The sequence below is a fragment of the Pseudonocardia hierapolitana genome (assembly GCF_007994075.1).
In the GTDB taxonomy this organism is placed as follows: domain Bacteria; phylum Actinomycetota; class Actinomycetes; order Mycobacteriales; family Pseudonocardiaceae; genus Pseudonocardia; species Pseudonocardia hierapolitana.
Genome location: NZ_VIWU01000001.1, coordinates 844,555 through 1,299,922, shown reverse-complemented (window position 1 = coordinate 1,299,922; position 455,368 = coordinate 844,555). Strand labels below are relative to the sequence as shown.

The 455,368-nt window shown below is 72.1% G+C and carries 426 protein-coding genes and 7 pseudogenes (1 of these 433 cut by a window edge); 240 read left to right on the top strand and 193 right to left on the bottom strand.

The features are described 5' to 3' along the window. The 12 genes from FHX44_RS06265 to glyA form a co-directional block, all read right to left on the bottom strand. Positions 1–618, bottom strand: the start of a protein-coding gene (locus FHX44_RS06265; RefSeq protein ID WP_212612355.1) for a family 20 glycosylhydrolase. Its footprint begins 1,179 nt before the window's first position; 618 of the gene's 1,797 nt are visible here — the first part of the coding sequence; the start codon lies at positions 616–618; its stop codon lies off the left edge, out of view. Positions 619–626: 8 nt separating this feature from the next. Beyond that, positions 627–2,048, bottom strand: a complete 1,422-nt coding sequence (locus tag FHX44_RS06260) for a DUF222 domain-containing protein (RefSeq protein WP_147254597.1) — start codon at positions 2,046–2,048, stop codon at positions 627–629. 718 nt (positions 2,049–2,766) lie between these two features. Then, the gene (gene purU, locus FHX44_RS06255; protein ID WP_147254596.1) at positions 2,767–3,615 is read right to left on the bottom strand and encodes a formyltetrahydrofolate deformylase; all 849 of its coding nucleotides are present in this window, start codon (positions 3,613–3,615) and stop codon (positions 2,767–2,769) included. A 16-nt stretch (positions 3,616–3,631) separates the two neighbouring features. Continuing rightward, entirely contained in the window at positions 3,632–5,005 is a 1,374-nt protein-coding gene (locus tag FHX44_RS06250; protein WP_147254595.1) for an L-serine ammonia-lyase, read from the bottom strand. 6 nt (positions 5,006–5,011) lie between these two features. Continuing rightward, entirely contained in the window at positions 5,012–5,842 is an 831-nt protein-coding gene (locus tag FHX44_RS06245; protein WP_147254594.1) for a bifunctional 5,10-methylenetetrahydrofolate dehydrogenase/5,10-methenyltetrahydrofolate cyclohydrolase, read from the bottom strand. Continuing rightward, positions 5,839–6,561 carry a cyclodeaminase/cyclohydrolase family protein gene (locus FHX44_RS06240; RefSeq protein WP_147254593.1) on the bottom strand — a complete coding sequence of 241 codons (723 nt, stop codon included), beginning with the start codon at positions 6,559–6,561 and terminating at the stop codon, positions 5,839–5,841. The genes FHX44_RS06245 and FHX44_RS06240 overlap by 4 nt, the downstream gene beginning before the upstream one ends. A 47-nt stretch (positions 6,562–6,608) precedes the next feature. After that, entirely contained in the window at positions 6,609–9,068 is a 2,460-nt protein-coding gene (locus FHX44_RS06235; protein ID WP_147254592.1) for a GcvT family protein, read from the bottom strand. Continuing rightward, a complete protein-coding gene (locus tag FHX44_RS06230) occupies positions 9,068–9,661 on the bottom strand; it encodes a sarcosine oxidase subunit gamma (protein WP_212612354.1) in 594 nt (197 codons plus the stop codon). Before FHX44_RS06230 ends, FHX44_RS06235 begins: the two co-directional genes overlap by 1 nt. Further along, positions 9,651–12,488 carry a 2Fe-2S iron-sulfur cluster-binding protein gene (locus tag FHX44_RS06225; RefSeq protein WP_147254591.1) on the bottom strand — a complete coding sequence of 946 codons (2,838 nt, stop codon included), beginning with the start codon at positions 12,486–12,488 and terminating at the stop codon, positions 9,651–9,653. The genes FHX44_RS06230 and FHX44_RS06225 overlap by 11 nt, the downstream gene beginning before the upstream one ends. Further along, entirely contained in the window at positions 12,485–12,763 is a 279-nt protein-coding gene (locus tag FHX44_RS06220) for a sarcosine oxidase subunit delta (RefSeq protein WP_147254590.1), read from the bottom strand. The genes FHX44_RS06225 and FHX44_RS06220 overlap by 4 nt, the downstream gene beginning before the upstream one ends. 14 nt (positions 12,764–12,777) lie before the next feature. After that, the gene (locus tag FHX44_RS06215) at positions 12,778–13,992 is read right to left on the bottom strand and encodes a sarcosine oxidase subunit beta family protein (protein ID WP_147254589.1); all 1,215 of its coding nucleotides are present in this window, start codon (positions 13,990–13,992) and stop codon (positions 12,778–12,780) included. Further along, entirely contained in the window at positions 13,989–15,299 is a 1,311-nt protein-coding gene (glyA, locus tag FHX44_RS06210; RefSeq protein WP_147254588.1) for a serine hydroxymethyltransferase, read from the bottom strand. The genes FHX44_RS06215 and glyA overlap by 4 nt, the downstream gene beginning before the upstream one ends. A 99-nt stretch (positions 15,300–15,398) precedes the next feature. Between glyA and FHX44_RS06205 the strand changes: the two genes are divergently transcribed. Next, positions 15,399–16,070: a GntR family transcriptional regulator gene (locus FHX44_RS06205; RefSeq protein WP_147254587.1), complete on the top strand. Its 672-nt coding sequence runs from the start codon at positions 15,399–15,401 to the stop codon at positions 16,068–16,070. A 771-nt stretch (positions 16,071–16,841) separates the two neighbouring features. Here FHX44_RS06205 and FHX44_RS06200 read toward each other — a convergent pair. Beyond that, on the bottom strand, positions 16,842–17,648 hold the full coding sequence (locus tag FHX44_RS06200; RefSeq protein ID WP_147254586.1) for an IclR family transcriptional regulator: 807 nt from the start codon (positions 17,646–17,648) through the stop codon (positions 16,842–16,844). Positions 17,649–17,786: 138 nt separating this feature from the next. Here FHX44_RS06200 and FHX44_RS06195 point away from each other — a divergent pair, with 138 nt between their 5' ends. The 4 genes from FHX44_RS06195 (at position 17,787) to FHX44_RS06180 (ending at position 22,304) form a co-directional block, all read left to right on the top strand. After that, positions 17,787–18,134 (top strand): bifunctional 3-phenylpropionate/cinnamic acid dioxygenase ferredoxin subunit, encoded by a 348-nt coding sequence (locus FHX44_RS06195; RefSeq protein ID WP_147254585.1) that lies wholly within the window; start codon positions 17,787–17,789, stop codon positions 18,132–18,134. Then, entirely contained in the window at positions 18,134–19,315 is a 1,182-nt protein-coding gene (locus FHX44_RS06190; protein ID WP_147254584.1) for an NAD(P)/FAD-dependent oxidoreductase, read from the top strand. Before FHX44_RS06195 ends, FHX44_RS06190 begins: the two co-directional genes overlap by 1 nt. Positions 19,316–19,342: 27 nt before the next feature. After that, a complete protein-coding gene (locus FHX44_RS06185) occupies positions 19,343–20,467 on the top strand; it encodes an aromatic ring-hydroxylating oxygenase subunit alpha (RefSeq protein ID WP_147254583.1) in 1,125 nt (374 codons plus the stop codon). A 97-nt stretch (positions 20,468–20,564) separates the two neighbouring features. Then, positions 20,565–22,304 carry a BCCT family transporter gene (locus FHX44_RS06180; protein WP_147254582.1) on the top strand — a complete coding sequence of 580 codons (1,740 nt, stop codon included), beginning with the start codon at positions 20,565–20,567 and terminating at the stop codon, positions 22,302–22,304. Here FHX44_RS06180 and FHX44_RS06175 read toward each other — a convergent pair. After that, the gene (locus tag FHX44_RS06175; RefSeq protein WP_147260955.1) at positions 22,262–23,266 is read right to left on the bottom strand and encodes an aldo/keto reductase; all 1,005 of its coding nucleotides are present in this window, start codon (positions 23,264–23,266) and stop codon (positions 22,262–22,264) included. The genes FHX44_RS06180 and FHX44_RS06175 overlap by 43 nt on opposite strands. Positions 23,267–23,370: 104 nt before the next feature. On the opposite strand from FHX44_RS06175, the gene FHX44_RS06170 reads away from it, so the two are divergent. The 6 genes from FHX44_RS06170 to FHX44_RS06145 all read left to right on the top strand — a co-directional run bounded on the left by FHX44_RS06170 (position 23,371) and on the right by FHX44_RS06145 (position 26,630). Next, positions 23,371–24,225 (top strand): helix-turn-helix transcriptional regulator, encoded by an 855-nt coding sequence (locus FHX44_RS06170; RefSeq protein WP_147254581.1) that lies wholly within the window; start codon positions 23,371–23,373, stop codon positions 24,223–24,225. A gap of 80 nt (positions 24,226–24,305) precedes the next feature. Beyond that, positions 24,306–24,500, top strand: coding sequence for a hypothetical protein (locus tag FHX44_RS06165; RefSeq protein ID WP_147254580.1), 195 nt, complete (start codon positions 24,306–24,308; stop codon positions 24,498–24,500). 125 nt (positions 24,501–24,625) lie between these two features. Further along, positions 24,626–25,357: an AfsR/SARP family transcriptional regulator gene (locus FHX44_RS06160; RefSeq protein WP_147254579.1), complete on the top strand. Its 732-nt coding sequence runs from the start codon at positions 24,626–24,628 to the stop codon at positions 25,355–25,357. 35 nt (positions 25,358–25,392) lie between these two features. Next, positions 25,393–25,554: a DUF1059 domain-containing protein gene (locus tag FHX44_RS06155; protein ID WP_147254578.1), complete on the top strand. Its 162-nt coding sequence runs from the start codon at positions 25,393–25,395 to the stop codon at positions 25,552–25,554. Between the two features lie 111 nt (positions 25,555–25,665). After that, positions 25,666–26,433 carry an AfsR/SARP family transcriptional regulator gene (locus tag FHX44_RS06150; protein ID WP_147254577.1) on the top strand — a complete coding sequence of 256 codons (768 nt, stop codon included), beginning with the start codon at positions 25,666–25,668 and terminating at the stop codon, positions 26,431–26,433. Beyond that, positions 26,430–26,630 carry a hypothetical protein gene (locus FHX44_RS06145; RefSeq protein ID WP_147254576.1) on the top strand — a complete coding sequence of 67 codons (201 nt, stop codon included), beginning with the start codon at positions 26,430–26,432 and terminating at the stop codon, positions 26,628–26,630. The genes FHX44_RS06150 and FHX44_RS06145 overlap by 4 nt, the downstream gene beginning before the upstream one ends. 24 nt (positions 26,631–26,654) lie before the next feature. Here the strand turns inward: FHX44_RS06145 and FHX44_RS06140 are convergent, their stop codons facing one another. Further along, positions 26,655–27,083 carry a hypothetical protein gene (locus FHX44_RS06140; RefSeq protein WP_147254575.1) on the bottom strand — a complete coding sequence of 143 codons (429 nt, stop codon included), beginning with the start codon at positions 27,081–27,083 and terminating at the stop codon, positions 26,655–26,657. 136 nt (positions 27,084–27,219) lie between these two features. Further along, complete coding sequence (locus FHX44_RS06135) at positions 27,220–27,861, bottom strand: TetR/AcrR family transcriptional regulator (RefSeq protein ID WP_147254574.1); 642 nt, start codon at positions 27,859–27,861, stop codon at positions 27,220–27,222. Between the two features lie 106 nt (positions 27,862–27,967). Here FHX44_RS06135 and FHX44_RS06130 point away from each other — a divergent pair, with 106 nt between their 5' ends. Both FHX44_RS06130 and FHX44_RS06125 read left to right on the top strand, forming a co-directional pair. Beyond that, positions 27,968–29,005 (top strand): medium chain dehydrogenase/reductase family protein, encoded by a 1,038-nt coding sequence (locus FHX44_RS06130; protein ID WP_147254573.1) that lies wholly within the window; start codon positions 27,968–27,970, stop codon positions 29,003–29,005. 5 nt (positions 29,006–29,010) lie between these two features. Next, on the top strand, positions 29,011–29,688 hold the full coding sequence (locus FHX44_RS06125) for an ABC transporter permease (RefSeq protein WP_246170238.1): 678 nt from the start codon (positions 29,011–29,013) through the stop codon (positions 29,686–29,688). A gap of 57 nt (positions 29,689–29,745) precedes the next feature. Here the strand turns inward: FHX44_RS06125 and FHX44_RS06120 are convergent, their stop codons facing one another. From FHX44_RS06120 to FHX44_RS06105, 5 genes are all read right to left on the bottom strand, one after another. Next, the gene (locus tag FHX44_RS06120; RefSeq protein ID WP_147254572.1) at positions 29,746–31,137 is read right to left on the bottom strand and encodes an FAD-binding oxidoreductase; all 1,392 of its coding nucleotides are present in this window, start codon (positions 31,135–31,137) and stop codon (positions 29,746–29,748) included. Continuing rightward, the gene (locus FHX44_RS06115) at positions 31,134–32,033 is read right to left on the bottom strand and encodes an LLM class flavin-dependent oxidoreductase (protein ID WP_147254571.1); all 900 of its coding nucleotides are present in this window, start codon (positions 32,031–32,033) and stop codon (positions 31,134–31,136) included. Before FHX44_RS06115 ends, FHX44_RS06120 begins: the two co-directional genes overlap by 4 nt. Positions 32,034–32,118: 85 nt before the next feature. Next, complete coding sequence (locus tag FHX44_RS06110; protein ID WP_425469117.1) at positions 32,119–33,102, bottom strand: RNA polymerase sigma factor; 984 nt, start codon at positions 33,100–33,102, stop codon at positions 32,119–32,121. After that, positions 33,099–33,365: a hypothetical protein gene (locus tag FHX44_RS43125; RefSeq protein WP_246170237.1), complete on the bottom strand. Its 267-nt coding sequence runs from the start codon at positions 33,363–33,365 to the stop codon at positions 33,099–33,101. The genes FHX44_RS06110 and FHX44_RS43125 overlap by 4 nt, the downstream gene beginning before the upstream one ends. 67 nt (positions 33,366–33,432) lie before the next feature. After that, on the bottom strand, positions 33,433–33,636 hold the full coding sequence (locus tag FHX44_RS06105; RefSeq protein ID WP_147254569.1) for a cold-shock protein: 204 nt from the start codon (positions 33,634–33,636) through the stop codon (positions 33,433–33,435). An 81-nt stretch (positions 33,637–33,717) separates the two neighbouring features. On the opposite strand from FHX44_RS06105, the gene FHX44_RS06100 reads away from it, so the two are divergent. Then, positions 33,718–34,458, top strand: coding sequence for a TetR/AcrR family transcriptional regulator (locus tag FHX44_RS06100; RefSeq protein WP_147254568.1), 741 nt, complete (start codon positions 33,718–33,720; stop codon positions 34,456–34,458). 7 nt (positions 34,459–34,465) lie between these two features. Here FHX44_RS06100 and FHX44_RS06095 read toward each other — a convergent pair whose 3' ends face one another. The 3 genes from FHX44_RS06095 to FHX44_RS06085 all read right to left on the bottom strand — a co-directional run bounded on the left by FHX44_RS06095 (position 34,466) and on the right by FHX44_RS06085 (position 37,238). Further along, entirely contained in the window at positions 34,466–35,119 is a 654-nt protein-coding gene (locus FHX44_RS06095) for an arsenate reductase ArsC (RefSeq protein WP_147254567.1), read from the bottom strand. A gap of 8 nt (positions 35,120–35,127) precedes the next feature. Next, a complete protein-coding gene (locus FHX44_RS06090) occupies positions 35,128–35,778 on the bottom strand; it encodes an arsenate reductase/protein-tyrosine-phosphatase family protein (RefSeq protein ID WP_246170236.1) in 651 nt (216 codons plus the stop codon). Positions 35,779–35,918: 140 nt separating this feature from the next. Then, positions 35,919–37,238: a lipopolysaccharide biosynthesis protein gene (locus FHX44_RS06085; protein ID WP_147254565.1), complete on the bottom strand. Its 1,320-nt coding sequence runs from the start codon at positions 37,236–37,238 to the stop codon at positions 35,919–35,921. 253 nt (positions 37,239–37,491) lie between these two features. Between FHX44_RS06085 and FHX44_RS06080 the strand changes: the two genes are divergently transcribed. After that, complete coding sequence (locus tag FHX44_RS06080; protein ID WP_147254564.1) at positions 37,492–38,493, top strand: sensor histidine kinase; 1,002 nt, start codon at positions 37,492–37,494, stop codon at positions 38,491–38,493. Between the two features lie 49 nt (positions 38,494–38,542). On the opposite strand, the gene FHX44_RS06075 is transcribed toward FHX44_RS06080, so the two are convergent. The 3 genes from FHX44_RS06075 to FHX44_RS06065 form a co-directional block, all read right to left on the bottom strand. Then, entirely contained in the window at positions 38,543–40,681 is a 2,139-nt protein-coding gene (locus FHX44_RS06075) for a DEAD/DEAH box helicase (protein WP_147254563.1), read from the bottom strand. Positions 40,682–41,193: 512 nt separating this feature from the next. After that, complete coding sequence (locus FHX44_RS06070) at positions 41,194–42,072, bottom strand: manganese catalase (RefSeq protein WP_147254562.1); 879 nt, start codon at positions 42,070–42,072, stop codon at positions 41,194–41,196. Between the two features lie 222 nt (positions 42,073–42,294). Further along, positions 42,295–42,861, bottom strand: a complete 567-nt coding sequence (locus tag FHX44_RS06065) for a TetR/AcrR family transcriptional regulator (protein ID WP_147254561.1) — start codon at positions 42,859–42,861, stop codon at positions 42,295–42,297. Positions 42,862–42,965: 104 nt separating this feature from the next. Between FHX44_RS06065 and FHX44_RS06060 the strand changes: the two genes are divergently transcribed. Continuing rightward, positions 42,966–43,889, top strand: a complete 924-nt coding sequence (locus FHX44_RS06060; RefSeq protein ID WP_147254560.1) for an NmrA family NAD(P)-binding protein — start codon at positions 42,966–42,968, stop codon at positions 43,887–43,889. A gap of 52 nt (positions 43,890–43,941) precedes the next feature. Here FHX44_RS06060 and FHX44_RS06055 read toward each other — a convergent pair whose 3' ends face one another. Beyond that, positions 43,942–44,310 carry a MerR family transcriptional regulator gene (locus tag FHX44_RS06055; protein WP_147254559.1) on the bottom strand — a complete coding sequence of 123 codons (369 nt, stop codon included), beginning with the start codon at positions 44,308–44,310 and terminating at the stop codon, positions 43,942–43,944. A 112-nt stretch (positions 44,311–44,422) separates the two neighbouring features. On the opposite strand from FHX44_RS06055, the gene FHX44_RS06050 reads away from it, so the two are divergent. Then, positions 44,423–45,496, top strand: a complete 1,074-nt coding sequence (locus tag FHX44_RS06050) for an alkene reductase (protein WP_147254558.1) — start codon at positions 44,423–44,425, stop codon at positions 45,494–45,496. A gap of 39 nt (positions 45,497–45,535) precedes the next feature. Here the strand turns inward: FHX44_RS06050 and FHX44_RS06045 are convergent, their stop codons facing one another. After that, entirely contained in the window at positions 45,536–46,309 is a 774-nt protein-coding gene (locus tag FHX44_RS06045; RefSeq protein WP_212612353.1) for an SAM-dependent methyltransferase, read from the bottom strand. A 168-nt stretch (positions 46,310–46,477) separates the two neighbouring features. On the opposite strand from FHX44_RS06045, the gene FHX44_RS06040 reads away from it, so the two are divergent. Then, the gene (locus FHX44_RS06040) at positions 46,478–46,693 is read left to right on the top strand and encodes a RidA family protein (RefSeq protein WP_147254557.1); all 216 of its coding nucleotides are present in this window, start codon (positions 46,478–46,480) and stop codon (positions 46,691–46,693) included. Positions 46,694–46,708: 15 nt separating this feature from the next. Here FHX44_RS06040 and FHX44_RS06035 read toward each other — a convergent pair whose 3' ends face one another. Then, the gene (locus FHX44_RS06035; RefSeq protein WP_147254556.1) at positions 46,709–47,290 is read right to left on the bottom strand and encodes a helix-turn-helix domain-containing protein; all 582 of its coding nucleotides are present in this window, start codon (positions 47,288–47,290) and stop codon (positions 46,709–46,711) included. Positions 47,291–47,390: 100 nt separating this feature from the next. Between FHX44_RS06035 and FHX44_RS06030 the strand changes: the two genes are divergently transcribed. The 3 genes from FHX44_RS06030 (at position 47,391) to FHX44_RS06020 (ending at position 49,688) form a co-directional block, all read left to right on the top strand. Further along, positions 47,391–48,044, top strand: a complete 654-nt coding sequence (locus FHX44_RS06030) for a class I SAM-dependent methyltransferase (RefSeq protein WP_147254555.1) — start codon at positions 47,391–47,393, stop codon at positions 48,042–48,044. A 41-nt stretch (positions 48,045–48,085) separates the two neighbouring features. Continuing rightward, positions 48,086–48,592, top strand: a complete 507-nt coding sequence (locus tag FHX44_RS06025; RefSeq protein ID WP_246170235.1) for a DinB family protein — start codon at positions 48,086–48,088, stop codon at positions 48,590–48,592. 115 nt (positions 48,593–48,707) lie between these two features. Then, positions 48,708–49,688 carry an alpha/beta fold hydrolase gene (locus FHX44_RS06020; protein ID WP_147260952.1) on the top strand — a complete coding sequence of 327 codons (981 nt, stop codon included), beginning with the start codon at positions 48,708–48,710 and terminating at the stop codon, positions 49,686–49,688. 36 nt (positions 49,689–49,724) lie between these two features. Here the strand turns inward: FHX44_RS06020 and FHX44_RS06015 are convergent, their stop codons facing one another. After that, positions 49,725–50,924: a cytochrome P450 gene (locus FHX44_RS06015; protein ID WP_147254553.1), complete on the bottom strand. Its 1,200-nt coding sequence runs from the start codon at positions 50,922–50,924 to the stop codon at positions 49,725–49,727. Positions 50,925–51,410: 486 nt separating this feature from the next. Continuing rightward, positions 51,411–51,731: a hypothetical protein gene (locus FHX44_RS41975; RefSeq protein WP_170308796.1), complete on the bottom strand. Its 321-nt coding sequence runs from the start codon at positions 51,729–51,731 to the stop codon at positions 51,411–51,413. Positions 51,732–51,960: 229 nt separating this feature from the next. Between FHX44_RS41975 and FHX44_RS06010 the strand changes: the two genes are divergently transcribed. Next, the gene (locus FHX44_RS06010) at positions 51,961–52,764 is read left to right on the top strand and encodes an SAM-dependent methyltransferase (protein ID WP_147254552.1); all 804 of its coding nucleotides are present in this window, start codon (positions 51,961–51,963) and stop codon (positions 52,762–52,764) included. Between the two features lie 230 nt (positions 52,765–52,994). Here the strand turns inward: FHX44_RS06010 and FHX44_RS06005 are convergent, their stop codons facing one another. Next, a complete protein-coding gene (locus FHX44_RS06005) occupies positions 52,995–53,891 on the bottom strand; it encodes a helix-turn-helix domain-containing protein (protein WP_147254551.1) in 897 nt (298 codons plus the stop codon). A gap of 281 nt (positions 53,892–54,172) precedes the next feature. After that, the gene (locus FHX44_RS06000) at positions 54,173–54,445 is read right to left on the bottom strand and encodes a DUF397 domain-containing protein (protein WP_147254550.1); all 273 of its coding nucleotides are present in this window, start codon (positions 54,443–54,445) and stop codon (positions 54,173–54,175) included. A 245-nt stretch (positions 54,446–54,690) separates the two neighbouring features. On the opposite strand from FHX44_RS06000, the gene FHX44_RS05995 reads away from it, so the two are divergent. Further along, positions 54,691–55,692 carry a LacI family DNA-binding transcriptional regulator gene (locus FHX44_RS05995; RefSeq protein ID WP_147254549.1) on the top strand — a complete coding sequence of 334 codons (1,002 nt, stop codon included), beginning with the start codon at positions 54,691–54,693 and terminating at the stop codon, positions 55,690–55,692. Positions 55,693–55,751: 59 nt separating this feature from the next. Here FHX44_RS05995 and FHX44_RS05990 read toward each other — a convergent pair whose 3' ends face one another. Next, complete coding sequence (locus tag FHX44_RS05990; RefSeq protein WP_147254548.1) at positions 55,752–57,290, bottom strand: alpha-N-arabinofuranosidase; 1,539 nt, start codon at positions 57,288–57,290, stop codon at positions 55,752–55,754. Positions 57,291–57,455: 165 nt separating this feature from the next. Here FHX44_RS05990 and FHX44_RS05985 point away from each other — a divergent pair, with 165 nt between their 5' ends. Genes FHX44_RS05985 through FHX44_RS05965 form a run of 5 tightly spaced genes read left to right on the top strand, consistent with a single transcriptional unit; the run spans position 57,456 to position 64,112 of the window. Beyond that, complete coding sequence (locus tag FHX44_RS05985; RefSeq protein WP_147254547.1) at positions 57,456–58,730, top strand: ABC transporter substrate-binding protein; 1,275 nt, start codon at positions 57,456–57,458, stop codon at positions 58,728–58,730. 40 nt (positions 58,731–58,770) lie between these two features. Then, on the top strand, positions 58,771–59,721 hold the full coding sequence (locus FHX44_RS05980; protein WP_147254546.1) for a carbohydrate ABC transporter permease: 951 nt from the start codon (positions 58,771–58,773) through the stop codon (positions 59,719–59,721). 2 nt (positions 59,722–59,723) lie between these two features. Then, positions 59,724–60,647 (top strand): carbohydrate ABC transporter permease, encoded by a 924-nt coding sequence (locus FHX44_RS05975; RefSeq protein WP_147254545.1) that lies wholly within the window; start codon positions 59,724–59,726, stop codon positions 60,645–60,647. Next, on the top strand, positions 60,644–62,944 hold the full coding sequence (locus FHX44_RS05970; RefSeq protein WP_147254544.1) for a glycosyl hydrolase family 95 catalytic domain-containing protein: 2,301 nt from the start codon (positions 60,644–60,646) through the stop codon (positions 62,942–62,944). The genes FHX44_RS05975 and FHX44_RS05970 overlap by 4 nt, the downstream gene beginning before the upstream one ends. Before the next feature lie 10 nt (positions 62,945–62,954). Continuing rightward, positions 62,955–64,112: a mandelate racemase/muconate lactonizing enzyme family protein gene (locus FHX44_RS05965; protein ID WP_147254543.1), complete on the top strand. Its 1,158-nt coding sequence runs from the start codon at positions 62,955–62,957 to the stop codon at positions 64,110–64,112. A gap of 116 nt (positions 64,113–64,228) precedes the next feature. On the opposite strand, the gene FHX44_RS05960 is transcribed toward FHX44_RS05965, so the two are convergent. Continuing rightward, positions 64,229–64,705, bottom strand: coding sequence for a hypothetical protein (locus FHX44_RS05960; protein ID WP_147254542.1), 477 nt, complete (start codon positions 64,703–64,705; stop codon positions 64,229–64,231). Between the two features lie 29 nt (positions 64,706–64,734). Between FHX44_RS05960 and FHX44_RS05955 the strand changes: the two genes are divergently transcribed. After that, positions 64,735–65,091: a PaaX family transcriptional regulator C-terminal domain-containing protein gene (locus FHX44_RS05955; protein WP_342792470.1), complete on the top strand. Its 357-nt coding sequence runs from the start codon at positions 64,735–64,737 to the stop codon at positions 65,089–65,091. Between the two features lie 85 nt (positions 65,092–65,176). Here FHX44_RS05955 and FHX44_RS05950 read toward each other — a convergent pair whose 3' ends face one another. Then, positions 65,177–67,495: a transketolase-like TK C-terminal-containing protein gene (locus FHX44_RS05950; RefSeq protein ID WP_147254541.1), complete on the bottom strand. Its 2,319-nt coding sequence runs from the start codon at positions 67,493–67,495 to the stop codon at positions 65,177–65,179. A 127-nt stretch (positions 67,496–67,622) separates the two neighbouring features. Between FHX44_RS05950 and FHX44_RS05945 the strand changes: the two genes are divergently transcribed. After that, positions 67,623–68,102 (top strand): Lrp/AsnC family transcriptional regulator, encoded by a 480-nt coding sequence (locus FHX44_RS05945; protein WP_246170234.1) that lies wholly within the window; start codon positions 67,623–67,625, stop codon positions 68,100–68,102. A gap of 26 nt (positions 68,103–68,128) precedes the next feature. Here the strand turns inward: FHX44_RS05945 and FHX44_RS05940 are convergent, their stop codons facing one another. Further along, the gene (locus FHX44_RS05940) at positions 68,129–69,640 is read right to left on the bottom strand and encodes an MFS transporter (protein WP_147254539.1); all 1,512 of its coding nucleotides are present in this window, start codon (positions 69,638–69,640) and stop codon (positions 68,129–68,131) included. A gap of 103 nt (positions 69,641–69,743) precedes the next feature. On the opposite strand from FHX44_RS05940, the gene FHX44_RS05935 reads away from it, so the two are divergent. Then, on the top strand, positions 69,744–70,616 hold the full coding sequence (locus FHX44_RS05935; RefSeq protein ID WP_147254538.1) for a helix-turn-helix domain-containing protein: 873 nt from the start codon (positions 69,744–69,746) through the stop codon (positions 70,614–70,616). Between the two features lie 49 nt (positions 70,617–70,665). Here FHX44_RS05935 and FHX44_RS05930 read toward each other — a convergent pair whose 3' ends face one another. Next, a complete protein-coding gene (locus tag FHX44_RS05930) occupies positions 70,666–71,286 on the bottom strand; it encodes a TetR/AcrR family transcriptional regulator (RefSeq protein WP_147254537.1) in 621 nt (206 codons plus the stop codon). Positions 71,287–71,482: 196 nt separating this feature from the next. Here FHX44_RS05930 and FHX44_RS05925 point away from each other — a divergent pair, with 196 nt between their 5' ends. The 4 genes from FHX44_RS05925 to FHX44_RS05905 all read left to right on the top strand — a co-directional run bounded on the left by FHX44_RS05925 (position 71,483) and on the right by FHX44_RS05905 (position 76,071). Further along, positions 71,483–72,835: an MFS transporter gene (locus tag FHX44_RS05925; protein WP_147254536.1), complete on the top strand. Its 1,353-nt coding sequence runs from the start codon at positions 71,483–71,485 to the stop codon at positions 72,833–72,835. 57 nt (positions 72,836–72,892) lie between these two features. Next, entirely contained in the window at positions 72,893–73,804 is a 912-nt protein-coding gene (locus FHX44_RS05920) for an SMP-30/gluconolactonase/LRE family protein (RefSeq protein ID WP_147254535.1), read from the top strand. 17 nt (positions 73,805–73,821) lie between these two features. Continuing rightward, on the top strand, positions 73,822–74,823 hold the full coding sequence (locus FHX44_RS05915) for an LLM class flavin-dependent oxidoreductase (protein ID WP_246170233.1): 1,002 nt from the start codon (positions 73,822–73,824) through the stop codon (positions 74,821–74,823). A 504-nt stretch (positions 74,824–75,327) separates the two neighbouring features. Next, the gene (locus tag FHX44_RS05905; RefSeq protein WP_246170232.1) at positions 75,328–76,071 is read left to right on the top strand and encodes an IclR family transcriptional regulator; all 744 of its coding nucleotides are present in this window, start codon (positions 75,328–75,330) and stop codon (positions 76,069–76,071) included. Positions 76,072–76,084: 13 nt separating this feature from the next. On the opposite strand, the gene FHX44_RS05900 is transcribed toward FHX44_RS05905, so the two are convergent. Genes FHX44_RS05900 through FHX44_RS05890 form a run of 3 tightly spaced genes read right to left on the bottom strand, consistent with a single transcriptional unit; the run spans position 76,085 to position 79,145 of the window. After that, a complete protein-coding gene (locus FHX44_RS05900; RefSeq protein WP_147254532.1) occupies positions 76,085–77,146 on the bottom strand; it encodes an oxidoreductase in 1,062 nt (353 codons plus the stop codon). Further along, the gene (locus FHX44_RS05895; RefSeq protein ID WP_147254531.1) at positions 77,147–77,941 is read right to left on the bottom strand and encodes an alpha/beta fold hydrolase; all 795 of its coding nucleotides are present in this window, start codon (positions 77,939–77,941) and stop codon (positions 77,147–77,149) included. Between the two features lie 58 nt (positions 77,942–77,999). Next, the gene (locus FHX44_RS05890; protein WP_170308795.1) at positions 78,000–79,145 is read right to left on the bottom strand and encodes a CapA family protein; all 1,146 of its coding nucleotides are present in this window, start codon (positions 79,143–79,145) and stop codon (positions 78,000–78,002) included. Positions 79,146–79,286: 141 nt separating this feature from the next. On the opposite strand from FHX44_RS05890, the gene FHX44_RS05885 reads away from it, so the two are divergent. Genes FHX44_RS05885 through FHX44_RS05875 form a run of 3 tightly spaced genes read left to right on the top strand, consistent with a single transcriptional unit; the run spans position 79,287 to position 82,994 of the window. Further along, complete coding sequence (locus FHX44_RS05885) at positions 79,287–80,483, top strand: dipeptidase (RefSeq protein ID WP_147254529.1); 1,197 nt, start codon at positions 79,287–79,289, stop codon at positions 80,481–80,483. Between the two features lie 8 nt (positions 80,484–80,491). Continuing rightward, complete coding sequence (locus FHX44_RS05880) at positions 80,492–81,799, top strand: MFS transporter (protein ID WP_147254528.1); 1,308 nt, start codon at positions 80,492–80,494, stop codon at positions 81,797–81,799. 7 nt (positions 81,800–81,806) lie between these two features. Further along, the gene (locus FHX44_RS05875; RefSeq protein ID WP_147254527.1) at positions 81,807–82,994 is read left to right on the top strand and encodes an amidohydrolase; all 1,188 of its coding nucleotides are present in this window, start codon (positions 81,807–81,809) and stop codon (positions 82,992–82,994) included. Between the two features lie 55 nt (positions 82,995–83,049). Here the strand turns inward: FHX44_RS05875 and FHX44_RS05870 are convergent, their stop codons facing one another. Both FHX44_RS05870 and FHX44_RS05865 read right to left on the bottom strand, forming a co-directional pair. Continuing rightward, on the bottom strand, positions 83,050–84,468 hold the full coding sequence (locus FHX44_RS05870) for an amidase (RefSeq protein WP_147254526.1): 1,419 nt from the start codon (positions 84,466–84,468) through the stop codon (positions 83,050–83,052). 256 nt (positions 84,469–84,724) lie between these two features. Next, the gene (locus FHX44_RS05865; protein ID WP_170308794.1) at positions 84,725–85,312 is read right to left on the bottom strand and encodes a TetR/AcrR family transcriptional regulator; all 588 of its coding nucleotides are present in this window, start codon (positions 85,310–85,312) and stop codon (positions 84,725–84,727) included. 85 nt (positions 85,313–85,397) lie between these two features. Here FHX44_RS05865 and FHX44_RS05860 point away from each other — a divergent pair, with 85 nt between their 5' ends. Further along, positions 85,398–86,438: an NAD(P)-dependent alcohol dehydrogenase gene (locus tag FHX44_RS05860; protein WP_147254525.1), complete on the top strand. Its 1,041-nt coding sequence runs from the start codon at positions 85,398–85,400 to the stop codon at positions 86,436–86,438. Between the two features lie 481 nt (positions 86,439–86,919). Here the strand turns inward: FHX44_RS05860 and FHX44_RS05855 are convergent, their stop codons facing one another. The 4 genes from FHX44_RS05855 to FHX44_RS05840 form a co-directional block, all read right to left on the bottom strand. After that, positions 86,920–88,077: an acyltransferase family protein gene (locus FHX44_RS05855; protein ID WP_147254524.1), complete on the bottom strand. Its 1,158-nt coding sequence runs from the start codon at positions 88,075–88,077 to the stop codon at positions 86,920–86,922. Beyond that, positions 88,074–88,721 (bottom strand): TetR/AcrR family transcriptional regulator, encoded by a 648-nt coding sequence (locus FHX44_RS05850; protein ID WP_147254523.1) that lies wholly within the window; start codon positions 88,719–88,721, stop codon positions 88,074–88,076. The genes FHX44_RS05855 and FHX44_RS05850 overlap by 4 nt, the downstream gene beginning before the upstream one ends. Positions 88,722–88,850: 129 nt before the next feature. Next, positions 88,851–89,573 (bottom strand): SDR family NAD(P)-dependent oxidoreductase, encoded by a 723-nt coding sequence (locus FHX44_RS05845; protein ID WP_246170231.1) that lies wholly within the window; start codon positions 89,571–89,573, stop codon positions 88,851–88,853. A 248-nt stretch (positions 89,574–89,821) separates the two neighbouring features. Further along, positions 89,822–90,103 (bottom strand): ArsR/SmtB family transcription factor, encoded by a 282-nt coding sequence (locus tag FHX44_RS05840; protein WP_246170230.1) that lies wholly within the window; start codon positions 90,101–90,103, stop codon positions 89,822–89,824. Positions 90,104–90,167: 64 nt separating this feature from the next. Between FHX44_RS05840 and FHX44_RS05835 the strand changes: the two genes are divergently transcribed. Continuing rightward, a complete protein-coding gene (locus FHX44_RS05835; RefSeq protein ID WP_147254521.1) occupies positions 90,168–91,184 on the top strand; it encodes a zinc-dependent alcohol dehydrogenase family protein in 1,017 nt (338 codons plus the stop codon). A gap of 17 nt (positions 91,185–91,201) precedes the next feature. Further along, entirely contained in the window at positions 91,202–91,993 is a 792-nt protein-coding gene (locus FHX44_RS05830; protein WP_212612352.1) for a GntR family transcriptional regulator, read from the top strand. Here the strand turns inward: FHX44_RS05830 and FHX44_RS05825 are convergent. The 3 genes from FHX44_RS05825 to FHX44_RS05815 are packed head-to-tail and all read right to left on the bottom strand — an operon-like array spanning position 91,980 to position 95,223. Then, the gene (locus FHX44_RS05825) at positions 91,980–92,954 is read right to left on the bottom strand and encodes a phosphotriesterase family protein (protein ID WP_212612351.1); all 975 of its coding nucleotides are present in this window, start codon (positions 92,952–92,954) and stop codon (positions 91,980–91,982) included. The genes FHX44_RS05830 and FHX44_RS05825 overlap by 14 nt on opposite strands. A gap of 11 nt (positions 92,955–92,965) precedes the next feature. Continuing rightward, positions 92,966–94,495, bottom strand: a complete 1,530-nt coding sequence (xylB, locus tag FHX44_RS05820; protein WP_212612350.1) for a xylulokinase — start codon at positions 94,493–94,495, stop codon at positions 92,966–92,968. Further along, positions 94,492–95,223 carry an SDR family NAD(P)-dependent oxidoreductase gene (locus FHX44_RS05815; protein ID WP_147254520.1) on the bottom strand — a complete coding sequence of 244 codons (732 nt, stop codon included), beginning with the start codon at positions 95,221–95,223 and terminating at the stop codon, positions 94,492–94,494. The genes xylB and FHX44_RS05815 overlap by 4 nt, the downstream gene beginning before the upstream one ends. 139 nt (positions 95,224–95,362) lie before the next feature. Between FHX44_RS05815 and FHX44_RS05810 the strand changes: the two genes are divergently transcribed. From FHX44_RS05810 to FHX44_RS05730, 17 genes are all read left to right on the top strand, one after another. Beyond that, a complete protein-coding gene (locus FHX44_RS05810) occupies positions 95,363–95,971 on the top strand; it encodes a glucose-6-phosphate isomerase family protein (RefSeq protein WP_170308793.1) in 609 nt (202 codons plus the stop codon). After that, positions 95,971–96,612: a bifunctional 4-hydroxy-2-oxoglutarate aldolase/2-dehydro-3-deoxy-phosphogluconate aldolase gene (gene eda / locus FHX44_RS05805; RefSeq protein WP_147254518.1), complete on the top strand. Its 642-nt coding sequence runs from the start codon at positions 95,971–95,973 to the stop codon at positions 96,610–96,612. Before FHX44_RS05810 ends, eda begins: the two co-directional genes overlap by 1 nt. Then, the gene (locus FHX44_RS05800) at positions 96,609–97,583 is read left to right on the top strand and encodes a shikimate dehydrogenase family protein (protein WP_212612349.1); all 975 of its coding nucleotides are present in this window, start codon (positions 96,609–96,611) and stop codon (positions 97,581–97,583) included. The genes eda and FHX44_RS05800 overlap by 4 nt, the downstream gene beginning before the upstream one ends. Then, positions 97,580–98,518: an NAD(P)-dependent oxidoreductase gene (locus FHX44_RS05795; RefSeq protein ID WP_147254517.1), complete on the top strand. Its 939-nt coding sequence runs from the start codon at positions 97,580–97,582 to the stop codon at positions 98,516–98,518. Before FHX44_RS05800 ends, FHX44_RS05795 begins: the two co-directional genes overlap by 4 nt. Beyond that, a complete protein-coding gene (locus FHX44_RS05790) occupies positions 98,515–99,387 on the top strand; it encodes an SIS domain-containing protein (RefSeq protein WP_147254516.1) in 873 nt (290 codons plus the stop codon). Before FHX44_RS05795 ends, FHX44_RS05790 begins: the two co-directional genes overlap by 4 nt. A gap of 52 nt (positions 99,388–99,439) precedes the next feature. Then, entirely contained in the window at positions 99,440–100,978 is a 1,539-nt protein-coding gene (locus tag FHX44_RS05785; RefSeq protein WP_212612348.1) for a sugar ABC transporter ATP-binding protein, read from the top strand. Further along, on the top strand, positions 100,975–101,982 hold the full coding sequence (locus tag FHX44_RS05780; protein ID WP_147254514.1) for an ABC transporter permease: 1,008 nt from the start codon (positions 100,975–100,977) through the stop codon (positions 101,980–101,982). Before FHX44_RS05785 ends, FHX44_RS05780 begins: the two co-directional genes overlap by 4 nt. A 37-nt stretch (positions 101,983–102,019) precedes the next feature. Continuing rightward, the gene (locus tag FHX44_RS05775; RefSeq protein ID WP_147254513.1) at positions 102,020–103,027 is read left to right on the top strand and encodes a substrate-binding domain-containing protein; all 1,008 of its coding nucleotides are present in this window, start codon (positions 102,020–102,022) and stop codon (positions 103,025–103,027) included. Next, entirely contained in the window at positions 103,027–103,794 is a 768-nt protein-coding gene (locus tag FHX44_RS05770) for an SDR family NAD(P)-dependent oxidoreductase (protein ID WP_147254512.1), read from the top strand. Before FHX44_RS05775 ends, FHX44_RS05770 begins: the two co-directional genes overlap by 1 nt. 17 nt (positions 103,795–103,811) lie before the next feature. Continuing rightward, positions 103,812–104,843 carry a zinc-dependent alcohol dehydrogenase gene (locus FHX44_RS05765; RefSeq protein ID WP_147254511.1) on the top strand — a complete coding sequence of 344 codons (1,032 nt, stop codon included), beginning with the start codon at positions 103,812–103,814 and terminating at the stop codon, positions 104,841–104,843. 69 nt (positions 104,844–104,912) lie between these two features. Then, positions 104,913–106,022 carry a sugar ABC transporter substrate-binding protein gene (locus FHX44_RS05760; RefSeq protein ID WP_147254510.1) on the top strand — a complete coding sequence of 370 codons (1,110 nt, stop codon included), beginning with the start codon at positions 104,913–104,915 and terminating at the stop codon, positions 106,020–106,022. A gap of 23 nt (positions 106,023–106,045) precedes the next feature. Continuing rightward, a complete protein-coding gene (locus FHX44_RS05755; protein ID WP_246170229.1) occupies positions 106,046–107,038 on the top strand; it encodes an ABC transporter permease in 993 nt (330 codons plus the stop codon). Then, positions 107,035–108,567 carry a sugar ABC transporter ATP-binding protein gene (locus FHX44_RS05750; protein ID WP_147254508.1) on the top strand — a complete coding sequence of 511 codons (1,533 nt, stop codon included), beginning with the start codon at positions 107,035–107,037 and terminating at the stop codon, positions 108,565–108,567. Before FHX44_RS05755 ends, FHX44_RS05750 begins: the two co-directional genes overlap by 4 nt. 5 nt (positions 108,568–108,572) lie before the next feature. Beyond that, positions 108,573–109,541, top strand: coding sequence for an ABC transporter permease (locus FHX44_RS05745; protein WP_147254507.1), 969 nt, complete (start codon positions 108,573–108,575; stop codon positions 109,539–109,541). 137 nt (positions 109,542–109,678) lie between these two features. Then, a complete protein-coding gene (locus tag FHX44_RS05740; protein WP_147254506.1) occupies positions 109,679–110,560 on the top strand; it encodes a diacylglycerol/lipid kinase family protein in 882 nt (293 codons plus the stop codon). 36 nt (positions 110,561–110,596) lie between these two features. Then, positions 110,597–111,013, top strand: a complete 417-nt coding sequence (locus tag FHX44_RS05735; RefSeq protein WP_147254505.1) for a YrhA family protein — start codon at positions 110,597–110,599, stop codon at positions 111,011–111,013. Between the two features lie 54 nt (positions 111,014–111,067). Beyond that, a complete protein-coding gene (locus tag FHX44_RS05730; RefSeq protein WP_212612347.1) occupies positions 111,068–111,466 on the top strand; it encodes an avidin-fold protein in 399 nt (132 codons plus the stop codon). A gap of 56 nt (positions 111,467–111,522) precedes the next feature. On the opposite strand, the gene hpf is transcribed toward FHX44_RS05730, so the two are convergent. Continuing rightward, a complete protein-coding gene (hpf, locus tag FHX44_RS41970) occupies positions 111,523–111,906 on the bottom strand; it encodes a ribosome hibernation-promoting factor, HPF/YfiA family (protein WP_170308792.1) in 384 nt (127 codons plus the stop codon). Positions 111,907–112,542: 636 nt separating this feature from the next. Between hpf and qcrB the strand changes: the two genes are divergently transcribed. The 3 genes from qcrB (at position 112,543) to FHX44_RS05710 (ending at position 115,901) form a co-directional block, all read left to right on the top strand. Next, the gene (qcrB, locus tag FHX44_RS05720; protein WP_212612346.1) at positions 112,543–114,234 is read left to right on the top strand and encodes a cytochrome bc1 complex cytochrome b subunit; all 1,692 of its coding nucleotides are present in this window, start codon (positions 112,543–112,545) and stop codon (positions 114,232–114,234) included. Positions 114,235–114,350: 116 nt separating this feature from the next. Continuing rightward, positions 114,351–115,106, top strand: a complete 756-nt coding sequence (locus FHX44_RS05715; protein ID WP_212612345.1) for a cupin domain-containing protein — start codon at positions 114,351–114,353, stop codon at positions 115,104–115,106. Between the two features lie 12 nt (positions 115,107–115,118). Beyond that, positions 115,119–115,901 (top strand): hypothetical protein, encoded by a 783-nt coding sequence (locus FHX44_RS05710; protein ID WP_147254503.1) that lies wholly within the window; start codon positions 115,119–115,121, stop codon positions 115,899–115,901. A gap of 111 nt (positions 115,902–116,012) precedes the next feature. Here FHX44_RS05710 and FHX44_RS05705 read toward each other — a convergent pair whose 3' ends face one another. Then, positions 116,013–116,759, bottom strand: coding sequence for an SDR family NAD(P)-dependent oxidoreductase (locus FHX44_RS05705; RefSeq protein ID WP_147254502.1), 747 nt, complete (start codon positions 116,757–116,759; stop codon positions 116,013–116,015). Positions 116,760–117,305: 546 nt separating this feature from the next. On the opposite strand from FHX44_RS05705, the gene FHX44_RS05700 reads away from it, so the two are divergent. Both FHX44_RS05700 and FHX44_RS05695 read left to right on the top strand, forming a co-directional pair. Further along, positions 117,306–118,469, top strand: a complete 1,164-nt coding sequence (locus FHX44_RS05700; RefSeq protein WP_147254501.1) for an epoxide hydrolase family protein — start codon at positions 117,306–117,308, stop codon at positions 118,467–118,469. Positions 118,470–118,651: 182 nt separating this feature from the next. Continuing rightward, positions 118,652–119,347 carry a hypothetical protein gene (locus FHX44_RS05695; RefSeq protein ID WP_170308791.1) on the top strand — a complete coding sequence of 232 codons (696 nt, stop codon included), beginning with the start codon at positions 118,652–118,654 and terminating at the stop codon, positions 119,345–119,347. 59 nt (positions 119,348–119,406) lie between these two features. Here the strand turns inward: FHX44_RS05695 and FHX44_RS05690 are convergent, their stop codons facing one another. Next, positions 119,407–120,249 (bottom strand): SDR family NAD(P)-dependent oxidoreductase, encoded by an 843-nt coding sequence (locus FHX44_RS05690; RefSeq protein WP_147254500.1) that lies wholly within the window; start codon positions 120,247–120,249, stop codon positions 119,407–119,409. After that, the gene (locus tag FHX44_RS05685) at positions 120,246–120,632 is read right to left on the bottom strand and encodes a nuclear transport factor 2 family protein (RefSeq protein WP_147254499.1); all 387 of its coding nucleotides are present in this window, start codon (positions 120,630–120,632) and stop codon (positions 120,246–120,248) included. The genes FHX44_RS05690 and FHX44_RS05685 overlap by 4 nt, the downstream gene beginning before the upstream one ends. 57 nt (positions 120,633–120,689) lie before the next feature. On the opposite strand from FHX44_RS05685, the gene FHX44_RS05680 reads away from it, so the two are divergent. After that, positions 120,690–121,580, top strand: coding sequence for a MerR family transcriptional regulator (locus tag FHX44_RS05680; protein ID WP_147254498.1), 891 nt, complete (start codon positions 120,690–120,692; stop codon positions 121,578–121,580). Positions 121,581–121,806: 226 nt separating this feature from the next. Here FHX44_RS05680 and FHX44_RS05675 read toward each other — a convergent pair whose 3' ends face one another. The 7 genes from FHX44_RS05675 to FHX44_RS05645 form a co-directional block, all read right to left on the bottom strand. Beyond that, positions 121,807–124,599 (bottom strand): helix-turn-helix transcriptional regulator, encoded by a 2,793-nt coding sequence (locus FHX44_RS05675; RefSeq protein ID WP_147254497.1) that lies wholly within the window; start codon positions 124,597–124,599, stop codon positions 121,807–121,809. 260 nt (positions 124,600–124,859) lie between these two features. Next, complete coding sequence (locus tag FHX44_RS05670; protein WP_147254496.1) at positions 124,860–125,795, bottom strand: enoyl-CoA hydratase/isomerase family protein; 936 nt, start codon at positions 125,793–125,795, stop codon at positions 124,860–124,862. Between the two features lie 40 nt (positions 125,796–125,835). Continuing rightward, positions 125,836–126,561 (bottom strand): SDR family oxidoreductase, encoded by a 726-nt coding sequence (locus FHX44_RS05665; RefSeq protein WP_246170228.1) that lies wholly within the window; start codon positions 126,559–126,561, stop codon positions 125,836–125,838. 193 nt (positions 126,562–126,754) lie between these two features. Continuing rightward, entirely contained in the window at positions 126,755–128,134 is a 1,380-nt protein-coding gene (locus FHX44_RS05660) for a dihydrolipoyl dehydrogenase family protein (protein ID WP_147254495.1), read from the bottom strand. Continuing rightward, positions 128,131–128,319: a bleomycin resistance protein gene (locus tag FHX44_RS05655; protein WP_147254494.1), complete on the bottom strand. Its 189-nt coding sequence runs from the start codon at positions 128,317–128,319 to the stop codon at positions 128,131–128,133. The genes FHX44_RS05660 and FHX44_RS05655 overlap by 4 nt, the downstream gene beginning before the upstream one ends. Before the next feature lie 10 nt (positions 128,320–128,329). Then, positions 128,330–128,776 (bottom strand): VOC family protein, encoded by a 447-nt coding sequence (locus FHX44_RS05650; protein WP_170308790.1) that lies wholly within the window; start codon positions 128,774–128,776, stop codon positions 128,330–128,332. Positions 128,777–128,964: 188 nt separating this feature from the next. Further along, on the bottom strand, positions 128,965–129,804 hold the full coding sequence (locus FHX44_RS05645; protein ID WP_147254492.1) for a helix-turn-helix transcriptional regulator: 840 nt from the start codon (positions 129,802–129,804) through the stop codon (positions 128,965–128,967). Between the two features lie 187 nt (positions 129,805–129,991). On the opposite strand from FHX44_RS05645, the gene FHX44_RS05640 reads away from it, so the two are divergent. Both FHX44_RS05640 and FHX44_RS05635 read left to right on the top strand, forming a co-directional pair. Further along, the gene (locus tag FHX44_RS05640) at positions 129,992–130,669 is read left to right on the top strand and encodes a DUF3159 domain-containing protein (RefSeq protein ID WP_170308789.1); all 678 of its coding nucleotides are present in this window, start codon (positions 129,992–129,994) and stop codon (positions 130,667–130,669) included. A 49-nt stretch (positions 130,670–130,718) separates the two neighbouring features. Further along, positions 130,719–131,678 carry an SDR family oxidoreductase gene (locus FHX44_RS05635; protein WP_147254490.1) on the top strand — a complete coding sequence of 320 codons (960 nt, stop codon included), beginning with the start codon at positions 130,719–130,721 and terminating at the stop codon, positions 131,676–131,678. A gap of 65 nt (positions 131,679–131,743) precedes the next feature. Here the strand turns inward: FHX44_RS05635 and FHX44_RS05630 are convergent, their stop codons facing one another. Beyond that, on the bottom strand, positions 131,744–132,634 hold the full coding sequence (locus FHX44_RS05630) for an alpha/beta hydrolase (protein WP_147254489.1): 891 nt from the start codon (positions 132,632–132,634) through the stop codon (positions 131,744–131,746). An 89-nt stretch (positions 132,635–132,723) separates the two neighbouring features. Here FHX44_RS05630 and FHX44_RS05625 point away from each other — a divergent pair, with 89 nt between their 5' ends. The 7 genes from FHX44_RS05625 to FHX44_RS05595 all read left to right on the top strand — a co-directional run bounded on the left by FHX44_RS05625 (position 132,724) and on the right by FHX44_RS05595 (position 139,109). Next, the gene (locus tag FHX44_RS05625) at positions 132,724–133,572 is read left to right on the top strand and encodes a helix-turn-helix domain-containing protein (protein ID WP_147254488.1); all 849 of its coding nucleotides are present in this window, start codon (positions 132,724–132,726) and stop codon (positions 133,570–133,572) included. A gap of 50 nt (positions 133,573–133,622) precedes the next feature. Beyond that, entirely contained in the window at positions 133,623–134,675 is a 1,053-nt protein-coding gene (locus FHX44_RS05620; RefSeq protein WP_147254487.1) for a questin oxidase family protein, read from the top strand. Positions 134,676–135,098: 423 nt separating this feature from the next. Beyond that, on the top strand, positions 135,099–135,299 hold the full coding sequence (locus tag FHX44_RS43120) for a helix-turn-helix domain-containing protein (protein ID WP_246170227.1): 201 nt from the start codon (positions 135,099–135,101) through the stop codon (positions 135,297–135,299). Between the two features lie 150 nt (positions 135,300–135,449). Continuing rightward, positions 135,450–135,731 carry an Atu4866 domain-containing protein gene (locus FHX44_RS05610; RefSeq protein ID WP_147254485.1) on the top strand — a complete coding sequence of 94 codons (282 nt, stop codon included), beginning with the start codon at positions 135,450–135,452 and terminating at the stop codon, positions 135,729–135,731. Between the two features lie 255 nt (positions 135,732–135,986). Beyond that, a complete protein-coding gene (locus FHX44_RS05605) occupies positions 135,987–136,811 on the top strand; it encodes a helix-turn-helix domain-containing protein (protein WP_246170226.1) in 825 nt (274 codons plus the stop codon). A 92-nt stretch (positions 136,812–136,903) separates the two neighbouring features. Next, on the top strand, positions 136,904–137,626 hold the full coding sequence (locus FHX44_RS05600; RefSeq protein ID WP_147254483.1) for an SDR family oxidoreductase: 723 nt from the start codon (positions 136,904–136,906) through the stop codon (positions 137,624–137,626). A gap of 919 nt (positions 137,627–138,545) precedes the next feature. Next, entirely contained in the window at positions 138,546–139,109 is a 564-nt protein-coding gene (locus FHX44_RS05595) for a DJ-1/PfpI family protein (RefSeq protein WP_147254482.1), read from the top strand. A gap of 48 nt (positions 139,110–139,157) precedes the next feature. Here FHX44_RS05595 and FHX44_RS41965 read toward each other — a convergent pair whose 3' ends face one another. The 4 genes and pseudogenes from FHX44_RS41965 to FHX44_RS05575 form a co-directional block, all read right to left on the bottom strand. Then, positions 139,158–139,379 (bottom strand): hypothetical protein, encoded by a 222-nt coding sequence (locus tag FHX44_RS41965; RefSeq protein ID WP_170308788.1) that lies wholly within the window; start codon positions 139,377–139,379, stop codon positions 139,158–139,160. 29 nt (positions 139,380–139,408) lie between these two features. Further along, positions 139,409–139,828: pseudogene (locus FHX44_RS44150) on the bottom strand (PaaX family transcriptional regulator C-terminal domain-containing protein); the annotation flags it as partial. Between the two features lie 230 nt (positions 139,829–140,058). Then, positions 140,059–140,556 (bottom strand): nuclear transport factor 2 family protein, encoded by a 498-nt coding sequence (locus tag FHX44_RS05580; protein WP_246170225.1) that lies wholly within the window; start codon positions 140,554–140,556, stop codon positions 140,059–140,061. Between the two features lie 196 nt (positions 140,557–140,752). After that, positions 140,753–141,358, bottom strand: a complete 606-nt coding sequence (locus FHX44_RS05575) for a TetR/AcrR family transcriptional regulator (RefSeq protein ID WP_147254481.1) — start codon at positions 141,356–141,358, stop codon at positions 140,753–140,755. Between the two features lie 130 nt (positions 141,359–141,488). On the opposite strand from FHX44_RS05575, the gene FHX44_RS05570 reads away from it, so the two are divergent. The 3 genes from FHX44_RS05570 (at position 141,489) to FHX44_RS05560 (ending at position 145,279) form a co-directional block, all read left to right on the top strand. Continuing rightward, on the top strand, positions 141,489–142,601 hold the full coding sequence (locus tag FHX44_RS05570) for an FAD-dependent monooxygenase (protein WP_147254480.1): 1,113 nt from the start codon (positions 141,489–141,491) through the stop codon (positions 142,599–142,601). A 185-nt stretch (positions 142,602–142,786) separates the two neighbouring features. Then, positions 142,787–144,748, top strand: coding sequence for an MFS transporter (locus FHX44_RS05565; protein ID WP_246170224.1), 1,962 nt, complete (start codon positions 142,787–142,789; stop codon positions 144,746–144,748). Between the two features lie 291 nt (positions 144,749–145,039). Beyond that, entirely contained in the window at positions 145,040–145,279 is a 240-nt protein-coding gene (locus FHX44_RS05560; protein ID WP_147254479.1) for a DUF3040 domain-containing protein, read from the top strand. A 63-nt stretch (positions 145,280–145,342) separates the two neighbouring features. On the opposite strand, the gene FHX44_RS05555 is transcribed toward FHX44_RS05560, so the two are convergent. Further along, positions 145,343–145,858 carry a GtrA family protein gene (locus FHX44_RS05555; protein WP_147254478.1) on the bottom strand — a complete coding sequence of 172 codons (516 nt, stop codon included), beginning with the start codon at positions 145,856–145,858 and terminating at the stop codon, positions 145,343–145,345. A gap of 459 nt (positions 145,859–146,317) precedes the next feature. Here FHX44_RS05555 and FHX44_RS05550 point away from each other — a divergent pair, with 459 nt between their 5' ends. Both FHX44_RS05550 and FHX44_RS05545 read left to right on the top strand, forming a co-directional pair. Further along, positions 146,318–146,962, top strand: coding sequence for a GOLPH3/VPS74 family protein (locus FHX44_RS05550; RefSeq protein ID WP_170308787.1), 645 nt, complete (start codon positions 146,318–146,320; stop codon positions 146,960–146,962). Positions 146,963–146,972: 10 nt separating this feature from the next. Beyond that, positions 146,973–147,797 (top strand): tetratricopeptide repeat protein, encoded by an 825-nt coding sequence (locus FHX44_RS05545; RefSeq protein WP_147254476.1) that lies wholly within the window; start codon positions 146,973–146,975, stop codon positions 147,795–147,797. A gap of 108 nt (positions 147,798–147,905) precedes the next feature. On the opposite strand, the gene pdxR is transcribed toward FHX44_RS05545, so the two are convergent. Beyond that, on the bottom strand, positions 147,906–149,414 hold the full coding sequence (gene pdxR / locus FHX44_RS05540) for a MocR-like pyridoxine biosynthesis transcription factor PdxR (RefSeq protein WP_147254475.1): 1,509 nt from the start codon (positions 149,412–149,414) through the stop codon (positions 147,906–147,908). Positions 149,415–149,460: 46 nt separating this feature from the next. Here pdxR and FHX44_RS05535 point away from each other — a divergent pair, with 46 nt between their 5' ends. The 3 genes from FHX44_RS05535 to FHX44_RS43765 are packed head-to-tail and all read left to right on the top strand — an operon-like array spanning position 149,461 to position 150,844. After that, complete coding sequence (locus FHX44_RS05535) at positions 149,461–149,952, top strand: carboxymuconolactone decarboxylase family protein (RefSeq protein WP_147254474.1); 492 nt, start codon at positions 149,461–149,463, stop codon at positions 149,950–149,952. Further along, on the top strand, positions 149,949–150,719 hold the full coding sequence (locus FHX44_RS05530; RefSeq protein WP_147254473.1) for an isocitrate lyase/PEP mutase family protein: 771 nt from the start codon (positions 149,949–149,951) through the stop codon (positions 150,717–150,719). The genes FHX44_RS05535 and FHX44_RS05530 overlap by 4 nt, the downstream gene beginning before the upstream one ends. Further along, positions 150,716–150,844 (top strand): hypothetical protein, encoded by a 129-nt coding sequence (locus FHX44_RS43765; RefSeq protein ID WP_281287872.1) that lies wholly within the window; start codon positions 150,716–150,718, stop codon positions 150,842–150,844. The genes FHX44_RS05530 and FHX44_RS43765 overlap by 4 nt, the downstream gene beginning before the upstream one ends. An 18-nt stretch (positions 150,845–150,862) precedes the next feature. Here the strand turns inward: FHX44_RS43765 and fabG are convergent, their stop codons facing one another. The 4 genes from fabG to FHX44_RS05510 are packed head-to-tail and all read right to left on the bottom strand — an operon-like array spanning position 150,863 to position 155,428. Next, positions 150,863–151,642, bottom strand: coding sequence for a 3-oxoacyl-ACP reductase FabG (fabG, locus tag FHX44_RS05525; RefSeq protein WP_147254472.1), 780 nt, complete (start codon positions 151,640–151,642; stop codon positions 150,863–150,865). A 5-nt stretch (positions 151,643–151,647) separates the two neighbouring features. Next, entirely contained in the window at positions 151,648–152,754 is a 1,107-nt protein-coding gene (locus tag FHX44_RS05520; RefSeq protein WP_246170223.1) for a phosphotransferase enzyme family protein, read from the bottom strand. Next, positions 152,751–154,145, bottom strand: a complete 1,395-nt coding sequence (locus FHX44_RS05515) for an aldehyde dehydrogenase family protein (RefSeq protein ID WP_147254471.1) — start codon at positions 154,143–154,145, stop codon at positions 152,751–152,753. The genes FHX44_RS05520 and FHX44_RS05515 overlap by 4 nt, the downstream gene beginning before the upstream one ends. Continuing rightward, positions 154,142–155,428, bottom strand: a complete 1,287-nt coding sequence (locus FHX44_RS05510) for a class-III pyridoxal-phosphate-dependent aminotransferase (protein ID WP_147254470.1) — start codon at positions 155,426–155,428, stop codon at positions 154,142–154,144. Before FHX44_RS05510 ends, FHX44_RS05515 begins: the two co-directional genes overlap by 4 nt. A 376-nt stretch (positions 155,429–155,804) precedes the next feature. Here FHX44_RS05510 and FHX44_RS05505 point away from each other — a divergent pair, with 376 nt between their 5' ends. Beyond that, on the top strand, positions 155,805–157,298 hold the full coding sequence (locus FHX44_RS05505) for an APC family permease (RefSeq protein WP_212612344.1): 1,494 nt from the start codon (positions 155,805–155,807) through the stop codon (positions 157,296–157,298). 45 nt (positions 157,299–157,343) lie between these two features. Here FHX44_RS05505 and FHX44_RS05500 read toward each other — a convergent pair whose 3' ends face one another. The 5 genes from FHX44_RS05500 to FHX44_RS05480 form a co-directional block, all read right to left on the bottom strand. Next, entirely contained in the window at positions 157,344–159,017 is a 1,674-nt protein-coding gene (locus FHX44_RS05500) for a bifunctional metallophosphatase/5'-nucleotidase (protein ID WP_147254468.1), read from the bottom strand. Between the two features lie 218 nt (positions 159,018–159,235). Next, positions 159,236–160,564: a M1 family metallopeptidase gene (locus FHX44_RS05495; RefSeq protein WP_147254467.1), complete on the bottom strand. Its 1,329-nt coding sequence runs from the start codon at positions 160,562–160,564 to the stop codon at positions 159,236–159,238. Continuing rightward, positions 160,555–164,400: a Pls/PosA family non-ribosomal peptide synthetase gene (locus FHX44_RS05490; RefSeq protein WP_246170907.1), complete on the bottom strand. Its 3,846-nt coding sequence runs from the start codon at positions 164,398–164,400 to the stop codon at positions 160,555–160,557. Before FHX44_RS05490 ends, FHX44_RS05495 begins: the two co-directional genes overlap by 10 nt. Before the next feature lie 290 nt (positions 164,401–164,690). After that, a complete protein-coding gene (locus FHX44_RS05485) occupies positions 164,691–165,848 on the bottom strand; it encodes a mandelate racemase/muconate lactonizing enzyme family protein (RefSeq protein WP_147254466.1) in 1,158 nt (385 codons plus the stop codon). Positions 165,849–165,878: 30 nt separating this feature from the next. Beyond that, the gene (locus tag FHX44_RS05480) at positions 165,879–166,970 is read right to left on the bottom strand and encodes a mandelate racemase/muconate lactonizing enzyme family protein (RefSeq protein WP_147254465.1); all 1,092 of its coding nucleotides are present in this window, start codon (positions 166,968–166,970) and stop codon (positions 165,879–165,881) included. A 59-nt stretch (positions 166,971–167,029) separates the two neighbouring features. Here FHX44_RS05480 and FHX44_RS05475 point away from each other — a divergent pair, with 59 nt between their 5' ends. Beyond that, positions 167,030–168,085 carry a LacI family DNA-binding transcriptional regulator gene (locus FHX44_RS05475; protein ID WP_246170222.1) on the top strand — a complete coding sequence of 352 codons (1,056 nt, stop codon included), beginning with the start codon at positions 167,030–167,032 and terminating at the stop codon, positions 168,083–168,085. On the opposite strand, the gene FHX44_RS05470 is transcribed toward FHX44_RS05475, so the two are convergent. The 6 genes from FHX44_RS05470 to FHX44_RS05445 are packed head-to-tail and all read right to left on the bottom strand — an operon-like array spanning position 168,070 to position 176,694. Further along, positions 168,070–170,658 carry a hypothetical protein gene (locus tag FHX44_RS05470; protein WP_147254464.1) on the bottom strand — a complete coding sequence of 863 codons (2,589 nt, stop codon included), beginning with the start codon at positions 170,656–170,658 and terminating at the stop codon, positions 168,070–168,072. The genes FHX44_RS05475 and FHX44_RS05470 overlap by 16 nt on opposite strands. A gap of 27 nt (positions 170,659–170,685) precedes the next feature. Then, positions 170,686–171,504 (bottom strand): carbohydrate ABC transporter permease, encoded by an 819-nt coding sequence (locus FHX44_RS05465; protein ID WP_212612343.1) that lies wholly within the window; start codon positions 171,502–171,504, stop codon positions 170,686–170,688. Positions 171,505–171,519: 15 nt separating this feature from the next. Continuing rightward, a complete protein-coding gene (locus FHX44_RS05460; RefSeq protein ID WP_147254462.1) occupies positions 171,520–172,455 on the bottom strand; it encodes a carbohydrate ABC transporter permease in 936 nt (311 codons plus the stop codon). A gap of 5 nt (positions 172,456–172,460) precedes the next feature. After that, positions 172,461–173,762 carry an ABC transporter substrate-binding protein gene (locus FHX44_RS05455; protein ID WP_147254461.1) on the bottom strand — a complete coding sequence of 434 codons (1,302 nt, stop codon included), beginning with the start codon at positions 173,760–173,762 and terminating at the stop codon, positions 172,461–172,463. Further along, positions 173,759–176,002, bottom strand: a complete 2,244-nt coding sequence (locus FHX44_RS05450) for a hypothetical protein (RefSeq protein ID WP_212612342.1) — start codon at positions 176,000–176,002, stop codon at positions 173,759–173,761. Before FHX44_RS05450 ends, FHX44_RS05455 begins: the two co-directional genes overlap by 4 nt. 38 nt (positions 176,003–176,040) lie before the next feature. Beyond that, on the bottom strand, positions 176,041–176,694 hold the full coding sequence (locus FHX44_RS05445; protein WP_147254459.1) for a hypothetical protein: 654 nt from the start codon (positions 176,692–176,694) through the stop codon (positions 176,041–176,043). Positions 176,695–176,837: 143 nt separating this feature from the next. Here FHX44_RS05445 and FHX44_RS05440 point away from each other — a divergent pair, with 143 nt between their 5' ends. The 11 genes from FHX44_RS05440 to FHX44_RS05390 are packed head-to-tail and all read left to right on the top strand — an operon-like array spanning position 176,838 to position 186,926. After that, the gene (locus FHX44_RS05440) at positions 176,838–177,347 is read left to right on the top strand and encodes a MarR family winged helix-turn-helix transcriptional regulator (protein WP_147254458.1); all 510 of its coding nucleotides are present in this window, start codon (positions 176,838–176,840) and stop codon (positions 177,345–177,347) included. 51 nt (positions 177,348–177,398) lie between these two features. Beyond that, complete coding sequence (locus FHX44_RS05435; protein WP_147254457.1) at positions 177,399–178,463, top strand: ABC transporter substrate-binding protein; 1,065 nt, start codon at positions 177,399–177,401, stop codon at positions 178,461–178,463. Then, positions 178,460–179,317 carry an ABC transporter permease gene (locus tag FHX44_RS05430; protein WP_147254456.1) on the top strand — a complete coding sequence of 286 codons (858 nt, stop codon included), beginning with the start codon at positions 178,460–178,462 and terminating at the stop codon, positions 179,315–179,317. The genes FHX44_RS05435 and FHX44_RS05430 overlap by 4 nt, the downstream gene beginning before the upstream one ends. Positions 179,318–179,341: 24 nt before the next feature. After that, entirely contained in the window at positions 179,342–180,154 is an 813-nt protein-coding gene (locus FHX44_RS05425; protein WP_147254455.1) for an ABC transporter ATP-binding protein, read from the top strand. Further along, positions 180,151–181,296: a M24 family metallopeptidase gene (locus tag FHX44_RS05420; RefSeq protein ID WP_147254454.1), complete on the top strand. Its 1,146-nt coding sequence runs from the start codon at positions 180,151–180,153 to the stop codon at positions 181,294–181,296. The genes FHX44_RS05425 and FHX44_RS05420 overlap by 4 nt, the downstream gene beginning before the upstream one ends. Continuing rightward, positions 181,293–182,300 (top strand): aminopeptidase P family N-terminal domain-containing protein, encoded by a 1,008-nt coding sequence (locus FHX44_RS05415; protein ID WP_147254453.1) that lies wholly within the window; start codon positions 181,293–181,295, stop codon positions 182,298–182,300. The genes FHX44_RS05420 and FHX44_RS05415 overlap by 4 nt, the downstream gene beginning before the upstream one ends. Beyond that, complete coding sequence (locus FHX44_RS05410) at positions 182,297–183,376, top strand: ornithine cyclodeaminase family protein (RefSeq protein ID WP_147254452.1); 1,080 nt, start codon at positions 182,297–182,299, stop codon at positions 183,374–183,376. Before FHX44_RS05415 ends, FHX44_RS05410 begins: the two co-directional genes overlap by 4 nt. Then, entirely contained in the window at positions 183,373–183,900 is a 528-nt protein-coding gene (locus tag FHX44_RS05405; protein WP_246170221.1) for a LeuD/DmdB family oxidoreductase small subunit, read from the top strand. Before FHX44_RS05410 ends, FHX44_RS05405 begins: the two co-directional genes overlap by 4 nt. Then, entirely contained in the window at positions 183,893–185,155 is a 1,263-nt protein-coding gene (locus tag FHX44_RS05400; protein ID WP_147254451.1) for an aconitase/3-isopropylmalate dehydratase large subunit family protein, read from the top strand. Before FHX44_RS05405 ends, FHX44_RS05400 begins: the two co-directional genes overlap by 8 nt. A gap of 2 nt (positions 185,156–185,157) precedes the next feature. Next, the gene (locus FHX44_RS05395) at positions 185,158–186,405 is read left to right on the top strand and encodes a 3-isopropylmalate dehydratase large subunit (protein ID WP_246170906.1); all 1,248 of its coding nucleotides are present in this window, start codon (positions 185,158–185,160) and stop codon (positions 186,403–186,405) included. Beyond that, a complete protein-coding gene (locus tag FHX44_RS05390) occupies positions 186,402–186,926 on the top strand; it encodes a LeuD/DmdB family oxidoreductase small subunit (RefSeq protein ID WP_147254449.1) in 525 nt (174 codons plus the stop codon). Before FHX44_RS05395 ends, FHX44_RS05390 begins: the two co-directional genes overlap by 4 nt. Before the next feature lie 51 nt (positions 186,927–186,977). Here the strand turns inward: FHX44_RS05390 and FHX44_RS05385 are convergent, their stop codons facing one another. After that, positions 186,978–188,429, bottom strand: coding sequence for a PucR family transcriptional regulator (locus tag FHX44_RS05385; RefSeq protein ID WP_147254448.1), 1,452 nt, complete (start codon positions 188,427–188,429; stop codon positions 186,978–186,980). Between the two features lie 105 nt (positions 188,430–188,534). On the opposite strand from FHX44_RS05385, the gene gabT reads away from it, so the two are divergent. Both gabT and FHX44_RS05375 read left to right on the top strand, forming a co-directional pair. Further along, positions 188,535–189,917, top strand: coding sequence for a 4-aminobutyrate--2-oxoglutarate transaminase (gabT, locus tag FHX44_RS05380; protein WP_147254447.1), 1,383 nt, complete (start codon positions 188,535–188,537; stop codon positions 189,915–189,917). Then, complete coding sequence (locus FHX44_RS05375; RefSeq protein ID WP_147254446.1) at positions 189,914–191,332, top strand: NAD-dependent succinate-semialdehyde dehydrogenase; 1,419 nt, start codon at positions 189,914–189,916, stop codon at positions 191,330–191,332. Before gabT ends, FHX44_RS05375 begins: the two co-directional genes overlap by 4 nt. 43 nt (positions 191,333–191,375) lie before the next feature. Here the strand turns inward: FHX44_RS05375 and FHX44_RS05370 are convergent, their stop codons facing one another. Both FHX44_RS05370 and FHX44_RS05365 read right to left on the bottom strand, forming a co-directional pair. After that, the gene (locus FHX44_RS05370; protein ID WP_147254445.1) at positions 191,376–192,092 is read right to left on the bottom strand and encodes a sulfite exporter TauE/SafE family protein; all 717 of its coding nucleotides are present in this window, start codon (positions 192,090–192,092) and stop codon (positions 191,376–191,378) included. 12 nt (positions 192,093–192,104) lie between these two features. Further along, positions 192,105–192,977, bottom strand: coding sequence for an aldolase (locus FHX44_RS05365; protein WP_147254444.1), 873 nt, complete (start codon positions 192,975–192,977; stop codon positions 192,105–192,107). A 100-nt stretch (positions 192,978–193,077) separates the two neighbouring features. On the opposite strand from FHX44_RS05365, the gene FHX44_RS05360 reads away from it, so the two are divergent. Genes FHX44_RS05360 through FHX44_RS05310 form a run of 11 tightly spaced genes read left to right on the top strand, consistent with a single transcriptional unit; the run spans position 193,078 to position 204,452 of the window. Next, entirely contained in the window at positions 193,078–193,863 is a 786-nt protein-coding gene (locus FHX44_RS05360) for a DeoR/GlpR family DNA-binding transcription regulator (RefSeq protein WP_246170905.1), read from the top strand. A gap of 55 nt (positions 193,864–193,918) precedes the next feature. Then, on the top strand, positions 193,919–195,100 hold the full coding sequence (locus tag FHX44_RS05355) for a mandelate racemase/muconate lactonizing enzyme family protein (protein WP_147254442.1): 1,182 nt from the start codon (positions 193,919–193,921) through the stop codon (positions 195,098–195,100). Continuing rightward, positions 195,097–196,578 (top strand): aldehyde dehydrogenase family protein, encoded by a 1,482-nt coding sequence (locus FHX44_RS05350; protein WP_170308785.1) that lies wholly within the window; start codon positions 195,097–195,099, stop codon positions 196,576–196,578. The genes FHX44_RS05355 and FHX44_RS05350 overlap by 4 nt, the downstream gene beginning before the upstream one ends. Then, a complete protein-coding gene (locus FHX44_RS05345; RefSeq protein ID WP_147254440.1) occupies positions 196,578–197,738 on the top strand; it encodes a 6-phosphofructokinase in 1,161 nt (386 codons plus the stop codon). Before FHX44_RS05350 ends, FHX44_RS05345 begins: the two co-directional genes overlap by 1 nt. After that, complete coding sequence (locus tag FHX44_RS05340) at positions 197,735–199,030, top strand: ABC transporter substrate-binding protein (protein WP_147254439.1); 1,296 nt, start codon at positions 197,735–197,737, stop codon at positions 199,028–199,030. Before FHX44_RS05345 ends, FHX44_RS05340 begins: the two co-directional genes overlap by 4 nt. Before the next feature lie 5 nt (positions 199,031–199,035). Continuing rightward, positions 199,036–199,989, top strand: coding sequence for a carbohydrate ABC transporter permease (locus FHX44_RS05335; RefSeq protein WP_170308784.1), 954 nt, complete (start codon positions 199,036–199,038; stop codon positions 199,987–199,989). Then, on the top strand, positions 199,979–200,818 hold the full coding sequence (locus FHX44_RS05330) for a carbohydrate ABC transporter permease (RefSeq protein WP_147254437.1): 840 nt from the start codon (positions 199,979–199,981) through the stop codon (positions 200,816–200,818). Before FHX44_RS05335 ends, FHX44_RS05330 begins: the two co-directional genes overlap by 11 nt. Then, entirely contained in the window at positions 200,815–201,822 is a 1,008-nt protein-coding gene (locus tag FHX44_RS05325) for an alcohol dehydrogenase catalytic domain-containing protein (RefSeq protein ID WP_170308783.1), read from the top strand. Before FHX44_RS05330 ends, FHX44_RS05325 begins: the two co-directional genes overlap by 4 nt. Then, the gene (locus tag FHX44_RS05320) at positions 201,819–202,727 is read left to right on the top strand and encodes a 2-deoxy-5-keto-D-gluconate 6-phosphate aldolase domain-containing protein (protein WP_147254435.1); all 909 of its coding nucleotides are present in this window, start codon (positions 201,819–201,821) and stop codon (positions 202,725–202,727) included. Before FHX44_RS05325 ends, FHX44_RS05320 begins: the two co-directional genes overlap by 4 nt. Continuing rightward, on the top strand, positions 202,724–203,389 hold the full coding sequence (locus tag FHX44_RS05315; RefSeq protein ID WP_147254434.1) for a GntR family transcriptional regulator: 666 nt from the start codon (positions 202,724–202,726) through the stop codon (positions 203,387–203,389). The genes FHX44_RS05320 and FHX44_RS05315 overlap by 4 nt, the downstream gene beginning before the upstream one ends. Continuing rightward, positions 203,376–204,452 (top strand): alcohol dehydrogenase catalytic domain-containing protein, encoded by a 1,077-nt coding sequence (locus FHX44_RS05310; RefSeq protein ID WP_147254433.1) that lies wholly within the window; start codon positions 203,376–203,378, stop codon positions 204,450–204,452. The genes FHX44_RS05315 and FHX44_RS05310 overlap by 14 nt, the downstream gene beginning before the upstream one ends. A gap of 223 nt (positions 204,453–204,675) precedes the next feature. On the opposite strand, the gene FHX44_RS05305 is transcribed toward FHX44_RS05310, so the two are convergent. Together FHX44_RS05305 and FHX44_RS41960 are read right to left on the bottom strand one after the other, a co-directional pair. Beyond that, on the bottom strand, positions 204,676–205,026 hold the full coding sequence (locus FHX44_RS05305; RefSeq protein WP_147254432.1) for a transglycosylase family protein: 351 nt from the start codon (positions 205,024–205,026) through the stop codon (positions 204,676–204,678). Between the two features lie 318 nt (positions 205,027–205,344). After that, positions 205,345–205,512 carry a hypothetical protein gene (locus FHX44_RS41960; RefSeq protein ID WP_170308782.1) on the bottom strand — a complete coding sequence of 56 codons (168 nt, stop codon included), beginning with the start codon at positions 205,510–205,512 and terminating at the stop codon, positions 205,345–205,347. A gap of 100 nt (positions 205,513–205,612) precedes the next feature. On the opposite strand from FHX44_RS41960, the gene FHX44_RS05300 reads away from it, so the two are divergent. Next, entirely contained in the window at positions 205,613–206,086 is a 474-nt protein-coding gene (locus tag FHX44_RS05300; RefSeq protein WP_212612341.1) for a GntR family transcriptional regulator, read from the top strand. Positions 206,087–206,109: 23 nt separating this feature from the next. On the opposite strand, the gene FHX44_RS05295 is transcribed toward FHX44_RS05300, so the two are convergent. The 10 genes from FHX44_RS05295 to FHX44_RS05250 all read right to left on the bottom strand — a co-directional run bounded on the left by FHX44_RS05295 (position 206,110) and on the right by FHX44_RS05250 (position 214,937). After that, positions 206,110–206,358, bottom strand: coding sequence for a 2Fe-2S iron-sulfur cluster-binding protein (locus FHX44_RS05295; RefSeq protein WP_147254430.1), 249 nt, complete (start codon positions 206,356–206,358; stop codon positions 206,110–206,112). 46 nt (positions 206,359–206,404) lie between these two features. Next, entirely contained in the window at positions 206,405–207,658 is a 1,254-nt protein-coding gene (locus FHX44_RS05290; protein ID WP_147254429.1) for an alpha/beta fold hydrolase, read from the bottom strand. Next, positions 207,655–207,900: a hypothetical protein gene (locus FHX44_RS05285; RefSeq protein ID WP_147254428.1), complete on the bottom strand. Its 246-nt coding sequence runs from the start codon at positions 207,898–207,900 to the stop codon at positions 207,655–207,657. Before FHX44_RS05285 ends, FHX44_RS05290 begins: the two co-directional genes overlap by 4 nt. Further along, positions 207,897–208,514 (bottom strand): VOC family protein, encoded by a 618-nt coding sequence (locus tag FHX44_RS05280; RefSeq protein WP_147254427.1) that lies wholly within the window; start codon positions 208,512–208,514, stop codon positions 207,897–207,899. The genes FHX44_RS05285 and FHX44_RS05280 overlap by 4 nt, the downstream gene beginning before the upstream one ends. 12 nt (positions 208,515–208,526) lie before the next feature. Further along, complete coding sequence (locus FHX44_RS05275) at positions 208,527–209,270, bottom strand: maleate cis-trans isomerase family protein (protein WP_147254426.1); 744 nt, start codon at positions 209,268–209,270, stop codon at positions 208,527–208,529. After that, on the bottom strand, positions 209,267–210,790 hold the full coding sequence (locus tag FHX44_RS05270; protein WP_147254425.1) for an FAD-dependent monooxygenase: 1,524 nt from the start codon (positions 210,788–210,790) through the stop codon (positions 209,267–209,269). Before FHX44_RS05270 ends, FHX44_RS05275 begins: the two co-directional genes overlap by 4 nt. After that, a complete protein-coding gene (locus tag FHX44_RS05265; protein WP_246170220.1) occupies positions 210,787–212,448 on the bottom strand; it encodes a (2,3-dihydroxybenzoyl)adenylate synthase in 1,662 nt (553 codons plus the stop codon). Before FHX44_RS05265 ends, FHX44_RS05270 begins: the two co-directional genes overlap by 4 nt. Positions 212,449–212,458: 10 nt before the next feature. Next, positions 212,459–213,703 (bottom strand): MFS transporter, encoded by a 1,245-nt coding sequence (locus FHX44_RS05260; protein ID WP_147254424.1) that lies wholly within the window; start codon positions 213,701–213,703, stop codon positions 212,459–212,461. A gap of 107 nt (positions 213,704–213,810) precedes the next feature. Next, entirely contained in the window at positions 213,811–214,518 is a 708-nt protein-coding gene (locus FHX44_RS05255) for a TetR/AcrR family transcriptional regulator (RefSeq protein ID WP_147254423.1), read from the bottom strand. 194 nt (positions 214,519–214,712) lie between these two features. Then, a complete protein-coding gene (locus FHX44_RS05250) occupies positions 214,713–214,937 on the bottom strand; it encodes an NAD(P)-dependent oxidoreductase (protein ID WP_246170219.1) in 225 nt (74 codons plus the stop codon). A 458-nt stretch (positions 214,938–215,395) separates the two neighbouring features. On the opposite strand from FHX44_RS05250, the gene FHX44_RS05245 reads away from it, so the two are divergent. Next, positions 215,396–215,809 carry an STAS domain-containing protein gene (locus FHX44_RS05245; RefSeq protein ID WP_147254422.1) on the top strand — a complete coding sequence of 138 codons (414 nt, stop codon included), beginning with the start codon at positions 215,396–215,398 and terminating at the stop codon, positions 215,807–215,809. Between the two features lie 3 nt (positions 215,810–215,812). On the opposite strand, the gene FHX44_RS05240 is transcribed toward FHX44_RS05245, so the two are convergent. The 5 genes from FHX44_RS05240 to FHX44_RS05220 form a co-directional block, all read right to left on the bottom strand. Then, entirely contained in the window at positions 215,813–216,553 is a 741-nt protein-coding gene (locus FHX44_RS05240) for an ATP-binding protein (RefSeq protein ID WP_147254421.1), read from the bottom strand. Then, entirely contained in the window at positions 216,553–218,421 is a 1,869-nt protein-coding gene (locus FHX44_RS05235) for a CheR family methyltransferase (protein ID WP_147254420.1), read from the bottom strand. The genes FHX44_RS05240 and FHX44_RS05235 overlap by 1 nt, the downstream gene beginning before the upstream one ends. Positions 218,422–218,482: 61 nt before the next feature. Then, positions 218,483–219,502, bottom strand: coding sequence for a chemotaxis protein CheB (locus tag FHX44_RS05230; protein ID WP_147254419.1), 1,020 nt, complete (start codon positions 219,500–219,502; stop codon positions 218,483–218,485). Positions 219,503–219,510: 8 nt separating this feature from the next. After that, complete coding sequence (locus tag FHX44_RS05225; RefSeq protein WP_147254418.1) at positions 219,511–221,004, bottom strand: carboxylesterase/lipase family protein; 1,494 nt, start codon at positions 221,002–221,004, stop codon at positions 219,511–219,513. 28 nt (positions 221,005–221,032) lie between these two features. Continuing rightward, positions 221,033–221,950: an MBL fold metallo-hydrolase gene (locus FHX44_RS05220; protein WP_147254417.1), complete on the bottom strand. Its 918-nt coding sequence runs from the start codon at positions 221,948–221,950 to the stop codon at positions 221,033–221,035. A 102-nt stretch (positions 221,951–222,052) separates the two neighbouring features. Here FHX44_RS05220 and FHX44_RS05215 point away from each other — a divergent pair, with 102 nt between their 5' ends. Continuing rightward, positions 222,053–222,937 carry a helix-turn-helix domain-containing protein gene (locus FHX44_RS05215; protein WP_147254416.1) on the top strand — a complete coding sequence of 295 codons (885 nt, stop codon included), beginning with the start codon at positions 222,053–222,055 and terminating at the stop codon, positions 222,935–222,937. 75 nt (positions 222,938–223,012) lie between these two features. On the opposite strand, the gene FHX44_RS05210 is transcribed toward FHX44_RS05215, so the two are convergent. After that, positions 223,013–223,678 (bottom strand): GntR family transcriptional regulator, encoded by a 666-nt coding sequence (locus FHX44_RS05210; RefSeq protein ID WP_246170218.1) that lies wholly within the window; start codon positions 223,676–223,678, stop codon positions 223,013–223,015. 81 nt (positions 223,679–223,759) lie between these two features. On the opposite strand from FHX44_RS05210, the gene FHX44_RS43760 reads away from it, so the two are divergent. The 3 genes from FHX44_RS43760 to FHX44_RS05195 are packed head-to-tail and all read left to right on the top strand — an operon-like array spanning position 223,760 to position 227,367. Beyond that, positions 223,760–224,191: an FAD-dependent oxidoreductase gene (locus FHX44_RS43760; RefSeq protein ID WP_212612340.1), complete on the top strand. Its 432-nt coding sequence runs from the start codon at positions 223,760–223,762 to the stop codon at positions 224,189–224,191. Positions 224,192–224,230: 39 nt separating this feature from the next. Further along, positions 224,231–225,940 carry a dihydroxy-acid dehydratase gene (locus FHX44_RS05200; protein WP_147254415.1) on the top strand — a complete coding sequence of 570 codons (1,710 nt, stop codon included), beginning with the start codon at positions 224,231–224,233 and terminating at the stop codon, positions 225,938–225,940. A 50-nt stretch (positions 225,941–225,990) separates the two neighbouring features. Then, positions 225,991–227,367, top strand: coding sequence for an MFS transporter (locus FHX44_RS05195; protein ID WP_147254414.1), 1,377 nt, complete (start codon positions 225,991–225,993; stop codon positions 227,365–227,367). A gap of 61 nt (positions 227,368–227,428) precedes the next feature. Here FHX44_RS05195 and FHX44_RS05190 read toward each other — a convergent pair whose 3' ends face one another. Next, positions 227,429–228,040, bottom strand: coding sequence for a TetR/AcrR family transcriptional regulator (locus FHX44_RS05190; protein ID WP_147254413.1), 612 nt, complete (start codon positions 228,038–228,040; stop codon positions 227,429–227,431). A 129-nt stretch (positions 228,041–228,169) separates the two neighbouring features. Between FHX44_RS05190 and FHX44_RS05185 the strand changes: the two genes are divergently transcribed. The 5 genes from FHX44_RS05185 to FHX44_RS05165 all read left to right on the top strand — a co-directional run bounded on the left by FHX44_RS05185 (position 228,170) and on the right by FHX44_RS05165 (position 233,454). After that, on the top strand, positions 228,170–229,678 hold the full coding sequence (locus FHX44_RS05185) for a class I adenylate-forming enzyme family protein (RefSeq protein ID WP_212612339.1): 1,509 nt from the start codon (positions 228,170–228,172) through the stop codon (positions 229,676–229,678). After that, a complete protein-coding gene (locus FHX44_RS05180; RefSeq protein ID WP_147254411.1) occupies positions 229,675–230,904 on the top strand; it encodes an MFS transporter in 1,230 nt (409 codons plus the stop codon). The genes FHX44_RS05185 and FHX44_RS05180 overlap by 4 nt, the downstream gene beginning before the upstream one ends. After that, positions 230,901–231,839, top strand: coding sequence for a fumarylacetoacetate hydrolase family protein (locus FHX44_RS05175; RefSeq protein ID WP_147254410.1), 939 nt, complete (start codon positions 230,901–230,903; stop codon positions 231,837–231,839). The genes FHX44_RS05180 and FHX44_RS05175 overlap by 4 nt, the downstream gene beginning before the upstream one ends. A 23-nt stretch (positions 231,840–231,862) precedes the next feature. Then, positions 231,863–232,663 carry a cyclase family protein gene (locus FHX44_RS05170; RefSeq protein WP_147254409.1) on the top strand — a complete coding sequence of 267 codons (801 nt, stop codon included), beginning with the start codon at positions 231,863–231,865 and terminating at the stop codon, positions 232,661–232,663. A gap of 398 nt (positions 232,664–233,061) precedes the next feature. Further along, on the top strand, positions 233,062–233,454 hold the full coding sequence (locus FHX44_RS05165) for a hypothetical protein (protein ID WP_147254408.1): 393 nt from the start codon (positions 233,062–233,064) through the stop codon (positions 233,452–233,454). A 395-nt stretch (positions 233,455–233,849) separates the two neighbouring features. Here the strand turns inward: FHX44_RS05165 and FHX44_RS05160 are convergent, their stop codons facing one another. The 6 genes from FHX44_RS05160 to FHX44_RS05130 all read right to left on the bottom strand — a co-directional run bounded on the left by FHX44_RS05160 (position 233,850) and on the right by FHX44_RS05130 (position 239,630). Then, positions 233,850–234,359 (bottom strand): potassium channel family protein, encoded by a 510-nt coding sequence (locus FHX44_RS05160; RefSeq protein WP_212612338.1) that lies wholly within the window; start codon positions 234,357–234,359, stop codon positions 233,850–233,852. 157 nt (positions 234,360–234,516) lie between these two features. Beyond that, positions 234,517–235,410 (bottom strand): universal stress protein, encoded by an 894-nt coding sequence (locus tag FHX44_RS05155; protein WP_147254406.1) that lies wholly within the window; start codon positions 235,408–235,410, stop codon positions 234,517–234,519. A 406-nt stretch (positions 235,411–235,816) separates the two neighbouring features. Continuing rightward, the gene (locus FHX44_RS05145; protein WP_281287947.1) at positions 235,817–236,419 is read right to left on the bottom strand and encodes a CBS domain-containing protein; all 603 of its coding nucleotides are present in this window, start codon (positions 236,417–236,419) and stop codon (positions 235,817–235,819) included. A gap of 14 nt (positions 236,420–236,433) precedes the next feature. Continuing rightward, the gene (locus FHX44_RS05140) at positions 236,434–236,883 is read right to left on the bottom strand and encodes a pyridoxamine 5'-phosphate oxidase family protein (RefSeq protein WP_212612337.1); all 450 of its coding nucleotides are present in this window, start codon (positions 236,881–236,883) and stop codon (positions 236,434–236,436) included. 93 nt (positions 236,884–236,976) lie between these two features. Further along, positions 236,977–238,368, bottom strand: coding sequence for a wax ester/triacylglycerol synthase domain-containing protein (locus tag FHX44_RS05135; RefSeq protein ID WP_170308781.1), 1,392 nt, complete (start codon positions 238,366–238,368; stop codon positions 236,977–236,979). A gap of 275 nt (positions 238,369–238,643) precedes the next feature. Next, positions 238,644–239,630 (bottom strand): Acg family FMN-binding oxidoreductase, encoded by a 987-nt coding sequence (locus tag FHX44_RS05130; protein WP_147254403.1) that lies wholly within the window; start codon positions 239,628–239,630, stop codon positions 238,644–238,646. Positions 239,631–239,953: 323 nt separating this feature from the next. Between FHX44_RS05130 and FHX44_RS05125 the strand changes: the two genes are divergently transcribed. Then, positions 239,954–241,393, top strand: coding sequence for a DUF4389 domain-containing protein (locus tag FHX44_RS05125; RefSeq protein ID WP_147254402.1), 1,440 nt, complete (start codon positions 239,954–239,956; stop codon positions 241,391–241,393). 148 nt (positions 241,394–241,541) lie between these two features. Here the strand turns inward: FHX44_RS05125 and FHX44_RS05120 are convergent, their stop codons facing one another. After that, entirely contained in the window at positions 241,542–242,000 is a 459-nt protein-coding gene (locus FHX44_RS05120) for a pyridoxamine 5'-phosphate oxidase family protein (protein ID WP_147254401.1), read from the bottom strand. Positions 242,001–242,203: 203 nt separating this feature from the next. Here FHX44_RS05120 and FHX44_RS05115 point away from each other — a divergent pair, with 203 nt between their 5' ends. Further along, the gene (locus FHX44_RS05115; RefSeq protein WP_147254400.1) at positions 242,204–243,094 is read left to right on the top strand and encodes a universal stress protein; all 891 of its coding nucleotides are present in this window, start codon (positions 242,204–242,206) and stop codon (positions 243,092–243,094) included. A gap of 160 nt (positions 243,095–243,254) precedes the next feature. On the opposite strand, the gene FHX44_RS05110 is transcribed toward FHX44_RS05115, so the two are convergent. Both FHX44_RS05110 and FHX44_RS05105 read right to left on the bottom strand, forming a co-directional pair. Further along, positions 243,255–244,238, bottom strand: a complete 984-nt coding sequence (locus tag FHX44_RS05110) for an Acg family FMN-binding oxidoreductase (protein ID WP_147254399.1) — start codon at positions 244,236–244,238, stop codon at positions 243,255–243,257. Next, entirely contained in the window at positions 244,235–244,426 is a 192-nt protein-coding gene (locus FHX44_RS05105; RefSeq protein WP_147254398.1) for a hypothetical protein, read from the bottom strand. Before FHX44_RS05105 ends, FHX44_RS05110 begins: the two co-directional genes overlap by 4 nt. Positions 244,427–244,728: 302 nt before the next feature. Between FHX44_RS05105 and FHX44_RS05100 the strand changes: the two genes are divergently transcribed. Beyond that, entirely contained in the window at positions 244,729–245,304 is a 576-nt protein-coding gene (locus FHX44_RS05100) for an Rv1733c family protein (RefSeq protein WP_147254397.1), read from the top strand. Positions 245,305–245,435: 131 nt separating this feature from the next. Here the strand turns inward: FHX44_RS05100 and FHX44_RS05095 are convergent, their stop codons facing one another. Next, a complete protein-coding gene (locus FHX44_RS05095; RefSeq protein WP_147254396.1) occupies positions 245,436–246,470 on the bottom strand; it encodes an Acg family FMN-binding oxidoreductase in 1,035 nt (344 codons plus the stop codon). A 194-nt stretch (positions 246,471–246,664) separates the two neighbouring features. Between FHX44_RS05095 and FHX44_RS05090 the strand changes: the two genes are divergently transcribed. Further along, on the top strand, positions 246,665–248,377 hold the full coding sequence (locus FHX44_RS05090) for a sensor histidine kinase (RefSeq protein ID WP_147254395.1): 1,713 nt from the start codon (positions 246,665–246,667) through the stop codon (positions 248,375–248,377). A 10-nt stretch (positions 248,378–248,387) separates the two neighbouring features. On the opposite strand, the gene FHX44_RS05085 is transcribed toward FHX44_RS05090, so the two are convergent. The 3 genes from FHX44_RS05085 to FHX44_RS43755 form a co-directional block, all read right to left on the bottom strand. Further along, positions 248,388–249,041 (bottom strand): response regulator, encoded by a 654-nt coding sequence (locus tag FHX44_RS05085; protein ID WP_147254394.1) that lies wholly within the window; start codon positions 249,039–249,041, stop codon positions 248,388–248,390. Between the two features lie 137 nt (positions 249,042–249,178). After that, positions 249,179–249,700: a P-loop nucleotide/nucleoside kinase family protein gene (locus FHX44_RS05080; RefSeq protein ID WP_170308780.1), complete on the bottom strand. Its 522-nt coding sequence runs from the start codon at positions 249,698–249,700 to the stop codon at positions 249,179–249,181. Positions 249,701–249,934: 234 nt separating this feature from the next. Then, a complete protein-coding gene (locus FHX44_RS43755) occupies positions 249,935–250,057 on the bottom strand; it encodes a hypothetical protein (protein WP_281287871.1) in 123 nt (40 codons plus the stop codon). A gap of 257 nt (positions 250,058–250,314) precedes the next feature. Between FHX44_RS43755 and FHX44_RS05075 the strand changes: the two genes are divergently transcribed. From FHX44_RS05075 to FHX44_RS05065, 3 genes are all read left to right on the top strand, one after another. Further along, the gene (locus FHX44_RS05075; protein WP_170308779.1) at positions 250,315–251,202 is read left to right on the top strand and encodes a universal stress protein; all 888 of its coding nucleotides are present in this window, start codon (positions 250,315–250,317) and stop codon (positions 251,200–251,202) included. Positions 251,203–251,358: 156 nt separating this feature from the next. Then, a complete protein-coding gene (locus FHX44_RS42675; RefSeq protein WP_212612336.1) occupies positions 251,359–251,529 on the top strand; it encodes a hypothetical protein in 171 nt (56 codons plus the stop codon). Between the two features lie 13 nt (positions 251,530–251,542). Then, positions 251,543–252,157: a CBS domain-containing protein gene (locus FHX44_RS05065; RefSeq protein ID WP_147254391.1), complete on the top strand. Its 615-nt coding sequence runs from the start codon at positions 251,543–251,545 to the stop codon at positions 252,155–252,157. Positions 252,158–252,308: 151 nt separating this feature from the next. Here FHX44_RS05065 and FHX44_RS05060 read toward each other — a convergent pair whose 3' ends face one another. From FHX44_RS05060 to FHX44_RS05040, 5 genes are read right to left on the bottom strand one after another with little or no spacing between them, the layout of a single operon-like run. Then, positions 252,309–252,650, bottom strand: coding sequence for a cupin domain-containing protein (locus tag FHX44_RS05060; protein WP_147254390.1), 342 nt, complete (start codon positions 252,648–252,650; stop codon positions 252,309–252,311). 5 nt (positions 252,651–252,655) lie between these two features. After that, positions 252,656–253,381, bottom strand: coding sequence for a respiratory nitrate reductase subunit gamma (gene narI, locus FHX44_RS05055; protein ID WP_147254389.1), 726 nt, complete (start codon positions 253,379–253,381; stop codon positions 252,656–252,658). Then, a complete protein-coding gene (gene narJ, locus FHX44_RS05050) occupies positions 253,378–254,004 on the bottom strand; it encodes a nitrate reductase molybdenum cofactor assembly chaperone (protein WP_147254388.1) in 627 nt (208 codons plus the stop codon). Before narJ ends, narI begins: the two co-directional genes overlap by 4 nt. Next, positions 254,001–255,731: a nitrate reductase subunit beta gene (gene narH, locus FHX44_RS05045; protein ID WP_147254387.1), complete on the bottom strand. Its 1,731-nt coding sequence runs from the start codon at positions 255,729–255,731 to the stop codon at positions 254,001–254,003. Before narH ends, narJ begins: the two co-directional genes overlap by 4 nt. Continuing rightward, the gene (locus FHX44_RS05040; protein WP_147254386.1) at positions 255,731–259,462 is read right to left on the bottom strand and encodes a nitrate reductase subunit alpha; all 3,732 of its coding nucleotides are present in this window, start codon (positions 259,460–259,462) and stop codon (positions 255,731–255,733) included. The genes narH and FHX44_RS05040 overlap by 1 nt, the downstream gene beginning before the upstream one ends. Positions 259,463–259,669: 207 nt before the next feature. Here FHX44_RS05040 and FHX44_RS05035 point away from each other — a divergent pair, with 207 nt between their 5' ends. The 9 genes from FHX44_RS05035 to FHX44_RS04995 all read left to right on the top strand — a co-directional run bounded on the left by FHX44_RS05035 (position 259,670) and on the right by FHX44_RS04995 (position 269,235). Then, positions 259,670–260,899, top strand: coding sequence for an MFS transporter (locus tag FHX44_RS05035; RefSeq protein WP_147254385.1), 1,230 nt, complete (start codon positions 259,670–259,672; stop codon positions 260,897–260,899). Between the two features lie 288 nt (positions 260,900–261,187). After that, entirely contained in the window at positions 261,188–261,517 is a 330-nt protein-coding gene (locus FHX44_RS05030; RefSeq protein WP_147254384.1) for an ArsR/SmtB family transcription factor, read from the top strand. Further along, positions 261,514–261,993 carry an NADH-quinone oxidoreductase subunit B family protein gene (locus tag FHX44_RS05025; protein ID WP_212612335.1) on the top strand — a complete coding sequence of 160 codons (480 nt, stop codon included), beginning with the start codon at positions 261,514–261,516 and terminating at the stop codon, positions 261,991–261,993. The genes FHX44_RS05030 and FHX44_RS05025 overlap by 4 nt, the downstream gene beginning before the upstream one ends. Continuing rightward, positions 261,990–263,990, top strand: coding sequence for a proton-conducting transporter transmembrane domain-containing protein (locus FHX44_RS05020; RefSeq protein ID WP_147254383.1), 2,001 nt, complete (start codon positions 261,990–261,992; stop codon positions 263,988–263,990). The genes FHX44_RS05025 and FHX44_RS05020 overlap by 4 nt, the downstream gene beginning before the upstream one ends. Then, positions 263,987–264,934 carry a respiratory chain complex I subunit 1 family protein gene (locus FHX44_RS05015; protein WP_147254382.1) on the top strand — a complete coding sequence of 316 codons (948 nt, stop codon included), beginning with the start codon at positions 263,987–263,989 and terminating at the stop codon, positions 264,932–264,934. The genes FHX44_RS05020 and FHX44_RS05015 overlap by 4 nt, the downstream gene beginning before the upstream one ends. Before the next feature lie 3 nt (positions 264,935–264,937). After that, positions 264,938–265,591 (top strand): hypothetical protein, encoded by a 654-nt coding sequence (locus FHX44_RS05010; RefSeq protein WP_246170216.1) that lies wholly within the window; start codon positions 264,938–264,940, stop codon positions 265,589–265,591. Next, positions 265,591–267,069, top strand: a complete 1,479-nt coding sequence (locus tag FHX44_RS05005) for a proton-conducting transporter transmembrane domain-containing protein (protein ID WP_147254381.1) — start codon at positions 265,591–265,593, stop codon at positions 267,067–267,069. The genes FHX44_RS05010 and FHX44_RS05005 overlap by 1 nt, the downstream gene beginning before the upstream one ends. A 259-nt stretch (positions 267,070–267,328) precedes the next feature. Further along, positions 267,329–268,558 (top strand): hydrogenase large subunit, encoded by a 1,230-nt coding sequence (locus tag FHX44_RS05000; RefSeq protein ID WP_246170215.1) that lies wholly within the window; start codon positions 267,329–267,331, stop codon positions 268,556–268,558. Positions 268,559–268,788: 230 nt separating this feature from the next. Next, positions 268,789–269,235, top strand: coding sequence for a CBS domain-containing protein (locus FHX44_RS04995; RefSeq protein ID WP_147254380.1), 447 nt, complete (start codon positions 268,789–268,791; stop codon positions 269,233–269,235). 63 nt (positions 269,236–269,298) lie between these two features. Here FHX44_RS04995 and FHX44_RS04990 read toward each other — a convergent pair whose 3' ends face one another. The 3 genes from FHX44_RS04990 to FHX44_RS04980 all read right to left on the bottom strand — a co-directional run bounded on the left by FHX44_RS04990 (position 269,299) and on the right by FHX44_RS04980 (position 272,387). Beyond that, a complete protein-coding gene (locus tag FHX44_RS04990) occupies positions 269,299–271,017 on the bottom strand; it encodes a SulP family inorganic anion transporter (RefSeq protein WP_147254379.1) in 1,719 nt (572 codons plus the stop codon). A gap of 126 nt (positions 271,018–271,143) precedes the next feature. After that, on the bottom strand, positions 271,144–272,001 hold the full coding sequence (locus FHX44_RS04985; RefSeq protein ID WP_170308778.1) for a universal stress protein: 858 nt from the start codon (positions 271,999–272,001) through the stop codon (positions 271,144–271,146). Next, entirely contained in the window at positions 271,998–272,387 is a 390-nt protein-coding gene (locus tag FHX44_RS04980) for a CBS domain-containing protein (protein ID WP_212612334.1), read from the bottom strand. The genes FHX44_RS04985 and FHX44_RS04980 overlap by 4 nt, the downstream gene beginning before the upstream one ends. Positions 272,388–272,740: 353 nt before the next feature. On the opposite strand from FHX44_RS04980, the gene FHX44_RS04975 reads away from it, so the two are divergent. Then, positions 272,741–273,631: a universal stress protein gene (locus tag FHX44_RS04975; protein ID WP_147254376.1), complete on the top strand. Its 891-nt coding sequence runs from the start codon at positions 272,741–272,743 to the stop codon at positions 273,629–273,631. Between the two features lie 123 nt (positions 273,632–273,754). On the opposite strand, the gene FHX44_RS04970 is transcribed toward FHX44_RS04975, so the two are convergent. After that, complete coding sequence (locus tag FHX44_RS04970) at positions 273,755–274,960, bottom strand: PQQ-dependent sugar dehydrogenase (protein WP_246170214.1); 1,206 nt, start codon at positions 274,958–274,960, stop codon at positions 273,755–273,757. A gap of 212 nt (positions 274,961–275,172) precedes the next feature. Here FHX44_RS04970 and FHX44_RS04965 point away from each other — a divergent pair, with 212 nt between their 5' ends. From FHX44_RS04965 to FHX44_RS04945, 5 genes are all read left to right on the top strand, one after another. After that, positions 275,173–276,207, top strand: a complete 1,035-nt coding sequence (locus FHX44_RS04965) for a Bug family tripartite tricarboxylate transporter substrate binding protein (protein WP_147254375.1) — start codon at positions 275,173–275,175, stop codon at positions 276,205–276,207. A gap of 114 nt (positions 276,208–276,321) precedes the next feature. Further along, positions 276,322–277,077, top strand: coding sequence for an IclR family transcriptional regulator domain-containing protein (locus FHX44_RS04960; protein ID WP_246170213.1), 756 nt, complete (start codon positions 276,322–276,324; stop codon positions 277,075–277,077). A 160-nt stretch (positions 277,078–277,237) separates the two neighbouring features. Further along, a complete protein-coding gene (locus FHX44_RS04955) occupies positions 277,238–277,978 on the top strand; it encodes a class II aldolase/adducin family protein (protein WP_147254374.1) in 741 nt (246 codons plus the stop codon). After that, positions 277,975–279,423 carry an aldehyde dehydrogenase family protein gene (locus tag FHX44_RS04950; protein ID WP_246170212.1) on the top strand — a complete coding sequence of 483 codons (1,449 nt, stop codon included), beginning with the start codon at positions 277,975–277,977 and terminating at the stop codon, positions 279,421–279,423. The genes FHX44_RS04955 and FHX44_RS04950 overlap by 4 nt, the downstream gene beginning before the upstream one ends. After that, positions 279,420–280,853, top strand: coding sequence for an aldehyde dehydrogenase family protein (locus tag FHX44_RS04945; protein WP_147254373.1), 1,434 nt, complete (start codon positions 279,420–279,422; stop codon positions 280,851–280,853). The genes FHX44_RS04950 and FHX44_RS04945 overlap by 4 nt, the downstream gene beginning before the upstream one ends. A 68-nt stretch (positions 280,854–280,921) precedes the next feature. On the opposite strand, the pseudogene FHX44_RS04940 reads toward FHX44_RS04945, so the two are convergent. The 4 genes and pseudogenes from FHX44_RS04940 to FHX44_RS04925 form a co-directional block, all read right to left on the bottom strand. Next, a pseudogene (locus FHX44_RS04940) lies at positions 280,922–283,116 on the bottom strand (xanthine dehydrogenase family protein molybdopterin-binding subunit). A gap of 5 nt (positions 283,117–283,121) precedes the next feature. Continuing rightward, positions 283,122–284,090: an FAD binding domain-containing protein gene (locus FHX44_RS04935; RefSeq protein WP_147254372.1), complete on the bottom strand. Its 969-nt coding sequence runs from the start codon at positions 284,088–284,090 to the stop codon at positions 283,122–283,124. Next, complete coding sequence (locus tag FHX44_RS04930) at positions 284,090–284,701, bottom strand: (2Fe-2S)-binding protein (RefSeq protein ID WP_147254371.1); 612 nt, start codon at positions 284,699–284,701, stop codon at positions 284,090–284,092. Before FHX44_RS04930 ends, FHX44_RS04935 begins: the two co-directional genes overlap by 1 nt. Further along, the gene (locus tag FHX44_RS04925) at positions 284,698–285,708 is read right to left on the bottom strand and encodes an aldo/keto reductase (RefSeq protein ID WP_147254370.1); all 1,011 of its coding nucleotides are present in this window, start codon (positions 285,706–285,708) and stop codon (positions 284,698–284,700) included. The genes FHX44_RS04930 and FHX44_RS04925 overlap by 4 nt, the downstream gene beginning before the upstream one ends. A 103-nt stretch (positions 285,709–285,811) precedes the next feature. Between FHX44_RS04925 and FHX44_RS04920 the strand changes: the two genes are divergently transcribed. The 4 genes from FHX44_RS04920 (at position 285,812) to FHX44_RS04905 (ending at position 289,730) form a co-directional block, all read left to right on the top strand. Further along, positions 285,812–286,510, top strand: a complete 699-nt coding sequence (locus tag FHX44_RS04920; RefSeq protein WP_147254369.1) for a TetR/AcrR family transcriptional regulator — start codon at positions 285,812–285,814, stop codon at positions 286,508–286,510. A gap of 22 nt (positions 286,511–286,532) precedes the next feature. Beyond that, complete coding sequence (locus FHX44_RS04915) at positions 286,533–288,146, top strand: tripartite tricarboxylate transporter permease (protein ID WP_212612333.1); 1,614 nt, start codon at positions 286,533–286,535, stop codon at positions 288,144–288,146. Continuing rightward, positions 288,143–288,664 carry a tripartite tricarboxylate transporter TctB family protein gene (locus FHX44_RS04910; RefSeq protein ID WP_147254368.1) on the top strand — a complete coding sequence of 174 codons (522 nt, stop codon included), beginning with the start codon at positions 288,143–288,145 and terminating at the stop codon, positions 288,662–288,664. The genes FHX44_RS04915 and FHX44_RS04910 overlap by 4 nt, the downstream gene beginning before the upstream one ends. Positions 288,665–288,746: 82 nt before the next feature. Next, a complete protein-coding gene (locus tag FHX44_RS04905; RefSeq protein ID WP_170308777.1) occupies positions 288,747–289,730 on the top strand; it encodes a Bug family tripartite tricarboxylate transporter substrate binding protein in 984 nt (327 codons plus the stop codon). A 343-nt stretch (positions 289,731–290,073) separates the two neighbouring features. Here FHX44_RS04905 and FHX44_RS04895 read toward each other — a convergent pair whose 3' ends face one another. Both FHX44_RS04895 and FHX44_RS04890 read right to left on the bottom strand, forming a co-directional pair. Next, a complete protein-coding gene (locus tag FHX44_RS04895) occupies positions 290,074–291,270 on the bottom strand; it encodes an FAD-dependent oxidoreductase (protein WP_147254366.1) in 1,197 nt (398 codons plus the stop codon). 233 nt (positions 291,271–291,503) lie between these two features. Further along, positions 291,504–291,932, bottom strand: coding sequence for a DoxX family protein (locus tag FHX44_RS04890; RefSeq protein ID WP_147254365.1), 429 nt, complete (start codon positions 291,930–291,932; stop codon positions 291,504–291,506). 133 nt (positions 291,933–292,065) lie between these two features. Between FHX44_RS04890 and FHX44_RS04885 the strand changes: the two genes are divergently transcribed. Then, a complete protein-coding gene (locus FHX44_RS04885) occupies positions 292,066–292,641 on the top strand; it encodes a TetR/AcrR family transcriptional regulator (RefSeq protein ID WP_147254364.1) in 576 nt (191 codons plus the stop codon). Positions 292,642–292,709: 68 nt separating this feature from the next. Here the strand turns inward: FHX44_RS04885 and FHX44_RS04880 are convergent, their stop codons facing one another. Continuing rightward, positions 292,710–293,189, bottom strand: a complete 480-nt coding sequence (locus FHX44_RS04880) for an ATP-binding protein (RefSeq protein ID WP_147254363.1) — start codon at positions 293,187–293,189, stop codon at positions 292,710–292,712. A 144-nt stretch (positions 293,190–293,333) separates the two neighbouring features. Here FHX44_RS04880 and FHX44_RS04875 point away from each other — a divergent pair, with 144 nt between their 5' ends. Then, positions 293,334–295,655 (top strand): CaiB/BaiF CoA-transferase family protein, encoded by a 2,322-nt coding sequence (locus FHX44_RS04875; RefSeq protein ID WP_147254362.1) that lies wholly within the window; start codon positions 293,334–293,336, stop codon positions 295,653–295,655. A gap of 7 nt (positions 295,656–295,662) precedes the next feature. Next, positions 295,663–296,430, top strand: a complete 768-nt coding sequence (locus tag FHX44_RS04870) for an enoyl-CoA hydratase/isomerase family protein (RefSeq protein ID WP_147254361.1) — start codon at positions 295,663–295,665, stop codon at positions 296,428–296,430. A gap of 141 nt (positions 296,431–296,571) precedes the next feature. On the opposite strand, the gene FHX44_RS04865 is transcribed toward FHX44_RS04870, so the two are convergent. From FHX44_RS04865 to FHX44_RS04845, 5 genes and pseudogenes are all read right to left on the bottom strand, one after another. Further along, positions 296,572–297,030: a VOC family protein gene (locus FHX44_RS04865; RefSeq protein ID WP_142097444.1), complete on the bottom strand. Its 459-nt coding sequence runs from the start codon at positions 297,028–297,030 to the stop codon at positions 296,572–296,574. Between the two features lie 36 nt (positions 297,031–297,066). Further along, a complete protein-coding gene (locus tag FHX44_RS04860; protein ID WP_170308776.1) occupies positions 297,067–297,798 on the bottom strand; it encodes an MBL fold metallo-hydrolase in 732 nt (243 codons plus the stop codon). Between the two features lie 230 nt (positions 297,799–298,028). Continuing rightward, entirely contained in the window at positions 298,029–300,926 is a 2,898-nt protein-coding gene (locus FHX44_RS04855; RefSeq protein ID WP_147254359.1) for a helix-turn-helix transcriptional regulator, read from the bottom strand. A gap of 41 nt (positions 300,927–300,967) precedes the next feature. Then, positions 300,968–301,303: a ferredoxin gene (gene fdxA / locus FHX44_RS04850; RefSeq protein ID WP_147254358.1), complete on the bottom strand. Its 336-nt coding sequence runs from the start codon at positions 301,301–301,303 to the stop codon at positions 300,968–300,970. Positions 301,304–301,307: 4 nt separating this feature from the next. Then, positions 301,308–302,266, bottom strand: a pseudogene (locus tag FHX44_RS04845) (NAD(P)/FAD-dependent oxidoreductase). Between the two features lie 210 nt (positions 302,267–302,476). Here FHX44_RS04845 and FHX44_RS04840 point away from each other — a divergent pair. From FHX44_RS04840 to FHX44_RS04810, 7 genes are all read left to right on the top strand, one after another. Continuing rightward, the gene (locus tag FHX44_RS04840) at positions 302,477–303,727 is read left to right on the top strand and encodes a Rieske 2Fe-2S domain-containing protein (protein WP_147254357.1); all 1,251 of its coding nucleotides are present in this window, start codon (positions 302,477–302,479) and stop codon (positions 303,725–303,727) included. Between the two features lie 6 nt (positions 303,728–303,733). Next, entirely contained in the window at positions 303,734–304,690 is a 957-nt protein-coding gene (locus FHX44_RS04835; protein WP_147254356.1) for a DODA-type extradiol aromatic ring-opening family dioxygenase, read from the top strand. After that, positions 304,687–306,021, top strand: a complete 1,335-nt coding sequence (locus tag FHX44_RS04830) for a M20 family metallopeptidase (protein ID WP_147254355.1) — start codon at positions 304,687–304,689, stop codon at positions 306,019–306,021. The genes FHX44_RS04835 and FHX44_RS04830 overlap by 4 nt, the downstream gene beginning before the upstream one ends. Further along, a complete protein-coding gene (locus FHX44_RS04825) occupies positions 306,021–306,914 on the top strand; it encodes an alpha/beta fold hydrolase (RefSeq protein ID WP_147254354.1) in 894 nt (297 codons plus the stop codon). Before FHX44_RS04830 ends, FHX44_RS04825 begins: the two co-directional genes overlap by 1 nt. Positions 306,915–307,029: 115 nt before the next feature. Further along, positions 307,030–307,926: an alpha/beta fold hydrolase gene (locus FHX44_RS04820; RefSeq protein ID WP_147254353.1), complete on the top strand. Its 897-nt coding sequence runs from the start codon at positions 307,030–307,032 to the stop codon at positions 307,924–307,926. After that, positions 307,878–308,873: a quinone oxidoreductase family protein gene (locus FHX44_RS04815; RefSeq protein WP_212612332.1), complete on the top strand. Its 996-nt coding sequence runs from the start codon at positions 307,878–307,880 to the stop codon at positions 308,871–308,873. Before FHX44_RS04820 ends, FHX44_RS04815 begins: the two co-directional genes overlap by 49 nt. A 64-nt stretch (positions 308,874–308,937) precedes the next feature. Further along, the gene (locus FHX44_RS04810; protein WP_170308775.1) at positions 308,938–309,717 is read left to right on the top strand and encodes an IclR family transcriptional regulator; all 780 of its coding nucleotides are present in this window, start codon (positions 308,938–308,940) and stop codon (positions 309,715–309,717) included. A gap of 33 nt (positions 309,718–309,750) precedes the next feature. Here the strand turns inward: FHX44_RS04810 and FHX44_RS04805 are convergent, their stop codons facing one another. From FHX44_RS04805 to FHX44_RS04780, 6 genes are all read right to left on the bottom strand, one after another. Beyond that, on the bottom strand, positions 309,751–310,566 hold the full coding sequence (locus FHX44_RS04805; protein WP_212612331.1) for an alpha/beta fold hydrolase: 816 nt from the start codon (positions 310,564–310,566) through the stop codon (positions 309,751–309,753). Positions 310,567–310,636: 70 nt separating this feature from the next. After that, on the bottom strand, positions 310,637–311,779 hold the full coding sequence (locus FHX44_RS04800; protein ID WP_212612330.1) for an acyl-CoA dehydrogenase family protein: 1,143 nt from the start codon (positions 311,777–311,779) through the stop codon (positions 310,637–310,639). Then, a complete protein-coding gene (locus FHX44_RS04795) occupies positions 311,776–315,243 on the bottom strand; it encodes a molybdopterin cofactor-binding domain-containing protein (protein ID WP_170308774.1) in 3,468 nt (1,155 codons plus the stop codon). The genes FHX44_RS04800 and FHX44_RS04795 overlap by 4 nt, the downstream gene beginning before the upstream one ends. A 29-nt stretch (positions 315,244–315,272) precedes the next feature. After that, entirely contained in the window at positions 315,273–315,755 is a 483-nt protein-coding gene (locus FHX44_RS04790; protein WP_147254349.1) for a (2Fe-2S)-binding protein, read from the bottom strand. Then, entirely contained in the window at positions 315,752–317,068 is a 1,317-nt protein-coding gene (locus FHX44_RS04785; RefSeq protein ID WP_147254348.1) for an MFS transporter, read from the bottom strand. The genes FHX44_RS04790 and FHX44_RS04785 overlap by 4 nt, the downstream gene beginning before the upstream one ends. Before the next feature lie 125 nt (positions 317,069–317,193). Then, on the bottom strand, positions 317,194–317,886 hold the full coding sequence (locus FHX44_RS04780; RefSeq protein WP_147254347.1) for a TetR/AcrR family transcriptional regulator: 693 nt from the start codon (positions 317,884–317,886) through the stop codon (positions 317,194–317,196). Positions 317,887–317,937: 51 nt separating this feature from the next. Between FHX44_RS04780 and FHX44_RS04775 the strand changes: the two genes are divergently transcribed. Then, positions 317,938–318,948, top strand: coding sequence for an LLM class flavin-dependent oxidoreductase (locus FHX44_RS04775; protein ID WP_147254346.1), 1,011 nt, complete (start codon positions 317,938–317,940; stop codon positions 318,946–318,948). Between the two features lie 110 nt (positions 318,949–319,058). After that, complete coding sequence (locus tag FHX44_RS04770) at positions 319,059–320,165, top strand: NAD(P)-dependent alcohol dehydrogenase (RefSeq protein ID WP_212612329.1); 1,107 nt, start codon at positions 319,059–319,061, stop codon at positions 320,163–320,165. Positions 320,166–320,220: 55 nt separating this feature from the next. On the opposite strand, the gene FHX44_RS04765 is transcribed toward FHX44_RS04770, so the two are convergent. Continuing rightward, positions 320,221–320,661 carry a hypothetical protein gene (locus tag FHX44_RS04765; RefSeq protein ID WP_212612328.1) on the bottom strand — a complete coding sequence of 147 codons (441 nt, stop codon included), beginning with the start codon at positions 320,659–320,661 and terminating at the stop codon, positions 320,221–320,223. A gap of 93 nt (positions 320,662–320,754) precedes the next feature. Here FHX44_RS04765 and FHX44_RS04760 point away from each other — a divergent pair, with 93 nt between their 5' ends. Further along, complete coding sequence (locus tag FHX44_RS04760; protein ID WP_147254345.1) at positions 320,755–321,390, top strand: MerR family transcriptional regulator; 636 nt, start codon at positions 320,755–320,757, stop codon at positions 321,388–321,390. Between the two features lie 318 nt (positions 321,391–321,708). On the opposite strand, the gene FHX44_RS04755 is transcribed toward FHX44_RS04760, so the two are convergent. Next, positions 321,709–322,425, bottom strand: a complete 717-nt coding sequence (locus FHX44_RS04755) for an SDR family oxidoreductase (protein ID WP_147254344.1) — start codon at positions 322,423–322,425, stop codon at positions 321,709–321,711. A gap of 130 nt (positions 322,426–322,555) precedes the next feature. Between FHX44_RS04755 and FHX44_RS04750 the strand changes: the two genes are divergently transcribed. Beyond that, a complete protein-coding gene (locus tag FHX44_RS04750) occupies positions 322,556–323,449 on the top strand; it encodes a LysR family transcriptional regulator (protein ID WP_147254343.1) in 894 nt (297 codons plus the stop codon). Between the two features lie 179 nt (positions 323,450–323,628). Here FHX44_RS04750 and FHX44_RS04745 read toward each other — a convergent pair whose 3' ends face one another. Then, complete coding sequence (locus FHX44_RS04745) at positions 323,629–323,934, bottom strand: hypothetical protein (protein WP_147254342.1); 306 nt, start codon at positions 323,932–323,934, stop codon at positions 323,629–323,631. Positions 323,935–324,056: 122 nt separating this feature from the next. Then, complete coding sequence (locus tag FHX44_RS04740; RefSeq protein ID WP_246170211.1) at positions 324,057–324,515, bottom strand: DUF7144 family membrane protein; 459 nt, start codon at positions 324,513–324,515, stop codon at positions 324,057–324,059. A gap of 308 nt (positions 324,516–324,823) precedes the next feature. Here FHX44_RS04740 and FHX44_RS04735 point away from each other — a divergent pair, with 308 nt between their 5' ends. After that, the gene (locus FHX44_RS04735; RefSeq protein WP_147254341.1) at positions 324,824–325,609 is read left to right on the top strand and encodes a hypothetical protein; all 786 of its coding nucleotides are present in this window, start codon (positions 324,824–324,826) and stop codon (positions 325,607–325,609) included. Continuing rightward, positions 325,606–326,040, top strand: a pseudogene (locus FHX44_RS44145) (RDD family protein); the annotation flags it as partial. The gene FHX44_RS04735 and the pseudogene FHX44_RS44145, both read left to right, overlap by 4 nt. 81 nt (positions 326,041–326,121) lie before the next feature. Here FHX44_RS44145 and FHX44_RS04725 read toward each other — a convergent pair. Next, positions 326,122–326,529: a YccF domain-containing protein gene (locus FHX44_RS04725; RefSeq protein ID WP_142100035.1), complete on the bottom strand. Its 408-nt coding sequence runs from the start codon at positions 326,527–326,529 to the stop codon at positions 326,122–326,124. A gap of 252 nt (positions 326,530–326,781) precedes the next feature. Here FHX44_RS04725 and FHX44_RS42670 point away from each other — a divergent pair, with 252 nt between their 5' ends. Further along, positions 326,782–329,487, top strand: coding sequence for an MGH1-like glycoside hydrolase domain-containing protein (locus FHX44_RS42670; RefSeq protein WP_147254340.1), 2,706 nt, complete (start codon positions 326,782–326,784; stop codon positions 329,485–329,487). Next, positions 329,484–331,622 (top strand): glycogen debranching protein GlgX, encoded by a 2,139-nt coding sequence (glgX, locus tag FHX44_RS42665; RefSeq protein WP_425469114.1) that lies wholly within the window; start codon positions 329,484–329,486, stop codon positions 331,620–331,622. Before FHX44_RS42670 ends, glgX begins: the two co-directional genes overlap by 4 nt. A 38-nt stretch (positions 331,623–331,660) precedes the next feature. On the opposite strand, the gene FHX44_RS04710 is transcribed toward glgX, so the two are convergent. From FHX44_RS04710 to FHX44_RS04690, 5 genes are all read right to left on the bottom strand, one after another. Beyond that, positions 331,661–332,740, bottom strand: a complete 1,080-nt coding sequence (locus tag FHX44_RS04710) for a sulfite oxidase (protein ID WP_147254339.1) — start codon at positions 332,738–332,740, stop codon at positions 331,661–331,663. 45 nt (positions 332,741–332,785) lie between these two features. After that, the gene (locus FHX44_RS04705; protein ID WP_170308773.1) at positions 332,786–333,565 is read right to left on the bottom strand and encodes an enoyl-CoA hydratase/isomerase family protein; all 780 of its coding nucleotides are present in this window, start codon (positions 333,563–333,565) and stop codon (positions 332,786–332,788) included. Between the two features lie 120 nt (positions 333,566–333,685). Next, positions 333,686–335,038 carry a Dyp-type peroxidase gene (locus tag FHX44_RS04700; protein WP_147254337.1) on the bottom strand — a complete coding sequence of 451 codons (1,353 nt, stop codon included), beginning with the start codon at positions 335,036–335,038 and terminating at the stop codon, positions 333,686–333,688. A gap of 13 nt (positions 335,039–335,051) precedes the next feature. Next, positions 335,052–336,185 (bottom strand): DUF4331 family protein, encoded by a 1,134-nt coding sequence (locus FHX44_RS04695; protein ID WP_147254336.1) that lies wholly within the window; start codon positions 336,183–336,185, stop codon positions 335,052–335,054. Between the two features lie 54 nt (positions 336,186–336,239). Continuing rightward, a complete protein-coding gene (locus tag FHX44_RS04690; RefSeq protein WP_147254335.1) occupies positions 336,240–336,794 on the bottom strand; it encodes a hypothetical protein in 555 nt (184 codons plus the stop codon). Positions 336,795–337,148: 354 nt separating this feature from the next. Between FHX44_RS04690 and FHX44_RS04685 the strand changes: the two genes are divergently transcribed. From FHX44_RS04685 to FHX44_RS04680, 3 genes are all read left to right on the top strand, one after another. Further along, on the top strand, positions 337,149–337,688 hold the full coding sequence (locus tag FHX44_RS04685; protein WP_147254334.1) for a hypothetical protein: 540 nt from the start codon (positions 337,149–337,151) through the stop codon (positions 337,686–337,688). 94 nt (positions 337,689–337,782) lie between these two features. After that, positions 337,783–337,911 carry a hypothetical protein gene (locus FHX44_RS43750; protein WP_281287870.1) on the top strand — a complete coding sequence of 43 codons (129 nt, stop codon included), beginning with the start codon at positions 337,783–337,785 and terminating at the stop codon, positions 337,909–337,911. 2 nt (positions 337,912–337,913) lie between these two features. Beyond that, a complete protein-coding gene (locus FHX44_RS04680; protein WP_147254333.1) occupies positions 337,914–338,831 on the top strand; it encodes a DUF389 domain-containing protein in 918 nt (305 codons plus the stop codon). 78 nt (positions 338,832–338,909) lie between these two features. Here the strand turns inward: FHX44_RS04680 and FHX44_RS04675 are convergent, their stop codons facing one another. Next, positions 338,910–339,110 carry a hypothetical protein gene (locus FHX44_RS04675; RefSeq protein ID WP_147254332.1) on the bottom strand — a complete coding sequence of 67 codons (201 nt, stop codon included), beginning with the start codon at positions 339,108–339,110 and terminating at the stop codon, positions 338,910–338,912. 237 nt (positions 339,111–339,347) lie between these two features. Here FHX44_RS04675 and FHX44_RS04670 point away from each other — a divergent pair, with 237 nt between their 5' ends. The 3 genes from FHX44_RS04670 to FHX44_RS04660 all read left to right on the top strand — a co-directional run bounded on the left by FHX44_RS04670 (position 339,348) and on the right by FHX44_RS04660 (position 342,328). Further along, the gene (locus FHX44_RS04670; protein WP_212612327.1) at positions 339,348–341,363 is read left to right on the top strand and encodes an alkaline phosphatase family protein; all 2,016 of its coding nucleotides are present in this window, start codon (positions 339,348–339,350) and stop codon (positions 341,361–341,363) included. A 120-nt stretch (positions 341,364–341,483) separates the two neighbouring features. After that, the gene (locus tag FHX44_RS04665; RefSeq protein ID WP_147254330.1) at positions 341,484–341,978 is read left to right on the top strand and encodes a DUF1269 domain-containing protein; all 495 of its coding nucleotides are present in this window, start codon (positions 341,484–341,486) and stop codon (positions 341,976–341,978) included. Between the two features lie 47 nt (positions 341,979–342,025). After that, the gene (locus FHX44_RS04660) at positions 342,026–342,328 is read left to right on the top strand and encodes an amphi-Trp domain-containing protein (RefSeq protein ID WP_147254329.1); all 303 of its coding nucleotides are present in this window, start codon (positions 342,026–342,028) and stop codon (positions 342,326–342,328) included. Positions 342,329–342,459: 131 nt separating this feature from the next. Here the strand turns inward: FHX44_RS04660 and FHX44_RS04655 are convergent, their stop codons facing one another. Further along, the gene (locus FHX44_RS04655; RefSeq protein ID WP_246170210.1) at positions 342,460–343,056 is read right to left on the bottom strand and encodes a potassium channel family protein; all 597 of its coding nucleotides are present in this window, start codon (positions 343,054–343,056) and stop codon (positions 342,460–342,462) included. 288 nt (positions 343,057–343,344) lie between these two features. Between FHX44_RS04655 and FHX44_RS04650 the strand changes: the two genes are divergently transcribed. From FHX44_RS04650 to FHX44_RS04630, 5 genes are all read left to right on the top strand, one after another. Then, positions 343,345–345,231: an alkyl/aryl-sulfatase gene (locus FHX44_RS04650; RefSeq protein ID WP_246170209.1), complete on the top strand. Its 1,887-nt coding sequence runs from the start codon at positions 343,345–343,347 to the stop codon at positions 345,229–345,231. A 6-nt stretch (positions 345,232–345,237) separates the two neighbouring features. Next, entirely contained in the window at positions 345,238–346,461 is a 1,224-nt protein-coding gene (locus FHX44_RS04645; RefSeq protein WP_246170903.1) for an AI-2E family transporter, read from the top strand. A 70-nt stretch (positions 346,462–346,531) separates the two neighbouring features. Next, the gene (locus tag FHX44_RS04640; RefSeq protein ID WP_147254327.1) at positions 346,532–347,116 is read left to right on the top strand and encodes a DUF4203 domain-containing protein; all 585 of its coding nucleotides are present in this window, start codon (positions 346,532–346,534) and stop codon (positions 347,114–347,116) included. A 27-nt stretch (positions 347,117–347,143) separates the two neighbouring features. Continuing rightward, complete coding sequence (locus FHX44_RS04635) at positions 347,144–347,581, top strand: hypothetical protein (protein ID WP_147254326.1); 438 nt, start codon at positions 347,144–347,146, stop codon at positions 347,579–347,581. A gap of 126 nt (positions 347,582–347,707) precedes the next feature. Beyond that, positions 347,708–347,995: a hypothetical protein gene (locus FHX44_RS04630; RefSeq protein ID WP_147254325.1), complete on the top strand. Its 288-nt coding sequence runs from the start codon at positions 347,708–347,710 to the stop codon at positions 347,993–347,995. A gap of 104 nt (positions 347,996–348,099) precedes the next feature. Here FHX44_RS04630 and FHX44_RS04625 read toward each other — a convergent pair whose 3' ends face one another. From FHX44_RS04625 to FHX44_RS04610, 5 genes are all read right to left on the bottom strand, one after another. Continuing rightward, positions 348,100–349,449, bottom strand: a complete 1,350-nt coding sequence (locus tag FHX44_RS04625) for a diacylglycerol/lipid kinase family protein (RefSeq protein WP_147254324.1) — start codon at positions 349,447–349,449, stop codon at positions 348,100–348,102. Positions 349,450–349,460: 11 nt separating this feature from the next. Then, positions 349,461–349,598, bottom strand: a complete 138-nt coding sequence (locus FHX44_RS41950) for a hypothetical protein (protein ID WP_212612326.1) — start codon at positions 349,596–349,598, stop codon at positions 349,461–349,463. A gap of 107 nt (positions 349,599–349,705) precedes the next feature. Continuing rightward, positions 349,706–349,951 (bottom strand): hypothetical protein, encoded by a 246-nt coding sequence (locus FHX44_RS04620; RefSeq protein WP_147254323.1) that lies wholly within the window; start codon positions 349,949–349,951, stop codon positions 349,706–349,708. Continuing rightward, a complete protein-coding gene (locus tag FHX44_RS04615; protein ID WP_147254322.1) occupies positions 349,948–351,096 on the bottom strand; it encodes an inorganic phosphate transporter in 1,149 nt (382 codons plus the stop codon). The genes FHX44_RS04620 and FHX44_RS04615 overlap by 4 nt, the downstream gene beginning before the upstream one ends. A 64-nt stretch (positions 351,097–351,160) precedes the next feature. Further along, on the bottom strand, positions 351,161–351,649 hold the full coding sequence (locus FHX44_RS04610) for a DUF7144 family membrane protein (protein ID WP_147254321.1): 489 nt from the start codon (positions 351,647–351,649) through the stop codon (positions 351,161–351,163). A gap of 139 nt (positions 351,650–351,788) precedes the next feature. On the opposite strand from FHX44_RS04610, the gene FHX44_RS04605 reads away from it, so the two are divergent. Continuing rightward, a complete protein-coding gene (locus FHX44_RS04605; RefSeq protein WP_147254320.1) occupies positions 351,789–353,123 on the top strand; it encodes a chloride channel protein in 1,335 nt (444 codons plus the stop codon). A gap of 110 nt (positions 353,124–353,233) precedes the next feature. Here the strand turns inward: FHX44_RS04605 and zwf are convergent, their stop codons facing one another. After that, positions 353,234–354,601: a glucose-6-phosphate dehydrogenase gene (gene zwf / locus FHX44_RS04600; protein ID WP_246170208.1), complete on the bottom strand. Its 1,368-nt coding sequence runs from the start codon at positions 354,599–354,601 to the stop codon at positions 353,234–353,236. Between the two features lie 455 nt (positions 354,602–355,056). Here zwf and FHX44_RS04595 point away from each other — a divergent pair, with 455 nt between their 5' ends. From FHX44_RS04595 to FHX44_RS04565, 7 genes are all read left to right on the top strand, one after another. Beyond that, positions 355,057–356,886, top strand: a complete 1,830-nt coding sequence (locus FHX44_RS04595) for a glycoside hydrolase family 15 protein (RefSeq protein WP_147254318.1) — start codon at positions 355,057–355,059, stop codon at positions 356,884–356,886. A gap of 116 nt (positions 356,887–357,002) precedes the next feature. Beyond that, positions 357,003–357,182: a hypothetical protein gene (locus FHX44_RS04590; RefSeq protein ID WP_147254317.1), complete on the top strand. Its 180-nt coding sequence runs from the start codon at positions 357,003–357,005 to the stop codon at positions 357,180–357,182. Between the two features lie 9 nt (positions 357,183–357,191). After that, on the top strand, positions 357,192–357,479 hold the full coding sequence (locus tag FHX44_RS04585; RefSeq protein ID WP_147254316.1) for a DUF3040 domain-containing protein: 288 nt from the start codon (positions 357,192–357,194) through the stop codon (positions 357,477–357,479). Positions 357,480–357,566: 87 nt separating this feature from the next. Beyond that, on the top strand, positions 357,567–358,769 hold the full coding sequence (locus FHX44_RS04580; RefSeq protein ID WP_246170207.1) for an AI-2E family transporter: 1,203 nt from the start codon (positions 357,567–357,569) through the stop codon (positions 358,767–358,769). A 91-nt stretch (positions 358,770–358,860) separates the two neighbouring features. Next, positions 358,861–359,316 carry a DUF6325 family protein gene (locus FHX44_RS04575; protein WP_246170206.1) on the top strand — a complete coding sequence of 152 codons (456 nt, stop codon included), beginning with the start codon at positions 358,861–358,863 and terminating at the stop codon, positions 359,314–359,316. A gap of 47 nt (positions 359,317–359,363) precedes the next feature. Continuing rightward, positions 359,364–359,639: an SHOCT domain-containing protein gene (locus FHX44_RS04570; protein ID WP_147254315.1), complete on the top strand. Its 276-nt coding sequence runs from the start codon at positions 359,364–359,366 to the stop codon at positions 359,637–359,639. Between the two features lie 16 nt (positions 359,640–359,655). After that, on the top strand, positions 359,656–360,327 hold the full coding sequence (locus FHX44_RS04565; RefSeq protein ID WP_147254314.1) for a GAP family protein: 672 nt from the start codon (positions 359,656–359,658) through the stop codon (positions 360,325–360,327). 4 nt (positions 360,328–360,331) lie between these two features. On the opposite strand, the gene gad is transcribed toward FHX44_RS04565, so the two are convergent. After that, a complete protein-coding gene (gad, locus tag FHX44_RS04560) occupies positions 360,332–361,753 on the bottom strand; it encodes a glutamate decarboxylase (RefSeq protein WP_147254313.1) in 1,422 nt (473 codons plus the stop codon). A gap of 169 nt (positions 361,754–361,922) precedes the next feature. On the opposite strand from gad, the gene FHX44_RS04555 reads away from it, so the two are divergent. Next, positions 361,923–363,260, top strand: a complete 1,338-nt coding sequence (locus FHX44_RS04555; protein ID WP_147254312.1) for a hypothetical protein — start codon at positions 361,923–361,925, stop codon at positions 363,258–363,260. A gap of 80 nt (positions 363,261–363,340) precedes the next feature. Here the strand turns inward: FHX44_RS04555 and FHX44_RS04550 are convergent, their stop codons facing one another. Beyond that, complete coding sequence (locus tag FHX44_RS04550; RefSeq protein WP_147254311.1) at positions 363,341–365,059, bottom strand: SulP family inorganic anion transporter; 1,719 nt, start codon at positions 365,057–365,059, stop codon at positions 363,341–363,343. Positions 365,060–365,368: 309 nt separating this feature from the next. Here FHX44_RS04550 and FHX44_RS04545 point away from each other — a divergent pair, with 309 nt between their 5' ends. Further along, the gene (locus FHX44_RS04545; protein ID WP_142100095.1) at positions 365,369–365,575 is read left to right on the top strand and encodes a BAR domain-containing protein; all 207 of its coding nucleotides are present in this window, start codon (positions 365,369–365,371) and stop codon (positions 365,573–365,575) included. Positions 365,576–365,619: 44 nt separating this feature from the next. On the opposite strand, the gene FHX44_RS04540 is transcribed toward FHX44_RS04545, so the two are convergent. Then, positions 365,620–366,117 (bottom strand): hypothetical protein, encoded by a 498-nt coding sequence (locus tag FHX44_RS04540; RefSeq protein WP_147254310.1) that lies wholly within the window; start codon positions 366,115–366,117, stop codon positions 365,620–365,622. Positions 366,118–366,199: 82 nt separating this feature from the next. Further along, positions 366,200–366,688, bottom strand: a complete 489-nt coding sequence (locus FHX44_RS04535) for an SHOCT domain-containing protein (RefSeq protein WP_212612325.1) — start codon at positions 366,686–366,688, stop codon at positions 366,200–366,202. A gap of 391 nt (positions 366,689–367,079) precedes the next feature. Between FHX44_RS04535 and FHX44_RS04530 the strand changes: the two genes are divergently transcribed. Both FHX44_RS04530 and FHX44_RS04525 read left to right on the top strand, forming a co-directional pair. Further along, positions 367,080–367,604, top strand: coding sequence for an NUDIX domain-containing protein (locus FHX44_RS04530; protein WP_147254308.1), 525 nt, complete (start codon positions 367,080–367,082; stop codon positions 367,602–367,604). Between the two features lie 10 nt (positions 367,605–367,614). Further along, positions 367,615–367,722: a DUF2252 family protein gene (locus FHX44_RS04525; RefSeq protein ID WP_147254307.1), complete on the top strand. Its 108-nt coding sequence runs from the start codon at positions 367,615–367,617 to the stop codon at positions 367,720–367,722. Here FHX44_RS04525 and FHX44_RS04520 read toward each other — a convergent pair. Next, entirely contained in the window at positions 367,713–370,367 is a 2,655-nt protein-coding gene (locus tag FHX44_RS04520) for a helix-turn-helix transcriptional regulator (protein ID WP_147254306.1), read from the bottom strand. The two genes, FHX44_RS04525 and FHX44_RS04520, sit on opposite strands and share 10 nt — an antisense overlap. 574 nt (positions 370,368–370,941) lie before the next feature. On the opposite strand from FHX44_RS04520, the gene FHX44_RS04515 reads away from it, so the two are divergent. Continuing rightward, positions 370,942–371,148 carry a hypothetical protein gene (locus FHX44_RS04515; RefSeq protein WP_147254305.1) on the top strand — a complete coding sequence of 69 codons (207 nt, stop codon included), beginning with the start codon at positions 370,942–370,944 and terminating at the stop codon, positions 371,146–371,148. Positions 371,149–371,203: 55 nt separating this feature from the next. Here the strand turns inward: FHX44_RS04515 and FHX44_RS04510 are convergent, their stop codons facing one another. Further along, positions 371,204–371,467: a hypothetical protein gene (locus tag FHX44_RS04510; protein ID WP_147254304.1), complete on the bottom strand. Its 264-nt coding sequence runs from the start codon at positions 371,465–371,467 to the stop codon at positions 371,204–371,206. Positions 371,468–371,673: 206 nt separating this feature from the next. Here FHX44_RS04510 and FHX44_RS04505 point away from each other — a divergent pair, with 206 nt between their 5' ends. After that, entirely contained in the window at positions 371,674–371,955 is a 282-nt protein-coding gene (locus tag FHX44_RS04505) for a hypothetical protein (protein WP_147254303.1), read from the top strand. Between the two features lie 5 nt (positions 371,956–371,960). Here the strand turns inward: FHX44_RS04505 and FHX44_RS04500 are convergent, their stop codons facing one another. The 5 genes from FHX44_RS04500 to FHX44_RS04480 all read right to left on the bottom strand — a co-directional run bounded on the left by FHX44_RS04500 (position 371,961) and on the right by FHX44_RS04480 (position 379,020). Beyond that, positions 371,961–374,573, bottom strand: coding sequence for a winged helix-turn-helix domain-containing protein (locus FHX44_RS04500; protein WP_147254302.1), 2,613 nt, complete (start codon positions 374,571–374,573; stop codon positions 371,961–371,963). A 634-nt stretch (positions 374,574–375,207) separates the two neighbouring features. Then, positions 375,208–375,747, bottom strand: a complete 540-nt coding sequence (locus tag FHX44_RS04495) for a hypothetical protein (RefSeq protein WP_147254301.1) — start codon at positions 375,745–375,747, stop codon at positions 375,208–375,210. 434 nt (positions 375,748–376,181) lie between these two features. After that, positions 376,182–376,568 carry an alpha/beta fold hydrolase gene (locus FHX44_RS42660; protein ID WP_212612324.1) on the bottom strand — a complete coding sequence of 129 codons (387 nt, stop codon included), beginning with the start codon at positions 376,566–376,568 and terminating at the stop codon, positions 376,182–376,184. Further along, positions 376,565–377,581 (bottom strand): alpha/beta hydrolase, encoded by a 1,017-nt coding sequence (locus FHX44_RS04485; protein WP_147254300.1) that lies wholly within the window; start codon positions 377,579–377,581, stop codon positions 376,565–376,567. The genes FHX44_RS42660 and FHX44_RS04485 overlap by 4 nt, the downstream gene beginning before the upstream one ends. Continuing rightward, the gene (locus tag FHX44_RS04480) at positions 377,578–379,020 is read right to left on the bottom strand and encodes an APC family permease (protein ID WP_147254299.1); all 1,443 of its coding nucleotides are present in this window, start codon (positions 379,018–379,020) and stop codon (positions 377,578–377,580) included. The genes FHX44_RS04485 and FHX44_RS04480 overlap by 4 nt, the downstream gene beginning before the upstream one ends. Before the next feature lie 172 nt (positions 379,021–379,192). Between FHX44_RS04480 and FHX44_RS04475 the strand changes: the two genes are divergently transcribed. The 9 genes from FHX44_RS04475 (at position 379,193) to FHX44_RS42650 (ending at position 389,467) form a co-directional block, all read left to right on the top strand. Continuing rightward, entirely contained in the window at positions 379,193–380,005 is an 813-nt protein-coding gene (locus FHX44_RS04475) for an IclR family transcriptional regulator (protein WP_147254298.1), read from the top strand. 79 nt (positions 380,006–380,084) lie between these two features. Continuing rightward, positions 380,085–381,293, top strand: coding sequence for a CaiB/BaiF CoA transferase family protein (locus tag FHX44_RS04470; RefSeq protein WP_147254297.1), 1,209 nt, complete (start codon positions 380,085–380,087; stop codon positions 381,291–381,293). Beyond that, a complete protein-coding gene (locus tag FHX44_RS41945; protein ID WP_170308771.1) occupies positions 381,286–381,765 on the top strand; it encodes a MaoC family dehydratase in 480 nt (159 codons plus the stop codon). The genes FHX44_RS04470 and FHX44_RS41945 overlap by 8 nt, the downstream gene beginning before the upstream one ends. A gap of 20 nt (positions 381,766–381,785) precedes the next feature. Then, positions 381,786–383,030 (top strand): D-arabinono-1,4-lactone oxidase, encoded by a 1,245-nt coding sequence (locus FHX44_RS04460; RefSeq protein ID WP_147254295.1) that lies wholly within the window; start codon positions 381,786–381,788, stop codon positions 383,028–383,030. Between the two features lie 258 nt (positions 383,031–383,288). Further along, positions 383,289–384,272 (top strand): sugar ABC transporter substrate-binding protein, encoded by a 984-nt coding sequence (locus FHX44_RS04455; RefSeq protein ID WP_170308770.1) that lies wholly within the window; start codon positions 383,289–383,291, stop codon positions 384,270–384,272. Next, positions 384,269–385,342 (top strand): ABC transporter permease, encoded by a 1,074-nt coding sequence (locus FHX44_RS42655; protein WP_147254293.1) that lies wholly within the window; start codon positions 384,269–384,271, stop codon positions 385,340–385,342. The genes FHX44_RS04455 and FHX44_RS42655 overlap by 4 nt, the downstream gene beginning before the upstream one ends. Beyond that, positions 385,339–386,115, top strand: coding sequence for an ATP-binding cassette domain-containing protein (locus FHX44_RS04445; RefSeq protein ID WP_147254292.1), 777 nt, complete (start codon positions 385,339–385,341; stop codon positions 386,113–386,115). The genes FHX44_RS42655 and FHX44_RS04445 overlap by 4 nt, the downstream gene beginning before the upstream one ends. Continuing rightward, on the top strand, positions 386,112–388,355 hold the full coding sequence (locus tag FHX44_RS04440) for a N,N-dimethylformamidase beta subunit family domain-containing protein (protein ID WP_147254291.1): 2,244 nt from the start codon (positions 386,112–386,114) through the stop codon (positions 388,353–388,355). Before FHX44_RS04445 ends, FHX44_RS04440 begins: the two co-directional genes overlap by 4 nt. Continuing rightward, the gene (locus FHX44_RS42650) at positions 388,352–389,467 is read left to right on the top strand and encodes a glycoside hydrolase family 88 protein (RefSeq protein ID WP_212612323.1); all 1,116 of its coding nucleotides are present in this window, start codon (positions 388,352–388,354) and stop codon (positions 389,465–389,467) included. The genes FHX44_RS04440 and FHX44_RS42650 overlap by 4 nt, the downstream gene beginning before the upstream one ends. Positions 389,468–389,909: 442 nt before the next feature. Here FHX44_RS42650 and FHX44_RS44140 read toward each other — a convergent pair. Then, positions 389,910–390,179: pseudogene (locus FHX44_RS44140) on the bottom strand (helix-turn-helix domain-containing protein); the annotation flags it as partial. A 2-nt stretch (positions 390,180–390,181) separates the two neighbouring features. On the opposite strand from FHX44_RS44140, the gene FHX44_RS04425 reads away from it, so the two are divergent. After that, positions 390,182–390,679 (top strand): hypothetical protein, encoded by a 498-nt coding sequence (locus FHX44_RS04425; protein ID WP_147254288.1) that lies wholly within the window; start codon positions 390,182–390,184, stop codon positions 390,677–390,679. Here FHX44_RS04425 and mtnK read toward each other — a convergent pair. From mtnK to mtnA, 5 genes are read right to left on the bottom strand one after another with little or no spacing between them, the layout of a single operon-like run. After that, entirely contained in the window at positions 390,663–391,925 is a 1,263-nt protein-coding gene (gene mtnK / locus FHX44_RS04420; protein WP_147254287.1) for an S-methyl-5-thioribose kinase, read from the bottom strand. The two genes, FHX44_RS04425 and mtnK, sit on opposite strands and share 17 nt — an antisense overlap. Positions 391,926–391,933: 8 nt before the next feature. Next, positions 391,934–393,001, bottom strand: coding sequence for an ABC transporter permease (locus FHX44_RS04415; protein ID WP_147254286.1), 1,068 nt, complete (start codon positions 392,999–393,001; stop codon positions 391,934–391,936). Further along, positions 393,002–394,522 (bottom strand): sugar ABC transporter ATP-binding protein, encoded by a 1,521-nt coding sequence (locus FHX44_RS04410; protein ID WP_147254285.1) that lies wholly within the window; start codon positions 394,520–394,522, stop codon positions 393,002–393,004. Between the two features lie 10 nt (positions 394,523–394,532). Further along, entirely contained in the window at positions 394,533–395,651 is a 1,119-nt protein-coding gene (locus FHX44_RS04405; RefSeq protein ID WP_147254284.1) for a substrate-binding domain-containing protein, read from the bottom strand. 35 nt (positions 395,652–395,686) lie between these two features. Further along, entirely contained in the window at positions 395,687–396,724 is a 1,038-nt protein-coding gene (gene mtnA, locus FHX44_RS04400) for an S-methyl-5-thioribose-1-phosphate isomerase (RefSeq protein ID WP_147254283.1), read from the bottom strand. Between the two features lie 92 nt (positions 396,725–396,816). Here mtnA and FHX44_RS04395 point away from each other — a divergent pair, with 92 nt between their 5' ends. Continuing rightward, positions 396,817–397,560 (top strand): GntR family transcriptional regulator, encoded by a 744-nt coding sequence (locus FHX44_RS04395; RefSeq protein WP_142097752.1) that lies wholly within the window; start codon positions 396,817–396,819, stop codon positions 397,558–397,560. Positions 397,561–397,777: 217 nt separating this feature from the next. Here the strand turns inward: FHX44_RS04395 and FHX44_RS04390 are convergent, their stop codons facing one another. From FHX44_RS04390 to FHX44_RS04370, 5 genes and pseudogenes are all read right to left on the bottom strand, one after another. Further along, a complete protein-coding gene (locus FHX44_RS04390; RefSeq protein WP_212612322.1) occupies positions 397,778–398,113 on the bottom strand; it encodes a tetratricopeptide repeat protein in 336 nt (111 codons plus the stop codon). Positions 398,114–398,199: 86 nt separating this feature from the next. Then, positions 398,200–398,595 (bottom strand): GNAT family N-acetyltransferase, encoded by a 396-nt coding sequence (locus tag FHX44_RS04385; protein WP_147254282.1) that lies wholly within the window; start codon positions 398,593–398,595, stop codon positions 398,200–398,202. Continuing rightward, positions 398,496–398,759, bottom strand: a pseudogene (locus tag FHX44_RS43110) (pirin family protein); the annotation flags it as partial. The pseudogene FHX44_RS43110 and the gene FHX44_RS04385, both read right to left, overlap by 100 nt. Then, complete coding sequence (locus tag FHX44_RS04375; protein WP_147254281.1) at positions 398,756–399,466, bottom strand: NADPH-dependent F420 reductase; 711 nt, start codon at positions 399,464–399,466, stop codon at positions 398,756–398,758. The pseudogene FHX44_RS43110 and the gene FHX44_RS04375, both read right to left, overlap by 4 nt. Continuing rightward, positions 399,463–400,500: an LLM class flavin-dependent oxidoreductase gene (locus tag FHX44_RS04370; protein WP_147254280.1), complete on the bottom strand. Its 1,038-nt coding sequence runs from the start codon at positions 400,498–400,500 to the stop codon at positions 399,463–399,465. The genes FHX44_RS04375 and FHX44_RS04370 overlap by 4 nt, the downstream gene beginning before the upstream one ends. A gap of 229 nt (positions 400,501–400,729) precedes the next feature. Here FHX44_RS04370 and FHX44_RS04365 point away from each other — a divergent pair, with 229 nt between their 5' ends. From FHX44_RS04365 to FHX44_RS04350, 5 genes are all read left to right on the top strand, one after another. Then, a complete protein-coding gene (locus FHX44_RS04365) occupies positions 400,730–401,194 on the top strand; it encodes a MarR family winged helix-turn-helix transcriptional regulator (RefSeq protein ID WP_147254279.1) in 465 nt (154 codons plus the stop codon). A gap of 162 nt (positions 401,195–401,356) precedes the next feature. Further along, positions 401,357–404,116, top strand: a complete 2,760-nt coding sequence (locus FHX44_RS04360) for a helix-turn-helix transcriptional regulator (protein ID WP_147254278.1) — start codon at positions 401,357–401,359, stop codon at positions 404,114–404,116. 265 nt (positions 404,117–404,381) lie between these two features. Then, positions 404,382–404,927: an NADPH-dependent F420 reductase gene (locus tag FHX44_RS04355; RefSeq protein ID WP_147254277.1), complete on the top strand. Its 546-nt coding sequence runs from the start codon at positions 404,382–404,384 to the stop codon at positions 404,925–404,927. A gap of 14 nt (positions 404,928–404,941) precedes the next feature. Beyond that, positions 404,942–405,094 carry a MoaF-related domain-containing protein gene (locus tag FHX44_RS41940; protein ID WP_170308768.1) on the top strand — a complete coding sequence of 51 codons (153 nt, stop codon included), beginning with the start codon at positions 404,942–404,944 and terminating at the stop codon, positions 405,092–405,094. 53 nt (positions 405,095–405,147) lie between these two features. Beyond that, complete coding sequence (locus tag FHX44_RS04350) at positions 405,148–406,398, top strand: glutaminase (RefSeq protein WP_147254276.1); 1,251 nt, start codon at positions 405,148–405,150, stop codon at positions 406,396–406,398. Here FHX44_RS04350 and FHX44_RS04345 read toward each other — a convergent pair whose 3' ends face one another. The 4 genes from FHX44_RS04345 to FHX44_RS04330 form a co-directional block, all read right to left on the bottom strand. After that, a complete protein-coding gene (locus FHX44_RS04345; protein ID WP_147254275.1) occupies positions 406,399–407,325 on the bottom strand; it encodes a DUF5996 family protein in 927 nt (308 codons plus the stop codon). Between the two features lie 186 nt (positions 407,326–407,511). Further along, entirely contained in the window at positions 407,512–407,643 is a 132-nt protein-coding gene (locus FHX44_RS43745) for a hypothetical protein (RefSeq protein WP_281287869.1), read from the bottom strand. A gap of 16 nt (positions 407,644–407,659) precedes the next feature. Next, positions 407,660–408,265, bottom strand: coding sequence for a GNAT family N-acetyltransferase (locus FHX44_RS43105; protein WP_246170205.1), 606 nt, complete (start codon positions 408,263–408,265; stop codon positions 407,660–407,662). A gap of 416 nt (positions 408,266–408,681) precedes the next feature. Beyond that, positions 408,682–409,575, bottom strand: a complete 894-nt coding sequence (locus FHX44_RS04330; protein ID WP_147254274.1) for a LysR family transcriptional regulator — start codon at positions 409,573–409,575, stop codon at positions 408,682–408,684. A 206-nt stretch (positions 409,576–409,781) separates the two neighbouring features. Between FHX44_RS04330 and FHX44_RS04325 the strand changes: the two genes are divergently transcribed. The 34 genes and pseudogenes from FHX44_RS04325 (at position 409,782) to FHX44_RS04160 (ending at position 447,430) form a co-directional block, all read left to right on the top strand. Beyond that, positions 409,782–410,291 (top strand): pyridoxamine 5'-phosphate oxidase family protein, encoded by a 510-nt coding sequence (locus FHX44_RS04325; RefSeq protein WP_147254273.1) that lies wholly within the window; start codon positions 409,782–409,784, stop codon positions 410,289–410,291. 15 nt (positions 410,292–410,306) lie between these two features. Beyond that, the gene (locus tag FHX44_RS04320; protein ID WP_147254272.1) at positions 410,307–410,708 is read left to right on the top strand and encodes a PPOX class F420-dependent oxidoreductase; all 402 of its coding nucleotides are present in this window, start codon (positions 410,307–410,309) and stop codon (positions 410,706–410,708) included. Positions 410,709–410,796: 88 nt separating this feature from the next. After that, positions 410,797–411,366 (top strand): annotated as a pseudogene (locus tag FHX44_RS04315) (potassium channel family protein); the annotation flags it as partial. A gap of 538 nt (positions 411,367–411,904) precedes the next feature. Then, on the top strand, positions 411,905–413,263 hold the full coding sequence (locus FHX44_RS04310; RefSeq protein WP_246170204.1) for an MFS transporter: 1,359 nt from the start codon (positions 411,905–411,907) through the stop codon (positions 413,261–413,263). Positions 413,264–414,060: 797 nt separating this feature from the next. After that, positions 414,061–414,576, top strand: a complete 516-nt coding sequence (locus tag FHX44_RS04305) for a hypothetical protein (RefSeq protein ID WP_147254271.1) — start codon at positions 414,061–414,063, stop codon at positions 414,574–414,576. 10 nt (positions 414,577–414,586) lie between these two features. Then, positions 414,587–414,748, top strand: a complete 162-nt coding sequence (locus FHX44_RS41935; RefSeq protein ID WP_170308767.1) for a hypothetical protein — start codon at positions 414,587–414,589, stop codon at positions 414,746–414,748. A gap of 117 nt (positions 414,749–414,865) precedes the next feature. Then, positions 414,866–415,252: a DUF6394 family protein gene (locus FHX44_RS04300; RefSeq protein WP_147254270.1), complete on the top strand. Its 387-nt coding sequence runs from the start codon at positions 414,866–414,868 to the stop codon at positions 415,250–415,252. A 12-nt stretch (positions 415,253–415,264) separates the two neighbouring features. Continuing rightward, positions 415,265–417,058 carry an NAD-binding protein gene (locus FHX44_RS04295; protein ID WP_147254269.1) on the top strand — a complete coding sequence of 598 codons (1,794 nt, stop codon included), beginning with the start codon at positions 415,265–415,267 and terminating at the stop codon, positions 417,056–417,058. Positions 417,059–417,726: 668 nt separating this feature from the next. Then, entirely contained in the window at positions 417,727–419,247 is a 1,521-nt protein-coding gene (locus FHX44_RS04285; RefSeq protein ID WP_147254268.1) for an aminotransferase-like domain-containing protein, read from the top strand. Positions 419,248–419,471: 224 nt separating this feature from the next. Next, positions 419,472–420,509 (top strand): ABC transporter substrate-binding protein, encoded by a 1,038-nt coding sequence (locus tag FHX44_RS04280; RefSeq protein WP_147254267.1) that lies wholly within the window; start codon positions 419,472–419,474, stop codon positions 420,507–420,509. A gap of 20 nt (positions 420,510–420,529) precedes the next feature. Continuing rightward, positions 420,530–421,321 carry an ABC transporter ATP-binding protein gene (locus FHX44_RS04275; RefSeq protein WP_147254266.1) on the top strand — a complete coding sequence of 264 codons (792 nt, stop codon included), beginning with the start codon at positions 420,530–420,532 and terminating at the stop codon, positions 421,319–421,321. A gap of 5 nt (positions 421,322–421,326) precedes the next feature. After that, positions 421,327–422,148, top strand: a complete 822-nt coding sequence (locus FHX44_RS04270; RefSeq protein WP_147254265.1) for an ABC transporter permease — start codon at positions 421,327–421,329, stop codon at positions 422,146–422,148. Between the two features lie 286 nt (positions 422,149–422,434). Further along, a complete protein-coding gene (locus tag FHX44_RS04265) occupies positions 422,435–423,481 on the top strand; it encodes a sugar ABC transporter substrate-binding protein (RefSeq protein ID WP_147254264.1) in 1,047 nt (348 codons plus the stop codon). Positions 423,482–423,485: 4 nt separating this feature from the next. Then, positions 423,486–425,006: a sugar ABC transporter ATP-binding protein gene (locus FHX44_RS04260; RefSeq protein WP_147254263.1), complete on the top strand. Its 1,521-nt coding sequence runs from the start codon at positions 423,486–423,488 to the stop codon at positions 425,004–425,006. Then, entirely contained in the window at positions 425,003–426,070 is a 1,068-nt protein-coding gene (locus FHX44_RS04255; protein ID WP_212612321.1) for an ABC transporter permease, read from the top strand. Before FHX44_RS04260 ends, FHX44_RS04255 begins: the two co-directional genes overlap by 4 nt. After that, positions 426,067–427,488, top strand: a complete 1,422-nt coding sequence (locus tag FHX44_RS04250) for a dihydroorotase (RefSeq protein ID WP_147254262.1) — start codon at positions 426,067–426,069, stop codon at positions 427,486–427,488. Before FHX44_RS04255 ends, FHX44_RS04250 begins: the two co-directional genes overlap by 4 nt. Then, positions 427,485–428,768, top strand: a complete 1,284-nt coding sequence (locus tag FHX44_RS04245; protein WP_147254261.1) for an MmgE/PrpD family protein — start codon at positions 427,485–427,487, stop codon at positions 428,766–428,768. The genes FHX44_RS04250 and FHX44_RS04245 overlap by 4 nt, the downstream gene beginning before the upstream one ends. Then, entirely contained in the window at positions 428,765–429,745 is a 981-nt protein-coding gene (locus FHX44_RS04240) for an asparaginase (RefSeq protein ID WP_170308766.1), read from the top strand. The genes FHX44_RS04245 and FHX44_RS04240 overlap by 4 nt, the downstream gene beginning before the upstream one ends. Positions 429,746–429,786: 41 nt before the next feature. Beyond that, positions 429,787–430,971, top strand: coding sequence for a CaiB/BaiF CoA transferase family protein (locus tag FHX44_RS04235; protein WP_212612320.1), 1,185 nt, complete (start codon positions 429,787–429,789; stop codon positions 430,969–430,971). Continuing rightward, the gene (locus FHX44_RS04230; protein ID WP_147254259.1) at positions 430,968–431,741 is read left to right on the top strand and encodes an enoyl-CoA hydratase-related protein; all 774 of its coding nucleotides are present in this window, start codon (positions 430,968–430,970) and stop codon (positions 431,739–431,741) included. The genes FHX44_RS04235 and FHX44_RS04230 overlap by 4 nt, the downstream gene beginning before the upstream one ends. 27 nt (positions 431,742–431,768) lie before the next feature. After that, on the top strand, positions 431,769–432,626 hold the full coding sequence (locus FHX44_RS04225; protein WP_147254258.1) for a fumarylacetoacetate hydrolase family protein: 858 nt from the start codon (positions 431,769–431,771) through the stop codon (positions 432,624–432,626). Further along, the gene (locus tag FHX44_RS04220; RefSeq protein ID WP_147254257.1) at positions 432,619–433,893 is read left to right on the top strand and encodes a hydroxyacid-oxoacid transhydrogenase; all 1,275 of its coding nucleotides are present in this window, start codon (positions 432,619–432,621) and stop codon (positions 433,891–433,893) included. Before FHX44_RS04225 ends, FHX44_RS04220 begins: the two co-directional genes overlap by 8 nt. A gap of 9 nt (positions 433,894–433,902) precedes the next feature. Beyond that, a complete protein-coding gene (locus tag FHX44_RS04215) occupies positions 433,903–435,495 on the top strand; it encodes a GMC family oxidoreductase (RefSeq protein WP_147254256.1) in 1,593 nt (530 codons plus the stop codon). Then, positions 435,492–435,929 carry a gluconate 2-dehydrogenase subunit 3 family protein gene (locus tag FHX44_RS04210; protein ID WP_147254255.1) on the top strand — a complete coding sequence of 146 codons (438 nt, stop codon included), beginning with the start codon at positions 435,492–435,494 and terminating at the stop codon, positions 435,927–435,929. The genes FHX44_RS04215 and FHX44_RS04210 overlap by 4 nt, the downstream gene beginning before the upstream one ends. Further along, the gene (locus tag FHX44_RS04205; RefSeq protein WP_147254254.1) at positions 435,929–437,413 is read left to right on the top strand and encodes an aldehyde dehydrogenase family protein; all 1,485 of its coding nucleotides are present in this window, start codon (positions 435,929–435,931) and stop codon (positions 437,411–437,413) included. The genes FHX44_RS04210 and FHX44_RS04205 overlap by 1 nt, the downstream gene beginning before the upstream one ends. Continuing rightward, on the top strand, positions 437,410–440,256 hold the full coding sequence (locus tag FHX44_RS04200; protein ID WP_425469113.1) for an FAD-binding and (Fe-S)-binding domain-containing protein: 2,847 nt from the start codon (positions 437,410–437,412) through the stop codon (positions 440,254–440,256). The genes FHX44_RS04205 and FHX44_RS04200 overlap by 4 nt, the downstream gene beginning before the upstream one ends. A 32-nt stretch (positions 440,257–440,288) precedes the next feature. Beyond that, positions 440,289–441,272, top strand: a complete 984-nt coding sequence (locus tag FHX44_RS04195; protein WP_147254253.1) for an isopenicillin N synthase family dioxygenase — start codon at positions 440,289–440,291, stop codon at positions 441,270–441,272. Then, a complete protein-coding gene (locus FHX44_RS04190) occupies positions 441,272–441,757 on the top strand; it encodes a nucleoside deaminase (RefSeq protein ID WP_147254252.1) in 486 nt (161 codons plus the stop codon). Before FHX44_RS04195 ends, FHX44_RS04190 begins: the two co-directional genes overlap by 1 nt. Then, positions 441,732–443,072, top strand: coding sequence for an MmgE/PrpD family protein (locus tag FHX44_RS04185; RefSeq protein ID WP_147254251.1), 1,341 nt, complete (start codon positions 441,732–441,734; stop codon positions 443,070–443,072). Before FHX44_RS04190 ends, FHX44_RS04185 begins: the two co-directional genes overlap by 26 nt. 371 nt (positions 443,073–443,443) lie before the next feature. Further along, complete coding sequence (locus FHX44_RS04180; RefSeq protein WP_170308765.1) at positions 443,444–443,752, top strand: DUF3040 domain-containing protein; 309 nt, start codon at positions 443,444–443,446, stop codon at positions 443,750–443,752. A 203-nt stretch (positions 443,753–443,955) separates the two neighbouring features. After that, positions 443,956–444,213, top strand: coding sequence for a DUF2180 family protein (locus tag FHX44_RS04175; protein WP_147254249.1), 258 nt, complete (start codon positions 443,956–443,958; stop codon positions 444,211–444,213). 316 nt (positions 444,214–444,529) lie between these two features. Beyond that, the gene (locus tag FHX44_RS04170) at positions 444,530–444,913 is read left to right on the top strand and encodes a DUF5313 family protein (protein ID WP_246170203.1); all 384 of its coding nucleotides are present in this window, start codon (positions 444,530–444,532) and stop codon (positions 444,911–444,913) included. An 843-nt stretch (positions 444,914–445,756) separates the two neighbouring features. Further along, on the top strand, positions 445,757–446,905 hold the full coding sequence (locus tag FHX44_RS04165; protein WP_147254248.1) for a baeRF3 domain-containing protein: 1,149 nt from the start codon (positions 445,757–445,759) through the stop codon (positions 446,903–446,905). A 90-nt stretch (positions 446,906–446,995) separates the two neighbouring features. Further along, the gene (locus FHX44_RS04160; protein WP_147254247.1) at positions 446,996–447,430 is read left to right on the top strand and encodes a universal stress protein; all 435 of its coding nucleotides are present in this window, start codon (positions 446,996–446,998) and stop codon (positions 447,428–447,430) included. Positions 447,431–447,452: 22 nt separating this feature from the next. On the opposite strand, the gene FHX44_RS04155 is transcribed toward FHX44_RS04160, so the two are convergent. Beyond that, the gene (locus FHX44_RS04155; RefSeq protein WP_246170202.1) at positions 447,453–448,493 is read right to left on the bottom strand and encodes a VIT1/CCC1 transporter family protein; all 1,041 of its coding nucleotides are present in this window, start codon (positions 448,491–448,493) and stop codon (positions 447,453–447,455) included. Positions 448,494–449,026: 533 nt separating this feature from the next. On the opposite strand from FHX44_RS04155, the gene FHX44_RS04150 reads away from it, so the two are divergent. After that, positions 449,027–449,326 (top strand): DUF3040 domain-containing protein, encoded by a 300-nt coding sequence (locus FHX44_RS04150; protein ID WP_147254246.1) that lies wholly within the window; start codon positions 449,027–449,029, stop codon positions 449,324–449,326. A gap of 1,133 nt (positions 449,327–450,459) precedes the next feature. Next, the gene (locus FHX44_RS04145) at positions 450,460–450,624 is read left to right on the top strand and encodes a PspC domain-containing protein (protein WP_246170201.1); all 165 of its coding nucleotides are present in this window, start codon (positions 450,460–450,462) and stop codon (positions 450,622–450,624) included. Between the two features lie 344 nt (positions 450,625–450,968). On the opposite strand, the gene FHX44_RS44410 is transcribed toward FHX44_RS04145, so the two are convergent. Then, positions 450,969–451,130 (bottom strand): copper chaperone PCu(A)C domain-containing protein, encoded by a 162-nt coding sequence (locus FHX44_RS44410; RefSeq protein ID WP_484291891.1) that lies wholly within the window; start codon positions 451,128–451,130, stop codon positions 450,969–450,971. Positions 451,131–451,890: 760 nt separating this feature from the next. Here FHX44_RS44410 and FHX44_RS04140 point away from each other — a divergent pair. Beyond that, positions 451,891–452,997: a winged helix DNA-binding domain-containing protein gene (locus tag FHX44_RS04140; protein ID WP_170308764.1), complete on the top strand. Its 1,107-nt coding sequence runs from the start codon at positions 451,891–451,893 to the stop codon at positions 452,995–452,997. 305 nt (positions 452,998–453,302) lie between these two features. Here the strand turns inward: FHX44_RS04140 and oxc are convergent, their stop codons facing one another. Further along, a complete protein-coding gene (oxc, locus tag FHX44_RS04135; protein ID WP_147254243.1) occupies positions 453,303–455,033 on the bottom strand; it encodes an oxalyl-CoA decarboxylase in 1,731 nt (576 codons plus the stop codon). Between the last annotated feature and the right edge of the window lie 335 nt (positions 455,034–455,368).

The window sequence follows — 455,368 nt, the reverse complement described above, 5'->3', positions numbered from 1 at the left end:
GCTGGGCCGGCGGTGCCGGCCGTGGATCGTGAAGCCCTCGGGCTTCTCGGCGCGGTCCCGGTAGGGCTCGTGGGCGAGCCAGCGCTCCATGTGCCCGAGCGTGTTCTGGTTCGCGACCAGCGTGATCCCGTGCGCGGCGCACAGCGCGTCCAGCCACCGCATGTCGTCGACCGTGAGCGGGCTGGCCGCCGCCCACACCGCGGTGTGGCCGGCGTAGGTGAAGGTGTGCTCGGTGTAGAGCTCGAGCTGGTTCATCCGGGCCGCGGCGAGGATCTCCACGTAGCGGCGCAAGGTGCGGCGGGTGGGCACCCGGTCGCGGCTGACGTCGAGCATGAAGCCGCGCACGGGGAAGTCCGGCCAGTCCCGCACCCGAACTGCACGGTGGGAGAGCTCGGGGTCGGCGCGCAGCTGGTCGAGCGTCTGGTGGGCGTAGCGCAGCCCGGCGTCGTCGCGGTAGCTGATCTGCGTGCCGCCGGCGTCGCGTACGAGGCTGTAGCCCTGCTCGGGCAGCTCGGGCTCGTGGCGCACCGCGACCGGGGCGCCGGGCGCCGGTCCGGGCGCGGCGAGCACCTCGAACGAGCGGGGGACGGGGAAGAGCGGCACGGTCGGGGACGGCACGCCGATCATCAAATCAGGAGACTCGCCCTTTCAGCAGTAGCGCGGTGGGCTCGTCGTCCTGCGGGGTGACGTCGCTCGGACCTCGGGTGTCCGGGAGGCGCCGGTGCGGTGCTGTGGTGGCCGTGGCCGGTCGGTGTGGTGATCCGCGGCGTGTGCCGGGGCCCGGGCTCGGGTCGGACTTTCCAGCCGGGTGCTTGGCGGGCGTAGTTGCATTGGGCGCAGGTGCCGTTGCCGTTGTCCGCCGAGGTGGCCCCGTTCTGGTGGTGGGGTAGGGCGTGGTCGATGTGGCGGATCGGGGCGTCGCACCATGGGGTGGTGCAGTACTGGCCGCGGATCTCGATGAACCGGGCCAGCCCGGCCGGGAACACCCGCCGGGTCGAGTCCATCCCGACCAGCCGCCCGCTGTCGGGCCTGCTGTAGAGCCGCCGCAGCCAGGCGGTCTCGGTTTCGGCGGCGGAGACGGCGAGTCGGCGGGCCAGGCCGGCCGGGATCGGCCCGTACCCGGCCAGCTGCGCCGGCTGCTCACTGCCGTCGCCGTCGCCTTGACCTTCGCCGAGCAGGGTCCGGTCGGTCATGATCAGGTGGATCTCCACCGGCACCCCGTCCGCGGTGGCCTGCCCGGTGACGCGTTGCACGAGGGTGTCGGCCATCAGCTGGCCGCGGGTGCGCCCGTCCCCGGCCGCGATCGCGGTGTCCGCGGCTTTGCGCAGGGCGGCGTGGACGGCGACCCCGTGGGCGACGGGGAGCAGCGCGGTGACCCGGGCCATGACGTCCGGGGCCGGCCGGGAGGTGACCCGGCGTTCCGATTCGGCCTTCGCGCGGCGCCGGGTGTAGCCGGCCGGGTCGAGCCGGTAGGCGATCTTGCGGATCTCGCCGGTCAACCGGCGGTCCCCCCACCCGTGCAGCCCGGTGGGGTCGGCGCACAGGTGGGCGTCGACGAGTTGGCGATGCTCCCGGGATAGGAAGATTGTTTCCTGGGCGAGCAGGCCGGCCCGCCATTCGGAGATCGCACCGTGTGCGAGCGCGGTCAGGGTGTGGGGCATCTCGGCGACCAGGACCTTGGCCAGGCCGAGGTGCCGGCCACCGCGGTAGGGGGATTCCTGGCGGGCCAGCGCCACCTGCGCGGCCACCCCGCGGCCCTGCCGCTGCGCCGGCAGCCCGGTGGCGGCCTGCCCGGCCCGCATCGAGGTGTCCAGGTCGACGGCGATCCGGGCCTGGGCGGCCGCGGCGGCGGACTTGAGGCGTTCCAGGGCGCGGAGTTGGTCGATCCGTTCGGTGTCGGGGACGTCCCGGTCGAACCGGGCCAGCCGATCGACCCAGGCGTTGATCACCGCGGAGTTCAGCAGGTCATCCGGTAGCGCGTCTGACAGCGCGTCCGGGACCGGAACTAGTGGGTCGGCTGGGGCCTCGAGTAGCGCCCCGGTCAGCATGGCGCGCATTCCTTGCCCTCGGGTATTCGCCGGTGTCGCGGACACTTTTCGGGTCTTCGCGTGGAGGCGGGGGTTGGTGGGGTTGGCGCGGTTTTCGACATGCCCCAAGTTTACGCGAACAGATGTTCGATCCGTAGGTCTTTTCGGGTGATCGAGGTGTTCACTATTGTGAACGCGGCTTGAGCGGGGAGAACGTGTCCGGCCGGGGAGGTGGCCGGGTTGGGAACTGCCGATTCCGTGGTTGCGTTGCGTGGTGCTCGTCTTGCCTGCCGGGTCTGCGTGCGAGCCCGTCCGGTTGGGGTGCGCGGCAACTAGCGTGTGGTTGCGCTGCGAGGGAGGTCGGGACCACAGGATAGTTGCGTGGGCACCCGGCGGTGACGGTCTCGTCGTGCACCGCCGTGCCCTCCAGTCGGGGACGGCTGTCAACGCAACCACGCCATTCGGTGGTGATGCCAACCGGACCAACAGGTCGAGGTGACGGCGCGGCGGACGGAATCGTCAGTGCACAGGGCCTGAAGCGGGGAGCGATTGCCTGCGTGCCCGAGTCGGGAACGGCGCGCCCACCGGCATGATCACCAGTTGGGCGCATTCCCATCCCAAATCCGTCCGAGAATGCGCCGAACCGCTGATCATCAGCACGAAGGGGCCTGGGTGAGCAGCGACCGCCCGCACGCCCGAGCCGGGAACGGCGCGCCCGAGGCGCCCCCACGTCCCGAGATCAGCGGAAGACCACCGTGCTCCGGTCGTTCAGCATGACCCGACGCTCGCAGTGCCATCGCACGGCACGGGACAGTGCCAGCGCCTCGGCGTCCCGGCCGGCGGTGCTGAGGTGGCGGGGGTCGAAGGTGTGGTCGATCCGGATCACCTCCTGCTCGATGATCGGGCCCTCGTCGAGGTCAGGGGTGACGTAGTGGGCGGTGGCGCCGACCAGCTTGACGCCGCGGTCGTAGGCCTGGTGGTAGGGCTTGGCCCCCTTGAATCCGGGCAGGAACGAGTGGTGGATGTTGATCGCCCGGCCGTGCAGCGTGCGGCACAGGCCGTCGGAGAGGACCTGCATGTAGCGGGCGAGCACCACCAGGTCGGCCCGGTGCTCCTCGACGAGCTCGAGCAGCCGCTGCTCCGCCTGCCGCTTGGTGGTCGGTGTGACCGGCACGTGGACGAACGGCAGCCCGGCGGCCTCGGCCATCGGCCGCAGGTCCTCGTGGTTGGAGACGACGGCGACGAGGTCCGCGCCGAGGCTCCCGGCCCGCCAGCGGAAGATCAGGTCGTTCAGGCAGTGGCCCGCCTTCGACACCATCACCAGCACCCGTTGCGGGCCGTCGCCGGTGAGGCCGAACGTCATCCCGAACTCGGCGGCGATCGGCTCGAACGCGGCGGACAGGGCCTCGGCGTCGATCTCCCGCGCGGTGACGAACGCGGTGCGCAGGAACAACGAGTCGCGCACCCGGTCGTCGAACTGCTGGTGCTCGACGATGTCGCAGCCCTGCTCGAAGAGGAAGGCGGTGACCGCGTGCACGATGCCCGGGCGCTGCGGGCAGCTCAGGGTCAGGATGAACGTGCTCGGCACGGTGGCTCCTCGGGGATCAGCACTCGACGACGTTGAGGGCGAGACCGCCGCGGGCGGTCTCCTTGTACTTGTCCTTCATGTCCGCCCCGGTCTCGCGCATCGTCTTGATCGCCTTGTCGATGCTGACCTGGTGCCGCCCGTCGCCGCGGACGGCGAGCCGGGCCGCGGTGATGGCCTTGATGGCGCCCACGGCGTTGCGTTCGATGCACGGGATCTGCACGAGCCCGCCGACCGGGTCGCAGGTCAGCCCGAGGTTGTGCTCGATGCCGATCTCCGCGGCGTTCTCGACCTGCTCCGGGGTGCCGCCGAGCACCTCGGTGAGGCCTGCGGCGGCCATCGAGCAGGCCGATCCGACCTCGCCCTGGCAGCCGACCTCGGCCCCGGAGATCGAGGCGTTCTCCTTGAACAGCAACCCGACGGCGGCGGCGGTGAGCAGGAACCGGACCACCCCGTCGTCGGAGAACGAGCCGATGAAGCGCCGGTAGTAGTGCAGGACGGCGGGGATGATGCCGGCCGCCCCGTTCGTCGGGGCGGTGACGACGCGCCCGCCCGCGGCGTTCTCCTCGTTCACGGCGAGCGCGTAGAGGGTGACCCAGTCGACGGCGCGCAGCGGGTCCTGCTCGTCACCACCTCGCTCGAGGCATTCACGCAGGTGGGCGGCTCGCCTGCGCACCTTCAGCCCGCCCGGGAGCACCCCGGTGGTGCGCGTGCCGCGCTCCACGCATTCCTGCATCACCGACCAGATGTGCAGCAGCCCGGCGCGCACGTCCTGCTCGCTGCGCCACGCCAGCTCGTTCGCGAGCATGACGTCGCTGATGCGCAGGCCGGTCTCCCGGGTGCGCCGCAGCAGCTCCTCGCCGGTGCGGAACGGGTAGCGCACCGGAGTCGGGTCCTCGACGAGGACCGGACGTCCGGCTTCGTCCTCGTCGAGGACGAACCCGCCGCCGACCGAGTAGTACTCCCGCGCCGTCAGCTCGACGTCGTCGGCGTCGAACGCGCGGAAGATCATGCCGTTAGTGTGGAAGGGCAGCCGCTTGCGCCGGTGCAGCACGACGTCGTCGTCGACGGAGAACGGGATCGGCACCTTCCCGGCGAGCAGCAACCGGCCACCGTCGCGAACGGCGCCGACCCGGGGTTCCGCGGCCGCCGGGTCGACCAGGTCGGGTTGCTCGCCCTCGAGCCCTAGCACGACCGCCTTCACGCTGCCGTGCCCGTGCCCGGTGGCCCCGAGCGAGCCGAACAGCTCGGCGCGGACCCGGGCGGTCCGGGGGAGCAGCCCGTCCCGCTCCAAGCGGCTAGCGAAGGAGCTCGCCGCGCGCATCGGACCCACCGTGTGCGAGCTCGACGGGCCGATGCCGACCTTGAACAGGTCGAAGGCGCTGATCGTCATGGCTGCTCAGCCCCGATCTTCTGCGGCCCGAACGGTGTGCTGGAGCAGGAGCGCGGTGGTGACGGGCCCGACGCCACCGGGCACGGGGGTCAGCCCGGCCGCCTTCTCCGCGACGGCCGGGTCGACGTCGCCGACGAGCGTGCCGTCGGCCGTCGGGTTGGTACCGACGTCGATCACGACCGTTCCGGGCGACACGTGCGCGGGCGTGATCAGCCCGGGCCTGCCCACCGCCGCGACGAGCACGTCGGCCTGCCGGGTGATCGCGGCGAGGTCGGTGGTGCGGGAGTGGCAGATCGTCACCGTGGCGTCGCGGTCGAGCAGCAGGTGCGCCGCAGGCTTGCCCACCACCGTGGAGCGGCCGACCACGACGGCATGACGGCCGGCCAGCGCGACACCGTGGTGGTCGAGCAGCGCCAGTACGGCCTCGGCGGTGGCCGGGGGGAAGGCCGGCAGGCCCGCGGCGAGGCGGCCCAGGCTCGCGGGGTTGGCGCCGTCGACGTCCTTCGCCGGGGGGATCGCCGGGGCCAGGTCGCCGACGTCGACCCCTGCCGGGAGCGGCGTCTGCAGGATGATCCCGTGCACGTCGTCGTCCGCGCCGAGCCGGCTCAGCACCGCGAGGATCTCCGTCGGGGTGGGGGACACGACGTCGCAGACGATCCCGGCCGCGGCCGCCGCCTTCGCGATCGAGCGCACGTACCACGCGCTGGACTCGTCGGCCGTCGCGACGACGATCGCGAGCCGCGGCGGCCTGCCCGCCGCGGTCAGCGCCGCGGCCGACTCGGCGGTGCGACGGCGCAGGTCGGCCGCGAGCTCGCGGCCACCGAGCGAGGCGGTCATGAGGCGAGCCCCGCGCGTACCGCGCCTGTCACCTTGTCGGCACGGTCGCAGAGCCCGCCGACCGAACCGGCCGCGGCGAGCAGCTCACTCCTGGCCTGCGCGTCCTCGATTCCGGTGAGGTTGATCTCGACGTTGACCCGCGCGGTGGTCGCCGCGGCCCGCGCCGCCTCGGCCGCCGCGGCCACGTCGCTGATCACGTTCGGGTTGCCGATGGGCAGCAGCTCCTCGGCGAGGTCGAGGACGCGGGCGGCGACCCCGATGACGAACGCGGGTGGGCGGGCCGCGGCGAGGAGCGCGGTGGCGATCGCGGCGGACCGCGTCGCGGCCTCCGCGGCACCGGTCTTCGGCAGCCGGTAGGCCTCCGTGACGGCCGTGAACGCGGCCGCGTCGTCCTCGGCGAGCGTGAGCGCGTTCTCGCACAGCTCGTCGGCGGCGTCGCGGACGCGCCGGATCGCCTCGGCGTGATCGGCGTACTTCGAATGTGTCCGAGAAGCGCGCATGTGGGCCGCAGCCGCCAGCGATCCAGCAGGTCCCGGCTGTCCTGGGCGGCCCGCTCCGCGCTTCTCGGGCACATTCGTCGGGCCGTCGCTGTAGCGCGCGACCATCGCCACGAGCGCGGCGGCCTGGGCGGCGTGCAGCGCGGCGGACGCGCCGCCGCCCGGGGCGGGGACCCGAGCGGCGAGCGCGGTGAGGAACTGCCCGATCGTCTGGTTGCGCACAGCGGCGCCCTTCCTTGTCGCGGTGGTGGGGACGGAAGGTACGGACGTCAGCGCCTGATCCGGGCCATCTCCGGATCCACCAGCGGCTCCGCGGCCACGGTGGCCGGGATCCGCCGGCCGAAGTACTCGATCTCGACCGCGGTGCCCGGGGTCGCGCTCGCCGGGAGCCAGGCGTAGGCGATGGGCGCGCCGACGGTGTGCCCGAACGCCGCGCTGGTGACGTAGCCCGCCGCCCGGCCGTCGACGTACACCGGCTCGTGGCCGAGCACGACGCTGCGCCCGTCGTCGACGGTGAGGCAGGAGAGCCTGCGGGTCACCGCGTCGGCGCTCAGGCAGGCGATCGCGTCGCGGCCGACGAAGTCGCCCTTCTGCGGCCGGACCGCGAAGCCGAGCCCCGCCTCGTACGGGTCGTGCTCCGTGGTCATGTCGTGCCCCCACGAGCGGTAGCCCTTCTCCAGCCGCAGGCTGTTGAACGCCGCGCGGCCTGCCGCGATGACGCCGAGGTCCTGACCGGCCTCCCACAGCACGTCCCACAGCCGCAGCCCGTACTCCGCGCTGGTGTAGATCTCCCAGCCGAGCTCGCCGACGTAGGACAGCCGCATCGCGGTGACCGGGACGCCGCCGATGCGGGCCGGCATGGCGCGGAAGTACTTCAGCGCCTCGTGGGAGAAGTCCTCGCGGGACAGCGGCTGGACCAGGTCGCGGGCCAGCGGCCCCCAGACACCGATGCAGCAGGTGGCCCCGGTGATGTCCCGAACCTGTACGTCGGACCCCGCTCGGCGCTGGAGGTAGTCGAGGTCGAGATTGCCGTTCGCACCTACCTGGAACCGGTCGGCGCCCAGCCGGGCCACGGTCAGGTCGCTGCGGACGCCGCCCGCCTCGTCGAGCGCGAGGGTGTAGGTGACCGAGCCGACCGACTTGTCCATCTTCCCGGTGGTGAGCCGGTCCAGCAGCGCCAGCGCGCCCGGGCCGGTGACCTCGAGCCGCTTGAGCGGGGTCATGTCGTACATCGCCACGCCCTCGCGGGTGCGCCAGGCCTCGGCAGCCGCGATGGGGGAGTGGAACCGCGCCGACCACTCGTCGCGCTCCGGCGGCACCCACGCCTCGGGCAGCTGCGCCACCAGCGGCGCGTTCGCCTCGTACCAGTGGGGTCGCTCCCAGCCCGCGGCCTCGAGGAACACCGCGCCCAGCTCCCGTTGCCGGGCGTGGAACGGGCTGACCCGCAGGTTCCGCGGGGACTTGCGGGGCTCGAGCGGGTGCAGCACGTCGTAGATCTCCACGAAGTTCTGCTGGGAGGTCTCGCTGACGTAGTCGTCGGTGAGCTGGACATCCTCGAAGCGGTGCACGTCGCAGCCGTGCAGGTCGACGCTCGACCGGCCGTCGCTGAGCAGCTCCGCGACGGCCTTCGCCACCCCGGCCGAGTGCGTCACCCAGACCGCCTCCGCGATCCAGAACCCGGCGACGTCGGGCGACTCGCCGATCAGCGGTCCGCCGTCCGGGGTGAAGGAGAAGATGCCGTTGAAGCCCTCCTCGACCTTCGCCGACGCCAGCGCGGGCAGGAGCAACCGGCTCTGCTCCCACGACGGCGCGAAGTCCTCCTCGGTGAACGGCAGCATCGACGGCATCGCCGCCGCGCTGACCTCTCCGTCCTCGTCCAGGTCGCTCAACCGCACGGGCATCGGGCGGTGGGCGTAGCTGCCGATCCCGAGCCTGTCGACGTGCTCGCGGAAGTACAGGTCCTGGTCCTGGTGGCGCAGGATCGGCAGGCCCGCCTCCCCGAGCTCGTCGTTGCGGCCGGCGAGCTCGGCGACCTGCCCGGTCTTCGCGTACTGGTGCGCGAGCGGGAGCAGCGGCACCGGCATGCCCACCATCGCGCCCACCCGCTGTCCCCAGAACCCCGCGCAACACACCACGACGTCGGCCGGCAGCACGCCCTCGGCGGTGCGCACACCGGTGACCCGCCCACCGGACTGCTCGATGCCGGTGACCCGGGTCGACCCCTGGAAGCGGGCGCCCCTGGCCTCCGCGCGGCGCGCGAGGGCGGCGACCACCCGCGGCGCCTTGGCGAGACCGTCGGTGGGCACGTGGAAGCCCCCGAGCACCCGGTCGCGGTCGAGCAGCGGGTGCAGGCGCACGCACTCGTCCGCGTCGACGACCCGGCTCTCGACGCCCCACGACGTGGCCCAGCCGTGCTTGCGGTGCAGGTCGGCCATCCGCTGTGGAGTGGTGGCGACCTCCAGCCCGCCGACCTGGTTGAAGCACCAGGCGCCGTCGAGGTCGAGGCCGGCGAACTTCTCGACGGTGTAGCGCGCGAACTCCGTCATCGTCTTCGACGCGTTCGTCTGGAACACCAGGCCGGGCGCGTGGGAGCTGGAGCCACCGGTGAGCGGCAGCGGGCCCTGGTCGACGACGGTGACCCGGTCGAACCCGCGAGCGGTGAGCTCGTCGGCGAGGTTCGTCCCGACGATCCCGGCTCCGATGATCACGACACGAGGCGATGTGGGCATCAGGCCCCCCTGAACTCGGTGGCCGCGTCGAGCAGCCAGGTGGCGAGGTAGCGCGCGAACGAGGACCGGACGAGGAGCTGGTAGTGGGTCGCCCCGCCATCGACGCCGTCGTCGAGCGCGAGCAGCACGACGCCGGCCAGCCCGAGGGTGGTCTGCGCGGCCGATCCCGCCGGGAACGTGCGGGGGTGCAGGTCGATCGCACAGCCGGTGGCGAGCACGTCGCGGACGTGCTCGCCGCGCAGCCGCAGCGTGGTGCGTTGCGCGGAGACGTCGACCACCACCCCCGCTGCGCCGACGGCCGTCCGCAGCCCCGCCTCCAGGTCCACCGGGCTGTGGAACGGGCTCGTCACGAGCCACTCGTCCGGACCGAGCCAGATCACGCGTGCCGTGTCCCCCTCCACCCACGACGGCCTGGTGGGCAGCGCAACGCCGAGGTGCGCGGCGACGGCGTCCGCCGCCGGCCCGGTCGGGGCGACGCGCAGGTCGGCCATCGCGACGAACGGCTCAGCCATGATCTGCACGCCGTCGGGGAGATCGGCGAAGTGCTCCGACCAGCCGTGCAGCGGGCCGGTGCGTGGCAGCTCAACCGTCACGGCGGGCTCCTTCCGGGTCGACGAGCACGGGTTCGGTGACCTCCACGGGGACCAGCGCGTCGCCGACCGGGACGTGGAGTGTCTGGCCGATGCGGTCGCGCCCCGCCCGTACCAGCGCGAGCGCGAACGTCCGTTCCAGCTCGGCGCTGCGGTAGCTCGACGTGACGTGCCCGAGCATCGGCACGGGCGGTTCGGGCAGCCGGTCGCCCTCGACGACCTGCGAGCCCTCGGGCAGCAGCACGGTGTGGTCGAGCGGGAGGAGGCCGACCAGCTGCTTGCGCAGCGGGTTGCGGTTCTCCGCCCGGGAGAACGAGCGCTTGCCGACGAAGTCGGGCTTCTTCTTCGACACGATCCACGACATCCCGAGGTCCTGCGGGGCGACGGTGCCGTCGGTGTCCTGCCCGACGATCGGGTAGGCCTTCTCCGCGCGCAGCACGTGCATGGTCTCCGTGCCGTACGGGGTGATGCCGTGGGGCTCGCCCGCCGCCATGAGCCGCTCCCACACCGCCGGGGCGTGCCACGCATCGACGTTGACCTCGTACGCGAGCTCGCCCGAGAAGCTGACGCGGGCGATCCGCACCGGGACGTCCCCGAGGCGCGTGTCCCGCCAGGCCATGAACGGGAAGGCCTCCTTCGAGGCGTCGACGTCCGGGAAGACCTCGGCGATCACCTCCCGGGAGCGCGGCCCGACCACGGGGAAGGTGGCCCACTGCTCGGTGACCGACGTGAGGTGCACCCGCAGGTCGGGCCACTCGGTCTGCAGCCACTCCTCCATCCAGTCGAGCACCTTCGCGGCGCCGCCGGTGGTGGTGTAGACGAGGAACCGGTCCTCGGCGACGCGCAGCACGGTGCCGTCGTCGAGCACCATCCCGTCGGCGCCGCACAGCACGCCGTAGCGCACGAAACCGACCTTGAGGCTGCTCATCATGTTCGTGTAGAGCCGGTCGAGCAGCACCGCGGCGTCCCGGCCCTGCACGTCGATCTTCCCAAGCGTCGAACCGTCGAGGATCCCGACCCCGCCGCGGACCGCGGCGCACTCGCGCAGCACGGCGGTCTCCATGTCTTCGCCGGGCAGCGGGTAGTAGCGGGGCCGCTTCCACTGCCCGACGTCCTCGAACACCGCCCCGCGGGCGACGTGCCAGTCGTGCAGGGCGGTGACGCGTTCGGGGTCGAAGAGGGCGCCGCGGTTGCGGCCGGCGAGGGCGGCGAACGCGACCGGGGTGTACGGCGGGCGGAATGTCGTGGTGCCCAGGTTCGCGACGGGCACGCCGAGCAGCTCGGCGGTGATCCCGGCCGCGACGATCCCGGACGTCTTGCCCTGGTCGTGCGCGGTGCCGATCGTCGTGTACCGCTTGACGTGCTCGACGCCCCGCATCCCGGCCCCGACGGCGCGGGCGATGTCGGCGACGGTGGCGTCGCGCTGCACGTCGACGAACTGGGCGTGCTCGTCGCCGGGCACCCGCCAGAGCACGAGTGATGGGGTGCGCTCCGGCCCCTGCTCCGTGGTGGGCGGTGCTGCCACCCCACCGGCGTCGATCTCCAGGTCGGCGAGCGCGGCGAGCGTGGCCCGGGCGCCGTCGCGCAGGCAGCCGTCGAGGTCGAGAACGCCGGCCGCGGAGCCTGCCACGGACGTGCCCGGCAGGGTCTCGCCCGGCACGAACGCGCCCAGCTCGTCGTCGTAGCGCAGCCGGCCGCGGGCCTGGCTGAACAGGTGCACCGCGGGGTTCCACCCGCCGCTGACCAGCAGCAGGTCGCACGCGATCCGTTCGCGCTCGCCGCCGTGCAACTCCGTGACGAGGGCGGCGGTCACCCGCTGGTCGCCCTCGGTGCCTGCGACGACCTGGCCCGTGCGCACCGGGATGCCGCGGCGTTCGCACTCCGCACGCCATCCCGCGGGCGCTTCCGGCCGCGCGTCGACCACGGCGTGCACCCGAGCCCCGGCGTCTGCCAGGTCGACCGCCGCGGCGTAGGCACCGTCGTCGGTGGTGAACACGACCGCGTCGCGCCCGGCCAGCACGCCGTAGCGGTGCAGGAACGTGCGGGCCGAGGCGGCCAGCATGATCCCGGGGCGGTCGTTGTCGGCGAAGACGACGGGCCGCTCGTGCGCGCCGGTGGCCACGATCACGTGGCGCGCCCGGATCCGCCAGACGCGCTGCCGCGAGCGGTTGCGCGGGGCCGTGGTGCCGAGGTGGTCGGTGCGCCGCTCCAGCGCGAGCACGAACCCGTCGTCGTAGTGCCCGAACGCGGTGGTGCGCTGCAGGTGCAGCACATCGGGGTACGTCGCCAGCTCCGCGGTCGCGGCGGCGACCCAGTCCAGGGCGGGGGCGTCGTCGATGCGGTCGGTGCTGCCGAGCAGCGCCCCGCCGGGCTCGGACTGCTCGTCGACGAGCACGACCCGCGCGCCCGTCCGGGCCGCCGTGAGCGCGGCGACCAGGCCGGCGGGGCCCGCCCCCACGACGAGCAGGTCGGCGTGGGCGTGCTTCGCGTCGTAGCGGGCCGAGTCGGGCACCTCGGCGAGCCGGCCCTTGCCCGGGATGCCGCGGGCGGCGAGCCCGTCGACGAGCTCGATCGTGGTGGCGAGCAGCATCGGCTCGGGGAAGGGCTCCTCGACCTGCACCAGGCCACCCGGGTCCTCGGCCCAGGCCGCGCCGATGCCCCGGGGGCGGCCGAGCGCGACGCTCGTGCCGGTGGCGTGCACGCCGTTCGCCAGCAGCGCGGACGCGAGCGTGTCGCCGGGGTGCCCGGTGTAGGGCACGCCGCCGAACGTGAAGCGGCAGGTGGTGTCACGGTCGATCCGCCCACCGGCGGGAACGCGGAACTCCGTCATGAGATCACCGGGCGGGGCTCGTCGGGGCGGTAGACGGCGTGGAACCGGTAGGTGGCGGTGTCGCGCACCGCGTTGAACCAGCGACGGCATCCCGCGGAGTGGCTCCACCGTTCCGCGAACAGGCCCTTGGGGTTGTCGCGGAAGAACAGGTAGTGCGCCCACTCCTCGTCGGTGAGCGCGGCCGGGTCGGCCGGGTAGGCGACGTGGGCCTGCCCGCCGTAGTGGAACTCGGTCTCCTCGCGCGGCCCGCACCAGGGGCATTCGATGAGTTGCATGCGGATCCTCGCGATCAGTGGGCGACGGCGGCGGCGCCGTGCTCGTCGACGAGCGCGCCGGTGACGAAGCGGTCGAGCGTGAACGGCGCGTTGTACGGGTGCGGTTCGTCGTGGGCGATGGTGTGGGCCATGCACCAGCCGACGCCGGGGGTGGCCTTGAACCCGCCGGTGCCCCAGCCGCAGTTGAGGTAGAGGTTCGCGTACGGGGTGCGGCCGATGATCGGGGAGGCGTCGGGGGTGACGTCGACGATCCCGCCCCACGTGCGCAGCAGGTGGGCGCGGGCGAACACCGGGAACAGCTCCACGGCCGCGGCCATCTGCCGTTCGATGATGTGGAACGCGCCGCGCTGGCCGTAGCCGTTGTAGGCGTCGATGCCCGCGCCCATCACCAGCTCGCCCTTGTGGGCCTGGGAGACGTAGACGTGCACGGCGTTGGACATGACGACGGTGGGGTGCACGGGTTCGAGCAACTCGGAGACCAGCGCCTGGAGAGGGTGGCTCTGGAGCGGCACCCGGAACCCGAGCATGTCGGTGAGCACGGAGGTGTGGCCCGCCGCGCACAGCGCGACCCGGCCCGCCGCGATGTCGCCGCGCGTCGTGCGCACGCCGGTGACGCGGCCGGAGTCGGTGGTGAAGCCGGTGACCTCGCAGTCCTGGATGAGATCGATCCCGGCCTCGTCGGCGCGTCGGGCGAAGCCCCACGCGACGTAGTCGTGCTTGGCGATGCCGGCGCGTGGCTGGTAGGTGGCGCCGAGCACCGGGTAGCGGATCTCCTGCGAGGTGTTGACGATCGGGCAGACCTTCTTGACCTCGTCGGGGGTGAGCCACTGCGCGTCGACCCCGTTGAGGACGTTGGCCTCGACCCGGCGGACGCTGTCGCGCACGTCCTGCAGGCTGTGGGCGAGGTTGAGCACGCCGCGCTGGCTGAACAGGATCGGGTAGCCGAGGTCGTCCTCGAGGCCCTCCCACAGCTTGAGCGCGTGCTCGTAGATTCCGGCGCTCTCGTCCCACAGGTAGTTGGAGCGGATGATCGTGGTGTTGCGGGCCATGTTGCCGCCGGCGAGCCAGCCGCGCTCCAGAACCGCGACGTCGGTGATGCCGTGGTTCTTCGCCAGGTAGTGGGCGGTGGCCAGGCCGTGGCCGCCCGCCCCGACGATCACGACGTCGTAGGAGCGCTTCGGCTCGGGGTTGCGCCACAGGAAGTCAGGGTGCTCGGGCAGCGGGTTCATCGGGCACCCTCCTCGAGCGCCGGGTAGAGGGGGAAGCGCGCGGCCAGCGCGGCCACCCGCTCGCGCAGCGCCGTGATGGCCGGGTCGCCGGTGTCGGGCCGCAGCGCGGTGGCGATGACGTCGGCGACCTCGGCGAACTCGTCCGCGCCGAACCCGCGGGTGGCCAGGGCGGGCGTGCCGATCCGGATCCCCGAGCTGACCATCGGCGGCCGCGGGTCGAACGGCACCGCGTTGCGGTTCACGGTGATCCCCGCGGCGTGCAGCCGGTCCTCGGCCTGCTTGCCGTCGAGCTCGGAGTGCCGCAGGTCGACGAGCACCAGGTGGACGTCGGTGCCGCCGCTCACCACACCGATGCCCGCGGCCCGCGAGTCCTGCGCGACCAGCCGGTCGGCGAGCAGCTGCGCGCCGAGGAGGGTGCGCTCCTGGCGGTCGCGGAACGCCTCGGTCGCAGCCAGCTTGAACGCCACTGCCTTCGCGGCGATCACGTGCTCGAGCGGGCCGCCCTGCTGGCCGGGGAACACCGCCGAGTTGAGCTTCTTCCGCAGCGCCGGGTCGTCCTCGGCCGAGAGGATCACGCCGCCACGCGGCCCGCCGAGGGTCTTGTGGGTGGTGGTCGTGACGACGTGCGCGTGCGGCACCGGCGAGGGGTGCAGCCCGGCCGCGACGAGCCCGGCGAAATGGGCCATGTCGACCATCAGGTACGCGCCGACCTCGTCGGCGATGCGGCGGAACTCCGCGAAGTCGAGGTGGCGCGGGTAGGCCGACCAGCCGGCGACGATCACCTTGGGGCGGCGCTCGTGCGCGAGCCGTTCGACCTCGGCCATGTCGACGCGGTGGTCGTCCTCGCGGACGTGGTAGGCCGCGACGTCGTAGAGCAGGCCCGAGAAGTTGAGCCGCATCCCGTGGGTGAGGTGGCCGCCGTGGGCCAGGTCGAGGCCGAGGATCGTGTCGCCGGGCTGCAGGAGCGCGGCCATCGCGGCGGCATTGGCCTGGGCGCCGGAGTGCGGCTGGACGTTGGCGAACGTGGCGCCGAACAGGTCCTTGACCCGGTCGATGGCGAGCCGCTCCACGACGTCGACGTGCTCGCACCCGCCGTAGTACCGGCGGCCGGGGTAGCCCTCGGCGTACTTGTTCGTGAGCACCGAGCCCTGGGCCTGCATGACGGCGAGGGGGGCGAAGTTCTCGCTGGCGATCATCTCCAGCGTCGTCTCCTGCCGCCGGAGCTCTGCGCCGACCGCCGCGTGGATCTCCGGATCCACCTCGGCGAGGCTGCGGTTGAGGGTGGTCCGGTCCTGGGTCTCGAGCATCTGGCATCCGATCTGATCTGTCGTACCAAGCTCTCAAGACTGGTATATCAGTCGGCGGTGTACGGTAGGTCGGCCGTCGGACGTCGTCAAGGGGTGGTCATGGGTGTCGCCGCACAGCTGTCCGCGTCCTCGGGGGAACCGGCGTCGCTCGCGGACCGGGCGTACGAGGGCATCCGGGATCGCCTGGTCATGCTGGACATCCGCCCAGGTGACCCGCTGAACGACGACGCCCTCGCCCAGGAGCTCGGCACCGGGCGCACCCCGGTGCGCGAGGCGCTGAAGCGGCTGGAGGGCGACCGTCTCGTGGTCGCCTATCCCCGGCGCGGCACGTTCGCCACCGCCGTCGACATCACCGACCTGGCCCACATCTCCGAGATCCGCATACAGCTGGAGCCGCTCGCGGCGTCCCGGGCGGCGCAGGCCGCGTCCGCTGCCGCGCGTGCCCACCTCTCCGGGCTCGCCGAGGAGGTGGCGGGGCTGGAGGCCCGCATCAGCGACCGGCGCGAGCTGCTCCGGCGCGACGTCCAGGTCCACCGCGAGATCTACCGCGCCGCGGGCAACCCGTACCTGGAGGACATCCTCGTCCGGCAGGACAACCTCGCCACCCGGATCTGGTGCCTGTTCCTGGACCGGCTGCCGGCGATCGCCGGGCACGTGGGGGAGCACGTCGCTCTCCTCGAGGCCATCGTCGACGGCGACGCCGACAAGGCGGGGCGGCTGGCGCTGGAGCACGTCGTCGGCTTCGAGCGGGCCGTCCGCGCGGTGCTCTAGCGGTCGGGCCTTTGGCAGGCCTTCACGCAGGGCCTTTCACAGGGCCTGCGGGCAGGGCCTTCGGTGGCGCCGCGCATTGTGCGGGGCCGCCCCTCAGAGCTCAAGGGCGCCTACGGCGTCCTCCGCGATCGCTACGCGACCCTTGACCTCTGAGCCTCTGCGACCCCTGAGGGCAAGCATGCGGGCAGGCCAGGGGCCTGCCCTTCGGGCGCGCGGCGACACCGAAGGCGGTCCCACGGCGATGATCGAGGCTTCGGCGCGGAAACGGGCGAAAGCGACACGGGAACGCGCCGAACTGCCGATGACGCCGCCCGTGGCGCCGCCACAGTCGACTTCACACACCCAGTACGGACTTCACACAAGGCCGGCCTTGTGTGAAGTGGCCACTGGGTGTGTGAAGTGGTTGGGAGAGGGCCCGTGATCGGCCCGAGGTGTACATCAGCGTCTCCGCCGAGCCCGCGATGTGCTGATCGGAGCGATCTCCGCAACCGGCGCACCCGTTCTCCGCCCACGCGCCCCGTCGACCGGGTGTGTGGCCCGACACGGGGCGCGCGAGCACACCAGGTGCGCGACGGGCGGGGAGATCCACCATCGCGTGTCCGTGAGAGCGGCCTGCTGGCGGCGCCGCGCGCCCCATCGGGCAGCCCCCCGGCCTGCCCGCCCCGCACGATGCGCGGCGCCGCCAGCAGGCCCTGCTACCCGGAGACCTGCTGCCCCCGAGGCCCGAGGCCCGAGGTCCGAGGCCGGGTACGCGTGCCGAGGGTCCCGGGCCTACCGGCGCGCGGGGCTGAAGTAGCCGAGGCGGCCGCTGATCTCCCGACCACCCTCCAGCAGGTGGGTGGCGACCTCGGGGAACGACTCGACCGTGAACCGGTACGACGGGCCGGAGGCGCCGACGGCGGCGACCACCTCGCCCGCGGCGTTCCGGACGGGCGCGGCGAGCGCGTTCAGGCCGAGCTCGAGCTCCTCGGCCGTCGACGCCCAGCCCTGGCCGCGGACCTTCTTCAGCTCCGCCTCGAGCGCGGGGACGTCGGTGATGGTGTGCGGGGTGTACGCGACAAGGTCGCCGGCGAGGGCCTGCTTCACGGTGTCGTCGTCGGCCCACGCCAGCAGGACCTTGCCGCTGGCGGTCGCGTGCAGCGGTGTGCGCTGACCGGTCCAGTTGCGACCGCTGATCGCCGAGCTGCCGTACTCCTGGAGGATGTTGGTGACCTCGCCCGTGTCGGAGATGGCGAGGTTGACCGTCTCGCCCAGCTCGGCGGCGAGCCGCCGGCAGACCGGGCGGCTCTCGGTGGTCAGCTCGAGCTGGGCGGTCGTCGCACCGGCCAGCCGGACGATGCCGCGGCCCAGGTGGTACTTGCCGCGTTCCTCCAGCTGCTCCACGAGGTCGCCGTTCTCGAGCGCCTCGATGAGCCGGAACGCGGTCGACTTGTGCACGCCGAGTTCAGCGGCCACCTCGGTCACCCCTGCGCCGTCGCGTCCCCGCTCGGCCAGCAGGTACAGGATCGCGATGGCTCGGTCCACGGACTGGACCTGGGACGGGGCGGCCTCCCTGCCGTGTCGAGCTGAATCGGTCATCACGCCCAGAACTGTACGGCCGCTCACCGCTGCGAGCAGTTCCTGAGGCTTGACGGCCCGCGGACCGCACCCTCATCATTCTGTTGCTGATAGCGCGAGCTGTTGCGGCATCTGAAACAAATCTGTAACGGAGGTGTCATGATCCTCGTCGGTCGACCGGAGGACATTCCGCTCGGCGAGGCCGTGCGGGTCGAGGCCGGTTTCGGGTCCAAGGTGCCGATCGCGGTGTTCAACGTGGACGGTGAGCTCTACGCCATCGACGACACGTGCACCCACCAGGACGCCTCGCTGGCGGACGGCTGGCTCGAGGGCTGCAGCGTCGAATGCCCCCTGCACGCGTCCTGCTTCGACCTGCGCACCGGGATGCCGTCGGGCCCGCCTGCCAGGACCCCCGTGCGCACCCACGAGGTGGTGGTCGCCGACGGGCTCGTCTACGTCCGGGTCACCGAGTCGGTGGAGGCGGCGTCGGTGGAGACGGCGGCCTGATGCGCACGATCGCGGTCATCGGAGGCTCGCTCGCCGGCATCAGCGCCGCGCGTGCCCTGCGCGAGCACGGGTTCGACGGCCGCGTCGTCGTCGTGGGCGCCGAGGACCGGCTCCCGTACGACCGCCCGCCCCTGTCGAAGGAGTTCCTGGCCGGCAAGGCCGGAGTCGACGACCTCGCGCTGACGACGGACGCCGACGCCGGCCTCGATCTGGACTGGGTTCTCGGCGAGGCGGCGGCCGGCCTGGCCCCGCGCGGCCGCTCGGTCGTGCTGGCGTCGGGGCGGGAGATCGTGGCCGACGGCGTCGTGCTGGCCACGGGCGCCCGGGCCCGGCCGTTCCCCGGAGACCGGATCTCCGGCGTGCACACCCTGCGCTCCCTGGACGACGCGGTCGCGCTGCGGGAGGACCTGCTGGCCGGCGGGAGGCTCGTGGTGATCGGTGCCGGCTTCATCGGGGCCGAGGTGGCGTCCACGGCCCGCGACCTCGGCGTCGAGGTCACCGTGATCGAGTCGGACCCGCTCCCGCTCGGCGGCGTCCTCGGTCCCGAGCTCGCCGCGGTGTGCACGGCGCTGCACGAGGACAACGGGGTCCGCCTGATCACCGGCACCGCCGTGACCGGGCTCGCCGGCGCCGGCCGGGTGCGCGAGGTCCGGCTGGCCGGAGGCCGCACGGTGGCGGCCGACGCGGTCGTGGCCGGGATCGGCGCGATTCCGAACATCGAGTGGCTCGCCGGGTCGGGCGTCGACCACGACCACCGCGGGGTGTGGACCGACGCCGGGGGAGCCACGAACATCCCGCAGGTCGTCGCCGCGGGCGACTGCACGTTCTCCTACTGCCCCTACTCGGGGATCGAGCTGCGCCAGGAGCACTGGACCAACGCGCTGCAGCAGCCCGCCGCCGCGGCGGCGACGCTGCTCGGGAAGAGCGCGATCCCGGCTCGACCGACGGCGCCCTACTTCTGGTCGGACCAGTACGGGGCGCGGCTGCAGTTCGCAGGCCACCGGCGGCCCGACGACGACGTCGAGATCGTCGAGGGCGGCCTCGACTCACGCCGCTTCGTGGCCGGCTACCGCCGCGGCGGCGAGCTCGTCGCGGTGTTCGCGATGAACCAACCCAAGCTCTTCGGAAAGTGGCGCCGGCAGCTGGTCGCCCCCGCCCCCGCCGCCGCCCGGCTCTCCTGAAACCCGCGTCCGCACGAGAGGTGTCGCGTGTCTGCTCCGACCGACGTGTCCCCGAGCCTGATCTCCACCCTTCCCGGCCTCTCCTACACCGATCCCGCGCTCTTCGGGCGGGAACAGGAGAAGATCTTCGAGGCCCGCTGGATCGCGGCCGCGCGGAGCGCGGACCTCGACGGCCCCGGCGCATTCCGCACCCTCGACGTCGGCCGGGAGAACGTGATCCTGGTCCGGGGCAGGGACGGGCAGCTGCGGGCGTTCCTCAACGTCTGCCGGCACCGGGGCGCGCGGGTCTGCATGGAGCCCTCCGGCGTGGCCAGGCGGAACCTCCAGTGCGGCTACCACGCCTGGACCTATGGCCTGGACGGCAAGCTCGTCGCGGCCCCGAACCTGACCAAGATGCCCGACGTCGACCGCACCGAGTACGGGCTCGTCCCGGTGCCGCTGCGTGAGTGGCTCGGCTACGCCTGGGTCTGCGTCGCCGACGAGCCGCCCTCGTTCGACGCCACCGTGATCGGCGCCGTCACCGAACGGCTCGGGGGTGCAGGCGTCATCGAGCGATGGGACATCGAGAACCTCGAGGTCGGGCGCCGGATCAGCTACGACGTGCGCGCGAACTGGAAGCTCATCGTCGAGAACTTCATGGAGTGCTACCACTGCGCGACCATCCACCCCGAGCTCACCGAGGTGCTGCCCGAGTTCGCCGACGGGTTCGCCGCCCAGTACTTCGTCGGGCACGGCGCGGCGTTCGCCGATGAGGCGGAGGGCTTCACCGTCGACGGGAGCGCGGGCGTGTCGGTGATCCCCGGGGTCGTGGACGGCCACGACCGCAAGTACTACGCGATCACGGTGAACCCGCAGGTGTTCATCAACCTCGTCCCGGACCACGTCATCTTCCACCGCATGTACCCCGCGGGCCCGGACCGCACGGTCGTCGAGTGCGACTGGCTGTACCTGCCCGAGGTCGTGCGCAGCGGCCGGGACCTGGACAGTTCGGTGGAGCTGTTCCACCGCGTCAACCAGCAGGACTTCGACGCCTGCGAGCGCTGCCAGCTCGCCGCCTCGTCGAAGGCGTACGCCCAGGGAGGCGTGCTGGTGCCCAGCGAGCACCACATCGGCGCCTTCCACAGCTGGGTCACCGAGCAGCTCGCCACCTGAGCCGCCCCGACCTGCCCACCGACTGAGCTCGCCACCCACCACGGCCCGTCCTCAGCGAGGAGGACGGCACCCACCGAACAGGAAGGGTCGACGCGACATGGTCCTACAGGTTTCCCCCGAATCCGACGAGATCCCGGACGACATCCCGACCGCGGGCGGGCGGTCCGATGTGGATCGATGGGTGTTCGGGTCCTCGGCACTTCTGGTCGTGGCGTTCATCGCGTGGGGTCTCCTGAGCACCGAGTCGCTCGACGCGGTGACGTCCGCCGTGCTCAGCGGGGTGATCCGGGGTGGGGGATGGGCGTTCGTGCTCGGCGCGAGCGGGTTCGTCGTGTTCGCACTGTGGCTGGCCATGAGCCGCTACGGCCGGATCCCGCTGGGGCGCGACGACGAGGCACCGGAGTTCCGCACGATCTCCTGGATCGCGATGATGTTCAGCGCCGGGATGGGCATCGGGCTGATGTTCTACGGCGTGGCCGAGCCGCTCGCGCACTTCTCGGAGCCGCCGCCGGGCACCGTGGCGGCCGGCACCGACGAGGCGTTCGAGGTGGCGATGGCCACCACGCTGTTCCACTGGACCCTGCACCCGTGGGCGATCTACGCCGTCGTCGGGCTCGCCATCGCCTACAGCACGTTCCGCAGGCGCCGCCGTTCGCTGATCAGCTCGGCCTTCGAGCCGCTGCTCGGCGCCCGGCGCTGCGGGGGCCCGTTCGGCCGGGCCATCGACGTGATGGCGATCTTCGCGACGCTCTTCGGTTCCGCGGCGTCGCTCGGCCTCGGCGCGCTGCAGATCGGTGGCGGGCTCCAGGCGGGCGGCTTCCTCACCGAAGCACCCACCGCGTTGCTCGTGACCGTCATCGTCGTGCTCACGATCGCGTTCGTCGCGTCGGCCGTGAGCGGGGTCGCCAAGGGCATCCAGTGGCTGTCGAACATCAACATGGTGCTCGCGGCGGTGCTCGCGGTGTTCGTGTTCGTCGCCGGGCCGACGATCCTCATCCTCAACCTGCTGCCCACCGCGATCGGCGACTACTTCGGCAACCTCGCGCAGATGGCCGCCCGCACCGGTGCCACCGGCGGCGACGCGACCGAGACCTGGTTGTCGGGGTGGACGGTCTTCTACTGGGCGTGGTGGATCTCCTGGACCCCGTTCGTCGGGATGTTCATCGCCCGGATCAGCCGCGGCCGCACGATCAAGGGGTTCGTCGCGGGCGTCATCCTCGTGCCGAGCCTCGTCAGCCTGGTCTGGTTCGCGATCTTCGGCGGGGCGGCCGTGACCCTCCAGCGCGGCGGCGCGGACCTGGCGTCGCAGTCGCCGGAGGGGCAGCTGTTCGGGGTGCTCGAGGCATACCCGCTCGGTGCCGCGCTCGGCGTCGTCGCGATGGTCCTGATCGCGATCTTCTTCGTCTCGGGCGCCGACGCGGCCGCGCTGGTGATGGGCACGCTCTCCGAGCGGGGCTCGATCCACCCCTCACGGGGTGTCGTCGTGTTCTGGGGCGTGGTGATGGGCGCGATCGCCGCCATCATGCTGCTGGTCGGCGGGGACGACGCGCTCACCGGCATCCAGAACCTCACCATCATCATGGCCGTGCCGTTCGGGCTGGTCATGGTCCTGCTGTGCGTGGCGCTCACGAAGGACCTGCGGCACGACCCGCTGATCCGCCGGGACGACCGGTCGCAGCAGGCCGTGGAGCAGGCCGTCAGCTACGGCGTCGAGACGTACGGCGACCGGTTCTTCATCAACGTCAAGCCCGCCCCGGGGCGGACGGGGGTGGACGGCGCTGCCTCACCCAGGGTTCAGTTCCCCACGCCGAGCGCGGACATGAGCGCGGACGGGTAGCGGTCGCCGCGCGCGGCGCCGGCCGGCACCGCCTCCTCGATCTCGGCGAGGTCGTCCGCGGTGAGGTCCAGCTGCGCCGCGGGCAGCGCCTCGGCCAGCCGCGCGCGGGTGCGGGCGCCGACCAGCGGCACGATGTCACCCGCGTCGGCGCCCTGTGCGGCCACCCAGGCGATGGCCAGCTGGGCGACCGTGCATCCCTTCGCCTCTGCGATCCGGCGCAACGCTTCGACCAGCGCGAGGTTGTGCTCCACGTTCCCGCTCGCGAACCGCGGGCTGAAGGCGCGGAAGTCGCCGGGGCCTGCGGTCTGGCCTGCCTTCCAGCGCCCGGAGAGGAGACCGCGGCCGAGGACGCCGTACGCGGTCAGTCCGATGCCGAGCTCCCGCAGCGTGGGCAGGACCTCGGCCTCCACCGCGCGGGACAGGAGCGAGTACTCGATCTGCAGGTCGGCGATCGGGTGCACGGCGTGCGCCCGGCGGATCGTCGCGGCGTCGACCTCCGAGAGGCCGACGTGGCGCACGTACCCGGCGTCGATCATCTCCTTGATCGCGCCCACCGTCTCCTCGACCGGCACCGCCGGGTCCAGCCGGGCCGGGCGGTAGACGTCGATGTGGTCGACGCCCAGCCGCGTCAGCGAGTAGGCCAGGAAGTTCTTCACCGCCTCGGGACGGTTGTCCTGAGGGCCGAACACCGGACCCGGCCCGCGCATCTGGCCGAACTTGACGCTCAGCTGGTAGCCGTCCCGATCCCGGCCGCGCAGCGCCTCGGCGAGCAGCAGCTCGTTGTGGCCCATGCCGTAGAAATCGCCGGTGTCGATCAGCGTGACGCCTGCGTCCAACGCGGCGTGCACGGTGGCGATGCTCTCGTCGCGGTCGGCCTCGCCGTACGCGCCCGACATGCCCATGGCGCCGAGGCCGAGAGCGGAGACGGTCGGGCCCGTGCGGCCCAGGGTTCGTGTCTGCATCATGTGCCCACCCTGCGTCGGTGGGACGCGTCGCGGGAGCGGAGCGTCGATCGTGGGAGAGCCGCTCCCTGGATCGGCGCCGCGGCCGCGAGGAGCATGGGGTCGTGCAGCGTGACCAGCTCGCCGACTTCCTGCGCCGCCGCCGCGAGGCGATCCGCCCGGCCGAGGTCGGCATCGCCGACGGCCCCCGCCGCCGCACGGCCGGCCTGCGCCGGGAGGAGGTGGCCATGCTCGCCGGCATGTCGGTCGACTACGTCGTACGCCTCGAGCAGGGCCGCAGCAGCCAGCCCTCGACTCAGCTGCTCGGCGCGCTGGCCCGGGCCCTGCGCCTGTCCGACGACGAGCGCGACCACCTCTTCCACCTGGCCGGCCACCGGCCCCCACCCGCCGACGGGGTGGCCCGCCTCGCCCGCGCCGGCCTGCTGCGCATGTTGGACCTGCTCGGCGACACGCCGGCCGTGGTCATGTCCGACCTGGGGGAGGTCCTCGCCCAGAACCGGGCTGCCGTCCTGCTCGGCGGCGACCACACCGGCTTCTCCGGAGACCGGCGCTACGCCGTGTACCGCTGGTTCACCGACCCCGCCACCCGCGCCGTCCGCCCGCCCGAGGAGCACGAGCACAACGCCCGTCAGCTCGTGGCCGACCTCCGCGCGGCCGCAGGGCGCCGGGCGGGCGACCCGACCGTCACCGGGCTCGTCGCCCGGCTGCAGGCGGCGAGCGTCGACTTCCGGCGGCTGTGGGCCGAACACGAGGTGGCGGTCCGGCGCGCCGACCGCAAGACCTTCGTGAACCCGCGGGTGGGCCGCCTGATCATGGACTGCGAAACCCTGGTCACCCCCGACCAGCGCCAGCAGCTGGCGGTGCTCACCCCGGCGGACGCCGAGACCCGTGAGCGGCTGGAGCTGCTGCGGGTGCTCGGGACCGAGGAGTTCCCCGCGGGAGCGCCGGGGCCGCGCTGACTACCCCGTGGTGGTAACGCCGGATACCTCCGGGAGGCGGCGATACCGTGATCCGCAAGGCCTAGCGTCTGTTCGCGCGAATGGTCCGCCAAGCCGTTCTCGTCGACGCCGCGCTGGCCGCGGTGCTGACCGCGCTCGCCGTGGACGCGGCGGTCCGCACCGGCGCGGACGGCTGGCTCGCGTACCTGATGGCCGTCCTCATCGTGGCGCCGGTCGCCGTGCGCCAGCGTGTGCCGGTTCTGGCGACGGGGATCATGGCGGGGGCGATGGCGTAACGACGCGTCGTCGCCCAGCGACGTTCCGTATCTCTGGCCCCGTTGCTTGGGGGTGCGCGGTGGGAGAGGGGACCCGGGCGAGGATCCAGCTGCACGGGCGGTTCGCGGTTCGCGTGGACGGCCGGATGGTGGAGCGTAGCCTCCCCGGCCGGCGGGGCAGGCTGCTGGTCGCGTACCTCGCCGCACATCGCCTGTCCGCGGTTGACCGGGCGGCGCTGCTCGAGGTGCTGTGGCACCCGGCCGACCCGGGTGGTGGCGCGGGTGCCGGGTTCGCTGCTCTGCTGTCGAAGGCGAGGGCCGTGCTGGTACCGATCGAGATCCGGGGCCGGGGGAGCCTGCAGATCGTGTTTCCGCCGCACTCCGTTGTGGACGCGGACGTGGCGGCCGCCGCTCTGCACGACGCCGAGGTGGCGGCCAGCCGGCAGGACTGGCCACGAGCCTGGACCCAGGCGCTGAGCACGCTGTTCGTGACCCAGCGGCAGTTCCTGTCCGGTCTCGATCACCCGTGGGTCGACGTGCGCCGCCGCACCGCGCAGCACGACCACGAACGAGCGCTGGCCTGCTACGCGGAGGCGTGCCTGCACCTCGGCCCCGCCGAGCTGCCCAGCGCCGAGCGCAGCGCCCGGCGGCTCGTCGAGCTCCAGCCCCTGTCCGAGGTCGGGTACGGCCTGCTGATGCGCGCGCTCGCCCAGCGGGGCGACCGTGCCACGGCTGTCGTGGTGTACGACCAGCTCAGACGGGCGCTGCGGGACGACCTCGGCGTTTCTCCGAGCCCGGCCACCCGGGACCTGTTCAGCCGGCTGATCCGACCGCAGCAGGACGGCAAGGTTTCGCCAACGTTCCGGGCAAGACGATGAGGAGGCTGTGGGAGTCAGCGGTGACAGGAGGAGTCATGAACCAGGTGAACTGTGAATGCGGGTTCTCGGTGCGGAACGAGGACGAGGACCGGGTCGTCGAGGTGGTGCTGCAGCACGTGGCGTCGACACACCCCGAACTCGCCGAGAACGTGACGCCTGCGGTGGTGCGGGGCTGGATCGAACTCATGCCCGACTGAGGACGACGTCAGCAGGTCGAGAGTCATTCGGGTGGGGCCGAGGGAGGAACGCCCGTGAAGAGTCGCATCGACGGCGAGGTGTCCAGGACGAACGAGGCGCGTCGAGGACCGGTGGTCGCCGCGGCGCTGTTGGGTGGATGCCGGATCAGCGTGGGTGAACGCATGGTCGACACCGCGTCCAGCCGCCGGACCCGCGGGCTGGTGGCCTACCTCGTCGTCCACCGCCGCGCCTGGATACCCCGTGATGTGTTGATGGACATCTTCTGGCCCCACGCCGCGCCCGCCGCGGCACGGAACAGCCTGCACGTCGCGCTCACGCGGGTCCGTGCAGCGCTGCGCGCCGCGGGCGGCGAGGCGCTCCTGGAGCGCAACTTCGACACCTACGGAATCAGTAGGGACGCCGACGTCCGGCTCGACGTCGATCAGGTCGAGGCGGCGGGCGCGCTGGCGCGGCGCGCGATCGCCGCCGGGGACGCGGTGCGGGCTGAACAGGCGTACGGCATGATCTGCCAGCTCTACGCCGGAGTCTTCCTCGCCGACGACCTGTACGTGGATTGGGCCTTGCCGGTGCGTGAGCGACTGGCCCGCGAGGCCATCGAGGCACAGCGTGGGCTGATGCACATCTACCTGCGGCGCGGAGACTGCGGGGCCGCGGCTGTTCTGGCCAGGGCCGTGCTCGTCGTGGATCCCGCGGACGAGGATGTGAACCGCGGCCTGATGGCATGCCTCGCCTCGTCCGGTCAACGCCACCTCGCGCTCGAGCAGTATCGGCGGATGGCCCGCACGCTCTGGCGGACGTACCGGATCGGGCCATCGGCCGAGAGCGCAGCACTCTACGAAGCGATCAGGAAACCAGGGCCGTACCGTTCGGCGTCATGACGGGCGCACACGAGCTCGAGGTCACCACCCAGCCGGGCGGACTGCTGTTCACCTGCGTGGTCGACGGCTGCGGGAGGCGGATGGCGATCGACCGGGAGGGCCGGTACTCGGTGATCGACCGCGGCGACGCCACGGCGAGCCATCGCGGTGGCGTCGGTGGGGTCGAGCTGGACCTGCCGCAGGTCCGGATGACCTGAGGCCACCCGGACCGGTGGCCGTCGTCAGCCGATCTTCAGCAGGTCGGGGTGCTCCATCACGGCGGCGACGTTGCTGACCACCGCGAAGTTGCGGTGCAGCAGCACGACGATCAGCTTGTACACCCCGGCGTCCGGCGGCTGCGGGTTGTCGGGCAGCGTCCCCGCCACGACCGTGATCGTCGCGGCGTACGTCTGTCCGCCGTTCAGCGGGACGGTCACGGTCGCACCGACCTGGCCTTCGAACGCCGTGCCGCCGATGCCTTCGACGTAAGCCGTCAGCTCCCACTGACCGCCGAGGAGCAACGCGGCGAGCGGGTCGATCGTCCACGACACGTCGATGGCGAAGTCGAGTCCTGCCTCGAGAACGGTCGCGGGCGCGCCGTTGTTGTCCTTGACCAGCATGGTCGCGGGCCCGCCGGTGAGCGGTACGTTCGGGAACTGGATGTCAGCCATCGGACTTCCTCTGATGCTCGGAGACCCGGATGGCGGAAACGCCGCCCGGCACCCGAGACGGTGCCTGCCACCGCTTTCCCCGCCCTGTCATCGCACCTACGGGCAGGGGTGGCTCAGGTAAGAGCCTCGGCCTGCCTCAACCGTCCGCCAGATGCGCCAGCGTGGCGATGAGGCGTGCGTCGATGTCCGGCGGCCACGGGAAGCTGACGGTCACCGACTGCTGGTGGGCCAGCCCGTGCAGGCCCACCCACAGCGCGATCGTATCGGCGGACAGGTCGGTGCTGGTGGCGATGCCCGCGGCGACGCAGTCGCCCAGGACGTCGTTGAGCAGCTGCAGGCTGCCCTGGCCCAGTGCCTGCATGTCGGCCTCGGTCACCGAGCTCGCCTCCAGATCGGGCATCCAGAGCCCGCCGAACATCGTGCGGTACCGCCCGGGATGCGTCCGCGCGAACTCCAGGTAGCCGGTGCAGACGGCGAAGAGCCGCGTTCGCGGATCGTCCCCCGCGGCTTCCCATGCGCCGCGCAGTGCCGCGTCCAGCTCGTCGAAGGCCCGCTGGACGACGGCAAGCATGATGCTGGGCTGGTCGGCGAAGTGGCGGTAGATCGAGGGAGCCGAGATGCCGACCCGGCGGGCGACCGCTCGCAGGGTCACGGACGTCTCGTCGCCCGTCTCGTCGAGCAGCGCGACGGCGCCGGCCACGATCTCTTCCCGCAACCGGCCCCCCTCGCCGCGGCGGTTGCGGGCGCGGGGTGCGGTTGCGGTCGACTCCTCTGCCATGGCGTCAGCTTACACCTGAAAACTTATGCCTGTTAACTCTTGCAGCCGCGAGAAGAACGTGCGTAAGCTTACGTCCGTTAGCTCACTGAGTCGAACGGAGCCTGCGATGGGCCGCACCACCGTCACCACCGAGATCGTCCTGCCGGGCCGGGTCGAGCCGAGTGGTCTGCAGATCCGCACCCGCGACCTCCCGGCGCCGGACGCGGGTCAGGTCGTCCTGCGGATGGACGCGACCGGCGTGTCGTTCGCCGAGCAGCAGATGCGCCTGGGCAAGTACTACGACCAGCCGCCGTTCCCGTTCGTGCCCGGCTACGACGTCGTCGGCACCGTCACCGCAACCGGTCCCGACGTTGACCCCGCCATGGTCGGGCGCCGGTTCGCCGCGGCCACCAAGATCGGGAGCTGGGCGTCCCACCAGCTGATCGACGCCGCCGACCTGGTGCCCGTGCCCGAGGGCGTGGACGTGGCCGACGCCGAGACCGTGGTCGTCAACGGGATCACGGCCTGGCAGATGCTGCACCGCACCGCCCGGGTCCGCTCCGGAGCGACGATCGTGGTGCTGGGCGCCAACGGTGGCGTCGGGACGACGCTCGTGCAGCTGGCCCGCCACGCCGGGATCAGGGTGATCGGTACGGCGTCGGAGCGTCACCACGCCGCGCTGCGCGAGCTCGACGTGATCCCGGTCGACTACCGCGATCCGCACATGTACCAGCGGATCCGCGAGATCGCGCCGGACGGCGTGGACGCGGTGTTCGACCACGTCGGCGGCCCCGGGATCACCGAGTCGTGGCGGCTGCTGCGCCGCGGCGGGACGCTGGTGTCCTACGGAACCGCGGCCACGAAGAACGAGGAGGGCAACTCCCGGCTCCCGGTGCTGAAGCTGTTCGCCCGGCTGCTGATGTGGAACCTGCTGCCCAACGGCAGGTCGGCGCGGTTCTACAACTTCTGGGCCGGCCGGCACCGCCTCGACTCCTTCCGGGCCCGGTTGCGCGAGGACCTCACCTCGGTGCTGGGGCTGCTGGCCGACGGTGTCCTCACCGCGCAGGTCGCCGCGCGGTTCCCGCTGTCGGAGGCCGGATCGGCACTCGCGCTGGCCGAGTCGCGCACGGTCGCCGGCAAGGTCGTCATCCTCCCGGACGCCTGATCGTCGTGTCACCCGCCGACGCACCCGACCAGATCGACCAGATCGACCAGATCGGAGACATCATGACCACCGCCGTCCTGCCCGCCCCTGCTGCCGTCCGCCCCGCCACCACCGGCGACATCGACAGCCGCGCCGCCTACGCCGGTTTCGGGCTCGCCTACGTCCTCGGACACGGCGCATCAGCCGTCTCGACGGGACCCGACCCGCTGATCGCCCTGCCCGCGTGGCTGCCGATGGGCCTCCTCGGCGCCGGGCTCGTCGCCGGCACCCTCCTCGCCGTGCTCGCGGCCGGCCGCGCACAGCGCGGTGCCGGTCGGCACGAGGCGCTCTCCGGGAGGCTGCTCGGGCTCTCGTGGATCAGCGGCTTCGCCGCGCTCTTCCTCGCCATCACCGGTCTCGCCGCCGAATTGGACAGGCCCGACCTGCAGACGATGCTCTGGCCGACCATGGCCGGCTTCCTCGTCGGCGTGCTCTACCTCGGGGAAGGCGCCACGCGCCGCAACGTCCTGCACTACGGCCTCGGCACGTGGCTCGCCCTGACCTCCACCGCCGCGCTCTTCCTCGGCATCCCGGGCCTGTTCTGGGTCCTCGCCATCGCGGGCGGCGGTGGGTTCGCGCTCGCGGCAGTCCTCGAGAGCCGCAGGCTCGCCCGCACCTCCGGGACGAGCAGCGCCTCCCGGTAGCCGCACATGTCTCGGCCTCTCGCCGCCGCCTTTCCGGCACCGCAGGTCACACCGCGGTCAGGACGCCACCAGCTCACCCTCGTCGGGGGCGGGGACCACGACGTTGTCGCGGAACACGCCGTCGGGGTCGTACCGGCACTTCGCCGCCTGCAGCCGCCGCAGTGTCGCGGGCGGGTAGGCGTCGAGCAGCCGGCCGGGCCTGCGGTCGGTCTCGAAGCTCCAGTACAGGCCGCTGAAGTGCCCGGTCATCTCGTCCCATGCCGCGTCGAGCCGGCGCCGGTCGGCACCGAACGCGACCGCGGAGAAGTTGGCCGAGCGGTGGGCGTAGGCCGTGGCGTCCGGCGGGACGTCGGCGACGGCACCGCCGACGGAGCGGAGCTGCAGGAAGTACGTCGCACCGCTGTGCAGGAAGTCCTCCGCCGCACGCGCGAACTCGGGCGTGATGTGCTCCACCAGGGCCGACCGCGTCACCGGCTCGCCCCGACCGTGGTGCGGGCCCGGCTCGGGCAGGCTCACGATCCCCGGGTACGGCGTCAGCACCACCTGCTGGGCGAGCAGCGGCCCGATGCCGGCGAGGGGCTGCAGCCGTTCGACGATCGTGTCCGGGTCCGCCGAGTCGACGGCGGCCATGATCGTCGCGAGGGCCGGGCGGCCGCGGCGCGGCGGGCCGAGGATCAGGAACGCGGTCAGGTCGCGGGGCGCGGCCTCGACCACCGAGCCGTACGCGCGCAGCAGCCCCGCCGTGTCCGACGCGTCCAGGGTGAGCTGGGCGAACCCGAGCTCGCCGACCTCGTCGGCCTCGAACTCGAACGACGTGACGATCCCCAGCGCCGACCCGGCGCCGCGCACGCCCCAGAACAGGTCCGGGTGGTGGTGCTCGTCGGCGCGCACGACCGAGCCGTCGGCCAGCACCACCTCGACGGCGCGGATGTGGTCGATGGTCAGCCCGTGTTCGCGGGCGAGGAACCCGATCCCGCCTGCGGTCGCGAGCCCGCCGACGCCGACGCCGCCGTAGTCGCCCGAGGTGATCGCCCAGCCGTACGAGTGCAGGGCCTGCGCGACCTCGCCCCACCGTGCCCCGGGGCCGATCCGGACGCGACGGGTGGCGGCGTCCAGCACCTCGATCCCGTTCAGCGCCGCCAGGTCGATGACGATCCCGCCGTCGTTGGTGGAGCGCCCGCTGATGCCGTGTCCGCCGCTGCGCACGCCGAGCGGGACGTCGTGACGCCGCGCGAACCCGAGCGCGTCCACCACCTCCGAGGTGGTGCGCGGCCGGAGGACGAGCCCTGGCGAGCCGCCGCGCAGGTAGTTCGAGCGGACGCTCGCGTACTGCACATCGCCCGGCTCGACGGCCGCCTCGGCGAGCGTCGCCGGGATCGCGTCGTAGTCGATCCCGGGTAGGCGGTGGGCGCGCACCGCGGCGCTGCGGCAGTCGGTCGTTCTCGTCATCGGGCACGCTCGGCCGTGACCAGGTCGCGGACAGCGGGCGCGACCTCCTTGCCGAAGACCGCGATCGCCTGAGGGTCGTCGCTCGTGAGGATGAAGTCGGCCACGCCGTACTCGAGCGCCAGCGCCGCGAGCTGCTCGGCCCACTGCCCGGGTGGGCCGGTGAGCAGCTGGTCGCTCGAGTCCGTGCGGAACCGGCCGCCGACGTTGAGCTGGCGCCGGATCACCCGCGGGTCCCGACCGGCCTCGGCCGCGGCCTCGTCGATCACGGCGTTGCCGTCGGCGAGGGCCTGCAGCGAGCCCAGGTACGCGAGCGTGGGCAGCCAGCCGTCGGCCTTGCGCCCGATCAGCCGCAGCATCCGCGGTTTGTACGCGCCGAGCCAGATGCCGATCGGGTGGGCGGGCGCAGGCCCCCGCTTGGCGCCGTCGACCCGGTAGTAGGTGCCGTCGATCCGCAGCGGCTCGCGGTTGCCCGCGTCCCAGACGCCCCGGATGACGTCGACGGCCTCGCCGAGCGCGTCCACGGCCTGCCCGGGCGACAGCCGCCGCCCGCCCATCGCCTCGATGGCGTCCCAGAACCCGCCGGCCCCGAGCCCGAGCTCGAACCGCCCACCGCTGAGCAGGTCGAGGCTCGCCGCGGCCCGCGCCAGCACGGCAGGCGGGCGCAGCGGGAGGTTGAGCACGTTGCCCGACAGGCTGATGCGCCGGGTCCGCGCTGCGACGTAGCTGAGCAACGTCCAGGTGTCCAGGAACCGGGGCTGGTAGGGATGGTCCTGGAACGTCGCGAGATCGAGCCCGGCTTCCTCCGCGGCCTGCGCCGCCTCGACGGCCTGCTGCGGTGCCGCGTTCGCCGGAGTGATGAACGACCCGAAACGCAGGTCGTGTCCGTAGTCCGTCATGGTCCCTCGTTCGAGATGTGCTGCTTCGCAGACTATTGTCTGCGGGACGATCTGTCCAACAGCTCATCGCGCCGGGTGATTCCGCTCAGGTGAGGTAGTCGCGGAGGCTTCCCGTCCGGGAGGGGTGGCGCAGCTTGGTCATGGTCCTGGCCTCGATCTGCCGGATCCGTTCGCGGGTGACCCCGTGGATCCGGCTGATCTCGTCGAGGGTGCGCGGCCGGCCGTCGGTGAACCCGAACCGCAGCCGGAGGATGTCGGCTTCGCGTTGGGACAGGGTGGCCAGCACCTCTCGGATCTCGTTCCGGAGGACGGCCGATGCCGCCGCCTCGTCGGCGGCCACCGCGCTGGTGTCCTGGATGAGGTCGCCGAGGCTGGTGTCGTTCTCGTGGCCGAGGGTGAGGTCGAGCGAGATCGGGTCGCGGGCGTAGTGCTCGATCTCGCGGACCTTCGCCGGGCTGATCGACATCTCCGCGGCCAGCTCGTCGACCGTGGGGTCGCGGCCGAGCTGGACGAGCAGGTCGCGGCGTCGGAGGTACAGCTTGCTGAGCAGCTCGCCCACGTGCACGGGGATGCGGATGACGCGGGACTGGTCGGCCAGGCTGCGGCTGACCGCCTGGCGGATCCACCAGGTGGCGTAGGTGGAGAACTTGTAGCCCTTGGCGTAGTCGAACTTCTCGACCGCACGGATGAGGCCGATGTTGCCTTCCTGGACGAGGTCGAGGAAGGGGATGCCGCGGCCGGAATAGCGCTTCGCCACCGACGCGACCAGCCGCAGGTTCGCTTCGATCAGGTGGGTCTTCGCGCGCATCCCGTCCCGCGCGAGCCAGTGCAGCTCCCGCCTGGTCGCGGTGGAGGCCGGGAACTCATCGGCGGGCCGGCTGAGTCGAGCTGCGGCGTAGACACCGACCTCGATCCGCTGGGCCAGCTCGATCTCCTCGCCGGCCGACAGCAGCGCGGTCCGGCCGATGAGTCGCAGATAGGCGCGGACGGGATCGATCGACGCCACGAGGTGTTCGTCGACGTCGCGCTCGCGGTCGTCCGCGAGCGGCGCGCGCCTGGTTCGGCTCACGGCGACCAGCGGTCGTAGACAGCGTCGAACGACACCGAGGTCAGCGATCGGATGAGCGCGAGCACGGTGGACAGCGCCTGGTACTTCTCGCCGATGTCGGGGCGTTCGCCGGACCGCTGCACGTCGTCCCAGAGCGTCTCGACGTACTCGAGGAGGGCCTGCCGGGCGATGAGCTGCCGCTCCCGGTCGGGCTCGCTCATCCTGGTGAGGCGTGCGCGATCGAGCGCGGCGAACGCTTCGACGAGTTCCTCGGGACGGAGCACGCCTGTCTCCTGTCAGCTGCGGGTTTCGGTCGCCGTGAGGCGGGCGGTGCGGGTGGCGGCGTCGCGGTCAGGGGACGTAGACGTCCACGGCTCGTGGACCGCCCGGTCCGTGGAGAAGTCGGAAGGCGACGCGGGTGTCCGCTGCGAGGCTCTGCTGTCCGCCGCCGTCGATCTGCGCCGAGCTGACCGGTACCTCGGACCCGGAGCCCTCCATCATGATCATGCCGATCCCGCGCCGGGCGTCGAACCACGCCACGGTTCCGTAGTGCATGCGCACTCCCTTCGTCGCCCTGGCGCTACGGTGTAGACGCTACGCTGTAGCGGGAAGGGCTTCAAGGTGAGCGGGGATCGGATGACGAACCAGACCGGTGCAGCTGTCCGCCGCCGGCCGGCGCTGCGTCGCGAGGAGGTGCTCGCCACGGCGTTGCGGCTCATCGACGCCGACGGGGTGGAGGCGCTGTCGATGCGCCGGATCGGCAGGGCGCTGGGGCGAGACCCGATGCGCCTCTACCGGTTCGCGGCGAGCAAGGAGGAGCTGCTCGACGGGGTCGTGGAGCTCGTGCTCGGCGAGCTGGAGGTCCCGAGGTCGGGAACATGGGAGGACGTGCTCCGGGGCGCCGCCCACGGCTACCGGCGGATCGCCCTCGCGCACCCGCACGTGGTGCCCCTGATGGTGACCCGCCCTCTGGCCACCCCGCTGGCGTTGCGACCGCTCGGAACCCTGCGTCCGCTGGAGGATCTGCTCGAGCTGCTCGTCCGCGCCGGATTCGACGAGCGCGGCGCGCTGCACGCGTACCGGTTCTACATCGGCTTCCTCCAGGGGCACGTGCTCAACGAGCTGCAGGAGCGCGTGTACGACCCGGAGGAGACCGACGACCTGCTGCGCCTCGGCCTGCACCGGCTGCCGGCCAAGGAGTTCCCACGCCTGCGTTCCCTCGCCGGTGAGCTGGCGGCCTACGACGGGCTACAGGAACTCGAGGAGGGCCTCGACGTGGTGATCGCCGGCCTGCGCCGCCAACTCGGCGGGCGACGCCACGAGGCGGTGCCCGCCGGTGCGGGGCGCAGGTCGGACGACGGTCCCGGTGGCCGGTGAGGTGGTCTCAGGCGCCGGCGGGCACCCCGAGCGAGGTCAGGAGGCGGCGAACCCGCCGCTCGATGTCGTTGCGGATGGGGCGGACGTCCTCGACGTCCTTGCCCGCCGGGTCCGGCAGGACCCAGTCCTCGTAGCGGCGGCCGGGGAAGACGGGGCAGGCGTCGCCGCAGCCCATCGTGACGACGACGTCGGCGGCGCGGACGATCTCGTCGGTCCACGGCTTGGGGTACTCGCCGGAGATGTCGATCCCCCGCTCGGCCATCGCCGCGACCGCTGACGGGTTGATCCGGCCGGCCGGCTCCGAACCACCCGACCAGGCGACGGCACGGTCGCCTGCCAGCTGGGTGAAGAACCCGAGCGCCATCTGGGAGCGCCCGGCGTTGTGGGTGCACAGGAACAGCACGACCGGCACCCCGCCGGCGTGCTTGCCCTCGACCTTGGCCAGCGCGCGCAGCCGTTGGCGGGCGAACCGCTCCGCCAGCAGCGGCAGGTAGTTCGGCACGGCGGCCCGCTGGGCGAACTCGTCGTAGGAGCCGTGCAGGAACCGTTCGATGGTATCGACGCCGAACGTGCCGTCGAACTCGCGGCCCAGGTTCGACGCGGCTGTCCGGAGCGCGAGCTGCTGATCGATGGACAGGTCCGGGCGGTGGGTCGTGGGCACGGCGCTCCTCAGGACGTGGACGGATCGATGGGGCGGATCACGGGGGCGAGCCGGCCGATCCGGTCGGTCAGCTCGGCGACGGCGCGGTCGAACGCGGCGTCGTCACCGTGGCGTGCCGGGTCGGGGATCGACCAGTGCAGCCGTTCCGGTCCCGCGCCGAGCTCCTCGTGGGCGGCGTCGCACACGGTGATGACCACGTCGTCCGTCCGCAGGACGTCGTTCACGTGGCGCGGCGTCGCGGGGGTGAGGGGCAGCCGGTGCCGGGCCGCGGCGGCCACTGCGCCGGGGTGCACCGCCTGCGCCGGATGAGTGCCCGCGGAGGTCGCGCGCACGGGCGCGGTCCCTGCCCAGATCGCGGCAGCGAGCTGTGAGCGAGCCGAGTTCTCGGTGCACACGAACACGATCCGCACCGCCTCCCGGACCGCCTTCGGTCGCAGCGCCTCCAGCGAGCCCGGGGTCAGCCGCAGGTAGCTGCGCCGGCGGTCGCCCTCGGAGCGGTGCCGGCCGACCACGCCGGCCCGCTCGAGAACCCCGACGTGGTGGGCCAGCAGGTTGGAGGGCATGTCCAGTAGCCGCTGCAGCTCGGACGGGGACGCCTCGCCGAGCACGAGCGCGTCGACGATCGCCAACCGCCCCGGATCGCCCAGTGCCGCGTGCACGGCGGCACGTCGCACTACGCAGTTTCGCTCAGTAGACATTGAGTCAATAATTGCTGAGGTATGTCTGTCGAGTCAACAGCGCGCCGCGGCCAGTGCCGGACCTGCAGCAACTGGGTGCTCCCGCTTCGCCGCGCCAGTTGTCACGACGGGGGGATGGGTGCGGCCTTTCGCTCCTCGTCAAGGCGCTGCGCCCTCCGGCGGTGGAGGAGGATCACGGCGGCGGCCACGCCCTGGGCGCCCAGCCACGCCCATCCGGCGCCCGTGACTCCGATCGCGGGGATCAGGACCAGCGTGCAGGTGATGACCGCTGCACTGGTCGCGGCGGGCAGCCCGAACTGCACCGCACGGTTGCGGCGCACACGTGCTTCCCACAGCGCGGAGTTCGTGACCACGTTCGGGATCGCGGAGAGCGCCAGCAGCGCGAGCAGGAGCGCGCCGGTCTCGGCATATCTGCTGCCGAACACCGACAGGATCAGGTAGGAGCCGCCTGCGACGACGAGGGCCCCGGGCAGGACGAGGGTGATCGCCTTGCGGTCCATCCCGCGGCGGGCGTGCACGATCGCGGCGGAGTCCCCTCCGGCCGAGTGCGCGACCATCGACTTGCCCATGCCGGAGGCGACCAGGTAGAGCGCGTAGGTGACCTGCCACGCCACGCCGTAGACGGCGGCGCCGCCCGCGTCGGTGAGGGCGATCACGATGAGCGGGAGCCCGAAGACGGCCGCCTGCCAGGCGACGTTCCCCGCGTAGTCGACGCCGACGAACCCGGCGAGGTCACGTGCCGTGACCTCCTGGACCGCCTGCGGCGCCGGGACCGGCTGCCTGCGCAGCGCCCGGGCCAGATAGGTGGTGACCGCCAGCACGAGGACGAACGTGGCGGCCAGCGTGCCGACCGCGATCCCGAACACGAGGCCCAGCCAGGCGGCCACCACGAGCAGAGCGATCTTCAGCAGGGCGAACACGATGTTCTCGACCAGGACCAGGGGGGCGCGCTTGATCGCGGTGAGGGCGGAGTCCTGCAGGACGAACACCGTCCAGATCGGCACGCTGAGCAGGTAGAAGGCGATCAGGGCGGGGTGCCCGAACGCCGCCACGAGATCCGGTGCCCAGAGGTTCGCGCCGATCCCGAACCCGAGCCCGACCACCGCCCCCCAGCCGATGCCGACGGCGAAGCAGCCCGCGACGAGGGCGCGGCGTCCATCGGACACGGGGACGAACCGCAGGATCGCGTTGCCGAGGTTGAGGTGGGAGGCCGAGGCGAGGAGCGTGACGGCCGACAGGGCTGCCGAGTTGACCCCGACGGTGTCCTGCTCGAACAGCCGCGCGGCGAGCACCCAGAACAGCATCCCGATGGCCGAGGACACGCCCGAGCTGAGCACGAGGGCCATCCCGTCGCGGTGCTGTGGTGCCCGCCAGCCGTCGGTGTTCTCGTGCTCGCCCGTCATCGGGCCGCCCTCCGACATGCCGACATGCTGGGTCGTGCCTCCTCGGGAACGCGGCTGGTGAGCCGATCCGTCGACGGTCGTCGTCCGCCGCGTGCGCCGCCGGCGCGGTGCGTGACGGGGGTGATCATGGGGGAGGGAGGCTGAGGCCCGGCTGAGAGCGCACGCGGTGCCCCGATTTCCCTCGTCAGTGCTGTGCAGCGCATAGAACCGGGCTGTGCGGGAACAACCCCGGCGTGTGGGTCGGGGGATCGTCGGTGCGCTGGCAGAACCGATGAGCGGGACAGATGGCAGTGGCTGCACGGCGCACGCGGCTGCCCTGTTCGAGTCCGGCGACGACCTCCGACGGCGGGTGGTGCCGTTCGTGCGTGACGGCCTCGCCGCCGGAGAGTCCGTGGTCGCCGTGGTGTCCGGACGCGCCGCCGCGCAGCTGCGCCGCGGCCTGGGTGCCGACGAGCGCGACATCCGGTGGCAGGTGCCCGACGTCAGCTACCGGAGCCTCGGTCCCATGTACAACGGCCTGCGCCGCTACCTGGCCGGGCAGTACGAGGCCGGGAACCGCATCCGGCTGATCGCGGAGAACGACACGACGAGCAGCGCCGCGCGCACGGCCGCCTACCTCCGGTTCGAGGCTGCCAGCAACCACGTGCTGGGCACCTACGGGTTCCCCTGGGTCTGCCTCTACGACCGGCGCCGCCACTCGCCTGACGTTCTCGATGCCGTGCGTCAGGTCCATCCGCTGCTCGTCGGCTCGGACGGGCGTTCAGCGCCCAGCAGCGACTACGTCCCGCCCGAGACCTACCTGCGCGCCCACCCCGGGCCGCTCTCGGTGGTTCCGCCGGAGCCTCCGGTCGACTTCTGGGTCACCACGGTCGGGCAGTTCGGGGCGGCCCGGCGCGCCGTGGCCGAGGCCGGGGGCATGCTCGGACTCACCGAGGAGACCGGTGACGACTTCGAGCTCGCCACCGCGGAGGCCCTGTCCAACGCCCTGCGCCACGGCGAGCGGCCGTGCCGGATCCGGGTCTGGGCCACCCCTCACCACGTCGTCATGAGGGTCGACGACCAGGGGCTCGGCGACGACATCACGACCAAGGGTTTCCACCCGCCCGACCCCGCGAACGTGCACGTCGGCGGGATGGGCGTGTGGATGATCCGGCAGCTGGCCGACGTCGTCCACATCCGGGTCGGCGCCGCCGGAACCGCCGTCGAGGTGCAGTTCCCGCGGCCGCCCGCACTCGAGCGCAGCGCCCGGGAACGCCAGACGTCCCAGAGCTGAGTCCGGGCTGCCACGAACGCCGGCCGCGCCTTCGGCGTCCTCCCCGCCGTCAGCCCTCGAGGTGCGCCGGGGCCGCCGACAGCGCGTCGGTCAGCAACGCGACGAGCGCCTCGAGCTGCACGTCGGCCGACGACCCGACCTCCTCCTCCGAACCGTCGAGCGCCTGGGCCGCGAGGCCGGCCTTGCTGTCGATCAGCTCGGCGATCCGGGCGTCGATCGTCTGCGCGGCGATGATGCGCCACGCGGTGACGGGCTGCGCCTGGCCGATGCGGTGGCTGCGGTCGATGGCCTGGGTCTGCTCCGCGGCGGTCCAGGACAGCTCCGCCAGCACGAGGTTCGACGCGACCTGCAGGTTGAGGCCCACCCCGGCCGCGGTCAGCGAGCAGACTGCGACGGCCACGCCTGCGTCGTTCACGAAGGCGTCGATGTTCCGCTGCCGCACCGCGGCCGTCTGGTCGCCGCGGATCGACGAGAAACGGACACCCTGCTGGGCGAACGTCTCCTCGGCGGCGTCCATCACGTCGACGTGCTTGGCGAAGAAGACCACCTTGCCCGCGCTGCGCGCGATCTGGGCCGCGTAGTCGGCGGCGAGGCCCGCCTTCGCCCGGCCGATCCGCCGCATCATGCTGAAGACGTTCTCGCCGGTCGTCGAGGCGGCCGCATCCTTCTGCTCCCACCTGGCCACCTGGCGCACGAGGTCGTGGTCGATGCCCTCGACGACGGCACCGGACCGGCGGCTCGCGAGCGCCTCCTCGTACCGCGCCACCATCCGGCGCGCGAGTTCGCGCTCGGCCGCCCGGATCGACCGGCCTGCCGGCCCGTCCAGCTCGACGGGGAGGTCGGCGATGCGGCGCGCGGGGATGTCGGCGGCCACGTCGACCTTGCGGCGCCGGACGATGCCGAGATCGACGACGCATTGCCGGGCCGCGGCGTAGAACCCCGGGTCGGCGGGGGTCAGGCCGGTCTCGTCGAGCGCGTTCATCAGCCCGGCGAGCGGCTTCGTCTCGTCGATCCAGCCGAGGAACTGCCAGATCGCCCGGAAGTCGTCGATGTCGTTGATCAGCGGGGTACCGGTGAGGGCCATCAGCAGCGGGCCCGCGGTGAAGGACCGGATCCGCTCGGACAGCGACAGGACGTGCCGTGAGCGCTGAGAGGACTTGTTCTTGATGAAGTGCGCCTCGTCGACGACCATCCCGCGCAGGCCGAAGTTGCCCAGCCAGCCCACGTGGCGGTCGAGCACCTCGTAGTTGACGACGAGGATGTCGGCGAACCCGTCGACCGAGTCGCCGTTGCCGTGGATCACGGTGGCGGTGCGGTGGGGCGTCCAGATCGCGGCCTCGCGCGCCCAGTTCGTCTTGACGACGTTCGGCACGACGACGAGCAGCGGGTAGGCGTTCGCCGCCTCGGCGGCGAGCAACGCCTGGGCCGTCTTGCCCAGGCCCGGCTCGTCGGCGAGCAGGAAGGTCCGGTGGCCTGCCGCTGCCGCGGCGACCAGCCGGGCCTGGTGCGGCATCAGCTCCAGGCCGGGCGGCGTGTACCGGGAGGTCGGCGCGGGGAGTGCCATGCACGCCGGGGCTCCGCTGCCGGCGCGCTCGAACGAGCTGAGCAGCGGGCCGATCAGCTCCCACGTGGCCAGCCGGGTGGGACGGGGTGCGCTCGGCCGGACGGCGGAGACATCGGGGGCGAGGAAGGGGTTGGCCAGCTGCCGGGAGACGACCGACCGTGGCACCACCCGGTTCTCCGCGGCGGCGTCCTGGGGCGCAGCCGGCGGAAGCTCGTCGGCGGCCGGCTCGATGCCCGCGGCCCTCAGCATGTCCCGCTTGAGTGCCCGGGCCTCGTCGGAGACGACAGCGTCCTCGGCGAGGAGCGCCATGAGCCCGGCATCGCGCACGGCGCTCTTCGCGAGGATCGTCGCGATGCCGTCGAGGCGCTTGAGCTGCTCGGCCCGGTGCGTGTCGCTGCCGTTCTCCTCCGCGCGGATCCGGGCGCGCTCGTCGCGCAGGAGCAGCGCGACGGCCTGGAACTTCGTGCGCGTCGCGGGGGTGACCCGACCGCTTCGAAGGGCCGTCTCGACCTCCCGGACGGCGCGGGCGAGCACCGAGTTGACGTCGTCGCGGCGAGGGCCGTGACGACGGCTGTGCGGGGCGCTGCGGCGAGCCCTGGTCTGGGGCTGGCCTCGTCGAGCCACTAACTCCTCCTTCGGGTGCCGCGCACCGTGCTTCGGTCGGGTGATGGGCGTCGCGGGGAGGGCCGAAGTCGCTCCTCTTCACGCGAGCGGACCCACGGATCGGCGGGGATCGACGCGCGGGCCGGACAGCCCGCCTGCATGCCGATTTGCCGCGGCACCCACCGCACAGGGCGGCCTCCGCCGGGTTCGTTCTGCCGGTGATCCTACCGCCTCACCGGCGATGTGGCTTGCGACGTTGGCCGCACTCGTTCGGCGCGACCGGCCGGGCGGACCCGGAGCGGCGCCGCCGACCCGCTGACGTGGAAGAAGTCCGCGGCCGGGCCGGTGTCGTCGACGTGGTCACAGTACCCGGCCCGGCCCGTTCTCGATGTCGTCCTACCGCGAGTGGCGCACGGATGACGCCCTTGCGGGTCTGCCGTCGCTGTCCGCAGCCGCCGATCGATGCCGGCATTCCCGCGCCGAGCTGATGCCCGAGTGGCGACTCCAGCACCAGCTCGGCGGCGGCGAAGGTCTCACTCGCGGTTGAGCTTGTCCTGGACGGCCCCGGCCGCCTTCTCGACCGGGTTGGGCAGGTCGGTGGTGCCGTACATGCGCGAATCGGGCCGGGTGGGGGCCGGCATCGGCTCGTGCGTCGTGGGCCCGTCGTGGTAGCTGAACTCGTGCCCGTCCGGGGTGGGCCCGCTCGCCCAGCGCCCGTTTGCCGCCTCCTTGCCGTCGCTGAAGTTGAGGTACTGGTAGGACACCTCGGTGTACTCCTTGCTCTGCGGGAAGTTGCTGGGCACGGGCATTCCCTCGTAGCCCTCTTCCTGCAGTTCCACGGCCGCGGCGAGCCACTGGTTCTGGTGCATGGTGTCGCGGGCGAGCAGGAAGGACAGCAGCTCGCGGACACCGTGGTCGTCGGTCATGTGGTACAGCCGCGCGACCTGTGTGCGGCCTTGCATCTCGGCGTTGGCGTTGGCGGTGAAGTCGGCGAGCAGGTTGCCGCTGCCGGTGATGTAGCTGCCCTGCCACGGGTTGCCGTTGCTGTCCACGGGGCGGGCGCCCGCACCGGCCACGATCGCGTGCTGCACGTCCGTCCCGCCGACGACAGCGGCGACGGTCGGGTCGTCCTGCACCGCATCGCTGGTGATGCCCAGGGGCGCCTTCTCGAGCAGCTGGGCGATCATGGTGGCGAGCATCTCGACGTGGCCGAACTCCTCGGCGCCGATCCCGAAGACGAGATCGCGGTACTTGCCGGGGAGGTGGGAGTTCCAGCCCTGGAACATGTACTGCATCGCCACGGTGATCTCGCCGTACTGGCCGCCGAGCACCTCTTGCAGCTTGCGCGCGTACACGGCGTCGGGTTGATCGGGCGTGGACCTGAACTGGAGTTCCTGGCGGTGGAAGAACATCGTTCTCCTGGGAGCGATCGGGACGGTTCCGACACCGGCGAGTGCCGGAGCCCCGTGGGTGCCCTGGACTTCCGCGCGGAAACTGCCGATCAGCGAGTCGCCCTCCCCGGCGCAACGGCGCCGCCGGCGAGGGCGCCAGGGCGCCGGCAGGAGGGCATCCACATCGCAGTGCGTAGCGCTGATCCTGTGACCGCGCTCGACGCTGCCTGCCGGGCGCCTCGTTCAGCTCTGCGGGCTCAGCCCTGCCACCGTCAGCCGGAACAGCCGGTGTGCCCGGGTGGCGGGGTCGGGGTGGTGCTCCGTGGCCAGGACGATGCCGACGATCAGCGTGATCAGGTCTTCGACGGTGACGTCGCTCGCCACAGCGCCGTCCTGCGCGGCGCGGCGCAGTAGCGGGCCTGCCGCCTCTTCCACCGCCGCCGAGCAGGCGTTCTCGTGCACCGGGTCGGACCCGGCGCCGTCGTAGGCCAGCGCGGCGGCCAGGCCCCGGGCGGAGACGCAGTAGTCGACGACGTCGCTCAGCCACTCCAGGAGCGCGGTGTGGCTGTCGCCCGTGCCGGTGAGGTCGTGGGCGCGGACGCACAGGGCCTCGATCCGCGTCCGGGATACCGCCTCCAGCAGTGCGCGGCGGGTCGGGAAGTGCCTGCGCACGGTCGCCGAGCCGACCCCCGCGGTGCGGGCGATCTGCTCGAGGGACGCAGCGGCGCCGTGTGCGGCGACCTCCGCCTCGGCCACGGCGAGGATCCGTGCGTAGTTGCGCCGGGCGTCCGCACGCTGGCGCTCGGGCATGGCGTCACCCCCAGGGTTGCTAAGTGGCGGGGCTCGCCATATCGTACCGGAGTCGAAACGGCGGGCCCCACCGTTTTCATTCGAAGCCCACCCGGAGGAGAACCATGTCCACGGTTTCCGCGCCCGTACTGGTCGCAGGCGCCACCGGCAGGCAGGGCGGTGCCACCGCGCGTGCCCTGCTCGCGGCGGGTGTTCCCGTCCGCGCCCTCGTGCGGGACCCGGCCACCGACCCGGCCAAGGCCGTCGAGGCGCTCGGCGCGGAACTGGTCGTCGGCGATCTCCACGACCGCGACTCCGTGATCCGGGCCGCCGAGGGCGCCCGCGCCGTCTTCTCCGTGCAGGCGCCCGCCCTGACCGCCGAGGGCTTCGATTTCGCCGGGGAGGTGGCTCAGGCCGTCAACCTCGTCGACGGTGCGAAGGCCGCCGGAGTGCCGCAGTTCGTGCAGACGTCCACCTCCGGAGCCGGCCGGCACGCCGAGACCCCCGGATGGGCCGAGGGTCGCTGGGCCGGCGTGGTGCCCAGCCTGGATGCCAAGAGCGCGATCCAGGAGCGGGTCCGCGCGGCAGGCTTCTCGCACTGGACGATCCTCAAGCCGGCCTTCTTCATGGAGAACTTCCTGCCGTCCATGGCGTTCCTGTTCCCGCGCGGCATCGAGGGCGGCATCGTGAGCGTCCTCCACCCCGGGACCCGGCTGTCCCTGGTCGCGGTGGACGACATCGGCAGGGCGGCCGCCGCGGCCATCGCCGCCCCGGAGCGGTTCGACGGGGTCGAACTGGAGCTGGCGAGCGACTACCTGTCGATGACGGAGATCGCCGAAGTCCTCTCGCGCGCCCTCGGCACGCGGCTGTCCGCGCCGGACATGACCGAGGAGCAGGCCGTTGCCGCCGGGATGCCGGCGATGGGCGCCTCGCACGAATGGCTGAACGTGGCGGGCCAGCCGGCGCGTCCGCAGTACGCCAGGGACCTCGGCATCCCGCTCACCAGCTTCGAGGAATGGGCGCAGGAGCACATGCGGCCCACGGCCTGACGCGGCCCCGCGTCCCGTTCGGTTCGCCGGGAGGCGGGCATCCCGTGGTGCGTCAGGCCAGTGCCCGTGCGGTGTAGTAGCTGCGGTTGGCCTCGATCAGCTCGTCGAGGGCGTCGCGGGCGCGGGTCAGCTCGTCGATGTGGGTCGTCAGGTGGTCGCGCTCCTCGAGCATCCGACGGAAGGCGGTCTCGGTGTTGTCGTCGCTGGGCGAGTCGACGCAGGGCAGCAGCTCGGCGATCGTGCGGCTGGACAGCCCGGCGGTGTAGAGGCGTTGCAGGAACCGCACCCGCTCGACCGCGTCCTCGGCGTAGTGGCGTTGTCCGCTCGGGCTGCGCGTGCTGGTCAGCAGGCCTTGCTCCTCGTAGTAGCGCAGCGACCGGACGCTCACTCCGGCCCGCTCCGCGAGTACCCCGATCCGCACGGGCTCCTCCTCGTGTGATCCGCGACGCAAATCCTCGCCTCTGACGTCAATGTCAGGTTTTAGCGTAGCGCGCAGTTGCTTCCGCACGCGGAGATGCCCCGAGGAGATGTCCGTGACCAGCCTGTTCGATCGCTACCAGTTGGGTGACCTCGCCCTGCCGAACAGGGTCGTGATGGCGCCCATGAGCCGGGTCCGTGCCACCGCCGACGGGCGGGCGACGGCGTCGATGGCGACCTACTACGCGCAGCGCGCCACCGCGGGCCTGATCGTCACCGAGGGCGTGCACCCCAACCGCGTCGGTCGGTCCAACCCCGGAACCCCGGGCCTGGTCACCGAGGAACACGTCGCCGCATGGCGTCCGGTCACCGACGCGGTCCACGTCAACGGCGGCCGGATCTTCGCCCAGCTCATGCACGGTGGCCGCGTGTCGCACCCCGGCACCACCGGGCTGCAGCCGGTCGGACCGTCGGCCGTAGCGGCGGTCGGGGAGGTGTTCACCCCGAACGGCCCGCAGCAGGCGCCGGTCCCACGCGCTCTCGACAGCGCGGAGATCCCCGAGCAGGCACGGTCGTACGCCGACGCGGCCCGGCGCGGCGTCGATGCGGGCTTCGACGGGGTCGAGCTCCACGGCGCCAACGGTTACCTGATCGCCCAGTTCCTCTCCTCGACCGCCAACCTGCGCACCGACGCCTACGGCGGCCCGGTCGCGCACCGCATCCGGTTCGCGGTGGAGGCGGTCGAGGCGACCGTCGACGCGGTCGGCGGGCCGCGCACGGGCATCCGGCTCTCTCCGGGCGCAGGGCTGTGGGGCGCCGAGGACACCGTCGTCCCCGAGCTGTACAGCGCCCTGCTGGCCGAGCTGAACCGCTTCGACCTGGCCTACATCCACCTCGAGGCGACCACCGACGAGGACACCCTGCTCCAGCTGCGCAAGATCTGGGACGGCACGCTGATCGTCAGTCCGACCAGGCCGATGGGGGCGCAGCGCACCGACCGTCGATCCGCCGACCACTGGCTCGACCTCGGCGCCGACCTGATCAGCTTCGGGCGGGCCTTCATCAGCAACCCCGACCTGGTCGAGCGGCTCCGCGCAGGACTTCCGATGGCCCGGGACGACCAGGACACCTGGTACCAGGGCGGCGACGCCGGCTACGTCGACTACCCGGCCTACCGGCACGCCGCCTGACGACCTCGGTGCTGGGAGGCGGGGAGGCGCTGGCGGTACTCACCTGCGGCGCGCGGTGAGCAGGAGGCGACCGGTCCCGACCGTGAACGGCTCACCGCCGGGCCCGCCGTACTGCTGGATCTCGGTGAAGCCGCAGTCGGCGAGCAGTCGCCGCAGCGCCGCGACGGTGTAGACGTGGTGCAGAGCGGTGACCTCGACCACCTGGGTGCCCCGCTGGAACCGGTAGTGGCTCAGCAACCTGCTGCCCACCACGTCGTAGGTGTTCGACCCGGAGACCGTGATGTCGCCGACGGTCATGTCGCGCGGCCGGTCGTCGACGAACCCGGGCAGGACGGACTCGGCGGCCGCCGAGAAGTCGACGACCAGGCCACCACCCGGTCGGATCGCCGCGGCGAGTGCCGTCACGAACTCGTGCAGGCCGTCGGGATCGAGGTAGCCGAAGCTGTTGCCCATGCAGATGGCGGCGTCGAACGAGCCGTCGGCGGGGATGTCGCGCATCTCGGCGACGACCAGATCGACGTCGACGCCGGCGTCGGCCGCTGCGCGTCGCGCGTGGCCGATCGCCTCGGTCGAGATGTCCACGCCGACCACGGTGTGACCGCGAGCGGCGAGGGCGATGGTGTGCCGCCCGCTGCCGCACGGCACGTCGAGCACCCGGGACCGCGGGGCGAGGTCGATGCGGGTGCAGACGAAGTCCACCTCGGACGCGGTGGCCTCCGGTGGCACGGCCCGGCGCCAGAACTCGTTGGGCAGCTCGGTGAAGAAGTCGGTGTACCAGTCGGACGGGACGTTCGCGGTCATGGGGTTCGACACGTGTCGATGGTGGCGGCGTGGTCGGTTTCGCGGATGGGTGCGCGGTGCCCATGTGTTGCGGGCCGGGTGCCTACGGGGCGGTCGCCGAGCGCGTGCTCGCCCGAGCACGGCGAGATGGGCGACCAGCACCGATGCCGGAGACCGTTGCCTGCCGGTAGGAACGCCTTCATGACGACATCGTCGACCACGTCCCGACGCATCCACGAACTCGGCATCGAACTCCCGGTGCCGCTGCAGCCTGCGGGGCTCTACGTCCCCGCAGTGCGCGCGGGCGATCTGCTCTTCCTCTCCGGCACGGGCCCGGTGCGTGCCGACGGCAGCCTGGTCACCGGGAAGGTCGGCCGCGACCTCGACCTCGATGCGGCCCGCGAGGGGAGTCGCTGACGTGCGACGGCGCGGTCAGGATCGTGTGCGCGGCTGGACGTGCACGCGTTCGCCGTGCAGCCCGAACAGGATGAGCAGCTCGACCGCGCGCCCGTCGGCCGATCCCAGCCAGTGCGGGAGCGTGGTGTCGAACTCCGCGGCCTCTCCCGGGGGCAGGACCATGTCCCGCTCGCCCAGAACCAGCCGCAGCTGTCCGTTGAGGACGTAGAGCCATTCGTAGCCGCTGTGGGTCTGCGGGGTGGGTTCGGCGGGTCGCGTCGAACTCGGGATGAGCATCTTGTACGCCTGCACCCCGCCGGGCCTGCGGGTGAGCGGGATGAAGGTCATTCCGTAGCGGTGGATCGGCTGCAGGTGGATCCGCGGGTCCCCGGTGCGCGGCGCGCCGACGAGGTCGTCGAGCGGGACGTCGTAGGCGCTCGACAGCGGTAGCAGCAGCTCGAGGTTCGCCCGTCGCCGCCCGCTCTCCAGCCGGGACAGCGTGCTCTCCGAGATCCCGGTCTTCGCCGCGACCTCGGCCAGGGTGATGCCGCGCTGCCGGCGCAGTGCCCGCAGCCGCGGCCCGACCGCGTCGAGCACGTGCTCGATCTCCTCGCTCACCCTTTCAATCTTGCCGCAGTGGCAAGTTCCCGTGCGCAACGCGCAGGTGGCGGGCGAAGGTGGTGCCACCCGCCCCCGACCCCGAAGGAGGGGACCCGCGATGGGTACGCAGTCCGCCGGCACCGCACCGGACTCCGAGGCTGCCCGCTTCTGGGAGGACCACTACCGCACCCGCCGGTCGTCCCGGCCCGCGCGGGTGAACCCCCTGCTGGCCGAGATCACGGCCCCGCTCCCGCCGGGCACCGCCCTCGACCTGGGGTGCGGAGCCGGCGGCGACGCGCTCTGGCTCGCGGGCCGCGGATGGCGGGTCACCGCGGTCGACATCTCCGCCAACGCCGTGCGCCGCCTCGCCGAGACCGCACGGGGCCTCGACCTCGGCGAGCAGGTCTCGGCGCATCGCGTCGACCTCGCCGAGGAGTTCCCCGCGGGGCTCTTCGACCTGGTGTCCGCCCAGTACCTCCACACGCCGTTCGCGCTGCCCCGCCCGGCCGTGCTGCGGGCCGCCGCGCACGCGTTGCACCCCGGCGGGAGGCTCGTGGTCGTCGACCACGGCTCGACAGCGCCCTGGTCCTGGAACCAGGACCCCGACGTCCACCACCCCACACCGGACGAGGTGTTCGCCGAGCTGGCCCTCGACCCGGCCCGCTGGCTCCTCGAGCGCGCGGACATGCCCCGGCGGCGTACGCGAGGGCCCGACGGCCAGGCCGCGACCGTCATCGACAACGTGCTGGTCGTCCGCCGGACAGCCACATGACAGCGCCGGCGGCTCCGCGTCCCGGAACCGGGAGGACGACCGTGGCCGGACGGCGCCGATCCGGCAAGCGCCGCCGCGACGCCGGCCCCCCGCCCACCGGGCCCGGGGAGAAGGACGTGCTGGTGGGGTTCCTCGACTACCTGCGCGAGGCGGTCCTCGCCACGGCCCACGGCGTGCCGGAGCCGCAGATCCGTACGCCCGGTGTGGCGTCCGGGACCAACCTGCTCGGCCTGGTCAAGCACCTCACCCACGTGGAGCGCTACTGGCTGCTCGGAGAGCCGGTCACCGACTGGGCCGCCACGTTCCACGCGGGCCGGGACGAGACCGCCGACGACATCCTGCGCGCCTACCGGGACACCGCGGCCCGCGCCAACGCGGTGATCGCCGCCTGCCCCGACCTCGCCGCCGCCGGTCCGCGACCGGGAGGGCGGCGCGGCGCGGCACCGTCCTGGCGCTGGACGGTGACGCACATGATCGAGGAGACCGGCCGGCACGCCGGGCACGCCGACGTCCTGCGCGAGCTCATCGACGGCGCCACCGGGCGCTGACCACCCACGACCTCAGCCGAGCCAGGGAGCCACCTTGTCCGAACCGGAGCGGAACGGCCGTCAGGGCGCCGCCGCGTCACGGCTGCGGGCCGTCGCCGCCGCGGCCGCCGCGATCATGGTCCTGGTGACCGCTGCGTGCGCAGCCCCGGCCGGCCCGGCCACGGCCGCGGCCGTCACCGCCGCCCCGCAGGCGGGCGCCGGTGTCGACTCGGGCACCGTCGGCGACGCGGAGTTCGCCCGCACCTTCCGGCACGAGTTCACCGACGTCGACGGGGTGCGCATGCACCACGTCACCGGCGGCTCCGGCCCAGCTCTGGTCCTGTTGCACGGCTGGCCGCAGACGTGGTTCGCGTGGCGCGGCATCATGCCCGCGCTGGCCGAGCACTACACGGTGTACGCGGTGGACCTGCCCGGCCTCGGCGACAGCGAGGGAGCGCCGCCCTCCTACGACAAGGCCACGCTGGCCCGTTACGTGCACACGCTCGTCGCCGAGCGGCTCGGCCTGCGCGACGCCGGTGTCGTCGGCCACGACCTCGGCGCCGCGGTGGCGTTCCAGTACGCCGCTCAGTTCCCGCAGGACCTGACGAAGCTCGGCTACCTGGACCTGCCGCTGCCCGGCCCCGCGATCGACGCCGCGGGATACCGCAGCCTGAGTTGGCACATCGCCTTCCACATGCAGGCGCAGGTGCCCGAGGCGGTGGTAGGCGACGACGTCCGGGAGTACCTGGCCATGTTCTACCCGCAGGTCGCGTTCGGCGGCACCGCCTTCGGTGGCCCCGGCGCCGCTCCGCCCTTCGACGACGCCGAGATCGACGAGTACGCCCGCACGTACGGCCGCCCCGCGGTCCTGCACGGCGGGTTCGAGCTCTACCGCACCCTCGCCCGGGACGTGGCGGACAACGTCGCGGCCCGGCCGATCTCCACACCGACGCTGCTGATGACCGCCGCCGGCCTGCTCGACTCCACCAGGGCGACCCTGGCACCGCGCGCCGAGAACATCGTCCGTGCGGTGGAGGTGCCCGGATCCGGGCACTGGCTCGCCGAGGAGAACCCCGGGTTCGTCACCACCGAGCTCCTCGCCTTCCTCGGTTCCTGACCGCGAGACGCGGCCTCATCCAGTACGGGCTCGCGGTCATGCGTCCCAGGTGACCGGGAGGCTCTTCACGCCGTAGATGTCCGCGGTCTCCGGGCGCAGGGCGACCTCGTCGGCCGGTACCGCCAGGCGCAGCGTCGGGAAGCGGTTGACCAGCGCGGGGAACGCGACCCGCATCTCGACGCGGGCCAGCTGCTGACCCAGGCACTGGTGGATGCCGTGGCCGAAGGCCAGGTGCCCGCCGTCCTGCCTGCGCAGGTCGAGCACGTGGGGATCGGTGAACCGCTCGGGGTCTCGGTTCGCGGTGTTGTACGACAGGATGACGGTCGAGCCGGCCTCGATGGTGCGGCCGCCGAGCTCGACGTCCTCCAGCGCCGTCCTCATGAACGACTTCGCGACGCTCAGGTACCGCAGCAGCTCCTCCACCGCCCGGTCGGCGAGCGCGGGTTCGGCGCGCAGCGCGGCCAGCTGCGCCGGGTTGCGCAGCAGCGCGAAGGTGCCCAGCGCCAGCATGTTCGCGGTGGTGTCGAGCCCGGCCGCCAGCAGGATCAGGCTCATCCCCTTCAGCTCCTCGTCGGTCAGGTCGCTGTCGGTGAGGTCGCTGAGCACGTCGTCGGTGGGGTTCGCGCGCTTGGCCGCCACCAGCTCCGCGAGGTACTGCTGGACCGCGGTGTAGGCCGCCATCAGGTCCTCGTCGCTCGTCTCCCCGCTCATGAACGACTCGACCTGCTTCTGGAAGGAGCCCCGATCCTCGTAGGGCACCCCCAACAGCTCGCAGATCATGATCGCGGGGATGGGCGTGGCGAACGCGGTCACCAGGTCCGCCGGCGGCCCGGCCTCCTCCATGGCATCCAGGTGGTCGGCGGTGATCTGCTCGACGCGCTCGGTGAGCAGCCGCATCCGTCGTACGGTGAACCTGCCCACCAGCGGCTTCCGATAGCGCCCGTGCTGGGGCTCGTCCATGAGCAGGAACTCGCCGGGCGGCGCAGGAGGGACCTCGATGTCGCCCATGTCGATGTACGGGTGGTGGCGCATCAGCTCCCTGCGTGAGCTGAACCGCGGGTCGGCCAGGACGGACCGGACCAGGTCGAACCCCGTGACCAGCCAGCCCTGGTGCCCGTCGGGGAAGGGGTAGCGGCTGATCGGCCCGTGCTCGCGGGCCGTGATCAGCTCCTGGGGCGGGTCGAAGGGACAGCCGGGCCGGCGCGCGGTCGGCAGCGTGGTGACGGTGTGTTCCATGGTCTCTCCGAATCGGGTTCAGGCGGGTATTAGCGCTGATCGGCGAAATGGTGCTGAGTGCGAATTTCCGTCCTCAGCCGACGACCGCGGGCCGGGCCGACAGCGGCGCCGGCATCAGGTGCATGAGAGCCAAGATGGCACCAATGTGGTGCCAAGTCAAGGCGGTCCGTGGCGCCATGGCGCCGGGCTACGATCTCGCAGGTGATGCGGCCAGGGCTGCGGCTCTGGCGGCGGGTGTGCTCGGTCCTGCTGAGGTCGTCGCGCCAGCAGGTGGATGAGATGATGCCACTCGTGGCACCACGAACGACTGGTTCGAGGCTCGGAGGTGCCCCGAACGCGGCAGGCTGGGATCGGCGCGCGAAGGAAACCCTGTCGTCCGTGCAATGGTGCCGGTGCCTGTGTGTGCGTGACGCTCTCCTTCGACCGCGAACTGCCGCACCGATTCCAGGAGCCGGTAACGACTCGGTCCACTCGACGTCTCGGCGATCACCAGCGAGTGGTGACCAGGCGGCCGAGCGCCACCAGCACTCCGGGTCGCTCGTCGGCGTAGCCGGCACCGCTTCTGCGGCGTTGCAGCCGAAATCGCCGACGAACACACCGAGCCGGTGGAAGACCCTTCGCGTGGCCGTGTCCAGACGGATCGTCCACGAGCTGTGCGCTCGACCGGAACTGCGCACGGTGGACCAGCAGATCGATGAGCAGCGCGCGCAGCTCGGCGCCGCTCGGTTCCACGCGACGGCCATCGCGCAGCAACCTCGAGACCTCGAGCTGCCCCAAGCCGAAACGCCACCTGCGGAGCGTGCCCATTCATCGTGGCATGAGCCTGGTGCGCCGGTCGGAGCGTCCAGCCTGATCAGGAGGTGAGCTCGGGCCATGGGCGCCGGGTCACCGGAGCACGCCTGATCGTGGGGGAGTGCATCGGGGGTGGCTCCGAGGTCGTACTTTTCGTGAGCGAGGCTCCCGAGAGCGCATCGAGATGTGTGATCATGTACTCTCTGGGAGGCCTACTGACACAGAGAGTGAGTGCGTCAACGACATGAGCAGCGAGTTCTCTAGCTCAGGCGCCGGGCCGGCGGTCGACGAGTCTGTTCCCCACTCGGCGCGGATCTGGAACTACTGGCAGGGCGGCAAGGACTACTACGCCGTTGACAAAGAGGCCGGTGACCAGTACATCGCGGTCTTCCCCGGAATCGTCGACATCGCGCGGAGCATGCGCTACTTCCTGAGGCGCAGCGTCCGGTTCCTGGCCGGAGAGGCCGGAGTCTCCCAGTTCCTGGACGTCGGCACCGGGCTGCCCACCTCCGACAACACGCACCAGGTGGCCCAGGGGGTGAACCCGGCCGCTCGCATCGTCTACGTCGACAACGACCCCACCGTGCTGGCGCACGCACGTGCGCTGCTGACCAGCACCCCCGAGGGGGCGACGGCCTACATCGACACCGACCTGACCAACACCGAGGTGGTCCTGTCCGAGGCCGGGAAGACGCTGGACCTCTCCAAGCCGGTCGCCGTCACCATCAACGGCGTCCTCGGGCACACCAACGACTACGGTGCGGCATTGTCGGTCGTGCGTGGAATCCTGAGCGGGCTGCCATCGGGCAGCTACCTGGCATTTTCCGATTCCACCACCGAGGACGAGGCGTTCAACCAGGCACAGCAGGGTTATGACGACACGGGTGCGGTCCCGTACAAGCTGTGGACTCCGGAGGAACTCGCCGGTTTCTTCGATGGCCTGGAGCTCGTCGAGCCCGGGCTGGTGAGCATTCCGAAGTGGCGCCCCGAACCCGGCGACGAGCCCAAGGATCTGCCCACGCTCGCCGGAGTCGGCCGCAAACCCTAGCGGCTGTAGACCCGTCGCAGTTCGATGCCCGCCGCAGGTCGTGCGGGCACGAGCCGATTTCCTTCGCCCCTGTGCGCTGAGCGCACAGGGGCGAAGTGGTCGTAGTGCTCATTCGGATCGAGGATTGACCGGTCCGCCCGTCGACGTGCCGTCCACGATTCACTGCGAGCGCAGATCTCGACGCTCATGGCGCCTCGATCGGGCAGGCCGTGCCCGGCCCGGCCGAGGCGTCAGAGCGCGTCGCGTACGGACGTGATCAGCGCGGTGGACTGCTGGGGCGTCAAGGCGCCGGCGGCCAGCCGGTTGATGATCTGGAGGTAGTTCATCACGTCGACGTCCTTGTTCAGGTACAGGGCGCTGTTGAGCTGCTCGAGGTAGACGATGTCGGGGAGATCGGCTTCGGCGAAGCGCAGCAGGGTGAACGGCCCGCCGACCGCCGCGACGTCGCTGCGGTCGAAGGGCACGACCTGCACCGTGATGTTCGGCCGCTTGCTGACCTCGAGGATGTGGTCGAGCTGCTCGCGCATGACCTGCCGGCCGCCGAGGTTCCGGCGCAGCACCGCTTCATCGATCACCGCCCAGTAGTCGGGCGGGTTGGGCATGTAGAGCAACTGCTGGCGGTGCATCCGCAGCTCGACGCGCTTGCTCACCTCGTCGGCCCGGACGGCCTCCCCGAGGTCGACGACCGCGTTGGCGTAGGCCTCGGTCTGCAGCAGGCCCGGTACGTACTGGGCCTCGTAGCTACGGATGATGGTGGCGGCCTGCTCCAACCCGACGTACGTCGAGAACCAGTCCGGCATGGTGTCGCTGTAGCGGTGCCACCAGCCCGGCTCGTTGGCCTGCTCGGCCAGGTGCAGCACCACGTCCCGGGCCGACCCTTCGGTGAGCCCGTACAAGGTCAGGAGGTCGGCGACGTCCCGCGGCTTGAACCCGACCCGGCCGGACTCGATGCGGCTCATCTTCGCTTCGGAGCCACGGATGGCATAGGCGGCAGCCTCGCGGCTTATGCCGCTCGCTTCACGAAGCCGACGAAGCTGAGCACCGACCAGGATGCGCAAGACCGTGGGACCGCCACGAGCCTCGGCGAACGCACCCTCGAGCGGGTCGTCCTCCTGGCCATCGGCCATAATCACCCCCGACGTAGACCGCGGAACTCGCGCATGTGGCGACACCGTACCGCGGGCTTTGCGCCAACGGACGAGCCGCACTACACCCTACGGCGTCGGGCGGGTGCAGAGCGAATTCACGGGGCCACGGACACGGGTGGCGCCCATCCTCTCCGCGTCGCGCCGGCAAGGCCTCGTTCCGATTCGAGCTATCCGTCCGCGTCCACATCAGGACGCCTATCCGCTCGGTCACCCACCCGGCCATCCGCACCGCTGATGGGCTCGGACGGGAACGAGCTGTTTCAGCGAAGACCCGCGCGGTCGCTGTCGGTCAGATCGTCGAACTCGCCGTGTTTGGCGCCCAGCAGGAACGCCCGGAACTCCTCTGCGGTGTGGAGCAGCACTTCTCCGTCCGGGTGCCGCGAGTTGCGCATCGCGACCCGCCCGCCGACCACCGGGGCGAGCTCCACGCACGAGCCGTTCGGATTGCTGTGCCCGCTCTTACGCCACGGGAGCGACGCGGTATCCACCGGCGACGTCATCACCTCGTCCGACGGCCCAACGAAGTCCTGCATGCTCTGGTCACCCTCCGGGCGTGCGCTGTCCATTCTCGGCGACACAGCTGGTCGCAATTGCATATGAAACTGCATCCGGGCTTGCATCTGCAACCCGGGGCGGGGCAGCGTGTGCCCGACCCGGCCTGGTGCGTCTCCGCCGAAGCCCACCCGGGCCGACGGATGGGTACTGTCGCGGTACTGGCGTGCGGGCGAGAAGGTGCAGGTTGGGCGAAGTCGAGCGCCGTCGGCGCAGTGGGGTCACGATGACCGACGTCGCTCGCCGGGCCGGTGTGTCGACCATGACCGTGTCGAACGTGATCAACGGGCGCTCGCAACGCGTCAGCGAGCCGACGAAGCGCCGGGTGCTCGCGACGATCGCCGAGCTCGGCTACCAGGTCAACATGACGGCCCGGAACCTGCGGATGGGGCGGACCGGGGTGGTCGGGCTGGCCGTGCCCGCGTTCGCGCCCGGGTACTACTCCCAGCTCGCCGACCGGCTGGCGGAACGCTTCGACGCCCACGGGCTGCGGCTCGTGGTGGAGCGGACCGGGGCGAGCCGGACCGCCGAGTTGGATGCGCTGACGGCGGCGCGGCTGAGCAGCTACGACGGGTTCGTGCTCAGCGTCGTGGCGGGAGACGCGGCGGATCTGGAGAAGTTGAGCATCGACACGCCGGTCGTGCTGATCGGCGAACGCGCCGTTCCCGCCCGGTTCGACCACGTGCTCATGTCCAACGTCGCCGGGGCGCGGATGGCGACCGAGTTCCTGATCCGCTCCGGCGCGCGCCGGATCGCGTTGCTCGGAGGGGCGCCCGGGGGTGAGGAGTCCATGCCACAGCTGCGGACCCGCGGATACCAGGGCGCGCACGAGTCGGCCGGGCTCGCGGTCGCCGACGAGCTGATCGTTCGCTGCGAGTTCGCGGCGGACGACGGTTACGCGGCCACGTGGGGGCTCGTCGATCGCGGCATCGGGTTCGATGCGATCTTCGCCCTGACCGACTCGGCGGCGATCGGTGCGTTGCGCGCGCTGGCCGAGGCGGGACGGAGGGTGCCGCAGGAGGTGCAGGTGGTCGGGTTCGACAACCTGGACGACGGCAGGTTCACCGTTCCGTCGCTCACGAGCGTCGAGCCCGGGAACGCCGAGATGGCGGAGGCGATCTGCACGCTGTTGGTCGAGCGGATCGAGTCGCGGCCCGCGGGTGTCCCGGCACGGGTGGTCATGCCCGCCGCGCGGATCGTGGAGCGGGAGAGCACCCGCGGTACCTGACCGGGATGCCCGCGCGGTGCCGTCGGCAGGCAGCACCGCGCGGGTCGCCGGGGAACGCGTCAGGCGAGGTCCAGCTCGACGATGGCGAACGAGTGCGGCGGGAGCACCGCGGTCAGCTCCGTGGAACCGTGTGCTCCTGGCCTGGTCGTCACGGCGAAGTCGGCAGGCGCCACGGCGTCCGGCGCGGTCGGGGTGTTGTGGCTCTGTGGCTTGTCCGCCGTGAGGATCCGGGCGCGGGTGGCCGTGATCGCCCGGCCGCGCAGGTCGAGCCGCACGGTCGTGTCGGTGTCGAGGGCCAGGTTGCTCAGCGAGACCAGGGCCCTGCCGTCCTTCGTGCTGGCGGAGACCGACAGCGGGTCGAGCTCCTGGTCGCCGACCGTCACCGCGGGGGCGGCCTCGACCAGGTGGACCGGCACCGAGACCGCGTCCTGGTGTCCCTTGTTCATCTCGAACACGTGGTAGGTCGGGGTGAGCACCAAGCGGTCCTCGTCGTCGGTGAGGATCATCGCCTGCAGCACGTTGACGGTCTGGGCGATGTTCGCCATCCGCAGCCGGGCGGCGTGCTTGTGGAAGATGTCGAAGTGCAGGCTCGCGACCAGCGCGTCGCGCAGGGTGTTCTGCTGGTAGAGGAAGCGCGGGTTGGTGCCCGGCTCGACCTCCCACCAGGTGCCCCACTCGTCGCAGACCAGACCGACCTGCCGCAGCGGGTCGTACGCGTCCATCACGGCGCTGTGCGCGGCGATCACGCGGTCGATGTCGGCCGCCTTGACCATCGTCCGGTAGTACTGCTCGTCGGTGAACCCGATGGCCGGGCTCTTCGAGATCCCGTCGCCGGCGAAGGTGTAGTAGTGGAACGAGATCGCCTGGAAGAGGCCCCGGGGCCGGCTCGTGCAGCCCAGGCAGCTGACGGCCTTCATGAGCGCCTCGGTCCAGGTGAGGTCGTCGTCGGATGCACCGGCGGCGATCCGGTACAGCGTGTTGCCGTCGTGGTTGTGCAGGAATGTGGCGTAGCGGCAGGCCAGGTCGGCGTAGGTCTCGGCGCGCATGTGCCCGCCGCAGCCCCACGCCTCGTTTCCGATGCCCCAGAACGGGACCTTCCACGGCGCGTCGCGGCCGTTGGCCTTGCGCAGGCGGACCATGGGCGAGTCGCCGTCGCGGGTGAGGTACTCGACCCACTCGCTCATCTCCTGGACGGTCCCCGAGCCGACGTTGCCGTTGATGTAGGGGTCGGCACCGAGGAGCTCGCACAGCGCCATGAACTCGTGGGTGCCGAAGTGGTTGTTCTCCTCGACGTCCCCCCACAGCGAGTTGACCATCACCGGCCTGTCCTGCTTCGGGCCGATGCCGTCGCGCCAGTGGTAGGCGTCGGCGAAGCAGCCCCCGGGCCAGCGCAGGTTGGGCACGTCCAGCGCACGAAGGGCCTCGACGACGTCGAGCCGGATTCCGCCCTCGTTCGGGATCGATGAGTCCTCGCCGACCCAGAAGCCGCCGTAGATGCAGCGGCCGAGGTGCTCGGCGAAGTGGCCGTAGAGGTGCTTGCTGATCGTCGCACCGGTGACGTCGAGATCGACGACCGCGTGGGCACTGCACGTGGGCATGGATGTCCTTCGGCTCGAAAGTTTCGACACCCGAGATCTCAGCACAGGAGGCTTCCCAGGCGAGGTTTCACGTTATACCGTGTCCCGCGCCACAGCGTGCGACGCGCGTTCGCCGAAGTTCGCCGCAGTGGGAGTGGAAACTTTCGAAGCAGGAGGCACATCGCCGTGAAGCTCCGCACCACCACGCCGCTCGCGTTGCTGGCCGCAGCTGCGCTCGCGGCGGTCAGCGCGTGCTCGCCGGGATCGACGTCCGGAGGTGGCGGGGATCCGAACGCGTTCGAGTTCTGGTCGATGTCCGGCATCGACCAGCAACGGTCCGTCGACCAGTACACCCAGAAGCACCCCGAGATCCGGGTGGGCCTCACCGAGGTCGGCAGTTCCCAGGAGACCGCGCAGGCGCTGACGACCGCGCTGGCCGGTGGGAAGGTGCCCGACCTCGTCCTGATCCAGGGCGACGACCTGCCCAAGTTCCTCGAACAGCCGCAGAACTTCTACGACCTGCGCGAGTTCGGCGCCGACGAGATCAAGGGCGACTACCTGGACTGGGTGATGGCGCAGGCCACCGCCGAGGGCGGCGAGATCATCGGGATCCCCACCGACGTCGGCGGCATGGGGGTCGCGTACCGCACCGACCTGTTCGCCGCGGCCGGGCTACCGACCGACCGGGAGTCGGTCTCCGCGCTGTGGCCCACGTGGGACGACTTCATCGCGACGGGGCAACGGTACGTCGCGGCCACCGGGAAGCCGTTCGTCGACAACGTGCCGACCAGCGTCTTCTACCAGGCCGTGAACCAGGTGTCGCAGAAGTACTACGACGACGCCGGCAACGCCATCTACGCCGACAACCCCGAGGTCAAGGAGGCCTTCGACCTGGCGCTCCGCGCGATCGACGCGGACATCTCGGCGAAGCTCTCCTACGCGTCGGAGGGCTGGAACGCCGCCCTGCCCCGGGGTGACTACGCCGTCGTCTCGGCACCCTCGTGGATGCTGAACAGCCTCCGACGGATAGCGCCCGACACCGCGGGCAAGTGGGACATCGCGGCGATCCCGGGCGGCGCGGGCAACTGGGGCGGCAGCTACCTGGCGATCCCGCGACGCGCGCAGAACCCGCAGGCCGCCTGGGCGTACATCAAGGAGATGCAGGCGCCGGAGCGGCAGCTGTCGCACTTCCTCGACGTCGGCACGCTGCCGACCACGCCGGAGGTCTACGAGGACCCGCAGCTCCTGGCCGAGACCGAGCCGTTCTTCTCCGGCGCGCCCATCGGGCGGATCTACACCCAGGCGCTGCTCGGGCTGGAGCCGTTCCACATGGGTCCGGACACGGCGACGATCGGCGCGGAGTTCCTCAACGCGCTCGTCGACGTCGAACAGACCGGCGGTGATCCGGCCACGGCCTGGGACCGGGCGGTGGGCAACATCCGCACGGCCATCGGCCAATGACCCGGACCCGGCACCGCGGCCCACGGCGAGGCGACGACGCATGACCGCCACGCTGCCCAGCAGGCAGATCCCGGCGCCGGTGGGCACCGGCAGGACCCGGGGGCGGCTCCCCTTCGTGGAGAGCCTGACCCCGTACGCCTACGTCGCACCGTTCTTCGTGCTCTTCGGGATCTTCGGGCTCCTGCCGTTCCTGTTCACCTTCTACGTCGCGCTGTTCGACTGGAACCCGATCGGCGACCAGACCTTCATCGGGCTGGACAACTTCACGCGCATGCTGGCCGACCCGCGGTTCTGGAACGCCACGGCCAACACGGTCAGCATCTGGTTGCTGTCGACGATCCCGCAGTTGGCGTTGGCGCTCCTGCTGGCGCACGTGCTCAACCACGCCCGGTTGCGGTTCGCGCTGTTCTTCCGCATGTCGATGCTGGTGCCCTACATCACGTCGGTCGCGGCCACCGTCATCGTGTTCGCGCAGCTGTTCGATCGGAACTACGGGTTGCTCAACTGGCTGCTCGGCTTCCTCGGGGTCGGACCGTTCGACTTCGTCCAGACGACCTGGGGGAGCCACCTGCTGATCGCCGTCATGGTGGCCTGGCGCTGGTTCGGCTACACGACGCTGCTGTACCTCGCCTCGCTGCAGGCGGTTCCGCGTGACGTGTACGAGGCGGCGTCGATCGACGGGGCCGGCGGGTGGAAGCAGTTCGTCCACATCACGATCCCGTCGCTGCGACCGGTGATCATCTTCACCGTCGTGACGTCGACGATCGGCGGGCTGCAGGTCTTCACCGAACCGCTGCTGATCTCGGGAGGTGTCCTGACCTGCGGGCCCGTGCGCCAGTGCCAGACGCTGTCGCTGTTCCTCTACGAGCAGGGCTTCGGCCAGTACGAGTTCGGCTACGGCTCGGCGATCGGCGTCGCGCTGTTCGTGATGGTGATCGTGGCGGCCATCATCAACTACCTGCTGTCGAGCCGGATCAGGGCGGAGCGATGACGATGGAGCCGACGACGAGCGGGACGGCGGCCGACGTGGTGACCGGGGCGTCGGTCGGTGCGGCGTTCACCGGGGCACCTCCGGAACCCGGTCGCCACCGGGGCCGGCTCGGGCGCGTCAGGTGGTGGAACTACCTGCTGCTGGGCGGCGCCGCCTTCCTCTGCCTCTTCCCGCTGTACTGGATGTTCATCGTCGCCTCCACCGACTCGGCGACGGCGACCCAGATGCCACCGGAGATCGTCCCCGGCGGCAACTTCTTCCACCTCGCCGGGCTCGTGTTCGACACGGTGCCGTTCCTGCAGTCGATCCTCAACAGCCTGTTCGTCGCCACATCCATCGGCGTCGGGCACGCGGTGCTGTGCGCGCTCGCGGGGTTCGCGTTCGCGAAGCTGCGCTTCCGCGGCAACAACACGCTGTTCCTGATCGTCGTGCTCACGATGACGGTGCCGACGCAGCTCGCGGTCATCCCGCAGTACATGATCGTCTCCTGGCTCGGGTGGGTCGACACCCTGCAGGCGCTGGTCGTCCCGGGGCTCGCGAGCGCGTTCGGGATCTTCTGGATGCGCCAGCACATCAGCTCGACCGTCAGCGACGAGCTGATGCAGGCCGCCCGCATCGACGGGGCGAGCACGTGGCAGATCTTCTGGCGGATCGCCTTCCCGATCGTGCGGCCCGCGGCGTTCGTGCTCGGCCTGTTCGGATTCGTCAGCGCCTGGAACGACTTCCTGTGGCCGTTCATCGTGCTGAAGTCACCGGAGCGGTTCACCGTGCAGATCGCCATCAAAGCCCTGCAGAACGAGCGGACGATCGACCTGGGCCTGGCCATGTCCGGTTCGTTCCTGGCGACACTCCCGCTGCTCGTGCTGTTCGTCCTCGTCGGGCGCAGGATGGTCGCGGGCATCCTGGACGGAGCCTTCAAGGGGTGAACACCGGCGGGCCGCGCCACGGCATCCACGACACCGCGCCCGCGGCGCGGTGGGAGGACGCGTTCGTCTCGGGCAACGGGGAGACCGGCGTGCTGGTGGTCGGCGACCCGGCCGCCGAGCGGCTGATCGTCGACCACCACCGGTTGGTGCTGCCGAACGGGTCGCGGGACATGGCGCCACCGGCCGTCGCCGGGCGGCTCGACGAGGTGCGGGACCTCGTCCTCGCGGGTGAGGCGGAGGCGGCACAGCGCGCGTTCTCCGACGGGAGGCGGCTGGCCTGGACCCAGCCCTTCCACCCCGGATTCGTGATCGAGCTCGATCGGGCGAACCCGGCTCCGGCGCGCGACTACCGGAGGGAGACCGACTTCCGCACCGGCGAGGTGGGCGCCGCCTGGACCGACGTCGCCGGAGGGTGGCGCAGCCGGGCCTTCGTCTCGCGCGCCGACCGGGTGCTGGTGTACGAGCTGGCCGGGCCCGCACTCGACCTTGCGGTGCGGCTCTCGGGCGAGCTGCCCGGGCGGCCGGCCGACGTCGGGTACGCGTCCGCCGCCGAGGCCTGGGACCCACGAGAGGCGCTGCTCACGATCCGGGGCACCTACCCACCCGGTCTCGGGGCGCACGGGTTCGCCGGCGTCACCCGGCTCGTCGCGGTCGACGGGCCGGTCCGCGCCGAAGGCGACCGCGTGGTCGTGCGCGGAGCGTCCCGGCTCGTGCTGTTGACGGTGCTGGACCGGGGCGACGCACCGCCCGACGAGGGACTCCTGCGGGAACGGTTGGAGGCGCTCCCGGCCGAGTACGAGCACCTGCTGCGCAGGCACACCGCGCTGCACACGCCCGTGTACGAGCGCGTGGAGCTGGACCTCGGCGTCTCGCCGGCCGATCGGGCGCAGCCGGTGGGGGAACTGCTGGCGGCGCAGGGTGGGGATCCGGGTGTGAGCCCGGTGCTGCTCGAGGCCATGTTCCACGCCGGGCGGTACCTGCTGATCAGTTCCACCGGAGTGCTGCCGCCGCGGCTCACCGGGCTGTGGCTCGGGGAGTGGGGCGCGGCGTGGTCGGGGGACTTCACCACCGACGCCAACCTGAACCTGCAGCTGGCCGGGGCCGGCATCGGAGCACTCCCCGAGGCGGTCGAGAGCCTGCGGAGGTTGATCGCGGGCCAGATCGAGGACTGGCGGGAGAACGCGCGTGCCGTGTTCGGCACGCGCGGCGTGCTCGCACCGAGCCGCACCGACGGCGAGCACGGACGCCTGTTCCACCTGGACGCCGACTGGCCGTGGGCGATGTGGGTGGCGGGCGCGGACTGGCTGCTGTTCCCGCTGCTCGAGCACTGGCAGGTCACCGGCGACGACGAGTTCCTGGCCGATCCGCTGGCGCCGTGGCTGGTCGAGGTGGCGCTGTTCTTCGAGGACTTCCTGACCCGCGTGGACGAGTGCGGCTCCCTGGTGCTCGTCCCGTCCTACTCACCGGAGGTGGGCCCGACAGGTCGCGCCGGGGTGGCGGCCGTGAACGCGACCATGGACATCGCGGCCGCCCGGCACGCGCTGTCCGCGGCCGTCGAGGTGTGCACCCGGCTCGGGATCGAGGAGGCGGCCGTCGGCCGCTGGCAGGCCATGCTGAAGCAGCTGCCGGAGTACGCGGTGGACGCCCGCGGCGCGCTCGCCGAATGGGCCTGGCCGGGGCTGGCCACTCCGGACGACCACCGCCACGTCAGCCACCTCTACCCGGTCTGGCCGCTGCACGAGATCACCCCGGACGGCACGCCCGAGCTCGCCGTGGCCGCGCACCGCGCCCTGGTGCTGCGCGGCGACGAGAACCTCTCGGCGCACGGGAGCCTGCACCGGGCCCTGTGCGCTGCCCGGCTGAAGGACGCGGACCTCGTCGAGGCGAACCTCGGCAAGATCCTCGGCAACGACATGGTGTTCCGGTCGCTGATGACCTCGCACAACCCCGGGTTGGACGTCTACAACGCCGATGCCGCCCACGCGATCCCGGCCGTGGTCATCGAGGCGCTGGTGGACTCCCGGCCCGGGGTGGTCGAGCTGCTCCCCGCGCTGCCCGGGCGATGGGCACGCGGGCGGGTCCGCGGGGTCCGCTGCCGGAACCGCGTCACCATCGACGAGCTGGCCTGGGACCTGGAGCGATCGGCCGCGCACGCCGTCCTGTGTTCCGACGTCGACGTCACGGTGTCGGTGCGGTGCCTGCGGGCCGTCGGGCCGATCCGCCGTGGCGAGTCGCTACACGTGGAGGCCGGCGAGCCGGTTCGCGTCGAGTTCGCGCTGGAGGCCGACGACGAGTGAGGAGAACCCGATGAAGATCACCGAGGTGGTTCCGTGGCTGGTCGGAGCAGAGGGCACCGGCTGGGGTGAGTACCTGTTCGTGGAGGTGCGGACCGACGAGGGGGTCAGCGGTTGGGGTGAGATCACCACGACGACGCCGACGGCCAACCGCGGGATCGCGGCGATGGTGCGGCAGGCGAGTGACCTGCTCGTCGGGGACGATCCGGCGCGGATCGAGGACACCTGGCACAAGGTGTTCCGGGCGTTCACCTACATGGGCAGCCGCGGGGCGGGCACCAACGTGGTGAGCGCGGTCGACATCGCGTTGTGGGACATCCGCGGCAAGGTCCTCGGGCTGCCGGTGTGTGAGCTGCTGGGTGGGCGGGTCCGGGACGATCTGCTGATCTACACCCATCCCGACCAGCGCCGGTTCGGCACCCGGGACGGGGTGGTGGAGGAGATCCGCGGGATCGTCGACTCCGGGCACACCGGTATCAAGTTCGACCCGTTCCCGAACAAGCCGGGGGTGCCGTTGGCCGATGACCGTTATCTCGACGGCCGGATCAGCCGGGGCGAGCTGGGGCAGGCGATGGAGCTGACGGCGTTGATCCGGGAGGCCGCCGGGCCGGATGTGGAGTTGCTGATCGATGCGCACGGCCGGTTCGACGTGCCGAACGCGATCCGGATCGGGCAGGCGTTGGACGAGCTGGGGGGCATCCACTGGTACGAGGAGCCGGTGCCGCCGGAGAGCTACCGGGCGCTGGAGCAGGTGCGTGGGCGGGTGCGGGTGCCGATCTCGGTGGGGGAACGGCTGCACACCCGGTGGGACTTCGTCCCGGTGTTGGAGAACCGGTTGGCGGATTTCGTGATGCCGGACGTGACCTGGACCGGTGGGATCTCGGAGCTGAAGAAGATCGCCACCATGGCCGAGGCCTACTACGTGCCGGTCTCCCCGCACGACGCGGCCGGGCCGGTCAACCTGGTGGCGGGTGGGCAGGTGATGGCCACGGTGCCGAACTTCTACCGGATCGAGTCCAGTCGCCACGACCTGAGCGGCTACAACCGGTTCCTCACCACCCCGTTGGACAACAGCGGCGGCCGGTTGAAACTCCCGCCCGGTCCGGGGCTGGGGCTCGAGTTCGACATGGACCACCTGCGCGCCCACGCACACGACGGGTTCCACGGCTGATCCGGGACCACCCGGGCGGGGTTCACCTCAGCCCGGGTAGGGCCGGTTGAACGTCGGCGGGTCGAATTGCACGTAGCGCGGACCGGGATCGGCGCCCAGCTCGTTCGCGCGGGCGTTCATCGAGCGCGCGTCGGTGGCCGGCCAGCGGCCGGTAGGCGGTCGACGACGGCGCGCAGCGCGGCCTGCTGCTCGGCCGGGGAGAAGGCGCAGTGGCCGACCGACTCGACGTAGGTCTGGCGGAGCAGCGCGTTCTTCCCCGCCCGGCGCACGTTCTCGCCGTAGAACTGTTGTTGGGCCACGGTCGAGATCTGGTCGCCGATGTTGGAGACCGTCAGCACGGGGATCTTCAGGTCGCCGTCGAACACGAGGCCTTGCGCGAAGCGCTCGACGGCGGCCGGGTCGGCGGCGATCTGCGGTGCGGCGGCCAGGGCGTCGAGATCGGGCCGCAGGTCGAGCCCGGCCGTGGCGTACAGCGCCTGCACGGCTCGGCGTAGGGCGGGGTCGGCGGCCCGGAGCTGCGCGGCGTAGTCGACACCGGTATTCCACGACGGGTTGCCGCCCGCGATCGTGTTGATCTGGCGCCTGCTGCTCATCGCCTGCCCGATGTAGGGCAGCCGCCCGCGTGCACCACGCCGACTGGCGGCACTTCCCCGAGACCGACCCGGACATGCCGGCCGAGCTGCTCCCGCCGGACTGGCCCCGCGAACACGCGCAGCGGGTGTTCGTCCAGATCTACGACCGGCTGGGGCCGCTCGCGGAGCTGCGGTTCCGCGAGATCCTCGCCCGGACCGACCCGGGACTGGCGGCGCTGGCGCGCCACCACGACTCCGCGACCGTCGCCGCGCTGTTCGCGGAGCTCGGCGAACGCCGTCCGCGCGGCGACACGCCGTTCGAGCGCGCCGCCGAGGCGCGCAGGCTGGCCGAGGCGGCCCCAGCGGGGGCGGGCCGGCCTCGCCGGCGCGGCCGGCCGAGGGAGTAGGGCGGCCCCCCGGGCTTGATCAGCCCTTGCGGTCCAGCCGCTCAGGCGCGATGCGGACGGGCGTCGGACCTCCCGCTCCGGGCGGTCAGGGGACGAGGTCGAGGGCTGCGCGGATGATGGTGTCGGTGTCGAGCCCATGGTGGCGGTGGACCGAGTCGAGGTCCCCGGACTGCCCGAACCGCGACACGCCCAGGTGGGCGGCACGCACGCGATGGATCCCCGCGAGGAACGCCAGCGTGTGCGGATGCCCGTCGAGCACGGTGACCAGAGGGGCGGCGCGACGCGCCGGGAACGCAGCCTCCAGCACCCAGCTGTCGCCGTGGCCGTGCCCGGCACGCGCCTGCAGCGCGCGGAACACCAGTCCGGCGCTGGTCACGCAGACGACGTCGGCGGCCACGCCGAGGGCGGCGAGCCGGTCGGTCGCGGCGAGAGCCTCGGGGACGGTCGCGCCCATCGCCGCGATCGTCACCGCGGGCGCGTCGTCGGCGCCGCGCAGCAGGTAGGCCCCGGCCACCACCTGCCGGCGCCGCCGTTCCCGGGCGGCGGGATCGGTGGGCACCGCGGCGAGGCTCTGGTCGACGGGTCGGGTGGACAGCCGCAGGTAGGCCGACGTGCCGTCGGGGCGGCCGAGGCGGGCGAGCGACGCGAGGAGCGTCCACTCGACGTCGATGGCGAACGCGGGTTCGTAGCTCGTGCAGCCGGGCTGCTCCAGCCCGACCGACGGCGTGGTGATCGACTGGTGCGCCCCGCCCTCAGGAGCGAGCGACACCCCGGACGGCGTGCCGACGAGGATCGACTGTCCGCCGGAGTAGATCCCGAACGACCAGGGCTCCAGCGCACGCTGGACGAACGGGTCGTACAGCACCCCGATGGGCAGCAGCGGCTCGCCCCAGCGCGACCACGTGGCGCCCAGCTCGCCGAGCAGCCCGACGAGGTTCGTCTCCGCGATGCCCAGCTCGAGGTGCTGGCCGGTGGGCCGCTCGCGCCAGTGCAGGATCGTCTCGGGATCGTCGGCGAACCAGTCCACCCGCTCGCGGGCCGACCACACCCCGACCTTGTTCACCCAGCCGCCGAGGTTGGTCGAGGAGCTGACGTCGGGGCACAGCGTGACCACCCGGCCCGTTGTCTCCGGTGCCACGCGGGTGAGGTCGAGCAGGACGCGACCGAGCGCGGCCTGGGTGGTCGCGGTGCCGGCCGGCGTGCGGCCGATGTCGGCGGGGATCGGCGGCACGGGCGTAACCGGTGCCGGGTCGCGTCGCAGCCGCTGCGCGACCGCCGCGCAGACCTGCGCCTCGTCCGACCCGGCGGGGAACCGGGCCCACGGGTCGTCGACCGACGCGCCGACCCGCTCGGCCAGCTGGGCCCACTGCGCGTCGGTGAGCAGCGAGGAGTGGTTCTGCGGGTGGCCCTCGGTCGCCAGCCCGTAGCCCTTCACGGTGTAGGCGAAGATCACCGTCGGGCGGGTGTCGTCGATCGCCTCGAGCGCGTCGCCGAGGGCGTCGAGGTCGTGACCGCCGAGGTTGCGCACGGCGGCGTGCAACGTCGCGTCGTCCAGCTCTCCGACCAGCGTCGCCAACTCCGGATCCCCGCCGGGCAGCCGTTCGCGCAGCTGCTGGGCGCTGCACCGGAGCAGCCGTTGGTACTCCGGGTTGGACATCTCGTCGATCCGCCTGCGCAGCGCGGGCCCGCCGGGCCGGGTGAACAGCTCCTCCAGCAGCCGCCCGTACTTCACGGTGAGCACCTGCCAGCCGGCGGCGTCGAACATGCCCTGCAGCCGGGTGGCGCCGATGTTCGGGACCACCCGGTCGAGCGACTGGCGGTTCAGATCGACGATCCAGACGACCTCGCCGAGCTCGCCGACCATCGGGTCGAGGATCGCCTCCCAGCACGCGCCCTCGTCCAGCTCGGCGTCGCCCACGAGGGAGTACTGGCGGCCCGTCCCGGCACCGGCCCCTTTCGAGGCGACGTACCGGCGGGCCAGCGCGCCCCAGATCGGGGCGGTGGCGCCGATCCCGACCGACCCCGTCGAGTAGTCGACGGGGTACGGGTCCTTGGCTCGTGAGGGGTAGCTCTGCAGCCCTCCGAACGCACGCAGTGTGGTCAGGTAGCGCTCGTCCAGCTCGCCGAGCAGGTAGTTGATCGCGTGCAGCACCGGCGACGCGTGCGGCTTCACCGAGACGCGGTCCTGCGCGCGCAGGTGCTCGAACCACAGCGCCGTCATGATGGTCACCATCGACGCGCTCGACGCCTGGTGGCCGCCGACCTTCAGCCCGCCCGGGTTGGGCCGAACCCGGTTGGCGTGGTGGACGATCGACGTCGCGAGCCACAGCACCCGCCGCTCGATCGCCTGCAGCACCTCCAGGGGATGCCCGGTCCCGTCGGGCCGCGTTGCCGTGGTCGTCATCGCCGCTCCCTTTGTGCCAAGATGCCCTCACATGGCAGCACCGTGGAGCGACCTGCGCAAGCTATGCGGATTTCGTTGATCAGAATGCTCAATCACGGGGATGTCGCGGGGAAGGGGACGAGGCACAGTGCGCGATCCGGGCACCGTCGACGACACCGACGCGCGGCTGCTGCTCGCGTTGGCCGAGTCCCCGCGGGCCACCGTGTTGGCGCTCGCGGAGCGGGTCGGGCTCTCGCGCAACACCGTGCAGGCGCGGCTGGCCGCCCTCGAGGCGCGGGGCGTGCTCGCCTCCTTCGAGCGGCGCATCGACCCGGCCGCGCTCGGCTATCCGCTCGCCGCGTTCGTCACGGTGCAGGTCACCCAGCGCATGCTCGCCGACGTCGCCGCTGCCCTGCGCGAGGTGCCCGAGGTGCTCGAGGTGCTCGGGCTCTCCGGTCCGGCCGACCTGCTGGTGCGGGTGGCCGCCCGGGACGCCGATGACCTGTACCGGATCGCCGGCCAGCTGCTCGCCACGGACGGCGTCGAGCGCACGACGACCTCGCTCGTGATGCGCACCCTTGTGGAGCACCGGGTGGCGCCCTTGCTGGAGCGCATCGTCGCTTCGTGACGCGTGCGTCCCTCTGGCTCCACGCGTCATCGGGTCGCGCTCCCTGCTCGATCCGTCGCGTCGTCGACCGCGGCGTCCGGCACCCGTCTGGGGATCCAGCGGAGGGCGAGTACACCGAGGGCCACGTGCAGCAGGCCGGCCACCCCGGCGACCGCGTGCAGCCCGGTGACGAAGGCGGACTTCGCGTCCTCCGCGACCGCAGGCGTGAGGCCCGGGAGCTGGAGCGTTCCGTCGAGGGTGGGGGCGAGGTCGGGCCCCTGGAGCCGGAAGACGAGGGCGGCGAGCGAGCCGAGGAGTGCGATGCCGAGGGCGTTGCCGATCTCGTTGCTGGTCTCCGCGATCGCGCTGGCCGAGCCGGCCCGTTCGGCGGGGACGGCGCGGACGGCCGTGTCGGCGACGAGGGAGAAGGAGATGCCGTAGCCGACGCCCGCCACGGCCGTGGACGCGATGTACCAGCCGATCCCGCCGGTGGTCGACACCGCCAGCAGGAGCAGCAGGCCCGCCGCGATGGAGAAGTGGCAGACGACGAGGGCGGTCCGCTTGCCGATGCGGTCGACCACGACCGGCGTGACGACGCAGGTGGTGGTGAGCACCACCGCGCCGGGAAGCGCGAGGAGCGCCGCGTGCAGCACCGGCAGGGCGAGCACCGACTGGAGGTGGACACCGGACAGGTACGCCGCCGCCGACCACGCGGCCAACGGCAGCAGACCGGTGATGATCACCACCGTGAACACGCGGTCGCGGAAGAGCGAGAACTCCATCAGCGGGTGCTCGAGCCGGCGCTGGCGCCGGACGAACCACGCCAGCAGGACCAGGCCCGCGACACCCACGACGATCGCGAGCACCGACAGGCCTTCCGCGGCGGCGTGCTTGAGACCGTAGATCGTGAGCAGGAGGCCGGCGGCGGAGGTCACGACGCTGAGGCCGTCGACGCGACCGGGACGGGTCAGGCGCACCTCGCGCAGCAGGATCGGCGCGAAGAGCAGGAACACGGCGATGACGGGAAGGTTGATCAGGAAGACCGATCCCCACCAGAACCGTTCCAGCAGGACGCCACCGAGGACGGGGCCGATGGCGAACCCGGCGGCGAACGTCGCGGCGAAGATCCCGATGGCCTGCGCCCGGCGCCGCGGATCGGCGAAGAGCTCGCTCAACACGGCCAGCGCCGACGGCAGGAGCGTCGCGCCGGCCACCCCCGTCAGCGCCCGAGCGGCGATCAGGAGCTGCGGGTCGGACGCGAACGCCGCTGCCGCCGAGCCGACGCCGAAGACGGCGGCGCCGATCATGAGCAACCGCAGCCTGCCGTACCGGTCGCCGATGTTGCCGAATGCGATCAGCAGCGAACCGACGGCGAAGCCGTAGACGTCCAGGATCCACAGGGCCTGGTCGGCCGTCGGTGCGAGGGCCTGGCTGATCCGGGGCATGGCCAGGAACAGGATCGACCCGTCCATGGAGACCAGCAGTACGGGCCCGAGGATCACCAGGAGTCCGAGCCACGCCCGCGGGCCCGGAGAGTCGTGAGTGTGCTGTCGAGGCATGCCGGCGACGCTGCGGCACGGCACGGTCGGCAGCCATCCCCGTGCTGTGGGTAGACCCAGCAGGTGCACCCACCGGTGGGCGGTGCGGCATAGCCTCGATCTCGTGGAGAGCCTCGGAGCCTTCCTGAAGAGCCGTCGTGACCGCGTCACGCCTGCGGCGGTCGGCCTGCGCACCTACGGGACCGCGCGCCGCGTCCCCGGCCTGCGCCGTGAGGAGCTCGCACAGCTCGCGGGGGTGAGTGCGGGGTACTACACGCGTCTGGAGCAGGGGCAGGCCGAGACCGCCTCCGCGCAGGTCCTCGACGCGCTCGCGCGGGTCCTGCAGCTGGATGAGATCGAGACCGTGCACCTGCACAACCTCGCGCGGCAGCCCGCCAACCGCGGCCTGTCCGAGCCGCCCCACGAGGAACCCCACCCGCGCGTCCTCGCGCTGCTGGAATCCCTCGGCGACTCCACGCCTGCGATCGTGCTCGGGCGGCGTGCCGACGTGCTGGCCTGGAACCGGGCCGGTCATGCGCTCAAGGCCGAGCACATCGCCTTCGACGCGCCGCAGGACCCGGCGCGCCGCCCGTCCCTCCCGAGGATGTTCTTCCTCGATCCGCTCACGCGCGACCTGCACCGCAACTGGGACGAGGTCGCCCGCGCCCACGTCGCCTACCTGCGGCTCACCGCGGGTCGCTATCCCACGGACGCGCTACTGGCCGAGCTCATCGGCGAGCTCACGATGCGCAGCGACGAGTTCGCGACGATGTGGGCCAGCGGGGAGGTGGCCGACTGCACCGTCGGCATCATGGAGCTGCAGCATCCCACCGTCGGCGCCGCGAACGTCTCCTACCAGGTCTGGCTCCAGCCCGACAGCCCCGACCACCGGCTCGAGATCTACACCCCGAACGACCCCGGCTCGGCCGACGCCCTGCGGATCCTGGCGCACGAGACCCGCCGGGACAGGGAACCGGACCCCGTTCGATCGCACTGAGCCCGGCGGCTCGACCGAACCGATCGGGCGCGGTCAGCCGGGCCTGCGCTCAGCGGGAGAGGCCGCCGATGAGCAGGTCGACGATCCGCCCGGCCAGGTCGCGCAGCTCGTCGCCGGTCTGGCCCTCGATCCGGCGGTACCACATGTCGACGGCGTTGAGGTTGCTCAGCAGCGTCCTCGTGGCGAGGGCGGCGTCCACCCTGCGCAGGGAGCCGTCCTCGATCCCGGCGGTCACGACGCCGTGGAACATCTGCTCGTAGTCCTTGCGGAGCCGGTTCAGGTCCAGCAGCGCGTCGCGCTGGCGCGCCTTGAGCGCGGGCGACGCCTCGCCGCGCACCGCCTGGTGGACGACGTGGTGGTACGCGACGTCCTCCATCAGGTTGAGCAGGTGGGCGATCGACATGGCGACGAGCCGATCACGACCGGCGCCGGGGCCCTCGACGTGCGGCTCGACCCGTTCCCGGACGCGACGCATGCCCTCGCCGTACACGGCGAGGAAGATGTCGAACTTCGACCGGAAGTGGTAGTAGACCAGGCCTTTCGTGGCCCCCACCTCGTGGGCGATGTCGTCGATCGTGGTGGCGGCGAACCCACTGCGCATGAACGACTCCGCCGCGGCGTCGAGGATCCTGCTCCGTGCGCCGGCCTCGACCTCGGGGCTCGTGCTCACCGGCTCCTCCTCGCTGCCCGCACCGGGGGCATCCTCGCACGCCCCGGCGGCGGTAGTTGACACTCCGTGACGCCCCAGCCTACCGTGATACTGGGTAGTATCGCTGGTGAGAGGCCGTAACTGCGGTTACGCCGCCCCAGCGGACGCCTGGCGATGCGCCCCCGGATCCACATCGACGTCGAAGCCGGAGCCACGGATGACGAGCGCGACAGACCTGCTGCACGAACTCGCGACGAAGAAGGCCATGGCGCGGCTGCTGCCGGTACTCGGCGTCACGTACTTCATGTCCTACGTCGACCGGACCAACGTCGCCCTCGCGAAGACGGCCCTCGAGGCCGACATCGGGCTCAGCGCGGCCGCGTACGGACTGGGTGCAGGCCTGTTCTTCGTGAGCTACGCCCTGCTCGAGGTGCCGAGCAACCTCGTCCTCTACCGGATCGGCGCACGGCTGTGGATCACCCGGATCGCCGTGACGTGGGGTGCGGTCTCCGCCGCGATGATGTTCGTGCAGGACGAGCTGTCGTTCTACGTCCTGCGCCTGCTCCTCGGCGCCGCAGAGGCGGGCCTGTTCCCGGCCATGATGTACATGGTCACGCTGTGGTTCTCGCAGAAGCACCGCGGCACGGTGGTCGGCCTGATCTACACCGCACCGTGCATCGCGATCTTCATCGGCTCCCCCATGGGCGGGGCGCTGATGGAGCTGGACGGCGTCGGCGGCCTGCACGGGTGGCAGTGGATGTTCCTCGTCGAGGGGCTCGTCACGATCCTCGTCGGGGTGCTCGTCTGGTTCCTCCTGCCCGGACGCCCCGCCGAGGCCACGTGGCTCACGCAGGAGGAGGCCGCCGCTCTCACGGAGCGGGCGGTGGGACCGGAGGCCCCGACGCGGACGCACCTGCGCGGGAACCTCCGATTCGCGTTCGGGCGCCCGGTCGTGATCGTCCTGGCCGCGATCTACTTCATCAACCAGGCGATCAGCTCGGGCATCGGCTTCAACTTCCCGGCACTGGTGCAGTCGCTCGGGATCCAGAGTCCCTTCCTCATCGGCGTCGTCGCCGGTGGCGGCGGGATCGCCGGGCTGGCGGGAGTGCTGCTCTTCCCGTGGCTCCAACGGCGCATCGGCCGCGAGATCACCCTCATCGGCGTGTGCGCAGGCGCCGGCCTGCTGATCCTGGTGACCTTCATCCTCTCTACGAGCGTGGGGTTGAGCGTGAGCCTGATCTACGTCGCCAACTTCTTCGCCCTGGGCACCCTGCCGTTGTTCTGGGTTGTGGCCATGTCGCGGATGTCGGGTCTCATGGCGGCGGCCGGCCTCGCCTTCATCAACATGATCGGGATCATCGGTGGGTTCGTCGGCCCCTTCGCCTACGGCCTCATCGAGGACGCCACCGGCAGCCTGATGGCGCCGTACTACACGATCGCCGTCGCGTCCCTGATCGGCCTCGCGCTGGTGCCGCTGCTGGGGTTGATCATCCGCCGCGACGGGGAACGGGAGAGGACGGGAGCGAAACCGGTGGGCACGCGCCTGCAGGCGCCCGCCCAGTCGTCCTGACCCTCGATCCCGCCTTTCGCACCACCGACAACGACGTACGGGGAGACGAGGTCATCGATGACGACGCAAGGACAGGTGTCGACGCGGCAGCCGCGGGTCGTGCTCGAGGGGTACTCCTACCTCGAGTGCCCGCGATGGCACGACGGTCGGCTGTGGCTGTCGGACTTCTACACGAACCAGGTGGTGGCCACCGACGGCCGGGGCGGCAGCGAGGTCGTGGCGGAGGTGCCCGGCCAGCCGTCCGGGCTCGGGTTCCTCCCCGACGGGCGGGCGCTGATCGTGTCGATGCGCGACCACCGCGTCCTCGTCCGGGACGGGTCTGGGCGGCTGGAGGAGCACGCCGACTTGTCCGGCGCGGTCGCCGGGGTCCTGAACGACATGCTCGTGGACGACCGCGGACGCGCGTACGTGGGCAACTTCGGCTTCGACCTCATGGGCGGGGCCCCCTTGCGCTACACGACGCTCACCCGGGTCGACCTCGACGGCACCGTCACCACCGTGGCCGAGGACCTCGGCTTCCCCAACGGCATGGTGATCCTGCCCGGCCGGGTGCTGGTCGTCGCGGAGACGTTCGCCGGCAGGCTCACCGCGTTCGACATCGGCGACGACGGCGAGCTGAGTGGCCGGCGCGTGTGGGCGCAGTTCGGCGAGACGCCGCAGACCGAGGACGTCGGCGAGGCCGTCGCACAGCTCGAGGTGGCCCCCGACGGCATCTGCGCGGACACCGAGGGGTCGATCTGGGTGGCCGACGCACTCCACAACCGCGTCCTCCGGGTCCGGGAGGGTGGCGAGATCCAGGAGGAGATCCCGGCCGGGACCGGGGTGTTCGCCTGCATGCTCGGCGGCGACGACGGCCGCACCCTCTACCTGTGCGCCGCTCCCTCCTTCCCCGAGCACGAACGAAGGCCGGTCCGTGAGGCCCAGCTGCTGGCCGTCGACGTCGACGTCCCGCACGCGGGTCTGCCGTGACCCGTCCGACGAGCGAAATGGAGGGCCCCGTGGAGGTGTCCTGCGCGTTCCCGACAGCCCTGGACTCCCCGGACAACATCGCGCTGGCCGAGCAGCTCGGGTACGCGCGTGCGTGGGTCTACGACACGCCCCAGCAGAGCCCCGACGTGTGGATGACGCTCGCGCTGGCCGCCGAGCGGACCGAGCGGATCGGGCTCGGGCCGGGGGTGCTGGTCCCGAGCCTGCGCCACCCGATGGTCAACGCCGCCGCCACCGCCACTCTCGCCGCGCTGGCGCCCGGCCGGGTCGCCATCTCCTTCGGCACCGGGTTCACGGGCCGCCGCGCCATGGGCTACGGCGCGATCACCTGGGCGTACATGGAGTCCTACATCCGCGCCTACCGCGGGCTCCTGCAGGGCGAGGTCGTCGAGTGGGAGGGCGCCCGCATGCGGATGCTGCACCCCGACGGGCACGCCCCCGCCCGACCGGTCGAGGTCCCCATCCTGATCGGAGCACTGGGGCCGAAGGGACACGAGGTGGCCAAGCGCCTCGGGGACGGCCTCTACGTGACCCTCCAGCTCCCCTCCTTCGCGAGCGAGTACTCCTGGGTGCCCTACCTCGTGTGGGGCACCGTGCTCGACGAGGGCGAGGCCACCGACTCCGACCACGCGCGGCTCGCCGCGGGTCCCGGATGGGCCCTCGCCTACCACGGCGCCTACGAGTTCGGTGGCCCCACCGCCGTGCGGGCGCTCCCCGGCGGCGATGAGTGGATGGACGTGGTGGAGCGGACCGCGGGGGAGCAGCGGCACCTCGCGGTGCACTCCGGACACTGCGTGGAGCTCAGCGAGGCCGATCAGGCGGCGTGGGACGCAGGCGGTCACGCGACACTGCAGGACGTCACCATGAGCGGCACGCGTGACCAGATCCGGCGCCGCCTGGACGAGGCCGCCGCCCGGGGCGTCACCGAGATCGTCTACCAGCCCTGCGGCCCCGACATCCGCGCCGAGCTCGAGAGGTTCCTGGACGCCGCGAGCGGCTGACCCGGGGGTGAGGGCGAGCACGCCGCTGGGTCCGGGCGAAGGCCGGAGGGATCCGCATCCGCACGCGCGCGGCCGCGCGCCCACGACCCCCGCGCCGACGCCTCGCGCTGCTGTGCCGCGGCAGGCGTCCGCACCAGAGCCTGAGCCCCAGGACGAGCCGGACCCGGAGCCGGCCGCCGAGAGCGACGACGACGAGGACTCCCGCGGGGGATCGTCGGCGGGGACGGTGAATCCGGGCTCGTTCTGCGACCCGCCGGGCACCGGGGTGTCGAAGACCGGCAAGGCGATGGTGTGCGCGCCGGCGTCGGACGGCCGCAACCGCTGGCGGGGGGCCTGACGATCCTGCTCGGGCGGCGGAACCCCGGTCACGGGGAGCCGGACGCACGAGCGTGTGCCGGGATGGGAGACGGCTGCGCGTATGGTGGTACGGTCCGGATTCGATCGGCGAGCACGAAAGCGCGGAATGTGACGGCGGTGGAGAAACCGGCCAGCAAGGTTCGGTCGATGAACAGCGTGTTGAGCACGCTCCGCGTCCTCGAGGAGGTCGCCGCCCGTCAGCCCATCGGCGTGTCCGAGCTCGCGCGCGTGACCGCCATGCCGAAGAGCTCGGTGCAGCGATGCCTGGTCACGCTGCAGCAGGCGGGCTGGCTTCGGGTCGTCGACGTCGACCGCACGCGCTGGGGCGTGACGATGAAGGCCCTCGTCATCGGGCTGCGGGGGACCGGCGAGCAGGACCTGCGTGATCTCGCCCGACCCGTGATCAAGCGGCTTGCGGCCGAGACCGACGAGACGGTCCACTTCTCGCTGCGCGACGGGGACGACGTCATCATCATCGCCAGGGAGGACAGCAGTCAGGCAGTTCGCGTGTTCATCGAGGTCGGGACGCGACTGCCCCTGCGGGCCACATCGGCAGGGGTCGCGATCCTGGCCCGCCTGGACCCCGCTGAGGCAGGCGAGGTGTTGAAGCACCCGGTCGAGGACTTCGCCGAGCCGGTGCCGAGTGCCGACGAGCTCCGGGACGAGATCGCCCGGACCGCCGAGCGGGGCTATTCACTCAACGGGTCCGCGTGGTTCCGCCCGCACGTCGTCTCCCTCGGGGCGGCGATCACCAACGCAACGGGCCGCCCGATCGCCGCGCTGACGTTGTCGATCCCGGAGATGCGCTTCGTGCCGTCGGAGGAGGAGGCGTTGGCACGCCTGACCGTCGCCGCCGCGGAGGAGATCAGCGGGCTGATCTCCTCCGTCTGAGCAGGGCGGAGCGCTAGAAGGCTCGGTGGTACTGCCTCGGCCAGGACTCGAGCGGGTCGGAGCCCCTCGCGCGCAGCGCCCAGTAGGGGTCGCGCAGCATCGCCCGGCCGACCAGCACCGCGTCCACCAGGTCCGGGACCGCCTCGTCGAGGTGGTGCGGCTCGGAGACCATCCCCGAGGCCGCGGTGAGGACCCCCGCCTCCCGGAACCGGGGGCCGTACCGGGCGTTGTGCAGGGGCTCGGCGAGGCGCGGCGCCTCCGGGACCAGCGCTCCGGAGGAGAGGTCGACGACGTCGACGCCCGTCGCGCCCATCCGGGCCGCGACGGCGACCATGTCGTCCGTGGTGAGCCCGCCCTCGAGCAGGTCCTCTGCGGGTAGCCGGACGATCAGCGGCTTGTCCTCCGGCCACCCGATGCGGATGGCCCGCACCATCTCCAGGGGGAACCGCATCCGCCCTTCCAGGTCGCCACCCCATTCGTCGCTGCGGTGGTTGGCCAGGGGCGAGAGGAACTCGTGGAACAGGTACCCGTTCGCGCCGTGCAGCTCGAGGACCTGGTAGCCGGCGCGGTGCGCGTTGCGGGCGGCCCGCACGACGTCCTCGAGGATCCGGGTCCCGTCGCGTGTGGTCATCTCGGTCGGGACGGTCAGGCCGGCGAACGGGAGGGCCGACGGCGCCAGCGGCTGCCACCCGCCCTCGGCGGGCGGCACCGGGTTCCGGGCCCCGCCGTTGTCCCACGGCACGCCGTGCGAGCTCTTGCGTCCGGCGGCCCCGAGCTGGACCGCAGGCACCGAGCCGAGGGTGGTGATGGCCTCGGCGAGCCGCCGGTGGCCCGCCACCTGCTCCTCGGTGTACAGCCCGAGATCGCGGGTCGTGGTGCGCATGTCGGGGGAGATGCCGCTGCACTCGACCACCACCATGCCGACGCCCCCCGCTGCGCGGGCGCCATAGTGGGCGAGGTGCCAGTCGGTCGGGGCCCCGGAGTCGTCGGCGGAGTACTGGCACATCGGGGAGAGCCACACCCGGTTGGGGACCGACACGTCCCTGAGCCGGAGTGGGGCCCAAGCTGTGGACACCTAGTCGATCCTCGCTGTCAGGAGGAGCCCGGCGGTCTCCTCGGGTGCCTCGACGAGGAAGTGGTGGCTGCCCAGGTCGTGGACGACGAAGTCGATCCGGTCGCCGTAGCGGTCCACGGCCGCCGGGTCGAGCAGGCCGCGCACGGCGAGCGTGGTGACCGGCTGCGGCACGGCGCGCAGCGCCTCGTCCATGTCCCAGCGCAACAACCCGTCGAGCGCGGCCGCGCCCACCGCGGGCGGGATGCTCGACATCTTCCGGAAGATCGTCTCGCCGAACTCCGGGTCCGTGCCCGGGACCGAGCCCATGACGACCAGGCCGCGCACGGCGGCCGGGAAGTCGTCCTCGAACGAGCGGACCATCCGGCGCGCCACCGAGTCCTCGACCGCCGGGTAGAGGCCGAGGAAGTGGAACGAGTCGATCCCGATCACCTGTGCGACCACGTCCGGCCGCAGCCGCGCGAGCTCGACGCCCACCGCACCTCCGAGTGAGTGCCCCACGACGGTGCACCGCTGCACCGACTCGGCGTCGGTCACCGCGGCGACATCCCGCGCGAACTCCGCCATGGTCCAGGCGGTGCGGGCCGAGCGGGAGTCGCCGTGCTCGGCGAGGTCGATGGTGATCACCCGGTGGTCGGCGGGGAGGAACGCGGCGACCGGCGCGAAGTCCGTCCGTCGACATCCCCAGCCGTGTACGTAGACCCAGGTCGGCCCGTTCTCGGGGCCGCTCACGGTGTAGTGGATCGACGTCTCGTCGCCGCGCTGCACCGTGCGGGTGGAACCTTCGACACTGATCATGATCACGGAACCTCTCCTCGTTCCACTGTGACGAACGAGCGTATCGACTGACGGAACATTAAGGTGCGGTCGGCAGGTCGTCAACAGCCGGCCGTGGCGACCGGCTCACCGTGCTGCGCAGTCCGAAGTGGATGGCCCCGTCCGGGTCCACGCCGACCGAGGGGTCGAGCTCGCGGGAGGAGCCCTCGACGAGCGCCCTGATCCTTGCGGCGGTCTCCGGGTCGGCGACGTGGGGTTCGCCGAGGTCGTCGAGGGTGATCGGGGTGATCCGCAGGCGCGGCGGGCCCTGCACGGGCATCTCCACCACGAAGACGGCGCTGTCGAACCACGGCGTTCCCTCGAAGAGGCGGGAGGCCCGGTAGGGGAGGCCGAAGTAGGTGTCGGGCCGCCGCACCTCGCCCGTGTGGAACAGGAAGTTGCCGAGCGAGTAGAGGATGAGCCCGTCGTTCCAGCGCTCGACGGGGTGCAGGCAGTGGGGGTGGGTCCCCGCCACGACGTCCGCCCCCGCGTCGACGAGTCGCCGGCCCAGGTCCTGCTGGTACTGCGCCAGCGGTCCCTGGTTCGGCGGGAGGTAGGCGAACGGGACGCCCCAGTGCAGGCACACCACGACCCGATCGGCCTCGGCACTGGCCGCGCGCACGCGTTCCTCGACCCGCACGACGTCCGCCTCGTGGGCGGCGCTGCGCACGAACGGCGGCGTGCCGGGCTGTTCCTGCAGAAGTGTGCCGTCCAGTGCGAAGCTCTGGTCGACCCTCAGCGGTGCGATGCCGGGGCGGGCCGGCGTGGCGCCCGCGCCCGGCGGCAGGGTGGCGCAGAAGCTGAGCACGGCGACGCGCCCTCCGGTCGCCGTGTCGACGACGACCCCGGCGTCCGCCTCGGCGAGCGTGCGGCCGCCCCCGGCGTGCCGGACGCCGGCGTCGTCGAGGGCTCGCATCGTGCTGAGCAGAGCTTCCGCGCCGTGGTCGAGGGCGTGGTTCGTGGCCAGCGAGACGACGTCGACGCCGAGATCGCGCAGCGCCCACGCGGTCGCCGTGGGCACCCGGATCGTCATCTCCTTCTCGGCCGGGCGGTCGGTGTCGACCAGCGGGGCTTCGAGGTTCGCGATCGTGAGGTCCCCGCTGCGCAGCAGGGGGAAGGCGGAGTCGTGCCGGCGCTGCGCCGGTTCCCGGGCGAGGACGGTGTCGCCGACGAGAACGATCTTCACGGGCTTCCTCCGGGAGATGTGGCGGTTGACACGGGCGCGGAGCTCCGCTCGAATTGCGTGCCGGATAGTAGCACCAGCGTTCCGCGATGGTGAACGAAAGCTCGCTCCGTCGATCCTCGTAGCCCCGGAGGCGAACCCGCGATGTCACCCAACCGCTACAGCGGATACCAGTCCTTCTCGTACCTGGAGGCGGGGACGGACTACACCGAGTTCGCGCCCTCGGCGGACGTCGGCCGGTTGCCGGAGCACCACCTCGGGCTGACCGACGCCGAGCTGGCGCGGGCCGAACGCCTCCTCGTGGACACCGTCGTGGTGTCGTTGCACGACCATCCGGTGCGGCTGCCCCGCCACGCCCGGACGGAGTTGCTCGACTGGAACCGCGGAGCGCGGCTCGCCTACGGCTACGAGGGGCTGAGCCGCTCCGGATTGGACGCCGTGTTCGACAACCTCGGCTGGGGGGCGTGCGAGTCCCGCAACGGGTGGAAGTGGGACGACGTCATCACCGACCTCGGCATGCGGTTCTGCGACTTCGCGCACCAGGACTACGTGATCCGCGCCGAGTCGGTCACCGACATCCGCCGCGCACACGCCGAGGGGCGGCTCGCCGTGGTCGCAGGCCTCGAAGGCGCGGCGCTGATCGAGAACGAGATCGACCGGCTGGACGTGCTCTACGGGCTGGGTGTCCGCCAGATCGGCATCGCCTACAGCGACGCCAACTCCCTCGGGAGCGGCCTGCGCGAGCGCGGTGACGGGGGCCTGACCGCGCTCGGGCGGCGCGCCGTCCGTCGCATGAACCAGCTCGGGATGGCCATCGACGTGTCGCACTCCGGGGACCGGACCGCCCTCGAGGTGATCGAGGCCAGCGAGCGGCCCGTGCTCATCACGCACGCCGGAGCACGGGGGGTCTGGGACACCCCGCGGATGAAGCCCGACGACGTCATCCGGGCCTGCGCCGAGTCCGGCGGGATCATCGGGATCGAAGCCGCCCCCTACACCACCGTCAGCCCGCAGCACCGCCGGCACACCATCGAGTCGGTGATGGACCACTTCCGCTACTGCGTCGACCTGGTCGGGATCGAGCACGTCGCCTTCGGACCGGACACGTTCTTCGGGGACCACCTGGACGTCCACCACGTGATGAGCCGGAAGTGGGGCGTCGCCGACACCATCAGGTCCGGTCCGGAGTTCGAGACCATCGAGTCCGTCGCCGGGTTGGAGAACCCGGGGGAGTGCTTCCGCAACATCACCCGCTGGCTGGTCAAGCACGGCTACTCGGACGACGAGATCACCGCCGTGATCGGCGGGAACGTGCTCCGCGTGCTCGAGAAGATCTGGTGAGGCCGCCCATGAGGAGGAAGGTCCTCGGCGCCGCGATGGTCGGGCACGCCGTCGAGTCCTACGACTTCGTCATCTACGGGGCCTCCGCGACGATCATCGCCAGGCACTTCTTCCCGAACGAGAACCCCACCCTGGCGATCCTGTCGACCCTGGCCGTCTACGGCCTCGCCTTCGTGGTGCGTCCGCTCGGTGCCGCCGTGTTCGGCAGCATCGGCGACCGCCTCGGTCGACGAACCGCGCTGTCCGCCGTTGTGCTGATCATGGCGGTGTCGACGGCGGCGATCGCGGTGCTGCCCGGCTACGCGACGGCCGGGGCCGTGGCCCCGCTGCTGTTGCTGTGCTGTCGGCTCGCCCAGGGCGTCTCGATGGGTGCCGAGTACACGAGCGCGGCCTCCTACGTGATGGAGCAGGCGCCCGCGCACCGGCGTGGACTGTGGGTCAGCGCGGTGAACAGCGCCACCTTCGTCGGCTCGGCCTTGGCCGCGCTCGCGCTGCTCGCGCTGCAGTTGCTGTCGCCCGCGGCGTACGCCGACTGGACCTGGCGGCTGGCCTTCCTCTTCGGCGGCGTCATGGCGCTGGTCGGCCTCTACATGCGGCTGCGCCTGGAGGAGACGGCCACCTTCCGCGCCCTGGAGAGCAGGGGCGAGGTCGCGGTCAGCCCGGTGCGGGACTCCTTCCGCAACTGGCGGGTCTTCCTCCTGCTCTTCGCGATCTTCGCCCTGCTCGCCGTCGTCGTCCACAACCTCCTCGGCTACTTCCCCACCTATCTGGCGACGACCGGTGGTCTCTCCGACGGCACCGTGCTGACCGCCGGAGTCGTCGCGCTCCTGCTGTGCGCCGCGATGTGCGTGCTGACCGGTGTGCTCGTCGACCGGTTCGGACGCAAACCGCTGCTGGTCCTCGGGGTGGTCCTCGCCGTCGTGGGGTCCGTGCCGGCGTACCTGCTGGCGAACGGCGGGACGTTGCTCACCACACTGGGCGCCGAGATCCTCCTGGTCCTGCCGGCCGCGGTGATCGGCATGTCGGCCACGATCATCGCGGTCGAGATCGTGCCACCGCGCATCCGCGCCACCAGCACGGCGCTGGCCTACAACATGGCCTATGCGGTGTTCGGGGGCACGGCCCCGATCCTCGGAGCGCTGCTCACCGCGTGGTTCGGACGCCTTGCGCCCGGCGGGTACATCACGGTGCTGGCGGTGATCGCCCTGGTCGTCGTGGTGGTCGCCATGCCGGAGACGCGCAACCGCGCGGTGGTGGTCGAACCCGACCCGGTCGAGCACGACGAAGAGTCCGAGGTGCTCCGTGGCGTCAGGTGAGGTGTCCATGTCCGCATCGGTGAAGGACCGGATCGCCGCCGAGTTCGCCCGGCACGAGCCCGCGGTCGTCGAGCTGTCACGCCGGATCGGCGCGCATCCGGAGATCGCCTTCGAGGAGCACCGGACCGCCGCCGCCGTCGTCGAACTGCTGAAGGCGCACGGTGGGTTCGACGTCGAGGAAGGGGTGGCCGGGCTCGACACGGCCTTCGCGGCCACCGCGGGCACCGGGTCCCTCGCGATCGGCCTGTGCGCCGAGCTGGACGCGCTGCCGGGGATCGGGCACGGGTGCGCGCACAACGTCATCACGGCGACGTCGGTGGCGGCGGCCCTCGCCCTCGCCCCCGTCGCCGACGAGCTGGACCTGACGATCCGGCTGCTGGGCACGCCCGCAGAGGAGGTACTGGTCGGGAAGGTGATCATGCTGCGCGAGGGGGCCTTCGACGGCCTGCACGCCGCGATGATGATGCACCCGACGCTGAAGGACATGGCCGCCCCGCACATCCGGGCGGTCCGGCACTGGTCGATCTCCTACCAGGGACGTACCGCGCACGCCTCGCGCCCGTTCGAGGCGCTCAACGCCGCCGACGCGGTGACCGTCGCACAGGTCGCGATCGGGTTGCTGCGCCAGCAGAAGCGCGATGCGGACCGGGTGCACACCTGGGTCAAGGAGGCGGGCACCGCCGTCAACGTCATCCCGGGCGCGGCCACAGTGGAATGCATGATCCGAGCCGACTCGCTCGACGACGTCGACCTGCTCTGGCCCCGGGTGCGCAGCTGTTTCGAGGCGGGCGCGCTCGCCGCGGGCGTCGGCATGGAGATCACCGAGCTGGCCTCGGTCAACGGCTTCCGCCACGACCAGGACCTGGCCGGGCTGTTCCAGGCCAACGCCGAAGCGCTGGGCCGGACGTTCCCCGACTACGCCGACCGCTCGCTCGGGTCCACGGACATGGCCGAGGTCTCGGTCCACATGCCGGCGATCCATCCGGTCCTGTCGTTCGACTCCCCGCCCGAGGACGGGAACCACACCGCCGCGTTCGCCCGCACCGCCTCGGGACCCGAGGGGGCGCGGGCGGTCCACGACGGCGGGCTCGCGTTGGCGTGGACGATCGCCGACGCGGCCCGGGACGAAGCGCTCCGCCGCCGCCTCACCGAGGCCGGCCCGTTCGTCTGGCGGGAGGACTCGCCGGCCGCATGACCAGCGAGTACGCCGACCGCCGGGCGTCGATCCGCCCGGCGGTCGGCGTTGCGGTTCAGACGCTGACCGGGGTGAGGGCCTCACCCATCCACCGCGCGATGGCCGTGACCTTGGCGTCCGTGCCCGGCTGCCCCATCACCTGCAGGCCGAAGGGAAGACCGCCGACACCCATCAGGGGCACGTTCACCGCGGGGGCGCCCAGCAGGGAGCTCGGGAAGTTGAAGCCCGGGTCCCCGGTCGGCCACCGGACCGGTTCCTGCCCGGGCACGTCGCCCGACCATTCCGGCGCGGGACCGCTCGAGGTCGGCGCGATGACGGCGTCCACCCGGGGGCCGAGGAGCGCATACGTGGCCTGCACCGCGGCGCGCGTGCGCAGGGCCTCCTCGTAGCCCGCCGCCCCGAGCCGCTCCGCGGTCTCGAGGAAGAACCGCTTGCCACGTGCGCTGACGCCGTCGGGGTTGTTCGCCGCGATGTCGCGGAACGCCCAGCAGTGTTCCCACGCCAGGATCCCGCTCCCGAGGTCCGTCACGCCCACGAGGGACTGCTCGAACCGCTCCACCACGGCGTCGTCGGCACGCCGCAGGACCGTCACGCCCGCGGCCTCGACCTGCGCGACGACCTGATCGAACGCTCCGCGGCTGACCGGGTCCAGCCGCTCCCAGGCCTCGGTCTCGATCACGGCCACCGTGCCGGGCCGGCGGGCGGGCGGCGGCGTGGCGGGACCGAACAGGGCGGGCCGGCCCGGGTCGCCCCCCGCACGCGAGGCGATCGCGATCGCGATCAGCCACATGTCCTCCGGGCACGCCGCCAGGACGCCGTGCGACGTCATGCTGGCGGTCTGCCGCTCGCCGCGGTTGATGGCGCCCTGGGACGGCTTCAGGCCCCAGGCTCCGTTGAAGCTCGCCGGCCGCATGAGGGAGCCACCGGTCTGCGTCGCGATCGTGGCCGGCACCATCCGCGCCCCGACGGCAGCGCCCGAGCCGGACGAGGATCCGCCCGGGGTGTGCCGCGGGTTGAAGGGGTTGGTCGTGGGACTCGGTTCCGGACCGCCCAGCTCCGTGGTCACGGTCTTGCCGAGCACGACCGCGCCGGCCCGGCGCAGCGCCCACACCGCGGCGTTGTCCCGCTTCGGGAAGTTCCCCGCGAACGCCGCGCACCCCATCTGGGTGGGCATGTCCCGGGTCTCCAGCAGATCCTTGATGCCGATCGGGAGGCCGTCGATCGGCGACAACGGCTCGCCGCGCTGCCAGCGCCGCGTGCTGACATCGGCCTGCTGACGTGCGCCGTCCTCGTTCAGCACGACCCATGCCCGCACGACGGGCTCGCGCTCGTCGATCGTCGCGAGGCACCGCTCCAGGTACCCGCGCGGGGAGTCGGTGCCGTCGCGGAAGGCCGTCACCGCGGTGTGGAAGCGCAGCCCCTCGAAGGTGGCCGGGTCGTAGGCGACAACACCGCCGGCGCGTGCGGAACTCATGGGTGCTCTCCTCGTCGCAGAACGGCCGTGGCCCTGGGCGCGACCGCCTGGCGAACCGTCGACACCCGGATCCGTGCGGCACCGAGCGTTCGCGATCGTGGAACATACGTGCCGCACTTCGGCACATCCCAGCGGACCGGCGTGGTGCTGTCAACCGGCGGCAACCCGCATGCCGCCCAGCTGCGGCTGGCATCGACGTTGCGGCGCGCCGCCAGCATCGGCCGAACCACCCGTCGTCATCGACGGTCGGCGGGCTTCAGTCGGTCGTGACGGCGCGCCTCACGCACTCGCGGAGCAGGGCGCGACGCCGGTCGTGCAGTTCCGGGGGCTCCTGGGCGGTTGCGGCGTAGACGTTGCTGACCGGCGACCATGCCATGGACATCGCGATGACCATGGCCATCACGTCGAACGGGTCGCCCGGCCTCACGATGCCCGCGGCTTGTGCCTCGGCGATTGCGCGCAGTTTGCCGTCGTCCAGACGGTCGGCGTCGTCGACGAGGTGGCCGACCGGGCGCCGCTCCAGGCGTGCCCAGGTGGCCAGCCGGATGAGGTCGGGGCGGCGGAGGTACTCGTCGTAGAGGCGCACGGCCCAGTCCGCGAGGTCGGCGGCGTCGATCGGGACGACGTTCACGATCCGCTCCAGCGAGCCGGAGAAGATGGCGTCGAACAGCCCCTCCTTGCTGCCGAAGTAGGCGTAGAGCTGCGCCTTGTTGGTGCGGGCCGCGGCCACGATCCGCTCGATCCGGGCCCCGGCGATCCCGTGCTCGGCGAACTCCCGGGTCGCCACCTCGACGATGCGATCGCGGGTTGCGGCACCACGCGCGGTGAGGGGCTGGTCGGGCATGCGCGGCAGTCTAGCGAACAGAACAGTCGGTTTGTTTCGTGCTAACCTCGGGATAGACCGAACAGTCTGTTTGAAAGAGGGCGACATGAGGACCACGGTGGGTTGGCGCGCGGACGGTGCCGGGGCGACGCTGCGACGAGCGCCCCTCGAGCGCCGCGACCTGCGACCCGACGACATCGCCGTGCGGGTGGACTACTGCGGCGTCTGCCACACGGATCTCCACGCCGTGCGCGGCCACTCCGGCGAGGACGGGATGCTCGTGCCCGGCCACGAGTTCACGGGAGTGGTCACCGACGTCGGGCCGGATGTCACCCGATTCCACGTCGGCGACCCCGTCGCCGTCGGCAACATCGTCGACTCGTGCGGCGCGTGCGCGATGTGCCGGGCCGGGCAGGAGAACTTCTGCCACGAGTTCCCCACGCTGACCTACGGCGGCACCGACCGCCACGACGGATCCACCACCTCGGGTGGCTACTCCAGGGAGTACGTCGTCCGGGACCGGTTCGCCTACTTGCTCCCCGATGGCCTCGACCCCGCCGCAGCGGCTCCCCTGCTCTGCGCCGGGGTCACGGTCTGGGAGCCGCTGCACGGCCTCGGCGTGGGGCCTGGCACGCGGGTCGCCGTGGCCGGGCTGGGCGGTCTGGGCCATCTCGCGGTCAAGCTCGCCGTGGCGCTCGGCGCCCGCACCTCGGTCATCAGCAGATCGGCGGACAAGGCCGCCGACGCCCGCCGGCTCGGCGCCGACGATCTCATCGTCTCCGCCGACCCGGAACAGATGGCCGACGCCCGAGATCGGTTCGACGTCGTCATCGACACGATCTCCGCCCCCCACGACCTCGGCCCCTACCTGCGGTTGGTCGCCATGGACGGGACGCTCACCCAGGTCGGGCACCTCGGACCGGTCACCGTGGAGACCCTCGACCTGCTCGTCGGCCGCAAGAAGCTCAGCTCCGCGGGCAGCGGCGGCCGTCCCGCGACCGCCGCCCTCCTGGACTTCTGCGCCGAGCACGGCGTCACCGCCGACATCGAACTCCTCCCCTCGGCGCGGGTGAACGAAGCCCTCGACCGCGTCGCGCGCAACGACGTCCGCTACCGCTTCGTGCTCGACATGTCCGACCTGGCCTGAAGGAGGTCAGCGTGTACTACTGCCGGGGCGTGCGGCCCCTCGGCGGTGGTCGCCGCGCATGATCCGCAGTATCGGTTGTCCATTGCTGCCGCCACAGCGATGTGCACCCGCTACTTGCGATCTTGCCTTCCATGATCCCCTGTATCGGGTGTCCATGGTTGTGACCACAGCAATGGACGCCCGATAGTTCGGATCATGCCGCTGGCGCCGGGGTCGGTCTGGTGGGGTGGGGCTGCGGTGGGCGCGCCGTTCCCGGCTCGGATCACCCGGTGCTCCGTCGCTGCTGGGGTGCCACGCAACTGGCGGTGGTGCCGACCCCTTACCTCCAGCCCGTCCTGGCAAGTCACGGCGAGACCAACCCAGGCGCCGGCCCCTTGCGACACTGTGATCAGCGGAAACGGGACATCAACCGTGCGGGTGCGTTCATGTCGTGCTCGGTCGGTTCGTGCCTCCGGGCTGGAAGCCCTCAGCGCACTGAGGACTAAAGGACCTTCCGGGCCCCCGGCAGGGCACGCAGCGGGAACGCCGCCATCCAGCACAGCGGCACGGCGAGGACGGCCAGGAGCACGAACTTCGCCACGGCGGGTGCCTGCCCGCCGCTGAGGGCGTGGCCCAGGGCGACCAGTACGAGCGGGTGGATGAGGTAGACGGTGTAGGCGTGCGCCGAGAGGAACCGGCGGCGGCGTCCTTGGTGGTCGAGGCGCTCCCGGAACAGCACGAGAAGGCCGAGGGTGAGGCCGACGGCGAGCGCCTGCTCGCAGCTCGCCATCAGCAGGGACGGCAAGGTGCCGTGGCCAAGGATCGCGTCTCCGTCGGAGACCAGGACGAGAACGATCGCCACCGCGGCGACGGTCGCGGTGGCGAACCCGACCCGCCCGGCCGTCCTGGAGAGGCCGGCCGGCCATCCACGCCTGCTCGCGAGCAGCCCGACGGTGAAGAGCGCCGCGTACTGCGGCAGGTAGGCGGGCGTGGGCATGCCGAAGACCTGGAAGTCCATCGGCACAACGATGCGCCACAGGTAGGTCACCATGGCCAGGCCGACGGTGAACCCGATGATCGCGACCGCGCCGGGTGCCCGGCCCGCGGTCCGAGCCGTTCCGGGTGCGTGCCGGCCCTCGCCTGCCAGGCGCCGCCGGAGGACGTAGAGCGCACTGAACACGAGCAGCACCTCGACGAACCACATCGGACCCGGTGAGAACGAGTGCACGTAGTACTGCCAGTACGACAGTTCGGTCCCCTGCCGGATGGCGGCGTCTCTCGCCTCGATGTAGTCACCGACGGTCGCCAGCGGATGGAGTACCAGCAGCCAGAGCAGCAGTGGGACTCCCAGGCGCAGCAGCCGTTCGGTGAGGAAGCGCCCGGCGCCCTTCCGGTCGTAGGAGCCCGGCACGAAGAGCGCCGAGATGAGGAAGAAGGCGCCCATGAAGAACGCCTGGTTGAGCAGGATCAGGACGTCCAGGAGCGTTGCGGACGAGTCGGTCGGGGGCTCGACGTAGAACCAGCCCGGGATGTTGCTGTACCCGAGCGCGGCGTGGTGGATCACGACGAGCGCCGTCAGGGCGGTGCGCAGGTTGTCGACGTAGCGGAGCCGTGGGTATGTGGTGGCCGACGCGGTCGGCTGGTTGAGGGGTCGGGTCATCGGTCTGCCGCTCCTCCAGGGCGTTCGGCACGGGTGGCGTGCTCGAACAGGTCGGCCAGTTCGTCCGCGTGCGCTTCCAGGTCGTGGTCGGGGTAGGTGGCCCAGTAGGCGAACATCTCGTCGATCGCCGCCTGCACGGTCACGGCCATCACGCGGGGGTCGAACGGGCGGAGCTCGCCGGTCTGCTGGCCGAGGCGGAACATCGCCTCCCGCTGGACGTAGATCGGCTCGTTGAAGGCGATGCCGTAACGCCGCTTGCCGTCGGGGGTGCGGAGGTTGTTGAAGATCTCCCCGAGGGCGAGCCGCTGTGCGCGGTGGCCCCGCATGTACTCGGCGACCGAGCGGATGTTCGCCCGCAGCGCGCCGGTCGCCGTGGACTCCTTCTCCATCCGCGGCAGGACGAACTGGGTGATCTCGCGGTAGACCTGCTCGACGAGCTGCTCCATCAGCTCGCTCTTGCCGGCGAAGTGGTACGAGATCACGCCCTTGCTGATCCCGGCGCGCTCGGCGATCCGCGCCAGTGAGGTGTTGGCGTAGCCCAGCTCGGCGAAGGTCTCGATGGCGCACTCGAGGATCTGGGCGCGGCGGGCCTCCTCGATGAAGGACGCCCGCTTCTGACCGCCCGACCTGTCTTCTGGCCGCATGGCCAAAAGCTAGCACGTTCGGTCAGAAGGCATCGGCCCTGGCCACCCGCCCTGATCCTGGCCAGCGCTGGGTCTGCTCCTGCTCCGACGGATGTGCGAACACCTTGGGCTGATCCCGTCGCCCAGAGGTCACACGTTCTTGATCATTCCGCCGTCGATCAGGTACTCGTTGCCGGTGATGTTGGTGGGCGAGGCCAGGAACGCGATGAGGCGAGCCACCTCCTCGGGCGTGCTCATGCGGCCGGTGGTCACGCCGAGCCCGCTCATCGCCTGCTCCACGAAGAACTCGTGAGGAACGCCCTGCTCCTTGGCGAGGCGGCCGACGAAGCCGTCCGGGTCGATCCACACGCCGGTGCCGACCGGTCCCGGCGACACGGTGACGGCGCGCACGCCCTTGCCGCCGAACTGCTCGGCGATGACCTTGGTGAGGGCGCTGAGCGCCGCCTTCGAGACGTTGTAGTTCGCGGGGCCCGCGGCGAGGGCGCGCGCACCGACCGAGGAGATGTTGATGATCGTTCCGCGGCGCTCGATCAGGCTGGGCTGCGCGGCGCGGCTGGCGCGCAGCGCGCTGTAGAAGTGGAGGTCGAACGTCTGCTCCCAGCTGTACTCGGGCAGTTCGAGCAGGTTGAGCGCGGCCCCCTTCGCGAAGTAGTCGGTGTCACCGACCCCCACGTTGTTGACGAGCAGGTCGATGCCTCCGAGCTCGTCGATGGCCCTGCCGACGAGCTCGGCAGGGCCATCGGCCGTGGAGAGGTCGACGGTCACCGGCACGGCACCGGTCTCCTTCAGCTCCGCCGTGATGGTGCGGGAGCCGGAGACCACACGCATCCCCTCGGCGATCAGCGTTCGCACGAGGGCCAGACCGATTCCCCTGCTGCCGCCGGGTGACGATCGCGGTCTTGCCCGTCAGATGCAGATCCACGGTCTTCTCTCCTTCTTGCACAGCGTGAGCTGCGCGCGCGGAATGCTGCGTACCACGCCGATGCGTGGCCGCAGTTCATCGCAGCTTTGTTCGGAGCCGCTGTCGTGGGCCCTGGATGACAGGAGTCCGCGCCTCGTCATGAGATGTCGGCATGTAGCACGACGAGGCGCCGCGGAAATCATTGCTGGCGGGAGTCTCGCTCTGCCTTCTCGGCGACCTGCTTGATGATGGCCAGTCGTCGATCCCAGTCGGCGGCGAGCGCTGTCATCCACTGCGCCGTGGCGTCCAGCGCCGCGGGCCGCACCGTGTAGCGCATCTCGCGTCCGACCCGGTTGCCGGAGACCAGCCCGGCCGCGTCCAGCACCGCGAGGTGCTTGACCACGGCCTGTCGCGAGACGGGGAGTCGTTCGGCGAGGGTCGTTGCGGTGCCCGCACCCGCAGCGGCGAGGAGGTCGAGCAAGTAGCACGTCAGTTTGGCGCGGCGACACCTGTGATCCTGTCACCACAAGTGCTACCGTCGCGGCGTGAAGGCCGTTGTCTACGACCAGCCGCGCAGCTTCACCGTCACCGACGTGCCTGATCCGCACGCCGGGCCGATTCAGGTCCGGTTGCGCGTGGTGCTGGCGGGTGTCTGCGGCACCGATGCCCACCTGCACGACGGCCAGTTCGACCCGGTCTACCCGCTGACACCCGGGCACGAGATCGTCGGCGAGGTCGACGAGGTGGGTGAGGGCGTCACGCAGCTGCAGGTGGGCCAGCGCGTGGTGCTGGACAACATGCAGTCCTGCGGGATGTGCAGCAGCTGCCGGCGGGCCCGTCCGGCATTCTGCAGCGAGCTCGTGGCGCAGGGCGTCAACGCGCCGGGCGGGTTCGCGCAGTACATCGTGGCGCCCGCCGGGAAGTGCCATCCCGCCGACGATCTGGCGCCGGACGTCGCCGTGCTCACCGAGCCCACCGCCTGCGTGCTGCACGGCCTGGACGTGCTCGGCCTGCAGCCGGGCAGCGACGTGCTGGTCTTCGGGGCAGGCCCCACCGGGCTGTTGCTCGCACAGCTGCTGCGCCACTCCGGCGCGCACCGGGTCACCGTCGCCGCGCCGACCGCCGCGAAGCTGGAGATCGCCGCCCGGCACGGCGCGGACGAGACGGTGCAGCTCGACCGCGCGGACCCGGGCGCGGGCGCTGCGCGCCTGCGGAAGCTCGCCCCGGAGGGCTTCGACGTGGTCGTCGACGCCACCGGGGCCGTCGGTGTGCTCGAGCAGTGCCTGCCACTCACGCGCGACGGCGGCACCGTGTTCGTCTACGGCATGACCGATGAGGCCGACCGGCTCACCGTGTCGCCCTACGAGGTGTTCCGCCGGGAGCTGGTGATCAAGGGGTCGTTCAGCCAGGCGTACAGTTTCGACCGGGCGCTGCAGGCGCTGCGCACCGGCCGGGTGGCCACGGAGGGCATCGTCACCCACACCTTCGCCCTCGACGACTACGCCGACGCGCTGGCGGCGCTGCAGGATCGCGCGTGTGTGAAGGCGGTGGTCCGGCCCTGAACGGAGCGGGAGCAGCGGTGTCGGACGGGCGCGGGCGCATCGACCGGTCCTCCCCATTGCCCTACTACCACCAGCTCAAGCAGCTGCTGGTGCAGGAGATCACGCGCCGTGGCCTGCAGCCGGGCGACCTGCTGCCGGGTGACAACGCCCTCTGCGAGACCTACGACGTCTCCCGGACCGTGGTGCGGCAGGCGCTCACGGAGCTGGAGTTCGAGGGCGTCATCGAGCGCCGGAAGGGCAAGGGCACCTTCGTCGCGCGCCCGAAGACCGCCGAGGGCCTCGTCCAGTCGCTCACCGGCTTGTTCGAGGACGTCGCGGCCCGCGGGGGGCACCTGCGCAGCCAGGTGCGCACGCTCGCGGTCGTCCCGGCCGACGACCAGGTGGCCGCTGAGCTGCAGCTCGAGCCCGACGACCCGGTGGTGCTGCTGGAACGGCTGCGGTTCGTGGAGGACCAGCCGTGGGTGCTGACGGTGACCTACCTCCCGCACGCCCTCGTCGCGGGCCTGGAGCACGAGGACCTCAGCGACTGCTCGCTCTACGCCGTGCTGGAGGAGTCCTACGGCGTGCGGCTGGCCCATGGACGGCGGTCGGTGGAGGCGAGCGCGGCTCCCCAGCCGCTCGCGCACGCGCTCGGCGTGGACCCGGGCGCGCCGGTACTGGTGCTGCGCAGCCTGAGCTTCGACGCCGACGATCGCCCGGTCGAGAGCTTCGTGGCCTACCACCGCGGCGACCGCAGCCGGTTCGAGGTGGACCTGGTGCGCGAACCGACGGCCCGCGCGAAGCCGTCGATGATCGTCACGAGGCGCTGAGCAGGTCTGCGCGCGGGGTGAGCGCCAGGACCCTCGCCGGGTTCGTCACCAGCAGTCGATTCAGCAGCTCCTCGCCCAGCCGGTCGCGCACGCGGGGGAGGAAACGGCTCGGCAGGTAGTCCAGGCCGGGGAGACCGCCGTAGGCGCGGTAGCGGGTGCGGCGGGCGACGTCGCCGCCCAGCAGCAGCCGATCGCCGCCTCCGCCGGCGGCCACGCGCTCCAGGCAGTCGAGGACCGCCGAGTCCGAGGCCTCGCGGTGCCGGGCCATGCCGTCGTAGCCGAGGTAGACGCCGGCGGCGGTGAGCTCGGCGTGCAGGCCCGGGTCGAGGTTGCGGTCGGCGTGGGCGAGCACCACCCGATCAGCGGGCAGCCCGTCGGTGGCCAACGCCGCGAGCACCTCGTGCGCGGCCGAGCCGTGTTCCAGGTGCACCATCACCGCCACCCCGGTCGATACGGCTGTGGCAGCCGCCGCCGCGAGGACCCTCCGCTCGAACGCGTCGATGCGCCAGTAGCCCACGCCCGCCTTGACCAGCCCCGCCCGCACCGGAGCGCCGCCCGGGCCGGTCGCCGGGGCGCCGCGGTCGCGCGCGTCCACCGCGGGCAGCCCTTCGCGGACGTCCGTGCCGAACCGCGTCGCGAGCTCGGCCTCCGGGCACTCGGTCAGCCAGTGCCCGCTCCCGTAGTGCTCGCTGCGGTGCCCGCCGGTGGTGTGCACGACGTGCAGGCCGGTCGCTGCGCTGATCCGGGCGACGCCCGCCGGGTCGCGGCCGAGGCCGGTGGGGGTGGCCTCGACCATCGCGTCGATCCCGGCCGCCCGCAGCGCCGCGGCCTCGGCACCGCTCGCGGTCTCGTCGTCCAGCTCGTCACCGGGCAGCAGCGGCGAGACCTGGAACAGGTGCTCGTGGTAGTCGCAGCGGCCCAGGTGCGCGGCGGGGACGTCACCGAGAACGGTGCGGATCACGGGGGGCAGGATCACAGGCTCTCGAACCACGGCTCCAGCCGCCGGTAGGCGTCGAGGAACACCGGGTGGGCGCGGCGGTAGCGCTCGTGCGCCGCCGGGTCCGGCTCGCACGGCGCCGCCCGCTCGGACATCTGCCCCGCCACCGAGAAGTCGTCGTAGAGCCCGACCCCGACTCCGCCGACGACGGCCGCGCCGAGCGCGGTGGCCTCGTCCACCAGGGTGCGCCTGCTCACCGGCACGCCCCAGACGTCAGCGAAGATCCGCAGCAGGGGTGCGGCGTTGGCCGCCCCGCCGATCGCGTCCATCCGTCCGATGGTGGCGCCGTTCTCCAGGAACGCCAGCAGCCCGGTGTGGAGGTTGAACGCCACCCCCTCGACGACGGCGCGCGCCATGTGCTCGGGGCCGTGGTGGCGGGCGAGTCCCGCGAACACCGCGCGGGCGCGCGGGTTCCAGTACGGCGAGCGCTCGCCGAGCAGGTGCGGCAGGAAGTACAGCCCGTCCTCGGACGCGGTCACGCCGTCGGCGGCCGCGAGCAACCGCTCGTAGCGCCCGTCCTCGCCGGGCGCGAGGACGTCCATGATCCACTGCAGCGAGGCACCGCCGGCCTGCATCGTGGCCGTCGGCACGTAGCGGCCGGGGATCACGTGGTTGAACGTCATGGAGCGCATCTGCGGGTCGTGCAGCGGGGCGTCGGCGGCGAGCGACACCCACGACGACGAGCCGAGGTAGGCGTAGGCGCCGGAAGTGGCGTCGACGATGCCTGCGCCCAGGGCCGCCATCGGGCCGTCCCCGCCGCCGAGCACGACCGGCGTGCCCTTACGCAGCCCGGTGGCCGCGGCCGCGGCCGCGGTGACGCCGCCGACGACCGTGGTGGACGGAACCACCTCGGGGAACAGCGCCCGGTCCAGGTTGGCCGCCTCGATCAGCTCCGCCGACCAGGTGCCGGCTGCCTGGTCGAAGGCGTTGGTGCTGCTCGCGTCCGACGGGTCGGTGACCAGGGCGCCGGTGAGCCGGTGCACCACGAAGTCCTTGGCGAGCACGACGTGGCGGACGCGGGCGAACGCGTCGGGCTCGGTGTCGCGCACCCACATGACCTTGGTGAGCGAGTACGTCGGGTTGAGCCGGTGCCCGGTGATCCGGTAGCCCGCCTCCATTCCGACGCGGTCCAGCAATCGGTCGGTCTGGGCCGTCGACCGGGTGTCGGCCCAGATGATCGCCGGGCGGACCGGCTCTCCCGCGGCGTCGAGCAGCACCGCGCCCATCATCTGGCCCGAGAAGCTCACGCCTGCCACGGCGTCGCGGGCGCCGGGCACCCGCTCGAGCAGTTGCCGGGTGGCGGTGCAGACCGCCTGCCACCACGCCTCGGCGTCCTGCTCGGCCTTGCCGCGGGGGCCGAAGTCGGTGTCGTAGGCCGCGGTGACGGCCGCGACCACCTGTCCCTCGGCGTCCACCAGGGTGGCCTTGTCGCCCGTCGTGCCGAGGTCGTGCGAGAGGACGTAGCCGCTGCTCATCGCCGTGTCGGTCATCGCCGTGTCGGTCATCGCAGGGAGAAACCCCCGTCGATGAGCAGTTCGGCGCCGCAGCAGAATGCCGACTCCTCGCCCAGGAAGTACTCCACGGCCTTCGCGATCTCGGCGGGCTGCGCGAACCGGCCGAGCACGGTCTCCCGCGTCCACTGCGGGTGCATGTCGGTCTTGAGCGCGTTGAGCGGCGTGTCGACGTAACCGGGGGAGACGGTGTTGATGCGCACGCCGCGCGGCCCCCACTCCACGGCGAGTGAGCGGGTCAGCGCGCTCACGCCGGCCTTGGAGGTGTTGTAGACGCTCTGCCGCTGGGGGAAGTTGACGATCGCGTTGCCCGACATCGAGGCGATGTTGACGATCGCCCCGCCGCCGCGGGCGAGCAGCTCGCGGCCGAACTCGCGGCAGGTGAGGAACACGCCGCGCAGGTTCACGGCCATGATCCGGTCGAACTCCGCCATCGGCATCTCCTCGGCCGCGACGTTGTCCTCCACGATCCCGGCGCTGTTCACCAGGTCCACGGGGCGGTCGTCGTCGGCGTAGAGCGCGCGCACCGCGGCGACGACCGACTCCTCCGAGGTCACGTCCACGGAATGGCCGGTGGCGTTCCCGGGCAGGGCGTCGAGCCCTTTCAGGTCGAGGCCGTGCACCTGCGCGCCCTGCGCGGCGAGGCTCTCGCAGATCGCCAGCCCGATACCGCCGGCGGCCCCGGTGACGGCGACGCGCCGTCCCTCGAAGCGGTTGATCATCGCTCGCTCTCCCTCACGGCCGTGTGATGTAGTAGTACTAGCTCAACGGGCACCGCCGGCGCAAGAAGTGCGGGTGTAGAGGGTTCCGTTCGGCGAATGTGTGTAGTAGGACTACACGGCGATGGAGGAGAGCGACCCAATGACGTCCCCCGTGCCCGAGCCTGGCGTGCTGACGATCGATGCAGGCGGAGCCATGGCCGGCCGCACCGGCTTCTACGAGAAGTGCCTCGGCGACATGGCCGGCGTCTACCGCGACGAGCGCGCGTTCGGTGCCGCCGTGGCCGAGCACGGTGCCGACCACCTCGTCTACCGCGTCGAGGAGCACCGCAGCGGTGACGGCCCGGGCGCGCTGATCATCGGCACGAGCACGATCCTGCCTGGGCGCTACGGCGACGAGTTCGCCGTCACCCGCGGGCACCTGCACGCGCGCCCCGACCGCGCCGAGCTCTACCACTGCCTCTCCGGCCGCGGGGTGCTGCTGATGGAGACCCTGGACGGCCGCAGCCGCGCCGTCCCCCTCGCCCCCGGCCAGGCCGTGCACGTGCCCGGGCACTGGGTGCACCGCAGCGTGAACACCGGCGACGAACCGTTCGTGACGCTGTTCTGCTACCCCGCCGACGCGGGCCAGGACTACGCCCTGATCGCCGAGGCGGGCGGGATGGCCCAGCTCGTCGTCGACGACGGGGCCGGTGGCTGGACCACCCGCCCCAACCCCGACCACACCGGCTACCGGAAGGAAGCGGCCTGATGGCGCCCGAATCCGACGTCCTCACCGCGATCGAGGCGCTCGCGGTCGTTCCGGTCGTCGAGATCGACGATGCCGCGGCGGCCGTGCCGCTCGCCCACACCCTCTCCGAGGCGGGCCTGCCGGTCGTCGAGGTCACCTTCCGGACCCCGGCGGCGCGGGACGCGGTGGCCGCGATCGCGGCGGAACTGCCGGACTTCCTGCTGGGTGCGGGCACGCTCGTGCTGCCGGACATGGTCAGCGCTGCTGCCGACGCGGGCGCGCGGTTCGGGGTGTCGCCCGGGTTCTCGGGCGCCTGCGTGGCCGCCGCGGAGAAGGCGGGGCTGCCGTTCGTGCCGGGTGCTGTCACCCCGAGCGAGGTGGGCGCGTGCCTGGAGGCCGGGGCGCGGCACATCAAGTTCTTCCCGGCCGGCGCTTACGGGGGCATCGCGACGTTGAAGGCGCTGGACGGTCCGTTCGGCTGGACGGGTGCCCGGTTCATGCCGACGGGTGGGGTGCGGCCGGAGAACGTGGGGGAGTACCTCGCGCTGTCGAACGTGTTCGCGGTCGGTGGTACGTGGATCGCGCCGCGTGCCGACATCGCCGCGGGCCGCTGGGACGTGATCGGCGAGCGCGCCCGTGCGGTCGCGGGGCTGCGACCGTGACCGCGGACCCGACGGCGCTCGACCCGGCCCCCGGCGAGCTGCCGCGGCCCGCGCAGCGGCCCACGCTGTACTTCGTCGGCGTCACGACCGGACGCTCGTCGATCCGCACCGTGTTCCCGCGGTGGGCGCAGGCGCTCGGGCTGGGCGACGTGCCGCTGGTCGGGGTGGACCTGCCGCTGCACGCGCCGCGTGAGGACTACCGGCGGATCGTGGAGTTCCTCGCCGCCGACCCGCTGAGCGCGGGCGCACTCGTCACCACCCACAAGATCGACCTGTACGCGGCGTGCGCCGACCTGTTCGCCGAGATCGACCCGCTCGCGCGGCTGATGGGCGAGGTGAGCTGCCTGGCCAAGCCGGACGGCGCGCTCGTCGCCTCCGCGAAGGACCCGATCACGGCCGGACTCGCACTGGACTCGATCATTCCGAAGGGTCGCTTGGCGACCGCCCCGGCCGACGCGTTCGTCATGGGCGCGGGGGGTTCGGCGATCGCGATCAGCTGGTACCTCACCCGGCCCGAGCGCGGGGCGGACCGGCCTTCGCGGATCGTCGTGACCGACCCGGACCGCGGCCGGCTCGCCGCGCTGCGCCGGGTGCACGACGAGCTGGGCACCGACGTGCCCGTGGAGTGCCGGCCGATCGACGGCGCGCCGGACAACGACGCGCTGCTCGCCGGCCTGGCCCCGGGCTCGCTCGTGGTCAACGCGACCGGGCTGGGCAAGGACGCCCCCGGCTCGCCGCTGACCGGCGCCGCGCGGTTCCCGGCGGGCGCCGTGGCGTGGGACCTCAACTACCGCGGTGAGCTGGTGTTCCTCGACCAGGCACGTACGGCGGGGGTGCGCGAGCACGACGGCTGGGAGTACTTCCTGCACGGCTGGACGAGGGTGATCGCCGAGGTCTTCCAGGTGGAGATCCCGACCTCCGGACCGCGGTTCGCCGAGCTGGGGCGCCTCGCGGCGGAGGTCCGGCGATGACCGCGCGCGTGCTCGTGACCCCGCGCTCGCTCACCTCGGCCGGGCTCGACGCGGTCGCGGAGCTGGCACCGCTGCGCGATGCCGGGTTCGCGCTCGTGCCGGGGCCCGCGGGCCGCACCCCGACCGAGGCGGAGCAACTCGCGCTCGTGCCCGGCTGCGTCGGCTGGCTCGCAGGTGTGGAGCCGATCGGGGCGCGGGTGCTTGCCGCGGCCACCGACCTGCGCGTGATCAGCCGCAACGGATCAGGCACCGACGCGATCGACACGGCCGCCGCGGCCCGCGCGGGAATCCGCGTGCTGCGCGCGGAGGGCGCCAACGCGCAGGGCGTCGCGGAGCTGGCGCTGGCGCTCGCGCTGGCCGGGCTGCGCCACGTCCCGTGGTCGGCCGCCGCGCTGCGGGCCGGCGGCTGGGACCGCCACCCGGGCCGCGAGCTCGACGAGTGCCGTGTGGGCGTGGTCGGGCTGGGTGCGATCGGCGCTCGCGTGGCGCGGCTGTTCCGCGGGCTCGGCGCCGACGTCGTGGGAACCGACCCGGTCGTGGACCCGGCCACCGCGCCCGTCCCGGTCGTGACGCTCGACGCGCTGCTGGCGACCTGCGACGTCGTCACGCTGCACGCCCCGCCCGCCGCCGACGGCCGCCCGCTGCTGGACGCGGACCGGTTGGCAGGCGTGCGCAGGGGAGCGGTGCTGGTCAACACCGCGCGGGCGGCCCTCGTCGACGACGGCGCCGTGCTCGCAGCACTGGACGACGGGCGCCTGGCCGCCTACGCCGTCGACGCGTTCGAGACCGAGCCCCCCGAGCTCACCCCGTTGCTGCGCCACGAGCGCGTGGTGGCGACCCCGCACGTCGGCGGGTTCACCGGGGCGAGCGTCCGGCGCGCGACCGCGCAGGCCGTCGAGAACCTCATCGCCGCGCTCACGGAGGTCCGGGCATGACGGGCGAGTCGGTGCTGGAGCTCATCACCGGTCGGCAGGACCGGATGCGGCCGTCGGAGCGCAAGGTGGCCGCGGCGGTGCTCGCCGACCCCGCCGCGGTGGTCCACATGAGCATGGCCGGGCTCGCCGACGCCGCGGGCGTGAGTGAGCCGACCGTCATGCGGTTCTGCACCGGGCTTGGCTTCAGCGGGTTCCAGGCGTTCCGGCTGGGGCTCGCGCAGTCGCTGGCGGTGGGCATCCCGGTCACGCACTCCGCGATCGAGCCGGACGACCCGGTCGAGGCGATGGCGGGCAAGATCTTCGACCACACGCTGAGCAGCCTCGACCGCACCCGCCGATCCCTGGACACGGCGGCCGTCGCCGACGCCGTCGAGACGCTGGTGCGGGCCACGTCGGTGCACTTCGTGGGCCTCGGTGCCTCCGGGATCATCGCCCAGGACGCACTGCAGCACGCCGTGCTGTTCGGCGTGCCGTGCACCGCCCCCGTGGACCTGCACCAGCAGTACATGGCCGCGGCGATGTGCGGACCGGGCGAGGTGGTCGTGGCGATCTCCAACACCGGGCGCACGACATCGGTGCTGGAGGTCACCGAGCGCGCGAAGCGGGCAGGTGCGGCGGTCATCGCCGTCACCGGCGGGCCCGGGCCGCTCGCCGACCTCGCCGACGTCGCGATCGTCCTGCGCACCTTCGAGGACACCGACATCTACACCCCGACGGTGAGCAGGCTCGCCGGTCTCGTGCTCGTCGACGTCCTCGCGACGGCGGTGGCCGTGCGCCGCGGTCCGGCTCACCTGGAGCGGCTGCGGGAGATGAAGGAGGCGCTGTCGGCGTTCCGGGGCAGCGCCGACGGCAGCCGGAACGTGACTTGACATCCTGTCATTACAGGTATGCGATGACCGAAGGCATGAGGAGGTGCAGGCAGTGGACGAGGTGGTCTTCTCCGCCAGCGGCGTGAGCAAGAGCTATCCGGGTGTGCAGGCGCTCTCCGACCTCGACCTCGACGGCCGAGCGGGCGAGGTGCTCGCGATCTGCGGCGCCAACGGCGCAGGCAAGTCCACCTTCGCCCGGCTGCTGGCCGGCCAGGAGGCCCCCACCGCCGGTGAGATCCGGGTCGCCGGGCACCCCGAGCCAGTCGCCGACCCCGCGGAGGCCGACCGTGCCGGGATCATGCTCATGCACCAGGAGCCGCTGATCGTCGACGACTTCACCGTGGGCGAGAACGTGTGGCTCTACCGGCTGCGTGCGGGGCGCGACATCCGGCCCTGGTCGCTCGCCCGCCGCAGCGACGACGAGCTCACCCGGCAGGCCCTGCGCGACGTCGGCCTCGGCGACGTCGCGCCCGGCCGGCTCGCCGGGTCCCTCGCCCCGGGGCAGCGGCAGATGCTCGCGCTCGCCCGCGCCCGGGTCACCCCGCACAAGGTGCTGATCCTCGACGAGACCACCGCCTCCACCACCGAGGAGCACTTCGCCGACGTGCAGGAGATGGTGGCCGCGGAGAAGGCCGCGGGCACCGCCGTCGTGTTCGTCTCGCACCGGATGCCCGAGGTGTTCGCGCTCTCGGACCGCATCGCCGTGCTGCGCGGCGGCCGGCTCGTCACGGTGCTGCGCACCGCCGACACCGACCCGGCCGAGGTCACCACGCTGATGATCGGCGAGGGGGTGCGGGCACTGGAGCGGCCGCCAGCGCACCGCGCCGAGGGGCGACCGCCGGCGCTGGCGGTGCGCGGCCTGCACGCGGGCTCGGCCACCGACGTGTCGTTCGAGGTGCGGGGCGGCGAGGTCGTCGGGATCTACGGGCTGGTCGGGAGCGGCCGCTCGTCGGTCGCGCGCTCGGTCTCCGGCCAGCAGCAACCCCGCGCCGGCACCGTCGAGATCGGTGGCCGGCCGGTGACGATGCGCAGCCCCGGCGCCGCGCTGCGGCACGGCGTCGCGTACCTCACCGAGGACCGGCGCCGCGAGGGCTTCGTCGCCGAGTTCAGCAATGCCGAGAACCTCAGCCTCGTCACGCTGCCGCGGCTCGCCACGGCCGGTGTGGTGCGCCGCCGCGACGAGCGGGCACAGGTGAGCGACCTGATCGAGCGGTTCCAGGTCAAGGGCGGCCCGCAGACGCCGACCCGTGCCCTGTCGGGCGGCAACCAGCAGAAGGTCTGCCTCGCCAAGTGGCTCGCCGCCGACCCGGACGTGATCGTGCTCGACGAGCCGACCAAGGGCATCGACGTCGGCGCCCGGCTGAACATCTACGAGATCATCCACAGCCTGTCCCAGCAGGACAAGGCCGTCCTGGTGGTCACCAGCGAGGCCGAGGAAGCCCTGCTGCTGTGCCACCGCGTGCTCGTGCTGCGCGACGGCCGGCTGGTCGCCGAGCTCGACGCCGCGCAGGCCTCGACCGAGGACCTCATCCGCGCCGCCCTGGGCGGGGCCCCGAGAGAAGACGCCGCCCAGGGAGGGGACGCCGCATGACCGTCACCGAGAAGACCGCCCGGACCGCCCCCGACGCCGGTGCGGCGCCGCGCGCGTGGGCCGGCCGCGGCGGGGCGTGGCTGCGCAACCAGTACCCGCTGCTCATCCTCGTCGCGCTGGTGGTGCTCGCGGCGATGCTCTCCGACGCGTTCCTCTCCACGCGCAACCTCGAGAACCTCGTGCTGCAGATGTCGGTGATCGGCATCGTCGCGCTGGCGCAGTTCATCGTCGTGGTGTCCGGCGGCATCGACATCAGCGTCGGCTCGGTGCTGGGGTTGGCCTGCGTGCTGTCGGCCGGCCTCTTCGGCGGGTCGTCGGTGATCGTGTCGGTGCTGGTGGCGCTGGGCGTCGGGGCGCTGCTGGGGGCCGTCAACGGGTTCCTCGTCGCGTTCCGCGGCCTGGAGCCGTTCATCGTCACCCTCGGCATGCTCGCGCTGGCCCGCGGGCTGGTGTACGCCTACACGGAGGGCGTGCCGGTCCGGCCCGCGGATCCCGCGTTCACGGTGGCCGGCACCGCCACCGTGCTCGGGGTGCCGGTGCTCGGCATCCTCTGGGTCGCCGTCGCCGTCGGCATGGCGTTCCTGCTGCGCCGCACGGTCTTCGGCCGCCGCGTGTACGCCGTCGGCAGCACGCGGGAGGCCGCCCACGCCTCGGGCGTGCCGGTGCGCGGCACGCTCCTGGCCGTCTACGTCATCGCCGGGCTGCTCGTCGGCCTCGGCGGGTTCCTGCTGGCGTCCCGGGTCGGGGCGGGCACACCGACCGCAGGCACCCTCTTCGAGCTGGACGCGATCGCCGCCGTCGTCATCGGCGGGGCGCGGCTGGCCGGCGGGCAGGGCCGCGTGTTCGGCGCCGTCGTCGGTACCGCGATCTTCGGCGTCATCACGAACCTGCTCGTGCTGCTCAACGTCTCGACGTTCCTGCAGGACGCCTTCCGCGGCGCCCTGATCCTGCTCGCGGTGGCGCTGGCCACCATCGGCCGCACCGGCACCCGGCGCGGTCACTGACGAACCCCGACGAACACCCGAGAACCCCGGAGAACCCATGCGCACCCCCCGCCTCCTCGCCGTCGCGGCGGCCGCGTCCCTCGCGCTGCTGTCCGCCTGCGGCACCGTCGGCTCGAACTCCTCACCGGACCAGGCGCAGGAGCCGAAGCCGGTCAGCGAGGTGACTATCGGCTTCGCCCAACGTCAGATGGACGCGCCGTACTACGCGGCCATGGAGGCGATGGCGCAGGAGCGCGCCCGGGCCGAGGGCTTCCACCTGCTGTTCCAGAACGCAGGCGGCGACCCGGTCACCCAGCTCAACCAGGTGCAGGCGATGCTCGCCCAGGGCGTCGACGCGCTGGTCGTCAACGCGATCAGCCCGGAGACCCAGCGCACCCAGCTGGAGCAGGCCGCGGGTGAGGTGCCCGTGCTGTTCGTCGACACCTCGATCCCGGACGTCGGGCTCACCGCGGTGCAGTCGAACAACAAGGAGATCGGGCGCCTGTCGGGCCTGCTCACCGCGCAGCGCTTCGGCTCGGGCGCCACGATCCAGGTGGCGATCCTCAACGGCGGCCCGAACGACGAGATCGTCGGACCGGCCCGACAGGAGGGCTTCCTCGCCGGGCTCACCGAGGGCGGGGTGACCCCGGAGGTCGTCGCCTCCGCGACAGCCACCTACACCCAGGAGGAGGCGGTCCCGGCCACCGAGTCGATGCTCGCCGCGCACCCGGAGACCGACCTGGTGCTCGGCCTGAACGACTCGATGGCCCTCGGTGCGCTGAGCGTGCTCCGCAACCAGGGCAACAGCACGGTCCTCGTCGCCGCGGCGGCCGACGGGCAGAAGGAGGCGCTCGCCGAGATCGCGAACGGCGGGTGCACCGGGCAGTACGTCTCCACCGGGCTGAACTCGCCGAGCCTGGCCGCGGAGCAGGTCTTCGACATCGCGGTCGGCGTGGCCACCGGGCAGCTCGACCCGGCCACGGTCCAGAAGATCTCGCTCACCCAGGCGGCGGGCATCGGCTGCGAGAACGTGTCGGAGTACTACGACCCGAGCAGCGTCTTCTGATGGGCGTCCTCGACACGTTCCGCCTCGACGGCCGCACCGCGCTCGTCACGGGTGGGAACCGCGGCCTCGGCAAATCGTTCACCCTCGCGCTGGCGCAGGCGGGCGCCCGCGTCGCCTTCGTGGCCCGGGACGCCGACCGCAACGCCGCCACGGTCGCGGAGCTCGCCGCCGAGGGCGTTGACGTCCTCCCGATCACCGGGGACATCACCGTGGCGGCCGACGTCGACCGCGCCGTCGCCGAGACGGTGGCGGGCCTCGGCGGTCTCGACATCCTCGTCAACAACGCGGGCGCCTGCTTCCACAACCCGTCATGGGACGTGCCGGACGAGGAGTGGGACACGGTGTTCGACCTCAACGTGCGGGCGCTGTGGAAGTGCAGCCGGGCCGCCGGCCGGCACATGCGCGCGCACGGCGGCGGGTCGATCGTGAACGTCGGCTCGATGTCGGGCTTCGTCGTCAACCGGCCGCAGTGGCAGCCGGCCTACAACGCGTCGAAGGCCGCGGTACACCACCTGACGCGGTCGCTCGCCGCCGAATGGGCCCCGGACGGCATCCGGGTCAACGCGGTGGCACCGGGTTACGTCAAGACCGAGATGTCGCCGGTGCACCGGCCCGAGCTGCGGCGCTACTGGATCGAGGACGCGCCGCAGCAGCGCTACGCGATGCCCGAGGAGATCTCGCCGAGCGTCGTGTTCCTCGCCAGCGACGCCGCGTCGTTCATGACCGGTTCCGTGCTGGTCGTCGACGGCGGCTACACGGTCTTCTGACCGCGGAGGGAAGTGCCATGAGCAACATGCGCCAGGTCGTCGTGACCTCGTCCGAGGACATCGAGGTGATGGAGGTGCCCCGGCCGGGGCCGCCCGCGCCGGGGCAGGTGCTGGTCGCGAGCCGGCTGGTCGGCATCTGCGGCACCGACGTGCACGCAGCGGCCGGGCACCACCCGTTCATCGACCGGCCCTACCGGCCCGGCCACGAGGTGGTCGGCGTCGTCGAGCAGGTGGGGGAGGGGGTCACCGACCTCGCCGCGGGCGACCGCGTCGTGCTCGAACCCAACCTGACCTGCGGCGAGTGCCCGCAGTGCCGCGACGGCCGCTACAACATCTGCCGCAACCTCGCCGTCTTCGGCTGCCAGACGCCGGGCGGCATGGGCGACGTGTTCGTCGTGGCCCGCGACCGGCTGCACCGGATCCCCGACGGCATGTCCGACGAGCTCGCCGCGCTGGTGGAGCCGCTCGCCACGCCGGTGCACGCGGTGCGGAGAGCGGGGCTCCGAGCGGGCAGCCGGGTGGCCGTGCTCGGCGCGGGCCCGATCGGGCTGCTCGTGCTGGTCGCGGCGCGGGCCGCGGGCGCCGAGGTCGTGGTCGTCACCGACGTGCTGCCCGAGAAGCTGGACCGGGCCCGGCGCCTGGGCGCCGCCGAGGCGCTGCGCGCCGACGCCCCCGACCTGGTCGACCGGGCGGCCGCCGTGCTGCAGGGCGCCGACGTGGTGTTCGACTGCGTCGCCTCCGCCGGCTCGATGGCCCAGGCCGTCGAGCTGGTCGACAAGGGCGGCACGGTGATGGTCGTCGGCATCGCCGCCGGTCCCACCTCGATCCCGCTGCACCTGGTGCAGGACCGGGAGATCTCGGTGATCGGCAGCCTCATGTACGTCCGGGAGGACGTGGAGCAGGCGATCGCGCTGCTCTCCTCCGGGGCGGTGGCGGCCGACGAGCTCGTCACCGCCGTCTACCCGCTCGACCGGGCCGCCGAGGCGTTCGCGGCCTCGGCCGACCCGCAGCAGGTGAAGGTGCTCGTCTCGGTCGGCGACACCGCCTGACGCTCCCCGCCCGCTCACAGCAGTCCCGACCGGCGTCGTGCCGGCCGTCCTTCCCCGAGAGGCTCGAAGATGAGTGTCCCGAAGCGCTCCGTCCTGCGCGGATCGCGTACTCGCATCACCGCCGCCGGTGCGGCGCTGCTCGCCCTGTTCGCCGCCGGCTGCTCGTCGGCCAGCGAGGACGCGGCGAATCGCTCCGCCCCCGCGGCGCCGGAGAATGTGGTGCTCGTGCAGTCGATCCGCAGCCTGTCCAACCCCTACCACGCCAACTGGGCGAAGGGCGGCGAGATGTTCGCCCGGTCGGTCGGGATGCCGGTGCAGACCCTCGCGAACGAGGGCGACTCCCAGCAGCAGCTCAACCAGATCAAGTCGGTGCTCAGCGGCGGCAGCACGGTCGTGCTCAACGTCGACCCGAACACCTCATCGGACACGCAGGCGATCGTCCGGGCGGTGCAGGAGGCGGGCGGCCACGTCGTCACGCACTGGAACAAGCCCGACGAGCTCGCGCCCGCCGACGTCGGCAACGGCTGGGTCGCCCACGTCACGTTCGACGGTCGCGTCGGCGGCTACGAGACCGCGAAGGCGCTGATCTCCGCCATGGGCGGCAGCGGCGGCATCATCGCCTTGCAGGGCATCCTCGACAACGTCCCGGCCAAGCAGCGCTTCGCCGGGTTGGAGAAGGCCCTGCAGGAGAACCCCGGCGTGCAGCTGCTCGACCAGCAGACCGCCGAGTGGAACCGGAACAAGGCGTTCCAGGTGACCCAGACGCTGCTCGCCAAGCACAGCGGGCAGGTCAAGGGGATCTGGGCGGCCAACGACGACATGGCCCTCGGCGCGCTGGAGGCCCTGCGTGCGGCCGGGCTGGCCGGACAGGTGCCGATCGTCGGCAACGACGCGGTGCCCGAGGCCCTCGAAGCCATCCAGGCAGGCGACAGCGGTTACGTCGCGACGGTGTCCTCGGACGCCTACTGGCAGGGCGCCGCGGGTCTCGCACTCGCGTACAAGGCCGCCACCGGTCAGTACGACGTCGCCGCCGCGAGCCCCGGCGACCGCGCGTTCTACGGCGAGCAGTTCGTGATCACGAAGGACAACGTCGCGGACTTCCTCACCCCGCCCACCGAGGCCGACCTCGCCGACGACATCGCCGACCCGCTCGCTCGCAACACGGGCGCCCTCGAATGAACGCTGCCCGACCGGGGACGGCGGTGGTGGGGGCGAGGCCGTCCGTCCTCGCCCCCACCCCGCTGGCCCGCCGGGTGATCGACGCCGGGCCGGTGCTCGCCCTGGTGGCGCTCGCCGCGGTGTTCTCGCTGCTGACCGACCGGTTCCTGACGGCGGGCAACGCCGGCAGCATCGCCGACCAGACCGCCATCCTGCTCGTGCTCGCCGCCGGCGCGACGTTCGTGATCCTGCTCGGCAGCATCGACCTGTCCGTCGAGGGCGTGATGGCGACCTCGTCCCTGGTCGCGGTCCTGCTGGCGGCCAACGACCGCAACGGCAACGACCTCGGCTACCTCGCCGTCCTCGGTGGCGTCGGCGTGGGCGCGTTGTTCGGGCTGGTCAACGGCCTGCTGCACACCCGGCTGCGGATCCCCTCGTTCATGGTCACGCTCGGCACCGGGGCGATCGGCACCGGGATCGCCACGGTTCTGTTCGGCGGGCAGCCGCCGCGCATGCTCGACGAGGGGCTGCGGCTGTGGGGCACCGACCGGGTCCTCGGCGTCTCCCGCCTGGCGCTGCTCGCTCTCGCCGTGCTGCTGCTCGGCTACCTCGTGCAGCGCTATACCCGGGTGGGGCGCACGATCCTGCTCGTCGGCGGCGACGAGCAGATCGCCAGGCTCGCCGGGCTGCCGGTCGCGCGCTACAAGGTGTGGGCGTTCGTGCTCGCGGGTTCGGCCGCGGGCCTGGCCGGCGTGATGGCCGCGACCCGGCTCGGCGTCGGCGACGTGCAGATCGGATCGGGGCAGCTGTTCGCCACGATCACGGCGGTGGTCGTCGGCGGGACGTTGCTGTCCGGCGGCCGCGGCGGGGTGCTGCAGACGCTCGTCGGCGCGCTGCTGATCAGCGTGCTCGCCAACGGGCTGATCCTCGTCGGGGTGGACCCGGCGATCCAGCGCTCGGTGCAGGGCGTGGTGATCGTCGTGGCGATCGCCGCGACCGTGTGGACCCAGCGGCGGCGCACGCGGGTGGTGAAATGAGCACGGCCGCCCTCGAGCTCCGCGGGGTGACCAAGCGCTTCCCCGGTGTCGTCGCCCTCGACGACGTGAGCATCACCGTGCGGCCGCGCGAGGTCGTCGGGCTGATCGGGGAGAACGGGGCCGGGAAGTCGACGCTGCTGAAGATCCTCTCCGGGGTGTACCAGCCCGACGAGGGCGAGCTGCTCGTGCGCGGGCAGGCCCGGCGGTTCACCGGGCCGCGTGACGCGGCACGGGCGGGCGTCGGGATCGTGCACCAGGAGCAGTCGCTCGTCGCGTCGGTGTCGGTGGCGGAGAACCTCATGCTCGGCTTCGAGGGATCGGCCGTGCGCGGCGGGATCTACCGCTGGCCGGAGCTGAACAGGCGGGCGCAGGCGCAGCTGGACAAGATCGGCTCGCCCATCCCGCCGACGGCCCGCGTCGACGCGCTGACGTTCGCGCAGCGGCAGATGGTGGAGGTCGCCAAGGCGCTGTCGGTCGAGGACCACCTCGACGGGCCGGCCGACACCGAACCGGTCATCGTGTTCGACGAGCCGACGTCCGTGCTCGACGGCGACGACACCGAGGTGCTGTTCGCGCAGATCGAGCGGCTGCGCACCCGGGCGTCGGTCGTGTTCGTCTCGCACCGGCTCGACGAGGTGCTGCGCGTCTCCGACCGCGTCTACGTCCTCAAGGACGGGCGCTGCGTCGCCGAGCGCGACCCCGCCGACGTCGACGTGCAGGAGCTCTACCGGCTGATGGTGGGCCGGGAGAGCACCGGCAGCTACTACCGCGAGGACGCCCAGGGCGACGTCGACGGCGCCCAGGAGGTGCTCGGCGTCACCGGTCTCACCCGGGCTGGCAGCTTCACCGACGTGTCGCTGTCGGTGCGCCGCGGCGAGGTCCTCGGCGTCGCGGGCGTGGTCGGGTCCGGGCGGGAGGACCTCGCGCGCGCCCTGTTCGGCGCGGAGCCGGTGGACGCGGGCGAGATGCGACTGGCCGGGACGCCGGTGCGCTTCCGGTCGCCCGCCGACGCCGTGCACGCCGGCATCGGCTACATCCCCGCGGAGCGCCGCTTCGAGGGCGTGGCGATGGGGATGTCGGTGGCCGACAACATCCTGCTCGCCGACCGCTCCCCGGTCTCCGCCGGACCGTTCGTCGACCCCCGGCGCCGCCGCGGGATCGTGGCGCGGTGGATCGAGCGGCTGCGCATCCGCACGCCCGGTCCCGGAACGGACATCGCGACGCTGTCGGGCGGCAACCAGCAGAAGGTGGCGCTCGCCAAATGGCTCGTCTCGCCGCGGCTGCGGGTGCTCGTCCTCGACCACCCCACCCGCGGCCTCGACGTCGGGGCCAAGGAGGACGTCTACCGCCTGGTGCGGGAGATGTGCGAACGCGGGCTGGCGATCGTCCTGCTCTCGGACACGCTCGAGGAGACGATCGCGCTCAGCCACCGGGTCGTCGTCATGCGCGACGGCCGGGTGACCGCCCGCCTCGACGCGCCGGCCGGCGCGAAACCCACCCAGGTCGATCTCGTCGAGCAGATGGTGTGACCCCCATGACCAGCGTGTCGTTCCTCCGCCGCGACGACCTGCGCGAGCGGGTCGTCGCCGCCGTGCCCGCCGCGGTGCTCGTGGTGCTCGTGCTCGCTGTCGCGAGCCGGGAACCGTCCTTCCTCGGTGCGGCGAGCCTGCGCGCGCTGCTGGAGGGGGCCGCGCCGCTGCTGCTGCTCGCCCTCGGGCAGACGTTCGTGATCCTCATCGGTGGCATCGACCTGTCGGTCGCCGTGCTCGCCTCGCTCGGCACAGTGCTGCTCGCGTCGTGGCTGCCGTCGGCGGGCGTGGGGGGTGTGCTCGCCACGCTCGCCGCCACCACCCTCGCCGGCGCGCTCAACGGCGCCGTGAGCGCGTACGCCCAGGTCCCGTCGTTCGTGGTGACGCTCGGCGCGATGGGGTTGTGGTCGGGCGTGGCACTCACGGTGTCCGGCGCCTCGACGATCTCCATCGCCGAGGGTTACGACACGATCTTCTGGCTGCGCGATCTGCGGGTCGCCGGGCTGCCGATCGCGGCGGTGCTGGCGATCGTGGCGGTGCTCGTCGCGGCGGCCCTCATGCGGGTGCTCGCGAACGGCCGCGCCCTGCACGCGATGGGCCGGGCCGAACGCGCGGCGCTGATGTCGGGCGCGCGCACGCCGCGGCTGCGGGTCCTGGCGTTCGCCCTGTCGGGGCTGTGCGCAGGCCTCGCCTCCGTCGTACTGGCAGCCTCCCAGTTCAGCGGTGCCCCGACCTTGGCGGACTCGTTGCTGCTCCCGGCGATCGCCGCGGTCGTCGTCGGCGGCACCGCGATCACCGGCGGTGTCGGCGGCCCGCTGCGCACGCTGGTGGGCGCCCTGCTCATCGCGGTCCTGCGCATCGGCATGTCGGTGATGGGCGTGGACCCGAGCTACGAGCAGATCGTGTACGGCGCGGTGATCGTTTCCGCGGTCGCGCTCACCATGAACCGGGGGCATGTCGGCATCGTGAAGTAGTCCCCTGCGGGTTCTCCGGCACGAGCACCAGTGCGACGGCGGATGCCCGCTCGGTGAGCTCGCCGAGACCGATCCGCACGCGCCCGCCGGCTCGCCGCCGGACTGCATGCCCGTGTCCGCCGAGGCTACGGTCGGGTGTGACCTCTTTCGACCGGATCGTCGTGATCTTCAATCCGCAGAGCACGGGGGAGGCGCCGCGGCTGGCCGAGGAGCTGCGGGCGGATCTTGCGGGCCGGCTGCCGACCACGACGGTGAGCCTCAGCCCGACCGAGCATGCCGGGCACGCACGCGACCTCGCCAGGGAAGCGGCTTCGAAGGGTCGTCCGCTGATCATCTCGGTGAGCGGCGACGGTGGGTACAACGAGGTGGTCGACGGGGCGATGCAGGCGGGCAACGAGGAGGTGGTCTGCGCGGTGATGGCCGCAGGCAACGCGAACGACCACCGGCGGACCACCGCCGAACGTCCGCTTGCCGATGCCGTGGTCGCCGGTGACGTGCGCCGCATCGACCTTCTTCGTCTCACGGTGGGGAGCGGGCCGGATGCGCGGTCGCGATTCGCCCATTCCTACATCGGGATCGGCCTGACCCCGGTGGTCGCGGTCGACCTGGAGGAGGGGGGCAAGGGATCGGTCCGGGAGATCGTGTCGGTGGTGCGGACCTTCGCCCGGTTCCGCCCGTTCGCGATCGAGCTGGAGGACGGGAGCCGGCGCAGGTTCGACAGCCTGTTGTTCGCCAACATCACCGAGATGGCCAAGTACGCCACCCTCAGTGAGGGCGGGACGCCCGACGACGGGCGGTTCGAGGTGATCACCCTGCCGCACACCGCGAAGTGGCGGATCCTCGGTGTGGCGATCAAGGCGGCAACCCGCGGGCTGGGGCCGCAGCCGACCGCCACGCACTACGGATTCACCACGCTCAAGCCGATGCCGCTCCAGCTGGACGGGGAAGTGCTCACGCTGGATGCCGGCACGGAGGTGCAGGTCGACATCGCGCCCGGGGCGCTGGCGACCGTCGGCTGATCCGGGTGTTCGCGAGGCGGTCGTAGGGTGGTGTGCGTGCGGCCACCGATCGACGAGCCCGTGCAGCCCGGCGCCGACGAGGCGGCGATAGCGGCGGTGCGGGAGCGGTTGCGCTCGCTGTTCGGGGCGACGCTGCCGGACGCCTACGCCGACCTGCTGCGCCGTGAGGACGGTGTCGATGTGGACGGGCTGGTGCTCTACGGCAGCTGGCAGAGCCCCGAGGCGCGTGGGCCGGGTGGGTTCTGGCAGGGCTTGGTCGCGGCGAACACGCTCTGGCGTGATGTGCCGGGTCGGGAGGGGTACCTGGTGCTGGGGGACAGCGACCTGTACCTGCTGACCGTCGACCTCGACGGCGGCGCGCCCGTGCTGCGGGACAGGGTGACCGCCGAACCGGTCGAGAGCTTCCCCGACGTCGCGACGGCGATCGAGCACGTGCTGGCGCCCCGGCGCTGAGTTCTTCGCCCCCTGCCGATCGCGATCGGTGGCCGTGCCGGGCACGATCTCGGTATGGCCGCCAGCAGATCCGCCTCCGACCTCGACCTCGACCTCGACGGGCTTCGATTCGCGATGGTGTCGTCGACGGCGAGCGACGTCGATCCGTCCTCGCCCACGATCTTCGACTACCACGAGCGCGACGGGATGATCTGGGGCGAATACGAGGGCGACACGGTACGCATCGGCCGTTTCGTCGGCACGCGGGCGGGCCGGCGGATCTCGATCCGCTTCACGCACGTCGTCGCGGCCACCGGTGCGGTCGTGAGCGGCACCGCGGAGAGTCGCATCGAGCAGCACGAGGACGGGCTGCGGCTCGTGGAGGACTTCCGCACGGCCGACGGCGACCAGGTCAGTGTCTGCGCGCAGATCGGTCCCGGTCGCGCGCCGCGGCATCCCCGCTCGCCCGGCTGAACGCCGTCACACCCCCTGCATGCAGATCGTCGAACGGATCGCCGAGCCCGGGAGCGCTAGTCGGACGGATCGGTGGTGTGGATACCGCTGAGTGCGGCGGTTGCGGCGGCGACCGATGTGGGGTTGTGCCGACCGTGGTGTATCAGACGACGGTCGTGATTCCGCCGGAGCCGCTCCTCGAGTTTGCCGACAGCGAGCTCGAGAGCCGCGGAGATGTCGGGGCCGTGCGCTTCGGCGCGCATCGTCGGGCCTCGTCCGCTGCCGGTGATCTCGACCCGGTGGCTCGTCGCGGGCAGGTGCGAGTTCGTCTCGTGGTCGAGCATGACGTCGAAACGGACGACGTGGCTGCTGTAGCGCTTGAGGCGGGCCAGCCTCAGGGCGATGTGCTCGCGATACCGCGCGGGCGCATCGATGTTGCGCCCCGTCACGACGATCTCCATCTCGTTCTCCGGGCCGTCCTGGGGCGTTCGCGGTTCCATGTGACTCCGATGTTCGGTTGGGATGGTCCGGATCGGGGAGAACGACGCTCCCGGTTTCCCGCGGTCAACCCGGCCCTGCTCGGCCGACCGCGGAACCGGTCGGTGACGCGGCGACGAGCACTGGCGGCGCCCAGCCGCCGTCCGGGGCCCATCGGCTGTCGACGAGCGTGGAAACACCGGTCGCGGGTCGTGATGCGCGGACGTGATGGCGAGAACCGCTCGGTGTGGAGAACGCCCGAGAACCGACCTCATGTCGGCGCTCCTGCCTCCGGTCTCGAACCGGCTGCCTGCGCTGACGACGACTCCGACGTGGACGTCGGCGCTCGATGTGCCGCCAGTCACCGCACCCTACTCCCATTCGTCCGCTTCGAAGGCGAGCAGCGGCTGTCCTGCGCGCTCCCCGTGAGATCGACGCCTACACCGCCGCGCTCGCCCTCCCGGGGCCGCCGGTGATCGGGTCCGTGCGCGCCTCCATCGAGACGGGGGCTGTGATGCCGATCACGTCGTGTCACAGCCGGCCGGGCCGTGGCGTCTTGAGTGCATGCCGAACGACGCTGATGCACTGGTTCGGGGGGCGCTGGTGCGGCGGTGCGTCCCATGAGCTCGATCACGACGCCCACCGGCTCGGGCGACAACGCGAAGGTCGTGGCTGCCCTCGACGGGCTCGACCAGCGCTACCACCCGGCGGCCGGGCTGCGCAGGCAGTTCAACAAGGTCTTCCCGACGCACTGGTCGTTCATGCTGGGCGAGGTCGCGCTCTACAGCTTCATCGTGCTGCTGCTCTCGGGCACCTACCTCGCGCTGTTCTTCGACCCCTCGATGGAGGAGGTCGTCTACGACGGCCCGTTCGAGAACCTGCGCGGCATCCACATGTCGCGGGCCTACGAGAGCGCGCTCGCGATCTCCTTCGAGGTCCGCGGCGGGCTGTTCATCCGCCAGGTGCACCACTGGGCGGCGTTGCTGTTCCTGGCCGCGATGGTCGTGCACATGTGCCGGACGTTCTTCACCGGCGCCTTCCGCAAGCCGCGCGAGGCCACCTGGGTGATCGGCGTGCTGATGCTGTTCACCGGCTTCTTCGCCGGCTTCACCGGCTACTCGCTTCCCGACGACCTGCTGTCGGGCACCGGGCTGCGGATCGCCTCCGGGTTCACCCTTGCCATCCCGGTGGTGGGCACGTGGCTGCACTGGATGCTGTTCCGCAGCGAATTCCCCGGCACCGAGGTCATCCCGTTCCTCTACATCACGCACGTGCTGGTCATCCCGGCCACCCTGCTCGCATTGGTCTCCGTGCACCTCGGGCTGATCTGGTACCAGAAGCACACGCAGTTCCCCGGCCGCGGCCGCAGCGAGCGCAACGTCGTCGGCGTGCGGATCCTCCCGACGTTCGCGGTGAAGGCCGGGGCGTTCTTCGCGGTCACGGTCGGAGTGCTCGGGGTGATGGGCGGGTTGTTCCAGATCAACCCGATCTGGAACTTCGGCCCGTACAACCCGGCGCACATCTCCGCGGGCTCCCAGCCCGACTGGTACGTGCTGTTCACCGAGGGGATGCTGCGGATCTTCCCGCCGTGGGACATCTACCTCGGGGACTACAACATCCCGCCCGCGTTCTGGGCGTCGCCCGCGTTCCTCCCGGTCCTGTACGTGCTCGCGGGCGCCTACCCGTGGATCGAGCGGCGGTTCACCAAGGACGACGCGCTGCACAACCTGCTGCAGCGGCCGCGGGACGTGCCGGTCCGCACCTCGCTCGGCGTCATGGCCATCTCGTTCTACGCCGTTCTCGTGCTGTGCGGCAGCAACGACCTGATCGCCTACTTCTTCGACGTCTCGCTGAACGCCACCACGTGGGCGGGGCGCATCGGGGTGCTGGTGGTGCCGCCGATCGCCTACTGGGTGACGTACCGGATCTGCATCGGGCTGCAGCGCTCCGACCGCGCGGTGCTCGAGCACGGCATCGAGACCGGCATCATCAAGCGGCTGCCCCACGGCGGGTTCATCGAGGTGCACCAGCCGCTGGGCGGTCTCGACGAGCACGGCCACGCGATCCCGCTGGAGTACCAGGGTGCCCCGGTGCCCAAGCGGATGAACCAGCTCGGCATGGGCGGCGCGCCGGTCCCCGGCTCGCTGCTCACGCCGGACCCGGCCGAGGAGATCGCGGCCCTGGAGCAGGCCCGCGCGGAGGAGGCCGCAGCCGCTGCTGCCGCCCGCAACGGGCGAGTGACGAACGGGGGAGCAGGCCGATCGGTTCTCGGCTCGCCGGGCTCGCCCGCCCGGATCGACTCGACTTCTTGACCGACGACACCCGTGTCGCGAAGCTGTTCGGTGTCGATCGCGGCGTGCCGGCGGATCAGGTGTGAGGCGCCGAAGCCCTACGCCGCGAGCTGTGGCGGATCGTGGAGGCGCGGACTGTGAGCGGCCCCCTGCCGGACTTCCCCGGCGCCGTGGGCATCACCGCGTTGCGGGTCTACCCGTGGCAAGCGGCCGACGGGCTGTGCGGCGGCTCGCCGCACATGCACCTGTGCTGCACGGAGGGCTACATCGTCATCGGTGGCGCCGGCCGGGTGCAGACGCTCACCACGGACGGCTTCGCCGAGGCGCCCCTGCGGCCCGGCGACGTCGTCTGGTTCACGCCCGGCACCATCCATCGGGCCGTGAACGACGGCGACCTGTGCGTCGTGGCGCTCATGCAGAACAGCGGGCTGCCCGAGTCGGGCGACGCCGTTCTCACGCTCCCGCCGCAGTACCTGACCGATCGGGAGACCTATCAGCGGGCCGTGTCGCTCGCGGGACCCGGCGGGCCATCGCCCGACCGGGCACGGGCGCGCCGCGACCTCGCGATCGAAGGGTTCGCCGAGTTGCGCAGGCACAGCGAGGCCGGGAACGGTGAGGCGCTGGAGGCGTTCTTCGCGGCCGCCGTTGCGCTCGTCCGGCCGCAGCTCGCGAGCTGGCGGGATCGCTGGGAACAGGGGGCGGCCGCGGCGAGCAGGCGCACGGGGCAGCAGATCGAGGCGCTCGCGGCCGGCGACCATCGGCATCTGCGGGAGGCCGCGGTCGCGCGGATCGAGCAGCCGCCTGCGGCCACGCTCGGCATGTGCGGTCACCTGTCGCCCTACGATCCGGGTCCGCATCGCCGCGAGGCCCGGAGTCCGGAACGCGAGGAGTGACAGGATGATCGGGTGCCACGCGCCTGGGGATCCTCCGTTCTCGTTGTGCTCGCGGCGATCGCAGCCGTCGGCTGCGCCCCGGCGCTCCCACCGCTCACGGCCGGCGGAGCAACGCCCCGCCCCACCACGGCAGCGCCGGTCCAGCTCGAGCGCGCCGCGCCCACGGCAACCGCCCCGGTCGCGCTCGACGGGCCGATCGGACCGACGGGGCTGTTCGAACCCGCCGCCTGGCCTCGCGCGTGCGCGGTGCTGGACGACACCGGACTGCGAACCGTCCTGCCCGGAACCGGCCGGATCGCACGGAAACCCCGTGCCGGTGAGATGACGGTCTTCGGTGTCGGCCGAGCATCCACGGTCCAGGTCCCCGAGGCGTCCTGCGACATCGGCGTGGAACTGCCCGACAAGGACTTCGACCCTGCGGGCGGCTACAACGAGTACGCGCTCACGGTCGAGATCAGAATCGCCGGTACGCCGGAGATGGTGGCCCAGAACCGCCGTGATCCGTCCGGCGACGAGCGTCCGACCGTCCTCGACGGCACCAGCTGCCTGAGCCGGAGCTCCGCCCAGGAACTGACGTGCACGACGTCCCGAGTCGAGTTCTCCGTGCGGCGCGGCTCGATCGGCATTCCCAACCCGATCGACAGGGAGGCGGTCATCCGTTACGTCCACGACGGACGGACGGAGGTCTTCCGACGCGACGGCGGGGTCCCCGAGGTCGAACGGCGCAACCGGTACGAGACCGAGGTCGTGCTCCCCGAGTTCGCGCGGGTGATCCTCCGCAACCTCGGCTCCTGAGCGAACTGTGAGGGGTCGACGGTTCAGACCTGTGCATATCCACCGTCGATGAACCACTCGGCGCCGTTGACGTAGGTGGCGGCGTCAACCCGGCTTGCACTCAGCTTTCACTCAGAACTGGTGCTCGCCGCCGTCGATGTCCAGGTTCGCGCCGTAGACGAAGCTGCTGTCGGCAGAGGCGAGGAAGGCCACCGCGGCCGCCACCTCCTCGGGGCGCCCGAGCCGTCCGATCGGAACCCCCGCTGCGAGCTGCACCCGGAAGGCGTCCGCCGCCTCCGCGCCGACGACCCGGTCGGGCGCTGGAGTGTCGATCGCGCCGGGCGAGATCGAGTTCACCCGGATCCCGCGGCCCTTCAGCTCGTTCGCCCAGGTTCGAGCGAGTGACCGGACCGCGGCCTTCGAGGCCGAGTACAGGCCGAAGTTCTCCCACCCGTCGGCGGCGCGGATGGAAGCGTTGAAGATGACCGACGCCCCCTCGTTGAGCAGTGGCACGGCCTTCTTGACCGAGAGCCAGGTGCCTCGGACGTTGGTTCCGAAGGTCTGCTCGTAGTCCTCGTCGGTCGCCTTCTCGAGGGGCGCGAGCCAGGCGCCACCCGCGTTGGCGAACAGGACGTCGAGGCCGCGTCCGCGTGCGCGGACCGCGTCGTAGAGCCGATCCAGGTCGGCCGGTTCCGCGACGTCCCCCGCGACGGCGGTGGCCGCGGATCCGATGGAGGCCACGGCTGCGTCGAGCTCGGACGCCCGTCGTCCGGTCAGGAACACGTGCGCCCCCTCGGCCGCCAACCGCTGCGCGGCGGCCAGCCCGATCCCGCTGCTGGCGCCGGTCACGACGGCCGTCTTGCCGTCGAGCATCCCCATGCGTGAGAACCACCTTCGAGTCGCGTCGATCCGACTTCGGTATCGACCGGTACAGAGCGACCGTACCACCTTCTGTATCAATCGGTGCATATCTACGGCCTGGGTGCGCCGCACGAGCGCTCGAGCGGCCGGACTCTCCTCGGGCACTTGCATCATGAAAGCCGGTCGGCTAGCTTCACGCTAGTAAATGCCGGACGAGGCAACCGCTGCACAACAGCGGGACAGCGATGACGTGCGGCGGTCGTCCGCCGGTGGCGCCGTCGTTCACCTCCACCACGGCCACCCGCTGCACACCGAGAGCGAGCATCCGATGCCTTTCGACATGGGCGGGCTGATCCTCGCCCGGCAGGCCGCCAGGCGGGACGTCACGTCAGCTCAGCCGGGCGCTCCCGTCCGGCCGGACCGACGGTCGCGCCGGTCGCGCCGGTCGCGCAGCGAAACCCTTCGCCGGTACTCAGCCCCGCTGCTGCGGCGGCCCGGCGGGGACGACGTCGACCCCGTCCGTCAGTGATCCCGTCCCACTCCCACGAAGGACAGTCACCCCGAATGAGAACCGCACCGGTCCGGATACGCGACTTCCGGGCAGAGATCACCGACGCGCAGATCGCCGATCTGCGCGACCGGCTGGCCCGTACCCGCTGGCCCGAGCCGGAGACGGTGGACGACTGGTCGCAGGGCATCCCGCTGAGCTACACCCGCGATCTGTGCGAGTACTGGGCCGACGAGTACGACATCCAGCGGCTGGCCGCCCGCCTGAACGCGTTCCCCCAGTTCCACGCCACGATCGGCGATCTGGGCATCCACTTCCTGCACGTTCGCTCCCCGCACGAGCAGGCCCGGCCGCTGATCATGACGCACGGCTGGCCGGGCTCCACCGTGGAGTTCCTGGACGTGATCGGCCCCCTGACCGAACCCGAGGCGCACGGCGGCTCGGCGGCCGATGCGTTTCACGTGGTGGTCCCCGCACTGCCCGGGTTCGGATTCAGCGACAAGCCGTCCCGGACCGGTATCGGGATCGAGCGGATCGCCGGCGCATGGCACGAGCTGATGGGGCACCTCGGATACCCCCGCTACTACGCGCAGGGCGGTGACTGGGGCTCGGCGGTGACCACCGCTATGGCCGCCGGCGCCTTCGAGGGCCTGCTGGGGGTGCACCTGAACGTCGCGCTGGTCTCACCGGAGGCGCTTCATCAGCTGGGTGAGCCGACCGCGCAGGAGCGGGAGATGCTGGCCAGGACGAAGCGGTTCTTCGCCGAGGAGAACGGCTACGCGGCCGAGCAGTCCACCCGCCCGCAGACGATCGGGTACTCGCTCGCCGACTCCCCGGCCGGCCAGCTCGCCTGGATCGTGGAGAAGTTCTACGCCTGGACCGACTGCGACGGTCACCCGGAGAACGCCGTCTCGCGGGACGAGCTGCTGGACAACGTCATGATGTACTGGCTGACGAACAGCGCCGCATCATCAGCCCGGATGTACTGGGAGAACGCCCAGTACCTCAGCACCGAGCCTGAACGAGCAGTGCGGATCCCCACCGCGTACACGCAGTTCCCCGAGGAGATCTTCGCGTTCAGCGAGCGTTGGCTGAGGACGCGGTTCAGCGAACTGCGCTATTACCACGCCGCCGAGCGTGGCGGGCACTTCGCCGCCTTCGAACAGCCCGAGATCTTCGCCCGTGAGGTGCGCGCCGGCATCGCTTCACTGGCGGCCTGACCTGCGGGCGCTCGTGTTCGTTCCCGGCGACGTGAGCGCTATCGTCGGCACGTGACGATCCGGGGGGCGTCGACGCGGTGCGTCCGTGCTCGTCAAGACGCGCCCGATGGCAGCTCCGGACGGGGTCGACGACCGGGACGGCGCCGCGCACGCAGCCGTTGCTGCCCGAGGATCCCCACCGGTTGGGCCCATTCGCCCTCACCGCCCGGCTGGGATCGGGTGGCATGGGGGTCGTCTACCTCGGACGCCACGAGGACGGCCGTGCGGCAGCGGTGAAGGTCGTCCACCCGCACCTGATCGGCGACCCCGACTTCCGGTCCCGGTTCGACCGGGAGATCGCGCTCGCCCACCGCGTCGACGGCCCCTGGACGGCCCGGGTGATCGACGCCGGCCCGTTCGCCTCCCGGCCGTGGCTCGCCACCGAGTACGTCGAGGGAAGCGCGCTCGACGAGCAGGTGGGCCGAACCGGCCCGCTGCCGGCATCCGAGCTGGAGCCCGACCTCGCGGCGGTACCGGCACCGTTGCCGATCGCTCCCGGCGGCCGCTTGCTCTACGCGGCGAACAACTCACGCGCTCTGGTCGTAGACACCGCGACGAGGCGGATCGAGCAGGACATCCGGCTGGGAACGGGGACCGGCCCGTCCGTCCTGCCCGAGGACTGGACGGTCCTGCTCGCCGCGGACGGCGAGCACGTGTTCACCAGCGACACCGGCGGCCACATGATCACCGTTCGCACGCTGGACGGCGACCCGGTCGCCGCGATCGACGCGGGCGCGCGGATCGGTGCGGGCGGCATCGCGCTGTCCCCGGACGGCGCAACGCTCTACGCCGCCCTCGCCGACCGGCTGCTCGCCATCGACGTCAGCGCCTACAGCTGACGGGTGCGCACGGCGGAACGCGAACGGCCGGACCCGGCGGTCCGGCAGGGCTGCGGCGGCTACGAGGCGGTGGGGAAATCGGCTCCGCGCGAGAGCGGTTCCGACGCGCGGAGCTCGGCGAGCGACTCCTCGAGCGTCGCGACGGCCACGTCGAACCCGGCGTTGCCGAGGACGAGCCGTCGGGGAGGCGGATCCTGAGCCATCGCCGCGATCACCGCGCGGGCTCCGCGCTGCGGGTCGCCGGGCTGCTTCCCGTCCTGGTCGATCATCGCAGCGCGGACCCGCTCCAGCACCGGCCGGTACTCGGCGATGGGTTCCTGGACCGGCTCGCCGGCGAAGCCGGCGTAGGCGCGGGTGCGGAAGGCGCCGGGTTCGACTGCCATCACCCCGATGCCCAGGGGCGCCACCTCCTCGCGGAGCACCTCGGTGACCGCTTCCAGGGCGAACTTGGTCGCGCTGTAGTAGCCGAATCCGGTCACTCCGCGCAGCCCCGCCACCGACGACATGTTGACGATCCACCCGCTGCCGCGAGCGCGCATGCCGGGCAACACCGCCCGGATGACCGAGAGCACGGCGAAGAAGTTCAGCTCGAACATCCCGCGCACATCGGTCTCGTCCATGCCCTCGATCGACCCGTACCAGCCGCGGCCCGCGTTGTTGACCAGCACGTCGATGTCGCCGAAGCGCTCCTCCGCGGTCCGTACCGCCTTCTGCACCTGCCCCGCATCGGTGACATCCAGCGGCACGACGAGCACCCGGTCGCCGTACACGTGTGCCCATGCGGCCAGCTCCGCGGGTCGACGCGCGGTGAGCGCCACCTGGTCGCCGATCTCCAACGCCGCCTCGGCGAAGGCCATGCCGAAGCCGCCCGGCGTGCCACCGGTGATGAACCAGCTTCTCATCGGTCGACCGTTCCTGAGGGCTCGATCACCAGCCGGATGATCGACCGGCCGTCCAGGTCGAACCGGAAGTGCAGGTCGACCGCGCCGCCCGGGAAGTTCCCTTCGAGGTGCTGGACCACGTCGAACTCCGCCTTGCCGGTCCTGGTGGCGCCGGTGAACGCGGTGGTGTAGGTGTACTCGCCGGCCGCACCGCCCAGCCAGCTGCGGATCTCCTCCTGCCCGCGGTAGGTGCGGCCCTCGTCGGTCACGACGGCGTCCCCGGTGAACGCCCTGATCGCCGTCTCCACGTCACGGGCCCGGTGCGCGGCGAGATACGTCGTGATCGCGGTCGGCAGCTCGCTCCACGAGGTCCTGGTCCCGTCGCTCCGATCAACTGTGCTCATGTCCCCACGGTCCGGTCTCCCCCGGGGAGAGGGTCAAGGTGACGGCAGACTGGCCTCATGCGCTCCGGACTGACCATCGGCGAGTTCGCCACGGTGACGCACCTGAGCGTGCGCACCCTGCGCCGCTACCACCAGGCCGGGCTCCTGGAGCCCGCCGCGGTCGACCCGTTCACGGGCTACCGGTACTACGCGCCGGAGCAGATCCCGACCGCGCAGGTCATCCACCGGCTCCGTCAGCTCGACGTGCCCCTTGTCGAGGTCGAGTCCATCCTCGCCACCGACGACCCGGAGCAGCGCGCTGAGGTGATCACGGGCCATCTCCACCGACTCGAGGCCGAGCTGGACCGGACCCGGGCCGCAGTCGTGTCGCTGCGCCGGTTGCTGCGCCCCGATCCCGCCGACGTCCACGTCGAGCTGCGCTCGGTCCCCGCCCGCACCGTCGCCGCCATCAGCGGTGACGTCGACCTCGACGGTTCGCTCGCCTGGTACGACTCGGCGATGGCGGAACTGGACGCGGCCTTCCCGCCGGCGGAACGCACCGGACCGCCCGGCGGGCGCTACGCCAATGAGCTGTTCGCCCACGGCGCGGGCGCGATGCTCGTCTTCCGGCCGGTCCGCACGCCCCGCCGATCGGGCCGGATCGAGGTCGTCGAGCTCCCGCCGGCCGACCTCGCCATCGCCGTCCACGCCGGGCCGCACGACGACATCGATGTCACCTACGGCCGCCTCGGCGCTTGGGTGGTCGCACACGCCTTGGCGGTCGACGGACCGATCCACGAGACGTACCGGACAGGGCCGCGTGACACCGGGCACGCGGACAGGTGGCGGACGGAGATCGGGTGGCCGGTCTTCCGCCTCGCCTCGGTCGTCGAGCCGGGTGCGGGCTCCGGCGAACGCGGTGTCGAGGGCGCGGGGCGTACCAGGAGCGGAGCCTCGAACGGAGCGTGAGCGCTATCGCGCTCCTGTGATCTTCGGGCTTGGGCCTTGGTGCGTGTGTCGCCGCGGATTCGCCGGCGGAGACGGCGCCTGGCCCGAACCGGGCGAGCCCACGATGTCTCGGTGTGGCCGGGGACCCCTCCCCGAGCGATCGGAACACACTGGCCGCAGACGACATGCCGCCGTGAGCTCCCCTGCGAGGCCCCGATGACGCGCAGCACGACCCGGGCGAGGTTTGCTACGCGGAGGCCGTTTCCATCCCATTGGCCGGCAGTGCATCGCGGAGCTGCCGTCGTGAGCTGATCGAGAGCTTGGCGAAGACCCTGCGCAGGTGCCATTCCACCGTCCGTGGGCTGAGGAACAGCCGGGCGCCGATCTCCGGGTTCGTCATGCCATCCCGCACCATCAGTGCGATCTGTCGCTCCTGTGCGGTCAGCTCGTCGCTCGCCGCAGCTTCGGAGCGCTTGCGGACCGTCTCCCCGGCGGCCCGCAACTCACGACGCGCACGGTCCGCGAACGCCTCCATCCCGATGGAGACGAACATGTCATAGGCGGAGCGCAACTGCGTCCGGGCATCGGACCGGCGCAGTTGCCGGCGCAGCCACTCGCCGTACACCAGATGGGTGCGAGCGAGCTCCGGCCGCAGCCGCGTACGGCGTAGGTGCTCGACAGCCTCGAGGAAAGCAGCCTCGGCACTCGCCCCCTCGCTCACCAGGCCCCGCGAGCGTGCCTCCAGGCCGAGGCCCCACAGCTCATCCGTACCGCGGGTTCTCTCCTGAAGCCGCCCCATCGCCTCGGCCGCGCCACGATCGTTCCCGCTTCTCGCGGCCGCTTCGACCTGCTCGACAAGCGCCCACGCCGACACGAACAGCTCCGGGGTGTCGTCGCTGGCCAGTTCGGCCACCGCAAACGACTCGTCGTAGCGGCCGACGGCGTTCAGGACAACCGACCTCGCCCAGTGCGCGTACTGGACGGCGGTGCCCTGGCCCTCCGATGTCGCATTCGCGACCGTGGCGTCGATCAGCGGAAACGCCTCGCTCATCCGCCCGCGCAGCGCGGCCAGCACCAGCGCGCCGTAATGCGCGACCTGGGTGCCGGTGGCCTCCCTGACCGCGTCGGCCTCGGCTTTCAGCGACGACGCCTGGGCGAAGTCGCCTGCCAGCGTCGCAACCTGTCCGAGCACGTTGACGCCGACGGCGAGAACCGCGAGTGCGCCCGCGTTGCGGGCCACCTCGACCTGGCGAGTGGCGGTTGCCATGCAGGTCTCGAAGTCCCACGCGGCGGCGGCCGCCGCCGTGGCGAGCCAGCCCCAGCGAAGGACCTCCTCGATCGAGATGCCGTCTCCCGCGAACACGGCTGCCGCCTGCTTCAGCAACGGAATCGTGCTGCCGCGCCCCTCGGTGAACAGCAGCGCAAGGCCGTCGAGGAGCAGGTCCGAGGCACGCGTCGGGCCGCCGGGTCGTGGTGCGGCTCGCGCCGCCCGGGACACCTCTCGCAGGTCGCCCGCCGTGGCCAACCGCCCGGCGAACAGCGCTGCGCTCCACGCGTCGAGGTACGTGTCCCGGGCGAGCCGGGCGTCGAGCGACTCGAGCGTCCGGGCAGCGCGCAACAGCAGCGGCGGTGCGTCGCTGCCGCGCCGCTGCGCGAACGCGGCTTCGGCACGCAGCAGGTCGACGCGGGCCCGCCCGAACTCGTCGAGCGTGCCGGCCTCTGCGATGTCGAGCAGGTCCAGCGCTGTCCCGAACGAACCGGCCGCCAGGCCGGCTTGCGCCGCGGACAGGGCCCGATCGGCGCGGCGCGCCGGATCGGGCGTCAGGTCCACCGAGCGCTGCAGGAACGCGGCCGCGGCGGCGAGCCCACCACGTGCTTCGGCCCGATCGGCAGACCGCTCGAGCTCCCCGGCGACGGCGTCGTCGGGTTCCACCGCGGCCGCCGCGAGGTGCCACGCCCGGCGATCGGGATCGACCTGCGCGTCGGTCACCGCTGCCAGCGCCGCGTGGGCTGCTCGTCGATCCGCCGCATCCGCCGCCCGGTACACGGCCGACCGCACGAGCGGGTGGCGGAACGTCATGCGGGCATCCACCGACAGCAATCCATCGGTTCCGCCCGCCATGGCCGTTGCCGGCGTCACCCCGAGCCGCTCCGCCGCGCGCCACACCAGGGCGGGGTCGCCGACCGGCTCGGCCGCCGCGACCAGCAACAACTTCCGGGAGTCCGCGGGCAGCGCTTCGATCCGCGTGAGGAAGCTCTGCTCGATCTGCCCGGGCAGCGAGCCGGCCTGCAACAGGCCGAATCCGCCCGCCACCTGGTTCACGGTCAGTCCGCGCGGCAGTTCGAGCAGGGCGAGTGGATTGCCCCTGCTCTCGGCCACGATCCGATCCCGTATGTGCTGATCGAGCCGGGAAGGCGTTGCGGAGTCCAACAGGGCGCGGGCGTCGCCGACGGGTAGCCCGGTGATCTCGAGTTCCGGCAGACCGTGCAGGTCACGGCCGGGCTGTCGGGCGCCGAACACGAGGGCGATCGACTCCGCCAGCAGCCGGCGTGCGACGAAGCCCAGCACCTGCGCCGAGGCTCGATCCAGCCACTGCGCGTCATCGACCACGCACAGCAGCGGGCGTTCCTCCGCGACGTCCGACATCAGGCTCAACACGGCCAGGCCCACCAGGAAGCGATCCGGTGGGGCTCCCGCTCGGATCCCGAACACCGTCTGGAGCGCCTCGTGCTGCGGATCGGGAAGCCGCGACAGGCGGTCGAGCAGCGGAACGCACAACTGGTGCAGCGTGGCGAACGCCAACTCCATCTCGGATTCCACGCCGACGGCGCGCAGGACACGCACGTTCCTCGGCGAGTGCGCCACGTGGTCGAGGAGCGCGGACTTCCCGACACCGGCATCGCCGCGCACCACGAGCACGCGGCTCTCGCCCTCCCGAACGGCCGCGATCATCTGGTCGAGGGCGGCGGTCTCCGCTCGTCGCCCGAGCAGCCCGGCACCGTCTCCTCCGCGGAAGCCCTTCCCTCGTTGCCGCGTCATCCTCCGCCCTCTGCCGGAAGCGGTGATCTCCGCGACGGGCCGGCCGGTCGGCCGGCCCGCGGGGTCGCGCGGAGGACCGCCAGCTTATGCGGTGGCCGGTGGGTCTGTGCGCAGCCACAACTCGATCGAGGCGACGATGATCTCGGCCCGGCAGTGGGCGGCGCCTCCGGCGTAGCGGGTAGGCGCCCGGATCCCGTATCTGTTCGCGCCGGTTGACGCAACGTTCAACGCAGGTGCGACCAGCCGGGGTCGACGTGGGGTCAGGTCATCGAATGATCCGTCGGGATCGAGTCGACCACGCGCCGCCCGAGGGACCGTTCGAGGTCGCTGTCGGAGTTGAGCCCGAGAGCCTGCAACCGCGCCCAGTGCGCCTGTTGCGCGGGACGCCCGAACAGCTCGCGAAAGTCGGCCACGGGACCCGCCAGCTCGGCGTCGGCGGGCAGGGTCACCTGGTCGACGTAGGACTTCGTGCGCGCGATCGCTTCGTGATCGAAGCGCGCGAGCCGGTCTGCCATCGCCTCGACCTCTGCGTCGAGTCGGTCATCGGCGATCGCGCGGTTGACGTACCCGTACTGCTCGGCGCGCGGTCCGTCGACGTCGTCGGCGACGAGCAGGATCTCGAGTGCGCGGCCGCGACCCACCAGGCGGGAGAGCCGGGCCATCGGAGCGCCCCCGGGAACCACGCCGATCGCGACCTCGAACTGGCCGAGCACCGTGTTCTCGCGCGAGGCGAACCGCAGGTCGCAGGCCAGCACGAACTCGCTTCCCGCCCCGCGGGCACGCCCCCGGATCGCGGCGACGCTGACCACCGGGGCGCGGGACAGACGCAGGAGGAGATCCGGCCACGCGGGCAACCCGGTCGGGCCGGCTCCCAGCCCCGCGGTCCTGCCGGGATCGTTCTCCACGTCGTAGTGGGCGAGGAAGAACTCCGGGTCGGCGCTGGCGAAGACGACGACCTTGACGTCCGGATCCCGCTCGATCAGGCCGACGAGCTCGGCGAGCTCGGCGACCGTGGTCGCGGTGATCGTGTTGATCGGAGGGTGGTCGAACGTGACTCGCCACTGACCAGGGCTCGGGCGCGTGACGCTCAGGTGTCTCCACGGGCGTGACCACGCTTCGGGGATGACGGTCCTCGACACGCGCGGCCCGGTGGGGGCCTCGGTCGAGCTGTCGCTGCTGAACGGCGTACTGCTCATGCGGACCTCCGTGCAGGTGTGGTGGTGGAGCGCTCGCCCGTCAGATGACCTGCTGGCCGCCGTCCACGTCGAAGGTCGCGCCGGTGAGGGCCGTGTTGGTCATGATGTGCACGGCGAGCGCCGCGACGTCCTCCGGCACGACGACGCGGCGGATCGGCAGCGTGGCGCGCAGGTGCGCGCGGCGCTCGTCGAGGTCGTCGCCGAGCAAGGACGCCGAGAGGGGGGTGTCCACGAAGCCTGCGGCGATGAGGTTGACGCGGACCGGCGCGAGCTCGAGCGCGAGGTTGGCCGTGAGTGCCGGGAGCCCCGCGGTGAGCAGTGCCGTGAGGCCGATCCCGACGGCCGGCCGCCGACCGCCGGTTCCGCTCATGAGCAGGAGCGCCCCGCCGGGCCGCACCGTCCGGGCTGCGTGCCGGGCGACCTCGAGGGTGAGCCGGACGTGGTCGGCGACGTAACGGGTGGCGTCCGTCATGTCGATGTCGGCCAGCGGCGCGTAGTACGGGCCACCCGCGGTGACCAGGACGTGGTCGATGGGCGCAGGAAGGGACCGGAAGAAGGCGTCGAGGTCGTCGGGGTCGTGGGCGTCGAACGCCGCGTGCCGCTGCGCGCCGACATCGGCGGCGCCGTGTCCGAGGCGTTCCGGGTCGCGGCCGGTGAGGACGACCTGTGCGCCTTCGGCGCGGACGGACCGGGCTGTCTCGAGCCCGATCCCGGAGCTCCCGCCGATGACGACGACGGTTTGCCCGAGCAGGCTCGGTTCACGCACGGCGGTCACGCTACCGGTGAGAGTGGTCATGGTGCCTTCCGATGTCTGGGAGGTCGAGGTCGTCGGATCCGCCGCCCCGATGGTCACGGCGGGTTCCGCGGGTGTCGGGACGCGGGCGCCCCACGAGGCCGCCAGATCGACGGGTGCGGACCAGTAGTACGGGTAGAGCCACTCCACGGCAGCCTCCGTCTTCTCAACCGGCCGACGCGGCGCCCACCGCGGACCCGGCGCGGCTGACCTGGGCGTCGAGGTCGCGCAGCGCCTGGAAGACCGCCTCGGAGAACGTCGGGAACGGCTGGATGACGTCGAGCATGACCGGGAGCGGAGTACGGGCGCGGATGGCCACGGTCACCTGCTGGAGCCACTCGCCCGCCTCGGGGCCCAGGGCGTAGGCGCCGGTGAGCCGGGCGCCGTCCGAGATCAGGGTCAGGAAGCCGGGCTGCGTGTCGTAGGCCCGCGTGTAGGTGGACGTCCGCGGGACCCCGGCGAGCGCGACGGTGGCCACGAACGGTCCGTCGGGTTCGCCGACCGAGGCGGCCTGGGGATCGCAGAAGATCACGCGGGGGACCGCCTCGTAGTGCGCCTCGCGCGGCCGGCCGAGGATGTTCGACGCGACGACGCGCCCCTGGTACTCGCCGACGTGGGTCAGCAGCCACAGCCCGGTGACGTCGCCGATCGCCCACAGGCCCGGTCCGGCCGCCATCCGGGCGTCGACCGCGATCCCGCGTGGATCGGCCGTGATGCCGACGGTCTCGAGCCCGATGTCCGCGACGCGGGGACGACGGCCGGTTGCGACGAGGAGGCGGTCGCCGCGGGCCTCGGATCCGTCGTCGAACTCCAGGACGTAGTCGGTGCCGTCCCGGCGGGCCATGACCGGTGCGTGGCCGAGCCGGATCTCGATGCCGTCGTCTCGGAGGGCGTCGGCGACACCCTCCCCGAGGCGGCGCGGCTCTCGCGGCAGCAGGTGATCGCCGCGCTCGGCGAGCGTGACCGACGCGCCCAACCGGCCGACCGCCTGGGCCATCTCGACGCCGATCGGGCCTCCTCCGAGCACGAGGAGCCGGGGTGGAAGCTCGGTCAGCCCCGTGACCTCGCGGTCGGTCCACACCCCGGGCAGTTCGCGCAGGCCGGGCACGGGCGGGATCGCCGCGTCGGAGCCGGTGGCGACGACGACGTGCTCGGCGGTGTAGGTCGTCCCGTCGACGACGACCGTGCCCGGGCCGGTGAGGCGGCCGTGACCGCGCACGATGTCGATCCCGGCGCCGCGTGCCCAGGCGACCTGTCCGGCGTCGTCGTAGTTCGACACCATGAAGTCGCGCCAGGCCAGCGCCGACGGCACGTCCAGGGCCCCGGTGACCGCTTCCCGGGCGCCCGGTGCGGTGCGCGCGGCCGCGAGCACCTCTCCCGGGCGCAGCAGGGTCTTGGACGGGATGCAGCCCCAGTAGGAGCACTCGCCGCCGAGCAGATCGCGCTCGACGACGGCGACGCGAAGGCCGCCCGCGGCGAGTGCTGCGGCACAGTGCTCCCCGGGCGCTCCACCACCGAGGACGACGACGTCGTAGTCGGTGATCATCGTCGCGCCGCCTCGAGAACCGCCGACGCGTCGCGGTACGCCTCGTCCGGCGTCCGGCCCTGCTGGCGGGCCACGATGAAGGCCGCGTACCAGTCGGCCCAGTGGTGCTTCGGAGCCGACGGCTCGTAGTGACCGTGCTGGTCCTCGGCCTCGCGCAGCAGCTCGGCCAGTGTTGTCACGTCCATCGCGCCGTCCTCACTCACGGCCGGGCAGGCGGCTGGTGATCTCCTGCACGATCCAGCCGTTGCCGTCCGGGTCGTCGAACGACAGGAACGACGCGTAGGTCTGCCGCTCGGGGCTCGGCCCCGGTTCCCGTCCGGCCCCTCCCACGGGCTGGAACCGCGCCCCCAGCCGGGCTTCGTGGAAGATCTCACTGACCTTGGCGCCGCGTTCCGCGAGCTCGGCCCGGGCGGCCTCGACGTCGTCGACGACGAGGTAGAGGCCTTGCAGGGAACCTGGCGCCGCGGACGTGACGCCGACGCCGAACTGGATCGAGCCCGCCGAGCCGGGCGGCGTCAGCTGCACGATGCGGAAGTTCTCGTCGGCGACGAAGTCGGCGTCCTCCCGCCAGCCCAGCGCCTTGTAGAACTGCTTGGCCCGGTCGACGTCCGAGACGGGTACGACGACGACCTCGAGTTTCATATCCACAGCCGGAACTCCTCGTCCTCGAGAGCGCCGGCACGACGGGCCGTGCCGACCCGACCACCCTGGCGCGGTCCCGGCCGCTTCCGACCCAGGGAAACTCCCTGGACCGGTACCTGGCGACCCGCCGGGGCGCAACTCGTCGCCTGAACCGCACAGGACGGCCCGGCTCCGACGCGTGGCGGGCGTCAGCGAAGCGCCTGCGCGCCGATCACGGACAACAGCTGCAGCTTGTCGTGGCTCTCGCTGCCCGGGACCGCGGTGTAGACGAGCAGGGAATGCGACTGCTCCGGGTCGAGCAACCTCTGGCAGTTCAGTTCCAGCGCACCGACCTCGGGGTGGACGAACCGTTTGAGCGCATCGGGCCGGACACCGATCTCGTGGTCGTTCCACAGGGATCGGAACTCGTCGCTCTGCGCGAGGAGGAGGTCGGCGAACTGCGCCGCCCGGGAACCGGGCCCGCGCAGCGTGACGATCCCGCGCAGGCCCGAGGCGAACATCCGGGAGAGGAACGCGTGGTCGTCGGGCGCGTACAGCCGCCGGGTGGCGGGATCGGTGAACCACCGGTAGCCGATGCTGCGGGCCGGACCGGTGTATCCGGTCGTGTCACCCGTGAGCGCGACGCCCAACGGGCTCTGCCGCAGCGTCTCCCCGAGTTCGGTGACGATCTCCGCAGGGGTGTCGGCGAGACGATCGAGCACCCGCAGCAGGCCGGGGCTGATGTGCTCGCTGGCCGCGCCCCTGGCGGGTGGATTGTGCCCGGCGAGGCGGAACAGGTGGTCGCGCTCGTCGAGCGAGAGGTACAGCCCCTGCGCGATCGAGGCGATCATCTGCTCGGAGGGCTGCGGGCCCCGTGCCCGCTCCAGCCGCGCGTAGTAGTCGGTCGACATGTGGCAGAGGGAGGCGACTTCCTCGCGCCGTAGCCCGCTGGTCCGGCGGCGCCGCCCACGCGGGAGGCCGATGTCCTCGGGTTGCAGCGACTCCCGACGGCGCCGGAGGAAGTCCGCCAGCCCGGTTCGGTCGATCATGGCCCGACTCCCTCACCTCGATGCTGCTCCGTTCTACCGGCTCGACCCGCGCCCAGCCACGGATCGTCGATCCCCCCTTCGGGCCGTCGCGGTGGCTCCGTCATCCACTGATCGGGAGGCCGTGGCTGTGCTCCCGGCAACGCGCAAGTCTCGACGGCACACACCCACACCTCTGCAGGAGCGCTCCATGACGAACGAACCGGCCACCTCGCCCTCCCGGGCGGTTCCCGGCGCCGACGAACAGGCGACCGTCGCCTCGGCCGTCCGCCAGGCACTGGAGCGCTCGGGGGGCTGGGTCGGGATCGCCGTGGCCGCCGCTCCCACCGTGGCATTCGTCGTCGCCAACAGTCTCGGCGGGCTGACCTGGGCGTTCATCGCCCTCGCCGGGTCTGCGCCCGCGGCGTTCGGAGTGCACCTCGCGCGCCGGGAATCCGTGCGGGGAGCGGTTCTCGGCCTCCTCCTCGCCGCGGTGTGCGCGCTGGTCGCCGCCGTCGCCGGGGAGGCCCGCGCCTTCTTCCTCGTCCCCACGCTGCTCCCCGCTGGGTGGATGCTGCTCTTCCTCGGCTCGGTGCTCGTCGGCAGGCCGCTGACGGGAATCGCGCTCAACCGCCTGGCCGGTGGGCCCCGCGACTGGCGTCACCACACCCCGTTGCGGCGCGTCTACACCGCCACCACATGGCTCGCAGCCGGCATCTGCTTCGTCAACCTCGTCATCCGTGTCGTGCTCTACCTCACCGAGCAGTTGGCGGCCCTGGCAGCCGTCGAGGTCGCCGTCATGCCGGTGCCCTTCGCGTTGGCTGCTTTCACGGTCGCCGCCGCCCGCCGTGCCGTCCGCCGGTCGGCCGCCGCCGGGGCGATCCAGTAGCCGCCACACCGCGTGGATTCACACCAACGACGACACCAGGAGCACCGTCATGGCACGCACACGACCCGACATCACCGTCCCCGACCTCTCCGGGAAGCGCGCCGTCGTCACCGGAGCCAGCGACGGCGTCGGTCTCGGCCTCGCCACGAGGCTCGCCGCCGCCGGGGCCGAGCTGGTCCTGCCCGTCCGCAACCCGCGCAAGGGGCAGGCGGCGATCGGCAGGATCGCCGACCGGGTCCCCGGAGCGCACGTGTCGCTACGCGAGCTCGATCTGTCCTCGCTCGGCTCCCTCGCAGCACTCGGCCGGACGCTGCGCGACGAGGGCCGCCCGATCGACATCCTCGTCAACAACGCCGGTGTCATGACTCCGCCGGACCGGCAGACCACCACCGACGGGTTCGAGCTGCAGTTCGGCACCAACCACCTCGGCCACGTCGCACTCGTCGCCCACCTGCTGCCACTGCTCCGAGCCGGCCGAGCCCGCGTGACCTCGCAGATCAGCATCGCCGCGCGTACGGGCGCCATCAACTGGGACGACCTGAACTGGGACCGTTCCTACGACGGCCGGCGCGCCTACAGCCAGTCGAAGATCGCGTTCGGGCTCTTCGGCCTCGAGCTCGACCGGCGCAGCCGGGCAGCCGGCTGGGGCATCACGAGCAACCTGTCCCACCCCGGGGTCGCCCCGACGAACCTGCTCGCCGCCCATCCCGAGATGGGACGCGACCGCGACACCCCCCAGATGCGGGTGATCCGGGCACTGTCCCGCCGGGGCATCCTCCTCGGGACGGTCGAGACCGCGCTGCTCCCCGCCCTGCACGCCGCGACCTCACCGGACGCCCGTGGCGGCCTGCTCTACGGGCCGGACGGCTTCGGGCACCTCGGCGGCGCGCCCGCCGAGCAGCGCCTCTACCGCCCTCTGCACAGCACCGAGGACGCAGAGCGCATCTGGCACATCTCCGAAGAGCTGACGAAGGTGTCCTTCACCTCGCCCGAGCCACACGGCAGGTAATGCCTCCGGCGGCGCGAACGCCATCCCGGCGGGGCCACTCCGCACGATGCACAGGCCACGCGCGGTCACCGGGCGGCGAGGTGGGTGGTGAAGAAGGTGCCGAGCTCGGCGACGGCCCGGCTGACGTGCTCATCGACGTCGTAGAGGGACACATGGGTGGCGCCGTCGATGACGACGAGCTCCTTCGGCTCGGCCGCCCTGTCGATGGCCTCGCGACTGATGTACGCCGTGTTCGCCTCGGAGCCGATGATCATCAGAAGCGGGCGGGGCGAGATGAGCCGGATCAGGGCGTAGGAGTCGTACTGGATGAGCTGGTCGAGGGTGCGCACCGGCCACGGCTGGACCGCCCGGGGGTGGTACCCGCGCGGGGTGCGGTAGTACTCGTAGGTCTCCGCGTCCACGGCGTCGGTGATCCACTCCTGCATGCGGACCCCCTCGCCACGGGCCTCCGCGGTGCGGGCGGCTCCGGCGAGCTCCAGCATCGCGCGCGTGGTCTCCGGTGCCTGGTTCCCGCCCAGACCGTTGCGCATGACGGTGCCGAGGTCACCCGAGCTCACCGTGGCTACGGCCTTGATCCGCAGGTCGGTCTGGGCGGCGAAGGGCACGTAGCCGCCGGAGGCGCAGATACCGAGCGCGCCGATCCGATCGGGGTCGATGTCGTCTCGGGCCGTCAGGTGGCTCACGGCGGCCTTCACGTCCTCGGCGCGCTGGAAGGGGTCCTCCAGGCCACGCGGTTCGCCTTCGCTCTCGCCCTGGTACGCGGCGTCGAAGACCAGCGCGGCGAACCCCTCACGGGCCAGGCGCTCGGCGTAGATGCTCGCGGTCTGCTCCTTCACCCCGCCACTCGGGTGGCCGACGACGACGGCGGGGAGCGGGGTTGGGGAGGGGGCGTCGGGCAGGAAGAGGATCCCGGCGAGCATGAGGTTGTTGCTCGGGAAGGTGACGGCGGTCTTCACGTCCTCGAGTCTCACCGTGTTCGGCGCCGGTGACGGGGGCCAGTTCTGTCCCACCAACCGGAGGGTCGACGGCTGCGACACTCGAATCCGTGAGCAGCGAACTGGGCGACTTCCTCAAGGCCCGGCGCAGGCAGCTGAGCCCGGCGGAGGCCGGGCTCGTCGACGACGGACGGCGGCGCGTCCCAGGCCTGCGCCGGGAGGAGGTCGCCCTGCTGGCCTCGATCAGTCCCGACTACTACACCCGCCTGGAGCAGGGGCGTCGGCGGGCCGCCGAGCCTGTGCTGGACGCCCTCGCCCGCGTCCTGCGACTCACCGAGGACGAGCGGGTGTATCTCTTCGAGCTCTCGGGCAAGGACGCCGGCAGGCCGCGCAGCCGACCTGCGCAACGGGCCCAGCCGCAGCTGCAGCGCCTGCTCGACGACCTCACGAACACCCCGGCACTGGTGCTGGGCCGGTGCACGGACATCCTGGCGTGGAACCCCCTGGCCGCCGCGTTGTTCACCGACTTCGCAGCACTCCCGCGGGAGCAGCGGAACTTCGTGCGTCTGGTCTTCTGCGACACCGCGATGCGCGCCATGTACGTCGACTGGGACCACGTCGCGCGGGCCTGCGTGGCGCAGCTGCGGATGGAGGCCTCTCGGGACCCGCGCAACCCGCGCTGGATGATGTTGGTCGGAGAGCTGTCCGTGCAGGACCGGGACTTCCGCCGGTGGTGGGGCGATCACCGGGTGGCCGAGCGGACAGCCGGGACGAAGACCCTCCGCCATCCGGTCGCCGGGGAGCTCGCCCTCGACTGGTCCACGCTGACCGATGCCGCCGATCCGGACCAGCAGCTCATCGCTCTCACCGCCGCGCCCGGCACGTCCTCCCACGACCGCCTGCGCCTCCTCGCCTCCTGGGCCGCCGAACCGTCGACGGCCCGAGCCGGCCCGGCGTGATCCGCTCGAGCGGTTGACCTCGACCTAGGTTGAACTTGAACACTGGCGCGATGGCCGATGACGTACTGCTCGACGCCCTCCAGCGACTCCACGACACCGGTCCGGAGTTCGACGGCTTCCTCGCCAACCACGGGCCGATGGCGGCGGAGGCGCTGATCCGGATCGGTGGATCGGACGCCGTCCCGGCCTGGGTCGACGGCTACCTGCACCGCCTCGGCCCTGCCCCGGGGGTCGTCAGGGGGATCAGCGACGCGGACTGGCGAGAACACCTCGGTGACGCTCGGCTGGCGGGTGACTGGATCGCCTACCTACGCCGGCAGGCCCGCGATCTGTACTGGCGTGACATGCTGCTCCGCTGGTGGCCGCGACTGCTCCCGGGGATGGCGGCCAGCGCCACCCACGGGGTGATCCGCACCGCGCACGCGGTCCGGTCCCTGCGCGCGGCCGGCGACCGGCCCGACGCCCTGCTCATCGACGAGCTCGCCCAGGGGCTCGCCCTCTGGGCAGCCCGCTACCAGACCCTGCCGGGCAACCCGCGCCTGGAGGGCGGGTTCGACGCCGTCACCGCCACCACTCGCCTGCCCCGCCTCGATCCAGCGGTGCCGTCCGAGGGGCCGGGGATCGTCGGCCGGCTGCGGTCGTTGCACCGTCTGCCCCGCCTCAGCGAGGGCTTGGACGGGTGGAGAGCGTCGTCCGTGCCCGACCTGGCTCTGGACGAGCTCATCGGTGCGGCGTCCCGGGTGCTGGCCGCCCGCTCCGACATGCCGATCGCCTTCTGCCACGCGGTGACGGCCCCCGCGGCCGTGCGCCTCGTACTGCCCGTGCTGCCTCCGGACGTGCAACGGGCGAGTGTCGCGGCGAGCTGGCAGGTGGTCGGATGCATCGTCGCCGCGTTCGCCTCTCCCCGGGTGACCGCCGAGGACGCATCCGCCGTGGCCGATGCCGCACCATCTGTCGAGCAGCTCGCGGTCCGCGCCGTCGAGCACGGAGATGAGCACGTCATCAAGCTGACCGAGGCAGCCGCGCGCGAGTTCCACCGCCGCGAGGACCCCACGCTCCTCATCGCCGCAGACCGGTTCCGCGAGCGCGTGCCCACCGCCTGATGCACCCTGCCGGGCACTGAAGCAGGTTGGCCGCTCGTCGAACCACTCCGACGAAGACCCTGGGGCCTCCCGGACTTCCGGCTGCACGACCCCGACGGCCACCACATCCGAATCACCAGCCGGGACCGAATGTGGGTGTCGCGAGATCGGCCGGGGAGCTTCGGCCCTCGCCCGCCGCGTCACCGAACCCCCTATGCTTCGAGCGGCCGCGCAGGTCGTTCGGCGACCGCAAGGAAATCGCAAACACGGCTGTCAGGCTGAGGGGTGTGTCGGAGTTCGCACCACGTGCCGATGATCGGCAGCAGCCGCTGTCGCACCGGCGACCAGGCCTCGTCCGCCGGCCTGGGCTGCTCCTCGACGCGCCGGCCGAGACCGCCGTCGCAAGCCGGGCCGCTGCAACGGCTCCGCCGGGCGTCCGAGGAGATGCCGCACCTGGTGCAGACGCTGACCCACTACGCCATGACCTCCACCATCCGCGCGGCGGCCACGGCGCTCTTCGTCCACCACTCGACGCTGCAGGACCGCCTCGACCACGCGGAGCGTCTGCTCGGGTGGGACATCCGGCAGCCGGCCGGCCGCTGCCGCCTCCAGCTGGCCCTCGCCGAGCGATTGCTCCCCCGGTGAACCAGCGACGCCAGGGGCTGGTGCCCCGGCGGCGCTGATCGAAGAGGCGGGTCGAGGCCGTTCGAGGGCACGAGAGGACTTTCGTGTGTGCCCCGCTCCTGGTCCCCACGCGGCCTGGCGAGGACGGTGTCCCGGCCGGACGCTGTGACCATGACTGAGCACAGCCCGCAGAGCGCGCACGTCGACGTCGAAGGGATGTGGGTCACCGCGGACGGCTCCATCCGGCAGGAGCTCCTCCCCGATGGACGCTACGACGAGGCGCGCGGCAGCCGGCGGAGTGCGTACACGGGCCGCTACACGGTGACCGGATCGCACCTCGACTACCTCGACGACACGGGCTTCACCGCGACCGGCGACGTGCGCGACGGGATCCTCTACCACGAGCACCTGATCCTCTTCCGGGAGAACGACCCCCGGCGCACGGCGCGGTGACCCGAGGTACCGGGTGATCCTGGGTGCGGTACTCCCAGGAGCCCGCGGGCCTTCCTCCTTCGCGGGCCCCGGCACCACCGTGGACCGCGAAGGAGGAACAACATGACGAGGACGAGGCTCACCACCGGTGCGTCACGCGGCCCAGGCTCCCGAGGTGGTCCAGGGCATCTACGCGAGCAGGCTCCAGACGTGGAGGGACCGGGAGCACCCGGCGGAGCGAGCCCAGGGGTGATCGGGGCGGACTACCGTGGAACGGTGCCATCGGACCTCGGTGAGTTCCTGCGCAACAGGCGCGGTGAAGTACGCCCCGACGACGTCGGCCTGCCCATCGGCCGGGCTCGCCGGGTGCCGGGGCTGCGCCGCGAGGAGGTCGCCCTGCTGGCCGGGGTGAGCGTCGACTACTACGTCCGGCTGGAGCAGGGGCGCGAACGCAACCCGTCGGCGCAGGTCCTCGACGCCCTCGCGGAGACCCTGCGCCTCGACGACGACGCCCGCCAGCACGCCTTCCGGCTGGCCGGGCTCGCACCCCGCCCGGTCTCGACCCGCCGCGAACAGGTGTCCCCGAGCCTTCTGCAGCTCATGGACGGCTGGCCGGGCAACCCCGCGCTCGTGCTCTCCCGCTGCTACGACGTGCTGGCCCGCAACCGGCTGGGCACGGCGCTGTTCCACGCGTTCACCCACTCGGACAACCTGCTGCTCAACGTGTTCCGCGACCCGGCGGCCAGGGCGTTCTACGCCGACTGGCAGTACGCGGCCGTCAACACCGTGGCCGGGTTCCGGCTCGCCACCGGCTCCGCGCCGGACGACTCGCGGACGCTCGCGATCCTCGACGAGCTGCGCGCCACCAGCCCCGAGTTCCGCCAGATCTGGGCACGCAACCAGGCCCGCGGCAAGAGCGCCGAGGTGAAGACGTTCCTCCACCCCGAGGTCGGCCGGATCACCCTGCGGATGCAGACGTTCGACGTCCGGGAGGCGCCGGGCCAGCAGCTCGTCGTCTACCACGCAGAGCCCGGGTCGACGGACGCGCAGGCCCTGGCGCTCCTGGGCAGCATCGCCGCCACCCGGGAGCAGGTGACCTGATCCTGGGTGCGCCGCACCCACGAGGTGCGCGGCCTCCTCCGCCGGACCGGTCTCCCCGAATCTGGAGACGACCCGGAGGAGAGGAGCAGGAAATGAGCAAGGTGATCGCGGTGACCGGTGCGAGCAGCGGCATCGGGGAGGCGACCGCGCTGCGGCTCGCCGCCGAGGGACACCACGTCGTGCTGGGCGCGCGACGCGAGGATCGGCTCGCATCCCTCGCGGAGAAGATCCGCGCCGCGGGCGGCAGCGCCGACGTGCGGCGGCTCGACGTCACCGACCGGCACGACATGACCGCGTTCGTCGACGCAGCCGTGGACGCACACGGCCGGATCGACGTCCTGGTCAGCAACGCGGGCGTGATGCCGCTGTCGCGGCTGGACGCGCTGCTGGTCGAGGAATGGGACCGGATGATCGACGTGAACGTCCGAGGCCTGCTGCACGGCATCGCCGCCGCGCTGCCGCACTTCCAACGCCGACGCGGCGGACACTTCGTGACCATCGCGTCCATCGGCGCCCACGAGGTCTCACCGACGGCCGCGGTCTACTGCGCCACCAAGTACGCGGCATGGGCCATCACCGAGGGACTGCGGCAGGAGGCCGACCCCAGCATCCGGGTCACCACCATCTCCCCGGGGGTGACCGAGTCCGAGCTCGCGGGCTCCATCACCGACCCCGGCGCACGGGCCCTGATGGGCGACTACCGGGCCAACACCATTCCCGCGGGCGCGATCGCCGACGCCGTCGCCTACGCCATCGCCCAGCCTGCCGACGTCGACGTCAACGAGATGATCATCCGGCCCACCCGGCAGCGTTGACGGGGACGCTCCCGGAAGCGGCGCGCAGGGGTCACGCAACGGTCGTCGAGCGCGGCCGCGGGACGGTTAGGTGGTTGTTGTCGACGCGAGCACGTGCGGCCCGGGCTCGTCGTCGGCCGGCTGGCGTCCGTTGCCCCAGGGCGGCTCCGTCGGTGGCTGTCCATCACGGCGGCCCTGGTGGCGGCACGTCTGGTCGTCGCTCTCCTGGGGGACCGGATGCTGACCGCGGCGGCCCAGCACGCCGACATCGTCGCCTTCCCCAGCGTGGGGCGATCGTGTGGCCGATCGAGAACGCGCATCCGGCGGCCTCTGCGCTCACCGCATTCTGGGCCCGCCTCGACCGGTCGTGAATCGACGACCCGGGAACCGCCACGGCACGGCGCGCTGCCGGTCCCGGGGGAGAGGGCGAGGAGCGTCTCGAGAGGACGGCTCGGCGATCTATTCGAGACGAGACCCAGGTCTCGGTCCATCCAGCCGGGCTGTCGAATCGCAGGGCTGCGCTCCGACCAGCGATGTCAGGTGGGTCTCGAACGTATCGAACGCATCGGCGCCGATCTTTCGGGACCACTGCTCGCGCAGCCCGTCGAAGATCTCCTTCACTCCCGGGCCTCTCGACCGAAGCCATATCAACGCGAATGAGCATCGACTGCCTCGTGACCTCTGGCACCTGAGGATCCTGGAACTCCACCTGACGTCGGCGTACCGATCCTGGCGGCCCGAGCTCCTAGCGTGACGGCACCGCACGACGATCGAGGGAGCTCGTCCACCATGGCGAAGATCACCATCCTGGGTGCATGCGGGTACGCCTCCTGACCAGGCGCCTGTGGAGCTTCGAAGCACCTCTGTCGCGGCAGGCAGGCGCTCCATACAGTGGGTTTCGGCACGCGACGGGTTTCGTCGCGAGGGGGAGGAGCGAGGAATGGCACGGGTGCTGGTCCTGACGGGCGATGCGGCCGAGGAACTCGACTCGATGTATCCGGTGTTCCGTCTGCGGGAGGGTGGCCACGAGGCGGTCGTGGCCGCGCGTACGGCGCGCCCGGTGAAGCTCGTGGTCCACGACTTCGAGCCCGACTGCGACGCCTACACCGAGAAGCCCGGCCATCAGCTTCCCGTGGACGTGGTGTTCGGTGAGGTGAACCCCAGCGACTACGACGCGCTGGTCATCCCGGGCGGGCGAGCCCCGGAGTACATCCGCACGGACCCCGACGTGGCGCGCATCGTCACGTACTTCTTCGAGCGGGGGCTCCCGGTCGGCACGATCTGCCACGGCGCCCAGGTGCCGGCTGCGCTGGGGCTGCTGCGCGGCCGCACCACGGCGGCGTTCCCGCCGTTGAAGGCCGACATGGAGCAGGCCGGCGCCACGTTCGTCGACGCACCCGACGTCGTGGACGGTGCCATGGTGTCCTGCCGCGGCTGGCCCGACCTCCCCGAGTGGTCGCGTGCCTTCATGCAGGTGCTGGAGCGGGCGAGCGTCCCGGCTTGACCGGCTGAAGCGGCGCCACCGGGCCCGGCCCGGGCGGTCGTCGCCGGCTCACAGGTCGGCTCGACGCATCGAGCGAACCCGTTCTTCCCGCGTAGCGCGTTCGAACTCGGACTCCTCCGCCCCCGTCTCCCCGGCGCCGTCCGGCTGCCGACGGATCGAGTCGAAGGTGTGGAAGGACACCAGTTCGGCGAGCGCCGGGTCGACCTGCGCGAGCAGCTCGCGGAACCGCCGGGTCGCCGGTTCACCGAGGGTGTGATGTCCATGCAGCACTGGAGCGCGGTCCCGCGAGGCCAGCACGGCGGGAGCAGCTCCGCCGGGAGCCGCGGATCGGTCAGCTCGGCGCGGCGCCACCGGGCGGTCAGCTCGGTCCGCACCCGCAGGGTCTCCCGCGGCTGCACCTCCCTCGCGTGGATCCGCTGCCGCACCGGCTCGTAGCGTTCCGCGAACGTCCGGTAGCGCTCGGCGGGATCGCGAAGGTCGAACGCGCGCGCGACGACCGCCTCGGGCGCCATGCCGTCCAGCCCGGCCCGGAAGACCGAGGCCGCCTCCACGGAATGCCGTTCCAGCGCGGCGCGGGCGTGCGCCCGCCGGTCACGGGGCGAGACCCACAGGCCGTCGAAGAGCGGGCCGAAGCCCTGCAGTCGCAGGTCGTCGCGGAGGTTGCGGCGCGACTCCCGGTCCTCCTCGGGCACCGAGAAGGCCACCCCCGTCCAGCGCCCGTCCCACGGTTCGTCCCGTTCGACGTCGAAGAGCGCCTTCGGGCGCCCCCCTGGCCCAGATGATGCTGGATGAGCTGCTCGCCCGCACCACCGACTTCGCGGTCTCCGGCGAGATCCTCATGGCGCGCTGGGCGGAGTGGGGCACCCGCTCCGTCCCGATGCGCTTCACCCCGGCCTGACGGTGGCGCCGCGTGACGCGGCAGGCGAGTTCACCGGGGCCGTACCCGTGATCAACGACCGAGGAACCTGCGCCTGGCCAGGAACGGTCCGAGCCCCGATCGCCACCACGGCAGCCAGGCGGACGGTCGGCACATCACCGCGTGGATCAGCGGAGCCGAGTCGAAGAAGGAGTCCCGGCGAAGGATCGTGCCGTTCTGCGTCAGCCACAGTTTGTCGATCGCTCGGAAGTCCAGGGGCTTCCCGCCGAGTGTGGCGGTGAGCCGGAGCTCGATGAACATGAGGTCCTCGTTGCCCACCCAGCTCACCACCTCGCCGCGGATGTCGGGAAGGAGCGTCACGAGGCGCTGTGCTTCTTCGTGCCACGTCTTCCGCGTCGTGCCGGGCTGCAGCAGCGGCTGGTTGAGTTCGATGTCCTCCGCCATGAGGCTGTCCCACGCATGCGGTTCGGGGGTGTCCCAGCCCCTGGCGAACCCGGCGAGGACCCGTTCGTGGACGCTCATCCAGCGAGTCGGCGCGGCTCGGTAGCGGACATCGTCTTCGGTGGTCACCGCGTTCTCCTCCGGACCGGGTCGGTCGATCAAGGCGAACAGGAACCTACCTCGATCAGCGCGAAGTCACGATCCGCGGTGGATCCCGCGGCGTGCCCACAGGGTCTGATCATCGTCTTCGTGCTGCGGAGTACCGGCTGCTCCGCACGACCGGGCGTCTTCGCCCACAGCTGCACGGCAGGGGCGCGCTGCGCACTCAGGTGGGCGGTGTCGTTGCCCGGATGCCTGCGAGCACCACGTCGACGATGCGCTCCGCGTCGGCTCGGGTGAACGGGCGTATGCCGCGGTTCACGATGAGGTGCACCGGACCGGAGAGCATCTCGCCGAACAGGGAGCGGTCGACCGGCGGCAGCTCGCCGCGGTCGACGGCCAGGTCCACCCGGCTCCGCATCCCGGCGCCGCGCACTTCGAGGATCCTGGTCGCCGCCCGGCGGACGGTCGGGCTTTCGTGGGCGGCCTGGGTGGCCAGTACGAGCGCCCGGGCGGTCGGTCGGCCCAGGCTCTCGGCGAGGGCCATCAGGAAGTCCACCAGGTCCCTGCGGAGATCGCCGGTGTCGGCGACCGACCCGAGGTCGTCGGCGTACTGCAGCAGGGCCTCGACCACCAGCTCCTCGCGGTCGGGCCAGTTGCGGTAGACGCTGGTCTTGTGCACGCCGGCGAGCTCGGCGACCTCCTCGTAGCGGAAACCCGCGATGCCGTCGCGCGCGACGAGCTCGGCGGTCGCGGAGAGGATCTGCGCTCGCACCCGCGCGGTGCGGCCGCCGGGGCGACGCGCCGACGGCCGGTCCACGGTGCTGACCATCAGTGGTTCACCTCCTGCCATCGGCTCGGGCAACGATTGTCGTCGACCCCGCGTCGCGGGCGCACGAGGGAGGAGCGTACGGTCGATTAAAGCAACAGATTGTTGTTTTAGCGCCGTCGGAGGCCCCATCGTGAAGATCCTCGTGTCCGGAGCAGGCATCGCCGGGCTCGCCTGCGCGCTCGACCTCGGCACCCGCGGCCACGACGTCACCGTCGTCGAGTACGCCCGGCGGCTGCGGGTCAAGGGCACACCCATCGACATCCGGGGCGACGCCATCGAGGTCGTGGACCGGATGGGACTGCTCGCGGAGATACGGGAACGACGGGTCCGGATGAGCGAGCTCAACCAGTTCGTCGACGCCGACGGCGAGCCGGTGGCCAGCATCCCCATGGCGGCGGTGAGCGACTCCGACGACGACGTCGAGATCACCCGCGAGGACCTGGTGCGCATCCTCGCCGACGCACTCCCGGACACGGCGACGATCCGCTTCGGCGACTCGATCGAGGCGCTGACCGACGACGGCGACGGCATCGACGTGGCGTTCAGGTCCGGGCGTGCCGAACGCTACGACCTGGTGCTCGGTGCCGACGGCCAGCACTCCGCGGTGCGCGGACTGGTGTTCGGGCCAGAGCAGGACTACCTGCGGCACCTCGGTGTCTACATCGCCCTCGCCACCCTCCCCGGCGAGGAAGGGCCGGACGGCGTCACCCTGCACAACGTCCCCGGCCGGATGGTGGGCATCGCCCGGTTCAAGGGCACGGCGCTGGCGTCGTTCACCTTCCGCTCGGACCGGCTCGACTACGACCACCGCGACCTGGACGCCCAGAAGAAGATCCTCGTCGACGCCTTCGCGGGCCACGCGTCGTGGAAGATCCCCGAGTTGCTCGAAGCGGCCCGCGCCGACCCCGAGCTCTTCTTCGACTCCGCGAGCCAGATCCACATGCCGTCCTGGCACCACGGCCGCGTCGCCCTCGTCGGGGACGCCGGGCACTGCGCGGCCTTCCTCTCCGGCCGGGGCACCTCGCTCGCGCTCACCGGCGCCTGGTTCCTCGCCGAGGAACTCGAACGGTGCGGAACCGACCACATCGCCGCGTTCGAACGGTACGAGGCCCGGCAGCGTCCCTACGTCACCGCCGCCCAGGAACGGGTCGAGCAGGGCCGTGAGCGCCAGACGCCGCTCACGTGGGAGGCCATCGAGGCCCGCAACGAGGCCCTGCGAGCGGCGAGCACGGCAGCGCGCTGAACCACATGCGATGCGACCGCCACCTGCCGCAGGGCGGAGCGCGGTGTTGCGGGCCGGGCGAGCGCGTCGTCGCCCCCGTGCCCGTCCCGTGAACGCTGCCGCAGCAAGGCCTTTCGACGTACGCCGGCGACCGGAACACACCGCCCGGACCACCTTCACCCGCCACGAGCAGGAGATGACTCGTCGTGAATGACGCAACAATGGAGCTCCCCCGGGTGGTCGAGGAGCACCGATGGAGTGGGCGGCTCATCTGCTGGCTGGTCGTTCTCACCCTCGCGAACCGCATGGCCGACACGGCCGTCACAACTCCCTTGATGGTCCTGCCGCAGATGCTCGAGCACTTCGAAACCGACCAGGCCGCGTGGCTGAACGCGAGCGCGCTGCTGGCGGGCGCCATCTGGTCACCGTTGCTCGCGAAGAGCGCCGACATCTTCGGCAAGCGCCGGGTGCTCCTCGCGACGATTCTCGTTTCAGGCATCGGCTCGGTGGTCTGCCTCGTCGCGCCCAACCTCGCGGTCTTCCTGGTGGGGCGGCTCCTCCAGGGCGCCGCGATGGCCGTGGTGTTCCTCACGGTGGCGCTCACGCGCCAGATCAGCGCCCCGCGCGTGGCGATGACCGCCATCGGGATCGTGACCTCCGCCTCCGCGATCGTCGGGATCGTCGAGCCGTTCCTGATGACCCCGATCATCGACCGGTTCGGCTACCAGAGCGTGTTCGTCGTGTCGGTCGCCCTGGCCACGGCCGCCGGGCTGTGCGTCCGACTGTTCGTTCCCGAGTCGCCGATCCGCACCAGCGGCCGGGTCGACGTGGGCGGGGCACTGCTGCTCGGCGGCGGCCTCGCGGCAGTGCTCGGCTACATCAGCCTCGGGCAGGATCTCGGGTGGCTGTCCGGGGGCATGATCGTCCTGGTCGCGGCGGGCATCGCCGCCCTTGCCGGTTGGGTGGTCCTGGCCCTGCGGGTCGACGAGCCCATCGTCGACCTCCGGGCGCTGAGCAGGCCGCTCCTGCTGACCCTGCTGGCCGTGGTGCTCGCCGCGGGCTCGTTCCAGAGCGTGCTGCAGCTGACGAGCCTCATCGCCGAGGTGTCGCCGCAACTCGGGCTCGGCTACGGGCTGGGCGACACCGGTCCGGTCGCGCTGCTGTTCGCGGCACCCGCGCCGGGCATCGTGCTCGGTGGCACCTTCGCCGGATGGCTCGCCACCCGGATCGGCCCCGCACGAACCCTCCTCGGCGGTATCGCGATCGGAACACTGGCCACCTTCACGATGCTGGGCGGGGTGTCCTCGTTCCCGCTGGCGATCGTCGGTGTCGCGATGCTGGGGATGGCCGCCGGCGCGATCGGCACCTCCGGGTTCAACCTGGCGACCGCCCTCGCACCGCCCGAGCGGCACGGCGTGGTCTCCGGTCTCGTGTCGGTCATGCTCTCGCTCGGCGGCGTCGTCGTCACCGTCGCCTCGACGGCGGTGCTCAACGCCACCACCACCGTGGTGAACGGCGCCCCGCAGAACTCCGCGGCCGGCGTGTACCTCTACGTCCTGATCTCCGGGATGCTGTTCGCCCTCGCCACCGTGACCGCGACGGTACTGGTACGGAAGCGGTTCGGCCCGCGGCAGACGCAAAGGAATGCCGGGTCGCCGGGGCGGGCGCACGTGCCCACGGCCCACCGGGCGGCGCCGTCCGCCCGCCACCGCCGTGCGCCCACCCCGCCCGCCGCAGGCGGTGGCGTGAAGAAGCCGGTACAGCGCCTCGCAGTCGGGATCGGCGGAGTGCTGTTCGCCGGGATGGCGCTGTTCTTCGGGACCCAGATCATCACCGCAGGCGACGGCACGGCGCTGCTGGGCAGCCGTCAGGTCGACGTCGGGCCCGACCAGGAACGGGTGCAGGTGGGTGCGCTCTTCGGCAGTGTCGACGTGGTCGTGCCCGACGGCGTGCACGTCCGGCTGGCCGGCCGGGTGGCGTTCGGCGGCACCGAGTGCGAGCGGGCCTGCAGCGAGCCGGGGCGCGAGGTCGAGGTGAACGTCGTCGGTGCGTTCGCCATGGTCGACGTGATGCGCCCCGGCGAGGTCCTGGCCGATGAGCGCGAGGAGGCGCGGGAGGACGCCGAGGACGCGCGGGAGCGGGCGGAGGAAGCCCGGGACGGCGGCTGAGGGCCTCGAAGGCCACGACGCCACAAGAGCGGCCCGAGGACATCGAGGACGGAGCGGCGACAGGCCGTTCACACGTACGTGAATCAGGCGCTGCGCCCCGCATCGAGATCGCGCGCACCACCCTGCTGCTCGAGGCTTCCGTCGCCGACGAGTACGACGGTGCCCTTCCCCTCACCTGGCCGAGTAATCGTCAGCGCGGGCGCGGATCCTGCGGACGAGCGTTTCGTACGTCGTGTTTGATCGCGGCAGAGGCCGGGAACACAGCGTTGCGAGCCACCGGGTTGTTGACGAATGTGCATTGATGCCACGACTGCATCGTCATCTCCCCAACTGCGATCGCGACGGCGAAGACGCTACGTCGAAAGGAACTGCGCTGTGATTGTTCTTGGCCTCATTCTCTTGCTCCTGGGCTGGTTGACCGGTATGAGCCTCCTCTACACGGTCGGCTCCATCGTGCTCATCGTCGGCATCGTCTTCTTCATCCTCGGTAACGTCGGCCGCCCCGTGGGTGGCCGAAAAGTCTGGTTCTGACCCCGCATCGCAGTGCTGGTCGGCAAGCACAGGGCGCGGCGAGCTCGTCCGACGCACCAGAGCTCACCGCATGGCCGGCCGGGAGGGCTCCTCGGTGCGCGGGAACACGATCCAGCGCATCGCGCAGTACATGAAGAGCCCCTCGGCGGCGCCCGCTGCGATTCGGGCCACCTGGTAGTGCACGCCGACGGCTTCGAGTCCTGAGCTGATGGCGACCAGGATCGCGAGGTTGACGGCGACCACGCCGAGGTAGACGAGGGTCTGGCGGCCGGCCGGGTCGTGCGACCGGAAGTTCAGGACGCGGTTGAGCACGAAACCCAGTGCGAACGCGATGGTGTAGCCGGTGCCGACCGCCAGCCAGTACGGCAACTGCCCGTGGCCGTGGAGGGCAGTGAGGATGAGCAGGTCCACGCAGTAGGTGGAGCCGTTGATGGCGGCGAAGCCGATGAACGTCGACGGGACCACGTGGGACAGGCCGAAAGGCAACCGGGCTGCGACGGCGGCACAAATCCGGGCGAAGCGTTCCGGGGTTCCACCTCCGTCGTGGTCGGACGTGCGGTGTCGCGCCTTCGTTCCCATGCTCCCCTTGGTATCCCGTGCTGATCCCGGCTCGGCGGCGGAACGGCGAACCTCAGCTGAACTCCCTGCTCGAGAGCTGGGCGGACCGAACACGGCGGCGTGCTGTCCGACGTCCTGCCGAAATCGCTGAGCTGCACACCCGACGGGGAGCGGGAGGGGGCCGGCCTCGCGGCGCTCGGATCGCCTGATCGCGACATCGCGGCGCAGCTGCGGGGTGCCGGGGCGCACCGGGCACACGCGCTGCAGAGCGGCCCGCGCCGCGGCGGCGGTGGGGAGAGCTGTCGCGCTGCAAGTGCGCTACAGCGGCCCTGGCGGGGTCGGCGCAATGTACTACGACTTGCCGCCCCTGCGTTCGATCGCTGTCAGATCAGAGGAATGAAACGCTTTACGCAATGTCGCGTCGAAATGTCGGGGCCGGGCTGTCGGCAGCGAGACCGCTTCGCTAGTGTCATCCGCGCTATGAAGCAGACAACGAAGTTGTCATGCCAGCTCTTCCTGCTCCTCCATGACCCGTTCACCGGGAAGGGGGAGGTCAGCCAGGAGCTGTTGGAGTGCGGGGTATCCGCTGCCGAGCTCGCCGACCTCGTCATCGGCCGACGGCTCGGGGTCATCGACGATCACGTGGTGGTGGCGGACCAGGTACAGGCCGGGCCTACCGACCGGGTCGGTGACTACGTCCGCGGATGTGTCGCCGATCAACCGAAGACCTACTCCGTGCGCACGTGGGTGGGCTCCCTGGGTGAGGCCGTCACCGACCTCGTCGTGCGGGAGCTCGTCGACGCCGGAGTGGTGCGGCACGAGCGAGGGTCGCTGGGCCTGCGCGGTCGCAAGCCGGACCGGTTCCCGGCGGTCGATCTGTTGCGGGCCAGCAGCTCGCGCAACCGGGTGCGGCACATGCTCACCCATCCCGCCGAGTTCGACCTGGCCGGCGCCACTCTCGCGTCGATGGTCGGCGCGCTGGGTGCCGAGCGGGTCTTCGAGGTCCACGAGGCGCGGGACGTGCTCAAAGAGTTGAGCACCTACCTGCCGTCGGCGTTGCAGGCGGTGGTGGCCGGATTGACCGCGACGGTCGCCGCGGCGTCGGTGGCGTTGGGCGGCCGGTGAGTGCCCACAGATGACATCCGCCGGCGGCGGTCTCGACGGAGGCCGGTTCAAGGGTTCGGCCTTTCTCGCCCAGAGCGCCGCGCTCGACCAGGCCCTCCACGGAGGTCGGCAGGACACCGCGGCCGTCGGCTGGCTGGCGCTGGCGGAACGCAACGCGGCGGGGGTTGACCTCGTTCATCAGGATCGGGCGGACGAGGCCGTCGAGACCCTCCACGATGTGGTCGCCGACTGCGCGGAAGCGCTCGGGCCGCAGCACCCGGACACGCTCGTCGCCGCCGGGAACCTGGCCATCGCCCAAGCGTGCGCCGGTCGGCTGGCCGAAGCGGTGGGCCTGCTCGAGGCGAACCTCGCCTCGCGCGTCGCGGTGTTCGGGGATGGGCATCCGCGCACGCTCGACGCGCGAGATGCACTGGGCACCATGCTGCGGCTATCCGGACGCACGGCCGACGCGTTCACCATGCACTCGCGGGTCGCGCGGCAGCGGGCACTCGCCCTCGGCCCCGGCCACCCCGACACGCTGGTCTCCCGCCTGGGGCTGGCTCTCGACGGCGCGGAAGCGGGCGACCTCGGCCCGGCCTTCGCGGCGCTGGACCGGCTCCTCCACGACGCCGAAGCGGCCTTCGGGCCTCGCGACTACATGACCACGGTCGTCCGGGCGGTGGCCGCGGACGTCGCCCTCGCGCTCGGCCACGTCGACCACGCTGTGACCCAGCTGCAGCTGGCCTACTCGGCTACGGAGTCGGTGCGCGGGCCGGCCCACCCCGACACCGTTGCGCTGCGTGCGGAACTGGCCGACGCGGTGGCCATCCAGTCGGCCGCTCAGTCCGGCCCCTAGGAGCGCCCTGAACAGCTCCGACCTGCTGGCGACGCCCAGGCGGCGCCCTCGCCGCGATGGACGATCGCACCGGTACAACAGCGGTATCGGCTCGATCGTTCCGCCGGCTCACGCTCCCCGTTCCGGCCGGCGCACCCCGTTTCCGCCCACGCCTCCCGTCGATGAGCCGCGTCGGCGCAGACCGGGTGCGTGAGCCGAAACGGCGGTGCGCAGCACGTCGATCAAGGCGTCGAGCGCGTCCGACCAGGCATGGGCGGCTGGGGTGGCGTACCCGACCGCGATGCCGCCCGGCCGGGTCGGCCGGTCGTCATGCCAGGCAGCCCGCATCCCGACGATCCGCACGCCGCGCCCGGCGGCGAGGCGCACGACCTCATCCTCGGTGGGTCCCGCGGCCGGGAGCTCCAGCAGCAGCTGGACGCCGACGGCGGCCCCGCGCACCCGGACCTCCGGCACGTCACGGGCGAGCCGGCGCAGCAGCTCATCGCGCCGGCGCCGGTACTTCAGCCGCTGCGCCCGCACGTGCCGGTCGTAGTCGTGGCCCCGGATGAGCTCGGCGAGCACGAGCTGGCCGATCGACTCGGTCTGCGCGTCGGCGTAGAACTTGGCCTCCGCGACGGCGTCGACCAGTCGCGAGGGCAGGACGAGCCAGCCGAGGCGGACCGCAGGGCCGAGCGTCTTGGACGCGGTGCCGGCATACACCACGTGCTCCGGGGCGACGCCCTGCAGCGCGCCGGGCGGCTGCCGGTCGTAGCAGAGCTCGCCGTCGTAGTCGTCCTCCACCAGGATCCCGCCGGTGGACACCGCCCAGTCGATCAGCGCCCGCCGCCGGGTGGGGCCGAGCACCACACCGAGCCCGGCCTGGTGCGCGGGGGTCAGCACAACCGCGCCGATGTCGGCGGGAACGTCGCTGCTCGCGCCGATCTCGTCGACTGCGAGCGGCACGACTCCCGGCCCGGCGCGGCGCACCACCTCGCGGTGGAACGGCACGCACGGGTCCTCCATCGCGATGGCAGCGCACCCGCGGTCGTGAAGGACCCGCGCGATCAACCCGAGCGCCTGCATGAAACCGGACGTGATCACGATGCTGTCGTGGTCGGTGATGACGCCCCGGGTACGGCCCAGGTACTCGGCGAGCGCAGAGCGCAGCTCTGGGCGCCCCCTCGGGTCGCCGATCGCGAACGCCGCCGTCTCCACGCGGGGCAGCACGGCGCGCGCGGCGCGCAGCCACGCCTGCACCGGGAACGCCGAGACGTCCGGCCGTCCCGGCATCAAGTCGTGCCGGACCGGCGGCACGGGCGGCACAGCCCGGGTCTGGCGTTCCGCGCGGTTCCCCGCAGGGACCGGCACGTCGGCGATCACGGTGCCCGCCCCGCGCCGCGCGGACAGGTAGCCCTCCGCGACGAGCTGGTCGTAGGCCGCGGTGACGGTGCCGCGGGCCACCCCGAGCTCCCCGGCGAGGACACGGGTCGGCGGCAGCCGGGTGCCGGGCGCCAGCCGGCCGTCCCGGATCGCTGCGCGCAGCGCGCGTTCCAGCCCGGCGCGGCGGCCGTGGCCGGCCGGGTCGAAGTCGAGGTGGAGGTCGAGACCACCCCGCACATTGGCCCATTCGGACGGCATGAACTTGGACCATACCAACTGTGCCAATCGCTCCTAGGGTCGAAGCATGACGACCGAAACGACCGAACGAGTCGAGATCCCACCGCGGCTCGACCTGGGTCGGCACGTCGCCGGGCCGGTGTTCCAGGCGTTGCTGCAGTTCAGCCGGGCCGCCGAGAACCACGGCCTGGAACGCTCGCTCGTCGATCTGGTGAACATCCGCGTCTCGCAGCTCAACGGCTGTGCGTACTGCGTGGACATGCACACGATCGATGCCGAGGCGCACGGCGAAACCCACCAGCCGATGCACGCGCTTGCCGCCTGGCGCGAGACGCCGTTCTTCACCGCGCGCGAGCGGGCGGCGCTGGCGTACGCCGAAGCTGCCACAACGCTCGACCACGCCGCGATCGACGCGGCGCTCGCCGCGGCCGAGGCGCACTTCACCGAGGACGAGCTGGTCCAGCTCGTCTGGGCGGTCGCTTTGATCAACACCTGGAACCGCGTGGCGATCCCGGCGCGGGTGCCGCCCGGCCAGTACACCCCGGGACAGTTCTCGTGACCGCCGCCGCGACGGAACTGGCCGACCGGCTGCGCGCGCTGCACGTGCCGGGCAAACCGTTGGTCCTGCCGAACGTGTGGGACGCCGCCGGAGCTCGCGCGGTGGTGGCAGCCGGATTCCCCGCCGTCGCCACCGCGAGCGCCGCGATCGCCCCGAGCCTCGGTTTCGACGACCACGAGAACACGCCGCCGGACGAGATGTTCGCCGCCGTGGCCCGAATTGCTGCGGCCGTGGACGTTCCCGTGACCGCCGACATCGAACGCGGCTACCGGCTGCCCGCCGAAGAGATCGCCGCCCAGTTGCTCGCGACCGGCGCCGTCGGCTGCAACCTGGAGGACTCCGACGCCCGGACCGGCGAGCTCGTGCCGGTCGGGGAACAGGCGCAGCTGCTCGCCGGTGTCCGGGCGGCCGCCCCCGAACTGGTGATCAACGCCCGGGTGGACGTGTTCCTGCACGGTTCAGGATCCCGCGAGGAACGGATCGCCGAGGCCGTGCGCCGCGGAAAGGCGTACGCCGAGGCCGGCGCCGACTGCGTCTACCCGCTCGTGGTCGACGGACTGGAGCTCGCCGAGGCTCGGGCGCTCGTCGACGAGATCGGCGTGCCGGTCAACGTCGCCTACCTTCCGAGCGGGCCATCGCTCACCGAACTCGCCCAGGCCGGGGTCGCGCGGATCAGCTTCGGGCCAGGGCTGTTCCGGATACTGCACGGCCACCTCGAAGCCGCGCTCCGCACGATCGCGGCCGGCGGCGACCCCTACTCGCGATGAGTTTCACGGGTCTGGCGGACCTCGGCGGTATCGGGTTCGTGTTGATGGGGATCGCCATCACCATCGTCCATGTCCGCGCCCGGCTGCCGCTGCCGGTGGCCCGATATCACTACCGCCCCTCCTAGCCCGCCGCCAGAACGAGGTCACATCTCGTCGAGGGCCATCAGCGACTCGGGAAGGACCTGGCCACCGTCGACGACGAGGCACTGACCGGTGATGTAGCCGGCCTCCTCGGTCGCGAAGAACAGAGCTGCGTTTCCGATGTCGGCCGGCGTGCCCAGCCTGCGCTGCGGGATTGATCGCGCCATCTGGTCGAGGTAGTCCTGCCCGAGGTCCTCGAGCCCCTCCGTGACGATGTTGCCCGGCAGCACCGCGTTGATGGTCACGGCTCGCGGGGCCAGTTCCATGGCCGCCGTGCGGATGAACCCGAGCTGGCCGGCCTTGCTGGCGCCGTAGTGGGACCAGCCGGGGTAGCCCGTGATCGGCCCGGTGATCGAGGAGGTGACCACGATCCGACCCCGGCCCGACTCGGTCAGCGCGGGCAGACAGGCCTGGACCGAGAACACCGTGCCCTTGAGGTTGGTGGCCAGGACCTCGTCCAGATCCGCGGGCTTCATGTCCTCCAAGCGGGCGGAGGGAAAGATCCCCGCGTTGGCGCACAGGACGTCGATGCCGCCGTGCCGGGCGAGCGCGGTGCGCGCCATCTCGTCGCACTGCTCGCGGTCGCGGACGTCGCACACGACGGCCGACGCCTCGCCCCCGGCCTGCGTCAACTCCGCGACCGTAGACGCGAGCGCGTCCTCGTCGCGGCCCACGACCAGGACCCGGGCGCCCGCGGCGGCGAACACGCCCGCGATGCCGCGGCCGATGCCCCGGCTCGCTCCGGTGACGACGACCGAACGGCCGGCGATCGAGGTGAACATCAGCATCAACTCCGTGGCGGGGTCGTCAGGGTGTCGTCGTGGGGTTGGCCAGGTGCCCGGCTGTCCGGGCCGAGCGAGTGCCCGGCCGACTGCAGGTAGCGCCGCGCGAGCGTGCAGGAGTCCGCGGTGTAGCCCGGCCCGATCTCCTGGCACTCCCGGGAGTGCGCGTGCGAGCCCATCCAGGCCACCAGCATCAGCCGGCGCATCATCACGAACGTGGCGAGCATCTGTTCGTCGGCGGGGTCGAGCGGTTCCACCGTGCGGTAGCCGCGCAGCCAGGCTGCCTGCCACTCGGGCAGTCGAGGGTCGTGTTCGACGAAGCTGACAGCGGCAGCGAAGTCGTAGAGGAACCAGGAGAAGCCGCAGTCGTCGAAGTCGATCACGTGGAGCCGGTCGCCGTCGACGAGCAGGTTCGCCGCTCGCAGATCGGCGTGGATCAACCCGAAGCGATCCGGGGATGTGCCGTATTCGGCGAGCCGGGCGCGCACCAACTCGGCGGCCGGGGCGAGCAGGGCCCGCTCGGCATCGCCGACGCCGATGCCGTCCTGCCAGCGCCCCCACCTGGCGCTCGCGCCCAGCGAGTTCGGCCAGTCCCAGGAGAACCTCGAGAAGCCGGCCGGGCGTCGCCACGCGCGCGCGTGCCTGTGCAGCCGGGCCGTGATGGCGCCGAGCGCAGCGAAGGTTCCCGCGCCGAGTTGCGCATCGTCGGGTTCGGCACCCGGGACGACCGTGAACAGCGTGGCGTGTCGCGCGACGCCGTCCACATCGACCGTGACGACACGGTCGTCGTCGCGCGTCGGCACCACCGACGGCGTCGAGATGTCGGTGTCCGCGCCGAGAGCCGCCATCCAGTCCAGCTCCGACTCGATCGCCGCCCGGTCGTGGTAGTCGGCCCGGTGCACCCGCAGGATGCCGCTGCGACCCGTCCGGGGATCGTCGATCCGGTACGTGGCGTTCTCCGACAGGTTGATCAGTCGCCTGGTCCGCTGCGCGGACAGCCCGTATCTGTCCAGCGCAGCATCCGCGACCCGGTCGTCGCCCCGCGCAGCCGCTTCGTCCTCGATCGCCTTGGCACCGATCGCCTTGTCTTCGATCGCCTTGTCTTCGATCACCGCCCGCCCTCCCTCGCGTTGGATGCAACCGGGTACGGCGGGACGGGACCGTGCTCGGCCACCCGTGACTCCATCGTGGCGAGTTGTGCGATCACGCCGGGCCGTGTGCCGGTCGACGTGACCGTGGTCCAGCTCAGCAGATCCTCGGGCCGCAGCCCGGGCGACTGCCGGCCGGCAATGGTCATGCCGGCCGCGACGGCGTCGACGAGCCCGGCGTCCCCGTCACGGCCCGCCGTCGTGCACGCGGCGTTCACCACGACCCGGGCGACCGGGACCTCGGTGCAGAACCGCGCGATCACGGCCGGATCGGTCGAGTGCACGGCGGCGGCGAGCCCGGCGCCCCGGGCGCGCACCACGGATCGGGCCGCTGCCACGCCCCGCATGACGTCGGGCACCCGCACGATGCCCAGTACCGGCGCGCGCGACCCGCGCACGAACGGTTCTTCGGGGACGGCGAGATCGAACGGCGCGACCAGGACGCGGGTCGCCGGGTCGACGCGGATTCCGGCGCGGTGGGCGATCCAGGCGGCGTCCCGCCCGGCGGCGTCCGGGGCGGGTGTCCCGTCCGCGAACAGGTACCGGCGGAGCTGCCCGGCCGCCGCAGCGTCGAGCACCGCGGCGCCGCGGCGGCTGAGTTCGGCCGTGACCGGCTCGGCGACCCCGTCCGTGACGACCAGCACCGACTCGGTGCCGCCGACCAGGGCGTTGTCGAACGACACGCTGTCCATCAGCTGCGCGGCCACCGCCGACGGGTCGACCGCCGCGTCGACGAGGACCGGCACGCCGCCTGCGGCCGGGGCGGCCTCGGCGGTGGGGACGGGGGTTGCCACGACGAGGTCGACGCGTCCGTGCGTCAGGAGGTCGGTGGCGGGGGGCGGGGGCTGCTCGGTGAGGCACTGGATGACGCCGTCCGGGGCACCGGCCGCGACCGCCGACGTCGCCAGCAGGCGGACGCCCTCAGCGCAGCTGGGCTCGCCTGCCGGGCACCGGATGACGATCGCATTGCGCGTCATCAGCGCGAACAATGCCGCGACGCAGCCATGGGCGAACGCGGAATGGGCGGGCAGGAGCGACAGCACGACCCCCGCCGGGCGGGGAATCTCGACAAGGGCCCGCGCCGGGTTCATGCGCGGGCTCAGCAGGTCCGGTCCGTCGTGGAACTCATGCGCAGCGTTCGCGCAGGCCGTGTGGGTCCGGGTCCGGTCGGTGACGACCCCGCGACCCGATTCCGCCACCGCTGACTCGGCGAGCCTGCGGGCGTTCGTCTGCGCCGCGGCGGCAACGGCCGACACGATGCGCGCGACCTCGGTGGCGGGGTAGCGCTGGTAGGCCCGGGCGGCCCAGCGTGCCCGGCCGAGGACGTGCTCGCTGGTCGTCACCTGCGCCGTCACGCGGTGCCCTGTGCCACGGGTGTGGCGCGGCGCGCGGCGCGTGACACACCCACGGCCACCCGGTCCAGCAGCTCCTCGACCAGGTCAGGGGTCAGCAGGATGCCGGGCTTGAACTGGAGCACCCGCGGATCGAGCGAGGAGAAGATCGCCCACACGCCCACCTCGTAGAGCTCGCGCATGACGTGCTTGGCGCCCTCGGGATGGCCGAACTCCAGGCCCAGCACGACCCCGTCCTGGCGGATGCCGGTGAACCAGTCCGGGTGGTCGTCGCGGATGGCCCGCAGCCCGGCGCCGACGGCGTCGGCGATGTAGTGCACCGTCGAGCGCACCTCGGGGCGCAGCGTGATCTCCAGTGTCGCGAGCGCGGCGATGCAGCCCAGCTCGGCGCCGCCGAAGGTGGACATGTGCCCGAACCCGTCCTGGTGCAGCCACGCCCCGGCCCGCTCGCTCAGCAGGACCGCCGCGATCGGGTACACGCCCCCGGACAAGCCCTTGCCGGTGACCAGGATGTCGGGCTCGACACCGTGCTTGGTGATGCCCCACAGCTCCCCGGTGCGCATCAGCCCGGTCTGCACCTCGTCGGCGATGTACAGCGCGTCGTACCGCTCGCAGAGCGCCTTGACCTGCGCGAGATAGCCCGGCTCCGGGAGCGGGAAGCCGTAGGTGGCCGGGATCGTCTCCATCACCACCGCCGCGACGTCCCCCGGGCGCAACGCACGCTCCATCGCCTCCAGGTCGTTGAACGGCACCTGCCGGAACTCCTCGGGGCGGTCGGCGAGGAACAGCCTGGAGAACCGCTCGTCGCCGGTCGCGACGGCGAGTCCGGTGTGGCCGTGGTAGGCCTTCACCACCGAGACGATCCCGCGCCTGCCCGTGGCGTGACGCGCGCTCTTCAGCGCGATGTCGACGGCCTCTCCGCCGCCCGAGGCGTACGCGACCTTCGTCAGCGTCGCCGGGGCGCTGCGCACCAGCGCCTCCGCGAGCGCGGTGCGGGCGAGCGACGGGAAGTGGTGGTTGCCGATGTCGAAGCGTCCCATCGCCGCGGTGACCGCGGCCATCACCTCCGGGTTGCGGTGACCGAGGTTGTAGGTCCCGCCGTTGAGGTGCACATCGATCAGCCGCCGGCCATCCATGTCCCAGAACAGGTAGCCCTCTCGGCGGTCGATCACCAGATCGATGCCGCTGCCGACCCAGAACGCCGTCTTGTCGGGATTCCAGTACTCCGCGGCACGTTCCAGCAGCTCAGCCTTGGAGCCGAACCGCACGAGATCGTCGACCTCCATCGTCCTCCCCGATGCGCCGGCGCCGGCGCAGATGCAGCCGGTGTCGATCCAGCCGCACGAAGCCTGTCGGGAGTTCCCGCGAGCTGTCAACCACGGCCAGTGAAAAGCGTTTCATTCGTGAAAAGCGTTTCACTGGACGTTGCATGCTCACACTGTGAGTGTCTCTCCCCCAAAATGAACGGCCCTGACCCGAACGCGAGGAAAGTTGGGCCTTGTGGTCCATCGGAGGATCCGTGATCATGTGCTTCACTCGGCGCGCGTTCCTCAGTGGACATATCACACGAGAGTGGAGACCATGCCTGCAGCGAATTCCGGACCGGTGATTCGGAGCACGCACGCCGGAGTACAACGCCTGAAGCCGAACGCGGTCGGTCTCGTGGCAGTTGTCTTCATGGCCGTCGCGACGGCGGCTCCGATCACCGCGATGGTGGGCAACGTGCCGATCGCGGTCGGCTTCGGCAACGGCGCCTACGCGCCGGCCGGCTACCTGGTGGCCACCATCGTCCTGAGCCTGTTCGCGCTGGGCTACTCGGCCATGGCCCGCCACATCACCGCGACAGGCGCGTTCTACGGGTTCATCTCCTACGGGCTCGGCCGCGTGATCGGCATGGGGGCAGGCGCTCTCACCACGCTCGCGTACGTGGTGTTCGAGGCATCGCTGGTGGGGATCTTCTCGTTCTTCGCGAGCAGCTTCGCCTCCACCCACCTCGGCGTCGAGGTGTCCTGGATCTGGTTCGCGGTGCTCATGCTCGTGATCAACGCGCTGGCCACCTACTTCAAGATCAACATGGCGGCCGGCGTCCTCGGGTTCTTCCTCGTGGCCGAGATCGTGATGCTGGCCTTGCTGGTGCTGGGCGTCCTGTTCGCCGGCGGTGGTCCGGAGGGCTGGTCCCTGCAGTCGCTCAACCCGTTCAACGCCTTCCAGAACCTGGAGGGCACCGTGCCGGACCCGAACAACGCCGGCGCGGTGCTGGCCGTCGCCGGTTCCGCTGGGATCGGCCTGTTCTTCGCCTTCTGGTCGTGGGTCGGCTTCGAATCCGCCGCCATGTACGGCGAGGAGTCGCGCAACCCGACGAAGCTCATCCCCCGTGCCACGATGCTGTCCGTCGTCGGCGTCGGGATCTTCTACGTGATCGTGTCCTGGGCCGCGATCGTCGGCACCGGTCCGGACCGAGCGGTCGCACTCGCCCAGGACAGCGCCACCGCGGGGCAGATCTTCTTCGGCCCCCTGCAGCAGAACCTGGGCAGCTGGGCCAGCGTCCCGTTCGAGTTCTTCCTGATGACCGGCTCGCTCGCGTGTGGCATGGCGTTCCACAACTGCGCCTCGCGATACCTCTACGCCATCGGCCGAGAGGATCCCCTGCCCGGACTGGGCCGCACCCTCGGAGCTTCGCACCCCCGGCACGGTTCGCCCTACATCGCCGGTTTCGTCCAGTCGGGCATCGCAGCGATCATCGTGCTCTGGTTCTTCGCCACCGATCGGGACCCCTACGGGCAGCTGTACGCACTCATGGCGCTGCTCGGAACCACCGCGATCCTCGCCGTCCAGGCGCTCGCCGCTTTCGCGTGCATCGCGTACTTCCACTTCCACCGCAACCGCCCCGCCGACGCGCACTGGTTCACCACCTTCCTCGCTCCCTTGATCGGGGGGCTGGGCATGATCTACGTCATCTGGCTGCTCATCGACAACCGCGACTTCGCGGCGGGCGCCGCGGCGAACGACATCGTGTTCGCCCTGTCTCCGTGGATCGTCGCCATCGTCGGAATCGGCGGTGTCGCCTTCGCATTGGTGATGCGCAAGTACGCGCCCAGCCGGTACGAGATCATTGGTCGCGTCGTGCTCGATGTGCGGGAGCGGAGCGAGACCTGACCGGGTATTTCCCCGAAAGGCCGGTCATGCCATACGGCTGTCCGTTCAGCCGAGAGTGATCCGATCGGTTGCCGGCGGGGCGACGGGGCGGTTCGCGCCGAGGTGGGCGGTGAGCGCGTCCACGTCCGCGCCGCCGACGACGTCGTTCGTGGCCCGGGGGAGTACCGAGAAGCCGTCGCCGCCGCCGGCGAGGAAGCTGTTCACCGTGATCCGGTACGTCCCGCCGGGGTCGACCGGGGAGCCGCCGATCGTGATCCCGTCGACCTTCGTGCCCGCGCACGGGTCGGCGGCGGATCCCGGGGTCCCGGCCTGCCTGACGGTGTAGCGCACCGTGGCCGACGGTTGCAGGATCCGCTCGGTGACGAACTGCTGCTCGAGCAGGCAGTCCAGCTGTTCACCGGTCAGGTCCAGCGTGGTGAGGTAGTTGCCGAACGGCTGCACGGTGAACGCCTCCTCGTAGGTCACCGGTCCGGCGTCCAGGTCGGCGCGCACGCCGCCGGGGTTCATGAACGCGGCGACCGCACCCTCCTCGTCGTCGGTGGCGGCGAGTTGGGCGTCGGCGGTGAGGTTCCCCAGCGGCGTCTCGCCCGAGGGCGCGGCGGCCCGGGTGATCGGCCCGCTGGCTTCGCCCACCTCCTCGGCCGCGACGGGACCGAGGAGCGTCCGGTAGTAGCCGATCAGCTCCTTCTGCGCAGCGTCGGGGGCCACGTCACGGCCGACGACGACGTTGCGCGCCCGCGCCTCCACCACCTCGCCCGAGGACGGATCGATGCGCAGGTCGATGTCGGTGACGAGCCGGCCGAACGAGCTCGCGCTCGTGACCACGCGTCCGTCGAGCACGCAGTTGTACGCCTGGTGGGTGTGTCCGCTGACCACGACGTCGATGGCGCCGGAGAACCGACCGACGACGTCCACGACCGGGCCGGTGAGGTTCGTGCAGTCGTTGATGCCTCCGCCGCCTGCCTGGGTGCCGCCCTCGTGGAGCAGCACGACGATCGCCTGCACCCCCTGCTCCTGCATCTCGGCGGCGTAGCGGTTCGCCGTGTCGGCCTCGTCGCGGAAGTCGAGGCCCTCGATGCCGGACTGCGTGACGATGGCGGGCGTGCCCTCCAGCGTCATCCCGATGAAACCGATGCGTACCCCCTGCACCTCGCGGATCGCGTAGGGCGGGAGCAGCGGCTCGCCGGTCGCGGTGACGAAGGCGTTGGCCGACAGGTACTGGAAGTGGGCGCCGGTGTAGGGCCGCGCGGGGTCGGCGCAGCCGTCCTGGGGATGGCAGCCGCCGTTCTGGATGCGCAGCAGCTCGTCCGAGCCCTCATCGAACTCGTGGTTGCCGACGCTCGCCAGGTCGAGCCCGGCGAGCCCGAGCGCCTCGATCGCCGGCTCATCGTGGAACGCCGCCGAGAGCAGCGGGGACGCGCCGATGAGGTCACCCGCCGCGACCGTGAGCGTGTCGGGCCGCTGCACTTCCTCGGCCAGCAGCCGCAGCTGGGTGGCGAGGTACTCGACGCCACCCGCGTCGACCCCGTCGATCTGCCCGCTGGACCCGCTCGGGGGCTCGAGGTGGCCGTGGAAGTCGTTCAGCGCGAGCAGCTGCACGTCGACCAGCGGCGGCGCGACGCTCCTGCGGGGGATCACGAGCGCAGCCACGGCCACGGCGACGAGGGCGAGACCGACTGCGACCAGCAGTGTCCGGCGGGAGACCGACCATCGAGCCATGGGTGATCCTTCCGAGGGAGCGACCGCGATCAAACACCCTCATCGGCTCGGGTGCCGCGTGTCCGTCGCACCGCGGTCGGGCGGGCCACCGCGGAATGAACGATTCGCCTTGATCGACCGGATCCGACAGGAGCGGCTGTCGGTCGACAGCGCTCAGGCGGTCGTACTCGCCGCCGCGCCCTGACCGACCGGTCACCCGCTCCGTGAGCGACGGCCGCTCAGTCGCCTTCCACAGCGATGCCGGGGAGCGCGGGCCGGTGCAGCCATGCGGTGAAGAACGCGGTGAGGTCCTCATCGGCGTGCCGGCCGGCCAGCTGGACGAACTGCGCGGTGGTCACCGTTGCGTGCCGGTACCGCGCCGCCCAGTCCCGCAGCAGTGCGAAGAAGCGGTCGTCGCCGATCCGCCCGCGCAAGGCGTGCAGCGCCAGCGCCCCGCGTTTGTAGACCCGCTCGTCGAACATCCGCGCCGGGCCGGGGTCGGCGAGGACGAGGTCGGCCGGCTTCGCCACCAGGTGCGCGTGCCACTGCCGGGCGTGCGCTGTGACGCCGCGGCCGCCCGAGGCCTCCGACCACAGCCATTCCGCGTACGTCGCGAAGCCTTCGTTGAGCCAGATGTGGCGCCAGTCGGCGATCGTGAGGCTGTTGCCGAACCACTGGTGCGCAAGCTCGTGCACGACGAGCCGCTCGTGGGTGCGCCGCCCGTCGACGTGGTTCGCCCCGAAGATCGACATGCCCTGGGCCTCGATCGGGACGTCCAGCTCGTCGTCGGTGACGACGATCTGGTAGTCGGCGAACGGGTAGGGCCCGAAGAAGCCCTCGAGCGTCGTCATGATCGCGGGATGGCGGCCGAGGTCGCGAGCGGCGTTCTTGCGCAGCCGGGCCGGGAGCAGCGCCACCTGGGGGACCGGGCCTGCGGCGAGCACGACCTCGTCGTAGCGCCCGATCTGCACGCTGACCAGGTACGACGCCGTGGGCGCCGCGAGCTCGTACACCCACGTCCTCGTGCCGGCTGAGCGACGCCGCGCGGTGAGCACACCGGTGGCGGCGACCGTGTAGGGCGCCGCGGTGGTCACGGCGATGCGGTAGGTCGCCTTGTCCGAGGGGTGGTCGTTGCACGGGAACCAGGACGGCGCGCCGACGGGTTGGCTCGCGACGAGCGCGCCGTCGGTCAGCTCGTCCCAGCCGACGTCGCCCCATCGGCTGGAGACCGGTGTGGGGTTGCCGACGTAGCGCACCTCGACGGTGAACCGGCCCTCGACGGGGCGGGCCGGTGTGACGCGCAGCTTCCCCCCGCGGTGGCTGAACTTCGCCGGCTCGCCGTCGACGAGCACCCGCGGCACGCGGAACGCCGAGAGGTCGAGGCTGAACCGGCTCAGCGGCGCGCCGGCCACGGCGGTGAGCACCGCCCGCCCGGTGAGCCGGTTGGCCGCGAGCTTGTAGTCGATGTCCAGCTCGTAGTGCTCGACCCGGTACCCACCGTTGCCGTGGGTGGGCAGATACGGATCGTCCGACCGGGCTGCGCCGGCCGTCGGCTTGCTCAGCCCCACGTCGTGATCGGGTTGCCCAGCCACCGGGTCGCTGCCGGGACGGTGTCGCCGCGCGTGACCAGCGATCCCGGTCCGACGGTCGTCCCCGCGCCGATGCCGGCGCCCGGGAGGATGATCCCGTTGGGCCCGAGTGTGGCGCCGTTGTCGATGCGCACCTCGTCCATGCTCATGATCCGATCATGGAACAGGTGGGTCTGCACGACGCAGCCCCGGTTGACGGTGGCGCCGTCGCCGAGCAGCACGAGGTCGGACTCGGGCAGCCAGTGCGTCTCCAGCCAGACGCCGCGCCCGATGCGCGCGCCCATCGTCTCCAGCCACGCCGTGAGCACGGGCGTGCCGTTCGCCGGCCCGACGAGCCACGGCACCGCCAGCACCTCGACGAACGTGTCGGCCAGCTCGTTGCGCCAGACGAACGAGCTCCACAGCGGGTGCTCGACCGGGCGGAACCGGCCCACGAGCAGCCACTTCATCACGCTCGTGACGCCGGCGGCCGTGATGCCGGCGGCCAGCAGCAGCGGCCCGGCCAGCAGCGCGGCGACCACGAACCCGGCCGCGGCGTGGATCGCCACGAGCTGCCCGGTGACCAGCACGGCGAGCGCGACGGAGCACATCACCGGCACCACCCGGCACAGCTCGACCAGCCCGCGGGCGATCTTGATCCGGCGCGGTGGCTGGAACGTGCGGCTGGTGTCGCCCTGCTCGACCGCCCTGCGCAGCGGCATGGGCGGCAGGCCGAGCCACGACGAGCCCTTCTTCGCCTTGCGCGGTGTCGCCGACAGCACGCCGACGAGCCCGCGGTCGGGCACCGACCGCCCCGGCGCGGTCATCCCGGAGTTCCCGAGGAACGCCTGCTTGCCGACCCTCGACGGCGCCACGTGCATCCAGCCACCGGAGAGCTCGTAGGTACCGACCATGGTGTCGTCGGCCAGGAAGGCGCCGTCCGCGACGGTGGTCATCTTCGGCAGCGCGATCACCGTCGACGCTTCCACGTCGCGGCCGACCTTCGCGCCGAGCAGTCGCAGCCACGCGGCCGTGAACTGGCTGGAGTACAGCGGGAACAGGCCCGCGCGGGCCATGCCCATCAGCCGCTCGGTGGTCCAGACCTGCCAGCCGGCGCGGCTGTGCACCGGGTGGAAACCCTCCGCCATGCCGATGCCGAGCAGGCGCACCCCGGCCACGACGAGCGCCGCGTACGCCAGCAGGTACGCCAGCGTCGCGGGGGCGACCACGAGCAGTGCCCGGCCCGTCGCCTCCGCGGGGGACGTCGTACCGGCGACCCCGCCCGCGACGATCATGAGCGCCGGCAGCGCCGCCACCGCGGGGAGCAGCCCCAGCAGCATCGACGTGAAGCCGTAGACGAGCGCCCAGTAGCGCGAGTGCGCCGGCCGGGTCGACGGCCAGTGCACACCGCTCTTGCCGGTGCGCTCCGCGGGCGAGCCCGCCCAGCGCTGACCCGCGGGGACGGCGCCGCGCACCGTCGACCCCGCGGCGATCCCTGCGCCCTTGCCGATCCGGGCGCCCGGAAGCAGGGTGCTGCGGGATCCGATGGTGGCCCCGGCGCCGATCCGGATCTTGCCGATGTGCACGACGTCGCCGTCGACCCAGTGGCCGGCGAGGTCCACCTCCGGCTCCACCGCCGCGCCACGCCCGATCTTGAGCAGACCCGTCACGGGAGGAGCCGAGTGCAGATCGACGTCCTTGCCGATCTTCGCGCCGAGCGCGCGGGCGTAGCGGGTGGTCCACGACGCACCGGAGACGCCCGTTGCGCCGGACAGCTCGGCGAGGCGCGTGGCCGCCCACAGCCGCACGTGCACCGAGCCGCCGCGCGGGTAGCTGCCGGGACGAACACCGCGCAGCAGCAGCCGGGCGCCGCCCGCGGCGATCGCGATCCGCCCGGCCGGGCTGAACATCACCAGCCAGGCCACCGCGAGCGACCACCACGGCACGGTGGGCATCCAGGGGACCGCGGCGGCGGCGACCGTCGAGATCGCGGCGGCGACGCTCGCCCAGCGCAGGCCGACCAGCGCCAGCATCGGCGTCATGAGCAGCGCCTGCGCGAGCGCCGTGCGGCGCGGCATCGGCGTGACCTCGCGCCGCTCGGTCCCGGTCGCGGTCAGCGCGTCCAGCCGGGCCGCGAGCGCTCCCAGCTTCGGGTGCAGGTAGATGTCGTTGACCGACACCTGAGGGTGCCGCGTGCGGATCCGCGCCACGAGCTGCGCGGCGGTGAGGCTGCCGCCGCCGTGGGTGAAGAAGTCGGCCTTCGGGTCGGTCACCGCCACGCCGAGGATCTCCGCCCAGCCCTCGGCAAGCCAGCCCTCGGTGGGGGTCAGCAGGCCCGCGGCGGCGGGGTCGGCCCCGCTCGTCGCCGGGAGCGGCCACGGCAGCGCGTCCCGGTCGACCTTGCCCGACGTGCGCGTCGGCAGGTCGTCGACCTCCGCGAGCAGCGGGACGAGCGCGGCGGGGAGCTGCTCGCGCAGGGCGAGCGCCGCGGCGTCGGTGTCCAACTCGCCGTCCGGCACCACGTAACCCACCAGCACCTGGTTGCCGGCCCGGGTGCGGCGCACGGCGGCCGCCGCACCGCGGACACCGGTCAGCGCGAGCAGTGCGGCGTCGACCTCACCCAGCTCGATGCGCCGCCCGCCGAGCTTGACCTGCTCGTCGGCGCGGCCGAGGAACACCAGCCCGGCCTCGTCGGCGCGGACGACGTCGCCGCTGCGGTAGGCGCGCTCCCAGCCGAGCGAGGGCAGCGGGGCGAACTTCGCGGCGTCCTTCTCCGCGTCGAGGTAGCGGGCGAGCCCGACCCCGCCGATCACCAGCTCGCCGCTCTCGCCCATGGCGACCGGCTCGCCCGCGCCGTCGACGACGGCGAGCGCCCACCCGTCGAGCGGCAGCCCGATCCGGACCGGACCCTCCCCGGCGAGCTGCGCGGCGCAGGCGACGACCGTGGCCTCGGTCGGGCCGTAGGTGTTCCACACCTCGCGGCCCTCGACGGCGACCCGCTCGGCCAGCTCGGGCGGGCACGCCTCGCCGCCGAAGATCAGCAGCCGCACGTCTTCGAGGGCCTCCGGTGGCCACAGCGCGGCGAGCGTCGGGACGGTGGAGACGATCGTGATGCGCTGCGCCTCCAGCCAGGGCCCGAGGTCGACCCCGGCACGCACCAGCGCCCGGGGCGCCGGGACCAGGCAGGCGCCGTGCCGCCACGCGAGCCACATCTCCTCGCAGGAGGCGTCGAACGCGACCGACAGCCCCGCCAGCACGCGGTCACCGGGCCCGATCGGCTCCTCGGCGAGGAACAGGCGCGCCTCGGCGTCGACGAACGCCGCGGCGGAGCCGTGGCTGACCGCGACACCCTTCGGGGTGCCCGTCGAGCCGGACGTGAAGATGATCCACGCGTCGTGTCCCGCTCCGGGTGTGCCCGGTGTGCCGATCGGCGAGCTGCGCCTCGTCATGGAGCCGTTGTCGGCGAGCACCGCGCACACCCCCGCCTCCCCGAACACGAGCTCGGCCCGCTCATCGGGGTCGTCGGCGTCGACGGGAACGTACGCGGCGCCCGCGGAGAGGACAGCGAGGATCGTGACGTACAGCTCGGCGGTGCCGGAGGAGATCCGGACGCCGACGCGGTCGCCGACCCCGATGCCGGCATCGACGAGGCGCCGCCGGACGGCGTCGACCTCGTCGACCAGCACGCGGTAGGTGAGCACCGTGCCGCCGGCGTCTATCGCGGCCTCGTCGGGGTGCGTCGCGACAGTGTCGGCGAGCACGTCGAGCAGGGTGCGGCGGGCCGGCGCAGGTGCGGCGGGGTAGATCGCGGGGGTGCGGGTGAGCGCCAGCGTCACCGGGCACCGGCCGGGATCGGCGCCGTTCGGGCTGGGCGACGGCAGCGTGCAGCGCGGCGGCGCATGTCTCACCTTCCGGATGAACGTGCTGTGTCGTCAGCCGGGTCGAGGATGGGTGCGGGACGGACGGCACCACCCGGGGCACAGCGATCTTGAGCCCAAGGTTAACGGCACGTGTCCGTGCGGTCTCGGAGACGTGTGGGAGTTCACCTCTCCGGCAGGGTGATCAGACGACACGGCACGTCGCGGCGGCAGCGACGGGCAACAGCACTCCCGATCCCGCCAACGGGTCAGCCGTGGAATCCGTCGCGTGCGTGGGCGCGCAGGTGGTCCATGTCGAACTCGAGCCCCAGCCCCGGACCAGGTGGGAGTTTCAACCGGCCGCCGCTGTTGTCCAGCGGGGTGGTGAGGAACCGGTTGTAGCCGCTCAGGTCGTGGCGGCTGGACTCGATCCGGTAGAAGTTCGGCACCGTGGCCATCACCTGCCCACCCGCCACCAGGTTGACCGGCCCGGCCGCGTCGTGCGGGGAGACCGGCACGTAGTAGGCCTCGGCCATGGTGGCGATCTTCTTCAGCTCCGAGATCCCACCGGTCCAGGTCACGTCCGGCATCACGAAATCCGCCAACCGGTTCTCCAACACCGGGACGAAGTCCCACCGGGTGTGCAGCCGTTCCCCCACCGAGATCGGCACCCGCACCCGCCCACGCACCTGCTCCAGCGCCCGGTAGCTCTCCGGCGGCACCGGCTCCTCGTACCAGTGGATGCCCCCCAGCTCGTCCAACGCCTGCCCGATCCGGATCGCGTTCGGCACGTCGAACCGGCCGTGCGCATCGATCAGCAACTCCACATCCGGCCCGGCGGCCTCCCGGATCAACGCCGTCAGCTCCATCGCCTGCCCCAGCTCGCCCCGGCTGATCCGGCCGTCGAGATAACGGTCATCGGCCAACGGCACCCCCGGCTTGTTCGGGAACGGGTCGAACTTGATACCGGTGTGCCCGGAGTCGACGATCCCGCGGATCTCCTCCACCACCCCGTCCCGGGTGCCGAACCGGCGCTGGTCGGGATGGGTGTAGATCAGCAGGTCGTCCCGGACCCGCCCACCCAGCAGCTCACAGATCGGCAGGCCGAGGACCTTGCCGCGGATGTCCCACAACGCGATGTCGACCGCGCTCACCACGTTGGTGCCCGCCCCGCGGCTGCCCATGTAGGTGAACGCCCGGAACACCTTGTGCCAGGTGTCCTCGATCCGCGCCGGGTCGTCCCCGACGAGCAGGTCACTCGCCTGCCGCACCATCGCCGCGATCCCGCGGTTGGCCGTCGGCGTCGTCGTGGTGATCTCACCCCAACCGGACACGCCCTCGTCGGTCCGCACCTCCACGAACAGGTACTCACCCCAGCCCGTGCTTTCGGAACCGACCAGCCACGGCACGACTTCAGTGATCTTCATCGAAAATCCTCTCCCTCTCGGAATCGAGGCTCAGGCTGCGGAGGTCGTGATGTCGGCGGTCTTCTCGAAGGCGGGGTCGAGCGTGACCCCCCAGCCGGGGGAGGTCGGAGCCGGCACCGCGCCGCCCACGACCTGCAGGACCGGCTCGTACACCCCCTGGCTCCACGGCGTGTGCTCGATGCTCCACTCCTGGTACTGGGTGCAGGCGGGCATCGCCGCGGCCAGGTGCAGCGTGAACACCTGCAGCAGCGAGTCGTTCGCGCAGTGCGGGGTGCACGGGATGCCGGCCGCCTCGGCGAGCACGGCCACCTTGCGGGCGCGGGACATGCCGCCGATGTAGCCGATGTCGGGCTGCACGATGTCGACCACGCGGCCGCTGATCATGCGCTGGAACTGCGGCATCGAGATGTCCTGCTCGCCGCCGGACACCGGGATGTCGAGCGCCGCCGCCACCTGCGCGGTCTGCTCCAGCTCCGGGAAGGGGCAGGGCTCCTCGAAGTGGAAGTAGCCGTGATCCTCCAACATCCGCCCGACGCGGATGGCGCGGCCGACGGAGAACCCGCCGTTCGCGTCGGCCGAGATGTCCACACCGGTGCCGAGGACCTCGCGGACGTGCGGCACGATCCGCTCGGTACGGCCCGGCGCCGCGTCCGTGTCGCGGCCCATGGCCTCCCCGACGCGGATCTTCACGGCGCGGAAGCCGTGGGCGGCCACGAGCCCGGCGAGCCGTTCCGCCTCCTCCTCCGGCGTGATCGAGCGCTTCATGCTGGAGGCGTACATCGGGACGGATGCGCGGGCGTGGCCGCCGATGAGCTTCGCGACCGGCTGCCCCGTGACCTGCCCCAGGACGTCCCACAGCGCCGTGTCGACGCCGGCGAGCGCGCGGTGCAGGAAGCTGCTCGGGAACTTGTAGTGCACCCGCACGCACTCGTCCACCAGCGTCTCGACGTCCCACGGGTCCTTGCCGAGGAACAGCGGCGCCACCATCGTGTGCAGCACGTGGGCACTGGTGGCCGCCTGGTAGGGGGCGGTCTGGCCGATGCCGACCACGCCGTCGTCGGTGGTCACCCGGACCACGGCGACCTGCTCGCGGACCAGCGTCTCGATCCGTTGGATCTTCACGGGTGAGTCCCCCGATCGCCGTTCGTCGGTGTTCGTCGAGGCGCCACTAGGATCCCCAGGTGGCGAAGGAACGCGTGACCATCCGGGACGTGGCGGCCCGGGCGGGCGTGTCCGTGGCCACCGCCTCGAAGGCGATCAACGATCGCTACGGCGTGGCCGCAGCCACCGTTCGCCGGGTCCACGAGGTGGTCGCCGAGCTCGGATACGAGTCGAGCCTCGTCGCACGCAGCATGCGCATCCCGCGCACGGGCGTGATCGGCATCCTCGTCTGGGAGATCGAGCCCTACAGCGCGGAGGTGCTCAAGGGCGCGGCGCATGCGGTCCGCGAGGCCGACTACGAGCTGCTCGTCTACGCCGCGGCCGGGCGGGCCGCCGACCGCATGGGCTGGGAGCTGCGCTACCTGCCTCGGTTGTCCGGCACGCTGATCGACGGCGCCGTGCTCGTGACCCCCACGGTCGAGTCGACGCCGGGCTCGATGCCGGTCGTGGCCGTCGACTCGCACATCGGCAGCGCGGGCCTTCCGGCGGTCGACTCCGACAACCTGGGCGGCGCTCGGCTGGCCACCGACCACCTGCTCGGGCTCGGGCACCGCCGGATCGGGTTCCTCGGCCGCCCGCCACGCGACCTGGAGTCCGCCCACCAGCGCGAGCACGGATACCGCGCCTCGCTCGCCGCGGCCGGGGTGCCGTTCGATCCCGACCTGGTGCGCGCCGGCGGCTACGGCGCCACCGACCTGCAGGACGCCGCCCGCGCGCTCCTGGAGCTGCCCGACCCGCCGACGGCGATCTTCGCGGCGAACGACGTGTCCGCGATCGCCAGCGTCGACGTCGCGCTCACGCTCGGCCTGGACGTACCGCGCGATCTCTCGGTGGTCGGCTTCGACAACATCCCGGAGAGCGCGCTGTGCCGACCGGCGCTGACCACGGTGGAGCAGCCCCTGCAGCTGATGGGGCAGCGCGCGGTCGAGATGCTCCTCGCCCTGCTGGAGGGCGACCGCCTCGCCGACCCGCAGCTGCGGCTCCCCACGCGTCTGGTCGAGCGCGACTCCACGGCGGCTCCGGCCCGGCAGGCGCCGGGTGACCCGGCAGGGGTCCACGCTCAGCCCGCCTCCTGACGCACCACGTGGTAGGGCTGGTTCGCCAGCGTCGCGTCCAGCCCCGGCAGGATCCAGGCGTCGCCGTCCGCGTGCCGCATGGTGAAGAAGTAGACGAGCGGGTACGGCGAGTCGGTGTAGTCGCCCGGGACGGTGGCGGCGCCCGCTTCCACCTCGACCGTGCGGTAGTGCTCGCCCTGGTTGAGGTGGCGGTAGTGCAGCACGACGGTGCCGTCGAACGGCCCGTCCGGTTCGGCCGTCAGCACCACGTCCGTGCCGGGGCGGAACGAGGCGGGCGGCGTGTGCCGCAGCCCCGGCCGGTCGCAGGTGGGGATCGGCGGCACCGCCACCGAGGCCCCGTCGGCGGGCGGTGCGGCGAGTGCGGTCTCGTGCTCGAGCTCCAGCGCCGCGAGGTCCTCCTCCACCGCGGGCAGCCGATCCGCCCAGTGCCCGTGCTCGGCCACGCGGTCGCCGAACGTGAGATCGGGCCGGTAGACGCCGGTCGTCGCCTCCACCACGGCGGCGAAGGCGTCGCGCGCCGCCCGGTACGCCGTGACCGCGTCACCCAGGTGCTGCGGGTCCTTCGTGCGCTGGTGGAGCGCGTACGCCAGCCCGGCCCGCATCTTGCCCGCGAAGAACCGGGCCAACCCGGCCTGCGCCGTGACGTCCACCGCCACCCGGCGGAACGCGGGCGCGGTGGCGTCGGGGCTCGCCGCCACCGCCTGCCGCAGCGCGCACTCGGCGTCGTCGGCGAGCCGCTCGAGCCACCCCGCCACCTCGGACGGGCCGTAGCGGCCGCTGCGCCGGCCGGCGAGCAGGTCGTCGGCGTGGTCGTCGATCCGGTCGAACAGGCCGGGGTCGAAGGGGCTTGCGGCGCCGAGGGTGCCGGGCTCGGGTGTGTCGAAGTGGTAGTGCCACGAGCTCGCCCCGCCCGCCAGCGGCATGTTGACGTACATCTCGGGCCAGTAGTAGTTGTTCGACGCGCTCGGCCCGTGCGCAACGGTGACGAGCGGCAGCACCCGGCTCGCCGCCCCGAGCGCCGCCTCGAGGTCGGACGCGGCCGCCCCGTACTCGTGCCGCAGGAACCGCCGCCACGACGCCGGGTCGGCGTCGGGGTCGTAGAGCAGCCGGCCCCACAGCCGGTAGGTGTAGCGGTACTTCGTCCACTCCGCGCCCTGCAGGCGCAGCTCCGGGTCGAGGTAGGGGTCGCGCCCGCCCGGCTCGCCGCTGGTCTTGCGGCCCTTGAACGACAGCGGCTCGCACAGCTCCGCCCCGAGCGCTCCGCCGATCGTCGAGAGGCGGCCGAACCCGGCCGCCAGCACCGGGTCGCCCCACAGCAGCAGGCGCTGGGTGCCCGGCCAGATCCGGAAGAGCAGGTTGTAGTCGCGGTCCTCCCGCAGGAAGTCGCCGTAGCCGTAGCGCGTGAACCGCCGCTGGTACCGGGTGATCGACTTCAGCCCGGTGCCGGGCTCCGCGGTCGGCTCCTCCAGCGTGCGCACCGATACCTGGTGGTAGGGCAGGCCGAGGTGCTCGGCCCAGTACTTCGCCGAGATCACGACCGACGCACCCGTGCCGCGGGCCACGTCGACCAGCCCGGCGTCGACGCCCTTGGAGTGCATGTCGATCTCCAGCGGGCGGCCGACCCGGGAGACCGCGCCCATCACCGTGCGCCAGAAGTCGTGGCCGGGCTCGGGCACGCCGCCCTCGTAGTGCACGCGCAGCGTGAGCCCGTCGATCGCGGGGCAGGCGCGCAGCAGGGCCTCCAGCCCGGCGGAGGCGTACTCCGCGTGGTTCTCCGGCGTCACGCCGATGATCGGGTAGCGGGGCTGCGGGCTCTCCGGCATCTCGAAGGCGTGGTTCCACAGCCCGAGCTGGAAGCCGATGCCGCGCCGTTTCGCCTCGGCGCTCACCCACTGCAGGGTCTCGAGGTTGCGGGCGCGGTCCTCGTCGGAGACACCGCCCGCGCGCACGTCGTAGCCGGGCACGTCGACGAGGAACGGATAGGCGAAGCAGAGGTAGTTGTCGCGCACGTTCAGGTCGTAGGAGTAGTTGTACTGCATGCCGAACGCGAGCTGGAGGCGGTTGATCCGGTGCGTGGCCAGCTCGGTGAGGTACTCGTCCCAGAACGCGCGGTCGTGCAGCCACGGCGTGTCCTCGACGTCGCTGACGAAGATGCGGCTGACGCTGCGCACCGGGGTGGCCGGCGCACCGTCCGCCGGCACGGTGCGGGTGAGCGCGTCGAGCGGGTCGGCGGCGAGCGCCGCGACGTCGGCGAGGTCGAGCACCGCGTAGGCGAGGCCCCGCCCGTCGCTGCCCGCCACGCCGATCGTCCGGGGTCGGTCCGCGGGGCGCGTGACGGAGAACGACTCCGGCGTCCCCGGCGCCCCGCTCCCGCCGAGGGCGAGCGAGATCCGCAGCGGCTCGCCGGGCACGCCGCGCCCCACCGGCTCCCGGACCACGGCGATCCCGCGCCGGGTCAGGACGTCCATCAGGTGCTCGACGGCCCAGCGTCCCGTCGGGCTGGCGCCCACGTCGTCCCCGGCCTCGATGACGACCTGTGCTGCGGCGTGGTGCTCGTCGGGCTGCTCGCCCATCCGTCTCCTCGCTTCCCGGGCGGGCGCTCAGCCCTTGAGCCCGTCCATCGTGATGCCTTGGATGAAGTAGCGCTGGGCTGCGAAGAACAGCACCAGCACCGGTACGACGCTCACGGTCGCGGCGGCCATGAGCAGGTTGAGCTGGGTGAAGAACTCGCCCTGGAAGAGCGCCAACGCCACCGGGAGCGTCTGCAGGTGCTCGGAGTTCAGGAAGATCAACGGCCCGAACAGGTCGTTCCACGACTCGAGGAAGGTCAGGATGCCCACCGCCGCGAGGGCCGGTTTGACCTGCGGCAGCATCACCCGCCAGTAGATCTGGAACGTCGAGCAGCCGTCGAGGCGCGCGGCGTCCTCCAGTTCCTGCGGGATCGTGCGGAACGACTGGCGGAGCAGGAAGGTCCCGATCACGGGGGTCAGCACGCGCGGCACCCAGAGCGGGTAGTGGGTGTCGATCCAGCCGATGTCGAGGAACAGCAGGTACTGCGGCAGCAGGTAGACGATGCCCGGCAGGATCGCCGAGGCCAGGAGCAGCGCGAACGCGAGGTCCCGGCCCGGGAAGTTTATCCGGCCGAACGCGTAGCCGGCGAGCGAGGCCACGAACAGCAGCCCGACGACGTTGAGCACGGCGAGCTTCACGCTGTTGTAGAGGAACTGGGGGATGAGCGACCAGACCGCGACGTAGTTGGCCCACTGCGGATCGGTGGGCCAGAACGTCGGCGGCACGACGAGCGTCTGCGCCTCGGTCTTGAGCGAGGTGCTGATCATCCAGACCAGCGGCAGCACGAACAGCAGCGCGAGCACGGTCATCACCGCGTAGCGGAGGACGCGGGTGGTCGCGGCGGTCACGGACATCGCCCCCTCTCAGTCGTAGAAGACCCAGCGGCGCTGCAGGCGCCACTGGATGAAGGTGATGAGCCCGATGAACGCGAAGAGCACCATCGCCAGCGCCGAGGCGTAGCCCATGCGGCCGAAGGCGAACGCGTTCTGGTACAGGTAGTAGATGTAGACCGTGGTGGCGCCGGCCGGGCCGCCCTCTGTCATCACGAAGATGATCCCGAAGATCTGGAACGACGCGATCGTCTGCGTGATCGTGAGGAAGAACAGCTGCGGCGACAGCAGCGGCAGCGTCACGCTCCACAGCCGGCGCAGCGGCGAGGCCCCGTCGATCGTCGCCGCCTCGACGAGCGAGGTCGGGATGCCCTGCAGGCCGCCGAGCAGGACGATCATCGGATATCCGACGCCCTGCCAGACGCTCACGAGGATCACGGCCGGCATCGCCCACACCGGGTCGGTCAGCCACTCCGGCCCCTGCACGCCGACCGTGGAGAGCATCCCGTTGATCACGCCCTGGGTCGGTGCGTAGAACCAGAACCAGACGAGGCTGACCGCCACGATGTTCACGACGTACGGCACGAAGAACGCGGTGCGGAAGACCCGCATCCCGCGCAGCTTCCCGTGGCAGAGCAGCGCGAGCACCAGCCCGATGACGATCGACAGCGGGATGTAGCCGATCGAGAAGTACAGCGTGTTGACGACGGTGCTGACGAAGAGCGGGTCGCTCGGCATCCGCAGGTAGTTGCCGAGCCCGATGAAACGGGGCGAGGAGAGCCCGGTCCAGTTCGTGAACGAGGCGTAGACGCTCACCAGCACCGGGACGAGCTGGAACGCCAGGATCCCGACGACCACGGGCAGGATGAACACCCAGCCCTCGACCACCTGCCGGCGGGTCCACCGGGGCCGGGTCGGTGCCGCGGTGCCGGGCGGGGCCGGCGTTCTCCAGGGGGCCTGCACTGCCATCGCGTTCAGCTCCCCTGGAGGGCCTGTTCGACCTGGTCCTTCACCCCGTCGACCACCTGCTGCACCGGGGCGTCGCAGTTGTAGGCCGTCTCCAGCTGCGGCCGGTACAGCTGCTTGGCGAGCGAGGCGTTGTCGGACGGGAAGTTCGGCACGATCCCGTGCGCGGCGGATCCGACGAGGACGTCCATGCTCTGCGGGTCCTGGCCGGGCACGGGCTTGATCGCGTCGGCACCCTTGGCGTTGATCGGGACGTAGTAGCCGCCCTGGCCGAGCACGGCCCCCGCCTCCTCGGTGCCGAGGTACTGCAGGAACTTCCAGGCGCCGTCCGCCTCGCGCTGCGGCGTGCTCGCCGGGATCACGTACACGTAGAGGCTGTTCTCGTTGACCTGCGCCGCGTTGCCCGGCACCGGCGCGATGTCGTACTGGAACCCGTTCACCAGGCTGCGGATCGCGGTGTTGGTGGCGTACGCCCCGTGCAGCATCGCGACCCTGCCCTGGCCGAAGAGGCCCTCGGACGCGTTGTCCTGGGTGAGCTCGGACCACGGCGGCTGCACGCGCTCCGTGCAGGTCAGGTCGACGACGTACTGGATGCCTGCCGCGGCCACCGGGTCGGCGAGGGTGAAGCGGTGCCCGTCCTTGCTGAACACGCCGTCGGGCGAGCCGTTGTTCATCGCCCAGGTGTTCTCGAAGCCCTCGTCGGTGTAGACGATCGCGCCCCACCGCTCACCGGGGATCGTCAGCGCCTTCGCGGCCGCCAGGAAGTCGCTCCACTTCCAGTTCTCGTCGGTGTACGTGCTCGGCGGGAGCGGGACTCCCGCCTCCTCGAACATCGTCTTGTTGTAGAAGATCACCCGCGGACCGGTGCCGACCGCGAAACCGGTGTACGTGCCGTCCTCCTGGCGCCCGAAGTCGAACAGCGGCTGCAGGTACTGCGACGTGTCGACGCCCTCCAGGTAGGGGCTCAGATCCGTGAGCACGCCCTGGCGCGAGAAGCTCGTCAGGAAGTCGTCGTTCATCCGGAAGAGCGTCGGGGCGGTGCCCGCGCCGAGCTGGGTCTGCATCCGGGTGTCGTACTCGGGACCGAACGGGATCTGCGGGGCCAGCTCGACCCTGATGTCCGGGTTCTGCTGTTGGAAGGTCTGGATCACCTGCTCCATCGGGGTGCCGGGGATCTGGCTCCACTCCTGGATCGTGATCGTGACGGGGCCGGACTCGTCGGACTGCCCACCACCCCCGCACGCCGCCAGCAGACCGACCGCCGCGGCCAGCGCACCTGCCCGCCATGCCCTGTGGAAGGAACGCATCATCGAGCACCTCCTTGATCGTCGGGGTGTCTTTCGGGGATCACCAGCAGCACCTCGTGCTCGGCGACCGTTGCCACCGGGAACCGGGCGACCTCGCCCACGACCACGTGGGTCTGCTCGCCGCCGGCCACGAGCGAACGCACCACGACCGCCTCGGCGGGCGCGGGAAGCCGGACCTCGACCTCGACCGGCCCGACCGGCACCACCTCCTGCAGCGGCCCCCGCCCGCCGTCGCCGGTGAGGTTGACCAGGTGCAGGACCAGCGCGTCGCCCTGCCGGTAGAGGTGGCAGTCGAGCAGGCCCGGCCCGGTGACCGTGAGCGGCTGCGGCGCCCCGGCCGCCCAGCGGACGGTGTTGGCCAGCAGCCGGGCGTGGTCGGGGTGCTGGGCGCGGCCGTGGCAGCGGTCGACGTCGGCGGCGAGGTAGGCCACGCGGCCCCCGCCGGTCACCGGAGCGTCCCGCACGACGACGGCGGGGACGGCCGTCTCCGGCCGCCGCATCCACGAGGTCTCGGGTGGGTAGATCGGGAACGGCGGAACGAACGTCGCGAGGACCTCGGTGCCCTCGCGTGCGTGCACGACCTCGATCCGCCCGCCGAACGGGAGCAGGTCGGTGGCCTCGAACCCGTCGAGGACGGCGTGGCGCGCGGTGTCCCCGCTCCCGGCCGCCGCCCCGGGTCCGTCGCCCCGCCCCCGGGTCGACGGCCGGAGCCGCAGGTGGGTGTGCGCCGCCCAGCACTCCCAGCTCGGTTCGGACGGCGCCGTCGACCCGTGGTGCTCACCCGTGGCGTGCACGCCGAGCAGGTCACCGAGCGCGAGGTCCGGGCGGGCCACCCCGTCGGCGTCGTAGCGGCTGGTCTCTCCCGTGGCCACGAGCCCACCGCCGCGGGCGACGAACCGGCGCACCTGTGCGCACTGCTCGTCGGTCATCGCCGCGAGGTTCGGCAGCACGAGCACGCGGATCCCGCCGGCGTCGACGTCGAGCCCGTCCACGTCGTCGGCGTGCACCGGCAGGTACGGCACGCGGGCGCGCACCAGGGCGTCGACCACACCGCTGTAGGGCAGCCCGGTGCGCTCGCGGGGAGCGTCGCGGCCGTGGAAGTCGTGGTTGTCCTGGCTCCACAGCACGGCGACCGACGCCACCGGGGTACGGCCGGTGAGGAAGCGCTCGTGCTCGGCGTGCCAGGTGAAGACGGGCTCGGCCGTGGCGTACTGCCGGCGGTCGTCGCTGTCGGCCCCGATGTGGTGCCACCACGGTGAGAGCCCTGCGGCGATGCCGTCGTAGGCCCACATGCGGGCCTCGGCGGGCGGCTTGCTGCCCAGGCGGAACGTCGGGCGGCCGGCGTCGTACATCGCCGTGCTCTCGGCGATGACCCGGTCCCACCCGAAGAGCGAGTGGATCACCTTCGCGGCGTCGCCGTTGGTGTGGAAGCCGGTGCCCTCGCGGCGCCACTGGTGATCCAGCATGAGCAGCGGTGCCCGCTTCACGATCGCCCGGTGGTCGCGGAACCGCTCGCCCTGCGTGATGACCTCTCCGGCGTTCATGCCCAGCCACAGACAGTCCGGGCCGCCCGCCTCCGTGGTCACGCGGTTGTTCGCGTCCCAGATCTCGAGCCGCCGCGCGTAGTTCCACCGGATCCACGCCCGGTAGACCGGGTCGTCCCAATCGGCGGTACGCGGCAGCCGCTCGCCCGCGGCGGCGGCGAAGCCGCGCCCGCAGTGCGCGCAGTGGCAGATGCGGGCGCGCTCCAGCCCGCTCCAGCTGTTGTCGGCGAAACCGTCGGGCGCGCTGCGCTCGATGATCTCGCGCAGCACCCCGGGCAGGTACTCGTCGTAGTAGGGGCTGTTGACGCAGGCGATGAACCGGTCGCCGGACCGGTGGGGCACGCCGTCGGCGTCGACGGTGAACCAGCCGGGATGCGCGGCGTGGAAGCGTTCGTCGGCGCGGTTGGAGTCCATCCTGGCCAGGACGGCGAGGCCCTCCTCGCGGGCGGCGGCGACGATCTCGCCGTAGAGGTCCCGGTCGCCGAGGTGCTCGGCCCGGCGGTGCAACGGGAAGCGGCTCGGGTAGTAGGCGAGGATCCCGCCCGCGTTGACGATCACGCCCTGCACGCGCGTCCGCCGCCAGTGCCGGCGCCACCAGGCGTCGTCGTAGCGCAGCGGATCGACCTCGGTGAGGTTCGTCTGGCCCCAGCGCAGGGTGCGCCGGTGCCAGGGCCCGGTCGCTCCGTACGGATCGGACAACTCGCTCGGGTTCCTCTCGGGTGCGTGGGGTAGGGCCGTCAACGGAGGGCGGGGGTGCCGCCGGGACCGGTCACGACCTGCCGCAGGCACGCGCGCATGGCGAGGTGGCCGACGACCGGCGCGCACAGCGGGACGAGGAGCGGGGAGAGCGCGCTGGTCGCGGCGACGAGCGCGGCGGTCACGATCACGAGGCAGGCGCTGCGTACCGGATCGCGGAACGCCACGACGAACGCCGCCTGCAGCCAGCGCCGCGGTCCGGCGGCCGGGAAGAGCACGATCACCGGCACCAGTGCCAGCTGCATGGCCGTCGATATCAGCATCAGCACGACCGTGCCCGCAGCGAGCACGACAGCCAGGCCGACGCCCTGGGTGCTCAGGAACAACAGGTTGGTCGCCAGCACGGCCGGCACCAGCAGTGACAGCGTTCCCAGCGCGACGGTGCGCCGGCGGTGGCGGCGCCAGCCCTCCCGGAACGCGTGAAGGGCCTCGGTGGGGGAGCGCGTTCCGCCGTCGAGCGCATGCACCAGGGCGGCGCTCGCGGCGAGCCACGTCACCACGGGGACCGTGCACAGTGCCCACAGTCCGGCGAGCGCCACGAGGCCCAGGAACCGCCGCGCGACGGCTGTGCCGGCCGACCGGTGGGGTTCGAAAACGTTTTCGAACGAGACGTACTCGCGCGCAGCGGTGGGCACGACAGATTTCCTTCCGGCAAGCGGAAAGTTGATTTCGACAGACGATAGGCGTTGGCTGTCGAGCGCGTCAAGGGCTTGACGACGACGAGCGGGGCTGAGCACTATGGGACCCTAACTGTTAGGGACCCTTACTGAGGTGCGGCATGAATCCAGCAGGCCAGGACGATCGGCGCGGGGAGGATCTCGGCGTGCTGCTCGTCTCGGCGTCGGCCCGGCTCAACCGCCTGTACGGGCGGGTGCTCGGGCAGCTGGGCACCTCGCTCACCTACCGCCAGCACCGCCTCCTGCGACGTGTGTCCGAGGGCCACACGTCGATGGCGGAGCTCGCAGCGCTCGGCAACCTGACCGTCCCGACCGTCTCGGAGAGCGTCGAGGGGCTCGTGCGCCGTGGCCTGCTGAACCGGCAGGTGAACCCGCAGAACCGGCGTCAGATGGTGTTGAGCCTGACCGCGGAGGGGCGCAAGGCGAAGGAGGCGGGCGACGTGGCGCTCCAGGCGGTGAACGACCGCCTGCTCCGTGCCGTCGCTGACGAGCACCGGGAGGTGCTGCAGGAGTCGCTGGTCGCGCTCTACGACGCGGCCACCGAGGCCTTCCAGCAGCCGGATGCGATCACGCCCGCTGCGGCGGGAGCGGCTCGCCTCGCCGAGACCTGAGGTCCGCCCCGGTCGCGCGGAAGCGGCGGCCGGGCGCGAGAGGAGATCACGATGAAGTGTTCGCTGTCCGATCGGACCAGGAAGCGGCGCTGGCAGGTGGCGCTGCTGGGCGTCGTGAGCGTCGCACTCGTCGCGTGCGGTGGCGGGGGAGACGCCGGTGCGGCGGCGGGTCCGGCGGCGAGCTGCGGTCCGCTGACCGAGCCGCAGAGCCTGAAACTGGGTGTGAACCCCGGCGCCCAGGACCTCGTCACGTTCGTCATGCAGGGGCAGGGCTTCGCCGAGAAGCACAACCTTCGGCTGGAGGTCAGCTCCTTCCAGAACCCCGCCGCCCTGCACGCGGCCATCGGTCAGCAGGCCGTCGACGTCGGTTTCGGCGGCCTCACCGCGATGGCCACGGCGCGGCAGCAGGGTCGCGGGACCATGATCTTCGACGTCCTGACCAGCCCGTCCAACGTCGTCGTCACGCGCGCCGACTCGGACGTCCAGAGCTTCTCGGACCTGCGAGGACGCAAGCTCGGCGTCTTCGGCGGCCGGTCCAGCGCGACGTTCGCGATCACCTCGGTGGTCGCGAAGGGGAAGTACGGGATCGAGAGCCTCGAACGCGACGTCGACGTCATCGAGGGTCCGGACGCCGCGGTGCTCGGCCTGCTCGACGAAGGCAACATCGACGCCGCGCTGATCGGCACCACGGCCACCGTTCAGGCGATGCTCTCGAACAAGTACCGCGTGCTGAGCGACATCTCCGAGGACTACCAGTCGACGTTCGGCAAGCTCCCCGGGCACGTCCTCGCCGCGACCACCGACGACTACGCCGAAACGCACTGCGGGGTGCTCAACGCGTTCAGCGGGGCGCTCGACGACACCGTCGCGTTCATCCAGAGCGACGCAGGTGTCTGGGCCGACTACGCGAAGAAGGTCGAGCTCACCGACCCGCGGGCGCCGCAGCTGCTCCAGGAACGGGTGGCCTCGCGCTACATCGCCGACTGGAACCAGGCCCAGGCCGACGCCGAGGCCGCGCTCATCGAGCAGCTCATCCCGGTGCTCGGTGCCGACAACTTCGTGCCGGCGGTGCCCGACGGGCTCTTCCGCACCGACCTGCGAACGGGAGCGGAATGAGCACCGACACGGCGGGGACCGGAGAGACGACCGCGGGCGGCGTCACGCCGGTCGTGCCGGTGGCGCGCGAGGCGGACCTCGTCACGCCGGCGCGGCGCTCGTGGCGCGGCGTGTGGCTGCGCGCGCTGTCGCTGCTCGCGCTCGTGGCCGTCTGGTTCGTCGCATCGCTGTTCCTGTCGCCGAACGTACTGCCCGGCCCGGTGCAGGTGATCGGGGCGATGATCGACAACCTCGGTGACCCCGAGACCTACTTCCACCTGTGGACCACGGTGTACCGCGTGGTGGCGGGCATGCTGATCGCCGTCGCCGCCGGGCTGGTGATCGGCCTGGTCATGGGGCTGTCGAAGTTCGGCGAGGAGTTCCTCGACAGCTGGGTGCTCGTCGCCTTCACCGTGCCGTCCGTGGTCTACGGCATCCTGGCGATCCTCTGGTTCGGCCTGAACGACGTCGCCGCGATCGTGGCCATCGGCGTCACCGCGGTGCCCGCCGTCGCGATCAACATGTGGCAGGGCGTGAAGGCCATCGACCTCTCGCTGATCCGCATGGGCCGGGCCTTCCACTTCTCCCGCAGCTCGATCCTGCGCAAGCTCGTGGTGCCGCAGGTGATCCCGTTCCTGCTCGCCGCGCTGCGCTACGCGCTCGGCCTGGCCTGGAAGATCGCCACTGTGGTCGAGCTGATCGGCCTGTCCAGCGGCGTCGGCTACCAGCTCGGCTACTGGTTCGGGCTGTTCAACATGACCCAGGTCCTCGCCTGGACGATCTTGTTCACGATCGTCCTGCTGCTCATCGAGTTCGTGATCCTCAAGCCCACCGAGTACTGGCTCACCCGGTGGCGTCCCTCCATGCAGAACTGACGAACATCCCAAGGAGCAGGCGACGTGGCCGAGCCCTACCTCGTCATCGACAACGTCCGCAAGCAGTTCCCGCGGCGCGGGGAGCCGCCGCTCACCGTGATCGACGGGCTGAACGTGGCAGTGGAGCACGGCTCCCTGCTGTCCATCCTCGGCCCGTCGGGCTGCGGGAAGTCCACCCTCCTCAACATGATCAACGGTCTCGACGACGTCACGTCGGGTCGCATCATGATCAACGGGCACACCGTGAGCGTCCGGTCGCGGTCGGCCGTGCGCATCGGCGTGGTGTTCCAGGAGCCACGGCTGCTGCCGTGGCGCACCGTCCGCGACAACGTGCGGCTGCCGTTGGACGAGCTCGACGTCCCCCGCGCGGAGGCCGACCGGCGCGTGCAGCGCTACCTCGACCTCGTCGGCCTCGGCGAGTTCGGTGACTACTACCCGCTGCGCCTGTCGGGCGGGATGCAACAGCGCGTCGCGCTCGCTCGCGGCCTCGCGATCGAGCCGGACCTCCTGCTCGCCGACGAGCCGTTCTCCGCGCTCGACGAGATCACCGCCCGCAAACTGCGCCAGGAGTTCACCGACATCTGGCGCGCGACCGGCCGCACCGTCCTGTTCGTCACCCACAACATCCGCGAGGCGGTGTTCCTGTCCACGCGCATGCTCGTCGTCACCGCGCGGCCGTGCACCACGCACATGGACATCGCGATCGACGTCCCGTACCCGCGGGTGCCGGAGGACGACCGCCTCTTCGAGATCGAGAAGCAGGTCACCCGCGACTTCATCCGCATGGAGGACGCCGCGAGCGCCGACCGGACAGCAGAGAGGACAGCAGCGGTATGACATCCGACCTTGCGGATCACGCCGAGCACGACCTGCGCTACTCCCGCATACGTGCCGCGATGGCCGACCACGGCATCGATGTCCTGCTCGCCTACGGGCCGGGGTGGCGGCGGGAGAACATCCGCTACCTGACGGACGCGCGCGTCACGGGCAGCGCCGCGCTCGTGCTGCTCCCCGCGACGGGCGAGCCCGTCGCGTTCTCCACGCGGCTCGCCGACCTCGGTGTGATCGCGCAGCGCGGCTGGGTCACCGACGTGGCCCGGCTCGACATCGCGGGCGCCGCGGCACTGGTCGAGCGGCTGCGTGACCTCGCGCCGTCCCGCGTCGGCGTCGCGCACCGCGAGCTGCTGCCCCAGGCGCTGGCCGACGCGGTGACGGCGGCGGTGCCGGCCGCGGAGGTCGTGTCCGCCACTGCGCTGCTCGACGACGCGCGGATGGTGAAGAGCGACTGGGAGCTCGCCCAGATGCGCCGGGCCGCGACCGTGTGCGCTGCGGGCTGGCGGAAGTTCGTCGACGTGCTGGAACCGGGGCTCCCGGAGTACCGGATCGTCGCCGAGGTCGAGGCCGAGCTGAAGCGGCTCGGCGCCGAGGACAACTTCATGCTCATCGCCTCCGGCGGCGACGAGGTCACGGGCATGACGCCGCCCGGGCCGCGCCTGCTGGAGGACGGCGACATGGTGCGCACCGAGCTGACGCCGCAGATGAACGGCTACTGGCTGCAGATCTGCCGCTCCGCCGTGGTCGGGCGGGCGAGCGACGCGCAGCGGCGCTCGTTCGACCTGTTCAACGAGGCGGTCGAGGCGGGGCTGTCGGTGGTGCGACCCGGGGTCACCGCACACGAGGTCGCGGTGGCGGAGAACGACGTTTTCCGCAAGTACGGCTACGGCGAGTACTGCGGCGCCAGGTACACGCGGGTGCGCGGCCACGGGCACGGCTTGCACCTGGACGAGACGCCGATCATCGAGGGCAACCACACGGTGCTCCCGGAGCGGTCGGTGTTCATCGTCCACCCGAACACGTTCACGCCGATCGCGGGCTACCACGTACTCGGCGACCCGGTCGTCGTCACGGCAACCGGCTACGAGGTCCTGATCGAGACCGAGCGCGTCCTGTTCGAGACGCCGCAGGGGGTGGCCGCATGAAACGCGGACTGGTGGTGCTCGACCCGGCCGAGGTGCCGGAGCAGGAGCGGGCCGAGCGGGTGCTGCGGCTGCAGCGGCGGCTCGCGGACGAGGGCATCACGATCGCCCTCGACTACGCCGACGTGCACCGCTCCGACGACCTCGCCTACCTGACGAACCTGTGCCTGTACTGGAACGAGGGCATCCTGGCCGTCCCGGTCGTGGGCGAGCCCGCGTTCCTCATGAAGCTCTCGCCGCGGGTGCACCCGTGGATGCGCCGTTCCTCCACGTTGACCGACCTGCGCAGCGGCAAGGGGTTCACCGCACTGGTCGAGGGGCTGCTGGCCGGTGTCGAGCCGGGCGTGCTCGGGCTGGTCGACGCCCCGCTGTGGCCGGCCACGGCGATCGAGGAGGTGCGGGCGGCGGCGCCCGGCTGGGAGATCCGCCCGCTCGGCGGGCTGGTCCGCGAGCAGCGGCTGGTGCCGTCGGCGGCGGAGCGGGCGCTGCTGCGTGAGGCGCAGGCGCACCTGGAGGCCGCGCTCACGGACGCGGCAGCTGCTGCCGGGGGGACGCGGATCGCCCTCGTCGAGCGTGCGTTGCGCGGGGCGGGCTTCACCGACGTGTTGGCCGAGGTCGTCCGCGGCCCGGACGGGGTGGCCGCGCTCGACGTCACCGGGCAGTACCGGTTCTGCTGGGTGCGGAGCGCCCGGCTGGTCGACGGGGCGAGCGAGCCGTGGGCCGGCGATCTCGGTCGCGCGCTGGCCGCTGCCGTCGCCGCCGTCGCGCCCGGGGTGGCACCCGGCGTCCCCGTGGCCGCGGCGGAACAGGTCCTGACCGGGTTGCCGGCGGACGTGATCGCCTCGGCGACGGTCGTGCACCAGGCCGACCTCTCGACCGGCGGCGACTACGCCGACCCCGCCGAGCGGCTCCCGATCGGCGCCGTGGTCGTGGTCGGCGTCGAGGTGCTCTTCCCCGACGGCGGCAGGGTCGCCGTCACCGAGACGGTGCCCGTGGAGGCCCCATGAGGATCCTGTCCAACGCCGACGTCGAACAGGTGCTCACCCCTGGCGAGTGCCTGTCGGCCCTGGAGACCGCTTACGTCGAGCTCGCGCAGGGCAAGGGTGCCAACCGCCCGCGCAACCACACCTACTTCCCGGTGGAGGACGAGCGGTACCCGGGCTTCCGGTTCCGGTTCAAGTCGCAGGAGGGCGGCACGGTCGGCAGCGGGGTGTGGGCGCTGCGGATCACCTCCGACATCGCCGGCGTCGAGACGCTCGCGAACGGCGTGCAGCGCCGGCGGCTGATCCCGGCCGCGCCGGGCGGGCGCTACGTCGGGCTCGTGACGCTCTACAGCCTCACGACCCTGCAGCCGCTCGCGGTCCTGCACGACTCGGTGATCCAGAAGATGCGGGTCGGCGCCACATCGGCGCTCGGCATCCGCGAGCTCGCACCCACCGGCGTCGCGGTTGCCGGGATGTTCGGCTCGGGCTGGCAGGCCGAGGCGCACCTGGAGTGCCTGCTCATGGTGCGCCCGGAGATCGAGGAGGTGCGGGTCTACAGCCCGACGCCGGCCAACCGCGAGAAGTTCGCGGCCACGTGGAGCGAGCGCACCGGCAAGCGGATCGTCGCCGTCGACGACCCACGCGGGGCCGTCGAGGGTTGCCGGATCGTCACGTGCGCCACCGCGGCCATGGACCCGTGCTTCGACGGCGCCTGGCTCGAACCCGGCAGCCACGTCACCGCGATCACCTCGCCGGACGGCACGGCGACCCGCCGCGAGCTGGACGACGCGACGTTCGACAAGGCCGACCGGGTCGTCGTGCTGTCGCGCGAGCAGGTGCACCACGACAAGCAGTACGACATCCTCGGTCCGGTCGAGCGCGGCCGGATGGGCTGGGACGACATCCACGAGCTGGGCGACGTTCTCGCGGGCACGCGGCCGGGCCGGGCCGACGACGGCGAGACGACGATCTTCGCCAACAACACCGGCATGGGCCTGCAGTTCGCGGCGGTCTGCGCGCGGGCGCTCGCCCTCGCCGAGGAGCGCGGGCTGGGGCACGAGGTGCCGACCGACTGGTTCCTCGAGGAGACGAGCCCGTGACGAGCACCAGCACGCTGGGCGGCAAGGCGATCGTCTTCGGTGACGACGTCAACACCGACGTGATCATCCCTGGCCGCTACCTGGTGAGCATCGACCCGGCAGAGCTGGCCGAGCACGCGTTCGAGCCGCTCGGCCCGGAGGTCCAGCAGCGGCTGCGGCAGAGCGCCGTGGTGGTGGCCGGGCGCAACTTCGGCTGCGGCAGCGCCCGCGAGCAGGCGTCGACGTGCCTGATCGGGGCCGGGATAGGTGCGGTGGTCGCGAAGTCGTTCTCGCGGGTGTTCTTCCGCAACGCGATCAACACCGGGCTCGTGGCGGTGGAGTGCCCGGACGCCGTGGACGCGGTCGAGGACGGCGGTGAGGTGCTCGTCGACTACGCAGCGGGGACGGTGACGGTCGGATCGGACGTGTTCGCGTTCGCGCCGTACCCACCCGGGTTGACCGTGATCCTCGAGGCGGGCGGGCTCATCCCGTATCTCATGAGCCAGGCAGCGCTAGCACAACGTGGGGCAGGACAACGTGGGTAGGACGTTCGCGCAGAAGGCCCTGGAGCGGGCGTCGGGGGAGAAGGACCTGGCCCCGGGCCAGATCGTGGATGCGTTCCCCGACCTGTACATGAGCCACACCGCGAGCTGGCGCTGCATCCGCACGCTCGAGCGGATGGGTTGGCCGGACCTCTACGACGTCGACCGGATCGCGATGGTCATGGACCACATCGCCCCGGCCGACAACGCGAAGACGGCTGGCTACCACGCGCTGTGCCGGGACTTCGCGCAGCGCAGCGGGGTGAGGAGGTTCTTCGACGTCAACGCGGGGATCGCGCACGTCGTGCTGATGGAGCGCGGCCTCGTGAAGCCGGGCGAGGTGATCATCGGCACCGACTCGCACTCCACGATCTACGGGGCGCTCGGCGCCTTTGGCACGGGCGTCGGGTTCAGCGAGATCACCGCCACCTGGGTCACGGGCAAGCTCTGGATGAAGGTGCCGGAGTCGATCCGGGTGGAGGTGGACGGGCCGCTCGCGCGCGGGACGTACGCCAAGGACGTCATGCTGCGGCTGATCGGCGACATCGGCGCGGACGGCGCCACGTACTGCTCGGTGGAGTTCCACGGCAGCTACGTCGAGGCGATGTCGGTGTCGGAGCGGATGACGCTGTGCAACCTCGCGATGGAGATGGGCGCCAAGAACGCGTTCGTTCCGCCGGACGCCACGACGCTGGCCTACCTCGACGAGGCGGGCGCGGACCGCGGCTCCTACGAGGTGCTCCTGCCTGACCCGGACGCGGAGTACCGCCAGGTGGAGCGGGTGGACGGACGCTCGCTCGTGGCGCAGGTGGCCGTGCCGCACACCGTCGACAACGTGGTGCCGGTGACCGACGTGGCCGGCACGAAGGTCGACCAGGTGTTCATCGGCTCGTGCGCCAACGCCAAGTACGACGACCTCGCGATCGCGGCCGGCGTGCTCGCCGGGAAGACGGTGGCGCCGGGCGTGCGGCTGATCGTCACGCCGGCATCGAGCCGGATCATGGCGAAGGCCGCGAGCGACGGGATCGTCTCCACGCTGCTCGCCGCGGGCGCGACGATCACCAACCCGGGCTGCGGGGCGTGCGCGGGCGTCGGCGGCGCGATGGCCGACGGGGAGGTCACGTTCTCCACGGCCAACCGCAACTTCCAGGGCCGGATGGGCAGCTACGACAGCAGCATCTACCTGGGCAGCCCGGCCACGGCGGCGGCGACGGCCGTGCGTGGCGTGATCAGCGACCCGAAGGAGCTGCTCACGTGAACATGGTGGAGAAGATCCTCGCGCGGGCGAGCGGACGCCGGTCGGTGCAGCCCGGCGACGTCGTGGTCGCCGAGGTCGACCTGCTGATCATGCACGACCTGAGCGGCTACCTGACCTCGCGTGTGTTCGACGAGCAGGTAGGTGGGGAGGTCCGGCACCCGGAGCGGGTGGCGATGGTGTTCGACCACCACTTCTCCCCGCCCACGGAGGACGCGGCGGCGATGTTGGAGGCCAACCGGGCGTGGGCCCGCCGCACCGGCGTCCACCTCCTGGACTGCGGCAACGGCAACATCCACCACGCCGTGGTGCAGCGCGGGCTGGTACGGCCGGGCGCGATCGTGGTGGGCTCGGACAGCCATACACCCGTGCACGGGACGCTGGGTGCGCTCGCCGTCGCACTGGGGAACGACTCGCACGCCGGCACCGTGCTGCCGTACGGCAAGGCGTGGTTCCGGGTCCCGGAGACGGTGCGCGTCGAGCTGGTCGGCACGCCGCCGCCCGGCACGACGGCCCGGGACGTCGCGCTGTGGCTGGTCGGGCGGATCGGGGAGGGCGGGCTGATCTACGCGGCGGTCGAGTTCGCCGGCCCGTACGTCAAGGAGCTGGGGTTCTGGGACCGTTGGCTCTTCCCGCTGCTGTGCGTCGACCTGGGCGCGAAGTGCAGCTTCGTGGAGCCGGACGAGGTCACGGAGGCCTTCGTCGCGGGCCTGCCCGCCGGGGCGCCGGACCGGCTCGAACGCGGCGACGGCGGCGAGGCGTCCACCGTGCTGCGGTTCGACGTCGGGGAGGTGGCGCCGCAAGTGGCGTGCCCACCGACGGTCGGCAACCTCGCCGACGTGCCAGCCGTGGCCGGGAGGCCGGTGCAGTGGGCCGAGCTCGGCGGGCACGCGGGCGGACGGCTGGAGGACTTCCGCGCTGCCGCCGCGGTGCTGCGCGGGCGGCGGGTGCACGCGGGTGTCCGGTTCAACCTCGTGCCGTCCAGCCGCGAGGTGTTCACGCAGGCCCTCCAGGAGGGGCTGGTGCTCGCCCTGCACGAGGCCGGGGCGACGTGGTTCCCGCCGAGCACGGGCTCCAACCAGGCCTACAACATGGGCGCGATGGCGCCGGGGGAGTCGATGATCTCCACGCACGCCCGCAACTTCCCGGGCCGCAACGGGAGTCCCGACGCGAGCATGTACCTGGCCGCCGCGCCGACGGTGGCGGCGTCCGCGGTCACCGGCACGATCACCGACGCCCGGGAGCTGAGATGAAGGCGCTGAGAACGACGACGCGGGGCCGCTGCTGGACGTTCGGCGACAACATCCCCACCGACCGGCTCGTGAAGACCAAGTACGTGGTGGAGCCGATGGAGGTGATCGTCCAGCACGTGCTGGAGGACCTGAACCCGCGCTTCCCCCTCGATGTGGCGCCTGGGGACGTCGTCGTCGCCGGCAAGCACTTCGGGCAGTCGTCGGGGCGGGCGATCGCGGTGAAGGCGCTGCGCGCCACCGGCGTCGGCTGCGTGGTCGCCGAGACGTTCGCCCGCACCTTCTACCGCAATGCGTTCGAGGTGGGGCTCCCGGTCCTGGAGCTGCCCGGAGTCACGGACCTCGTGTCCGACGGCGATGTGCTGATCGTCGACGTCGCAGGCGGGCTGTTCCGCAACGAGACGACGGGCGTGGAGCGTGCGGTGCCGCGGCCGGACGCGTTCCTGCTGGACATGCTCGAGGCCGGCGGGCTGATCGCGCTCGCGAGGTCCCGCCCGGAGCTGTTCGAGGACCAGCGCCGCTGACCGCTGACCGCCCGGGGCGGCCGACCTCCACGCCGCGACTCGACCGGGATGTCAGGCGCCGCCGGCGATCTCCAGCGCGATCCAGAGATCGGCCCGGCCGGCGGCGGTGTCGACGCTTCGTCCGGTCAGCGCCTCGATCCGCGCGATCCGCTTCCGCAGCGTGTTGCGGTGGACCCCGAGCGCGTCGGCGGTGGGCTGCCAGCGGCCCAGATGGATGAGGTAGGCACGCAGGGTGCGGCGCAGCTCCGGCTCGTCGGCGAGGCCGCGGAGTATCTCGGCGGCGAGGATGTGCGCCGCCTCGTCGGACAGTCCGGCCCGGACGGCACCGCGGAAGCGCTCGTCCCAGCGGACCACGGGGTCGCGGTCGCTCGTGGCGGTGAGCGCGGTCGCGGCGGCCGCGGCGCTCGTCCCGGCCTGGTCGACGGGGACGACGGTGCCGACACCGATCCGGCAGCCGAGGTCGGCGAGCAGGCGTTCGACCTCCTCGGCGTGACGTGGGCCGAGCACGATGGCGAGCCGGCCGTCGACGGCGTTCGTCGTGAGGGCCGCCGGGTGGGTGCGCGCGATCTGCTCCCGGGCCGCGGCCGGCACGTTCTCCGCCCGGAGCACCTGGACGGTCGCCGGCACGTCGGGTCGGTCCGCCAGCAATGCGGCGACGCTGCGTGCCGCGTCGGGTGCACCGTCGAGCAGCAGCCGTGCGGCGCAGTCGCGCAGGCGCAGATCCGCATCGGCCGCTGCGCGGGACCGTTCGGCGTCCAGGGTGAGCAGTGCGACGGCGGTCGTGAGTGCGGCTCGCAGGACGCTGTCCGGGGGCGTTCGGGCGGCGAGCACGAGGTAGGCGTGCGGTACGTCGGTCCCGATGGGCTGGACGACGGTCGTGCCGCTGCTGTCCACCTCGGTCACGGCTGCGCGGCGTCGCGACCCCCGCAGCGCGAGCAGCGCACGTCGGGCCGCGTCGCCGAGCTGGAACGTGGTGGGAGCGATCGCGGTTCCGTCCGGCGTGACGAGGCCCGCCGCGCTGTGGCCGGCGCGGGCCAGGATGGCGAGGACCCGCTGGATGCCGTCCGGCCGCGAGATCGCACGCGTGAGCTCCCGTTGCACGGCGAGGGCGGTGACCGTCGATGCGCGCTCCTCCTCGGCGATGAGGTGCGCGACGGCCTTGCTGATCGCGATGAACGGCGTGGACTCGGGCACGACGAGCAGTGCGAGGTCGGCGGCGGTCGCGGCGGCGACGAGGTCGGCGGGCACGTCGGAGTGGCTGAGGCCGATGCCGAACCCGAGCCCGATCACCCCGGCGCCGGCGAGCCGGCGCGTGTAACCAGTCCAGCCCTCGGCGTGGTCGACGAGCCCGGTCGTGAGCAGGAGCTCGCCGCCTTCCAGGTAGGGCGTCGGATCAGCGAGCTCGCTGGTGGCGACCCAGCGCACGGGCTGGTCCGACCGTCCGGTGCCCACTGCTCGGAGACCGAGGGCCGGCATCCGGAGGAGATCGGCGAGGATCGGCATGCGCGCAGGTTTGCACACTTTGTGCCGCAGAGTGTCAGGTCTGCACTCTTCCCGATGACGTTCTGCGTTCCTACCGTCGGCGCTGGTCACCGAGAGGAGCACGTCATGAGCGCGCCAACCGCCGTCCTCGATGTTGGGGGCGGGCCCGGCCTGCCGCAGCGCCGTGAGCTTCGGACGCCGGTGCCGGGTCCGCGCTCTCTCGAGCTGCAGCGCCGCCGCGCCGCGGTCGTCTCGGCCGGGCTGTCCTCGACCATGCCGGTCTACGCGGCGGCGGCCGGTGGCGGGGTGCTCGTCGACGTCGACGGGAACTCGTTCATCGATCTCGGCTCCGGCATCGCCGTCACGACCGCAGGCAACTCGGCACCGCGGGTGGTGGAGGACACCGCGGCGCAGCTCACCCGGTTCACCCACACCTGCGCCATGATCACGCCCTACGAGGGCTACGTGCGGGTCGCGGAAGAGCTCGCGGCGATCGTCCCCGGCGACCACGCGGTCAAGACCGCGCTCTTCAACACGGGCTCGGAGGCGGTCGAGAACGCGGTGAAGATCGCCCGGTACGCCACGGGGCGGACGGCGGTCGCCGTGGTCGACCACGCCTACCACGGCCGGACCAACCTCACGATGGCGATGACCGCCAAGGCCGTCCCGTACAAGGACGGCTTCGGTCCCTTCGCCCCGGAGGTCTACCGGGCCCCGACCTCGTACCCGTTCCGGGACGGGACGGACCTCGACGGGGCGCCGATCAACGGGCCGGCGGCCGCGGCCAGGGCGATCGCCCACCTCGAACGCGCCGTCGGCGCCTCGCGGCTCGCGGCCCTCGTCATCGAGCCGATCCAGGGCGAGGGAGGGTTCATCGTCCCGGCACCGGGGTTCCTGCCCGCGCTGGCGGCGTGGTGCCGCGAGCACGGGATCGTCCTCGTGGCCGACGAGGTCCAGTCCGGGATCGCGCGGACGGGCGCCTGGTTCGCCTGCGATCACGACGGTGTCGTCCCCGACCTGGTCACCACGGCCAAGGGGCTCGGCGGCGGGCTCCCGATCGCGGCCGTCTCGGGACGTGCCGATCTGATGGATGCCGTGCACCCGGGTGGCCTCGGTGGCACCTACGGCGGCAACCCGGTCGCCTGCGCCGCCGCCCTCGCCACGTTGCGCACCATCCGGGAGGAGAACCTGCTCGATCGCGCCGTCGAGATCGAGACCCTGGCGCTCGGCAGGCTGCGCGAGCTGCAGCGCACCGACCCGCGGATCGGTGACGTGCGCGGGCGAGGAGCGATGATCGGCATCGAGTTCGTCCGGCCCGGCAGCCACGAGCCGGACGCCGACCTCGCCAAGCGGGTCGCCACCGCAGCACACGAGGCCGGCGTGATCGTGCTGACCTGCGGCACCTTCGGCAACGTCGTTCGACTGCTGCCCCCACTCGTCATCCCGAACGACCTGTTGTCGGAGGGACTCGACGTCCTCGCCGACGCACTCTCCGGCGGTGCGCGATGACGGCTCCGCACTCCGTGGTCGATCCTCGACCCGCTGGCGAGCGCGAGTTCGAGGTGCTCGACCCGGCCACCGGCACGGTCATCTCCACTGTCCCGGACGCCGACGCCGCAGCCGGCCGCCACGCCGCCGACACCGCGGCAGCCGCCTTCCCGGGCTGGGCCGCCACAGCCCCCCGGCGGCGGTCCGAGGTGCTCGCCGGCACCCACCGCCTGATGGTCGAGCGCACCGAAGAACTCGCCCGGCTCATCTCCCGCGAGTCGGGCAAGGCGCAGGCCGACGCGCGCGCCGAGGTCGCCTACGCCGCCGAGTTTTTCCGCTGGTTCGCCGAGGAGGCGGTGCGGCCCGACGGCCGCTTCGGCACGGCCCCCGACGGCCGCAGCCGCACCCTCGTGGCTGCGCAACCGGTCGGCGTCGCCGCACTGGTCACGCCCTGGAACTTCCCGGCGGCCATGGTCACCCGCAAGGTGGCACCGGCGCTGGCAGCCGGGTGCACCGCGGTGCTCAAGCCGGCGGCCGAGACCCCGCTGACCGCGCTCGCGATCGCCGACATCCTCCGCGAGGCGGGCGCGCCCGCCGGCGCGCTGACCGTGGTGCCGACGACCCGGCCGGGGGACGTCGTCCAGGCGCTGCTCGAGCACGACGCCGTCCGGAAGCTGTCGTTCACCGGTTCCACCGCCGTCGGCCGTCTCCTGCTCCGGCAGGCCGCGAACCGCGTCGTGAACTGCTCGATGGAGCTCGGTGGGAACGCGCCGTTCATCGTGTGCGCCGACGCCGATCTCGACGCGGCGGTCGAGGGCGCCGTGGTCGCCAAGCTGCGCAACGCGGGCCAGGCCTGCACCGCCGCGAACCGGTTCCTCGTACACGAGGCGGTCGCGGACGAGTTCATCGCCGCGCTGGCAGAGGCGTTCGCCGCCCGCACGGTCGGCCCGCCATCCGACCCCGGCACCGACATCGGGCCCCTGATCGACGCGCGGGCAGTCCGCAGGATCCGTGCTCTGGTCGACGACGCAGTGGGCCGCGGGGCCTCGCTCGCGCACGCCCCGGCCGCCGTCCCCGAGACCGGATCATTCCTCGCCCCGCTGGTGGTCCGGGACGTCCCGCGGGACGCCGACCTCGCCACCACGGAGATATTCGGCCCCATCGCCCCGGTCCTCACCTGGCGCGACCTCGACGACGTGATCGCCAGCGCGAACGCCACCGAGTACGGCCTCGCCGGCTACGTCTTCTCGCGGGACACCGCCCGGGCCGTGGCGATCGGCCGCTCCCTCGACTGCGGGATGGTCGGTGTCAACCGCGGCATCGTGTCCGACCCCGCAGCGCCCTTCGGCGGGATGAAGCAGAGCGGCCTCGGCCGAGAGGGCGCGCAGGACGGGATCCGCGCGTTCCAGGAGACCCAGTTCCTGTCCGTGGCCTGACTCCTGCCGGACGCGTGGGTCACGCGCGTCCGCGGCGCCGCCGTCACCAGGTGAGAACGCCCTTGGCCACCGATACGAGACCGCCGGTGACGGCCAGCGCCAGCACGAGGATCCGGCCGGCCCGCTCGCTGACGAGCCTGCTGGTCCACCGGCCGACGAGCGTGCCGGCGAGGACGGCGGCGACGCAGCTGAGGACGAGCCTCCCGGGCAGGTGCGCGTCGTGCTTCGCGACGAGCGACAGCGCGTTGGTGACGATGCTGACCACCTGCACGGTGGGAACGAAGCTGGTGCGCGGGTGCCGCGTGCTCGCGCCGTAGACGGCCAGTGCCGGCCCCCCGACGCCGGCGGTGACGTTGCTGAACCCCGAGGCGAAGCCCGCCGCGACGCTCCCGGTCGGCCGGGCGAGCCCGGGGATGCGGCCCCCTGCGGCGACGAGGACGGCCGCCCCGGTGGCGATCCCGCCGACGACGACGAGCAGCGCGGGGTCGGGCAGGGCCCGGGCGAGCGCTGCGCCGGGCGCGATGGCCAGGGAGACACCCACGCTGAGCATCGCCGCCCTGCGCAGGTCGACCGCCCGCCAGGTGGCGGCCAGTACGAGGCAGGCCGTGACGAGCGACAGCAGGTTCGCCAGGGCGACGCCCTCGTAGGGGCTCAGCACGAGGACGAGGAAGGGTCCCGACACGAGGGCGAACCCGAGCCCGGTGCTGCGTTGCAGCGTCGCCCCGGTGACGACGGCGGCGACCGCCAGGGCCAGCTCCACGGGTGGTGCCGGTCAGCGACCGACGGTCTCGTCCACGACCCGGACGAGGCGCTGCAGGGCCGGCACGGCGACCCGTTCGAGGTCCTCCTCGAGCCGGGGACTGCCGACGACGGACGCCCAGACCGCGCGCCCGGCGAGGAACCCCGATGCGCCGGCCTCGCAGGCGAGCCGCACGGCGTCGGGGAAGCGGTCGGCCGCAACGCCGGAGGAGAGCACCACCCAGGCGCCGTCGACGAGGTCGTCGATGCGTCGGCAGCCCTCCCGGACCTCGAGGTCGCCGCCCTTGCCGTGGGTGGGGACCTCCGTCTTGTAGACGTCGGCCCCCAGGGCGCCGAGCTCCCGCGCGGCGGCGAGGATGCCGGCATCGGCGTCGAAATCGCCGCCGGCGAGGGGTGCACGGGACACCGGCTCGATGATGCTGACCAGGTCGCGGCGGCGGCAGCGGGCGACGAACTCCTCGACCATCGCCACGCGGCGGTCGCGGTCGCCATCAGGGCGCCAGACGACGAGGAGCTTCAGCGCGACGGCTCCCTGGCGGGCGAGCGCGTCGAGGTCGAGGGACTCGTCGATGACGGCGTCGCGGACGAACTCGGTCTCGCCCGGGACGAAGTGGTCGGCCGCCGCGATGAGCGCGCACGCCGGATCGACGGCATCCGCTGCCAGGACGGCTTCCCAACCGAACTGGGGGTCGACGAGGACGGCCGACGCGTGCGGGGTGAGCGCTCGGGTGGCGGCGACCTTGAAGGCGGTGACGTCTTCGTCGGGCACGGGAGCGCCGGTCCGCTCGGCGATCATCGCGCGCAGTGCCTCCCGCTGGTCAACAGCCAGCATGGCGAGGCCGCCGGACGGGCGGGCGAGGCGCTTCAGGGCGGGGCGAGCGGTCATGGCGGGCTCTCCACACAGTTACGGCACGAATGGATGGTTGTTAGAAAACTACCATCCAGTGTGTGATCTGTGGCCTGGCTACCATCGTGCCGTGACCGACATGACGAGCCCGGCGCTGCGCTACGACGCCGCGCCGCGCCGCCGCGAGGCCATCCTGGAGCGGCTGCGCGCGAGCGGGCACGTCTCGGTCTCCGAGGTGAGCCAGGCGCTCGGGGTGTCGGAGATGACGGTCCGTCGCGACCTGCGCCGGCTGGCGGCGACCGGCGAGGCGGCGCTCGTGCACGGCGGCGCGAGCCTGCCTGCCGGGTCGCACGGCCGGCCTGTCTTCGTGGCGAGGGCGCTGGTCAACGCCGAGGGCAAGCGCCGGATCGGCGCTGCGGCCGCGGAGATGGTCGCGGCCGACGACACGGTCGGCATCGACTCTGGGACCACCGCGGTGGAGGTGGCGCACGCGCTGCCGGAGGACTTCGCGGGCGGCGTGGTCACGAACTCGGTCCCGGTACTGGCGGCCATGGTCGCCCGCCGCAACACCCGCGTCATCGGCATCGGCGGCGAGATGTCGCACGACAACCACGCCCTCATCGGGCCCAGTGCTGCCCGGTTCGTACGCGACCTGCGCCTGCGCCTGCTCGTCCTCGGCGCGACCAGCATCGACGCCCGCGGCGTCTACGTCCGCTCCGAGCTCGAGCTCGGCGTCAAGCAGGCGCTGCTCGATTCCGCGGAGGACGTCGTGCTGGTCTGCGACGCCTCCAAGGAGGGCGCCCCCGGCACCGTCCGCGTCTGCGGCCTCGAGCGCATCGACACCGTGGTGACCGACGCTCCGCTGAGCGCCGCGCTCACCCGTCGCCTGCACGAGGCGGGCACCCGGGTCGTCGTCGCCCGCTGAGCCGGACCTCCCGGTCCCCTTGACATCATCGGCGAGCCCACCCAGACTGCATGCAATGTTCACTTCCGAACAATTGCTGAGGGCGCCGGGTGCGAGGCCCCAGACGCCCCCGCTGCCGGCGTCGCCCGTCGCCGCCGTCCGGCTGCGGGTGTTCCGCAGCCCGGTCCTCGACGGGGTGGCGATGTCCTTCGGTCCCATGGGCCATCGCGTGATGGCGGTGGTCGAGGTGCAGCTCGCAGACGGCAGCCGCGGCGTCGGCGAGACGTGGGTGAACTACCCGTCATGGGCCTGGCGCGAGCGGGCGGCCACCGTCGTGGAGGGGATCGCGCCACTCCTCGTGGGCCGCACCCCCGCGACGCCGGTCGAGGCGCACGAGCTGCTCATGGCCGCCCTGCGGCCGTTGGGTCGGCAGTGGGGTGCGCCGGGCCCGGTGCACCAGGCCGTCAGCGGCCTCGACACCGCCTTGTGGGATCTGGCCGCCCGGCACGCGGGCATGCCGCTCGCCGTCCTGCTGGCCGGGCCAGGACGGCCGCGTGAGCTGCCCGTCTACGCCTCCAGCCTCGGCCCGGACGACGTCGCCGCCACCGCGGAGCGTTGCGCGGTGGCCGGACACACGGCGGTGAAGGTCAAGCTCGGCTTCGGGCGCGACCGGGACCTGGACAACGTCCGCACGGCCCGCTGCGTCCTCGGCGACGGCGTCCGGCTCTACGGCGACGTGAACCAGGCCTGGTCGCTCGACGAGGCCCTCGCCATCGTCCCCGCGCTGCGGGACGAGGGCGTCGAGTGGCTGGAGGAACCGCTGGCCGGCGACGACCCCGGCGAGCTCGCGACGCTGCGCCGCCGGGGCGGGCTCGCGCTGGCCACCGGCGAGAACCTCTACGGTGCCTCCGCGTTCGCGCCCTACCTGGAGCAGGGATCCGTGGACATCGTCCAGCCCGACCTGTCGAAGGTCGGCGGCCCGACCGAGTACCTGAAGGTCGCCGCGCTCGCCGCGCCGACGGGCACGACGGTCAACCCGCACCTCTACAACGGCGCCGTCGCCACCGCCGCCACCCTGCAGGTCGCCGCCGCCGTCGCGGCGACCACGGCGGTGGAGTGGGACGTCCGCGGCAACCGGCTGCGCGAGGCCGTCGACCACCTGCTGACCGACCACGGGACCGTCCGCGTCCCCGACCGTCCCGGACTCGGCGTCGACTTCGACCTCGACGCCATCGCCGACCTGGAGGAAGCCCTGTGACCGCCGTGGTGAGCAGCACCGACGCGATCGTCGAGAAGGTCCTGGCGGACTCGACGTCGGTCGTCGTCGCGGGCCGTCGCCGCGCGACGTCGTCGCGTCGGGCCCTCGTCGCGCCGGTCGACGGCCGGCCTTGGACCGAGGTGGCGATCGGCGGGCGGCAGGACGCCCACGACGCCGCCGAGGCCGCCGCCCGGGCACTGCCGGACTGGTCCGCCACGCCCGCCGTCGAGCGCGCCGCCGCACTGCGCGCCGTCGCCGACGAGCTCGACGCCGCGTCCGCAACCGACGGCTGGCCCACGCTCGTCACCCGCGAGACCGGCAAGCGGCTCGCCGAGGCCCGTGCCGAGCTGGGGCTGTCGGCCGTCTACTTCCGCGTCATGGCCGATCTCCTCGACGAGCAGCAGGAGCGGGTCCTGCGCGCCGTCCCCGGGGCCGTGCACCACGTCGAGCCGCGCCCGCTCGGCGTGGCGGCGGTGTTGACGCCGTGGAACTTCCCGGTGTCCATCCCCGCCCGCAAGATCGCCCCGGCGCTCGCCGCGGGGTGCCCGGTGCTCTTCAAGCCGTCCGAGGTGGCACCGCTGTCGTCGATGGTCCTCGCCGCCCTGCTCGACCGGCACGTGCCGGCGGGCACGGTGAACACGGTGCTCGGCGAGCCTGCCGACGTCGTGGACCCGTGGCTCGCCCACCCGGACGTGCAGGTCGTCTCCTTCACCGGCTCCACCTGGGTCGGTCGGCTCGTCGCCGCCGCGGCGGCACCCCGCTTCCTGCGCACCGTGCTCGAGCTCGGCGGCTGCGCGCCCTTCATCGTGCTCCCCGACGCCGACGTCGAGCACGCGGTGCAGACGCTGCTGGTCGCGAAGTACCGCAACAACGGCCAGTCCTGCATCGCCGCGAACCAGGTGTTCGTCGCCCGCGAGGTGGCCGAGACGTTCGTCGACGCGTTCGTCGCCGCGACCGAGCGGCTCGTCGTCGGCGACCCGCTCGACGCCGCCACCGACGTCGGGCCGCTCGCCCCCGCGGGCGACCCCGCGCGGCTGGCCGCGCTCGTCGACGACGCCGTCGCCGCCGGGGCGCGCGTGGCCGGCACCCGGGCGTCCGCGCCCGAGAACGGCCACTGGTTCGCCCCGACGGTCGTCGTCGACGTCCCCGCCTCCGCGGCGGCGTCCCGTGACGAGGTGTTCGGGCCCCTCGCGGCCGTGAGCACCTACGACGATCTCGACGAGGCCGTCGCGCAGCACCGGGCCACCGGCTACGGGCTGGCCGGCTACGTCTGCGGCACCGACGTCGAGGCCGCGCGGGACGTCTCCCGGCGGCTGCGCGCGGGGATCGTCGGCATCAACACCGGCACGCCCAACTACCCGGGGGCGCCTTTCGGTGGGCTCGGGCTCTCCGGCACCGGCTACGAGGGCGGCCCGCAGGGCCTCGAAGCGTTCCAGGCGTGGCGCACCACCGCGGTCGTCGGTGCGGCGGTGTCGTGATGCGGCTCGTCATCGGGCAGACCGGCGCTCCGACGGCGGTCGTCAACCGCAGCGTCGCCGGCTTCCTCTCCCGAGCCGCGGGGCACGAGGTGCTCCTCGCCCGAGGAGGTCCGGACGCCCTGGTACGCGCGGCGCTCGATCCGCTGCCGCCCGGCGGGATGCCGGCGGACGAGGTCGAGCGCGGAGGCTCATGGCTCGGTGGAGGACGCCGGGCGACGACGCCCGAGGACGTCGACGTCATCGTCTCCGGCCTCGCCGAGCGCGGGGTCGAGGGGCTCTGCCTCATCGGCGGCAACGGCACCATGGCGCTGCTCGACGCCGTCGCCCGGCGGGCCGCCGAGCGCGGGCTGCCACTGCGCACCGCAGGCGTGCCGAAGACGATCGACAACGACCTCGACGGCGTCGACCACGCCCCGGGCTACGCGTCCGCGGCCCGGTACGTGTCGACGGTCGTGCAGGACATCGCCCGCGACCACCGCGCGATGGCGACGATCGAGCCGGTCCGGATCGTGGAGACGATGGGCCGGGCCACCGGATGGCTCGCGCTCGCCGCCACGCTGCCCGTCCCGGGTGACGACGAGCACGTCGTGCACCGCGTGCACCTGCCCGAGCTCGGCTTCGACGTCGAGGAGTTCCTCGCCGACGTCGCAGGCCTCGTGGCGGGGCGGGGCCGCGCGCTCGTCGTCGTGAGCGAGGGCACGGCCGCCGACCTCACCGCCGCGCCCGTCCACGCGGCCAACCACACCACGTTGCTGGTCGGCGGGGTCGCCCGCCGCCTCGCCGAGCTCGTCACCACCCGGCTCGGCCTGCCCGCCCGCGGCGAGGTGCTCGGTGTGGCGCAGCGCTGCGCGTCGCACCTGGTCAGCGCGAGCGACGCCGCCGAGGCGGTGGAGGTGGGCCGGCTGGCGGCCCGCACGCTGCTCGACCGGTCCGCGCCGACGGCGACGATGGTCGGCCTGCAGCGCCGGCCCGGGCCCGGCTACCGCGCGCACCACCCGCTCGTCCCGCTCGCCGATGTGGCGTCGCGGGTCCGCACCGTTCCGGAGCGCTGGAGGCACCGCGACCCGGCCGACCTCGGGGACTTCCACACCTGGCTCGCGCCCCTCGTCACCACCCCCCAGGCAGCCTGCACTGCCGCAACCGCCCTGGAGGCGATATGAGAACCCGGACACGCATCCTCGGCGGTGTCCTCGCCGCCGCCGCTCTGGCCCTACCCGCGTGCGGCAACCCCACCGACGCCGCCTCCGGTGGCGGCAACGCGATCAACCTGGTGATGTCGAACCACCCGTGGCAGCGCGGGATCGAGCCGCTCATCGACCGGTTCGAGCAGGAGTCCGGCATCACGGTGAACGTGCAGACCTTCGCCGAGCAGCAGACGCGCGACAAGATCCAGCTCAACCTGCAGTCCCGCAGCGCGGCGATGGACGTCTACATGACCCTGCCGTCGCGCGAGGGCCCGGTCTTCGCGTCGTCCGGCTACTACGAGCCCCTCGACGACCACCTCGCGAAGGCGCCCGCGGAGTACGAGGCCGCCGACTTCAGCCGCGGCGCCATCGAGGGCATGAAGGTCGACGGCACCACGTACGCGCTGCCCATCAACGTCGAGGGCCCGGTCCTGTACTACCGGACGGACCTGTTCGAGCAGTGGGGTCTCACCCCGCCGAAGACGGTGGACGAGCTCATGGCCACGGCGGCGGCCGTCAAGAGCCGCACCGCGGACGTCACGCCCATCACGCTGCGCGGCTCCTCCGCGGCGCTGCCGTTCACCTTCGGTCCCTTCTTCCACGGCGCAGGCCTGGAATGGACCGACGAGCAGGGGTTGCCGACCTTCGACGACCCGCGGGCCGCCGAGGCGATCGACCAGTACGCCACCCTGGCCCGCGAGTACGGCCCGCCCGGTGTCATCAACTACTCCTTCACCGAGTCCTCCACGCTCTTCGCGCAGGGCAAGGCCGCGATGGAGCTGGAGTCCAGCAACGAGCTCAACAGCGTCATCGACCCGGGCAGCTCCACGGTCGCCGAGCACGTCGGCGTCGCCGGAGTCCCGGCCGGCAGCGCAGGCCCGGCACCCACCGTGCTGTCCTGGGGCATCGCGATGTCGCCGTTCTCGCAGAACAAGGACGCCGCGTGGCGGTTCATGCAGTGGGCCACCAGCCCCGAGACGCAGCTGGAGCTGGCGAAGGCCGACATCGCGCCGCCGCGGAAGTCCGTCGCCGAGGACCCGGCCTACACCGACGCGCGCAACACCCCGACGCACCAGCAGTGGCGCGCCGCCGTGGCCGACCTGCAGGAGAACGGCAACGTCGAGGTGGGGCCCGTCGGCGCCAACGCCCCGGCCATGCGCAAGACCATCGGCGATGCCGTCGGCAAGGCCATCCTCGGGGAGGCGACCCCGGAGCAGGCCGCCGCGGAGATCCAGACCGGCCTGGCGTCCCAGCTGGCGGGCGGATGACCGCCGTGACCACCCGCACGCGGGCGGCCGCCCCGCCGGCCGCTCCACCACCCGCTCCCTCGCCGTCCCGGCGCCGCCGGGGCGACGGGGCGACCCCCGTGGCGCGGGGCGTCTGGCCGCTGCTGGCGCCGGCGATGGCCGTCACGGTGGCCCTCGTCGTCCTCCCCGTCCTCTACACCGTCTGGCTGTCGCTGTCCGACCGCCGCCGGGACGGGACCAACGCCGGTTTCGTCGGCCTGGACAACTTCGCCCGCATGGTGCAGTCGCCGGAGTTCTGGAACTCGGTGCGGGTCACGCTCGTGCTCTTCGTCGTCTGCCTCCTCGTGGAGACCGTGCTCGGCATCGCGCTCGGCTACCTGCTGAGCATCGACGTCCCGGGGCGCAAGGTCTTCCAGGGCCTCATGCTGATCCCGGCGATCACGGCGTCGGTGGCGGTGGCCCTGGTCTGGATGCTCATCTACGACCCCACCCTCGGCGCGGCGAACCAGATCCTCACCGCCGTCGGGCTCGACCCCGTGGTGTGGCTGGGCGACCCGGACATCGCCCTCTGGTCGATCGCGATCGTCGACGTGTGGCAGTGGACGCCGTTCATGGCGCTGATCATCGCCGCGGGCATCCGCTCGCTGCCGGCCGAGCCGTTCGAGGCGGCGTCCATCGACGGGGCATCCGGGTGGCGCAAGGCGCGGCACGTCGGGTTGCCGCTGCTCATGCCCGTCATCTCGGTGGCGATGCTGCTGCGCACGGTGGACCTCGTGCGGTTCTTCGACACCGTCTACATCATGACCCAGGGCGGACCGGTGGACGCCACCAACACCCTCAACGTGTACGGGTACCGCGCCGCGTTCATCGACCAGGAGGCGAGCTACGCCGCCGCGCTCCAGCTGAGCCTGCTGCTTCTCGTCGTGATCATGGCCGGCGGGTTCACCCTCTGGCGCCGGAGGAGGAACAGTGACCGCTGAGGCCACCACCGCGAGCCGGCGGCGGCTCGTGCAGGTGTACGCGCTGTACCTGCTCGCCGCGCTGGTGTTCTTCGGGCCCGTCCTGTTCATGCTGTGGTCGGCGTTCCGGCGCAACGTCGACATCACCGGCTCGATCTTCACCATCGCCACACCGCTGACGCTGGAGAACTTCACCAACCTGTTCGACCGGTTCGTCTTCTACTACTACATCCGCAACAGCTTCATCGTCGCCGGCGGGTCGACGTTGCTCGGCCTCGCGCTCGGCGTGCCGGCGGCGTACGTCATCGTGCGGCGGGGCGCGGCGAGCATCGGCTTCCTCATGCTGCTCGCGCGGATGGCACCCGGGGTCCTGTTCGTGCTGCCCCTGTTCATCCTGTCGGTGCAGGTCGGGGCGCCGTCGAACAACGGCCTGAACTTCGCCCTGCTGATCGCGGCGCACCTGATCATCACGCTGCCGCTGTGCATCTGGCTGCTGGTGCCGTTCTTCGAGGACATCCCCCTCAGCCTCGAGGAGGCGGCGATGCTCGACGGCTGCACGGTGTGGCAGCGCTTCCGGCACGTCGTCGTGCCGCTGGCCCTGCCCGGTCTCTCGGTCGCCGTGACGCTCTCGTTCGTCTTCTCCTGGAACTACTTCCTGTTCGCCCTCGCCCTGGCGAACGCGGACACGCTGCCGCTGCCCGTGATCGCGTTCAACTTCATCGGGCAGGGCTCGAGCGACTACGGAGGTCTCATGGCGGCCAGCACGCTCATCTCGCTGCCGGCGCTCCTGCTCACCGTCTTCGCGCAGCGCTGGCTCGTGCGCGGGCTCACCGGCGGGGCGGTCAAGTGACGGCCCCGGCGAACCGGCGCGCCGCCCGGTTCCGCGGCGAGGCGGTCATCGACTTCACCGTCGACGACCTGCGAGAGGTCGCACCGGGCGAGGTGCGGTTGCGCGTCGACGTCTGCGCGCTCTGCGGGTCCGACAAGCGGCTCCTCGCCGGCGGATCCGCGGTCGTTCCCGGGCACGAGATCGCCGGGACGGTCGTGGCGACGGGCGACGGCACCTCGCTGCCCGTCGGTACCCGCTGCATCGTCTACATCCCGATCTTCTGCGGCGCGTGCGACCAGTGCCTGCGGGGCCAGACCAACCGGTGCCTGCGGCTGCGCGAGCTCATCGGCTGGCAGCGCGACGGCGGGTTCGCCGACGTCGTCGACGTCCCCGAGCGCTGCGCGTTGCCGGTGCCCGACGACATCGGTCAGGACGTCGCGGTGCTCGGCCTGGACACCGTGGGCACGGCCGCGCACGGCCTCCGGCTCGCCCTGCGCACGCAGGACGAGCCCCCGCGGCGCCTGCTCGTCGTCGGGTGCGGCCCGCTGGGCCTGGGGGTCGTGGCCGTGGCCCGGGCCATGGGCGTCGAGGCCGTCGACGCCCACGACCCGCACCCGGGACGCCTCGCGCTCGCCGAACGCCTCGGCGCGGGCACCCGGGTCGACCTGGAGTCGGAGAACCAGTACGACGTCACGGTGGAGGTCAGCGGCGCCGCTCCCGCCCGGGCGGTCGCCCAGCGCGTCGTCGTGCCCGGCGGCGCCGTCCTCGCGCTCGGCGAGTCGAACGACCCGTACACGATGCCGGCGACGCCGCGGTGGCGGCGCACCGACTGCTTCACCGTCCGGTCGTTCTACTTCCCGCTCGCGGAGGTGGAGGGCAATTGGGACCTGCTGCGCCGCTGCGGCCCGGCGTTGCGCGACGTCCTCGCGCACCCGGTCACCCTGCCCGAACTCGCCCAGGCCTTCGAGGAGTTCGTGGCCGGCGACCTGCTGAAGCCCTACATCGTCTCGGGAGCCCCGGCATGAGCGCACCGCACCTGTTCGTCCTCGCCGTCGACCAGCGGCCGTGGCTCACCCAGGCCCTGTGGGGGCACACCGGCACCGCAACCCCGGACCAGCGGGCCGCAGCCACCCGCGCCAAGCACGTCGTGCTCGACGGGCTCCTCGCCGCGGTGGACGGCGGCGTTCCGCGCGAGGCCGCGGGCCTGCTCGTCGACGACGAGCTCGGGCCGGGGGTCGCCGAACGGGCCCGGGCCGCCGGCGTCACCGTCAGCATGCCGCTGGAGCGGGCGGGCCTCGACGTCTACGAGGACGCGCCCGCCGACGTCGCCGCCTACCTCGCCCACCACGCCCCGGACCTCGCCAAGGTGCTCGTCCGCTACAACCCCGACGGCGACGCCGACGCGAACGCGCTGCAGCGCCGCCGCCTCGCGGCCACGGCGCGGGCGGCCCACGACGCGAGCTCGCGGTTCCTGTTCGAGCTGCTGGTCCCGCCCACCCCGCAGCAGCGGGAATCGGCCGGCTGGGTCGAGGAGATCCGGCCCGGTCTGACCCTGCGGGCCATGGAGGAGATCGTCGCCGACGTCCCCGTCGACGTCTGGAAGCTGGAGAGCCTCGGCCCGCAGCAGGCCTACGCCGACGCCGTGGCGCTCGCCGCGGCGCACGACGCCACCTGCCTGCTGCTCGGCGCCGGCGCCCCGGCGGCTCGGGTCGACGACTGGCTGACCCGCGCGGCCCGCAGCGGGTTCGCGGGATTCGCGGTGGGCCGCAGCATCTGGTGGGACGCCGTGCGCGGGCTGCTGGCCGGCGAGACCGACCACCCGGCTGCCGTGGCGACGGTGGCCGCCCGGTACCGCCATTTCGTCGACGTCTTCCGCGACGCGTCCCTCCGCGATGAACCCCTCACGGCCACCGGGAGGTCGTCGGCGTGACCGAGCAGCCCGGCGAGCCCCTGCTCCTCGACGGCAACGAGCGCGTGGGGGAGCGCGTGCACCGACTCCTGCGCGACCGCATCCTCACCGGCGCGCTGCCCCCGGGGTCACGGCTGTCGGTGCCGGCGATCGCCCGCGAGCTCGGCGTGAGCCGCAGCCCCTTGCGCGACGCGGTCCTGCAGCTCGTCCGTGAAGGGCTCGCCGAGGAGACGTTCAACCGCGGCGCGGTCGTACGGCTGATGAGCCGCGAGCACCTCATCAGCCTCTACGACGCGCGCGAGGCCCTGGAAGGGATGGCGGCCCGTCTCGCCACCGCCGGGTTCACCCCCTCCGTGCGGCGCAGGCTGCGCGACCTGCTCGCCGAGCACGACGAGATCGCCGCCGCCGGGGACTTCACGCGCCACATCGAGGTGGACGCCGCCTTCCACCGCGAGATCCGCCGGATCGCAGGCAGTCCGGTGCTCGCTCGGATGCTCGAGGAGATCCAGGGCCAGGTGATGGTCGCGATGCGCTCGACCAGCGTCAGCGGCGGGATGGTCCAGGCCGTCGCCGACCACCGCCGGATCTTCGAGGCCCTGGCCTCCGGCGACTCGGACGCCAGCGAGGCGGCGGCCCGCCACCACATCGCCCGGCTGAGGGAGCTGCTGCGTGCCCACGCCTGACACCCGGGTCCGCAGCCGGTCGCTGCGCTTCCACGGCCCCGGCGACATCCGGCTCGACGAGGCCGCGGAGCGGGCCCTCGCGCCGGACGAGGTCCGACTCCGGCCGCTCGCGGTCGGCGTCTGCGGTACGGACGCCCACATCGTCGCCGGCTCGTTCCCCGCGGAGCCGGGCGTGGTGCTCGGCCACGAGGTCTGCGGCCGTGTCGTCGAGGTCGGTGCCGGACTCGACGAGGCGAATGCTCCCCGCGTCGGCGACCTCGTCACGGTCGAGCCCCACCGCTACTGCACCGCGTGCACGTGGTGCCGGGCCGGCCAGGAGCACCTGTGCGCCGGCAAGCGCGGCTACGGCGTTCACCTGGACGGCGGCATGGCCGAGTCCATGGTGGTGCCGGCGCGCATCGCCTACGTCCTGCCACCGGACACCGTCCCGTGGGTCGGCGCCCTCTGCGAGCCGGTGGCGTGCTGCATCCACGCGGTCGATCGCCTCGGCATCGTGGCCGGGGAGGCCCTGCTCGTGCTGGGCTCCGGTCCGGCAGGCGCCGTCCTCGCCGCGCTGGGCCGCCTGCTCGGCGCAACCCCGATCGTCGCCGCGGACACCCGCGAGGGCCGCCGCGACCTGGCGCTGCGCATGGGCGCCGACGTGGCGATCGACCCGCGCGACCCCGACCAGGTGCGCGCGGCCGTCGACCTCACGGGCGGCGAGGGCTACCCGGCGGTCGTCGACGCGGTGGGCTCGTCCGCCGTGCTCGAGCAGGCGATCACGCTGGCGCGCCGCGGCGGCCGGGTGCTGGAGTTCGGCGTCGCATCCCCGCACGACGTCGCCGCCGTGCGCCCGCACGACCTCTTCAGCCGGGAGCTCACGCTCCTGGGTTCGGTCATCAACCCGTGGACCCACCAGCGGGCCGTCGCGCTGCTACCCCGCCTGGGTCTCGACCGCCTCTCGACCGCCTTCCACGGCCTCCACGAGTTCGACGAGGCGCTCGCCGCGCAGCGACGCGGCGACGTCGACAAGGTCTTCGTGGCCCCGGCGGGGGCAGCAGCTGCGCGCGAGCCGGCCCGCTAGGACGGCCGGGACGGCTCGGACGCGACGCTGACGTGCCCGGGACGAGCGGAGAAGTGTTCGGCGGGCGCGTCCGGGACAGCATCGGCTCGCGGCGGTGAGCAGCGCCGCCTGTTCGTCGCCGTCGAGCGTGCGCAGCAGGTCGGCGAGGTTGCGCAGGGGCGAACGGGATCCGCACTTCCACGCTGGGCGTGGACGTGCCGGTCGGGTCGCTGGTGGCGCGCGATCAGCGCAGGCCGAGCTTGCGCGAGCACGCAGGCCACGCACCCCAGCCCTGGCCCTGGAGAACGCGCTCGGCGACGGCGATCTGCTCGGCGCGGCTGGCCTGGTGCGGCTGACCCTTACCGCCGAAGGCCCTCCAAGTCTGCGGCGTGAACTGCAGGCCACCGGAGAAGCCGTTACCGGTGTTCGTCGCCCAGTTGCCGCTGCTCTCGCACTTGGCGAGCTTGTCCCAGACGCTGTCCGGGGCGGCATTGGCGGTACCGGTCATCGCGAGCGGAACACTGACCGCAATGGCACCGGAAACGGCGAGACGAACAAGGTTCTTGGTTACGGACGTGCGTAGGCGGGGAGCCATTCTTCAGATTTCTCCATCACTGCGGGGGCGATTCGGGGGAGGGTGGTTCGGGGCATGTGTTGGACGCCCTGACACCGACGGCAACGACCGTACGTGCTGGTCCGCAGCGCGAGTCAAATTCGCAGTGGGGTGAGCAGAATCACGAAACGGCACTTTCGCGAGTCGTCGTCCACGCGTTTGCCCAGCGCATCCAGCAAATTGATCAGAAGCTGATTCCGAAAAGAATCTACGAGATCTGAACGTGATCAGAGGCGTCGCTCACGCCGCGTTGCGGACAACAGTGACCCGGGCCACACCCCACACCCGGACGGGGCCTGGTCAGGTGAGCGTGGGTACCGGTACGAGGGTGAGGTCGCTGCACAGGTCTGCCACCAGCCGGGGCAGGTCCGCGAGATCGGGCACGCCGCCGTAGACGTAGAAGTCGGGCCGGACGATCACGGCCGCGACGCCGGCGTCGGCGAGATGGGGCAGGTAGGCGTCGTCCACGTGGGCCACCCGGAGGGTCCGGAACCGGACCAGTCGATCTTCAGCAGGACCCGCCCGCCTGGCCGAGTCCCAGCCCCAGTACGGCTTCCGCGTCGTGCCCGTGTCGGTCGAGGACCTGCGCCATCTCACCGAGGCCCGGTGCGCGATCGAGACCCTGGTGCTGCGCCAGGCCTTCGCTCACGGCGGCGTCGGGTGGGAGTCGAACGTCCTCGCCGCACACCACCGGCTGGAGCGCACCCCGCCGATGGCGGCCGACGACCCGGACCGCGTCAGCGACGAGTGGGCGGCCGCCCACGGCGCCTTCCACCTCGCGTTGCTGTCCGGCTGCCCGAACCCGCGCCTGCTCGCCGTCGCCGCGTCCCTGCGGGACTCCGCGGAGCTCTACCGCCGGTGGTCGGTGCCGCTGGGACACGAGAACCGCGACGTCGCCGGCGAGCACCGCGCGATGCTCGAGGCCGTCCTGGCGCACGACTCCGACGCGGGCGCCGCCGTCCTCGCCGGGCACATCCAGCACACGACCGACGTTCTGCTCGAACAGACCGCCACCGGGCTCGGCGACACGGCCAGGGCCTGAGCAGGAACAGGCCGCGGTGCAGGTCAACGGTACGCGCGGCCGGGTCGGAGATCGAGGATCAGACGGTCGCCGCGGGACCGGGAGCAGCAGGTGAGCACCACGGTGCCGGCCTCGCGCTCGGCCTTGGTTAGGGCTGCGTCGAGGTGGTCGACCTCGCCCTGGAGGACGCCCACCTGGCACGTGCCGCAAAGGCCCCTTCGCAGTCGCGCCGCGGCCGTCCGGCCCGCTCCTACCGCGGCGATCAAGGGCAGATGGTCGCTCCCGAAGATCATCTGACGACCATTTCCCCTTGATCGGCGATGTGGTCACCGCAGCCGGCTACGCGCGCGGCGGCGCGAGGTCGAACCGGTCGGCCAGCCACCTGCCGATCCGGTCGCCGGCCAGCCGGTAGCCCGGCGGCTCGCCGGGGCCGATCGGCCCACCGAAGTGGGTGCCGCGCACCACCTCGCAGGTGAGGTCGACGGCGCCGTAGGCCTCGTGCATGGCCCGGGAGTCGGACGGGAAGGCGGCCTGGTCGCCGCTGAGGTCGAGGTGGAGCGTCGGGACGCGCACCCCGTGCACGCACCGGACGAAGTCGGCGCGGGACGACAGGCCCGACCAGGTCGAGAGCCAGGCGTCCGGCGTCGTGATGCGGCCGAAGCCGACCAGCCCGTAGTTGGTGAGGTCGGGGCGGCGGCCGAACAGGGATCCGTAGGGGCGCTCGTTCGGGTCGAGGGACAGGTCGACGGTGCGCGGGTCGGCGTCCGTGCGGTGGACGGTGATCAGCCGGGGAGACAGCGCGGTGCGCCGGTCGCGCGGATCACCGGAGCTGCGTGCCCGGTCGCGCGCGGCGGCGGCCTCGGCGGCGAGCTCCCGGGCGCGGGCGTCGATGCGGGCGACCCGCGCGCGCTGCGCCGCCCGGTAGTGCTCCAGGAACTCCCCGGTGTAGGCCGAACTGCCCGGGGGGTCGGCGAAGCCGTTGGCGGGGTCGAACGCGTCGAGCTCGGGCACCCGCGACAGCGGATCGTCCTCGTCGGCCACGGAGGGGTCGATGCACGACATCAGCAGGCGTCCCGGCCCGGGGTGCGGCGCGAGGAAGAGCGCCGCGTCCGGCTGCGGCAGGTCGGCGTCGGGCAGCCCGGTCGGGCGGCCGGCGGGTGTGGTCGCGGTGCGCTGCCTCGGCGGGAGCCCGGCCTGCTCGTGGTAGTAGGCGTAGAGCGCACCGCCGCCGGAGTGGCCGAGCGTGACCACGTGCGCGAACCCGACGTCCCGCAGGTGGGCCAGCCCGGCGGCGACGTCGAGCAGGGTCTGCTCGTGCACCAGCGCGATGTCGTTGTTCGGTGAGCGGGAGGTCTGCGTCCACACCGCGCACCCGGCGTGCAGCAGGGCCGGCACCAGCGGGTGGTGGGTCTGGTCCTGACGCGGGTGCATGATGCAGACGACCGTGGTCGCGCCTGGCACCGTCCGCAGGGTCCCGGTCACCGTGGCGCCGTCGGCGGTGCCCAGCTGGACGAGCTCGGTCCGGGTGGCGTGGGGGGCCGGTTCGCCCCGGACGTGCCGCCCCGCGCCGAGCCGGTCGTCGGCGCGGGTCATGCCGGCTCGACGCGCAGGGCGTCCTTGTCGTGCTGGATGATCCGCGCCCCGCCGAGGCCGGCGACGCAGCTGTACCAGACGGCGTGCCGGCACCCCGTGGCGCGCCGGTCGACGACGATGGTGCCGGGCGCGCTGATCGCGAAGTATGGCCCGACCCGGTCCACGGTGACCGCGGGGTCCTCCGCCGCCACCTTCGGCACGGCGGTGTTCTCCGGCACGTCGAGCACGTAGAGCGTGGTCACGAGCGCACCCCCTCCTCCCATGCGGCGGCGCGCTCGACGATGAGCTCGGCCTTGCGGGTGAGCAGCTTCCCGAGCGTCGGCTCCGGTCCGGACGCGACCTCGACGAGCGCCTCGATGGTCAGCTCGGCGTCGAGGTCCTCCTGCGGGGTCACCGGCCGCAGGGCGCGGGTGATCTCGACCATGTAGCCGTTGGGGTCGTGCGTGTAGATCGACTCGATCGTCTCGTGCTGGACCTGCATCTCCACCGGCCAGTCGCTGGCGTCGAGGCGGCGCCGGTACTCCATCAGGTGCTCCTCGCTGTCGACGTGGACGGCGAGGTGGCGGGAGTCGACGAACCAGCCGGGGACGTCGGCGCCGAACCCGGCGTAGGCGTCGCCCTGCGGCTGGTCGTGCACCGGCTCCAGCCCGAAGTAGTAGAAGAAGGCGATCCGGTCACCGCCGCCGATGTCGAAGAAGAAGTGGATGAAGTCCGGGTGCTGCTCGCGGCCCCAGCCTGCGGCGCAGATCGAATGGACGACCGGGAAGCCCAGCACGTCGCGGTAGAACCGCACGGTCGCGGCCGGGTCGAAGGTGGGGAAGGCGGCGTGGTCGACGCCGCGGACGAGGTGCTCCATCGTGGTTCCTCTCTAGACGGTCACGGGCGTCAGCAACCGGCCGGCGCCCGGGAGTTCGACGGGCAGCCCGAGCCCGTCGAGCAGGGTGAACGCGCCTGCGGTGGCGGCGGAGAGCACCGGCAGGCCCAGCTCGGCCTCGGCCTCGGTGACGAGGTCGAGCGAGGGCATCTGCACGCAGGCCGAGATCACGAGCGCGTCGGCGCCGGTGAGGTCGAGCCCGCGCGCGGCCGCCCGCACGCGGTCGCCGGGGATGCAGCCGACCTCCGCGTTGTCGGCGACCTCGAGCGCCGTCCAGGCCACGACGTCGAGGTCATCGGCGCTCAGGTAGTCCACGACCAGCCGGGCGATCGGCGCGAGGTAGGGCATGACGAGCCCGATGCGGCGGGCCCCCAGCGCCCGCAGCGCCGTGACGAGCGCGCCCGCGCTGGAGACGACGAGCGGCTCCGCGCCCCGGGCGGCGAGCTGCTCCCGCACGGCCGCCTCGGTGCGGACGTGCTCGCCGGTGCCCTGGGCCATCAACGCGACCAGGCACGCGTAGAGGATCGCGTCGACGCCGGCGTCGCCGACCTCGTCGACGCAGCGCCCGCGCTGGGCGTTCATCGCGCGCAGCTCCTCGGCCGAGACGGTGTGCATCCGCATCCGGCTGGAGTGGAACGAGAACGTCGCGCTCGGGTGCCGGGCGAGCAGCCGCGGCATCTCGGTCTCGACCGTGACGTTCGAGCTGGGCACGACCAGCCCGATCCGGTGGTGGGTCATGCTCCCGCCTCCAGGGCGATCAGGTCGGTGCGCCCGGACGCCAGGCCCGCCGCCAGATCGGGCAGCAGCCCTGCCGGACCCGCGACGACGACGCGTACGCCGGCGAGCCGCAGCCGCTCGGCCAGCTCGAGCCGGGTCAGCAGGGCCGGCCGCTCGGCCCGCCCGCTGAGCCAGACGGTGCGCCCCTCGGACGCCACCCGCCCGACGAGCGCATCGGCGGCCGGGCCCCAGGCGTCGCCCGGGTCGTCGACGTCGACCAGCGCGCCGTCGGCGAAGGCCGCGCGTGTGACGATCCGGCACGGGTGCCCGTCGAGGGGCTGCGCGGTCACCCACGCCACCGGGGCGTCGAGGTCGACGGCGGCCTCCGGCACCCCGGCGTACTGGGCGAGGCCCGCCCGGACGACGTCGGGGGTGCTGGCGGCGAACCGCTCGAGCGAGACGTTGCCGGCCCGGCTCATGTAGGCGACCGTGAGCTGCTCCACCGGCAGGTGCGCGCGGGCCGGGAACGCGTCCCACCACCGCTGGCTGCGGCGCGCCAGCTCCTGCATGCGCTCCACCGCAGGCTTGCGCTCGCCCTGGTAGCGGGCGAGCGCCGTGTCGCGGTCGATCTCCTCGGTCACCGCGCGGGACAGGGCGATGGCGTCCTCCATCGCGAGCTTGGTGCCGGAGCCGATCGAGTAGTGCGCGGTGTGCGCGGCGTCGCCGAGGAGCACCCGGTTGCCGTGCCACCAGCGTTCGCAGGTGACGGTGCGGAAGCGCAGCCAGCGCGTGCGGTTGCCGAGCAGCGGGTGGCCGCCCAGCCGGTCGCGGAACGCCTCGGACAGGTAGGCCAGCGCCGCTTCGTCGGAGCCGTCCGCGGGGGTGGCGTCGGTCGTGCGGTCGAAGCCGGCGCGGCGCCACGTGCCCTCGTCGACCTCCACGAGGAAGGTGCTCCGGTCCGGCGCGTACGGGTAGGCGTGGGCGACGAACGTCCCGTGTTCGGTGGTCGCGGGCGCGAAGAGGGCCTCGTCGAGCGCGAAGGGGGCGGCCGCCCACAGGTAGAGCCCGCCGCCGACCTCGACCCGCGCCCCGAACCCCGCCGCTCCTGCGCCCCGGCCCGCGCTGCTGACGCCGTCGGCGAGGACGACGAGGTCCGCGTCCAGGTCGTCGGCGTCGACGCGCGCGCCGTGGCGCACGTCGACGCCCGCCTTCTCGGCGTGGCGGGTGAGCACGGCGAGCAGCTCGGTACGGGCGATGGCGACGAGCCTGCCGCCGGGCACGCGCGCGACGGCGTCGCCGACCCGCATGCTCATGTCGTGCGGCCGGGCCGCCGCGAGGATGTCTGCGAGGGTGTCGGGGTCGGCGGCCTCGAGGTTGCGCTGGGTGCGCGCCCCGAGCGCGACGCCGAACCCGAACGTCGTCTCCGGCAGCCCCTGCTCGTGGACCACGACCTCGAGACCCGGGTCGGCGAGCCGCAGCAGCCGGGCCGCGTACAGGCCGCCGGGCCCACCTCCGACGACCGCGATGCTGCGCACGCTCATGACCCGACCCCGGCGGTCGGCCTGGCGAGCCGCTCCCGCAGCTCCTTCTTCGACACCTTGCCCACGCTGGTGAGCGGGAGCTCGTCGACGATCTCCAGCCGCTCCGGCCACTTGTACTTGGCCAGGCCCTGCCCGCGCAGGAACTCCCCGATCCCGGCGACCGTCGGCGGGGCCGCGCCGGGCTCCAGGATGAGGAACGCGCAGGCACGCTCCCCGAGCACTGGGTCGGGCATCGCCACCAGGGCGGCGGTGTGCACATCCGGGTGCCGCACGATGATCTCCTCGACCTCCTCGGCGTGGATCTTCTCCGCGCCCCGGTTGATGACGTCCTTGATCCGGCCCTCGATGGAGTAGTAGGCCCGCCCGCCGACGTGGTGGCGCACCGCGAGGTCGCCGGTGCGGTAGAACCCGTCCGGCGTGAACGTTGCCGCGTTGTGCGCCGGCGCCCGGTAGTAGCCGGGGATCGTGTACGGGCCGCGGCAGGCCAGCTCGCCGAGCTCGCCGTCGGGCACCTCGCCGTCGCCGCCGATCTCCAGCACCCGCACCTCGTCACCCGGGGAGACCGGTGCGCCCACGGTGTGCAGCCGCACCCACTCCGGCGCGTCCGGCGGCGTCGCGAGGAACATCCCCTCGGCCATGCCGAACATCTGGGTGCACCGCACGCCCAGCTCCGGCTCGATCCGGACGGCGACCTCGAGTGGCAGCTTCTGGCCGCCCACGTACATCCGCTCGACCCCGCGCAGGTCCTCCCCGGTGGCGGCGGCGTGGTCGAGCAGCCGGATGACCACCGCGGGCGGCGAGAGCGGGATGCAGGTGACGCCCTCGCGGCGCACCGTGGCGACGATCGTGGCGGCGTCGGCTGTCGGGGCGAGCACGAACGCGGCACCGGCGAGGTGCGCCGGCTGCATGGCCGCGACGATCCCGGCGTTGTGCATGATCGGGAGTGCGTGCAGCACCACCGAGGTCTCGCCGATCCCGAGGGCGCCGGCCCAGGACGCGGCGTTGTGGACGTACTCGCGGTGCCGCCGTGGCGCCACCTTGGGCAGGCCGGTCGTGCCGCCGGAGAGCTGGAACGCGACGACGTCGTCGGGGTCGATCCGCAGCGCGTCCAGCGCGGCGCGTGCATCGGGCGTGGACCCCGCGGCGATCAGGTCGTCGTGGCCGAGGGCGCCGTCGATCGGCCCGCGCAGGGCGACGACGACCTCGAGGCCGACGTCCGCGGCGAGCGCGCCGAGGTCCTGGCCGGGGAAGTCGGCCTGCACGAGGTGGGCGCGCGCCCCGGTGTGCGCGGCGAGCAGCCCGATCTCGCGCCGCCCGTGCTGGGGCAGCGTGCAGACCGGCAGGACGCCGGCCTTGACCGCGCCGTAGTAGGCGACGACGGTCTCGGGGACGTTGCCCGCGGAGAACATCATGCGGTCGCCGGGGCGCAGGCCGGCGGCGACGAGCAGGCCGGCGGCGAACGCGTCGGTGCGCTCGTCGAGCTCGCGGTAGGTGAGCCGGGTGCCGGGCGCGAGCAGGGCGGCACGGTCGGGGAAGCGGCGGGCGCTCGCGCGCAGCTCGTCGCCGACGGAGCGCTCCCCCCACAGACCGGCGCTGCGGTAGGCCGCGGCGCGGGCGGGATCGAAGCCGGGCAGGTCGAGAGCGGGTTCGGGGATCACGGGACGCTCCTCAGGACGCCGGCGCGGCGACGGGGACCGGCGCGGATCGGGCGGCGGGCGTGGACCGGGGCGGGACGGCGAGCGCGGTGAGCGCGCCGACGAGGGCGACCGCGGCGAAGGCGGCGAAGTTCCAGCCCAGCCCGAGCCCGGACGCGAGCAGGTAGCCGCCGACCAGCGGACCGGCGACCGCACCGAGCCGGCCGATGCCGGTGCTGATGCCCAGCGCCGTGGCGCGGTGGGCGTCGTCGTAGTGCAGGGCGACGTAGCCGAACACCACGATCTGGGTGCCGACCGACGCCGCGCCGGCCACGGCGATCAGCAGGTAGAGCAGGACCGGGGGGAGCGGCTGCGACAGCAGCCCGATCGAGACCACGCCGGCGGCGAAGGCGCCCGTCGCCACCCACCGGCTGCCGTACCGGTCGGCGAGGGCCGAACCGGCGAGCCCGCCCGCGACCGCGCCGATGTTGAACACCAGCAGGAACGCGATCGCCGACCCGAGCGCGTAGCCGGCCTGGCGCATCAGCTGCGGCAGCCAGGTGTTGAGCCCGTAGACCAGCAGGAAGCCGGCGACGTTGGCCAGCGCGAACAGGGCCAGGGCGACCCCGGCGCGCCCCCTGAGCAACGCCCGGTCCCGGGCGCCGCGCGCGCGGACGGCCGGGGCGAAGCTCGGCGACTCGGGGAGCAGCACCGCGGCGAGCGGGAGCAGCGTCACGAGCGGGAGCGCGCCGAGCGCGAACAGCGTGCGGAACCCCGCCTGTTCCAGCAGCGCGATCCCGGCCAGCGCCGCGAGCACGCCGCCGATCGGGAACCCGCAGAGCATCACCGCGTTCAGCAGGTTGCGCCGTCGCGGCGGCGCCCACTCGACGACCAGCGCGATCGCGATGGGCGCGATACCGCCGAAGCCGAGCCCGGCCGCGAACCGGGCCAGGCCGAGCAGCTCCGGCGTCGGTGCCGCGGCCACCGCGAGCATCATCACCGAGAACCAGGCCAGGGCGGCCAGGAACATCCGGCGGCGGCCGAACCGGTCGGTCAGCGCGCCCGCCCCGACGGCGCCGACGAACATGCCCAGCAGCGCGTAGCTGCCGATCGCGCCGACCTGCGGGGGCGTGAGCTGCCACTGGGGATCGGCGAGCAGGGCGGGCACCGCGGATCCGTAGACGATCAGGTCGTAGCCGTCGAAGACGATCGCGGCGAACCCGAGGGCAACGACGACCCAGGGGCGGGCACTGCGGCGGGCGGTGGGCGGCGCTGGCATGGGCTCCTCCTCGAGCTCGATGACACAACTGTCAGCTTTCTGACATGAGTGTCACAAGCGCCCGAACGGGTGACCGGTCGGGGAGGTGGGAGTTCCGCGGAGCGGGGTCAGGCCCCGTCGTCGTCCTGGGGGAGTTCCGCCGACATCGACCGCTCCAGCACTGCCAGGTCCTCCTTGACCTGCGCCAGTGCCGCCCACGGGCCGGAGCCCTGCGCGCGGCCGTCGGGGCGCCGGACGCCGCTCATGGCCATGTCGACCATGACGTCGGCCAGGTCCTCGGCGGGACCGTCGACCTCGGGGCGGTACCACCAGGCGATCCAGTTGATCATCCCGAGGATCGACAACGCGACGGTGCGCGCGGGCAGCGGCCGCAGTGCCCCGGCGGTCATGGCGTCCTCGACGAGACCCACGAGCAGCGCGAGCACCCGCCGACGCGAGTCGCGGTGCTGGGCGGCCAGCTCGGGGGACAGGTGCGGCTCGCTGCGGTCGAGCAGCCGGAAGCGTCGGGTGTTGCGGCAGTTGTGCACCGCCATCGCCCGCACCGCGTCGGCGAGGCGCTGCTCGGCCGGGACATCGGTGCGCTCGTGCGCCTCCTCCAGGATGCGCACCGTGGGGTCGAGCACGTCGTGCACGAGCTCGGCGAGCAGCTCCTCCTTGTTGCGCACGTAGGTGTAGATCGACGGCCGGCTCACGCCCATCGCGTCAGCGATGTCCTGCAGGCTCGTGCCTGCGAAGCCGCGCTCGCTGAACAGTCGGGCCGCGTGGTCGAGCAGCTCGTTGGACACGAGCGTCCGCCTGCTGCGGGCGTTGGCCATGTGCCGCGTCCTTCCCCTTCAATTGCTCTGGCAGGGGTCATTGTTCTGCCCACTCGACCATCTCCCTCCGCGGGATCGGAAGGGTTCAGCGCGTCCGCGAGCGCTTCGGCGAAGACGCGGTCGGCGACGTCGACCGCACCGCCGGGCCAGGAAGAGCCGAGCGCGTCGACGACGACCGGGCGGTCCGTTGTCTGCTAGACGGCGAGCGGCAGGGCCACGGTGCCGGAAGAGCGAGGCACCTCGGCCTCGTCGAGCATGGCAGCGGCGACGGTCTCCCGGCTGACCGTCGCGCGGAGGTCGAACGGCGGCGCGGCCTCCAGGCCGACCGTGCGCCGGTTGGTGCTTTCCGGTCCGTCGTCGAGAACCCCGGCGTGGAAGACCGTGCCCCCGGCCGCGAGGACGGCGTTGTCGGCCTCCACCTTGTCCGCGATTCGGTCGCCCAGCAGCTTCCGAGAATCCCGGCTGCCTCTCCCGCCGCGGCGGCGGATGTGCCTGTTCCGTAAGCACCGCCGATCGCGAACGCATCCTGGCTGCTGTCCATCGAGATCCTCGGTGTGCGGCCATGATCGACACCGTTTCGGCGCTGGTGGGCAGGGCCGAGTCCGTGGTGCGGTTGGAGCCGACCGCCGGGCCCCGGACTCCGCTGACCCGGCACGCGATCGAGACGTGCGCACTCGAGATCGTGTTGAGAATGTCGATCGCCGGGTATCAAGACGTGTGCTGTTCGTACGGGTGAGTTTTTGAAGATCGGCCCGTCCGGGTCGAGTTCGGCTCTTGCGGCCCGGCGCAGCCCGGGTCCAGGCTGGACGAAGCGGTCGCACCGCATCCCGATCTGGCCCTTTGCGGGAACTGGCCTTCCGGCGGGAAGGGGAAGACGATGTCGCAGGCATCCGAGTACCGCGCGGGCGGCGGCGAGCAGCGCGCGGCAGCCGCGCCGTACGCGAATCTGCTGCGGGTCGGGGTGGTCGAGTCAGCGCCAGGTGTGCTCGTCCTGACTCCCGTCGGTGAGCTCGATGTCACCAGCGCGGGACTGCTGCGCGACGCCGCGCGCGACGCTCTTGCGACCCGACCCCGATGCGTGGTGATCAACCTGGCCGGGCTGAAGTTCTGCGGCTCCACCGGTCTGGCGGTGCTCCTCGACGCGCGCCACGACGCGGAGGCGGTCGGGGTGCGGTTCGGCACGGCGGACGGCTCTCCGATCGTGCGCCGCGTACTCGAGATCACCGAGCTCGGGCCTGCGCTGGGGCACCGGGAGACCGTGGCCGACGTCGTGGCGGACCAGGGGTCCTGATCCTCAGGCGGGCAGCGCGAGGACCGCCCAAGCGGTCTTGCCGTCGGCCTGCTCGCGAACCCCCCATGCGCTGGAGAGCGTCGCGACGAGGTGCATGCCGCGCCCTTCGGCGCGGGCCGCGTCAACCGGGCGGGGCCGCAGGTCGCGTCCCGGCGCGTAGTCGCGCACAGCGATGTGCAGCCCTGAGGAATCGATGTGCATCGACAGTCGGCACCCGCTGCGTGCGTGCTGCACGGCGTTGCTCACGAGCTCGCTCGCGACCAGCGCGGCAGCGTCCTCGGCCGCCATGATCGACCAGTCGGCGCAGGTGTCTCGCACCAGGTCCCGGGCCATGGCCGGGGCGTAGGGGGACAGCGGCAGGTCCCGGTGGCGCGCCACGTGGTCCGGCCGCTGCTCGAGGCGAGCGGGGGCGGCCGCGGGATCGTCGACCAGCGGGACGGTCCGGTGGACGCGCAGCCCGCGAAGCTGTGCGGCCAGCGGTTCGTCGGCGCCGGTCAGTACGAGGCGGGCGGTGGACCAGCCGCCCGCCGCAGCCAGCGCGGAGGGGAAGACCTCCAGGGCCGGCTTCCAGCCGAGCTCCAGCTCGGACAGGTCGACGACGACCGCACCGGGATCACGCAGCAGCTTGTCCAGCACCCGCCGGACGCGCGGCACCGTGACCAGGGTGAGCACGCCCCGCAGCCGCACGAGGGCGTGGTTCTGGCACGCCTCTGTCTCGCTCCACAGGCCCTCGAGCACCTCCATCAGCTCGCTCCGTCCCCGGTCCGGGCGTCGGCGTGGCCGTCCTGCTCCATCATCAGGATCACGCCGGCCGGCCGGTCGTCGTAGCCGGTGAGGGGGCTGCCGAGCACCCGCACCCCGATCCGGCGGCCGCGCCGGTTCACCGCGGGCAGCGCGAGCTCCTGCGGTCCCGGCTCGCCGCCCAGCGCCCGGCGGATCATGGGGGCCAGCTCCTCCAGCGGCAGCCCGATGTCGAGAGTCAGGAAATGCCGGCCGATCGTCTCCTCGGGCCGCAGTCCCCACAGCTCGTGGGCCTCCTGGTTCCAGACTCGCACCGACATGTCAGGGGCCAGCACCACGACGCCCGCGCGCAGCCCGGTCAGGATGGCCTCCAGGAAGGCGTTGGACTCATCCAGCTGGCCGGTGCGGTCCTGCAACTCGTCGTTGATGGCTTGCAGCTCGTCGTTGGTGGACTGGAGCTCCTCGTTCATCGTCTCGAGCTCCTCGTTCGTGGACTGGAGCTCCTCATTGGTGGTCTCCAGCTCCTCCACCGTGGACTGCAGTTCCTCGTTCGTGGTCTCGAGCTCCTCGTTGATGGACTGGAGCTCCTCGTAGGCGGCCTCGAGCTGGCGGTGGGTGGCCTCCAGCTCAGCCTGCAGCCGGCGCGACTCCGTGACGTCGTGGAAGGCCACCGTGACGCCGAGCACGCCGGAATCGTGGTCGACCAGCGGGGTGATCTGCACCTCGAGCGTGAGCTGCTCGCCGCCCCGGTGGAACACCGTGTCCCCCGCGCGCACGGTGCGCCGTTCCACCTGCGCCTGCTCGATGAAGCGGCGCAGCTCCAGCGGGCGGTAGGACACCTCGAGGTCCCGGAACGGACGCCCCTTGTCCCGGGTGGAGACCCCCAGCAGCATCTCGGCCTGGTGGTTCACCGCGGCCACGGTGCCGTCCGCGGTGACGACGAGCTGCGCGACGGGACCGGCGAGCAGTGCCTCGTCGCGGATCCGGTCGAGCCCGCCGGGGTTGCCGCCGCCGGGCAGCGTGATCGGGTCGGCCAGGACCGGCGCCCCCGCTGCGACCGGGCGCGGCACCTTGCGGAACACGCGGTGCTTGAGGTCGATCGGGGTGAACAGGCCGCTGTGGCTGAGCAGCATCTCAGCCTTGCCGAGGAACAGCGCGCCCGAGGTGGTGAGTGCGAAGTGGAACCTCGACAGGATCCGGGCCTGGGTCTCGGCGGTGAGGTACATGAGCGTGTTGCGGCAGACCAGCATGTCGACCCGGGAGATCGGGGCGTCCTGGACGAGGTCGTTGCGTCCGAAGATCACCGACCGGCGCAGGTCCTTCCGGAAGGTGTGGGTCTGGCCCTGGCGCTCGAAGTACCGCTCCAGGAGTGCGGCCGGGACGGCGCGCACCTCCCGCTCGTCGTAGACGGCGTGGCGGGCCTGGATGAGGCCCTCCTCGTCGACGTCGGTGGCGTAGATCTTCACCCGGCGGCGGAACTCGTCTGCGCCCATGAGCTCGGCCAGCAACATGGCCAGCGTGTACGCCTCCTGACCCGATGCGCAGCCCGCGCTCCACACCCGGATCGGCTCGTTCGCGCCCTTGCCGGCGAGCAGCCCGGGCAGGACCTGTGCGCGCAGGAACTCCCACGGCTCCGGATCACGGAAGAAGCCGGTGACGTTGATGAGGATCGTGTTGAAGAGGGCGGTGAACTCCTCCCTGTGGAGTTCCAGGTAGTCGAGGTAGTCGGCGTAGTCGGAGCAGCCGACCTGACCCAACCGGCGGTCGATGCGGCGCACGAGGCTCGTGCGCTTGTACCCCGTGAAGTCGAAGCCCCGGCTGTCGCGCAGGTGCACCAGCAGCGTCTCGAAGGCGGGATCCGGCTCGGGCACGAGCACAGCATCCCGCGCGGCCCCCGCCCCGGGAACGCGGGTCGCGATTCGGGTTCCGGTCTCATCCGCCGGGTGCGGTGCCACCGTCGGACTCCTGCTCCTCGCCCTCGGCCCCGACCAGGTCGCGCACCTGCTGCGCCTGCTCTCTGGCGAAGGCGGCCCGCTGCGCGAATGCTTCGGCCGACCGCGCGCGCCCGTGGCGCCGCGCGTCCCCGGCGAGACGCTCGACGAGTTCGGCCTTCTCCTCCAGAGCGCGGACCGCGGCCCAGAGCGCTTCGTCGACCGCCTGCGCCTGCTCGGCCTCCAGCGACGCGGGCGACCACGCGTGCCCGACCCGGCAGCGGAACCGCGGCACAGGCGCGCCCGGCAACTCGTAGAGCACCCCGTGGCAGCTGGGGCAGCTGAACCCCGACGGGACGGCCTCCTCGAGCGTGTCCGTGCCGGGTCCGCCGGACGCGGCGATCCGCGTCTCGGCGAGCAGCAGATCGCCCTCGGCCGCGCCGGCCGGCGCGGCAGCAGGACGCCTCGCCAGCTCCCCGAGTAGGGGCCCGATCTTCACCGCCGGGTGCACCAGAGCGCCGGGCACCTGGGCGAGCGCGTTGGCCGGCATCGCGCCGTAGAGCGCGTCCTCGGGCTCCTGGACGACGGCAATGCCGCCGCGGGACACGATCGCCGCGAGCCCGGCCGTGCCGTCGTCGCGGGTGCCAGAGAGCACGACCCCGACCGCGTCCGGACCGTGGGCGAGCGCGGCCGAGCGGAACAGCGGGTCGATCGCCGGGCGGTGCCCGTTCTCGACAGGGCCTGCCGACAGGCGCAGATGGCCGTCGATGACGAGCACGTGGTGGTCGGCCGGGGCGACGTAGACCACACCCGGCCGCAGCGGAGCAGCCTGCTCGGCGGCGACAGCCGGGAGCGGTCCGGCCCGGTCCAGGATCCCGGGCAGCGCGCTCGGCGCCCCGCGGGGGATGTGCAGCACCACGACCACGGCGGCCGGCAGATCCGGGGGCAGTCCTGCCACCGCGGCGCGCAGCGCCTCGACGCCGCCCGCGGACGCCCCCATCACGATCACCGGATCGCCCATGCGAGTGACTACCCCTCCCGCCCCCGACCGACACGGCTGGCTGGAACGCGGGCGGCCCGGCCGCAGCCTCCGAAGACCTCCATCGCGGGTCGTCGCGGGTCGTGCGGGCCCCAGCCAGGGGCGCCCGTTGCGGCGAACGCGACCCAGGCGCGGTGCATACGGGCGGCGAGCCCGGCCGGCGCTGCGGCGGGGCCGAGCAGGCCGGTGTCGCCGTGCAGCCACGGCTCGTCGGCGACGTCGAAGACGAACGGCAGCTCGACGGTGTGGGTGGCACCGAGCCGTCCGTCCAGGGCCGTGGAGCGGTGGGCGAACGAGTAGACGTGGGTGCGCCCGCCGGAGATCCGCGCGTGTGCGTCGGCCATGCGCGCCGTTCCGGCGCCGAACAGGGCCTCCCCGAGCACCGCGGAGCGCAGCTCGCCCGGCGTTGCGTCCGGCCGTGCCGCCCGGTGCGCGGCGACGAGGGCCTCGGGGTCGTCGTGCACCTGCGCGGCGAGGGCGAGGACGTCCGCCTCCGTCGAGGGCTCGAGGCGGTCCTGCGGCACCAGGTACAGATGGCCCTCCTCGCTGTTGGCGCCGATCAGCAGGTCGACGTCGGCGGCCGGCCCGCCGGCGAGCGCCTCGGCGGGCTGGACCGGGAGCACCAGGCTGAACGGGCTGAGGCCGACCAGGGGGTCGGTGGCGGTGGTGGTGCGCAGGTCGAGCCCGGCGAGAGCGGGGAGGATCTCCAGGAAGCGCTCGTCCGGGATCGCGGCGAAGGCCTCGGCGGTCGGCTCGACGCCGAGTGCAGCGGCCGCTGCGGCGGTGACGCGCCGCGCCTGTTCGGGGGTGAAGGCGCCGGTCCCACTGCCGCTCTGCATGATCGCCCGCCGGAACAGGCCCTTGGCGTCGGGCGTGGCGAGCAGCGCGCCGGTGAGGGTGGCGCCCGCGGACTGGCCGAAGACCGTGACGGTGTCCGGGTCGCCACCGAAGGCCGGGATGGTGTCGCGCACCCAGCGGAGGGCGGCGAGCACGTCGAGCAGGCCGCGGTTGGCGGGAGCGCCCTCCAGGTCGAGGAAGCCCGGGATGCCGAGGCGGTAGTTGAGGGTCACGAGGACGACGCCGTCGCGGGCGAAGGCGCTGCCGTCGTAGAGGGCGGCGCGGGTGGAGCCGGTGACGAAGCCGCCTCCGTGCACGAAGACCATGACCGGCCGCCTGCCGTCGTCCGCGGCCGGCGTGCGGACGTCGACGGTGAGGTACTCCTCGCCGCGCACCCAGCCGGGCCCGAAGTAGGGGCTCATGTCGAGCCGGCCGAAGTCGCGCGCCGGCTGCGGGGCCGTCGGCGAGGCCCGGGTGCCGTCGCGGACGCCGGACCAGCCGGGGTGCGGCGCGGGCGGGGCGAAGCGGCCGGCGCCGGTCGGGGCCGCCGCGTAGGGGATGGCGCGGTAGAGCTCGCCGAACCGGTCGCGGACGCCGCGCACGGCGCCCGCCGGGGTCTCGACGACCGGGTCTGCCTGCTGGGACACGGGAAGGTCTCCTCTCCGGGGGCGGGCCTCAGGCGATGCGGGAGTAGCCCGCCCACTGCTTGATCGCGAACCGCGATCCGTTGCGTTCGATCTCCGCGGCGCCCTGCCCGCCGAGGTGGGCGGGGAAGACGAGCGCCTTCTCCTCTGCGGCCCGGCCGAGCAGCTCGTGCCGGGTCGCGCGCGACTGGGCCGGGTCCTCGCAGAAGCAGGAGTTGGTCGCCGGCTCCACGAGCTGCAGCGCCGTGTGCACCAGGTCGCCGACGAACAGGGCCCGGTCGCCGCCGGACTCCAGCACCAGCACGGACGAGCCGGGGGTGTGCCCCGGTGCGAGCTCGAGCCGCAGGTTCCGGTCGATCCGGTGCGCTCCGTCCCACAGCTGCACCAGCCCGGCCTCGCGCACCGGGGCGACGCTGTCCTCGAACACGTTCTGGTTGCCGCGGCCGAGCACGGGCTGGTGGTCGCCCGCGGGGTCCCAGAACTCGAAGTCACGCTGCGGCATCAGGTAGGTGGCGTTCGGGAAGGTCGGCACCCAGGTGCGACCCTCGAGGCGGGTGTTCCAGCCGACGTGGTCGATGTGCAGGTGGGTGTTGACCACGATGTCGACGTCCTCGGGGCGCACCCCGGCTGCCGCCAGGTTGTCGAGGAAATCCGTCTCGAGGCGGCTCCAGACCGGCGCGTAGGGCCGGTCCTTGTGGTTGCCGACGCCGGTGTCCACCAGGATCGTGCGGCCCTCGCTGCGCAGCAGCCAGGTCTGGATCGCCACGTGGACCTCGTCGTCATCGGGGTTCCAGAAGTCCGGCGCCAGCCAGCCGCGGTGCTCGTCCCATGAGCCGTCGGGGCTGTCCGGGAAGAACTGCGCCGGGCTCATCCCGCACGAGCCGTAGTACTCCTTGATCCGGGTGACGGTGACGTCTCCCAAGATGATCTGCTCCATCGTCTGGTCCATGCGGCCGAGCCTGGACGCGCGGGGCCTGCACGAACCACTCCCGCGTTGTCCTACCCCTCCCAGGGTGTGGCCGAGCCGGGCCACCGACCGGACACTGGGGAGGTGGACGGACCTGGCCCGCTCGGTGACTTCCTGCAGGCTCGGCGCGCGCGGCTGCGGCCGGAGGACGTCGGCCTGCGCGACATCGGGCCCCGACGGCGGGTGGCCGGGCTGCGCCGCGAGGAGCTCGCCCAGCTGGCGGGCGTCAGCGTCTCGTACTACACGCGGCTCGAGCAGGGCCTCTCGCGCGGGGCGTCGGCCGAGGTGCTCGATGCGATCGCCCGCGCCCTGCGGCTCGACGAGCACGAGCGCGAACACCTCGAGCGGCTCGCCGACTCATCCCGGCGGACGCTGCGGGTACGCCGGCCGCGGCCGGAGCGGCTCTCCGACGAGACGCGGGACCTGCTGCGCGCCCTCGACGACGTCCCGGCGCTCGTCCTGGGCCGGCGCACCGACGTCCTGGCGTGGAACGCGCTCGGGCACGCCCTGCTGGCCGGGCACCTGGATCGGCGGGCCCCGGAGGACCCGGCGCGCCGGCCGAACACGAGCCGGCTGCTGTTCCTGGACCCGCACTGCCGTGAGCTCTACGGGGATGACTGGAGGCGGAAGGTCCGCGCGGTCGTCGGCAACCTGCGGATCGCCGTCGGCCGCCACCCGGACGACCCGCTGCTCGCCGAGCTGATCGGCGAGCTGACGATGAAGAGCCCCGAGTTCGTCGCGCTGTGGCGCGACCACCGGGTGGCACCGTGCGACGCCGCCTCGTACGAGCTGCACCACCCCGTCGTGGGGAGGGTGACGGTGACCCAGCAGACGCTCGCGATCGCCCGCTCGCCGGGTCAGTCGCTGATCGTGTGCACGACGCCCGCCGGGTCCCCGTCCGAGCAGGCCCTCGTGCTGCTCCGGCAGGCGGGCCGCACCCGGCCGACGCCGGTGCCCGCGTCCTGGTGAGACGGCCCGGCTGCGCGAACGGCTCCGCAGGCCCGTCCGCGACAGCGGGTGGCGCGGCCTCTGGCCGTCCGCGGATCAGCCCGGCCCGGGTCCCGGCCTCCCGAGCGCGGCGTAGGTGAGGTCGGTCAGGTAGTCGTTCAGCGCCAGCGCGGCGTCGACCGCTGCCGCCGCGTCACCGTGGGCGACCGGGCGGAGGATGTGGGCGTGCCGGTCGGCGGCGATCCGCAGGTGCTCGGCGACGTCGGGCAGGTGGGCGAACCAGAACCGGCGGGAGAGTGCCTGCAGCGGCGCCATGGCGAGCTGCAGGTACTCGTTGTGGGCCGCCTCGACGATCGCGGCGTGGGAGCGTTTGAGGAGCGTGCCGAAGGCTCGGACGTCGGTCCCGGTGAACGCGTCGAGCTCCCCGGCCAGCGCCAGCATCTGCTCCTTCTGGCGGGTCTGCGCGCGGAAGGTGGCGAACCGGACGGCCATCTCCTCCAGGCCCCGGCGCAGCTCGAGCAGCCGGAAGTGCGCTTCCACCGACACCGGTGCGACGAAGACCCCGCGGTGCGGGTGGATCTCGACCATGCGTTCCCGCGCGAGCCGCTGCAGTGCCTCGCGCACGGGTGTGCGGCCGAAGCCCGTCCGCGTCATGAGCTGCGACTCCGACACGGCCTCGCCCGGAGCGAGGTCCTGGAACGTGATCATCTCCTCGAGCAGGGCGTACACCTGGTCGGTCTTGTTGCTCAGCTGCTCCGCCACCTCGTTCCCTCCCGCCGGCGCCCGCCCATCCTCGCAGACCGCCTCTGGACCGCTGCCACATCTCCCATGTATAACCGATATATGAGCGATCGACGGACGCCGCCCGAATTCGCCGGTTGGCGTCTGGGAGAGGCCGCAGGAGACGTCGCCGAGCTTCCGGTGCTGGCCGATGGCGATGTCGTCGTGGTCGGTGGGGGAGCGGCCGGTGTGGCGGCGGCCACCGTCGCCGCGGAGGGCGGCCTGTCGGTCGTGCTGATCGAGAGGTACGGCTTCTGCGGCGGTGCCGCCGTGGCGGGGATGTCCGGGACCCAACGTCGACCTGGCCGCCTTCGGCGCCGCGTGGGGCGAGGACACGATCTGCGCGCCGTGGGTGACCGAGGCCATCGAGCGGGTCCGGTCGGACGGTGCCGACCTGCCCCGTTCGAAGATCTGGGTCTTCCGCACGACGCGACCCTGTTCGAGGACTTCTACGAGGTGCGTGCCGCGATGCACGCCGCCGGCAGCGATCTCTGACGCCCGGCCGGCCGTACCCCCTCAGACCGGAGGCCACCCATGCCCGAGCTGCCCGACCTGCCCGACGTCGACCGTCCCCGCCGGGACGGCCTGCGCAGCGAGTTCACCCCCGGCACCACCCGCTGGGCGGTGCGCCGCGCGCAGTGGACCGCGATGGGGTACGCCCCGCAGGACCAGGGCCGGCCCAAGATCGCCGTCGTCAACACCTCGTCGAAGCTCGCGGTGTGCTTCTCCCACCTCGACGGGATCGCCGACGTGGTGTCCGAGGCGATCTGGGAGGCGGGCGGGCTGCCGCTGGAGATCCGCACGGTGGCGCCCAGCGACTTCGTGACCAGTGCCGGGCGCAAGGCGCGCTACCTCATGCCGACCCGCGACCTGATCGTCAACGACATCGAGGCCGCGGTCGAGGGTGCGGTGCTCGACGGCATGGTCTGCCTGTCCTCCTGCGACAAGACCACTCCGGCGCACCTGATGGCGTCGGCGCGGCTGGACATCCCGTCGATCCTCGTCATCGGCGGGTACCAGCAGGCCGGCACGCGGGGCGGCTGCTCCGTCGACATCGACACGGTCTACGAGTCCGTCGGCGCCGTGCGCTCCGGCGCGATGACGGTCGACGAGCTGGGCGAGGTCGCGGACTCCGCCATCGTCGGCCCCGGTGTCTGCGCCGGCCTGGCCACCGCGAACACCATGCACGTGCTCGCGGAGTCGCTCGGCATGACGTTGCCCGGATCGGCGCCGGTCCGCGCCGACTCCGAGCGGATGCGCGCGCTCGCCGCCGAGTCCGGCCGGCGGATCCTCGGCATGGTGTCCGAAGGCCTCACGGCGCGGAAGGTCCTCACCGCGGCGGCGATCGAGAACGCGGTGCAGGTCGCGCTGGCACTGGGCGGTTCCGTGAACTGCGTGCGGCACCTGGCCGCGGTGGCCGCCGAGGCGGACCTCGACCTCGACGTCGTCGGGCTGTTCGAGAGCCTCGGTGCCGACGCGGTACAGCTCGCGGCGATCCGCCCCAACGGCACCGACCAGGTCTGGGACCTCGAGCGCGTCGGCGGGGCGCAGGCCGTGGCGCGTGCCCTGCTGCCGCGGATCCACGGCGACGCGCTCACCGTCACCGGCCGCACCGTCGCCGAGCTCGCCGCGCAGGCCCCCGAGCCCGACGGCGCCGTCCTGCACCCGCTCACCGATCCGGTCCGCCCCGAGCCCGGTCTGCTGATCCTGCGCGGGTCGCTGGCACCCGACGGTGCGGTGGTCAAGGTCGCCGGTGCCGGGAACGCCCGGCGCCGCTTCACCGGGCGTGCCGAGGTCTTCGCCGGCGAGGACGCAGCCATCGACGCCCTCGGCGAGGGGCGGATCCGCCCCGGCGCGGTGATCGTGCTGCGTGGCATGGGGCCGAGAGGCGGCCCGGGCACCGTCTTCGCGGCGAGTTTCGTCGCGGCGCTCAACGGGGCCGGGCTCGGCGGCCAGGTGGCCGTGGTGACCGACGGCGAGCTGTCCGGGCTCAACCACGGCCTCGTCGTCGGACAGGTCATGCCCGAGGCCGCCGACGGCGGACCGCTCGCCGGGGTCGAGACCGGCGACGTCGTCACGATCGACCTCGACGCCCGCACCCTCGACGCCGACCCGGTCCGCGACGGCGCCCCGGTCACCTCTGGGCGGCCGGGCCAGGAGCGGGGCTGGCTCGGCCAGTACGCGGCCCTCGTCGGGCCCGTCCAGCAGGGCGCCGTGCTGCGCAGGCCCGCGCCCACCACCTGACCGCTCCACCCACTGTTCCCGTGCGACCCCGCGATCGAAGGAGATGGCCCGTGTCCGCACCCCCCGTCCCGTCGCAGCGTCAGTCGAAGCGGGCGTCGCTCGCGGCGCTCATCGGCACCGTCCTCGAGTGGTACGACTTCATCGTCTACGGCACCGCCGCCGCGATCATCCTGAACACCCTGTTCTTCCCCTCGGACGACCCGCTGGTCGGGACGTTGGCGGCGTTCGCGACCTACGCCGTGGGGTTCCTCGCCCGTCCGCTCGGCGGGCTCGTGCTCGGCCGGCTGGGGGACCGCGTCGGGCGCAGGAGCGTCCTGGTCCTGACCCTGTTCCTGATGGGCGCCGCGACCACCGCGATCGGGCTGCTGCCCACCTACGAGCAGGTCGGGGTACTGGCGCCGATCCTGCTGGTGCTGCTCCGCCTGGTGCAGGGCTTCGGGGCGGGCGGTGAGTACGCCGGCGCCGTCGTCCTCTCCGTCGAGCACGCCGACCCCCGGCGCCGGGGGCTCGCCGGGTCGGCGGCGCCGCTGGGCTTCGCGGTCGCCACCCTGCTCGGCAACGGCGTGTTCTTCCTGTTCCTGCTGCTCCCGCCGGAGCAGTTCGCCTCGTGGGGCTGGCGGGTGCCGTTCCTGCTCGGCGCGGTGTGCGTGCTCGTCGGGTACGTGATCCGGCGGCGGGTCGAGGAGCCGCCCGCGTTCGCGCAGGCCCGGGCGGAGGGCGTGACCGGCGCCCCGTCGCCCGGCGGTGTGTTCGCGGCGATCCGCAGGCACCCGCGCAGCTTCCTCATCGTGATCGGCTCCCGGATGGGGGAGAACGGGTTCGCCTACCTGCTGCCGGTCTTCGGCGTCGCCTACGTCTCGACGACCCTCGGGCTCGGCCGCCCGGTCGCGCTCTGGGCGGTGATGGCCGCCTCCGCGGTGCAGGTCCTCGCGATCCCGCTGTGCGGGCTGCTGTCCGACCAGGTGGGCCGCAAGCCGGTCTACGCCGTCGGCACGCTGGCGTCGCTGCTGTGGCTGGTGCCGTTCTTCCTGCTCACCGACACCGGCGTCACCGCCTGGGTGGTGCTCGCGTTCGTCGTCGGGCTGGGGATCTGCTATCCGGCGATGCTCGCCCCGCAGGCGGCCTGGTACGCGGAGCTGTTCGACACCGAGTTCCGGCTCTCGGGCTTCGCCTTCTCCCGTGAGCTCGGCTCCCTGCTCGCCGGTGGGCTCGCGCCCTTCGTGGCCACCGCGCTCTACGCCTGGTCGGGCCACTGGTGGCCCATTGTGGTGTTCATGGCGGTCCTCGCCGTCCTGACCCTGGTCGCGCTCGCGCTCGGCCCGGAGACCGTCCGGCTCGACCTCGACGGTCCGGCCCGGCAGGAGAACGTCGGCGCACCACGGGAGCCGTTGCGGACCGCTCCCTCCGACTCCTCCCCGCGGTCCTGATGCTCATCGGGATGCGCGTGCCGCCGTCCTCCCGCCGCCGGTGGTCGGCCACCGGGGACGGTCACCCGCGCAGCGCGCCGAGCAGCACCGCGTCGAGGAGTCGCTCCAGGTCGTCGGCGATCCGGAATGGCGCGGGCTCGACAGCGATCCACCGGCTCACCGACGAGAAGTAGCCCAGTGCCAGCAGCCGGCCCACCCACTCCGGGTCGGCGCCCGGCTGTAGCTCGTGACGGGCCGCCGCGAGGATGTCGGCGAACTCGCGGCCCAGGGGGTGGTCGACCATGACGTCGGTGTGCCGCAGCGCAAGGGGCATGATCGCGACGGTCTCGGTCCGGTCCTCCTCGTTGAGCGCGGCGAGGCCGGCGAGGTAGGCGCCGAGGACGTCGCGGACGGGGAGGTCTCCGGGGGCGCGGTCGGCGAAGGACCGTGCAGCCCGGTGCCGGCGGCGCTGCGTCCAGTCCTCCAGGAACAGCACCTTGCGCGGGTAGTGGTTGAAGACCGTCGTGCGGGCGAGGCCCGAGCGGGCCGCGATGTCGTCCATCGACGTCTCGTCGTAGCCGCGCTCGGCGAAGAGCGCGACGGCGGCGGCGAACACGCGGTCGCGACGCTCGTTGCGCTTGCGTGCCCGTTGGGTGAGCGGTTCGGCGGCGGGTGGGGCGGCGTTCGGCGGCACCCGTCCAGTCAACCACCTGCCCGCACGAACTCGTACTTGAGTACGGCTTCGCGAGGCCCTACTGTGCCATCACGAAGTTGTACTCCAGTACATCTTCGACCCGTACCAACGACGGACGGAGTGCGCACCGTGGCGACGACCGACGCGTTCACCCTGCTCGGCACGCACGACCCCGAAGCGCCGTTCCTGGTGGTCGAGGACGGGACGACCACGACCTACGCCGAGCAGGTCCGGCGCGCCGCCGGCACGGCCGAGGTGCTCGCCGGGTGGGGCGTGGCGGCCGGCGATCGGGTGCACCTCGCGACCCCGAACCGGCAGGAGTTCTTCGACGTCCTGTTCGCCTGCACGGTGCTCGGCGCCGTCCTCGTGCCGGTGAACCCGCTCTCCGCCGCTGACGAGATCGCCCACCAGGTCGCCGACTCCAGCGCGGTCGTCTGCCTCGTGGACCCGGGGCTGCGGACGACCGCCGAGCAGGGCGCGGGGCGCGTCCCGGTGCACGACCTCGACGAACTGGCCGCGTCTCGCCCGGCCGACCCCGTGGTTCCCGCACACCGCCCGCGGTCGGGGGTGGCGATGGTCCTCTACACCTCGGGTACGACGAGCCGGCCCAAGGGGGTGCTCGTCACCCACGAGAACCTGGCCCGGGTCGGCACTGCGATGGCCGCGCACCTGACCGTCACGCCCGCCGACCGGTGGCTCGTCACGCTGCCGCTGTTCCACGCCAACGCCCTCTACTACTGCCTGATGTCCGCCCTCGTGGCCGGGGGCTCGATCGCGCTGGCCCCGCGGTTCTCCGCGACGGCGTGGCCGCGACAGGCCCGCGAGCTGCGCCCGACGCTCGCGAGCCTGTTCGCCGCGCCGGTGCGGATGGTGCTCGCCCGCGCCCCGCGCGATCCGGCCGACGCCGCCAACGCCCTGCGCCTGGTGGTGTTCGCGCAGCACCTCACCGATGCGCAGGCCCGGGAGTTCGAGCAGCGCTTCGGCGCCCCGCTCGTGCAGCTCTACGGCATGACCGAGACGGTGCTGCCGCCGTTCGTCAACCCGCCCGGCGCCGGACGGCGCTGGGACTCGGTCGGACGTCCGCTGCCGGGTGTGCGGGTTCGCGTCGTCGACGAGGCCGGGCACGACGTCCCGCCCGGCACGCCCGGCGAACTGCTGGTCGGCGGACGCCCCGGCGTCGACGTCGCTCTCGGCTACCACGGCCTCCCGGATGCGACGGCCGCCCTGTTCGACGGCGGCTGGCTGCACACCGGCGACCTCGTCCGGCTCGACGCCGAGGGCCGCGCGACGTTCGTCGACCGGGCGAAGGACATGGTGAAGCGCTCCGGGGAGAACGTCGCCGCCAGCGAGGTCGAGCGCGTGGTCGCCGAGCACCCGGCCGTGCTCGAGTGCGCCGTCCACGGCGTCCCCGACCCGGTGCACGACGAGGCGGTCGTCGCGCACGTCGTCCCACGCCCCGGCCACCGCCCCGACCCGGACGAGCTCATGGCCTGGTGCCGCACGCGGCTCGCCCGCTTCAAGGTCCCCAGCCTCGTCGTCGTCCGCGACGAGCTGCCCCGCACGAGCGTGGGGAAGATCCGCAAGGACGTCCTCCGCGCGGAGCTCACCACGACCCCGACCCCCTCGGAGGACCGATGAGTGCGACGCTGCACGACGCGCCCACCCCCGGCGGCACCGCCGCCGAGCTCCGTCGTGGCTGGCGTGCGCTGACCGCCGCCACCGTCGGCATCGGCACCGGTGTCGCGGTGCTGCCCTTCTACACCAACGGCCTGTTCGTCCCGGAGCTCGAGGCCGAGTTCGGCTGGAGCCGCGGCGAGCTCTCGGCGCTGCAGCTCGTCGGGTCGTTGGTCATCGTGCTGACCGCGCCGATCGTCGGCGTCGTCATCGACCGCTACGGCGTGCGCGTGCCCGCCACGCTCTCGCTGCTCGCCCTCGGCGGCGCCTACTTCCTCCTCGCCGCGAGCGGCCCCGCGTTCGCGGGCTACCTGCTCGTGTTCGGGCTGATGTACGTGCTCGCCGCGGCGTCGACGCCGGTGTCGTTCACCCGCGCGGTCAACGAGCGGTTCGACCGGGCCCGCGGGCTCGCGCTCGGCACGGCGCTCGGTGGCGCCGGACTCGTCGCGTTCCTCGTCCCCCAGTTGCTGGGCGCGACCATCGACGCGGACTGGCGTGGCGCTTACCGCGTCCTGGGTGTCGCCGTGCTGACGGGCGCCGTCGTCGTCGCGGTGGTCATGCCCGGCCGCGCGCCCGTCGCCACCGGACCGCGGGCGACGGCCGTGCCGATCGCCCCCGTGCTGCGCACCGCGCTGTTCGCCCGGCTGGCCGCGGCGTTCGCCGTGCTCGCGCTCGCCGTCGGCGGGCTGACGCTGCACCTCGTGCCGCTGCTGCGCGACGCCGGTGTACCTGCCGCGTCCGCCGCCGCGACCGCGGGCCTCGTCGGCATCGCGGTGATCGTCGGGCGGGTGTCGGTCGGGCTGCTCGTCGACCGGTTCTTCGCTCCCCGGGTGGCCGCGGCCGTCCTCGCCGTGGCCGCGGCGGGCTACCTCGCGCTGCTACTGGGGGGCCCCGGGCTGGCCGCCGCTGCCGCGCTCGGCGTCGGCCTCGCGCTGGGCGCCGAGGTCGACCTCATCGGCTACCTCACCGCCCGCTACTTCGGCCTCGCCCGCTACGGCCGGCTGTTCGGCGTGTTCTACGCGGTGTTCACGCTCGGTGTCGGCGCGAGCCCGCTGCTGATGGCGTGGTTGCGCAGCGCCACGGGCGGCTACGGCGCGGCGCTCGGAGCCGCCGTCGCGCTGCTCGGCGTGGCGGCCGTGCTGCTCGTCACCGCACCCGCGTTCCCGCAGCAGGAGGAGGCCCGGTCGTGAAGTGGGTGACCTATGACGCAGGCGCCGGCCCGCGCGCCGGCGTGCTCGACGGGGAGACCGTGCACGGGCTCTCGGCAGGCGTGTCGGTGCTGTCCCTGCTCGGCGAGGACGCGCTCGTCGAGGCCGGTGCGGACGCGCTCCGCGCCCCGGCCGAGGTGCGCCCGCTCGCGGAGGTGCGGCTGCGCGCGCCGATCCCGCGGCCCCCGTCGATCCGCGACGGGTTGTGCTTCCTCGACCACCTCCACGGCTGCTACCGGGCGATGGGCCGCAGCACGGAGCTGCACGCGGCCTGGTTCCAGACGCCGGCGTTCTACTTCGCCAACCCGGCCGCCGTCGTCGGCCCGCACGACGACGTGCCGATCGCGCCCGGCAGCACCATGTTCGACCTCGAGCTGGAGGTCGGGATCGTCATCGGGCGGGGCGGCAGCGACCTGCACCCGGACGAGGCCGAGCGCCACGTCGCCGGCTACACGCTCTACAACGACTGGACCGCCCGCGACCACCAGCAGCGCGACATGGCCCAGGGCATCGGCATGGGCAAGAGCAAGGACAGCGCCATCACGCTCGGGCCCGCGCTCGTCACCGCCGACGAGCTCGAGGAGCACCGCCGCGACGGCCGGCTCGACCTCGGGCTCTCCGCCGCAGTCAACGGGGCGGAACTGACGAGCGGCACGCTCGCCGCGATGGACTGGAGCGTCGGAGAGCTGCTCGCGTTCGTCTCCCGCGGCACCGAGCTCGTACCCGGCGACGTCATCGGCTCCGGCACGGTGCCCGGCGGATGCCTGCTGGAGCACGTCGACACCACCGACATGGCCGCGTTCCAGGGCTGGCTCCGCCCCGGCGACGTCGTCGAGCTGCGTGGCGACGGCCTCGGCGCGACGCGCCAGACCGTCCGCGCCGCCACTCCGTTCACCCCGCTCCGCTCGGGCTGCTGAGCCCCGACCACGAGGAGATCACGGTGCCCACGCTCGTCGACCTCACCCGCACGATGGACCCGGAGAACCGGGCCCGCGTCCACGAATCCTTCAAGGCGCTCGAGACCGTCATCGCTCCCAACATCACCTATCTCAGCCCGGAGTCCGGCGGCCGCGACCGCATGATGGCGATCTTCGGCTGCACCGCGGGCGACCTGCCCGACGGCGAGGGCTGGGGCGAGGACCTGCTCACGGACATGAACACCCACTGCGGCACGCACGTCGACGCGCCGCTGCACAGCGGTCGCCTCGTCGAGGGCAGGCCCGCCCGCACGATCAGCGACATCGGCCTCGACGAGCTGTTCCGCCCCGGCATGGTGCTCGACCTGCGCGAGTGGGTGCAGCCCGGCACCGCCATCCCCGTCGCGGGGCTGGCGGCCGCGGTGGAGGCCACCGGCCGCGACATCGAGCCAGGCGACGCCGTACTGCTGCGCACGGGCCAAGAGCGCTGGACGATGGCCGACGCCGAGTACTACGACTACCCGGGCATGACCGGCGAGACGACCCGCTGGCTCACCTCCCGCGGCGCGACCGTCCTCGGCACCGACGCCCTGGCATGGGATCGCCCGTTCCCGGTGATGAAGAAGGCGTTCGAGGAGACCGGCGACCCCGGCCAGATCTGGGACGGCCACTTCGCCATCCGCGACAAGGAGGCGTTCATCGTCCAACAGATGACGAACCTCGCCGCGCTCCCGCTCACCGGCTTCACCGTCGGGTTCTTCCCGATGAAGCTGCCCCGCACCAGTGCGGCCCCCGCCCGGGTCGTGGCGTTCCTGCCTGACTAGAGCGAGGTCGCTGAGGCTCTGCTGCGGCCGCCACTTCGGGGCCACCGGCTGATCCCGTTGGTCGAAGCGCCGAGCGGCTCGCCGTGGTGTGCCCGTCACCGGAGAGATCCCCGTCACCACGCTCGCCCCTCGAAGATCTCCCAGCCGACCGGGCCCGGAGCAGAGCCTCGCCGGTGCGGTGCGCCGGCTCGCCCCGGCCGGCGTCGGAGCGGTCGTCGGCTACCCGCGCGCGGACGTCCAGGACGTCCTACGCCTGCGCGGGACGCAGGGCCACCGGACCGGTTCATCCCCTCGCAGCGTCCCCCGCGAGCCGGTGACGAACGGGCCAACGGCTCGGGACCGATGGCCATGCCGGGGGCACCCGACGGTGAGCAGGCTCGGTGGCGGAGGTGGACATCGTGAAGATCGGTTGGAGGGACGGGGTCGCGACGCTCCTCGTCGCCGCGATCGTCGTCCCGTACATCGGCTACCTGCTGCGCGGCAGCATGCCGTTCATCCAGGACCCGCGCGGCATGGCCGTCACCGGACTCGTCCTCGGAGTCGCCGCTGCCGCGGCCGTCGGCCGGGCGGCGTTCCGCGGGACGTGGGGTGCGATCGCCGCCTTCTTCGCCGTGGCGTCGGGCGCGGTCGGGATCGTGACGTTCATCCGCGCGGATGAGGGCGCCCTCAGCGAGGGGCTGCTCGCCGTCTTCATGACCGCGCTCGTCGTGGCGTGGGTGCTGGCGGAGCTCGTCCGCACCCATGTGCCGCTGACTGTGCCGCTGACCAGGGCCGGGCGCTCGACTCACTGATCCAACGAGGGAACGAGATCCTGCCCACCCGCTCGGCGAGTACCGGAGCGGCGAGGACGTCGCGCGTCGTGGCCCGCGGCGTTGGTGGCACACCACGCCCGGATCGCGCCGCTCGAGCTCGGCCCGAGCCCGCCCACCAGATCCTGCCTCGCAGCACGCCCAGCCGACCAGGGGAGTCGTCGTCCACCGGTCTCACTCACCAGATCGCGGCCGCCGGCGGTGTGCTCTGTCGACAGGGCGCACCGATCGGCGAGCGGACGGTGCTGCCGGGTGCCGTCGCGGCGCCGGAGGTGCGGTGCGGTCGCCGCTCGCCGGGCAGGACGCCGTCGCGCCTCCCGTCGCGATCCGCGAGGTCGCCTCCGTTCCCCGCACCGCAGCCGGCAAGGCGCCCCTGGTCACGAGAGCCGATTGATCGGGCGATCGTCGATCCCACGGGTGTCGGCGCGGCGCTCCGCGACGAGCCGGAGGTCCTGCTCGATCCGGTCGAGCCGCGCGTCGAGCGCGTCCAGCCGGGCCTCGATGCGGTGTTCGACCGCCTCGGTCTCGGCTTCCAGTGCCCGTTCCTCGGCCGCGGCGACGGCGTGCGCGACGACGAGGGCGACGACGGCCGCGACACCGCCGAGCACGGCCACGCCGACCGCCATCAGCGCGACGGCGATCAGGCGGCCCGCCGTCGTGACCGGGATGTGATCGCCGTATCCCACGGTCGTCAAGGTCGTCACCGCCCACCACAGCGCGTCGCCCCATGAGCCGACGGTCCGGCGCGGCTCCTCGCGTTCGATCAGCCACAGGGCCGAGCCCCCGAGGAGGATGGCGGTGGCGGCGACGAGCGTCACCAGGGCGGAGATCCGACACGCGGTCGCGGCGGTGGTGCTCCGCTCCTTCCTCGTCACCGTATCGGTCACGGCGTCGCCGCAGTCGAGGCCGCCCAGGTCGCGGATCGCCTCGACCGGGCCGGTCGTGGCGTTGGCGGTGTGGTCGGCGCCCAGCTCGGTGGCCAGCCGCGCCGCGCCGCCACCACTGCGGCCTTCACCGCGTTCATCGGGTCCTCTCGCGGGTCACTCAGAGCTGGCTGAGGTCGTGCGGTTCCCGGACGTCGGCGCTCGACGTCCGGAGTGCGGCGGGCACGGTGACGGGCGGCTCGCCCGGTCGGGCCGCACCCGGGTTCACCACGACGACCGGCACCGAGGAGCGGCGCAGGATCGCGCGGCTGGTCGAACCGAAGAGCGCCCGTGCTGGTGCCCGGCGCGCCCGGGTGCCGAGGACGACGAGCCGTGCGTCGACTGCCGCCGCCAGCAGGGCGGGGACCGGTGACCCGGGTACGACGGTGAGCTCGACGGGGACCTCCGGGAAGCGCGTGGTCCACCGTGCGAGCGCATCGAGACCGAACGGCACACCGTGCCCGGCGTGCAGCACCGCGACCCGGCCGCGGTGCCGGTGCGCGTCGTTGAACGCCACGGTCAGCGCCGCCGCGTCGGTCACCGGGTCGTCCACCCCGACCAGCACCGGGGCGCCGGCGGGTGGATGGTGCCAGCCGCGCACGACGGCGACGGGACACGGGGAGTGCCCGCTGACGTCCAGCGCGACCGAGCCGATGAGCACCTCCTCCGGCCGTTCGCCGCCACCCATGCCGACCACCAGGAGCTGCGCGCGCTGCGCGGCGTCCAGCAGCGAGGGGATCGCGGACCGCTCGGTGTGGTGGGTGGTGACGGGCAGGGCGGGGTCGGCCCGGTGGGCGACGGTGAAGGCGCGGGCGAGGATGTCGCGTGCCCGGTGTGTCCCGGCCGTCGAGCCGGCGGCGTAGGGCGCGGCGTGCAGGATCTGCAGCGGCAACCCGCGGAGGCGCGCCTCGGGGACCGCCCAGCGGACCGCGTCGAGCCCCATCCGGCTGCCGTCGACGCCGACGACCACACCGAGCGGGTCGTTCCGGCCGTGCTGGATCTGCGGTGAGTCCATCTGGCTCTCCTCCTGTCGTCTCCGCTGCCAGCGTGCGCTCACCGGACGGTCGGTGGCAGGACCGCTGGTCCCGCGTCGGCGGGCCGAGGGTCCCGGGGAGGGGCCCTCGTCGCCGACGCCACGCCGGCCGAGCTGCGCGCCACGACCGGCGCCGACGATCTCGAAGCGGCCTTCGTGCGGTTGATCGGGCGGGGAGGGGCGGCGGCGTCGTGAGTCGAACTGCGGTTGGGAGTCGAGCATCCGGTGCAGCAGCACAACGAACCAGGTACGCGGATCGGTGAGACCGGCGCACGGCCTGATGGTCACCGCGCCGCAGCGCGGTGAGCCCTGGCCGCAGCCCCGACCCGGCACGGATGCTGCCGGCGATCCGCTCGATGGCCGGTCGGTCGTGCATGCACCCCGTGGTTCACGGACGGGCGGGGTGGGTCGCCTCGTCGCGGATGCGGACGCCGACGACGCCCGGGGTACAACCCGCCACGACGGTGGCGATGTGCTGGTCGGTCTCGTCCGCCCCCTCGCTCGAGAGCGTGACCACGCCGTCGGTCACCGCCACGTCCCAGCGCCGCCGCCCGGCCGCTGACAGGTGGGCGGTGACGTCACGGGCGATCGCGTCGTCGTCCCGCGCGATGGTGCGCAGCACGTCGGCCCGGCTCACGATGCCGACCAGGCGGTCGCCGTCCACCACGGGAACGGCCCGCAGGTGCCGATCCACCATCAACCCGCCGAGCTCCGCGGCATGCGTGTCGGGGGTGGCGGTGACGACCTCCGTGGTCATCACGCCGGCGACGTCCGGAGGGGCAGGCGAGGTGGGCTCCGGTGGCCGGTCGTGGATGAGCTCGCGCGGGTCCGGCAGGAGCCGGTTGCGCAGCAGGTCCGCCTCGGTGACCACACCGAGCAGCCGGTCGTCGGCGTCGACGACCGGGAGCACGGCGAACCCGTGCGTGACGAGCAGCTGCGCCGCCTCCTTGACGAGGGCGTCCGGGCCCACGGTCACGACAGGGCTCGTCATCAGTCCGCGCGCCCTCATGCCCGTCCCTCCCCGCTGTCCGCCGGAACCGCGACCAGCCGGCGCCCGGTGAGTCGCTGCAGGGGCACGGCGATGGTGTGGGCCGTGCGGCCCGGCGCCCACGGATGCGGCATCCGGGTGGCCAGATCGGCCACCCGGTGGGGGACCAGTACCTCGTAGGCCTCGCCGACGCCCAGCACGTCCCAACCGGTTCGGGTGCTCGGGTCGATCTCGTCGACCTGGAAGGCCACGACCGCGCCTCGGGTGGCGGCGGCCAGCTTGCTCCCGCCTCCGGTGCGGAAGACGACCTCCTCGCCGTCGAGGAGGTACGTGACCGGCTGAGCCGCCGGGAGGGCGGCGTCTGTGAAGACGACGCGGCCGATCTCGCACTTGGTGAGCAGGCGGAGGCACTCGGCCTCGTCGAGCTCCACCAGTTCGACGATCGCCGCTCGATCTGCGGCTTTCACTGCTGTTCTCCTTCTGTGTCCGACCACCGACGATCCCCCCGCGCCCAGGGCTGTCGACAGGGCCGAAGGTCCTCGTCCAGCGGGCCGTGTCGATCACATCCGCGAGTGCCGTGACGCGGGCGAACGCGACGCCGCCTCACCCGCGCCGAGGGCCTGCTCGATCCCCTCGGACAGAACGGCGATGTCCGATACCGCCGTGTCGGCGTTCACGGTGACCGCGAGCGTGTCGGCGTAGGACAGCGCGGCGATCCCGACCGGGACGTCGGCCGCCAGCGGTGCGACCGGTGCCGCGTCCAGCAGCCGGGCGCCGGCGAGCCAGAGGGGTTGCGGTGGCCCGGGCACGTTCGTCACGAACAGGTTGATGTGCCGGGCGGCGTGTCGGCGCATCCACCGCACGGCAAGACGCGCGAGGGGGGCAGGGAGGTGCAGCACGTCGAACACGTCACCGCCGCCAGCGCGCAGCCGGGCCTTCAGCCCTCCCGTCGTCGCCGTGATCGTCGCCAGGCGCCGGTGCGGGTCGGGGTCACCGACGGGCAGGCCGAGCAGGAGCATCGCCGAGGTCTGGCCGGCACCCGTGACCCCGACGGGCATCGAGGCGCGCAGCGTGAGCCCGTCGACGTGCTCACCACGGCTGTGGAACAGCTCCCGCAGCCCGCTCGTGACAGCGCCGAGGAGCACGTCGTTGACGGTCGCGCCGGCCGCGCGCCCGGCCGCGCGGACCTCCTCGAGCGGGAACCGGACGACGGCAAGGCGCCGGCCGGGGCCGACTCGCCGGGGGAGTGATGTCCTCGGTGCCGTCTCGCGGATGTCGCCCGCCGCGTCGCGGGCCTGCCGCACCGTGCGGAGCAGCGTCGCGGGGATGCGGGGGACGGCGAACAGCGCCGCCGTGACTGCCCGGCGCCGGGTGCGGCGGGCGTCCGCGACGAGCGCCTGGTGCGTGGGTAGCGGCCAGGCCGTCGGCGCTGTCACGGTGTCAGCGGTGTCGTCCGGTGAGGCGTCGAGCAGGCGGCCGATGATCGCGACGCCGGTGAGCCCGTCCGCGAGCACGTGGTGGAGCACGATCAGCAGGCCGAAGCGCCCGCTCGGGAGTCCGGCGACGATCTCGGCGCGCCAGAGCGGCCGAGCGGGGTCCAGCCGGGAAACGATCCGGTCGGCGCACCAGGCCGCGAGGTCGGTGCCTGCGGGGAGCGTCGCGGCGGAGATGTGGTCGAGGGGGTCGAACGAGGGGTCGTGCACCCAGACCGGCCGCCCCTCGCCGCGGCGGGTCCAGTTGATGCGCCGGGCCAGCTCCGGAACCCGCCGGACGCGCCGGGCCAGCTCCGCGCGCAGCCGTTGCACGTCGAGGCGGCCGGCCGCGTCCAGCAGCGGATCCGCGGCGAGCTCACCGATCAGTGCGATCTGGGACGGCGTGTTCCGGTCCTCCGCCCACAGGTTCGCGAGGTCGCCGAGCCGCAGCCGGTGCAGCTCGGGAGCGTCGCTCGACATCAGCACTCCTCTCCTCGCTGCCATCCAGCGTCCCCGGGGCATCGGGGTGCGGCCTCGGCCGGAAGTCCCGCGTCGCGCGGCCTCCGGTCCTGCCCGGGGCGGCGGTGGCCGTGGAGCCTGGAGCCATGGATGCGGCCGAGCCCACGCCGCGTGGCGGACCTGGGTGCCGGGCTGGTTCGGGATGCTCGATGACAGATGGCCCTGCATTTCGCCTCACCCGCCGTGAGCTGAGCTGGCACCGGGTGACCGCGGCGACGACGTCCGACGCGGCCGCCTCAGCGGCCGATCGCCACCACATCGTCGACTGGCCGGCGCGGTGTGGCGGGCAGCTCACGCGCGCCGGGCAGGGCCCAACCGAGCCGCAGCAGGATATGCGGGTGAGCGGTCTTCTTGGCCCCGACGTGGTCGCGCACGAACGCGCGGGTCTCGTGGACCTCCAGCGGTTGGGTCAGCGGGCTGCTCGCGAGCCCGGCCAGGGTGGCGGTGAGGAGGATCGCACTGGTCACCTCGCCGGCACGCAGCCAGCTCGCGCGGGTGTCGGTGAAGGTCGACAGCAACAGAAGGGCGGCGTTCTCCGGTTCGCCCTGCCCCGGCGACTCGACCACTGCCGGGCGGGCATATGTGCGCATCGGCATCCGGCCCCGTGCCGGTGCGGGCAACGGCACGTTCGCGGAAGGCACCCCGTCCGTCGCTCCGGGCAGGCGTCCGCTCCACCGGGCGATCTCTCCGGCGTAGAGCGGGTCGGCCTCCTGCGTCTCGGCACCGGCCGCGATCGCCTTGTACAACCGCCAACGCAGCCGCGGTTCGGCGACCTCCTGCAGCGTGAGGCCGTGGCGCTCGGCGAGCTCGGTCATCCCGCCGATCACCTCGCCCGGCACGGGCCACGAGCTGAACCTGCGCCGGTCGGTGCAGCGGCGCGGGATCACGGCCGCGAGGTCGGTGCTCGTGGGGGTGCACGGGGTGAGCTCGACAGCGGCGAGGTGATCAGGGCGCTGCGGATCGGGGAGCCGGTGCACGTGGCCGGCCCAGCCGGAGGCGGCCAGCGCGACGATCAGGTGGTGCAGTGCCGCGCCGCAGCTCATCACCAGGTCCCGGCCCTGCGGGTCGGTCGCGGGGATGTGGCGGGACGGGTCGGCGTAGAGATCGACGGTGTTCCCGTAGACGCGCCACGCCCAGGGCTGGCTGTTGTGCACCGACGGGGCGCGGATGGCCAGCCGCAGCGCGGCCAGGACGCTCTCCTCGTCGACAGCTGCTCCGGTCATCGCCGCGATGCCTCGCCGTCAGGGGTGGTCGCCACTGTCTTCTCTCCTAGCTCGCAGGCGGAAGGCGTACGTGGTCCAGGCTCGCTCGTCACCCGCGCCTACGGCAGGGCCGGTCGTCCCGGCACGGCGTGCGGAACGGCCCGGCCGACGAGGTGGCTGCCGGCGGTCCACGGCCACGCCGAGCCGACCGAGGAGCGGATCCAGCGCGAGGAGAACCGGCTGGAGAGTGAGCGGGTCCGTGCCGATCGCCGGCGGAACCCAGGGCCTACGTCCCTGCCGCCGCTCGCGGCCGGCGGCGACCGTACCTGTCGGAGGTGGAGGAGATGACATCTGGAGGCGCCAGTCCGGTGCGCGTGACCGCGCGGCTGGACGCCCCGCTCAGCCGCTGGCTGTGGCTGGTGAAGTGGTTGCTCGTGTTGCCGCACGCGGTGGTGCTGGCATTCCTGTGGGTGGCGTTCGTGGTGCTCAGCGTCGTCGCGTTCTTCGCAATCCTGATCAGCGGCCGCTATCCGCCCGCGATCTTCGAGTTCAACGTCGGGGTGCTGCGCTGGTCCTGGCGCGTCGGCTACTACGCCTACGGCGCGCTCGGGACGGACCGGTACCCGCCGTTCACGCTCCGGGAGGTGCCCGACTACCCGGCGACGCTCGAGATCGCCTATCCCGAGCACCTGTCCCGGGGCCTGGTGCTGGTCAAGTGGTGGCTGCTCGCGCTGCCGCACTACCTGGTCATCGCGTTCTTCATGGGTGGAGGGACCTACGTCGCCTACCAGTCGGGGACGTGGACGACGCAGACGGATCCCGACGGCGTGTGGTCGATCGCCGGCGGGCTGATCGGGCTGCTCGCCTTCTTCGCGGCGATCGCGCTGCTGTTCACCGGTCGCTACCCGCGGGGGGTGTTCGACCTGCTGCTCGGGATGCACCGCTGGGTGCTGCGGGTCGCCGCGTACGCGGGGCTGATGACCGACGCCTACCCGCCGTTCCGGCTCGACATGGGCGGGAGCGAGCCGGGAGCGCTCGCCGTGACCGACGGCGCGACCGCGCCGACCGGGCCGCAGGTCTCCTCGACACCGCCGGAGCCGCCGCAGCACCGGGAGTGGACGGCCGGTCGCATCGTGACGGTCGTGATCGGGTCGGTGCTGCTGGTGGGCGGTATCGGCACTGCGGCGGGTGGTACGGCGCTCCTCGTGGCCGACCAGGCCGGCCGCGACGCCGAAGGCTTCCTCGGCACGCCCACCAGGCAGTTCACGTCGAGCGGGTACGCGCTCGTGTTCGACCCCGTCGAGCTGCGCGACGACGCGGGAACGGTCGGCCTCGGTAGCGTGCTCGGCGACCTGCGGGTCCTTGTGGCGGGACAGGATCCGGACGGGGTGTTCGTCGGGATCGGCCCTGCCGCCGACGTCGATCGCTACCTCGGCGCCGTCGAGTGGGAACGCCTGGTCGACATCACCGACGAGGGCCGCGCCGTCCAGCAGCGCATCCCTGGTGCAGAGCCCGCCACGCCACCGGCCCAGCAGCCGTTCTGGGCGGCCTCGGCAGCTGGTCCCGGGGAGCAGCAGCTCGTCTGGCGGGCCGCCGACGGGCGCTGGAGCGTCGTGGTGATGAACGCCGACGCGACTCGGCCGGTGATCGCCGATCTGTCGGCGGCGGTGACCGCTCCCGCCCTGCGCTGGGTGTGGATCGGGCTGTTCATCGGCGCCGGCCTCGCGCTGCTGGTCGGTGCGCTCCTGATCGCAGTCGCCGTGCCGCGGCGGGTGACGCGGTGACCGTTCGGGTCTCCGATGTCATGGCGGGGGAACGTCGTGGCCGTGCACGAGGGCACGCCGGTCGGTGTGGCGAGGAAGGTGGATGCGCCCCGGTCGACCGGCGCCTCGGCGGCCGCCGACCCGCACCCCTGGTGCCAGGCCGGTCGGGTCAGAGGTAGGCCGCCGCCTCGAACGGGGGCGGAAGCCGGCCGGGGACGATGCGCCGGCCGCTGATCGCCTGCGGGATGAGCCGCACCCAGTGCCCGTGTTCGCCGGGTGCCCACGTCGTCAGGCCGGTGCCTTGCGTGCGGGCGATCAGCTCCGCGCGGTGGGCGGGCGTGACCTCCTCGGCGAGCCCGCGCACCAGCACGCTCCAGCCGGAGCGCGTGTGCTGGTCGATCTCGTCGACCTCGAAGGCGACGTTCGCGTGGTCGGCCGCCGTGAGCTTGGTTCCGGGCGCCATCCGCATCACGATCACGTCCCGCTCCAGCGCGTAGTTCACCGGGAAGATCAGTGGGTAGTGCTCGGCGTTGACGCCGAGCCGCCCGATCTGCTGGGTGGCGAGCAGCCGGTAGCACTCGTCGGCGGTGAGGACCTGCAGCTCGGACTCGCGCTCGTGGTCGGTCATCGGGCACCTTCCCGTCGTTCCTCGAAGGACGCCTCCACCTTCCCGCCAGGACGCGGTGCTGTCATCGCGGCGTCCGACCGCGGGACGACGGCCGGAAGTCCCGCCCGAGCACGAGCGAACGACCTCCCGTCCGGGGACGGCAGCCGCTACTGCCCCTCCAGCGTCACCCGGCACCGTCGGAAGGGACGAGTGGAGGAATCGAGATGAACATCGATGTCGGCAGGCGGGTGGTCACCGTCGGCGTGGACGGTTCGGAGTGCGCGCTGCGTGCGGTGCGGTGGGGCGCGGCCGAAGCGGCGCGCCGTGGCGCCGCGCTGCGGCTCGTGACCGCGTTCGGGTGGCTCCCCGAGCGCACGGACGGCCCGAGTTTCCGTCTGGACTACCGGGAGATGCTGCGCGGTCGCGCCGAGTCGCAGCTGGCGGCGGCGCGGGTGGCGGCGCGGCGTGTGGCGCCGAGCACCGAGGTCGAGGCCGAGGTGATCCTGGGATCCCCCCACGCGGTGCTCGGCGCCGAGGCACGGATTGCGCAGTTGCTCGTCGTGGGCAGCCGGGGACGTGGCCGTCTCGAAGAGCTGATCGCCGGCTCGGTCGGCGTGGCGCTCGCCGCGAGCGCGCCGTGTCCGGTGGTGGTCGTCCGCGGCGAGGAACGGGACCCGGACGAGGAAGCACAACTCCCGATCGCGGTAGGGGTTGACGGAACGGCCGGCGGCGATGAGGCCATCGCGTTCGCCTTCGACGCCGCCGCGAGCCGCCAGGTGGAGCTGGTCGCCGTCCACGCCTGGAACGACATCACGGCTCCGTTCGGGTACGCCCCGTTCGAAGAACCGGTGATCAGCGAGGAGGAGCTGCAGGCGCTGGCCGAGCGGCTCGCCGGTCACCTGGCCGGGTGGGCGCGCAAGCATCCGGACGTGCCCGTGCGCCGCGTGCTGGCCCGCGGCCGCCCGGCGCCCTGCCTGCTGGAGCAGGCGCAGCAGGCCCAGCTCGTGGTCGTGGGATCGCGCGGGCGGGGAGAGTTTGCAGGGCTGGTCCTCGGGTCGGTCGGCAACGTCCTCGTACACCACGCGCCCTGCCCGGTCGCCGTCGTCCGGCCGTAGCCGGAGCGCGTTGCGCCAGTTGCGCCACCGTTCGGTCACGGGAAGCGCGGCCCGCGAGGAGCGGCCCGCGCCCCGGACCGGGCGGAACCTCGTGCTGGCTTCCTCGCTGATTCCTGGTGCTGATTCCTGGTGCCGCGGCTTTCCCTCGGCGGGAAGCGTGTCAGGGGAGGAGTACGGAGCGGAGCTCGCGGCGTGGTGTCGCGGGTGGTGCCGGCGCGCCCGAGGCCGACCAGCCGACGCGGATGACGAGCTGGGGGAACTCCGGCGTCCCCAGCACGTTCCGCTGAACCTGGAGGCGGGAGCTGTCGATCTCCATGGCCTGGCTGAGCGGGGTGGTGGCGAGCCCGATCCGCGTCGCCGCGAGCAGGACGGCGCTCGTCGCCTCCCCGGCTCGCAAGCGGTCCGCGGTCTCGTCTCCGGCGGTCGTGACGACGAGCAGCTCGGCGGCGTCGTCGCCGCGGCCGTGCCCGGCGACCCGTGCCGCCTGGGCGAGCTCCGCGCGGCCGAAGCGACGCAGGGGCGACGGGTCGAGGGTGCCGATCAGCGGTGCGGCGACGTTGGCGGCCGGCACCCCGTCGCGCCCGCCCGGGAGGCGGTTGGTCCACATCCGCAGCTCGCTCGCGTAGCCGACGTCCTCGCGCTGGAGCCGCTGGGCGGTGACGATCGCCGCGACGAGCTGCCGCCGCATCGCTGGGCGGGTGACCGGGACGAGGGTCGCCCCGTTGCGGGCGGCGTGCTCGACGAGGGTGTTCAGGTGCTGGGCCGGGACCGGACGGCGGCTCATGCGGCGGCGGTCGGTCCTGCGTTCCGCGATCGCCGGGAACAACGCGGCGTCGGCCGGTTCGCCCCCGGGCCGCACCTCGACGGTGGCGAGGTGGGTGCTGTCCTCGGGGTCGGGAAGGCGTCGGATGTCGGCGCGGAGACCTCGTGCGGCGAGGGCGACGCGCAGGTGGTGCAGGGCCGCGCCGCAGCTGAGAACGAGGTCGCGACGATCGGGGTCGGTGGCCACGAGGTGACGTTGTGGGTCGGCGTGCAGCCGCACCTCGTCGGAGCCGATCCGCCAGCGCCACGGCTGGCTGTTGTGCACCGACGGCGCGTGGAGGGCGTCCTCGACGGCGTCGGCGAGTTGCGTCGCGGTCGTCACCTTCGGCCTCCGGCTGCCGGAGCCGGCGGTGTCTTCTCGCCGAACGTCGGCGACCACGGCTCGGCCGCCGACGGCGCGGGCCGGGGAGCCAACAGGACCGCGCACGGAGCGTGGAACAGCGCACTGCGCGCGACGAGGCCGAGCACGGAGGGGGCGTGGGCGGCCAGCTGGACGTGCTCGACGATCATTCCTGCTCCTCGGGGCGGCGGAGCGGACGCGGGTCCGTTCCTGCTCGCCGTCGACGATCCCCTGCGGGCCCGATCGCGACCAGCGGCCGTGGTCCCGGACCGGGAAGGACTCTCGCCCCTGCGAGCGGGGTCTCCGGGCGCTTCCGCGAGACCCGCGGCGTGGCGGAACGTTCCCTCGAGATCGAGGAGGAGCGGCCGGGCCCCGCTCGCCGGGCTGCTACTCGCACCGGTCGGAAACGCTCTGCCGCACCGGACCGAGTACCCGGTGGCGCTGACCCGGCCCGCGGAGGGAGGGGATCGCGATGCGTCCTGACCCGGACGGCGCCCCCGTTGCCGGGCGGCTCCCGCGGCGCACCAGCGACCGGATCGAGGACGCCGTCGCATGGTTCCTGACGGGTGCCGTCCTGGTGGTGATCGTCATCGGCGCGGTGACCGGGCTCGCCGTGCACCGCGGGGAAGCCGAACGGGCCGAGCTGGACAGCAGGGCGACGTCGCAGACCCGTGCCGTGCTGCTCGAGAACGCGCACGTGGCGTTGTCCTTGGAACTCGGGCACACGCCGGCGCAGGTCCGAGCGCGCTGGGCCGACCGCGAGGGGCGGGAGCACGTCGGCGTCGTCCCGGCGATGCGCTCGCAGCCCGCCGGCGCCGAGGTGGACGTGTGGATCGATGCCGCGGGCGAGATCGCGTCACGGCCCGTGCACCCGGCGAATGCTGTCTTCGGTGGGATCGTGGCGGCGATCGGCGTGGTGTGCGCAGGTGGGACGCCCCTCCTCGCAGCCTGGTTCGGCGTCCGCCGCCTGACGGGGCGCTACAACTCCCGGCAGTGGGAGCAGGAGTGGGTGCGCGTGGAGCCGCTGTGGCGCCGCACCATCCTCTGATCGGCGTTGTCGTAGTCGTGCTTCCCGCCGCGCGTTCGACCGGACCGACCTGAGCGATGCCGTCTCCGACGATGTCCGTCGCAAGGCCGCGTGGTCGACCTCATCGATGTCGACCACGACCGTCCACCTCGTCAGGTCATCGGCGTCCGTTCCCCGTGAGGGAGACGCACCGGGGTGCTCGTCGACGGTGCGATGAGGTCCGCCGGCGCGCGCCGGCCGGTCGGTGGGACCGGCCAGCCGTGGCCGATGCGCAGCACGGCCTGCGGGGGCTGTGCGCCGGCGACGAGGCGTCGCACCTCCTCGCGAGCCTGCGGCACCTCGACGACGTGCGAGAGGAAGGAGGCGGCGAGGCCGTCCGCCGTGGCGGTGAGCAGGACCCGCTGCAGCGCCTGCCCCGCCTGCACGTCTGCTGTGGGTCCGCTGAGGTGCGTGGTCAGCACCGCGATGAGCGGTTCGTTCTCGAAGTCCTTGCCGGGCGCGCGTGCGGGCCGGTTCCCGCCGGTGTAGTCGCGCAGCACCCATCGGTCCTGCGGCTCGGCGGGCGTGCCAGCGGCGGCCGGCACGCCGTCGGCCCGGTCGCCCGCCCGGCCCGTCCAGCGGGCGAACTCGGCGCGGAAGGCGGGATCGGCCATCTGGGCGCGGTGGGCGCGGGCCGCGATGTCCCGCAGAGCCGTGCGCCGGCCGGGGTCGTCGACGATCTCCAGCCAGGCACCCTCGTCGAGCGCCGCGCGGCGCAGTGCCGACTGTTCGGGCCGGTCCACCGGCTCGTCGGCGTACGGGTGGCGGTTCGTCCGGCGGAGCGGCACGGCGTGCAGCAGCCGCAGCTGCTCGGGGGTGGCCGGTTTGCGTCCGCCGTGGCGAACCACGGCGAGCAACTCCGGCCGGCCCAGGTCGGGGAGGATCGTGACCAGCGGCCTGATGCCGTTGCCGAGCAGTGCGAGCCGCAGGTTGTACAGGGCGGCGCCGCAGCCGATGCGCAGCTCGCGGTCGTCCGGGTCGGCCGCGGGGAGCCTGCGGTCCGGATCGGCGTACAGCTCGATGGCCTCCGGGCCGAGCCGCAGCCGCCAGGGCTGCGCGTTGTGCAGCGACGGCGCCTGCCCGACGGTGAGGAGGAGTGCCTCGACCTGTTCGGGAGCGAGGCCCAGCGCCTCGGGGAATGCGGTCATCAGCGGTCACGTCCAGCCGGCGCTCGGAGCCCGGACCGGCTGTCCGTGCTCGTTCGACCACTCTCCTGCGGCGACGGGGAGTGCGGTACGGGCGAATGGCCCGTCGGGTGACGGACTTGGGACCGGCTTGCCCGCCGTTCGGCCACGTGCGACGTTGGGTCCGCTCCACGAGGAGAGAGCGAGGCTTGGGATCGATGGCGAACGACGACCTCGACGGGCCGCGGTCGCGCCTGAACGTCCTGGCCGGCCTGCGGCTCGACGAGCTGCTGCACGGGGTGCAGGAGCGACTTGCGGAGATCGTGCAGATCCGCGACCAGATGCAGGGCCTGCTCGATTCCGTCCTCGCGGTCGCGTCGGGGTTGGAGCTGGACGCGACCTTGCAGCGGATCGTGCAGTCCGCGGTGGACCTCGTCGACGCCCGGTACGGGGCGCTGGGTGTGCTGGCGCCCAACGGCGGCATCTCGCGGTTCATCACCGTCGGCCTCGACCCGGAGACGCGCTCTCGGATGGGCCGGCTCCCCGAGGGCAAAGGGCTGCTGGGCCAGCTGATCCGCGATCCGCGGCCGCTGCGGATCGCCGATCTGGGGACGCACGAGTCCTCCGTCGGCTTCCCGCCCAACCATCCCCCGATGCGCAGCTTCCTCGGGGTGCCGGTGCGGGTCCGCGACTCGGTCTTCGGCAACCTGTACCTCACCGAGAAGAGGGGCGGCGGGGAGTTCACCGCGGACGACGAGGTGGTGCTCGAGGCGCTCGCCGCGGCGGCGGGGATCGCGGTGCAGAACGCCGACCTGTTCGAGCAGACCCGGTTGCGGCAGGCCTGGCTGGAGGCCACCGCGGAGATCCGCGCGGAGCTGTTGTCGGGCGCCACCGAGGAGGATGCCCTGGGCCTGGTGGCGCTGCGCGCCCAGGAGCTGACCGGATCGGACTCGACGCTCATCGTGCTCGGGCCCGACCCCGCGGACGAACACTTCACGGTGCGGGCCCAGCGTGGGATGGCGGGCGTGGACCTCGTGGGACGCACGCTCGACCCGCAGGACCCGCTGCTGCGAGAGGTCGTCGACGACCGCGCCGCGGTCCTCAGCGCGACGGTCGGCGGGTTGCGAGAGGCCGGCGAGGAGCTGTTCGGGTTCGGCCCGACGGTCGCGGTGCCGCTGCAGTCGCAGGATCGGGTGATGGGGGTGCTGGTCGCGCTGAGGAAGCGGGAGACCCAGCCGTTCCAGCCGAGCGAGGTGCCGCTTCTGACGTCGTTCGCCGAGCAGGCCACGCTGGCGCTCGAGGTGGGGGAGAAGAACCGGGCGCAGCGGCAGCTGGCCGTGTTCGGCGACCGCGAGCGCATCGCACGCGACCTGCACGACCGGGTCATCCAGCGGCTGTTCGCCACCGGGCTGCAGCTGCAGAGCATGCAGCGGCGCGTCGCGGACCCGGCCGTACAGGGGCGCATCCAGCAGGCGGTGAACGACCTCGACGAGACGGTGCGGGAGATCCGCACGTCGATCTTCGACCTGCATACCGCCGGGGAAGGAGCAGAAGGCGGGCTGCGGCGCCGGCTCCTCGACGCGGCCGCAGAGGCGGCCGAGGGTCACGGGCTGTCCCCGTCGGTGCGGATCTCGGGCGCGGTCGACACCCTCGTTTCGCGGGAGGTGGGCGGGCACGCGGTGGCCGTGGTCCGGGAGGCGGTGAGCAACGCGGCCCGGCACGCCGCGGCGAAGACGGTGACGCTCACCGTCGAGGCGGGCGACGAGCTGCTCGTCGACGTCGTGGACGACGGGCGTGGGATCGACCCGAGCGTCGCGCGAAGCGGCCTGCGCAACCTCGAGGAGCGGGCGCGGGAGTGCGGTGGAACGCTGCGAGTCGCACCGGGCGCTGGGAGCGGTACCCGGCTGAGCTGGCGGGTACCGCTGAACTGACGCGCGGGGTTCAGCGCGCGCTGCCGTCCTTGCGCAACTCGGCGGCGTAGACGGCGGCCTCGGTGCGGCGGGCGAAGCCGAGCTTGTGCAGCAGCGACGAGACGTAGTTCTTGACCGTCTTCTCGGCCAGGAACATCTCGGCGCCGATCTGGCGGTTGGTGAGGCCGTCGGCGATCAGGTGCAGGATGCGTCGTTCCTGAGGGCTCAGCGATGCGTAGCGGGGGTCGGCAGGTTCGTCGCCCTTGCGCAGCCGCTCCAGCACCGCGGCGGTGGCCTTGGTGTCCAAGAGGGACCCGCCGGCCGCGATCGTCCGGACGGCGCCGACGAGGTCGATGCCCGTGACCTGCTTGAGCAGGTAGCCCGAGGCGCCGGCCATGATCGCGCCGAACAGCGCCTCGTCGTCGGCGTAGGAGGTGAGCATCAGGCAGGCCGGCGGTGGAGCGACGGCCGAGCGGATGTCCCGGCAGACGGTGACGCCGTCCCCGTCCGGCAGGCGGACGTCGAGGACCGCGACGTCGGGGCGCAGAGCGGGGATCCGGGCCAGTGCCTGCGCGGCGCTGCCCGCCTCGCCGACGACGGTGATGTCGTCCTCGCCCTCGAGCAGCTGGGCGATCCCGCGTCGGACGATCTCGTGATCGTCGAGCAGGAAGACGGAGATCGTCACGCTCTGGCCTTTCGATCAGGGTTGCGACACGGACGACGGTAGACCTGGGTACCCGCGTCGGCGAGCCGCAGTCGGCCCGGGAGAGCGGGCCGAAAGGCCCTGTCGGTGTTGCGACTACCGCGTACCGCCTCGGCCGGTCAACCGGCCGCGTCTCGCCAGAGCGCCGTGGCGCGCTCCAGCGCGAACCCGACCGGGCCCGCCGTGTCGATCGGGACTGCGTCCGGCCACGGGTCCGCGACGCTCGCCATGAGCGTGGCGACGGGCACGGTCGCGTCGGACGGGTCGTCGTGACGCTCGGCGACGCGGCGGGCCGTCGTCTCGGCGCCGGCACGGCACTCCAGCTGTAGCAGCTCGCTGCTGGTGCGCCGGGCGATGTCCGCCGCGGCCGCGCGGTGCGGCGCCGAGGTCCAGGAGGCGTCCAGCACGACCGACTCGCCCCGGCCGAGCAGCTGCTCCGCGCGGTGCAGCAGCTCGGCGTAGAGCTCCTCGGTGCGCTCGGGGGCGTAGATGCCCTGGCCGAACGCGGCGCCGGCGGGCCGCGTCGGGTCGATCCCGGCGAGTTCCTTGCGGATGCGGTCGCTGGACTGCACCACAGCGCCGAACCGGTCGGCGAGCGCGCCCGACAGGGTGGACTTCCCGGTGCCGGGCAGGCCGCCCACGAGGACCAGGCGGGGGGCGCCCGCGCGCAGGTGCGCAGCGCGATCGCGGTGTAAGTCGCCGCGTCGGCGCCCGCGGCCGGGTCGCCCTGGGCGTGGCGGATGCACCCGACCTTGGCGCGCACGCCCGCCCGGTAGGCGATGTAGTGGTGGCGCAGTGACGTCGGCGCGGGGTCGCCGGAGAACTCGAGGTAGGAGTCGAGGAAGGCCTCGCCGAGATCCGGTCGACCGAGGCGCTCAGAGCCCGAGGTAGACGTCCGGGGCGAGCCTGCGGTTGAGTTCCAGCTCACGCCGCAGCGCGGCGAGCCGCCGTGCGGGCGTGCTGAAGTCGGTGCACATCGACGCGCGAGGCGAGAACACCCGAAGTGGATCCCGCGGGTCCGAAGACCTGCCACATGGGGACCGGCGCCACTGCCGCCGGCTCGTCCTGCCGGGTGAACCTCGGCAAGAAGATCGCTGAGGAAGGAAGACGATGAGCACGGTCGGAGACGGCGGGGATGGCTGCCGTCGTCGCTCCTGCCGTCCGGACGCCGGCGCAGGTTGCGGCGGCGAAGGCAATGGACCATGTGGGCGTGCGGGACGAGCTCGCCCAGCTCCCGTGGCCGGAGGGAGGAACGGTGGAGACACACGACGAGCGACCCGTGGTGGTGGGGGTGGACGCCTCGGACTCGGCGCGCGCCGCCGCGGATTGGGCCGGTGACCTGGCCGCGGTGTGGGGTGCCCCGCTGCACCTGCTGCACTCCGTGCCCGCCGACGCACCGGTGCGAGCGGCATCGCCGGCGTGGCTGCGCGAGTTGGCGGACAAGGCCGAGAGCGCCGGTGCCGGCGCGAGCCGGGCCGATGTCGTACCCGGCGACACCATCGAGCTGCTCACCGACCGTGCCGATCGTGCCCGGATGCTGGTGCTGGGCAGTTACGGCGAGGGTGCCTCGTCCGGGATGCTCGCCGGTGCCGTCGCGCTCGCGCTGGCCGGGACCGTGCCTTGCCCGGTCGCCGTCGTGCGGGGCGTGGCGCCGCGAGTGGCTCCGCCTCGCACCGGTCCGGTCGTCGTCGGTGTCGACGGCTCCGCGACCGCGCACGCCGCCGCGCTGCTCGCCGCGGACATCGCAGCGTCGATGGGTGCTCCGCTCGTCGCCGTGCACGCCTGGTCCGACCTCGCCGAGACCGAGAGCGGCCTGCGTCGCATGCACGACGACTGGGCACAGCTCGCCGAACAAGGCGGCGCGGCGCTCGCCGAGGAGGTCCGGGCCGTGTCGGAGGTCCGGCCCGCACTGGACGTTCGGCCCGATCTGGTGCGCGACACCCCGCTGCGGGCGCTCCTGCGCCGGGCCCAGGACGCCCGAATGCTGGTCGTCGGGCATCGCGGCGGCCGGGTCGCAGAGGGCATGGGGCTCGGTTCGACCAGTCGCGCGCTGGTCGAGTTCGCCCCCTGTCCGGTCGTCGTCACCCCGCCGGTCCCGGCGCCGGTGGTGCCGGCCACCCACACGACGGACCCGGCGCGGTGAGGACAGACGGTCGAGAAGCGGTGTCGCGGCGTCGGGCGGGACCTTCGGCCTGACCGAGCACTGCGGACGTCCCGCATGGCCGGGATCTGCTGCCCTGCCGCCTGCCTCGCTCCGCGAGCAGCCTTGGAGCAGGCCGCGAGAGACAGGAGGCGGTGGATGCGCGCGCTCGTGGTGGTGGAGTCGGTGTTCGGCAACACGCGGCGGATCGCCGAGGAGGTGGCCCACGGACTGGCGGAGGGGCCGCTGCGCGAGGGCGAGCTCGCCCGGACGCGGAACTGCGGTGCCGACGTCGCCCGTGCTGCCACCGCCGTCACCGACGCCGTATGAGGAAAGGACCGACATGCAGGTCCGGAACGTGATGAGCAGCCCCGCGGTGTCGGTCGGGCCGGACGTGACGGTCGCCGCTGCGGCGAGTTTGCTGGCCGAGCACCGGTTCACCGCTCTCCCCGTCGTCGAGGACGGGGAGCTCGTCGGCATCGTCACCGAGATCGATCTTCTGCACGGCCGGGTGCGTCACGATGCCCGCCCGCCCCTGCCGGCCGCCGAGCTCGCGATGGGTGCCGTCCCGCAGACGGTGGCGGACGTGATGGCGGTTGACGTGCTCATCGCCGCCCCGACGACCGACGTCGCCGACGTCGTCGAGGCCATGCGTACCCGCCGTGTCCGCTCCGTGCCGGTGGTCACCGGCGGCGTGCGTGGTCGCGAGCTCATCGGCGTCGTCACCCGCCGCGACATCCTGGCCGCGATCGCGCGCGATGACGGCCAGCTCGCGCACGACGTGTGCAACCGGCTGGCGCGCCACGCCCTGCCGGGCCGCTGGCACGTCGACGTGCACGACGGGATCGTCACCCTCGGCGACCCCTTCGACGACGAGACGGGGCGGCAGATCGCCGCGCTGCTCGCCGGATCGGTACGAGGCGTCATCGGAGTCCGCATCGCGGCGGTTCAGCTCTGACCGAGCCGCCTGTCACCTCGTCACCGCGGGCCCGTAGGAAGCTCTGCCCAGGGACGGGGAGGCAGGAACGTCGCGAATGGCGCGAACGTGTTGTTGACCGGCAATTTCCAGGACGACTCGTCCCATCCGATCGCGGTGTCGCTGCTCACGATCAGGGGTGGCTGCCTCGCTTCGCCACGGTCAGCAGCACGGCGGCGTCCTCGAGCGCCTCGAGGCTGTGCGACGCGGGCGGAACGATCAGCAGGTCTCCGCGCCTGCCCTCCCATGCGTCGTCGCCGCTCACGAGGCGGACGCGGCCGAGCAGGACGTGCACGGTGGCTTCGCCCGGGTTGACGTGCTCGGCCAGGGTCCTGCCGCGCAGCAACGCGATCACCGTCTGGCGCATCACGTGCTCGTGCCCGCCGACCGCGGTGTGCGCCGCCCGCCCGGCGTTGCTGCGGCGGGCGGCGTCGAGCTGCTCGCGGGCGAGCGCGTCCAGTGACAGTTTCCGCACGGTGCTCAGACCCGCTCCCACCCGCGGCGCGGTGGTCGGGCCGCCGGCCCGCCACCGCGGGAGCGGTAGACGATGTAGGGGCGGAAGAGGTACTGGATCGGCGCGGTGAAGGCGTGGACCAGCCGGGTGAACGGCCAGATCGCGAACAGCAGCATGCCGATGAGCGTGTGCAGCTGGAACGCCAGGCCGGAGTGGGCCATCGCTTCGATGTCGGGCTGCAGCACGAACAGGGACCGGAACCAGGGGGCGACCGATAGCCGGTAGTTGTGTTCCTCGCCGCCGGCGGCACCGAGGAGGGTGGTTGCCAGCCCGACGACGATCGCGGCGACCAGCACCACGTACATGGCCTTGTCGTTCTTCGTGGTGGCCATGAAGACCGGCCCGGTCGTGCGGCGCCGGTAGACGAGGATCCCGACCCCGACGAGGGTGCAGAAGCCGGCGATCCCGCCGAGCAGTAGCGCCTGCACGTGGTACGCCCCCTGGGACAGACCCGCCGCGTCGGTCCAGGTCTTCGGGATGAGGAGGCCGATGACGTGGCCGATGATCACCACGAGGATGCCGAAGTGGAACAGCGGGCTGCCGATGCGCAGCAGCCGGGACTCGTACAGCTCGGACGAACGGGTCGTCCAGCCGAACTTGTCGTAGCGGTACCGCCAGATCGTGCCGAGGACCAGGATCACGATCGTCACGTAGGGCAGTACGCCCCAGAGCAGGACGTCCAGCGCACTCATCGGGGTCCTCCCATCGGGAACGGGGCGAGCTCCAGACCGACCTGCTCGCGCGGTGGGCCGCTGCGCGCGAGCGCCTTCGCGGCCGCGACGTCGGTGGGGGAGGGGCCGGGGAGCAGCGCGCACACCGCCTCGACCGGCGCGACGTACGGCGTGCCGGCCTCGAGCAGGGCGAGCCGCAGCAGTTCCAGACCTGCCCGGTGCTCCTGCAGCAGCGCGAGCCCGTCGACGAGGTCGGTGGTGGCGGCGTACTCGAGTACCGCGGGGAGGAAGTCGGGCAGCTCGGTGCTGTCCCAATCGACCCCGGCGGCGCGATAGCGCTGCTTGAGCGTGGCGAGCGCGCCGCCTCGGCGGCGGGTCTCGCCGTCGCTCCACCACGTGAGGTAGAGGCAGCAGCGGCGGCGCCGGTCGAACACAGCGACGTAGTGCTCGGCGAGTGGACCGGCCGGAGTGGTCTCCGCGTGGTCCAGAAAAGCCGTCAACCGTTCACGCGGCCGACCGGCCGGGAGCGCGTCCACCGCGGTCCGGACGAGCGGGAACGTCTCCCGGACGGTGTCGTCGGGGTACTGCAGGCTGATCGACGCCGCCTGGAGCACGACCGCTTGCCCGCCTGCCTGCGTCGTCATCGCGTCTCCCCCGGCGTGGGGGCGGGATCGGGTCGGCTGCGGCCGGTGATGTCCCCGGGTCCCGGTGGCGACTCGCGCGGCGGCGGGAAGAGACCGGGCGGGCGGCCCTTGCCGTCCCAGTTGAGGAGGTTGATGCGGGCGCCGCGCTCGCTCGGGTCGGCGAAGGTGTCGCTGGTCTGGCGGTCGCGCAGGGCGTGGAAGGTCTCCACCGACACCGGCATCGGGCGTCCGGAGGCCTCGCCGAACGGGCCGCTGCCGACCATCCCGGGCCCGCCGTCGACGTCGAGGCTGCAGCCGATCTCCTCGAGGTCGTGGGCCTGCGCCTCGTATGCGGTGGGGATGACGTAGCGCTCCTCGTACTTCGCGATCGCGAGCAGCCGGTACATCTCCAGGATCTCGGCGCCGGTCATCCCCACGGATTCCGCGATCGACTCGTTGCGCGGCCGGCCCAGGGTGACGTCGCGCATGTACGACCGCATCGCTGCCAGCCTCTGCAGCACAGTGCGGACGGGTTCGACGTCACCGGCGGTGAACAGCTCGGCGAGGTACTCGACGGGGATGCGCAGCGCGTCGATCGCGCCGAAGAGGTTGCCGGCGTCCTCGCCGTCGTGCCCCGTCTCGGCGAGCCGGTCGACGACGGGGGAGAGCGGCGGGATGTACCAGACCATCGGCATGGTCCGGAACTCCGGGTGCAGCGGGAGCGCCACCCGGTACTCCTTCGCCAGCCTGAAGACCGGCGAGCGCTGGGCGGCCGCGATCCAGTCCTCGGCGATGCCGTCGCGGCGCGCGGCGGCGATCACCTGCGGGTCGTGCGGGTCGAGCAGCAGGTCGAGCTGCGCCTCGTACAGGTCGTGCTCGTCCTCGACGGAGGCCGCCGCGGTGACGCGGTCGGCGTCGTAGAGGAACAGGCCGATGTAGCGCAGCCGCCCCACGCAGGTCTCGCTGCACACCGTGGGCAGTCCGACCTCGACCCGCGGGTAGCAGAACGTGCACTTCTCGGCCTTGCCGGTGCGGTGGTTGAAGTAGACCTTCTTGTAAGGGCAGCCGGTGACGCACATCCGCCAGCCGCGGCACTGGTCCTGGTCGACGAGGACGATCCCGTCCTCGGCCCGCTTGTACATCGCGCCGGACGGGCACGAGGCCACGCACGACGGGTTCAGGCAGTGCTCGCAGATGCGCGGCAGGAAGAACATGAAGGCCCGCTCGTAGTCGAACTTGACCTTGTCCTCGGACTCGCGCCGGATCCGCTCGACGATCGGGTCGCGCGGGCCGTGCTCGGGGGCGCCGCCGAGGTCGTCGTCCCAGTTGGCACTCCACTCGACGGCCATGGGCTCGCCGGAGATCAGCGACTTCGGCTGGGCGACGGGGAAGTCGTCGCCCAGCGGGGCGTCGGTGAGGTTCTCGTAGTCGTAGGTCCAGGGCTCGTAGTAGTCGCGGATGTTGGGCAGGACCGGGTTGGCGAAGATCGAGAAGAGCTTCCGGAACCTCCCACCGGCCTTGAGCTGCAGCCGTCCGCGGCGGCCCAGCACCCAGCCGCCCTTCCACGTCTCCTGGTCCTGGTACCGGCGCGGGTAGCCCTGCCCGGGCCGGGTCTCGACGTTGTTGAACCAGACGTACTCGACGCCGCTGCGGTTGGTCCACGCCTGCTTGCAGGTGACCGAACAGGTGTGGCAGCCGATGCACTTGTCGAGGTTCATGACCATGCCCATCTGGGCCATCACGCGCATCAGTACGTCACCTCCTGCGACCGGCGGCGGATGACCGTGACCTCGTCCCGCTGGTTCCCCGTGGGACCGAGGTAGTTGAACGCGAACGACAGCTGCGCGTACCCGCCCACGAGGTGCGTGGGCTTGACCATGATCCGCGTCAGCGAGTTGTGGATCCCGCCCCGGCGACCGGTCGCCTCCGACTTCGGCACGTTCACCACCCGCTCCTGTGCGTGGTAGACGAACACGACACCCGGCGGCAGGCGGTGCGTGACGACCGCCCGAGCGACGAGCACGCCGTTGCGGTTGACCCCCTCGACCCAGTCGTTGTCGCGCACCCCGATCGAGGCCGCGTCCGCCTCGCTCATCCACACCACCGGGCCGCCGCGCGACAGCGAGAGCATGAACAGGTTGTCCTGGTACTCCGAGTGGATCGACCACTTCGAGTGCGGCGTGAGGTAGCGAACGGTCACCGAACGGCCGTCGTCACCGAGCTGCCCCGGCCGGCCCTCACCGAAGAGGCGCTCCATGTCCAGGGGGGCCCGGTAGACCGGCAGCGTCTCGCCGAACTCGTGCATCCAGTCGTGGTCGAGCAGGAAGTGCATCCGGCCGGTCAGGGTGTGCCACGGCTTGCTCCGCTCCACGTTCACCGTGAACGGGGCGTAGCGCCGACCGCCGGTCTCGCTGCCCGACCACTCCGGGCTGGTGATCACCGGCACGGGGCGGGCCTGGGTGTCGGCGAAGGAGATGCGCTTCTCCTCGCTGCCCTCGGCGAGGTCGACGAGGCGGGTGCCGGTGCGCCGCTCCAGCTCCCGGAACCCCTGGACGGCGAGCCGCCCGTTCGTCGTGGCGGAGAGGGTGAGGATCGCCTCCGCCATCTTGGCGTCGGTGTCGATCGCGGGGCGGCCGTCGCCCGCGCCGCCGAGCATCACCCCGTTCTTGGCCGCGAGGTGGGCGAGTTCCTCGTCGGGCTGGTAGGTGATCGCCTTGGTCGTCATCCCGAGCCGGTCGAGCAGCGGCCCGATGCTCGCCATCTTGTCGGCGATCGCGGCGTAGTCGCGCTCGACGATGACGAAGTTCGGCATCGTCCGGCCCGGGACCGGCTCCACCTCGCCGGTCCGCCAGTCGCGCACCCGGCCGCCGGGCTGGGCGGTCTCGCCGGGCGTGTCGTGCTGCAGCGGCACGGCGACGACGTCGCGCCGCACGCCCAGGTGCGTGCCGGCGAGCTCGGAGAACCGGCGGGCGATGGCCTGGAAGGCGGCGAAGTCCGTGCGCGTCTCGAACGGCGGGTCGATCGCCGGCGTGAAGGCGTGGACGAACGGGTGCATGTCGGTGGTGTTGAGGTCGTGCTTCTCGTACCAGGTGGCGGCCGGGAGCACGACGTCGGCGAGCAGCGTGGAGCTGGTCATCCGGAAGTCCAGCGCGAGCAGGAGGTCGAGCTTGCCCTCCGGTGGCTCGCCGTCGCGCCACGCCACGTCACGGGGCCTGCGGTCCTCGGGCGTCTGGCCCGCGAGGAGGTTGTTGTGGGTGCCGAGCAGGTGCTTGAGGAAGTACTCGTCGCCCTTCGCCGACGAGCCCAGCAGGTTCGCCCGCCACAGCGTGAGGCAGCGCGGCCAGTTCTCCGGCGCGTCCGGGTCCTCGATCGCGAATTTCAGCTTCCCCGACCGCAGCTGGTCGACGACGTGGGCCACGACGTCGCCGTCCCCGGCCTCGTCCGCCACGTCCAGCGGGTTGCGGTCGAACTGCGGGTAGGACGGCATCCAGCCCAGCCGGGCGGACAGCGCGATCGTGTCGATCGTGTGCATGCCCGCCAGATGCCCCTGCGCCAAGGGCGAGGTGAGGGCGTCGGCGCGGTAGCCGTCGTAGCGCCACTGGTCGGTGTGCGTGTACCAGTAGGCCGTGCCGATCATCTGTCGCGGCGGGCGGGACCAGTCGGTGGCCATCGCCATGGTCGCCCAGCCGGTGATCGGGCGGCACTTCTCCTGCCCGACGTAGTGGGCCCAGCCGCCACCGTTGCGGCCCATCGATCCGGTGAGCAGCAGCAGCGAGAGGACCGCGCGGTAGGTGGCGTCGCCGTGGAACCACTGGCAGATGCCCGCCCCCATGATGATCATGGTGCGACCCTCGGATTCCTCGGCGTTGCGCGCCATTTCCCGCGCCACGCGCACGACCTGCTGGGCCGGCACCGAGGTGATCGACTCCTGCCATGCGGGGGTGTACGGCTCCGCGGCGTCGTCGTAACCGGACGGCCAGGTGCCCGGCAGGCCGTCGCGGCGCACGCCGTACTGGGCGAGCATCAGGTCGAACACCGTGGTGCAGAGCTTCCCGCCGACCCGCTGCACGGGCACACCACGACGTAGCACGCCGCCGGTGCCGTCGAGGGAGTCGAAGCGGGGGAGCAACACCTCCGCGGCCGCGCCACCGAACAGCGTGAGCTGCGGAGCGACGTCCCCGAGCTCGAGGTTCCACCGACCCCGACCCGCCTCGGTGTAGCGGAAGCCCAGCGAGCCGTTCGGGACCACCGGCTCGCCGGTCCGGCCGTCGAACAGCACCGTCTTCCACTCCGCGCCTTCGCCCGTGTCGCCGATGTCGGCGGCGGTGAGGAACTTCCCCGGGACGTACACAGCGCCGTTCTCGGTGGAGCGTTCCTCCAGTGCCACCAGGAACGGCAGGTCGGTGTAGCGCTGCACGTAGTCGACGAAGAACGGCACGCGCCGGTCGACGAAGAACTCCTTGAGCATGACGTGGCCCATGGCCATCGCCAGTGCGCCGTCGGTGCCGGGCTGGGCGGGGAGCCAGGTGTCGGCGAACTTCGTGTTGTCGGCGTAGTCGGGTGAGACCACGACGACCTTCTGGCCCTTGTACCGCGCCTCGGCCATCCAGTGCGCGTCCGGCGTGCGGGTGATCGGAACGTTCGACCCCCACATGAGCAGGTAGGAGGCGTTCCACCAGTCGCCGGACTCGGGCACGTCGGTCTGGTCACCGAACACCTGCGGGGAGGCGACGGGAAGGTCGGCGTACCAGTCGTAGAACGACGTCATGCAGCCGCCGACCAGCTCGATGAACCGCGACCCGGCGGCGTGGCTGACCATCGACATCGCCGGGATGGGCGAGAACCCGGCGATCCGGTCCGGCCCGTGGGCCTTGACGGTGTGGACGTGCGCTGCGGCCACCATCTCGACCGCTTCGTCCCACGACACCCGCACGTGGCCGCCCTTGCCGCGAGCTCGTTGATAGCGGCGACGCTTCTCGGGATCGCCGGTGACCTCGGCCCACGCGAGGACCGGATCCCCCAGGCGGTCCTTCGCCTCGCGGTACATCTCAACGAGCGCCCCGCGGGCGTACGGGTAGCGGACGCGGGTGGGGGAGTAGGTGTACCAGGAGAAGGCCGCGCCGCGCGGGCAGCCGCGCGGTTCGTACTCCGGGGAGTCGGGGCCGACCGACGGGTAGTCGGTCTGCTGGCTCTCCCAGGTGATGATCCCGTCCTTGACGTAGACCTTCCACGAGCACGAACCCGTGCAGTTCACCCCGTGCGTGGAGCGCACGACCTTGTCGTGGCTCCACCGGTCGCGGTAGAAGACGTCGCCCTCGCGGCCACCCGCCCGGTACACCGCGCGTAGGTCGTCGGACGTCTCGCGGCGGGTGAAGAAGCGGCCGGTCCGCAGCAACGCATCTGCCACAGCCCCATCCGTGCCCGGGCCGGCGGCCCTGCCCTCGGTCGTTCCTGCCGCCGCAGCGTGTCGCCCGCCCATCGTGAAGCTCCCCTGCCCGTCTCCCGGCACCGGACGTTCCCGTAACCGGCCGCGGCCATACCTCTGGCCGCTCGGCGACCCATCGTGCCGAGCTCGGCAGCGGGCGATCACCGGCGAAAGTCCCGGGTACTCGGTCGCAACGGCCCTGTCCCGCCAGGGAGAGCAGCTGGCGCAATCGGGGCCTGGAACATCCAGTCGGAGGGGATCATGGCCGAGGACCCGCGGGAATCGATGCAGATCCACTCGCACGGGAAGCCACCGTCGGCACGCCGAGCGCTCGTGCTCGCCACGGTCGGGTTCGCGGTGACGTTCTGGGCGTGGGCGCTGCTCTCCCCGCTCGGGGCGACACTCCGCGAGGAGCTGTCCCTCACGTCGTTCCAGCAGTCCCTGTTGGTGGCCGTTCCGGTCATCGTCGGATCGCTCGGCCGGATCCCGGTCGGTGCACTCACCGACCGGCTGGGGGCGCGCCGGATGTTCCCGACCGTCGCCCTGCTGACCGTGCTGCCGGTCCTCTACCTCGGGCACTTCGCCGACTCGCTGGCCGGCTACCTCGTCGGTGGGTTCTTCCTGGGCCTCGGTGGCACCACGTTCGCCATCGGCGTCCCGTTCGTGAACTCCTGGTACCCGCCCGAGCGCCGCGGGCTCGCCCTCGGCATCTTCGGCGCCGGGATGGGTGGCACCGCCATCTCGGCGTTCTCCACCGTGCAGCTCGCGGCCGCGTTCGGGCCGAACTTCCCGTTCGACCTGGTCGCGATCGTGCTCGTGGTCTTCGCGGCGATCGCCTTCCTGCTACTGCGCGACCGCCCCGACCGGCCGGTCCCGTCGGGCTCGATGCTCACCCGCCTTGCCGCCGCGCTGCGGACGCCGGTGGCGCTGCAGCTCTCCTTCCTCTACGCCGTGGCGTTCGGCGGGTTCGTCGCCTTCAGCGTCTACCTGCCCTCCTACCTGAGCACCGCGTACGGCCTGGAGCGCGGCGACGCCGCACTGCGGACGGCCGGCTTCGTCGTTCTGGCGGTCGCGATGCGGCCGGTCGGAGGCTGGCTCTGCGACCGTTACCCGCCGATTCCCGTCCTCACCTGCACCTACGGGGCGGTGACCTTGCTGGCCGCTCTCGCCGCGTTCGAGCTGCCCCTCGCCCCGGTCGGTACCGTCGCCTTCCTCGGACTCGCGGCGGCGCTCGGCGTCGGCACCGGTGCGGTCTTCGCGCTCGTCGCGCGCCTGGTCGAGCCGAGCCGGGTCGGCGCGGTGACCGGCCTCGTCGGTGCCGCCGGCGGGCTGGGCGGCTTTTTCCCGCCGCTGGTGATGGGCGTGATCTACGGGATCTTCGGGGACTACTCCATCGGCTACGTGCTGCTCGCGCTCACCGCGGCAGCCGCGGGCGCGCTCACCGCGACGGTCGTGCGCAGGCAGGCGGCCCGCTGGAGAGGCGCGTCGTGATCCTCGGGATCCCGCGGTTGTCGTTGTCCTTGCGGAGCCCGGCGGCGTAGAGGGCAGCCCCTGCCCAACGGGCGAAGGCGCTCCTGGGCCAGCTCGTCATCGATCCGCGCCCGCTGCGCCTGGTCGGCCTGGGTGTACGAGTCACCGGTCGGCTTCCCACCCAACCGGCCGCCGATCCGCAGCTCCTTCGGCGTGCGGGTGCGGGGTTTCGAAACCCGACGACACAGGACTCTTCACCAGTTGCTAATCTTTGCAACTGCGAACGTTGTCAACGGTCCGGGAGGTGTCGTGAGCACGCCGCTCCACCAGCTCAAGGCGGAGTTCTTCAAGACGCTCGGCCACCCGGTGAGGATCCGAGTGCTGGAGTTGCTCAGCATCCGGGAGCACGCCGTGTCGGAGCTGCTCCGAGAGATCGAGATCGAGCCGGCGAACCTCTCGCAGCAGCTCGCGGTGCTGCGCCGGGCGGGCCTGGTGACCGCGCGCAGGGAAGGGGCGGCCGTGCACTACGCGCTGACGAGCCCGCAGGTCTCGGAGCTGCTGGCGGTGGCCCGGTCGATCCTCACCGGCGTCCTGTCCGGGCAGCTCGAGCTGTTCGACGACCTGCGGACCTCGTCGTGATCGGTCTGTGGCGGAAGATCCGCCGGACCGGACGGGTCGCGGAGGCCGCGCCGCCCGCGCCGACGGCGTCACCCGCTGCCGCCGCGCTGTCCGGCTCGGTGCAGATCCGGCACGTGGACGCCGGGTCGTGCAACGGCTGCGAGGTGGAGATCGGGTCGGCGTTCGGGCCGGTCCACGACGCGGAGCGCTACGGGGCACGGCTCGTCGCCTCGCCGCGGCACGCCGACGCGCTGCTGGTCACCGGGCCCGTGACGCGCAACATGGCCGAACCGCTGCGCCGCACGTACGAGGCCGTGCCGACGCCGCGGGTCGTGGTTGCGGTGGGTGACTGCGCCCGCAACTGCGGTGTGTTCGCGGGGGCCTACGGGGTGGTCGGCCCGGTTTCCGAGATCGTCCCGGTGGACGCGGAGGTCGCCGGGTGCCCGCCTCGGCCGGAGGCGATCGTCGCGGCGCTGAGGGAACTGACCGGCAGATGAACGTCGTGCAGGTGGCTCTCGTCGCAGCGCTCGTCGTCGGGTTCGGTGGAGGCGTCGCCGCGCTCGTCGTGCCGCGCGCGGCCCGGCCCGCGGTCGTCGGCGCCTGCGTCGTCGCGGCCGGCGGGCTCGGGTCCGTCGCCGGGGTCGCAGCGATGAGCGGGGTCTCATGGTCGGTCGCGCTGCCCCGGCTGTTGCCGCTCACCGGCGTCGAGCTCGCAGTGGACCCGCTCGGTGGGGTGTTCCTCGCGGTCGCGGGCGCCGTTGCGGTGGCAGCAGGCGTGTACGGGATCGGGTACGCGCGCGGCGGGCTGGACGGGCGGGCGGTACAGGCGAGCTTCCCGATCTTCGTCGTGTCGCTGTTGCTCGTTCCGGCGGCGGGGAGCATCGGCACGCTGCTGGTGTGCTGGGAGCTGATGGCGCTGGCGTCGTTGTTGCTGGTGCTGGCCGAACACGGGCAGCGGGCCGAGGTGGCGTCGGCGGGCCGGTGGTACGCGGTGATGACCCACCTCGGGTTCGTCGCGATCCTGATCGGGCTGCTGGTGCTGGCCGGCGCGGCGGGCGACGGCTCGTTCGCGGCCGTGCGGGAGTCGACCCGCTCACCCGCGACGGCCGGGCTGGTGTTCGTGCTGTGCCTGGTGGGGTTCGGCTCCAAGGCGGGCATCCTGCCGTTGCACGGCTGGCTGCCGCGGGCGCACCCGGAGGCGCCGAGCCACGTCTCGGCGCTGATGTCGGCGGCGATGGTGAACCTCGGCGTGTACGGGATCGTGCGGGTGGGGTTCGACCTGCTCGGGGGCGGCGCGTCGTGGTGGTGGCTCACCGTGCTGGTGCTCGGCGCCGCATCGGGTGTGTACGGGATCCTGCAGGCGGCGGTGGGGAGCGACCTGAAGCGACTGCTGGGCTACTCCACCACCGAGAACATGGGCTTGGTCATGGTCGGCGTGGGCGCGAGCGGCATGTTCGCAGCGGGCGGGGACGAGGTGCTCGCGGCCCTGGCGCTCACCGCCGCGCTGCTGCACGTCATGGCGCATGCGGCGTTCAAGACGCTGCTGTTCCTCGCCGCCGGCTCGGTGCTGCACGCCACCGGCACCCGTGATCTCGATGCGTTGGGCGGGCTGCGCCCGGTGATGCCGCTGACGACGGCGGCGTTCGGGTTGGGGGCGCTGGCGGCGTCCGCGCTGCCGCCGGGCACGGCGTTCGTCAGCGAGTGGGTGCTGCTGCAGGCGCTGGTCCACGGCTCGGGCAGCGGGTCGGGGGTGGCGTCGTCGCTCGTGTTGCCGGTGGCGGTGGGCGCGGTGGCGCTCACCGCGGGATTGGCCGTCGCGACGTTCGTCAAGGCGTTCGGGGTGGGCTTCCTGGCCCGGCCGCGCAGCGCCGCCTCCGCGGCGGCGCACGAGAGCCCGCCGACGATGCTGGTGGGAATGGGCCTCGCCGGGCTCGCGTGCATCGTCCTCGCGGTCGTGCCCACCCTCGTCCTCCCGGCCGTGGCGGGCGTCGCGGGCGGGGTGGCCGGTTCGGCCCCTGCGGTGACCGGAACGGTCACGATCGAGCTCGCAGGCGTCTCGGGGGCGATGTCGCCGCTGCTGCTGGTGGCGGCGCTCGCAGCCGCGACCGCGCTCGTGGCTGCGCTCGTGTCCGGACGGGCCGCCCGGGAGGCGCGACTGTGGGACTGCGGCGGCGGGCCCGTGACGGCGCGCATGGAGTACACCGCGACCTCGTTCGCCGAGCCGCTGCAGCGCGTGTTCGACAACGTGCTCGAGCCCGACCAGGACGTCGACGTCACCCACCACGACGAGTCCCGCTACCTCGTCCGCGCGGTGGCCTACCGGCGCACCCTCCGGGACCGGGTCGAGCATCGCCTGTACGAGCCGGTGCTGTCCGCCGCCGCCGGGTGGGGTCGGGTCGGGCGCCGGCTGGCGACCGGCAGCGTGCACCTCTACCTGGGGTACGGCTTCGCCACGCTGTGCGGCCTGCTCGTTCTGCTGGCGGTGACCCGGTGACCGCGCTCGGAGTGGCGGGCGGCGTGCTGCAGGCGGTCCTGATCGTCGGCGGGGCACCGCTGTTGCTCGGCCTGATGCGGCAGGTGCGGGCCCGGCTGGAAGGCCGGGCGGGGGCCGGGATCGGGCAGCCGTGGCGGGACCTGCGCAAGCAGCTGCGCAAGGAAACGATCACGCCGCGTGGCACGAGCGAGATGTTCCGGGTCGCCCCCGTGCTGATGGTGGCGATGGCGCTGGTGGTCGCGGTCGTCGTCCCGTTCGTCACCACGGCGTCGGCCCTGCCGGCCGTCGCCGACCTGTTCGTCGTGGTGGCGCTGCTCGCGCACGGCAGCGTGGCGATCGCGCTGGCCGGGCTGGACACCGGCACGGCGTTCGGCGGGATGGGCGCGAGCCGGGAGGTGACGATCCTCGCCCTGGTCGAGCCCACCGCGCTGGTGGCGATCTTCGCGCTGTCGGTGCGCGTCGGATCGACGAGCCTGCCTGCGATCGTCGAGTCCACCCTGGACGACCCGGCGCGGGGGCTGTCCCCGGCGAGCCTGCTCGCGGCGGTCGCGCTCGCCATGGTGATCGTCGCCGAGACCGGACGGCTCCCAGTGGACAACCCGTCGACGCACCTGGAGTTGACCATGGTGCACGAGGCGATGGTGCTGGAGTACGCCGGACCGCGGCTCGCGCTCGTCGAGCTCGGCGGGGCGATGCGGCTCGCGGTGTACCTGGGGCTGCTGGCCAACCTGTTCCTGCCGTGGGGCGTTGCCACCGAGCCCGGCCTGCTGGCACTCGCCGTCGGCCTCGCAGCGTTCGCCGTGAAGGTCGCCCTGCTCGGCGCGGCGCTCGCCTACGCCGAGGTGTTCCTGGCCAAGCTGCGGCTGTTCCGCGTGCCCGAGCTGTTGGCCGGGTCGTTCCTGCTCGCAGTGCTCGCCGTCACTGCCGCGTACGTCCTGGGGTGAGAAGTGCACGGGATCGAGATGCTCAACCTCGCCGCCGGTGGCCTGCTGCTGACGGCCGTGCTCGTGCTGTGGCGCCGTGAGCTGACCGTCATCGTGCGTGTCTTCGGGCTGCAGGGCGTCGCGCTCTCGGCCTTGGTCGCCGCGTTGGCGTGGGACGAGAGCTCGGCCGAGCTGGCGATGGTGGCGGTCGGCTTCCTGGTGCTGCGCGGGGCCGTGCTGCCATGGCTGCTGCGCCGCGCCCTCGCCGGGGCCGGGCCGGTGCAACGCGAGACCCGCCCCGTCATCAACGTCGCCACGTCGCTCCTGGCGGCCGCGGCGCTCACGCTGCTCGCGCTCGCCGTGTCGCGGCCGCTGGTCGACCTCGCGCCGACACCGGCGTCGCGCGCGGTGCCGATTGCGATCGCAGTGGTCCTCATCGGGTTCCTCGTCCTGGTGACGAGGAGACACGCCGTGTCGCAGCTGGTCGGGTTCCTGCTGATGGACAACGGCATCACGGCGGTCGGGTTCCTCACCACATCGGGCATCGGGTTGGTCGTCGAGATCGGGGTGGCGCTGGACGTCCTGCTCGTCGTGCTCGTGCTGCAGGTGCTCACCGGGCGGATGCGGGAGGCGTTCGGCGACACCGACCTCGACGAGCTGCGGGAGCTGCACGACTGATGGAAATCCTGCTGGTGGTGGCGCCGCTCGCGGTTCCCGCGCTCGGCGCCCTCGCGTACGCCGCGGCCGGGTGGCGGCGGTCTACGGCGGGCGTGGCCGCGGTGTCGGCCGTGCTCTCGCTGCTCGCGGCTGCGGTGCTGGCCGGGGAGGTGGTGACGCACGGCCCGCTCGTCGTCGGAGCGCTGCTACGCGCCGACGCGGTGAGCGCGTTCATGCTGGTGGTGATCACCGCCGTTGCCGTGCTGGTCGCGATCGCCACGCCGGCGCACCTGGCCGCGGAGCTCGCGGCCGGGCGGATCGGGTCGCGCACGGCGACCTGGCACGCGGTGCTCGTGCAGGCGTTCCTCGCGGCGATGGCGCTCGCGGTGCTGGCGGCAGACCTCGGCGTGCTGTGGGTCGCAGTCGAGGCGACGACGATCGTCACCGCGTTCCTGGTCGGGCAGCGGCGTACCCGCGCAGCGGTCGAGGCGGCCTGGAAGTACGTGGTCATCTGCTCGGCCGGGATCGCGCTCGCGCTGCTCGGGATCGTCGTGCTCAACCACGCCTCCGCCCGTTCCGGAACCGGCGCGGGACTGGACTGGGCGGCGCTGGCGGGCGCATCTGCGCACCTCGACCCTGGCGTCACCCGCATCGCTATCGTGCTGCTGGTCGTCGGGTTCGGGGCCAAGGCGGGGCTGGCGCCGCTGCACGCGTGGCTCCCCGACGCGCACAGCCAGGCACCCGCCCCGGTGTCAGCGCTGATGTCCGGGGTGCTGCTGTCGGTCGCCTTCTACGCGGTGCTCCGGATCAAAGTCATCTCCGACGGCGTGCTCGGCCCGGGGTTCGCCCGCGCGCTCCTGCTCGCGGCCGCGCTCGCATCGCTGCTGGTCGCGGCCTCGCTGCTGATCGCGCAGCGCGACTACAAGCGGATGCTCGCCTACTCCAGCATCGAGCACATGGGCCTGCTCGCGCTCGGCGCGGCCGTGGGCGGGCCGCTCGCCACCGCCGCCGTGCTGCTGCACGTGCTCGGGCACGGCCTGGCCAAGACCGTGCTGTTCCTCGGCGCGGGACGGGTGCTGCAGACCACCGGCACCAGCCGCATCGCCGAGGTCAGCGGATTGGCCGCGCGTCAGCCCGTCCTCGCCGGGAGCATCGGGCTCGGCGTGCTCGCGCTGGTCGGGCTGCCGCCGTTCAGCCTGTTCGCCAGCGAGCTCGGCATCGCCCGCGCCGGCTTCGGATCCGGTATCGGATGGGCGATGGCCGTCGCGCTCCTGCTCGTCGTGGTGATCGGCGCCGCCCTCGTCAACCACACCAGCCGGATGCTGCTCGGTCCTCCCCGCGAGGCCCCTGGAGCGGCCCCGGTGCCCCGGCCGCTGCCCCGCACCACCGCGGTGGCCCTCGTCACCGGCCTGCTCGCCTGCGTCGCGTTGGGCCTGTCCACCGGGCCGCTGGCCGATCTGCTCGGCGCGGCCGCCGAGATCCTCTCCGGAGCGCCATGACCGCCGTGATCCCCAACCCGAAGCTGCGACCGGACGAACTGCCCGACCGCGCGGCCGAGCTGCTGCGCGGCGGCGCCCGGCTCGCGCTCGTCGCCGGCCACGACGACCGACCGATCGGTGGTGGGCTGCGCGCGGTGTACCTGTTCACCGACCCGGCCACGGACGCTCGCACCGAGCTGCACGTCCCGCTCGACCCCGCGAAGCCGCACGTGCCGAGCCTCGCCGACCTGTCGTTCCCGGCGGACGGTTCGAGCGCGAGATGCGCGACCTGTTCGGGATCGTGCCCGTCGGGCATCCGCTGCCGCGGCGGCTGGTGCGCCACTTCCACTGGCCGCAGGGCTGGTACCCGATGCTTTCCGACGCCGGGCCCCCGCCGGAGTTCGGCGACGTCGACGGCCCGTACCCGTTCCACGAGGTCGAGGGCGCCGGCGTGTACGAGATCCCGGTCGGCCCGGTGCACGCCGGCATGATCGGACCTGGCCACTTCCGGTTCTCGGTGGTCGGGGAGACCATCCTCAAGCTCAAGGCCCGGCTCTGGTTCGTCCACCGCGGGCTCGAGAAGCTGGTCCAGGGCAGGATGCCCGCCGAGGCCCTTCCCGTGGCCGAACGGGTCAGCGGCGACACGACAGTGGGCCACACGCTGGCGTTCTGCCAGGCCGTCGAGGACGCCCTGGGAACCCCGGTCACCGAGGACGACAGCCGGCTGCGGATGATCGTCCTCGAGCTCGAGCGGCTGTACAACCACGTCGGCGACATCGGTGCGCTGTGCAACGACGTCGGTCACGGCGTGCTCAACGCGCACGCGTTGCGCATCCGCGAGCGCCTGCTCCGGCTGAACGAACAGGTCGCCGGGCACCGCCTGCTCCGCGGCGCGATCGGCCTCGGGACGGCCACCGTGCTCCGGCTGCCCGACCCCGCCGATCTCGCCGCGATCGCCGACGACGTCGCCGAGGTCGTCGCCCTCGCGCTGGAGCACAGCGTGGTCCGCGACCGCTTCACCGGCACCGCCGTGCTCACCCGCGAGCAGGCGAGCGATCTGGGGGCGCTCGGATACGTCGCCCGCGCCAGTGGTCTCCCGGTCGATGCCCGCCACGACCATCCCACCCTGAGTGCGGCCTTCTCCCACGCGACACATCGCCATACCCGCGGGGACGTTCTCGCCCGCTTCTGTGTCCGCGCCGAAGAAGCCGCCGCGTCCGTCGACATCATCACTGCCTTGGTCGAGCACCTCGGTGGCATGCCGACGAACCAGCCCTCGGCATCCGGCGGGGAGGCCGGACCGGGCGTCGGAATCGTCGAAGGGTGGCGCGGGACGATCGTCCACCGCGTCGAACTCGCCGAGGATGGCACGATCAGTCGTCTCAAGATCGTGGACCCCAGCTTCTTCAACTGGCCGGCGTTGCCGGTCGCGTTGGCCGACACGATCGTTCCGGACTTCCCCCTCGTCAACAAGAGCTTCAACCTGTCCTACGCAGGGAACGACCTCTGACGTTCGCTCGAAACGCTGGACGGAGCGGCGGATCGAAGGGCGACTCGACCGACTTCGACCGGCGCCCGGCCCGCAGCGACGAACACATCCGTCAGGCGAGGTGACGCAGGTCGGTGGAGTCCCGACAGCTGTCGGGACTCCACCGGGTCCATCGCCTCTGGGGCGGGGCCGGGGCGGCGGCGGACGCTGGTCGTGCGGAGCGGTGGCTCCGCGCAACCGAGGAGGCGGCCATGAAGGCACGTGATGTGATGAGCAGTCCGGTGATCTCCCTGAGGCCTCACGTGCCGGCCGATGTCGCCGCGGCGCTGCTTGTCGCGCACGGGTACACGGCTGCGCCGGTGGTGGACGAGGACGGTCTTGTCGTGGGTATCGCGACCGAGGCGGATCTGGTGCGCGGCCGGTTCGTCCCGGACGGCTGGACCGTGGACGAGCGGCCCGAGCCGGTCGTGGCGGACGTGATGACCCATGCGCCCGTGTGCATGCGGCCCGACGACGACCTCGCCGACGTGGTGTCGACGATGCTCGACGCCGGGATCAGGTCCGTACCGATCGTCGAGGACGGTCGCATGGTCGGGATCGTCTCCCGGCGGGACGTCCTGCGTGTCGTGGCCAGGGCCGGAGCCGCGTCGCTGAGCGGGCAGCGGCACATCACCCGCAGGGACCGGGTCATCGGCTGACTCGGCCGGGACACCGCGGCGGGCCCGGGGAACGGGGTTTGGCCGAGCAGCTCGCTGGAACCGTCACGGCGGGTCTGCCGGGCTGGACGCGCGTGCTTCGCGGAAGGCGGCAACTGCGGTGGGGAGCGTCGGGAAGATCCGGTCATCGCCGATCCGTTCCCGCAGTCCGCTTCCGTCCAGGTACCCGAGGAGGTCCTGCTGGACGCGTGCGAGTGCGCATACCACGCCGCGGCGGTCGAGCTCGTCGCAGAGCGCGTGGAGTGCGTCGGCGGCGGTGACGTCGAGTTCGATGATGGCCTCGGTGTTGAGCAGCAGCCACGTGGCGGGCGGGTCGGCGGCATCGACGGCGGCGAGTGCGCGGCGCCGGAAGTCCTCGGCGTTCGCGAAGCACAGCGGGGCGTCATATCGGTAGACGACGAGGCCTGGCTCGGTCGTGGCGTCCGGGTAGTCGTCGACGTCGTGCATCCCGGCGAGGCCGGGGACGAAGCCGAGGATGCCGTCGTGGGGGCGGGAGACCTTGCGCAGCAGGTCGAGGATCGACAGACCCACGGCCGCGAGCACCCCGTAGAGGACGCCGACGGCCAGGACCGCGGCGGTGCTGACGAGGGCGAGCGCCAGCTCGGAGCGGCGGAAGCTGGCGAACCGGCGGAACTCGGGGACATCGATCAAGCGCAGGGCGGCGTACACGACGAGAGCGCCCAGGGCAGCCATCGGGAACGTGGCGAGAACCGGCCCGCCGACGACGAGCACGACCAGGACCGCGAGCACCGTGATGACCGAGCTCAGCTGGCTGCGCGCGCCCAGCGAGTCGCCGATCGCCGTGCGACTGCCGCTGCTGCTGACCGGGAAGCCGTGCAGCAGACCCGACGCGACGTTCGCCGCACCGAGCGCGAGCATCTCCTGGTTCGCGTCGACCGGGTATCCGCGTTTCGTCGCGAAGGCGCGGCCGGTGAGGACGTTGTCGGAGTAGGCAACGATCGTGACGCCGAGCGCCGGGAGCAGCAGGTTCGCCAGATCCACTGCGCTGACCGCGGGTAGCGCAGGTACGGGTAGCCCGCTCGGGACCGCCCCGACGACCTGCACGCCGAGCCGGTCGAGTGACAGCAGCGCGGTTGCGGCGGCGGCCAGCAACACCGCGAGCAGCGGGCCGGGCACGCGCGGGAGCAGCGCCCCGACCACGACCAGGAAGGCGAGCACGGCGACCGACAGCACGAGCGTCGGGACGTGCACCTCTCCGAGGCCGCCGGCGAAGGAGACCAGCTCGGCCAGGAACGTGTCGCCCTCGGTGGGCACCCCGGTCACGTTCTCGAGCTGGCCGGAGATCATGATCAGGGCGATCCCGGCGAGGTAGCCCACCAGCACCGGGCGTGACAGCAGGTCGGCGAGGAAGCCCAGCCGGGCCGCGCGTCCGAGCAGGCAGATGCCGCCCACCAGCAGGGCGAGCACCGCGGCGAGGGCGGCGTAGCGGTGCGGATCGCCGGCGGCGAGCGGGGCGATGGCGATCGCGGTCATCACCGCGGTGGTGGACTCCGGGCCCACCGACAGCTGGCGGGACGACCCGAGGACGGCGTACACAGCCAGCGCGGCGACGGCGGCCCACAGCCCCGTCACCGGGGCGAGCCCCGCTACCTGCGCGTACGCGAGGACTTGCGGTACGAGGTAGGCGGCGACGGTGATGCCGGCGACGGTGTCGGCCCGCACCCGTGGGTGGTCGCGGTGACGGATGGCCGCCAGTCCCGGCCGCAGCCCCGTGCCGATACCGGACCAGGGGCGGGCGCTCATCGCTCCATCGTCGGGCCGCGTCGCCGCGGCGTCCACGGTCCTTCAGGCAGGGTCTGCGGGGTCCGAGGGCCTCTCACCCTCCCCGCGTCCGCGCGTTCCGGGCGTGAGAGCGGCGCGCCGCGCGGATCAGGGTCCGATGAGCGCCCACACCCGTTCGCGGGTCGGGAGCCATGGCGGGCGTGCCTGCAGCGCTGCCGCGGTCGGCACGACCATCACGGGACACGCGCTGGTGCGCAGCAGCGCGTTCGCGGGTGATCCGGTGATGCCGGCGACGAGTGCGCCGCGCGTGGACCGGCCGAGTACGAGCAGCTGTGCCCGGTGGGAGAGCGCCTGGAAGAGCTCGGTGGGCCGGTCCTGTACGACCATCGCATCGATGGGGGCATCGGGGTGGATGATCGTCCACGCGGAGAGCGCATGGTCGAGCTCGCGGCGAACGCGCTGCTCGGCGCCGTCCCACGCCGCGATCGGGTCGGCCCGCGGCCTTCCGAGGTCGAGGGGCGGTTCGGACCAGGCCCGGACCGCGAGCACCTTCGTGCCGCGGTCGGATGCCGCCTGGAAGGCGAGCTCGATGACGTTCGAGGGGGTCCACGGTGCCGCGCCGAGCAGGACCGGGCCGTGCACCGCATCCGGCGACGGATCGCGTGCCGGAACCGTGACCACGGGGCAGTAGGCATCGGCGACGATGACCTCGAGTTCGGGCAGCGTCGCCGGCACGACCAGTGCGGTGGCGCCGATGGACAGCCGGCGCAACAGCGCGCCCGGGGAGTCACCGGACGCTCCTCCGATCACCGGGAGGCCGGGAACCGCGGCCCGCGCGGCCGCGAGGGCGCCCGCGAAGGCGGAGTTGCGTGAGCGGCGGGTGCGCTGCGGTTCGGTGACGACGGTGAGAGGCAACCTGTGACGCTCGGCCTCGCTGGTCGCCCACCTGAGCGCCTGCAGGCCGGCGGGCGACTGGTCGGCGCAGACGACGACGGCGTGGGTCACGACGGGGCGCTCTCGGGATGCGCTCGCTCGTCGGCGAGGGACCGGACGAGATCGGCAGCGGTGACGATGCCGGCCGGCCCGTGGTGGCCGATGACGAGCACGGCGTCCGTGCCGGCGGCGTTCATGCAGCGGGCGGCGTCGGAGCGGCGGGCGGACATGTCCACGGATGTCAGCGGCCGGATCAACCGGCCGACCCGGGTCGCCGCCCGGTCGACGGGGGAGGTCGGACTCGCCGCGAGGTGCTGGATCACGTCGGCCTCCCGGAGCACCGCGCGGCAACGGTTGCCGTAGAACACGGGGAGGTGGTGCACGCCGGCCGAGGCCATGAGCGTGAGGGCGGCCGACGCCGGTGCGTCGGGGGTGAGCCCGATGATTCGCCTGGTCATCATCCTGCTGACGGGCGGATCACCGTCGCGGCTCTCCGGTGGCGCTGCCAGGCGCTGTGGACCGGTTGTCATGACTGTCGCTCCCTTGCGTGCGCTCGGGCCTCCAGCCTCGTGTCGGCGGAGTCACGTCGGCAGGGGCGGAGGTCCCGCGGAACGCGCCCTTAGGTCACCGGACGACGGGTAGGGCCTGGCGCGACGGGCTGGGCTGCCGGTAGCGCGATTCACTACGCGCCCGATCATGCTCGTTCGTCGACGCTCGTCCTGTTCGCGGTGCCCGGTACGGGCCGAACGGCACCCGATTCAGGGCCGGGCGCACCTGCCGAGGGCGCGCCGGAAGGGGGAGTGTCGTCGACATGGATGCATACAGCGGCCGAGCGGTGGTCGTCGGAATCGACGGATCGGAGATCGCCCTGCGAGCAGTGCGCTGGGCCGCAGCGGCGGCCGCCCGGAGCAGGGTCCCCCTGCGCGTGGTGACCGCCTTCGACTGGACCCGGAACCACCCGATCGGCGAGATCAACCTCGGGGCGAGCTACCGGGACATCATGCTGAACGAGGCGCGACGCAACCTCGCCGACGCCGCTGCCGCCGCCGAACGCGCGGCCGAGGGGATCGAGGTGGAGCAGCAGCTCGTCGTCGGGTTCCCGATCGCCGTGCTGACGGCCGAGTCCGAGCACGCCCAGCTGGTGGTGATCGGCGACCGCGGGCTCGGGGGCGTCACCGGGCTCCTGCTGGGCTCCGTCGCCGCCGGGCTGGCCGCGCAGTCGAAGTCCCCGGTGGTCGTCGTCCGCGGGGACGAGGACACCGACCCGGCGGGGCCGATCGTCGTGGGCGTGGACGGAACGCCGCTCAGCGAGGCCGCCCTGGCCTACGCCTACGAGGCCGCGGCCGCGCGTGGCGTGCACCTGGTGGCTGTGCACAGCTGGCGGGGGCTCATCGGCGATCTCGACGTGGCGCCGCTGCTGGACTGGGACGGCATCGAGACCGAGGAACGCGAGGCGCTTTCCGAGCGGCTGGCGGGCTGGGGCGAGAAGTACCCCGACGTGCCGGTGCGGCGCGTCGTCACGAAGGACCGGCCGGCCCACGCGCTGGTCGAGCAGTCCCGGCACGCCCAGCTCGTCGTCGTCGGTTCGCGGGGCCGCGGCAGCTTCACCGGGTTGGTGCTCGGGTCGGTCAGCCACGCCGTGCTGCATCGCTCGCACTGCCCCGTCGCTGTCGTCCGCGCCGTCGCAGGGAGCGAGGGCTGATGAGCGGCGCCGGGTCGGCCGTCGTCGGACTCGTCCTCGCGGTCGTCCTCGTGCTCTTCTCCACGCTTGCGGTGCTCGTGCTGGCGACGGTGGCCGGTCTCGGGTCGGCGCTACCCGGACCGGTCAGGGGGTGGTCAGCTCGACGCGGAGGATCCGGTCGTCCCCGGGGCGGGGGTCGGTCCCTCCCCAGGTCGCCTCGTCGGTGTTGGAGGTGACGATCCACAGCGCGCCGTCCGGTGCGACCTCGACCGCGCGGATCCGGCCGTACTCGCCGATGAAGTGCGGGATCGGCGTCCCCGCGGCGTGCCCGTCCCGCACCGGGAGCTGCCAGAGCCGCTGCCCGGACAGCGCCCCCATCCAGAGCGATTCGCCGGCCAAGGCGATGCCGGACGGTGACGCCTCGTCCGGGTGCAGGGCGAAGACCGGCGGTTCCCCGGTGGCCCCGTCGACACCCTCGGCCTCGGGCCATCCGTAGTCCACGCCCGGCCGCAGGACGTTGACCTCGTCCCACGTGCGGTGGCCGAGCTCCGACGCGTACACCGTGCCGTCCGGGCCGAACGCGATCCCCTGCACGTTGCGGTGTCCCAGCGAGAACACCGCGGTCCCGAGCGGGTTGCCCGCGGCCGGCGAGCCGTCCGGCCGGATCCGCAGCACCTTCCCGTTGAGCGAGTCGGGGTCGGGGGAGCGGCTGCCCTCGAACGCGTCGCCGGTGCCGACCCAGAGGTTGCCGTCCCGGTCGAACGCCAGCTTGCCCCCGTGGTGGCGGTCGGCCGTGCCGATCCCGTCCAGGACGACCCGCTCGACGCTCATCGAGCGCAGGTCCTCGCCGATCCGCACCGCGACGACCCGGTTCGTGGGGTCGGCGGACACGTAGGCGTACACCGTCCGGTCGGCGGCGAAGCCCGGGGAGGCCGCGAGGCCCAGCAAGCCGCCCTCGGCGCTCTCGGCCACACCGGGGACCGTGCCGACCCGCGACGCCGGCCCGCCGCCCGGCGGGACGTGGCTGATGTCCCCCGAGCCACGGCTCGAGACCAACGCCGAACCGTCGGGCAGGAACGTCAGGCCCCAGGGCATGCGCAGCCCCGAGGTCACCTCGGTGACCGCGCCCGGCGTCGCGACCTCGACGGGCGTCACCGGCTCTCGCGGGGTGGCCGTCACCGGTGGGACCACCGGGCTGACCGCGGGCGCGCTGTCGTCGTCGGGGTAGTTGCGGGTGGGGACGCCGGCGGGGACGGAGCCCGGGGCGTCGTCCGGCGCGGCCGCGCACCCGGTTGCCAGCGCGAGCGCGACCAGTGTCGGCAACGCGGTACGGAGTCGGTTCGAGATCACGATGATCGCCCACCTCCCGGGGGCAGCGGTGCAGCGAGTGCTACCGCTGGAAACGTCGAAATGATAGCGACGATACCTCAGGCGCTAACGTAGCACTGTTAGCGACTGTCGGGCCGTGCGTCTTGACTGCAGCGGAACGGCATGGTGTCCTGAGATGGCGAAAGATTTTCGTTAAGCGAAACGCCTGTCATCGTCGACGGAAGGGTGGCTCCATGCCTCGCACGAGTTGGTCACGCCGGACGGCCGCCGTGGCCGTGTCGCTGACGGCCCTGGCCGGATGCACGATCGGCGGTCCGGAAGCCGCACCGGCGCCGGCCGACGGGTGCGCGGCCCTGGAGGGGCAGACCGTCACCCTCGTCGCGCCGGCCAGTCCCGGTGGCGGCTTCGACACGCTCGCGCGCATCATCGCCGAGCCGCTCGGTGGCGAACTGGGCGCGCAGGTCATCGTGGAGAACCGGCCGGGTGCCGGCGGGCTGCTCGCCGTCAACCGCCTCGTCAACGCCCCGGCCGACGGCAGGCAGATCGCCCTGATGAACGGCACGGGAGCGGCGGCCTCGGTCCTCGGTGAGGCCGAGGGCGCGGACTTCGCGTTGCGCGACCTGTCCTACATCGGCCGGCTCGCCAGCGAGGACACGCTGCTGGTGACGTCCCCGCAAGGGGGTACCTGGCAGGACGCGCTGGCGTCACCCGACTTCCGCTTCGGCTCGACCGGTCCCGGTGGCACCGACTACGCCACCGCGACGGTGCTCATCGAGGCCTTCGGGCTGCGCGGCCGGATCGTCACCGGCTTCCCGGGGCAGAGCGAGGCCATGCTCGCGCTGCTGCAGGGCAACATCGACGGCCTGATCGGGACGGCCGACGACCGCAGGCCGCCGATCGAGTCGGGCGAGGTCGTGCCGATCCTGTCGATCACGCCCGAGCGCGCCGACGTGGCGCCGGACGCCCCGGCGATCGGTGAGCTGGACCTCCGGCCGGAGCAGCGGAGCCTGCTCGACGCGCTGCTGACGCTCAACGAGCTCGGACGTCCGCTGGTGGGGCCGGCCGGCATCGAGCCGGGCACGCTGGAGTGCCTGCGCACGGCGTTCGCCACGGTCGCCCAGGATCCCGACGTGGTGGCCACGGCCGCCCAGCAGCGCCGCCGGATCGGCTACGTGTCCGGTCAGGAGCTCGACGCGGTGGTCGGCAGGATCGAGGCTCTTCCCCCGGAGTTCGTCGGGATCCTGCGCGAGGCGCTGAGCCGCCCGTGAGTCGGCCGGTAGGGTCGGTGATCACGGCGAGAGCGGCCGCTTCTTGACAGATGCCCGCCGTTTTTCGTATAACGAAGCGTGTCCGATGCTGCGGATGGTGTTCGTCCTGCGCCCGTGCGTGAGCGGGCGGAGGTGATGGCCGGCCTCGCCAAGGGGCTGCGGATCATCGAGGCCTTCGACGAGGCCCACCCGAAGCTCACGGTCTCCACCGCGGCCGAGGCGGCGGGCATCACGCCGGCGGCGGCCCGCCGCTGCCTGCTCACCATGCAGGAGCTGGGGTACGTCAGTCACGACGGCAAGTTCTTCCGGCCCACCCCCCGGATGCAGCGCCTCGGCGGCTCCTACAGCGGCAGCGCGCCGTTGCCGGTGCTCGCCCAGCCGCACCTGCAGGTGGTGCGTGACGAGCTCGGGGAGTCCGCGTCGCTGGCGGTGCTCGACGGCTCGCACGTCACGTTCGTCGCCCGGGTGGAGTCGCAGCGCATCGTGACCATGAACGTGCGCCTCGGTGCCCGCCTGCCGGCGCATGCGTCCGCCACCGGGCGACTGCTGCTGTCGGCCCTGCCCGACGAGGAGATCGACCGCCACCTCGAGGGGTGCGTGCCGGAGCGCACGGGCCCGAACACCGTCACCGACGTCGCGGAGATCCGCAGGCGGATCCTCGCGGTGCGCGAGTCCGGGGTGTCGTTCACCGACGAAGAGCTGGAGCTCGGCATCCGGACCGTCGCCGTGCCGGTGGTCGACGCGGCCGGCCGGACCCACGCCGCGCTGAGCCTCGCCGTGCTCGCCAGCCGGACCTCGATGGACGAGCTGCGCGAGCGGCACGTCCCGGTCATGCAGCGCGAGGCCGCCCGGCTCGGCCAGATGCTCTGACCTTCCTCGTCTCCTGACAGCGCCGCGGCGTGAACGCCGCCGGCGCTCGCTGTGTGCGCTCTCGAACGCGCAGGTCACCGGCTTGTCAGTGCGGAGACCCTCTGTTAGATTCCAAACCCGCAAGTTCTTCGAATAGCGAAACTCGACGCACAGGAGGCGCATGTCCGCCCTCGAACGCGCGGTCCGTGATCTGGTGATCGCCAACCGGGTGCTGGCCAACGAAGGCGTGCTCGACGCGTACGGGCACGTGAGCGTCCGGCACCCCGACGACCCGCAGCGCTACCTGCTGTCGCGCTCGCTGGGCCCGGAGCACGTGACCCCCGACGACATCGTCGAGTTCACCCTCGACGGCACGGCGGTCTCCGACGACCGCCCGCCCTACCTCGAACGCTTCATCCACGGCGCCGTGTACGCCGCGCGGCCGGAGGTCGACTGCGTGGTGCACGGCCACACCGCGGCCGTCCTGCCCTACACGATCACGGACGTGCCGCTGCGGGCGGTCGTCCACGACGCCAGCGACATCGGCTCGGAGATCCCGCTGTGGGACATCCGCGAGGAGTTCGGTGACGGCACGGACATGCTCGTCCGCACCGCGGAGATGGGGGAGTCGCTGGCCCGGCGGCTCGGCGCGCACAGCGTCGTGCTCATGCGCGGCCACGGCTTCGCGGCGGCCGGCCGGTCGCTGGTGATGACCGTGCGCATGTGCGTCTACCTGGGCCGCAACGCGCAGGTGCAGACGATCGCCGCCGCCATGGGCGGCGAGGTGGTGGCGCTGACCGACGCCGAGATCGGGGCCCGGCGCGCCTACGACCCCGAGTCGCCTGCCATGCGCCGGGGCTGGAACGCCTGGGCCGAACGCGCGGGCTGTGCAGATCTCCTCGACGGACAGGGAGCACCGTGAACGACACCGACCTCAGGATGAGCATCGGCGGCCAGTGGGTGCCCGCGGCGGACGGCGCCACGCTGCCCGTCGTCGACCCCGCCACCGAGGAACGGATCGGCACGATCCCGGCCGGCGGCGCGAAGGACGTGGCCGCCGCGGTGGAGGCGGCCGCGGACGCCGCGCCCGGCTGGGCGGCCCGGCCCTGGCTCGACCGCGGTGAGCTGCTGCGGGAGCTGGCCGGCCGCATCGAGGAGCGCGTCGACGAGCTCGCGATGATGGACGCGGTCGACGGCGGCAATCCCGTCAGCGGGATGCGCGGGGACGTGCGCCGCGCCGTCGAGGAGGTCCGCTACTACGCCGGGCTCGGCGGCGAGCTCAAGGGCGACACCGTGCCCTGGACCGAGCAGCAGTTCGGGCAGACCTTCCGCGAGCCGTACGGCGTGGTCGGCCGCATCACCGCCTACAACCACCCGTTGCAGTTCGCCGTCACGAAGGTCGCGGCCCCTCTGATCGCGGGCAACAGCGTCGTCCTCAAGCCGTCGGAGCACACCTCGATGTCGGCGCTGCGGTTCGCCGAGCTCGCCCAGGACGTGCTTCCGCCGGGGGTGCTCAACGTCGTGACGGGCACCGGGATCGGCGCCGGTGCTCCGCTCGTCGAGCACCCGGACGTCCCGCGCATCTCCTTCACCGGTGGCGTCCCCACCGGCCGGGCGATCCTGCGCGCGGCGGCGGAGCACATCAAGCACGTCTCGCTGGAGCTGGGCGGGAAGAACCCGATGATCGTCTGCCCCGACGTCGACCTCGCGGCCGCGGCCCGGGCGGCGGTCGCCGGCATGGGCCTGCGACGCTCCACCGGCCAGTCGTGCCAGTCGACCTCCCGGATCCTCGTGCACGCCTCGATCGCCGACGAGCTCACCGCGCGCATTCTGGAGATCATCGGCGGGCTGCGGATCGGCGATCCCCGCGACGACGACGTGGAGATCGGCCCGCTGTGCTTCCGCGAGCACCACGAGCGCGTGCTGGGCTACATCGAGATCGGCAAGGCCGAGGGCGCCCGGCTGCTCACCGGCGGCGGGCGGCCCGACGGCCTCGACCGCGGCTTCTACGTGGCGCCGACCGTGTTCGCCGACGTCACGCCGGACATGCGGATCGCGAACGAGGAGATCTTCGGGCCGGTCATCTCGATCATGACGTGGCGGGACGAGGCCGAGGCGATCGCGCTCGCCAACGGCGTGGAGTACGGCCTCACGGCGAACATCTGGACCAACGACTTCTCCGCCGTCCACCGCATCGCGCGCGCGGTCGAGGCCGGCACGGTGTGGATCAACGGCGCAGCCGGGGCGCGGCCGGTCGGCGTTCCGTTCGGCGGCTACAAGCACAGCGGGCTCGGCCGGGAGGCCTGCCTCGGTGAGGCGCTGAGCTTCACCCGGGAGAAGAGCTTGATCCTCACCTTCCCGGCATGAGCGTCTTCTCCCCGGAGCCCGCCCGGCATCTCGTCGGCGGCGACTGGCTGGCGCACGGCGATCTCGCCGCTTCCGTCGACCCGGCCACCGACGAGCAGCTGGGCGTGTTCCGCGACGGAGGGGCCGAGGTCGCCCGCGCCGCGATCGACGCCGCGGCCACCGCGTTCGCCCGTGGACGGTGGCGGATCGACCACGAGCTGCGGGCCCGCGTGCTGTGGGATTTCGCCGACGCGCTCGACCGCAATGCCGAGCGCCTGTCGACCGCGCTCACGCTGGAGAACGGCAAACCCCTCGTGCAGTCCACCGCGGAGGTCGGGCGGGCGGCGGGCAAGCTGCGCTACCACGCCGGGCTCGCGCTCACCGACCTCGGCACGGCGGCGCGGTCCGCCACCGGTTCCGTCTCGATGCTGGTCAAGGAGCCGGTCGGGGTGGCCGGGGTGATCGTGCCGTGGAACTCGCCGGTCATCCTGGCGATCCGCAGCGTGGCCCCGGCCCTCGCCGCCGGGTGCACCGCGGTGGTGAAGATGCCGGCCCAGACGGCGTTGACGGGCGCGTTGCTCGCCGAGGTGCTCGCGGGCGTGCCGGCGCTGCCGCCGGGCGTGCTGAACGTCGTCACCGAGTCCGGCGACGGCGCCGCGCGGGAACTGGTGGCGGACCCGCGGGTCGCGGTGGTCAGTTACACCGGCAGCACGGCCGTCGGGGCACGGATCATGGCGGCGGCAGGTGCGCAGCTCAAGCGGGTGTCGCTCGAGCTGGGCGGCAAGACCCCCATGGTCGTGTTCGCCGACGCCGACCTGGACGCCGCCGTGCCCGTTCTCGCCGCCGGGGTCACCCGGTTCGCCGGGCAGTTCTGCATGGCGGGAAGCCGCATCCTGGTGCAGCGCCCGATCGCCGACGAGCTGTGCGTCCGACTCCGCGACACGCTCGCCGCGACCGTGCTGGGGCCGGGCATCGAGCCGGCCACCCAGCTCGGACCGCTGATCGACCACGCCGCCGTGCACCGCGTCGACGGCCTGGTCGCACGCGCGGACGGCGCCGAACCGGTGCTGTGCGGCGGGCCGACTCCCGGTCCCGGCTCGTTCTACCGGCCGGCCCTGTTCGCCGTGCAGGACCTCCAATCGCCGCTCGTCCAGGAGGAGATCTTCGGGCCGGTGGCGACCATCGAGGTGTTCGACGACGAGGACGACGCCGTCCACCGGGCCGGTGCCACCCGGTACGGGCTCGCGGCTTCGGTGTGGACGAGCGACGGCGCCCGCGCCCAGCGCGTTGCGGCCGCCATGCACGCCGGCACGGTGTGGATCAACGACTGGGCCAGGATCGTCGACCGCTTCGAGGAGGGCGGCTACAAGCACAGCGGGCTCGGCCGGCTCGGCGGCCCCGGTGGACTGGCCGAGTTCCAGGAGGTCAAGCACGTCTACTGCGCACCCTGACCGCGGCTCCCCGGCGGCGGGGCCGCCTCCCGGTCCGGGAGGCGGCCCCGCGGTGCGCGTCCGGCTCGTCAGGTCGCCGGTGGGGCCAGGACCTTGTCCTGGGTGAGCGGCAGGTCGCGGATGCGCCGTCCCGTGGCGTGGTACACGGCGTTGCCGATCGCGGCGGTGGCCCCGGTCGAGGGGGTCTCGCCGAAGCCGCGGGCGCCGAGCGCCGGGCTGGCCGGGTCGGGCTCGTCGATGAAGCTCACCTCGATCTCGGGGACGTCGGCGTTGACCGGGACGAGGTAGCCCGACAGGTTCGGCGTGACGATCCGCCCGAGGTGCGGATCGACGAGCGTGTGCTCGGTCAGGGCGATGCCGATGCCCCAGATCGCCCCGCCGACGGCCTGGCTGCGTGCGGTCTGGTGGTTGAGCACCCGGCCGGGGTCGAACACGCCCACCAGCCTGGTGACGCGCACCCGGCCGACCGCGGGGTCGACGTGGACCTCGGCGAACACCGCGCCGGTCGAGTAGCCGAGCGGTGCGGGCACCGGCGAGCTGGTGACCACCTCCGCCCGGCCGTGGTACCCCATGAGGTCGCGGTAGCTGATCCGCCGCGACGGCATGGCCGTGGCGAACAGGTGCCCCTCGGCCACCCCGACCTGCTCGGGCGCCACGCCGTGCAGGGGTGAACGGGGATCGGCGACGGCGATGGCGATCGCGCGGTCCCGCGCCTGCGTGCAGGCCCGCACGACGCCGGCCCGACCGCGGGCACGGTCGACGATGCCGCGGAGGCGAACGCCGGCGGGAAGTCCGTGTCCCCCAGCTCGAAGGTCACCGTGTGCAGGTGCATGCCCAGGGTGTCCGCGGCGACCTGCGTCATCACGGTGGAGGTGCCGGTGCCGATGTCGTGCGTGGCGCACTGGACGGTCGCGGTGCCGTCCGGGCCGAGGGCGACCCGGACGCCGGCGCCGGGCCGGTTGCCCGCGGTGTGGGCCGCGGTGGCCATGCCCCAGCCGACCAGGGCGTCGCCGTCGCGCATCGAACCGGGGCGGGGGTCCCGGCGGGCCCACCCGAACGCCTCGGCGCCGCGGCGGTAGCACTCGACGAGGTGGTTGCTGCCGTGCGGCACGCCGGTGTCCTGGTTGATCGCGGAGTGGTTGCGGATCCGCAGCTCCACCGGGTCGACGCCGAGCGCGACGGCCAGCTCGTCCAGCGCGGACTCGAGGGCGTGGACGGCCGCCGTCTCGGGGGAGCGGACGAAGCTCTGCGTCGGCATGTCCAGCCGCACCGCGCGCTGGGTGGAGCGCAGGTTCGGGACGGCGTAGAGCATCCGGATCGGCTCGGCGCCGTTGCCCATGAACTCGTCGGTGCGCGAGACGTGCTGGGTGAGGACGTGCTCGATCGCGGTCAGCCGCCCGTCCCGGTCCGCGCCGATGCGCAGGCGCTGGTGCGTCGCGGCGCGGTGGCCGTTGGAGGTGTAGGTCTGCGCGCGGGTCAGCACGAGCTTCACGGGCTGTCCGACACGGCGGGCAGCGGCCGCGGTCAGCAGGGTGTGCGGCCATACCGGTCCCTTGGATCCGAACCCGCCGCCGAGGTACGGGGAGAGCACCCGGACGTTCGCGGGTGGCAGCCGGAACGCCTGGGCCAGGGCGTTGCGCGTCGCGTTGATGTACTGGGCGGACTCGTGGACGGTGAGCCGGTCGCCGTCCCACTGCGCGACCGTCGCCGAGGGCTCCAGCGAGTTGTGGTGCTGCAACGGCGTGAGGTACTCGGCGTCGACGACGGCGTGCGCTGCGGCGAATCCGGCGTCCGGGTCGCCGCGGACGACGTCGTTGTGCTCCACCGGGGTCGGCGGGGGCACGTAGGCCGTGGGCATGCCTTCGGCCAGCGTCACCGCGGGTTGCTCGGCCGCGTACTCGACGTCGACCAGGGTGGCGGCGTGCTGTGCCTGCTCCAGCGTGCCCGCCACGACGACGGCGATGGGCTGCCCGGCGTAGCGGACGACGTCGTCCTGCACCGGTACGAACCGCTGGAAGTACGCGGTGGCCAGATCGGCGTTGGGCAGGGCGAGCCGGGGCATGGTGCGGTGCGTGAGCACCGCGAGCACGCCCGGCGCCGCCTCGGCGGCACGGGTGTCGATGCGAGCGATCCGGCCGCGGGCGATCGTGCTCATCACCAGGGTGCCGTGGGTCAGCCCGGCCACCTGGACGTCCGCGGCGTACCGGGCGGCGCCGGTGACCTTCGCGTCGCCGTCGAGCCGGGCGATCGGCCGTCCGACCATGGTGGTCATCGCATGCCTCCGAGGACGTCGGCGAGTGCCCGTTGCACGAGGTCCACCTTGAACGCGTTGTGCCGGCGGGGTACCGCGTCGCGGACCAGCGCCCGGCCGGCCGCCTGCGTGGTGGCGGCGGTCAGCGGCCTGCCGACGAGGGCCTGCTCGGCCTCGGGCGACCGCCACGGCCGGGTGCCGATCCCGCCGAAGGCGAGCCGCGCCTCCTGGACGACGCCGCCGGCGAGCCGGACCACGGCGGCGACCGAGACCACGGCGAACTCGAACGTCGCCCGGTCCCGCAGCTTGAGGTAGCGCGAACGCGTGCCTGGGCCGGGGACGGGCACGTCGACGCTCGTGATCAGTTCCCCCGGGCGGAGCGCGGTCTCCCGGTCGGGGGTGCTCCCCGGCTGCAGGTAGAACTCGGCCACCGGGATGCGGCGTTCGCCGTCCCCGTGCAGGGTGTTCACCGTGGCGCCCAGCGCGGTGAGGGCCACGGCGAGGTCGGACGGGTGCACGGCGATGCAGTGCTCGCTGCCCCCGAGGACCGCGTGCCACCGGTTGACCCCGTCGAGAGCGGGGCAGCCGCTGCCGGGCACGCGCTTGTTGCACGGCATGGTCGCGTCGCGGAAGTACCAGCACCTGGTGCGCTGCAGCAGGTTTCCACCGATCGAGGCCATGTTGCGGATCTGCGGTGACGCCCCGGCGAGCAGCGCCTCGACCAGCACCGGGACGGCGGTCACCGCGGGGTCGGCGGCGACGTCGCTCATCCGGGCCGTCGCGCCGATGCGCACCCGGCCTTGCGAGGCGTCGACCTCGGCCAGATCGAGGGCGTTGAGGTCGACGAGCAGATCGTGCTCCTGCACCCCGTCCTTCATCAGGTTCAACAAGTCGGTCCCACCTGCGACGAACCGGGCGTGCGGCGGGCCGGCCAGCCGTACCGCCTCCTCCGGCCCGGCCGCGCGCGCGTAGGCGAAGTCGCGCATCAGCGCACCTCCTCGGCGGCCTCGCGGACCGCGGCCACGATGTTCGGGTAGCAGCTGCACCGGCAGAGGTTTCCGCTCATCCACTCGCGGATCTCGGCGTCGGACGACGTGTGCCCCTCCTCGATGACCGCGACGGCCGACATGATCTGGCCCGGCGTGCAGAAGCCGCACTGCAGACCGTCCTGCCGGACGAACGCGGCCTGGACCGGGTGCAGCTCGCCGCCACGGGCCAGGCCCTCGACGGTCGTGACCTCGCGGCCGTCCTGCATCACGGCCAGCGTCATGCAGGACTTGATCCGCCGGCCGTCGACCAGGACCGTGCAGGCACCGCACTCGCCGCGGTCGCACCCCTTCTTGGTGCCGGTCAGCCCCATCCGCTCGCGCAGGGCGTCCAGCAGGGTGACGCGCGGTTCCACGCTGAGCGCGCGGACCTCGCCGTTGACCCGCAGCGCGACCTCCCGCGGCCCGGAGGTGGGCGGAACCGATTCGAGCGTCGACGAGCAGGCCGCCAGGGGGAGCGCCGCGACAGCCGTACCGGCGGCTCCCGCTTTCAGCACCGTCCGCCTGCCGATCTCGAGCGGGGCCGGCGTCCCTTCGGGAGGCGTGGTCACGAGCGGGCCGTCTCGCTGTCCAGGACGGCCATCTGCTGCTCGGGGTAGCGCTCGCCCGCGACGGCGCCCGCGGGCACGGCCGCCTCGATCGCCGCGCGGTCGTCGTCGCTCAGCACGAGGTCGGCGGCGGCGAGCGACTCCTGGAGGCGGTCGCGGCGCCGGGCGCCGACGAGCGGCACGACGTCGGTGCCGCGGGAGGCGACCCACGCGATGGCGACCTGCGCGACCGTGGCCCCGATCGAGTCCGCGACGGTGCGCAGGGCGTCGACGAGGGCGAGGTTGGTCGTCAGGTTCTCGCCCTGGAAGCGGGGCACGTGCCCGCGGAAGTCGGTCCCGGTCAGCGCGCGGTCGGGCGTCCAGTGGCCGGACAGCAGGCCGCGGGAGAGCACGCCGTAGGCGGTGATGCCGATACCGAGCTCGCGCGCGGTGGGCAGGATCTCGGCCTCGATGCCCCGCGAGAGCAGGGAGTACTCGATCTGCAGGTCGCTGATCGGGTGCACGGCGGCGGCCCGCCGCAGTGTCGCGGCGCCGACCTCCGAGAGCCCGATGTGGCGGACGTAGCCGGCCTCGACCATCCCGGCGATGGCGCCGACGGTGTCCTCGATCGGGACGTCCGCGTTGAGCCGGGTCGGGCGGTAGATGTCGACGTGGTCGGTGCCGAGCCGGCGCAGGGTGTACGCCAGGCGGTCCTTGACGGCGACGGGGTCGGTCTCGGGCGGGGCGGGTTGGAAGGCACCGTCGGGGCTGCGCCTGCCGCCGAACTTGACGCTGATCACGACGTCGTCGCGGTCGCGCTGCCGGAGCGCGTCGCGGATCAGCATCTCGTTGTGACCGGAGCCGTAGAAGTCCCCGGTGTCGATCAGGGTGATCCCGGCGTCGATCGCCGCGTGGATCGTGGCGATGCTCTCGGCCTCGTCGGCGGGGCCGTAGAGGTCGGACATGCCCATGGCGCCGAGTCCCAGTGCGGAGACCTCCGGGCCGTCGGCGCCGAGCTTGCGGGTGTCCATCGTCGTGCTCCTCGTGTCGTGTGGACTGCTTCCACTGATAACCGAAGCACGTTTCCATCGTTACCGCAACTGGTGCTAACAGTGGCGTGTTATCGTTGGAATCATGGACGCGAGGACGACCCGCGAGCGCATCGTCGAGGCGGCCGCCGAGCTGCTGACCACGGGCGGGCGCGAGGCGGTGTCCACGCGAGCGGTGAGTGCCGCGGCGGGCGTGCAGGCGCCGACGATCTACCGCCTCTTCGGCGACAAGCAAGGTCTGCTCGACGCCGTCGCCAGCCATGGGATCGCGGAGTACCTGCACAGCAAGACCGCTCGTGAGCGGGACCCGGACCCGGTGGCGGACCTGCGGCGCGGGTGGGACCTGCACGTGGGCTTCGGGCTGGAGCATCCCGCGCTCTACGCGCTCGTCTTCGGAGAGGTGCGCCCGGGCGTCGAGTCGCCCGGCGAGCGCCAGTCGGCCGCCGTGCTCGCGGGCATGATCCGACGCGTCGCCGAGGCGGGGCGGCTGCGCGTGGGCGAGGAGCGCGCGGCGCACCTGCTGCACTCCACGGGGCGCGGAATCACGCTCACGCTGATCGGGACGCCTCCCGAGCGGCGCGATCCCGCTCTGTCCGAGTTCGCCAGGGAGTCGGTGATCGCCGCCATCACCACCGACGGGGCGGCGGGCCCGTCCGCGGGAGCTGGGGCCGTCCCCGCGGCCGTGACCCTGCGGGCTCAGCTGGCGGATCTGGCGGCGCTCACCGAGGCCGAGCGCGGGCTCCTGCGGGAGTGGCTGGAGCGGGTCGCGACCAACGGGTCCTGACCGCGGGCCGTCCGCCGAGCTCTTGACTCCCGCGCGGGGCCCGTGGTTCGCTGAGCAGACTGAAAACTATTCGCTTAGCGAAAACTCGCGACAGCGTCGTCGACTCCACGAGGTGGCCATGCTCGATGCGATCGTCGCCGGCCTCGCCGGGATCCTGGATCTGCGGACGTTCGCAGTGATGCTGCTGGGGATCGCGATCGGGTTCGTCGTCGGGATCCTCCCCGGACTCGGCGGCCCCGTCGCCCTCGCGCTGATGCTGCCGTTCACGTTCGGGATGAGCCCGGTCGAAGGCTTCGCGTTCCTGCTCGGCATGTGGGTGGTGACCTCGACGGCGGGCGACATCACCTCGGTCCTGTTCGGCGTGCCCGGGGAGGCGACCTCCGCCGCGGCGGTGCTCGACGGCTACCCGCTCACCCGGAAGGGACAGGGCGGCCGCGCGCTGGGTGCCGTGCTGACCAGCTCGGCGATGGGCGCGATCGTCGGTGCCCTCGTCCTGGCGTTGACGATCAGCATCATCCGGCCCGTCGTGCTGTCGTTCGGGCCACCGGAGTTCTTCATGCTGACCGTCGTCGGCCTGACGTTCGTGATCACCCTGTCGAGCGGTGCGATGCTCAAGGGCTTCGTCATGGTGTCACTCGGGCTGCTGGTCGCCACGATCGGCATCGACCCCCAGCTCGGCATCCCCCGCTACACCGGCGATCAGCTCTACCTGTGGGACGGCATCAACATCGTGCCGCTCGTCGTCGGGTTGTTCGGCGGTGCCGAGGTCCTGCAGATCATGCTGAGCAAGAAGAGCATCGCCACGTCGGCCTCCGGTCCGACCCACCTCACCGGCACACTGGCCGGCGTCCGCGACGCCTTCCGGCACTGGCGCGTGGTCGCCCGCTCGGCCGCGATCGGGGTGGGAGTGGGCAGCCTGCCCGGCGTCGGCGGCACCGTGACCCAGTGGATCGCCTACGGGCAGGCCCGGCAGGCGTCGAAGAATCCCGAGATGTTCGGCAAGGGCGCGATCGACGGGGTCGTCGCAGCCGGCGCCACGAACAACGCCCGGGATGCCGGATCCCTCATCCCGACGATCGCGTTCGGCATCCCCAGCGGCGCGTCGTCCGCGGTGCTGCTGGGCGGGTTCATGATCCTCGGGCTCAACCCGGGCCAGGAGATGCTCGACGAGAACCTCCACGTGACGTTCTCGATGGTGTGGATCATGATCGTGTCCAACCTCATCGCGGTCTCGCTCGCGGTCACGCTCGCGCGCCCACTGACGTTGCTCACCCGCGTTCCCGGCCCGCTGCTGGTCCCCGGTCTCCTGTTGCTGCTGCTCGTCGGCGCGTACACGGCGACCAACAGCTACGGGGACATCCTCGTGATGCTGTGCGCCGCCGCGGTCGGCGTCGCCTGCATCCGGTGGGGATGGCCGCGCGTGCCGTTCCTGCTCGCCGTCGTGCTCGGCGGGCTGGCGGAGGAGTACCTGAACCTGTCGACGACCCTGTTCGGCACCTCGTGGGTGACTCGTCCGGGCGTGCTCGTGCTGGCCCTGATCGGGGCGGCCTCGATCGCCTTCGGCGTCCGGGCCGGACGCAGGCGCGCGCACCGCGCGTCGCCCGCCGGGCCTCGTGAGATGGAGCGCAACGCGTGACCACCACCGACGTGACCCCCACCCGGGCCCGCCGGACGAGCGGACCCGACGGCGCCATCGCCGCGGCCGCTCTCGTCCTGTTCGCAGTCGCCTTCGCTGTCACCTTCTCCTGGCCGGAGGCAGCTGCGCGGTTCCCCCGCATGGCCTCCGGGGTGGGCGTGCTGTTCGCGCTCGCCGTCCTCGTCACGGTGCTCTGGCGTCGCCGCGCCGCCCCGGGACCCCAGGCAGGTGCCGAGCCCGGCGACGACCCGGACGACGGTGAGTACGTCTTCGCAACAGCCGGGAGGGGCGCGTGGCTGCGTGCCCTGGGCTGGGTGGCGGGCTACCTGCTGCTGCTCGTCGCCTACGGCCTGTTCACCGCCAGCGGCGTCTTCGCCCTCGCGTACCTGCGGTTCTGCGGTCGGCGCAGCTGGCTGTTCTCGGCCGTGTACGCGGCCGTGCTCGTGCTGGTGCTGCTCGCCTCGTTCCGCTGGTTCGTCCACGTGCCCGTGCCGCAGGGCTTCATCCGCTTCGCCTGACCAGTCGAGAAGGGGTTCGATCATGGCCCGGACAACGGCGTCCCACCGATCGCTTGCCGCAGCCGTCGCCTCGCTCGCGTGCGTGACGGGGTGCACCATCGGCAGTCCCGCGGCCACGGGAGGTGGCGGCGGCTGCGCAGCGCTCGAGGGCGAGACGATCACCCTGGTCGTCCCGTTCAGTCCGGGCGGCGGCTTCGACACGGCCGCCCGGATCGTCGCCGACCCGCTGGGCGAGCAGCTCAACGCACAGGTGATCGTGGAGAACCGGCCCGGTGCGGGCGGGCTGCTGGCGATCAACCGGCTGGTCAACGGGCCGGCCGACGGGACCCAGATCGCGATCATGAACGGCACCGGGGCCTCGGCGTCGGTGCTCGGAGAGGCCGAGGGCGCCGACTTCGCGCTCACCGACCTGGCCTACATCGGCCGCGTCGCCACCGAGAACACCGTCCTCGTCCGGGCGCCCGAGGGCGTGCACCGCACCTGGGAGGAGGTCCGCGCCGCCGGTGACTTCCGCTTCGGCTCCACCGGCCCCGGCGGCGCCGACTACGCGACCGCGACGATCCTCATCGAGGTGTTCGAACTGGACGCCCGCATCGTCACCGGGTTCCCCGGCCAGAGCGAGGCGCAGCTGGCGCTCCTGCAGGGCGACATCCACGGTCTCACCGGTCCCGTCGACGACCGCCGCGCAGCGATCGAGGCCGGTGAGCTCGTCCCGGTGCTGTCGGTGACGCGGGAGCGCACGGAGATCGCGCCCGATGCGCCCGCCGTGGGGGAGATGGCGCTCGGCCCGGACCAGGCGGTGCTGCTCGAGTCGCTCCTGACGCTCAACGAGCTCGGCCGCCCGCTGGTCGCCCCGGCGGGCATCGCCCCCGACACGCTCACCTGCCTGCGGGAGGCGTTCACGCGGGCCGCGACCGACCCCGAGGTGGTGGCCAGGGCGGAACAGCAGCGACGCACCATCGGCTACGCGTCGGGGGCCGACCTCGAGGCCGTGGTCGCCCGGATCGGCGGCGTGCCCGCTCAGTTCCGGCAGCTGCTGCGCGACGCCTACCGGACGGCCTCCTGACCTGCCCGCTCAGATCGCGGGCGAGGCGTGCGTGTGGAAGGTCCCGATCGTCTGCAGGCCCCAGGCCTGGCCCTTCGCCCGCTCCTGCCGCGTCCACGTGACCGGCTCCCGGTCGGAGCCAGCACGAGACGGGCCGCACCGGCCCGAGCGCCCACTCGTCGGTCACCCGGCGGTTCAGCGCGGCGCACTCGCCGCGCTCGCCGTGTCCGAGGTACACGATCGTCACCGGCCGGTCCTCGGCGACGGCGCGCACGGTCGCGCCGGCGGCGCGCCGGACGACGTCGCCGGGGTGGACGCGGATGACCAGCATCGGGCCGGGTCGGTCGAGTCCGTCTCTCCCGGGTCAGTCGGCCGTGGTCTGCAGAGCCGAGCGGGCGTCCAGCGCCGCGCGCTCGACGTCGTAGTCGTAGAGCGAGAGGCGGAAGGTGCGCACGCTGTCGAGCTCGGCGTCCCGGACGCTGAGGTCCTCGTACCGCGAGTCGTAGCGCAGGCCGTTCGCGCGCGCCCCGGCCTGCACGGCCGTGGTGCGGGGGTGGCGCAGCGCTTCGTACTCCCGCAGCCGGGCGGGTGCCGTCTCCGGTGTGGCGTCGGCCAGGACGATGGACAGGGCGATCGCGTCCTCGATGGACTGGTTGGCGCCCTGGCCGAGGTGGGGCAGCATCGGGTGCGCGGCGTCGCCGAGCAGCGTGACCCTGCCGTCGGTCCAGCGGCGCAGCGGTTCCCGGTCGTACAGGCCCCACCAGAAGGTGCTCCGCACCGCCGCCAGCAACTCCTGGATGCGCGGGTCCCAGCCGGAGAAGGCCGCCGCGAGCACGGCGGGATCGCCCGGCGCCGACCACGACTCCGCGGCACGAACGTCGCTCGGGACGAACCCCACGTAGTTGATGAGGGTGCCGGCGCGCACCGGGAAGACGAGCAGGTGTTTGCCCGCGCCCATCCAGAGCTCGAACCGATCGGTCGGCCACGACGGCACCTCCTCGGCGGGCAGGAGCCCCCGGTAGGCGACCGAGCCCGAGTCGACCGGGCGGGCGGGCTCGACCACGTGCCGTTGGAGCGACGAGTGGATGCCGTCGGCGGCGACGACCACGTCGGCCCGGACGAGGGCGCCGTTCTCGAACTCCAACTGGACGGCGTCCTCGGACTGCCGCAGCCCGGTGCACCGGTGGCCGGTGCGCACGACGCCGGCGGGGATGCCGCTCGCGAGCACGTCCACCAGGTCGGCCCGGTGGATCCCGTAGATGGAGTTGTGGCCGGTGGAGTCGGTGGTGAGGACGGGCGCGATCGGCGTGCCGTCCATCCGGTAGTACATCGACCGCTGCCGGTCCAGCTCCACGCCGAGGCGACGCACCTCCTCGCCGAGTCCGAAGCGGTCGAGGAGGCGCAGGCTGTTCGGCGTCACCTGGACCCCGGCCCCGACCTCTCCGAGCGCAGGCGCCTGTTCGTACACGGTGACGTCGATCCCGTGCCGGTGCAGGGCGAGCCCCGTCGCCAGACCGCCGATCCCGCCACCCACAACGGCCACCTGGAGTCCTGCACTCATGGACGTCCTTTCGTTATACGAAAAAGATTCGCTAACGAACAGTACGACTGGCTCGATGCCCTGTCAATCGGTCGACACGAGCCGCATGGCTGCCGATCCGACCTCGGCATTCGCCCCGATGCGCGTCCACGCGATGACCGAAGAGCTGCTGTCCCGCGGCCGGCGCGTGCGGAGGATCGGCGCCATCCCGCCGGCTCGGGGTGTTCGGTGCAGAGGCGGCCGACAGTCGGGCCTCAGGATCGTGGCGCGATGGGCACCCTGGCGTGCCGCCCCCAGGCGACGACGAGTGCGACCGCAGCGAGGGCGATGTTGAGTGGCGTGTCCGCGGCCTCGCCACGAGCGAGGTGGAAGACCGTCGCAGACACCATCAGGACGACGACGCCCAGCGCGGCCAGGACCGTCAGCCGCGGCGCGATCCGGGTCAGGGACGGCAGGAGGACGCCGAGCCCGCCGAGGACGTCGAACACCGCGCTGGCGTAGAGCAGGCCGGGGCCCGTCTCTCCGGCCCACGGGAAGGTTGCCGCGACGATCTCGAACGGGGTGGCGATCTTCCACGCCCCGCCACCGGCGAGCGTGACGGCGAGGACCACCTGCGCAGCCCACAGCGAGACGTTCAGGCGGGTGGACGCTCCTGCCGATCGGGGCGTCGAGACGTCGCTCATGTGTCTTCTCGTTCCTGTGTGGTGAACCGCCGACGGCCTGTCGACCAGGTCGACCTTACTATACGAGCAGTTCATTACTGAACATTGCGTCCAGAAGAACGTCGACCGTCCGGGACGGGTAGGGTCGCGCGCTGTGTCGCAGGATGTGACCGGAACCGACCCACGCGTCGTCCGCACCCGTCGGGACGTGGTCGACGCGGCCACCGCGATACTCCGTGATCAGGGCTGGTCGGCGGTCACCCACGGCGAGGTCGCCAAGCGAGCGGGCTATTCGAAGGCGACCGTGTACACGCACTGGCCCACCCGGCTGGACCTCGTCGGGGCGGCTGTCACGCAGATCTGCGACTCGGCCGGTCACCCGCACCCGACCGGCGATCTGCGTGGTGACCTCGTCCGAGGCTTGGTCGACTTCGCCGACGATCTCGCGAGCGGTCACCTGGCCCGAGTCCTCGGCGGCGCCATCGAGCGAGCGGGCGACGACCCGGTCGTGGACCGACTGCGCGAGCAGCTCTACGTCGCGGGGACCCGGTCGCTCGACGCCGTCCTCCGCGACCATCTCGCGCCCGTCGACGTGGAACCGTCGCTGCTGCTCCTGGTGGGAGGCGTGCTCGCACGCGCATCCTTCCAGGCTGGTCCGATCGGCGAGGCGTTCGTCGAGGATCTCGTCGACCGAGTCCTGGCCGCCGTCACACTCCTGAACGCGGACTGACCACCCTCCAAGGCCCTGGCACCCCGTCACCCCCGTGGCGTCCGCGCCTCCAGCCTCGGGCTCCGATGTCAGAGGTCCTGGCGGGCGGGGGAAGCCTGGGTCGAGTCCGCGGTCGTAGAAAGGCCCTCGCCACCGTCTGGGGCATCGAGCAGGGGCACGGGTCTGCTGGTCATGGTCACGACCGTCCCGGCGGCGTCGTGTCGGATGCGGACCTCCGCCATGCACTCGCGCACGGTCGTCAGGCCGTAGCCATGCCCGCTCGCCCGCGTTCGCCACCGGCCCTCGTCGCGCACGGTCACGATGATTCGGCGGGCGGTCTCGTCGACGACCAGGCGGCCGGTGACGTCGACGTCTCCGGGTTCCCCGGTCGGGTAGGCGTGCTGGACGGAGTTCGTGCATGCCTCGCTGACCGCCAGTACCGCGTCGACGCGCTCGGACTCCGGCCATCGCAGTCCGCGGAGCCAGGCGTTGAGCCCGGCCCGAAAGAAGATCAACTGCACGGGGTCGGCCGCGAACCGGATCCGGTAGTAGCCCGTGGTCGCCGTCATCGGCACAGCATGAGCATCCGTGGCGCACGACGCGACCGCTACCGGTGCCGGTGCCGGTATCCGTTGATCTCAGGGAACAGTTCGCGGTCTGCTCAGCGGACCGAAGACTTCGGGCGCCGCCGATCCGGGACCTAGCGTCGGAACATGCCCGAACACACCACGCCGCCACCGCGGGTTCTCGACCTCACCGACGGACTCGCCTTCCAGGGGGCGCGCCTGCTGGTCGGCATGGGCGCCGATGTCGTGCGGGTCGACCCGGGTGAGGACCTCGACGCCGCGGCCCGCATCCACTGGCACGCAGGCAAGCGCTGGGTGCGGCTGACGGGCGAGCGCGTGCTCGACGAGCTCGCGGCAGGGGCCGACGTCGTGCTGGAGAGCGGCCCGGTGGCCGCGCTGCGGGGCGTGCGCGCGGACGGCACGTCGCGCTGGCCCCACGCGGTGCACGTCGTCGTCACCCCGTTCGGGCTGACCGGACCGCACCGCGACCGGCTGGCCGACGACCTCGTCCTCGCCTCCGCCGGCGGGATGACGTGGCTCGGCGGGCGCGCCGACGGCCCGCCGAAGCCGCCGCCGCGCGAGCAGGCCGTCCAGGTCGCCGGCGCGCATGCGGCCATCGCCGCGCTGCTCGGCGTGCTCGCCCGCGACCGGACCGGAGCGGGCCAACTCATCGACATCTCGGGCCAGGAGGCCGTGGCCGCCACGCTCGAGACGGGCGCGATCGCCTGGATCCACGCCGGCCGGTTCCCGGTCCGCAACGGCGGGGTCTTCGAGCACGTCGCGCACCGGATCTTCGCCGCGTCGGACGGGTTCGTGGCCGGCGGCTACTCCGGCAGCAACCGGATGTGGACCGACCTCCTGGCCTGGATGGTCGAGGAGGGCGAGGCCGCCGACCTGGTCGACGGGAAGTGGAGCGATCCGGTCGTGCGCTGGCAGGGCCGCCCGTACGTCGACGAGGTCGTCGCCCGGTTCGTCGGCAAGCGCGGCGCGCGGGCCGTCGCCGAGGAGGGCCGGGCGCGCGCCTTGCCGTGGGCCGAGGTCGTTCCACCGGCGCAGCTCACGGAGAACCCGCAGCTGCGCGACCGGGAGTTCTTCGTCTCGGTGGTGGGTGACGATCTGCCCGGTGTCGTCGAGGACGCCGGGTTCCCGTGGGAGGCGCCACGCGTGCCGCGTCCGGTGCGCTTGCACGCGCTGCACGAGACGCCCGCCCGTCGGGCCTGGACGCACACCGAGCCGCGTGGGCGACGACCGCGGCCCTCCGGTGCCCGCGCCCTCGACGGCGTCCGCGTGCTGGACCTGACCTGGGTGCTGGCCGGCCCGTACGTGACCAAGCAGCTGGCGGAGCACGGTGCGGAGATCGTCAAGATCGAGTCGAGGCACCGGCAGGACCCGACGCGGTTCTCGCCGTCGATGCGGCTGCGGGAGGGCGCGGGCCCGGACGACAGCGCGTACTTCCTCAACTTCAACCGCGGCAAGCGGAGCGTCGCGCTGAACCTGCGGACGGCCGAGGGCGTGCGGCTGCTGCGCGAGCTCGTGCCGCACTGCGACGTGGTGGTCGAGAACTTCAGCCCGGGCGTGCTGGCGAAGTGGGGGATGGACTACGCGTCCCTGCGGGAGCTCAATCCGGACGTCGTCCTCGTGTCGATGGCGGGCGTCGGGCAGACCGGGCCGTGGCGGCATGCCGTGACCTTCGCGGACACGCTCGCGGCGATGTCCGGGCTGTCCAGCGAGACGCGCGACCCGGGCGGGCCGCCGCAGGGCCTCACGTTCGGGCTCGGCGACATGGTCGCGGGGAACGCCGCCGTCCTCGCGACACTGACCCTGCTCGCCGACCAGCGCGGCGGGCACGTCGACCTCTCGCAGCTGGAGGCCATGGCGGCATCGATCGGGCCTGCCGTCGCCGAGGCGGCCTTCCCGCCCGCGGGGGAGGACCACCGCACGCCGGAGCAGCCGAACCGCTCGGTGCGGGCGGTGCCGCACGGGGTCTACCCGGCCGCGGGCGAGGACCGGTGGGTCGCGGTCGCCGTCCTGGACGACGCCCAGTGGCGCGCGCTCGTCGGCGTCACCGGCGGACTCGGTGTCCCCGCCGCCGCGGACCTGGCCGCCCGCCGCGCGGCCGAGGACGCGATCGACGCCGCGCTCGCCGGGTGGACGGCGCAGCGCGACCCCGTCGAGGCGGCCGCTGCCCTGCAAGCCGCAGGCGTGCCGGCCGCGCTGGTCGCCACCGGCCAGGACCTGGTGGACCGGGACGAGCACCTCGCGGCCCGCGGCTTCTACCCGGTGCTCGAGCACCCGATCGCCGGCCCGGTGCGGCACGAGGGGATCGTCGCGCGGCTGGGCGCGACGCCCGGTGCGCTCACCTCTCCCGCGCCGCTGCTCGGCCAGGACACCACAGCCGTGCTGACCGACCTGTTGGGGCTCGACGAGACCGAGCTGGCCGCGCTCGCCGCCGCCGGCGTGACCGAGTGAGGAAGCGATGACCGTACTTCGGGTTGCCCGTGACGGGAGCGTGGCCACGGTCCGGATCGACCGGCCGCCGGCCAACGCCGTGGATCCCGCGATGATCGAGGAGTTCCTCGTCGTGCTGCCACCGCTGGCCGCCGACCCGGAGGTGCGCTGCATCGTGATCACCGGGACCGGCCGGTTCTTCGTGGCCGGCGCGGACATCGCCGTCATGCGCGACCTGTCCGAGGAGAACCAGGCCGCGATGCGCCGGTGGATCGAGGTGCAGCGGGCGATCGAGCTCGCGCCCAAGCCGGTGATCGCCGGGATGAACGGGCACGCGCTGGGCGGGGGCGCAGAACTGTCGCTGGCCTGCGACCTGCGGATCCTGTCGAACGCCGCGAGCTTCGGCTTCCCGGAGATCGCCCTGGGCCTCTTCCCCGGTGCGGGCGGCAGCCAGCGTCTTCCCCGGCTCGTCGGGCCTCACCTGGCGAAGCGCCTGATGATCGAGGGGGAGCGGCTCGCACCCCAGCAGGCCCTCGACCTCGGCCTCGTCGACCGGGTGGTCGACGCCGCCGAGTTCGACTCCGTGCTCGCCGCCGAGGCGCACCGCCTCGCCGCCAAGCCGACGGGCGCGATCGGCGTGCTCAAGCGGGTCGTCGACGAGGGTTGGGGGCTCCCGATCGAGGACGCGCTGCTCCGCGAGGAGAAGGGCGTGCAGGCGCTCACCCGCACCGCCGATGCGGCGGAGGGCCTGCAGGCTTTCCTCGACAGACGCGAGGCCCGTTTCATCGGTCGCTGAGGAGCCCGCGCGTCGCCGGCGGCTAGAACGGTGGTGGTTCGTCATCCGGTGGCGACTCCGGTCTCGCCGGTGGTGGCGGGGCGGGGTGGATCCTTGGCCGGTCGTTCCAGGATCCGCGGGTCATACCGGCGCAGCCGCTGGTCAACAGCCGTGGCTTGCGATGAGTTCGAGCTGCACGCCGTCCGGGTCGCAGAATGTCACCAGCGACACCGGAAATCCGTCCATGTCGTACACGCCGGAGTTGGGGACGTCCTGGCTGTGCAGATGTGCCACCCACGCATGCAGTGCGTCCACCGATGCGACCGCGAAGGACAGGTGGTCGAGCCCCGTCCGGGTCGCGTCGAACCCGTCTCCGGGATTCGCGGGATGGTGATCGAGGCCGAGGGTGAACGACGAGTCGGGCGGGCCGAGCACGATCGTGTAGCCGCCCGCGTCGCTTCCGAAGTGCCGCACCTGGAACTGGCGTCGGAAGCCGAATACTCGCTCGTACCAGACGGCGCTCGTCTCCAGGTCGGTGACCGTGATGCCGACGTGGTGAATCGCGGCGAGTGCCGGTTGCACTGCTGAATCATTGGTCGGCCTCGCTTCGGCGGTCGTCATGTCGATCCTCCTCGGGACTCGTACCGTCGGGACTTCTCATGCGGCTGGGCCGACCCCGGCGACGATCGCGTCGAACGCTGCCTGGTTGGGCGGGTCGAACGGCGCGCCGGCGGGAACCGACCCGATGACCTTCACGAACTGGTCGATCGACCGGCCCGATGCGGCCGGCAGGTGGGAGCTGAAAACGGTTGTGGGTCGGAGCCGCGCAACATCCTCGACCGCCACCTGGAAGCGCTCCTGATCGACGAGGTGGGTCCACGGCGAATCGAATGCCGCCCAGCCGGCCATTCCGCCGACGAGATCCGCCTCGGGCACGTCTGCGCAGTCCTGCGGGACGGCCGGCAAGATCGCGCCGAAGGCGTCGACCGTGAACAGCGCACCGGTTCTGTCGTCGAGCAGGCCGGTCGACATGGGATTGTCGTACAGCGGTGGCCGCAGAGCACGAAGGTGCCTGTCACCCACATCGATCCGGTCGCCGGGTCGGAGCGCGGTCACCCGGTCCAACGGCACCGGCCACCAGGTGGCCATGCGCAGGGCACCGAGACCATGCGTTGCCAGTCGTGCCGCCGGCGCCAGCGACATGACCCGCTCGAGGTTGCCCGTGTGGTCGGCGTCGTCATGCGTCAACCAGATCCATCGAATCTCGGCCGGGTCGATGATCGACCGCACCGCGTGCTCGAACTCCTCGGCGTCGATGGCGAGACCGGTGTCCACGAGGACCGGTTGGGCGGCCAAGATGAGGTACGCGTTGACGACGAGCTCACCCACGCCCGGGAGCGGCAGGGTCGTCGGCAGGACGTAGACGTCGTCGGTGGCCCGGTAGACAGGGTCCATGTCCGTTCCCTCCTCGTACGGCACTACCGGCGCCTCGCGTCGGTCGTCGTAGGCCGGTCGTCCTGGATGGCGGACGAGATCTCAAACCCCGTGGTGCTTGGCGCTGTAAGCCATGATCGGAGTGGTGCCCGCGCCCCGGCATCGGGCAGACCCCCATATTTAGGTCATCCCGTCCCCACATGGTGGCGGGCCGCGTAGGCGACCAACTCGGATCGGCCCCCGACGCCCACCTTTGCGGCCAGGTTGGCGATGTGGCGCTCGACGGTCTTCGGAGAGAGATAGAGGCGAGCCGCGATTTCTCTGGTGGAGCGGCCCTCGGCGAGGAATGCCAGCACCTCCGCCTCCCTCGGGGTCACCCCCACGGTCGCCATCGTCGCCGGCAGGTCCGGGGCCGGCCGGCGGCGCCGCGGCACTGGCGCACCGGCCTGGCGGAGCAGCGATCGGCACGCCGAGGCCACCGCGGGCGGCCCGGACGGATCGAAGAAGGCCAGCGCATCGGCCAGCCATCGCGTCGGGTCTCCCCAGCCGTCGGCGATGGCCGCCTCGGCCACCAATCGGCGGGCGTGGTGGCGGTACCAGTCGCACGGGGCGAGGTCGGCGTCAGCTCGGACGAAGGCCTCCTCGGCCTCGGCTGCCTGCCCTCGCCGGCCGAGGGTCACGGCCCGGGCATGTCCCACCCATCCTCGGATCAGCCAGTACGTCGTCAGTCCCGACGCCTCGACCTCGGCCACCGCCGCCTCCCCGTCGCCGGCATCCAGGGCGTGGACGAGGGCCCACAAGCCCCGGCACGGCGCCGTGACCGGCGTGCCCCGCAATAGCTCCATGCCGGCGTCCAGCTCGGCCAGCGCCCGGGCGCGGTCGTCGCGGATGATCCACAGCAGCGCCCGGGCCATGAGCAGGGCCACCCCTCGGACCTCGGGGTGGCCGCCCGAGACGACGACGGCTTCGTCGATGGCCGCCTCCATCTCGGCCCACTGATCCCGCAGGGCGTGAGCCACCGCCTGCAGGACGAACCCCAGTCCCTCGACGAGGGGGAGCCGCAGCCGGCGCGCCTCCGCGGCGCAGGACCGGCCGGCGTCGAGGACCCCTTCCGGTTCGGCGTGGTTGGTGAACCACGCGGCCATCTGGAGGCTGAGCGTGGCCGCGGTGGCCAGTGCGCCCACGTCGAGCGCCGCCTTGCGAGCCTGGGCGAGCCGATCGAGCGGGCCGCCGCCGAGCAGGTCGATGGTGCCCAGCTCGTGGAGGGCCCGCACGCGCCACAGGACAAGGCCGTGCTGCTCGGCCAGGGCCAAGACAGCCGCGAAGGCCCGCGCAGCTGAGGCGAGATCACGCAGGCGTTCCCGTTGGCCGAGGACCGCAAGGGCCTCGCAGGCCAGCTCGTAGCGCCGGCCGGACCCGGCCGTGGTCAACGCCCTCTCGGCGAGGGCCACGGCGTCGTCGAGGCGACCCTCGCCGAGCGCCACCTGAGCGGCCAGGACCTCGAACTCGCCGACCCCGACGCCGCCACTCGCCGCGAGCTCCCGGGCGTCGTGGAGCCGATCGAGAGCACGTGCCCAATCAGCCGACACGATGGCCGTGCGGGCCAGCCACAGGTGCACCTGGGCCCGGCGCGCCGGCGAGGCAGCCAGCGCCGCCAGCCGGGGAAGCAGGCGCCGGCCGACCTCGTCCACCCGCTCGGCGTTGCCGGCCTTGACGAGCACCTCGCAGAGCGCCTCGTCGATCTCGACGGCCAGCTGCCGGTTGTCACCGACCAGCCGCCGGGCCCGCTCCAGGTTCGCCTCGGCGCTGGCCAGCGCGCCGCGCCCGAACGCCCGCCGCCCGGACTCGAGGTGCAACCCGGCCGCCCGCGACGGCTCGTCGGCCTGTTCCGCTAGCTCGGCCGCCAGCTCGCACCACTCCCCTGGCAGGCCCGGATGAGCGGCCTCGACAGCACGGAGACCGCGCGCGGCGAGGGTTGCCCGCTCCGGCGGAAGGAGCTCCGCGAGGATGGCGTCGCGGGTCAGCGCATGCCGGAACCGGAAGCGGTGCCCGGGATCGGCGGCCTCCACGGACAGCAGCTGGGCGTCGACAGCCCGGTGGAGGTGATCGACCACCGCGGCTTCGTCCCGGCCGCTGATGGCCCCCAGCAGGCGCCAGTCGAAGCTCCGGCCGAGCAGCGCCGCCGCCACGAGGAGGCCCCGAAGGTCCGGCGATGCTCCCACACGTCGCTGCACGGTCTCGGCGAACGTGGCAGGGATGGCAAGCCCTGGTGAGCGGTCGAGGACCCAGCCGTCGGCCGTCTCGTACAACTCGTGGGCCTGGACCATCGCCGCCAACAGCTCCTCGACGAGGAACGGCAGCCCATCGGCCCGCGCCACCACCACCTCGGCAACCCCGCGGGGGACGACCGGAGCATGCAGGCAGCCCGCAGCCACCGACACGACCTCGTCGTCGGTGAGGCTCCGGAGCTCCACCACCGTCGCCGATCGCCGGGAAGCGAGGTCGTGGACGCGCGACCGAGCCCTACTGGGTTCATCGCTGCGGAGCGAGACCACGCAGAGGACCGGCTCGCCCGCGATGTTGTCGGCGAGGTACTCGACGACCTCGACGGTCTCGGCGTCCGCCCAGTGGAGATCCTCGAGCACGAGCACGCAGCCACCATCTCGGCCCAGAGCGGCGAGCAGCCTGAGCACCGCTTCGCCCAGCACCACGAGCGACTCCTCCCCGGCTGACTCGCCGGGGAGACGCCATTCCGGGACGAGTCGGCCGAGGATGGGCAGGAACGGTGCGAGCTCCCGAACCCGTGGCGGCCCGGACCTGCGAAGGTGCGAGAACAACGCCTCCGCGACGGGCCGGAACGGGAGCGGGCTGTCGCGCTCGACAGCCCGGCCGGTCAGCACGCGCGCTCCCCGGCGACCGGCCTCCTCGGCAACCTCCCGCAACAGCCGCGACTTCCCGACCCCGGCCTCGCCCGCGACCACCCGTGTCGCGCCGAGTCCGTCGGCCAGGCGATCGAGGGCGGGTCGTAGCTCCTGCCACTCCTGGTCGCGGCCGACAAGTACGGGGCACAGCAGCTCCCGCATCAGACCAGCATGCCACCAGGTGTAGAGCGCATCGCGACGGATCAGAGTGCGGTGACCAGCGGCGTGTCGACGCCCAGGTCGCCGACGGACGCCGCTCCACCCGGATCGCCGAGCGGCGCGTCCCGCCCCGGCAGCGGCGTGGCGAAGAAGTCGATCGAGTCGGCGATGAAGACCGCCTTCTCCTCGTCCTTGCGTCCGGCGCGGTCGACGAAGATCGCGTCGACCGGGCACTCCGGTTCGCAGGCTCCGCAGTCGATGCACTCGTTGGCGTTGATGTAGCTCTTGCGCTCGCCGACGTAGATGCAGTCGACGGGGCAGACGTCGAGGCAGGCGCGGTCGGTGACGTCGACGCAGTTGGCGCCGATGACGTAGGCCATGGTGCTAGCTCCTCTCCGTGGAGTGGCCGGGGAAGAGCGTCAGCTCCGGGTCCAGCTCCACTGCGGCGTTGTTGACGGCGGTCGCGACCTCGCCGAACCCGACGGACATCAGCCGGACCTTGCCCGGGTAGTCGGTGACGTCGCCCGCGGCGAAGACCCGGTCCACCGTCGTCCGCATCCGGGTGTCGACGACGATGGAGCGGCGGTTCAGCTCCAGGCCCCACTCGGCCAGCGGTCCGAGGTTGCTGACGAAGCCCAGCGCCGCCACCACGCTGTCGACCTTCAGGACGCGGTGCTCGGCCTCGCCGCGCACGCGGATGTGCGCCTCGCGAAGCAGCTCGTCACCGAGCAGGGCCTCGACCTCGGCGTCGGTGATGACGGTGGCGCCGCACTCGTGAACGGCCCGTGGGCGCGGAAGCCACCGCGGCGGTGCACGAGGGTGACCGAGCGGGCGATCGGGTGCAGGGCGAGCGCCCAGTCGACGGCACTGTCGCCGCCGCCCACCACGAGCACGTCCTGGTCGTCGTGGGCGGACGGGTCCGGCACGAAGTAGGAGAGGCCACGCCCGAGGAACCCCTCGCCCGCGGGGAGCGGGCGCGGCGTGAAGGTGCCGATTCCTGCGGTCAGGACGACCGCGCCCGCATCGACGACGGTGCCGTCCGCCAGCGACACCTGTGGGCGACCGTCCGGGGAGTGCACGAGTGCGGTGGCCTGGCTGCCCAGCAGGTACTGCGGACCGAACGCGTCGGCCTGCTCCTTCAGCGCGGCGACGACGTCCCGGCCGCGCGACCCGGGGATGCCCGCGATGTCCCGGATCTCCTTCTCCGGGTAGAGCGCGGCGATCTGCCCGCCCGCCTGTGGCAGGGCGTCGACGACCACGGTGCGCAGGCCGCGGAACCCTGCGCAGTAGGCGCCGTAGAGACCGGTGGGGCCGGCGCCGACGATCAGGATGTCCGTGTTCATGCTCGCGGGCACGGCCGACCTCCGGTGGATGGTGGGAAGGGAAGAAGACGAGCTCCCCGGCGCCGGGGGCGTTCCGGACGGTAGGAGCGCCCGCAGGGTGTGTCCCGCCCGCCGGACCGCTCAGCGAAACCGGGACCGGATTCCCGGGCGCGGTTCGGTCAGCGGAACCGCGACCTTGGAGGGTCCGCCGGCCGGTGTTGGACTGGCTTCATGAATGCGAATGGCGGAGCGACCGACGCGTTGGCAGCCGGCGCCCCACGCCGCCGGCCGCGGCGCGCCGGCAAGCTCCCCGGACGCCAGGACTGGTCGAGCTGGCCCCATTACCAGGCCGCGGCCGCCGGTTTCCGCGGTTACTGGTACCCGGTCTGCTACTCGTCACAGCTCACCGGGAAGCCGAAGCAGATCACGCTGCTCGGTGAGAAGATCGTGCTGATCCGCGACGGTGTCAAGAACAGGGGCACGGCGTATGCGTTGAAGGACCGGTGCCCGCATCGCGGGGTGCCGTTGAGCGAGGGCAACCAGCAGTTCCCCGGCACGATCTCGTGCCCGTACCACGGCTGGACGTTCGACCTCGCGACGGGCGAGCTGAAGGCGGTCATCACCGACGGCCCCGAGAGCCCGATCTGCGGGAAGGTCACCCAGCCCACCTACGAGGTCGAGGAACGACTCGGCATGGTGTGGGTCTTCGTCGGCGACGGCGAGGACGCGCCGCCGATCGACCAGCAGCTGCCCGAGGAGCTGGTCGGCAACGCCGCGGTGGTCGGCTCCCGGATCCAGCCCCGCATCGGGAACTGGCGGTTCGCGTGCGAGAACGGCTACGACGAGGGACACGCCAAGTACCTGCACCGCACGTCGCTCTGGCGGCTGTTCAAGGCCATGCCGGTGTGGAACGAGACCCGCATCGTGCAGCGCGGGCGCTGGATCTACCGCGTGCAGGACAAGCAGTACTGGACCGCGGAGTTCCCCGGTCTCGGCAAGTGGGACAACCAGGCCTGGTTCAAGCTCAAGCCGCCGAAGCAGACCAGCAACATCGGCAACACCGGCAGCCACCGCGATGTCAACCCCGTGATCGCCGCCCAGGAGTTCCCGGGGTTCGCGTCGGTGAGCATGCCGGGGGTTCTGCGGATCGCGTACCCGACGTTCATCCACTACGAGTTCTACGTTCCGGTGGACGCCGAGAACCACCTGTACGTGGGTGTGATGGCGGATTTCCGCCAGGGGTGGCGGACCCTGCCCTTCTACCTGAAGTACCTCGGATTCGTCCGGTGGCTGTTCCACGGGCAGTTCTCCGCGCAGGACAAGTGGATGGTCGAGGTGACCGACGCCCCGCCGGAGCGGCTGTACCGGCCGGACGAGTCGCTGCTCAAATGGCGCAAGCTCGCCGAGGACGTCACCGAGGAACGGATCGAACGGCTCAAGACCGACGGGTTCGAGCCCGTCGGCCCGCCCGTCGAGAGCTGAGGACACATGGCGCGCATCGTGCTCGGAGCGGGTGCCTCCCACTCCACCCTGATGAACACGCACTGGGACCAGGTCGTGCACACCGACCGCGCGGAGCGGTTCCGGGACGCGCTGGCCGAAGCCCGCGACGCGGTGGCTCGCGCCCGGCCGGACGTGGCGGTCATCATCGGCTCCAACCACTTCCGCGGGTTCTGGCTGGACATGATCCCGGCGTTCACGCTCGGCGTCGGCGAGGTGATCGGGGCGGGTGAGGCGGGCACCCCGAAGGGTCCGCAACGCAGCGATCCCGGCTTCGCACAGGCGATCGCCGGTGAGCTGGTCGAGCGCGGCACCGAGGTGGCGATCTCGGCCCGGCTGCAGATCGACCACGGGCAGACCCACGCGATCCAGTACCTCCTGGGCGATCCAGCGTCAGACGTTCCCGTCGTCCCGCTGGTGATCAACGTGTTCGCCGCCCCGCTGCCCCGGCTCGACCGGTGCGTGCAGCTGGGCCGCAACCTCGCCGAGGCCGTCGAGGCGATCCCGGAGGACCTCCGGGTGGTCGTGATCGCGTCGGGCGGGCTGTCGCACCAGCTGCCGTGGCCCGCCGACTGGCGGGACCCGCAGAACACGGACGAGGAGTTCCTCGTCGAGGCCTGGCTGAACGGCCGCGGTGAGTGGGAGCGCTACGACAAGCGGCGCCGGGAGATCATCACCGCGGCTCGGCCGACGATCTTCGAGGACTTCGACGAGGCTTTCCTGGCCGATCTCGAGGCGGGAAAGCTGGAGCGCTACGCGACCTACTCCTCCGACGACATCGAGGGGCTCGCCGGCAACGGCGGCCAGGAGCTGCGGACCTGGCTGACCATGGCCGCGGCCATGGGGTTCGCGCCCGGGCGCCGCCTGGCGTACGCGGCGATGCCGGAGTGGCTGACCGGCATGGGCGTCGGGTTGATCGAACCCGCGGCGGAGCGCGAGCCGTGATCGCGCCGACCGGTACGGCCGTCGCCGAGGACGCCGTCGTCGACCGGCTGCTCGCCGCGATCACCGAGGACCGGCTGCGCGCCGCGGCCCGCGCCGTCACCGGGATCCCGAGCCCGACCGGCCGTGAGGCGCCACTGGCGCGCTTCCTGGCCGACCGGCTCGCCGCGGCCGGGTTCGGGGCGACCGCCCAGCACATCGACCAGTTCCAGGCCAACGCCGTGGGCAGGCTGCGCGGCAGCGGTGGCGGCGAGGACCTGATGCTCTACGCGCCGATCGACACCCTCACCACGGGTGAGGAGGCGATCGACGTGCCGTGGATCGGGGAGCGCCTCCGTCCCGACATGCTGTCCATCGCGCGCGACGAGGGCCCGTTCGTCTCCGGGCTCGGCGCGGGCAACCCGAAGGGGCACGCGGCCTGCATCCTGGTGCTCGCGGAGGCGCTCGGCGAGGTCCGGCCGGAGCTCGCGGGCGACGTCGTCGTCGCGTTCGGGGCCGGCGGGATGCCGACCAACGCCGTCGACGCCCCCGGCTACCCGCAGCGGGCGAACACCGGCCAGGGCGTGGGCTGCTCGTTCCTGCTGGAGCGGGGCTGGTACACCGACCACGCGGTGATCGCGAAGCCCGGCGATCTCGTGGCGCACGAAGAGGTCGGGCTGGCCTGGTTCGAGGTGACCGTCCCCGGCGTCCACACCTACGTCGGCAGCCGGCACCGGATGCCCTACCGCAACCCGATCGTCACGGCCGCCGAGGTCGTCATCCGGCTCGAGCGGTGGCTGGCCGACTACCCGGTCCGGCACCGCACGGCCACGGCCGCTCCGCAGGGTGTGATCGGGTCGATCGCGGGCGGCTGGGAGCGGATGCTCGCGGTGACCCCGGCGCTCTGCCGGCTGCGGCTGGACATCCGCATCGCGCCCGGGACGACACCGCTGCAGGTCAAGCGCGAGCTCCGCGGCTTCGTGGAGGAGCTGGGCCGGGACCTGGACGTCGATCTCGGCGTCGAGATGGTGCTCGCCGTCCCGGCGACGCACACCTCGCCCGACGCGCCGATCGTGCGGCGGACCGTGACGGCGTGGGAACGGACCACCGGGCGCCCGCACGAGCCCGTCCCGGACCTCAGCGGCGCGACCGACGCGAACATCCTGCGCGCCAGGGGCATCCCGACCGCCCGGGTCGGGATGCCGAAGGTCAGCTCGGAGGAGCTCGACGTCGATCCGGCCGTCGACTTCTCCCGCGGGATGAACACCGTGGACGTCCGGGCGATGAGGCGCCTCTGCGAAGTGCTGGCCCGCACCACGATCGCCACCACCACCACGACACGGAAGGACTCCTGATGGCGCCCGCACCGGAGAGCCGCTACGCGGACGGTGGCGGCGTCCGCTACCACTACCACGATCTCGGCAGCGGTCCCGACACCGTGTTCCTGCACGGCGGCGGACCGGGCTGCACCGCGTGGAGCGACTTCGGCCCCGTCGCCCCGCTCTTCGCGGCCGACCGCCGCTGCCTGCTCGTGGACATCCACCAGTACGGCAAGTCCGAGAAGTCGCGCATCGAGGGCCCGATGTGGGACCACCACGCCGCCAAGACCGTCGCGCTCCTCGACACCCTCGGCGTGGAGCGTGCGGACTTCGTCTGCAACTCGTGGGGCGGCACGATCGCGCTCAACCTGGCCGCGAAGTACCCGGACCGCGCGCGTTCGTTGGTCGTCACCGGGAGCATGCCGGTCTTCCACGGGCCGCTCGCCCCGCTGCCCGAGGGCGGTCGCCGCGGCCGCAACGCCCGCGACGCCTACTACGGCGGCGAGGGCCCCACCCGGGAGAAGATGCGCGCGCTGATCACCCGCCTGGAGTGGTACGACGCCGACGCGCTACCCGAGGAGACCCTGGACCTGCGCTACGAGCAGAGCCTCGACCCCGGTGAGCGCGCGCTGGCCGCGATGTCCGACTCGCCGCGGGGGGAGTGGCAGGACCTGACAGCGGAGCTCGGACGGATCGACGCCCCGGTCCTGTTCATGTGGGGCATGCAGGACGCGTTCCTGACGCCCGACTACCCGCTCATGCTGGCCCGGATGGTCCCGCGCGGGAACCTGTACGTGATGGACCACGCCTCGCACCACCTGCAGGAGGAGCGCCCGCAGGCGTACCACTCGGTGGTCTCCGGCTTCCTGGACTCGATTCCGTCCACAGAGGTGCCATCCGGCTCGCTCGCAGAGGTGGGTGCTCGATGAAGGTTCGCAAGCCGCTGCTCCTGCTGGCGCTGGCGGGCACCGTGCTCGCGCTCCGCAAACTCGCCGCGCGGAGCAACACCCAGGTCCACCGCATCAACCAGAAGTAAGGACTCCCGTGAGCATCTGGACCGAACTGAGCCCGATCGCCTTCCGCGTCGAGTACGTCGACGCGGCCGGCGTCCCCACCCGGACCCTGCGCGCCGGCAACCCCGATGCGGAGCCGGTGGTGTTCCTGCACGGCACGAGCGGCCACCTCGAGGCGTTCACCCGCAACGTCGTGGCGCACGCCGAGTACGACGTGCACGCGATCGACATGCTCGGCCACGGCTACACCGGCAAGCCGGACCGTCCGTACGAGATCGCGGACTACGTCCGGCACCTGGTCGACTACTTCGACGCCGTCGGGATCACCCGGGCGCACATCGTCGGCGAGTCGCTCGGCGGCTGGGTCGGCGCCCGGACCGCCACCACGCACCCCGAGCGCGTCCAGAGCCTGCAGCTGCTGTGCGCCGGCGGAACGGTGGCCAACCCGGCCGTCATGGAGCGGATCAAGACCAGCACCCGCGACGCCGTCACCACCGACGACGTCGAGCTGACCCGCAAGCGGCTGCGGCTGCTGATGGCCGACCCGGCGGACGCGACCGAGGAGCTGGTCGAGGTCCGGCACGCGATCTACCACACGCCGGAGTTCGTGGCCAACGTCGACAACCTGCTGTCGCTGCAGGACATGGAGCGCCGCACGCGCAACCTGCTCACGCCGGAGGAGCTCGGCCGGATCACCCAGCCGACGCTGATCGTCTGGGGTCGGGAGAACCCGTTCGGCGAGGTGCCGGAGGCGTCGGCGATGCACGAGAACATCCCCGGCTCGCAGCTGGAGCTGTTCGAGCGGTGCGGGCACTGGCCGCAGCACGAGCAGGCGGAGCTCTACAACCCGATCAGCCTGGAGTTCCTGCGCACCGGGGGATGGAAGCCGACGGAGGAGGCGGGGCGGGTAGAAACGGCCGCGCGCTGATGCGGGCCGCGCGTCTCCACGCGTGGGGCGCTGCGCCGGTCCTCGACGAAGTTCCTCCGCCGACCCGCGCCGACGGCGAGGTACTGGTGACGGTCGAGGCCGCCGCCGTCGCCCACCTCGACCTGACCATCGCGGGTGGCGACTTCGGGATGAAGCCCCAGCTGCCCTACATCGGCGGCGTCGAGGGGGCCGGGGTCGTCGCGGAGTCCGGCGGCGGTCTGGAACCGGGCACGCAGGTCATCCTGCGTGGTGGCGGCCTCGGGATGCTGCGCGACGGGACGTGGACCGAGCAGGTGAGTGTGCCCGCGAAGGCGGTGACCCCGCTCGCCGAGCCGCTTCCCCCCGCGGTCGCCGCGACCTTCTTCGTGCCTGCCACCACCGCCTACGTGGCCCTCCACGACGTCGCGCGGCTGCAGCCGGGGGAGGAGGTCGTGGTCGTCGGCGCCGCAGGCGCGGTCGGCGCGATGGTGGCGCAGCAGGCCGTCGCGGCCGGGGCGACCGTGATCGGCGTGGTCGGACGCAGTGACCAGTTGGACCTGGTCCCCGACGGGATCGAGGCGGTCGACGGCTCTTCGGACGAATCGGTCGCGCGGCTCGCCGAGTCGCGCACCGCGACGCTGCTCGTCGACACGTTGGGCGGGGAGGGCCTGGTCGGGCGCAGCCGGTGGGTGCGCCGAGGCGGGCGGGCCGTCGTCATCGGCTACGTCACCGGCACCAGCGTGACGATCGACCTGCCCTCGTGGCTCCTCGACGACGTCGCCCTGCTGCCTGTCAACATGATTCGGCAGGAGCGCCGGGCCCGTGAGGTGTCCGACGAGCTCGTACGCCGGCTGGCGGCCGGGGAGCTGGGGGTCGCGGTCCAGCCCTATGACCTCGCCGACGCGGCGGCGGCGGTCGAGGACCTGCGGGCGGGCCGGGTGGCGGGGCGCGCGGTCGTGCTCCCCTGAGGTGCGGTCCGCTGGGTGGAACGTGCCCGTTCCCCGGAACGGCCCGCTGAGCGACCCTTGTCCGATGACGACGATGTCTGCAACCCGCCCGGACCAGCCCGAAGCCGCGGCGAAGAGCGTCCTGGCGAAGGTGCAGCGCATCCTCGAGGCGTTCGGGCCGGACGACGAGCACTTGAGCCTGACCGAGATCGCCCGCCGGACGGGGCTCGCGAAGGCGTCGGTCCACCGTCTCGCCCAGGAGCTCCTGCAGTGGGGCCTGCTCGAACGGCGCGGTTCGAGCTACTGGCTCGGCATGCGCCTGTTCGAGATCGGTCAGCGGGTGCCGCGCCAGCGGATCCTGAGCGACGCCGCCCGCCCGTACATGGAGGACCTCCACCACGCCACCAACGAGACCGTCCACCTCGCCGTGCTCGACGGGCTCGAGGTGCTCTACCTCGAGAAGGTCTCCGGACACGGGCGGGTGCCGTCCCGCGTCGCGGGCAGGATGCCGCTGCACTGCACGGCCACCGGCAAGGTGCTGCTCGCCTTCGGACCGCGGCGGCTGGTCGACGAGGTACTGGCCAGCCCGCTGCGGCGGCTCACCCCGTACACGGTCGCGGTGCCCGGGCTCCTCCTGCAGGAGCTGGCCAGGGCCCGCGAGCTCGGCTACGCCGTGGAGAACGAGCAGACGCGGGCCGGCTTCGTGAGCGTGGCGATCCCGCTGATCGGCACGACGGGGGTGATCACCGGGGCCCTGTCCGTGACGGCGCCGGTGCACCGCGCTGATGTCCAGAAGTTCGCGGGGCTGCTGAACATGGTCGGGCGGCGGATCATGAAGTCGGTGGCGGCGCTGAGCCAGGGGTAGAAGAAGCGCGCCGAAGCTTCGATCACGGCTCGATCAGCTGACCTGTGCGGGCAGCGACGCGAGGAACTCGCCGACGACGGCGGCGAACTGCTCCGGCCGATGGTCCACGGCCGGCACCCCGGTGCCCGGCAGCACCGCGCTGCGGGTTCCGGGGATCGCCGCCGCGATCCGGGGGAGGTCGGGCAGGGAGAACGTGTCGAGCTCGCCGCAGAGCGCGAGCGTCGGGGCCCGCACGAGGCCGATGCGCTCCTCCATGCGGTAGCGGTTCACCGCGCGGTGGCCCTCCTCGACCCGGTCGAGCACGGCGAGGGCGTCGCGCACGAGGCGGTCGAGCAGGTCGGGCCGGTCGGGCGGGTAGAAGCCGGCGCGGTTGGCCCACAGCTGCCCGAGGTGCGAGCCGTCCGCGGCGGGCACCACGTGGTCGATCGGCGGCCGGGACGTGGCGACCCGCTGCCGGCGCGCTGCGTCGACGAACGGGGTCGCGGAGAGCACCAGGCCGTGCACCCGCTCCGGCGCCGCGGCCGCGACCTCGACCGCGATCACGCCGCCGGTGTGGTGCCCCACGACGGCGACGCGGTCGAGGCCCAGCGCGTCGCACAGGTCGAGGACCCCGGCGGCGAACAGCTCGATCGTCCACGGGTCGGCCGGCCGGGCGGACGCCCCGAAGCCGAGGGTGTCCATCGCGATCGCCCGGTGGTGCGCGCCGAGCAGCGGCAGGACGTCGCGGTACTCGTCCCACGACCGCGGCGTCTGGTGCAGCAGCACCACCGGATCACCGGTGCCGTGCTCGACGTAGTGGACCTGGCCGTGCCGGGTGTCGGCGAACCCGTGCCGCACGTGGCTGCTCACCGCTCGGCCTCGCTGACGCTCGGCCGGCGCTTCGCGCGGGCGCTGCAACATGATTCGCTCGCAAGCTCGCTCATCGGAACGCCGGGACGGTGGGCGCCTGGCCCATGAGAACGGCGCCCGCGGCGTCGTAGATCGCCGGGCCGAGGAACGCGTGTTCCTGCGGTACGAGAGCGTCGTTCAGCAGGGCGGGCAACGGGTGGTCCCGTCGGATGGCGGCGGTGCCGGAGAGCGAGACGACCTGGTGGACCACCTGTGCGGCCGTCCGGGCGAGGTGGGCAGCGGAGAGTCGCAGGTGGGCGTTCTGCACGTCGCTCACCTCGCCGCCGTCGGCGAGCGCCTGCCAGGCCTCGTCGGTGACCTCGTAGAAGTAGGCGCGCGCCGACCGCAGCGTGGCCTCGGCCTCGGCGATACCGGCGCGGTAGTAGGCGCGGTCGGCGAGCTTCGGGGCGCCGGTGATGCTCGCCCGGCCGCTGCCGACCTCCTCCGCGAAGTCGAGCGCGGCCCTGGCGACCCCGGCGGAGACGACGGAGAGCACCTGCGCGGCGTAGGTGATCGCGGGATATCGGTAGAGCGGCTCGTCGATCACCGGCTCCCCGCCCCGGATGAACGTCCACTCCCGGTCGACCTCGACGTCCACGGCGACGAGGTCGAAGGAGCCGGTGCCCTGCATACCGATGACGTCCCAGTCCTGCACGATCTCGAGACGATCCGGGGGCACGAGCGCTCCGCGCGGCTTCCCGGAGGTCGTGTCGTCCCCCTGGATGCCGACGCAGACGATGTCGGCGGCCATGCAGCCGCTGGCGAACTTCCAGCGGCCGTTGACGAGGAACCCGCGGTCGGTGGGGGTGGCGTGGTGGACCGGGAACAGCGCGCCTGCGAAGACGACGTCGGGGCCGTCGGCGTACAGCTTCGCCTGCGCTTCGAGTGGCAGCGAGCCGAGGTAGACCAGCTGCGAGCCGAAGCTCGCGACCCAGCCGGTGGAGCCGTCGACGGCCGAGATCCGCTCGATCAGGTCCAGGAACCGTGCCGGTGGCATCGTCTCCCCGCCGAACCGCTGCGGCGTCGCGGAGCGGTAGATGCCGAGCTGTTTGAGCCGCGCGACGAAGTCCGGGGAGACGTAGCGCTGCTCGCGGAACTCCTCCCGGCGCTCGGCCAGCTCGGCGAGGACCTCGTCGAGCGTGACCGAGCCGATCCCGTCCTGCGTTCGTGTCATCGCTGCTCCTTCATCCGTTGCTGGGCCGCGAGCGCCTCGACGGCGCGCACGACCAGGCCGGTGGCGGCATCGAGCTTCCACGCGTTGTGCGCGAGCGGGTGGGCGTGCGCGTCGAGGACGGCGTCGACGTGGCGGCGCACGCTCGCCACGTCGGGTTCGGTGCCACGAAGCGCGTCCTCGACGGCGGTGAGCCGCCACGGGACGGGGGCGATCGCGCCGAGGACGAGGCGGACGTCGCGCCAGGTGCCGCAGGGTGCCCGGTCGACCGACAGCGCGGCGGACGCGGTGGCGAAGTCGCCCGTGTACAGCGCGAGCTTCGTGAAGGCCGAGGCGCGTTCGAGCGCGGCGGCGGGAACCGTGACCGCGGTGACCAGCTCTCCGGGGCGCAGGACGGTCTCCCCGGGCCCGGTGTAGAACGCGGAGATCGGCACGGTCCGGCCGCGGTCGATCTCGCCGGAGTCGATCTCCCCGGAGTCGATCTCCCCAGAGTCGATCTGCACTGCGGCATCGAGCGCGAGGAACACGGTCGAGAGGTCCGACGGGGTCACCGCCTGGCAGCGGTGCCCGTCGACCACGGCGTGCTGGAACCGGTGGTCGCCGGTGACGGCGTAGCAGGGGCTCAACGGTCCGTTCCGCTTGTAGCAGTCGAAGCCGTTGCGGAAGAACCAGCAGCGCTTGGCCTGCACGAGGTTCCCGCCCACCGTCGCGGCGTTGCGCACCTGCGGGGACGCGATGGTGGCGGTCGCCTCGGCCACGACCGGCGGGACGTCCGGGTGGGCGGCCAGGTCGGCGAGCGGGACGGCCGCGCCGATGCGCAGGCCGGAGCCGTCGCGGGTGATGCGCCGCATCTCGGTCACGAACGCGACGGAGACGAGTACGGGCGCCGGACGGGGTTCGGCCCTGCGTTCGACGAGGGCGTCGGTCGCCCCGCCGAGCGGCGCGGCGCCCGGGGTCGCCAGCAGCGCGGTGGCCTCGGCCAGGGTCTGCGCGACGTGGATCTCCGGGTCGGGCGACTCCGCGATGCGGCGGCGGGCGCGGGCCGCAGGACCGAACCGGCTGCCCAGCGCGTGCAGCAGCCGGTGCAGGCCCAGCGGGTAGGCCGCGCGGATCGCCGCGATCCACCAGCGGCCGGGGCGGCGCCAGATCCGGTGCCGCCGCGCCGGCCATCCCTCGTGCCTGCGCAGGGCGCCGAGCACCTTGTCGGGCGTCAGCGGCAGCTCCCGCAGCCGCACGCCGATCGCGTCGTGCACCGCGTTGGCGATCGCCGCGCCCGGCGGGATGATCGACATCTCGCCGACGCTCTTGGCCCCGTACGGGCCGGCCCCGTCGTGGCCCGGGACGACGATCGGCCGGATCGAGGGCAGGTCGGCGTTGCGCGGCAGCGCGTAGTGCAGGAAGCCGGCGTTCACCACCCGCCCGCCCTCGCGGACGAGCTCCTCGCCCAGCGCCGCCCCGATTCCCATCGCCGCGCCGCCGACGATCTGGCCCTCGACGGCCGTCGGATTGATCGCGGTGCCGACGTCGTGCGCGGCGACGTAGTCGACCACCCGGATCCGCCCGGTCAGCCGGTCGACGTCGACGACGGCGCCGTGGGCGGCGAAGGCATAGGTGGGGGAGAGGTTCGCCGTGCTCTTCTCGGGACTGAGCATCTCGGTGCCCTCGAGCCGGTACGACGTCTCGTGCGGGAGCACGAGCGCGCCGTCCGGGTCGGGCCGGCTGTCCTCGGCCAACGGGACGAGGTCGCCGAGCGCCACCGACGTGCCGTCGGGTGCCACGGCCGAGCCACCGCGCAGCCGGACGTCGTCGGTGCCGAGCTTGGCCGCCGCGAGCCCGCGCAGCCGGTCGGCGAGCTCCCGAGCAGCCTGTCCGACGGACGAGCCGGTCATGTGCGTGCCCCGCGACGACCAGGCGCCCAGCTCGAACGGCGTTCGCTCGCCGTCGGTCGACAGCACCGAGACGTCGGCGAGGTCGACGCCGAGCTCGAACGCCGCGATCTGGGCGAGGATGGTGTTCTGCCCGGTGCCGGCGTCGGCGCTGCCGTGGCGCACGCGGACCCGGCCGTCGGCGAAGAGGTCGACCGCCGCGTCGCTGCGGTTCGCCATCTCGTACGCGTAGGCCCCGGACCCGTGGGCGCCCGCGGCGACGCCCCAGCCGCGGTCGGCGCGCCGCTCCGCCCGCGCGCGATCCCAGTCGAGCGCGTCGCGGACCGCGACCAGGCAGTCGCCGAGGCGGTTGGTGGTGACCCGGTACCCGCAGAGCGTCGTCGCGTGCTCGGGCGGGAGGTTGCGCAGGCGCAGCTCGACGGGATCGATCCCGAGCCGCTCGGCGATCTCGTCGACCTGGCTCTCCATCGCGAGCGAGACCTGCGGCGTGCCGTAGCCGCGGAACTGCCCGCCCGGCTGCGTGGCGGTGTCGACGAGCCGCGCGGTGAACCGGACCCCGTCCGGCCGGTACATCGAGCCGAGGGTGATCAGACCGACCCGCAGGACGGAGGTGCCCATGTGGTTGTAGGAGCCGTTGTCCACCAGGACGTCCGCGTCGAACTCCCGCAGCACCCCGTCGGCGTCGGCCGAGGTGCGCAACACGGTCTCGAACCGGTGGCGCGGCTTGTTCGCCCCGAACTCCTCGGCCCGGTCCAGCTCGACCAGCACCGGTCGGCCTGCGGCGCGGGCGAGCGCCGCCGCGATCACCTCGTGCTCGGACGCCTTCGACTTCGACCCGAACCCGCCGCCGACGGCGACCTCCCGGCACACGACCTGATCGTGGCGCAGGCCCATGAGGTGCGCGACCTCCTTGGCGATGAACCACGGGGCCTGCGTCGAGGTCCACAGCTCGACGACCTCGCGCTCGGCGTCCCAGGACGCCAGCGTCGTGTTCGGCTCCATGCACGCGTGCGCGACGCTCGGGTAGGCGAAGCGGCCGGTGACGGTCACCGTCGCGCCTGCTGCCCCCGGATCGCCCCAGCGCCCTTCGAGGAGCATCGACACGTTCGGCTCCGGGGTGTTGCGCGCGTGCAGCCGGCGGGCGCCCGGCCGGCGCGCGGCCTGAACCGTGAGCGGCGCCCGACGGGGCCGGTAGTGCACCCGGATCGCGCGCAGCGCGGCACGCGCGATCTCCGGTGTCTCCGCCGCGACGGCCGCGACCTCCTGGCCGACGTGCCGGACGACCCCGTCCGCGAGCGGTGGCCGGTCCGACAGCGGCCCGCCGCGGTGGACGTAGCGGATACCGGGGGCGAAGTCGGCCATGGTGAGGACGGCGTGCACCCCGGGGAGCTCGCGAGCGGCAGCGGTGTCGATGCCGTGGATCTCGGCGAAGGGGTGCGGGGAGCGCAGGACGGCGCCGTGCAGCGGGGGTCGGCCGGTCGCGGTCGCCGAGGCCACGAGGTCCGCGGTGTACGGCACCCGCCCCGCGCTGCGTGCGTCCCAGTCGATGGGCCGGACGCGGTCGCCGATGCCCCGCCTCATGGTGAGCTCGCAAGCTCGCTCAACGTGCCTCATGGCGCGCTCGTGGGCTCGTCCGACGTCTCCGCCACGTGACAGATCGCGGCGGTGATCGCCTGGTACCCGGTGCACCGGCAGAGCACGCCGGACATGGCGTGTGTGACGCGCTCCCGCCGCCCGTCGGGGGGCCGACCGGCTTCGTCCCGCAGCACGGCCCAAGCGGTCACCACCTGCCCGGGCGTGCAGAACCCGCACTGGAAAGCGCCGCGGTCGGCGAACTCCGCGCGCAGCTGCGCCGTCTCGTCGGCGAGGTCCTCGACCGTGCGCACCGGCTCGCGGACGAGCACGGCGGGTACGGTGCACGACAGCCGCGGGCGGCCGCCGACGAGCACGGTGCAGGCACCGCACTCGCCTCGGCCGCACGCGACCTTCGTGCCGGTCAGCCCGAGCTGCTCGCGCAGCACCCGCGAGAGCGGCTCGAGCCCGGAAGCCCGAACGTCGAACGGCGCACCGTTGACCTCGAGCCGGTGGGTCACGCGGTCGCCGTGCCGAGCGCGGTGGTCGGCCGGGCGGGTTGCCCCGCGGTGTCCCGGATGGGCATGAGGACGGCGGCGATGAACGACACGGCCGCCATCCCGGCCATGTACCAGGCGATGCCCACCCAGCTACCCGTGCGGCCCAGGATCGAGGTGGCGATCGCGGGCGCGAAGGCGTTGCCGGCGATCGTGCCGATCGTGAACCCGAGTGACATGCCGCTGTACCGCAGGGCGGGCGGGAAGACCTGCGAGAAGTAGGCCGGGAACATGGCGTAGTTGGCCGAGTACGGCAGGAACAGCAGCACGAAGCCGAGCAGCATGAGCCCGTACTGGCGGGTGTCGAGCAGCGCGAACCACGCGAAGGGGAGGACCACCATGCCGGCCGCACCGACGAGGAACACCGTGCGGACCCCGACGCGGTCGGCGATCGGCCCGAAGAGCGGCGGGAACACGAGGGTCGCCACGACCGCGGGGAGCAGCACCGCGAGCATGGCGCTGTTGGTCAGCCCCAGCGCCTCCCGGCCGTAGGCCAGCGAGAAGACGGTCGTCATCGTGACGACGACACCCGCGCCGACCGTGCCGAGCGCCACCAGGATCACCCGCTGCCAGTCCGAGCGGAGCACGTCGAGGATCGGCAGGCGGCGCACCTCGCCGCTGTCCTGCACGGCGACGAACGCCGGGCTCTCGGCGAGCGTGACGCGGGCGGCGACGCCGACGACGACCAGCACCGCGCTGATCAGGAACGGGATCCGCCAACCCCAGCTCAGCAGCGCGTCCTCGGGCAGCTGCAGCACCGCGAGGAACGCGAGGTTCGAGGTCAGCGTCCCGACGCCTGCGCCGGTGTTGAGCAACGAGCCGACGAGGCCGCGGCGCCGCTCCGGAGTGTGCTCGACGGTCATCAGCACGGCCCCGCCGTACTCGCCGCCGAGCGAGAGGCCCTGCACGATCCGCAGGGTGACCAGCAGGACGGGCGCGAGCACCCCGACGGTCGCGTAGGTGGGGAGCAGGCCGATCGCGAAGGTCGAGGCGCCCATCATCGTGAGCGTCACGACCAGCATCGACTTGCGGCCGAGCCGGTCTCCGAAGTGGCCGAAGACGATCGCCCCGAGCGGGCGGGCGACGTAGCCGACGCCGAACGTCGAGAGCGAGATGAGGGTGCCGACCAGCGGGTCGAAGGCGGGGAAGAAGAGCCGGGCGAAGATCAGTGACGATGCCAGCCCGTAGATGAAGAAGTCGTAGAACTCGATGACCGTGCCGAGCCAGCTGGCGAGCACGGCCTTGACGGGGGTGCGCTGCGGGTGCGTGGTGGTCATGGTTCCTCCGGAACCGCTGTCCGAGACCGACGACGGGTGGCCACCCGGCGTCGGAAGAGTGGCCGTACCGTGTACGGTCCGCCGCACGGGGTCAAGGAGCCCGGTCCGGTGGCCGGAACGACCCGTCAGGCGCGGACGTGCTGCAGGGTGCGGAGGGTGGCGTCGATGTAGGCCTCGAGGCCCGCGTCGAACTGCTCGTCGGACGGCAGGTCGGCGATGTCCCCGGCGAGCTCCACGACGTGCGGGAACTCGTCGATGGGCAGGGCCGCGTAGAAGTGCGTGCGCTGGCGGCGTTCCTCGGCGCTCGCCGCCCGGTCGCTGCGGCCCCACGGGCGGGGCTTCTGGTAGCTGGCGAAGCCGATCGCGTACGTCAGGAGGAAGCCGTAACACCGGGCCGCCTGCGGGCCCGGGATCCCGGCGTCCACGAGGCGCGCCAGTACGGCCTCCATCGCTCCGCGCAGCGCGGCACGGCTGCTGGTGACACGGGTCGCGAAGAGCCGCATGACCGACGGGTGCTCGCGCATCAGCGCCAGGAAGGCGTGACCGACGGTCCGCAGCGCCTCGGCGGGTCCGGCGTCCGGCTCGGGTGGCAGCCGCATCCGGCCGAGCACGTGGTCGGCCATGCCGTCGAGGATCTCGTCCTTGCTGCGGAAGTAGCCGTAGAGCGACATCGTGCCGACGCCCAGGTCCGCCGCGAGCCCGCGGACCGTGAGCCGGTCGATGTCGCCCTCGGCGTCGGAGATGCGCAGCGCCGCTTCGATGATCCGGTCCGCCGAGAGCGCGGTCTCACGCCCCGACCGCTTCGACTCCCCGGCCATCGAACCCCCTTGCGTCAGTACGTACCGTACGTCGTACGAGGAGGTACTGCCATGAGGGTCGGCCTGCGCATCCCGCCCTGCGCCCCGGTGCCGGAGATCGCCGCGCTCGCGCGGGACGCGGAGCGGGCGGGGTTCGACGAGGTCTGGTTCCCCGACTCGCAGCTGCTGTGGCGCGACGTGTTCGCCGTCGCCGCCGCCGCGGCCGCCGCGACCTCGCGGATCACGCTGGGCACAGCCGTGACGAACGTCGTCACCCGTCATCCCGCGGTACTCGCATCGGCGGCGCGCACCGTCGCCGAGCTCGCCCCCGGCCGGTTCGTGCTCGGGGTCGGCGTCGGGGACAGCGCCGTCGGTCCGGTGGGACTGCGAGCGTCCACCGGCGCCGAGCTGCGCGAGCGGCTCGCGATCGTGCGGATCCTGCTCGCGGGAGGGGCCGTGGACTTCGGCGGGGCGACGTCCCGGCTACGCGACCCCGTGGACGTGCCGATCCACCTCGCGGCCAGCGGCCCGCGGAACCTGCGACTGGCCGGCGAGCTCGCCGACGGCGCGATCCTGCTCTCCGGGGTGGCCGCCGGCCCGCTGGCCGCCGCGGCCGCCCGCGTCCAGGACGGAGCGCACGCCGCCGGGCGAGGGGCGGTCCCGATGACGGTGTCCGCGTTCTGCCGGGTGACGGACGACGTGCCGCGCGTCGCCCGGGAGCTCAAGCCGATCTGCGCGCGGATCGCCCAGAACGGAGGGGCGCCCTTCCTTGCGCTGGCCGGCGTCCACGTGGACGTGCCGGAGCACCTGCCCGGCGTCTACCCCGACCTGGTGCATGCCGAGGACTGGGAGTCGGCGGTGCAGGCGTGCGACCCGTACGTCCCGGACGCCGCGGCCACCGCCTTCGCCCGGGAGTTCTGCCTCTACGGCACGCCGGCCGAGATCGTCGATCGGCTGACGAGCGTGCGCGCGGCCGGCGCCGACGCGGTGTTCCTGCAGCACGTCGGGTCCTACGACCTGCCGCGTGCTCTGCTGACCGAGGTCTCCGATAGCGTGTTCCCGCTGCTTCGCGTCTCCCGCTGACCCCGGCCCGCCGACGCCGAGGGTCGCCGGGCGCCGTCGAACGTGCTCACCGATGCCGAGGTGCACGCCAGGTCGACTCGCTCGGCGACGTCGGCGCGGCGCTCGTCGACGTGGAGGAGGAGCGCCTGGCGGACCTGTACGTGGCCAGCGGCCTGCAGGTTCGCTACCGGCCTGTGTCGACCATGATCGGGGTGTCGCCCGGCCAGGTCCGGCTAGGCTGCGGGCGTGCCTGGTGGCCGTGGTGGGGCGAGGGGCGGGTCGTCGTGAGGGCGGTCGTCTACGACCGCTACGGCCCACCCTCGGTGCTGCGCGTCGAGGAGGTGCCGGTGCCGTCGCCGGGGCGGGGTCAGCTGCTGGTCCGGGTCGCCGCGACATCGGTGAACCTGTCGGACTGGGAGACCCTGCGGGGGAGTCCGCTCTACTCCCGGATCGGTGGCCTGCGGCGGCCGGCGCGGCCGGTACTCGGCTCCGACATCGCTGGGTGGGTCGAGGCGGTCGGACCGGAGGTCACCGGCTTCGCCGTCGGCGATGAGGTGTACGGCGACAACTTGTGGCTCAAGGGTGGCTTCGCGGAGTACGCCGTCGCGCCTGCCTCTGCACTGGCGCACAAGCCCGACGCGCTGTCCTTCGCCGAGGCCTCGACGATCCCGCAGGCCGGCGCCATCGCATGGCAGGGCACGGCAACCGCGGGGCCGGGCCGGCGGGTGCTGGTCAACGGGGCAGGCGGCGGGTCGGGCTCGTTCGCGATCCAGCTCGCCAAGCGGGCAGGCGCCCACGTGACCGCCGTCGACAACGGCGACAAGTCTGACTTCATGCGCTCGGTGGGCGCCGACGAGGTGCTCGACTACCGCACACAGGACTTCACCCGGGGCGAGCCGCAGGACGTGGTGCTCGACCTGGTCGCCCACCGCTCGGTCTTCGCCTACCGCCGTGCCCTTGCCGGCGGGGGACGGTACCTCTGTGTCGGTGGCACTACGCGCGCCCTGCTCCGCGTGCTGACCGTGGGCGCTGCGCTGGGGCTGTTGACCGGTCGCCGGCTCGGTGTGCTCGCGGTGAAGACAGGGCCCGAGCACTTCGAGCCGCTCGCTGAGCGGTGCGTGGCAGGCGACCTCCGGATCCACGTCGATCGCACGTTCCCGCTCGAAGAGGTACCGCAGGCCCTTGCCCACGTTGGCGAGGGTCGTTCGCTCGGCAAAGTGGTCGTCGAGGTCGCGTGATCCCGTCGCGGGCGGTAGGTGGTGCCCGGTGAGGGCTGCACCTCTTCGAGGACGCTCATCGCGTGTGCCCCCGCCGCGGGGAGACGACGGTGTACACGGCGACCGCTGGCAGCACCACGAGGCATCCGATGTCGAACCAGAGCCCGATGTTGCCTGACGACGCAGCGAAGACCTCGGGCCGGCTGAGGGTCAGGACGACGCCGACGCCCTTGGTGAAGGTGGCGGCGAGCAGGATCGGCACTCGCACGTGGGGATCGACGCCGGCCCAGACGAGCGCGGCTCCCAGGGCGAGCTGAAGGGCTGCCCTGTGCTGGAGCAGGGTCGTCACCAGCGCGTCCGGGGATTCCACGCCGTAGCTGGCGAGCTGGCCGGGTGAGACCAGCGCGAGGGCCGGAGTCATCGTGAGCAGGCCGATCACACCGAGTGTGACCCGCATCGTCCACGGCGAGCGGCATTGCGTGGCGATCGCCGCGCCGGGGGTGGGGGACGAGGTCATCAGGCTCCTTCGACGAGGGCTCTCCTCAACGTGTATCACAGGTACGTGTAGTAGCACTACGCATAGCGTGAATCGCTGTTGCATACTCGGCACATGCGAATGGCCGAGTTGAGCGCGCGCAGCGGCGTGCCGGCGCCCACGATCCGCTTCTACCTGCGCGAGGGCCTTGTCGAACCGGGCCGGCTGACGAGCCCGAACCAGGCGGTGTACAGCGAGTCGCACGTGCGGCGACTTCGCCTGGTGCGCGCCCTGCTGGAGATCGGCGGGCTCTCGGTGGAGGCGGCGCGGGCAGTGATCGCTGCGATGGAGTCGAAGTCGGGCAATGACTTCGCCGTGCTCGGTCAGGTGCAGTACGGACTCAGAAGCCCCGCACGGCGCAGTGGCGCTTCGGAGAGCACGGGTGACGCCCTCGCCGAGGTCGACGCGCTCATCGCCCGGCAGGGATGGCGCGTGCGCGAGCGCAACCCGGCACGACAGTCTCTCGCGGAGGTGGTGACGACACTGCGCGCGATCGGACGTACCGAGATCCTCGACGCCGTCGACGACTACGCCCGCGCCGCTGACGAGCTGGCCCGGCGCGAAGTGGACGAGCTCCTCGGCATCGACGGCGAAGAAGCGCGCGCCGAGGCGGTCATCGCGGCCAGCGTCCTGGGCGACGCGATGTTCTCGGCACTCCGGCGCCTCGCCCAGGAGTCCGCTCTCGCGTCTCGGATCGCCCCCTCGAACTGAACGCCGGCGCTTGCGTCTTGGCCGTCGCGCTTCTCCGCCGCTGGCGCCGCTCGACAATGACGGCCGCGATTGATCACGGCTCAGCCCTGGTGAACCGATCACCGCGCCCGGCGTGTCGCTGCTGTCTCGGTCAGCAGGAGCGTGGCGTCACACGTAGACGCGAACCTCGTAGATCGGCGCCGCGGCCCTAGCGCCCAGCACCTCGATCAACCTCGAGGTTCCCGCCGATCATGACCGTTCCCGCCTGGCCTACCACGATCGACATCCTCCTGTGAGGGAATGGAGCGACCCCAGCCATAGGGGTTCGGTGCGCGCGGGTCAGGCGACGAGCGTGCCGCCGTCCAGGGTGAGGATCGTGCCGGTGGCGTACGGCTGGGTCATCAGCGACAGGTAACCCGCTGCGATGTCCTCGACCTCGCCGACGCGTCCTGCCGGGAGAGAGGCGCCGACCTCGCGGTACATCTCCTCCCGGTCGGCCTCGGACATGCCCGACCAGAGCGGCGACCGGACGACGCCGGGCTGCACGGCGTTGACCCTGATCGGCGCGAGCTCCACCGCAAGCGTCCGGGTCAGGGCCTCCACCGCCCCGCAGATGCTCGCCGCCACCGCCCAGCCCGGCCCGGGGCGGACCGAGGCGGTACCGGTCGTGAGGGTGATCGAACCGCCCGCGCGGATGTGCGGGGCGGCGGCGTGGACCGCTGCGAGCACGCCGAAGTAGCGCAGGCCGAAGAACGCCCGCGCCCTGTCGAGGTCGAGCTCGGCCACCGGCATGAGCGCGAGCGGTTCGCCTGCCGTGTAGACGAGGTGGTCGAGATCGAGCCGGGCGAAGAGGGACCGGACCTGTGCCGGGTCGTTGAGGTCGACGGCCTGCCCACGCGTGCCGGTGGGCAGTGCTGCGAGCGCGCGTTCGACGCTCGCCGGGTTGCCGGACACCACGGTCACCTCGGCGCCGCGTTCCGCGGCGGCCACCGCCGTCGCGAATCCGATGCCGGACGTGCCGCCGAGCAGGACGACGCGTGAACCTTTGAGGTCCAACTTGGAGGCTCCTTCGTCTTGGGGATGCCTCCACAGTGGGCCCGGCTCGTGCCCGCCGTCCAAGACCTTCTGGCCCCGCTGTCATACCCTCGAGGTCTTACCGCTGGTGGAGGACGCAGGTGGGGCTGTGATGGACGTCGACCTGCGCAAGTTGCGCTATTTCGTCGCGGTGGCCGAGCACCTGCACTTCGGCCGCGCGGCGGACGCGCTGCACATCGCGCAGCCGGTGCTCTCCCGCCAGATCCGGGCTCTGGAGAGAGAGCTCAACGTGTCGTTGTTCGACCGCAACCGGCGCTCCACCTCGCTCACCGAGGCCGGGGAGCAGTTGCTCGCCGACGCCCGCCCCCTGCTCGCCGGGGCCGAGGCGCTGCGCCGCCGGGTCGCGGAGGCGGCCGACGGCAAGCGCACGTTCACGATCGGGTTCATGCCGGGGCTGATCGTCACCTCCGCGGTGCGCACCCTGCTCGCTCGGCACCCGCAGCTCGACGTGAAGGTGCTACGGACCAGCTGGGACGACCAGACCGACGTGATCCACGACGGCCGGGCCGACGTCAGCTACGTGCGGCTCCCGGTCGACGCACGCGGGCTGGGTATGCGGCCGTTGGTGACCGAACCACGGGTCGTCGTACTGCCGGCCGACCACCGGCTGGCGGGCAAGGAGTCGATCGCGATCTCAGACCTCGCCGACGAGCACCTCCTGCAGGACCCCGACGCCGTCCCGGAGTGGCGTGACATCGCCACCGAGCTGCGTACCGGCACGCGGGTGCCGCAGCCGCGGGTGCGCACGGTCGAGGAGAAGCTGGAGCACGTCGCCGCCGGGCGCGGAGTGGTGGTGCTCCCGCTGTCGACGGCCACGTTCTACACCCGGCCCGACATCATTCACGCTGCCGTGCGCGACCTCGGGCCCAACCACGTGTGCTTGGCCTGGGATGCGTCCCGCCGCAGCCGGCTCGTCCAGGATTTCGTGGCGATCGCGCAGGAACAGTCGGCTCGACCGGCGAACGCCTCCGACGGGTCGGGATAGCCCGCATTCGAACCACCGGCCATGCTCAACTTCGAGGACATCTCGTGCAGGGCCTGTCGATGGGGGCCGTGAAATGACCCGGCGAGCTTGTCGGCCCAGCGACCTTCGGCGAAGCGGCGGCGACGCTGATGGCAACGCGCCGGCCGACGGCGGTCGCGCGCCCCGCTGCCTGGCTCAGCTCATCGGTTCTCGTCGACGCCTAGGGCCTGGTCGATCACGACGGCGAGCCGCGCGATGAGGGACTCGCCTTCCGGGACTGTCAGGACACCGGCCTCAACGGCCCGGTCGATCTCGTTCCCCAGCACGGCGTTCAGATGCATCGGCCAGCACGCACGGGCCCAGCTCTCGAGCGTGGCCGTGTCGTGGCGCCCTACTGCCGGTTGCGTCGGAAAGGTGCGGCGCCCGGAAGCCTCGTCGCCCTCGAGGGCGAACCGGTCGGGCTCGGAGGCCAGTCGTAAGGCCGGTGGACGGTTGACAGGGCGCACCTCGGGTCTCCTCATGGGGTGTTCCGGGGGCTGGAGCAGCATTCGGTTGGCGCGGGCACTACGTGCTGCGGCTGATCCGCCCGGTAGCTCGACGCTGCGCTGGACCAGGAGTCGGTGGCGCGTCAGCGTCGAGCGGCTTCGCGATCGTACGAGCAGAGGGCCCAGATCACGGCCACGTCCAACGCGATGATCAGTAGTGACCAGATCGGGTAGTAGGGGACGAACAGGAAGTTGGCGATCATGCTCAGGCTGGCGAGCCCGATCCCGATGACGCGTCCCCAGAGGTGGCCCATGAGCACGGCCCCACCGGCAACGGCGACGAGGGCACCGACGAGCAGGTGGATCCAGCCCCAGGCAGTGACGTCGAAGGAGAACACGTAGGTCACGCCGACGACGTACAGCTCGTTCTGGAAGAGCGCCACCAGCCCCGCGACGGCTTGGAAGATCCCTGCGATGATCATGACTATTCCGGCGAACAGGGCGAGCCCGCTGGCCAGTGGCGAGGCGCCGGTCGCGCTGCGCGCTGTGGCATCGCGATAGTCGGCCTGGCTACCAGGCGTGGCCTGGTGCGATGTGGACATCGGGCTGTACCTCCTCCTCGTGCGGTTCGCAGCGATCATGGCTCTCGGATGCTGCCGGTCCCTCACCCGTGACGGGTGAGCCGGGCGATGGAGCCTCCGCCCGCGCTCGGCCCGGGCCCGAGCCGACTCCGTCGCGGCGCCGGGGCGCGGGGGACAGCGGTGCGATCGTGCGCCTCGCGCAGCTGGCTGATCTCGGCCGCGATCTTGCCGGCCGGCGGCCGGGCCGGGGGTCGTCATCGCCTGCCGTACTGCGGATTTCGCCTGCTCCGGGTGAGGCCGAGGCGTGGAGTCCGACGGAGCGTGGACGCGTGAGCGATGACGAGCGGCGGGGCGACCGACCCGACGTGTTGCCCGGTGGTAGAGCGGACACGGCACTGGGCGCCGGGGCCGCCCTCGCTGACCTGGTGGGGACGCTCGCCGGGCCCGTCCTCGCCGCTGCAGGCACGGTGCTCCAGCTCGGCCTGCGGATGTCCCGCATCGGAGTGGGGGAGCGGGTGTTGGCAGGCCTCGCCGATCGCGGGGGACAGGTCCGGGCCGAGCTGGAGCACGCGATGCGGGCGACCGTCCGCCGGCTCGTGCTGGCCGTGGTGGATGTCGTCGACCTGACCGAGCTCGTCCGCCGCAACGTCGATCTCGACGCGCTCGCCCGCGGAATCGATGTGGACGCCATCGTCGCCCGCGCCGACCTCGACGCTGCGGTGAGCCGCGCTGATCTGGACGCCGCCGTGGCGCGGGTGAACCTCGACGCCATCCTCGACCGCATCGACGTCGACGCGATCGTCGCCAAGGTCGATCTGGACCTCGTCACATCCCGTATCGATCTCGACGCGATCGCGGAGCGTCTCGACGCGGATGCGGTTGTCGGGCGGGTGGACCTCGACGCCGTGGTCGCCCGCCTCGACCTCGCCGGGATCGCGCGCGAGGTCATCGACGCGATCGATCTGCCCGAGATCATCCGCCAGTCCAGCAGGGCGTTGTCCTCCGAGACGGTGCACGGCCTCCGGGCGGAGGGGATGCACGCCGACGATGCGGTCGCGCGCTTCGTCGGCCGGGTGTTGCGACGGCCGGATCCAGAGCGGCCTGCGCTGCAATGAGTGATCTTGCAAGCGGATCGTCGGCACAGCGAGGGCGGGAGATGAGCGCCACCCCCGGGCCGTGTCGGGCGGGCGTGGTTACCCGGCTTCTCGCCGCCGCCGTGGACCTCGTCGTGGTCGTGCTGCTGACCGTGTTGGTGTACCTCTCGATCGCGGGCGTCCGGTTCGCGTGGTCGCCCCTCGCCTTCACGTGGCCCCGACCGACGACGGAGGTCACCGTTGTCGTTGGAGGACTGATCGCGACCGCCTACCTCACCGTGGCGTGGGCCACGACCGGGTGCACCTACGGCGCAGGCCTGCTCGGGATCCGGGTGCTCGCGCGACGGGGCGGCCGACTGGGCTGGGCCCGCGCGTCGGTGCGCGCACTGGCCTGCGTCGCGTTCCCCGTCGGGCTGCTGTGGTGTGCGATCAGCCCGACGCGCCGTTCGGTACAGGACCTCGTCGTCGGCTCGATCGTGGTCTACGACCGAAAGCCGATGTTCGCATCCGCACCGGGCGAGACCCCTGCGGGGTCAGCGCACCACGGGATACCGGGTGGCCTGCGCGTCGTCCGTGGGCACGATGATCCGCCCGAGCGGGACGAGCGAGACCGGGATCAGCTTCAGGCTGGCCCAGGCGAGCGGGATCCCGATGATCGTGACCGCCAGCGCGACGGCCGTGGTGAGGTGCGCGAGCGCGAGCCACCAGCCGGCGAAGATGATCCAGATGACGTTGCCGATGGTGGACGGCGCTCCGGCGTCCTCGCGGCGCACGAGTTGCCGGCCGAAGGGCCACAGCGCGAAGTCCGCGATCCGGAACGACGCCAGCCCGAACGGGATCGTGACGATGAGGAGGCAGCAGACCACTCCGGCGAGGACGTAGCCGATGGCGAGCCAGATCCCGCAGAGGAGCAGCCAGATGACGTTGAGCACGGTTCGCATCGCGGTCCTCCATCGACGAGGTCCCTCTGAGCGTGCATCGGGCCGTGGCCCGGCCGCCTCACCCACGTCGGGCGGCTCATGCCGCGGTGTCGGCCACCGGAACGGGAGCCGTGCCTCACGCGACGACGCCGTGCGTACCACCTCTGCCGGCCGATCCTGACGAGCGACCGGTTCGCCCTCAGCGGATGAGTTCCCGGAGATGTCGAGGTCCGAGACTCGGCCCCGCCGTGGGGCGAACCAGGGGAGGTCGCGGTGGGAGCCGAACGCGAGCGCGCCGAGGGATTCGGGCACGTCGAGGGCGGGCACGCGAGCCCCTGGTATTTCTGGGGGCCGTACCTCAGCGAGCGGCAGTGGGGCACGGTCCGCGAGGACTACAGCGCCGACGGTGAGGCCTGGACCTACCTCCCGCACGACCGCGCGCGATCCCAGGCGTACCGGTGGGGCGAGGACGGCCTCGCCGGGTTCAGCGACATCGAGCAGCGGTTGTGCCTCGGGCTCGCGTTGTGGAACGGCCGCGACCCGATCCTCAAGGAGCGGGCGTACGGGCTTACCGGATCGGAGGCCAACCACGGCGAGGACGTCAAGGAGTACTGGTGGTATCTCGACGCCCTGCCCAGCCACGCCTGGAACCGCTACCGCTACCACTACCCACAACGTGCTTTCCCCTACGAGCAGCTGCGTGCGGAGAACGGTAGGCGCGGCAAGCACGATCCCGAGTACGAGCTGCTCGACACCGGCGTTTTCGACGACAACCGCTACTGGATCGTCGAGGTGCATTATGCGAAGGCCGATCCCACCGATCTGTTGATGACCATCGAGGTGACCAACGCCGGCCCGGCGGCCGACGTGGTGCACGTGCTCCCCACGCTGTGGTTCCGCAACACCTGGTCCTGGGAGCTCGAGGCACCCGCGCCCGTGCTGGAGGCCACCGGTTCGCGGTCGGTGACCGTGCCGCACCCGTTCCTCGGCGACCTGGAACTCGTCGCCGGACCGGGTCCCGATGGCGCCGACCCCACCCTGCTGTTCTGCGACAACGAGACGAACACGGGCCGGCTGTACGGAGCGGACCCAGGGCCTCGGTTCCCGAAGGACGGCATCAACGACCACGTCGTCGCGGGCGCGGCGACGGTGAACCCGGAGCGGCGCGGCAGCAAGTGCGCGGCCTGGTACCGGATCGACGTCGGACCGGGCGAGACCGTCGAGCTGCGGCTACGGCTGCGTCCGGCGGGGGCCCCGCCGGAACCGGTCGGCACGGTCGGCACGGACTTCGAGCTGGTCCGGGCGGCACGGCGGGCCGAGGCCGACGAGTTCTACGCCGAGCTGACGCCACCCACCGCATCCCCGGACGAGGCGGCCGTGATGCGCCAGGCGTTCGCCGGGATGCTGTGGAGCAAGCAGCTCTACCACTACGACGTGGCGCGCTGGCTGGACGGCGACCCGAACGAACCACTCCCGCCCGGATCACGACGATTCGGCCGCAACTCCCGATGGCGCACGTTCAAGGCCTTCGACATCATGTCGATGCCGGACAAGTGGGAGTACCCCTGGTTCGCCGCCTGGGACCTGGCCTTCCACTGCGTCACCCTGGCGCACGTCGATCCCGCGTTCGCCAAGTCACAGCTCCTCCTGATCTGCCGCGAGTGGTTCCAGCACCCGAACGGCGCATTGCCCGCGTACGAATGGGACTTCGGCGACGTCAACCCGCCGGTGCAGGCGTGGGCAGCGCTCGAGGTGTTCGCCATCGACGGCGGCCGGGACATCGAGTTCCTCAGCCGTGTGTTCGACAAGCTGCTGGTCAACTTCACGTGGTGGGTGAACCTCGAGGACGCCGACGGCTCGAACCTGTTCGAAGGCGGGTTCCTCGGGCTGGACAACATCGGTCCGATCGACCGTTCGCACCTGCCGGAGGGCTGGGTGCTGGAGCAGTCCGACGCCACCGGGTGGATGGCCACCTACGCCCTGTCGATGGGCACGATCGCGCTGATACTGCGCCGCGCCGGACAGCGACCGGCGGACGACCTGGTGCTGAAGTTCCTCGAGCACTTCGCCGCGATCCGCGACGCGATCGACTCCCAGGGGCTGTGGGACGACACCGACGGCCTGTTCTACGACCGGCTCGCCACGCCCGACGGCCGGCGGGTACCGATCAGGACCCGCTCGATGGTCGGCATCATCCCGATGCTCGCCGCCGGGGTCGTCGACGAGCAGATGCTGGACCGCGTCGAGGCCGCGGGGAAGTACTTCGCCGAGTACCTGGACCGCGAAGGGCTGCGGGACCGGGAGAAGCTCGTCAAGCTCGGGCTCCTGCGCGGCGGCCCGGACCAGCGCCAGCTGCTGCTCAGCGTGGTCAGCGCGGACAAGCTGGAGCGGATCTTCCGTCCGCTGTTCGACCCGGCCGAGTTCCTCTCGCCGTACGGTCTGCGTGCCCTCTCCGCCTACCACCGCGAGCATCCCTACGAGCTCGACGTCCAGGGGGTCCGCGCCACGATCGACTACGAACCGGCGGAGTCGACCACGGACATGTTCGGCGGCAACTCCAACTGGCGCGGCCCGGTGTGGTTCCCCCTCAACTACCTGGTGGTCGAGGCGCTGGATCGGTACCACCGGTTCTTCGGCGACGACTACGCGGTCGACTACCCGACCGGGTCGGGGCACCGGATGTCGTTGGGTGCGGTGGCGCGGGATCTCCAGGATCGCCTGATATCGATCTTCCTGAGGGGCGCCGACGGCCGTCGGCCGTGCTTCGGCTGGGTGGACCGGCTGCAGGACGACCCGGCGTGGCGGGACAACCTGTTGTTCAACGAGTACTTCCACGGCGACAACGGGGCCGGGCTCGGCGCGTCCCACCAGACCGGGTGGACCGGCGTGGTCGCCGACCTCATCCGCCGCAGGCACGGCGCGACCGAGTCGATCGGCACCGTACTGCGCCGGATGCGCGACGAAGGGGTGCGATCGTGACGACCACGGTGACGTCAGCCCTGCCCGGGAGCATGTTCCCGCTGGGTGCGAGCCCGACGGCCGGTGGCACGAACTTCGCGGTCGCCTCGGGTGCGGAGGCGGTGCGCCTCTGCCTGTTCGACGACGGCCCGATCGACGACGGCGGGGAGCGCCAGGTCGAGCTCACCGAGTACGACGCGGGCGTCTGGCACGGTTTCGTGCCGGGTGCCGGCCCCGGCCAGGCCTACGGCTACCGGATGTCCGGGCCGTGGGATCCGCGCCGGGGGCTGCGTTACAACGCGGCGAAGCTCCTGCTCGACCCCTACGCCCGGGCCATCAGCGGGGAGGTGCGGTTCGGGCCGGAAGTGCTCGCCCACCGGCCGGATGACCCGTACGCGCGCAGCGACCTCGAGTCCGCGGCGCACGTGCCGCGCAGCGTCGTGATCGACCCGGCGTTCCGGTGGAGCGAACGACCTCGGCCCCGGTACCGGTACTCGGACACGATCCTCTACGAGGTGCACGTCAAGGGCTTCACGGCGGCCCACCCCGACGTGCCGGCAGCAGTGCGCGGGACCTACGCCGGCCTCGGGCACGACGCGGCGCTGGCCCACCTGGTGGGCCTCGGCGTGACCGCGGTCGAGCTGCTTCCGGTCCACCACAACGTGCCCGAGGCATTCCTGCCCGAGCGCGGCCTGACCAACTACTGGGGCTACAACACGATCGGCTACTTCGCCCCGCACGCCGGCTATTCCGCGGCCGTGCGCGCCGGACGCCCCGGTGGACAGGTCGCCGAGTTCCAGGCCATGGTCGACGCCCTGCACGGCGCCGGGCTGGAGGTGGTGCTCGACGTGGTGTTCAACCACACCGCCGAAGGCGATCACCTCGGCCCCACGCTCTGCCACCGCGGCATCGACAACGCCGCCTACTACCGTCTCGACCCGGCGGACCCGAGCCGTTACGTCGATACGACCGGATGCGGCAATTCCCTCAACGCGGCGGACCCGTTCGCCCTGCAGATGATCATGGACTCGCTGCGCTACTGGCTCACCGAGATGCGGGTCGATGGATTCCGCTTCGACCTGGCGCCGACGCTCGCCCGCGAGCAGGGCGGCTTCGACCGCCTCTCGGCGTTCTTCGACCTGGTCGCGCAGGACCCGGTCGTCTCCCGGGCCAAGCTGATCGCCGAGCCGTGGGACGTCGGCCAGGGCGACAGCTACGACATCGGTCGGTTCCCGCCGCTGTGGCGGGAGTGGAACGGCCGCTACCGCGACACGATGCGTGACTTCTGGCGTAGCCACGCCGGCCTGCTCGGCGACTTCGCCACCCGCTTCAGCGGCTCGGCGGACCTCTACGGCGGCCGGGGCCGCCGCCCGACCGCCTCGGTCAACCTGATCACCGCGCACGACGGGTTCACGCTCGCCGACCTCGTCTCCTACGACAGCAAGCACAACGAGGCCAACGGCGACGACAACCGCGACGGGACCGACGACAACCGATCGTGGAACTGCGGTGTCGAGGGCCCGACCACCGACCCGGACGTGCTCGCGCTGCGCGGGGGCCAGCAACGGGCGCTGCTGGCCACGTTGCTGCTGTCCTTCGGGGTGCCGATGCTGCTCGGCGGCGACGAGCTGGGCCGCACCCAGCACGGGAACAACAACGCCTACTGCCAGGACGGCCCGCTGACCTGGTTCGACTGGGAACACGTCGACGAGGATCTGCTCGCCTTCACGCGCCGCCTGGTCGCCCTCCGCCGGGCGCATCCCGTGTTCCGGAGGCGGCGATTCCTCTCCGGGGTCGACTGGTGGCAACTGCGCTGGTACACACCGGCCGGCGAGATCGTCACCGCCGAGGAATGGGCTGATCCGCGTGCGCGCAGCGTGGCCATCTACCTCGACGGGGCCGACATGCCCGACCACGCCGACGACGGCTCGCTGCTCCTCGACGACGACTTCCTCGTGCTCGTCAACGCGTCGTGGGCGGCGCTCGAGTTCGTGATACCGCGGACGCGGGACGGACAGGTCTGGGAGCCGGAGCTGGACAGCTCCGAGCCCACGGGCGTCGCTTCGCCGACGAAGCCGGGCGCCGGCGATCCCGTCACGGTCAACGCCAGGTCGTTGGTCGTGCTGCGCGGACCCGTCACGGGGGGCCCCGGCTGATCGGATGAAGGACGTGGAGCCGGTTGCGCTCGCCGGCGTCAGCGCACGTCGACGTAGGAAACCTCGACGGCGTTGTTGCCGTAGCCGAGGCGGTTCCAGGGTGGGACCTCGGGCTGCACGTTGCCGGCTGCGTCGACCGCACGGGCGCGGAGGCTGTGGCGGCAGCGCTCGGTCGCCTTCCACGCGAACGACCAATCCTGCCACTGGTACGGGCCCTTCGGGGGTTCGACCTGCGCCGGGTGCCATTCGCCTTCGCCGGTGAGGCTGACGTCGACGTTCGTGATCGGTCCGGTACCCGACCAGGCCTTTCCGCGCACGGTGTAGGTCCCAGCGGGGATGGTCGCGCCCCGAGCGGGATCGGTGATCCGCGCGCGCACACGCATGAGGGTGACGCGCTCAGGCGGACGATCGGCCCACTGGTACATGTAGTGCCCGGTTTCGAACTCCCCGGCGTACGGCTCGGTCAGGACGTCGATGTGCTTCAGCCATTTCACGGAGGCGACGCCGTACCAGTGGGGCACGATGAGCCGGAAGGGCGCGCCGTGGTCGGGGTTGAGCGGCTCGCCGTTCATCTCGTAGGCGATCAGGATCTCGGCTTGCGGGTCGGTTGCGTGGGCGAGAGTCAGGGACCGCACGAAGGTCAAGTCGGACCGCTTGGTGACGGCGAGGACCGGATGGAGCAGGTACGAGCCGTGGTCGGCTCCTGCGAAGCGAACCTCGACGCCCTCCGCCGCCGGCTTGGCCTCCTCCAGCACCTGGTGCAGGAGGGCACCGGTCCAGCGAGCCGTGGAGACGGCGTAGTCACCCCATGGTTCGCCGGCCGGCAGCGGTCGCATCGCGAGTCGCCCGTTCCCGGCGCATTCCATCGTGACGGCCCGCTCGACCGAGGGCATGGCGCGCAGGTCGTCGAGCGTCAGGGTCCTCGGGTGCTCGATCGCGCCACCGACCTCGAGCGATCCATCGTGGGCCGGTACCGCGAAGTTGCTGCGGACGTAGTGGAGTTCCGTCGGCGTGGTGTCGCCTTCCAGGGCCTCCGGCGGGGCTTCTGCGTTGAAGGGCTCGTCGTGGATCATCGTGAGCGCCGAACGCGCCTGCGCCAGGTCATCTGCCAAGGTCATGTTCTCCGCCTCCTCGTGGATGGCCGCGGACGCGCGGGTCGCGCCTCAGTAGTCGGGATCCTGAAAGGTGGGCTCCCGGTCGTCGTTGAAGGCGCCGATGCCTTCGACGCGGTCGGGGTGCACGGCTGAGCGCCAGTGGGCCTCCATCATGATCGCGATGGCCTGTTCGATCGGCTGCCCCTGGCCCATCCGGACGGCTCGCTTGACCGCCTGGACCGCCGTGGGAGAGTTGCTGGCGATCTTGTCCGCGATGCGGTGCGCAACCTCCAGCAGCTCGTCCTGGGGGTGGAGCTCGTTGACCATGCCCAGCCGGTGGGCCTCCTGCGCGGTGATCGGGTCGCCGGTCATCAGCATCTGCAGGGCTTTGCCCGGCGGGAGCAAACGGGGCAGTAGGGCCGGCGAGCCGCCACCGGCGGCCAGGCCGATCATCGCTTCGGGCTGGCCGAAGGTCGCGTTGTCGGACGCGATGATGAAGTCGGTGCTCTGGGCGATCTCGCAGCCGCCGCCGTAGGCGATGCCGTTGACGGCGGCGAAGATCGGCTTGCGCAGCTGGCGCAGGGTGTAGAGCGTGCGGTCGAAGTCCTGGCGCTGCCGCAGCCATTGCTCCTTGGTCATGTCCTTGCGCTGGCGCAGGTCGCTGCCGACCGAGAAGGCTCGGTCGCCGGCGCCGGTGATGATGGCGACGCGCACGGCGGGACGGACCGCGATCGTCTCCAGGACCTCCGTCAGCCGCGCCCCCATCTCCGTCGTGATCGCGTTGTCGGTGTGCGGCCGGTTCAGGGTGATGAGTGCCACGCGTCCGCCGGAGCCGTAATCGACGAGCACCGGCAGTTCGGGCTCCGCCAGCCCCGATGGCGGCGGGCCGAAGTCGAGTGCCTTCCAGCGGTCGGTGCTCGTCGGGCTCGTTGTCACGTCGCCCTCCTTTCCTGGGATTTCGATGCCCGTTCAGGTCTCCAGCTCCGCCAGCCAGCGCAGGGCTCGCAGGCCCGGCACGAAGCAGTACTCGCCACCGCGGGTGACGACGAACGGTGGCAGGCCCTGCAGCCGACGCCGGATCGGCCGCTGCGGGATGGTGAACGCGCCGGACCCGTCGTTCGGCCCGGCGAGCGGGTCCTTCTCGGCGGGTGTGCCGATGAAGATGCCGTCGTTGATCCACTGGGTCTTGACGAACTCGAACTGGCGCTTCAGGTGGGCACCGACGAACACGAAGACGATTCCGCGGTCGACGCCGTCGTCCTCCAGGACGCCTTCGGGCAACATGGGGCCGTAGCTGGTGCCGCGCCGGATCATCCGGTGGAGGCGGACGTAGACGCTTCCCTCGCTGTCGAGCGCGTCCCGCGGGTTCGCGCGCCGTGCGTGCGCGCCAGCCGGGCACTTGAACCCGCGCAGATCGTCGTGGTAGTCGAAGTCGTTGTTGCGCGCGGGATCCGCGCCGAGCTGGGGATCGTCGTGGTCCGGTGACAGCGCCAGGGGCGCGCCACTTTGCCAGCGTCCGACCATCTTGGCGCCCAGCCGCGCCTCCTCCTCGCGGCTGGAAGCTCGTTCGCGGAGGTAGCGCCGGTAGGCCGCGACGCGGGTGTGCAGCTTCCGGAACACGATGTAGGTGCCGTTGCGACCGAGCAGCTGAGGGGTCGGCATCGGCGGCAGGCTCCCCGTCTCGTCGGGGTAGCCGAGGATGAACTCGCCCGCCTTGATCGGTCGCTCCCTGGGGTTGGAGCCCGGGATGCCGCTGCCCTCCACCGCCGGCTGGCCGATCCCGTCCTTGAAGCCGAAGGAGGTGCGCCCCGTGGGGAGCTGGTAGCAGTCCTGGCGCCAGATCACCTCCACCCCGGGCAGGTCCTGGTGGGCGCGGCGGGCCCGCTCGACCACCGTCGCCAGCCGCGCGGCGTCCGGTGACAGCGCCGCCAGCGCCACATGGACATCAGGGGTTCCGAGCGGCTGCTCCCAATTGGCCGGGCTGCTCTCGCCGAGGTCGCCGAGCTCGGCCGCACGGGCCGCCATGCCCTGCTGGAACTCCGGCGCGAAGCTGTCCAGCGACTCCTGCGGCACGCCGAGCGCCTTCAGGCCCTGGTAGGTGAGGGCAACGGTGACCCAGGCGCCGCGGGCCGGGTCGGAGGAGGGCCGGCCGGCGCTGACCACCGGGTGCAGCCGCCGCAGCAGCTCCCGCCCCGCCGCGCGGTCGTCGATGCGCAACAGCAGATAGCGGCCGACGTAGGGCGACGGTCGTGGGTGCAGCACCCCACTTTGGAGGTCGTCGAGCTCGAGGTTGACGGTCTCCTGCGCGCTCACAGTGTCCATGGACGTCGCATTCCTAGAGGTGTTCTGGGGGCTGGGGAGGGTCCGGGTTCGGCGCTGCCAGGTAGGGGAAGGTGCGCGCTGCTGGCTTTGTCGCCTGGTCGACGCCGTCGCGGATCCTGGGCCCGTTCCCGGCGTTGACCAGCAGCGTGAACAGCGTGTCCATCACGTCGTCGTTGAGGGCCCGACCCCCACAAGTCTGGTGCGCGCGAGCCCCGCGGGTGGCCAGCTCGAGCTCCAGGAAGGAGCCCTGCTCGGCGTACGGCTTGGTGACGTCCACGACGAGGAAGTCCGCCAGCAGCAGCTCGGTCAGCGGGTGGGCGCCACCCTTGTCCGCCGGCCAGTCCTGGTTGCCATCCAGGCCGTCCCAGAAGGCCAGGTTGGCGTTCAGCCGCGCCCGGTAGGCGCCCTGGTAGGCCGGCGCGAGCGCGAACGCGTCCTCGCTGTTGTACAGGTCACGGATCTCCAGGTCGCGGTTGACGGGGTCGAACTGCTTGGGCGCCAGCAGGAGGTTCTTCACCTCGGGTCGCCCCACGCGTTCCATGCGGACGGGGATCGGGCCTCGGGTCAGGGTCTCGGCGACCACCCCGACCAGCTCCGCGCCGCCGAGCAGCCCGGCGCAGTCGACCTCGACGACGAGGCTGAGGACGTTCTTGCCGTCCAGGAAGATCGCACTCGGATCGGTGAACGCCAGCTTGCCCGTGGCGATCGTCTCCAGCGCCGCGGGGGCGTCCATGATGAACGGATCCCAGCGCGGCCCGGCGAAGACGCGAACGCCGGGCGCCGAGCCGACCCGCTCGTCGTTCACGCTGAAGGAGACCGTCTCGCCGGCCGGCGTGGTGCACGCGCCGTCCTGGTCGGACCCGGCGGCGCCGCCGCTCACGGGGGTGGAGAACACGCAGTCGAACGCGAACTCCTCCGGGCCGACCACGAACAGCGCAGGATCATCCCGGGCGGCCGCGGCGACCGGGCGCAACCGGAAGCGGTAGACCAGCCCGTCGGAGAACCGCGCGGATGGCTGGGCGAACGGGAGGGTGTTCATCACCAGCACGAGCCGGCCGGAATGCTCCGGGCTCGGAAACGCGTAGACATCGGTGATGTCCGCGATCGGCTCGGCCAAGGCCCGCGGCCCTGAGATGTGGTCCGACACGCCGCTCCTCCATGGCTCCTGCTGATTGGCTCCCAAGGGCTACGTGGAGTCGGGCTACGTGGAGTCGGCGGCCTCGTCCAACAGCGGCTTCAGGGCCGGCTGCTGCAGCACCGTGGCGGCCTCCGGGTCGTCGAGCACCTGCTGGAACGCCTTGTTGACCCGTAGAGCCTTGCGGATCTCCTTGACCGTGCCGGGGTAGTTCCGCGCGTAAGCAGCCGCGGTAACCTGGGCGCCTAAGATGAACGTCTTCACCGCCGCGGCGTCTGGTAGGCCGTCGTAGCCTTCGACGTGCTGGAAGGTGGCGTCGAACAGCTGCAGCGTCGGCCCGGACGTGGCGAAGTCGTCCATGTAGGCGTCCCACGAGCCGTCGAAGCTGGTCGCGAACAGGAGCCGCGTGTCCTCGTCGAACAGCACGAACCTGGCCTCATGAATCGTCGCGATCGCCATGTGGTATTCCCCGGGCCGGTACCCCGGATGGGTCTGCAGCGCCTCGAGCGCTTCCCGCAAGGCGTCCCCGTGGCCCGGCTTGAGACGGAAGAACAGGCTGAATTCGCTCGTCGGGCCGACGCCGACGCCCGGCCGGGGCGCTCCGGTCTCAGTTGTTGCCATCCGTTCCTCCCGTGGATCGGGCCCGCGTTCCGAATCGGCATTCCGAAGCCGTCCGCCTCAACGGCAGGCTTGACCTTCCCCTGCAGCCATGACCTGTGCTTCCCTCACTCGGGGTGCGCCGAGATGCCACTTGCGCCTGTACGCCACTGTCGCCTCGAGTCAGGCGAGCGTTCTCATCCGTTGCAGGTGGTTTCGTGCCTGGCCGGCGCTCGTCGGTCGCCGCGGACCCGACCTGCGGTTTCCTGCTGAGCAGGGGGTTGGTGGCTACGGGGTCCTACTGGTCGGTGCGGCGGCGAGGCGCGCGGCTTCATCCCTGACGTATGAGGCGCCCGTCGGATCCGTCGGGCAGGTTCGGTGCCCACACCAACCGACATCGGAGGCGGACCGCTGATCATGATGAGCCACCCGGTGGGACGGCGGGCAGCCGCCGGATTGATCGCAGCCACGCTGCTCGCTCTGAGCGGCGCCGGCTGCTCCGGGGCCACACCCTCGGCCCCACCTGCGGCCCCACCTGCCCCGACCACCACCGCGAGCACCTCGGCCGAGCTCTGCACCGCGGTCGCCGACTTCCGCACCGCCACCAACCAGCTCACCGAGCTCGACGCGGTCGCAGTGGGTCTCGACGGGGTGAAGGCGGCCCTGCAGAACCTAGGCACCGCCGCGAACGGACTGGCGGACGCCGCATCGGCCGAGTTCGGCCCTCAGGCCCAGGATCTGAAGGAGGCGGTCGCCGCCCTCGGCAGCACGGTCGAGGGCCTGCAGAACCAGGCCGACCTCTCCTCGAAGCTCGGCGAGATCGCCACGTCCGTCGGCGAGGTCGAAAAGGCCGCGGCAGCCATCCTGGACAGCGCCCAGGCAGCCTGCCCATCAAACTCGACCCCACCCACCACGTAGCGGCCGCTGGAGGGTGACACCACGATCGGTCCGGCCGCCCCGTCACCCGAATCGGACGAGGCGCAGCGAACCGCGTCGCTCTAGGTTCGCCGCGGTGACGCGCGTGGACATGACGGCGGCGGAGCTCCGTGAACCCTTCCACCCGGTCTCCGACCGGGGGCGCTGGGGCGACGAGACCTCGTACGACGGTTCGCCGCCGCTCGAACCGATAGCGATCTTCTGAGGATGCTCCATCTCAGGGTTTACGGTCACGCCGACTCACTCACCGGGATCGGCGGCGACCTCGAGGATCGCGGCGCGGCGCGCAACGTCGCCGTCGCCCCAGGGGTACGCGCCGGGTACGTCCTCCTCAGCGCGGAGGTCTTCGCGGAGTCCGCCGACGCCGTGCTCGAGCTGCTCGTGCGCAGCGGGGTTGCCCAGGAGGACATCAAGCTCGCACGGATCGACGAGATCGGGCCGATCAAGCCGGGGCGCACGGCCGGGAGCCTGATCTGGGCCGACGTGCTCGGGCAGGCCAGGGCGAACTCGCGTCCGGTCGCGCGCTACCTCGTGTTCCTCGTCGCGGCGGGCGTCATCGCGGGCTTCGGCGTGATCGAGGCGAGCGGCATACTGATCGTCGGCGCGATGGCGGTGAGCCCCGACCTGCTGCCCATCACCGCGGCCTGCGTCGGCCTGGCGAGCCGGCGTGGCCGGCTCGTCCTGCGGGCGCTCGCGACGCTGGCCATCGGGATGGGCGCAGCGTGCCTCGCCGCGGGGGTGCTGAGCAAGTGCCTCGGTCTCCTCGGCGTCCTGCCACCCGGGTTCGTGGTCGGCGAAGCCGTGGTCGCCGGGCTGACGACGATCAACGTTTCGACCGTAGGAGTCGCGCTCGCGGCGGGTGTCGCCGGCATGCTCGCCCTCGAGACCCGTGCGAGCGCGGCAGTGGGTGTGGGCATCTCGATCACCACGATCCCCGCCGCGGCGTACCTCGGGGTCGCGGCCGGCGTCGGCGAAGCGTCCAAGGCCTTGGGCGCACTCGCTGTCCTCGGCACCAACGTGGCCGTGCTGGTGGCGGCCGGGACGCTGACGCTCGTGGTGCAGCGTTGGCTCGCTGCGGATGGGAACGCGGTGCGGCTCCGCCGCGTCCTCCGCTCGGGATCATGACCGAGGCGGCGGGATCGTTGTGCCCTGCCTCCGGACGGCGACCGAACAGCCGAACCCCCGGATCTGGCCTCCGGGTGCTCACATTTCCTGCGTCACGATCCCGCAGCTCCCGAGCTGGAGGTGCCGTCGCTCCCATCGGGCGCCGCAACAGGTGCACAGGACGTCGACGGTGCCGTCCGGGTGGCTGCGCATCACGGAGATGTCGATGACACCGGCGGGCGTGACCAGCCGGTAACGCCTGCCCGCTCGACCGGCATGAGGCGATGGCGATGCGGCCATGGTGCCTCCTTGGAAGGACGACCGAGGATTCTCGGTCTCGCCGGGGAGGACGTTAACGGCGCGCGAGAGCGTTCTGACCCTCCGCCGCGGGTGAACCTCCGGCCGTGCGCCGCTGCGGCTGCAGGCCCCGGGTATCGCGGGGATCCCGGGGCCGAACTCATCCCGCACGGATGGGGCCGAGCGCACTGCTTCCGCCGACCATCGCGGGAAAGCACGACGGGAACGACGGAGGCTGCTGTGCGCCACGGGGTCCTGCTGCTCCTGGTCGGATGGGCCGCGATGGGGTTCACGATCGCAGTGCTGCCCGGCGTATCCCTGGACGTGCGCTGGGCCGTCCTGCTCGCCGTCGTGCTCCTCGGGCTGCTCGCCGCGGTGCTGCGGCCCGCGTTCGTGGCCGTGGCCGTGCGGCTCGGATGGGCCGGGGTGATCGCGGGGTGGCTCCTGAGCCAGGCCGTGCTGATGTACCTGGCCCTTTCCGTCACCCCGGGAATCCACGTCGGAGGGTTCTGGGACGCGTTCTGGGCCTCGTGGCTCTACGCGATCCTGGTGAGCATCGCCAGCTGGTTCGTCACGGCGGGGGACAACCGTGCGGTCATCGCGCACCTCCTGCGCAGCACGCGCAGCGCCCGCCGGGCCGCTACGCCAACCGATGCCCCGGGTGTCGTCATGATCCAGATCGACGGCCTGTCCGCCCCGCTCGCGCGCTGGGCCGTCCAGGCGGGCAACCTGCCGACGTTGAGCCGCTGGATCCGGTCGGGCAGCCACACCCTCACCGAGTGGCACGCCGAGCTACCGGCGACGACCCCGGCCAGCCAGGCCGGCCTGCTGCACGGCGGGAGTGACGAGGTGCCGGCGTTCCGCTGGTGGGAGAAGGACGCCGGCCGGCTCGTCGTGACCAACCACCCCAAGGACAGCGCGCTGGTCGAGTCACGGCTGTCCGACGGGCGCGGGTTGCTCGCCGATGACGGCGTGAGCCTCTCCAACATCTTCTCCGGTGACGCGCCGATCAGCAGCCTGACGATGAGCACGGCGGGGTCGGGTTCGGCACCCCGCCCGACCCGCTGGCTGAGTGCCTTCTTCGTGGATCCCTACGGGTTGACCCGCTCGCTGGTCCTCACCGTCGCGGAGATGATCAAGGAGCTGTACCAGGGCCGCCGCCAGCGGCTGCGCGGCATCGAGCCGCGGGTCCATCGCGGCGCGTCCTACGTGGCCCTGCGTGGTGTGACGAACGTGCTGCTGCGCGAGCTGAACACCTACCTGGTCGCGGCACACCTCCGCGGGGGAGCACCGTCGCTCTACTGCGACCTCGTCGACTACGACGAGATCGCCCACCATGCCGGCCCGACGCGTCCCGAATCGCTGGCCTCGCTCGAGGGGATCGACCGGGTGCTGGGCACGCTCGAGCAGGTCGCGCGGGCCGCCCCCCGGCCGTACCGCTTCGTGGTGCTGTCCGACCACGGGCAGAGCCAGGGCGCCACGTTCCTGCAGCGCTACGGCATGCGGTTGGAGGACCTCGTCCGGCAGCAGATGCGCGCCGGGGCCGAGCTCGCGGCGGCGACGCACGGGCAGGAGCAATGGGGGCGGGTCAACGCGCTCCTCACCGAGGTGACCGCCCAGGGCGGGATGGCGGGCGGCATGACGCGCCGCATCCAGCGCCGGCGTCCTCCCGAGGAGGGGAGGCCAGCGGACCGGCCGCCCGGCGCCGAGCGCCCGGATCTCGTGGTCGTCGCGTCCGGCAACCTCGGGCTCGTCTACTTCCCCCGCGTACCGGGGCGCCTGACGCTCGAGGAGATCGATGAGCTGCACCCGAGGCTGCTCAACGGGCTCGCGACGCATCCGGGTATCGGATTCGTCGTGGTGCGCTCCCGCACCCACGGCCCGCTCGTCCTCGGCGCGAACGGCACACGCAGGCTGTTCGACGACCACGTGGAGGGCCTCGATCCGCTCGCGATGTTCGGCCGGCATGCAGCGGATGACCTGCGCCGTCACGACCGGCTCCCGCATGTCGGCGACATCCTGGTGAACAGCCGGATCGACGTGTCGACCGGCGAGGTGGCGGCGTTCGAGGAGCTCGTCGGCTGCCACGGCGGGCTGGGCGGCTGGCAGTCCCGGTCGGTGCTGATCCACCCCGCGGACTGGCCGGTCGCCGGACACCTGGTCGGGGCCGACTCGGTGCATCACCAGCTCGTGGCCTGGCTCGAACGGCTCGGGCAGCGGCAGCAGTTGCCTCAGATGAACCGGACGGTGCGGTAGCAGGGCAAGGGCCCACCCCGGACCGAGCCGCCTTCCACGATCGCCCCCGCGGGGTGATGGCGCGGCGGGTCGCGGTCAGCAGAGTGCGTGACGACCGATCGTTCCTGAAGGAGGCCGGGCATGGCAGCGACCTTGACGGTGTGGAAGTTCGACACGGTGCACGGAGCGGAGGGTGCTCTCGGGCTCCTCCAGCGGATGCAGAAAGAAGAGCTGATCACGATCAACGACGCCGCATACGTCTACTGGACCGAGGGGCGGAAGAAGCCGAAGACACAGCAGCTGCGCAGCCTGGCCGGGGTCGGGGCGCTGGGCGGCAGCTTCTGGGGTCTGCTGTTCGGCCTCATCTTCTTCGTGCCGCTGCTGGGCATGGCGATGGGGGCCGCCATGGGGGCGATCATGGGCTCGATGTCCGACGTGGGCATCGACGACTCCTTCGTCCGCCAGGTGCGGGAGCAAGTCACGCCGGGCACGTCGGCGCTGTTCGTCATGGTCTCGGACGTCGTCGTCGACAAGGTCCTGGACGAGTTCAAGCAGACCGGCGCCACCCTCCTGTCGACGAACCTGTCGAACGAGCAGGAAGCCAAGCTGCGCGAGGCCTTCGCCGACGCCGAGTGAGTCGCTAGAGCACAACGCCGGAAACCTGGGCCAGAACGGAGCTCGTGATGTCGGACGTCGAGATCAGCCGGAAAGAGTCGCTCACCCGGCACGAGGCGGCCCGCCGGCTCTCCGCGCTGGCCGATGCGCTCGGCGCCGGTGGCCACGTCGAAGTCGAGCTCGGCGCCAGCACCGTGAAGCTCCACGTTCCCGACCACGTCCGGTGCGAGGTCGAGGTGGAGGTCGACGGAGACGAGGTGGAACTCGAGGTGGAGTTCACGTGGTCGACCGCGTCGGCCGATCCGGAACCCGCCGCGGCACCGCGCGGGCACGCCCGCGGCGGCAAGGCTGCGGCACGGTCACACTCCTGACCGGCGCACTCCCGACCGGCCGGCGTGCGGTCCACCGCTCGCCGGCCGTCCGGCGAGCGGTGACGACCTGAGCCCCCGGTCGAGGTCGGTCCCGCCTGTTTGCGGGTCCTTCACCCGTGACGGGTGAGCCGTCACCCGCGGCCGGGCGTGTCCGGGTTCCGGCCGTCCGGGGCCACCGCCGTTGCCGGGCCCTCGCTCTCCCGCCGTCGAACCGCCGTCTGCACGGCGCCCAAGAGGATCTTCGCGACCAGCCCGACGACCACGAGGCCGGTGATCATCTGGATCATCGTGAGGATCCGCGCGAGTTCGCTGCGTGGTGCGATGTCTCCGAAGCCGACGGTGGTGAAGACGGTGACCGTGAAGTAGAGCGCGTCGGTCCGGCCCAGCGCCTCGCTGAAGCTGTCCGGGGCATCGCGGGAGATCCGGAGGTAGGTCGAGGCGAACAGCAGCAGGAGCATCGGGAGGCCGATGGCGACGGCCTCGACGGCGCGCAGCCGCGGGACGTCGGAGGCGAGGATGGCCCGCACCTGCCAGACGATGACCGCGGCGAAGGCCCCCAGGCCGAGCACGAACCGGATCCAGGTGGCGGCATTGAGCGGCCGGTCCAGCGGGATGGTGTAGTACACGGCCGTCAGCAGAGTCACCGATGCGCCTGCCCGCAGCAGGGACGCCACGATCAGGCGCTTGCGGGCAGCTGGGGTCAGCTCGTCGTAGTGCTTCCTCGTCACTGTGCTTCCTCGTCACCGGCCCGCTCCGTCCTCGGGTGGGCACCGAACCTGCCCGACGACTGCGGCGAGGCGCCTCATCCGTCAGGGATGAGGCCGCGTGAGCAGGACGGGATCGGTGACGGAGGCGGGTGCTCGGCGTCCTTGGTCGTCGGTCGGTGAGCCATCCCGCCTCGCCATCGCCGTACGGCGACGCCGAGGCAGCCCCACGACCCGCGGATCACCCGCAATGAGTGACGCGGACCGGTGCCACGAGACGCGAGGGTCGCGTTGACCGGACACGCTTCGACGATGGGCAGGGCGCTGATGATCCAGAAGCCGCCGACCGGGTCCACGGAGTTCGCCCATCGGGAGATGTCCACGACGCTGCCGTTCGGGAACACAGCGGACTTCGATGACGCCGCTCGGGGGTTCTTGGGGGCGTGGGAGCCGGGCGTGGTTCGTGCTGCTGATGGCCGGGTGGTGTGGGAGAGCGACAGCTACGCGTTCCTGACCGGCGAGGCGCCGGCGACGGTGAACCCGAGCCTGTGGCGGCAGTCGACGCTGGTGGCGAAGCAAGGTCTGTTCGAGGTGGTCGAGGGCATCTACCAGGTGCGCGGTCTGGACCTGTCGAACATGACGATCGTCGAGGGTGACACCGGGTTGATCGTCATCGACCCGCTGATCTCCACCGAGACCGCGGCCGCGGCACTGGCTCTGTACCGCGAGCATCGCGGTGACCGGCCGGTGGTTGCGGTCATCTACACGCACAGCCACGTCGACCATTTCGGTGGCGTCTTCGGGGTCGCCGTGCAGGACGACGTCGACGCCGGGAAGGTTCAGGTGATCGCCCCGGAGGGCTTCACCCAGCACGCGGTCGAGGAGAACGTCTACGCGGGCACGGCGATGGCCCGCCGCGCGGGCTACATGTACGGCGCGGCGCTCGCGCGCGGCCCTCAGGGCCAGGTGGGCGCAGGGTTGGGGCAGACGACGTCGACCGGTGAGATCGGGCTGATCGTGCCCACCCACGACATCACCACGACCGGCCAGACCCTCACCGTGGACGGGGTGGAGATCGAGTTCCAGATGGCACCGGGGACCGAGGCTCCCGCGGAGATGCATTTCTACTTCCCGCGGTACCGCGCGTTGTGCATGGCGGAGAACGCGACCCACACCCTGCACAACCTGCTGACCCTGCGTGGGGCCCTGGTGCGTGACCCGCACGTGTGGTCGCAGTACCTGACCGAGGCCATCGACACGTTCGGGGCGCGGACCGACGTGGCCTTCGCTTCCCACCATTGGCCGACGTGGGGCCGCGAGCGGGTCGTCTCATTCCTCTCGACCCAGCGCGACCTGTACGCGTACCTGCACGACCAGACCGTGCGCCTGCTCAACCACGGGTTCACCGGGGTCGAGATCGCCGAGATGATCGAACTGCCGCCCGCCCTGACGGACTCGTGGAGCACTCACGGCTACTACGGCTCGGTCAGCCACAACGTCAAAGCGATCTACCAGCGTTACATGGGCTGGTTCGACGGCAACCCGGCCCGGCTGTGGCCGTACCCGCCCGCCGAGCTCGCCACCCGCTACGTCGGCGCGCTCGGGGGCATCGACCGGGTCGTCGAGCTCGCCCAGGCGGCGTTCGACTCCGGCGACTACCGGTGGGCGGCCACCCTGCTGGACCACGCGGTCTTCACCGACTCGGACCACGGCCCTGCCCGTGAGCTGTACGCGGACACCCTCGAGCAACTGGGCTACGGCGCCGAGAACGGCACGTGGCGCAACTTCTTCCTGTCCGGCGCCACCGAACTCCGTGAAGGAAACTTCGGTACCCCGGCCGTCACGGCCGCGCCCGCGATCGTCGCCCAGCTGACCCCGGCGCAGCTGTTCGACTCGCTGGCGATCTCGGTCAACGGACCCCGCGCGTGGGACCTCGACCTGTCCCTCGACGTGACGTTCACCGACATCGACACCAATCACCGGCTCACCCTGCACAACGGTGTGCTCGTCCACCGCGAGCGACCGGCCGACAACACCGCGGACATGACCCTGACCTTGACGACCAGCAGGATGCTCGGGCTCCTCGGAGGCGACACCACAAGTCCCGGTGCCGACGTCGCGGGTGACGGGAAGGTCCTGCAGTCGCTGCTGGACGTGCTCGAGAGAGGCAACCCGTCCTTCAACATCATGACGCCGTAGGTGGCGATGTCGACAGATTCCAATACCCCGCCAACATCCCCGGCCGCACCGGAGGTGGTCGAAGGTGGCAGCACCACGACTGCTGATGGCCTCTCCCTGAAGAGGTACCCGCGGGCCGCCATCATTCTCGTCGGTCTGGCCGGGGCGACCGTCGCGGGGATCGGCATCAGCAGCCTGCGGGGAATCCTGGCTCCGACGCTCCTCACGCTCGTCCTCACGATCTGCGCGGCTCCCGTTCGCGACTGGCTGCCGGCGCGCGGCGTGCCGAGGGGAATCGCCACACCAACCATCGTCCTCGTCGTGTTCGGGGTGCTGGCCGCATTCGTGTATGCGATCGTGATCGCCTTGGCCCAGTTCTTGGCGATGTTGCCGACCTATTCGGATCAATTCGCCCAAATCGGTGAGAGTGTCGCTCGATGGCTGGGGAGCGTGGGAATCGGTCAGGCGCAGATCCAGGCCATTGTGGCCGGGATCGACCCCCGGAACATCGTGGCAACGGTCGCCGGTGCGCTGGGCGGAGTTGCGGCGCTGACCGGAGCGCTGGTGATCGTTCTCACGATGATGATCCTGATGGCGGCTGATTCAGCGTACGCTCGCGTGATCTTCGGCCAGCTCCGAGAGGTCAACCCGGACTTCATCGCCGCGATCACGCAGTACACGTCGAATGTGCGGCGTTACATGGTCGTGACCACGTTGCTCGGCATCGTGCAGGGAACGCTGAACACCATTGCGTTAGCCTTACTGGGCGTACCGTCCGCGCTTTTGTGGGGAATGCTCTCCTTCCTCTGCAGCTTCATTCCGAACGTCGGCTACTTCATCGCCCTCATTCCACCGCTCTTCTTCGGATTCCTCGTGGGAGGCTGGTCGACAGCGATCGTCGTGTTGGTCGTCTACGCCGTCATCAATGCGGTCGTGCAGTCGATCGTCCAGCCCCGGGTCGTCGGCCAAGCGGTTTCGCTGAGTCAGACGGTGACGTTGTTCTCGGTGCTGTTCTGGGCTGTGATCATCGGCCCGATCGGAGCCATTCTGGCGGTCCCGCTGACACTGCTCGCCAAGGCGGTCCTCATGGATGCAGATCCGCGTGCCCGCCGGTGGCAACCTGCCGTGGGGCCAACGGCCGAGACCCGCGCCCTCCTGAGCGCTGAGGTGGAGCAGGAACGAGCGGATCGAAGAGCAGCGCGTACGGCGACCGAGCCGGCGCCGCCCGTGGACGAACAGGGTTCAGGTTGAGGTCAGCTCGTGCCGCCGCTCACCCCAGGCAGGTGAAGGCACGAGGCTCGAGGACGGCCACGATCGGTCGATGACCGCGACAGCCCTACCTGCCGGCGTGCTCCTCCTCCTGGTGGGGCTGGTGCTGTGCTTCGCCGGGGGCCGTTCGTTGCGGCTGACCGGGCTCTGTTTGGGCTTCGCGCTCGCCTGGGCGTTCGCCGACCTGCTCGGCGCGGACGGGCCCGTCGGACTCGTCATAGCTGTCGGCGGAGCGATCGCCGGGCTCGTCCTCGTCTCGTTGGTGTTCAGGTTCGCGATGTGGGTGATCGGTGGTCTCGCCGGCGCCACGATCGCACTCAAGGTTTACGTGCACGTGGCCCTGGGTGAGGGCAGTGCACTGGTCGCGGTGCTCTTCGCGGCGGCCCTCGGTCTGATCGTCGGATTCCTGGCCGACCGGTACCGAGAGCCTTTGCTCGCGGCCGTGACCGCGCTCAGCGGCGCGAGCATCATCCTCAACGCACTGGCGACCCTCGCCCCGTCCAGCCTCGCCTTCCTCGGTCAACCCACCACCGGCGTGCAGAGTGCACTCGCCACCGCCGCCTGGGTGATCTTGGCTGTTGTCGGATGGCTCGTCCAGCACCGCGCGCTACGCACCAGGGCTGAGCGAGTCTCCTGACTGGAGGATCTGATGATCTGGGCGTTGTTGGCCGCGTTCCTCACGAAACGACCGGCCTGGGTGCAGGCGGTCGTCGTGGGTCTGTGCACGGGCCTCTTCGTCGCTGCCGGGGCGTACGCGAACCAGCGGGACCCGTTGATCAGCTCTGTGGTCCTCTTGGTGCTGGCCGTTGCTGTCGTCGCCGGCGTCGCCTTCTTTCTCGCGCTCCGCGCACGGCTTCGCCGCGGCTGGGCCGCGGGCAGCGCCCCGCCGACCTGGGTCAACCTCGTCTATGCCGCGGTGTGGCTGCTGTCCTTGATCGCCGCGATCAATGCGCTATTCGGCGCCGGTGGCCTGAAGGTGGCCGTGCTCGCGATCGTCCCGATCGTGCTGCTGGCCCCACCCGCTCTCGTCAGTATCCGTGCGCTCGTCGGGCGGTCACCGGCGCACGACGGCGACGCGCCGAGGGCCGGGGGGATGGGATGAGGCCGCGCCCGCATCGCCGCCGCACCATCGACCTCGAACGCACGGCGGGATGAACCGCGACGCGCGGGCCGCAGGCGCCCTGACGGCGGCCTGGACAGAGGCGCGACATTCCCTGGGAGGACTGCCATGTGCCTGTTCCTGATCTTACTGCTGTTCGGCCCGCGGTCCGTGATCGTCATCTGGTGGTTGATCCAGCCGATGCGCTGGGATGCGACCTTCGGCTCGTTCATCGTGCCGTTCCTGGGATTCCTGATCCTTCCCTGGACGACCCTGATGTACGTGATCGTGGCGCCGGGTGGGCTGGTCGGCGGCCTGGACCTCCTCTGGATGGGGATCGCGGTGCTCGCCGACATCGCCAGCTACGCGGGCGGTGGCGTGTACGGCGGCCGCAGGCGACGCACGAGCACGGCGTGACCGGGCCATCCTGGTGGCATGCGGACACGGGCTTCCTCTTCGGCCCGTCCGGGAGCCGATCGGTCACGTCGGGGGTCAGAAGACAGTCGCCCGGTCGTTCTCGGTCACAGCTGCTCGTTTGCTCGGTGGTCCTGGCGGTGCAGCACGTCCGGCGTCGGCACCCGGCCCGCGGCGATCGCTGCCAGTGCGCGGAAGCCGTCCACGACCCGGTCGGGCTGCATCGCCGACGGCGACGCCCCGGGGTGCTGCGGGGCGATGCGGACGTGCAGCGCGCCGGGGCGGATCCGGAAGCGGATCGGTGGGTCGAGCACGACCGCCTCACCGTCGATTCCCAGCGGGACCGGTTGTGCCGAGTCGATCTGGAACGCCTGCGTCGACCACTGCCTCAGCAGTGAGGACGGTCCGTGCCCTGCCGTCCCGTCCTCGCCGCGTGCGGGTACCACGGCGACGCCGAGCTGTCCGGTGTCGATCCGCGGGCGGGTACCCGATCCGACGGCGCGGCCGAGCCGGTAGGGGTTGTTGGACACCAGGATCGTGGCCGCCGACGTGTGGGCCACACCGTCGGGAGAGCTCCAGCGCAGGTCGAGTTCGGAGCCGGCGGGACCCAGGACCGTTGGTGCGGTGTCGAGCAACGTGCGGATCTTCGCGTCGCGGTAGCCCTCGCTCTGCACCGCCTCGGCGTACAGGCCCATCGAGACGTTGTTGACGAACACCCGGCCGTTGACCTCCCCGAGGTCGACGATGTGTTCGCCGCCGTCGACGAAGGCGTCGAGGGCCCCGACGACGTCGTCGCGATCCACCCCCAGGTCGAGCGCGAAATGGTTGCGGGTGCCGGCGGGAATGCACGCGTAGGGCAGGCCGTGTTCGGCGGCAGCTGTGGCGACGATGGCCTGTGTGCCGTCCCCGCCTGCCGCCGCGAGCCCGTCGGCACCCTCGGCGACGGCGTCGCGGACGAGTTGCTCGAGATCGTCGCCGCGGTGCAGCTCCACGGTCCTGATCCCCCGGGCGGCGGCCTCGTCGGCCAGCCCGACCTTGGCGGCCTTCCCGCCGCCGGACCACGGGTTGACGAACAGCACCGGTCGCCGCGGCCGATCGGCAGCCGGAAGGTGAACGTGCGCCTGGAACGCCGCGCGGGCCGCGGCGTGCCAGATCGCGATACCGAGCACGAGCAGCATCAAGGGGAGCCAGCTGCCGTTGCGGATCAGCAGCGCCGCGCCGACCATGAGGGCCAGCACCGCCACGGCGATCCCCACGCCGCGTTGCCTGCCGCCTCGCACCACCCCGAACCAGGCAGCTCCCAGCGCGATCGCGACGCAACCGAGCACCCCGAGGCCCTCCGGGAAGTCGGTGATCGCTACCACGACGGCGAGCACAACCGTCAGCACCGCGGTGAGGAGCGCGACCGCGGCGGCTGCGCGTTGCCTGCCGGATACGGAAGCCGCGGGAACGGTCATGGGCGTTCCCGCTAGCCTTTCTTCCCGAATTTCTTGGCGATCTTTGCCCGCACCTTCGGGTCCTTGGCCTTGCGCATCGCCTCGTCGCGCAGTTTTATCCCCTTCGATGATTTCGCGAACTTCGACAGTCTGTTCTTCAATGAGCCCATGCTGCGTGCTCCTTCGGTATCCATGAAGCCAGAAATTTTCGCACGGCAATTCGAAGGGGTGCATCACCCTGAAGGGGTGACCCTGTCCATGAGGAGCCGGACGAGCTTCACGTCACGACCAGGAACAGGCCGTACCCGACGATCAACGCGACGGCCAGCGTGCAGACCGCGGCGATGGCTGTGCCCACCGCGGGTCGCAGCGGTGGTGGGGCGCCGTCGTTGCGGCCGCCGATCGGCCGGTGGACGCGTGCCGAGAGCCCGACGACCGCGAACGCGACCAGCGACACGACGCCCACGGTGACGGCGGCGGAGAAGACCGCGGCGAGGACGAGGGAACCCCAGTCGATGGTCACGCGGCCTCCTGACCCGAGCGGGCCGCGGCGGGTGCGGGCGGAAGCGTGGGCACGTCGTTGACGTTGAGCGCGTTCACCGGGTTCCGGCGCGACGCGGCGTACATGCCGGCCGCGAGCGCAAGCCCGCTCACCGCGACCACGACGACGCCGAACGGCCCGCTCGCCGCCGTCCAGGAGGCGGCCGCTCCGACGACCGCGGCGGCGGGCAGGGTGACCGCCCAGGCCAGTGCCATCCGGCCCGCGACGCTCCAATGCACTGTCGCAAGCCTGCGTCCCGCGCCGGCACCGAAGATCGCACCGGTGCACACCTGTGTCGTGGAGATCGGGAGGCCGAGGTGGCTGGAAGCCAGGATGACCGTGGCGCTCGTGGTCTCGGCGGTGAAGCCCTGGGTCGTCTGGATGTCGCTGATCCGCCTGCCGAGCGTCCGGATGATCCGCCAGCCGCCGACATAGGTGCCCAGCCCGATCGCCAGACCCGCGGCGGCGACCACCCAGAACGGTGGCGCGGAGCCGGGGGCGAGAGCCCCCGCCGTGATCAGCGTCAGCGTGATCACACCCATCGTCTTCTGCGCGTCGTTGGTGCCGTGAGCGAGCGCGACCGTCGAGGCCGACACCACCTGACCGATCCGGAAGCCGCGATGGGCGGTCCCGGCGTCGGCACGCGCGGTGATCCGGTAGGCGAGGAACGTCGCCGTGACGGCCACGAGACCGGCGAGGAGCGGCGAGATGACGGCCGGTAGGACGACCTTGCCGAGGACGGCTGTGCCGTTGACCGCGTTCGGCCCTGCCGCCATCAGGGTGGCACCGATGAGCCCGCCGAACAACGCGTGCGAGGAGCTGGAGGGCAGCCCGAGCAGCCAGGTCAGCAGATTCCAGAGGATGGCCCCGACGAGCCCGGCGAAGATCACGACCGGGGTGATCAGGGCCTCGGCGACGATCCCACCGGAGATCGTCTTGGCCACCTCGACGGAGAGGAAGGCACCGGCCAGGTTGAGGACTCCCGCGATCGTGACGGCGGCCTTGGGGCGCAGCGCTCCGGTGGCGATGGAGGTCGCCATCGCGTTCGCCGTGTCGTGGAAGCCGTTCGTGAAATCGAAGACGAGTGCAGTCACCACGACTACCACGACGATGACCAACACGTCCATGGTTCGCGCCTTCCAGACGCCGGGATGGAACCGAGCCGTGCGGGGGAGCGTGACGTCCTGTCGATCAGTCCAGCATGGTGGGCGATGCCGCTGAGGCCTCCTCGTCGAAGACGCAGAGGGCCCAGATCACGGCGAGGCCCAGCATGATCCCGAGGATCGACAGCACGGGATGGTGCGACAGCGACAGGAAGCTCACCCCGATGGCGACGGCGGTCAGCGCGATCCCGATCACCCGTCCCCACAACGTCCCCATGATGACGGCCATCCCCGCGAGACCCACCAGCGCGCCGGCGACGATGTGGATCCAGCCCCAGGTGACGGCGTCGATCGAGAACACGTGGACCAGGCCGGGCACGGCCTCGGTGCTCTGGAACAGTGCGCCCGTCCCGGTGACGATGTACAGCACGCCGAGCAGGGCCATCGCCAGACCGGCGAAGCGGGCGAGCCCGGTCGTCCACGATGTGGTGGTGTGCGGGGCCCAATTCGTGGCGACGGATTCCGAGCCGGTGCCGTTCGCCTGCGCGGTCGGCTTGGTGGTCCGCTTGGTACCCATCGCCGGATTCTGAGCGCCCGGACCGACGTCGGCATCACCCGCGGGAGATGGCTCCGACCACTCACCCGGCCCGGACGATGCCCCGCCTCGCCAGGCCGCGCACCGTGCGCTGGTGGCCGATGGGCGGGGAGGTGCGTCGATGGGGGACACGGCGGCGGCTCCGGCGGGGACGGCGACCCCGCCGGATGCGGAAGCCCAGCTGCGATCCCCGGCGTACCTGCGCCTGCTGGTCATCGCGGCGGTCATCGGAGTGCCCATCTCGGCCGCCGCCTACTACTTCCTGCATCTGGTCAACATGCTGCAGAGCTGGGTGTACGCAGACCTGCCGCGGGCGCTCGGATTCGCCACGGCGCCGCTGTGGTGGCCGTTGCCGATGCTCGGGATCTCCGGCGTGCTCGTCGGCCTGACCGTCCAGCACCTACCGGGCAGAGGCGGCCACTCGCCGGTCGACCGGTTCGAACCGGGTGCCGTGCCGAAGCCGGTCGAGCTGCCGGGTGTCCTGCTGGCGGCGCTCGCGAGCCTGGGGCTCGGGGTCGTGCTCGGGCCGGAGGCACCGCTGATCGCCCTCGGTGGTGGCCTCGCCGTGTGCGCGGTGCGCCTCGCCCGGCGTGACGTCCCCCAGCGGGTCGCCGCGGTGGTCGCGGCGGCCGGGAGCTTCGCGGCGGTCAGCGCGCTGCTGGGGTCACCGATCACCGGTGCCTTCCTGCTGATGGAGGCCTCCGGACTCGGCGGGGCCACGCTCGGGCTGGTGCTGCTCCCGGGCCTGCTGGCCGCCGGGATCGGCTCGTTGATCTTCGTGGGGCTCAACGCGTTGACCGGCATCGGCCCGGCCGAGCTGGCACTGCCCGGCCTGCCGCAATTCGACCATCCGGACGTTGCGCAGTTCGGCTGGGCGCTGGTCATCGGGGTGCTCGCCGCGCTGGTCGGGTCGGGTATCCGGTGGCTCGCGACCGCCCTGCGGGCCCACGTCGAGCGGCACACCGTGCTGCTCACGCCGGTGATCGGGCTGGCCGTCGCGGGGCTTGCGATCGCCTACGTCGCCGTGACCGGCCACAGCGCCTCGGACGTGCTGTTCTCCGGGGAGGCGGAACTGAGCCCGCTGCTGCAGGGCAGCGCCGGCTACTCGGTCGGCGCCCTGCTGATGCTCCTGGTGTGCAAGGGGCTCGCGTACGGCCTGTGTCTGAGCAGCTTCCGGGGCGGGCCGGTGTTCCCGGCGCTGTACATCGGCGCGGCGGGCGGGATCGCGCTGTCGCACCTGCCCGGGCTGCCGATGGTCGCCGGGGTGGCCATGGGCATCGGCGCGATGTGCGCGGTGATGCTGAAGCTGCCGCTGACCTCGGTGATGCTGGCCACGCTGCTGCTGTACGCCGACGGCCTCGCGGTCATGCCGCTCGTCATCGTCGCCGTCGTGGTCGCCCATGTGGTGGCCGCGCGGTTCGCCCCCGACCAAGACCCCGTCATCTCCGCCGGGTGATGGGGCCCGCGGCGGCCGTTGCAAACGCTTCCGGAGGTGGAGCGGGCGTGCCGCGCGTCGTGACGGAGCGCGGCCGGCACAGGTTCGCTGCATGGCGTTCTCGGCATCGGTCAGGCCGGGTCGTGCCAGGTCTCGCCGTTCGGGAGCAGGCTGTCGGCCTCCTTCGGTCCCCAGCTGCCCCGCGGGTACGTGTGCACGGGTACGGCGTCGCCGAGAACCGGGTCGACGACGCGCCACGCCGCCTCCACGGTGTCCTGCCGGGCGAAGAAGACCCGGCGACCGTCGAGGGCGGCGCCGATGAGCCGGTCGTAGGGTCGCATTTCCTCACCGGCGTGCTCGGCGAACACGAGGTCGTTCAGTCGCGGCTCGGCTCCCGGGCCCGGCTTCTTCCCGGCCAGCGTGAGGCTGATCTGAGTGTTCGGCCAGATGCGGAACCGCAGCGCGTTGGTGAGGTTCTTGCCCGTTACACCGAACATCGCGAACACGTCGTACGGCACCGGGCGGAACTTGATACTGATCTCCGTCGCGGTCACGGGCAGGGTCTTGCCGGCGCGGATGAGCAGGGGCACGCCCGCCCACCGCCACGAGTCGAGCGCGAGCCGGACCGCGACGTACGACTCCACCGTCGACAGCGCGTCGACACCGTCCACGTCGCGGTAGCCGTCGTACTGGCCGCGGACTGTGTCCGCAGGCGTCAGCGGCCGCAGTGCGGACACCACGCGCGCCTTCGCGTCCAGCCACGAGTTCACGCCGGAGCCGTCCGGCGGGTCGGCGACCACGGTGGCCAGCACCTGCAGCATGTGGTTCTGCACGACGTCGCGGATCGCGCCGGTCCCGTCGTAGAACCGGCCCCGGTCGGCGACGTCGAAGGCCTCGGCCATCGTGATCTGGATGCTCTCCACGTGGTCGCGGTTGAGCAGCGGCTCGATCATCGAGTTGGCGAACCGGGCAACGAGGACGTCGTTGAGCGGATCCAGTCCCAGCCAGTGGTCGACGCGATATATGGCGTCCTCCGGGAAGTACCGGTGCATGGTCTCGTTGAGCGCGATGGCGCTGTCCAGGTCGGTGCCGAAGGGTTTCTCCACCATCACCCGGGCGCCCTCGGCCCGTCCCGCCTTCGAGATGCCCTCGGCGATGCGGCCGAACAGGAACGGGGGCACCTCCAGGTAGAACAGGGCCCGCCGGGCGTCACCCATCTGCCGGGACATCTCCGCGTAGGTGGCGTCGTCGCCGAGATCCCCGTCCACGTAACGGAGCAGGCCGAGCATCGTCCGCGCCGCCGGCGACTCGACGTCCATGCCGTTATCCCGCAGCGACCGCGCGGCGTAGTCACGGAAGCGGTCGAGGTTCCAGCCGCTCTTGGCGACCCCGATGACGGGGACGTCGAGCACCTCCCGGTCCACCAGGCCCACCAGGGCGGGAAAGGTCTCCAGCTTCGCCAGGTCACCTGTTGCCCCGAATATGACAAGAGCATCCACTCGGTCTGCTGCCACGGTGCTCCCCCTCGATCATCCGAGTCGCGTTCGAGCATCAGCACGCATCCCGGACGGGGCGAGCCGGTGCGCGAGCGTGCCGCCGCCCGCGCCGGTGCCGATGACGACGACGTCGTAGTGCCGGCCGTCGGACACGTCGACTCCTCGGGCGCCGGTTGAGTGCGACGTCGAGGAAGCCCACGGTCCGGCGGCGCCGACGGCGACGCATCACCTCGCTGAGGTGAGCAGCGTGCGGGTCGTCGCGCGCTCCCGGCCGAAACCGGGGCGCTATCGGGCAGCGGGCGCAACCGGGCAGAAACAGGGCGGGGCCGTGGAGGCGACTGCGGTCGCTCGTCCGTCGCGGGTGATGCCTCGGCCGTTCCGTCCGGGCAGGGTGGCCTTGACCGTGGGGCGTGACTTGCTCGCGGAGCGGTCTCTCGTTCGGTACGGAGGAGGCAGTCATGACCGAGGCAGCGATCGCCGACCACGGGCTGATCGGCGACCTGCAGACGGCGGCGCTGGTGAGTACGGATGGATCGATCGACTGGTTCTGCTGCCCGCGTTTCGACTCTCCGAGCGTCTTCGGTGCTCTCCTCGACGACGAGCGTGGGGGCCACTTCCGGGTCCGGCCCAGCCGTGACTGCGAGTCGAAGCAGATGTACTTCCCGGACACGGCCGTGCTCATCACGCGGTTCATCACCGAGGCCGGGGTGGGCGAGGTCGTCGACTTCATGACGCCGTCGGGCCGGGAGGCCACCGGGAACCACCGGCTCGTGCGGATGCTGCGCTGCGTCCGCGGCGAGATGAGCTTCGAGGTCGACATCGCCCCGCGGTTCGAGTACGGCCGTAGGGCGCACCGGACGGAGCTGACCCAGCACGGGGCGGTGTTCAGCACCGATGCCCTGACGTTGACCCTGCACGCGGTGCGGGAGCCCGACGACGCGCGCCTGGCGGAGGTCCGCGTCGAGGAGGGCGACGTTCGGGTGTCGATCGATCTGAAGGCCGGGGACGTGCGAGGTGTGGTGCTGGAGTCGGCGGCGGAGGGCCCGCCGCGCGAGATCCGGGTGGCGGAGTTCCGGCAGATGTTCGACGACACGGTCGAGTTCTGGCGCTCATGGCTGGCCCAGTCGACCTATACCGGCCGCTGGCGGGAGACACTGCAGCGCTCGGCGATCACGCTCAAGCTGATGACCTACGCCCCGACCGGCGGGATGGTGGCCGCTCCGACCACGGGGCTGCCCGAGCAGGTGGGCGGCGAGCGCAACTGGGACTACCGCTTCACCTGGGTACGGGACGCGTCGTTCTCGATCTACGCCCTCCTGCGGCTGGGCTTCACCGAGGAGTCGGCGCAGTTCAGCGGCTGGCTGCGGGACCGGGTGGCCGAGCGCGTGGGGGGCGAGGGTGGCCCCCTGAACATCATGTACCGGGTCGACGGGTCATCGGATCTCAAGGAGGAGTCGCTGGAGCACTGGTCGGGCTACCGCCGCTCGCGCCCGGTCCGGATCGGCAACGGCGCCTCCGACCAGCTCCAGCTCGACATCTACGGCGAGGCGCTGGACAGCATCTTCTTCGCCGACGAGCACGGCCTGCAGGTCGGGCACCGCGGCTGGATCGCGATCCGCGAACTCCTGGACTGGCTCGCCGAGCACTGGGACCAACCGGAGGAGGGAATCTGGGAGACCCGCGGCGGCCGCCAGGACTTCACCTACGGCCGGCTGATGTGCTGGGTGGCGTTCGACCGGGGCATCCGGATGGCGGCCTCGCACGGGCGTCCCGCCGCCGTCGATCGCTGGCGTGAGGCCCGGGACGCGATCTACGACCAGATCATGACCAAGGGCTGGAACGCGCAACGGAAGGCGTTCGTCCAGCATTACGCCAGCGACGTGCTGGACTCGTCGCTGCTGCGGATGTCCAGTGTCGGGTTCGTCGCCCCGCACGACCCGATGTGGGCCTCCACGCTGAGGGCGATGGACGACGAGCTGGTGACCGACAGCCTCGTCTACCGCTACGACCCCGGCGCATCGCCCGACGGTCTGCTCGGCTCGGAGGGCACCTTCTCGCTCTGCTCGTTCATGTACGTCGACGCGCTCGCGCGGGCCGGCAGGCTCGAGGACGCCCGGCTCGCCTTCGAGAAGATGCTCACCTACGCCAACCACGTCGGGCTGTTCTCCGAGGAGATCGCCCTCACCGGCGAGCAGATCGGCAACTTCCCGCAGGCCTTCACCCACCTCGCGCTCATCGACGCCGCGATCACCCTCGACAAGGCGCTCGACCGAACCGCCCGCGGATGACGGGGGACTGAGGTGCGTGCGCGCTTCCCCCGGAAGGAGCTCGCTCCGGGGCCGTCCCGTGACGGCGGGACCGATGCGCCGGTTCCCGAACCGAGCTACTGACCGGGGAGGCTCAGATGACACTCGCCGCCTTCTCCGCCGCGATGGCCGCCGTGGCCGTGTCGACCTTCACCGAGCTCTACGCCCGGGTGATGGTCTCGAGCGCGTCGTCGCCCTACGCGCTGCGGGTGATGACGGTCGTGCTGGCCGCGCCCGGCGCAGGCCGTCCTGGGATCGAGCCCGACGGGCAGCGGTAGGAGGCGGCGATGAAGTTGACCCCACGGGAGCGACGTGCCCTCCGCGCGATCGAGGAAGCCCTCGCCGCCGAGGATCCGGCACTGGCCGGACTCCTGCGCCGGTGGCCCACGCCGTGGCGGGCGCGGCTCCTGCGCTGGGTGACGTGGGCGGGCGTCGCTCTTGCGGCGATCCTGCTGCTGATCGGGCTGGTGCTGTCGGATTCTGGGCTGTTCCTCGGGGCCTTGCTGACGATCCTGGCGCTCGTGGTGATCTTGCGGCGGGGCTCGCCGTCGGCCGGAGGCGGGGGGAGAGGGTGACGTGCGCCCCGCGCTCAGGGCTGCAGTAGCTGCATTCGCCCGCCGCGGGTGACGCCGGGGGTCCGGCGCCGGCCCTACCGTCCGGGGGTGACCACACCGGCAGGCACTCCCGCCATCCCGGCCGCCCGTCCATCCTCGGACGGTGTCCGCTCACGGCCGCCAGCACGGCAGGGTGGCCTGCCGCGGGCGATGGTCATCCTCGTCGGTGCGGCCGCTACGGTGATCGTCCTCGCAGGGGTGCAGGCAGTCGCGTGGCTGATCGGCCCGGCGTTCATGGCACTCATCATCGTGATCGCCGTGGCGCCGGCGCAGAGCTGGCTACGGCGCCACGGGTGGCCGGGATGGGCCACGACACTCGTGGTGATCCTCCTCGTCTACGCGATCATGTTGGGGCTGGCCCTCGGCATCGTCTTCTCCGTTGCCCGGCTGGCGACCGAGCTGCCGAAGTACGCGTCGACGGCCGACGGCCTGGTGACGTCCGCGACCGCGCAGCTGGCCGCGCTGGGAGTGGGACCGGAGCAGCTCGCGCAGGCGAGGAGCTCCCTGAGCCTCGGCAGCTTCGCAGGCGTGCTCGGGTCGCTGCTGAGCAGCGTGGCCGGGCTGGCGTCCAACCTCGTGTTCCTGCTGGCGCTGCTGCTCTTCCTCAGCGTCGAGGCCGGGGGCACCGGGGACCGGCTGGCGTCGATCGCGGCGGACCGGCCGAGAATCGCCGACGCGCTCGGACACTTCGCCTGGGGCACCCGGCAGTACCTGCTGGTGACGACCGTCTTCGGGTTGATCGTGGCGGTGCTCGACTCGGTCGCGCTGGCGCTGCTGGGCATCCCGCTCGCGGTCACCTGGGGCCTGCTGTCGTTCATCACCAACTACATCCCGAACGTCGGGTTCATCATCGGCGTCGTGCCACCCGCGCTGCTCGCGCTCCTGACCGGCGGACCGCAGCTGATGGTGATCGTCATCGTGGTGTACTGCGGGATCAACTTCGTGGTCCAGTCGATCATCCAGCCCCGGTTCATCGGGGACGCGGTGGGGCTGTCGGTCACCGTGACGTTCGTGGTGCTGGTGTTCTGGGCGTGGTTGCTCGGCCCGCTCGGGGCGATCCTCGCCATCCCGCTGACGCTGCTGGCCAAGGCGCTGCTCGTGGACATCGATCCGCAGGCCAAGTGGGCCGATGCGCTGCTGAGGGACACCCCGAAGGAACCGGACCCGGATGCGCCTGCGAAGAAGTCGCGACGCGAGCGGCGCAGCGAACGCGAGCAGCAGAAGCAGGACCTGAAAGCCGCGCCGACCTGATCTCCGCTGTTCATCCGTCGGAGGTGAGGTCACGGAGGAACGCCCGGGCGAGCGTTCCCGGACGTGCCCGAGCGCCGTACGAAGGAGTGACATGGGCGACGAACTGGACATGATGGGACCGGTCGACTACCTCGTCGTGGAGTTCCCGGATACGCGGGTGCCGGGGGACGTGCTGCAACGAATCCTCGATCTGGTCGACCGGGGGACCGTGCGCATCCTCGACCTGGCCTTCATCCGCAAGGAGGCCGACGGATCGGTGACCGGCCTGGAGATCGCCGACCTCGACGGCGACGGCGAGCTCGACCTCCGGGTCCTGGAGGGCGCGACGTCGGGTCTCGTCGCTCATGACGACCTGGACGAGGCCGCCGCCGCGATCGAGCCGGGCACCGCGGCCGCGATCGTGGTGTACGAGAACCTCTGGGCGATCCCGTTCGTGTCGGCGCTTCGCCGGGCCGGAGCCGAACTGGTGGCGAGTGGGCGCATCCCCGTCGCGGCCCTGCTCGACGCACTCGACGCGGTCGAGGAGGCCAAGCCCGCCCGCGCCTGATACGGCATCGCCACCGACCGGTCCCGACACCTGAGAGGACGATGAACATGCCCGGTCTGCTTCGAGGAATAGCACGCACGGCGATCGTCGCCGGCACGGCCACGGCGGTGTCCAACCGGGTGTCGCGGCGGCAGGGGGGCCGGTGGGCCCGCCAGGACCAGCAGCAGGCCGACGCGCAGGAACCCGTCGAGCCCGAGCCCGCGGCCGCCGGGGGCATGGACGACACGCTGGCGCAGTTGAAGCAGCTGGGCGAGCTGAAGAGCCAGGGTGTGCTCACCGAGGCCGAGTTCCAGCAGCAGAAGAGCCGGATCCTGAACGCGTGAAAGCGGTCTGGGCGACATGAGCACGGAGGCGCTCGTTCTCGCCCTGACCGGCGTGATCCGTCCAACGAGTGCGGCGGCCGTCTTCGCGATGCTCTCGACGCCGCGTCCGCAGCGGCTGCTGGTGGCCTACCTCGTCGTGGGGCTCGGGTTCAGCCTCGCCGTCGGGACGCTGGTCGTCGTCCTCCTCGGCGGACTGCAGTCGACGCGCGCGTCGTCGGCGGTCCGCCCGCTGCTCGACCTCGTGCTGGGAACCTCCGCGCTGGGCTGCGCCGCCAGTGCGTGGATCGGATGGCTGCCCCGATCCCGGCCCCGCGGCTCGGGGGAACCCGACAGCTGGCTACGGCGCCGGTTGACGGATATGTCGCCCTCCGGCGCCGCGGTCGCCGGTGTGCTCACCCACCTGCCCGGGCTCGTCTACCTGGCCGCGCTGAATGCGATCGCCGCAGGCGCGAGCGGCACCGCGAGCGGCGTGCTGCAGGTGGTGGTCTACAACGGCATCTGGTTCAGCCTCGCCATCGTGGCGCTGGTGCTGTCGGTCTACCGGCCGACGGTGTCCCGGGAATTCCTCGAGCGGGTCATCTCATGGATCCGCGAGCACCAGCGGGTGATCACGATCGGGTTCTTCGGCGCGCTGGGCGGCTACCTGGTCGTGGTCGGCGTGCTCGGCCTGGTCGGTGATGCGTCGTGACGGTTCAGGACTTGCGGTGCGCGGACGCGTGGTCGAAGCCCGCCGCGTCCGACCCCCTGGCCGGAGCGGACTGCCGCTGCAACCGGGGCAGCAGGTGGGCGACGTCGTCCAGCAGGAGGTCGGCCATCTCGCGACTGGTGCCGTTGCGCACCACGACGCGCAGGGCGGCGAGATCCTCCCGGTCGGCCGGGAACGTGTAGGCAGGCACCTGCCAACCGCGCTCCCGCAGCCCGGCCGAGACGTCGAAGACGCTGTAGTTCGTGACGTCGTCGTGCAGCGTGAACGCGAACACCGGGAGCTCGTCCCCGCGGGTGAGCAGCCGGAACGGGCCCAGCTCCGCGAGCCGTGCCGATGTGTACATGGCGACGTCGCGGCACTCCTGCTGGACCTGCCGGAATCCCTCCTGCCCCAGACGCAGGAACGTGTAGTACTGCGCCACCACCTGCCCACCGGGCCGGGAGAAGTTCAGGGCGAGGGTAGGCATCTCTCCGCCCAGGTAGTTGACCTTGAAGATCAGTTCCTCCGGCAGTGCCTCCGCGTCCCGCCAGACCACCCAGCCGACCCCGGGGTAGACCAGCCCGTACTTGTGTCCCGAGGTGTTGATCGACGCGACGCGGGGCAGCCGGAAGTCCCATTCCAGTCCGGGGTCGAGGAACGGGGCAACCATGCCCCCGGACGCGCCGTCGACGTGCACCGGGATGTCGAGGCCGGTGCCGGACTGGAGATCGTCCAGCGCGGCGGCGATCTCGGCCACCGGCTCGTAGCTGCCGTCGAAGGTGGAGCCGAGGATCGCGACGACGCCGATGGTGTTCTCGTCGCACAGCCCGACGGCCTGTGCGGCGTCGAGATGGAACCGCTCGCCCGACATCGGCGCGAAGCGTGGCTCGACCTCGAAGTAGTTGCAGAACTTGTCCCAGCAGACCTGGACGTTGATTCCCATCACGAGGTTGGGCCGGGCGGTGTCCGCACCGGCGGCGCGGCGCCGCTGTTGCCAGCGCCGTTTGAGCGCGAGCCCGGCGAACATCGCGGCTTCGCTCGACCCGATGGTCGAGCAGCCGAGCGCCGAGGCCGCCTGCGAGCCGTTCCCCGGGGCGTTCCACAGCGCGGCGAGCATGTTCACGCAGCGCACTTCGAGCTCGGCGGTCTGCGGGTACTCGTCCTTGTCGATCATGTTCTTGTCGAGGCACTCGCCCATCAGCCGGTCGGCCTCCGGTTCCATCCATGTGGTCACGAAGGTCGCCAGGTTGAGCCGCGCGTTCCCGTCGAGCATGAGGTGGTCGTGGACGATCTGGTAAGCGGTCGCGGGATCCATCGGCGTGTCCGGGAGCCGGTGCCGCGGCACGGCGGCGATCTCGCCGGATCGCGCGAACATCGGGTTCACCGATAGCACGCCGGCGATTCCGCGAGCCGTGTCGAGCTTCGCCATCCTGGTCCTCCCGATCACGCAGATCACTGCAGTCGTCGGAATCGATGGTTCCGGCCGTCGAGGGCCCCTGCCTCATCCGCGGCGGGCGAGGCGCGCATCGCGTCGACGGACGACCGTCCAGCCTTGTCGTCGACGCTGCGTTGTCGTCAAGACTGCGGAGGTACCGGAGATGTCCCAGGTGCAGGGCCGCGAGATCCCGCCCGACGAGGTCCGGACCGCATTGACGACCGACGAACGCGCCGAGCTCGAGCGGTTGCGGGAGGAGAACTCGGCGCTGCGCACCCGGCCGCGCCCCCCGCGGTGGCACATCCGCTGGCGATCGGTGATCGCCACCGTGCTGCTCGTCCTCGGCTGCGCGCTGGCACCCGTCGCACTCGTCGCGGTATGGACGCGCAGCGAGGTCTCCGACACCGACCAGTTCGTCGAGACCGTCGGACCGCTCGCCGCTGATCCCGCGGTGCAGGAGGCCCTGACGAACCGGATCACGACAACCGTGTTCGAACACGTCGACGTGCAGGCCCTGGCGAACGAGGCGATCGACGCCCTCGCGGCGCAGGGCCTGCCACCCCAGCTCGTGCAGCGGCTGCATGCCCTGACCCCGACGATTGAGTCGGCGACCACCAGCTTCGTGCGGGAGAAGGTCGGCGAGCTCGTGGCGAGCCCGCGGTTCGCGGCGGCGTGGGACCAGGCCGTTCGGGTGGCCCACCAGCAGGCCGTGACGGTGCTGTCGGGCGACAGCCAGGCCGTCGTCGTGCAGGGCGGCACCGTGTACCTGGACCTCGCGCCGTTCATCGACGCGGCGAAGCAGCGGCTGAGCGCGGAAGGCCTGACCGTCGTCGCCATGGTCCCCGAGGTGCACCCGACGATCGCGCTCGCTCCGGCCGACCAGCTGGTGCGCGCGCAGACGGCCTACAGCACGCTGGGCTCCCTCGCGAGTGTGCTGCCGTGGATCACCCTGCTGCTGCTCGCGGTGGGCGTGTACCTCGCGCGGGTGCGGATGCGGGCGGTGGTCGCCGCCGGCCTGGGCGTCGCGCTGGCGCTGGTCGTGCTCGCGGCCGGGCTGCTCGTGGCGCGCGGACTGCTGGTCGGTGCCGTCCCGCCGGCCGGAGCGCCGGCTGCCGCGTCGGGCTTCGACATCGTCGTGGGGTCCCTGCGAACCGCCGGGCGATCGCTGCTCGTGCTGGCCTTGGTCGTGGCACTGGGTGCCTTCCTGGCCGGCCAGTCGGCGACGGCCGTCGGCGTCCGCCGGTGGGCCACCGGGCTGCTGAACCGGATCCGGGTCGGCCCGTCCTCGACCAGCGCGGTCGGCACCTGGGCCCACGCGCATGTGCGCGGCCTGCGGATCGGGGCGGTCGCACTCGCCGCGCTGGTGTTCGTCTTCCTCGACCAGCCCACCGGGATCACGATCCTGATCATCGCCGCGGTGTTGCTCGGGGTGCTCGGAGTGATCGAGTTCCTGGGCCGTCCGGGTCCGGTGGCGTCCACCACCCCGGGAACGGGGGGTTGACGGCCCCGGTCGGAACGGCGACGCCACCGTCGGGACAGGTGGCCGTCGGCGCAGGTGGCTGCCGGAGGCCGCGACCGTGGTCAGCTCGTCGTGGTCCGGTTCCGGCGCACGAAGTCGGTCGCGGCGTCACGGATCTGATAGTGGAAGGCGTCCGGTCCGAGCCGCTCGTCCAACCCGAGCCGGCGCATGGTGGAGCGGAGCGAGCTGCGCACGCGGGCCAGCACCATGCGCACTCCGCGATCGTCGAGAGCGTCGAGGAGCTCGTCGAGCGTCTCGGCTCCGGTGATGTCCATGTCGACGATGCCCTCGGCGTCGAGCACGACCTCGCGGACCGGTGGGTCGGAGTCGTCGACGAGCCGGAGGACCTGCTCGCGCAGCACGTCGGCGTTGGCGAAGAAGAGTGGTGCGTCGAAGCGGTAGACGAGCAGGCCGGGGACGGTCCGGGTGCCCTCGTGGTTGTCGGTGCTGCGCCACGTCGGGCGGCCCGCGACCCGGCCGAGCACAGCCGTGTGTGGCATGACCGCTCGCCGCAGGACCTCGAGCAGCGACACCGCGACCCCGACGCCGATGCCCGGCAGCACCCCGACGACGAGCACGCCCGCGGCGGTGACCGCCGCCAGCACGAAGTCGCTGCGGCGCACCCTCCACAGCCGGCGAAGGGCGGTGACGTCGATCATCCTCGCCGCAGCCGCGAGCACGACCGCGCCGAGCGCCGCCTGCGGCAGGAACCGGAACACCGGCGTCAGCACCACCAGCGTCAGGGCCGTGAGCCCGACGGCGACGAGGTTCGCCATCTGCGACCGGGCACCCGTGTCGGCCACGACGAAGCTGCGGGACTCGCTCGCGTTGGCCGGGAAGCCCCCGAACAGCCCCGATCCGGCGCACGACGCCGCGAGCCCGAGGAACTCGCGCCGGCCCGACACCCGCTCGCGGTCGCGCCGGGCGAGAGCGCCGGCCGTGAGCATGCTGCTCGCGAACACGAGCAAGGCGACGCTCGCGCCGGCCCCGAGCAGGTCGACCACGTCGCCGGGGGCGACCCGAGGAAGCGCGGGGACGGGAACACCGGAGGGCACGTCGCCGATCACGGGAACCCGGCCCTCCCAGCCGGCGATGGCCACGACCGCGGTGGCCGACGCGATCGCGAGGAGGATGCCCGGAACCCGCGGTGCCCACCGGAGCAGTGCGACCACGACGACGAGGGTCGTGACGCCGATGAGCAGCGCCCACGGGTTCATCGCCGGGAGACCGGCCACCACCTCGGCGAGCTTCTGCCACCAGTGCTCGCCCGGCGTCGGGACGGCGAAGATCTTGCCGAGCTGGCTGGCACCGATCACGACTGCCGAGCCCGTCAGGTATCCGGCCAGCACGGGTGTGGACAACAGCCGAGCCGCGACGGACAGCCGGAGGAGCGCGCCCAGCAGCAGGAACCCCGCCACGACGAGGGAGAGCAGCGCGGCGAGTGATTCCGCCCGCTCGGGCGCGTCCGCGACCAGACCGCCGATGTAGGCGGCGGTGACGATGGCGACCGCGGACTCCGGTCCGATGTGGACGTAGCGGCTGCTGCCCACGAGCGGGTACAGCAGCAGCGCACCGAGCGCGGTGTAGAGACCGGTCACGGGCGACAGGCCGGCGAGCTCGCCGTAGGCCAGCCCCTGCGGCACGAGCACCGCCCAGACCGCAAGTCCGGCGACGAGGTCGGGGCGCAGCCACGACCGCCGGTACTGCATCAGGTCAGCCGCACCGGGCAGAACGCGGTGCAGCCAGGTCCGGGGGCGCGAGTCCGGCGCGCCCACGCTCATCCGCCAACCGCCCTGTTACCCGCGTCCACCCTCCCGACCGTGGACCACCGGCCCCGGGGCAGCACCACCTTCGGCGAATGACCCCGGGGCCGGAGCGCGACGAAGGGCGGTGACCACGGCATCACGGCTCGTCCGAGAGCAGCCACTGGTATCCCGACCTGGTCCCCGAGAACCACGACCATCGGGCGATCTTCGGCGACTCCACCCGGGCCGGGCGATGTCCCGTTCGGCAGGTGGGCGCAGGGTGCCCGGGTGGCCGACGATCGATGTCGGCCGCCGGCCCGCGACCCGAGATGAGGCGATGAGGCGATGGCAACGATGCACTACGAGTTCCGGGTGGAAGGTCGGCTGACGGACGAGGCCAGGGCGGCGTTCGGCGACATGCGGATCACCGAGGTTCCACCGGAGACGGTCATCGACGGTGAGGTGCTCGACGAGTCGCACCTGCACGGCATCATCGTCCAGCTCCAGGCGCTCGGGATCACCGTGGTGGCGGCGCATCCGATTCCCGAGTAGCGGCGGATCTGATGTCGTGTGAGGTCGTGGTCCTGCCAGGCTCATCAGTGCAGGGCGTACTTCAGCCCGATGATGGCAACGCCGAGCAGGGCGGTCCCTGCCGCCCAGCCCAGAGCGGCGGCGGCCGCGGCGCCGGAACGGCGCGCGGCCTCGTACCCGAGGCCGGCGAGCAACGCGGTGGACAGCCCCAGCGCCGCCAGCACCGCTCCCCGCAGCTCCGCACCGAGCGCCGAGGCCGCGAGCAGCACGATCACCGGAGCGTAGGAGGACTGCAGCATCGGCCAACCGCGCCGCAGCGCACCGACGACGCGGCTCCGGTTGGGCGCAGGCCCGTGCACGCCGGAGCCGAGTACGTCGGCGTAGCGCTCGGTCAGCCAGTAGACGAACAGCGTGGCGACGACGGCGATCACGACCTGGCCGAGAGAGCCGTGCAGGCTTGCGGCCACCATCACCGCAGACCCCACCACGGTGCCGTTGACGGCCTCGGCCAGCTCCCGCTCGTCGGTCCACCTGGAGCGGAGTCGACCGACCGATCGCCGCATTGCTCCTCCGCCTCCCTCACACCGGCGCGCCGCTCATCGGGCGGCACGCCGGCGTCGCGGTGGTTCCGTCACATGATGGAGGTCACGTGATGGTGGAGGAGGAGGTCGCCGCTTGCTGGTCGCGGCGCGCCTGAGCAGGCTGCACCGGGCTACGGCCCAGGGCCTTGGCCTTGGCCTGCTCGAACTCCTCGGCCGAGATCGTGCCCCGGTCTCGCAGGTCAGCGAGCTTGGCGAGCTCGTCGGCCGTGCTCGTCGCCCCGGCGGTCTCCCGGACGTACTGCCCGAACGCCTGCTCGTGGCGCAGGGCCTGAGCGCGAGCGCGCTCGTTCATCGAGCGGCCGCGAGCGATCAGGTAGACGAGGGCACCCAGCCAAGGCACAACGACCAGGAACAGGATCCAGAGCGCCTTGCCCCAGCCGGACAGCTCGTGGTCCCGGAAGATGTCGCCGAAAATGGAGATCAGCAGCCAGATCCACGTGAAGAGAATCATGAACCAGAAGATGGATACGATCACGTCCCACAAAGGCATCTCGATCTCCTCGATCCGTGCCTGGGGCACCGCTACTGGCACGGGGCCACCGCCGATCGGCCAACGGTCGGCCCCAGGCATCGGACCGGCATCACCCGCCGCAGATGAGCCGGGGTCGTGTCGACGTCCACGACGCTGGTCCAGTGCCGGTCAGTCGTTCGTGCGGTTCAGCAGCATGATCCCGGCGAAGGCGACCCACCCCGCCCAGTAGTGGTCCTCGGGCGAGCTGCCGCTCGTACGGGAGGCCTCCGTCATGACGTCTCCTTTCACGGCGCCAGGGCCACCGTGACGCCGAACCGTCCCACGCGCGTCGTCACCCTGCCCGGAAGACCCGTGCTCTCACCCCCCGTGGGCGATGCCAGGTGCCCCACCCCTACGGGACTGTCGCCGGGGACCGCGACGGCGGTCCCGGCAGGGGAGACGGGAGGCTGCGATGACGCCGACGGACGTGGAGTCCGGGAGCGGGGGGACCGGCCTCAGTGCCGTCCGGAGGGTGCACTTCCGTGATCCCGACGCCCCGGTGGCCACCGTCGTGACGCCGTCGGTGTTCGTCGCGGTCCGCGAGGAGCAGGGCCATCTGCTGCTGGTGAGACGCCGCGACAGCGGTGCATGGGAGCTGCCCGGGGGCCGCGTCGATGTCGGCGAGAGCGCCGTCGAGGCAGCGGTGCGCGAGACGGCCGAGGAGGCGGGCCTGCGCGTGCGGATCACCGGGCTGGTCGGGTTGTTCAGCGATCCGGCACACGTTGTCGAGGCTGCGACGGGCGACGAGATCCGCCAGCAGTTCGTGTTGTGCTTCCACGGCTGGGTCGTGTGGGGACGTCCCCACCCCGACGGGCACGAGACCACCGACGCCGCCTGGTTCGAACCCGCCGTCGTCGAGGCGCTGACGCTGGAGCCCGGGGCCCGGCGGTGGATCCACCACGCGCTCGCCGGGGCGAGCGAGCCCCACCTCGAATGAGCTCGTCGCGATGAGCGTCTTCGAAATCAACGACATCGACGAGACCCTGCCGGCGCCGTGGGAGTGGGACGCCAGGCCGCTGGGTGGACGCCATCGCGTCCGGGCGGGTCAGCGCTGAATCCGGCCTGCAACTGCTTCGGACACCTCGTTTCGCCGCACGCCGCTGAGCAGCCCGTGTTCGTGGGCGGAGAGCACAGCCAGCCGCCTGCTGCTCACGCCGAGCTTGGTGTAGATCGACCTCACGTGGCTCTTCACGGTGTTCACCGAGACGGTGAGGTCGCAGGCGATCTCATCCAGCGACAGCAGGGACGGGAGCAGCCCGAGCACCGTGAGCTCCCGCTCGCTCAGCAGCGCCTGCCGTGTTCCATTACCTGCGCCTGCGGCGAGCGCGCGCTCCGCGAACGCGTCCGAGGCGCCGAAGCTGCCGTGCTGGTGCACGAGGAGCTCGCGGATGCCTGGCCCTGCGTGCGTGAACGGCCGGAGGGCGTCGAGCGGCTCGGCGAGTGCCAGCGCGCTCTGCAGGGCCTGGCGGGCGGCCGGTCGCTCTCCGGCGGTGACGGCGAGCGATGTCTCCAGCAGCCACGCTTCCACCAGGCTCTGGGGGAGCAGCGCAGGCGCGGCTCCCTCCAGCACCGGCCGGAGCAGCGACCGCGCGTGCTCGCCGCGGCTGCTCGTCGCGTCGGCCCACGCACGCATCAGCAGCAGCTCGCCGTTCTCGCCGGTGCGGCTGGCCAGCCATCCCAGTACCGTCCGCGCTGCCGCGGAGTGCCCGAGCAGCAGCGCCGCGTGGAACTCCAGCATCGCGAGCGCGGCAACCTGCTCCGGACCCGCCGGCTCGTCACCGAACTCCGAGCGTGCCTGCTGCAGCTCGGCCAGCCCACCCGCCCTGTCCCCGCGGTCGAAGGCTGCAGCACCACGAACGGCCTGCAGGGCGAACCGCAGCTGGGGAGGCGACGTTGCTGCACCCACCGCGAGGCCCTCGGTTGCGAGGCGCTCGGCCTCCGCGGTCTCCGTTCGCAGGAGCTCGGCATAGGCCAGCATCGCCGTGGCGGCGCCGGACCACGCCGAGCACTCCCAGCCGTGTTCGACCGCGGTAGCAGCGGCCTCGGTGCTCATCGTCCGCATCGTCTGCATGTCGCCCGTCGTGCCCGCGACGGCGCCCAGGAGGGCGAGGCACTGCATCGTCAGGTAGTCGAAGCCGTGGCTGCGGCTCAGCAGCAGCGCGGCTTCGAACTCCGCGCGTGCCCCGGCCCGGTCGTCCCCCCCGAGCCGAGCCGTGCCGCGGCTCAGTCGGGCGAGTGCCTCCAGTTCGGGTTCGACGGGCAGCTCGTCGAATATGCCGAGGGCGGGAGAGGTCGAGGACGCGGCCGGTTCGACGACACCGACGGTGAGGTGCTCGGCCATCGCGCGCAACACGGCCAGGTCAGCCGGGCCGTCGGCCGGCCACGACTGCCGGGCGCGGCGGAGATCGCCCCGAGCAGCAGGGAGCTCCCCGGCCTCGAGGTGGGCCACCGCCGAGGTCAGAGCCAGCCAGGGATCCGTGGCGACGGCCTGCGCGCCGGCTCTGGCGAGGGCGCGCCGCAGCGGCTCGTGGTCCCCGGCAAGGATCAGCGGAACGGCGAACCGGTGCAGCAGGTCCGTCAACAGCTCGGAGTCGTGGCTCTGCGCCGCGTGGTCGAGGGCCTGGACCGGCTCGGGCCGGTTCGCCCACCAGCGGGCGGCAACGCCGTGCAGCTCGGCTGCTCGCTTCAGCCCCTGTCGCCGGAGATCGGCGAGCAGGTGGGTGCGCAGGAGCTCCTGGACGGTGTAGGCATCGCGCCGCCGGCCGATGGGCGACAGCAGGGAGGTCCGGTGCTCGAGCCCATCGAGCACTCTGCCGGCGTCCTCCCGCCCCGACAGCTCGGCGGCGAGCCCGGTCGGGACCGGTTCGCTGATGCTGATCACGCGCAGGAACTCCTGCACGTCCTCGGGCAGGTCGGACAGGACCTCCCCGACGATGTAGTCGGCGACGGAGCGCTCGTCGCCGGAGAACTGGGTCAGGAACCCGTCCCGGTCCGCGGTGTTGGCCACGCCGAACGCGGCCAGGCGCAGCCCGGCCGCCCAACCCCCGGTGCGCTGGTGCAGGAGGGCGACCTGCGCGGGCATGAGGCACAGCCCCGACTTCTCGAGCAGCGCTGCCGTCTCGGGCAGTGAGAGGCGCAGCTGCGCGGCGCGCAGCTCGCGGAGCCGGCCGGCGAGGCGCAGCCGTGGGAGGGAGAGTGGGGGATCGAGTCGACTGGAGAGGACGAGCTGCATGTCGGCAGGGTGGTTCCGCGTCAGGATCTGGACACCGTGCTGCGCCTCGGGATCGACCAGTTCGTGCACATCGTCGAGGATCAACCGGATCGGTCGGGGCACTGCCTCGACGGCGTCGACGAGCTCCGCGATGAACTCCGGCTGCGCATCGGCCCGCCAGACCCACCGGTCGTGCAGGCGACTGGAAAGGGGGACCGACGGGCATGCAGCGAGAGCTGCCACTATCGACGCCCACAACCTCCTCGGGTCGTTGTCGTCGCGGTAGAGGCTCACCCACGCGGTGTCCGCCGCCGTGCTCGAACGCGACCAGTCCGCCAGCAGCAGAGTCTTGCCGTAACCGGCGGGGGCGCAGACGAGCGTCACGTCGGTGGTAGCGCCGGCATCGAGGGCCGCACGGAGTGCGGCCCGCACGACGAACTCCGGAGGAAGTGGCGGGATCGTGATCTTGGCGTGCGGAACGGATGCCACGGCGATCAATCCCCCATCGGTTCGTCGGCCCTCAAATGCTCGTGCGTCGCCTCCTGTGACGCTGGGTTGACCCATCAGGGAGGTCAGGAACGGCATTTGGTCTATAGGTGGAGTCCGGTCAGCCTACGGGCAAGGTCCGGGTCCAGGGCCTCCGGCCGAAGAGCAATGACGATAGGCTCACCGATCGGCAGTGTCCAGGGTCGCGGAACAAGCGTGATCCGTCCCGAATGTGAAGGTAGCCTGCTGGGCTTCGTCCAGGTGGGAGTACCTGGCGGGCGCGCGAGGTCCGTCCGTCCGTCCGTCCGTCCGTCGATTTCTCGACCATGCCGGCCGCGGTGCGGTCTCGCGTCGAGATCCGGTGGTTCGACGCCGAACTCCGTTGGCCCGGCGGCACGAACATCAATTCGCTCCCGGCGGTGCTGGCCGTCGAATCGAAATCGATGGGTGAATCGACGCCTGGAGCGGTCGAGCGGGGCGCCCGCGCCCTCACTCATCCGGGCGGGGCGATGCCGGGTGGGATTCGTCGGGCGAGGCTGGGTGCGCCCGGCGCGGGCGGAAGGAGGCGAGGCCGACTATGGCTACTGCGCGGTACGAGGTCCGGGTGAACGGTCGCCTCTCGGAGCGTGCCCAAGGCGCGTTCGGCACGATGGACGTCCGTCCCGTCCCTCCACAGACGATCATGTTCGGGGAGCTGGGCGGGCAGTCCGACCTGTGTGATCTGCTCGCGCTCTGCAGCGCCATGGGGCTGGAGGTGGTCTCCGTGCAGCGGTTGCCGGGCTGACCGGGCCGGTGCCATGGCGGCTGAGGCCGGCGCTCGAGGGTCCTCCGGTCCACCGTCAGTCCGCGAACCAGACCTCCGCGAGGTCCGCGGCGGCGAGACCCTGCTCGTGAGCGATCCGCTCGAGTGCCTCCGCCAGTCCGAGTGACAGCGCCACGGTGAAGTCGCAGAGACCGGCCGCACCCTCGTCCCGGGCGATCTGGTCCACCAGATCCCGCAGGACGGCCAGTCCGCGTTCGTAACTGTGGTCGTCGGACAGCAATGCGCGCATGGCCTCGAGCACGTTCCGCTGGGAATGCGCTTCTGGGGGCGGGTGACTCACGCTCATGCTCCTCGAGCCGACGGCGAGGGCGCTGTGCCTGTCCTGGGGGGCGTGGTGACTCTAGTCCGCGTGGATGAGCTGTTCTCCACCCCTCTGGACGGATGGGGACTCCGTTCGTGCGTATCCTGGGTCGGAGTGTCCGGAGCCGCGGGCTGGTGGCAACACGGTCGGACCTGGGCCTAGGGCTGGGCCGCGGAGGAGCACGCGTGACCGAGGACAGGACGGGCCGAGGCGAATCCATCGATCTCTATGCTCGAAGGCGCGCCTATGAGTTGGTACGAGCCGCGCTGTCCGACGACAACGACCAGGAGCGAGGGACATCCGCGGCGCGCAGCGTCGCCGTCGCCGTGCTCGCCGAGGCCGGAATCGACGGCGTGACCGAGGTCGCCGTCGACCTGTCGATGAGGCTCGCTTCCGCACTCGAACGGATCGCCGCCGACCAGGGCCTGGCCGCGGTCGACCTCGCCGAAGTGTGGTTCGTGGACTAGGCCGTTCAGCGGAGAATGCCGCGCTCCGAGGCTGCCGTCACCGCAGTCCGCCTGCTGCTCACCCCGAGCTTGCGGTAGATCATGCGCAGCCGGGCCTGCGCCTGATCGATCGGGATGTCCAGCTCGTCGGCGATCTGCTCCACCGACAGCGGTGAGGACAGCACCGCGATCAGCTGTCGCTCCGCGGCGTCCAGGCGCGCGGTCCGTCGATCTTGTCGGCGTCCTGCGGCGAGTGCTCGCGCCGCGAACGGCTCGGTCGAGGTGGAGCGGGCGATGTGGCGACCGAGCAGCTCGCGGACTTCTGCCTCGGCCAGCGCGAACGGCCGTACGACGTCCAGCGACGCGCCCGAGGAGAGCGCGGTCCGTAGCGCGTCCCTGGCGGTGCGCACCTGGCCACCCGTGACGTCGATGCTGGCCTCCACCAGCAGCGCCTCGACGAGCGTGTGCGGCAGGACCGACGGGGCGGTGCCGGCGAGGATGGGCTCGACGTCCGCGCGGGCGGACTGACTCCGGCCGGCCGACAGCTCGGCCCACGCGCGCATGAGCAGCACTTCTCCCGGCATACCGATGCGGTCGGAGAGCCAGGCGACAACGGCGCGGGCGTCGCGCGGCCGACCGAGCACGACCGCGGCGTGGTGTTCCAGCACGGCCAGCGTGGCTGCCTGCTCGGCGCTCAACGGGACCGCACCGAATCCGACCCTCGCCTGCCGCATCTGTTGCAGCCCCTCGTGCTCTCGACCTGAGTCGAACAGCGCGGCGCCGTGCACCGCCCGCAGCGCGCACTCCATGCGCGGCCGGAGCGCCGTCCCGCCTCGCTGCAGCCCCTCGCTCGCGTAGCGACGCGCCTCGGCCGGCTGTGCCCGCATCAGCGCGGAGTAGGCGAGCATCCATCGAGCGGTGGCCGACCAGGGCGACCGATCCCATCCGCGAGCGGCCGCCGCCTCGAGCGCTCCGTTCGCTGCCGTTGTCATCGCCCGGTAGTTCCCGGCGACACCCGCCACCCCGGCGAGCAGCGTCAAGCACTGCATCTCGAGGTAGCGGAAGCCGTGCCGCCGGGCGAGTTCGAGCGCGTTCTCCAACGCCGCGGAGGCCGCCACCGGGGCGGCGTCGGCGAACAAGGCCCGGCCTCCGACACTCACGAGAGCCAAAGCGTTCCACGCCGGGTCGTCGAACCTGCTCTGCTTCTCGTCGAGCGAGTGGGGATCGGCCGCGAGGTCGGCGGCGGTGGCCGAATCGAACAGCTCGGCGATGGACCGGAGGACGGCGAGCCGGGGGTCGGGCTCGGTGGGGAACAGCTCGCCGGCGCGCCGGAGGTCGGCGTCGGCCCCCGTCGCGTCCCCGGTCTCGATGCGGAGCAGCGCGGAGCAGAGGCAGAGCCACGGATCGCCGGCGACGACCCGCTCACCGACCTCGGACAGCGCCCGGCGAAGCTCGAGGTGGTAGCCGGTCACCAGGAGCGCCGCCGCGCACCGATGCACCAGTTCGACGAGCAGCCCCTCGTCGGCAGCCCGGACGGCCTGGGCCATCGCGGCGACGGGATCGCCCTGGGCCATCCACCAGCGCGCCGCCCGGGCGTGGAGCTTCGCATGCTCTTCCGTCCGCCTCGAGTGCTCGGCCCGCAGGAGCGCCGCCACCAGCGGGTTGACGCTGAACGGCGCGGCAGGTGCGCGGACAGGCACGACGAGCCCGGTCTCCCGGGCCAGCCGGTTCAGGAGCGGGCCCGCGTCCGGCCGGCCGGTGAGAGCGGCTGCCAGCTCTGCGGGAACCGGTCCGCCGATGCTGATCGTCGACAACGCCTCCCGATCATCGCTCGGAAGCGTGGCGAGAAGCTCGTCGACGAGGAACGCGGCCAGTGGACGGGTGTTCGTCGCGAGCCGCTGCAGGAACTCGTGCGGATCAGCCCGGCCGCGCAGGGCGGCACCGCTCAGACGCACACCCTCAGGCCAGCCGCGGGTTCCGCCGTGCACCTCGCTGACCTGCGAAGGGGTCAGGCGAAGGCCCGATCGGCGCAGGAGCGCACCGGCCTCGTCAACGGTGAAGCGCAGCTCGTCGGCGCGGACCTCGCGCAGCCTGCCCGCGGATCGGAGTTGACCCAGCGACAGCGGCGGATCCGAGCGACTGCACAACAGGAGGCGCAGCCCTGCAGACCCGGCGAACAGGAGCGACTCCAGAGCCTTCAGCGTCGCCGGAGCGACGAGTTCGTGGACGTCGTGCAGGACCAGCGTGATCCGCACCGGGAGCGCGTCGAGCGCCCCGATGAGATCGGTCACGAACCCGGATGTCGCCCACGAAGCCGGGGCGACGCGGCAGAGCTCGTGGAGCTCGCTGTCCATGGGCACGACGCGGCAGGCCCGCATCGCACTGAGGACGGTCAGCCAGAACCGGCTCGGGTCATCGTCGGCCCGGTGGATGTCGGCCCAGGCGACCGCGGTACCCGCCGTCTCGGCAGACCGGGTCCAGTGCGCCAGCAGGGCGGTCTTGCCGAACCCGGCCGGCGCGCAGACGAGCACTGCCCGGTCACTGCCGGCGTCATCCAACGCGGCGAGCAGTCGCGGGCGCGGAACGAACGGCTCCGGCAATCCCGGAACCGGCCTGCTCACGTCCGCAGTCGGCACCATGCGGGCCTCCCGTCCCGGGCTTCCGGGTCTCGCGTCAGGAACTGTCCCACCCACCGGGAAGAACCGGCCTCATCTGGCAGGGATGAAGTATCGATGGACGATCGGTCAGAGGATCCGGAGCACCTCCTTCGTACACCGCATCACGCCCGGCACCTGCGCGAGCTTCCGCTCGACAACCCATGCCGCGGGGCCGTCACCAGTCCGTTCGGACCGTAGCGCCGATGCTGCCGCCCGCGGTAGCGCCGCGCCGTCGCCATGGCTCCCCCGCCGCTAGGAACGACCGAGTCAACTCGCGCCGCGCCGCGACGGGTAGAGCCGTTCGTACTCTCCGCGCCACGCCCACCCGGCGTAGCCGCGCGCCGCGGCTCCTTCGCTGCGGGTGATGCGGGGACCGGCCGCTACGAGAAAGGTCGGCGCATGATCCGAAACGGTGCTGATGCGCCAGTGATCGATTGCAATGCTCCAGCCCACCTCACGCCAGGAGGCTCGCGTGGTCGTGCTCGTGGTCCTTCTCGTCCCGGTCGGGATCGGCGTGTTCTTGCTCGCGATGGAGCGGCTCGAGTTCGAGCTGATCGGTACGACCCCCACCGCCGGCTCGGAGGACGTGCTGCTGACGCAGTGGTCGGGCGCTTCTCTACGAGCGGGCACCGGGGTCTTCCTCGGCGGCCAGCAGCTCGACGAGCCGCGTGCTCGCGTAGCGGTCGCCTGCGTCCGCGAGCGCCTGCAGCTCCGCGACGGACTGATGATCGCCTCGTTCGATGAGTAGGCGGACCAGCAGGATCGCGGCGTAGCTGTTGCCGGCATCCGCGCGGGCGCGCAGCTCGGTAGCCGCCTGCTCGTCGCCCTGGTGGAAGAGCAGCCGCACCAGTTGCTCTTCGGCATAGCCGTTGCCGGCCTCGACGTAGGTTCGCAGCTCGGGTACGGCCTCCGGATCGCCGGCGTCGATCAGCCACTCGACCACCAGGTCCTGTGCATAGCGGTCGCCCCTGTGGGCTCGGGCCCGCACCGTCTGGGCCGTCTCCGGATCGCTCATCGCCACCAGGACCTCTGTCGCGTACTCGTCGCCGTGACGTGCGAGAGCCCGCAGTTCCGCCATGGCCTCGCCATCACCCCGGTCGACCAGTAGCTCGACCAGCCGTTCCGCTGCTGCCTCCGCGGACTCTCGGATCTGCACTCGGCGACCTCCGCGCGGTTCCTCGGTGCCTGTCCGGCTCGCCATCAAGCGCTCCAGCCTCGTCGCCCTGGAACAGCGCGCATCACCTGCGCGAGGTGATTCGGCCCGCCGCACGACCTCGGTGGCAGCCCGAGCGCGGCGAGCAGTCGACGGTGACGTCGGGCGGCAGGGTGATCGAACGCCCAAACGCTCGCTGGTCCGCTCCGTGGACGGTTCGTCCCGCGGCTGAGCGGGCCGCAATTCCGCTGCCGGTCAGGCGGGCATGGCGGTCGGCCGTCGTTGGCTGTCCGCCGTGGGTTCGGGGTCCTTGCGCTGCCGCAGAAGCTGTTCGACGTCCTCCGGAGCGGGGTGCAGCGTGGTTCGGCCGATGAGTGCGAGGCGTGGACGCTCAGATGGGGGAGGCGTCGAGCTGCGCGGCCAGCGCTGCGTCGGCGTCAGCGGCGGTGAGATCGGCGTTCATGTGAGCGCCGGCCAGGGCTCCGGCCGCGGCCGATGCCGACCTGTGCGGTCAGGTCGGTGGCGTTGCCCGCGACCCGCTGGTCCTGTGCCAAGGCGGCCCAGGTGTATCCGGACAGGTCCGGGGTGCTGCCGGACCCGCCGTGCCCGCGGGCGTCGTACCGGGTCACGCGCGCGGCGATCCGTGACCAGTCGACCAGCGGTGCCTCCGCTTCCAGCGCGCGGCTCTGGGAGAGCCCGTGGCCCCACACCAGGTCGGGGCCTTCTCCGAACGTCTCGTACCCGATCCGGACCCCGCGGACCATCGCGTCGATCGCGGCGAGCGAGGCGGCCCCGTCGACCGGCGCGGTGGCGTCGATGTTCATGGCGTGTTCCCTGCCGGTCGGGGGTCCGTCACCGCACCGACGACGCGCACCGCCCCACGTACCAGTCCTCGCCTCTGGCGCAATGCCGCGTGCAGAGCTCCCGCGGAGCGTGCGACGGCATCGCGGGCGTCGGCCATCCGCCCGACCATCGGGTAGAAGCCGTGGATCTGGCCCGGGTAGTGGGCCACCTCCACCGGGACGCCCGCGGCGCGGAGGCGCGCGGCGTACTCCTCACCCTCGCCGCGCAGGATGTCGTGTTCGGCGAGCACGACGAACGCCGGGGCGAGGCCTGCGAACGTCGCCGCGCGCAGGGGGGAGGCGTCGCGTTCCGCGCGCCTGGCGGGGTCGGGGACGTATTGCTCCCAGATGTCCCGGATGACGTCGTGGGAGTCGGTGCCGAAGCCGTCGATGCCGGCGAATCCGGTGTAGTGCGTCTCGAAGGCGCGGTAGGGCGCGGAGTCGGCTCGCGCGTCGGTGACCGGGTAGACCAGCAGCTGCAGCTCGAGCGGGAGGCCGCGGTCGCGAGCCCGGTGGGCTACGGCGGCAGCGAGGTTGCCGCCGGCGCTGTCGCCGCCGACGGCGATGCGGTCGAAGTGCTCGTGCGCCCAGGCGGTTGCGGTCCAGCTGTCGTCGATGGCGGCGGGGTAGCGGTGTTCGGGGGCTCGTCGGTACTCGACCGAGAGCACGGCGCAACCCGAGTCGGCGGCGAGCGCCCGGCACAGCTCGTCGTGGCAGTCGACATCACCGATGACCCAGCCGCCACCGTGGAACCAGACCAGCGTGACGTTCTCGGCACCCGACGGGCGGTAGAGCCGGGCCGGTACCCCGGCGGCGTCGACCTGCTCGATCCCGGCGACGGGCGCCGGTTCACCTCGGGCCCACACGAACTCTTCGGCATGCCGTTTCCGCAGCGACTCGAGGCTTTGCCCGAACCAGGAGGTGTCGGGCCGCGTCGGGTCGTGGAGGAAGGCGACCGCGTCGGGGGAGGGGACGGGGCGGGGTGTGGCCGTCATCTTCCGGCGCCGGCGCCGGCGCCGGCGTCGTGCGGCACGCCGGCGGACGGCTCGACGCCGCGCCGGCGAGGGCGGACGGCGTACCCGACCAGCCCGGCGAGCGGTGCGAGCAGCCAGAGCGAGTTGGCGACGGGGTTGGTCGTGCCGGTGAGGAACCCGTAGTTGACGATCGCGAGGACCAGGACGGCTCCCATCGCGATCGCGGCGGTGATCGGCGCGATCGTGGTGACCCAGAGCCGGGTCTCGGTGGGCGACCGCCGGAGGGACACGCACACGGAGATCGACGCGGCGACGTACAGCACGAGGATCGCGACCGAGCCGATGCCGACCATCCAGGGGTAGATGACGCTGAGGAGATCGGCACCCGACACGACCATGAGCACCGTGAGCGTGGTCGTGACGCCGGTCTGGGTGAGGCTCGCGAGGTGAGGTGACTTCATCCGCCGGTGCGTGGTGCCGAGCGCGGCCGGGAGCATCCCGCCCCGGCCCATCGCGAACAGGTAGCGCGACAGCGATCCGTGCAGGGAGAGCGTGGCGGCGAAGATGCTGGAGAGCACGAGCCACTGCATGATGTCGGTGGACCACTGGCCGACGAAGGCCGTGTTGAGCGCGAACAAGAAGTTGGCCGGATCGGTCGACGCCGCGGTGGCCGTCTCGGCCCCCCAGCCGAGCTGGAGCACCCACATGGACAGCACGTAGAAGGTGCCGACGATCGCGACGGCGAGGTAGGTGGCGCGCGGGATCGTCCGCTGCCGGTCGCGGGCTTCTTCGCCGAACAGGGTGGTCGCTTCGAAGCCGACGAACGCGGCGAACGCCATGAGGAACACGATCCCGATCCCGCCCTGCGTCATCGCGGTGGGGGAGAAGCCGTCGACGTCGAGGCCGTCGGCGCCGCCCGTGGCGAGTACGACCGCGTCGAGGACGAGCACGATGACGACCTCCGCGACCAGGAGCACGCCGAGCACCCGAACGCTGAGCTTCACCTCCCGGTAGCCGAGCACGGCGATGGCGGCGAGGGCCGTGAGGCCGTACACCCACCACGGGAGATCGATGCCGTAGCGGCCGGTCAGCACGTTCGCCGTGCTCGCGGAGAAGAGGGCGACGCTGCCACCGAGGAACGTGTTGTAGCCGATGACGGCGACGCCCGTGGCCCCGCGGGCTGCCCGCTCGCCGAAGGCTTTGCCGACGTAGACGGCGAAGCCGCCTGGTCCTGCGTGCTCGCGGCTCATCGCCGCGAAGCCGACGGAGAAGACGAGCAGGATCAACGTCGTCAGGAGGAACGCACCGGGTGCGCCGGGGCTCCCGCCTTCCCCGAGGGTGATCGGACCGAGCCCGATGATGCCGGTGAGCGGCGCGGCGAACGCGAGGACGAAGAACGCGATCCCCGCGGTCCCGACCGCGTCGGCCTTGAGGGTCGTCGACGGTGCGTCGTCGCTCATGGTGGACAGCCCCCTTGCTGTGTCGAGGATGCGCAGAGCCTAGAGAAGGCGTTCGCGAAGGGCAACCCGCGTTTGCGTATGGCAAACACGGCCTTGACGGGCCGGCGCCGGGGAGCCAGACTTCCCTGCAACCACCGTTTGGCACAAGCAACCCGGCAGGAGTTGGTAAGGGATGAAGGGGACCGTGGACGTGACGGCAGGCGAAGGCGACGCCCGCTCGACCCGCCGTGTCCAGTCGGTCGACCACGCGGTGGACCTGCTCGAAGCGATCGCCGCCGGACCGGCGGACGGCCTGGGTGTCAGCGAACTGGCCCGGCAGACCGGGCTGAGCAAGGCGACGACGCACCACCTGCTGATCACGCTCGAATCCCGCAGGCTGGTGCTGCGCGATGCGCACTCGGCGACCTACCGACTCGGGTGGGCGCTGCACGAGCTCGGCACCCTCGTCTCCCAGTCCGTCGACGTGGCCCGCGCCGCTCGTCCGTTCCTCGACGAGCTCGCGCTCGAGACCGGCGAGTCGATCCTGCTGGGGGTCCGCGTGGACCGCACGGTGCAGTACGTCGATCGCGGCGATGCGCGCAGCGGGTTCACCATGCAGGCCACCACCGGCATGCGATCGCTGCTGCACACCAACGCCTCGGGCAAGCTGCTGCTGGCCCACGCCGACGACGAGTTCATCAAGGGCTACCTCGCCGACCCCCTCGAGTCGTTCACCCCGCAGACCATCACCGAGCCGCAGCGCATCGCCGACCAGCTCGCCGAGATCCGCGACACGGGCTTCGCCACCTGCTGGCAGGAACGGGAACGAGGGCTCTGCTCGATCGCGGTCGGCGTCCGCGACTTCACCGGCGGAACGGTCGCCGCGTTGACCGTCGCCGGACCGGCCGGCCGGGTCACCCCCGACGACATGGACCGCTACCTCGTGCCGCTGCGTGCCGCGGCCCGCCAGATCGAGAACCGGCTGGGCGCTCCCGCCGCCGGCTGAGCGAACTGCTCTGCCCCGCTCCTCCGCCACGTGGCCACCACCTCGACGGCCGCGCCACCGATGCTCGGAAAGGTCGAAGATGCCCCCGCCACCTGCTGATCTGCGCCTGCTCGACGGCGTGCGCATCGTCGCGTTCGCCACGTTCCTGATCGGCCCCGCCGCGGTGCAGTACCTGGCCGACATGGGCGCGGACGTCATCAAGATCGAGGAGCCGTCCCGCGGTCCGCACGAGCGGCACTGGGCGGGCGCCGGCACCTTCGTGAACGGCGTGAGCGCCTTCTTCCTGATGAGCAACCGGAACATGCGCAGCGTCGCGATCGACCTGAAGTCCGATGCGGGCCGGGCCGCAGCGCTCGACCTGTGCGCCGGCGCCGACGTCGTCGTGTCGAACTTCCGGCCCGAGGTCATGACGCGGCTCGGCCTCGACTACGCCACGCTGTCGGCGCGCAAGCCGGACCTCATCTACGCCTCGGCATCCGGGTTCGGGGTCGAGAGCCCGTACCGGCACCTGCCCGGCCAGGACCTGATCCTGCAGTCGATGACCGGTTTGGCCGCGATGACCGGTCCGGCCGGGGCCCCGATCGCCGCGGGTGCGGCGGTGGTCGACCAGCACGCCGCGGCGCTGCTCGCCATGGGCATCCTCGCCGCGCTCCACCACCGGCAGGCGACGGGGGAGGGCCAGCAACTGGAGACGACCATGGTGCAGGCGGCGCTCGACCTGCAGTCGGAGGCGTACGCGCTGCACCTGAACGGTGCGAAGCTCGCCCGCCCCGAGCGCACGCTCGCCACGGCCTATCACGAAGCCCCCTACGGGTTCTACGCCGTGTCGGACGGCTACATCGCGCTCTCGATGTCGCCGATCGCGCGGATCAGCGAGGCGCTCGGCGGCCCGCCCGAGCTCGCGCCGTACCTCGATCCGACGACCGCTTTCTCCCAGCGGCAGGAGATCGCCGATGCCTTGGCGCCGCTGCTCACCCGCTTCACCCGTGACGACCTGCTCGCCCTGCTCCGGGAGCACGGGATCTGGTGCGCGCCGGTCAACGACTACGCGGAGGCACTCGAGGATCCGATCGTCGAGTGGCTCGACCCGGTCGCCGGCTTCACGCATCCGCAGGCCGGCGAGGTCAGGGTGGTCAAGCACCCCATCACGTACGGCACCGGCAGCTTCGCGGTGCGGCAGGTACCAGCGGAGCTCGGCGAGCACACGCGAGAAGTGCTCGCCGAAGCGGGATACACCGACGAGCGCATCGACGCGCTCGCGCGGGAGGGGGTCGTGCGCGTTGTCTGACCTCCTGACACCGGAGCAGGCCGGTACGGCCCGGTTCTGGTTCGAGGACTACGCGGTCGGCCAGGCCTTCCGCAGCCACGGCCGCACGATCACGGACGCGGACATCCGCACCTATCTCGGCGCAACGGGCACCGATCACCCCAACCACACCGACGAGGAGTACTGCCGGGCCCACCCACTGCTGGAGGGCGTGTGCGCTCCCGGAGTGCTCGTGCTGGGCATCGTGGACGGGTTCATCGCCGACACGGTCACCCGCTACATGTCGTCGTCGATGAACTACGGCCACGACCGGATCCGGTACCTGCGCCCGGTGTACGTGCGCGACACCCTGCACGCCGAGATCCGGGTGGCGGCGTGCACGGTCCGGGACGACACCTGGGGCGTCGTGACCGTCGAGGCGACGGCCCGCAACCAACGCGACGAGCCGGTGCTCTTCGACTCCCACCTGTTGATCGTCCAGCGCCGTCCTTGACCGGCTCGAGAGGAGACTCCATGCAGCCCCCCGAGCCCTGGTCAAACTGGGCCGGCAACATCACCTACCGCCCCGCCCGGCTGTTCGAGCCGACCACTCCCGAGGAAGTCGTGGACATCGTCGCTGCGGCGTCCACGCAGGGGCGGACGGTTCGCGCGGCGGGCACGTCGCACTCGTCGACCCCGCTCAGTCTGACCGGGGACACCATCGTGAACCTCGGACGGATGGCCGGCATCACCGGCGTCGACCGCGCCGCCCACCGGGTGTCGCTGCTTCCGGGCACCCGGGTGAACGCCATCGGTCCAGCGCTGTGGGAGCACGGCCTCGCGCTCAAGAACCAGGGCGACATCGACGCCCAGCAGTTCGCAGGAGCGATCAGCACCGGCACCCACGGCTCGGGTCGTCGGCTGCAGAGCTTCTCCGGATCCGTCCGCGGCCTGACCGCCGTCACCGGTACCGGCGAGGTCGTCACGATCGACGACTCCGACCACGACCGCCTCGCCGCAGCCCAGGTCGGGCTGGGCCTGACGGGCATCTTCACCAGCATCGACCTCGATGTGCGGGATGCGTTCTTCATCCACGAGGCCATTCGCTACTGGACGCTGGACGAGCTCTACGAGCGGTGGGACGAGGAGTTCGAGCGCCGCTTGCACTTCTCGTTCTTCTGGTATCCCGCGCACGCCTCGCCCGGCATCTTCAACATGCGGGTGCCGGACGACGGCCGCGACCTCGCCGACACCGTCTACGTGAAGCGGTACGACGAGGTGCCCCTCGACGCCGCCGATGACCTGGCCGCATTCAAGGAGTTGCCGGCCGACCGCGTGGACCGGCCCTACCGCATCTACCCCGAGATCCCGACCGACGTGTTCCACGAGCTCGAATACATGATCCCGTTCGAGCACGGCAAGAAGGCGATGGCGGAGCTGCGTGAATTCCTCTACACGCGCTTCCCAGACAACATCCACCCCGTCGAGGTGCGCTGCGTCGCCCGCGACACCGCCTACCTCTCCCCGCAGTACGAGCGGGACAACATCGTGATCGCCGTGCACTGCGACGACCTGGCCACCGGCGAACCGTTCCTCCGGGCCGTCAGTGACCTGCTCGCCCCCTACGGCGCCCGCCCGCACTGGGGAAAACTCCACTGGTTCGACGACGACCACCTCGAAGCGGCTTTCCCGGCACTGGACCGGTTCCGCCGTGTCCGTCGCGAGATCGACCCACAGGGAACGTTCCTCAACGACTACCTCCGCCCGCTCTTCACCTGACTCGAAAGCGCTCGCGGAACCGGCGGCGGCCGGCGCTGAGGCATGCGCTTTTCCGATTCCATCACGGCCTGCCCTTGTGAATCTCGCTGTTGACCCTTTCTGGTACTCGTGTCACAGTAGCTTCCAAACGGCGTTTGCTATAGACAAACGCTGCTCACGTCCACCGCATCTCAGGGAAGAGATATGGCATCTACCGACAAGGCGTCCGCTCGCCCGGCGCCTACCCAGAAGGCGACGCGGCGGCGTCGTCCGCATCGCGTGCTCGCCGTTGTCGGCGCGACCCTCGCGCTCGCGACGCTCGTCGTGGGCTGCTCCACCGGGGAGACCGTCGCGAACGGCAACAGCAAGACCGTCGCGTTCGGGCATCCCGCGTCGTCGTCGTCGATCTACCCGCTGCTGGTCCAGGGCGCGCAGGAGGAGGCCGACCGGCGCGGGTACGACCTGCTCACCAGTTCGGCGAACATGGACGCCGGCGCCCAGGTCGACGAGCTGAACACCTGGATCTCCCAGCGCATCGCGGGCGTCATCGTCGCACCGGTCGACACCGCGGGGATGGCGCCGATCGTCCAGAAGGCCAAGACCAACGACGTCCGGTTCCTCGCGTACGCCGCGAAGTCCGTGCCGGGAGCGGACGGATCGGTGATCTTCGCCAACCGCGAGGGAGGCGAACTCGTGGGTGCAGCGGCGGGCGAATGGGTCAACGCGCAGCTCGGTGGCCGGGCCAAGGTCGCGCTGCTCACCGACTACGACCAGGAGACCGGCAAGGACCGCATCGACGGCGCGGTCGAGGCGCTGCGGGCGGCGGCACCGGACATCGAGGTCGTGGCGACCCAGGAAGGCCTGTTCGCCGACGAGACGCTGCCGATCTTCCAGTCGATGCTGCAGGCCCACCCCGACATCAACGTGGTGTTCTGCATGGCGGACGACGGTTGCGTCGGGGCCGAGAAGGCGTTCCTGCAGACCAACCCGTCCGAAGAACGGAAGCGGCTGATGTACATGGCCGGCTGGGACGGCACCCTCCCGGTGCTGGAGCAGATCGCAACCGGCTCGTCGGTGATCCGCGCGACCGCGGTCCTCGACCTCGTCGCGATCGGCCGCGCGTCGATCGCCGCGACCGTCGACGCGGTCGAGGGCGGTGGCGACACCGAGGTCGTCATCCCGTACGAGCTGGTCGGCGAGTCGAACCCGCAGCGAGCTCAGGAGTTCGTCAACACCTACGACGCGATCCTGGCGGCCCGATGATCGGCGCCACGCACGCCCGCCGCGCCGCGAGCGGCCACGCAGCCTTGCCGAACCGCGAGCGCCTCCGGAAGGTCGTCACAACCGCCGCGTCCTACCAGAGCGGCGGGTTGGCGATCGCCCTGCTGCTCCTGTGCCTGTTCTTCGCACTGGCGAGCCGGCAGTTCCTCTCGGTCTCCAACCTGACGGTCGTGCTGCTCCAGGTCGCACCGGTCGGCCTCATCGCCATCCCGGCCGCGATGCTCCTGCTGGCCGGCTACATCGACCTGTCCGTCGGCGCCGTCGCCTGGCTGTGCTCGGCGGTGTTCGGCATCCTCGTCGTCGACCACGGGCTGGGCCCGCTCCCGGCCGCCGTCACCGCATTGCTGGTCGGAGGCGTCTGGGGGTTGCTCAACGGCGTCCTCACGACCCGGTTGAACGCGTCGCCGATCGTCGTCACGCTGGCCGGGTTCGCGGCTGCCCGCGGTATCGGCGACGCCTTGACGGGCAAGGTCACCCGGTTCGGTTTCGGGCCGGGGCTCGGCTGGTTCGGCAACGGGCACATCCTCGGTCTGCCGGTCCCGGCGTGCCTGTTCCTCGTGGTGCTGGTCGTCGGCCTCTACCTGTGGTATTCGACCCCGGTCGGCCGGCACCTCGCCGCGACCGGGGCAGACCGCGAGTCGGCCCGCGCCGTGGGAGTGGCCGTGCGGGGACTGCCGTTCTGGGCCTACACCGCCACCGGCGTCATGGCCGGGCTCGCCGGCCTGGTCATCGTGGCGCAGCTCGACGCCTCGACCGTGTCCATCGGCACCGGGATCGAGGTGCAGGTCCTGACCGCGATCCTCCTCGGCGGCGTGTCGTTCCAGGGGGGCCGCGGATCGTTGTGGGGCGTCCTGTTCGGCGTGCTGTTCGTCGGGATCCTCACCAATGGGCTCGTCCTGCTGAACGTGGGCCCGTTCTACGTCGACGTCGCGGTCGGCGGTGTGCTGTTCGTCGTCGCCCTCATGGACGTCGCCTACCAGCGGCTGGAGAAGGTCCCGGTTGCGGCCGCGACCGCCGAGGCCGCGCCGAGCCGGAACGGAGCAGTCGCGTGAACGCAAACCGGCCACCGATCCTCCAGCTCGACCGGGTCAGCAAGCGGTACGGCCCGGTCACGGCGCTGTGCGACGTGTCGCTCACGCTGCACGCCGGGGAGGTGCTGGGGCTGATCGGTGACAACGGCGCAGGCAAGAGCACGCTCGCGGGTGTCATCTCCGGCACCCATCGCCCCGACACCGGAACCGTGCGGGTGGACGGGCGCGAGTGCCACTTCCGGAACCCGGCCGAGGCGCGCAAGGTGGGCATCGAGACCGTGTTCCAGAACCTCGCGCTGATCCCGACGCTCAGCATCGCCGACAACGTCTACCTCGGCCGCGAGCTCTACCGCGGCGGGCCCGCCGGGCGGCCATTGCACCTGCTCGACAAGCGGGGCATGCGCACCGCGGCCGCTGCCGGTTTCGCCCGCCTCGGCGTCACCCTGCCGCCGCTCACCACGAAGGCGGCGGCGCTGTCCGGCGGGCAGCGCCAGTCCGTGTCGATCGGCCGAGCGGTGATGTGGGGTAGCCACATCGTCGTGATGGACGAGCCGACCGCGGCGCTCGGGGTCGAGCAGACCGAGCTCGTGCTCTCCCTCATCGAGCGGCTCAAGTCGCACGACGTCGGCGTCATCCTCATCAGCCACAACATGGACCACGTCCTGCGGGTCGCGGACCGCGTCGCCGTGATGCGACGCGGCCGGAAGGTGGCCGACGTCCCGCTCGACGGCCGGGTCGACGGCACGCACCTCGTCGGATTGATCACCGGCGCGATCGAGGAGAGCCGTCGATGAGCCCGTCACCCGGGCTCTCGGCGAAGCCCGTGATCGGCTACTGCGATCCGTGGAGCGTGCTGCCCGGCGAGCCCGTCACGTTCATGGTGAGCACGAGCGACCCGACCTTCGAGGCCCGGGTGGTGCGGGTCCGGCACGGGGACCAGGCTCCCGGCGGACCCGGCGTTCGGGTCACGCGGGTCCCGAACCCGGCGGACGGGACATACCCGGGTGCCGACCAGCCCATCCTGCCCGGGTCCTACCTGCAAGGCCCGCCCGTCACGGCCGAGGCGCTGCGTGACGGCGCCACGTTCACGGCGTGGGTCTACCCGACCCGCCCGGATCTCGGCCTGCAAGGACTCGTGACCGCCTGGTCCGACGAGGGCACCGGGCTCGGCCTGTTCCTCGAACCCGGCGGACGTGCCTCCCTGCGGCACGGGGAGCGGGTGGTCGCCACGACCACGGACCTGCGGCCGCGGGAATGGGCGTTCGTGGCCGCGACGTGGGACCGCACGACGGGGGACGCCCGGGTGACCCAGTGGCCGCAGTCCACCCTCCCCGATGACCCGGCCACGGGCTCCGCGCACGTGACGATCACAGCTCCGCCCGCGTTCGGTCCGCCGCTGCTCCTCGGCGGGCACGTGTACCAGGGCGGCGCACGCGGAACCTATAACGGCCGGCTCGACACCCCGCGGGTGTACGGGCGGGCGCTCGGCGTGGAGGAGCTCGTCGCGGCCCGCGCGGGAGGGACACCGGTGGGGCTCGTCGCCGACTGGGACTTCGTGACGCACGCCGACAGCGTCGTCATCCGCAGTCGTGTCCCGGGTGGACCGGACGCCATCGCGGTCCACCATCCCGCCGCGGGCGTGCCCGGCCACGCGTGGACCGGGAGCGAGGGGGCGTTCTTCCGGGCCCCGGACCAGTTCAACGCGCTCCACTTCCACACCGACGATCTGGAGGACGCCGGCTGGACGCCGTCGTTCACCGTCACGATGCCGGAGGGGACGCCGAGCGGCGTGTACGCCGTGCAGCTGCGCTCCGCGAGCGGCGAGGACGTGATCCCCTTCTTCGTGCGAGCGGCGACCGGGCTACCGAAGTCGCCGGTGGTGTTCCTCGCGCCGACGATGAGCTACCTCGCGTACGCCAACGAGCACTCGGCGGCGGAGGTGCACGCCGAGAACGCCGCGTTCGACATCACGGCCCACTTCCAGGCCGAGGACCACTACGCGATGGCGGTGCCCGTATCCGGGCTCTACGACCGCCACCCCGACGGCACCGGCGTCTGGTACTCGAGCTGGCGCAAGCCGATCGTCAGCATGCGGCCGTCCTACCACCTGCCCGTCGCCCGGTCCGCCCACCAGCTCTCCGCAGACCTGCACATCGTGGACTGGCTGGAGGAGAAGGAGATCGCCTACGACCTCGTCACCGACCACGACCTCCACAGCGAGGGCGCCGACCTGCTGAACCCCTACCGCGTCGTCATCACAGGCTCCCACCCCGAGTACTGGACCGAGCGCATGCTCGACGCCCTCGAGGCCTACCTGGCCCGCGGTGGGCGCCTCGTGTACATGGGGGCCAACGGCTTCTACTGGGTCACCAGCGTGTCGCCGAGCCGGCCGCACCTCATCGAGGTGCGCCGTGGCAGGCGCGGAACCGCGTCCTGGCGCAACGAGCCGGGCGAGGACCACCACTCGACAACCGGTGAGCTCGGCGGGCTCTGGCGCGACCGCGGCCGCGCCCCGCAGCGGGTAGCCGGCGTCGGCATGACGGCCCAGGGCTTCGGCCCGGCAAGGCCCTACCGGCGCACGCCCGAGAGCCGCGCACCCGAACTGGCTTGGATCTTCGACGGCGTCGGCGACGACGAGGAGATCGGAACCGCGGGGCTCGTCCTCGGCGCGGCAGGCGGGTTCGAGATGGATCGCGCGGACCGCGCCCTCGGCACGCCGGTCAACGCGACCGTGCTCGCCGTCGCCGCGGGCTTCGGCGACGACTACCAGCACGTCGTGGAGGAGGTCACCACGAGCGACTCCAAGCAGGGCGGAACGGTCTCGCCATTCGTGCGCGCCGACATGGTGTACGTGCCCCGGGCGAACGGCGGCGCCGTGTTCGCCACCGGTTCCATCGCCTTCAGCGGCGCGCTGTCGCACAACCGGTACGACAACCCGGCATCCCGCATCGTCGAGAACGTGCTCCGCCGCTTCGTCGCCGACACCCGGACGCCGGCCCTCGGCCGCACCACCACGGCAGGGGACGAGACGTGACCACCCACCTCGCTGCGGAGGTCGACGTCGACCGGGCCTTCGCCACCGTCCAGGACCAGCTCCGGCGGCTGATCACCGAACACCCCCTGCAGATCCCCACCCACACCGTCGACGGCCGCTGGCACATCGAGCCGGACCCCTGGGCCCCGCTGTGGACCGGGGGCTTCCTCGCCGGCATCCTCTGGGCGGTCGCCGCACACACCGGCGACCGGTGGTGGCGGGAGCAGGCCGAGAAGTACTCCGAACTGGTCGAGCCCCGCAAACACGACAGCGGCACCCACGACCTCGGCTTCATCTTCACGCCCAGCTGGGGGCGCTGGTATGCGGTGGACCCGAGCGACCGGGTACGCGACGTGCTCGTACAGGCCGGCCGCACCCTCGCCGCCAACTTCAACCCACGCGGCCGCTACCTCAAGACCTGGGTGGCCGACGGCAGCACGTTCATCGACATCATGATGAACCTCGACCTCGTCTACCAGGCCGCGGAACTGTCCGGGGACACCGCACTGGCCGAGGTCGCCACCCAGCACGCCCTGACCAGCCGGCGGTACCTCGTGCGCGGCGACGCGAGCACCGCCCACGAAGGCTGGTTCGACGAGCACACCGGCGAGTTCCTCCGAGCCGCCACCCACCAGGGGTACCGCGCCGACTCCTGCTGGGTACGTGGTCACTGCTGGGCGGTGTACGGGTTCGCGGCGACCTACGCGCGAACCGGGGACGTGCGGTTCCTGCGCACGGCGATCGACTGCGCCGACCTCTACATCGAGAAGACCGGTGAGGCCCTCGTGCCGCCGAACGACTGGGACGATCCCGATCCGGAGCACCCCTACGAAGCATCCGCGGCGAGCATCGCCGCGTCCGCCATGCTGCAACTCGCGGAGATCCTCGAAGCCGACGGCGCGGCGTACCGCGACTACGGCACGAGGATCCTCGCGCTGCTGTGCACACCGCAGTTCCTCGCAACCCCGGGAGACGGCTGGGAGGGACTGATCAAACACGCCACGTACCACCGCGCCCGCGGCCTCGGAGTGCAGGAGAGCAACATGTGGGGCGACTACTACTTCGTCGAAGCCGTGGAGCGTTACCGGCTCCTGCACGGGGCCCAGAGGTGAACGGCGTTTCGGCGCGGCGGTTGTGGGCTGCCTCGCAGTCAAGATCTGCGAGCACGAGGATCTGGTCGAAGCGGTCCAGGCGATAGAACGGTCCGTGCGCGACAGAACTGTCGAGAAGCAGCCGCGCCGGACTCGCGTGCGCCCGGAGGGGCGTGTCCCAGTGGTGCTTGACCCCCTCACGCCTGCGACCAGGGCATACACGGAGATGGTCAGAGACTTGAACTGGTGTCCGAGGGGGGAGTTGCCCACTAACCACACGATTGCTCCTGGCATCGTCGTGACTGGATGTGGCCGTGAGTGGCGGCGCGCTGCACTCGCTCTCGCGACCGAGGCAGTTCGGGTGCAGTCGTTCGAGTTCCCCGGGTACACGGGGCTGCTGCAGGTGCCGTACTGCACCCGTGCGGCCGGTGCCGGGCCCGGCGCTCGCGTCCGTGGTGAACCCGTCGAACCGCATCAATGCGATGACGTCCGGCATGCGCGGGATGCCCTTGCCGTTCTCGAGGCGGCTGACCTTCGATGCGGGGCAGTCCAGCTCGCGGGCCGCGTCGGCGAGCTGGAGGTCGGCCCGGCGCCGCTGACCGGGCGCTGTGCTGACCGGGTGCCTCGGCCGGAAGGACGAGCACCGGCGGACCGGTCGGACCTCCGGCCGATGTCCGTGCCCGGTGCGTCCGGGATGGTGCTCCGCGGAACACCGACCGCAGCCAGGGAGCACCCGTGCACACGATGATCGAGCTCGCCGACCGCCTGCACGCCGCCGCCCGTCGGGTGCGCGCCCTGGCGCGGTTCGCCTGGTGCGTGCGGGTGCTGCTCGCGGCCGCGTTCCTGCCCTCGGGGCTGACCAAGGTGCTCGGCATGCCGTTCACCCGGCTCGACCCGCAGACCTCGGACGTCGGCCGGCTGTTCCACGACCTCCAGCACGACTTCGGCGGGCTCTACCCGTTCATCGGGGCGTGCCAGTTGACCGCCGCCGTGCTGCTGCTCGTCCCGCGCACGGCGCTCGTGGGGGCGCTCGTGCACCTGCCGATCACCGCCGGCATCGTCGTGATCACGACGACCGTCGGCTTCCGGGGCACGTGGTTGATCGCGTCGCTGATGCTGCTCGGCGTGGTGTTCCTGCTCTGCTGGGACTGGCACCGGCTGCGGGCGCTGGTCGATCCCGACCTCGCGGTGCCCGCCGCGGCCGGGAGCCGACGGCTCAGCGGGTCGCGGTAGTGCGCAGCAGCTCGCCCGCGATCTCCTCCGCGCGCCGCGGCGCGGCGTCGGCCGGGTACTCGCGGACCCACCGGCGGGCCGTGCGCAGCACCCCGCGGGCGGCGCCCTCGCGCAGCGGTGGCGGCAGCGTCTCGACGTCGCTGGTCTTGGCCAGCCCGACGATGCGGCGGGTCATCTTCGCCGCGCCGAAGAGCCACGCCTCGCCGCGCCAGGTGGCGAGCAGGTGCTCGCGCAGGTCGGCGCGGAACATCCGCGGGTCGGCGAGCCCTCCGTCGGCACCGTCCTCCCACCGCGCGCGGAACGCCGACTCGAAGGCGTCCCAGGTGCGGGTGCACAGCCCGAGAGCCCAGGCGGCGCGGTCGTCGTCACCGAGGGCCGTGGCGCGGGCGGCGGCGATCACGTAGTTCGCCCACAGCGCGCCCAGGTCGAACGCCACGGGCCCGTAGAAGGCGAACTCCGAGTCGAACGCCTTCGCGGAGTCGACCGGGCCCTCGACCGCCCCGTCCGCCCCCCGCACCATCACCGAGCCGGTGTGCAGGTCGCCGTGCACCAGCGCCTCGGCGCGGGTCATGAACGCCCACTTCGCCCGGCCCATGGCCGCCACCATGTCCTGGTCGGCGGCGAGCTCCGCGGCGTCGGGCTCGTTGGCCGGCAGGACGCAGTTGCGGCCCGCGTCGACGTAGGGCTCGGTGAACACCAGGTCCTCGGTGATCAGGCACAGCTCCGGGTTGACGGCGGCGGCCAGTGTGGCGGCGCGTTCCCCGGCGTCCATGCCGAGCACCGACGTGCCGAAGGCGACGGCGGCGACGTAGCGGCCCATCGTCTCGGCGGCGCCGTCGTGGCGCAGCCCGTCGTTGAGCGCGGTGCGCCAGACCCGGTGGTCGGACAGGTCCTCCAGCGCGAGGACGTAGCGCTCGGCGTCGTAGTCGTAGAGCTCGGTCACGAGGCCGGGGGCGAGCTGCCCGTGCAGGCGCAGCGCCTCGGCCTCGTGGCGCGCCCGGTCCGGGGTGAGCCGCCAGCTCGGGCCGACCAGCCGCACGTAGGGCAGCGCCTGCTTGAGCACCAGGCCGCAGCCGGCGCCGTCCGTGAGCACGAACACGAGGTTGAGGTTGCCGTCGCCGATCTCGCGCACCGACCGGACGTTTTCGGCGTCGATGCGCCCGGCGAGCGCGGGGCGGGTCCGCACGTACGCGATGGCGGTGTCGGGCGTCAGGATCTCGTAGGGAGCGTCGATGCTGGTGGTCATGGGCAACCTCAGATGACGGCGGCGGGCGCGTAGCGGGAGCGGCGGCGCGACAGCGTGAACGAGAACAGCAGGGCGAGCAGCAGGACGATCCCCTTGACGATGTCCTGGCCGTAGTAGGGGAAGCCGGTGATCGTCAGGCCGGTGATGAGGATGCCCACGAGCACGGCGCCGAGGATGGTGCCCCACGCGTTGGGCCTGCCGAGCCCGAGCACCGAGGTGCCGACGAGCGCGACGGCCACGGCGTCGAGCAGCAGCGAGTTGCCGGCGCTGATGTCGCCCTGGCCGATCCGCGAGGACAGGATGAGCCCGCCGATCGCGGCGAACACGCCGGACAGGACGTAGGCGAGCGCCCGGTAGCGGCCCACCCGGACGCCGGCCAGCCGGGACGCCTCGGGGTTGGCGCCGACCGCGTACATGAGCCGGCCCCACCGGGTGCGGGTGAGGAAGAACCAGGTGGCGACGGCGAGCACGCCGACGATCAGCACGGGCAGCGGCACCGGGCCGACGAACGCGCGGTCGATCGCGAGGAAGTCGGGGGTGAACCGGCCTGGGGCCACACTCCCGTCGCGCAGCACCATCCCGGACGACACCGACTGCCCGTCGACGGGCACGAGCTTGAGGCCCATGACCACGAACATCGAGGCCAGCGTCGCGAGCAGGTCGGGGATCCGCAGCACGACGATGAGCAGCGCGTTCACCGCGCCGATCAGCGCCCCGGCGAGCAGCACCAGCGCGATCGCGATGCCGCCCACCTGCGCGTAGATGACCATCGTCATCGCCGAGATCGTGACGGACATGCCGGCGACGGCGCCGACGGACAGGTCGAGCCCGCCGACCACCATCGTGAGCGTCACCCCGAGCCCGACGACGGCCACCACGGAGGCGAACTTCAGCATCGAGAACAGCGTGCTCGGCTGCCGGAAGCTCTCCTCGGTGGCGGCGAAGAACACGAACAGCACCACCGTGATCGCGATGAAGCCGTAGCGGACGGCGAGCTCGCGCACGCCCGGCCGGGGCTCGGGCGGCGCTGCCGCCCCGGTCGCTCCCCGCACCGTCTCGGTCTTCGGCAGAACCACTCAGGCCACCTCATCCTCGTGGAGCGCCGCCATCTGCGCGACGATCCGGTCCCGGGTCACCTCGGCGGTGCGGGCGTCCAGCCGGGGCACGCCGTCGACCAGGACGACCACCCGGTCGGCCACCTCGAGCACCTCGTCGACGTCCGCGGCGAGCACGAGCGCGGCCGACCCCCCGGCGGCCAGCTCGCGCACCCGCCGGGACAGGTCGTGGCGGGCGCCGATGTCGATGCCGCGGAACGGCTCGTCGAGCACCATCACCTGCGGCTGCCCGCGCAGCCACCGCCCCACCACGACCTTCTGCTGGTTGCCGCCCGACAGGGCGTCCACCCGCTGGTCGGCCGACGACGCCACCACGTCGAACTGCTCGACGACGGCCCGGCCGTCGGCGCGCTCCCGCCCGCGCTGCACGACGCCGCGCGGCGAGAGCACGCGCAGGAACGGCAGCGAGGCGGTGCGAGCGATCGACCAGCCGGGCAGCATCGCCTGCGCCGCGCGGTCCTCGGGCACCAGGAAGACCTCGCGGGCGACGGCGTCCGCGGGGGAGCCGGGGGCGAAGGGCCGCCCGCGCAGCAGCATCGTGCCCTCCGGGAACGGCTGCGCACCGAAGATCCCGAGCGCGAGCTCGCTCTTGCCGGCCCCGAGCAGCCCGACCACCCCGGTGACCTCGCCGCCGCGCACCGCGAGGTCGAACGGCGCGCTGCGGTCGAACAACCGCACCCCGCTCAGCTCGAGCACCACCTCGTCGCCGCGGCGGTCGTTCGGCTCGGCGAGTTCGGCGGCCCCGCGCTCGCCGAGCATGTCGCGCACGGCGGCCGGCCAGTCGAACGGGCGCGCCTGCTCGGAGCGGATGCTCCCGTCCCGCAGCACGGCGATCCGGTCGGCGAGCCGGTCGATCTCGCCGATGCGGTGGGACACGTAGAGCACGGCGACGCCGCCGCGGCGCAGGTCGTCGACGACGCCGAAGAGCCGGTCGGTCTCCGCGGCCGACAGCGCCGAGGTCGGCTCGTCGAGCACGAGCAGCCGCGGCCGGCGCGAGAGCGCCCTGGCCAGCAGCACGAGCTGCTGGTCGGCGATGCCCAGCTCGTGCACGTCGCGGCGCAGCACCGCGTCGCTCCAGTCGAGCCCGAGCCCGGCCGCGACCTCCCGGGCCGCCGGCAGCAGGCGCCGCAGCGACCCGAGGGGCGGAAGCTCGCCCTGCGCGATCTGTTCGAACAGCAGGTTCTCCGCCACCGACAGCCCCGGCACCACGCCCTCGTCGATGCGCTGGTGCACGGTCTCGATCCCGAGACGCCGCGCGGCCAGCGGCCCGTCGGCGGTCACGAGCGGCGTGCCGGCCACGCTGATCGTCCCGTGCTGGAGCGGATGCACCCCGGCCAGCACCTTGATCAGCGTGGACTTGCCGGCGCCGTTGGCGCCCATCAGCGCGAGCACCTCGCCGGCGTCCCACCCGATGCTGACCCCGCGCAGCACCGGGTTGCCGCCGAACGCGTGCCGCACATCGTGCAGCTCGACCGTGCTCATCCCACGCCGCTCAGAACTCGACGACCGGGATCCAGTCGGCCGTGGCCACCTGGGTCATGTTCAGCTCCGGCAGCTGCTCGCGCAGCTGCGCGAGGTTGCGGACCTGCTTCTCGCGCAGGAAGTCCTGCGTGACCAGCGTGCCGGGGAACACGACCTCCTTGGTGCCCAGCTGGCCGGCCAGCTCCAGCGCCGTGGCCCGGACGACGGCCGCGCCGATCGCGTTCGGGTCGGTGGTGGCCGTGGCGACCCACGGGCTGCCCTCGGCCGTCATGACCTCGATGTCGGCGGTGGAGATGTCTACGCCGTAGACCTTGATCTCGCCCTCGCGCCCGTTCTGGCGCACCGCCGAGACCGTGCCCTTGGTCAGCTCGTCGTAGGGCGCGAAGATGCCCGCGATGCCCGGGCTGGCCTTGAGCGCCGCGTCCACCAGCTGCGCGTTGTCGGTGGCGACGGAGTTGGTGAACTCGCCCACGAAGAACCGCTGGTCCCAGCCGTTCTGCTGGCGGATCTGCTCCCAGACCGCGTGCCGGCGGTCCAGCGGGGCGATGCCGAGCACGTTGACGTAGCCGACGGGCTTGCCCTGGCCGAGGTCCTCGGTCATCTTGCCGAGGATCAGCGACGCCAGGTTGGCGTCGTCCTGCGCGGTCTCCACCGCGTCCGGGGCGCAGGCGCTGATCTCCACGTCGTAGATCACGACCGGGAGGCCGGCCGCGAGCCCGTCGTTGATCAGCGGGCACATCGTGTCCGACTGGCCGTGGTCGACGATGATCGCCTGCACCCCGGACCCGATCGCGGTCTGCATGTCGGTGGCCTGTCGGGCGTTGTCGGCCTGGGCGTCGTAGACCTGCAGCTCGATGCCGAGCGCGGCCGCCTGCTGGCGGGCCCCGTTCGTCCACTGCTGGAAGTAGTCGCCCGCCCCGCTGTTCTGCACGAGGGCCACCCGCACCGGCTCGTCGCCCGCGAACGGGGCCGGCTGCGCGCCGGTGGCCTCCTGCACGGTTGCGGTCTCCGGCGCCGCGGCCTGCGGCCCGCCCGGACCGAGGTCCTGGGAGCAGCCGGCGAGCAGCAGGACCGGGCCCAGCAGCGCGGCCGACAGGCGGGCGCGCGGCGGAAGTGTCGTCGTCGACATCTTCTGGACAGCTCCTTCGGGGCGAGAGCGGGCTTCTACGCGGGTTGGTGGACCGCCCGCATGTCGGGGCGAACCTTGGGCTCCACGACGCCGCGCTCCGTGGTGACGGCGTCGATCAGGCGGGCCGGTGTCACGTCGAACGCCGGGTTGAACGCGCGGCTCCCGGCGGGGGCCGTCGCCACCCCGCTCCAGGAGACGACCTCCGCCGCGTCGCGCTCCTCGATGACGATGCCGGCGCCGTCGGGCGTCGCGAGGTCGACGGTGGACCACGGCGCGGCGACGACGAACGGGACGCCCGCGTCGGCGCAGGCCAGCGCGAGGCCGACGGATCCGACCTTGTTGGCGGTGTCGCCGTTGGCGGCGATCCGGTCGGCCCCGATCACGACAGCGTCCACGAGGCCGCGCAGGATCGCGCCGGGTGCGGCGCTGTCGACCTGCACGACGTGGTCGATGCCGTCGGCCTGCAGCTCCCAGGCGGTGAGCCGGGAGCCCTGCATCAGCGGGCGCGTCTCGTCGACGTGCACGATCTCCAGCAGGCCGCGGGCCTGCAGCTCGCGGACGACGCCGAGCGCCGTGCCCCAAGCGACCGTGGCCAGGGAACCGGTGTTGCAGTGGGTCAGCACCCGCAGCGGCCGGCGGGGGCAGCGCTCGAGCAGCCAGTCGGCGCCCAGCTGCGACAGCCGCCGGTTCGCGGTCTCGTCCTCGGCCAGCACCCGCCGGGCCTCGGCCAGCGCGGCCGCGTGCCCCTGCGGGACGAGCGGCAGCATCCGGTCGACCGCCCACGCGAGGTTGACCGCGGTGGGCCGGGCCGCGCGGAGGCGGCCGATCTCCTCGTGCAGCCGGGCGTCGTCCCAGCCCTCGCGGGCACCCTGCGCCATCGCGACGACCACGCCGAGGGCCCCGACCGCGCCGAGCGCGGGGGCGCCGCGGACGGCGAGGCGGCGGATCGCGTCGATCAGGGTCTCGACGTCGGCGGCCTCGAGATAGGCCTCGGTGTCGGGCAGCCGGGTCTGGTCGAGCAGGCGGACGGCCGGGACCGCTCCGTCGAGCCACTCCACCGCGCGGACCGCCACGAGACCTCCAGGATCTGTCAGTCGTCCTACGACTCGCCGGCCCCGGACGCTAGGGAGTTGTAGGACGACTGTCAACAGTTACGCTGTTCGTCATGTCTCTGGGGCCCGTGTCGACCTCGCTCGGTTCCCGCACCTCACTGGCCCGCCGGCTCGCCGAGGACGTGCGGTCCCGGATCATGTCCGGGGAGTACGCGCCGGGCGAGCGGCTGCCCAGCGAGGCCGAGCTGGTGCGCCACTACGAGGTCTCGCGGGTCACCGTGCGCACGGCGCTGCGCACGCTCGAGGCCCAGGGCCTGGTCGACGTGCGACACGGGTCGGGCTCGTTCGTCAGCGACTTCGGGGCCGGCATCCGCGCCGGCCTGCAGGAGCTGCGCTCGATCAGCGACACGATCCGCGAGATGGGCCACGAACCGGGGATGGAGCGGCACGCGATGCAGCGGCGGCCGGCCACCGCCACGGAGGCCGCGAAGCTCGGCGTCGACGTGGGCACCGAGGTGCTCGCCGTCGAGCGGATGATCCTCGCCGACGGGCAGGCGGTGGCGTTCTCCTACGACGTGGTCCCGGTCGCCGGGTTCTCGCCGGCGCTCGTGGACCAGCTCGGCACCGGCAGCCTGTTCGCCACGCTGCACGAGGCGGGCCTGATGCCGGCCCGCGCGCTCGCCGAGGTGCACGCGATCAGCGACGAGTCGATCGGGTGGGGCCCGCAGAAACCGGTGCCCGGGCTGTACGTCCTGCTCGACCAGGTGCACTTCAGCCGGCGGGGGAGCGCGGTCGCCTACAGCCGCACCTACTTCGTCGAGGGCCGGTTCCAGTTCGTGGTGCTGCGCACCAACTGAGAAGACACCGGTGGCGGGAGCGGTGCGCCGCGGCCCGACCCCGTGTGGATGGTGCGTGTGTCCGAGGGGGGAGTTGCGCACTGACCACACCGCTCACGTTGAGCTGACTGACCGTGATCCGCTGTCCTGATCTGAGGACGTTCGTATCGATGTTTTGCTGCATGGCGGTGCCTGGGCAGTTGTTGGACACCGTCACGCAGAGGTCCCGCGGAAGAGGTCAGTCGACCGGTTCCCGGAACTCGGGACGCGGGTCCAGTGCCGCCGCCACGCGGAAGTGGACCTCGGCCTCGTCGTGCCGGCTGCGCCGCTGCAGCGTCCGGCCCAGCGCAAAGCGGGCGTAGGCATCGGTCGGCGCCATCTCCACCACGCGCTCGAACGCGTCCTGAGCTCGGGCCAGCTGGGCGGAGTGGTAGTAGGCACGCCCCAGCAGCAGCTGCCCGCCCGCGTGCGTCCGAAGCTCGTCGGCCAGCGGTTCGAGCAGGCGCAGTGCCTCCAGCGGGTCACCGGCCTCGAGGTGCACCTCGGCGAGCCGGTAGCGCTCCGTATCCTGCATCGTGTCCTCCTTCGTCCTCGATCCGATCGGCGCTCGGTCGACCACCGGTGGGAAGCGCCGGGACGGACGTTGCTGGGTGGTTCCGGCTACCGGCCTGCGGCCAGCCACGTCAGGACGTCGCGGTCCACCGGATCGGTGATGTCGGTGAGCCCGTCGTGCTTCGCGAGGTAGCGAGCCACGGCCGGGCAGACCGGAACGATGCGCTTGCCTTCCTCACGAGTGTGGGTCAGGGCTCGTTCGATGAGCACGGAGCTCAAGCCCTTGCCCTGGAACGCCTCGCTGATTTCGGTGTGGATGAAGACCCGTTGTGCGTCCCGGTCGCGGAACTCGGTGAATCCGGCGGGCGCGCCGTCGACCCGGATCTGGTAGCGGTTGTCGGCTGCCAGGTCGCGGTCTGCAGGCCGGTGTGCGGGTGCGGGGGCACGTCCATACCCCCGCTGCGGTCGACCGTGGTGGGTCCGTAATGGTCGGCGAAGCACCATGCGCCGATCAGCGATCGCTTGCGCTGCGGCAGCGTGCGCCGGACCGTCATCGCCCGAGGGCCACCGAGCGGCACCTCCCGTGCGGGCAGGACCTCGACCGCTCCGGTGCCGGGCGCGCCGCCAGCGCAGGTGAGCTCGACCGGGACCGTTTCGGTGTTGCTCATGTGCTGGTCCCGAAGGCGTGTTCCTCGGACCCGGCCGAGCGCGCTCGCGCGACGGTACGGCCGCGCGGGGAGCCCGGGAAACGCTCGAGCATGGCGCGGACCTCGTCGGCGTCGGCGTTCGCACCGAACAGCTCGGCGCCGGGCTCGAAGCGGACGCCCTCGGCGAGCGGGCCTGCGACGACGGGGTCGAAGCCGAGCGCATCGACGAGTTGGCCGACAGCGGCGACGTCGGCGGCATCATCGCCTGCGATGGCGAGCGCTTTGCGTCCGGGCGCTGCGGCGGGGCGGGCTTCGTCCTCGAGGTCGTGGTAGCCCATGTGGTTGAACGCCTTGACCACACGGGCTTCGGGCAGGGAGGCCTGCACGATCTCGCTGGAGGAGGTGCGCGGGTCGGTGAGGTCGTCGCGGATGCCGTCGGTCTCCCACCAGTAGTTCATCGCATCGACGACGAGCTTGCCGCGCAGCGCGTCGGCGGGGATGGTGCGGTGCTTGCCGAGGGGGAGGGCGAGGACGACGACGTCGGCCTGCTCGGCCGCCTCGGCGGCGGTCGTGGCGGTCGCGCCGGGCGTGACGACCTCGACGATGAGCGCGATCTTCGCCGGGTCGCCGGAGCCGGCGACGAGCACGCGGTAGCCCGCGGCGACGGCGAGCCGGGCGAGCACGGTGCCGACCTTGCCGGCACCCAGGATCGCGATGGTGGTGTTCACGTCGTCTCCGCGAGGATGTCGCGGACCATCGGGATGACCTTGCTGCCGTAGAGCTCGACGGCCCGCAGGCGGGCGCTCATCGGTTGCGAGCCGCTGGTGTAGACCAGGTCGAACCGGCCGACGCCGAGTGTGCGGACGGTACGGGCGATCTTGCGGGCGACGGTCTCCGGGGAGCCGACGTACAACGAGCCGTGCTCGACATCGGCGTCGTACTCCTCCCGCCGCAGCGGTGGCCAGCCGCGCTGGGCGCCGATGCGGTCGCGGATGACCTTGTAGCGGGTGTAGTGGATCTGCTTGGCCTCGTCGTCGGTGTCGGCGATGAAGCCGGGTGAGTGCATGCCGACCGGCCATGCGGTGGTGCCGAGCCGGTCGGTGGCGCGCTGGTAGAGCCCGATGAGCGGGGTGAACCGCTCGGGCGGGCCGCCGATGATGGCGAGCATGAGCGGCAGGCCGTAGCGGGCGGTGCGGATGATCGACTGCGGTGAACCGCCGACGCCGACCCAGGTGGTCAGGCGTCCGGAGTCGGTCTTGGGGTACACGTCGGCGTGCTCGAGCGGGGCGCGCACGGTGCCGGTCCACGTGACCGGCTTCTCGTCGAGGAGCTGGACGAACAGCTCGAGCTTCTCCTCGAAGAGCACCTCGTAGTCGGCGAGGTCGTAGCCGAACAGGGGGAACGACTCGGTGAACGAGCCGCGCCCGAGGATCACCTCGGCGCGGCCCGACGAGATCGCGTCGAGCGTGGAGAAGCGCTGGAAGACGCGCACGGGGTCGTCGGAGCTGAGCACGGTGACGCCGGAGCCGAGGCGGATGCGGGAGGTGCGGGCGGCGATGCCGGCGAGCACGGTCTCGGGTGTGGAGATCGCGTACTCGGGTCGGTGGTGCTCGCCGAGCGAGATGGCGTCGACGCCGAGTTCGTCGGCGAGGGTCGCCTCGGTGACGACCTGGCGTATCGCCTCGGCGTGGGAGGCGGGGGCGCCGGAGTCGTCTTCGGGCACGTCACCGAAGGTGCCGAGGCCGAGCGCGAGGTCGCTCATCGGATTGCTCCTGGATGTCAAGGGAACTTGAGCCTTCAAGTGTTGCCGAGAATGGATGACGCGTCAACAAGATGTGCCGCTGTCCTGTTCCCTCGGGCGGCTACGCGCGGGTGCTGGTGGTGGGGGTGGGGCAGATCTCCGTCCGGAGACCGGCGATGATCAGCTTCTTGCGCCCGGTCGCCTTGGCGGAATTTAGATGACGCGTCAACATCGCTGATAGGCTCGGCGCATGGGTGAGGCGCGCTGGCTCGACGAGCGGGAGGCTCGTGCGTGGCGCGGGATGATCGGCGTGCTGCAGCGGCTGACCGCAGTGCTGGAACGCCAGCTGGTCCAGGATGCGGGGCTGTCCGGGGCGGAGTACACCCTGTTGGTGCCGCTGTCGGAGGCTCCGGGCGGGGTGTTGCGGGCGCGTGACCTCGGCCGGATGGTCGGCTGGGAGCGCAGCCGGGTCTCCCACCAGGTCACGCGGATGGAGAAGCGCGGCCTGGTCGCCCGTGAGGAGTGCGGCGAGGACGCGCGCGGGTCGATGGTCCGGCTCACCGACGCAGGCCGGACGGCCATCGTCGCCGTCGCTCCGGCGCACGTCGCCGCCGTCCGGCGGCACTTCATCGGCGTGCTCACCGACGCCGAGCTCGACGTCATCGGACCCGCGCTCGAACGGGTCCTCGACCGGCTCCCCGGCAACGACGGATGACACCGGCTCCCGGCCGCGCGGAGGGCTCACGGGATCGAGTGTCGGGCGCCGCGGCCCTCACCGGATCGGCCGGTCGATCGGTCGCCCGCGATGGGGCAGATCGGGCTATAGCCTCGAAACGGCCGCACCACAGCGGCCGGGCGGGACGTTCTGGGGTGGGACATGGAGCTGTTCGGGCGGCGCGCCGAGACGGCAGCCCTCGACGGGCTGCTGGATCGGGCGGCGGGCGGCGCGGGTTCCGCGCTCGTGCTGTGGGGTGAGCCGGGTATCGGCAAGACCGCCCTGCTCGAGTACGCCGTCGCGGCGGCGTCCGACGCCATCGTGCTCCGGTGCCGGGGCACCCGGATGGAGTCGGGGCTCGCCTTCGCGGCGCTGCACGAGCTGCTGTGGCCGGTGGTGGACCGGGTGGAGACGCTCGCCGCCCCGCAGGCCGCGGCGTTGCGCGGCGCGCTGGGGATGAGCCGGGATGCGACCAACCGGTTCCTCATCGGTGCAGCCGTGCTGTCACTGGTCTCCGGTCTGGCCCGGGAACGTCCGGTGCTCGTCGTGGTGGACGACGCCCAATGGGTCGACGAGGCGACCGCGCACTGCCTGGGCTTCCTCGCGCGACGAGTGGCGACGGACCCGGTCGTGGTGCTGCTGACCGGGCACGAGGATCCCGCCTCGGGACCGTGGGAGGGATTGCCGGCGCGCGAGATCGTGGGCCTGGCCGACGTCGACGCGCGCAGGCTGGTCGACGCTGTCGTGCCGGACGCCGGCGAGGCGCTGGTCGACCACACGGTCCGGGCGGCGGGGGGCAACCCGTTGGCGCTGCACGAGCTGCCCACCCTCGATCGCGAGACCGAGGGCGATGCGCCCCTCCTGCCGTCCGGGGGACCGGTGCCGGTCGGGCCACGGTTGCGGCGGGCGTTCTGCGTGCGGGTCGAGGCCCTGAAGCCGTCGACCCGGGCGTTGCTGCTGCTGGCCGCCGCCGAGGACCGGGGCGACCGGCACGTCGTGCACCGTGCCGGGTCCGGATGGGGCGTTGACACGTCCAGCTGGGACGAGGCTCTGCGCTCCGGTCTGATCCGCGCCTCGGGGGCCCGGCTGGAGTTCCGGCACCCGCTGATCCGTGCGGCGGTCTACGACGGCGCCCCCTTCCTGGAGAGGCAGGCCGCGCACCGGGCGCTGGCCGCCGCCCTGCCGACGGATGCCACCGCGGAACGGGCCTGGCACCTGGCCGCCGCTGCCGACGGGGTGGACGAGGACGTCGCCGCGCTCCTGGAACGAGCGGCCGAGCAGTGCCTGCGACGCAGTGCGGGCCCGATGGCGGCTCGCACGCTGCGTCGGGCGGCGGAGCTCTCACCGACGCCGGCCGCGGCTGCGCGCCGGCTGGCCGCTGCCGCCCGCGCCGCGTGGGCCGCCGGTGACGCCGAGGCAGCGCGGCAGCTGCTCGAGGACGCCGAGCGCCTGTGCGGTGAGCCTGCCGTCGCGCGGATGAGCGGCGGGTTGCGCGGGATCCTCGAGTTCGCCTACGGCATGCCCGAGCGGGCCCACCGCTACCTGGTCTGCGACATGGCCGTGGTCCCCGAGACCCGCCGCGCGGTGGAGCTGGGCACGGTGGCGGTCCGCGCCGCGTGGTCGGCCGGTCGGCCCGACCTCCAGCAGGAGGCGCTGCAGCAGGTGCGGGCCGTGGACACCGACGGTGACCCCACCCTGTCGGAGCTGATGCCCGTGCTGCGGAACTGGTGGTCCTGCTACGACGAGACCGGCGAGGTCACCCCGACCCCCCTGGACATGGCCAGCGACACGGTCGGTCGCCTCGGTACCGCGGCGTGGGAGCTGCTCCCGCCCGTGCCGTTGGTCCAGGCCTGGGGCATCGAGGGTGGGCTGCTCGACGTGCTGCGCGTGCAGGCCGCACAGCTGCGGCGTCGGCACGAGCTCGCCGCACTGGCAGTGGTGCTCTCCCAGACCGCGGTCCTCGACCTCGCTGCGGGCCGGTGGGATGCGGCCGAGGCCGCGGCCGCCGAGGGGCTGCTGCTCGCCGAGGAGGTCGGGGCGGATCACGTGGCGACGCAGTGCCACTCGTCCCTCGGGTCGTTGGTCGCCGCGCGAGGTGACGGCCGCGCCGTCGCCGAGCACACCACCCACGTCCTGCAGATCTCGGTTCCGCGCGGGGTGCGCGCGCTGAGCGCATCGGCGTACTGGCACCGCGGACGGGCGGCGTTGTTCGACGGTCGTCCCCAGGACGCGTTGATCGACCTGCTGTGTCTCGCCGAGCCCGGCCACGAGTGCGCTCACCCCACCTTCGCGCTGTTCGCCGCCGTGGACACCGCCGAGGCGGCGGTGCAGGTCGGGAACGCCGACGTCGCCGAGGCTCAGGTCGTCCTGGTGGAGGACTGGGCGCAGCGCACGGGCGCGACCTGGGCCCGCACGGCCTGCCACCGCCTGCGCGCCCTCGTCCACAGCGGATCGGCGGCCGAGGCCTCGTTCCGAGCCGCCCTCGACGTCGCGGGGGCGGGCGGGCAGCCGTTCGAGTTCGCCCGCACCCGGCTGCTGTACGGGGAGTGGCTGCGGCGGGCCCGCCGCCGGGCCGATGCCCGGCTCCAGCTCGCCGCGGCAGCCGAGATCTTCGAACGCCTCGGTGCGGAACCGCTGCGAGTGCGGGCGTTGCGCGAGCAGGCCCTGACCGAACGGCCCACCGCCCCCCGCGTGCCCGATGCTGCGACCGCAGCCGGGCTGACCGCGCAGGAGCTGCGGGTCGCGCGGCTGGCCGCGGACGGCCTGACCAATCGGGCGATCGCGGCACAGTTGTTGATCAGTCCGCGCACGGTCGGCCACCACCTGGCCAACGTCTACCCCAAGTTGGGCATCACCTCCCGTGCCGAGCTGGCCCGGATCGACTTCGCGGGGGGCCTACGGCTCAGCGCGGCCGGTGACTGAGCCTGCCGTGTACCGATGACCGATTGCGCGCCCGATTCGGACGGACCCGGATTCGCGTAGCGTTCCCGCGAGCCCCCCGGGATGCCGGCCCGAGTGTCGGCATGCAGCTCGGACGACAAGGGGAGCCGCTGCTGTGACCGATCCTGATCGACTCCGTCACGCCCGCCAGCTCGGCGAGTTCCCGGAGATCCAGCACCTCGTCTACCCGGAACGGCGTGGTCGACCGACACGACCACTCCCCGTTCCGAGCGAGAAAGGAACATGTGTGAAGATCACCGTTCTGGGCCGAGGCAACGTCGGAGGTGGCCTCGCCGCGCTGTGGACCGCGGCCGGGCACACCGTCACCGCTCTGGGCCGCGACGGCGGCGACGGCACCGACGCCGATGTCCTCGTGGTCGCCGTCCCCGGCGACAGCGTCGCCGACGCACTCGCCCGGGTCACCGGCATCGCCGGCAAACCTGCCGTCGACGCCACCAACGTCTACGGCCCCCGCGACCCCGGCCACGAGTCCAACGCGCACCTCGTCCGGTCCCTCACGGGCGGCCCGGTGGCGAAGTCGTTCAGCGCCAACTTCGCCTCGGAGTACTCCAAGCTGGCGGCGCAGGCGACACCCCCGGGCAACCTGGTCGCTGCGGAGCCGGAGATCCGCGAGCTCGTCGACCGGCTCAACCGGGACGCCGGGTTCGAGCCGATCCACGTCGGCGGGCTGGAGATGGCCCGCCAGATCGAGGACATCGGCCCGCTGCTGATCGGGATCGCCCAGAACGGTATCGGCCCGTACTTCTACCGGGTGTCACCGACCGCCGCGTAGGGAGAAGTCCAGTCATGGCAGCTCAGCTCGTCGGCAAGACTTTCGCGGCGAACCTCGGCCAGTTGCAGGCGCGGTTGACCTACGAATCTGACACGCGAATGACGTTCGTGGTGACCAGCGGCGCCGGGATGACGACCGACGGTCACAGCGGCAACCCGATGGTCTGACCGGGCCACCGGCTGCGACGTCGCCGTTCGACGAGATCGGAAACGAGACGCACGTGCGAAACCCCGTTCCCGACTACCTGCACGAGATCCTCGACAGCCTGCGCGACGACCGGGCGGGCGCCGTGGCCGACTACATCCCGCAGCTCGCCGACGCCGACCCGAACGTTCTGGGCGTCGCGCTGACGATCCCGAACGGGCGGACCTACTCGGTGGGCGACGACCGAGTCGAGTTCTCGATCCAGTCGATCTCGAAACCCTTCGCCTATGCGGCGGCGCTGATCGACCGCGGCGCCGACGCCGTCGATGCGACCGTGGGTGTTGAACCCTCCGGTGAGGCGTTCGACGAACTGTCGTTGGAAGGCGACACACATCGCCCGAAGAACCCGATGATCAATGCCGGTGCGCTCGCAGTCCACCACCTCCTGGCCGGCGACGACGCGACGACCCAGGACCGTGTGACCCGCATCGTCGAGTTCCTCTCCGAGCTCGCCGGCCGCGTCCTGACCGTGGACGAGGAGGTCTACCGCTCCGAAATCGAGACCGCCGACCGCAACCTCGCGATCGTGCACATGCTGCGCAACTACGGTGTCATCGCCGACACGGCACAGTCCGTCGTGGACGGCTACACACGACAATGCGCTGTGCGGGTCACCGTCCGGGACCTCGCCGTCATGGGCGCGACACTGGCCAACGCCGGCGTCCAGCCCGTCACCGGGAACCGGGTCGTTCCCCCCGCCGTCGCGCGCCGGACGCTGGCGGTGATGGCTGGCTGCGGTATGTACGACGCCGCCGGCGACTGGCTGGTCCGGGTCGGCATTCCCGCCAAGAGTGGCGTGGCCGGCGGCCTGATGGGAGCACTGCCGGGGGAGCTCGGCCTCGGCACGGTCTCGCCCCGCCTGGACACGCACGGAAACAGCGTGCGTGGAGTCGCGATCTGCGAACGTCTGTCCCGCGACATGGGGATGCACCTGATGGAAGCCGAACCCCACGGGATCACCGCCGTCCGCGGGGCCACGGTCGAGGGCGATACCACCGTCTACGAGATCCAGGGAGTGATCCACTTCCCCGGCGCTGAGGCGATCCTCGATCGTCTGTCTGGCGATGCGATCAGCACCTCCACAGTGACGCTGGACCTCACACGCGTCGATCGATTCAGCGACGTCGGCCGCCGCATGATCCTCGAAGCACTGCGCCGCCTGACACTCGACGGCCACACCACCACACTCGTCGACCCCGACACCGTCCTTCCCGATCCGGACCTCGGCGACGGCAGACGCCCGGTGGTGCACACATCGCTGTGGTGATCACGCCAACCGGAAGGGGTCGTCCTCCAGCGCGGAGCGGTCCCAGCGTCCGCGGTCCGCGGCGGCTTCGTATGTGGTGTGGAGGAACTCCGCGACCGCGCGGTCGGGGTCGGGTGCGGCGCGCGCGACCTCGTAGGGCAGCAGGAACTGCTGGAACTCGGTGCTGAAGTACGCGCCTTCGGGGCCAATCGGTTGATCGGCGAACCCGTCGGGCTCGGGGTAGGCGTAGGAGTAGAAGGCGCCTTCCTCGCCGCCGCCGGGCCAGAACCCGCAGCTGGACAGTTCCCGGGAGTAGCCCTCGACCATGACCCAGTCCCCGCAGTTGGGCACTCCGCCGGGGTGCGGCGGAGCGGACCGCCCGGAGAAGCGGGTGCAGGCGAGGTCCATGCCTCCCCAGAAGAAGTGCACGGGGCTGACCTTGCCGACGAAGTGCGACCGGAACTCGCCGATCAGGCGGTTCGCCTGCAGCAGCTGCCGCCAGAAAAGGGCGGCCGCCTCGCCGTCGTAGGAGGCGTGGACGTGGTCCTCGGCGAAGGGGATCGCCGGGTCGACCTCGTTGGGGTGCGGTCGGATCGGTGCTTCGATCCCGAGCTGGTCGAGCATGTCCAGGATCCGGGTGTAGAACTCGGCGACCGGCATCGGCCGGAGCGGGAGGCTCCGCACGCCGCCGTTGCTGCTGCGGACCTCGAGCCGGTGGCCGAGGAAGTCGAACTCGATCTCGAAGGCGCCGGTGCGGTGCGGGATGGTCGACGTCGTCAGCCCGCGCGGGCTGACGTACAGGGTCACCTGCCACCAGTGGTTGAGCAGCGGGGCGTGGGCCATGCGGATCTTGCCCACGATCTGGGTCCACATGTGCAGGGTGTCGCGGGTGGGGGTCCAGTCCGAGACCCGCAGGCTGGGCCAGCTCGTCGTCGACGGTGTTGTCATCGGTCGTCACGTCCTTCGTGGCACCACGCGGTGGTGGCGGCTGTCGTGCGTCGCGGCAACGCAGGGTCCCGACGCGCAGCGTCACGACGCTTCGTAGCGTCGAGTTGTCCCCCGTGATGCGGGGGTGGGGCATCCGGGCGGCCGTGCCGGCCCAGCATGCAGACCAGGGACGAGGTCACCCCGTGGTCACCACAGCAGAACCTGGGAGCCGCGCTCGCCGACGACGAGCGCATCGCCATCGAGCTCAGTGCCGTTCCGTCCGAGCGCGATGTCGAGGACGGTGGCCAGCGATCTCGACGGGCGCGAACGGGCCGTCACCTCCGTAGGAGCGCCGTCAGTCCGTGACCTTGCTGGGGGCCCGGTACTCGAGATGGGCGAGTTCCGGGTGGCGTGCCAGCCAGCCGGCGATGAACGGACATACCGCGAGCACTCGGAGCCCTTCCGCCTGCGCCGATGCGATGCCTTCGCGGGCCAGCGATGAGCCGACCCCACGCCCTTCGAAGGCGGGATCGACTTCGGTGTGCACGAAGGCGAGAAGCTCCGATGTGCGTGCGTACTGGGCGAAACCGGCCAAGGTCTCGCCGTCGCGAGCCTCGAATCGGTTCGCAGAGCGATTGTCGGTCACGACGATCATGTGACGTCCTCCTCGTAGTCGGCTGTCGCGCCCGGTCAGCGGTACTCCGGGTTGGCGTTGTCGGGGTGGGAACCGGCGTCCCAGGCCGTGCGCTGGTTGCCGTAGGCCGGTGGCGATGTCGTGGTCGACGGCGCGGATCTGGTCCACGCCGACCCCGTTCGCCTCCATGATCGCGACGCTGCGGTCGATCACGCCCTGGCTGTGGCTGCGGTCGGGGGAGCGGTTGAGGGTGCAGTTGATGTACGTCGCGCGCAGCCCGGTGAAGTCGGGCTTCTCGATCACGCTGGAGCGTGCGGAACGGCTCACGCGCCGAGTATCGGGAGCCGCGGGCGCCGCCGGATCGGTCGGTCGATCGGTCAACCACCACGTGACCGATCCAGCAGTTCGCACGACCCCGGACCTTCGTAGCGTCGCCGACTCGGCGGCGGGCTGTCCCCTGACGAATACGAAGACGCCTACCACCGCGCCCAGCGGCACGACGATCACAGCTAACGAGGACTCCGGCCAACCGGGGAAGCTCAGTCGCACCGAAGACTGATCACCACGCTCCGTGGTCGACTTGGGCCGAACAAACCGCGCGGCGGGTGCGTTGTGAGCGAATCAGGAAGTCGCCGCGCTGCCTGGCGAAGCGTGCTCATGCCGTGGAGGTCGGCTCGCCGACACCTCCACCAGCTTCTCTGTGCCGCGACTACCGGAGCCAGCACATCGGAACTCGTCTGATGTCACATCTGGTCGGCGAGCTCGTTGGCGGCTTCGACGGCGATGTCGATGGCTCTGGTCACGAGCGGCGATTGGGTGCGCTCGGCCGGCCAGTGCAGGTACATCTCGCGGGTGGGCGATGGTCGCAGTTGGTGGATGCTGAGTCGGTCGTCGGACCAGGCATCGGAACCGTGGAGGGCGAGCCATGGCAGCACTGCCGAGCCTATGCCCGCCCGCACCATTGACAAGATTGTTTCGTGGCCGGCGGTTCGGAACACGATCCGTGGCTGTGCGCCGTAGCCGGCGAGCGCCCGCTCCAACCATCTTTGGTGATAGGTGGGAGGCCAGGCGACCATCGGAGCATCGTCGAGCAGCTTCACCGATACTGGACCATCGCGGAATGCGCTGGCGCCGGCCACCAGGAGGTACGGCTCGTCGAGGAGCTTGACGTGCTCGACGTCGCCCCCGATCCGGCCGTCGTGGAACAACAGGTCGAGATCTCCGATCTGCGGATCCTCGGGTTCCACCTCGGACAGCCTGATGTCGCAGCCGGGGTGCTCGTCCAGCAGCTGGCGCACGACGGCCGGCAGGATGAGGTTGGACACGCTCTGGAAGGTGCCGATGTCGATCCGGCCGTTACCCGCCCTGAAGCGATCGACGGCGTCGGCCAGCGCCTCGGATTTCGTCAGCAGATCTCGGCCGTGGGTCAAGACCACCTCGCCGAGGGGAGTGATCCGTACCGGCCTAGGACCTCCGGGCCGGTCGAAGACGGCGCCACCGACGGCCTTCTCCAGCGCGGCGATCTGCTGGCTCACCGACGATTGGGTGTAGCCGAGCCGGGCAGCTGCTCGCCCGAACGTTCCTTCCTCGGCGATCGCAGCCATGGTCCTCAGGTGGCGCAGCTCGAGGTCGCCCACGAGCCAAAGCATAGCCGATGGCGATCGACTTGATCGGAGATCATCGCTTTTCTCAATGCGCCGGCGCGCATAGCGTCGTGGACATGACGACCTACGGCGCACCGACCGTGGCCGCAGCGCCGGTCGGAAACCGACGTCTCGGCCGCGCTCAGGGGCTGCCAAACCTGGTCCGGACCCTTTAGCGGCTACTCACGAAGGAGCGGTGCATGGCAGAGTCGGAGCCGACGCCCGGGCAACTGTCCAGCCCTCGCGGCGCACCCCTGACGGCGCTCGGTTGGGCGGACGTACGAACGCGGGTGGCCGAGGCGGACGACTTCCTGCTCGCGACCACCGACCCGGATGGGCGGCCGCACGTGGTGCCGGTGCTGGGAGTATGGCTCGAAGGATCGGTCTGTTTCGCTACCTTCCGGCAGGCTCGCAAGGCCCGCAACCTCGTGCGGAACAACGGCTGCTCGGTCACAGTGGCCGGTCATGATGTCGACTTGGTTCTCGAAGGCACCGCCCATCTCGTTCGGAACGCAGCCCGACTGCAGAAAGTTGCGGACCTGTTTCCGGTCAAGTATCCGTGGTGGCATCCGTTCGTCAGAGATGGCGAGTTCTACGATCCGGCCGATATCGACCTCAAAGATCCTCGGCACGTCTACGCGGTTGAGCTGGCGCAGGTGTTCGCATTCGGTAAGGCGGACGGGTTCAGTGCCACCCGCTGGCGCTTCTAGAAGCTCCGACCGCACTTGGCCCCGCACCCGGCAGCTGCCCGGACAAGGCTTGCCCACATAGCCCTCACCCGCGCCGACGGGCGACCCCATGTCACTCTGGTCTGCTTCATTCTCGACGGTGATGAACTCGCCTTCGCCCTATCGCCCGGGAGCGTGAAAAGCAAGAGTCTGGCCAGTGATCGACGCATTGCAGTCTGCGTCAGCGATGAGCGGCAACCCTACAGCTTCGTGACCGTCGAAGGACATGCACGAACCTCCGCCGAACCAGACCAGGTCAAACACGTCGCCGCGGGCATCGCGGACCGCTACTACCCCTCTCAACCCGCAGGGGACATCGCTGAGTCATTCGTACAGGAAGGCTTCACCGCCGTTCACATCAGCATCACCAACGTCATCGCCCGATCCGGCCTCGGCTGACACCTTCCATGCCGGCTCGCCGAGATCGTCGGCACCTCACCGAGTTCCGGCCGGGTACGACGGGTCGCGCAGACCTGCTGAACACAGAGACAGCGCGCAGCTGGACGCCGCGTCCGCGCTCGGCCTGGTGACCGTCACCGGCAACGCCACCCGCTCCAGCGTGCTGCGGATCGCCGGCCTCCAGCAGGCCAGCGCGATCATCGTCGCCACCAACCGCGACGACACCGCGGTGCTCGTCACGCTCACGGCCCGCGAGCTCGCCCCGGACGTGCGGATCGTCGCGTCGGTGCGGGAGTCGGAGAACGTGCACCTGCTGCGGCAGTCCGGGGCCAACTCGGTGATCGTGTCCGCGGAGACGGCGGGCCGGCTGCTCGGCATGGCCACCACCACGCCGAGCGTCGTCGAGGTGGTCGAGGACCTGCTCACCCCCGAGGCGGGCTTCGCGATCAGCGAGCGGGTGGTGGAGGAGTCGGAGGTGGGCGGTTCGCCGCGGCACCTGGCCGACATCGTGCTCTGTGTCGTGCGGGGCGATGACCTTTACCGCGTGGACGCCGCGGCCGTCGACGCCCTCGAGCGCAGCGACCGGGTCCTCCACATCAACTCGCGAGGATCGAACGGGCAGCGACCATCTACTTGCGACAGATTTCCGCGACTGTGAGGTCCGTGCCGGGCCGGCGTGGGGATGATCAGCTGGGGAACGCGAGCCAGCGTCGGCGTCGTGTCGAGCTTCGCGCATGCGCGCCGGGCGTCGACCTCATGGGTTGATTCGGAGACCCGCGGCCGCGGTCGTGGCCGGGTTAGGGGTCGCGGTCGTCGCGTAACGGTGTTGCTGATGCTGCCCATCGCGTCCTGCCTACTGCCGGGTGCGGCTTGCGGATGATCCGCACTCGCGGGCGTCGACGTTGTTCGACGAGGTGGTCGAGCTGAGGTTCACCGGCTCCTATCCGTCGCCGACCGCGGCGATTCCGTGCGCTTCAGCTGCGCCCGCACTTCGAGCCGTGCCAGGTCACTCGCGGCCGGGATGTCGCGATCATCGCGCATCCGCGGGGTGAGGAGGCTCAGTGGGACCGGCAGGAGCGACCCGACCCGTCAGCCGGGTGGGGTGTCGGGCGGAACGCGGGTCTGCTGGTCGGTGCGCTGACGCACTCGGGGTGAAGCTCGGTTCGCGCGCGAGGTCGGGAGTTTGAGCATCGCTGTTGGCGATCGACTTGATCGAGAACAATCGTTTTTCCCGAAGCAAACGCGGATCTAACGTCGGTGACATGACAGCCACCAGCACACAGGCGCCTGCCACCCAGGGAATCGAGCCCTGGTCGCCTCGCGCGCGGCCCCGGCCATCGAGCCTGGTCTGGGCGCTCACGGCAACTCACTTCGTGAGTCGAGCCGGCGGGCTGGCGCGGTCGTTCCTGGTGCTCTATCTGACCCAGGAGCGGGGACTCTCGCCGACGACAGCCGGGGCGGTGGCCGCGGCGGTCGGCGTAGGAGATATCGGGTCGCAGCTGTTGGGCGGCTGGCTGGGCGACCGAATCGGTCGCCGCCACACCATGCTGGTCGGGTTCTTGGGCACAGCTGTCGCGCTGGTCGCGCTCGGCTCAGCGGAAACGATGGCGGCGATCTGTGCGGCGGCCGTCGGTGTCGGACTGACGGCGGAGTTGTTCCGCCCGGTGGGATCGGCTGCCGTGGCGGACCTGCCCGCGCAGGAGCGGATCCGTGCCTTTGGGTTGCTGTTCTGGGCGGCCAATCTTGGCTTCACGGTCTCGGCGGTGGCGGCTGGGGTCCTGGTCCGACAGGGGTACGGCATCCTGTTCTGGGTCAATTCAGCGGCCTCGGTCCTCGCGGCGCTCATCGTGTGGCGACACGTCCCCGAGACCCGTCCGCCGACGCCGACAGTGACCCGGCGGGCAGTGCTACCAGTCCTGGTGCGCGATCCGGTGATGCTCGCCATGGCGGCGATCCACGTCGTCTACTTCACGATGTTCCTGCAGACGTTCTCGACGCTCCCGCTCGTCATGGCCGGTGACGGCTACGGTCCAGGGACATACGGTGCGGTGCTCGCCCTGAACGGGATCGTGATCGTCGTCGTCCAACCGGTTGCCGTACGGCTGCTCGACGGCCGCGACACGGCCTCGGTTCTGGCGGTTTCGATGCTGCTGGTCGGCATCGGCGGCGGACTCGGCGCTGTCGTGCAGAGCGGCGCCGGCCATGCCGGGTCGATCCTCGTGTGGACCCTCGGCCAGATCGGCGTCTCCGTCATGTTCGGCGCCGCCTTTGCCGACCTCGCACCGGCCGACCTGCGCGGCCGATACATGGGCGTCGCCTCCGCCACGTGGAGCGTGGGCGCCGTGCTGGGGCCGCTGCTCGGCACCGTGCTGCTCGACCACGCTGGGCGAACCGCGCTGTGGGTGGCGTGCTCGGCGACCGGGTTGGCGCTGTTCGCCGCGCAGCGGGCTGTGGCCCCGGCGTTGCGCCGCCGAAGCTCCGCTGCGGCGGACGATGCCCGTCCCACTGATGCGGCAAGGCCCGCCCGGACCAACCGACCTGGAGTGCCGGCTTGACCGCGGGGGAATGGAGGCCCACCACCGTCGGTGACCGGTACAGGTCACGGCGAGTCACCCAGCAGCGGCCTCACTCGAGCCGCGACAGCCGATCCACAATTCTTGCTGGGTGTCGCGCGTCGGCGCTCGAGGCCCGGCCCTCGGTCGGGGTCGGCTCGCGGTGACGTGTTCGAACATGCTGTTCACCGCGTCCCGCGCGGTCACCGGCGCGCCATCATCGTCAGCGCCGAGAGGATGGCCAGCCCGTGGATCACCGGTAATGGTCATATGTGTACTCCTCCTCAACTCAAGAGGATCTTGTTACACAAACCCATCTGACAGGCTCCTTCAACACCCTCCTGCCATGTTCACCGCCGGCACGCCGTTAGGACTTACTCGTCTAGTCGAACGTGCACCCTCGCTTTACACCCGAGCGGTCGTAGGTTCAAACCCTGCCGCGGACGCCGGCCCATGGCTCTCGCTACCTTTGCGATCCGGGCAGTCTCGGCATCAGGGAGCCGCAGGGCATCGCGGAGCGGCGCCGAAGCCGCCTTTGGTAGAGCAGAACCAGCCGCGGCGAATCGGCGACAACGGGTGCCAACACGATCACGATGAGCGCCGGACTGATCCCGAGCACGGCACCAAGGCCATCGATCAGCGTCGGCTCTGGAGCAAGGGACGAGAATCGGGCATCGCCGCGTCCTTATGTGCCGTAAGGGATCGACTCGAGGGACTGCAGTTGCGCCTCGGCTTCCGCCATTCGGCTCAGTCTTGGTTTGATATTGACCACGAGGAAGAGTGGCCGATCCTTCTCGTCCATGGGGCATTTCTACACCCGCCCCACGCGACCGACGCCGATTCGGAGATTCCTTCGGGAGATGTTCGGCGGTCCGGCTCACCGGGCGTGCCCCGCTGCCTTCCTGGCGGCCGCCGCCGGTCCGCACCCGTTCTCTTGTCGGGTGATGAGCGGTACCGTGCTCCAGTCCGGTGCCGGTCCCGCGGTCGCCGCGGCAGGCGCACCCGACAACCTGCCCGGAGGCGTCATGCACCGCTATCTCGTCGTCGCGAACCAGACGCTCGGCAGCCAGGAACTCAGGGATCTCATCAGTGAGCGCGTCGCCCATGGCCCTGCTGAGTTCTGGCTCGTGGTGCCCGCAACCCCGGTGAGCGACCTGGCGTCGATCGCCGCGCTGCCGCCGATGCCGGTCGTCGGCGGGGTCCCGACGATCTCCGCGGCCACCCGGGGAAGCTCGCCGGCTGGCGCAGGCCAAGCTCCAGGCGACCCTGAAGGAGCTGGCCGCCGCCGGCGCCACCGCTGGTGGCGAGGTGTGTGACCCGGATCCGATGCGCGCGGTCGAGGACGCCCTCGGGAGGCAGGAGTTCGACGAGATCATCGTGTCGACGCTCCCGGTGCGCCTGTCTCGCTGGTTGCACCAGGATCTGCCCGCGCGCCTCGGGCGCAAGTTCCACTTGCCGGTCACCCACGTCGCCGCAAAGGATGTCTGAGCCGTCCGGTCCGGCTGTTCGACCGCAATCCGATGTGAACGGCATTTCAGCGGCAGGTTGTGCGCCGAGGCGCGCGGGCGGGCGTTCGCGGACACGCCACCACGGCGAGCGGGGACCGTGAACCTCGAGAAGGTCGTGTTCGGCTTCTTCGTGCTGCTCGCGGCCACGCTCAACTTCGGCTTCTTCATCGGCGACATCGCCGACCCCGCGCTGCACAACGTCTACGAGCTGTTCGCAGCCGTCGTGGTGAGTCTCATCGCGACGGTGTTGAAGTTCGGCGACCGCACCCAGATCGGCGCCGTTCACCTGGCGACGAGCCTGGTGGCGGACCTGCAGCTGATCGCCGCCGCGTTCGTCTGGACGTACGCGGCGCACATCTCCAGCGAGGGCCTCACCCCGGCGATGATGGCGAGCGTGGTGTCCCTCTCGGGCGGGGCGCTGTTCGCCAATGTCGTGTCGGTGGTGCTGCTCGTCGTGGAGACCGTCTCGTTCCACCGTCGTTAGATAGGGGGCGAGGTGAGCAATCCACTCCTCGCGTTCTGGTTCCGACTGTTCGGCCGGGAAGCCGACCTCCCCCACCGGCTGGGCAGGCGGATCCCTGTCGCATCCGCCGTGCAGGCGTCGGCGACGATCTTCCTGATCATGCGCCGGATGCGGGCACCGTTGATCGTCCTCATCACGATCTTCGCGATCAGCGTCCTCGGCCTGACCCTCGTCCCCGGCCGGACCGCGGACGGCCAGCCGTGGCGGATGTCCGTCTTCGACGCCTTCTACTTCATGAGCTACACGGCCTCGACGATCGGGTTCGGCGAGCTGCCCCACGCGTTCACCGACGCGCAGCGGCTATGGGTGACGGTCTCGATTTACCTGACGGTGATCGGATGGGCGTACGCCATCGGGTCGCTCCTCGCGCTCGTTCAGGACCGGGCATTCCGGCAGGCACTCGCGCTGCAGCACTTCACGCGCAAGGTGTCCCGGTTGCGCGAGCCGTTCCTGCTCGTCGCGGGATACGGGCGGACCGGTGAGCTGCTGGGTGGGGCTTTCGACGCGCTCGGGAAGCGGTTCGTGGTGGTCGACGCCGACGAGGACCGCATCGAGGCCCTCGAGCTCGCCGCCTACCACGCGGACGTGCCGGGACTGGTGGCCGACGCACGCGATCCCGGCCACCTCGGTGTGGCTGGCCTGGGCAACCCGCACTGCCAGGCGGTGCTCGCGCTCACCAACGACGACGAGGCGAACCTGGCGGTGACGATGTCGGCGGCGCTGCTGCGCCCCGACCTACCGGTGATCGCGCGCACCCTGTCGCCGGCGATCGCGGAGCGCATGCGGGCCGTCGGCTCGCCGACCGTGGTGAACCCGTTCGACCGGTTCGGCGACCACCTGCGGGTCGCGCTGCGCGCACCGGCGTCCTACCAGCTCATGACCTGGCTGGAGAGCGGTCCGGGAGCGGAGCTGCCCGCGAGGAGCCACCCTCCCCGGGAAGGCCGATGGGTGGTGTGCGGATACGGCCGCCTGGGGAGGGAGCTGATCGAGGACCTGAGCGTGGAGGGCCTCGACGTCATCGTCGTCGACCCGGTCGCCGACCCTACCGGGGACGCGAGCCGGATCATCCGGGGAGACGCGTTCGAACCCGCTGTGCTCCAGCAGGCGGGTGTGGCGGACGCCGTGGGCTTCGTCGCAGGCACGGACAACGACACCAGCAACCTCTCACTGATCGCCGCCGCCCGGCGGGTCAACGCCGGGCTGTTCGTCGCCGCTCGGCAGAACCGCCCGTCCAGCGCTCCGCTGTTCGCGGCGATGGACGTGGACTCCCTGCTCGTCCCGACGGAGGTGGTCGCCCACGAGGTGTTCGCGCAGCTGAGCACCCCGCTGCTCTGGCGGTTCCTGCAGGAGGTGCCCGCGCGCGGCGACCGATGGGCGGCTCGCCTCGTCGACTGCATCACGCAGCGGTGCGGCCGGCGCCTGGGGGCGCTGTGGAAAGTCCGGCTGAACCAGGTCGAGGCTCCGGCCACGATCGGGTGGCTCACCTCCGGCGAAGCCCGGCTCGGTGATCTCCTGCGCGACCCCGACGACCGCGACGTCCAGCTGCCCGCGGTCGTGCTGATGGTGATGCGCGACGGTGAGTGTGTCCTGACGCCCGATGACAACCTCGTCCTGGCTCCGGGCGACGAGCTGCTGCTCTGCGGTCGCCCCGCAGCTCGTCGCGCGCTCGACACCACCATGGTGGTCGATGCTGCGCGGGAGTACGTCGTCTCCGGTCGGCACGTGCCGGCGAGCTGGATCTGGCGCCGAATCGCCGGTGAGGCGTGACGCGATGTCGGAGGACCGGATGTACCGGATCGGACGCGTCTCTCATCCAGCTTGCATCGCTTCCCGTCCGCACTCGAATCAAGATCGGAATTCGTGGGTGACCAGGCGAGGCCGCTCCATGGGATGGTCGAGCTGGGCCCGATGGCAGGTGGGTGATCGTCTGCAATGAGCGCCCACCCCGGGTGCGCGGTTTCGGCTCACCGACGCCGAGGTCACGTCCGAGGGGTGCGGAGCTGTGCGGGAGGTCAGAGGGTCATGTACATGCCTCTACTGCGGTGAACCTGCTCTGACCTGCGGATTCTCGGTCCTCGGCGATCTTCGATCTCGTGGCCCCTTGACGATCCGTCAGGTCCGCGGACTTGGACGATCGGTCAGGTTTGATGATTGGGCCCGCTTCGCCGGGATCCTCGTGCTCCCAAACCCTGACCGCGAGCCAACCCGCCGCGGCGAGCTGCGTGTCGGTGTTGCTCGGCTCGCGCGACACGACGGCTGCCGGCACGGCGGGGCCGGGTTCGGGGGGCGAGATCAGCAGTGTTGGAGGAGAGGCGATGCCACTCGACGCCCGCGCGCCCATCCCCGAGCCGGACGCTGACCATCACGTATCACGGCGGCGACGGGAGCAGAACATAGCCGCAGGATGTTCTGCTGCCTAGGGATACAATATGTAGGTGACTTATGACCTCTGGGCCGATGCGGAGCGGGCCATCGCCACCGGCGACGGGGGGCGAGCGAGGTACCAGAGGCTCGCGAGCTTCATCCACGAGGCGGTGCGCAGCGGGCTGCTCAGGCCCGGTGACCAGCTCCCCACCGTTCGCGAACTCGCCTCCCGGCTGGGGGTCAGCGTCACCACGGTCGTCAGCGCCTACAGCGCACTCCGTGAGGACGGTGCCGTGCAGGGTGAGGTGGGACGAGGCACGTTCGTGCGCGGCACCGAGCCGGCCCAACGCCCCGACGTTCCGGTCAGCCTTGCCGCGCCCGGCGCGCCCGCGACCTGGCGCAGGCGCGCGCTCGCGAACACCGAACACCGGTTGACCAGGGCGCACCCCGACGCCGTCGACCTGATGCGGGGCAGCTCGAACTCCGAGTACCTGCCGCTTCCCGTGCTCAAGCGCGCGTGGACTTCCGTCGTCCGGAGCCTCACGGTCGACGACATCCAGTATCCGGTCAGCACCGATCCCGAGCCCGAACTCGTGGCGCAGCTGCTCGCCCTGTTCGAGAAGGATGGGATCCCGGTCGACGAAAGCGATCTGATGGTCGGCAGCTCGACGATCCAGTTCCTCTCGCTCGTCACCGAGCTGCTCCGCCGCGACCGTCCCGGCGACTGGCCGCTCACGGTGGCAGTCGAGGAGCCCGGGTACCAGGCGGCGATGGACGTCCTCGAACGCTTCGGGTGCGGCCTTGTCGGCATGGCCACCGACGAGCACGGCGTGCTGCCACGCCACCTCCGGGCGGCGCTCGAAGGGGGAGCCGCGCTCGTGGTGCTGACACCGCGGGCGTCGAACCCGGCAGGCACGACGTGGTCCGCCGAGCGGCTGCGCGAGCTCGCGGACGTCGTCGCGAGCCATCCGGACGTCCTGGTGCTCGAGGACGACTACTTCGCCGACGGCTCCACCAGCAGGCCCGGATCGTTGCTCGCAGACCAGCGCGTTGCGCATCGGATCGTGCACGTCCGCAGCTTCGCCAAGGTCATCGCGCCCGACCTGCGCATCGCGGCGGCCGTGGTGAGATCGACCCTGCACTCCTCCCTGGCCCAGGTGAAGTACTTGACCGAGGGCTGGACGTCGCGGACGACCCAACGGGTGCTCGCCAGGGTGCTCGCCGCGGACGAGACCGCCGAGCTGCTGGGTCGGGCGCGAGCCGCCTTCGCCGAGCGCCGCTCCGCAGCAGAGGAGCTCCTCGCGGAGGGACTGCAGGAGGCCGGCGGCTCCGTGCAGCACGCCCATGACGGCCTCTACACGTGGATCAGGCTGCCACCGGGCAGCGACGCGAGCATGGTCGCCGAGCACGTCGCGCGAGGCGGCTTCCTCGTCGCCCCCGGGGAGCCGTTCTTCATCCGCCCGGGAGCGGGGCGGTTTCTGCGCCTGAACTCCGGCTCGGCCACCGCCGACGAGATCGCCGCGGCATCGAAGGCGATCGTCCTGGCAGCCACCGGCGCGGACGCCAGGACGGGGTCCCGGCTCACGCCGTAGCTGAGCTTCGCGGCTGTATCGATACAAGGCGGGACCGCTTCCGTGCTCCCCGCGTCGTTCTGCCGGCGGGTTTGTTCCCTGCCCGCCCGAAGGCGCAGGTGCGGGCCTCGCCGGGCGGTTGACGCCGCTGGGGTCAGAGGGTAGAAAGGTGTCGCCTTCAGGACAATCAAACAGAACAATCTCGAGATTGATATCCCTTCGGGCTCGATCGACGGAGTTCAACGATGAACCTGTGCAAGCCCAGTCGTCTCCCGCGTGCCGCTGCGGTCGCGCTCGGTATCGCGCTCTCGGTCCTGGTTGCGGCGTGCGGCGGGCCGTCCGGGTCGTCGGGTGGCTCGGACGACGGCCTCGTCCCCGTGACGCACCAACTCGGCTGGATCGCCAGCACCCAGTCCATCGGCGAGATCGTCGCGGTGGAGAAGGGGTTCTTCCGCGAGGAAGGGCTGGACGTCGCCATCGAGCTCGGCGGGCCGAACATCGACGGTGTCGCGCTCGTGGCGTCCGGGAGGGCCGACGTCGGGCAGGTCTCATCGAGCCCGTCCCTGCTGCTCGCCGCCGCCCAGGGGATCCCGGTCCGGGCGATCGCAGTCGGCGCCCAGCAGCACCCCTACGGGTACGTGTCCATGCCGGGCAGCCGGCTCGACACCCCCGACGACCTGCGCGGCCGGAAGATCGGCGCGACGTCGACGGGATTCGTGCTCATCAACGCCTTGCTGGAAGCGAACGGCATCCCCCGTGACGAGGTCGAGATCGTGACGACCGGCACCGAGATCACGCCTCTGCTGACCGGTCAGGTCGACGCGTACGGGGCCTGGCGGAGCAACGCCAGCTGGCTTCGCCAGCTGCCGGAGGGGTACGGCTTCATCGGGCTCTGGGAGAACGGCGTGCAGCTCTACCCGCTGCCGTACTACGCCACCGAGAAAATGATCAAGGAGAATCCGGAGCTCCTCCAGAAGTTCGTCCGAGGGCTCGCCCGGGGGTGGCGGTTCGCGCACGACAACCCCGAGGAGGCCGTGGACATCCTGGTCAGGGCGTACCCGAACCTGAACCGTGAGGACGAGGCGGAGGGGCTCGCCGCTCTCATGCCGTACGCCTTCACCGAGGCCACCGACACCGGTGGTTGGGGCGCGATGAGCGACGACATCTGGCAGCGCCAGATCGATCTCCTCGCCAAGGTCGACGCGTTCGGCGGGAAGCCGGCGCCGGACATCGACTCGGTCCGGGACAACTCGATCCTCGACGCCACCGGGGATGCCCGGTGACCCAGCTGGAACGGAGCGAGATGCTGTCTGCAGCGGACCTCGACGACCGGGCGGTCCGACCGGGGCTGTCCCTGTCGGACGTCGCCGTCGAGTTCGAGACCGATCGCGGCACCTTCTGCGCCTTCCGCGACGTCACCTTCACCCTGCGCGACGGTGGGTTCCTGTCGATCCTGGGGCCCTCCGGATGTGGCAAGTCGACTCTTCTGCGGGTCATCGCCGACCTGGTGCCGCCCTGTGCCGGCACCGTGTCCGTGCTCGGGTCCTCGCCACGGGAGGCGCGCACCGATCGCAAGATCGGCTTCGTGTTCCAGGACGCGAGCCTGCTCCCGTGGCGCACGGCCCTCCAGAACGTCGCCCTGCCGCTGGAGATCCGCGGCGCGCGGACCCCGGAGGGCGGACGATCGCCCGCCGAGCTGCTGGAGCTCGTCGGCCTCGGCGGCCGCGAGAACGCCTTCCCGCACGAGCTCTCGGGTGGCATGCGCCAGCGCGTCGCCATCGCGCGCGCGTTGGTCACCGGGCCGCGCCTGCTGCTCATGGACGAGCCGTTCGGTGCGCTCGACGAGATCACCCGCGAGCGGCTCAACCAGGAGATCCTGCGCATCTGGCAGGACACCGGCACCTCGATCGTGTTCGTCACCCACAGCGTGCCGGAGGCGGTCTACCTCTCCGAACAGGTGCTCGTCATGAAAGCCGGTGCCGGCGGCGTCCGGACGCTGACGGACATCCCGCTCGACTACCCGCGAGATCCCGCGGTACGCGTCTCGCCCGCGTTCGTGGCCATCGCGGCCGAGCTGCGGAACATGCTGGGGTGAGGGCGATGGCGACGATGACCGAGCGCACGCCAGGCCGCTCGCCGGCGAGGAGGGCCAGGACCGCGTACCGGAAGTGGGTCGACCCGCTCCTCGTCGTCGGAGTCCTGCTCGCGGTGTGGGAGCTCGCCAGCATCCGGTTCGGAATACCGGAGTACATCGCCCCGCGGCCGTCGGTGATCGCCGAGTGCCTGGTCGAGGAGTCGGGCGTCCTCCTGCGCAACCTGGTGCCGACCGCGCAGGCCAGCCTGCTGGGCTTCGCGATCGGCAACGCCCTCGCGATCGCGATGGCCGTGGGCTTCGTCTACAGCAAGCGGCTCGAGCGGTCCGTCTACCCGCTCGCGGTGATGTCCAAGACCATCCCGACGGTGGCGATCTCACCGCTGCTGGTCATGATCTTCGGATCGGGACTGACGCCGAAGGTCATCATCGCCGCGCTGATCTGCTTCTTCCCGACCCTGGTCAACATGCTCAAGGGCTTCGAGTCGGTCTCCGCCAACGAGATCGAGCTGTTCCGGATCATCTCGGCGTCTCGCCGCGAGGTGTTCGTCAAGTTGCGACTCTTCAAGTCGCTGCCTTACCTGTTCGCAGCCCTGAGGATCGCCACCACGAATGCGGTCATCGGGGCGATCGTCGCGGAGTGGATCGGTTCCGCCGAGGGCATCGGCGCGTTGATCGTGCAAGCCTCGTTCAACTTCGACGCGCCGCTGCTGTACGCGTCGATGTTCGTGGCGGGCGTCTTCGCCCTGCTGTTCTTCGGCGCTGTCGGAGTGGTCGAGCGGATCGTCCTGCGGTGGAAGCCGATGGGTGCCACCACCGTGTCGGCCTAGCAGGGGGGCGCCAGCAGCCCTCGCCCGGAGGCGCGGTCCCACTGCGGGGCCGCGCCTACCGGCATGCGCACGCGTTGTGGGCACAATGTGCCGTCGGGCAAACAATTCTGGGTACAAGTGTCGGTAGCTGACCTGCGGTTTCTGGCGCCGAACAGGGTTTTGTGCCGTAGTTGGGGTTGACCGTACCGGAACAACCGGGTAGAAAATCAGCACAGCCGGTAACAACAAGCAATACAAGCATAACAAAGGTGATCACCACGTGGTGATCACGGCGAAGGGAACCGGTATGAGCAGGTCAGCGCGGACCACTCTCGCGGCCGCAGCCGTGACCGCGATGCTCGCCACCGCCGTGGCGTGCGGTGCGGACGGTTCTGATGGATCGGGCGGCAACTCGGGTCATCGGGTCGCGTACTCCTCGACCTCGATCAGTGACCAGTACCGGGTCACGTTCGCCCGGCTCCTCGAGGAGGCCGCCGTGGCGCGGAACTTCGAGATGCTGCCGCTGGCAGACGCGAACAACGACCCCGCCAAGCAGATCACCGACGTCACCACGCTGCTCGGCCAGGGCGTCGACGGGATCTTCATCGTCGTGCTCGACAGCGAGGCGATCAAGCCGGCGCTCGACCGCGCCGAGGCCGCCGGCGTGCCGGTCGTCGCGGTCGACCAGGGCCCCCTCGCGGGCAAGGTGGCGATCACCGTGCGCGGCGACTCGGTCCTGGAGGGACGGCACGCCTGCGAGGCGATCGGCGAGCAGATGGGGGGCACGGGGAAGGTCCTCGAACTGCAGGGCGACCTCGCCGGGGTGATCGGCGTCCAGCGCAGCAAGGGCTTCAACGACTGCATGGCCGAGAAGTTCCCGGGCATCACCGTGGTCTCGCGGCCGACGCAGTGGGCGCAGGAGAAGGCCACCACCGCGACGCAGACGGTGCTCAGCACCGACCCCGACGTGAACGCGATCTTCCTGGCGAGCGACTCGGCGATGCTGCCCGGCGTCATCGAGGTGCTCGACCGCCTCGGCAGGCTGGTGCCCGCCGGTCAGGACGGGCACATCCCGATCGTCAGCATCGACGGCTCCCCGTTCGGTCTCGACCAGGTGCGCGCCGGCCACGTCGACGCCATCATGGCCGCCCGGCTCGGCGACTACGCGACGCTGTCCGCCGACTACCTCCAACGGGCCATCGAAGGCGAGACCTTCACCCTGGGGCCGACCGACCACAACTCCACGATTGTGCAGGACGGCGAGAACCTCGCCGACGTCCTCGTCGCCACCCGCGTCACCCGCGAGAGCGTCGACGACCCTGCGCTGTGGGGCAACCAGGTCGGTGAGGACTGAGCCGATGCCGACCCTCGAATCGACATCCACGGCCAGCCCGCCGCCGGCCATCGAGGTCGACCGCATCAGCAAGTGGTTCGGCTCGACGCACGCCCTCGACGACGTGTCGTTCACGGTGGGGAAGGGGCAGTCCCGCGCGCTGCTGGGCCGCAACGGCGCAGGCAAGTCGACCCTCGTCTCGCTCGTCACCGGCATCGACCGCCCCGACGGCGGGGAGCTGCGGATCGCCGGTGAGCCGCTCCACGGTCAGGACGACCGGATCGGCTGCGTGTACCAGCGGTCGAGTCTGATCCCCGCGTTCACGGCGGCGGAGAACGTGCTGATCAAGCAGTACCCGCGCCGTCGCGGCGGCGCGATCCACTGGCCGGAGTTGCGGGATCGGGCACGGGCACTGCTCGACCAGTGGACCATCGGCGACCTGCACGCCGAGCCCGTCGAGCGCTTGCAACCGGTGCACAAGAAGATCGTGGAGATCTGCCGCGCGCTGGTCGCCGACCCCGAGGTGCTCATCCTGGACGAACCGACGGCGGGCCTGGACAAGAGCGACACGAGCAGGCTGTTCGCGCTGCTCGAGCGCCTCCGCGAGCGCGGCACGACCGTCCTCTACATCTCCCACCACCTCGAGGACGTCTTCCGGGTCTGCGACTCGATCACCGTGCTGCGGGACGCGCGGCACATCCTCACCGCCGGGATCGGCGACGTGACGATGCCGGAGCTGGTGGAGGCGATCGTGGGCGAGCAACCCCCGTCGGCCGCCGCGACCAGGGCCGCGGGCGAGGTCGACGCGCCGGTCGTGCTGTCGATCCGCCACGTGCAGGTCGACCGGCGGGTCGGCCCGGTCGACATCGAGCTGCGCGCGGGCGAATGCGTCGGCATCGCGGGGTTGGAGGGCTGCGGGAAGGCAACGCTCGCCCGGGCGATCGTCGGGCTGGAGCAGCGCACCGGGGACGTCGTCGTCGGCGGCAGCACGGTCGAGCCGGGTGACGTCCCGGCCGCGCTGGACGCCGGGATCGGGTACGTGCCCGAGGACCGCCACGTCGACGGCATGGTGCCGGTGCTCGACGTCAGCGAGAACTCGACGATGGCGCTCGCGCCGCGCATCGGAAGGCGGCCGCTGGGGTTCCTGCCCAGGATCAGCAGGCGGGCCGACCTGGACCGGGCCTACGGGGAGCTCTCCCGGCGGTGGCGCATCGTCGCCTCCTCGCCCCGCCAGCTCATCTCGGAGCTGAGCGGCGGCAACCAGCAGAAGTGCGTGATGGCGCGGGCGTTCGCGACCGATCCGCAGTTGCTCGTGCTCGTCAACCCGACGGCGGGGGTGGACGTGTCGGCGAAGGCCTCGATCCTCACCTCGCTCGGCAGCGTCCTGGACCGAGGGGCAGGGGTCCTCGTCTTCTCCGAGGACGCGGACGACTTCGCCCTGTGCGACCGGATCCTGATCATGATCAAGGGAAGCGTGGTGGCAGTGCTGGAGAACGAGTGGACCGAGGCCGACCTGGTCGCCGCGATGCAGGGGGAGGTCGCGTGATCGCGACGTCCACCGGGTCGCCGCCGCGGGCGATCACCCGGCTGCGCGGGGCCGTCAAGCCAGCGGTGTTCGGCCAGCTGGCCGCGCTGCCCGCGATCCTCATCGCGGTGCTGGTCGGGAGCCAGCTCAACCGGGCCTTCCTCACCGTCGACAACATCATGACCAACGTGCTCGCCGCGTCGGCGGTGCTCGGCGTGCTGACGGTGGCGGCCGCGCTGATCATCATCGCCGGGCACTTCGACATGTCGACGCAGTCGGTCGTGGCCTTCGCCCCGGTGCTGTCGGTGTGGCTGGTGGTACCCGCGGCGGCCGGGGGCGCGGGCGTCGAGCTGGACCCGGTGCTGGGCGCGCTGCTCATCTTCGTGCTCGGCGGGCTCGTGGGCGCGGTCAACGGGTTCCTGGTCGCGACGCTGAAGCTCAACGCGTTCATCGTGACGCTCGCGATGCTGATCCTGCTCCAGGGCATGACGCTCGGCATCGGCGGCGGGGAGACGCTGTCCAACCTCCCTGACGTGTTCATCTTCCTCGGCAGCACCCGCTACCTCGGTGTCCCGGCCGAGGTCCTGATCGCGGTGGCGGTCTTCGTCGGGGCCGGCCTCTTCATGCGCTACACGGTGACCGGTCGCCAGATCTACGCGATCGGCGGCAACCCCGAGGCTGCGCGGGCCAGCGGCATCCGGGTCGAGCGGATCACGTTCTGGCTGTTCGTCGCGAGCGGTGCCCTCGCAGGCCTGGCCGGCCTGCTGATGACCGCCCGCATCGCGTCCGTGACGGCCAGCCAGGGCAACAACATCCTGTTCACGGTGTTCGCGGCGGCCGTGATCGGCGGCATCGACCTGCGGGGCGGGCGCGGGCGGATCGTCGGGGTCGCCACCGGGGTGCTGCTGCTCGCGCTCGTCCAGAACATCCTGCTCGTCTCCCAGATCCCGTCGTTCTGGGTGAACGCGATCTACGGCGCGATCATCCTGCTGGCCCTCATGACCGGCGCGCTCGCGCAGGGTTCCTGGTTCGCCAGGGTCCGACGTCCAGCGGCAGCGAACCACCGAAGCGGGGATGAACGATGAGGGTGCTCGTCACGGGTGGCACGCTGGTCACCGCGTCGGGGCAGGTCAGGGCGGACCTGCTCTGCACAGACGGCAGGATCGCCGGGATCCTGGAGAGCGGCGGCGCCGCGGCGGCCGACGAGCGGGTCGACGCGTCCGGCCTGCTGGTCTTCCCCGGGTTCATCGACCCGCACGTGCACTCGCGCGATCCGGGGCAGACCGCCAAGGAGGACTTCGCCCACTCCACGCTGGCCGCTCTGTGCAGCGGCGTCACGACGCTGCTGGAGATGCCCAACGCCGTTCCGCCGATCAGCGACCGTGCGACCTTCGAGGAGCGGGCGGCCGCCCACGAGCGCACGGCGTCGGTCGACTTCGGGCTGTGGGGCCAGGCGTTCGGTGCGTCGAACCTCGACGACCTGCCCGGCCTGCTCGACGCGGGCGCCGTGGCGATCAAGCTGTTCTGGGGCTACGCACTGGACAAGCGCACGAAGAAGCTCGTCTACAACACCGGCGACGCCGCGCCGGACGACATCATCGCGCCGCCCGACGCGGGCGACGTCCTGCGCGTGTTCGAGGTCATCGGCGCGCGGGGCGGGCTGCTCGCGGCGCACTGCGAGGACCGGGAGATCGTGCTCGGCGGCGAGCGCGCGATCGGTGGGGAGATCCGCACCTACCAGGACCTGCTGGACGGTCGGCCCGCGCTCGCCGAGATCGCCGCGGTCTCGCGGGCCGCCGAGTTCTCCCGGGTGACCGGGTGCCGCTTCCACGTCGTGCACACGTCGACGGCGCGGGCGCTGGAGATCGTGCGGGCCGCCCGTGCGGACGGGATCCCGATCACCGCGGAGGCCTGCCCGCACTACCTCCTGCTGAGCGACGCCGACCACGAGCGCTACGGATCGGGGATGAAGGTGTTCCCGCCGATCCGCGGCGCCGACGACCAGGAGGCGCTCTGGGCGGCGATCGCGGACGGCACCGTCGCCTCGGTCGGCTCCGACCACGCCCCGCACACGCTGGAGGAGTTGGAGGGGTCCCTCGCCACGCGGCCGGCCGGCGTGCACGGCGTGGAGACGATGGTCCCGCTGATGCTCAACGAGATGGCCCGCGGCCGGCTCGCTCCGGAACGGGTCGCGGCGGTGCTCGCCGAGCAGACCGCACGGCTGTACTCGATCGACCACCGCAAGGGCCGCATCGCCCCCGGCCTGGACGCCGACCTCACCCTCGTCGATCCGCACCGCGAGCGCCGCATCGTCGCCGGCGAACTGCACACCAAGCACAAGGCCTCGGTGTACGACGGGTGGACCGTCCGTGGGACGGCCGTCGCGTCCCTGCTGCGCGGTGAGGTCGTGATGCGCGACGGCGAACCGGTGGCGCAGCGGCGTGGCCGGCTGGTGCGCACCAGCGCGGCCGAGGCGGCGGACGCCGCGGTGAGCGTCGCATGAACGCCCCGACCGCACTCGACGACCTGGCCGGCCGGGCGGCCGGACTGGCCTACTCCGACCTCGCGGAGCCGACCGTGCGACAGGTCGAGCTGCTGGTCACCGACCTCGTCGGGGCGGCGATCGCGGGCGCTCGGCGGTGCGAGCTCACCCGGTACGCGGACAAGGCCGCGAGCACGCGGCAGGCCAGGATGCTGGTGTCGGGCGACCGGTGGGGCGAGGCCGGTGTCGCTGCTTTCGTGAACGGCTGCGCCTGCGTGGCCCTCGAGCTCGACGACGGTCTCGTCGGTGGGGGCCACGCAGGCGCCCACGTGATCCCCGCCGCGCTCGCCGCCGCCCAGCGCGAGCACCGCTGCGGCGCGGAGCTGATCGCGGCCGTCGTGGCCGGGTACGAGGTGGCCGCCCGGCTGTTCCGCGCCTACCGGCTCCGGTACCCGGCACACCCGCACGGCCACCTCGGTGCCGTCGGCGGTGCCGTCGCGGTCGCGAGGCTGACCGGGACGTCCCCGTCGGCGGCCGCCCGGGTGGCCTCGACCCTGCCGATCCTGTCGACCTGGTCGGCGTGCTTCGAGGGGGTCTCGGCGCGCAACGCCGTCGTGGGGCTGGCGAACCTGGTCGCGATCACGGCCGCCGACCTCGCCGACGCCGGTTTCGTCGGTGCCACCGGTGCGCTGGAGGAGGCGTTCGGTCAGATCGCGGGCGAGCCACGGGACGCGGACGCGCTCGGCGGCGACGTCGACCCGGCGCGGCTCGCCGTGCACGACGCCGTCACCAAGCACCTCAGCGTGGCGGGGCCGCTGCACTGCGCCGTGGAGGCCGCGCGGCAGGTTGCCCGCCCTGGCCGGATCATCGAGGTCCGGGTCGAGACCGTGGCGGGCAACGTGAAGTTCGCCGGGCAGCCCCGGCCCAACTCCCTGTCCAGCCGGTTCTCGCTGCCGTACGCGGTCGCCGCCGCCCTGTGCAAGGACCCGGCGCGCGTGCGGTCGTTCGACCACGACCCGGAGGTCGCCGCGCTGGCGGCGCGGGTCAGGGTCGTCGCCGCTCCCGACCTCGAGGAACACCACCCCGGCACGCACGCCGCGCGCGTCACCGTCGTCGGCCCGGACGGCGAGGACACCGCGCTCGTGACCGAGCCGAAGGGCGGACCGGCGCGGCCGGCGACGGAGGCCGAGCTCGCCGCGAAGTTCGCGGCGCTGGTCCCCGGCGCCGCACCCGTCCACGAGCGGCTGACCTCCCTGCGCGACGTCGAGGACTGCGCGACGCTGATCGACGGTGCGCTGTGACGGCCACGACTCTGCCCGAGATCGTCGTGGTGGGAACCGGCGGCACCATCTCCGCCGTCGCCGACGCCCGCGGGCGCAACGGGTCGGGGCTCTCCGCGGGCGAGATCGCCGCGGGCGCGGGCTCCCTCGACGGCATCGCCGACATCCGCAGCTGCGACGTGCGCCGCATCCCCGGCCGCGCCATGACCCCGCCCGACATGCACGACATCGCCACCCGCGTGCTCGCCGAGGTGGCCGCCGGCTGCTCCGGGGTGGTGGTCACGCACGGGACGGACACCATGGAGGAGACGGTGTACGCCCTCGCCGCGATGCTCGACGTGGACGTGCCCGTCGTGGTGACCGGGGCGATGCGGCTGCCGGCGGACCCCGGCCACGACGGCGGCGGGAACCTGCGGACCGCGGTGGTGGCCGCCTCGTACCGCGGGCTGGCCGCCTACGGCCCGCTGCTGGCGTTCGGCGACGAGCTGCACCTGGCCCGGTGGGTCACCAAGGCGCACACCAGCCGGCCGGCCGCGTTCGCCTCGCCCGAGACCGGCCCGGCCGGGGTGGTCGTCGAGGGGCGGGTGCGGATGAACGCCGCCCCGGACGACTCGGACCACCTCGGCCTGCCCACCTCCCTCGGCGCGACCCGCGTGGAGCTGGTGTGGATCTACGCGGGTGCGGACGGCGCGCTGATCGAAGCTGCTTCCCAGCGGGCCGACGGCATCGTCGTCGCGGGAACCGGTGGTGGCCACACGCCGCCGTCGGTGGCCGCCGCGATCGGCGATGCCGTCGGTGGGGGCACCCCGGTCGTGATCGCCTCGCGGTGCGCGGCGGGCCCGACCCTGCACGACACCTACGGCGGGCCGGGCGGGGAGGCGCACCTGCGCAGCCTGGGTGCCGTCCACGCCGGCCGGTTGCCGGCCCTCAAGGCGCGGCTGCGCCTGCAGGTGGCGCTGGCGCTGGGCCGCGACGTCCACGAGGTGTTCCCGAGGTGAGTGCGGGAGAACGAGCAGCCGACGCGAGACAGGAGACGTCCGTGGTGTCCAGCCAGCCCCTCGACGGAGTGCGGGTCATCGACTTCACCCAGATCATGCTGGGTCCGTCGGCGACCCAGATGCTCGGCGACTACGGCGCCGACGTGATCAAGGTCGAGCGGACGGGGACGGGCGATCTCGCGCGCGCCGTGCTGCCCGACGACCCGGCGGGTCCGGACAACCCCGCGTTCAGCAGCCTGAACCGGAACAAGCGCAGCATCGTGCTCGACCTGACCAGGCCGGAGGGCCGCACGATCGCCCGCGAGCTGGCGCGCGGGGCGGACGTCGTGGTGAGCAACTTCCGGCCCGGTGTGATGGAGCGGCTCGGGCTCGGCTGGGAGGAGCTGCGCGAGATCAACCCGCGGCTGATCTTCGCCGTGGGCACCGGCTACGGCCTGACCGGTCCCTACCGGAGCAAGGGTGGCCAGGACATGCTGGCGCAGGCCCTCACCGGCGCCACGCACCGCAGGGCGGACCCGAACCGGCCGCCGCAGATGTTCGCCACGACGGTCGCGGACTACTCGGCCGGGATGCACCTGATGCAGGGCATCCTGCTCGCGCTGCTCGCCAGGGAGAAGACCGGGCGGGGCCAGCTCGTGCAGGCATCGCTGTACGACGCGATGCTGGCCATGCAGATGCAGGAGGCCACCCACCTGCTGATGCGCGGCGTCGAGCTGAACTGGGTGGCCATGCCGCACACCGGCGCCTTCGAGACGAGCGACGGGGCGCTGGTGCTCGTCGGTGCCTTCCGGGACGACCCGATCGCCGACATCTGCGCCGCCCTCGGCATGGAGGACCTCACCCGGCAGCCCCGCTTCGCCACGTTCGCACTGCAGTGCGCCAACCGCGCCGAGCTGCACGTCGAGCTGGGTGCTGTGTTCCGGCAGAACACCACCAAGCACTGGATCGAGGTGCTGGAGAAGGAGGACCTGCTCTGCGCCCCGATCCGCACCCTCGACGAGGCCCTCTGCGACCCGCAGACCGAGGCCAACGGCATGGTCGTCGAGATCGCTCGCGACGGCGAGGCGGTCCGCACCGTCGGGTCGCCGGTGAAGCTGTCCGACGGCGGGGCGCGGGTCCGATTCGCGCCGCCCCGGCTGGGTGAGCACACCGACGCCGTCCTCGCCGAGCTCGGCTACGACGTCGACCGGGTCGCGGCGCTGAGATCGGCCGGGGTCGTGTCGTGAACGTGCGCTTCGAGGTCGACGGCCACGTCGGGCGGATCACCATCGACCGGCCGGACGTGCTCAACGCCGTGGACCGGCGCACGCAGCGCGAGCTCGAGGACGCGTGGGACCGGGTGGAGCGCGACGAGCGGATCCGGGTCGCCGTGCTCACCGGCACCGGCGACCGCGCGTTCTGCGTGGGCGCCGACATGAAGTCGGGGGACCCCGACGGGCTCGCCTACTGGTCGGACACCCGCCGCGGCGGGTTCGGCGGGATCTCGGTCCGGCAGAGCCTGCTCACCCCCGTCATCGCGCGGGTGAACGGCCTCGCCCTTGGCGGGGGCTTCGAGATGGTCCTCGGGGCCGATCTCGCGGTGGCCGCCGAGAGCGCGGTGTTCGGGCTGCCGGAGGCGCTCGTCGGGCGCCTGCCCCTCGACGGTGGGGTGCCCCTGCTGCTGGGCGCCGTCCCGCGCAAGGTCGCCGCCGACGTCATGTTCACCGGGCGGCGGCTGTCGGCCGCGGAGGCGCTCGACCTCGGGCTGGTCAACGAGGCGGTGCCCGCGGGCGAGCTCGACGCCGCGGTGGACCGGTGGGTCGAGCGCGTCCTGCGGGCGGCTCCGCTGTCGCACCGGGCGATCAAGCAGCTGCTCCTCGCGAGCACCCGGCCCAGCCCCGAGGAGATCACGCAGAACGCGACCCCCGCGGTGGTCCGGGCGCTCGGCTCGGTCGACGGCGCGGAAGGCCCCGCTGCTTTTCGGGAGAAGCGCCCACCCCGGTGGACCGGGACCTGATATCCGAGATGGAAGGTGGACCGACTGATGAAGCTCGTGCGATTCGGTGAACCCGGCCGGGAACGCCCCGGTGTCCTGCACGAGGACTCGATCGTCGACGTGAGTGGCCGGATCCGGGACTTCGACCCCCGGTTCTTCGGGGAGGGCGGGATCGCGCACCTCGAGGCGGTCCTGGGGGACGTCGACGCGCTGCCCCGCGTCGACCCGGCCTCCGTCCGGATCGGGCCGCCGATCGGTCGACCGGGCAAGATCGTGTGCATCGGCCTGAACTACGCCGACCACGCCGAGGAAGCGGGCTTCCCGGTGCCGACCGAGCCGACGGTGTTCTTCAAGGCGCCCAACACGATCGTCGGCCCGTACGACCAGGTCCGCATCCCCCGGGGCGGCGACCGCACCGACTGGGAGGTCGAGCTCGCCGTCGTGATCGGCCGGGAGGCGCGCTACCTGCCGGACGAGGCAGCCGGACTCGACGTCGTCGCCGGCTTCGCCGTCGTCAACGAGATGAGCGAGCGCGGATTCCAGCTCACCCGCGGCGGCGAGTGGGCGAAGGGCAAGTCCTGCGAGACGTTCAACCCGCTCGGCCCGTGGCTGGTGACCCCGGACGAGGTCGCCGACGTCCAGGCGCTCGGCCTGTGGCTGGACGTCAACGGGGAGCCGATGCAGCGCAGCAGCACCAAGAACATGCTGTTCAGCGTCGGGTACCTCGTCTGGCACCTGAGCCAGTTCATGGTGCTCGAGCCCGGCGATCTCATCGACACCGGCACCCCGGGCGGGGTCGGGAACCTGCAGGACCCGCCGCGCTACCTCGCGAAGGGCGACGTGATCGAGCTCGGCGTCACCTGCCTCGGCGCCCAGCGGTTGACGTGCGTCGGCGCCGATGACTGAACCCCGCGAAACGCTCTTCTGGTGGCTGGCCGGGGCGATGAAGTTCGGCCCCGGCGCGCTCGGCGAGATCGGCGCGGACGCCGCCGGGCTGGGGCTGGCGCGCGTGCTGGTCGTGAGCGACCGGCAGGTCGTCGAGGCGGGCGTCGCCGCCCGCGCCGTCGACGCGCTGACGGCCGCGGGTGTCGGCGCACAGCTCTACGCCGACGTCGGCATCGAGCCGACGGACGAGTCGCTCGTCGCGGCGCACGAGGCGACCAGGGGCCTGCGCGTCGACGGGATCGTCGCCGTCGGCGGCGGGTCGGTGATCGACACCGCCAAGGCGGTCAACCTGCTGCGCACCAACGGCGGGGAGCTGCTCGACTACGTGAACGCGCCCGTGGGGGCGGGGCGCGCGCCGCACGCGCCGCTGCTGCCGCTGATCGCCGCCCCCACGACGGCCGGCTCGGGCTCGGAGAGCAGCGCGGTCTGCGTCATGGATCTCACCGCGCTGCACCTCAAGTCCGGGATCAGCCACCCCGCGCTGCGGCCCCGGCTGTCGGTCATCGACCCGCTCACGACGCTCGGCCTGCCGCGCGAGGCCACGATCTCGTCCGGCCTCGACGTGCTCTCCCACACGCTGGAGTCGTTGACGGCGAGCCGGTTCGACGCGCGGCCGCGCTCCGTGGGGGGCCGCCCGACGTACTGCGGCTCCAACCCGGTGTCGGACCCGCTCTGCCGGGAGGCGTTGCGGCTGCTCGGGCGCAGCTTCCGGAAGACGGTCGACGACGGCGACGACGTCGCCGCGCGCACCGACATGATGCTCGCCGCCACGCTGACGGCCATCGGATCGAGCACGGCGGGCGTGCACATCCCGCACGCGTGCTCGTACTCGGTGGCGGCGCAGGTGCACGACTACCGCCCGCCCGGGTTCCCGCAGGGCAGGCCGTTCGTCCCGCACGGCAACGCGGTCGCAGCGACGCTGCCCGCGACGCTGCGCTACGTCGCCCCCACGGTTCCCGATGCGCAACGTAGCGCGCTCGACGCGCTCGTCGGCGCGGGCGTTGCGGGCGCGTCGGAGGTGGGCGAGCGGCTCGCTGCCGGTGTCGTGGATCTGATGCGTGACATCGGAGCGCCGCGCGGCCTGGCCGAGTTCGGCTACGCCACGCACGACCTCCCGTCCCTCGTGGACGGCTCACTGAAGCAGCAGCGGCTGCTCGCGGGCGCGCCGCGCCCCGTCGACGCGGACGTGCTCGGGCGGATCCTCGCCGAGTCGCTCCACAACTGGTAGGGGGTGGCAATGGACGTCGACCGGGTCGACGCCGTCATCGTCGGTGCCGGGCCGTCCGGCGCCGTCACGGCGAGGCGCCTCGCGGACGCAGGCATGTCGGTCGTCTGCCTCGAACAGGGAGGGTGGCCGGACTACTCGAAGGCCCGGGCGGGCTTCCCGGACTTCGAGCTGGTGGCCCGCAAGCACTGGGACTGGAACCCCAACACCCGGCGGGCGCCGGGCGACTACCCCGTCGACGACGGGGACTCGGACATCACCGCGCTGATGTACAACGGCGTCGGGGGCAGCGCCGTCATGTACGCGGCGCACTGGGAACGGTTCCTGCCCTCGGACTTCCGCGTGCGCACCCTGGACGGGGTGGCCGACGACTGGCCGGTGACCTACGAAGACCTCGAACCGTACTTCGACGAGGTCGAGCGGCAGTTCGCGGTGTCGGGGCTGGAGGGCGACCCGGCCCTGCCGCCCGCCACGGCGCCGCCGCTGCCGCCGGTGCCGCTCAACAAGGTGGGCAGGCGCGGCGCCGAGGCGCTCAACCGGCTCGGTTGGCACTGGTGGCCGGGCAGCAACGCCATCGCGACGAAGGACTACGGCCGCTTGCACGCGTGTGCGCAGAGCACCGCCTGCCCGTTCGGCTGTCCCGTGGGCGCGAAGGCCTCTCCGGACCGGACGCACTGGCCGGACCTGGTCGCGGACGGGGTGCGGCTGGTCACCGGGGCCCGGGTCCGGGAGCTCGTCACCACCGCGTCCGGGCTGGTGGACGGGGTCGGGTACGTCGACCACGACGGTGTCGAGCGCATCCAGCGGGCGCAGGTGGTCATCCTGTGCGCCAACGCCATCGGGACGCCGCGGATCCTGCTGAACTCGGGGCTGGCCAACTCGTCGGGACTGGTCGGGCGGCGGCTCATGATGCACCCGTTCGGCAACGCCATCGGGATCTTCGACGAGGACCTGGAGAGCTGGCGCGGGCCGCTCGGGCAGCACCTGCACTCCCTGCAGTTCTACGAGACGGACGTGGCGCGCGGCTTCGTGCGCGGTGCGAAGTGGAACCTGCTGCCCAGCGGAGCACCGCTGTCGATGATGCTCCCCGGGCTCTGGGGCACCGAGGGCAGCTGGGGCGAGGACTTCCACACCGCGTTGCGGGCCCGGCTCGGCCGCTCCGCGATCTGGACCGTGATCTGCGAGGACCTGCCCGACGAGTCCAACAGGGTCGTCCTCGACCCGGACACCGTCGACGCCGCCGGTGTCCCCGGCGTGCGGATCGAGTACCGGACATCGGAGAACGCGCGCGCCATGATGGACTTCCACCTCACCAAACTCGAGCTGGTGCTCCGCGAGATGGGGGCGACCCAGACCATCCTGAACGGGCACATCAGGGCGTCCGGATGGCACCTGATGGGCACCGCGGTGATGGGGCGCGATCCCGCGACCTCGGTCGTCGACCCCGTCGGCAGGTGTCACGACGTGCCGAACCTCTTCGTCCTCGACGGGAGCACGTTCCCCACCTCGTCGGGGGTCAACCCGACCGCGACGATCGCGGCGAACGCGCTGCGGTGTGCGGACGCCCTCGTGCGGGACCGGGCGGCGCAGGTGGTGCCGGCGTGACCGCGATCGCTCCCGACCTGCGCGCGGTGCTCGCCGGCATCGCCGACGTGCTCATCCCCGCCGCGCAGGGGATGCCATCGGCCACCGAGGCCGGTGTACCCGAGGCACTGCTCGACGAGGTCGTCCGCGCTCGGCCCGACCTCGCCGCGCCCCTGGTCGAGGTGCTCACGGCGGTCGCCACCGACGACGCCGCCACGGCGGTGGCGCGGCTGCGCGCCGGCGCCGTCCCCGGGTTCGACACCGTCGCCGTCGTCGTGGCCGGCGGCTACCTGATGTCACCCCGGGTCATGGCGGAGCTGGGCTACCCGGGGCAGGAGGCCAAGATCGTCGACCCGGACGACGTCATCCGGACCCTGCACGACGGCCTGCTCGACCCGGTCATCGAACGTGGTCCGATCTACCGCCCGACGCCTGGAACGGGGGAGTCCCGATGATGACCACCTCGACCAGCGTTCGCCGCTACGAGCACCACATCGAGGGGCACGCGCTGGCCTCCGGCCCCCACCTGATCCGCGACGACCCGGCCACCGGTCAACCCGTCGCGGAGTTCGCGGCCGGCTCGGCGCGCGAGGTGGACCTCGCGGTCGCCGCGGCGCGGCGCGCGTTCGACCACGGCCCGTGGCCGCGCATGTCCGCGGGTGAACGGGCTGCGGTGCTGCGCCGGTTCGCCGCCGCCGTCGAGGCGGAGGTCCCCCACCTCGCCGCGCTCGACCGATCCGAGGCCGGCAAGCCGATCCGGTACGCCCGGGCCGACATCCGGGCTGGCGCGGCGCACATCGCCACGGCCGCGTCGCTGGTGGAGACCCTGCGCGGCGACTCGTGGACGGACGTCGACCGCGACCTGCTCGCGTACTCCGCGCACGAGCCGGCCGGGGTCGCCGCCCTGATCATCCCGTGGAACTTCCCGGCCGGGATCCTCTGCCAGAAGCTGCCCTACGCGCTCGCGCTCGGCTGCACGGTGGTGGTCAAACCGTCGGAGTTGACCTCGGGCAGCGCACTCGAGATCGCGCGCATCGCCGAGGGGGCCGGGGTGCCGGCCGGGGTCGTCAACGTGGTCACCGGGCTCGGCAGCGAGGTCGGTGCGCCGCTCGCCGCGCACCCCGCGGTCGACGTCGTGTCCTTCACCGGCTCGACGGCGAGCGGGCGCGCCGTGGCGGCGGCGGCCGGGTCGTCGCTGACAAGGGTTGGTCTCGAGCTGGGCGGAAAGGGCGCGAACATCGTGCTCGCCGACGCCGATCTCGACCAGGCCGCCGAGGCGGCCGTGTTCGCGGCGTTCTTCAACTCGGGGCAGTGCTGCGTCGCAGGCCCCCGGATCCTGGTGCAGGCTGCGATCGCGAACCGGTTCACCGAGGCCGTCGTCGCGCGGACCGACACGCTCGTCACCGGGGATCCCGCCGCCGAGCGGACCGACCTCGGCCCGCTCATCCACGAGAACCACCTCGCGAAGGTCCTCGGATACCTCGAGGCGGGCCACGAGGCCGGCGCGCGGGTGCTCCGCGGCGGCGACCGGTTGGACGGTGAGCTGCGCCGTGGCTCGTTCCTCGCGCCGACCGTGCTCGACCGGGTGACGCCGGACTCGCCGGTGTTCCGCGAGGAGATCTTCGGCCCGGTCGTGTCGCTGACCACCGTCGCCGACGCGGACGAGGCCGTGCGCATGGCCAACGCCACGAGCTACGGCCTGGCGCACACCGTGTGGACGTCGGACGTGTCGACCGCGCTAGCAGTCTCCCGCGAGCTGCGCTCGGGCACGGTCTGGGTGAACACGCACCTGGACGGCTCGACCCACATCCCCTTCGGCGGGGTCAAGGCGAGCGGGTTCGGCCGGGAGGCCGGACGCGAGGGACTGCTGGAGTTCTCGAGCCTCAAGACCGTGCAGATCCGTTCGGCCCGCCGCTCGTACGGGTTCGGCACGCGGTGACGCGGGCCGCCGTGCGGCGCGACGTCCGGGAGCGGCTCGCCCAGACCGTCCGGGGCAGCGTCGGCGTCGACGTCGCGACGCGAGCCCTGTACACGATGGACGCGTCCAACTACCGGCACGACCCGCTGGCCGTCGTGCTACCCCGTGACGCGGAGGACGTGGCGGCCGCGGTGGCCGTCGCGCGTGAGTTCGGCGTCCCGGTCACCGCGCGCGGCGGCGGCACCAGCGTCGCGGGCAACGCGATCGGGCCCGGGGTCGTGCTGGACTTCTCCCGCCACCTGACCGGGATCGTCGAGGTCGACCCGGAGCGGGGCACCGCCACCGTCGAGCCTGGGGTCGTCCTCGACGACCTGCGGGCTGCCGCCGGTGCCCACGGGCTCACCTTCGGCCCCGACCCGTCGACGCACAGCCGCTGCACGGTAGGCGGGATGCTCGGCAACGACGCCTGCGGCTCCCACTCGGTGCGGTGGGGGCGGACGTCGCACAACGTCGAGGCGCTCGACGTGCTGCTCTACGACGGCACTCGGATGCGCGTCGGGCCGGACGGGCCGGCGCTCGGTGGCGCGGCGCGCGAGCGCGCGGTGTACCGCGAGCTCCACGCGCTGGCCCGCGAGAACCTGGCCACGCTGCGGACCGGCTTCCCGCCGGTGGAGCGCCGGGTGTCCGGCTACGCCCTCGACGCGCTGTTGCCCGAGAACGGGTTCGACGTGGCGCGCTCGCTCGTGGGCACCGAGGGCACCTGCGTCACCGTGCTGTCGGCCACCGTCCGGCTGGTCCCCGTGCCGGCGGCGAAGGCCCTGCTGGTGCTCGGCTTCCCCGACGACGTGGCCGCCGCCGAGGCGGTGCCCGCGGTCCTGCCGTTGCGGCCGCAGACCGTCGAGGGCATGGACGCCCGGCTGCTGCGGCTCGCCACCGGGTCCGGCGCGGCCGCCGCGGCGCACCTGCCCGACGGCGGTGCGTGGCTCTTCGTCGAGGTCGCGGGGGAGTCGGCGGGAGAGGCGGCCGAGAACGCCGCGGCGATCGCCGCGAGCGTGGGCACCCGCGGTGCGGTGGTCACCGACCCGGGGTTGCAGCGCCTGCTGTGGCGGGCCCGGGAGGAAGGCGCCGGCGTCGCGACGCGGGCCGCAGACGGGAGGGAGGCGTGGCCGGGCTGGGAGGACGCCGCCGTCCCGCCCGACCGGCTGGCTTCCTACCTGCGCGAGTTCCGCGCGCTGCTGGCCGCGCACGGCCTGACCGGCATCACGTTCGGCCACTTCGGCGAGGGCTGCATCCACACCAGGATCGACGTCGACCTGGTCGGGCCCGGTGGCGCGGCGGGCTTCCGGCGGTTCGTCACCGACGCCGCCGACCTGGTGGTCGCGCACGGCGGCTCGCTGTCCGGGGAGCACGGCGACGGCCAGGCCCGGTCGGAGCTGCTCGGCCGCATGTACCCGCCGGAGATGATCGCCCTCTTCGAGCGGTTCAAGTCGATCTGGGACCCCGACGACGGCATGAACCCGGGGGTGATCGTGCGGCCGCGCCCGCTCGACGAGGACCTCCGGTTCGTCCCGCCGGTGGGCCCCCTGCCCGTCCGCTTCGGCTACCCGCACGACGGCGGCGACTTCCGCCAGGCGGTGCGCCGGTGCGTCGGTGTCGGCAAGTGCCGCGAGGCGCACCCGTCCTCCGACTCCGACGTCATGTGCCCGAGCTTCCGGGCCACCCGCGAGGAGAAGGACTCGACGCGGGGCCGGGCGCGGGTGCTGCTCGAGATGGTCAACGGCGACGTGGTCGAGGAGGGGTGGCGGTCGCCGGAGGTCCGCGACGCGCTCGACCTGTGCCTGTCGTGCAAGGGGTGCCGGTCCGACTGCCCGGTGGGCGTCGACATGGCGACCTACAAGTCGGAGTTCCTGCACCAGCACTACCGAGGGCGGGTCCGGCCCGCTGCCCACTATTCGATGGGCCACCTGCCGACGCTCGCCCGGCTCGCCGCGCTGGCGCCGGGGCCGGTGAACTCCGTGGCCCGGTCGGGCCTGCTCGGACCGCTGGTGCGCAGGCTCGGTGGCATCGCGGAGGAGCGCCGGCTCCCGGCCTTCGCCCCGACCACCTTCGCCCGCTGGTTCCGCTCCCGGCAGGCGGACGCCGGGTCGCGGCCGGAGGTGCTGCTCTGGCCAGACACCTTCACCAACCACTTCAGCCCGCAGGTGGGCCGGGCCGCCACCGAGGTGCTCGAGGCGGCCGGGTTCGCGGTCCGCCTGCCCGCCGGCCGGGTCTGCTGCGGGCTGACGTGGCTGTCCACCGGGCAGCTCGACACCGCGAGCCGGATCGCCCGGCGCACCCAGCGGATCCTCGCGCCGGTCGTCGAGGCCGGCCTGCCGGTCGTCGTGTTGGAACCGAGCTGCGCAGCCGCGCTCCGGGTGGACCTGCCCGAGCTCCTTTCCGACGAGGCGTCGCGGCACCTGGCGGACCGGGTGCTGACCCTGGCGGAGTTCCTCGACACCGAGGCGGGGCACTGGGATCCGCCGCAGCATGGTGGGCAGGCCGTCCGCCAGGTCCACTGCCACCAGCACGCCGTGCTCGGCTCCGACGCCGACGAGCGGGTGCTCGCCCGGCTGGCGGTCGACACCGTCACGCTCGCGTCGGGGTGCTGCGGCCTCGCGGGCAACTTCGGTTTCGAGCGGGGGCACTACGAGGTCTCGATGGCGATCGGCGAGCATGTGCTGCTCCCCGCCGTGCGGGCGGCGAGTCCGGACACGCTCGTCCTCGCCGACGGTTTCAGCTGCCGGACGCAGATCATTCAGGGCGCCGGTCGCCAGGCGCTACACCTCGCCGAAGTCGCGGCAGGTAGATTGTACTCTTTTTGTTGACATAACAATCCGGAGATTGTATTCTCACTTGTATGGATCGGATTCTCGAAATCGATGTTGTGGAGTTCGAGCGTGGCGACGACGCGGCCCGCCGCGCGATCGTCGACGGGATGCGACGAAGCCTGGAAACCGGTTTCGTCTACGCCCGTCACGATCTGCCGGCCGACGTCATCGACGACGCCTACGCGAAGCTGGCGACCTTCTTCTCGCTGGCGACCGAGGTCAAGGACCGCTACACGGTGGTGGGGTCCAACGGGCAGACCGGGTACACCGGAATGCGGGTGGAGACACCGGTCTCGGTCGGTGAACCGGATCTGAAGGAGATGTACAACTGGAGCGCGGAACTGCCGGCGGGACATCCGCTGCGCCGCAAGTTCCCGCACCGGTACCGGGACCAGATTTTCCCCGAGGACGTGGTGCCGGGCATCGAGGCCGCCCTCAAACTGATGCACGACCGGATCTTCGACCTGCAGAGCCGGGTCCTGCGGATCATCGCGGTGGGCCTCGGTGTGCACGAGAACTACTTCGACGGGATCGTGCTTCCCGCGTCCGCCATGACGCGCGCCCTGCACTACCCCGACATGCGTGAGCACGACCCCGAGGGCACCCAGGTCTGGGCGGGCGAGCACGCCGACATCGATCTCATCACGGCCCTGCCGAGGGCCACGGCGCGCGGCCTGCAGGTCAAGACAGAGGACGGCTGGATCGACGCCGTAGCGCCCGAGGGGGCGGCCATCATCAACACCGGGAAGATGCTGGAGCACCTCACCAACGGTGTGATCAACCGTGGCATCCACCGGGTCGTGGCCGACCCCGACCAGGTCGGGGACCGCTACAGCGTCGTGCAGTTCTGCCACCCGACGGCGTGGACGGTGCTGGAGCCGCTCTCCACCTGCTGCACGCCGGAGCGGCCGCAGCGGTACGCGTCGATCCTCACCGGTGACAAGCACGACGAGGTGCTGTGGGAGATCAACCTCTTCGAGGACGCCCGGAGGGTCCCCGTGAAGGCGTCCTGATGGACGCGGCCACGGAGGCCCGTCACCTCGAGCTGGCCGTCCGGCTCGCTGCCGAGAACGGTCAGTCGGGCCAGCTGCCCTTCGGGGCCGTCGTCGTGCGGGGCGGGGAGGTGGTCACCACCGGTGTCAACACGACCCTGCGCGACCACGACCCCACCGCCCACGCCGAGGTGGCCGCCATCCGTGCGGCCTGCCGGCAGATCGGCACCACCCGGCTCACCGACGCCGTGGTGGTGTCGAGCTGCGAACCGTGCCCGATGTGCCACGTCGCGGCGGTCGTCGCCGGCGTCACGGAGATGGTCTACGCCGCGACATCGGTGCAGGCTGCGGAGCACGGGTTCGTGTCGCTCCCGGAGCTCGTCCGGATCCGCGACCGGCTCGCCGACGTCCGGCGGGCCCACCTCCGCCACGTCCCCACACCGGGCAACGTGGTGCCGTTCCGAAGCTTCGGGGGGATCGATGGAACTGGAAGCGCTCGTCCGTGACGTGGCCGCGGCAGTGGCGGCCGGGGTACCCGACGACGTCGGCCGCCACGCCGGACTGATCCTCGCCGACACCGTCGGCGCCATGGTCGCGGGCGGGCGGGCGCCGGAGCTCGCCGCGCTCGCCGCGACGGCGGATCAGCGGCCGGAAGCGGAGCTCGCGGTGGCCGGTCACGGCCGGTCGGGCGCCGAAGCGGCCGCCGGCATCAACGCGATGGCAGGCGTCTGGCTCGAGATCGACGAGGACTCGAAGCCCGGTGGGCACGTCGCGGCGCAGGTGCTGCCCGCGGTGCTCGCCGTCGCACAACGCGACGGCCTGCCGGGCGAGCAGGCCCTGGCCGGCTTCGTCGCGGGCTACGAGGTCGCGGCGGCGCTGTACTCGATGTTCGAACTGAAGTACCCGGTGCACCCGCACGGGCTCTTCGGTGCCGTCGGTGCCGCGGTGGGGTGCGCGGTCGCACGCGGTGTCGACCCCGTGGCCCCGGCGCGGGTCGCGTCATCGCTGCTGCCGATCGGCGTGTGGGACCCGTGCACCGAGGGGGCGACGGTCCGCCACGTCCTCGCCGCCGACGCCGCCCGGATGGGTGTGCGGGCCGGTGAGCTCGTCGCCGCCGGGTTCGGTCCTTCCCTGACCGCGATGGACAGCCTCACCGCGGCGCTCGGTTGCCGGGTCCGGCGGCCGGACCCGCCGCACGCCGGACGCGGCTGGTCGAACGCGCAGATCACCCGCAACACGTTCAAGCGCCACAGCGCCTGCCTGCACGCGCACGCGGCAATCGACGCCGCCCTCCAGGTGCGCGGGTCGAACCTGGACCCGGCCGGGATCCGCACGGTCACGGTGGCCGTGATGGCGGGCGCCGTGGAGCGGATCGGCGCCCTGCCCCGCCGGAACTCGCTCTCCACCAGGTTCTCGATCCCCTACGCCGTTGCGGCCACATTGCTGCACGGCGAGGCGAGCGTGCGGTCGATGGACGTCGACGAGCGGGCGATGGAGCTGGCAGGGCGGGTGCGCGTCGTCGTGGACGACAGTCATGCCAGGGCGGGCGAGCCGATCGGCGGGGCCACCGTCAGCGTCGAGACCGATGGCGGGGACCGCACGGCGCGGGTCGATCGGCCCCGCGGGGTCTGTGACAACCCCGTCACGAAAGCCGAGCTGAGGGCCAAGTTCGCGGCGGTCGTCGGGGGCGCCGGTGCCGAGCACCATTACGACCGGCTGCTGGGGCTCTTCACCGAGCCGTCGATCGACGGAGTCTTCCGGCTGGACGAAGGAGATCCGAACGGCGTGGTGGACGCAGACGTAGCGCCGGGCCAGCGCTGATCTTGAGCTTCGCGGCGGCGAACGCCGCCACGGCATGTTTCAGCGTGCCGCCATCCTCGCATGCGCTGCCGCGCGCCCATGGGCGCCGGTCGTGCGCCGACGCAGCGGACGCGCCCGGCAAGGAACACTCCACAGGGCTGTGTCTCTCGAGACCTGCTTGCCTGTCTTCGGCAACGTGGTAGCGATGTTCCCGGCCGGGAACTCGCACTGCTTCGCGGCCACGAGCCAAGCACACTGGGAACCGGCCGGGTCCTTCCGAGCGGATCGGCCTCGATCAGCTCACTCTTCCCCGTCAGGTCGTGCTCCGTCGTGTTGGCCGCGGTCCGGCACCGAGACGGCACGGCCGGGAGACCATCCCGAGGAGGTGGATCGTGCTCAATGATCGTGAACGGGACACGCTGCGTGGGGTGGAGCGCCAGTTCCTGGCCGAGGACCCCGACTTCGTCCGCGCATTCGAGGCCCGCCAGACCCGCATGTCGCGTCCGGGCCGACTAGGCGCGCGCATCGCAATCGGGGCCGCGGCTCTGCTCGCCGTGTTCCTGCTGGTCGCCGGGTCGCTGGGGGGTGCATTGGTGGTCGCCGTCGCGACCTGGCTGACTTGGATGGGGCCGCATCAACCGTCCCGTGCCAACCGGCGGACATCCTGGCCGGCCCGCGAGGGAGAGCCGCCCTCGCTGTAGAGGTCCACCGTAGCGTTGCTCGGCCACGGGTTTGCCGGGTGTCGGCAACCCTGGTGGGACAAGTTGGCCTGTGTGGCGGCGGTGCCGGCGAGCTCACGGGTGGGGCACATTGGGCAGTGAGCCGGACCCGGTCCTTACGGATCGAGCGGCGACAAGTGCGACTCGGTCACCAGTCGCATCCGCGCGAGGAGGACGAAGATCCGATGCGTTGTCTCGACTGCATGACCGCCGGCATCGACCCTTCATTCGGCCCGGAGCCGGTGGTCGCCCTGTGTGCCTATTGCAGCGCTGCCGTCTGCTACCACCACGCCCGCACCACCAGCGTGGCCCCTCCGCTGATCGGCCTCGTCGCCCAGACGACGCGGGGCGTCCGGCGGATCCTGTGCACGCAGTGTGCCGGTACCGCCACCACCGCCAGCGCCAGCGCCCCACGCCCGCGCGCCGGCGCCGCGACGCCGTGACGACACCACCCGTCGGCGGGCGACACGTCCCCGCATACGACCCGGACCGGTTGCGGCGAGGGTGAGCGCTGTCGCTCCGCGGGGGGTGCTGCCAGCTCGGGTGTGAACCGCAACCCGCAGGCGGTGGCAGGTGTTCGCGCACTCACGTGCCTGAGGCCGCAACGCCTCAGTGGCGTCGCCGGCCTCAGCGAACCGCGACCGAACACCACGGCGAACCGCAGGCGAACAGTCGGAGCCAGGCCATGCGTCATCAACCTTCTCTCGTACGAGTCGGCGGCGCACCAGACGGTGGACAGCACGCCAAGAGAGCGGCGTCATGAGTGGCTCCGACGCGCGACCGGTCTCGTCCCGGCGACCGGGACCCGCCCGTTGGCTGTGGTACGCCTTTGGCGGCCGGCTTCCGGCAGCGCACCGGGAATGGGTGCTGTACGACCTCACCTGCCGCACTTGGCCGCTACGCCACCTCGCACGGTTGCTGACCCAGCTCGTGCCGGTCGTGGTGATCCTACTCGTGCTGATTCCGGGCCCATTGTGGATCCGAGTCATGGGCGTGCTGGTCGCTGATCGGGCTCATGTACTCCTTCGTCTTCCTCTACGAGGCCACCGAGCGGCGAGCGACGAAAGCCGGCTACCCCAGTGGCACTGTGCAAGTGGTTCGGCAGGAGCGGCACGCGGCCCGGGCGCTCCGGAAGGCCGCTGACGAGTTCCATCGGGGCGGAAGCCGGCGACCCCGTGGGTGAGCGCGTGTGCTACCCGTAGTCGCCGTGGCACCCACGTCCACGGCTTCGGCACGCGATGGGACCGGCGGTGATGGGTTCGCGGTCATCCCATGCGGCCGAGCCGGATGGACCGGCTGAAGGGGATGCCCGTCGCGTGATCGGCGCGGTGAGCAGTGCGCTCGACCGGCTCGCCAGCGCCGCCAGGCGGCGGGCCCGGGATCGACCACCGCCGCGTGATGTGAGTGGCTAGCTGCACCGCGGCACATCGCACCGTCGTCGGTACCGACGCGCGGCCGGCCTCCAGCTCCTGGCCCACAGCGCTCAGGAGTCCCGCCAGATGCGGCGCCAGCTCCTCGTCGGTCAGCGCGGTGGCCGGATGGACGCGCAGAAGCTGGTCCGCCGACCAGTATGTGAGGGCGACAGCCTGGCCGGGTGCTGTGCGACGAGTCGTCGACTGCCCCATAGCGGGACGCCGTGCAGAGCCGGCCGTTCCAAGTGGTCGCGCCGGCCCTCGTCTGGCAGGGTGGGCAACGCTAGACACGTGGCAAGCGCCACCCCACGACGGGGGTGTGATCTCATGCCCGATCAGAGCGCGACCCCGGAGCCGAAAGCAGGTTCGCGCGACCACGAGCCGGACGTCAACGGCCCGGACTCCTTTCCCGCCAGCGATCCACCCAGCACCTGGCGGGGCGGCGATCACGACACCGCTACGGCCCCGCGCGCCGATGAGGCGGGCTCCGACCGCTGAGCGGCTCGACGGCCCGGATGCGCCGAGTGGACGTGGCCGGTCCGCGTCGAGCACGGAGAGGGGTGCGAGGAGCGCCATGGATCTTCTGACCAGGGCGGATCTGGACCTGCTGGCCGATCGCGGCCGGCCGGAGTCGCACCTGTCGCTGTTCATCCCGACACACCCCTTCGGCGCCGGGACGGCGACGGATCCCATCCGGTGGAAGAACATGGTGAGCCGGGTGCAGGGCGTCCTGGCCGAAGAGGGTATGCGGGCGGCGGAGATCGCCGAGCTGCTCGCCCCGGCGTGGGAGCTGCGCGATGACCACCGAGCCTGGCAGTACATGAGCGACGGCCTGGCGATGTTCCTCCGCCCCGGCTGGCACCGGATGTTCCGCGTCCCGGCCGGGGTTCCCGAGGTCGCCACCATCGGCGACCGGTTCGTCGTCGGTCCGCTCTTGCGCATCGTCACCGGGGACGGCCACTTCCTGCTGCTGGCCCTGAGCCAGCGCAGGCTGCGTCTGCTCGAGGGCAGCCTGCAGCGTGTCGAAGAGCTCGAGCTCGCGGACGTGCCCACGAGCCTGCGGGACGTCGTCGAACGGCCCGAGCCGCGGTCGCAGGCCATGGCCTTCCCTGTTGCTCCCGGCCGCCGGGCCGGTTCCGCCGTCTTCTACGGCACCGCCGACGACGACGTCAAGAAGGACGAGGTGCGCAGATACCTGCGCCGGGTTGCCGACGGGGTACGTGACTACCTGACCGGCCAGGACCTACCCATGGTCCTGGTCGGTCTGGACGAGCTGATCTCGGTCTATCGCGACGTCAACGGATACCCGCACGTCACCGAGGACGCGGTCCGGCGGAACCCCGATCAGCTGTCGGGTGAGGAGCTGCACGCCGCGGCGTGGCCCATCGTCGAGGCGATCATGAGCCGGGAGCGCGCGGCGGCGATCGCGCGGTTCGAAGGGCTGCACGGCACGGGACTCGCGTCGAATGACCCGGCCAAGATCGAGGAGTCCGCCCGGCACGGGCGCGTGGAGACGCTGTTCCTGGCCGCCGAGCCGTGGTGCTGGGAGCAGCTCACCGACCGAACCGCGGTGGTCCGCCTCGGCATCGACGAGGCGTTCGGTCACTGCGAGCTGCTCGACCGGGCGGCCGTGGACACCTTGTCCGGCCGCGGACACGTCTACGCCGTGCCGGAGGCGGAGGTGCCCGGTGGCGGCGACGTCGCGGCCATCTTCCGTTACTGAGGCGCCGGACGATCACCGAGATCGGTCGGATCGCCGTGGGGGAAGGCCCGGAACCGACGAAACAGGCAGGAGTGCCGGAACGGAGAAGACATGCTCAAGAAGGTCATCTGGGCGACTGACGGGTCACCGACGGCCGAGAAGGTGTACCCGGTGGCGAAGGGACTGGCGGAGAGCGGCGGCGCGAAGCTGATCGTGGCGCATGCGGGGGAGATGGTCGGTTCCGACCGCGCCGGCGTCTTCGTCGACAGCGCCGAGACGATGCGGGCCACGCTCGAACGCACTGCCGACGACCTGAAACGAGCGGGGCTGGACGTCGAACTCGCGCTGTTGACGGCCTCCCAGCGCAATGCGTCCCAGATGATCGCCGACCTGGCCCAGGAGACCGGAGCCGACATCGTCGTCGTCGCCAACCGCGGCCACGGACCGGTCGCGTCGATCTTCATCGGCAGCTTCACGCTCCGCCTGCTCCAGGTCGCGCCGTGCCCGGTCCTCGTCGTTCCTGCCGGGCGGCAACGCACCGCGTGATACCGAGGAGATCACTGCGGCGTCAGCCGATGGCCGCGTCGAACGCCGTTCCCAGCAGGTAGGTCGCCATCGCGGCGGCGGTGCCGATCGCGAGCTGGCGCAGCGCGCGGCGCAGCGGTGGTCCCCCGGAGAGCACCGCGACGGCTCCGCCGGTGAGCATGAGCGCCATCCCGGTGAGCACGGCGGCCACCGCCACCGCGGCGACGCCTTCGACGCCGAAAAGGAACGGCAGCACCGGTATCACGGCTCCGACGCTGAAGAACGCGAAGCTCGACGACGCCGCGCCGGTGGCACTGCCGACCACCTCGGCGCCATGGGATCGGGGGTTGTCCGACCTGGCGCCGACGGAGCCGTGCCGCAGCACAGCGTCCGCGCGACGTTCTGCCTCTTCGGCCGACATCCCCCGAGCCCGGTAGACCAGGGCGAGCTCGTTGGCGTCGACGTCGAGCAGGGGGACGGCGGCTTTCGCCGCCTCGTCCGGTTTCGACGCGGCCAGCATCTCACGTTGCGAGCTGACCGAGATGAACTCGCCCGCCGCCATCGACAACGCGCCGGCCAGCAGCCCGGACAGCCCGGTCAACAGGATGGTCACGGTGCCGGCGCCACCACCGATCACCCCGAGGACGAGCGCGATGTTGCTCACCAGCCCGTCGTTGATCCCGAAGACCGCGGCCCGCAGCGTGCCGGACATCCGCGCCCGCCCCCGCGCGGCCAGCCCGCGTACCACCTCGCCGTGGATCCGCTCGTCGGCCAGCATCGCTTCCGGCACGTCCGCGTCCGGGTCGGCGAGCGAGCGGCGTTCGGCCTGTTCGATCAGTGCCAGCACGAACACCCAGCCGAACCACCGGGCCAGGACGCCAACCAGCCGTGCCCGCGGGGTCGCGCGCCGCGGCCGGCCCGCTCGTTCGCCCAGCCTGCGCTCCCAGTACGCGGCGTGGCGCTCCTCGGCCTCGGCCAGCCCGAGCAGGATCTCCCGCTCCTCGCCTTCCCGGCGTTGGGCGAGCTCGCGGTAGACCAGCGCCGCCTCCCGCTCGTCGGCCAGCAGGCGACGCCACCGCCGCACCCTCGCCTGCGACGGAGCAGCCCCAGAGCGACGGCGCTCGTCCCGCACCGCACGAACTCTCCCAGAACATCACACGTGAGATGAACCAGCCTGCCCGGAGAGGGTTCCACAAACCGGTGACGCTGCGCCTACGGACAGCGAGTGGTGCGGAGCACGAGGAGGTGAGGGACCCTTCGGTGAGGTCAAGGTGGACACGCACTGGACGGCCGCGGTGTCCGTGGCCGCGCCCGACCGCCCCGATGCCGGCATGGTCCGACGCGCTCGCCGTGCGCGCGGCCGAGGTGCTCTGAATCAAGCCGAGCTGGACCGCCATGAAGGCGTGCCGGTCGGCTACCTGCCGGGAGTCGGCAAACCTCATGGGCCAAGTTGGCCGACCGCAACCGATGTCACCGGCCGCAGCGGCGAGGAGGTTGGACCGGGCGAAGTCGTCCCAGCTGGAGTGGAAGTCGCGCCAGCCGTGAGCACGGTCGCCCCCTGATGCCCGGCCCGGATCCGGCGCGCACCGGTTGAGCGGCCATCCGAGGAGGATCGTCATGCTCAGTGAGCGGGAGCGACAGGCGTTGGATGAGATCCAGCATCGATTCGTCACCGACGATCCGTGCTTCGCAGCGTCCTCCAATTACGTATCGCTCGGCGAGTCCCGGTACTCGGTGCAGTGGGCGTACAAGCTGCCGAGCTGGGCGTACCCGACCGCGATGGTCGTCGCATCGGCGTCGGGTATGGTCATGTCGATGGAGGGGGCTGCGGGAGGCGCGCTGGCCTTCGCGTCACTCGCCACGGCGATCTCCATGCTGGGGTGGAGCCGCGAGAAGACGGTCCGGCGGGAGCCGTAATCGGTCGATCGTGTCCGCGAGGCCGACATCAGCTCAGCACCGGTGTGGTGAATGAACCCGCACAGTTCCCAGCGGTAGCCCGACTCGTCACGGCCGGCATCGTCGCGAATCTCTACCCGGCTGGACCGCCTGTCCCTGTTCGATGTGCCGTGCTCCTCTCGCGCGGCGCCGCGCCAACGCGACCGGCCCGGCACCCGGTGACCTTGCCGCTGCCCGGCAATCCGGTGGACCTGAATTCGATGAACAACGCCGATGAACCGGCAGCGTGGCCGCGGCAAAGTGGAGGCGAAGGTGCTGGATCGCCTCGAGGCGTGGAAGGAATAGGAGCAACAGCAGTGGGTACCGCGGGCACCATCGGGGATGGCATCAGCCTCAGGTCGTGGGCGGAGCATTCACCGTCGGCCGCGCCCGCTGCCGCTCGGACCACTCCGGCGCCCGACCCGAGCGTGAAGGGACGGGTGGCACCGGAGCCGGGACGCATCTCGCTCACTCTGACCCCTCACGAGGCGAGGACCCTGTCGTACAGCATCCAGGGCTCATGCAGAGTGCGATCAGTTGAGCCGTCAGGGAGGATTCGCAGTGCTGTCGCTCTTCGGACACGTACGGCGCGCCGTGGGGTCGAAGCCGGACATCGTTGTGACCGGGCCCAGCCCTGCACTGGCTTCGTGCTCGACAGGGGACCTACCGGATGGCGTGATCGTGTTTGATCGAACGGGGCCTCGCCGGCCAGGTTGACTTCGGATCCTGTGCGGTCTGGGGCCAGGTCTCGCGTCGAAGGCACAGCCGCGGACGCGACCCGCCGGACCGGAGTGTCGGGCCTGAAATCCGTGCGGTAAGCACTGTGGAAGATGCTGCTCGGCCAGTAGGCCGAGGACTGCGGCGGGCTGTTCGTATGTCAGCAGGTGGCCGGCACCGGGCACGGTCACCAGGCGGGCACGGAGCTGATCACGCTTGGCGACGGCGAGCCGATCGGGCGGGAACACCACGTCGCGCTGGCCGGCGGCCACGATGCACGGCACGGACGACCATCGACGCACGAGCTCGGGGGTGGCGGCGGAGGCGTGCTGCGCCATCGGCACCGGGTTGGGCGGTGACGACGGGGGGTACCAGCTCGTGTGGCGAACTCTCGGTTGGTGCGTCCTCAGTCGGAGAAGTGGATCGCCGGTGTGTGCGCCGGGCTGGCCGATCGGTTCGGCGTCCCGCGCGGGCTCGTCCGCATCGTATTCGTGATCTTCGGGTTGGTCGGTGCTGGGGAGCTGGCGTACATCATCCTGTGGATCCTGATCCCGAAGGCCTGAAGGGGGGCGGTGCTGTCACCAATCGAGGACTACGAGCTGCAGCAGATCGGTACTTCTTCTGATCGAGTGCGAGCAACGCGTAACACTCCCTGGTTCGGCGAGCGACCTCCCTCCAACCCTTGGACGGGGCGGGCACATGCCCCTCGTACTCGCACCGGCCAGGGGGCCATGGTGGCGCCCGCCAACCCCCCGGCGGGCGCCGCCACCATTCCGGCTTCGGGCCGACCGTTGGGGGAGGCGCAGTGTCGGGAAGCGATCGTTTCTTGATGCGTGCTCGATGCGGACGGGCTCCCGGAGCCCGATCAGTCCGCGAGCTTCGCGCCCTCGCGGAAGCGCTCAGCTGGTCAGCCGGTCGCGATCCCGGCCGTCTCGGGTTGGCGGGCTCGCGATGGCAGGATGCCGGGGTTCTCCACGGGGAGCTCGAGGCGTAGTGAGCCGGCGTGCTCGAAGGTGAACACGACCGGGTAAGTCAGGCCGGCGCGGATCGGCTCGGTGAGACCGACCAGCGCGACCTGCGCAACGGTGGTTCCGGGAAGGGCGATGGCCGACAGTGGCTCGTTCTAGCCCGCAGTGAGCACGTGCCCATCCGGTACCCGCGTGTCCCCGACGATCCGGCCGGATTCTGCGATCGGGCTGCTCACGGAAACGAGCCGGTCGGGGCGCAGCCCGTCGTCGATCCGGCTGGTGGCGTCGTTCGATCGTGAACTGCAGCGGGGCTGTCTCGCCCGGCCGGTACACCTCGTCGCCGGGGACCGGCCCGTCGTAGGTGACCAAGGCGTCGCGCACGACCAGGGAGCCGAGTCGACCGCCCACCCCGCCGGTCATCGTGACCTGCACGCTGGTCTGCGCATGCTGCCCGGCCGCGCACCCTGTGAGGGCCAACACCAGCGCCGAGCTCACCGCTCCAGGAGCGCGATCCTGTGTCCGGGGGGCTTGCACACAGTTCACCCGTTGCGTGCTCCTCGGATAACTGTTCCCGTCCTGGCCTCCAGGGATAAGTGGTCTCGGCGCGGATGGCTGATTCACTTCTGAGGGCTGGCCCGCCGTCCTCTTTGGCGGACGGACTGTCCTGTTGGTGGGTCCACACTCACTCCGTGAGCTACCCGCCGACCGGTCTGCGCGGAGATTTCGCATCCTGCCGGTGGCCAGATCTACACTCCCGAACCCAACCGTGGGGAGAATCCGCATGACCACCGACCGGCTCGCCGGCGTCCGGGACCGCGAGGATCGGCCGACCGACCACACCCAGCCCGCCGGCGGGCAGCGGTGACGCTGGAGGGGCTCGAGTTGGCCCACCGCCGCACCGGCGCCGTTGGCCTGGGCGGCGCGCAGCCGGCCCCGTTCGCCGACGCCGCCGATGTGGTCGGCTGGTTCGGCGGGCTGCAGTCTCAGGACTACCACCCGGCGAAGTGGGCGCTCGCCCAGCGGCTCGGCCCCGGCGTCACCGACGCAGACCTCGATCGCGCATTCGACGACGGCGTCATCCTGCGCACGCACGTACTACGCCCGACGTGGCACTTCGTGGCCCCCGCCGACTTGCGCTGGCTGCTGGAACTGACGGCGCCGCGGATCCACGCGCTCAACACCTATGCCTACCGGCGGGGTGAGCTCGACGGTCCGCTGCTGCGCCGCACCACGGACCTGATCGCCGACGCCGTCGCCGACGGGCACCACCTCACTCGCACCGAGATCGCGGCGTTGCTCGCCCGCCATGGCATCACCGCGACGGGGTTCCGGCTCGGCTACATCCTCATCCACGCCGAACTGGAGCGGATGGTCTGCAGCGGCCCGCTGCGGGGGAAACAGCACACGTACGCGCTGCTGGAGGAGCGGGTCCCGCGGGCGGCGAGCCTGGAGCGCGAGGCGGCGCTGGCCGAGCTGGTCGGCCGGTTCTTCACCAGTCATGGTCCGGCGACGGCGAAGGACCTGGCGTGGTGGTCCAGCCTCACGCGTGTCGACATCGCCACCGGGCTGTCGCTCGCCGGCGACGCGCTGGAGAGCACCGACGTCGACGGCATCACCTTCTGGTCCGCGCCGGGAAACGCCCGCACGCCGGCCCCGTCCCCATCGGTGCGGTTGCTGCAGGCCTACGACGAGTACATCGTCGGCTACACCCAGAGCAGGTACCTGCTCGACCTCGGCGACCTGGCGGCCGTGGCATCGGGCAAGGCCTCACTGCCGAACGGTGTCATCGTGGTCGACACACAGGTGGCCGGCCGCTGGAGGCGTACGGTCCGGGCCGACACCGTCGTGCTCGATACGGTGCTGTGCCGGCCGTTCGACGCCGCCGAGACCGTCGCGCTGCACGCTGCGGCCGACAAGCTGGGCATGTTCCTGGGCGCACGCGCTGTCGTCTCGGCGAGCGTGCTGTGAGCCCAGGCCCGGGCTGCCACGGTCGACCCCGATGTGGCCGCATCGGAGCTTCGCCTTCTGCCGTGGTGTCCGAGTTGCGCACTGACCACACGCGTCGCCCTTCAACGATCAAGATCACGTCGCGTGGGATTCGACCCAGGTCACGCAGCTTGTGCTGCGAGGCGGCCCGAATCCAGGTGGCCGACGGCGCCCCTCGCCATGTTGGTCACCAGCGCTCCGCCCGCCAGCCGCGTATGGGGTGTCGGGCTACCTTGGAGCGGCACCGGGAGCCGATGGCCAGTACGGTGCCGCTGACCATGTAGGGATCACTGCTTCGCGTTGAGGCCCTTCGGGTTGAGATGCTTGATGTTGCCGGACTCGGTGCCGTCCGCCGGGTCGATGATGCAGTCGATCAGCGCAGGCTTGCCCTCCGCGAGCGCCTTCCGCAGCATCTCGCCGACCTGATCGGGTGTCGTGGCCTGGTAGCCCGTGCCGCCGAACGCCTGCATGAGGATGTCGTGCCGCGCACTCAGGTACGTGGGCGCCGGGTCGCCCGACGGGGAGGCGTCGTCACCGCGGTACACGCCGCTGTTGTTGAGCACCATTGTGATCACCGGCAGGTCGTAGCGGGCGATGACTTCGGCCTCCATACCGGAGAAGCCGAACGCCGAGTCGCCTTCGATGGCGATCACCGGCTGCCCGGTCTCCACCGCGGCCGCGATGGCGTAGCCCATGCCGATGCCCATCACGCCCCAGGTACCGGAGTCCAGCCGGTGCCGCGGCACGGACATCGGGATGGTGTTGCGTGCGAGGTCGAGGGCGTTGGCGCCCTCGTTCACGAGGTACACGTCGGGGCGCTCGGCGATCACGTCGCGGATGGCCTGGAGCGCGCCCAGGAACGTCATCGGCTGCGCGGTCTTCGCCGCCTCCAGCCGCTTGGCCATCTTCGCCACGTTCGCCGCGGACTTCTCGGCCAGCGCATCTCGCCACGCGGAAGGTGCCGCGATCTGGCCGGGCTTCGTGCGCTCCACCAGCGCGTCCATCACCGAGCCGATGTCGCCGACCAGCGGAGCGGCGATCGGCTGATTCGAGTCCATCTCGTTCGCTGCGATGTCGACCTGAATGAACTTCGCGTCCGGGCTCCACTGCGGCGCGTCCCCGTGCCCCAGCAGCCAGTTCAGCCGCGCGCCGACCAGCAGCACGACGTCCGCCTGCTTCAGCGCCAGCGACCGCGCGGTGGCCGCCGACTGCGGATGATCATCCGGCAGCAGTCCCTTGGCCATCGACATGGGGACGTACGGGATTCCGCTCGACTCCACGAACTGGCGGATCGCGTCGTCGGCCCGCGCGTACGCCGCGCCCTTCCCGAGCACGATCAGCGGGCGCTGCGCGCCTGCCAGCAGTTCGATGGCCCGGTCGACGGCCGTGGCGTCGGGTATCTGCTTCGGCGCCGGGTCCACGACCTCCCAGAGGGACTTCTCGCCCTTGTCCTTGTCGATGATCTCGCCCAGCACCGCCCCCGGGATGTCCAGGTACACCCCACCGGGTCGGCCGCTCACCGCCGTGCGGATCGCCCGCGCGATGCCCCGTCCGATGTCCTCCGCCCGTGACACCCGGTACGCCGCCTTGCAGAGCTGCTTGGCGACCGCCAGCTGGTCCATCTCCTCGTAGTCCCCGCGCTGCAGGTCCACGATGTGGCGCTCGCTGGAGCCGGAGATCTGCACCATCGGGAAACAGTTCGTGGTGGCGTTCGCCAGCCCGACCAGGCCGTTGAGAAATCCCGGCGCGGAGACCGTCAGGCAGACCCCCGCCCTCTGCGTCAGGAACCCGGCAGCCGCGGCCGCATGCGCCGCGTCGCTCTCGTGCCGGAACCCGATGTAGCGGATCCCGGACGCCTGTGCCAGGCGCGCCAGGTCCGTGATGGGGATGCCGACGACACCGTAGATCGTCTCCACCCTGTTCAGCTTCAGCGCGTCGACGACCAGGTGAATCCCGTCCGTCAGGGCAGCCGTGTCGTCGCCCCCCGCTTCCGCGGCCTCCGCGACTGTGTCCGTCATGGCCTGGGTCCTCCCTGGCTGTGCCGTTGGTTCCGCCGTTGACTGTATGCAGTACACCAGTACGGCTGTAGGGGCCAGGGGGAGATGTCTGACACGCCGGCGAGCCGCGCCGATCTGCAGGCGTGTCCGGTGCGGCCCCCTCCAGGGCGGCCGTGGCGCGGGCAGTCACGTGGGCTGTGGCCCAGGGCGTTCGTGTGGGCCGGACGGGGAACCAGCGCGATCCCGCGCTGACGAGGGATCGTCCCGCCGTCGTCACGACATGTAGAGCGACAGTAACCGGAAGCGAACGACGCAGGCCGTCGCGTCCACATGCGGCCGTAGAAGTACAGCTACGA

Bases quoted from the DNA above. Each gene is read 5' to 3' on its own strand.
- FHX44_RS06165 (WP_147254580.1), top strand. From the start codon at position 24,306: ATGGTCCGCCAAGCCGTTCTCGTCGACGCCGCGCTGGCCGCGGTGCTG.
- FHX44_RS05240 (WP_147254421.1), bottom strand. From the start codon at position 216,553: ATGGAGGTGCTCGAGGGCCTGTGGAGCGAGACAGAGGCGTGCCAGAAC.
- narH (WP_147254387.1), bottom strand. From the start codon at position 255,731: ATGCGCGTGATGGCCCAGATGGGCATGGTCATGAACCTCGACAAGTGC.
- FHX44_RS04925 (WP_147254370.1), bottom strand. From the start codon at position 285,708: ATGGACACCCGCAAGCTCGGCGCCGACGGCCCGGAGGTCTCCGCACTG.
- FHX44_RS04590 (WP_147254317.1), top strand. From the start codon at position 357,003: ATGACACTCGCCGCCTTCTCCGCCGCGATGGCCGCCGTGGCCGTGTCG.
- FHX44_RS04185 (WP_147254251.1), top strand. From the start codon at position 441,732: ATGGAACTGGAAGCGCTCGTCCGTGACGTGGCCGCGGCAGTGGCGGCC.
- FHX44_RS05980 (WP_147254546.1), top strand. From the start codon at position 58,771: ATGACCGCCACGCTGCCCAGCAGGCAGATCCCGGCGCCGGTGGGCACC.
- FHX44_RS04370 (WP_147254280.1), bottom strand. From the start codon at position 400,500: ATGAGCGACCTCGCGCTCGGCCTCGGCACCTTCGGTGACGTGCCCGAA.
- FHX44_RS05705 (WP_147254502.1), bottom strand. From the start codon at position 116,759: ATGGGGATGCTCGACGGCAAGACGGCCGTCGTGACCGGCGCCAGCAGC.
- qcrB (WP_212612346.1), top strand. From the start codon at position 112,543: ATGAGCTCGATCACGACGCCCACCGGCTCGGGCGACAACGCGAAGGTC.
- FHX44_RS05760 (WP_147254510.1), top strand. From the start codon at position 104,913: ATGAGTGTCCCGAAGCGCTCCGTCCTGCGCGGATCGCGTACTCGCATC.
- FHX44_RS06160 (WP_147254579.1), top strand. From the start codon at position 24,626: ATGGTGGAGCGTAGCCTCCCCGGCCGGCGGGGCAGGCTGCTGGTCGCG.
- FHX44_RS05810 (WP_170308793.1), top strand. From the start codon at position 95,363: ATGACGTCCCCCGTGCCCGAGCCTGGCGTGCTGACGATCGATGCAGGC.
- FHX44_RS05560 (WP_147254479.1), top strand. From the start codon at position 145,040: ATGTGCATTGATGCCACGACTGCATCGTCATCTCCCCAACTGCGATCG.
- FHX44_RS05510 (WP_147254470.1), bottom strand. From the start codon at position 155,428: ATGGAGGTCGACGATCTCGTGCGGTTCGGCTCCAAGGCTGAGCTGCTG.
- FHX44_RS04440 (WP_147254291.1), top strand. From the start codon at position 386,112: ATGAGCCCGTCACCCGGGCTCTCGGCGAAGCCCGTGATCGGCTACTGC.
- FHX44_RS04585 (WP_147254316.1), top strand. From the start codon at position 357,192: ATGAAGTTGACCCCACGGGAGCGACGTGCCCTCCGCGCGATCGAGGAA.
- FHX44_RS05455 (WP_147254461.1), bottom strand. From the start codon at position 173,762: ATGATGCGTTCCTTCCACAGGGCATGGCGGGCAGGTGCGCTGGCCGCG.
- FHX44_RS41950 (WP_212612326.1), bottom strand. From the start codon at position 349,598: ATGGGCTCATTGAAGAACAGACTGTCGAAGTTCGCGAAATCATCGAAG.
- FHX44_RS06115 (WP_147254571.1), bottom strand. From the start codon at position 32,033: ATGACGGACTACGGACACGACCTGCGTTTCGGGTCGTTCATCACTCCG.
- FHX44_RS05120 (WP_147254401.1), bottom strand. From the start codon at position 242,000: ATGACCGACCACGAGCGCGAGTCCGAGCTGCAGGTCCTCACCGCCGAC.
- FHX44_RS04405 (WP_147254284.1), bottom strand. From the start codon at position 395,651: ATGTCGACGACGACACTTCCGCCGCGCGCCCGCCTGTCGGCCGCGCTG.
- FHX44_RS04605 (WP_147254320.1), top strand. From the start codon at position 351,789: ATGGGGGACACGGCGGCGGCTCCGGCGGGGACGGCGACCCCGCCGGAT.
- FHX44_RS06175 (WP_147260955.1), bottom strand. From the start codon at position 23,266: ATGCAGACACGAACCCTGGGCCGCACGGGCCCGACCGTCTCCGCTCTC.
- FHX44_RS04645 (WP_246170903.1), top strand. From the start codon at position 345,238: ATGTCGACAGATTCCAATACCCCGCCAACATCCCCGGCCGCACCGGAG.
- FHX44_RS05145 (WP_281287947.1), bottom strand. From the start codon at position 236,419: ATGACGAGCCCTGTCGTGACCGTGGGCCCGGACGCCCTCGTCAAGGAG.
- FHX44_RS05975 (WP_147254545.1), top strand. From the start codon at position 59,724: ATGGAGCCGACGACGAGCGGGACGGCGGCCGACGTGGTGACCGGGGCG.
- FHX44_RS05130 (WP_147254403.1), bottom strand. From the start codon at position 239,630: ATGACCGGAGCAGCTGTCGACGAGGAGAGCGTCCTGGCCGCGCTGCGG.
- FHX44_RS04765 (WP_212612328.1), bottom strand. From the start codon at position 320,661: ATGACCTCGTCCCCCACCCCCGGCGCGGCGATCGCCACGCAATGCCGC.
- FHX44_RS06060 (WP_147254560.1), top strand. From the start codon at position 42,966: ATGTCCACGGTTTCCGCGCCCGTACTGGTCGCAGGCGCCACCGGCAGG.
- FHX44_RS06010 (WP_147254552.1), top strand. From the start codon at position 51,961: ATGAGCAGCGAGTTCTCTAGCTCAGGCGCCGGGCCGGCGGTCGACGAG.
- FHX44_RS04800 (WP_212612330.1), bottom strand. From the start codon at position 311,779: ATGACACGAACGCAGGACGGGATCGGCTCGGTCACGCTCGACGAGGTC.
- FHX44_RS06225 (WP_147254591.1), bottom strand. From the start codon at position 12,488: ATGACGGAGTTCCGCGTTCCCGCCGGTGGGCGGATCGACCGTGACACC.
- FHX44_RS04260 (WP_147254263.1), top strand. From the start codon at position 423,486: ATGCCGACCCTCGAATCGACATCCACGGCCAGCCCGCCGCCGGCCATC.
- FHX44_RS04545 (WP_142100095.1), top strand. From the start codon at position 365,369: ATGGCAACGATGCACTACGAGTTCCGGGTGGAAGGTCGGCTGACGGAC.
- FHX44_RS04870 (WP_147254361.1), top strand. From the start codon at position 295,663: ATGACCGTACTTCGGGTTGCCCGTGACGGGAGCGTGGCCACGGTCCGG.
- FHX44_RS04175 (WP_147254249.1), top strand. From the start codon at position 443,956: ATGCGTTGTCTCGACTGCATGACCGCCGGCATCGACCCTTCATTCGGC.
- FHX44_RS05420 (WP_147254454.1), top strand. From the start codon at position 180,151: ATGACATCCGACCTTGCGGATCACGCCGAGCACGACCTGCGCTACTCC.
- FHX44_RS05200 (WP_147254415.1), top strand. From the start codon at position 224,231: ATGCCCGAGCTGCCCGACCTGCCCGACGTCGACCGTCCCCGCCGGGAC.
- FHX44_RS04760 (WP_147254345.1), top strand. From the start codon at position 320,755: ATGCGAATGGCCGAGTTGAGCGCGCGCAGCGGCGTGCCGGCGCCCACG.
- FHX44_RS06080 (WP_147254564.1), top strand. From the start codon at position 37,492: ATGAGCGGGACAGATGGCAGTGGCTGCACGGCGCACGCGGCTGCCCTG.
- FHX44_RS05375 (WP_147254446.1), top strand. From the start codon at position 189,914: ATGACGGCTCCGCACTCCGTGGTCGATCCTCGACCCGCTGGCGAGCGC.
- FHX44_RS05305 (WP_147254432.1), bottom strand. From the start codon at position 205,026: ATGGCTCCCCGCCTACGCACGTCCGTAACCAAGAACCTTGTTCGTCTC.
- FHX44_RS05040 (WP_147254386.1), bottom strand. From the start codon at position 259,462: ATGGGCGGGCGACACGCTGCGGCGGCAGGAACGACCGAGGGCAGGGCC.
- FHX44_RS04625 (WP_147254324.1), bottom strand. From the start codon at position 349,449: ATGACCGTTCCCGCGGCTTCCGTATCCGGCAGGCAACGCGCAGCCGCC.
- FHX44_RS06190 (WP_147254584.1), top strand. From the start codon at position 18,134: ATGCGCACGATCGCGGTCATCGGAGGCTCGCTCGCCGGCATCAGCGCC.
- FHX44_RS05865 (WP_170308794.1), bottom strand. From the start codon at position 85,312: ATGCCCGACCAGCCCCTCACCGCGCGTGGTGCCGCAACCCGCGATCGC.
- FHX44_RS05340 (WP_147254439.1), top strand. From the start codon at position 197,735: ATGAGAACCCGGACACGCATCCTCGGCGGTGTCCTCGCCGCCGCCGCT.
- FHX44_RS05640 (WP_170308789.1), top strand. From the start codon at position 129,992: ATGACGAACGAACCGGCCACCTCGCCCTCCCGGGCGGTTCCCGGCGCC.
- FHX44_RS05255 (WP_147254423.1), bottom strand. From the start codon at position 214,518: ATGGCCAACGCCCGCAGCAGGCGGACGCTCGTGTCCAACGAGCTGCTC.
- FHX44_RS43760 (WP_212612340.1), top strand. From the start codon at position 223,760: ATGAGCGATCGACGGACGCCGCCCGAATTCGCCGGTTGGCGTCTGGGA.
- FHX44_RS06235 (WP_147254592.1), bottom strand. From the start codon at position 9,068: ATGCCCACATCGCCTCGTGTCGTGATCATCGGAGCCGGGATCGTCGGG.
- FHX44_RS05100 (WP_147254397.1), top strand. From the start codon at position 244,729: ATGCGTCCTGACCCGGACGGCGCCCCCGTTGCCGGGCGGCTCCCGCGG.
- FHX44_RS06215 (WP_147254589.1), bottom strand. From the start codon at position 13,992: ATGAACCCGCTGCCCGAGCACCCTGACTTCCTGTGGCGCAACCCCGAG.
- FHX44_RS05435 (WP_147254457.1), top strand. From the start codon at position 177,399: ATGAAGTGTTCGCTGTCCGATCGGACCAGGAAGCGGCGCTGGCAGGTG.
- FHX44_RS04160 (WP_147254247.1), top strand. From the start codon at position 446,996: ATGCTCAAGAAGGTCATCTGGGCGACTGACGGGTCACCGACGGCCGAG.
- FHX44_RS04345 (WP_147254275.1), bottom strand. From the start codon at position 407,325: ATGACAACACCGTCGACGACGAGCTGGCCCAGCCTGCGGGTCTCGGAC.
- FHX44_RS04640 (WP_147254327.1), top strand. From the start codon at position 346,532: ATGACCGCGACAGCCCTACCTGCCGGCGTGCTCCTCCTCCTGGTGGGG.
- FHX44_RS04365 (WP_147254279.1), top strand. From the start codon at position 400,730: ATGGGTGAGGCGCGCTGGCTCGACGAGCGGGAGGCTCGTGCGTGGCGC.
- FHX44_RS04740 (WP_246170211.1), bottom strand. From the start codon at position 324,515: ATGTCCACATCGCACCAGGCCACGCCTGGTAGCCAGGCCGACTATCGC.
- FHX44_RS05620 (WP_147254487.1), top strand. From the start codon at position 133,623: ATGGCCGATGACGTACTGCTCGACGCCCTCCAGCGACTCCACGACACC.
- narI (WP_147254389.1), bottom strand. From the start codon at position 253,381: ATGAGTGCGCTGGACGTCCTGCTCTGGGGCGTACTGCCCTACGTGACG.
- FHX44_RS04280 (WP_147254267.1), top strand. From the start codon at position 419,472: ATGAACCTGTGCAAGCCCAGTCGTCTCCCGCGTGCCGCTGCGGTCGCG.
- eda (WP_147254518.1), top strand. From the start codon at position 95,971: ATGGCGCCCGAATCCGACGTCCTCACCGCGATCGAGGCGCTCGCGGTC.
- FHX44_RS05905 (WP_246170232.1), top strand. From the start codon at position 75,328: ATGAACAGCGTGTTGAGCACGCTCCGCGTCCTCGAGGAGGTCGCCGCC.
- FHX44_RS05780 (WP_147254514.1), top strand. From the start codon at position 100,975: ATGACCGTCACCGAGAAGACCGCCCGGACCGCCCCCGACGCCGGTGCG.
- FHX44_RS04460 (WP_147254295.1), top strand. From the start codon at position 381,786: ATGCAGCCCCCCGAGCCCTGGTCAAACTGGGCCGGCAACATCACCTAC.
- FHX44_RS06205 (WP_147254587.1), top strand. From the start codon at position 15,399: ATGGGTGTCGCCGCACAGCTGTCCGCGTCCTCGGGGGAACCGGCGTCG.
- FHX44_RS05875 (WP_147254527.1), top strand. From the start codon at position 81,807: ATGTCCGCATCGGTGAAGGACCGGATCGCCGCCGAGTTCGCCCGGCAC.
- FHX44_RS41935 (WP_170308767.1), top strand. From the start codon at position 414,587: ATGCGCGCGGTCGAGGACGCCCTCGGGAGGCAGGAGTTCGACGAGATC.
- FHX44_RS04750 (WP_147254343.1), top strand. From the start codon at position 322,556: ATGGACGTCGACCTGCGCAAGTTGCGCTATTTCGTCGCGGTGGCCGAG.
- FHX44_RS04325 (WP_147254273.1), top strand. From the start codon at position 409,782: ATGGCAGAGTCGGAGCCGACGCCCGGGCAACTGTCCAGCCCTCGCGGC.
- FHX44_RS04825 (WP_147254354.1), top strand. From the start codon at position 306,021: ATGGCGCCCGCACCGGAGAGCCGCTACGCGGACGGTGGCGGCGTCCGC.
- FHX44_RS05990 (WP_147254548.1), bottom strand. From the start codon at position 57,290: ATGCCCACGTGCAGTGCCCACGCGGTCGTCGATCTCGACGTCACCGGT.
- FHX44_RS05430 (WP_147254456.1), top strand. From the start codon at position 178,460: ATGAGCACCGACACGGCGGGGACCGGAGAGACGACCGCGGGCGGCGTC.
- FHX44_RS05390 (WP_147254449.1), top strand. From the start codon at position 186,402: ATGAAGGCGCTGAGAACGACGACGCGGGGCCGCTGCTGGACGTTCGGC.
- FHX44_RS04795 (WP_170308774.1), bottom strand. From the start codon at position 315,243: ATGAGGCGGGGCATCGGCGACCGCGTCCGGCCCATCGACTGGGACGCA.
- FHX44_RS05275 (WP_147254426.1), bottom strand. From the start codon at position 209,270: ATGACCCACCACCGGATCGGGCTGGTCGTGCCCAGCTCGAACGTCACG.
- FHX44_RS04665 (WP_147254330.1), top strand. From the start codon at position 341,484: ATGGCAGCGACCTTGACGGTGTGGAAGTTCGACACGGTGCACGGAGCG.
- FHX44_RS05775 (WP_147254513.1), top strand. From the start codon at position 102,020: ATGCGCACCCCCCGCCTCCTCGCCGTCGCGGCGGCCGCGTCCCTCGCG.
- FHX44_RS06195 (WP_147254585.1), top strand. From the start codon at position 17,787: ATGATCCTCGTCGGTCGACCGGAGGACATTCCGCTCGGCGAGGCCGTG.
- FHX44_RS42675 (WP_212612336.1), top strand. From the start codon at position 251,359: ATGCGCGCGCTCGTGGTGGTGGAGTCGGTGTTCGGCAACACGCGGCGG.
- FHX44_RS05035 (WP_147254385.1), top strand. From the start codon at position 259,670: ATGGCCGAGGACCCGCGGGAATCGATGCAGATCCACTCGCACGGGAAG.
- FHX44_RS05440 (WP_147254458.1), top strand. From the start codon at position 176,838: ATGAATCCAGCAGGCCAGGACGATCGGCGCGGGGAGGATCTCGGCGTG.
- FHX44_RS06200 (WP_147254586.1), bottom strand. From the start codon at position 17,648: ATGACCGATTCAGCTCGACACGGCAGGGAGGCCGCCCCGTCCCAGGTC.
- FHX44_RS05460 (WP_147254462.1), bottom strand. From the start codon at position 172,455: ATGGCAGTGCAGGCCCCCTGGAGAACGCCGGCCCCGCCCGGCACCGCG.
- FHX44_RS05880 (WP_147254528.1), top strand. From the start codon at position 80,492: ATGAGGAGGAAGGTCCTCGGCGCCGCGATGGTCGGGCACGCCGTCGAG.
- FHX44_RS04990 (WP_147254379.1), bottom strand. From the start codon at position 271,017: ATGAGCGCCCGCCCCTGGTCCGGTATCGGCACGGGGCTGCGGCCGGGA.
- FHX44_RS04570 (WP_147254315.1), top strand. From the start codon at position 359,364: ATGCCCGGTCTGCTTCGAGGAATAGCACGCACGGCGATCGTCGCCGGC.
- FHX44_RS06120 (WP_147254572.1), bottom strand. From the start codon at position 31,137: ATGACGAGAACGACCGACTGCCGCAGCGCCGCGGTGCGCGCCCACCGC.
- FHX44_RS05000 (WP_246170215.1), top strand. From the start codon at position 267,329: ATGCGCGACCTGTTCGGGATCGTGCCCGTCGGGCATCCGCTGCCGCGG.
- FHX44_RS04550 (WP_147254311.1), bottom strand. From the start codon at position 365,059: ATGAGCGTGGGCGCGCCGGACTCGCGCCCCCGGACCTGGCTGCACCGC.
- FHX44_RS04205 (WP_147254254.1), top strand. From the start codon at position 435,929: ATGACCACCTCGACCAGCGTTCGCCGCTACGAGCACCACATCGAGGGG.
- FHX44_RS05395 (WP_246170906.1), top strand. From the start codon at position 185,158: ATGGTGGAGAAGATCCTCGCGCGGGCGAGCGGACGCCGGTCGGTGCAG.
- FHX44_RS04660 (WP_147254329.1), top strand. From the start codon at position 342,026: ATGTCGGACGTCGAGATCAGCCGGAAAGAGTCGCTCACCCGGCACGAG.
- FHX44_RS04615 (WP_147254322.1), bottom strand. From the start codon at position 351,096: ATGGACGTGTTGGTCATCGTCGTGGTAGTCGTGGTGACTGCACTCGTC.
- FHX44_RS05535 (WP_147254474.1), top strand. From the start codon at position 149,461: ATGACGACCGAAACGACCGAACGAGTCGAGATCCCACCGCGGCTCGAC.
- FHX44_RS05415 (WP_147254453.1), top strand. From the start codon at position 181,293: ATGAAACGCGGACTGGTGGTGCTCGACCCGGCCGAGGTGCCGGAGCAG.
- FHX44_RS04840 (WP_147254357.1), top strand. From the start codon at position 302,477: ATGAATGCGAATGGCGGAGCGACCGACGCGTTGGCAGCCGGCGCCCCA.
- FHX44_RS04530 (WP_147254308.1), top strand. From the start codon at position 367,080: ATGACGCCGACGGACGTGGAGTCCGGGAGCGGGGGGACCGGCCTCAGT.
- FHX44_RS05290 (WP_147254429.1), bottom strand. From the start codon at position 207,658: ATGACCCGCGCCGACGACCGGCTCGGCGCGGGGCGGCACGTCCGGGGC.
- FHX44_RS04965 (WP_147254375.1), top strand. From the start codon at position 275,173: ATGCCTCGCACGAGTTGGTCACGCCGGACGGCCGCCGTGGCCGTGTCG.
- FHX44_RS06005 (WP_147254551.1), bottom strand. From the start codon at position 53,891: ATGGCCGATGGCCAGGAGGACGACCCGCTCGAGGGTGCGTTCGCCGAG.
- FHX44_RS05295 (WP_147254430.1), bottom strand. From the start codon at position 206,358: ATGATCTTCGGGAGCGACCATCTGCCCTTGATCGCCGCGGTAGGAGCG.
- FHX44_RS04170 (WP_246170203.1), top strand. From the start codon at position 444,530: ATGAGTGGCTCCGACGCGCGACCGGTCTCGTCCCGGCGACCGGGACCC.
- FHX44_RS04565 (WP_147254314.1), top strand. From the start codon at position 359,656: ATGAGCACGGAGGCGCTCGTTCTCGCCCTGACCGGCGTGATCCGTCCA.
- FHX44_RS04500 (WP_147254302.1), bottom strand. From the start codon at position 374,573: ATGGTGCCGACTGCGGACGTGAGCAGGCCGGTTCCGGGATTGCCGGAG.
- FHX44_RS04150 (WP_147254246.1), top strand. From the start codon at position 449,027: ATGCTCAGTGAGCGGGAGCGACAGGCGTTGGATGAGATCCAGCATCGA.
- FHX44_RS04470 (WP_147254297.1), top strand. From the start codon at position 380,085: ATGCCCCCGCCACCTGCTGATCTGCGCCTGCTCGACGGCGTGCGCATC.
- FHX44_RS05855 (WP_147254524.1), bottom strand. From the start codon at position 88,077: ATGACCCGACCCCTCAACCAGCCGACCGCGTCGGCCACCACATACCCA.
- FHX44_RS05650 (WP_170308790.1), bottom strand. From the start codon at position 128,776: ATGAAACTCGAGGTCGTCGTCGTACCCGTCTCGGACGTCGACCGGGCC.
- FHX44_RS04275 (WP_147254266.1), top strand. From the start codon at position 420,530: ATGCTGTCTGCAGCGGACCTCGACGACCGGGCGGTCCGACCGGGGCTG.
- FHX44_RS04270 (WP_147254265.1), top strand. From the start codon at position 421,327: ATGGCGACGATGACCGAGCGCACGCCAGGCCGCTCGCCGGCGAGGAGG.
- FHX44_RS05960 (WP_147254542.1), bottom strand. From the start codon at position 64,705: ATGAGCAGCAGGCGCCAGATCAACACGATCGCGGGCGGCAACCCGTCG.
- FHX44_RS05815 (WP_147254520.1), bottom strand. From the start codon at position 95,223: ATGATCAACCGCTTCGAGGGACGGCGCGTCGCCGTCACCGGGGCCGCC.
- FHX44_RS41975 (WP_170308796.1), bottom strand. From the start codon at position 51,731: ATGGGCACGCTCCGCAGGTGGCGTTTCGGCTTGGGGCAGCTCGAGGTC.
- FHX44_RS04215 (WP_147254256.1), top strand. From the start codon at position 433,903: ATGGACGTCGACCGGGTCGACGCCGTCATCGTCGGTGCCGGGCCGTCC.
- pdxR (WP_147254475.1), bottom strand. From the start codon at position 149,414: ATGCCGTCCGAATGGGCCAATGTGCGGGGTGGTCTCGACCTCCACCTC.
- FHX44_RS04395 (WP_142097752.1), top strand. From the start codon at position 396,817: ATGTCTCTGGGGCCCGTGTCGACCTCGCTCGGTTCCCGCACCTCACTG.
- mtnK (WP_147254287.1), bottom strand. From the start codon at position 391,925: ATGACCACCAGCATCGACGCTCCCTACGAGATCCTGACGCCCGACACC.
- FHX44_RS05135 (WP_170308781.1), bottom strand. From the start codon at position 238,368: ATGTCGAGCGACGCTCCCGAGCTGCACCGGCTGCGGCTCGGCGACCTC.
- FHX44_RS05940 (WP_147254539.1), bottom strand. From the start codon at position 69,640: ATGCCTCGACAGCACACTCACGACTCTCCGGGCCCGCGGGCGTGGCTC.
- FHX44_RS06085 (WP_147254565.1), bottom strand. From the start codon at position 37,238: ATGTCGGAGGGCGGCCCGATGACGGGCGAGCACGAGAACACCGACGGC.
- FHX44_RS06100 (WP_147254568.1), top strand. From the start codon at position 33,718: ATGACGAACCAGACCGGTGCAGCTGTCCGCCGCCGGCCGGCGCTGCGT.
- FHX44_RS04775 (WP_147254346.1), top strand. From the start codon at position 317,938: ATGAGGGTCGGCCTGCGCATCCCGCCCTGCGCCCCGGTGCCGGAGATC.
- FHX44_RS05610 (WP_147254485.1), top strand. From the start codon at position 135,450: ATGACTGAGCACAGCCCGCAGAGCGCGCACGTCGACGTCGAAGGGATG.
- FHX44_RS04995 (WP_147254380.1), top strand. From the start codon at position 268,789: ATGAAGGCACGTGATGTGATGAGCAGTCCGGTGATCTCCCTGAGGCCT.
- FHX44_RS04725 (WP_142100035.1), bottom strand. From the start codon at position 326,529: ATGCGAACCGTGCTCAACGTCATCTGGCTGCTCCTCTGCGGGATCTGG.
- FHX44_RS43765 (WP_281287872.1), top strand. From the start codon at position 150,716: ATGAGTTTCACGGGTCTGGCGGACCTCGGCGGTATCGGGTTCGTGTTG.
- FHX44_RS04245 (WP_147254261.1), top strand. From the start codon at position 427,485: ATGAACGCCCCGACCGCACTCGACGACCTGGCCGGCCGGGCGGCCGGA.
- FHX44_RS05125 (WP_147254402.1), top strand. From the start codon at position 239,954: ATGACATCTGGAGGCGCCAGTCCGGTGCGCGTGACCGCGCGGCTGGAC.
- FHX44_RS05685 (WP_147254499.1), bottom strand. From the start codon at position 120,632: ATGAGCACAGTTGATCGGAGCGACGGGACCAGGACCTCGTGGAGCGAG.
- narJ (WP_147254388.1), bottom strand. From the start codon at position 254,004: ATGACGACGCAGGCAGGCGGGCAAGCGGTCGTGCTCCAGGCGGCGTCG.
- FHX44_RS04875 (WP_147254362.1), top strand. From the start codon at position 293,334: ATGCCCGAACACACCACGCCGCCACCGCGGGTTCTCGACCTCACCGAC.
- FHX44_RS04225 (WP_147254258.1), top strand. From the start codon at position 431,769: ATGAAGCTCGTGCGATTCGGTGAACCCGGCCGGGAACGCCCCGGTGTC.
- FHX44_RS05870 (WP_147254526.1), bottom strand. From the start codon at position 84,468: ATGAGTTCCGCACGCGCCGGCGGTGTTGTCGCCTACGACCCGGCCACC.
- FHX44_RS05355 (WP_147254442.1), top strand. From the start codon at position 193,919: ATGTTCACTTCCGAACAATTGCTGAGGGCGCCGGGTGCGAGGCCCCAG.
- FHX44_RS06180 (WP_147254582.1), top strand. From the start codon at position 20,565: ATGGTCCTACAGGTTTCCCCCGAATCCGACGAGATCCCGGACGACATC.
- FHX44_RS05090 (WP_147254395.1), top strand. From the start codon at position 246,665: ATGGCGAACGACGACCTCGACGGGCCGCGGTCGCGCCTGAACGTCCTG.
- FHX44_RS42655 (WP_147254293.1), top strand. From the start codon at position 384,269: ATGATCGGCGCCACGCACGCCCGCCGCGCCGCGAGCGGCCACGCAGCC.
- FHX44_RS05155 (WP_147254406.1), bottom strand. From the start codon at position 235,410: ATGGACTCACCGCAGATCCAGCACGGCCGGAACGACCCGCTCGGTGTG.
- FHX44_RS04935 (WP_147254372.1), bottom strand. From the start codon at position 284,090: ATGCGCGACTTCGCCTACGCGCGCGCGGCCGGGCCGGAGGAGGCGGTA.
- FHX44_RS04865 (WP_142097444.1), bottom strand. From the start codon at position 297,030: ATGACGACCGCCGAAGCGAGGCCGACCAATGATTCAGCAGTGCAACCG.
- FHX44_RS05860 (WP_147254525.1), top strand. From the start codon at position 85,398: ATGAGGACCACGGTGGGTTGGCGCGCGGACGGTGCCGGGGCGACGCTG.
- FHX44_RS06030 (WP_147254555.1), top strand. From the start codon at position 47,391: ATGGGTACGCAGTCCGCCGGCACCGCACCGGACTCCGAGGCTGCCCGC.
- FHX44_RS04410 (WP_147254285.1), bottom strand. From the start codon at position 394,522: ATGAGCACGGTCGAGCTGCACGATGTGCGGCACGCGTTCGGCGGCAAC.
- FHX44_RS04485 (WP_147254300.1), bottom strand. From the start codon at position 377,581: ATGACGGCCACACCCCGCCCCGTCCCCTCCCCCGACGCGGTCGCCTTC.
- FHX44_RS04835 (WP_147254356.1), top strand. From the start codon at position 303,734: ATGGCGCGCATCGTGCTCGGAGCGGGTGCCTCCCACTCCACCCTGATG.
- FHX44_RS04610 (WP_147254321.1), bottom strand. From the start codon at position 351,649: ATGGGTACCAAGCGGACCACCAAGCCGACCGCGCAGGCGAACGGCACC.
- FHX44_RS06015 (WP_147254553.1), bottom strand. From the start codon at position 50,924: ATGGAACACACCGTCACCACGCTGCCGACCGCGCGCCGGCCCGGCTGT.
- FHX44_RS04555 (WP_147254312.1), top strand. From the start codon at position 361,923: ATGTCCCAGGTGCAGGGCCGCGAGATCCCGCCCGACGAGGTCCGGACC.
- FHX44_RS05885 (WP_147254529.1), top strand. From the start codon at position 79,287: ATGTCACCCAACCGCTACAGCGGATACCAGTCCTTCTCGTACCTGGAG.
- FHX44_RS05555 (WP_147254478.1), bottom strand. From the start codon at position 145,858: ATGGGAACGAAGGCGCGACACCGCACGTCCGACCACGACGGAGGTGGA.
- FHX44_RS04945 (WP_147254373.1), top strand. From the start codon at position 279,420: ATGAGCGTCTTCTCCCCGGAGCCCGCCCGGCATCTCGTCGGCGGCGAC.
- FHX44_RS04700 (WP_147254337.1), bottom strand. From the start codon at position 335,038: ATGGACACTGTGAGCGCGCAGGAGACCGTCAACCTCGAGCTCGACGAC.
- FHX44_RS04980 (WP_212612334.1), bottom strand. From the start codon at position 272,387: ATGACCAGGCGAATCATCGGGCTCACCCCCGACGCACCGGCGTCGGCC.
- FHX44_RS04475 (WP_147254298.1), top strand. From the start codon at position 379,193: ATGAAGGGGACCGTGGACGTGACGGCAGGCGAAGGCGACGCCCGCTCG.
- FHX44_RS05730 (WP_212612347.1), top strand. From the start codon at position 111,068: ATGGCCGCCAGCAGATCCGCCTCCGACCTCGACCTCGACCTCGACGGG.
- FHX44_RS05675 (WP_147254497.1), bottom strand. From the start codon at position 124,599: ATGACGCGGCAACGAGGGAAGGGCTTCCGCGGAGGAGACGGTGCCGGG.
- FHX44_RS06250 (WP_147254595.1), bottom strand. From the start codon at position 5,005: ATGACGATCAGCGCCTTCGACCTGTTCAAGGTCGGCATCGGCCCGTCG.
- FHX44_RS05600 (WP_147254483.1), top strand. From the start codon at position 136,904: ATGAGCAAGGTGATCGCGGTGACCGGTGCGAGCAGCGGCATCGGGGAG.
- FHX44_RS06040 (WP_147254557.1), top strand. From the start codon at position 46,478: ATGACGACATCGTCGACCACGTCCCGACGCATCCACGAACTCGGCATC.
- FHX44_RS06260 (WP_147254597.1), bottom strand. From the start codon at position 2,048: ATGCTGACCGGGGCGCTACTCGAGGCCCCAGCCGACCCACTAGTTCCG.
- FHX44_RS06065 (WP_147254561.1), bottom strand. From the start codon at position 42,861: ATGCCCGAGCGCCAGCGTGCGGACGCCCGGCGCAACTACGCACGGATC.
- FHX44_RS05920 (WP_147254535.1), top strand. From the start codon at position 72,893: ATGACGACGCAAGGACAGGTGTCGACGCGGCAGCCGCGGGTCGTGCTC.
- FHX44_RS05925 (WP_147254536.1), top strand. From the start codon at position 71,483: ATGACGAGCGCGACAGACCTGCTGCACGAACTCGCGACGAAGAAGGCC.
- FHX44_RS05230 (WP_147254419.1), bottom strand. From the start codon at position 219,502: ATGGGCGATCCGGTGATCGTGATGGGGGCGTCCGCGGGCGGCGTCGAG.
- FHX44_RS04525 (WP_147254307.1), top strand. From the start codon at position 367,615: ATGAGCGTCTTCGAAATCAACGACATCGACGAGACCCTGCCGGCGCCG.
- FHX44_RS05770 (WP_147254512.1), top strand. From the start codon at position 103,027: ATGGGCGTCCTCGACACGTTCCGCCTCGACGGCCGCACCGCGCTCGTC.
- FHX44_RS04810 (WP_170308775.1), top strand. From the start codon at position 308,938: ATGACGACGATGTCTGCAACCCGCCCGGACCAGCCCGAAGCCGCGGCG.
- FHX44_RS04785 (WP_147254348.1), bottom strand. From the start codon at position 317,068: ATGACCACCACGCACCCGCAGCGCACCCCCGTCAAGGCCGTGCTCGCC.
- FHX44_RS05485 (WP_147254466.1), bottom strand. From the start codon at position 165,848: ATGAAGATCACTGAAGTCGTGCCGTGGCTGGTCGGTTCCGAAAGCACG.
- glyA (WP_147254588.1), bottom strand. From the start codon at position 15,299: ATGCTCGAGACCCAGGACCGGACCACCCTCAACCGCAGCCTCGCCGAG.
- FHX44_RS05575 (WP_147254481.1), bottom strand. From the start codon at position 141,358: ATGGTCAGCACCGTGGACCGGCCGTCGGCGCGTCGCCCCGGCGGCCGC.
- FHX44_RS04390 (WP_212612322.1), bottom strand. From the start codon at position 398,113: ATGCAGGATACGGAGCGCTACCGGCTCGCCGAGGTGCACCTCGAGGCC.
- FHX44_RS06245 (WP_147254594.1), bottom strand. From the start codon at position 5,842: ATGACCGCCTCGCTCGGTGGCCGCGAGCTCGCGGCCGACCTGCGCCGT.
- FHX44_RS05500 (WP_147254468.1), bottom strand. From the start codon at position 159,017: ATGGCTCGATGGTCGGTCTCCCGCCGGACACTGCTGGTCGCAGTCGGT.
- FHX44_RS05750 (WP_147254508.1), top strand. From the start codon at position 107,035: ATGAGCACGGCCGCCCTCGAGCTCCGCGGGGTGACCAAGCGCTTCCCC.
- FHX44_RS05700 (WP_147254501.1), top strand. From the start codon at position 117,306: ATGAGAACCGCACCGGTCCGGATACGCGACTTCCGGGCAGAGATCACC.
- FHX44_RS04680 (WP_147254333.1), top strand. From the start codon at position 337,914: ATGCTCCATCTCAGGGTTTACGGTCACGCCGACTCACTCACCGGGATC.
- FHX44_RS05595 (WP_147254482.1), top strand. From the start codon at position 138,546: ATGGCACGGGTGCTGGTCCTGACGGGCGATGCGGCCGAGGAACTCGAC.
- FHX44_RS04895 (WP_147254366.1), bottom strand. From the start codon at position 291,270: ATGAGTGCAGGACTCCAGGTGGCCGTTGTGGGTGGCGGGATCGGCGGT.
- FHX44_RS05270 (WP_147254425.1), bottom strand. From the start codon at position 210,790: ATGAGCGTGCGCAGCATCGCGGTCGTCGGAGGTGGGCCCGGCGGCCTG.
- FHX44_RS05765 (WP_147254511.1), top strand. From the start codon at position 103,812: ATGAGCAACATGCGCCAGGTCGTCGTGACCTCGTCCGAGGACATCGAG.
- FHX44_RS05320 (WP_147254435.1), top strand. From the start codon at position 201,819: ATGAGCGCACCGCACCTGTTCGTCCTCGCCGTCGACCAGCGGCCGTGG.
- FHX44_RS05680 (WP_147254498.1), top strand. From the start codon at position 120,690: ATGCGCTCCGGACTGACCATCGGCGAGTTCGCCACGGTGACGCACCTG.
- FHX44_RS06070 (WP_147254562.1), bottom strand. From the start codon at position 42,072: ATGTTCTTCCACCGCCAGGAACTCCAGTTCAGGTCCACGCCCGATCAA.
- FHX44_RS04540 (WP_147254310.1), bottom strand. From the start codon at position 366,117: ATGCGGCGATCGGTCGGTCGACTCCGCTCCAGGTGGACCGACGAGCGG.
- FHX44_RS04195 (WP_147254253.1), top strand. From the start codon at position 440,289: ATGGATCGGATTCTCGAAATCGATGTTGTGGAGTTCGAGCGTGGCGAC.
- FHX44_RS04265 (WP_147254264.1), top strand. From the start codon at position 422,435: ATGAGCAGGTCAGCGCGGACCACTCTCGCGGCCGCAGCCGTGACCGCG.
- FHX44_RS05065 (WP_147254391.1), top strand. From the start codon at position 251,543: ATGCAGGTCCGGAACGTGATGAGCAGCCCCGCGGTGTCGGTCGGGCCG.
- FHX44_RS05360 (WP_246170905.1), top strand. From the start codon at position 193,078: ATGACGAGCCCGGCGCTGCGCTACGACGCCGCGCCGCGCCGCCGCGAG.
- FHX44_RS05280 (WP_147254427.1), bottom strand. From the start codon at position 208,514: ATGGAGCACCTCGTCCGCGGCGTCGACCACGCCGCCTTCCCCACCTTC.
- FHX44_RS05180 (WP_147254411.1), top strand. From the start codon at position 229,675: ATGAGTGCGACGCTGCACGACGCGCCCACCCCCGGCGGCACCGCCGCC.
- FHX44_RS05660 (WP_147254495.1), bottom strand. From the start codon at position 128,134: ATGATCACCGACTACGACGTCGTCGTCCTCGGTGGTGGAGCGCCCGGG.
- FHX44_RS42660 (WP_212612324.1), bottom strand. From the start codon at position 376,568: ATGAACATCGACGCCACCGCGCCGGTCGACGGGGCCGCCTCGCTCGCC.
- FHX44_RS04780 (WP_147254347.1), bottom strand. From the start codon at position 317,886: ATGGCCGGGGAGTCGAAGCGGTCGGGGCGTGAGACCGCGCTCTCGGCG.
- FHX44_RS05690 (WP_147254500.1), bottom strand. From the start codon at position 120,249: ATGAGAAGCTGGTTCATCACCGGTGGCACGCCGGGCGGCTTCGGCATG.
- FHX44_RS05095 (WP_147254396.1), bottom strand. From the start codon at position 246,470: ATGACCGCATTCCCCGAGGCGCTGGGCCTCGCTCCCGAACAGGTCGAG.
- FHX44_RS04975 (WP_147254376.1), top strand. From the start codon at position 272,741: ATGGATGCATACAGCGGCCGAGCGGTGGTCGTCGGAATCGACGGATCG.
- FHX44_RS06000 (WP_147254550.1), bottom strand. From the start codon at position 54,445: ATGCAGGACTTCGTTGGGCCGTCGGACGAGGTGATGACGTCGCCGGTG.
- FHX44_RS06145 (WP_147254576.1), top strand. From the start codon at position 26,430: ATGACGGGCGCACACGAGCTCGAGGTCACCACCCAGCCGGGCGGACTG.
- FHX44_RS05220 (WP_147254417.1), bottom strand. From the start codon at position 221,950: ATGGACCAGACGATGGAGCAGATCATCTTGGGAGACGTCACCGTCACC.
- FHX44_RS05005 (WP_147254381.1), top strand. From the start codon at position 265,591: ATGGAAATCCTGCTGGTGGTGGCGCCGCTCGCGGTTCCCGCGCTCGGC.
- FHX44_RS05105 (WP_147254398.1), bottom strand. From the start codon at position 244,426: ATGATCGTCGAGCACGTCCAGCTGGCCGCCCACGCCCCCTCCGTGCTC.
- FHX44_RS05385 (WP_147254448.1), bottom strand. From the start codon at position 188,429: ATGCCGATCCTCGCCGATCTCCTCCGGATGCCGGCCCTCGGTCTCCGA.
- FHX44_RS05410 (WP_147254452.1), top strand. From the start codon at position 182,297: ATGAGGATCCTGTCCAACGCCGACGTCGAACAGGTGCTCACCCCTGGC.
- FHX44_RS06155 (WP_147254578.1), top strand. From the start codon at position 25,393: ATGAACCAGGTGAACTGTGAATGCGGGTTCTCGGTGCGGAACGAGGAC.
- FHX44_RS05915 (WP_246170233.1), top strand. From the start codon at position 73,822: ATGGAGGGCCCCGTGGAGGTGTCCTGCGCGTTCCCGACAGCCCTGGAC.
- FHX44_RS06105 (WP_147254569.1), bottom strand. From the start codon at position 33,636: ATGCACTACGGAACCGTGGCGTGGTTCGACGCCCGGCGCGGGATCGGC.
- FHX44_RS05965 (WP_147254543.1), top strand. From the start codon at position 62,955: ATGAAGATCACCGAGGTGGTTCCGTGGCTGGTCGGAGCAGAGGGCACC.
- FHX44_RS05020 (WP_147254383.1), top strand. From the start codon at position 261,990: ATGAACGTCGTGCAGGTGGCTCTCGTCGCAGCGCTCGTCGTCGGGTTC.
- oxc (WP_147254243.1), bottom strand. From the start codon at position 455,033: ATGACGGACACAGTCGCGGAGGCCGCGGAAGCGGGGGGCGACGACACG.
- FHX44_RS04855 (WP_147254359.1), bottom strand. From the start codon at position 300,926: ATGCGGGAGCTGCTGTGCCCCGTACTTGTCGGCCGCGACCAGGAGTGG.
- FHX44_RS05365 (WP_147254444.1), bottom strand. From the start codon at position 192,977: ATGACCGCTCGCCCCGCCCTGAAGCGCCTCGCCCGCCCGTCCGGCGGC.
- FHX44_RS04165 (WP_147254248.1), top strand. From the start codon at position 445,757: ATGGATCTTCTGACCAGGGCGGATCTGGACCTGCTGGCCGATCGCGGC.
- FHX44_RS06020 (WP_147260952.1), top strand. From the start codon at position 48,708: ATGGTCCTGGTGACCGCTGCGTGCGCAGCCCCGGCCGGCCCGGCCACG.
- FHX44_RS05950 (WP_147254541.1), bottom strand. From the start codon at position 67,495: ATGACGACCACGGCAACGCGGCCCGACGGGACCGGGCATCCCCTGGAG.
- FHX44_RS04675 (WP_147254332.1), bottom strand. From the start codon at position 339,110: ATGGCCGCATCGCCATCGCCTCATGCCGGTCGAGCGGGCAGGCGTTAC.
- gad (WP_147254313.1), bottom strand. From the start codon at position 361,753: ATGGCGAAGCTCGACACGGCTCGCGGAATCGCCGGCGTGCTATCGGTG.
- FHX44_RS04515 (WP_147254305.1), top strand. From the start codon at position 370,942: ATGGCTACTGCGCGGTACGAGGTCCGGGTGAACGGTCGCCTCTCGGAG.
- FHX44_RS04690 (WP_147254335.1), bottom strand. From the start codon at position 336,794: ATGGCAACAACTGAGACCGGAGCGCCCCGGCCGGGCGTCGGCGTCGGC.
- FHX44_RS04575 (WP_246170206.1), top strand. From the start codon at position 358,861: ATGGGCGACGAACTGGACATGATGGGACCGGTCGACTACCTCGTCGTG.
- FHX44_RS04920 (WP_147254369.1), top strand. From the start codon at position 285,812: ATGGACGCGAGGACGACCCGCGAGCGCATCGTCGAGGCGGCCGCCGAG.
- FHX44_RS05850 (WP_147254523.1), bottom strand. From the start codon at position 88,721: ATGCGGCCAGAAGACAGGTCGGGCGGTCAGAAGCGGGCGTCCTTCATC.
- FHX44_RS04595 (WP_147254318.1), top strand. From the start codon at position 355,057: ATGACCGAGGCAGCGATCGCCGACCACGGGCTGATCGGCGACCTGCAG.
- FHX44_RS05795 (WP_147254517.1), top strand. From the start codon at position 97,580: ATGACCGCGCGCGTGCTCGTGACCCCGCGCTCGCTCACCTCGGCCGGG.
- FHX44_RS05345 (WP_147254440.1), top strand. From the start codon at position 196,578: ATGCGGCTCGTCATCGGGCAGACCGGCGCTCCGACGGCGGTCGTCAAC.
- FHX44_RS06220 (WP_147254590.1), bottom strand. From the start codon at position 12,763: ATGCAACTCATCGAATGCCCCTGGTGCGGGCCGCGCGAGGAGACCGAG.
- FHX44_RS43120 (WP_246170227.1), top strand. From the start codon at position 135,099: ATGCCGCACCTGGTGCAGACGCTGACCCACTACGCCATGACCTCCACC.
- FHX44_RS05670 (WP_147254496.1), bottom strand. From the start codon at position 125,795: ATGAGCAGTACGCCGTTCAGCAGCGACAGCTCGACCGAGGCCCCCACC.
- FHX44_RS05655 (WP_147254494.1), bottom strand. From the start codon at position 128,319: ATGGACGTGACAACACTGGCCGAGCTGCTGCGCGAGGCCGAGGACCAG.
- fabG (WP_147254472.1), bottom strand. From the start codon at position 151,642: ATGTTCACCTCGATCGCCGGCCGTTCGGTCGTCGTCACCGGAGCGAGC.
- FHX44_RS05245 (WP_147254422.1), top strand. From the start codon at position 215,396: ATGTCGCAGGCATCCGAGTACCGCGCGGGCGGCGGCGAGCAGCGCGCG.
- FHX44_RS04305 (WP_147254271.1), top strand. From the start codon at position 414,061: ATGGGGCATTTCTACACCCGCCCCACGCGACCGACGCCGATTCGGAGA.
- FHX44_RS04630 (WP_147254325.1), top strand. From the start codon at position 347,708: ATGTGCCTGTTCCTGATCTTACTGCTGTTCGGCCCGCGGTCCGTGATC.
- FHX44_RS04650 (WP_246170209.1), top strand. From the start codon at position 343,345: ATGGGCAGGGCGCTGATGATCCAGAAGCCGCCGACCGGGTCCACGGAG.
- FHX44_RS04190 (WP_147254252.1), top strand. From the start codon at position 441,272: ATGGACGCGGCCACGGAGGCCCGTCACCTCGAGCTGGCCGTCCGGCTC.
- FHX44_RS04710 (WP_147254339.1), bottom strand. From the start codon at position 332,740: ATGACCTTGGCAGATGACCTGGCGCAGGCGCGTTCGGCGCTCACGATG.
- FHX44_RS05995 (WP_147254549.1), top strand. From the start codon at position 54,691: ATGACCGACGTCGCTCGCCGGGCCGGTGTGTCGACCATGACCGTGTCG.
- FHX44_RS04250 (WP_147254262.1), top strand. From the start codon at position 426,067: ATGAGGGTGCTCGTCACGGGTGGCACGCTGGTCACCGCGTCGGGGCAG.
- FHX44_RS04360 (WP_147254278.1), top strand. From the start codon at position 401,357: ATGGAGCTGTTCGGGCGGCGCGCCGAGACGGCAGCCCTCGACGGGCTG.
- FHX44_RS05645 (WP_147254492.1), bottom strand. From the start codon at position 129,804: ATGATCGACCGAACCGGGCTGGCGGACTTCCTCCGGCGCCGTCGGGAG.
- FHX44_RS04385 (WP_147254282.1), bottom strand. From the start codon at position 398,595: ATGGTGCTTCGCCGACCATTACGGACCCACCACGGTCGACCGCAGCGG.
- FHX44_RS05115 (WP_147254400.1), top strand. From the start codon at position 242,204: ATGAACATCGATGTCGGCAGGCGGGTGGTCACCGTCGGCGTGGACGGT.
- FHX44_RS05545 (WP_147254476.1), top strand. From the start codon at position 146,973: ATGACATCCGCCGGCGGCGGTCTCGACGGAGGCCGGTTCAAGGGTTCG.
- FHX44_RS04880 (WP_147254363.1), bottom strand. From the start codon at position 293,189: ATGACGGCGACCACGGGCTACTACCGGATCCGGTTCGCGGCCGACCCC.
- hpf (WP_170308792.1), bottom strand. From the start codon at position 111,906: ATGGAGATCGTCGTGACGGGGCGCAACATCGATGCGCCCGCGCGGTAT.
- FHX44_RS06135 (WP_147254574.1), bottom strand. From the start codon at position 27,861: ATGGCAGAGGAGTCGACCGCAACCGCACCCCGCGCCCGCAACCGCCGC.
- FHX44_RS05895 (WP_147254531.1), bottom strand. From the start codon at position 77,941: ATGATCAGTGTCGAAGGTTCCACCCGCACGGTGCAGCGCGGCGACGAG.
- FHX44_RS06140 (WP_147254575.1), bottom strand. From the start codon at position 27,083: ATGGCTGACATCCAGTTCCCGAACGTACCGCTCACCGGCGGGCCCGCG.
- FHX44_RS41940 (WP_170308768.1), top strand. From the start codon at position 404,942: ATGGCAGCTCAGCTCGTCGGCAAGACTTTCGCGGCGAACCTCGGCCAG.
- FHX44_RS05550 (WP_170308787.1), top strand. From the start codon at position 146,318: ATGAAGCAGACAACGAAGTTGTCATGCCAGCTCTTCCTGCTCCTCCAT.
- gabT (WP_147254447.1), top strand. From the start codon at position 188,535: ATGAGCGCGCCAACCGCCGTCCTCGATGTTGGGGGCGGGCCCGGCCTG.
- FHX44_RS04815 (WP_212612332.1), top strand. From the start codon at position 307,878: ATGGAAGCCGACGGAGGAGGCGGGGCGGGTAGAAACGGCCGCGCGCTG.
- FHX44_RS04220 (WP_147254257.1), top strand. From the start codon at position 432,619: ATGACTGAACCCCGCGAAACGCTCTTCTGGTGGCTGGCCGGGGCGATG.
- FHX44_RS05635 (WP_147254490.1), top strand. From the start codon at position 130,719: ATGGCACGCACACGACCCGACATCACCGTCCCCGACCTCTCCGGGAAG.
- FHX44_RS06130 (WP_147254573.1), top strand. From the start codon at position 27,968: ATGGGCCGCACCACCGTCACCACCGAGATCGTCCTGCCGGGCCGGGTC.
- xylB (WP_212612350.1), bottom strand. From the start codon at position 94,495: ATGACCGACACGGCGATGACCGACACGGCGATGAGCAGCGGCTACGTC.
- FHX44_RS04480 (WP_147254299.1), bottom strand. From the start codon at position 379,020: ATGAGCGACGACGCACCGTCGACGACCCTCAAGGCCGACGCGGTCGGG.
- fdxA (WP_147254358.1), bottom strand. From the start codon at position 301,303: ATGGCCTACGTCATCGGCGCCAACTGCGTCGACGTCACCGACCGCGCC.
- FHX44_RS04955 (WP_147254374.1), top strand. From the start codon at position 277,238: ATGTCCGCCCTCGAACGCGCGGTCCGTGATCTGGTGATCGCCAACCGG.
- FHX44_RS05790 (WP_147254516.1), top strand. From the start codon at position 98,515: ATGACGGGCGAGTCGGTGCTGGAGCTCATCACCGGTCGGCAGGACCGG.
- FHX44_RS05745 (WP_147254507.1), top strand. From the start codon at position 108,573: ATGACCAGCGTGTCGTTCCTCCGCCGCGACGACCTGCGCGAGCGGGTC.
- FHX44_RS05470 (WP_147254464.1), bottom strand. From the start codon at position 170,658: ATGGGCGAGCAGCCCGACGAGCACCACGCCGCAGCACAGGTCGTCATC.
- FHX44_RS04890 (WP_147254365.1), bottom strand. From the start codon at position 291,932: ATGAGCGACGTCTCGACGCCCCGATCGGCAGGAGCGTCCACCCGCCTG.
- FHX44_RS05260 (WP_147254424.1), bottom strand. From the start codon at position 213,703: ATGCCAGCGCCGCCCACCGCCCGCCGCAGTGCCCGCCCCTGGGTCGTC.